Origin of the sequence: Pseudomonas sp. AAC (genome assembly GCF_000725445.1) — a bacterium.
GTDB classification, from domain to species: domain Bacteria; phylum Pseudomonadota; class Gammaproteobacteria; order Pseudomonadales; family Pseudomonadaceae; genus Pseudomonas; species Pseudomonas citronellolis.
Genome location: NZ_KL647097.1, coordinates 1 through 343,247, shown reverse-complemented (window position 1 = coordinate 343,247; position 343,247 = coordinate 1). Strand labels below are relative to the sequence as shown.

Here is a 343,247-nt window from a genome sequence, read left to right as displayed (position 1 = left end):
GCGGACTCCGTCCGCGATCACCGACACACGCCAGCCGGATCGCGAATAAGATCCGCTCGGTTTGCCTCTTTGCACCGTGCCTCCCTGTAGGAGCGGGCCCTGCCCGCGAATCGCGCGCAGGGCGCGCTCCTACATGGGAATGGTGTGGATGGGGATCGCGTAGGAGCGGACTCCGTCCGCGATAGACTCCGCCGGCGGATGTCACCAGGTCTTTACCCGCTGCCCCTTCACGCAGGCGCGCACCTCGTCGTCGATCAGGTTCCCCGGCTTGATGCACTCGGCCAGGCTCCGGGAACTGTCGGTGTACTTCATGGGCTGGGCCGTGACCTTGTCGGCCGGGCGCTCCAGGCCCAGGCGGCCGAGCAGGGCGTGCCAGCGCGCCTCGCCCCACTGGTGGCTGGCAGGGTTCTGCCAGAGGGCGCCGGCGCCTATCGCCAGCGCCACCAGCAGAGCCAGTTGCAGCAGGTGCTTGAACGCCCGGCGCAGGTACCACTGCCGCCGACGCGGCGGTGGTTCGCCGGGCTGGCCGGGGTTCTTCAGGTTCTGCCAGTACCAGTCGCGGTCTTTCTCGGCCATGTCTCGCGGTCCGTCGGGGGAATCCGCGAAGGGTAGCGCCCGGCTCAGCCGCCGGAAAGCAGGCGGCGGGCCAGCCGTTCGTTGCCGGTGAGGTCGGCCAGGTGTTGCAGCTGGTTGTTCTCGTAGGCCTGGTTGAAGGTCGCCACGTCCAGCGCCAGGACCTTGCGGAAGGCCGTCAGCGCCTCGGCGCCGGCCTGGCCGGCCACCTCTTCGCCGTAGCGGGCGATCAGGTCGAGCATGACCAGCGGGTAGCGCACCGGCAGGCCGATGCGCACGTGGATCAGGCCGATGTTCAGGCGCTTGAGCGCGTAGGTGTCGTCGTAGACGCCGCCGAACAGCTCGCAGAACCAGGTGGCCAGGGATTCCCCCAGGCGCTTCTGGTCGGTGATGAATTCGCGGGTGGCCTCCTGGCTCAGCAGGCGTTGGTAGAAGTCTTCGATCAGCGCCGGGCTGATGGCCTTGGCCTGTTCGGCGAGGCCTGCGAGCAGTGCGCATTCCTTGTCGGACAGGTCCAGCAGGGCGATCAGTTCGTGAACGATGGCGGCGTCCTTGGTGGCCCAGGACAGTCGGTCTGCATGCATGGGGGGCTCCTCAGAGAATGCTGTCGAGGGTGGCGAGGCTGTCCGCCACTTCGAGGTTGATCAGGCCCACGTTGCTGTCGCGCGCGGCGACGATCGCCAGGCAGGCCTTGTCGCCGGCCAGGTGGATGAACACCCGGCCGTCTTCCGCCAGCAGACTCAGTTCCTTCATCGCGCCGCTCTTGAGGGTTTCGCCGATGCGCCGGCCCACGCCCAGGGCAGCGGCGGCCATGGCTGCGATGCGCGCCGGTTCGATGCCATGGTCGCTGATGGCGTCGACGATGGGCATGCCGTCCAGGCTGCCGAGCAGCACCCCGCGGATGCTGGGGACCGACTGCCGGAGGCGGTCGAGTTCGGCTTGCAGGCGTTCTTGTCGGGTCATGGGGTTTCTCCGTGGTGGGGGTCGGGTGATGGATCGTCGTTGGCCAGCAGCTGTACCAGGACGTCCCAGGCGCTCTGCCTGTCGCGGGCGTCCGTGGCGATGACGTGCTGCGGTGGCAGGTCGAAGTAGGCGGCGACCTCGGCCGGCACCCAGGCCTGGTCGTCGGCGTCGCAGTGGGTGAGGGCGACGATGAAGGGCACCGGCTGCACGCTGGTGATCGCCTCGAGGATGCTGCGGGCCTGGCCGAACTGCTCCGGGTGATCGGCGGCCAGCATCAGCACCAGGCCGTCGGCGCCTTCGCTGAGCAGTTCCCACATGAAGCTGAAGCGCTCCTGGCCGGGCGTGCCGAACAGATGGATGTCGGTGGCGCCCAGGGTGATCCGGCCGAAGTCCAGCGCCACAGTGGTGTTCGCCTTGCCGATGGCTTCGCTGCTGGGCACCTCGGTGTCGACGACGGGGATTTGCGAGAGGTTGCGGATCAGGGTGGTCTTTCCCGAGCCCACGGGCCCGGAGACGACGACCTTGATCGGCGGTGCGCTGTCCTGGTTCATGGGCGGAAGAGCCTCTTCAGACGGCTGGCGAGGGTGGGGTTGGCATGTTTCGTCGATGCACCGGCGCTCTCGTGGGCGCGCACCGGCCAGATTTTCTTGATCTCCCGCAGGTGCTGCAGGGATGCGCAGGTCTCGCGGACTTCCAGCTTCAGCGCCTGGGCCAGTTGCCGCGCGCTGCAACCCTCGGCCAGCAGGGGCATGGCCCTGGCCAGGAAGGCGTCGAGTTCGGCCGGCAGCGTCACCGTGCGCCCGCGGATCAGCACGAAGCGCGTGTCCGGGTGCACCGACGGCTCCGCCCGGGACGAGGGCGCCAGGCTGGCGAGCACCTGGTCGATGGGCAGGTGCTGGCCGGGTTTCGCCTCAATGGGCGGCGTGGGTTCGAAGTGAAAGCTGGCGTCGCCGATCGACTGCAGGGCGCGCTTGATCTCGCCCGGCTCGCCGATCGGCTGCTCGAGGCTCAGGCCGAGCAGCCGTTCGTTCTGCAGCCGCAGGCGGAGCCGCCTGCCGTCCGCTTCTTCAAGCGTCAGCTGGCCTGCGCGCTTGCCGATGACCGAGAGGACTTCCGCGAGCGGGAAGTCGGAGAGCTTGCCGAAAATTGCCAAACGAAATGTCCTCCAGGGCGGGCTGGGCGCCCTGTCCTGGTAGGAAGTCAGTGCGCGATTCGTGATGCGCCGAGATGATAAGGGGAGGCGTTGTTATGACATGCCCGTACTGCTTGTAGGTGATCTCCGAGGGGCGCTGTCGTTTGCGTAGAGTGCTGAGGCTGTTTCCTTCGGTCCCCCATGACCTGGCCGCGCGATGCCTGCGCCGCGCCAGGCCAGCCACGATCGGCGGTGCTTGAGGGCCTCGCCCGCCGCCACCATATTGGTGCCCATGAACCGACTCGCCAGCAGCGCCACGCCCGCCGACGTCCTGCAGGGTTTCCACCCCGCCGTCGCCGCCTGGTTCGCCCGCCACTTCGCCGCGCCCACCCCGGCCCAGGTGCAGGCCTGGCCGTCGATCCGCGCCGGGCGCTCGACCCTGGTGGCCGCGCCCACCGGCTCGGGCAAGACCCTCACCGCCTTCCTCTCGGCCATCGACCAACTGGTGCGCGAGGGCCTGGCCAACGGCGGCGAGCTGCCGGACCGCACTTGCGTGGTCTACGTCTCGCCGCTCAAGGCGCTGTCCAACGACATCCGCATCAACCTGGAAGAGCCCCTGGCCGGCATCCGCGCCGAGCTTGAGCGCCAGGGCCTGCCGGCCGTGGACATCCGCAGCGCGGTGCGCACCGGCGACACCAGCCAGGGCGAGCGCGAGGCCATGCGCCGGCGGCCGCCGCACATCCTGGTGACTACCCCGGAATCGCTCTACGTGCTGCTCGGCTCCGACTCCGGGCGGCAGATGCTGGCCGGCGCGCGCAGCGTCATCGTCGACGAGATCCACGCCCTGGCCGGCAGCAAGCGCGGCAGCCACCTGGCGCTGTCGCTGGAGCGCCTGCAGGCCCTGTGCGCCGAGCCGCTGGTGCGCATCGGCCTGTCGGCCACGCAGAAACCCATCGAGGCGGTGGCGCGGTTCCTCTGCGGCAACGCCGACTGCCGCATCGTCGACATCGGCTACAGCCGCGCCCGCGACCTGGGCATCGAGGTGCCGCCGGCGCCGCTGGAGGCGGTGATGTCCCACGAGGTCTGGGACAGCGTCTACGACCGCCTCGCCGCGCTGGCCGAGGAGCACCGCACCACCCTGGTGTTCGTCAACACCCGCCGGCTGGCCGAGCGCATCACCCGCCACCTGGGCGAGCGCCTGGGGATAGACAAGGTCGCCGCGCACCACGGCAGCCTGTCCAAGGAACAGCGCCTGGGCGCCGAGCAGCGGCTCAAGGCCGGGCGCCTGAAGGTGCTGGTTGCCACCGCCTCGCTGGAGCTGGGCATCGACATCGGCGACGTCGAGCTGGTCTGCCAGGTCGCCTCGCCGCGCTCCATCGCCTCTTTCCTGCAGCGCGTCGGGCGTTCCGGGCACAGCGTCGGCGGCACGCCGAAAGGGCGGCTGTTCCCCACCTCGCGCGACGAGCTGATCGAATGCGTGGCGCTGCTCGACAGCGTGCGCCGCGACGAACTGGACGCCCTGGCGATCCCGTGCGCGCCGCTGGACGTGCTGGCCCAGCAGATAGTCGCGGAAGTGGCCTGCCGCGAATGGCGCGAGGACGAGCTATTCCAGCTGCTGAGCCACGCCCAGCCCTACGCCGGCCTGCCGCGCGAGCGTTTCGACGCCGTGCTGCGCATGCTCGCCGAGGGCTACGCCAGCCGCAACGGCCAGCGCGGCGCCTACCTGCACCGCGACGGCGTCCACGGCCTGCTGCGTGGCCGGCGCGGCGCTCGGCTGACCGCGGTGACCTCCGGCGGCACCATTCCCGACGCCGGCGACTACCAGGTGCTGCTGGAGCCCCAGGGCCTGACCGTGGGCACGGTGAACGAGGACTTCGCCGTGGAAAGCCTGGCCGGCGACGTGTTCCAGCTGGGCAACGTGTCCTATCGCATCCTCCGCGTGGAACCGGGCAAGGTGCGCGTCGAGGACGCCCAGGGCCTGCCGCCGAACATCCCGTTCTGGCTGGGCGAGGCGCCGGGGCGCAGCGACGAGCTGTCGGTGAGCGTGTCGCGCCTGCGCGAGCGCCTGGACGCCTTGCTCGCCGAAGGGCAGGGCGGCGCCGAGCCCCTGGCCCCGGCTCTGCGCTGGCTGGAGGACGAACTGGGCCTGCCGGAAGCCGCGGCCCGGCAACTGGTGGAATACCTGGCCCGCGCCCGCGCCGCCCTCGGCGTGCTGCCGAGCCAGTCGGCGCTGGTGCTGGAGCGCTTCTTCGACGAATCCGGCGGCATGCAGCTGGTGCTGCACTCGCCCTACGGCAGCCGCATCAACCGCGCCTGGGGCCTGGCCCTGCGCAAGCGCTTCTGCCGCACCTTCAACTTCGAGCTGCAGGCGGCGGCCACCGAAGACGCCATCATCCTCTCGCTGTCCACCAGCCACAGCTTCCCGCTGGACGAGGTGTGGCGCTACCTGAACTCGAAGAGCGCAGAACACGTGCTGATCCAGGCCCTGCTCGACGCGCCGCTGTTCGGCGTGCGCTGGCGCTGGAACGCCACCACCTCGCTGGCCCTGCCGCGCTTCCGCGGCGGGCGCAAGGTGGCGCCGCAACTGCAACGCATGCGCAGCGAGGACCTGCTGGCGGCGGTGTTCCCCGACCAGGTGGCGTGCCTGGAGAACATCGTCGGCGAGCGCGAGATTCCCGACCACCCGCTGGTGGCCCAGACCCTCGACGACTGCCTGCACGAAGCCATGGACTGCGAGGGCTGGCTGGCCCTGCTGCGGCGCATGGAGGCCGGCGAGGTAGCGCTGCACGCCCGCGACCTGCCGGCGCCTTCGCCGCTGGCGGCGGAAGTGCTGAGCGCCAGCCCCTACGCCTACCTCGACGACGCCCCGCTGGAAGAACGCCGCACCCAGGCCGTGCTGAGCCGGCGCTGGAGCGACGCGGAATCCGCCGACGACCTCGGCGCCCTCGATCCCGAGGCCATCGCCGCGGTGCGCGCCGAAGCCTGGCCCGAGGCCCGCGACGCCGACGAGATGCACGAGGCGCTGACCGGCCTGGGCTGCATCCTCGCCGAGGAAGCCCGCGCCAACCTGGGCTGGGAACTGCTGCTCGGGCGCCTGGCCAAGGCCGGGCGGACGACGCGCCTGCGCAGCGGCGAAGCCGACCTCTGGGTGGCCGCCGAACGCCTCAGCCAGTTGCGGGCGGTCTATCCACAGGCACGGCTGGCGCCCGAGCTGGACCTGCCGCTGGCGTTGCAGGAAGGCTGGTCCGCCGAAGACGCGCGCCTGGAACTGCTGCGCGCGCGCCTGACCGGCTTCGGCCCGCGCACCCAGGCGCAACTGGCCATGGACCTCGACCTGCCGCCCGCCGACATCGCCTTCGCCCTGGCTGGCCTGGAGCGCGAGGGCTACGTGCTGCGTGGCCGCTTCAGCCCCGGCATCGACGACGAGGAGGAGTGGTGCGAGCGCCACCTGCTGGCACGCATCCACCGCTACACGGTGCGCCGCCTGCGCCGCGAGATCGAGCCGGTGGAGCGCGCCGACTTCATGCGCTTCCTGTTCGACTGGCAGCGCGTCTCCAGAACCACCCGGGCGCGCGGCGCGGAGGCCCTGGCCGGCGTGCTCAGCCAGCTGGAAGGCTTCCAGGCTGCCGCCGGGGCCTGGGAAGGCGACCTGCTGCCGGCGCGGGTGGCCGACTACGGCATCAACTGGCTGGACGACCTGTGCCGCGCCGGCCGCCTGGTCTGGGCGCGCCTGCCCAGCCGCGGCACGGCGCGCGGGCGCAGCGGCGCCGGGCCGCTGCGCAGCACGCCCATCGTCCTGCTGCCGCGCCGCCAGTTGCCGCTGTGGGGCGCGCTCTGCGCCGATGCGCCGGAGGCCGAGCTGTCCTCGAAGGCGCAGAAGGTGTTGCAGGCCCTGCAGGAGCAGGGCGCGCTGTTCTTCGACGAGCTCACCAGCGAGGCGCACCTGCTGCGCAGCGAACTGGAAATGGCCCTGGGCGAACTGGTGGCGGTGGGCCGGGTGAACGCCGACAGCTTCGCCGGCCTGCGCGCATTGCTGCTGCCGGCGGCCAAGCGCAGCCGCCAGGAGCGCCGGGCGCGCACACCGCTGTTCGGCATGGCCGACGCCGGCCGCTGGGCGCTGCTGCGCCGCCCGCGCAACGAGCTGATCGAAGGCCAGCCACCGCGCCTGCAGGCGGAAGTGCTGGAACACGTGGCCATGACCCTGCTGCGCCGCTACGGCGTGGTCTGCTGGCGCGTGCTGGAGCGCGAAGCCGACTGGCTGCCGCCCTGGCGCGACCTGCTGCGCGTCTACCATCGCCTGGAAGCCCGCGGGGAAATCCGCGGCGGACGCTTCGTCGCCGGCCTCACCGGCGAACAGTTCGCCCTGCCCGAGGCCGTCGGCCTGCTGCGCGAAGTGCGCCGGCGCGAGAAGGACGGCGAATACCTGGTGCTCTCGGCGGTGGACCCCCTCAACCTCGCCGGCACCCTGCTGCCGGGCAGCAAGGTACCGGCAGTCGCCGGCAACCGCGTGCTCTACCGCGACGGCGCCGCCCTGGGCGCGCTCATCGCCGGCAAGCCGGTGCTCTGGGCGGAACTGCCGGCGGAGGAAATGGCGAAGGCGCGGGAGCTACTGATCCGGCGCCTCTAGATGCATCTGTCAGAGAGGGTGTTCTGCGCGTAGGCAGTGTCCTCGATCGGCGTGGGATGTTCTTCTGATTTCAGGAGTGGCTAGGCGTTAACGTTCTTCGCCTGCCGCCATCGCTTGACTGGGGCCTCCACTGTTCATGGAGGACCCAAGCATGCGCCCCCGTCTAGTTCTGCATTGCCTGCTCCCAGGGTTGGGAGCCTTGTTAGCCAGCCAGGCCAGCCTGGCGCAATACCAGTGGCACGACGCGACGAGGACCGCCTGGCCCTCGGCCGAAGCGGCCTGCGAACAGGGCGAGGGCATCCGCCTGCTGCTCCAGAAGCGTGAGCAGAATCCCCGCCAGCAATGGCGCATCAACAACTATTCGCTCACCGACATCGGTGGCGAAGCCTTCTGTCGCTTCACGGTCGAACGCAAATTGTTCGGTCGCTGGCTTCCCGACACCTACCACTTCTCCTCCGTCTACCTTTCCGGCGGGCCGGACCTGTGCCCCAGCGGCGTGCTGGATGGCAGCGGCCAGTGCTGCGCGCAATGCCAGAGCAACGAATGCAATGACAGCAATCCCATCCTTGGCGCCACCGGGCAGAAGGTGCAGATCGAGGTCGACCTGAGCGTGCCTGGTTCGCGGCTGGGGTTCAGCCGCAACTACTGGAGCAGCCGCAACCAGGCCGGCGACCTCGGCGTCGGCTGGAGCCATGGCTGGAACCAGCGTATCGCCAAGCTCACGGCCGACCGGCTCAAGGCCTATCGCGACGATGGCCGGGCAGTGGCCTTCACCCGCGTGGCGGGCAAGTGGACGGCTTCCGCCGACGAGCGACTCACGCTGGTCGAACTGCCCGACCATGGCGGTTGGAGCCTCACCGGCGCCGACGCCAGCGTCGAAACCTACGATGCGCTCGGGCAGTTGAAACGCCTCGATCCGGTGCTCGGCAGCAGCCTGCATTTCGCCCGGGATGCGGCTGGCCGGCTGGTCCGGATCAGCGATGCGGGCGGCCGCCAGATCACCCTCGACTATGCCGGTGAACGGCTGGCGAACCTGCAGTTCGGCAACTGGAGCATCAGCTACCGCTACGACGAGCACGGCCGCCTCGCCAGCGTCCTGCGTGGCGACGAAGAACAGCACTACCACTACGAAGTCGCCGAGCGCCCGCACCTGCTCACGGGAATCACCGACGCCCGCGGCCTGCGCTTCGCCACCTGGACCTATGACGGCCAGGGGCGCGCCACCTCCAGCAGCCATGCCGGCGAGGCCGGCACCGTGCAATTCGCCTATCTCGATGCCAACCGCGTGCGGATCACCAACCCGCTGGGCAAGTCGACGCTCTACCACTACCAGACCTTCGACCAGCGCCGCCTGGTCACCCGCCGGGACGGCGAAGCCAGCGCCCACTGCCCGGCCGCCAGCCAGCAGGTCACCTACCTGGCCAATGGGCTGCCGGCCAGCCGAACCGACTGGAACGGCAACCTGACCACCCACCAGTACGACGAGCGCGGCCTGGAAGTCTCGCGCACCGAAGCGGCCGGCACGCCGCAGGCACGCACCATCACCACCACCTGGCATCCGATCTTCGCGCTGCCGCTGAGCGTCACCGAGCCGGGGCAGGTCACCCGCTACCAGTACGACAACCGTGGTCGCGTCATCGCGCAAACCACCGAAGCGCTTTGAGCAAGGAGGCTGACATGAAAACGAAATTATTCGGCGCCCTGTCCCTGGCGATATTGCTTGGGCACCCCGCCCAGGCCGCCGAGCGCAACTGGTCCTACAGCTACAACGACCTGGGCCTGATCGAGAGCGCCGACGGCCCGCGCACCGACGTGCAGGACGTCACCCGCTACAGCTACGACGCCAAAGGCAACCTCACCGCCGTGACCAACGCCCTGGGCCACGTCACTCGCCTGGCCGACCACGACGAGCGCGGCAACCCCGGCACCCTCACCGACGCCAACGGCGTGGTCAGCACCCTGACCTACAGCGGCATCGACGCGCGTCTGGCGTCCATCGGCAGCGCCGGCAGCACCACCCGCTTCGAATACGACGCGGTTGGGCAGATCACCCGCCTGACCCGCGGCGACGGCAACTGGCTGGCCTACACCTACGACGACGCGCGGCGCCTGGTGGCCATCGCCAACAACCTCGGCGAGCGCCTGGAATACGACGTCGACGCCCAGGGCAACCGCACGGCGCAGCGGCTGAAGGACGCCAGCGGCAGCCTGGTGCGCCAGCAGCAGTGGGTGTACGACGAACTCGGCCGGCTGCTGCGCGCGGTCGGCGCCGCTGGCCAGACCCACAGCTACCGGTACGATCTCAACGACAACCCCACCGGCCGGACCAACCCGCGCCAGTACGCCAGCACCCAGGCGTTCGACGCTCTCGATCGCCTGGTCAGCCATACCGACGCGCTCGATGGCGTCACCCAGCTGACCTACGACGCCCAGGACAACCTCACCCAGGTCAGCGATCCCCGCGGCGTCACGACGCGTTATGTGTATGACGGCCTGGGCAACCTCATCCAGCGCATCAGCCCCGATAGCGGTACCACCCGTTTCGAGTACGACGCCGCCGGCAACGTCATCCGCCAAACCGATGCCCGTGGTGTGGTGGTGGAGTTCAGCTACGACGCCCTGAACCGCCTGAGCGAACGCCGCTACCCGGCCACCCCGGCCTTCGACGTGCGCTACCAGTACGACGGCAGTGCCGACGGCAACCACGGCATCGGCCGCCTGACGGCCATCGAGGATGGCAGCGGCCGTCTCGCCTATCGCTATGACGCGCGCGGCAATCTGGTGCAGCAGACGCGGAGCCTGAGCATCAACGGCCAGGTACTGGAAGAGGCCCTGAGCTTCCTGTACGACGCCGCCGACCGCCTGGTTGGCATCGGCTATCCGTCCGGCTATACCCTCGGCTACCCGCGCAATGCCGGCGGCCAGGTGAGCAGCGTCACCCTGGGCGTAGGCAGCCAGGCGCCCCTCGTCCTGGCCAGCGATATCGCCTATCTGCCCTTCGGCCCCCTGCAACGCCTGAGCTGGGCCAACGGCATCAGCCTGGCCCGCGAGTACGACCAGGACTACCAACTGGTCCGCCAGCGCGTCGGCCCCTGGCAGAGCGACTACCGGCACGACGCCAACGGCAACATCACCCAACTGGCCCACAGCCTCTGGGGCACGCTGGACTACCAGTACGACCCCCTGGACCGCCTGACCACGGAACGCAGCAGCCAGGCCGAGCGCCGCTACGGCTACGACGCCGTGGGCAACCGCACCGAGAAGAGCACCACGCGCCTGGCCGACGGCGAATCCCTGCAGGACAACTACCGCTACGCCAGCGACAGCAACCGCCTCACCGCCCTCAATGGCCACACGGTGACCAGCGATGCCGCCGGCAACCTGCTCCAGGACCGCGCCAGCCGCCTGCTCGGCTATGACGCCCAGGGCCGCCTGGCGAACGTGCGGATCGACGGCCAGGAAGTCGCCCAGTACCGCTACAACGCCCACGGCCAGCGCATCGCCAAGCTGACCGCGCAAGGCTTCACCACCTACCTCTATGGCCCCGACGGCCAACTGCTCGGCGAAGCCGCCTACGACCGGAATGGCCAGCCCAGCCGCGAACAGTACTACCTGTGGCTCGACCGCCTGCCCCTGGCCACCCTGAGCACGGCCTACGACGACCAGGGCCATCCGGGCAACCCCCGCGTGCTCTACCTGCACAGCGACCACCTCGACACCCCTCGGCTGGCCAGCGACGACGACCAGCGCCTGGCCTGGCAATGGCAATCCGACGCCTTCGGCAACGGCCAGCCCAGCAGCCCGGACAACACCGTGGTGAACCTGCGCTTCCCGGGGCAGTACTACGACGCCGAGAGCGGCCTGCACTACAACTACTTCAGGGATTACGACCCGCAGACCGGACGGTATGTGGAGAGTGATCCGATTGGGCTCAATGGCGGGCTAAATACTTACGCTTATGCAGGGTCTAATCCAGTTGGACTGGTCGATCCTAACGGATTGAGCCCTACAGCCGGGGCAGGTGCAGCAGGCGGTTTTTTTGTCGCAGGGCCACCTGGAGCAGTGGTTGGGGGGCTTATTGGTCTTGGGGTAGGTGCCTGGGGTGCAAATGCCGCTTGGGATGCTTATCACGAGAACGCCAATGAAGATGGTGGTGCATCTGCAGATTCGAGCCCAGGAAGTGCTGCGGACAAGGCTAGGGAGCGTAAGGAATACAGTCGGATTTGCAAAACTCCGATACCGCCGACTGGAGACCAATGCAAAGATGCTAAAGCTAATCTCGATAGACTTCAGCAATGCTTGGCGTTACGTGAGAATTTCAGTAAGAAATGGTTCAACGATAATGAAGCTGGGCATATTACAGAGATAAACAATACCAGAAAGGCTATTGAGAATTTGAAGGATTTCCTACGGAGGGTTTGCGGTGAGCAATGCAACTAACCAAGAGAAACTTTCACTGCTGCTAGCGGAATACTCGAACCTTCCCGAGTTTAGTGGCTTAGAGTGTGCAGACGTTAATAGCGTGAGCTTATTTGGAGATAAGCCCATTCACATTGCTGCAACACGTGGCGACATTAATGAGATTCAGCTGATATTGAGTCAAGGAGCTGACATTAACTGTAAAGGGGAGCATGGATATACAGCTCTGCACGATGCAGTTGAACAGGGCCATAGAGACGCTGTCGATTATCTTCTAAAGCATGGCGCAAATCCTGAAGCTCTAAATGATGATGGAGTTTCACCAGCTGAACTTGCCAAGTTGCTGGATGAAAGTGAGATCCTTGTCCTACTCCACGAGGATGATTTTTAGGTTGGATCATGATGCATGCGAAGCACTACGGCTTGAGGGGATGTCGTAGCGCTTCACCCAGACTCCTTCTCTGAGTGTCTGAGTAATCTCATACCATTCTTCAATATCGTCAAAAGGCCGGTCATCTCGGCATCAACTGTATTAATTTCACCAGCAGGGTGTTTAGACCTTTTCGGTTTAAGTATCACGCTGGGCCAGCGCCTTATGTTTGGAGCAGCGGCGTCAGAGTTAGGTATCCGTGGCGAGCTTGCTAGATCTACCGTAAAAACCCGACTGAAGCTATCGTTTGTCAGGTTCTCGTTGACGTTTCCAAACTCTTGCCGGATGGACGATATGATTCCAGCGCTTTGGATTCATCTCGGAGGTATGACCGCATTCGTGAAATCAAAGAAAAGATAAACCTGAATACCTTGAGGTTGATTTGGTTTTGCCAGTCAATGATTCAGAGGGGCAGGAAGGAGGTTTTTGTCGCCTTCTACGTTGGCAGAACTCAGTCTTTTGGGCGGAACGCTCTCGTTTCAATTCATTTAGGTTTTGGAGTGAGTATCCTGGGTTTCTGAAGGCTTGAATTCTGCAGATGTCTTATGTGCTCAATGATGAGATTGAAACTGTGTCACCCTGAGCGCTACTGCCTGCAATAGGCTGTAGCGCTCATTAGCGACTTTCACCGTGTAACTATTTGATCACTGACTCTTCTCGAAAGAGCAACCTCAGAACCGAATCCGCCCCGTAAAGGCATCCCTGAGCATCACCCAGTCGCCCATGAACGACCACAGCGGGTACTTGAAGGTGGCCGGGCGGTTCTTTTCGAAGACGAAGTGGCCGACCCAGGCGAAGCCGTAGCCGGCGAAGGGCAGGGCGATGAGCCACAGCAGGTTGCTGCTGGCGATGGCGTAGGCGAGGATCGCCAGCACCAGCAGGCTGCCCACGTAGTGCAGGCGGCGGCAGGTGGGGTTGCTGTGTTCCTGCAGGTAGAAGGGGTATAACTCGGCGAAGCTGTGGAAACGCTCGGCGGTGTGGGTGGTCATGGCGCACCTCCTGTTGTTGTGATGGCCGCAGTCTACGAAGGCGGCCGATGACTTGCAGATGACCCCTGCAGCCAGTTTAGTATCCAACCCCGCCATTCCTTGCGCGCGCTGACAACAAGAAGAACCGAGATGCCTGAGCGTACCACCCTGTCCAGTTGGGTTCGTGGGATCCTCCTTGCCATCGAGCTGGAGGGGCTGGACAGCCGCGAGCTGTTCGCCGAGCTGGGCCTGGACCTTGCCGTCCTCGCCGACCCGGACGCGCGTTTCCCCCAGGACGACATGACGCGCCTGTGGCAGCTGGCCGTGCAGCGCAGCGGCAATCCGGCCATCGCCCTCAACTTCGCTCGCGTGCACACCCCGGCGTTTCCGGTGCTGGGGTATTCGATGATGTCCAGCCGCACCCTGGCCGAGGCCTTCGAGCGCCTGGAGCGTTACCAGCGGATCATCGCCGAGGGGGCGGACGCGAGTTTCCGCCGCCTGCCCGAGGGCTGCCTGTTCAGCGTGCAGGTGCACGGCGACCGCCTGTTGCCGCCACGGCAGAGCGCGGAAAGTTCGCTGGCCAGCATGATCGCCCTGGTGCGCTGGATCACCGGGCGCGACATCCGCCCGCTGGAGGTCCGCCTGGCCGGCGAGCCGCCGCTCGACCTGGCGCCCTACCAGGCGCTGTTCCAGGCGCCGCTCAGCCATGGCCACGGGCAGTGCGCCATGCTGTTTTCCCACGAGGACATGAATGCGCCGCTGCCGACGGCCAACGCCGAACTGGCGCGCCTGCATGACCGTTTCGCCGGCGAGTACCTGGCGCGCTTCGGCAGCAGCCGCTTCAGCCACCAGACGCGCCAGGTGCTGTGCCGCCTGCTGCCCCAGGGCGAGCCACGGCGCGAGGCGGTGGCGGAAATCCTCCACCTGTCCGAGCGCACCCTGCAGCGGCGCCTGCAGGAGGAGGGCAGCAGCTACCAGCAACTGCTCGACGACACCCGCCGCGAGCTGGCCCAGCAGTACCTGGCGACGCCGCACATGACGCTGCTGGAGATCGCCTATCTGCTGGGGTTCTCCGAGCCGAGCAACTTCTTCCGCGCCTTCCGTCGCTGGTTCGGGGTGACGCCGGGGGAGTATCGGGAGCGGTTGTAGACGGTCGCGGGCGGTGACTGTAGGAGCGGGCCCTGCCCGCGAATGGCGCGCAGGGCGCGCTCCTGCATGGGCACGGTGTTGGGGCAACCCGCAGGAGCGGATCTCATCCGCGAATCGCGCCGATACGTCCGGCCATCGCGGACAAGGTCCTACTGCATGAGCGAGCATGGCTTTTCGTAGGATGGTGTTGAGCGAAGCGATACCCATCACCGCAACCGCGTGGGTTTCGCCAAGGCTCAACCCATCCGTTGAGGCGCATCTCGGCGCAGCCGGCAAGACGGTTGCTCCTACGCCCGTGTCTCCTGGAACCGCAGGAGCGGACTCCGTCCGCGATTATCCGCGCAGGCTCAGAAGAACGACCGCGACGCCTTGAAGGTCACGGCGCTGTCGCAATAGGCGTTGTGGCCGGAATAGGCGGTGCAGTCCGTCCCGCTCAGGCTGCTGCCGCTGTAGGAAAAGTTCAGGTCCAGGCCCAGCCAGGGGCGGCTGAGGTTCACCGACCAGTCGTTGAAGCCGCTGACGTAGCCATTGGTCACGCTCACCGGGTTCTCCAGGCTGTAGCTGGCGTACTTCAGCGTCAGGTCGAAGCCCAGCGGCGGCGTCAGGCCCAGGTCGGCGAACAGCGTGGCGCTGCTGCGCCCGGCGCTGTTGCTGTAGGCGGCGCCCAGGCGGCTGCCGAAGATCGACAGGCCGCCGTAGACGTCCTGGGTGTCCAGGTCCGGCCGCTGCGGGTGCACGTAGCGGATGCTGCCCAGTTCGTAGCCGAGGCGGCCATTGCCCAGCGGGCGCTTGAAGCCGGCGTAGGAATCGACTTCGGTGGGCTTGTCCGGCTCCAGGTTGGCGGCCCAGCCGCCGAAGTACCAGCCCGAGGCGTGGCTGGCGTCGAGCCCGCCGTGCAGGCTGTCCAGGCCGCCGGGCTGGACCAGGCCCTGGGCCATGCTGCGGGCCGGCGAGGTGGCGAACTTGAGGTCGAAGTCGCCGAGTTGGCGCTGCATGACCTGGGCATTGGCGGCCAGGCTGGCGCACAGCGTGGCGCCCAGCAGCAGACGGTGGATGATCATGGCTCCCCCCTAGATCTTCGAAATGCTCCTTGGCAGGTGCGGTCCCCTCCGCACCTTTACAGGGTAAAGCCATTCCTTGACCGGGCAATGACCGGCGGTCCATTTGTCGGCCGGAGCGAACCTTTGCGTACCGGCGTTCGCCGAGGTTGCCGGGCCGCGGACTAGCTGCTAAATCTTCCCCAGCATGCGCAGTCCATTCAGCAGGGAGGCCTCCATGGCCATCACATCCGTACCTTCGGCCGACGGCCAGGAACTGACCATCGTCGTCCAGGGCCGCTTCGACTTCGGTGCGCACCAGGAATTCCGCGACGCCTACGAGCGCGTCGAGACCACCCCGCGGCGCTACGTCGTCGACCTCAAGGGCGCCACCTACCTGGACAGCTCGGCGCTGGGCATGCTCCTGCTGCTGCGCGACCACGCCGGCGGCGAACATGCGCAGATCAGCCTGGTGCACTGCAGCCCGGACGTGCGCAAGATCCTCTCCATCTCCAATTTCGAACAACTGTTCCGCATCTCCTGAGCCGTGGCGGTCATGGCCAACTTCCTCACGGTCCTGATCGCCGACGACAACGCCGCCGACCGCCTGCTGCTGTCCACCATCGTCAGCCGCCAGGGCCACCGCGTGCTGACCGCCGCCAACGGCCTGGAAGCCCTGGCGCTGTTCGAGCAGGAGCGCCCGCAGCTGGTGCTGATGGACGCCCTGATGCCCGTGATGGACGGCTTCGAGGCGGCGCGGCGGATCCGCCGCCAGGCCGGCGAGGAGCTGGTGCCGATCATCTTCCTCACCTCGCTGAGCGAGACCGAGGCCCTGGTGCAGAGCCTGGAGGCCGGCGGCGACGACTTCCTCTCCAAGCCCTACAACCGGGTGATCCTCGAAGCCAAGATCCGCGCCATGGGCCGCCTGCACCACCTGCAGCGCGAGGTGCTGGCGCAACGCGACCTGATCGCCCGGCACAACGAGCACCTGCTCAACGAGCAGCGGGTAGCCAAGGCGGTGTTCGACAAGGTGGCGCATTCCGGTTGCCTGAACGCGCCGAACATCCGCTACCTGCAGTCGCCCTTCGCGCTGTTCAACGGCGACCTGCTGCTGGCCGCCTACAAGCCCTCCGGCGGCATGCACGTGCTGCTCGGCGACTTCACCGGCCACGGCCTGCCGGCGGCCATCGGCGCCATGCCGCTGGCCGAGGTGTTCTACGGCATGACCGCCAAGGGCTACCCGATCGCCGACATCCTCCGCGAGATGAACGCCAAGCTGAAGCGCATCCTGCCGGTGGGGGTGTTCTGCTGCGCCAGCATGCTCAACCTGAGCTTCCAGCGCGGCCTGCTGGAGGTGTGGAACGGCGGCCTGCCCGACGGCTACCTGTTCCGCCAGGGCCGCGAACTGCAGCCCCTGGTGTCGCGCCACCTGCCGCTGGGCATCCTGGAGCCGGCGGCCTTCGACGAGCGCTGCGAAGTCTTCCCCATGGAGGACGGCGACCGCGTGTTGCTGTTCTCCGACGGCGTGCTGGAGGCGCGCAACCCGCAGGGCGAGATGTTCGGCGAGCAGCGCCTGCGCCAGGTGTTCGAGGAGCAGCGCGACGCTTCGCGGCTGTTCGACGGGGTGAAGGCGGCGCTGGTGCGCTTCCGCGGCGAGGCCCAGGACGACCTGAGCATGCTGGAAGTGGCCCTGGTGCCCGACGCCAGCCTGCAGCGGCCGCCGCTGGCGTTTTCCGAGAGCGGGCTGGGTGGCACCCAGGACTGGTCCTGCAGTTTCGAGTTCCGCGCGCCCACGCTGCGCCACTTCAACCCCCTGCCGTTCCTGCTGCAGCTGCTGATGGAGGTGCATGACCTGCGCCCCCGCGGCGGGGCGCTGTACACGGTGCTCGCCGAGCTCTATTCCAATGCCCTGGAGCACGGCGTGATGGGCCTGGAGTCGCGCCTGAAGTGCGACGCCCAGGGCTTCGCCCGCTACTACGAGGAGCGTCGCAGGCGTCTGGAAAGCCTCGACCACGGCTTCGTGCGCTTCCACATCGACCTCGCCCCTCATGGCGACGGCGGCCGCCTGCTGGTGCGGGTGGAGGACAGCGGCAACGGCTTCGACGTCAATGCCGTGCTGCAGGCCCAGGCGCAGTGCGCGCCGGGTTCCTTCAGCGGCCGCGGCCTGACCCTGGTGCGCAGCCTGGCCGACCGCTGCCAGTGGTCGGCGGACGGCAAGTCGGTGTCCGTGGAGTTTTTCTGGTCCGCTCAGGCATAATCCGGCACTTCCCGTGCGCCGGCCCTGGCCACGGGTAGCCAGGGAGCGAGCGAATGTCCGATGTGCATCTCGACGATGCCGTACTGAAGGCTTTGCGGGAGGTGATGGCGGAAGAGTTTCCGCTGTTGCTGGACACCTTCGTCGCGGATTCCGAGGAGCGCCTGCGCAACCTCCACGAGGCCCTGGCGGAACTCGACGGCCAGGCCCTGCGCCATGCCGCGCACAGCTTCAAGGGCAGCTGCGGGAACATGGGCGCGCCGGCCCTGGCCGCGCTGTGCAAGCGCCTGGAAGACGCCGCCCGGCAGGGCGACATGGCCAAGGCCGCCGGGCTGATCGAGCAGGTCGAACGCGAGTTCGCCATCGTCCGCATCCTGTTGCGCCAGCAGCGCCTGCAGCGTTCCTGACGAGCGATCCGGGAAACTGGCCCGGCCCTTGCTATCTCCGTGTCATCGACGCAAACGAGAACGGAGATCGCCGATGGCTGTCGCCCCGGACATCCTACTTTCGCCGACCGCGCCAGCGAGCCCCCGGACATCCCCGTCCAGGGCCGCGCAGGATTCGGCCAACACCAGCAACGACAAGGGTTCCAGCTTCGCCGACGTCTACGCCCAGGAGAGCCGGCCGGCCGCCAAGGAGCGCCCGCAGGCCCAAACCAAGGCCAGCCGCGACAAGCCGCGCGGGCAGGACGACGCGCCGGCCAAGGACAGCGCCAAGGCGCCGGAAGCCGGCAGCGAGCAGCCAAAGGTTGCCGATGGCGGCAAGCCCTTGCCGGCCCAGGAACAGGCGTCGACCGACGACGACGGCCAGCAGCCGCCCGACCCCAGCCTCGACCCGCTGCTGGCGCTGGCCATGGGCGCGCAGCCGCCGGTGCAGGACAGCGCCGCGCAGCTCGGCCAGGCCCAGCTCAATGCCGCCAACAGCGATGGCGACCTGCAGAAGCTCAACCAGGCCCAGGGCGTGGCCCTGTTGCCGGAGGCGGGCGCCGAGGAGGTGACCCAGGCCCTGCAGTTGCCCCCCGCCGGCAAGGGTGAAATCAACCTCAAGCTGACCGACGACCAGGGCAAGGGCGACGCCAAGCTGGACATGACCAGCCTGCTGGCCGGCCTCAAGGATGCCCAGGGTTCGACCGAGGCCAAGGCCACCGATGCCGCCGGCGAACTGGCCGGGCAACTGGCCGACGACGTGGCACAGCCCAAGACCGAGACGCGCAACGAGAGCTTCGCCCATCGCCTGGAGGCCATGACCCAGGCGCTCAACGGCACCCCGCAGGCGCTCACCAGCCGCCCGGTCAACCCGCAGGTGCCAGGCCAGCCGGTGGCCATGCAGCAGAACGGCTGGACCGACCAGGTGGTGGACCGGGTGATGTGGATGTCCAGCCAGAACCTGAAGTCCGCCGACATCCAGATGGAGCCGGCCGACCTCGGGCGCCTGGAAGTGCGCATCCACATGACCGGCGACCAGACCCAGGTGACCTTCGCCAGCGCCAGCGCCGGCGTGCGCGAGGCCCTGGACAGCCAGCAGCACCGCCTGCGCGAGATGCTCGGCCAGCAGGGCATGAACCAGGTCAACGTCAACGTCTCCGACCAGTCCCTGGCTCGCGGCTGGCAGGGCCAGGGCCAGCAGCAGGGCAACGCCCGCGGCGGCGCGGCCACGGCGGGCGCGGAAGGCGACGACGAGCCGGTGCTCAGCGGCGTCAGCGAAATCCGCGCGCGGCCGCAGTTGGGTGGGTTGGGGATGGTGGATTATTACGCCTGACGCCGGCCCTGCCGTTCCTGCACCACCGGTTGGCAGCGCTTTCGTAGGAGCGAGCCGGCGGAGCAGCCTCGTAGGATGGCGTTGAGCGAAGCGATACCCATCGCCACGGTCGCATGGGCATCGCAAACGCAAAGCCCCGCACTTCCGCCATCCCGCACGCCGCCCCTCGCTCCGCTCATCGGCAGCCTGTAATATCCGCCGCGGCGGCCGGGCATGACCTGGCACAGCCCTTGCTCCTATCCTTATGGACAGGCAACGGACCGCGCAAGTGACGGATTTCTGGCATGGCTAAGAACGATCAGCAGACCACTCCACCCGCCGAGGGCGGCGCCGGCAAGGGCCGGCTCAAACTCATCATCATCCTGGGCCTGGCCTTCCTGCTGGCGGTCGGGGCGTCGGTGGGCGGCACCTGGTTCTTCCTCAGCCGCGGCGCCAAGCCGGCCGAGGCGCCGGCCGCGGAGGCCGGCAGCGGCAAGAAACCGGCGCTCTACGAGGTGTTGGCGCCGTCCTTCGTGGTCAACTTCAACCAGGGCGGGCGGCAGCGCTACCTGCAGGTCGCCGTGGCCCTGATGGGCCGCGACCAGGCCCAGCTGGACGCCCTGCGCGAACAGATGCCGCTGGTGCGCAACCAACTGGTGATGCTGTTCTCCAGCCAGAATTTCGACGCCTTGACCACCCCGGTGGGCAAGGAGATGCTGCGACAGCAGGCGACCGCCAGCATCCAGGAACTGGCCAAGAAGGCCACCGGTCAGTTGACCGTGGAACAGGTGCTTTTCACCAATTTCGTACTCCAGTAGGTAAGCCGCCATGGCTGTGCAAGATCTGCTCTCCCAGGACGAAATCGACGCGCTGCTGCACGGCGTCGACGACGGCCTGGTGGAAACCGAAGTCGATTCCGACCCCACGGCGGTCAAGTCCTACGACCTGACCAGCCAGGACCGCATCGTCCGCGGTCGCATGCCGACCCTGGAGATGATCAACGAGCGCTTCGCCCGCTACACCCGCATCAGCATGTTCAACCTGCTGCGGCGCTCGGCCGACGTCGCCGTGGGCGGCGTGCAGGTGATGAAGTTCGGCGAGTACGTGCATTCGCTCTACGTGCCCACCAGCCTCAACCTGGTGAAGATGAAGCCGCTGCGCGGTACCGCGCTGTTCATCCTCGACGCCAAGCTGGTGTTCAAGCTGGTGGACAACTTCTTCGGCGGCGACGGCCGCCACGCCAAGATCGAGGGCCGCGAATTCACCCCCACCGAGCTGCGGGTGGTGCGCATGGTCATCGAGCAGGCCTTCGTCGACCTGGCCGAGGCCTGGAGCGCGGTGCTGCCGATCACCTTCGAGTACGTCAACTCGGAAGTGAACCCGGCCATGGCCAACATCGTCAGCCCCAGCGAGGTGGTGGTGGTCTCCACCTTCCACATCGAGCTGGACGGCGGCGGCGGCGACCTGCACATCACCGTGCCCTACGCGATGATCGAGCCGATCCGCGAGATGCTCGACGCCGGCTTCCAGTCCGACGTCGACGACCAGGACGAGCGCTGGCAGAACGCCCTGCGCGAGGACATCCTCGACGTCAACGTGCCGGTGGACGCCACCGTGGTGCGCCGCCAGCTGCGCCTGCGTGACATCCTGCACATGCAGCCGGGCGACGTGATCCCGGTGGAGATGCCCGAATTCATGGTGATGCGCGCCAACGGCGTGCCTTCCTTCAAGGTCAAGCTGGGTTCGCACAAGGGCAACCTGGCCTTCCAGATTCTCGATCCGCTCGAGCGCCCGCGCTGAGCGCATCCCCCCAGAGGACCCGACAATGGCAGATGAAGACAAAGTGACTCCCGAGGAGCAGGCCCTGGCGGACGAATGGGCCGCGGCCCTGTCCGAGGCGGGCGACGCCAGCCAGGACGACATCGACGCGATGATGGCCGGCAACGCCGCGCCGGCCGCCCCGGTGGCGCCGCGCGCGCCCATGGAAGAGTTCGGCATGGCGCCGCGGGCGCCGACCATCGCCGGCCTGGAAGGGCCGAACCTGGACGTCATCCTCGACATCCCGGTGACCATCTCCATGGAGGTCGGCCACACCGACATCACCATCCGCAACCTGCTGCAGCTCAACCAGGGCTCGGTGATCGAGCTCGACCGCCTGGCCGGCGAGCCGCTGGACGTGCTGGTCAACGGCACCCTGATCGCCCACGGCGAGGTGGTGGTGGTGAACGAGAAGTTCGGCATCCGCCTGACCGACGTGATCAGCCCCAGCGAACGCATCAAGAAGCTGCGCTGATGATGGCCCGCCTGCTCGCGCTGTTCTGCGCCCTGCCGCTGGCCGGGCTGCTGCCCCTGGCCCAGGCCGCCGAGGAGCCGGCCGCCGCGCCGGCGCCGGCCATCGTCCACGCCAGCGCCTCGCCGAGCCTGATCACCGGCAGCGCCGGGGCCCAGCTGCTGCAGCTGCTGTTCGGCCTGGTGCTGGTGGTGGCGCTGATCTTCCTGCTCGCCTGGCTGGTGCGCCGGGTGCAGCAGATCGGCCCGCGCGGCAACCAGGCGATCAAGCTGGTGGCCAGCCAGGCCCTGAGCCCGCGCGACCGCCTGCTGCTGGTGCAGGTGGGCGAGGAGCAGATCCTCCTCGGCCTGACCCCCGGGCGCATCACCCCGCTGCACGTGCTCAAGGAGCCGGTGCGCGGCGTGGAGGCCGGCGAGCAGCCGGCGCCGCCGGAATTCGCCCAGCGCCTGCTGGAGCTGCTGAACAAGGACAAGGGCCGCCCGCAATGAGCTTCCCTGCCTTCGCCCAGGCGCTGCGCCGCTGCCTGCCGCTGCTGGCCGTGCTGCTGGCGCTGCTCGCGCCCCAGGCCTTCGCCGCCGACCCGCTGCAGGTCCCGGCGATCACCGTGACCACCAACCCGCAGGGCCAGCAGGAATACTCGGTCAGCCTGCAGATCCTGCTGATCATGACGGCGCTGAGCTTCATCCCGGCGTTCGTCATGCTGATGACCAGCTTCACCCGGATCATCATCGTCTTCGCCATCCTGCGCCAGGCGCTGGGCCTGCAGACCACGCCGTCGAACCAGATCCTCGTGGGCCTTGCGCTGTTCCTCACCCTGTTCGTCATGGCGCCGGTGTTCGACAAGGTCAACAGCACCGCGCTGCAGCCCTACCTGAACGAGCAGATCCAGGCCCCGGAGGCGCTGAGCCGCGCCGAGGTGCCGCTGAAGTCGTTCATGCTGGCGCAGACGCGGCAGTCGGACCTGGACCTGTTCGTGCGCCTGTCTAAGCGCACCGACATCGCCAACGCCGACGCCACGCCGCTGACCATCCTGGTCCCGGCCTTCGTCACCTCGGAGCTGAAGACCGCGTTCCAGATCGGCTTCATGATCTTCATCCCGTTCCTGATCATCGACCTGGTGGTGGCCAGCGTGCTCATGGCGATGGGCATGATGATGCTGTCGCCGCTGATCATCTCGCTGCCGTTCAAGATCATGCTGTTCGTCCTGGTGGACGGCTGGGCGCTGATCATCGGCACCCTGGCCGGCAGCTTCGGCACCGTTTGACTAGAGAGGAGGGCGCGCCATGACCCCGGAAGTCGCCGTCGACCTGTTCCGCCAGGCACTCTGGCTGACCGCCATGATGGTCGCCATCCTGGTGCTGCCGAGCCTGCTGGTGGGCCTGGTGGTGGCCATGTTCCAGGCCGCCACGCAGATCAACGAGCAGACCCTGAGCTTCCTGCCGCGCCTGCTGGTGACCCTCGGCACCCTGATCGTCCTCGGCCCCTGGCTGGTGCGCGAGTTGATGGAGTACACCCAGGGCCTGATCACCAGCATCCCCACGCTGATCGGCTGATGCTGGAACTCACCAACGCGCAGATCGGCGCCTGGGTCGGCAGCTTCGTGCTGCCGCTGTTCCGCATCGCCGCGCTGCTGATGACCATGCCGATCTTCAGCAACCAGATGGTCCCGGCCCGGGTGCGCCTGTACCTGTCGCTGGCCATCGCCGTGGTGCTGGTGCCGACGCTGCCGCCGATGCCCCAGGTCGACGCCCTGAACCTGCGCGCCATGCTGCTGGTGGGCGAGCAGGTGCTGATCGGCGCCATGCTCGGCTTCACCCTGCAGCTGTTCTTCCACGTCTTCGTGGTCGCCGGGCAGCTGCTGTCGATGCAGATGGGCCTGGGCTTCGCCTCCACCGTGGACCCGGCCAACGGCATCTCGGTGCCGGTGATGGGGCAGTTCTTCAGCCTGCTGGTGACCCTGCTGTTCCTGGCCATGAACGGCCACCTGGTGGTGCTGGAGGTGATCGCCGAGAGCTTCGTCACCCTGCCGGTGGGCCAGGGCCTGTCGGGCGAGCACCTGTATACCGTGGCCGGCAAGCTCGGCTGGGTGCTCGGCGGCGGCCTGCTGATCGCCCTGCCGGCGGTCACCGCGCTGCTGGTGGTGAACCTCGCCTTCGGCGCCATGACCCGCGCCGCGCCGCAACTGAACATCTTCTCCATCGGCTTCCCGCTGACCCTGGTGATGGGCTTCATCATCGTCTGGATCGGCACCGCCGAAATCCTCTCGCAGTACCAGGACCTCGTCCGCGAGGCCCTGGCGCTGCTCCGTGAACTGGCGGGAGCGCGCTGATGGCGGAAAGCGAGAGCGGCCAGGACAAGACAGAGGAACCCACGGAGAAACGTCGCCGCGAGGCCCGCAAGAAAGGCCAGCTGCCGCGTTCCCGCGAGCTCAACACCCTCTCCGTGCTGATGGCCGGGGCCGGTGCGTTGCTGGTCTATGGCGCGCACCTGGCCGAGGTGCTGATGGGCGTGATGCGCAACAGCTTCGAGATGTCCCGCGAGACGGCGATGCGCAGCGAGAGCATGCTGCAATTGCTGGGCACCGCCGCGCGGGGGGCCGCCGAGGGGCTCTGGCCGATCCTGCTGGTGCTGCTCTGCGCCGCCCTGATCGGGCCCATCTCCCTGGGCGGCTGGCTGTTCTCCGGCGAGGCCCTGGCGCCCAAGTTCAGCCGCATGAACCCGCTGGAAGGGATCAAGCGGATGTTCTCCGCCAAGTCGGTGCTGGAGCTGTTCAAGGCGCTGATCAAGTTCGTCGTGGTGCTGGCGGTGGCGGTGCTGGTGCTGCGTTCGGACAAGGAGGCGCTGCTGGCGCTGCTGCACCAGCCGCTGCAGACGGCCATCGTGGAAAGCGTCAAGGTGGTGGGCTGGAGCGCCTTCTGGATGGCCTGCAGCCTGCTGCTGATCGCCGCCGTGGACGTGCCCTACCAGCTCTGGGACAACCGCCAGAAGCTGCTGATGACCAAGCAGGAAGTGCGCGACGAGTACAAGGACTCCGAGGGCAAGCCCGAGGTCAAGGCCAAGGTCCGCCGCCTGCAGCGCGAGATGGCGCAGCGGCGCATGATGCAGGCGGTGCCCGATGCCGACGTGGTGATCACCAACCCGACGCACTTCGCCGTGGCCCTGAAGTACGACGCCGCGGCCGGCGGCGCGCCGCGCCTGCTGGCCAAGGGCAACGACTTCCTCGCCCTGAAGATCCGCGAGGTGGCCCAGGAGCACAAGGTCACGGTGCTGGAGTCGCCGGCCCTGGCCCGTGCGGTCTACTACTCCACCGAGCTGGACCAGGAGATTCCCGCCGGCCTCTACCTGGCGGTGGCCCAGGTGCTGGCCTACGTCTACCAGCTCAGGCAGTTCCGTGCCGGCAAGGGCAAGCGCCCCGGGCCGATGCCCGACGTGCCGATCCCGCCGGACCTGCGCCGCGACGAGTGAGGCACCGCGTTCGTCGCCCGCCATTGACGGCTGCCGCTGGCGGCCTTCACTTTCACTTGAGGGCCGGTGGCGCGTGCCGTGGTACGACCTGAACGGAGTCGGACCACAACACGGGATTGCTGCCATGGCCAAGGTACTGCTGACCGCCGCGCTGCGCGGCGAATACGAACAACTCTTCAACAGCTGCCAGATCCGCCCGGCGCGCGCCGCCGAGGTGGAGGCGCTGGTCGAACGCATCGAGGACAACCAGCCGCGCTACGCCGAGGTCGGCAAGGCCCTGGGCATCCCCTGGGGCTTCATCGGCGTGGTGCACTGCATGGAAAGCGGCCTGCGCTTCGACCGCCACCTGCACAACGGCGACCCGCTGACGGCGCGCACCGTGCAGGTGCCGGCGGGGCGGCCGAAGGAGGGCAAGCCGCCGTTCACCTGGGAGGAAAGCGCTGAGGACGCCCTGCGCCTGAAGCGCCTGGGCGCCGCCACCGACTGGAGCCTGGCCGGCACCCTCTACCAGCTGGAGGCCTACAACGGCTTCGGCTACCGGCTGTACCACCCCCACGTGCTCTCGCCCTACCTGTGGAGCTATTGCAACCACTACCAGAGCGGCAAGTACGTGCAGGACGGCACCTGGTCCGATAGCGCCCAGTCCAGGCAGTGCGGCGCCGCGGTGCTGCTGCGGCGCATGGCCGAGCGCGGCCTGCTGGAGTTCGTCGACCAGCCGAAGCCGAGCGCGGCCCAGCCGCTGCTGGTGAACTACTCCATGAGCCTGTCCGAGGACGCCGCCGAGGTGCGCCGGGTGGAGGAACTGCAGACCTGGCTGAACAGCTTCCCGGGCGTCTTCGTCAAGATCGACGGGGTGCCCGGCAAGCGCACTTCCGAGGCCTGGCGCCTGGTCACCGGCGCCTACCTGCCCGGCGATCCGCGCGCGCGGCGGCGGGCGGCCGCCTGAGGCTCACCAGATGGGGATGCTGTAGTTGGCGATCAGGCGGTTCTCGTCCATGTCCGCGCCGTGGCTGCTGCGCGCGGTCACGTTGCGCCAGCGCAGCGACAGCCCCTTGAGCGGCCCGTCCTGCAGGGTGTAGGCCAGGTCGCTGTCGCGCTCGTACTCGTGGCCGTCCTCCAGGCCCGCGCCGCGGCGGATGTCGTCGCCGCGGGTGTAGCGGGTCATGAAGCTCAGGCCGGGAACGCCGAGGGAGGCGAAGTCGTAGTCGTAGCGCAGCTGCCAGGACTTCTCCCCCGGCTGGGTGAAGGTCTGGATGGTCATCAGGTTGTGCGAGTAGGGCGGGGTGTAGCCGTTGAGGGTGGGGAAGCCGTCGTCGCCGATCATCTTCTGGTAGGCCACGCCGATGGCATGGGCGCCGGCGCGCAGGGTGAACATCATGCTCAGGTTGCGGTTGTCCACCGGGCCGGAGATGGCCTTGCCGTCGTCGTCGCTGTCGAAGTAGCGCAGGTCGCTGCGCAGCGACAGGCCCTCGGCCAGCGGCAGGGTGTGCACCAGGCCGTAGTAGTGCTGCTGGTAGATGTCCTTGAGCTGGCCGTAGAAGTAGCTGGCGGTCAGGTTCGGGGTGAAGGCGTAGCTGGCGCCGGCGAGGTTGAACTCGTCACTGGCGAAGGCCTTGCTGCGGCCCATGATGTACATGTCGTCGTTGCCCGCCGACTCGCGGGTGCGCGACTTCCACAGCTGGCCGGCGGTGAGCGTCAGCCCGTCGATCTCGTTGGAGGTCAGCAGGGCGCCGTCGAAGGTCTGCGGCATCAGGCGCACGTCGTCGCGGAACACCACCGGCAGCTGCGGCTCCAGCAGGCCGATGTTCAGCTGCGTCTTCGAGTAGCGCAGCTTGGCGATCAGCCCGGCGTGGCTGTAGTCGTCCACCGGCTCGCGGGAGTTCGGCCCGAAGGGCAGGGTGCCGTCGCCGCTGCGCCCGCGCCCGGAATCGAGCTTGACGCCGAGCAGCCCGGTGGCGTCCAGGCCGAAGCCGATGGGGCCTTCGGTGAAGCCCGACTGCAGGCGCAGGACGAAGGCCTGGGACCAGTTGCCGGCCTGGGATTGCGCGGCGTTGTCCTGGCGGTAGTCGCGCAGCTGGTAGAAGTTGCGCAGGTCCAGGCGGCCGCTGCTGTCGTCGATGAAATCGGCCTGGGCGGCCAGCGGCAGCAGGCCGGTGGCCAACAGGCCGAGGCGGAACGGAATGCGCTTCTGAATGTGTGTGGCGGACATGCTCTTCCCCTTGTTGTTCTTGTTCTTCGCTCCTCGGCGGGAGCGAGCGGGGAGAGGTTGTATCACATAATTAATTTGTTAACGATATGCCGGAGCAACCCGGAACTTTCCTCCTGCGGATCGGGTGTTTTCCGCGGAATGCGCGCCGTTGCCTGCTTGAGAAAGCCTCCATCCCGGTGTTCATAGGCCTTTCAGGGGCGTCTCATAACATTTTGTCACATTTGCCCGGATGGCAATCCGCCGCCTGATTCGCTGGGCGTATTGTTAAAATATTAACTATGTGCCTGAATCTAGCCCCCGGGCGCCACCAGGTGTCCACCCGACGATAAGAACAACACCGAGGTAACGGCATGAAGAAATCCTCCTTCCTGGCCCTGCTGCTCGCCTGTGGCAGCCTGGCCCCGGCCGTGGCGGCCGAGCGCGTGACGCTGAAGATCGCGCACTTCCTCCCGGCCAGCTCCAACGCCCAGCAGCACGTCATCCAGCCCTGGTGCGACACCCTGGCCCGCGAGTCGGAGCAGCGCATCCAGTGCCAGATCTACCCCTCCATGCAGCTCGGCGGCACCCCGGGGCAACTGCCGGACCAGGTGCGCAACGGGGTGGTGGACATCGTCTGGACCGCCCCCGGCTACTCGCCCGGGCGCTTCCCGCGCAGCGAGGCGGTGGAGCTGCCGTTCATGCTGCCGGCCAACGGCGTGCAGGCCTCGAAGATCATCTGGCAGTTCTACCAGCAGGCTCTGCAGGAGGATTACAAGGGCTACCGCGTGCTGGCCCTGCACAGCGACGGCGGCATGCAGCTGCACACCACCGGCAAGGCGGTGCGCAGCCTGGAAGACTTCAAGGGCCTGAAGCTGCGCGCCTCCTCGCGCATGAGCGCCCGCCTGGCCACCGGCCTGGGCGCCGCCCCGGTGAGCATGCCGGCGGCGCAGCTCACCGAGTCGCTGTCCAAGGGCGTGATCGACGGCGCCCTGGCCAGCTGGGAACTGATCCCGGCGCTGAAGCTCGACGAGGTGACGCAGCACCATACCGACGTGCCGGAAGGCCGCCCGACCTTCTCCATCACCCTGCTGGGCATGCTGATGAACCCGCGCAGCTACGAGCGCATGCCCGACGACCTCAAGGCGATCCTCGACCGCAACAGCGGCGACGCCCTGGTGCAGCGCTTCGGCGAAGCCTGGGAGAACGAACTGGCGCGGGCCCGCGACATGGTCGCCAGGGACAGCGTTGCCAGCTTCGAGCCGGCGGCCTACCAGAGCCTGCGCGAGGCCGGCGACAAGGTCACCGCCGAGTGGGTGGCCGACGCCGAGGGCAAGGGCCTGGCGGGCGGGCAACTGGCCGACCGGCTGCGCGAGCTGTCCCGGGCCGCCGGCGTCGAGCTGTAAGGGGTGGCCGCGATGAGCGAGATGCTGTCCCTCGAAGGCGCCGTGCCGGCCCGCGGCAAGGGCCTGCCGGTGCGCCTGCTGGAATCCCTGGCGCAGGGCTTCGCCTATTTTGGCGGCGCCCTGCTGCTGGCCCTGGTGGGCATGTCGCTGGTATCCATCGTCGGCCGCAAGCTGTGGTCGACGCCGGTCACCGGCGACATGGAGCTGCTGGAAATGGGCGCGGCGGTGGCCATCGCCGCCTTCCTGCCGCTGTGCGAGATGCGCAACAGCCACATCCGCGTGGAGATGTTCTCCAACTGGATGCCCCTGGCCGTGCGCCGCGTACTCGATGCCGTGGCGCACCTGCTGTTCGCCGCGGTCGCCGCGGTGCTGGCCTGGCGCACCGGCCTGCAGGTGCTGGAGGCCCACGCCCACGAGGACAGCAGCACCCTGCTGGCGGTGCCGCACTGGATCCCCCTGGCGCTGGTGGTGCCGAGCCTGGCGCTGCTCTGCCTGTGCGCCCTGTGCCGCAGCCTGCTGGCGCTGCTGGAAGAAGGAGCCGGACGATGAGCGCAATGGCCCTGGGCCTGTGGATGTTCGCCGGCCTGCTGGCGATGCTGGTGCTGCGCGTGCAGGTCGGCGTGGCGATGTTCCTGGCCGGCGCGCTGTGCTTCCTGGTGATCAACCAGGGCGACCTCAGCGCCTTGCTCTATACCCTCAACAACCTCGCCTACGCGCGCCTGTCCAACTACGACCTGGCGGTGATCCCGCTGTTCGTGCTGATGGGCCAGTTCGCCACCCACGGCGGTCTGTCGAAGGCGCTGTTCCGCTGCGCCTCGGCCTTCATCGGCCACTGGCGCGGCGGCCTGGCGCTGTCGGCGGTGGGCGCCTGCGCCGGCTTCGGGGCGATCTGCGGCTCGTCCCTGGCCACCGCGGCGACCATGGGCCAGGTGGCCCTGCCGGAGCTGGCGCGGCACAAGTACTCCGGGCGCCTGGCCACGGCCTCGGTGGCCGCCGGCGGCACCCTGGGCATCCTCATACCGCCGTCGGTGCCGTTGATCATCTATGCGGTGCTGACCCAGGAATCCATCGCCAAGCTGTTCGTCGCCGCCATGCTGCCGGCGCTGGTCGCGGTGATCGGCTACATGCTGGTGATCCGCATCCAGGTCGCCCGCGACCCCGACGCCTGCCAGCCGGCGCCCAAGGCCAGCGGCCGCGAAAGGCTGGCGGCCTTCGTGCAGATCCTGCCAATCCTGGCGATCTTCCTGGTGGTGATCGTCGGCATCTACGGCGGCTGGGCCAACCCCACCGAGGCGGCCTCCATCGGCGCCGCGGCCTGCGGCCTGCTGGCGGCGCTGCGCGGCGGCATGCGCTGGGACGGCCTGGGCAAGAGCCTGACCGGCACCGCCGAGGCCAGCGCCATGATCTTCCTGGTGCTGCTGGGCGCCGACCTGCTCAACTCCGGCCTGGCGCTGACGCAGATGCCAGTGGAACTGGCCACCTGGGTCCGCGACAGCGGCCTGGCGCCGCTGCTGGTGCTGGCGGTGATCCTGCTGATCTACCTGCTGCTGGGCTGCGTGATGGACTCGCTGGCGATGATCCTGCTGACCATCCCGATCTTCTACCCGATGATCATGGGCCTGGAGTTCTTCGACCTGACGGCGGGGGAGAAGTCCATCTGGTTCGGCATCCTGGCGCTGATGGTGGTGGAAATCGGCCTGATCCACCCGCCACTGGGGATGAACCTGTTCATCGTCAACAAGCTGGCGAAGGACGTGCCCTACATGGAAACCGCCAGGGGCGTGCTGCCGTTCCTCGCCTCCGACCTGCTGCGCATCGTGCTGCTGGTGCTGGTGCCGGGGTTGTCGCTGTGGTTGTTGAGTTTCTGAGCCGAGCGTTCGTTCCTCACCTGTAGGAGCGGGCCCTGCCCGCGATTCGCGCGCAGGGCGCGCTCCTACGTAGGGTGGTGTGGCATTCCATTGTAGGAGCGAGCTTGCTCGCGAATGGGGTTTGCCGGGGGGATCGGTGTTGGGTTCAAGAGCGCCCTCTCCCCAGCCCTCTCCCTGAAGGGAGAGGGGGCTTGTCCGTGCCAGAGGGGAGAATGGCCTATGCCGGATACCTCGTGCTTGCCGGCTAACTGTGGAATACCAACGCACGCCGAACGGTCCCCTCTCCCTTCAGGGAGAGGGTTAGGGAGAGGGAACGGAGTCAACCCAAGACACTAATATCCCCGGCAAACTCCCCCTCACCTCAATACGCAATACAAACCGACTTCCCCTCCGTGAACCCCTCGATCGCCGCCCGTCCGAACTCCCGTCCCAGCCCCGACTGCTTGTAGCCGCCGAACGGCAGGTTGGGGTCCACCGGCACGTGGTTGTTGACCCACACCGTGCCCGCCTCGATCCGCGGGATCAGGTCCATCACCCGGCCCAGGTCGTTGCTCCAGATGCTGGCTGCCAGGCCGTAGGGGTTGTCGTTGATCTGCGCCACGGCGGCGTCGAGGTCGTCGTAGCTCAGCACCGAGAGCACCGGGCCGAAGATTTCCTCGCGGGCGCAGGCCATGCCGGCGTTCACCCCGGCCAGCACCGTCGGTTCGACGTAGTAGCCGGGCAGGTCCGGGCGGTTGCCGCCGCAGATGAACTGCGCGCCCTGTTCCCGGGCCAGGGCCAGGTGGCGCAGCACGCTGTCCTGCTGGCGGCGCGAGACCAGCGGGTTGACCTGGGCCTGTGGGTCCAGGCCCGGGCCGATGCTCAGCTTGCCCAGCTGTTCGCCCAGGCGCTCGACGAACTCGGCGTGGCGGCTGGCGTGGACGAACAGCCGCGAGGCCGCCGCGCAGACCTGGCCCTGGTTCAGCAGGCCGCCGCCGATGGCGCCGGCGATGGCCTTGTCCAGGTCGGCGTCGGGCAGCACCAGCATGGGGTTCTTGCCGCCCAGTTCGAGGGTGAAGCGCGTCATGTTCTGCAGGGCCGCGCCGCCCACCAGCTTGCCCACCGCGGTGGAGCCGGTGAAGGACACCTTGTTCAGCAGCGGGTGCGCCACCAGTGCAGCGCCGGCCTCGGCACCGCCGAGCAGGACGTTGAAGATGCCGGCGGGGATGCCCGCCTCGATGGCCAGCTCGGCCACGCGCAGGGCGGTCAGCGGCGTCTCGTCGGCCGGCTTGATGACGATGGTGCAGCCGCAGGCCAGCGCCGGCATGACCTTCCACAGGGCGATCATCAGCGGGAAGTTCCACGGCACTATGCCGGCCACCACGCCCACCGGCTCGCGCCGGGTGTAGGCGGAAAAACGCGCGCCGGCCGGCATCGGGATGGACACGTCCAGCGTCTGCCCCTCGATCTTGGTGGCCCAGCCGGCCATGTAGCGCATGTAGCCGAGGGAGGCGCCGACCTCGATGGCCCGGGCGATGTGGATCGACTTGCCCTGCTCCAGGCTTTCCAGCTGCGCCAGTTCCTCGGTGTGGCGCTCCACCAGTTCGGCGAAGCGCAGCAGCAGGCGCTCGCGCTCGCTCGGCGCCAGGCCGCTCCAGATGCCGGAGCGGAAGGCGCGGTGGGCCGACTGCACGCAGGCGTCGACCTGCTCCAGGTCGGCCAGGCGCACTTCGGCCAGGGGGCTGTCGTCGGCGGGGTTGCGCAGGGTGCGGCGGGCGTCGCCGCGCGGCGTGCGCTGTTCGCCGTCGATGAAGGAGGCGTGGGCGCGGGCGAGGTAGGCCTGCACCTCCGGGAGGATCGGGATCAGCGGGCTGGACATGGGCAACTCCTGGGCTGCGATGGTCGATGGCCCAGGCTAGCCGCGGCGCGCGCCGGCGGCTTGTCCGAGCCTGCCAGGCGGGCATGACCGCGGCTGCCGGCCTGGCAGCCATGGACAAGTCGGCCGGCAAGCCTGGGCAAGACGCCAGCAGGCGCCGGGCGCAGAGTGTCGGCTAGGCCCCATCGTGCCGCCCCTGCCTAAGCCACAACAAACCAGAACATCTGCTTAGAGGCCCACCACCATGTCCATCCAGCAGCAGCTCGACGCGCACCTCATGCGCGGCACTGTCGGTTTTCCCACCGCCCTGGCCAGCACCATCGGCCTGATCATGGCCAGCCCGGTCATCCTCACCGCCACCATGGGCTTCGGCATCGGCGGCAGCGCCTTCGCCGCGGCCATGGTGATCGCCGTGCTGATGATGCTGGCGCAGTCCACCACCTTCGCCGAGGCGGCCTCGATCCTGCCCACCAGCGGCTCGGTGTACGACTACATCTCCTGCGGCATGGGGCGCTTCTTCGCCATCACCGGGACCATCGCCGCCTACCTGATCGTCCACGTCTTCGCCGGCACCGCCGAGACCATCCTTTCCGGGGTGATGGCGCTGGTGAACTTCGAGCACCTCAACACCCTGGCCGAGTCCGCCGGCGGCTCCTGGCTGCTGGGCGTGGGCTTCGTGGTGGTGTTCGGCATCCTCAACGTGTTCGGCGTCAACGCCTTCGGCCGCGCCGAGGTGGTGCTGACCTTCGGCATGTGGAGCACCCTGATGGTGTTCGGCGTGCTCGGCCTGCTGGCCGCCCCGGCGGTGCAGCTGGACGGCTGGTTCGGCGCCTCGCTGGTGGGCACCGACCTGCAGACCATCCTCTCGCTGGTGGGCATGGCCATGTTCATGTTCGTCGGTTGCGAGTTCGTCACCCCGCTGGCGCCGGACCTGCGCAACTCCGCCAAGGTGATGCCGCGGGCCATGGCCCTGGGCCTGTTCGGCGTGGCCTCGTGCATGTTCATCTACGGCGCGGCGATGAAGCGCCAGGTGGAGAACGTGCTGCTCGACCCGGCCGCCGGCGTGCACCTGCTGGACACGCCCATGGCCATCCCGCGCTTCGCCGAGCAGGTGATGGGCCAGGTCGGCCCGCTGTGGCTGGGCGTGGGTTTCCTGTTCGCCGGCGCCGCCACCATCAACACCCTGATGGCCGGGGTGCCGCGCATCATGTACGGCATGGCCGTGGACGGCGCGCTGCCCAAGTGCTTCGCCTACCTGCAGCCGCGCTTCAAGACGCCGGTGCTGTGCATCCTGGTGGCGGTGCTGATCCCCTGCCTGCACGCCCTGTGGCTGCGTGGCAACACCGACCACATCATGAACCTGGTGCTGGCCGCGGTCTGCGCCTGGAGCACCGCCTACCTGCTGGTGACCCTCTCCGTGGTGCTGCTGCGCATCCGCCGCCCGGACCTGCCGCGGGCCTACCGCTCGCCGCTGTTCCCGCTGCCGCAGATCGTCTCCAGCGTCGGCATCCTCATCGGCATGTGGTACATCACCCCGCCGGGCATGAACCCCGCCGACATCTACGTGCCCTTCGCCGTGATGCTCGGCCTCACCGCCGCCTACGCGCTGTTCTGGACCCTGCTGGTGCAGAAGGTCAACCCGTTCCGCCCGGTGCCGGTGGAAGAGGTGCTGGAGAAGGAGTTCCGCGCCGAACCCGGCATCCATTCCAGCGAGTTCTACGGCCATGCTTCCAAGGCTGTCTGACTGGCTGCGCCGGCCGCCCTCGGGCTACCGCCCGGGGGTGACCCTGGAGCAGGCCCGGCGCAACCTCGGCGGCCTGGCCTTCGAAGCCCTGGAGCCCGGCGCCGGGCGCTTCAGCACGGTGGATGGCGGGCTGGTCTTCGAGCTGCGCGAGCGGCCCCAGGCGCAGTTCCTCATGCACCTGGTGCTCACCGAGTTCGTCGTCGAGGGGCCGGCGGCGCATGCCGGCGAGGCGCGCTTCGAGCTGCGCCACCAGGGTGTGCTGCGGCGCCAGGGCGTGGAATGCCGCCAGCGTTCCGGCGACCCGGCGCTGGGCGCGCGCCTGGCCGAGCGCCTGGCGGCCGACGAGCACCTGCAACGGGCGCTGCCGCCGCTGGACTTCAAGCGCCTGGAGCTGGAATTCGGCGCCGGGCGCTGGCGCATCCGCCTGGAGCACATGGCCGCCAGCGAGGTGGTCAACCGCCTGCCCAGCTTCCGCCGCTACCTGCGCCTGGAGCGCGAACAGCGCGACCACCTGCTGCGCGCGCTGTTCCATCTGGGGCGCCTGCTCGGCGAGCTCTGAGCGCAGCGTTCGTTTACAGGTTATCCACGCCCACTGGCATGCCAACTGCATAGGAAACGGCTGTCAGAAATTCGTTGCGGGCATTTCGATAACATGTTAACTGTTTCGCGACAACAACAACAACGCCCCACGGAGGTGCGTATGCAAGCCCATCATGCCGCCCAGGTCGGGCTGGAAGGCTGGAGCGCGGCGCTGCGCTCCATCTGCGGTCAGTTCGAGACGCAACTGGCCTTCAGCCGTTCGCTGTTCATCGGCGAGATCCACGCGCAATCGCACTCCGGCCTGACCATGGCGCACCTGCGCACCAATGCCGGGCTGATCGCCCGCAAGCGCCTCAATGCGGACCAGGACGACGACCGCCACTGCTTCCTGATCAGCCAGCGCAGCGGCTTCTCCCAGGTCAGCCAGAACGGCGTGGACATCCAGCTGGCCCCCGGCGAGCTGCTGCTGATGGATTCGGTGGGCAGCTGCGAGATCACCCCCTTCGGCCTCATCGAGCACGCCTCCCTGCACCTGCCGCGCGCGGCGCTGGACAAGGTGCTGCCCGGGCGCAGCAAGTTCGGCAAGGTCTCCGCCGCCTGCGCCAGCGGGCGCATGTTGCACCTGCTGGTGGACCAGCTGTGCCGCGAGTCCGGCTCGAACCCCGCCGGCGCCGAAAGCGAGGCCCTGGAGAACGCCTTCATCGCGCTCCTGCCCACGGCCCTCGGCAGCCACGGCGAGACGCCCGGCAGCGAGGCGCTGCAGGGCGGCAACCTGCGCAGCTACGTGCAGAAGGTCATCGACGAATCCCTCACCCAGCCGGGCCTGAACCCCCAGGGCCTGGCGCAGCGCCTGAACATCTCGGTGCGCCACCTGTACCGCCTGTTCGAGGAGCAGGGCGACAGCGTCTGCCGCTACATCCAGCGCGCGCGCCTGCAGCGCAGCGCCGACGACCTGGCCAACCCCATCCTGCGCGGCGAGTCGATCACCACCATCGCCTACAAATGGGGCTTCACCGACTCGGCGCACTTCAGCCGCGCCTTCAAGAAGCACTTCGAGCGCTCGCCCAAGGACTACCGGGCCAGCGCCCTGAGCGTGGCCTGAGTCAGAGCAGCTGGTCGATGAGCACGGCGTTGCTGTAGATCAGGCTGCCGTCGCTGGCGCGGTGGCCCACCAGGTGGAAGTGGCCGCGTTCCTCTTGGTCCAGGTAGACGCGCATCCGGCAGTCGGACAGCGGGCCGTAGCCCTCGGGCAGGTCCAGTTCCAGGGTGCTCATGTCGACGTCCACCCAGGCCTCGCGCTCGTGGGTGCGCTGCAGTTCTTCCTCGGCGTCTTCCAGGTGCCGGCGGTCGGTGCCGCTGAGGTAGAAGTGGATGTCCTCGATGGGCATGGACTTGGCGTCGGGGTCGGGCTTGTACCAACCTTCGATGGTCAGGGTGCTCATGGCGTGGCCTCCAGTTCTTCGTCGGCCGGCACGGATGCCCGGCCTTCTCCTGGATTGGACCACGGGTTCGCCGGGCTTTCTTCCACGCCTGGACAAACGGATCGGCGGCCGCCGCGGGGGCGCCGGCCGCCGATGGCTCAGGGCGCCAGTTGCCGCGCCAGGTCCCGCACGCGCTGGCGGAGGAAGGCCGCCACCTCGCTGCCCGGTTGCTGCAGGCCGAGGAATTCCAGCAGCGGGTCTTCCACCGCGGTGCGGATACCGCTCAGTTCCTCCAGCACCGCCAGGCCGCAGAAGGGCACGTAGGCTTCGGCGTAGCCGCCCTCGTGGACCAGCACCAGGCGCCCGTCGCAGAGCTGCTCGGCGGCCTCGCGCAGGCGCGCGGTCATGGCGCGGAACGAGCCGCTGTGCAGCAGCATGCGCGCCAGCGGGTCTACGGCGTTGGCGTCGTAGCCGCAGGCGACGATGATCAGTTGCGGGCGGAAGCGCCGCAGGGCCGGCAGGACGATTTCGTCCAGCGCCTGCAGGTAGGCGTCGTGGCCGCTGCCGGCGGGCAGCGGGACGTTCAGGTTGGCGCCCAGGCCGGCGCCGCGGCCGCGATCGGCGACGCCGCCGTAGCCGGGCGGGAAGCAGTTCTCCTGGTGCAGCGAGACGCTCAGCACGTCGCCGCGCTCCTCGTAGATGGCCTGGGTGCCGTTGCCGTGGTGCACGTCCCAGTCCACCACCGCCACCCGCTCGATGCCGTGCCGCGCCCTGGCCGCCTCGATGGCAATGGGGATGTTCGCCAGCATGCAGAAGCCCATGGCCTGGTCGGCCAGGCAGTGGTGGCCCGGCGGGCGCGACAGCGAGTAGGCGTTGTCCGCCTCGCCGCGCAGCACGCAGTCCACCGCGGCCATGGCCATGCCGGCGGAGAGCCGGGCGATCTCGTAGCTGCCCGGGCCGATGGGCGCGTGGTCGCCCAGCTCGCCGCCGCCGGCGTCGCTCAGGGCTTTGAAGCGCTGCAGGTAGTGCTCCGGGTGGACGCGCAGCAGGTCGCGCTCGCTGGCCGGCTCGGCGCTGCGCAGGTCCAGCTGGCGGGTGAGGCCGGAAACGTCCATCAGGTTCTTCAGGCGCCGTTTGCTTTCCGGCGACTCGGCATGGCCGCCGCCGGCCGGCGGCTGCACCCAGCCGCCCACGGGCAGGAACAGGGCGTGCTGGCTGGCGCTGTGCCAGAGGCTCAGCTCATCGAAGAAGAATGCGGTGCGTCGGGTCATGGAAGGCTCCATTCATAGGTGTTCATAGGTGTTCACAGGGGTTGCGCAGTGGCGGCCGCCGCGCGCGGGCGGCTGCCGAGGATCAGGGGCAGGGACAGGGCGGTGAGCGCGGCGGCGCCCAGCAGCAGGCTGTGGAAGCCGCCGTCGACGCCGATCAGCCGCCCGCCGAGGGCCGGGCCCAGGGCCAGGCCGGCGCCTATCACCAGGTTGCTCAGGCTCATCAGCCGGCCGCTGGCGTCCAGCTCGGCGAGGCAGGCGAGGATGAAGGGCAGGGCGTAGGTCCAGGTGAACTTGAACAGCAGCGCGGCCAGGGCGAAGCGCGCCAGGCCCGGGGCGCCGAGCAGCAGGAGGATGGCCAGGGCCATCAGCGCGAAGCCGGCGGCCAGCTGGCCCTCGCGGCGCCAGCGCTCGCCCGCCAGGCTGGCGCAGGTGGCGCCGGCGATGCCGGCCAGGGTGGCCACGGCCAGCACCTCGCCGCCGAGGGTGACGGCCAGCCCGGCGCGTTCGCCGATGGCGCCGACGAAGGTCCAGACCGCGCTCAGGGCGACGTAGAAACCCAGCAGGCCGAGGATGGCGGCGGCGATCTTCCAGCGCGGCGCCTCGACGGTCCTGCGCGGGCCGGTGGCGGCCATGGCGCCGCTCGGCAGGGCGCGCACCAGCGGCAGCGCCAGTAGCATCAGCGCGGCCAGGGCCAGGTAGCCGGCGCCCAGGCCGTAGGCCTGGTACAGGCGTGGCAACACGGCCAGGCCGACGGCGCCGAGCACCAGTTGGCCCAGCACCCAGATGCCGTAGGCGCGGCTGGGGTTGGGCATGCCGGCGGCGCAGGACAGGCAGAGGATCATCAGCGAGCCGCCGCAGAAGGCGCTGAGGGCGCGCAGCACGAGCAGCGCCTGGTAGCCGCCGGCGTTCGCCGAGGCCAGGTTGGCGAGGATGAAGCCCAGCGCCGCCAACAACCCGGCCAGGCGCCAGTCCACGCGCCTGAGCCAGAACAGCGAGGGCAGGGTGGCCAGGCTCATGGCGCCCAGCTCGACGGCGAACAGGTCGCCGATGCGCGCCGGCTCCAGGTGCAGCTGGGCGGCCAGCTGGCTGGCGATGGCCGGGGCGGTGAGCAGCACCGCGGGAGTGATGGCGGCGAACAGCACCACGGCCGCCAGCAGGGCCGGCGAGGGAGTACGCGGAACAGTCATGGCGGCGACCTCAGAAGGCATGGACGAAGCGCAGCAGCAGGTTGTCCTGGGCATACGCGTTGGCGGTGGAGACATTGCGGGTGAGGCCGAGCAGCACCTGGTTGCGCTTGTCCAGCCAGTGGCCGACCTCGAAACCGGCCTGGGTGTAGCGCTGGTGGCTGTCGTCTATGTCGTGGCTGCCCAGGCGCAGGGCGCCGCCGTCGGCGGCGATCAGGCGCAGCGCGGCATAGGTGGCGGGGGTGAAGTCGTAGGAGGCGAAGGCCTGCAGGCGGTACAGCGGCTTCTGTTCGAGGGTGGCGCCGAGGTAGTCGTCGTTGTTGCCGTAGAGCTGGGCTTCCAGGTTGGCTTCCAGCACCCAGTTCTCGCCCACGCCGCGGGTGTAGTTGTAGTTCAGGTGCAGGGCCCAGCGGTTGGCGCCGGGCGACACGCCCGGGTCCTTGGCGTGGTATTCGCCCAGCGGCAGGCTGACCAGGGCCAGCAGGCCGCTGTAGGTGCGCGTCTGCGGCTCGTCGATGAAGAACAGCGTGCCGCCCACCTGCGGGTCGCCCACCCCGCGTTCGCGGCTGCGCTCGGCGGCGCCGGGGCCGCGCGCCTCGATATCGGCGTAGGGCACGATGAACTGCGGCGTGCACAGGCGCCCGCAGATGTCGCTGAACCACAGCTGGCGGTAGGCCAGGGCATTCACCTTGAGGTCGGCCTTGCCGCTGCTGTCCGCCGCGCCGTGGTAGTCGTCGGAGCGCGTGAGCGGCAGGTAGGTCACCCCCAGGCTGGTGCCCACGGGGGCGGAAAAGAAGTCGCGGGCGTTGAGGTCGGCGGCCTGGGCCGGGCCGAGGTACAGCGCGCCAAGGGCGCAGAGCGAAAGGCTTCGGTGCAGCTTCATGGTGGTTTTCTTCTTCTGTCGGTGAGGCGGGCGAAAGCCTCCCCTGGCGCCGCGCGCGGACGCGGCGTCGGGATGTGGAGGCGTTGGGGGAAATGCGGCCGGCTATCAGCCGGGCGGGTGGTGCAGCAGTTGGGCGATGCCGGCCTTGCCGTTGACGCCGAGCTTGCTGTAGATGCTGCGGATGTGGTGGCGCACGGTGTTCGGCGCCAGGCCCAGGTCGCGGGCGATTTCCTTGTAGGTGCTGCCCAGGCCGAAGCGCTGCGCCACCTCGGCCTCGCGGGTGCTCAGGCGGGCCATGGCCGGGCACAGGCGGGCGCTGAGCAGCAGCAGGTCGTGCACGGCGGTGGCCTGCAGTTGCAGGTGCTGGCCGCTGTAGCCGGCGGCCGGGTCGACCTCTGCCGGCAGGCGCGGGCCGGTCCAGCGCGGCCATTCGCGCAGCAGCAGCTCGACGAAGCCGCGCTCGGCATAGTGCAGCAGGCCATGCCGGTCGCACACCGCCAGGGCCAGCGGGTTGGGCGCGTCCAGGCGCTCGCGCAGGGCCACCAGGGCGCGGATCTGGTTGGCCCCTTCGGCGGCCACCAGGTGCGGCATCATCTGGTCCACCAGGAAGCGCTCGCTGGCGTCGAAGGGGCGCGCGCCGGCGCGGCGGTACAGGCTCAGGTGCAGGCTGAGCTGGGTGCGCGGGTCGATGTGGATGATGCAGAGGAATTCGCCGAAGCCGTGGCGCTCGGCCAGCCAGCGCAGGCCGGGGGTGCAGTCGGCGGCGTGGGTGTCGATGCGCACCGAGTGGCCGGGCGTGGCGTAGACGCGCTTGACGGTGATGTCCTGGTGGCGGATCGCCTGCCAGTCCTCCAGGTAGCTGTCCGGCAGCCGGTAGAGGTGGCTGCTGTGCTCCAGCGGCAGGCCGTCGACCAGGGCCGCGCGGCCCCACCAGGCCATGTCGAAGTCCAGCAACTGCTGCAGGCGGCCCATGGCGGCGGCGTGGATGCCGGGCAGCGCGCATTCCTGGGCCAGGCGCTGGAGGTCCAGGACCAGGGCGTTGAATTCGCTGAAGCGCTGGGCGCCGAAGGACAGGTCGAGGGTGCTGCTCATGGGGTTCCCCTGCTGCGACTTTAGTTGTTGTTGTCAGTCATCAGTGAGCGGCCGGGTGTCGGGACGACAGGGCAGGGCCTGGGGCTGAGTATCCGCATCGCGGCGCGCGCGCACCATCCTGCAGATGCAGGATGGGCGGGTGGTTCAGGCCAGCGCGGCACTGCTTTCCGGGAGGGTGGCGCCGCCGTCCACCACCAGCGTCTGGCCGGTGATGTAGGCGGCGGCGTCGGAGGCGAGGAAGAGCATGGCGTTGGCGATGTCCGCCGGCTGGCCGAGGCGGCCCAGGGGGATGCCGGCGGCGATGCGCGCTTCCAGTGCTGCGTCGCCCAGGTTGGCCATGGCCGGGGTGTGGATCATCCCCGGCTCCACGCCGTTGACGCGGATGTTGCGTGGCGCCAGTTCCAGCGCGGCATTGCGGATGAAGCCGTTGACCCCGGCCTTGGACGCCGCGTAGTGGCTCAGCCCCGGGTAGGCCACCCGGTTGCCGGTGACCGAGGAGGTGGCCAGCACGCAGCCGCCGCCGCGCGCGGCGAACAGCGGCAGGGCGGCCTGGGTCAGCCAGAACAGCGCGCCCAGGTTCACCGCCAGGGTGCGCTGCAGCAGCTGCGGGGTGATGGCGGCGAAGTCGGTCAGCGGGAAGTAGGCGGCGTTGTGCACCAGCACGTCCAGGCCATCGAGCCCGGCGAGGGCGGTGGCGATGGCCGGTGGATCGGCCAGGTCCACCGCCAGCGCCCGTGCCTCGTGGCCCTGGCTGCGCAGTTCGCTGGCCAGGGCTTCGACGGCCTGCTCCTGGCGGTCGAGCAGCAGCAGCGAGGCGCCGGCTGTGGCGAAGCCCTCGGCGATGCGGCGGCCGATGCCCTGGGCCGCGCCGGTGACCAGCACGCGCCGGCCGCTGAAGTCGAAGCGCGTCATGGCTGGTTCTCCATGCGTTCGAAGGCGAGGGTGGGCAGGTCCACCACGCTGGCGCCGCCGTCGGCCACCAGGCAGGCGCCGGTGACGATGGCCGCCGCCTCGCTGGCGAGGAACTGGCACAGCCCGGCGATCTCGTCCGCCGTGGCCGGGCGGCGCAGCGGCACCTCGGCGGTGACCCGCGCGTAGGCGGCGTCCAGGCTTTCGCCATGGTGTTGCATCAGCGGCTGCATCTCGGCATCGGCCATGGGCGTGCGCACCCAGCCGGGGCACAGGGCGTTGACGCGCACGCCGCGCGGGCCGTAGTCCCGCGCCAGGGAGCGCATCAGCCCGAGCAGCGCGTGCTTGGCGACGGTGTAGCCGCACACGCCGGGCCCGGCCACCAGGGAGGCGATGGAGCCCACCAGCACCATGTTGCCGCGCCGTTCCAGCAGCGATGGCAGGCAGGCGCGGGCGCTGGCGAAGGCGCTGTCGAGGTTGCCGCGCAGGGCGTCGCGCCAGGCCTGGTCGCTGGTCTCGCCGGCCGCGCCCAGGCCGTGGCCGCCGGCGCAGGCGACCAGCACGTCGATGCCGCCGAAGGCTGCCTCGATGCGCTGGACGAAGCCCTGCCAGGTTTCGCCGTCGGCGGCGTCGCCGGCCAGCACCAGGCCGCCGCACTGGGTGGCGACCTGTTCCAGGGTCTCGCGGCGGCGGCCGATCAGCACCACCTTGTCGCCGGCTTCGGCGAAGCGCCGCGCGCAGGCCGCGCCTATGCCGGTGCCGGCGCCGGTGATGACGACGACGCGGCCGCTCACGGGTACACCGTGCGGTTGAGTTCGTCGCAGTAGGAGGCGACCGGGAAGTTGGACAGCTCGTCGAAGCCGCTGCCGGCGTAGCCGAAGATCTTGCCGTCGCTGCGGTGCTGCTGCAGGTCGATCATCACCAGGCCGAGGGTGGGGACTATCTTCTCGCGCCAGACGAACAGGTACAGCTGCTCGGCGACCTTGTAGTAGTGGCAGCGGTCGGTGTCGCACAGCCCGGCCTCGACGCCGGCCAGGCACTGCCAGGTGTAGAAGCCGTCGTTCAGGTAGATGTGCTCGTAGACCTCGGTGGGGCTGTAGCGGTAGCGGTTGCGCAGGCCCACCAGTTCGCTGCTCGGCGCGTGCGGGCAGGCGCCTTGCTGCCAGGGGCGGTCGAGGCTGCCGTGGAGGATCTGCACCTGCACGCCGGTCAGTTCCTTGCCGGCCAGGGCGCGGGCGTAGAGGCCTTCGCCGGCCTCGGCGGCACCGGGCAGCTGGCCCAGCACGGCGGTGAAGGACTGGCTGTGGCGGTCCAGCACCAGGCTGACCGACCAGGCCTGGCCATTCTCGCGCTTGATGAAGTCGACCAGCACGATGCCGGGGCGCACCGAGGTGGCGCGGTAGGGCGCCTCGCCCGCGGAGTGGCCGTCGGCGGCGCGCCAGCGGGTGGTCTCGGCGTCGAACTGGTGCTCGATGCGCCAGCCGTTGGCGAAGTGCAGCTCCAGGCGCTGCCCGGCGAGGTCGGCCAGGCGCGGCAGGATGAAGGCCTCGGGGGCGAAACCCTCGGCGAGGGCGCCGACGGTGATCCAGTCGGAAGAAGCGGTCATGGGTGGGACTCCTGTGTTGGTGGAGCCCCCATGCTGCGCGGCGGGGCGCGCGGGGAACATCAACCGGATGGTTGATCCAGGAACAGCCGCGCCAGCAGCTCGGTGCGGCTGGCCACGCCGGCCTTGCGGAACAGGTGGATAAGGTGCGTCTTCACCGTGGCCAGGCTCAGGCCGAGCTGGCGCGCCAGGTCCTTGTTGCTGGCGCCGTCGCGCAGCAGCAGGGCGATCTCGCGTTCGCGCGGGGTGAGCTGGGCGAGGGCGTCGTGGCTCCGGGGCAGGGCCTGGGCGGCCAGCTCCAGCAACCCTTGCAGGGCCCGCAGGCGGTCGAGTTCGTCGCTGGAGAAGGGCGCCTCGCCGACGCGCCGCAGCAGCGAAAGCCCGGCCAGCGGGCGGCCGCGGTCGGCGGCGATGATTTCCACCACGTCGATCACCCCGTGCCGGCGCAGGAAGCCGTGGTAGCGCTCGCGCTGGTCGCCGGGCTGCTGCGCCATGCCCACCGCCAGCGGCACCACCGGCAGGCCGGTGGCCAGGCAGGCGCCGGGCCGCAGCGGGTCGAGGCGGTGGTAGTGGTCGAGGTAGTCGGCGTGCATCTGTCGGCCCATGCCGAGCAGCTGGAAGTCGCAGGCCTGCAGGTCGGCGTCGATGCGGTAGAAGGCGGCGCGGGTGGCGGGGACCAGTTGGTGGAAGGCTTGCAGGCAGCGTTGGCCGATTTGTTCGGGGGTGGGCATGGGCTGGGTCCTGCGTGGGGGTGGGGTGAGGTGCCTGAGGGTAGCTTGTTTTCCCTCTCCCTAACCCTCTCCCTGAAGGGAGAGGGGACCGTTGGGCAGGGTTGGATGTTCTGGCGTCAGCCGGCAACGCCAAATGCTTCCGGCTGAAGCCAGGCCTCCTCTCGGCACGGGCTAGCTCCCTCTCCCTTCAGGGCGGGGCGCGCAGCCGAGGGCTGGGGAGAGGGTGCTCTTCAGGCTCCCGAACCAGCCCTCAAACCACCGCGTAGTAATGCTTCACGAACCCCTCCCCCAACACCTCCCAAAGCACCTGCGTGCCCTTGGTCACGAACCAGCTGTCCCCGGCCTTGTACAGCTGGCTCTGCCCGGTGGCTTCGTCGGTCAGCCGCACCTCGCCGCTGACCACCGTAGCCTGTTCGTTGAAGGGATAGGTCATGCGGAACTTGCCGCCGGTGGTGCCGAAGTAGGCGGCGCTGACCGGGTCGGTGGGGGCGCCGGCGGTCATCTTGCCGAAGGCGCGGACCTCGCCTTCGAGGATTTCCGAGCCGAGGTCGGCCACGGTGCCCCAGGCGTCCAGTTGGTCGAGGGTGATGCCTTGCCTGATGGGGGTGAGTGCCATGTGCTTGCTCCTGTGCAAGTGAAGGAAAGAGGGTTCAGCGGCGCCCGGACCAGTAGCCGGACACCTGGTGCCAGGTCTTGCCGGCGCTGAGCAGCAGCGGGCGGAACTGGTCCTTGCCGTGGACGCGGATGCGTCGCACCGAGCTGATCAGGTCGTAGCGCGCGGAGCCTTCGCTCATGCCCTCGGCCAGCACCTTGCAGATGATGTGGCTGGGGGTGACGCCGAAGCCGGAGTAGCCCTGCACGAAGAAGGCGTTGGGGCGGCCAGGCAGGGCGCCGATCTGCGGGAACAGGTTGGGGCTGCAGGCCATGGGGCCGCCCCAGGCCAGGTCGATCTTCACGTTTTCCAGATAGGGGAAGATCTTCAGCATCAGCGCCCGGTTCCAGGCCTTGAGGTCGCGCGGGATGTGCTCGATGAAGGGCGTGGCGGCGCCGAACAGCAGGCGGTTCTCGCGGGTCACGCGGTAGTAGTCGATGACCGGGCGGATGTCGCTGTAGGCGCCGCGGATCGGGCTGATGCGCTGGATGAGTTCGTCCGACAGCGGCTCGGTCATCATCTGGAAGGCGTAGGTGTTGATGGTGCTCTTGTGCAGCTCCGGCTCCAGCTTGTTGAGGAAGCTGTCGCAGGCCCAGAGCAGCTTGCCGGCCTTCACCGAACCCTTGGCGGTGCGCACGGTGATGCGCTCGCCGTAGGTCACGTCCAGCGCCGGGCTGTATTCGAAGATCTTCACCCCGTGGCTGGCCAGGGCCTTGGCCTCGCCGAGCAGCAGGTTGAGCGAGTGCACGTGGCCGCCGCCCATGTGCAGCAGGGCGCTGGAGTAGGCGTCGGAGCCGATGATCTGGCGCACTTCGGAGCCGTCCAGGTAGCGGATCTCGTGGGTGGAGTTCAGCGACTTGAACTCCTTCTCCCAGGCCCGCAGGGTCTTCGCCTGGCGGGCGTTGAAGCCCATGTAGCCGTAGCCGTGGCAGAAGTCGGCGTCGATGCCGTACTTCTGGATGCGGCCCTTGATGATGTCGGCGCCCAGGTCGCTGATCTCGAAGATCTGCCGCAGGCCGTCCTCGCCGACGTCCTTCCTGATCTTCTCCAGGTCGTGGCCGATGCCGGCCATGATCTGCCCGCCGTTGCGCCCGGTGCCGCCGAAGCCGAGGTAGCGCGCCTCCAGCACGACGATGTTGGTGATGCCCTTCTCGGCCAGCTCCAGGGCGGTGTTGATGCCGGAGAAGCCGCCGCCGATCACGACGACGTCGGCCTCCAGGTCCGCCTCCAGGGAGGGGAAGGACAGGTCGTATTTCTTGGTCGCGGTGTAGTAGGTGGGGGTCTCGATGTTGATCATGACTGCAGCCTGGAACCGGAGGGAAAAGGGCGCGGCCGCTGCCGCGCGGATGGCCCTATTAGGGGCCGCGGCGCCCATTCCTGTCTTGACCCTGGCTGCCCGGCCACTTGTCCGGGACTGACAGCGGCGGCTCAGTCGGCCAGCAGTTGCTCCACGCGCTCGACGGCGGCGCGGGCGCAGAGCATGTCCTGCGCCTCGGAGGCGCCGGAGACGCCGACCGCGCCGATGACCACCTCGCCCAGGCGCAGCGGCTCGCCGCCGCCGAACAGCACCAGCCCGGTCTGCAGCGGCAGGCCCTGGCGCACGGTGGGCGCGCTCTGTTCCAGGTAGGCCTGCCAGTCGCCGGTGGGTTTGTCGAAGGCGGCGGCGGTGCCGGCTTTCTTCAGGGCGATTTCGCGGCACGGCTGCGCGGCGCCGTCCATGTGCGCGGTGAGCACCGGCAGGCCGCTGGCGTCGACCAGCGCGATGCTGAGCCGCAGGCCCAGTTCCTCGGCGCGCGCGAGCGCGGCCTGCAGCGCCTGCTGGGCGAGGTTCAGGGTGAGGTGTGCCTGCTGGCGGACGAGTGCGGTCATCGAGGGGACTCCGAGTGGGAAGGTGGGGGCGGATCATGACCGAAAGGGGGCGGGGCTTTGCAAGGGCCAGGAAAATCCTTGCCTGGGCCCCGCCCGCCAGCCGCGCCTTCCCGCGCGGGCCTGGCGGGCGGCGGGGCTTCAGTACACCGAGGGGGCGGACGGGGCCTGGGGCTGGGCGCCGCCCTTGAACTTGCCGGCCAGCTCGCGCAGCGAGCGCATCAGCAGGCTGGTGTCCACGCCCACGGCGACGAACTTCGCGCCCAGCTCCAGGTAGCGCCGGGCCAGCTTCTCGTCGGCGCTGAGGATGCCGGCGGCCTTGCCGGCGCGCTGGATGCGGGCGATGGCGTCTTCGATGGCGGCCTGCACTTCCGGGTGCCCGGGGTTGCCGCGCTGGCCCATGGCCGCGCTGAGGTCGGCCGGGCCGATGAACACGCCGTCGACGCCGTCCACCGCGGCGATGGCGTCGAGGTTGGCCAGGCCTTCGAGGTTTTCCACCTGCACCAGCAGGCACATCTGCGCGTCGGCTTCGTCGAGGTAGCCGGGGATGCTGTTCCAGCGCGAGGCGCGGGCCAGGGCGCTGCCCACGCCGCGCACGCCGAACGGCGGGTAGCGCATGGCGCGCACCAGCTCACGGGCCTGCTCGGCGGAATCCACCATGGGCACCAGCAGCGTCTGCGCGCCTATGTCGAGCAGTTGCTTGATCAGCGCCGTGTCGCCGAGCACCGGGCGGATGATCGGCTGCACCGGGTAGGGCGCCACCGCCTGCAGCTGGCCGAGCAGGCTGCGCAGGTCGTTGGGCGCGTGCTCGCCGTCGATCAGCAGCCAGTCGAAGCCGGCGTTGGCCGCCAGCTCGGCGCAGTAGGGATCGGCCAGGCCGAGCCAGAGGCCGATCTGGGCTTCGCCGGATTGCAGGCGTTGTTTGAAGGTATTGAAGGGGGGGGGCATGGGAGGTCCTTGGTGGAAGGATGAAGCTGGAAGCTGGAAGCTAGAAGCTGGAAGCTAGAAGCTAGAAGCCGGAGTCGCTCTGACTTCCAGCTTCAGGCTTCCAGCTTCCAGCTCAAACTCATCCAAACCGGCAAGAAATACTGCCGAGCTGGTCGTAATCGACGTGGAAGGTATCGCCGGGCGCCGCCGCCACCGGGCGGGTGAAGGAGCCGCCGAGGATCACCTGGCCGGGTTCCAGGGTGACGTCGTAGGGGGCCAGCTTGTTGGCCAGCCAGGCCACGCCCTTGGCCGGGTGGTTGAGCACCGCGGCGGAGACGCCGGATTCCTCGATCACGCCGTTGCGGTAGAGGATCGCCGGCACGCGGCGCAGGTCGATCTCGGTCGGCCGCACCGCGCGGCCGCCCATGACCACGCCGGCGTTGGCGGCGTTGTCGGAGATGGTGTCGAAGACCTTGCGGGTGACCTTGGTCTGCGGGTCCACCTGCTGGATGCGCGCGTCGATGATCTCCAGCGCCGGGATCACCCACTCGGTGGCCTCCAGCACGTCGAACAGGGTGACGTTCGGCCCCTTCAGCGGCTTGCCGAGGATGAACGCCAGCTCCACTTCCACCCGCGGCACGATGAAGCGCTCGAAGGGGATGTCGCTGCCTTCGTCGAAGAACATGTCGTCCAGCAGCGCGCCGTAGTCCGGCTCGGTGATGTTCGACGAGACCTGCATGGCGCGGGAGGTCAGGCCGATCTTGTGGCCTTTCAGCACGCGGCCATTGGCTATCTTCTGAGCCACCCAGGCGCGCTGGATGGCGTAGGCGTCCTCGATGGCGATGTCCGGGTAGTCGAGGGAGAACTGCCGCACCTGCTGGCGCGAACGCTCGGCGGCGTCGAGGCGGGCGGCGGCTTCCTGGATGAGGCTGGAGTCGAGCATGGCGATATCTCTTTAGCGGGGGTTGACCACGGTGGCCGGGGTGCGCAGGACCAGGGCGGCGCCGAGGGCGATGAGGATGGCCAGCAGGTACAGGGCCAGGCTGGAGCTGTGGGTGGTGTCGCGCATCCAGCCGATGAAGTAGGGCGCGGCGAAGGCGGCGATGCTGCCGAAGGAGCTGATCAGGGCGATGCCGGAGGCCTGGGCGCGGTCGGCGAGGAAGGCCGGCGGCAGCTGCCAGAACATCGGCAGCGCGGCGCTGGCGCCCATGCCGGCGAGCACCAGCCCGGCCAGCACCAGCCAGGCGCTGCCTGGCGCGAGGCCGGTCAGGGCCAGGCCGGCGGCGGCCAGCAGCAGCGGCACGGCGAGGTGCCAGCGGCGCTCGCGGCGGCGGTCGGAGGAGCGCCCCAGGGCGATCATGAACACGCAGCCGGCGAGGTAGGGCAGGGCGCTGAGCAGGCCGACGCGGCCGTCGGAGCCGATGCCGGCGCCGTGGATCAGGCTGGGCATCCAGAAGGCCAGGGTGTTCACCGCCAGCATCACCGCGAAGTAGATGGCCACCAGCAGCCAGACCTGGCGATCGCGGAAGATGCCGGCGAGGGAGGTGATCTGCTTGCGTCGTTCCTCGCCCTGCATCTCCGCGCGCAGGCCGGCCTTCTGCTCGTCGCTGAGCCAGGCCACGCGTTCGAAGCTCTCCGGCAGACGGCGCCAGACCAGCAGGCCGAGCAGCACCACCGGCAGGCCTTCGGCTAGGAACATCCACTGCCAGCCGCGCAGCCCGAGGAAGTCGTGGAAGCCCTCGAGGATGCCGCCGGACAGCGGCCCGCCGATCACCCCGGCCATGGGCACGGCGATGGCGAACAGCGCGGTGACGCCGGCGCGTCGGCGCGCCGGGAACCAGCGGTTGATGTACACCAGGATGCCGGGGAAGAAGCCGGCCTCGGCCACCCCCAGCAGCAGGCGCAGGCTGTAGAAGCCGGCCGCGCTCTGCACCAGCAGCATGGCGGTGGACAGCAGGCCCCAGGTGACCATCAGGAAGGCGATCCAGCGGCGCGGGCCGACGCGTTCCAGCATCAGGTTGCTGGGCACGCCGAACAGCGCGTAGGCGACGAAGAACAGCCCGGCGCCCAGGCCGTAGACGGTGTCGCTGAAGTGCAGGTCGGCGCTCATCTGCAGCTTGGCGAAGCCGATGTTGATGCGGTCCAGATGGGCGAAGACGTAGCAGATCAGCAGCAGCGGCATCAGGCGCCAGACCACGCGGGCGTGGGTGGCGTCGCTGCCGGCGGGCAGGGCGGCGGAGGGCTGTGCGGCGGAGGGCAGGGTGGCGGTGCTCATGGTCTTGTCTTTGTTCTGCGAGTGGCCGGGGGCGCGGCGGGCTTCAGCCCGCCTGGCCGTTGAGGAAGGCGTGGACGTTGTTCTGCTTGTAGTTGAGCTCGGCGTTCAGCTCGCTCATCTCGAAGGACAACGCCAGCAGCCGGCGCGCCTGGAGGTCGGCGAAGTGCGCCTTGATCACCTCGAACAGCGCGTCGGCGACCTGCCTGCGGGTGGCCAGGTCGCGCCCGGCGCCCACCTTCAGGCTCATGTGGACGAAGGCGTAGTCGTGCGCGCCGTCGGCCATGCGCCAGGTGTCCAGGCGCACGGCGCGGCTGCGGATGCCGCCGAGCGGGAACACCCCGCTCGCGCCGAGGCAGGCGTGGACCTTCTCGAAGAGGCCGGGCAGGTCGGCCTCGGCTTCGATGTTGTGCGTGTACTCGGCGATGAAGTGCGGCATGGCGGGCTCCTCAGAGGCGGCTGGCGGACGGGTTGCCGGCGGGGTTGGAGGCCTGGGCGGCGGGGATCGCCGAACCGTCCTGCGGGGTGACCGGGAACAGGGCGTTGATCTGCCCGGTGCCGGAGGAGCCGAAGTAGGGCGTGACCACCTCGGCCTTGCCGTCGTAGTCCGACCAGCCCAGCGCGCCGAGGAGCATGGCGGTGTCGTGCATGAAGCCTTCGCCGTGGCCCTTGGCCGCGTACTCCGGGAGCATGCCGCAGAAGGCCTGCCAGTCGCCGCGCTGCCACATCCGCACCACCTCGTGGTCGAGGGTTTCCAGGAACGGGCTCCAGACCTTGTCGGCGAACTCCGGGGCCTGGCCGTTCTGGGCGAAGCGGTGGGTCAGCGAGCCGCTGGCGAGGAAGGCCACGGTGCCGTCGTAGTGCTCTTCCACTGCCTTGCGCATGGCCCAGCCCAGGCGCGCGCTGTCGTTGAGGTAGTGCACGGTGCACAGCGCCGAGACCGAGACCACCTTGAAGTGCTGGTCGGCGTTCATGTAGCGCATCGGCACCAGGGTGCCGTACTCCGGGCCGAGGGTGGTGGCGTCGTGGGCCAGCACGTCCACGCCCATGGCGTTGCAGCCCTCGGCGAGGATGCGCCCCAGCTCCGGGTTGCCGGGGAACTCGTACTCCATGTTGGCGATGAAGTGCGGCAGCTCGTTGCTGGTGTACAGCCCCTGGAAGTGCGGCGCGCAGTTGATGTGGTAGCCGGCGTTGACCAGCCAGTGGGTGTCGAACACCACGATGGTGTCCACCCCCAGCTCACGGCAGCGGCGGCCGATCTCCTTGTGGCCGTCGATCGCCGCCTGGCGGCAACCCTGGCGCGGGCCGGGCAGTTCGGAAAGGTACAGCGAGGGAACGTGGGTGATCTTGGCAGCCAGAGCGAGTTTGCCCATGGTGGTTCTCCTGGTGCGGGGCGCCTGCGCTGGGGCGCCCGGATTCTTGTGATTGTGGCTGCACGCCGGCGATGCAGGCGGCCTGGGCGGCCGCTCTCATCGGGCCGCCTTTTTACACGCCCCAGCGGGGGATGTGGTGGCTGCCCATGGAAATGCACACGTTCTTGATCTCGGCGAACACCTCGAAGCTGTACTCGCCGCCCTCGCGGCCGGTGCCCGAGCCCTTCACCCCGCCGAACGGCTGGCGCAGGTCGCGCACGTTCTGGCTGTTGATGAATACCATGCCGGCCTCGATGCCGCGCGCCAGGCGGTGGGCCTTGCCGATGTCCTGGGTCCAGATGTAGGAGGCCAGGCCGTATTCGGTGTCGTTGGCCAGGCGCAGGGCCTCGGCTTCGTCCTTGAACTTCAGCAGGCAGACCACCGGGCCGAAGATTTCCTCCTGGGCGATGCGCATGCGGTTGTCCACGTCGGCGAACACCGTGGGCTGCACGAACTGCCCGCGGGCCAGGTGCGCCGGCAGGTTGGCCGGGCGCTCCAGGCCGCCGGCGACCAGGCGCGCGCCTTCTTCCATGCCGATGCGGATGTAGCCGGTGACCTTGTCGTAGTGCTGCTGGGTGATCATCGAGCCGACCTGGGTCTTCGCATCCTGTGGGTCGCCGACGATCAGGCGCTTGGCGCGGGCGGCGAACTCCTCGACGAAACGCTCGTACACGCTCTCCTGGATGAAGATACGGCTGCCAGCGGTGCAGCGCTCGCCGTTCAGCGAGAAGATGGTGAACAGCGCGGCGTCCAGGGCGCGGTCGAGGTCGGCGTCGTCGAAGATCAGCACCGGCGACTTGCCGCCCAGCTCCATGGAGTACTTCTTCAGGCCGGCGGTCTGCATGATCTTGCGCCCGGTGGCAGTGCCGCCGGTGAAGGAGATGGCGCGCACGTCGGGGTGGCGCACCAGGGCGTCGCCGGCGGTGGCGCCGTAGCCCTGTACCACGTTGAGCACGCCCGGCGGGATGCCGGCTTCCAGGGCCAGGCGGCCCAGCTCGTTGGCGGTCAAGGGCGACAGCTCGCTCATCTTCAGCACCGCGGTGTTGCCCAGGGCCAGGCAGGGCGCGGTCTTCCAGGTGGCGGTCATGAACGGCACGTTCCACGGCGAGACCAGGCCGCACACCCCCACCGGCTGGTACAGGGTGTAGTTGAGCATCTGGTCGTCCACCGGGTAGCTGTGGCCGTCCATGCGCGTGCAGACCTCGGCGAAGAACTCGAAGTTGTGCGAGGCGCGCGGGATCAGCACGTTGCGCGTCTGGTGGATCGGCAGGCCGGTGTCGAGGGTTTCCAGCTCGGCGAGGTTGGGCACGTTCGCATCGATCAGCTCGCCCAGCTTGCGCATCAGCTTGGCGCGTTCCCTGGCCGGGGTGTTGGCCCATTTCGGGAAGGCTTCCTTGGCCGCGGCCACGGCCATGGCGATTTCCTCGGCGCCGCCGCTGGCGACTTCGGCGATCACCTCGGTGGTGGCCGGGTTGATGGTCTGGAAGACTTCTTTGCTCTCGACCTCGCGGCCGTTGATCCAGTGCTTGATCATGCTTGTTTCTCTATCTCGATTAGGGACGGGCGCGGTTCGCGAAGAACTCGGCCTCGCTGACGATGCGGTTGACCAGGCGGCCGACGCCTTCCACTTCCACCACCACTTCATCGCCCGGCACCACGTCGGCCAGGCCTTCCGGCGTGCCGGTGGCGATCATGTCGCCCGGCTGCAGGGTCATGAAGCTGGAGAAGTATTCGATCAGGTAGGGGATGTCGAAGATCATGTCCGCGGTGGTGCCTTCCTGCTTCAGCTCGCCGTTGACCCAGGTGCGCAGCTTCAGCTTCGACGGGTCGACCACGTCGGCGGCGTCGACGATCCAGGGGCCGACCGGGGTGGTGGCGTCGCGGTTCTTCACCCGCAGGTTGGGGCGGTAGTAGTTCTCCAGGTAGTCGCGGATGGCGTAGTCGTTGCAGACGGTGTAGCCGGCCAGGTAGGCGAGGGCGTCCTCGCGCCTGACGTTGCGCGCCGGCTTGCCGATCACCGCCACCAGCTCGCACTCGTAGTGCATGTAGGCAACGTTGTCCGGGCGCCAGGTGACCTGGTTGTGGCCGGTGTAGGTGCCTTTGGACTTGATGAACGCCAGCGGCTCGGTGGGCGCCTTGAAGGCCAGTTCGGCGGCGTGGTCGGCGTAGTTCAGGCCGAGGGCGAACATGCTCCCTTCGGCCGGCGGCAGCCACTGCACCTCGTGCTCGCCGAGCAGGCGGCCATCGGCCAGGCGCACGGCGTTGTCGGCTTCCACGGTCACTGCGTGGACTTCGCCCTGGTAGCGGATGCGTGCGTGTTTCATCTCAGGCTTCCTCCGCCACGACGTGATTGACCAGGCGGCCGAGACCTTCGATCTCCACCACCACCTCGTCGCCCGGCTGCACGTCGACGCGGCCCTCGGGGGTGCCGGTGATGAGCACGTCGCCGGCGTGCAGGGTCATGAACTCGCTGATCTCGGCGATCAGTTTGGGAATGCTGCGCACCAGATTGGCGGTGCTGTTCTGCTGGCGCACTTCGCCGTTGACCAGCAGGCGCAGCGGCAGGGCGTGCGGGTCGGCGATCTCGTCGCGGCCGACCACTTCGCTGCCCAGCGGGCAGAAACCGTCGCGGCACTTGGCCTTGACCGCCGGGCGGTAGTAGCTGTCTTCCGGCAGGCTGAATTCGTTGACGATGACGTAGCCGGTCACGTAGGCCATGGCCTCGTCCTCGCTCACGCGGCTGGCGTCGCGGCCGAGCACCACGCCCAAGGCCGGGCCCGGCTGCAGGCGCTCGACGCCAGCGGGGAACACCACCGCCTGGCCGTCGCCGTTGCGGGTGTTCGGCGTCTTGATGAACAGCACCGGCTTGACCGGCGGCTTCTGGTAGGGCGGCTGCTGGAATTCCTCCAGCCGGCTGTGCAACAGGCCCTGGTAGTTCAGCGCGACGCCGAACAGGGTGCCCGTTGCGGCTTCGCTGATAGCGCGACGCATGGCTTCGTTCTCCTGCTTCACCCGGGCCGTGGATACCCGGGTATCGTTAACATGTTAGCGTTATAGTTAATATGTTAACTATGGTCAAGCCTCGTCCATCGGGGCCTGGTTTCGCTACGGGCATTGGAGCAGGCGTGCCGGCGTGGGGATTGTCCGGCGCTGCCATGGCCTTGACCGACGCTGCCAGGGCGCCGCGCGGGTCGTCGCAGGGTTTGCCTATGCAGGGGCTATGCTGGTTAAAATCTTTCCTATTTTCAGTCGAGTAGCCCATCTACATGTCCACGCCGCGTCCGTCCCTGACCCTCACCCTGCTGCAGGCCCGCGAGGCCGCCATGGCCTTCTTCCGCCCCTCGCTGAACCAGCACGACCTGACCGAGCAGCAATGGCGCATCGTGCGCATCCTCCGCCAGCAGGGCGAGATGGAGATCTACCAGCTGGCGCAGCAGGCCTGCATCCTCAAGCCGAGCATGACCGGCGTGCTGGCGCGCATGGAGCGCGACGGCCTGGTGCGCCGCTGGAAGTCCGAGCACGACCAGCGCCGCGTGCTGGTGTGCCTGAGCGAGAAGGGCCAGCAGTGCTTCGTGGCCATGAGCGGCGACATGGAGAACAACTACCGGCGTATCCTCGAACAGTTCGGCGAGGACAAGCTGCAGCAATTGCTGGGGCTGCTGGACGAGCTGAAGAAGATCAAGCCCTGAGGCTCTTTGTGTAGGAGCGAGGGGGACGCCTGGTTCTAGCTCGCTCCTACAGTCCCACAGGCAGGTAACCCCATGGCCCGCGCACCCATCCCCAACATCGACATCGGCCAGGTCTACGACCTGCGCTACAGCGATTCCGAGGTGCACTACGAGGAGCTGGGCAAGCTGGCCGACTTCTTCGGCCGCAACATGCCGGTGCACCGCCACGACCGCTTCTTCCAGGTGCACTACGTCAAAAGCGGCTCGGTGCGCGTGTACCTCGACGAGCAGCTCTACCACCGCCAGGGCCCGCTGTTCTTCCTCACCCCGCCGACCATCCCCCACGCCTTCGTCACCGAGAACGACGCCGACGGCCACGTGCTGACCGTGCGCCAGCAACTGCTCTGGCCGCTGCTGGCGCCGGAGCAGGGCCTGGCCGCCGGGCCGGACATCGGCCCGGTGTGCGTGGCCTTCGACCAGCTGGACGAGACCTTCGCCGGCGAGGTGGCACGGGTGGATGGTCTGTTCGAGCTGCTGCGCGAGGAATTCCGTGGCGAGCGCCCCGGCCGCGAGCTGGCCCTGGCCGACCTGGTGCGGCTGATCTTCGTCAGCCTGCTGCGCCTGTCGGCGCGTTCGCTCAAGGCGCAGCCCATGCGCCGCGAGGACCTGCGCCTGTTCCAGCGCTTCAACCAGCTGATCGAGCAGCACTACCCCGAGCACTGGCCGCTGACGGCCTACGCCGAACGCATCGGCGTGACCGAGGCGCGGCTCAACGACATCTGCCGGCGCGTCGCCGGACTGCCGTCCAAGCGCCTGGTCCACGAACGGCTGATGCAGGAGGCGCGGCGCCTGCTGCTGTTCAGCGGCAGCTCGGTGAACGAGATCTGCTACCAGCTGGGGTTCAAGGACCCGGCCTACTTCAGCCGCTTCTTCGCCCGCAATGCCGGGATGGCGCCGGGGGAGTACCGGCAGCGCAGGGCGGGTGACAAGGAAGAAGCCTGGCGGTAGGGCGGGGCTTTCCGTTGCCCCGACAGAAAACCCGTGGCTTCCGGTCTTTTGGTTAACTTGTTAACTTTATGCTCCGCCCCCACCCGGACCCTCCCATGCCCACCCCAGCCCACCCCCAGCGCCTGATCCTGCCCCTGGCCGCGCTGGTCGCCTTCGCGCCCCTGTCCATCGACACCTACCTCCCCAGCCTGCCGCTGATCGCCAGCGACCTGTCCGCCGGTGCCAGCGAGGTGCAGTTGACCATCAGCCTGTTCCTCGCCGGCCTGTGCCTGGGCATGCTGTTCTACGGGCCGCTGTCGGACCGCTTCGGCCGTCGGCGCCTGCTGCTGGGCGGCATCTGTCTTTATTTGCTGGCCACCCTCGGCTGCCTGTTCGCCGGCACGGCTTCGGCGCTGATCGCCTGGCGTTTCTTCCAGGCCCTGGGCGGGGCAGCGGCCTCGGTGCTGGCGCGGGCCATAGTGCGCGACCTGTTCCCCCTGCAGCAGTCGGCGCGGGTGCTTTCGCTGATGCACCTGGTGACCATGCTTGCCACCCTGGTGGCGCCGCTGCTGGGCAGCCTGCTGGCCCAGGCCGCCGGCTGGCGCGCGGTGTTCGCCGTGCTCTTCGCCTTCGCCGCGCTGTGCCTGCTCACGGTGCTGTGGCGGATTCCCGAGAGCCTGCCGGCGGCGCAGCGCGGGCAGTCGGTGGCGCAGGTGTTCCACGCCTACGGGCGCATCCTCCTGCAGCCCAGGGCGCTGGGCTACATGCTGTGCATGGGCCTTTCGTTCGGCGGCATGTTCGCCTTCATCACCGCCTCGCCCTTCGTCTACATCGAGCATTTCGGCGTGTCCTCGCAGGCCTATGCCTGGCTGTTCAGCCTGAACATCGCCGGCATCATCCTGGCCACCAGCCTCAATGCGCGCCTGGTGGGGCGGTTCGGGCCGCAGCGGATGCTCGCCTGCGGCGCTGCCGTGGCTGCGCTGTCGGGGCTGCTGCTGTTGGTCTGCGGCTTCACCGGCTGGGGCGGGTTGCCGGCGCTGGTGCTGGGCGTGCTGCTCTACGTCAGCGTCACCGGCCTGCTCGGCGCCAACTGCGTGGCCAGCCTGCTGGCGCTGTTCCCGCGCGAGGCCGGGGCCGCCGCCGGGCTGGCGGTGACCGGGCAGTTCGCCCTGGGCACGGCGTGCAGCGCGCTGGTCGGCGCGCTTTCCGATGGCAGCCCCTGGCCGATGTGCCTGGTGGTCGGCGGCGCCGGCATCGGCTGCCTGCTGGCCTTTCTCCTGGCCCGCTGGCATGCCCCGCAGCCGCTGGTGGAAGCGGCCTGAGCTAGGCCGGCTGCTGTTCCGTCCGCGCCGGGCGGCGCAGGCCCTGCCAGGCGCAGTAGGCCAGCAGCAGGGCGCCGGCCGCGGCCATCGCCCAGGGCCCGCCGTAGCGCGCCGCCAGCAGCCCGGCGAGCAGGCCGCCGATGGCGTCGAAGCCGAAGCGGGTGGCGGTGTAGATCGACACCACGCGGCCGCGCAGCGCTTCCGGCGCGCTGCTCTGGATGACGATGTTGGTGCCGACGTTGTTCACCGTGACGCCGAAACCCAGCACCGCCATGGCCGCCAGCGACAGCGGCAGATCGCGGCTGAGGGCGAACGCCAGCAGCGCGCCGGCGCTGGCCAGGGCGGAGAGCAGGATGATCCGCGGCAGCCGCGCCGGGTCCTGGTGCTGGGCCAGGAACAGGCTCGACAGCAGCGAGCCGAAGCCGGCCGCGCCCCACAGCCAGCCGAGGGTGCGCGCATCGCCGGCGAAGACGTCGCGGGCGAACACCGGCAGCAGCGCCGCGTAGCTGGAGGCGGTGAGGTTGACCAGCAGCACGCCGAGCATCAGCCGGCGCACGCTCGGGGTGCGCAGGGCGTAGTCCAGGCCCTCGCGGAACACGCTGCCCATGCTGCCGCTGGCGCGCACCCCCGGCGCCAGGCGCACCCGCAGCAGGCCGGCCACCAGCGCCAGGTAGGACAGGGCGTTGAGGGCAAAGCACAGGCTTTCGCTGGTCAGCCCCAGCAGCAGCCCGGCCAGCGGCGGGCCGACGAAGCGCGAGCAGGTGAACAGCGAGGCGTTCAGCGCCAGGGCGTTGGGCAGGTCGGCGCGGTCGTCGACGAAGCGGCTGAGCAGCGACTGCCGCAGCGGCGTGTCGAAGGCGCTGAGCACGCCGAGCAGCGCCGACATGCCGACGATCAGCGCCGGGGTGATCAGCCCGCTGGCGGTCAGCCCGGCCAGGGCCGCGGCCTGCAGGGCCATCAGGCTCTGGCTGGCGAGCAGCAGGCGGCGCTTGTCGTGGCGGTCGATCCAGGCTCCGGCCAGGGGGCCGATGAACAGCTGCGGCAGCAGCGCCACGCAACTGGTGATGCCCAGCAGCGCCGCCGAGCCGGTCAGCCGGTAGACCAGCCAGGCCAGCGCCACCTGCTGGACCCAGGTGCCGAGCGTGGAGACCGCATGGCCGGCGAAGTACAGGCGGAAGTTGCGGTGGCGCAGCGCGCGCAGGCTGTTCGGCCAGGAACGGGAAGCGGACATCGGCGGCTCGCTCGGGCGGAGGGCGAATGAGGGAAGGGCGTCATGATAACGGAAAAATTCCGTCAGAACGTTCAGATGTTAACGAAAGCCGCGCGGCGCCTGGCCCGGCGCCGATTTCGCCGCTTCCAGGGGCCGCTAAATCCCATGAAAAGTGCAATCGAGTCCGCGGAAGTTGCATTCAAGGCGTTGCCGGGCGGCTCCCATAATCGGCCCTGCCACTCTCGCCACGAGAGCCCTGCCGCCCGTCGCCAAGCACTTCGCGACGGCGGCGCGCCTCCAATAACAATCAAGGGCCGCCAAGATGAAAAAGCCAAACCCCCTGCTCGAAGACCTGAAATCCGTCCTGCCCGCCATTGCCGCCAACGCCGCCAAGGCCGAACAGGCGCGCACCGCGCCCGCCGAGAACATCGCCCTGCTCAAGGGCATCGGCATGCACCGCGCCTTCCAGCCCAAGTGCTACGGCGGCATGGAAATCTCCCTGCCCGAGTTCGCCGACTGCGTGGTCGCCCTGGCCGGCGCCTGCGCCAGCACCGCCTGGGCCTTCAGCCTGCTGTGCACCCACAGCCACCAGCTGGCGATGTTCTCCAAGCAACTGCAGGACGAGGTCTGGGGCGAGAACCCCGATGCCACCGCCAGCAGCAGCATCGCGCCGTTCGGGCGCATCCAGGAGGTCGAGGGCGGCATCCTGTTCAACGGCGAGATGGGCTGGAGCAGCGGCAGCGACCACGCCGAATGGGCCATCCTCGGCTGCCGCCGGCAGAACGCCGAGGGCGAGCAGGTGTACTGCTTCGCCGTGCTGCCGCGCAGCGACTACGAGATTCGCGACGACTGGTACGCCGCCGGCATGAAGGGCAGCGGCACCAAGACCCTGGTGGTGAAGGACGCCTTCGTGCCCAACCACCGCATCCAGGCGGCCAAGGACATGATGGAAGGCCGCTCCGCCGGCTTCGGCCTGTACCCCTACAGCAAGATTTTCTACACCCCGTACCGCCCGTACTTCGCCAGCGGCTTCGCCTCCATCGGCCTGGGCATCGCCGAGCGCATGCTGGAAGCCTTCAAGGAGAAGACGCGCAACCGCGTACGCGCCTACACCGGCGCCAGCGTCGGCACCGCCACCCCGGCGCTGATGCGCCTGGCCGAGTCCACCCACCAGGTGGCCGCCGCCCGCGCCTTCCTCGAGAAGACCTGGCAGGACCACGCCGAGCACGGCGAGCGCCACGAATACCCCAGCCGCGAGACCCTGGCCTTCTGGCGCACCAACCAGGCCTACGCGGTGAAGATGTGCATCCAGGCCGTGGACCGCCTGTTCGAGGCCGCCGGCGGCACCGCCTGGTTCGAGAACAACGAGATGCAGCGGTTGTTCCGCGACTCGCACATGACCGGCGCCCATGCCTACACCGACTACGACGTCTGCGCGCAGATTCTCGGCCGCGAGCTGATGGGCCTGGAGCCGGACCCGAGCATGGTCTGAGCCACCACGCCCAGCCTGCTCTTCGTAGGAGCGAGCTTGCTCGCGAACCGACCCCGCTGCGGAATCCGTTCGCGAGCAAGAACCAGGCGTCCCACTCGCTCCTGCAAGTGGCACCAACCGCAGATGAATCTCTTCAATCCCGCCGGCCCCGCGCCGGCGCGGAGGAACCGCCATGAACCAGAACAATGAAGCGGGCCTGGACCCGCGTGCCTTCCGCCGTGCCTTGGGCAACTTCGCCACCGGCGTCACCGTGATGACCGCGGCCGCCGACGGCGAACGCGTCGGCATGACCGCCAACAGCTTCAACTCGGTATCCCTCGACCCGCCGCTGGTGCTCTGGAGCATCGACAAGCGCGCCACCAGCCTGGCGGTGTTCGACAAGGCCAGCCACTACGCGGTGAACGTGCTGGCCGCCGACCAGATCGACCTGTCCAACCAGTTCGCCCGGCCCAGCGCCGACAAGTTCGCCGGCGTGGCCTGTGAGCAGGGCGCCGGCGGCGCGCCGCTGCTGCCGGACTGCGCGGCGCGCTTCCAGTGCGAGCTGCAGCAGAAGCTTGACGGCGGCGACCACTGGATCCTCATCGGCCGCGTGCTGGCCTTCGACGACCTGGGCCGCGCGCCGCTGCTCTACCACCAGGGCGTGTACTCCAGCGTGCTGCCGCACCCGCGCCTGCGCGAGGCCCAGGCCGGGGTGCCGCGCACCGCCTTCCAGGGCCGGCTGAACCACAACCTCTACTACCTGATGACCCAGGCGCTGCGTTGCTACCAGGCCGACTACCAGCCGCGGCAGCTGGCCAGCGGCCTGCGCACCAGCGAGGCGCGCATGCTGATGGTGATGGAGAAGGACGCCGCCCTGGACACCACGGCGCTGCAGCAACTGGTGGCGATGCCGCTGCGGGAGATCGAGGAGGCCCGCGCCAACCTCGAACGCAAGGGCCTGCTGCGGGTGGGCGAGGGCGGCTGCGCGCTGACCGCCGCCGGCATCGACCAGGCCGAGACGCTGTGGAGCATCGCCGAGGAACAGCAGGCCAAGGTCTTCTCGCGCTTCAGCAGCGAGCAGGTAGAGACCTTCAAGACGGTGCTGCGGGGCCTGGCCCAGCCGCTGTAGAAGCTGTCAGAAGCGCTCGCTGGGCAGCAGGTAGCGCCACTGCCCCGGTTCCATCTTGCCCATGGACACGCCGCCCAGGCGCAGGCGGCGGATGCCCACGACCTTCAGGCCGACCTGGCGGCACATGTCGGCGATCTGTCCGGGGCGGAAGCCCTTGCCGGCGAAGCGCAGGCGCGTCTCGTTCTGCCAACTGACCTTCAGCGCCGGCAGCGGCCGGCCCTGGTACAGCAGGCCGTGGCGCAGGCGCGCCAGGCCGGCGTCGTCGAGGCTGCCGGCGACTTCCACCAGGTACTCGTGCTCGATGGTCGCCGCGTCGTCCTGCAGGCGGTGCAACACGCCGTAGTTCTGGGTGAACACCAGCAGCCCGCTGGCCTGGTCGTCCAGCGGCGTGGTGCTCTGCTGGCGGGCGAAGTGCTTGCTCAGCGGGCGTTGCCCGGCGCTGTCGGCTTCCCAGCGATTGGCCGCCACCAGCAGGCCCAGGGCCTGCTCGGCGGAGTGGCCGGCCGGCTTGTACAGCAGCAGGGTGGCCGGCGGGATCGGCGCCGGGATGGCCCCGGGCAGCAGCTCGACGCGCTGCTCGGCGACGCGGAAGTGCGGCTCGTCGACGGGGTGGCCATCCACCGTGACCCAGCCTCCCTCGATGTACAGCTCGGCCTCGCGGCGGGAGCAGGGCAGCAGTTCGGCGAGGCGCTTGGACAGGCGGGTGGTTTCGGTCATGGCAGGGAGTCGGCGGCGGGAAAGGCCGCCATTGTACTCCCCGGCCGGGCGTTCAGGGCGAGACGTCCTCGGCTTCCGGCGGCCGGGCGCCCTCGCGCACCCAGGTCATGAACAACTGGAAGCCCAGGGCCAGCACCACCGGGCCGATGAACAGGCCGATGATGCCGCCGGTGAGCATCCCGCCCAGGGCGCCGAGGAGGATCACCGGCATCGGCACGGCGACGCCGCGGCCGAGCATCAGCGGCTTGAGCACGTTGTCGGAAAGCCCGGCCAGCACCGTCCAGACGGTGAACACCACTGCGCTGACGGTGCCGTAGTCGCCGCTCCAGAACACGTAGACGATGGCCGGCAGCGAGATCACCGCCACCGGCAGCTGGACGATGCCCAGCAGCAGCACGCCGAGGGACAGCAGGCCGGCGGCGGGGATGCCCATGACGATGAAGCCCAGGCCCAGCAGCAGGGTCTGGATGAAGGCCACGCCGACCACGCCCTGGGCCACCGCGCGGATGGTCGCGGTGCTCAGCCGCGCCAGTTCCGGGCCGCGCTCGGGGCCGGAGATGCGCACCGCGATGTCCTCGGCGGTGCGCGCGCCCAGCGGGCCGTAGGCCATGATCACGCAGGCCACCAGGAAGGCGCCGAGGAACTGCAGCAGCTCCATGCCCACGCCGGCGGCCTTGGCCAGCACCGTGCGGGCCACGCCCTGCAGGTGCGGCGCGGCCTGCTGGGCGGCGCCGAGGAAGTCCTCGGCCAGCCGCTGCCAGGCGTTGTAGATGTAGGGCCCCACCAGCGGCCAGCCGGCCACCGCCTCGGACGGCGCCGGGATGCGCAGGCCGCCGGCCTGGAAGCGGTGCGCAAGGTCGGCCACCGAGTCGGCGATGGAGAAGCCGATCAGCACCACCGGCACCAGCAGCAGGGCCAGGCCCACCAGCGCCAGCAGCGTCGCCGCCAGGGCCGGCCGCTGGCCCAGGGCGCGCTGCAACATGCCCTGCAGCGGGTAGAGGGTGACGGCGAGGATCAGCGCCCAGAGCATCAGGTCGAGAAAGGGGTGGAAAATGCGGAAGCAGAACACCGCCAGGAACAGGATGAGCCCGGCGCGTATCAACACGTCCAGCAGGTTGCGCGACAGCACCCGGTCCGCCGATGGCAGCATGGCATCTCTCCTTGGAAAGCCTTGAGGGGTTCCTCAGAGCATTGGCCGTGCGCGGCGGAATGCAAGTCGGGCGGGGGAAATCGCCGGATGTCGTCCGAAAGGAGGAGGAGGGTAGGGCTCTTGCTCGCGAACGCCGGGCCAGGGATGGCGGGGTCCGCGAGCAAGCTCGCGCCTACGGGAGGAGCGGGGGGATTACTTCTTGCCGAGGCTGATGTGGCGGCTGGCGGCGCCGTTGGGCTGGCCGGTCACGCCCTTGGCGACTTGCTGAATCTCGCCGCCGGACTTGAGGAAGGCGGCCACCTGGGCTTCCAGGGCCTCGCGGCTGGTCACGGCCGCAGCGGGTTTCGGGGCGGACTTCTGGCGGGAGATGGTTTTGCTGGACATGCTTGCCATTACCTGTTCATTCGCGAAATGGCCGCCCATTGTACAGGAAATGACCGTCCTTCGGGGTGAAAATCGACCGAAGGGCCATTGCAGCGCCATCGCCGGGCCCGCGGCGGGGTGTTAACCTCGGTCGATTCCCGGTCGCTGCGAGCCCTCCATGCCTCTGCTGTCGTCCCGCCAGCGCAATGCCCTGCGCCTGGCCCGGGCCTTCCTCGGCCCCTACCGCTGGCGCGCCCTTGGCGCCCTGCTGGCGCTGCTGTTCACCGCGGCCATCACCCTGTCCCTGGGGCAGGGCATCCGCTTGCTGGTGGACCAGGGCTTCGTCACCCAGTCCGAGCACCTGCTCAACCGCTCCATCGGCATCTTCTTCCTGCTGGTGCTGGGCCTGGCGCTGGGCACTTTCGTGCGTTTCTACCTGGTGTCGTGGATCGGCGAGCGCTTCGTCGCCGACATCCGCCAGCGCGTCTTCGACCACCTGATCGAACTGCACCCGGGCTTCTACGAAAGCAACCGCGCCCTGGAAATCCAGTCGCGGCTGACCGCCGACACCACGCTGCTGCAGACGGTGATCGGCTCCTCGCTGTCCATGGCCCTGCGCAATGCCCTGACCCTGGCCGGCGGGGTGATCCTGATGTTCGTCACCAACGCCAAGCTGACCAGCATAGTGGTGGCCTCGCTGCCGCTGGTGATCGCGCCCATCCTCCTGTTCGGCCGCCGCGTGCGCGAGCTGTCGCGGCAGAGCCAGGACCGCGTGGCCGACGTCGGCAGCTACGTCGGCGAGACCCTCGGGCAGATCAAGACGGTGCAGGCCTACAACCACCAGGCCCAGGACCGCGCGCGCTTCGGCCGCACGGTGGAAGCCGCCTTCGGCACCGCGCGCAAGCGCATCCTGCAGCGGTCCTGGCTGGTCAGCGTGGTCATCCTGCTGGTGCTGGGCGCGGTGGGGGTGATGCTGTGGGTCGGCGGCATGGACGTGATCGCCGGGCGCATCAGCCCCGGCGAGCTGGCGGCCTTCGTGTTCTACAGCCTGATCGTCGGCATGGCCTTCGGCACCCTCAGCGAGGTGCTCGGCGAGTTGCAGCGCGCCGCCGGGGCGGCCGAGCGCATCGCCGAGCTGCTGCGCGCACGCAACCAGATAGTCGCGCCGCAGGAGGGGCTGCTGCACCTGCCCGAACGGGTGGAGGGGCGCATCGAGCTGCGCGGCCTGCGCTTCGCCTACCCGTCGCGCCCGGAGCACTGGGCCATCGACGGCATCGACCTGGACGTGCGCCCCGGCGAGACCCTGGCTCTGGTCGGCCCTTCCGGCGCCGGCAAGTCCACCCTGTTCGACCTGCTGCTGCGCTTCTTCGACCCGCAGCAGGGCGAGATCCGCATCGACGGCACGCCCATCACCCGCCTCGACCCCGCCGACCTGCGCCGCTGCTTCGCCCTGGTGTCGCAGAACCCGGCGCTGTTCTACGGCACGGTGGACGACAACCTGCGCTACGGCCGCCCCGACGCCAGCGACGAAGCGCTGCGCGCCGCGGCCCGCGCGGCCCACGCCGACGACTTCATCCAGCGCCTGCCCGAGGGCTACCGCACCCACCTGGGCGAGGGCGGCGTGGGGCTGTCCGGCGGCCAGCGCCAGCGCCTGGCGATCGCCCGCGCGCTGCTGGTGGACGTGCCCATCCTGCTGCTCGACGAAGCCACCAGCGCCCTGGACGCCGAGAGCGAGCACCTGATCCAGCAGGCCCTGCCGCAGCTGATGAGCGGGCGCACCACCCTGGTCATCGCCCACCGCCTGGCCACGGTGCTCAATGCCGACCGCATCGCCGTGATCGACCAGGGCCGTCTGCTGGCCCTGGGCACCCACGCCGAGTTGGTGGCGGGCAACCCGCTGTACGCACGCCTGGCGGAATTGCAGTTCGGCCAGGCGCAGAGCGTGTAGAATGCGCGCCTTTTCCCCGGAGTCCCGCACATGGCAGCCATCGGCCGTTTCAATTCCCTGCAGGTGGTCAAGCACACCGAGATCGGCCTGTTCCTCGATGGCGGCCCCCACGGCGAGATCCTCCTGCCCAAGCGCTACATCCCCAAGGACGAGCCCACCGAGCCGGGCGAGTGGCTGAACGTCTTCATCTACCTCGACAGCGAAGACCGCATCATCGCCACCACCCTGAAGCCCAAGGTGCAGGTCGGCGGCTTCGCCAGCCTGAAGGTGGTGGAAGTCAGCCGCGTCGGCCTGTTCCTCGACTGGGGCCTGCCCAAGGACCTGCTGCTGCCGCACTCGGAAGAGAAGCGCCCGCTGCAGGTCGGCGACTACTGCGTGGTGTACTGCTACATCGACGAGCGCACCCGCCGCATCACCGCCACCGCGCGCCTGGACCGTTACCTGGACGACACCGCGGCGCACTACCAGGCGGGCCAGGAAGTGGACCTGCTGGTGGTGGAGCGCACCGACCTTGGCTTCAAGGCCATCATCGACGGCAGGCACTGGGGGCTCATCCACAAGAACGAGCTGTTCAAGTTCGTCCGCAGCGGCATGCGCGAGAAGGGCTACATCAAGGAAGTGCGCGCCGACGGCAAGATCAGCCTGAGCCTGCAGCCGGTCGGCCAGGCCGCCCGCGACGACCTCGGCGAGCGCATCCTCGCCGCCCTGCGCGAGGCCGGCGGCAGCCTGGCGCTGTCGGACAAGAGCCCGCCGGAGGCGATCAGCCGCGAGTTCGGCGTGAGCAAGGGCAATTTCAAGAAGGCCATCGGCGGGCTGTTCAAGCAGGGCCTGATCACCATCCTCGACGACCGCATCGAGCTGCGCTGATTCCACCGGGCCGCAGCTGCCCCCGGCAGCCCCGCGGCCGCCCTCGGCGCGATCATCCAGCGGCAGGTCCGGCCGCCGCGGTCGCTACATCATGCGTTTGAAGCGGTGCCAGGCCTGTTCCCAGGCCAGCACCCAGCGCGGCATGGGCGCGCCGAAACCGGCCACTTCCAGGCGCGGGTGGTGGCCGACGACCATGTCCAGCAGCGGCTCCTGGTCCGCCCGCACGTCGACGAAGAATACGTGCCGGCCGGCGTGTAGCGACGGAGCGAAACGCTGTACATCGCCGCTGGGCCGTTGCAGGCCGAAGAAGCTGCCTTCCCACAGGCTGAAGCCCAGCAGCACGGCCGCCAGGAACAGCACCGGAATCCAGCCGGCGGCGCTTTCGCTCCAGCCGGCGAAGTAGCCCAGCGCCAGCACCAGGACCGCCAGGGCGACGCCGATGCCCAGCCCGTACTTGCCGCCGCGCACCAGGTCCTTGCGCATCACGTCCGGCACTTCGTGCAGGTGGCGCTGGTCGAGCTGCGCGTCCTGCTCGCTGAGCACGTGCATCTGCTCCTCGGCGATGCCGTTGGCCTTCAGCTCGCTCTCGACGTTCTCCAGCTCGTCCAGGTCGTTGCTGATGTAGTAGTGCCTGTTCATGGAGCACCTCCAGGTCAGTCCCCCGGCTCCCCCTCGGCGAACGCTCCGGCGTTCGCGGCAGTTCCACGTGGATCGCCACGTGTCACTTTTTGAATTTTACCTCCCTGGACGCTCCCGGCCCCCCGGGGCGACGGGCGTAGCGGGCCTTGCCAGGCGCCGGGCAAGGGGCGAGGATGCCAGCTCACGCACAACCGCCAGCCAGGGGCCCAGGGGCATGATCCGCGAGATTCTCAAGATGGGCGACGAACGCTTGCTGCGCGTCGCCCCGCCGGTGCCGGCGCAGATGATCGGCAGCGCCGAACTGCAACGACTGATCGACGACATGTTCGACACCATGCACCACGCCGGCGGCGTAGGCCTGGCCGCGCCGCAGATAGGCGTGGACCTGCAACTGGTGATCTTCGGTTTCGAACGCAGCGAGCGATATCCGGATGCGCCGGCGGTGCCGCCGACCATCCTGCTCAATCCGGTGATCACGCCCTTGGGCGAGGATATGGAGGAGGGCTGGGAGGGCTGCCTCTCGGTGCCCGGCCTGCGTGGGGCGGTGAATCGCTACAAGCGTATTCGCTACCAGGGGGTGGATCCGCAGGGGCAACCCATCGACCGCACGGTGGAAGGCTTCCATTCCAGGGTGGTGCAGCACGAGTGCGACCACCTGATCGGCCGGCTGTATCCGTCGCGGATCACGGATTTCGGCAAGTTCGGTTTTACCGAGGTGCTGTTCCCGGGGTTGGATCCGAAGGCGGATGATTGAGGGGCCGCCTCCTGGGCATTGGCGTGGCCGGTGAGTCCAATCGCGGACAAGGTCCGCTCCTACCGCATGAGCGAGCACGGCTTTTCGTAGGATGGCGTTGAGCGAAGCGATACCCATCGGCGCAACCGCATGGGTTTCGCACGCTCAACCCATCCACCGACCCCCTGAATAATTCGCGGACAACCGCCCCCAAGCGGCCGTCCGCAGCTGCACTCTCAGGACGTTTGCCCGTGACTGCCGAGCAGCGCATTGCCGGATTTCTTCTGCTTCTTCGCCATGCGTTTCTCGTGGGCCGTTTTCAGGGGCTTCTTCTTGCCTTCCTTGTGGGCGTTCAGACCTTTGCTCATGACCGTAACCTCGTGGACTGGGAAGGACTGGCATCCCTGCGGTCGGCGCTCCGTCGGCCCGCAGGCGCGGGCCGGTGCTTCTTCAGCATAGACCTGCCGGGCGCTTCAGGCTTGGCCGCTTAGCCGCTCCAGCTCGCGGCGGACCATGGCCGCGTACTGCGGCGGGCCCAGGCGGTAGAGTTCGCCGGCCACCCAGGCCAGCCAGCGCCCGCCCAGGGCCTGGCGCTCGGCCAGTAGCCGGCGGGCCTCGGCTTCGGCGCGGGCGGCGTGTTCGCGGTGATAGTCGGCGCGGCTCATCCCTGGCACTGGAGTTTCTGCGGGTCGATCTCGATGCTCGCCAGCGGCTTGCCGTCGCTGCCGTCGTAGTCGTGGGCGACGCGGATGCCGTGCTCGCGGATGCGCTGCAACAGCGCCGGCTGCTGGCAGGTGGCGCGCTCCAGGCGGGCGCGCTGTTCGCCCTTGAACTTGTCCAGGGCATCGGCCTGCATGCCCTCGGCCTTCATGCTGGAGATGCCGTAGCGGTAGTGCAGCACCTTGCTGTCGGTGTCCAGGCGCACGTTCTCCAGGCGCGTCACCTGGTCCACCTGCAGCGGCAGCTGCTTGCTCTGCTGCTCGAAGAAGGCGGCCGACTCCTTGAGGAAAGTGGCTTCGTCCTCCGCCCGGGCCTGGGGTTGCAGGCTGGCGAAGGCAGCGCCGGCGAGCAGCAGGGTGGCGCCGAGGCGGCGGGCGGGGCGGAGCATCGGGATGGGCATGCGGGGTTCCTCCGGCTGTGGTTGCGCTGAAGTGTATAGGCCATTTCCCACACCTGCCCGCCGCCTGCGCAACTTCCCCTGGCCGCGACGAGTGGCTAGGCTTGCCCGCAAGGACCGAACTTGAGCCGCGCCGGCGGGTCAACCGTCGACACGGGGCCGCGCCGCGGCCGGACTGCGGAGGAAGGAAACCAGGCATGCGATTCATGGATTTTCGGGGCCTGCGCCTGGGCCCCTGGCAACTGCTGAAACTGACCGTCAAGGAATTCCTCGACGACGAGATGCCCACCTACGCGGCGGCGCTGGCCTATCAGGGGCTGTTCTCGCTGTTCCCGTTCCTGCTGTTCCTCATCGCCCTGCTGGGCTTCCTGCATCTGCCGGAATTCTTCGACTGGCTGCGCGAGCAGGCCGCCTACGTGCTGCCGGGCCAGGCCCTGGAGCAGGTCAACCCGATCATCGACCAGTTGCAGCAGCGCCAGGGCGGGCTGCTCTCGGTGGGGATCGTGGTCGCGCTCTGGTCGTCCTCGGCGGCGGTGCGCTCGCTGATGAACGCGCTCAACGCCGCCTACGACGTGCGCGAGGCGCGCCCGGTGTGGAAGCGCGTGCCGCTGTCGCTGCTCTACACCCTGGGCCTGGCGGTGATGCTGATGCTGGTGACCGCGCTGATGATCCTCGGGCCGCAGGTGATGGGCTGGATCGCCGAGCGCATCGGCCTGCAGGAATACGTGGTGGTGCTCTGGTCGCTGCTGCGCTGGCCGGTGATGGTCCTGCTGATGATGATGGCGGTGGCGGTGATCTACTACGCCACCCCCAACGTCAAGCAGAAATTCCGCTTCATCACCCCCGGCTCGGTGCTGGCGGTGGTGGCCTGGGTGGCGGCGTCCCTGGCCTTCGGCTTCTACGTGAAGAACTTCGCCGACTACAACGCCATGTACGGCAGCGTCGGCGCCATCATCGTGCTGCTGCTGTACTTCTACATCTCCGCCGCGGTGCTGCTGCTGGGCGCCGAGCTCAACGCGGTGATCGAACACCACCTGCCCCACGGCAAGAACCCCGGCGAGCGCACCTTCGAACAGGCCGAGACGCGCAGCCCCGAGGAGGGCTGAGGCTCACTGCGCCGGCTGCTGGCTGAGCAGCTGGTCGACGATCTGCCCGGCGCGCTCGAAGTTCGGGTAGCCGCTCTTGGCCACGTCCAGCTCGGCATAGGCCTTGCGGTATTCCTCGGCCTTCAGCGCGTCGGCCTCCTGGCCGAGCATGGGCTGGTTGTAGACGCGGTAGAGCAGGGCGATGGCGTAGGGCTGGCCGGCCTTGGCGGCGCGCTCCAGCAGGGGCAGGGCCTGGTCCGCCGGGGCCTGCTGGCGAATCTTCAGCAGCGCCTCGTAGAAGGCCACCTCGCCGCGCTGGTCGGCCTCGCGGGCGCGTTCGAGCAGGTCGTTGGCGCGGGCGTAGTTGCCCGGGTCGGCGGAGGCGATCAGCAGCTTCGCCTCGAGCATGTCGTTGCGGTACAGCAGGTGCTGCTGCTCGGCGTCATGGCTGGCGCAGCCGGCCAGGCACAGCGGCAGGCCGATGACGGCGAGGCGGGAGAACGGGTGGCGCATGCCCATGAAGGTCCCTCGATGGCGAACGGGCGCGGAGCCGACGATTTTGCCGTCTCCGCGTGGGCAAGCATAGACGGCCGGCGTGCCGTTCAGGAACCGGGCGCGCGCTCTCGTGCCGAGGTGCCCTTCGTAGGATGGGTTGAGCGAAGCGATACCCATCGGGCCATGGTGATGGGTATCGCAAGCTCAACCCATCCTACGTGACTCGCTGCTGGACAGGGAGCCGCCGTCAAAGCCGCGCCAGGTTCAACCACAGAGTTGCTGGCAAGAAAGGTGAGGCGGCGGATAACCGCGAACGGTTATACGCCCTACGTCCATGGTGGGCTTGGCGTAGGGCGCATAACGCCTCCGGCGTTATCCGCCGTTTGACCTGGGCCATGCCCCCGCTCGCTGCCGAGCACGGAGCCGCTGTCGAAGCCACGCCAGGTTCAGCCACGGAGTTGCCGGCAAGAAAGGTGAAGCGGCGGATAACCGCGAACGGTTATACGCCCTACGCCCATGGTGGGCTTGGCGTAGGGCGCATAACGCCTACGGCGTTATCCGCCGTTTGACCTGGGCCATGCCCCCGCTCGCTGCCGAGCACGGAGCCGCTGTTGAAGCCGCGCCAGGTTCAACCACAGAGTTGCTGGCGAGAAAGGTGAAGCGGCGGATAACCGCGAACGGTTATACGCCCTACGCCCATGGCGGGCTTGGCGTAGGGCGGATAACGCCTCCGGCGTTATCCGCCGTTTGACCTGGGCCATGCCCCCGCTCGGTGACGAGCACGGAGCCGCTGTTGAAGCGGCGCCAGGTTCAACCACGGAGTTGCCGGCAAGAAAGGTGAAGCGGCGGATAACCGCGAACGGTTATTCGCCCTACGCCCATGGCAGGCTTGGCGTAGGGCGGATAACGCCTCCGGCGTTATCCGCCGTTTGACCTGGGCCATGCCCCCGCTCGCTGCCGAGCACGGAGCCGCCCTCGAAGCCGCGCCAGGTTCAACCACGGAGTTGCCGGCAAGAAAGGTGAAGCGGCGGATAACCGCGAACGGTTATTCGCCCTACGCCCATGGCGGGCTTGGCGTAGGGCGGATCTCATCCGCGATTGCGCATGCAGCGGGGCAGGGCTCAGATACCGAAGGCACTCCCGCCGTCGTCGCCATCGAAGCCCCGCTCCAGCTTGATCTTCAGGCTCAGGTCGGTGCGCGAGTCGGCGAACTTCAGGGCGTCGGCGACGCTGATGCGGCCGGCTTCCAGCAGCTGGTACAGGCTCTGGTCGAAGCTCTGCATGCCCTGCTCCAGGGCGCGTTCGATGGCGCCGCGCAGTTCCGGCAATTCGTCGCGCTGGATCAGCCCGCGGATGTGCGGCGTGCCCAGCACCAGTTCCACCGCCGCCACGCGGCGCTGGGTGGTGCCCGGCACCAGGCGCTGGCCGACCAGCGCCAGGAGGTTCTGCGACAGGTCGGCCAGCACCTGCGGTCGGGCCTCGTCGGGGAAGAAGCGGGCGATGCGCTCGATGGCGTGGCGGGCGCTGGTGCCGTGCAGGGTGGCCATGCACAGGTGGCCGGTCTCGGCGTAGTGCAGGGCGTGCTGCATGGTCGCGGCGTCGCGGATTTCGCCGAGCATGATCACGTCCGGCGCCTCGCGCAGCACGTTGCGCAGGGCGTCCTCGAAGCTGTGGGTGTCCAGGCCGACTTCGCGCTGGTCGATGATCGAGCGCTGGTGGCTGTGGAGGAACTCGATGGGGTCCTCGATGCAGACGATGTGCCCCGAACGGTGGCGATTGCGGAAGTCGAGCATCGCCGCCAGGGTGGTGGACTTGCCGGCGCCGGCCGCGCCCACCACCAGGATCAGGCCGCGGTCCTGCACCGCCAGCTTCTCCAGGATCGACGGCAGGCCGAGGCTGGCGGCGTCGGGGATGACCTGCCTGATCAGCCGCACCACCATGGCCACCTCGCCGCGCTGCAGGTAGACGTTGACGCGGAAGCGCCCGCTGCCGGGCACCGCCACCGCCAGGTTCATCTCCAGGTCGCGCTCGAAGTTGGCGATCTGCTGCTGCGACATCAACTGGTAGGCCAGCTGCTTGACCTCGCCGCTGCGCAGGCGGCGCTCGCCGGCCGGGCGGCTGACGCCCTCGACCTTGATGTGCGGCGCCGCGCCGACGCTGAAGAACATGTCGGAACCGGCGTGCTGCGCCAACTGGTGCAGCAGGCTGAAGACGTCGGGCAGGGCGCTGTCGCTGGCATCGCTCATGGGGAATCCTCGCAAGGGCGGGCGCCCGGGGTGGGACGGGCGCATGTTCTCAGCCTAGCCGGCCTGGCGGACGGTGGCCTGTTGGGTGGCGCGCAGCCTAGCGTGCCGGCGGCGCCGATTTCTTGACCTGGGTCGTCCCGGCGATGTCGATGGGGCTGCGCCAGATTGGCCGATTTCCTACGCAATACAAATCCCAATCCTTCGTTGCTTGCGGACGTGGATGGCTGACTTGCGCGGGCATTTCTCAATGCTTCGTCTTGGTGCTGCCAATGACCGTCGCCATCCCCCATTTGCGGTTAGGCACTCCCCCGTTTTTACCGCTGTCCGTAGCCGGCAGCTTCCCATACTGCCGTGCCGGAAGGCGGCAGGAAGGCCGCCAGGTTCGTGCAGACACGCGACAGGGCTCGATCCCCCGGCGGCCGGCCGGGTCCACCTGTGCGTAGCGCATCCTGGTCCGGGCCTGGATGCGAAAGATACGCAATACCCACTCGACCAACGGAGACAACCCTTTTCCGGCCGCCCGCACCACCGCCGGCGATCCGCGCCATGCCCGGGGCGCCGGCGCCACCTGGAGAACGTATGGGAACTGCAAGCATGAGTACGTTGGCCGATGGCCGTTTCGCCCCGATCGTCGACATCAGTGATTCACTCCTCCGCCAGCGCCTGTTCGACGCGCTGCTCGGCGCCGCCCCGAGGGACGCCCGCCTGGTGCTGGTCTGCGCCCCGGCGGGCTTCGGCAAGACGACCCTGCTGGCGCAGGTCGAGCGGCTGCTGGCCGAGCGGGGCGAGTACACCTTCTGGGTGAACTGCGGCGAGAGCGACTGCCGGCCGGAACTGTTCCTCGAAAGCCTGCTGCAGTGCCTGCACCAGGGTGGGCTGGGCCCAGCGCCGGATGCCGGCCTTGGCGCGCTGCTCGGCCTGCTCGAAGCCTGCCCGCGCAATTGCAACCTGTTCGTCGACCAGTTGGACCTGGCCCTGGACCTCGAAGTCGAGCGGCTGCTGGAGGACCTGGCCCGGCGCCTGCCTTCGGGGTGCCGCCTGCTGCTGGGCAGCCGGCGGCAACCGGCGCTGCCGCTCACGCAACTGCAACTGGCCGGGCTGCTGCGCGTCGTCGAGGCCGACAACCTGCGGTTCACCGAAGAGGAGACGCAGCAACTGCTCGGCGCGCAGCTGGGCGAGACGCGCGCCCGCTACTGGGCGAACTACACCGAGGGCTGGCCCTTCGCCCTGCAACTGCTGCGCCTGCGCTGCAACGGCAACCTCGACGGCCAGGCGCCGCCGGAGACCGACCCGTACGCCTCGCTGGGCGGCATCTTCGATTACCTCGCCGAGGAGGTGTTCGCCAGCCTGCCTGTGGAGCTGAGCGGGTTCCTGCTCGACTGCAGCATCCTGGACAGCGTGGACGTGCCCAGCGCCAATGCCCTGCGCGGGCGCGACGACGCCGAGCGCTGGCTGCGCGAGGCCGCGCGCCTGGCGCCCATCGTGGTGCCCGAGCAACCGCTGCGGGTGCGCCTGCATCCGCTGCTGCGCGAATTCCTCCTCGGCCGCCTGGAAAGCCGCGAGCCGGACCGCTTCGCCCTACTGCAGGGGCGCGCGGCCGACTTCCACGCCCAGCGCCAGCAGGTGTTCCGCGCCGTCGAGCACGCCTCGCAAGGGGGGCTCTACTACCAGGCCGTGTCGATCATCCTGGAAGCCGGCGCGGTGCGCCTGCTGGTCAGCGAGGGGGCGGCGCGCACGCGGGCGCTGCTCGAACTGTTGCCGCTGACCCTGGTGCGCCGCGAGCCGCGTCTGCGCCTGATGCTCATCTGCCTGCACATGCTCAGCGGCGAGACGCTGCAGGACAGCCTCGACCTGTCGCGGCTGGAGGCCGCCTACGGCGGCGTGACCTCATCGGCGGAAGACGCGGAGACGCGCACCGACCTGCTCTACGTGCGCGCGATGATGCTCATCGGCTGCGTGCAGCGGGCCGGCGACGGCGCCTCCCGCGAGGTGGTGGTGCGGGCCGTGGCCGATGCCCGCGCGCGCTTCTTCGAGGACCCGCGCTACCTGTGCCTGGTGCTGCCGAGCGAAATCATGCTGCTGCTGCGCTACGGCAACATCGACGAGGCGCGCCTGCGCCTGGAGGAGTTCATCGAGGTCAACCGCAGCGAGGGCTTCCGCGAGAACCAGCCCTGGTCGCTGGTCTACCGGGCCCTGAGCGACAGCGCCCAGGCGCGCTTCGACGAGGTGCTGCAGACGGTGACCTTCCTGCTGGCCAAGGACGGGCCGCTGGCCTCGCCACAGGCGCGGGTGCTCTTCCATCTGGTGCATGCGCTGCTCGGCCATGTCCACTACGTGCGTGGCGAGCTGGAGCAGGCGCGGCAGGCGTTCGCGCACTGCGCCTCGCGCCTGGGCAACGCCATGGCCGAGGCCTGGGAGCGCGGCCTGATCGGCGCGGCGCGGGCGGCCTACTTCCTCGGCGACAGCGCCCAGGCCATGGCCAGCCTGGAGGCGGCCTGGGCCGGGCGGGCCCTGGAGTACCCGCTGCGCCGCGCGGTGGCCGCGACCCTGGTGGAGCTGCGCCTGCGCCAGGGCGAGGTGGAGGCCGGCCTGGAACTGGCGCTGGAGATCAACCTGGCGAAGCTCTGGCAGGAGATCCTGGACGGGCGCCCGCTGTTCTGGGCCGAGCTGGTCGCCATCGCCCAGGCCCACTACTGGCTGCAGGCCGCCCAGGGGCAGATGGCGGCGGCGCTGTTGACGGCGGAGGCCTTCGAGCGCCTGGCCCGCGAGCGGCGCAACCGCTCCTGCGTCGGCCGCGCCCTGGCGCTCAAGGCCCACGCGCTGCTGGCCGGCGAGCTGCCCGGCCAGCCCACGGCGGTGCTCGACGAAGCGCTGGAATTGCTCGGCCAGGGCGGCGCGGTGCAGAGCTTCATCGAAGCGGGCGCCGAGGTGATCACCCACCTGCGCGAGATGTCGCGGCGCCAGGGCCACGCCCAGGCGCAATTGATCGCGCGCTGCATCGAACTCTGGGAAAGGCACTTCCGCGCGCGCCTGGATGCCCAGGCCCTGTTCACCCGGCGCGAACTGGATGCGCTGATGGGCCTGGCCGGCGGTCGCACCACCAAGGTCATCGCCCGCGAACTGGGGATTTCCCCGGAGACGGTCAAGCAGCACCTGAAATCGGTCTACGCCAAGCTGGGCGTGCACCGGCGCCGGGAGGCGCTGGCCGTGGCGCGGCGCCGGGCCATCCTGCCCTGAGCCAGGGCGCCGTTCCGGCCTGCCGGAACGGAAACCGGGGCGCGGTCTCGATTCTTCGCCGGGGGATCGGCTGCTTCCCCCAGGTTCCTCCGTGGGCTGCGTCCGCATATCCCGCGCGGCCGAACGCCAGGACGCCATCCAGGCCACTCCCGCCAGCGCCTTAGCGACGGGGGGCAGCGCTCCCCCGATTTACCCGCCACCTTCCCTCATCCCGGGACGGCTCGCGCCGTCCGAGTCTTCGCATACTGCGCCCGGCAGGCAGCGGCGGCACTGCGCCGCGCGGCCAGCCCATGACAACAACAATCCGCGGCCCACGAGGCCGCAGGCTTCGCCAGGCCGTGAGCCGCGACGGCTCAGCCGGCAGGGCGCAGGAGGCGTGCAATGAATCTTCGAAGAACGACCGCGGTACTCCTCGGCCAGGCGGCGCTGCCCCTGGCCTGCGCATTCGCCGCCGAGGGGGCCAGCTACGGCGGGCCGGTGGGCGGCACCGACCTGGGGGCGGCGCTGCTGCCGGCCACCTCCGGTCTGTACGGCGGGCTGGTGCTCGGCTACGCCAGCGGCGACCGCTTCCATGGCAACGACGGCGGGCGCGACCCGGCGCTGGAAGGCCGCATGGCGTCCCAGGTGGCCGCCCTGGGCCTGCTCTACGTCTACCCCGGGCAGGTCTTCGGCGGCACCCTGGCCTCCAGCCTGCAGGGCAGCGTCAACGGCGGGCGCATGGAGCTGAACGGCGAGGCCCAGCACTACCAGGGCTTCGGCGACCTCTACGCGGACCTGCTGATGTGGAGCCGCTACCTGGGCGACGCCGCCCCCGGCCAGCGGCCCACCGGGGCGACGCTCAAGCTGGCGTACTCGATGGTGTTCCCCAGCGGCCGCTACAACACCTCGGACCTCTACACCTCCGGGCGCAACGTCTACTTCTTCGTGCCCAACGCCGCGCTCACCTACCTCGGCGGGCCGAACGCCCTGGGCGAGGGCCTGGAGCTGAGCCTCCACGCCTTCGTCAACGTCGCTTCCCGGAACCGCGCCACCGACTACGAAAGCGGCACCGTGGCCAACCTCAACTTCGCCGTCGGCCAGCGCATCGGCCGCTGGCAGCTGGGCCTGGCCGGCTACCACGCGCGCCAGCTCGACGACGACCGCCAGCACGGCGCGCGCGTCGAGCCGGACGGCCGGCGCTACCGCGCCACCGCGCTGGGGCCGGTGCTGGCCTACGACCTGCCGCGCGCCGCCGGCTCGCTGAAGTTCAAGGCGCTGGCGCCGCTGAGCACGCGCAATTCGCTGGCGGCCAATACCGCCTACGTCGTCTGGTCACGTTCGCTTTGAGGAGAGAGCCCATGGTCCGCAAGGACACCCCTGCGCTGCGCATCGGCATCGATGTCGGCGGCACCAATACCGACGCCGTGCTGATGCGCGGCCGCGAAGTGCTCTGCGCCCTGAAGCGCCCCACCACCGCGGCGGTCGGCGACGGCGTGGCGGCGGCGGTCGACGAACTGCTGCGCGAGGCGGCGGTGGAACCGGCGGCGGTGGCCGCGGTGATGCTGGGCACCACCCAGCTGCTCAACGCCTTCCTCGAACGCCGGCACCTGGCGCGGGTCGCGGTGGTGCGCCTGGCCCTGCCGCGCGGCGACGGCGTGCCGCCGCTGCTGGGCTGGCCGGCGGAGCTGTGCGAGGCGATCGATGGGCAGGTCTTCCTGGCCGACGGCGGCGCGCTGTTCAACGGCCGCACCTACAGCGCGCTGGATGTGCGCCAGCTCGAACGGATCGGCGCATCGATCCGCCAGCGCGGCGCCGAGGCGCTGGTGCTGTCCACCACCTTCGCCCCGCTGCGCCCGGACATCGAGCAGGAAGCGGCGGCGGTGCTGCGGAAGGTCCTGGGTGACGCGGTGCACCTGACGCTGTCCTCGGATGTCGGCGGCATCGGCCTGCTGGAACGGGAGAATGCGGCCATCGTCAACGCCAGCCTGCAGCCGCTGGCGCAGCGGGTGGTCGGCGACCTGATGCGGGCCTTCCGCCGCCTGCAACTGAACGCGCCGCTGTTCATCAGCCAGAACGACGGCACCCTGATCACCCCGTCGATGGCCACGCGCTTCCCGATCCTCACCTGCGCCGCGGGGCCGACCAACAGCCTGCGCGGCGCGGCCTTCCTCACAGGTGTGGAGGACGCCCTGGTGCTGGACATCGGCGGCACCACCAGCGACATCGGCGCCCTGGTCCAGGGCTTCCCACGGCAGACCGCCGGCCCCCTGGAACTGGGCGGGGTGCGTTGCAACCTGCGCATGCCCGACACCCTGTCCGTCGCCCTCGGCGGCGGCACCCTGGTGCGCCTGGAAGGTGGCCGGCCGGTGCTCGGCCCCGAGTCCCTGGGCCTGCGCTTGCGCCAGCGGGCCAGGGTGTTCGGCGGCGACGCGCTGTGCGCGACCGACATCGCCGTGGCCGCCCACGGCCTGCAGGGCATCGGCGACCCGAGGCGCCTCGCCGATCTCGAACCGGCCCAGGTGGAGCAGGCCATGGCCGCCATCCGCGGGACACTGGAGCACGCCCTGGAACGCATGCGTACCAGCAGCGCGCCCTTGCCGGTGGTGCTGGTGGGTGGCGGCAGCATCCTCCTGCCCATGCACCTGCAGGGCGCCGCGCAGGTGCTGCGCCCGGCCCGCGCGGAGGTGGCCAACGCCATCGGCGCGGCCATCGCCCAGGTCAGCGGGCGTGTCGACCGCTTGTTCCAGATGCACCCGGGCAACCGCGAAAGCGTGCTGCGCCTGGCCCGCCAGGAGGCCATCGACGCCGCCGTGGAGGCTGGCGCCGAGCCCGCCAGCGTCGGCGTCGTGGAACTGAACGAACTGCCCATGACGCACCTGCGCGCCGGCGCCACCCGCGTGCAGGTCCGCGCCGTCGGCGACCTGGCCCTGGCCGCCGCTCACTGAACTCCCGAAGAGGACCCGAGCATGCCTTGCTTCGATACCATTTCCAGCCAGGACCTGGCGCGCGGCGCCGTGCTGCTGGGCACCGGCGGCGGGGGCGACCCCCATGTCGGCGAGCTGTTCCTGCGTCGCCAACTGCAGCGTGGCCTGCAGCCGCGCCTGCTGCCGCTGGCCGAGCTCGCCGACGAGGCCTTCGTGGTCAGCGTCGCCGGGATAGGCGCGCCCACCGTGCTGGTCGAACACCTGCTCAGCGAGGCCGCCCTGCAGCACCTGCTGCAGCAGGCCGAGGCGTTCTACGCGCGGCCGATAGACGCGCTGATCTGCGCCGAGGTCGGCGGCGCCAATGCCATGCTGCCGCTGGCCGCCGCGGCCCTGAGCGGCTTGCCGCTGGTGGATGCCGACGGCATCGGCCGGGCCTTCCCGCACATCGACATGACCACCTTCGGCATCCACGGCTGCAACGCTTCGCCGGCTCTGTTCAGCGACGACCTGGGCAACCTGGCGCGCCTGAGCGCGGTCGACAACCCGAGCCTGGAACACATGGTCCGGGCCCTGGCCGCGAGCCTGGGCGGCAGCCTGTACGGCGTGCTCTATCCGCTGAGCGGGGCCCAGGCGAAGCGCTTCGCGGTAGCGGGCAGCATCACCCAGGCCCTGCGCATCGGCCGCCACATCCGCGAGGCGCGCGCCGGCAGCGCCGACCCGGTGGCCGGGCTGGTGCGCTTCCTCGACGGCCTGGAGCCGGGGCGCCGCGCCTGCGAGCTGTTCGACGGCAAGGTCGCCGACGTGCGCCACGAGACCCGCGACGGCTTCCACTGGGGCCAGGTGTTGCTGGAGCCGGCCAGTGGCAGCGGCGAAGCGGTGGTCATCGACATCCAGAACGAGTTCCTCCGCGCCCGCCAGGGCGAGCGCGTGCTGGCGGTGGTGCCCGACCTGCTGTGCCTGCTGGACAGCGAGAGCGCCGAACCGCTGACCGCCGAGAACCTGCGCTACGGCATGCGCGTGCGCCTGCTGGCCTACGCCGCGCCGCCGTGCCTGCTCAGCGAGGCGGCGCTGGCGGTGGTGGGCCCGGCGCGCTTCGGCCTGGACTCGCCGTGGCGCTCCTTCCTGGCCGATGACCAGGGGAGGGCGCCGGCATGAACGACCTACCTGGCGCGCAGCCCGACGGCGACCCTGCCACCTGCGCCCTGCCACACGGCGAAGGCCTGGGCGCCTGGCGCCTCGGCCTGATCCTGATGGGCGCGCTGATCGCCCTGCCGTGCTTCGTCACCGGCGCCGAACTGGCCCACGCCCTGGGCCGGCAGCAGGCGCTGCTGGCCTGCCTGGGCGGCGGCGCGGTGCTCCTGCTGCTGGCGCTGCCCGCCGCCTACGCCGGGGCGCGCTCGCGGCTGAGCACCTACATGCTGATCCTCGACGCCTTCGGCGCCGTGGGCGGGCGCTGCGTCAACCTGGTGCTGTCGCTGGCGCTGCTGGGCTGGTTCGGCGTGGTCGCCGGCCTGTTCGGCCAGGCCATGGCGGCGGCCGCGCCGGCCTTCCTGGCGGGGGTGCCGGCGCAGGGCTGGAGCCTGGTCGGCTGTCTGTTGATGCTGCTCACCAACCTGGTCGGCTTCCGCGCCCTGGACCGGCTGTCGCAACTGGCCACGCCGCTGAAGCTGGGCCTGGTGCTGTGGGCCTGCTGGGTGGCGCTGAAAGGCCACGGCATGCCGCCCGCGGGCGGTGGCGCCGGGGATTACTCGGTGCTGCAGGGCATGTCGCTGGTGGTGGGCGGGGTGGTCATCGGCTGCATCCTGCTGCCGGACATCTGCCGCCACGCCCTGTCGCCCGGCCGCGCGCTGGCGGCGGTGTTCTGTGCCTTCGGCCTGGGCTTCCCGCTGGTGCTGGCGCTGGCCGGGCTGCCCAGCCTGGCCACCGGGGAGCGGCAACTGGTGGCGATCATGCTCGCCCTCGGCCTGGGCCTGCCGGCGATGCTGATCATCCTGCTCTCGGCCTGGTCGACCAACGCCTACAACCTCTACGCGGCGACCCTGGTGTGCGCCAGCGTGGCGCCGCAGGTGCAGCGCCGGCGCCTGGCGCTGTTCACCGGGCTGGTCGGCGCGACATTGGGGCTGGCCGGCCTGGGCGACGCCCTGCAGCATTACCTGGCGCTGCTGGCCGTGGCTCTGCCGCCGGTGGGCGGGGTCTACCTGTGCAACTACTACCTGAATCTGCGGGGCGCCGTGCGCAGCCCTCGCCGCTGGCGGCCGGAAGCCTTCGGAGCCTGGGCCTGCGGGGTAGGGGCGGCGGCATTGCAGGTGCTCTGGCCGTTCACCCTGACCTGGGTGCCGGCGCTGGATTCGCTGCTGCTGGCGGCTGGCTGCTATCTGCTGCTGCGCGCCATCGCCACGCGCCGCGGAGTGCGGAAGCCGGGCGTGGCCCGGTAAGGCAGCCGGGCGCTGTTGCCCTGAGGCGCGCCCGGCGTGGAGGGATCAGTCTTCGCGGCTGGTGACTTCCACCAGGTGGTAGCCGAACTGGGTCTTCACCGGGCCCTGGACCTGGTTCAGCGGCGCGCTGAACACCACCTGGTCGAACTCGCGGACCATCTGGCCCGGGCGGAAGGAACCCAGGTCGCCGCCGCTGCGGCCGGACGGGCAGGTGGAATGCTCGCGGGCCAGGGCGGCGAAGTCGGCGCCACCTTCGATGGCGGCCTTGAGTTCATTGCACTTGGCTTCGCTGGAAACCAGGATGTGACGGGCGGAAGCGCGGGCCATGGTGATGCTCCTGAAAGGCAGAGGGGAGGGAGGCAGAGACTAGCGCATTTGCCGGTACGGTGCGGAGGGTTTCCGTCGGGGCGATACGCCGGGGCCATGGCCAGACGGCGGATAACGCCAGGCCCGACCATAACGTAGGGCGAATAACCGTTCGCGGTTATCCGCCGATACACCCAGGTCGCCACCAACGCCGAGGTCGGCCCCGGAGTCGTCGGGAATCAAGGCCAGACGGCGGATAACGCCGTAGGCGTTATGCGCCCTACGCCAGGCCCGACCATAACGTAGGGCGAATAACCGTTCGCGGTTATCCGCCGATACACCGAGGTCGCCACCAACGCCGAGGTCGGCCCCGGAGGCGCCGGGGACCAAGGCCAGGCGGCGGATAACGCCGTAGGCGTTATGCGCCCTACGGGAAATGGCGCGGGTGAGGCAGACCGTGCCTCAACGCTTGCCGAACACCTCGTCCAGATGCTTGCGATAACGCTCCACATCCGCCTCGATGTTCGGCCGCTTCATCACGTCCACGCAGAGGAAGGTCGGCAGCGCCTGCATGCCGAGGAACTGGTTGGCCTTGTGGAAGGGGAAGTAGACCGCATCCACGCCCTTGCCCTCGAAGAAGTCGCTGGGGTCGTCGAAGGCCTGCTGCGGGGCGTTCCAGGTCAGCGAGAGCATGTAGCGCTTGCCGTGGATCAGGCCGCCGCTGCCGTACTTCTGCGAGGCGTCGGAGCGGGTGCGGCCGTCGTTGGCGTAGAGGCTGCCGTGGCCGGCGGTGAACACCTCGTCGACGTACTTCTTCACGGTCCAGGGCGCGCCCATCCACCAGCCGGGCATCTGGTAGATCACCACGTCGGCCCAGAGGAGTTTCTGCACCTCTTCCTGGATGTCGTAGCCGCCGTCGATGAAGGTTTGCTTCACGTCGAAGCCGGCGTGGTCGAGGTGGGCCAGGGCTGCTTCGTGCAGGGTGGCGTTGTATTGGCCGTTGGAATGGGCGAACTGCTTGCCGCCATTGAGCAGGAGGATGTTTTTCATGGAAAGGCTCCGAAAGCTGTGAGTGGCCGGCAGGATAGCCAGGCCGCGGAAGCGGAAAAACCGGCCCCGCGGCAATTGATTTGTGTTTCCAACTCACGAATCGGCGCCGGGAATTGCTCCAGGTTATGCAATCGGCGACTTCGCCCCCGCGCCAGGGGGCAGCGAAATCCCGCCGGATCGCGCATCATGTCCGGCAGTCCACCAAGGGAGCCTTTCATGCGCGTCTTGCCGTCCGTTCTGCGATGCCTCCTGCCGTCCCTGGCGCTGCTGGCTGGCGCCGGCCATGCCGTGGCGGCCGAGCCGCTGCTCGAAGCCATCAACCTCTACCGCAGCCAGCCGCAGGCCTGCGCCGGCCGGGCCAGCGAGGCGTTGCCGCCGTTGGGGCAGGATGCGCGCCTGGTGCTGGCGCCGGGGGTTTCCGACTGGCAGTCGGCGCTCAAGGCCAGCGGCTACCCCATGAGCAGCGCGCGCATGCTCAGCCTCAGCGGGCCGAAGGACGAGCAGGCGGCCATGGCGGCGTTGCAGGAGAGTTTCTGCCAGGTGCTGCTCGACCCGCAGTTCATCGAGGTCGGCGTCAGCCGCCAGGGCAACGACTGGCGCGTGGTGCTGGCGCGGCCGCTGTTGCAGGGCAAGCTGGGCGACTGGCAGGCCGAGGGGCAGAAGCTGTTGCAGGCGGTCAATGCCGCGCGGGGCCAGGCGCGCCAGTGTGGCGGGCAGGGCTTCGCCAAGGCCGCGCCGCTGGGTTGGAACGCGGTGCTGGGCAGCGTGGCCGAGGAGCACAGCCGCTCCATGGCCAACGGCAACTACTTCTCCCACCTGGACCGCGACGGCCGCACCCCCGGCGACCGCGCCGAGCTGGGCGGCTACAGCGCCGGCGCCGTGGGCGAGAACATCGCCGCCGGGCAGGGCACCGCGAATGCCGTGGTGCAGGCCTGGCTGGCCAGCCCCGGGCACTGCGCCAACCTGATGAGCCCGCAGTACCGCGAGCTGGGCGCGGCCTACGCGGTGGACCCGAAGAGCGACGCCGGCATCTACTGGACGGCGATGTTCGGCGCGCCCTGAGCGCGCCTCAGCAGGGACCGAAGCGCCTGGACAGCGCTGTCCATAGTGCTTTTCCGGCGCTCCAGGCCTTTGCGTCCCCGCTCCCGACGTGGCATCCGGCGAATGCGTAGGATGGCGTTGAGCGAAGCGAAACCCATCGATCCATCCCTGACTTTTTCTGTGGGAATGCGCAAGAAAATTTCGTCAAGCGGCTGGATTATTACGGGATATGAAAAATAATATTGCCAGCCCTGCGTCTGGCCATTAGCCCGCGCGGGCAGTAACGTGCGCATCGCCTTCGACCGGGCGTTTTTTTCACCTGCAAAAGATAGCGCTGTCTCAAGGCTGCGCAGGTTTTCCGGGGCAGGGGGAATGGCCGCGCCAGAGCGCTGCGTCGGCCCCTGTTCTACAGTTTTCGTTTGGCCATGCGGCTCGCGCCCCGTTGGGGAGCGGGCCGGGTGGCGCTTTTTCGCTTCAGGCTGCCAGGAGGAATAGCCCCCATGATCACCGCCCGCAATCTCGCTCCGGGGCTGGGGCTGCTCGCCCTGCTGGCCGGCGGCGCCCATGGCGACGAGGCTTTTTCCGCCGATTCGAAATGGGGCCTGGGGGATTGGGGCGGCACCCGCAGCGAGCTGCTGGAGAAGGGCTACGACTTCAAGCTGGACTACGTCGGCGAGGGCGCGGGCAACCTGCACGGCGGCTACAACGACGACAAGACCGCGCGCTACACCGACCAGTGGGCGCTGGGCACCCACCTTGACCTGCAGAAGATCCTCGGTTGGCACGGCGCGGAGTTCCAGCTGACGGTGACCGAGCGCAGCGGCAACAACCTCTCCAACGACCGTATCAGCGACCCGCGCGCCGGCCAGCTCAGCTCGGTGCAGGAAGTCTGGGGCCGCGGCCAGACCTGGCGGCTGACGCAGATGTGGTACAAGCAGACCTTCCTCGACGACGCCCTGGACATCAAGGTCGGCCAGTTCGGCGAGGGCGAGGACTTCAACAGCTTCCCCTGTGATTTCCAGAACCTGGCGTTCTGCGGCTCGCAGGTGGGCAACTGGGTCGGCGGCATCTGGTACAACTGGCCGGTGGCGCAGTGGGCGCTGCGGGTGAAGTACAACCTGAGCCCCGAGTTCTTCGTGCAGGTCGGCGCCTACGAGCAGAACCCCTCGAACCTGGAGACCGGCAACGGCTTCAAGCTCAGCGGCAGCGGCACCAAGGGCGCGATCCTGCCGGTGGAGCTGGTGTGGTCGCCGAAGGTCGGCGGGCTGCCGGGCGAATACCGCCTGGGCTACTACTACAGCACCGCCAAGGCCGACGACGTCTACGAGGACGTCGATGGTCAGCCCCAGGCGCTGACCGGCAACGCCTTCAAGTCCCACGGCAGCAAGCACGGCTGGTGGGTGGTGGCACAGCAGCAGGTCACCGCACACGACGGCGACGCTTCGCGCGGCCTGAGCCTGTTCGCCAACTTCACCGTGCATGACCAGGCCACCAACAGCATCGACAACTACCAGCAGGTGGGCGCGGTCTACAAAGGCCTGTTCGATGCCCGGCCGAAGGACGACATCGGCCTGGCGGTGGCGCGCATCCACATCAACGATGACGTGACCAAGCACCAGAAGCAGATCAACCAGGTCGCCGGCTTCGACGACTACGACAACCCGCTGTTCCAGCCGGTGCAGCACAGCGAATACGACGCCGAGCTGTACTACGGCGTGCATGTCACCAACTGGCTGACGGTGCGGCCGAACCTGCAATACATCAAGCATCCCGGCGGCGTCTACGAGGTGGACAACGCTCTGGTTGCCGGCCTGAAGATCCAGTCCAGCTTCTGAGCCGCCCAGTCATCACCAAGGCCCCGGCCAGCGCCGGGGCAGGGAGCAGGAACCCCAGCATGCCCTTGCGTTTTCGCCCGCTCAGCCTCGCCATGACCCTGCAGCCGCCGCTGCTGCTCTGGGGCCTGGGCACCGGCACCTTCGCCCTTGCCGCGGACAGCGCCGTGCCCGCCGACGAGGTGTTCGCCCCGATGGTCGTCACCGGCACCTACGCGCCGGTCTCCAGCTTCGACCTGCCGTTCTCCATCGATACCGTGCAGCAGCCGCAGATCGGCGACGGCCAGCTCGGCGTCAACCTTTCCGAGGTGCTGCCGCGGGTGCCTGGCCTGGTGGTGCAGAACCGCCAGAACTACGCCCAGGACCTGCAGATTTCCTCGCGCGGCTACGGCGCCCGCTCGGCCTTCGGCATCCGCGGGCTGAAGCTGCTCAGCGACGGCATCCCGGCCAGCACACCGGATGGCCAGGGCCAGGCAGCGACGCTGAACCTCGACGTGGCCGAGCGCATCGAGGTGCTGCGCGGCCCGGCCTCGACCATTTACGGCAGCAACGCCGGCGGGGTGATCCAGATGTTCAGCCGCGACGGCTCCGGCCCGCCGAAAGTCGGCGCCGAAACCACCTTCGGCAGCGACGGCTTCAACAAGAACCACCTCTACGCCGAGGGCGGCAACGACAAGGCCGGCTTCCTCCTCGATGCCTCGCGCATGGACACCGACGGCTACCGCGACCACAGCGCCGCGCGCCGCGACCAGACCTTCGCCAAGCTCAACTTCCGCCCCGACGACGACAGCCGCCTGGCGCTGATCTACAGCAGCCTGGAGCAGAACGGCACCCAGGACCCGCTGGGCCAGACCTGGGCCGCCTACCAGCACGACCCGCGCTCGGTGGCGTCGGTGGCCGAGACCTACGACACGCGCAAGAGCATCGACCACCAGCAGGTGGGCATGAACTACGAGCGCTACTTCGGCGACGCCACCCTGCAGTTCAACCTCTACGCCGGGCAGCGCAGCGTCATCCAGTACCTGTCGATCCCCAGGGGCGTGGTCTCCAACACCCAGCGCGGCGGCGGCGTGGTGGACTTCGACCGCGAATTCCACGGCGGCACCCTGCGCTGGATCCAGCCGGTGCAAGGCGTGCCCGGCGAGCTGACCGTCACCACCGGGGTGGACTACGACCGCAGCCGCGACGACCGCCACGGCTACCAGAACTACAGCGGCGACCTGCTGGGGGTGAAGGGCGAGCTGCGTCGCGACGAGGACGACATCGCCACCAGCCTCGACCCCTACGTGCAGGCGCGCTGGGAACTGGGCGACTGGACCTTCGACGCCGGCCTGCGCCACAGCACCATGAAGATGGAGGTGGACGACCACTACCTGGCCAACGGCGACTCCAGCGGTTCGAAGAAGTACCAGAAGAACACCCCGTCGCTGTCGGTGATGTACGCCTTCACCCCCGAGCTGCACGGCTACGTCAGCGCCGGCAAGGGCTTCGAGACGCCGACCCAGGCCGAGATGGCCTACGCCCCGGGCCTGGTGGAAAGCTTCAACTTCGGCCTCGACCCGGCCACCAGCACCCAGTACGAACTGGGCCTGAAGGCCAGGGTCGGCGGCAACACGCGGGTCAACGCGGCGGTCTTCGAAATCCGTACCGACGACGAGATCGTCGTCGCCAGCTCCACCGGCGGCCGCACCAGCTACCAGAACGCCGGCAAGACGCTGCGCCGCGGCTTCGAACTGGGCGTGCAGAGCCAGCTCAGCGAACAGTGGGACGCGACCCTCGCCTATACCCGCCTGGAAGCCACCTACGACCAGGACTTCGTCGAGGGCGGCAACCTCATCGAAAAGGGCAACCACCTGCCCGGCGTGCCCGGCAGCAGCCTCTACGGCGAGCTGGTGTGGAAGCCGCGCCAGGACGTCAGCATGGGCTTCGAAGGGCAGTACCGCAGCAAGGTCTATGTTGAAGACAGCAACGAGGACAAGCCGGCGCCCAGCTACGCGGTGTTCAACTGGCGCACCCGCTTCGAACAGCGCTATGGCCCCTGGACGTTCCACCAGTTGCTGCGCCTGGACAACCTGCTGGACCGCCAGTACGTCGGCTCGGTCATCGTCGGCGACAGCAACGGCCGCTACTACGAGGCCGCCCCGGGGCGCTCCTGGTACGCCGGCGCCGGCCTCCAATACCAGTTCTGAACCCAAGCAGTACCCGCTCACTGAAAGACCGAAGGAGAACACGCATGAGCACTGACGGTGCGTTTGGCAGGCCACGCCTGCTGCCGAGCCTGCTCGGACTATTGCTGCTGCTGATGGGCCTGGCCCTGCTGGCCGGCGGCATCAAGCTGCTGAGCCTGGGCGGCTCGCTCTACTACCTGGTGGCCGGCGCGGTGCTGGCCGTGACCGGCGTGCTGCTGCTGCTCGGCCGCGCCGCCGCCATCGGCCTGTACGCGCTGTTCCTGCTGGGCAGCACCTTGTGGGCCTGGTACGAAGTGGGCCTGGACTGGTGGCAACTGGTGCCGCGCCTGGCGCTGTGGTTCGTGCTCGGCATCGTCCTGCTGCTGCCCTGGCTGCGCCGCCCGCTGCTGGCCGCGGGCCCGGCGCCCAAGGCCACTGCGCTGCTGGGCCTGGCCGTGGTGCTGGCCGGTGCCACCGCCATCGCCTCGCAGTTCACCAACCCGGGCCGCATCGAAGGGCGCATCGACCGCGCCAGCGCCGGCGTGCCCAACGCCGCCCCGGCGCAGCCCGAGGGCGACTGGCAGGCCTACGGGCGCACCGCCTTCGGCGACCGTTACTCGCCGCTCACGCAGATCAACCCGGACAACGTCCACCAGTTGAAGCTGGCCTGGACCTTCCGCACCGGCGACCTGCCCGGCCCGAACGATCCGGGCGAGACCACCGCGGAAAACACCCCGCTGAAGGTCAACGGCAAGCTCTACGTGTGCACCCCGCACAGCCAGGTGATCGCCCTGGACCCGGACACCGGCAAGGAACTCTGGCGCTTCGATCCCAAGCTGAGCACGCAGAACGCGGCCAACTTCAAGGGCTGGGCGCACATGACCTGCCGCGGCGTGGCCTACCATGACGAAGCCGCCTACGCCGCCAAGGCCGCCGACGGCACTACCGTCGCCAGCCCGGCGCCGGCCGCCGGCAGCTGCCCGAAACGCCTGTTCGTGCCCACCGCCGACACCCGCCTGATCGCCCTCGACGCCGACACCGGCAAGGTCTGCGAAGGCTTCGGCGACAAGGGCGAGATCGACCTGCGCGCCAACATCGGCAGCTTCACCGCCGGCGGCTACTACTCCACCTCGCCGCCGGCGGTGACCCGCGACCTGGTGATCATCGGCGGCCACGTCACCGACAACGTCTCCACCGACGAGCCTTCCGGGGTGATCCGCGCCTACGACGTGCGCGACGGCCACCTGGTGTGGAACTGGGACAGCGGCAACCCGGACGCCACCGCGCCGATCGCCGCCGACAAGACCTACACCCGCAACTCGCCGAACATGTGGTCGGTGGCCAGCGTCGACGAGAAGCTCGGCCTGGTCTACCTGCCCATGGGCAACCAGATGCCCGACCAGTGGGGCGGCAACCGCACCCCCGAGGCGGAGAAGTTCAGCGCCGGCGTCACCGCGCTGGACCTGGCCACCGGCAAGGTGCGCTGGACCCACCAGTTCACCCACCACGACCTGTGGGACATGGACGTGGGCGGCCAGCCGACCCTGGTCGACCTGAAGACCGCCGACGGCATCAAGCCGGCGCTGCTGGCCTCGACCAAGCAGGGCAGCATCTACGTGCTCGACCGCCGCAACGGCGAGGCCATCGTGCCGATCAACGAAACCCCGGTGCCGCAGGGCGCGGTGGAAGGCGACCACACCTCGCCGACGCAGCCGATGTCCGAACTGAACTTCATGCCCACCACCCTGCGCGAGAAGGACATGTGGGGCGTGACGCCGTTCGACCAGATGCTCTGCCGCCTGGACTTCAGGTCGCTGCGCTACGAGGGCATCTACACCCCGCCGTCGCTGCAGGGCTCGCTGGTGTTCCCGGGCAACTTCGGGGTGTTCGACTGGGGCGGCGTGTCGGTCGACCCGGTGCGCCAGATCATGTTCGTCAACCCCGACTACATGGCCTTCAAGTCCAAGCTGGTCTCCCGCGAGGAAGTCGCCGGCGGCCCGGCCCGCAAGAGCGAGACCGAAGGCGTGCAACCCAACGCCGGCGCGCCCTACGGCGTGATCATGGCACCCTTCCTGTCGCCCATCGGCCTGCCCTGCCAGGCCCCGGCCTGGGGCTACGTGGCGGCGGTGGACCTGACCACCCACAAGGTGATCTGGAAGCACAAGAACGGCACCGTGCGCGACAACTCGCCGGTCCCGCTGCCGTTGACCATGGGCGTGCCCAGCATGGGCGGGCCGATCACCACCGCCAGCGGCCTGGGCTTCCTCAGCGGCACCCTGGACCAGTATCTGCGCGCCTACGACATGCGCGACGGCAAGGTCCTCTGGGAAGGCCGCCTGCCGGCCGGCGCCCAGACCACGCCGATGACCTACACCGGCAAGGACGGCAAGCAGTACGTGCTGGTCATGGCGGGCGGGCATGGCTCTCTGGGCACCCGCCAGGGGGATTACGTGATGGCCTTCGCGCTGCCGGATTGAGGGTGGCGGCGCTGGAATGAAAGAACGCCCGCGGAGTGATCCGCGGGCGTTTTTCATTCGGTAACTCCGTGCCCGGCAGCGAGCGGTGTGTGGCCAAGGTCAAGCGGCGGATAACGCCGGGGGCGTTATGCGCCCTACGTCAAGCCCGCCATGGGCGTAGGGCGAATAACCGTTCGCGGTTATCCGCCGTTTCACCTTCCTTGCCGGCCACTCCGTGGTTGAACTTGGCGGGGCTTCAATACCGCTCCGCCGCCTGTACCTCCAGCGAAAGGTCCCCGACCCAATCCGCGGGGTAGATACCTTCGGCGACAGCTCGATGAAAGGTCGAGAATGGCCAATCCTTCAACGCCGTGACCAACCCATGTTTCAACGGGTTGATATGGATGTAGTCGAAGTGCCGCTGGTAGTCGCTGTCGTCACGGATCAGGTGTTCCCAGTAGCGAGCCTGCCAGATTCCCCGCTGGCCGCGCAGGCGCTGTGCGATGGAAAGCCATTCCCCCGGTGGGATGTGGCGGGCGAAGCCGGTCTTGATGACTTTCCAGCGGGTGGCGTAATCGGTGTCGCCCGGTGGAAGCGTCCATAGGCAGTGCATGTGTTCCGGCAGTACTACCCACGCATCTATCCGGAACGGATGGCGGCGTCTGGTCCTGGCGACGACCTGGCGAAGCAGGGCTATCTCCCGCACCAGCAGGTCCGAATGGCGGTCGCGGAGTGTGACGGTGAAGAAGTAGGTGCCGCCGCCAATCCGGGCGCGTCGGTAATTCGGCATCGGTGCTCCTCCCTGGGCTCTGCCATGTGGCAGGGTACCCGGGGAGGCGGCGGATAACGCTTCGCGTTATTCGCCCTACACGAAACTCGGACCTGGCGTAGGGCGAATAACCGTTCGCGGTTATCCGCCGCTTCACCTTTCTTGCCGGCAACTCCGTGGTTGAACTTGGCGCGGCTTGGACAGCGGCTCCATGCTCGTCACCGAGCGGGGCATGGCCAAGGCCAAACGGCGGATAACGCCGTAGGCGTTATGCGCCCTACGCCAAGCCCGCCATGGGCGTAGGGCGAATAACCGTTCGCGGTTATCCGCCGCTACACCTTCCTCGCCAACCCCTGCATGGTTGAACCTGGCGTGGCTTTGACGGCGGCTCCGTGCTCGGCAGCGAGCGGGATTATGGCCAAGGTCAAACGGCGGATAACGCCGTAGGCGTTATGCGCCCTACGCCAAGCCCGCCATGGGCGTAGGGCGAATAACCGTTCGCGGTTATCCGCCGCCTCACCTTTCTTGCCGGCCACTGCATGGTTGAACCTGGCGCGGCTTTGACGGCGGCTCCATGCTCGTCACCGAGCGGTGTGTGGCCAAGGTCAAGCGGCGGATAACGCCGTAGGCGTTATGCGCCCTACGCCAAGCCCACCATGAACGTAGGGCGAATAACCGTTCGCGGTTATCCGCCGCCTCACCTTTCTTGCCGGCCACTGCATGGTTGAACCTGGCGCGGCTTTGACGGCGGCTCCGTGCTCGTCACCGAGCGGGGCATGGCCAAGGCCAAACGGCGGATAACGCCGGAGGCGTTATGCGCCCTACGCCAAAGCGTTTCCGGGGTTTTCCGCGGCGCCCGCCTGGCGTCTGCGCTAGGCCCATTGCGCCTGGGTCGCCAGGCCGATCAGCTCGCGCAGCCCGCCGATGCCCAGCTTGCGGTACAGGCGCTTGACGTAGGTGGCGGCGCTGGAGGGGCGCACGCCCAACTGGGCGGCGATGGCGTCGTTGTCGGCGCCGGTCAGCATCAGGCGCAGCAGCGTCTGCTCGCGCAGGGTCAGGCCCGGCTGGCGGGCGGCTATGCGTTCGGCCAGCAGCAGCGGCAGCTCGTTGGCCTGCAGCCAGGCCTGGTAGTGCAGGCGCACGGCCTGGATCAGCAGCGGCGCCAGGGTTTCCAGGTAGTCCATCTCGCGGGCGCAGAAGTGCCCGTGCTCGTGGCCGCGGTAGAGGTTCAGCGACAGCCAGCGCTCGTTCTCGCCATGGGCCAGCAGGGCCACGCGCTCGCTGATGCGCGGCTGCTCGTAGCACACCCGGCGGTATTCGGGGTGGGCGATGTCGTCGATGCCCTGGCGCTGCACCAGGATGCGCTCGGCCGGGCCGCGGCGGGCCATGGCCTGCTGGTTGCCGTCCTGGCTGTAGAAGCGTTCGGCGTAGTTGTGCGAGATGCGCGGCAGCGCCACGTCGCGGGCGCGGTCGGCGAAGGAGAACACCTGTGGGTTGCGCCGCGGCGCATAGGCGAAGATGGTGCACTGCGCCAGGGGCACGCCGGGGCCGATCAGCTGCAGCAGGTCGGCGGCCAGGGTGCGGCTGCGGTTGCCGCCGACGCGGGCGAACAGGTTGGCGGCGTGGCCGAGGTTCAGGCTGTGCTCGACGCTGCCGGCGCGCAGGGGCCAGTACTGCATCGCGACGTCCCTCCGGGGTTCTGCGGGTTGCGGGCGCCGGCCACTGTAGCACCCCGGCCGCCGCCATGGCGGACCGGGGATCGGCCGGGCTCAGAGGTCCAGCAGGGCGGCCTCGGTCAGTTCGGCGAAGCGTTCGGGCTCGCCCAGGGCCTCGGCGGCGAGCAGCGCCAGCTTGACCAGGAACAGCTCGCGCTGCGCCTGGGGCGCGCGGTCCAGGGCTTCGGCCAGTTGTTCGTAGACGCTTTCCAGCCCGGCGATGGTCAGTGTTTGCATGGCGGTTCCCTCAGGCGTTGCCCAGTGCGGTATGGATGGCCCGGCCCAGCGCGGCGCCGTCCAGTTGCCGCCAGCGTGCGCAGACGTGCTGGTCGGGGCGCGCCAGGTAGGCGCCGCCCGGCTGCGCGGCGTACTTGCTGCGCAGGTGGCCGTCGGCGTCGGCGAGGCTGAGGTCGGCGCCGTCCACCGCATCGGCCGCGCCTATGGCCAGGATGCGCAGCGGGATGCCCCGCTCGCGCAGGGCGGCGGCCTGGGCCCGCAGGTCGTCGGGCAGTTCGCCGGCTTCGCTGAAGTACAGCAGGTGGAAGGCGGCGCCCAGGTGGTCGAACAGGTAGTCGTCCTCGCCCAGGCGGACGTTCGGCAGCGGCGCGCCCTGGCGCGGGCCGGCGGGGAACGCCGCATCGTCGTCGTCGCGGCAGTTCAGCGGCGAGTCGGTGTAGTCGTGGGGCCGCGAGGTGCGCCAGTGGTACAGCGGGCGGACGAAGGCCTGGCTCAGCGACAGCGACAGTACGGCATCGCGCACCAGGCGCTGGCCGGGCGTGGGCGGGGTCATGAAGCGGGTGCTCTTGCCGGCCTCGGCGATGATCTCCCGCGCCGCGCCGACGCGCTCGTGGCTGTAGGAGGGCAGCAGCGCCGGGCCGGCCAGGCCCTTGAGCGCCAGGGCCAGTTTCCAGGCCAGGCCGTTGCAGTCCTGGAAGCCGGTGTTGGCCCCGCGCACGCCGAAGATCGGCAGCAGGTGCGCGGCATCGCCGGTGAAGATCACCCGCCGGTGGATGTAGTCCGGCAGGGTCAGCGCGCGGGCGGAGTACACCGAGCACCAGTCCAGCTCCCACTGCGAGTCCTGCACGCCAACCAGGGCCAGCTGCGCGTCGATGCGTGCGCGCAGGGACTCGGGCGCCAGGGCCTGCTCCGGCGTCTCGTCGGCCGGCAGCTGGTAGTCGATGCGCCAGATGTCGCCGGGCTCGCGGTGCATCAGCACGGTGTTGCCGGGGTTCCACGGCGGGTCGAAGAAGGCCAGGCGCTCGGTGGGCAGGTCCAGGCGGATGCGGATGTCGGCGATCACGAAGCGGCCCTCGTAGGCCGCGCCTTCCAGCTTCAGCCCGAGCAGCGAGCGCAGGGCCGAACGCGCGCCGTCGGCGGCGATCACCCACTGGGCTTCCAGGGCGTAGGGGCCGGCGGGCGTGTCCACTTCCAGGCGCGCATGGTCAGCTGCCTGGGTCACGGCGGTCACCTTGTTGCCCCAGCGCAGCTCGATCAGCGGGTTGGCCTGGGCGGCCTCCACCAGGTACTGCTCCAGGCACGGCTGCTGCAGGTTGGTCATGGGCGCGAAGCGGTCGTCCGCGTCCTGCGGCGCCTCCATGCGGAACACCCGCTGGTTGCGGTAGAAGGAGTTGCCGAAGCGCCAGTCCAGCCCCGCGGCGGTCACCCGCCCGGCCACGCCGACCTGCTGGAGAATTTCCAGCGAGCGGCGGGTGAAGACGATGGCGCGGCTGCCCTCGCTGACCTGCTGCTCGGCTTCGAGCAGCACCGAGGGGATGCCGTAGCGGGCCAGGTCCAGCGCGGTGGTCAGGCCGATGGGCCCGGCGCCGACGATGACCACGGCATGCCGCGCGGCCTGCGCGGCGCCCACGGCGGCGGTGAAGGCGGGGTGGACCTGGTAGTCGAAATACAGTGAGCGCCGGGGCTCGACGGAAGGGCAGTGCATCGCGGTGCGTCTCCGGGATTATTGTGCTTGTGGGCGGATTCGCCGACGACTCTACCCCCCGCGCGCTACCGCGATGTCCCCGCAAGGGGACAACTTGAGCCGGCTCTGCGGCGGCGCCTGCCTGAGGCGGCGTTCTGGAATTCTCGCGGAACCTGTCTACGCTCAGTTCTTGCACCAAAGCGGTGCCACGATAACGAAAGCAGCAACATCAACCGTGATTGGCCTGAGTGCGACGTTATTCGCTGTGGACCGGTAGCCGCCGGTATCGGGACTCGCCCCCGGGCCTGTAGAGCAAGCGCCGTTCGAGGCGCTCGCCAGGGACTGCGTGCGCATGGTTACGACCGTTCCCGTCCGGGACCAATACCGGGCCCTCGGCTTGTCGACGTTGGCGTTCACCCTTTGCTTCGCCGTGTGGACGCTGTTCTCCATCCTCGGTCTGCAGATCAAGGACGAGTTCGGGTTGACCGATACCCAGCTCGGCCTGCTGATGGCCACGCCGGTGCTGACCGGCTCCATCTCGCGGATCTTCCTCGGCCTGTGGACCGACCGCTACGGCGGGCGCTGGGTGTTCGGCCTGGTGATGCTGGCCTCGGCGCTGTGCGTCTACCTGCTGACCTTCGCCACGGACTTCTACAGCCTGCTGTTGGCGGCCCTGGGCGTGGGCCTGGCCGGCGGCGGCTTCATCGTCGGCACCGCCTACACCTCGGCCTGGTTCGAGCCGGGGCGCCAGGGCACGGCGCTGGGCATCTTCGGCGCCGGCAACGTCGGCGCCGGCATCACCAACTTCGCCGCGCCCTTCCTGCTGCTGGCCCTGGGCTGGCGCGGCGCCGCGCTGGTGTATGCCGCGGTGCTGGCGGTCATGGGCGTGGCCTTCATGCTGCTGGCCAAGTCCGACCCGCAGAGCCAGGCGCGCAAGCAACAGCCCATTCCCCTGGCGGAGCAACTGGCGCCGCTGGCGGAGCTGCGCGTCTGGCGCTTCTCGCTGTACTACTTCTTCGTCTTCGGCGCCTTCGTCGCCCTGGCCCTGTGGCTGCCGCACTACCTGATGCAGGTGTTCGGCGTCAGCCTGGCCAGCGCCGGGGTGATCGCCGCGCTGTACACGGTGCCGGCGTCGCTGTTCCGCATCCTCGGCGGCTGGCTGTCCGACCGCTACGGCGCGCGCCGGGTGATGTACTGGACCCTCGGCGTGTCGGTGCTGTGCACCTTCCTGCTCAGCTACCCGCCGACGCGCTACATCGTCAGCGGCGTGCGCGGCGACCTGGAATTCTCCCTGCACCTGGGCCTGGCCGGTTTCATCCCGGTCATCGTGGTGCTGGGCTTCTTCATGTCGCTGGGCAAGGCGGCGGTGTTCAAGCACATCCCCAGCTACTACCCGCAGCACGTCGGCGTGGTCGGCGGCCTGGTGGGCATGGTCGGCGGGCTGGGCGGCTTCCTGCTGCCGCTGACCTTCGGCATGCTCAACGATGTCATCGGCGTCTGGCAGAGCTGTTTCATGCTGCTGTTCCTGATCGCCGCAGGCGCCCTGGCCTGGATGCACTATGCGATCCGCATGGCCGAGCGCGTGGAATGGGCCGAGCAGCGCGAGGGCCGCGACCTGCCGGAACTGTCCACCCCCAGCAGCTTCGTGCTGCTGGACTGGCACCCGGAGGACGCCGCGTTCTGGGAGGCCAAGGGCAAGCGCATCGCCACGCGCAACCTGTGGATCTCCATCCCCAACCTGCTGCTGGCCTTCGCCATCTGGATGGTCTGGTCGGTGGTGGTGGCCAAGCTGCCGCTGGCCGGCTTCAGCTATACGCCCAACCAGCTGTTCTGGCTGGCGGCGCTGCCCGGGTTGTCGGGCGCCACCCTGCGCATCTTCTACAGCTTCATGGTGCCGATCTTCGGCGGCCGGCGCTGGACCGCGCTGTCCACCGCCTCGCTGCTGCTGCCGGCGCTGTGGATCGGCTTCGCCGTGCAGAACCCCAACACGCCCTACCTGATCATGCTGATCCTCGCCCTGCTGTGCGGCCTGGGCGGCGGCAACTTCTCCTCGAGCATGGCCAACATCTCGTTCTTCTTCCCCAAACAGGCCAAGGGCGCGGCCATGGGCCTGAACGCCGGGCTGGGCAACCTGGGCGTGAGCGTCATGCAGTTCCTGGTGCCGCTGGCGATCACCCTGGCGGTGTTCGGCAGCCTGGGCGGCGAGCCGCAGACGACCGCCGCCGGCACCCCGCTGTGGCTGCAGAACGCCGGCTTCATCTGGGTGCCGTTCATCATCGCCGCGACCCTCGCCGCCTGGTTCGGGATGAACGACATCGCCAGCGCCAAGTCCTCGTTCAGCGACCAGATGGCGATCTTCAAGCGCAAGCACACCTGGCTGATGAGCGTGCTCTACACCGGCACCTTCGGCAGCTTCATCGGCTTCTCCGCCGGCTTCCCGCTGCTGGCCGGGCACCTGTTCCCGCAGGTCGACGTGCTGCGCTTCGCCTTCCTCGGCCCGCTGATCGGCGCCTTGAGCCGCGCCTTCTCCGGCGGCCTGGCCGACCGTTTCGGCGGCGCCCGCATCAGCCTCTGGGTGTTCGTCGCCATGGCCGTGTGCGTGGGCGGCGTGCTGTTCTTCATCGGCATCAAGGACCAGCCGGGGGCCTACTGGGGCTTCCTGGCCATGTTCCTGCTGCTGTTCTTCTTCTCCGGGGTCGGCAACGCCAGCACCACGCAGATGATCCCGGCGATCTTCCGCATCCAGACGCCGCGCCTGTTCCCCGGCCTGCCCGCCGAGCAGCAGGCGCTGCAGAGCGAGAAGGAGTCCGCCGCCGCGGTGGGCTTCATCTCGGCGGTGGCGGCCTATGGCGGCTTCTTCATCCCGAAGTCGTTCGGCAGCTCGTTCGACCTGACCGGTGGGCCGGAGTGGGCGCTCTACGGCTTCATCGTCTTCTACGCCCTGTGCATCGTCGTGACCTGGTTCTACTACACCCGCCGTAACGCCGAGGTGAGCTGCTAGCCATCCGGCCCGCGCCGAGGAGGAGAGAAATGAGTTACTTCATCGACCGCCTGCGCTACATGGTCAAACGCCCGCCGGAATTCGCCGGCGGCCACGGCGAGACCCGCGACGAGAGCCGCGCCTGGGAGGACGGCTACCGCCAGCGCTGGCAGTTCGACAAGATCGCCCGCTCCACCCACGGGGTGAACTGCACCGGCTCGTGCAGCTGGAAGATCTACGTGAAGAACGGCCTGGTCACCTGGGAAACCCAGCAGACCGATTACCCGCGCACCCGCCCGGACCTGCCCAACCACGAGCCGCGCGGCTGCCCGCGCGGGGCCAGCTACTCCTGGTACCTGTACAGCGCCAACCGGCTGAAATACCCGCTGGTGCGCAAGGCGCTGATCCAGCTGTGGCGCGAGGCGCTGGCCGCGCACAAGGACCCGGTGCAGGCCTGGGCGAGCATCGTCGAAGACCCGCAGAAGGCGAAGCAGTACAAGTCCATCCGCGGCCGCGGCGGCTTCGTGCGCAGCGACTGGGACGAACTGCAGACGCTGGTCGCCGCGGCCAACGTATACACCATCAAGACCTACGGCCCGGACCGCGTCGCCGGCTTCTCGCCGATCCCGGCCATGTCCATGGTCAGCTACGCCTCGGGCACCCGCTACCTGTCGCTGATCGGCGGGGTGTGCCTGAGCTTCTACGACTGGTATTGCGACCTGCCGCCCGCATCCCCACAGGTGTGGGGCGAGCAGACCGACGTGCCCGAGTCCGCCGACTGGTACAACTCCGGCTACCTCATCGCCTGGGGCAGCAACGTGCCGCAGACGCGCACCCCCGACGCGCACTTCTTCACCGAGGTGCGCTACAAGGGCACCAAGACCGTGGCCATCACCCCGGACTACGCGGAAATCTCCAAGCTCTGCGACGAGTGGATGAGCGCCAAGCAGGGCACCGACTCGGCCCTGGCCATCGCCATGGGCCACGTGATCTTCAAGGAATTCCACCTGGAGAACCCGCGGAGCTATTTCGCCGACTACGCGCGCCGCTACACCGACCTGCCGATCCTGGTGGAGCTGGAACCGCGCGCCGAAGGCGGCCTGGTCCCCGGCAAGCAACTGCGCGCCGCGGACTTCGCCGGCAACCTGGCGCAGGCCAACAACCCCGAGTGGAAGACCGTGGCTTGGGACGAGGCGGGCGAGCGCCTGGTGGTGCCGCGCGGCTCCATCGGCTTCCGCTGGGGCGAGTCCGGCCACTGGAACCTGGAGCCGGTGGACGCCGAGGGCCGCGAGGTGCGCCTGGCGCTGTCGCTGCTGGGCCGCCACGACGAAGTGGCGCGGGTGGCCTTCCCGTACTTCGGCGGCATCGAGCGCAAGCACTTCCCCAACGTGCCGGTGCGCGACGTGCTCTACCACCACGTGCCGGCCAAGCGCCTGCAACTGGCCGACGGCCGCGAGGCGCTGGTGGCCAGCGTGTTCGACCTGATGGCCGCCAACTACGGCATCGACCGCGGCCTGCAGCCCACCGTGGGCGGCGCCGGCGAGGACGACGGCGCCAGCGACTATGGCCAGCTCAAGCCCTACACCCCGGCCTGGCAGCAGGCGATCACCGGGGTGCCGGCGGCGCAGATGATCCGCATCGCCCGCGAGTTCGCGGAGAACGCCGACAAGACCCACGGCCGCTCCATGATCATCGTCGGCGCCGGGATGAACCACTGGTACCACATGGACATGAACTACCGCGGGCTGATCAACATGCTGATCCTCTGCGGCTGCATCGGCCAGAGCGGCGGCGGCTGGTCGCACTACGTCGGCCAGGAGAAGCTGCGCCCGCAGACCGGCTGGACGCCCCTGGCCTTCGCCCTGGACTGGCACCGGCCGCCGCGGCACATGAACGGCACCTCGTTCTTCTACAACCACTCCAGCCAGTGGCGCTACGAGAAGCTGGAAGTGAAGGAACTGCTCTCGCCCCTGGCCCGGCCGCAGGACTTCAGCGGCAGCCTGGTGGACTTCAACGTGCGCGCCGAGCGCATGGGCTGGCTACCCTCGGCGCCGCAACTGGGCACCAACCCGCTGCGCCTGGCCGCCGCGGCCCAGGCCGCCGGCAAGAGCACCGCCGACTACGTGGTGGAGCAGCTCAAGAGCGGCCAGCTGCGCTTCGCCAGCGAAGACCCGGACAACCCGCAGAACCACCCGCGCAACCTGTTCGTCTGGCGCTCCAACCTGCTGGGCAGCTCGGGCAAGGGCCACGAATACATGCTCAAGTACCTGCTGGGCACCAGGAACGGTGTGCTCGGCAAGGACCTGGGCGAGGCCGGCAAGCAGAAGCCCGAGGAAGTGGTCTGGAAGGACGAGCCCATCGAGGGCAAGCTCGACCTGCTGGTGACCCTCGACTTCCGCATGTCCACCACCTGTCTGTACTCCGACGTGGTGCTGCCGACCGCCACCTGGTACGAGAAGGACGACCTCAACACCTCGGACATGCACCCCTTCATCCACCCGCTCACCGCCGCCACCGACCCGGCCTGGGAAGCGCGCAGCGACTGGCAGATCTACGACGGCATCGCCCGCGCCTTCTCGCGCCTGTGCGTCGGCCACCTGGGCGAGGAGACGGACCTGGTGACCCTGCCGCTGCAGCACGACAGCCCCGGCGAGCTGGCCCAGCCCGAAGTGCGCGACTGGAAGAAGGGCGAGTGCGAGCCCATACCCGGCAAGACCATGCCCTCGCTGATCGAGGTCAAGCGCAACTACCCGGAAACCTACGAGCGCTTCAGCTCCGTCGGCCCGCTGCTGGACACCCTGGGCAACGGCGGCAAGGGCATCGCCTGGCAGACCCAGGAAGAGGTCGACCTGCTCGGCAAGCTCAACTACCGCAAGCTCGACGGCTCCGCCGAAGGGCGGCCACGGCTGGCCTCGGCGGTGGACGCGGCGGAGATGATCCTCGCCCTGGCCCCGGAAACCAACGGCCAGGTGGCGGTCAAGGCCTGGGCCGCACTGTCGAAGATCACCGGGCGCGACCACACCCACCTGGCGCGGCCCAAGCAGGAAGAGAAAATCCGCTTCCGCGACCTGGTGGCGCAGCCGCGCAAGATCATCTCCAGCCCCACCTGGTCGGGCCTGGAGGACGAGCACGTGAGCTACAACGCCTGCTACACCAACGTCCACGAGCTGATCCCCTGGCGCACCCTCAGCGGCCGCCAGCAGTTCTACCAGGACCACCCCTGGATGCGCGCCTTCGGCGAGAGCCTGATGGTCTACCGCCCACCCATCGACACCAAGGCCGCGGCCAGCGTCGCCGAGCCGCGCAGCAACGGCAACCCGGAGATCGCCCTGAACTGGCTGACGCCGCACCAGAAGTGGGGCATCCACTCCACCTACAGCGACAACCTGCTGATGCAGACGCTGTCGCGCGGCGGACCCATCGTCTGGATCAGCGAGGACGACGCGCGCGCCATCGGCGTGGTCGACAACGACTGGATCGAGCTCTACAACGCCAACGGCGCCATCGCCGCGCGGGCGGTGGTCAGCCAGCGGGTGCGCCCGGGCATGGCGATGATGTACCACGCCCAGGAACGCATCCTGAATATCCCCGGCTCCGAAGTGACGGGTACGCGCGGCGGCATCCACAACTCGGTGACGCGGGTCTGCCCCAAGCCGACCCACATGATCGGCGGCTACGCGCAGCTGTCCTACGGCTTCAACTACTACGGCACCGTCGGCTCCAACCGCGACGAGTTCGTCATCGTGCGCAAGATGAAGCGCATCGACTGGCTCGACGGCGAAGGCAACGACTACCAGCAGGAGGCGGTGAAATGAAGATCCGTTCCCAGGTCGGCATGGTCCTCAACCTCGACAAGTGCATCGGCTGCCACACCTGCTCGGTCACCTGCAAGAACGTCTGGACCAGCCGCGAAGGCATCGAGTACGCCTGGTACAACAACGTCGAGACCAAGCCCGGCATCGGCTACCCCAAGGAGTGGGAGAACCAGAAGAAATGGAACGGCGGCTGGGTGCGCAACGCCGACGGCTCCATCAACCCGCGCATCGGCGGCAAGTGGCGGGTGCTGGCGAACATCTTCGCTAACCCCGACCTGCCGCAGATCGACGACTACTACGAACCCTTCACCTTCGACTACCAGCACCTGCACAGCGCCGCCCAGGGCGAGCACCAGCCGGTGGCGCGGCCGCGCTCGCTGATCAGCGGGCTGCGCATGGACAAGGTGGAGTGGGGGCCGAACTGGGAAGAACTGCTGGGCACCGAGTTCGCCAAGCGGCGCAAGGACATCAACTTCGAGCAGGTCCAGGCCGACATCTACGGGCAGTTCGAGAACACCTTCATGATGTACCTGCCGCGCCTGTGCGAGCACTGCCTGAACCCGGCGTGCGTGGCCTCGTGCCCCAGCGGCGCCATCTACAAGCGCGAGGAAGACGGCATCGTCCTCATCGACCAGGACAAGTGCCGCGGCTGGCGCATGTGCATCAGCGGCTGCCCGTACAAGAAGATCTACTACAACTGGAAGAGCGGCAAATCCGAGAAGTGCATCTTCTGCTACCCGCGCATCGAGACCGGCCAGCCGACGGTCTGCTCCGAGACCTGCGTGGGGCGCATCCGCTACCTCGGCGTGCTGCTGTATGACGCCGACCGCATCGAGGAAGTGGCCGCCTCGGCCGATGACCGCGACCTCTACCACCGCCAGTGCGAAATCTTCCTCGACCCCCACGACCCGCAAGTGATCGAGCAGGCGCGCAAGGACGGCGTGCCCGACAGCGTCATCGCCGCGGCCCAGGCCTCGCCGGTGTACAAGCTGGCCATCGACTGGCAGCTGGCGCTGCCGCTGCACCCGGAATACCGCACCCTGCCGATGGTCTGGTACGTGCCGCCGCTGTCTCCCATCCAGTCCGCCGCCGAGGCCGGCCACGTGGAATTCGACGGCGTGCTGCCGAAGATCGAGTCGCTGCGCATCCCGGTACGCTACCTGGCCAACATGCTCACCGCCGGCGAAGAGGCGCCGGTGGTGCTGGCCCTCAAGCGGCTGATGGCCATGCGCGTGTACATGCGCGCCAAGCACGTGGACGGCACCCTCAACAGCGAAGTGCTGCAGCAGGTCGGCCTGAGCCAGCGCCAGGTGGAAGAGATGTACCGCTACCTGGCCATCGCCAACTACGAGGACCGCTTCGTCATCCCCACCGGCCACCGCGAGGCCCTGCCCGACGCCTACGCCGAGCGCAGCGGCTGCGGCTTCACCTTCGGCAACGGCTGCCACGGCGGCAACAGCGAGGTCAGCCTGTTCGGCGGCAGCAAGCAGACCACCACCCTGGTCAAGCCGGTGCAGACCTTCGACCCGGTGGAGGACAGCCGCCATGGATGAGCGCCAGCCCCAGGGCCTGCTGAGCCTGCGCGTGCTGGCCCGGCTGCTCGACTACCCCTGCGCCGAGCTGCAGGCGGCGGCCGGCGAGCTGGCCGCCATCCTCGACGACGAGATGCGCCTGCCCGAACCCCTGCGCAGGCGCCTGGGCCAATGGTGCCAACGCCTGGCGCAGAGCGACCTGCTGGACCTGCAGGAAGCCTACGTCGAACTCTTCGACCGCGGCCGCTCGGTCTCGCTGCTGCTGTTCGAGCACGTCCACGGCGAATCCCGCGACCGCGGCCAGGCCATGGTCGACCTGCTGGCCGAGTACGAGGCCGCCGGCTTCCAGCTCGACGCCCGCGAGTTGCCCGACCACCTGCCGCTGTTCCTCGAATACCTCTCCACCCGCAGCCACGCCGAGATCGGCCAGTGGCTGGGCGACATCCAGCACATCCTCGCGCTGCTCGCCGCGCGCCTGGAAGAGCGCGGCGCCGACCACGCCCTGGTGCCCCACGCGCTGCTGGCGCTGATCGGCCGCAGCGAACTGATCCAGCAGCAGCGCCCGGCGGTCGAGGGGGAGGCGCCGGACCACACCCCGCAGGCCCTGGACGCGGTGTGGGAAGAGGAAATCGTCCGCTTCAACGCCGAGACCGACCAGGACTGCAGCCTGCAGTCCGCCGAGGGCCGGCGCCTGGCCGAGCGCAAGTACCAGGCGCTGCCCCAGGTCGTCCAGGTCCTGCCCGCCACCCCGTCGCCCCTGGCGGACGGCCAATGAACGGAGGCTCACCATGTTAGAAGACTACGTTCTGCACCTACTCTACGGTTACTACCCCTACCTGGCCGGCACCGTGTTCCTGCTCGGCAGCCTGCTGCGCTACGACTACGGCCAGTACACCTGGAAGACCGGCTCCAGCCAGCTGCTCTCCAGCCGCCACATGCGCCTGGCCAGCAACCTGTTCCACATCGGCATCCTGGCGATCTTCTTCGGCCACCTGGTCGGCCTGCTGACGCCGCACTGGGTCTACGAGCCGTTCCTCTCCGCCGGCCACAAGCAGCTCATGGCCATCCTCTTCGGCGGCGCGGCCGGGGTGCTCTGCGTGATCGGCGGCGGCATGCTGCTCTGGCGCCGGCTGTTCAACCCCAGGGTGCGCGCCTCGTCCAGCTTCATGGACAACCTGATCATCGCCCTGCTGCTGTTGCAGGCGTGCCTGGGGCTGATCACCATCTTCTTCTCGCTGCACCACCTGGACGGCGAAATGATGCTGGCCCTGGCCGGCTGGGCGCAGTCCATCGTGTTCTTCCGCGGCGACGCGGCCAGCTTCCTGATCGGTACGCCGCTGATCTTCAAGATCCACATCTTCATCGGCCTGACCATCATCCTGCTGTTCCCCTTCACCCGCCTGGTGCACGTCTGGAGCATCCCCCTGGGCTACTTCGGGCGTAACTACCAGATCGTCCGCCGGCGCGGCTGAGGAGCGAAGCCATGGCCCAAATGATCGCCGTCGAGAACCTGCCGGCCGAACCCGTCGCGGTGATCCGCGTCGGCAACGCCCGGCTCAGCGAAGCCGACATCGCCCGGGAAACCCCCTTCCACCCGGCCGCCTCCCTGGCCGAGGCGCAACTGCAGGCGGCCCGCGCCCTGGTGGTGCGCGAGCTGCTCGGGCAAAGGGCCGCCAGCCTCGGCCTGCTGCCCGCGGGCGAACTGGCGGAGGAGGGCGCCGACCAGGCCGTGGCGGCGCTGCTGGAGCGCGAACTGCAAGTCCCCGAGCCCGACGAGGACGCCTGCCGGCGCTACTTCGAAGCCCACCGCGAACGCTTCGCCGAGCCGGCCAGGATCAAGGTCCGCCACATCCTCCTGCCCGCCGCCCCGGACGACGCCAGCGCCCGCGATGCCCATTACCACCTGGGCGAAAAACTGCTGCGCGAACTGCACCGCGACCCGCAACGCTTCACCGAACTCGCCCAACGCCACTCGGCCTGCCCGTCGAAAGAAGAAGGCGGCGACCTGGGCTGGCTGCGCGCCGGGCAAACCGTCGCCGAACTCGACCAGGCCCTGCACCGCCTGCCGATAGGCCTGCATGACCGCCCCCTGGCCTCGCGCTACGGCTGGCACCTGGTCAGCATCGACCAACGCCAGGAAAGCCGCCCGCTGCCCTACGCCCAGGTCAGCACCCGCGTCCGCCACAGCCTGCGCGAAGAATCCACCCGCCAGGCCCTGCGCCAATACCTGCTGGCACTGGAGAAGGAAATCGGGGTGCAAGGCATCACCCTGGACGACAGCCCCGAGCATGGTGCTCGGTCGTGACGTAGGGCGCCACTCGTATCATCCACCTGTAGGAGCGGGCCCTGCGCGCGATTCGCGGGCAGGGCCCGCTCCTACAGTCTGCAATGAGGCACGAAGTTTCCCCGTAGGAGCGGACTCCGTCCGCGATCAGGCGGATAACGCCGTGGGCGTTATGCGCCCTACGGATTTCCAAAGGGACATCCACACCGCCCCGTAGGGCGAATAACCGTTCGCGGTTATCCGCCGCTACACCTTCCTTGCCGGCAACGCCGTGGTTGAGCCTGGCGCGGTTTCAAGGGCGGCTCCGTGCCCGGCAGCGAGCGGGATTGGGCCAAGGTCAAACGGCGGATAACGCGGAGCGTTATTCGCCCTACGCCAGGCCCACCCGTAGGGCGAATAACCGTTCGCGGTTATCCGCCGCTACACCTTCCTTGCCGGCAACGCCGTGGTTGAGCCTGGCGCGGTTTCGAGGGCGGCTCCGTGCTCGGCAGCGAGCGGGGTTGGGCCAGGGTCAAACGGCGGATAACGCGGAGCGTTATTCGCCCTACGCCAGGCCCACCCGTAGGGCGAATAACCGTTCGCGGTTATCCGCCGCTACACCTTCCTTGCCGGCAACGCCGTGGTTGAGCCTGGCGCGGTTTCGAGGGCGGCTCCGTGCTCGGCAGCGAGCGGGGTTGGGCCAGGGTCAAACGGCGGATAACGCGGAGCGTTATTCGCCCTACGCCAGGCCCACCCGTAGGGCGAATAACCGTTCGCGGTTGTACGCGGTGATCACCGTTGCCGCCAACACCATGGCCGAACCCGAAGCGCCTGCCCCCGTAGGATGGGTGGAGCGAAGCGATACCCATGCTGCCGCGCCATCGATGGGTATCGCTGCGCTCAACGCCATCCTACGAACAGGTCCGGTGTTCAGCGGGTGGGTGTGGTGTCCACCTGTGGCCATTGCCGGTAGGGCACCCAGAGCATGCCTTGCCAGTGGAGCACCGTCAGGGCCTGGGTGGGGCCGTGGAGGGTTTCGCGGCGGGGTTGACGGGTGTCGTGGCGGTAGCTGTCGCGCAGGGCGGGCACCACCTCCTGGGTGATCCATTGGCGGATGCAGCGGTTTTCCGGGTGGAAGTAGTGGATCAGCGTGGCGTACACGGCGGATTCACTGAGCAGCAGTTCGTCCTCGTAGTCGCCATTGCCACCGCGTAGCCAGGCGCGGCGGTGCTGGTCGTCGTCCAGGTTGCGCTGCACGCGCTCTTCCAGCATCGGCACGCCCATCAGCCGACCGAGGTCGCGGGTGCTGAACCAGCATTGGTCTTCCAGCAGCAGGGCGCGCAGTTGGCGCTTGTGGCGGGTGAACAGGGTGGGGATCAGTACCTCTTCAGACATGGCGCACCTCCGGGGTGGAGGGGGAAGAGGGCAGGTACGGCGAAGCGCCTTCGGGCTGAAGGCTGGGGGTGATAGGCATATCCATTACCTCTGCTAGGTCAGAACAGCTTTCTTAGGGCTGGGTGCCGGGAGTTAAGAAACCCCACCTAGAGGGCCGGACGTATTCCCCTTTCGGGTCTTGTATTAGCCCACTCCCGGCGTCGCAGAGGTTTTTTGAGGTCGAGAAAATCCCGCAGGCTCAAAAAAGCCGCTTAGCTTTCGGGAGCGGTCAGGCCGCTAGGTGACAGGCGTTTCTTAGGCGCCGGTTGGGAGAGTAGGGAGTTATCAGGTCTGAGTCAAATTTGGAGTGAGCTCTATAAACTACTAGGGAAGAATGTTGCTTTCTTTAAATTCGAATCGCATAGAGCGAGCTAAGCCTTCTAAATCTGGGTAAATAGTTTCCTCTGACACTCCGCCAAACATCCGACACTGCTGTCTGATTGTTGGTTTTGCTTCTGCGGGGATGTATATTTTTTGGAGGAAGGCCGCATCTTTGTTTGCTAATGCATCTTCGCAGCTAAGTCTTTCAAGCATGTCCGGTATAAATGTGTGAATGGTGAATCGCCCGCATTGAGCTATTATTCTTTGGTCAAGATGAGTGGGGAATACTGGCATAGGGATTTTTTTGTTGAACTCATCTAGGTTTTCCCATGGGCCGCAAATTTTATAATCTTTTATATATTCGTGCCCCGCAGATATATGTGTTCCCTCGCTGTTATATTGCTTGTTTATGAGAAATTGCGGTGCGAGCATCCACACTGCACCATCAGTTTTTGAGTCTATTTCCCTTGCGGCAAAGTATGCTGCAACGATTAAGCTTTCGGCCCAGTCCAATAGTCGAGTATGAAAGCCATAATGTTGCATGAGAAACATGGCGTCCCATGGGTTGTTCATTTCAGATGGAAAGTAAGGGCGCCCCCTTGTCTTGAAGTCGACTGCTATTTGGTACTCTAATTTCATTGCCTCTTCAGGGGAGAGTTTTCCACGTAGCAAGCCAGGATTTAGTGTGTGCTTTCCATTTGAGACACCTCTGAACCAAAATCGCATGGGGTCTGGTGACCAACGCTTCTCCCAGAGAGAACCAATTTGGTAGGCAATTCTCATGAGTTCTACCAAACTATTTGCGGTCATGCAGCACTTATTCATATGTCAAGTCCTCATGGCTAGTAAAAAGCCCCGCACTAGGCGGGGCTTTTGTCTTTCTAATCACTGCCCCAAAATTCCATTTCGAGTATCAGCGTTTCTAATGGTCTTGACTTGCTGCTTTGCTACTACTTCCGTCAGTCCCAGCTCAGCGCGCCGCCGGTCTGGTACTCGATCACGCGGGTCTCGAAGAAGTTCTTTTCCTTCTTCAGGTCCATGATTTCGCTCATCCACGGGAAGGGGTTGCTGGTGCCCGGGTATTCTTCCTTCAGGCCGATCTGGGTCAGGCGGCGGTTGGCGATGAATTTGAGGTAGTCCTCCATCATCGCCGCGTTCATGCCCAGGACGCCGCGCGGCATGGTGTCGCGGGCGTATTCGATTTCCAGCTGGGTGCCCTGCAGGATCATCTGCGTGGCTTCGTCCTTCATCTGGGCATCCCACAGGTGCGGGTTTTCGATCTTGATCTGGTTGATCACGTCGATGCCGAAGTTCAGGTGCATGGATTCGTCGCGCAGGATGTACTGGAACTGCTCGGCGGTGCCGGTCATCTTGTTGCGGCGGCCCATGGAGAGGATCTGGGTGAAGCCGCAGTAGAAGAAGATGCCTTCGAGCACGCAGTAGTAGGCGATCAGGTTGCGCAGGAACTGGCGGTCGGTTTCCGGGGTGCCGGTCTGGAACTGCGGGTCGGAGATCGAGCGGGTGTACTTCAGGCCCCAGGACGCCTTTTTCGCGACGCTCGGGATCTCGTGGTACATGTTGAAGATTTCGCCCTCGTCCATGCCCAGCGACTCGATGCAGTACTGGTAGGCGTGGGTGTGGATCGCCTCTTCGAACGCCTGGCGCAGGATGTACTGGCGGCATTCGGGGTTGGTGATCAGGCGGTACACGGCCAGCACCAGGTTGTTCGCCACCAGGGAGTCGGCGGTGGAGAAGAAGCCGAGGTTGCGCATGACGATGCGGCGCTCGTCTTCGCTAAGGCCGTCCTTGCTCTTCCACAGGGCAATGTCGGCGTTCATGTTCACTTCCTGCGGCATCCAGTGGTTGGCGCAACCATCCAGATACTTCTGCCAGGCCCAGTCGTACTTGAAGGGTACGAGCTGGTTGAGGTCGGCGCGGGCGTTGATCATCTGCTTGTCGCCGACCTGTACGCGGGCGGCGGAGCCTTCCAGATCGTCCAGGCCTTCCTGGATGTCCAGGGCGTCCAGGGCCTTCTTGGCGCGGGCGACCGCGTCGGAGTCGCTGGCGGAGACGGCGCGGGCTTCTTCCACGGAGCCGGCGGCTTCGTCGTCCAGTTTGTCGGCGCCTTTGGCGGCGGCCTGGGCCACGGCCGGGGTGGCCTTGGCTTCGGTGGGGTCTTCTTTGTCGAATTCGTCCCAGCTCAGCATTGGTTCCTCTCCTGGTCTGGTTGCGTGATGGGGGGCACGCTAAAGCTTGCTTGGCCTCCCTTCTCCGGGTTCCCGCGTTCGCGGGAATGACGAGGGGAAGCTGTTATGTCTGGGGGAGGAGGGACAAGAGCCCCTCTCCCTAGCCCTCTCCCTGAAGGGAGAGGGGATATCCGTGCTTCGTGGAAACGCGGCCCTCGGGCGAGGGCCGCTGCTTCCTTACTGGCAGGCTTCGCAGTCGGGGTTGTCGATGCTGCAGGCCTTGGGTACCGGCGCCGGGGCCGGGGCGGCTTGCAGGCCTTCGTCGATCACCGAGCTCACGGCGTTCAGCTTGCCGGTGTTGATGGTGGACTTCTCGGTGCTGGTGGCGGCCAGGGCGCGGAGGTAGTAGGTGGTTTTCAGGCCACGGTACCAGGCCATGCGGTAGGTCACGTCCAGCTTCTTGCCCGAGGCGCCGGCGATGTAGAGGTTCAGCGACTGGGCCTGGTCGATCCACTTCTGGCGGCGGCTGGCGGCGTCGACGATCCACTTGGTCTCCACTTCGAAGGCGGTGGCGTACAGGTCTTTCAGGTCTTGCGGGATGCGCTCGATCTGCTGCACGGAGCCGTCGTAGTACTTCAGGTCGTTGACCATGACCGGGTCCCACAGGCCGCGGGCCTTGAGGTCGCGCACCAGGTAGGGGTTGATCACGGTGAACTCGCCGGAGAGGTTCGACTTCACGTAGAGGTTCTGGTAGGTCGGCTCGATGGACTGCGACACGCCGGTGATGTTGGCGATGGTCGCGGTCGGCGCGATGGCCATGATGTTCGAGTTGCGGATGCCTTTGCGCACGCGCTCGCGCACCGGGGCCCAGTCCAGGCTCTCGCTCTGGTCGACTTCGATGTACTTGGCGCCGCGGGCTTCGATCAGCAGCTTCTGCGAGTCGATCGGCAGGATGCCTTGCGACCACAGCGAGCCGTCGAAGGTCTCGTAGGCGCCGCGCTCTTCGGCCAGGTCGCAGGAGGCCTGGATGGCGAAGTAGCTGATGGCTTCCATGGACTTGTCGGCGAAGTCGATGGCGGCGTCGGAGCCGTAGGCGATGTGCTGCAGGTACAGGGCGTCCTGGAAGCCCATGATGCCCAGGCCCACCGGACGGTGCTTGAGGTTGGAGTTCTCCGCCTGGGGCACCGAGTAGTAGTTGATGTCGATGACGTTGTCGAGCATGCGGACCGCGGTCTTGACGGTGCGGCCGAGCTTCTCGACGTCGAGCTTGCCGTCGACGATGTGGTTGACCAGGTTCACCGAGCCCAGGTTGCAGACGGCGATCTCGTCCTTGTTGGTGTTCAGGGTGATCTCGGTGCACAGGTTCGAGCTGTGCACCACGCCCACGTGCTGCTGCGGGCTGCGCAGGTTGCACGGGTCCTTGAAGGTCAGCCACGGGTGGCCGGTCTCGAACAGCATGGAGAGCATCTTGCGCCACAGGTCCTTGGCCTGGACGACCTTGTGCAGCTTCAGCTTGCCGTACTGGGTCAGGGCTTCGTAGTACTCGTAGCGCTCTTCGAAGGCCTTGCCGTAGAGGTCGTGCAGGTCGGGGACGTCGGACGGGGAGAACAGCGTCCAGGTGCCGTCTTCGAACACGCGCTTCATGAACAGGTCGGGAATCCAGTTCGCGGTGTTCATGTCGTGGGTGCGGCGGCGGTCGTCACCGGTGTTCTTGCGCAGCTCCAGGAATTCTTCGATGTCCAGGTGCCAGGTTTCCAGGTAGGCGCACACGGCGCCCTTGCGCTTGCCGCCCTGGTTCACGGCCACGGCGGTGTCGTTGACCACTTTCAGGAACGGGACCACGCCCTGGGACTTGCCGTTGGTGCCCTTGATGTAGGAGCCCAGCGCGCGCACCGGGGTCCAGTCGTTGCCCAGGCCGCCGGCGAATTTCGACAGCATGGCGTTGTCGTGGATGGCGCTGTAGATGCCCGACAGGTCGTCCGGCACGGTGGTCAGGTAGCAGCTGGACAGCTGCGGGCGCAGGGTGCCGGCGTTGAACAGGGTGGGGGTGGACGACATGTAGTCGAAGGACGACAGCAGGTTGTAGAACTCGATGGCGCGTTCTTCCTTCTGCGGCTCTTCGATGGCCAGGCCCATGGCCACGCGCATGAAGAACACCTGCGGCAGTTCGAAGCGGATGCCGTCCTTGTGGATGAAGTAGCGGTCGTAGAGGGTCTGCAGGCCCAGGTAGGTGAACTGCTGGTCGCGCTCGTGGTTCAGCGCGGCGCCCAGCTTGGCCAGGTCGAAGGTCTTCAGCTTGGGATCGACCAGCTCGAATTCCACGCCCTTCTCGATGTACGCCGGCAGGGCGCGGGCGTACAGCTCGGCCATTTCGTGATGGGTGGCGCTCTCGACCACGCCGAGGAAGCCCAGGGCTTCGGCGCGCAGGGTGTCCATCAGCAGGCGGGCGGTGACGTAGGAGTAGTTCGGCTCGCGTTCCACCAGGGTGCGGGCGGTCATCACCAGGGCGGTGTTGACGTCCTTCTCGGCCACGCCGTCGTAGAGGTTCTTCAGGGTTTCGCGTTCGATCAGCCCGCCGTCGACTTCGGCCAGGCCTTCGCAGGCTTCGCGGATGATGGTCTGCAGGCGGCCCATGTCCAGCGGCTGGGTGCTGCCGTCGGCCTTGGTGATGCGGATGCTCGGGTGCGGCTGGGCGACTTCGCCGGCGGCGCTGGCGGTCTTGCGCTCGTTGGCGCGGGCTTCGCGGTAGATCACGTAGTCGCGGGCGACTTTCTGCTCGCCGGCGCGCATCAGGGCCAGTTCGACCTGGTCCTGGATTTCTTCGATGTGGATGGTGCCACCGGAGGGCATGCGGCGCTTGAAGGTCGCGGTGACCTGCTCGGTCAGGCGCGCGACGGTTTCATGGATGCGCGACGAGGCGGCAGCGGTGCCGCCTTCCACGGCGAGGAACGCCTTGGTGATGGCTACGGTGATCTTGTCATCGGTGTAGGGAACTACGGTGCCGTTGCGCTTGATCACGCGCAGCTGGCCGGGCGCGGTGGCGGCCAGATCCTGGGCGGATTCGGCTGCCTGCGGCGCTGCGGCCTGCGGGTTCTCGCGAGTGGTGTCGATCTGCATGGGTGGTTGTCTCCACATTCTCTTAGTGGGTTCTGTCACTGGCGCCGGGGGCGCCGCTCCGGAAAAACAGCAATAAAGAGCGTGTGCGTCCGGCGGGGCCGGCCGCATGAAAACTTGCGTAACAGGGGAAGGGGACTCAAGCGCCTCCCTGGCCCAAGTCGGGTGTCCGGCTTTACGGGCCGGAACCACAATACCTAGTGGTGTTGACCGATCGGTTGCAACACCCGTACCGCATGGCCATCGACATCGATCACTCCTTTGCGGCCTACGCCGCGTCGGACTTCCGTACGCCTGGATGCAGCTGCTGGGGGAACCGGAGGAGCCATGGAAAAGGCTCGCGACCTCATGCTTCTTCTTGTGTCCGGTTCCAGGTTGCGGACCCAACATGTAGGGGTTATCCGCAACGGGGATACAAGATAATGCGCTATGGGAGGCTTTGCAAGGCGGCAGGCTGGGGGAAACCTGTGGATAAATTGTGGGTGGCGTGTGCGTGATCGCGTAGGGATCGCGCCAGGCCGCACCGCTGCTGATTTTCACCGTTCGTCATGAGCGACTGACAGATTCAGGAGTTGGCCTGAGGCTGTCAGGGTGTGAACCCTACCACAATATCTTGTGGTCCTGCCCCATCGCGTTCCGCCCGTGCCATGGCGCGGCTTCCTGGCTACAATGCGGCACGTCCCGCCTGCCTCGCGGCGGTGCGCGGCGGACCCGTTCAGGTGCATTGGGAGGCGGTGTGGAGCAAGAGGCGCGAATCCTCATTGTCGAGGACGACCAGCGGTTGGCCGAGCTGACCCAGGACTATCTGGAAAGCAACGGCCTGAAGGTGGGCGTCGAGGCCGACGGCGCCCGCGCGGTGGACCGCGTGCTGGCGGAACGGCCGGACCTGGTGGTGCTGGACCTGATGCTGCCCGGCGAGGACGGCCTGTCGATCTGCCGGCGCCTGCGCCCGGACTACGACGGCCCGATCCTGATGCTCACCGCGCGCACCGACGACATGGACCAGATCCAGGGCCTGGAGATGGGCGCCGACGACTACGTGTGCAAGCCGGTGCGCCCGCGCCTGCTGCTGGCGCGCATCCGCGCCCTGCTGCGGCGCAGCGAGGGGCCGGACGAGGCGCCCGCGGCGGGCAGCAAGCGCCTGACCTTCGGCAGGCTGGTGATCGACAACGCCATGCGCGAGGCCTGGCTGGACGGCCAGACCATCGAGCTGACCAGCGCCGAGTTCGACCTGCTGTGGCTGCTGGCGGCCAACAGCGGGCGCATCCTTTCCCGCGAGGAAATCTTCAACTCCCTGCGCGGCATCGAATACGACGGCCAGGACCGTTCCATCGACGTGCGCATCTCGCGCATCCGCCCGAAGATCGGCGACGACCCCATGCACCCGCGGCTGATCAAGACGGTGCGCAGCAAGGGCTACCTGTTCGTTGGCGAGCAGTAGGGCCAACGCTCTCGCCCGCGTCCGTGTTCACGTAGGATGGCGTGGAGCGCGGCGATACCCATCGATGGGTATCGCTTCGCTCTCCCATCCTGCGTGTTGCATCCATACTTCCCGGCGCCATCCCCGCGCCTCCACGCCGGCCGCTGAACCCGGCACAGGGCTTCGCCGATGAAATCCATCTTCCTGCGCATCTACGGTGGCATGCTGCTGACCCTGGTGCTGGTCGCCGCCCTCGGCGTGCTGACCCTGCACCTGGTCAACGAGGTGCGCGGCGACCGCTACCGCGAGGAGCTGGCGCGCGGCACCTTCCGCCTGATGGCCGACGAGATGGCGGGCATGGAGGAGGTGGACCGCAAGCGCGCGCTGCTGCAGTGGAGCCGCCTGATGGGCATCCCGCTGAGCCTGCAGAAGCTCGACGCCCTGGGCATGGACGGCCGCGACCGCGCGCGGTTGATGAATAACCAGGTGCTGGTGGAGGCCGACGGGCCGCACCAGGTGCGCATCCATACCCAGGTCAGCCTGCAGGAGGGCCTGGTGCTCACCGGCGAGGTGGAGCAGGTCAGCGAGCAACTGGCGCGGGCCACCATCTATATGCTGATGGACGAGCTGCGCCGCTTCCCCGCCAGCGAGCAGCCCTACCACCTGGCGCGCATCGTGCGCGACAAGCGCTTCGGCTTCGACGTGCACCTGCTGCGCCTGAAGGAGATCGACCTGGACGACGACCAGAGCCGCCGGGTGGAGGAGGGCGACACCGTGCTGGCGCTGGGCAAGAACGGCGACTCCATCCGCGTGGTGGCCGGCATCGTCGACACGCCCTGGGTGCTGGAGCTGGGGCCGATCTACCAGATGAACCCCTATCCGCCGCAACTGCTGTTGCTGATCGCCGCCGTCGGCCTGTCGCTGATCGGCCTCACCCTGTACCTGCTGGTCAGCCGCCTGGAGCAGCGCCTGCGCGGCCTGGAGTCGGCCGCCTCGCGCATCGCCCGCGGCAGCCTGGACACCCGGGTGGAGGAGCGCGGCAGCGACTCGGTGGGGCGCCTGGCCGGCACCTTCAACCACATGGCCGAGCAGATCCAGCGGCTGATCAGCGTGCAGCGCGAGCTGGTCCGCGCGGTGTCCCACGAGCTGCGCACACCGGTGGCGCGGCTGCGCTTCGGCCTGGAGATGATCGAGTCCGCCGAGGACGACAAGACCCGGCACAAGTACCTGGAGGGCATGGACGGCGACATCCAGGACCTCGACCAACTGGTGGACGAGATGCTCACCTACGCGCGCCTGGAGCAGGGCTCGCCGGCGCTGACCTACCAGAGCGTGGAACTGGGCGCGCTGGTGCGGCAGGTGGTGGCGGAAATCGCCCCGCTGCGCGGCGAGGTGCAGGTGACCTGCGAGGCCGGCGCGCTGGTGCCCTTCGACCAGGGCAGCTGGATCGAGGCTGAACCACGTTATCTGCACCGCGCCTTGCAGAACCTGCTGAGCAACGCCATCCGCTACGCCGAGACGCGGGTGCGGGTGAGCTACCGGGTCAGCCTGGACCGCTGCCAGGTGGACGTCGAGGACGACGGCCCGGGCGTGCCGGAGGACCGCTGGGAGCGCCTGTTCACACCGTTCTTCCGCGTCGACGACAGCCGCACGCGGGTCACCGGCGGGCACGGCCTGGGGCTGTCCATCGTGCGGCGGATCATCCGCTGGCACGGCGGCCGGGTGTCCATCGCCCGCAGCCAGGCCCTGGGCGGCGCCTGCTTCACCCTGGCCTGGCCGCGGCGCCAGGCGCCCAAGGAATAGCCCGTGGCGGGTGAGGGTGGACGTTCTGCGGGTTCATATTATATATTTTTATATATTGTAATTTCATAGAGCGTTCCCATGCCCGCCGCCCCAGCCATCGACCTGCAACGCCTGCGCCGCTCCGCCGACCAGGCCGGGCGCCTGCTCAAGGCCCTGGGCAACCCCGACCGCCTGTTGCTGCTGTGCATGCTGTCTCAGGAAGAGCTGCACGTCGGCGCCCTGGAGGAGCGGGTGGGCATCGGCCAGCCGACGCTGTCCCAGCAACTGGGCGTGCTGCGCCGCGAGGGGCTGGTGGCGACGCGCAAGGAGGGCAAGCAGGTGTACTACCGCATCAGCAGCCCGCAGGCGCTGGCGGTGATCCAGACGCTCTACCAATTGTTCTGCGCAGAGGATGCCGAATGAACATCGACTGGACTGCCTTCACCCCCTGGAGCGCCCTGGCCGGCGGCGCGCTGATCGGCCTTTCCGCCGGCCTGTTCGCCCTGCTCAACGGCCGCGTGGCCGGCATCAGCGGGTTGCTCGGCGGCCTGCTGGCCAGAGGCGGCGCCGGCGGCGAGCGCCTGGCGTTCCTCCTCGGGCTGCTGCTGGCGCCGCTGCTGTGGCTGGCCTTCGGGCCGCTGCCGGCGCTGCACTTCGACAGCGCCTGGCCAGTGCTGCTGCTGGCCGGGCTGCTGGTGGGGCTGGGCAGCCGCTATGGCGCCGGCTGCACCAGCGGCCATGGCGTGTGCGGCCTGGCGCGGCTGTCGCCGCGGTCGCTGCTGGCCACGCTGTGCTTCATGGCTAGCGGCTTCGCCACCGTCTTCTGCATCCGCCACCTGCTGGGAGCCTGAACATGGCCCGCCTGAGCGCTTTCCTCTGCGGCCTGCTGTTCGGCCTGGGCCTGCTGCTGGCCGGCATGGCCGACCCGGCCAAGGTGCTGGCCTTCCTCGACCTGGCCGGGGCCTGGGACCCGTCCCTGGCGCTGGTGATGCTCGGCGCCATTCTCACCGCCTTGCCGTTCTTCGGCCTGGCCCGCGGCAAGGCGCACGGCTTGCTCGGCGGCGCCATGCAGCTGCCGACGCGGCGCGACCTGGACCGCCGCCTGGTGCTGGGCAGCCTGGTGTTCGGCGTCGGCTGGGGCATCGCCGGCATCTGCCCGGGGCCAGCGCTGGTCGGCCTGGGCGCCGGCCACTGGCAGGCGGCGCTGTTCGTGCTGGGGATGCTGGCCGGCATGGCGGCGTTCGAATGGCGGCAGCGGCGCAAGGGCGCGGGGGCATGAAGCCGTGCCTTAGACGCAGCGCCGCCCGCCGCCTACGCTACCCGGAGATTCCCCTGCGAACCGAGGCCCCATGTCCGACCTGAACGACCCCCGCGTCTTCTTCGCCGCCGAGCGCACCCTGCTGGCCTGGAACCGTACCGCCCTGGCGCTGATCGCCTTCGGCTTCGTGGTGGAGCGCACCGGCCTGCTGCTGCGCCTGATGCACGCGGGCCTTGAGACCGCGGCGGCGCTGCGCATGTCGTTCTGGGTGGGGCTGGGCTTCATCCTGCTCGGCTGCGTGGCCGCCTGCAGCTCGGCGCTGCAGTACCGCAACGTGGTGCGCGGGCTGAAGCCGGTGGAGATTCCCGAGGGCTACCGGGTCAACGCCGGGCCCTGGCTCAACCTGACGGTGGCCGGCCTGGGCCTGCTGCTGACGCTGTATCTGGCGTTGTAGCCTTGCGAAGAAATTGACCTTCAGGTCAATAAATGCAGAATGCTGGCATGCCCATCGGCACCGACGCCCGCGGCCAAGCCCATGGCGTTGCCCTTAATGGGTATTGCTGCGGCACGGGTATCGTTATGTAATTTTTGATATAACGATTCTCCGGCAGCGGGCCCCGGACAGACCGGGGCCCTCCAGCGTCGCGCCGTGGCATCCGTCAGGAAGGAACACCGAGAATCACATGGGAAGCCTTGATCACCGCCGTGGCCTTGACGCCGGCCGCCAGCCCCAGTTCGGCGACGGCGTCGCGGGTGACCACCGCCACCACTTCGCTGCCACCGCCAAGGTCCAGCACCACCTCGGCGTTCACCGCGCCGTCGGCCACCGACTTCACCGTGCCGGCCAGGCAGTTGCGCGCCGACAGGCGAATGCCCTCGGCATCGGTCATCAGCATCACCCAGGGCGCCTTGACCAGCGCCACCACGTCCTTGCCCTGGGCCAGGCCGAGGCTCTTCACGCTTTCCTCGGTGACGATGGCCACCAGGTCGTTGCCGCCGGGCAGTTGCACCACCACCTCGGCATTCACCGCGCCGTTGCGCAGTTGCTTGACCGTGCCGCGGAACACATTGCGCGCGCTGACTTTCATGTCTTTCTCTCCTTGGCTCCAGTGAGGTCAGGAAGGTATAGCAGAGCCGGCGGGCCCCTCGAAGCAGAACGACAGCCAACCACTGGAGCACATCGATGAAACACACATTCGCCCGCCTTTCCCTGGCCCTGGCGGCCTGCCTGGCCACCCACGCGGCGCTGGCCGACGAGGTGCAGGTCGCGGTCGCGGCCAACTTCACCGCGCCCATCCAGGCCATCGCCAAGGACTTCGAGAAGGACACCGGGCACAAGCTGGTGGCCTCGTTCGGCGCCACCGGGCAGTTCTACGCGCAGATCAAGAACGGCGCGCCCTTCGAGGTATTCCTCGCCGCCGACGACAGCACCCCGGCCAAGCTGGAGCAGGAGAAGGCGGTGGTCCCCGGCTCGCGCTTCACATACGCCATCGGCAAGCTGGCGCTGTGGTCGCCGAAGGACGGCTACGTCGACGCCAAGGGCGAGGTCCTGAAGCAAGGCGGCTTCCAGCACCTGTCCATCGCCAACCCGAAGACCGCGCCCTACGGCCTGGCCGCCACCCAGGTGCTGGACAAGCTCGGCCTGAAGGACAAGCTGACCGGCAGGATCGTCGAGGGCCAGAACATCGGCCAGGCCTACCAGTTCGTCTCCAGCGGCAATGCCGAACTGGGCTTCGTGGCGTTGTCGCAGATCTACAAGGATGGCAAGGTGACGGCCGGTTCGGCCTGGATAGTCCCGGCCGACCTCTATGAGCCGATCCGCCAGGACGCGGTCATCCTCGAAAAAGGCAAGGACAACGCCGCGGCCAAGGCCCTGGTGGACTACCTGAAGGGGCCGAAGGCGGCGGCGGTGATCAAGGCCTACGGCTACGAGCTGTAAACAGGGAAAACGATGCACCTGACCGCGGCGGACCTCACGGCGATCCGGCTCACCTTGGAGCTGGCCACCGTCAGCACCCTGATCCTGTTGCTGCTGGGCACCCCCATCGCCTGGTGGCTGGCGCGCACCCGTTCGTGGCTCAAGGGCCCGTTGGGTGCGCTGGTGGCCCTGCCACTGGTGCTGCCGCCGACGGTCATCGGCTTCTACCTGCTGGTCACGCTGGGCCCCAACGGCCCGGTGGGCCAGCTCACCGACGCCCTCGGCTGGCAGCGCTTGCCGTTCAGCTTCGCCGGGCTGGTGGTGGGCTCGGTGATCTACTCGCTGCCCTTCGTGGTGCAGCCGTTGCAGAACGCCTTCGAGGCCATCGGCACGCGCCCGCTGGAGGCCGCGGCGACCTTGCGCGCCGGGCCCCTGGACACCTTCTTCAGCGTGGTTCTGCCGCTGGCGCGGCCGGGCTTCGTCACCGCCGCCATCCTCGGCTTCGCCCATACCGTGGGCGAGTTCGGCGTGGTGCTGATGATCGGCGGCAACATCCCCGGCCAGACCCGCGTGGTCTCGGTGCAGATCTTCGACCACGTCGAGGCCATGGAGTACGCCCAGGCGCACTGGCTGGCCGGCGGCATGGTGGTGTTCTCCTTCTTCGTGCTGCTGGCGCTGTACTCCACGCGCCGCAGCCACTCGGCCTGGAACTGAGATGCCGGCAGACATCCAAGCGCGCTTCCTGCTCGAATACCGCAGCTTTACCCTGGACGTCGACCTGCACCTGCCGGGCCGCGGGGTGACCGCGCTGTTCGGCCATTCCGGCTCCGGCAAGACCACAGTGCTGCGCTGTGTGGCCGGCCTGGAAAGGCCGCGCGAGGCGCGCCTGGTGGTCAATGGCGAAACCTGGCAGGACAGCGCCCAGGGCCTGTTCCTGGCGCCGCACAAGCGCGCCATCGGCTATGTGTTCCAGGATGCCAACCTGTTCGAGCACCTGTCGGTGAAGCGCAACCTGCGCTATGGCATGAAGCGCGTGCCGGCGCGCGAGCACCGTGTGGCCATGGACCAGGCCTGCGAACTGCTGGGCATCGGCCACCTGCTCGAACGCATGCCGCGCCACCTGTCCGGCGGCGAGCGCCAGCGGGTGGGCATCGCCCGCGCCCTGCTGACCAGCCCGCGCCTGCTGCTGATGGACGAGCCGCTGGCGGCCCTGGACCTCAAGCGCAAGGCGGAAATCCTGCCCTACCTGGAGCGCCTGCACGACGAGCTGGACATCCCCATCCTCTACGTCAGCCATTCGCCGGACGAAGTGGCGCGCCTGGCCGACCACCTGGTGCTGCTGGAAGCCGGCCGCGCGCTGGCCAGCGGCGCGGTGGGCGAGACCCTGGCGCGCACCGACCTGCCCACCTCGCTGCTGGAAGACGCCGGCGTGGTGATCGACGGCCAGGTACTGGGCCACGACGCCGAATACGGCCTGCTCGACCTCGGCCTGCCCAACTGCGGCGAACGCATCCGCCTGGCCCATGGCCCGCTGCCGGTGGGCAAGGCGCTGCGCATCAAGGTGCAGGCCCGCGACGTCAGCCTGACTCTGCAGCGCCCGCAGCGCAGCAGCATCCTCAACCTGCTGCCGGCCACGGTGATCGAGCTGGCTCCCACGGATACGCCGGCGCATCTGCTGGTGCGGCTGGATGTGGGGGGGAATCCGTTGTTGGCGCGGATTACCCGGTATTCCTGCGAGCAGCTGGGGTTGCGGGTGGGGCAGGGGGTGTGGGCGCAGGTGAAGTCGGTGGCGGTGTTGGCCTGAGGGGGTCTCGTAGGAGCGTGCTTGCGCCGGGGCATCCGGCGTGGCTCCGACGGCGGCTCCGGGCCTGGCAACGAGCGGGACGTGACCAAGGCCAAGCGGCGGATAACGCCGTAGGCGTTATTCGCCCTACGCCAAGGTCGGGCCAGGCGTAGGGCGAATAACCGTTCGCGGTTATCCGCCGCTACACCTTCCTTGCCAGCCACTCCATGGCTGAACCTGGCGCTGCGTCGCGCGGACCGCCGATGTTCTGCTAGAACAACGGCAACGTATAACTCACGATCAACCGGTTCTCATCCTGGTCCCGCTGCGTCGCCGTGCCCGAGCCGCTGACCGGCAGGCCGCTGCGCATGGTGGCGTTCTTCCAGGCCAGGCCCAGGCCCTTGAAGGTGCCTTCGGGTACCACGTAGCCCAGAGCGATGTCGCGCTCCCACTCGCCCTGGTCGCCGCGGCCGGTCCTGATGTCGTCGGCGTTGAGGTAGAGCACGCTGAAGGTCAGGCCGGGCACGCCGAGCTTGGCGAAGTCGTAGGCGTAGCGGCCGATCCAGGTGCGCTCGCCGGCGTGGTTGAACTTCAGCAGCTGGGCGTCGGTGTGCAGGTAGGTGCTGGTGCCTTCGCCGTCGCCGCGGTTCAGGTAGGGGAAGTCGCTGTCGCCGGTGAGCACCTGGTAGCCGGCGCCGATGCTGTGGCCGGCGAGGCTGTAGGTGAGCAGGCCGCTGTAGACGTTGTTGTCCACCTCGCCCTTGGTCACGCCGCTGCCGTAGTAGCCGCTGCTGACGTAGCCGTCGGCGCGGCCGGAGGCGCTGCCGTTCTTGCCGTCGGAATCGCTGATGAACACCCGCAGGTCGGTCTTCAGGGTGCCCGGGCCGACCGCCCAGTTGTGCGTCAGGCCGAGGAAGTGCTGCTGGTAGAAGTCGCTCAGCTGGCCGTAGTAGTACTGCAGCGTCAGGTCCTTGGTGGCCTTGTAGTCGCCGCCGGCGAAGTAGAACTTGTTGCTGTCGCGGGAGCTGGCGCTGCTGCCGTTGGCGCCGGCGATGGACATGCTGCGCCAGTCGGTGGAGTTGCGGCCCTTGGTGTGGGTCAGCTGGCCGCCGATCAGCGTCAGGTCCTTGAACTCGTTGGAGGTGACCTGGCCGCCCTCGTAGGTCATCGGCAGCAGGCGCGCGTCGTTGTAGACCACCACCGGCAGCTTGGGCTGCAGGGTGCCGTAGCGGAACTCGGTCTTCGACACCCTGGCCTTGGCGGTCAGGCCCAGGCTGCTGAACTCGTCCACCGCGCTGCCGTCGCTCTCCAGCGGGAAGATGGTGCCGGGCTGGCGGTCGATGCCGCTCTTGCCGGACTTGCCGCCGCCGTCCAGGCGCAGGCCGAGCAGGCCCAGGGCGTCGACGCCGAAGCCGACGGTGCCCTCGGTGAAGCCGGAGGCGTAGTTGAGCATGAAGCCCTGGCCCCATTCTTCCTGCTTGCTGGGCGAGGCGGGGCCGTTGCGGTTGTCGGTGTTGATGTAGAAGTTGCGCAGGCCGAGGCTGGCCTTGCTGTCTTCGATGAACCCGCCGGCGCTGGCCTGCTGGGCGAGGACGCCCGCGGCGATCGCCAGGGCGAGGGTGGATCGCTTCATTGTCATGCTCCTTGGTCCGTTCTTTTTCTATGTATGTGGCCGGGGTGGCGCCGTCCGCGCCGGCCAGGGTAGCCGCGGCTGGCGTCCATCGCTATATGTTTTTGTATATAGCGATAGGCGCAAGACGTGATTGCCGTGACGATGACGCGGTCAGGCAACGGCTAGGGTCGGTCGCTGGACGCGGTGCATGAGGCCAAATTCTGACTTTCCAGTCAATGGCCGCGATGCCGCACCTTGGCGGCGGAGCGCTAGGCGACCGCCACCAGGCTCAGCAGGCGTCCGTCGAACAGCGCGTACTGCGCCTCCAGCTCGCGGCCGTGGTGCCATTCCGCGGACAGGTCGCAGAGCAGGCGCAGGCGCGCGCGGCCTTCGGCGTCCCAGGCCAGCAGTTCGGCATCCTCGAAGTAGAAGCGCCGGCCCACCAGGGGGTAGAGGGCCTTGAACAGGCTTTCCTTGAGCGAGAAGGTCAGGGTCACGCCCAGGCCGACCTGCTCCGGCGCCAGACGTTCGCGCTCGGCGGGGGTGAGGATTTCCTCCAGCAGGCGGCTGGCGCGGGCGTCGTCCAGCAGCGTCTCGACGTCCAGGCCGAGGCTGCGCCAGGCGTCGCGGCGGGCCACCACGGCGGCGGCCCAGTCGTTGCCATGGGTGATGGAGCCGACCAGCCCGCCCGGCCAGATCGGCGCGCGGTCCGGAGCCAGGCCCGGCGCCTGCGGCAGGCCGGTCAGGCGCTGGATGCCGGCGCGGGCGCACAGGCGCCCGGCGAGGAACTCGGCGCGGCGCTTGGCCACCGCGCGGCCGATGTTCGGCGGCAGGTCCACGCCGTGGCGGCCGAAGGCCTGGGCGTCAAGCTTCTGCGGCTGGAAGCGGCAGCTGTGGAGCAGGGCGCCGGGCAGCGCCTGGGGCAGCGGCCAGTGCGCCTGGGGCGGGGTGAGGAAGTCGTCGGTGTCGGGCATGGCGGGGATTCTGCCCGGCCGCCGGACGCGGTGCCAGTGGATTCGCGTGGCGAGTGACCGCCCAGTCGCGTCCGGGCGGTCACGCAGCGTTTACATTCGCTTGCAAAGGCTTACCGAAGCGCTACGGATCGGCGGCCGGGGAATTTGCCACACTGCGCCTCGCGTTCCTTTGCCGGAACGCAGGTGAGGTTGTTGTCGGAGCCGCGTGCTCCGGCTTTTTCACAGATCGTGGCGGGAGCCCCTTTTCGGGCTCCCGTTTTTTTTTGCCCGGCCAAGCGCCAACACCCCCGTAGGATGGGTTGAGCGAAGCGATACCCATCGCCCTTCAGTCGGCCTTCTGCTGGAAGATGTCCTTGAGGAAGGCCTGCAGGTCGGCCCAGGACTTCTGGTCGGCGGTCTTGTCGTAGCCCACGTCCAGGCCGTGGCCCTTGTGCTTGTCGGCGTCGGGGTTGGTGAAGCTGTGCTTGGCGTTGGGCTGGACGACGAACCTGTAGTCCACCTTGGCGGCGTCCATCTCCTGCTTGAAGGCGGCCACGCTGTCGGCCGGCACCAGGGTGTCGGCGCCGCCGTGCTCCACCAGCACCTTGGCGGTGACCGCGCCCGGCTGCGCCGGGGTGGCGGTGGCCAGCACCCCGTGGAAGCTGGCCACGCCCAGCAGCGGCAGGCCCTGGCGGGCCATGTCCAGCACCACCTTGCCGCCGAAGCAGTAGCCGATGGCGGCGATCTTGGTCGGGTCGGTCTGCGGCTGTTTCTTCAGCAGGTCCAGGCCGGCCTGGAAGCGCGCCTTGGCGGCGTCGGCATTCTTCAATGCTTCCTGCATGAAGGCCTGGGCCTGCTCGGGGTGCTCGGCCACCTTGCCCTCGCCGTACATGTCGATGGACAGCGCCGCGTAGCCCAGCGCGGCGAGGTCGCGGGCGCGGCGCTTGGCGTAGTCGTTCAGGCCCCACCATTCGTGGACCACGATGATCCCCGGGCGGATGCCGGCCTGGGCGTCGTCGTAGGCGAAGTAGCCGACCAGCTTGGTACCGTCGGTGGCCTGGTAGGGGATTTCCTGGGTCTTGACCTCCGCCTGGGCGGCGAAGCCCAGGCCGAGCAGCAGCAGGGTGGCGAGCAGGCGCATGGGCGTTTTCTCCAGAGGGTGGACTGAAAAAGATAGCCGGTTGTGCGGCGGAGGTCGGATTTTGCCGGCGCAACCGCTCAAGCCCGCGGCATGGCGTGAAAGCCGCGGCGCCATCGGCTACCCTTGCCGGGCCAGTCAGCCGTGCGGGACCCACAACGGATGTTCGACCTCAGTACCTGGAACCTCACCCTTCCCGAAGGCCGCCCGGCCAGGACCATTTCCACCCCGGTGCTGCAGCGCGACTACCAGAGCCCGTATTTCCACCGCAGCGCCGACGGCGTGGAGTTCTGGGTGCCGGTGAACGGCAGCCACACGCGCAACAGCGAGTTCCCGCGCACCGAACTGCGCGAGACGCGCAGCGACGGCTCGCCCTACACCTGGCGCTATCCCAACGTCGACAGCCTGCTGCGCGCCACCCTGCACGTGGACGCGGTGCCCTCCATGCGGCGCATGGTGATCGGCCAGATCCACAGCGACGGCGCCGGCAGCGGGGACGCCGCGCCGCTGCTGAAGCTGGTCTACCAGCTGCGCCTGGACCAGGGCCGGGTGCTGGCGCAGATCCGCGAGCGCCCGGGCGACGCCACCGCCATCACCTACACGGTGCTGGACGGCATCCCCTTGGGGCGGGAGTTCGACTACCGCATCGGCGTGTCGCGCACGGGTGTGCTGAGCATCGAGGTCAACGACCAGCGCCTGGTCCGCCAACTCGACCCGCAGTGGGCGCGCCAGGGCCTGTACTTCAAGGCGGGGCTGTACCTGCAGGATAATCGCGGCCCCGCCAGCGAAGGCGGGCGGGCGACCTTCAGCGCCCTGTCGATCATGCACCGTTGAGGAATTGCCCCATGCTGCCTTCCCGAATCCTCCCGGCCCTGCTGCTCGCCGCCGGCCTGTCCCAGGCCCCGGGCGCCGTGGCCGACGAGTTCTCCGCCTGCCTCGCGCGCCTGCAACCGCAGGCCGCCGCCAAGGGCGTGAGCGCCGCGGCCTACCAGCGCTACACCGGCGGCCTTGCGGCCGACCTCAGCGTGCTGGATCTGCTCAATGCCCAGCCGGAATTCGTCACCCCGCTGTGGGACTACCTGGCCGGGCTGGTGGACGAGCAGCGCGTCGCCGACGGCAAGGCCATGCTGGCGCAGCATGCCGAGCTGTTCGAGCGCGTCGCCCGCCAGTACCGGGTGGACAAGTACACGGTGGCGGCGGTGTGGGGCGTGGAGAGCGACTTCGGCCGCATCACCGGCAAGCGTCCGCTGCTGGTCTCGCTGGGCACGCTGTCGTGCTACGGGCGGCGCCAGGCGTTCTTCCAGGGCGAGTTCTTCGCCACCCTCAAGCTGTTGCAGCAGGGCGACCTGCGCGATCCGGCCATCACCGGCTCCTGGGCCGGCGCCTTCGGCCAGACGCAGTTCATGCCCAGCACCTACGCGCGCATCGCCGAGGACTTCGACGGCGACGGCCACCGCGACCTGGTGGGCAGCGTGCCCGATGCCCTGGCCTCCACCGCCAACTACCTGCGCAAGGCCGGCTGGGTGCCGGGCGCGGCCTGGGGCTACGAGGTGAAGCTGCCGGCGAACTTCGCCGAGTCCCAGGCCGGGCGCACCAAGCGGCGCACGGTGGCGGACTGGCAGGCCCTGGGCGTGAAGCGCATCGACGGCGGGCCGCTGCCGGCCGGCGACGCCCGCGCCGCCATCCTGCTGCCCACCGGCAAGGCCGGCCCGGCCTTCCTGGTGCTGCGCAACTACGACGCCATCTATTCGTACAACGCGGCGGAAAGCTACGCCCTGGCCATCGCCCTGCTGTCCGACCGCCTGCGCGGCGAGCCGGGCCTGCGCACCCCCTGGCCCACCGACGACCCCGGCCTGAGCCGCGCCCAGCGCAAGGAGTTGCAGCGACTGCTACTGGCCCGCGGCCACGCCATCGGCGAGCCGGACGGGCTGATCGGCGACAACACCCGCCGCGCCATCCAGGCCGAGCAGCAGCGCCTGGGTTTGCAACCGGCCGATGGCCGCGCCGGGCAGAAGATCCTCAAGGCCCTGCAGGCCACGCATTGAACCGTAGGGCGAATAACCGTTCGCGGTTATACGCCGATACACCGAGGCCATGGCCAACGCCCAGGTCAACCCCGGAGCCGCCGGGAATCAAGGTCAAACGGCGGATAACGCCGTAGGCGTTATGCGCCCTACGGGTTGCCCCGTGTCGCCGTAGGATGGTGTTGAGCGAAGCGATACCCATCATCGCGGCCATAGGGGTTCGCAAGGCTCAACCCATCCCACGGGGCCAAGGCACCGCGAGCCTTCCGTTCAGGCCAGGTTCAGCGGCGCGTCAGGTAGCGTTCAGTGGCCGCCCCTTAACCTGCACTCCGTCAACCCCTTACCCACATCCTTGACGGAGAAACGCCATGAACCTGCTGCAGAAGCTCACCCTTGCCACCGCCATCCTCGGCGCCTCGGTCGGCGTCGCCCAGGCCTCGGAAAACTTCGCCGGCCTGACCTGGGGCGAAACCAGCAACAACATCCAGAAATCCCACGCGCTGAACCGCAACCTCAACGATCCCAAGCTCGACAGCGTGATCAACAACAGCAGCACCTGGGGCGTGCGCGCCGGCCAGCAGAACGACACCGGCCGCTACTACGCCACCTACGAGAACACCTCCGACACCCACCGCGGCCTGAAGCTGCGCCAGCAGAACCTGCTCGGCAGCTACGACGCCTTCCTGCCGCTCAACGACCAGGGCACCAAGCTGTTCGGCGGCGGCACCCTGGGCCTGACCAAGCTGGAACAGGACTCCCGCGGCTACAGCCGTGACAGCGACATCGGCTACGCCATCGGCGCCCAGGCCGGTATCCTCCAGGACATCGGCCGGAACGCCTCGCTGGAAGGCGGCTATCGTTACCTGCGTACCAACGCCAGCACGGAAATGAGCCCGCACGGCGGCGACAAGGTCGGCTCGCTGGACCTGCACAGCAGCGCGCAGCTCTACCTGGGCGCCAACTACCGGTTCTGACTGGCAGGGGGCCGGGCTCGCGGCTCGGCCCCGCATAAGGAGGAAGTCCCATGAAACTACTGGTGGTGGAGGACGAGGCGCTGTTGCGTCATCACCTGTACACCCGCCTCGGCGAACAGGGCCACGTGGTCGACGCCGTGGGCAACGCCGAAGAGGCCCTGTACCGGGCCCACGAATACCATCACGACCTGGCGATCATCGACCTCGGCCTGCCGGGCATGAGCGGCCTGGACCTGATCCGCGAGTTCCGCAGCCAGGGCAAGGCCTTCCCGATCCTCATCCTCACCGCCCGCGGCAACTGGCAGGACAAGGTCGAAGGCCTGGCCGCCGGCGCCGACGACTACGTGGTCAAGCCGTTCCAGTTCGAGGAGCTGGAGGCGCGCCTGAACGCCCTGCTGCGCCGCTCCAGCGGCTTCGTCCAGGCCACCATCGAGGCCGGCCCGCTGCTGCTCGACCTGAACCGCAAGCAGGCCTCGGTGGCCGGCGAGACCCTGGGCCTGACCGCCTTCGAGTACCGCATCCTCGAATACCTCATGCGCCACCACCAGCAGGTGGTGAGCAAGGAGCGGCTGATCGAGCAGCTCTACCCGGACGACGACGAGCGCGACCCCAACGTCATCGAGGTGCTGGTCGGCCGCCTGCGGCGCAAGCTGGAGAGCCACGAGGGCTTCCGCCCGATCGACACCGTGCGCGGCCAGGGCTACCTGTTCACCGAGCGTTGCCGCTGATGCGCTCGCTGCGCCTGCGCCTGATGCTCGGGGCCGCGGCCCTGGCTATCCTCTTCATGCTGGCCCTGCTGCCGGCGTTGCAGCGGGCGTTCAGCATCGCCCTGGTGAACGCCATCCAGCAGCGCCTGGCCTCGGACGTCGCCACCCTGGTGTCGTCCGCGCGCATCGACGGCGACCGCCTGAGCATGCCCGAGCACCTGGCGGTGGAGGACTTCAACCTGCCGGAGTCCAAGCTGCTGGGCTACATCTACGACCGCGAGGGGCGGATGGTCTGGCGCTCCACCTCGACCCAGGACGAGAGCGTGCAGTACGTGCCGCTCTACGACGGCGAGCCCGACGTGTTCACCCGCGCCCGCGACGACCACGGCAACGAATTCTTCGTCTACGACGTGGAGATCGACCTGGTGGGCGGCAAGCAGGCCGCCTACAGCATCGTCACCATGCAGCCGGTGAGCGCCTTCCGCGAGTTGGTGCACGGCTTCCGCGAGCAGTTGTACATCTGGCTCGGCGGCGCGCTGCTGCTGTTGCTCGGGCTGCTCTGGCTCGGCCTGGGCTGGGGCTTCCGTTCCATGCGCGGAATACGCGAGGAGCTGGACCAGATCGAGGCTGGCGAGCGCGAACGCCTGAGCGACGAACACCCCAGCGAGATGCTGCGCCTGACCGACTCGCTGAACCGCCTGCTGGACGGCGAGCGCAGCCAGCGCGAGCGTTACCGCAACTCCCTGGCGGACCTTGCGCACAGCCTGAAGACGCCGCTGGCGGTGCTGCAGGGGGTGAGCGAAAACCTCGCCGACGAGCCGCGCAACCGCGAGCAGGTGCAGGTGCTGCAGAGCCAGATCGAGCGCATGAGCCAGCAGATCGGCTACCAGTTGCAGCGCGCCAGCCTGCGCAAGAGCGGCCTGGTGCGCCACCGCGTGCAGCTCGGCCCGCTGCTGGACACCCTGGCCGGCGCGCTGGACAAGGTCTACCGCGACAAGCGGGTGATCCTCGAACGCGACTTCCCTGAGCACCTGAGCCTGCCGCTGGAGCAGGGCGCGCTGCTGGAACTGCTCGGCAACCTGCTGGAGAACGCCTACCGCCTGTGCCTGGCCCGCGTGCGCATCAGCGCCCGCCAGCAGGACGGCGGCTACGAACTGCGAGTGGAAGACGACGGCCCGGGCATCCCCCCGGACCAGCGCCAGCGCATCCTCCAGCGCGGCGAACGGCTGGACACCCAGCACCCGGGGCAGGGCATAGGCACGGCGGTGGTGATGGACATCCTCGACAGCTACGGCGGCAGCCTGGCGCTGGACGACTCCGAACTGGGCGGCGCCTGCTTCCGCATCCGTTTGCCGGGGTAGAGGCGGCGAAAGGCACGCAGGGCGCGCTTCTGCATCGGTGCTTGCCAGGAACCGTAGGCGTCATGCGCATTTACGAATCAGGTCTGCGCCAGGTGCTTCAAGCGGTGATAGCGGATACAGCCGAGCAAACCCTGGGCGAACAGGTAGGTGAAGAGTGCCGCGATCAGCGCCGTCAGTGTCATCCGCCCCAGAAAGGCCACCAGGAACAGGGTGCAGAGCTGGTACACCAGCAGCAGCGCCGCGCAGACACGGCTCTTGCGATAGACGCCGAGTGCGAGCGCTAGCAGCACGGCTGCGCTGATGCCGGTGGCCTGGATGAGCAGGTGGGGCAATCCACCCCGGCTCAACCCGTGGACCACCACCATGGCGGCCAATGCGCTGCCGATGCAAGCGCCGATCCAGGCCTGGGAGATGTGCAGCTCGGCCATGCGCAGAGCCTTGTTGGCGGATTCCTGTTCGTGCACCGTGGCCTTCGGCTGGACGTAGGGATTTTCTTCCATCGCTTGCGTACCTTCCTTGGTGAGTAGTCGCGCAATGCTAGCGCCTCTCCCGCCATTTCACTAGCGACATCACTCCCCCTGCCGCGCCCGGTACGCCCCCGGCGTCAGCCCGGTCCATTTCTTGAACGCGCGGTGGAATGCCGAGGGCTCGGAGAAGCCGAGCTGGTCGGCGATGTCCTGGATCGACAGTTCGTCGCGGCCCAGGTGGTAAATGGCCAGGTCGCGGCGCAGCTGGTCCTTGAGTTCCTGGAAGTTCGGACCTTCCTCGCGCAGGTGGCGGCGCAGCGTCTGCGGGCTCATGTGCAACTGCTGCGCCACGCTTTCCAGGTCCGGCCAGCGCCGGCAGTCGCGGCCGAGCAGGCGGCGGATCTGGCTGGTCAGGCTGTCGCCGCCGTCCGGGCGAGCCAGCAGGTCGGCCGGGGAGTCCTTGAGGAAGTGCTTGAGGCTGCGCTCGTCCTGCAGCAGCGGCATGTCCAGGTAGCGCGCGTGGAAGCTCAGCCCGGTGCTGTCGGCGGCGAAGCGCCGCGGGCAGGGGAACAGCAGGTCGTACTCGGCGGCGTGGGCCGGCTCGGGATAGGCGAAGCGGGCTTCGTCCAGGCGGATGCGCTGGCCGATCAGCCAGCTGCCCAGGCGATGCCAGATCACCAGCAGGCTCTCGGTGAGGAAGTGTTCCGGGTCCTGCAGCGCGCTGTGGTCGATGACCAGCTCGGCGCGCTCGCCGTCGCGGCGCAGCTCGATGCGCGGCGCGGCGGGGAACAGGTCGTAGAAGAGCGCGCCGCGGCCCAGGGCCTTCTCCAGGGTGCGGCACTGGATGATGGCGTGGCACATCATGGCGAAGGTGCCGCGCTTGCTGCGCACCTCGCCGAAGCCCATGTACTCGTCGTCGAGGTCTTCCCAGACCAGTTGGATCAGCCGGCCGAACTGCTCCGGCGAGACCCGCGCCCGCGGCTCTTCGAGCAAGGCCGGCTGGATGCCGGCGGCGCGCAGCAGCGGCAGGGGGTCGTGGCCCTGCTGGCGGGCGCCGCGCAGGGCGGCGCGGACGAAATGGCTGGCGATGGTGCGTTCACGCATGGGTTTTCCTTGTTCTGCTGCGTGTGTGCCGGGCGCCGGTTCGCGGCGGCCGTGGGGCAAATCTAAGGCACCCGGGGCCCTGGCGGATACCCGCCAAGTGGCGGGAAACCCGCCGCGGACTTGGCGGATTTCCGCCATCGATCGGCCCGCATGTCGCTTTGGTGTTTTTGTAAGCTATTGAAAATAAAGTAAAAATATAAAGATGGCGATTTGGCACAGGGCTTGCCAATAGGGTTCAAGGCCTGCCGACGGGCAGGACGAAAACAAATTCTCCCACTGAAGGGAGATAACGCTTCGGGCAACGCGCCGCCGCCAGGAAGGCGGGCCGCCAGCTCAAGAGGACCCTGCCGCAATGACCAAGCAACCCTTCTACAAGAGCCTGTACGTGCAGGTGCTGATCGCCATCGCCATCGGCATCGCCCTGGGCCACTACTATCCGCAGACCGCCGTGCTGATGAAGCCCCTGGGCGACGGCTTCGTCAAACTGATCAAGATGGCCATCGCGCCGATCATCTTCTGCACCGTGGTCACCGGCATCGCCGGCATGCAGAGCATGAAGGCTGTAGGCAAGACCGGCGGCATGGCCCTGCTGTACTTCGAGATCGTCTCGACCATCGCGCTGATCATCGGCCTGGTGGTGGTCAACGTGGTCCAGCCCGGCGCCGGCATGCACGTCGACCCGGCCAGCCTGGACACCAGCAAGATCGCCGCCTACGCGGCCGCCGGCGCGAAGCAGAGCACCGTCGACTTCCTGATGAACATCATCCCCAACACCGTGGTCGGCGCCTTCGCCAACGGTGACATCCTGCAGGTGCTGTTCTTCTCCGTGCTGTTCGGCTACGCGCTGCACCGCCTGGGCAGCTACGGCCAGCCGATCTTCCAGTTCATCGAGCGCTTCACCCAGGTGATGTTCAACATCATCAACGTGATCATGAAGGTCGCTCCCATCGGTGCCTTCGGCGCCATGGCCTTCACCATCGGCGCCTACGGCGTGGGTTCGCTGGTGCAGCTGGGCCAGCTGATGGCCTGCTTCTACATCACCTGCCTGCTGTTCGTGCTCATCGTCCTGGGCGGCATCGCCCGCGCCCACGGCTTCAACATCCTGAAGTTCATCAAGTACATCCGCGAGGAACTGCTGATCGTCCTCGGCACCTCGTCCTCGGAATCGGCGCTGCCGCGCATGATCGCCAAGATGGAGAAGCTGGGCTGCGACAAGAGCGTGGTCGGCCTGGTGATCCCCACCGGCTACTCGTTCAACCTCGACGGCACCTCGATCTACCTGACCATGGCCGCGGTATTCATCGCCCAGGCCACCGACACCCCGATGGACATCACCCACCAGCTGACCCTGCTGCTGGTGCTGCTGATCGCCTCCAAGGGCGCGGCGGGCGTCACCGGTTCGGGCTTCATCGTCCTGGCCGCCACCCTGTCCGCCGTGGGCCACCTGCCGGTCGCCGGCCTGGCGCTGATCCTCGGCATCGACCGCTTCATGTCCGAGGCCCGCGCGCTGACCAACCTGGTGGGCAACGGCGTGGCCACCGTGGTGGTTGCCAAGTGGTGCAAGCAGCTGGACTCCGCGCAACTGGACCGCGAACTGGCCGCCGGCCCGTCGGCGCTGGAAGCCAAGGAGGCCCAGGCCGCCTGATACCTCCCGGTTCTCCGGTTGGGCGCGGCGACGTGAAGCGCCGCGCCTCCTTCAAGCCCGCCCCGCAGCGGGCTTTTTTATGGGCGGGGAGATTGTAGGAGCGAGGGGGACGCCTAGTTCTTGCTCGCGAACGAGGTTTACCGGTGGCTGTCGTGTTTCAGGTTGACTCCGTCCCCTCTCCCCAACCCTCTCCCTGAAGGGAGAGGGAGCTGTCCGTGCCGAGAAAGGATTTGGTGTCGGCCGGCAACTCTGGAGCTGCCGGCTGACTCTGGAAAGCCCAACTGCTCCGAACGGCCCCTCTTCCTTCAGGGAGAGGGAAAGGAGTCACCCCAAAGTCTCTGGGCTCCCGCGTACGCGGGAATGACGGGGTGGAAGGATGGTGCCTGACTTGCAGCCCGCTCAGGACAGCCCCCTCTCCCTTCAGGGAGAGGGTTGGGGAGAGGGTGCTCTAATTACCCAGCACCGCAGCCACCGGCAAACCCCGTTCGCGAGCAAGCTCGCTCCTACGAAGGCAGCCAGCGGCACAAGCTCAAAGAATGATCTTGTCCTTGAGCTTCTCCACCGCCTGCTGCAGCGCCTGGATCACCCGGTCCTTGTCGAAGTTCTGCACGTTGTTGGTGTCCAGGTACATGGAGAACCCCGGCAGCTCGTGCTCGATGAAGCTGGGGTTGGCGCCCAGGTCGCGACGGAAGTCCACCGCCTGGTAGATCTGCACCGGCTTGCTGAAGCCCTTGACGCTGATCTGGCCCTTGTCGCGGCACATGATCACGTCCTTCACCAGCGAGTAGGTCTCGTGGCTGAGGAGGATCTCGCCGGCCTCGGCGGCGCTTTCCAGGCGGCTGGCGAGGTTCACCTCGCGGCCGATGATGGTGTAGTCCATGCGCGTTTCGGCGCCGAAGTTGCCCACCGTGCAGTAGCCGGTGTTGATGCCCATGCGCACCTCCAGCGGCTTGGTGATGCCCTGGGCGCGCCACTGCTGGCGCATCACCTTCATGTGCTTGCGCATGGCCACGGCCATGGACACCGCGGCCACGGCGTCCTTCTTCGCGCCCTGGGTGGTGGGGTCGCCGAAAAACACCATCACGCAGTCGCCGACGAACTTGTCGATGGTGCCGCCGTACTTGAGGGCGATCTTCGACATTTCGTTGAGGTAGTTGTTGAGCATGTCGGTCAGGGTTTCGGCTTCCAGCTCCTCGGACAGCTCGGTGAAACCCTTGATGTCGGAGAAGAACACCGTGAGCTTCTTGCGCTGGGTTTCCAGGCGCACGCTGCGCTTGCCGCTGAAGATGGATTCCCAGACCTGCGGCGACAGGTACTTGGCCAGGTTGTGCGCCAGCCGCGCGGCCTTTTCCTGCTCGCGGGCGATCTCGCCGCGCACCTGGGCCAGGCGCAGGCCCTGCTGGTGGGTGAAGTAGGCGGTGACGCAGATGTAGAAGGCGCAGAACAGCACGCTGACCAGGTTCACCAGCAGCGGCGCATTGCCCTTGAAGCCCGGGCCGGCCAGCGCGCCGGTGAGCACCGCGGCGCTCAGCGCCATCAGCAGGGCCAGGCCGAGGGTGCGCAGGCCGCCGACGACCAGCGAGGAGAAGGCCAGGATCAGCACCAGCATCAGCGCCGGCACCACCGAGAAGCCCAGCAGGGCGGCGCCGGCGCCGGTGTGCAGGGCGTCCAGGGCCTGCAGGACCAGGCGTGTCTGCTGCGGGTGGCTGTGCTTGTAGCGGCGGCTCAGGTTCTGCGCCAGGTGCGGGTAGAGCAGGGCGTAGGGGACCATCCAGAGCGCGTCGTAGCCGAAGTACTGGCTGAAGGTGCCGGCGCTGACGGTGGCGGCCACGGCGAGGTAGGCCAGGACGCGCGAATGGTACTCGCGCAGAGGGGCGGCGCCAGGTCGGGACGGCGTTTCGGAACGGTTGGGCTTCATGCGCTCGGATTATCCCTGATCGGTGATGGCGCATTCTGACGTGCGCCTTCCACAAGTACGACCTGGGGATCTTAACCAAGCGCCCATCCGCCGGCCAGTGACGATTCATCGCCCCGGCCGGCGGCCGGTTTCAGTCGGCGTCCCGCGCCATGTAGATGGACTGCCGCGGCTTGGCGAAGACGCGCCGCAGCATCGGCTCGAAGAACTCCAGCGGCAGCGTCTCGCCCTCGGGGTCGAAGGCCGCGGCGTCGTAGCGCGCGCAGAACTCGATGGTCTGCTCGAACTGCGGGTGGTCCTTGAACTGCTCGCGCAGGTGGCGGTCCAGGCCCAGGTGGTGGAAGAAGTAGTAGCCCTGGAAGATCGCGTGCTTCTCGATCATCCAGTGGTTCTCCGGGCTGACGAAGGGCTTGAGGATGGCGGCGGCGATGTCGGCGTGGTTGTAGGAACCGAGGGTGTCGCCGATGTCGTGGAGCAGGGCGCAGACCACGTATTCCTCGTCGCGGCCGTCGCGGTGGGCCAGGGTGGCGGTCTGCAGCGAGTGGCTCAGGCGGTCCACCGGGAAGCCGCCGAAGTCGCCGTCGAGCAGGCGCAGGTGGGCGAGGATGCGGTCGGGCAACTGGGTGGCGTAGGCGGCGAAATCCTGGGCGATGATCGACCAGTCCTCGACGCTGCCGTCTTCCATGTGGGTGAACTTGGCGCGGGCATTCATCGGGCTGTCCTCTTGTGATTGTCGTTTGGACGGCCTTCAGTCTAGGGGCCCGGCCCGAGCCGGCCAGTGGCCGCGGCGGACAGGCTGCTGTCTCTCCGGACACGCCCATTCAGGCCGCGAAGCTCCCCGCGCGGGCGCATTCGCCGGGTCGATGGAGCCTGCCTCAGGGGTTCTCCGGGTCGTGTCCGAGGGACTGCAGGAACAGCGAGAACAGCTCCGGCTGCGAGGAGATGTCCAGCTTGGCGTAGAGGTGCCGGCGGTGCACCTTGATGGTCTCCGGGGAGATGGCCAGGCGCTCGGCCATGGCCTTGGAGGAGTAGCCGCGCAGGATCAGCCGGGCGATCTCCAGCTCGCGCTCGGAGAGCACCCCGGCGCCGAAGTGGCTGAGGGCGTCGCGCACCTGGGTGGCCACGCCCTCCGGGTTTGCCGGCAGCAGGCGCTGGCTGCGCTGCTGCCAGTGCTGCTGCATCAGCGCCAGCACCCAGGGGCAGAGCATCGCCAGCAGGCCGCACTGTGCGGCGTCGAACGGCTTGCGCATGCCCAGGGACAGCGACAGCGCGCCCTGGCCGGGCAACTGCAGGATGAACTGCACCTCGTCTTCCAGCACGTTGTCGTGGAAGTAGTTGAGGAAGTATTCGCTCTGGCGGAACTGGTCCGGGGCCACTTCCTCCAGGCGGTACAGGCCGCTGGGCAGGCCTTCGCGGCAGGCCTGGTAGAAAGGGTCGAGCTGGTACAGGCCGCTGAGGTAGGCGGGCATGGCCGCCGAGACGGCCTGTGGATCGGCGTCGTATTCCTCCAGCGCCACCGGGGTGGCGTTGGCGGGGTAGAAGGCCGCCAGGGCGTTGTCGAACGGCAGCCACTGGTGCAGCAGCAGGATCAGCTGCTTCCAGAAGCGCGGCTGGCCGATCTGCTCGATGGCGCGGCCGAGGTTGGCGTGCATGCCGACTTCGCGAAACAGGTTGTGCATCCCCGGGGCTCCGGCGCGAAAGGTCACCCGGTTTCCTCTTTTTCAGGCCCCGCCGTCAAGGGGCGTAACCCCAAATGGTGATTGGCCGCCAGGGCCCGGCCGCCCAGACTGCGGGCCATGCAGCGTCCCGCGCAGAGGGCGCCACAAGGGTTTTCGTTCCTGCCTCAACCGCCAATAACAATTCGAGGAAAACGACATGAGCTCTCCCGCAGCGCCGGACGGCGCGCTCAAGCCCAGCCTGGGCGTGTTCGACGTGGTCGCCATCACCGTCTCGGCGGTCACCCCCGCCAGCAGCGTATTCGTCATCGCCCCCTTCGCCATCCAGCAGGCCGGCAGCGGCGCCTTCCTGGCCTTCGTCATGGCCGCGGCGCTGGCGCTGATGTTCGCCTGGTGCTACGCCGAGCTGGGCCGCGCGCACAGCTCGGCCGGCGGCGAGTACGTCTACGCCAAGCGGGTGTTCGGCGGCATGGCCGGCTACGCCACCTTCCTCGCCGTGCTGGTCTCGCTGCTGTTCATCCCGCCGGTGCTGGCCACGGGCGCGGCCACCTACCTCAACGGCGCGCTGGGCACGCAGTTCGACACCCAGACCGTGGCCCTGGTCATAGTCGCCGCCAGCTACGTGCTGGGCATCCTCAACATCCGTGTCAACGCCTGGGTCACCGGCGTCTTCCTGCTCTGCGAAGTGGCCGCGCTGCTGGTGATAGTGGTGCTCGGTTTCGGCCACGCCAGCCAGCCGCTGAGCGTGCTGCTGCAGCCGCAGACGCTGAGCGGCGGCGTGCTGGCGGCGGCGCCCTGGGCGCTGGTGATAGGCGCGGTGGGCACCGCGGTGTTCTCCTACAACGGCTTCGGCGGCGCCGTGCTGCTGGCCGAGGACATGAAGGACGGCGGCCGCAGCGTACACCGCGCGGTGCTCTGGTCGCTGGTGCTGGTGGTGGTGATCGAACTGGTGCCGCTGACCGCGCTGCTGATCGGCGCGCCCTCGCTCAAGGACATGCTCGCCAGCCCCGACCCCATCGGCTACCTGCTCACCGCCCACGGCAACGCCACGCTGTCGCGGCTGGTCAGCGCCGGCATCTTCCTCTCGGTGTTCAACGCCATAGTCGCCATCGTCATCCAGGTCGGCCGGGTGATCTTCAGCAGCGGCCGCGACGCCCTCTGGACACCGACGCTGAACCGCGCCTTCACCCGCATCCACCCGCGCTGGGAGTCGCCCTGGCTGGCCACGCTGTTCCTCGGCGTGCCCTCGGCGGCGCTGAGCTTCAGCTCCAACCTGGAGGAACTGACGTCCTTCACCGTGTTGCTGCTGGTGCTGATCTACCTGGTGGTGGCCCTGTGCGCGCTGTTCAGCCGCGTGCTGCGCCGCGACCGCGAGCACCCCTACCGCATGCCGCTGTGGCCGCTGCCGGCGCTGCTGGCGGTGGTCGGCGCCGGCTACCTGCTGCTCAACCTGTTGCTGGAAGCCTCGGCGCGGGATGTGATGACCATTATCGGGATACTGGCCGTGTCGGTGATTCTCTACGGCACCTACGGCAAGTTGAGCCCGGCTTTCCAGAAACTCTGAAGACCACAGGAGTCCCCATGCGCGCTCGTCAACTCGGCATCACCCTGGGCCTGGGCACGCCCGGCGCATTCAATGCCATCACCGATGTCCCCGGCGTTCGCGTCGGCCACAGCACGCTGATCGCCGAGCGTGACGGCAGGCAGGTGTGCACCGGCGTCAGCGTGGTCCAGCCCCGCGCCGGCGAGGCCCGCCTGCAACCCTGCTTCGCCGGCGTCCATGTGCTCAATGGCAACGGCGATGCCACGGGCCTGGAGTGGATCCGCGAGGCCGGCCTGCTGACCACGCCCATCGCCATCACCAACACCCACAGCGTCGGCGTGGTGCGCGACGCCCTGGTGGCCGCCGAGCGCGACGCCCTGGGCGACCCGGCAGTGTACTGGTGCATGCCGGTGGTGATGGAGACCTACGACGGCCTGCTCAACGACATCTGGGGCCAGCACGTCGGCCCCGAGCAGGTGCGCCAGGCCCTGGCCGGCGCCGAGTCCGGGCCTGTGACCGAAGGCCCGGTGGGCGGCGGCACCGGGATGATCTGCCACGAGTTCAAGGGCGGCATCGGCAGCGCCTCGCGCAAGCTGCCGGCGGAGCAGGGCGGCTGGACGGTGGGCGTGCTGGTCCAGGCCAACCACGGCCAGCGCCGCGAACTGCGCGTCGACGGCTACCCGGTGGGCCGGGTGCTGGGCGACATTCCCTCGCCCTTCGCGGAAAAGGGCGAGCCGGGCATGGGCTCGATCGTAGTCATCATCGCCACCGACGCGCCGCTGCTGCCGCACCAGTGCCAGCGCCTGGCGCAACGCGCCTCCATCGGCATTGCCCGCACCGGCGGCGGCACCGAGGACAGCAGCGGCGACATCTTCCTGGCCTTCGCCACCGGCAACCGGGACCTGCCGCCGGCCGACTACGGGCGCAAGGGCCTGCCGCAGAGCACGCCGCTGCAGATGCTCAACAACGAGCACATCTCGCCGCTGTTCGCCGCGGCGGCGGAGGCGGTGGAGGAAGCCATCGTCAACGCCATCCTGGCCGGCCGCGAGATGCGCACGGCGGACGGCACGCTGGTGCCGGCGCTGGGCGGGGAGCGCCTGCTGGAGGCGTTGCGCGAGATGGGGTGGCGGCAGCGTTGAGGAGGCGGGGGTTCCGTCCGCGATTCGTGCGCAGGTCGCGATGACATCGGCGCGCGGGCTTTCCCTCACCCCAGCCCTCTCCCAAAGGGAGAGGGGGCTGGTTGTGCCGAGAGGCGGCCTGGTTTCAGCCGGCAATCCCTGTGCTAGCCGGCTAACGCCGAAATACCAACGCACTCCGAACGGTCCCCTCTCCCTCCGGGAGAGGGTTAGGGTGAGGGAGCCGCAGGCCTGCCCAGGCCGAGAGGCACGGCATTTCCCCTGCCCGCGAATCGCGCGCAGGGCGCGCTCCTACATGGGAATGACATTGGCGTTCGGGCTTTCCCCTCACCCCAGCCCTCTCCCGGAGGGAGAGGGGGCTGGTCCGTGCCGAGAGGCGGCCTGGTTTCAGCCGGCAATCCCTGTGCTGGCCGGTTAACGTCGAAATACCAACGCACTCCGAACGGTCCCCTCTCCCTCCGGGAGAGGGTTAGGGTGAGGGGGCAGGCCATGAGGCACGGCATTTCCCCTGTCCGCGAATTCGCGCGCAGGGCGCGCTCCTACAGGGGAATGGCGTGGGTGGGGCAGCGTAGGAGCGGATCTCATCCGCGAATCGCGCCGGGACGTCCGGCCATCGCGGACAAGGTCCTACGGTTCCAGGAAGCACGGCTTTTCGTAGGATGGTGTTGAGCGAAGCGATACCCATCACCACGGCAGCATGGGTATCGCAAGCTCAACCCATCCTACGAAGAGCGCCTCGGCGCAGCTTGCGCTATCAGTTACCGCTATAGATCTGGTCGAACACCCCGCCATCGGCGAAGTGGGTCTTCTGCACCGTGCGCCAGTCGCCGAAGGTCTTCTCCACCGAGAAGAAGTCCACCTTCGGGAAGCGGTCGGCGTACTTGGCCAGGATCGCCGGGTTGCGCGGGCGCAGGTAGTTGTCGGCGGCGATGGTCTGGCCCTCGTCGGACCACAGGTATTTCAGGTAGGCCTCGGCCTGTTCGCGGGTGCCTTTCTTCTCGACCACCTTGTCGACCACCGCCACCGGCGGCTCGGCCTCGGCGGAAACGCTCGGGTAGACCACCTCGAAGCCGCCGCGGCCGAATTCGCGGGCGATCATCTCGGCCTCGTTCTCGAAGGTCACCAGCACGTCGCCGATCTGGTTCTGCATGAAGGTGGTGGTCGCCGCGCGGCCGCCGGTGTCCAGCACCGGTACGTGCTTGAACAGCTGGCCGACGAATTCCTTGGCCTTGGCTTCATCGCCGCCGTGCTTGAGCGAGTAGCCCCAGGCGGAAAGGTAGGTGTAGCGGCCGTTGCCCGAGGTCTTCGGGTTGGGCACCACCACCTGCACGCCGTCCTTGAGCAGGTCCGGCCAGTCGTGCAGGCCCTTGGGGTTGCCCTTGCGCACGATGAACACGGTGGCCGAGGTGAAGGGCGCGCTGTTGTTCGGCAGGCGGGTGGCCCAGTCCTTCGGCACCAGGCCGCCGTTGTCGGCCAGGGCGTCGATGTCGGTGGCCTGGTTCATGGTGATGACGTCGGCCGGCAGGCCGTCGATCACCGAGCGCGCCTGCTTGCTGGAGCCGCCGTGGGACATCTGGATGGTGATCTTCTCGCCTTTCTCCGCTTCCCAGTGCTTCTGGAAGGCGGGGTTGTACTCCTTGTAGAAGTCGCGCATCACGTCGTAGGAGACGTTGAGCAGCGGCGGCGCGGCCTGGGCGGCGCCGGCCAGGGCCATTCCGGCGGCCAGCAGGGAGGCGGCGAAGAGTCGTTTCACGGGCGGTTCCTTCTCGGCAGTGTTGGATCGCCCGATTATGCCCATGGGTTATATGCCGCTTAAATACCCAAAGGCTATTTACTTATGCAGGGACGCGCCCCGCGGGGCGCGTCGCCTGGTTCAGCGCTTCTCGCCCAGGCCCGCCTCGGCGGCTGCCGGTTCCTCGGCCAGGCAGGCCGCGGCGGTGAAGATCACGTCGGTGGAGGAGTTCAGCGCGGTTTCCGCCGAGTCCTGCAGGATGCTGATGACGAAGCCCACCGCCACCACCTGCATGGCCACCTCGCCGGAGATGCCGAACAGCCCGCAGGCCAGCGGGATCATCAGCAGCGAGCCGCCGGCCACGCCGGAGGCGCCGCAGGCGCACACCGCCGAGACCACGCACAGCAACAGGGCGCTGGGCAGGTCGATGGCGATGCCCAGGGTGTGGGCCGCGGCCAGGCTCAGCACGCTGATGGTCACGGCGGCGCCGGCCATGTTGATGGTGGCGCCCAGCGGGATCGACACCGAGTAGGTGTCCTCGTGCAGGCCCAGGCGTTCGCACAGCTGCAGGTTGACCGGGATATTGGCCGCCGAGCTGCGGGTGAAGAAGGCGGTCACGCCGCTCTCGCGCAGGCAGGTGAAGACCAGCGGGTAGGGGTTGCGGCGCAGCTTCCAGAACACGATTGCTGGGTTCACCACCAGCGCCACGAAGAGCATGCAGCCCAGCAGCACAGCCAATAGCTGCAGGTAGCCGAGCAGGGCATCGAGGCCGGATTCGGCGAAGGTGCTGGCCACCAGGCCGAAGATGCCCAGCGGGGCGAAGGCGATCACCACGCGGACGATCAGCGTCACCCCGCCGGCCAGGTCGTCGAGCAGGTCGCGGGTGCTCTGCCGGGCATGGCGCAGGGCCAGGCCGAGGCCCACGGCCCAGGCCAGGATGCCGATGAAGTTGGCCTCCAGCAGCGCCTTCACCGGGTTGCTGGCGACGCTGAACAGCAGGCCATTGAGCACGTCGCCGATGCCGCCGGGCGGAGCGTTGCCGCTGGCCGGGGCGTCGAGCACCAGGGTCGAGGGGAAGGCGAAGCTGGCCGCCACCGCCACCACCGCGGCGGCGAAGGTGCCCAGCAGGTACAGCGCCAGGATCGGGCGGATGTGGGTGCGCTGCCCGGCCTTGTGGTTGGCGATGGAGGCGCAGACCAGCACCAGGACCAGCACCGGCGCCACGGCCTTGAGCGCCGCGATGAACAGTTTGCCGAGCAGGCCGACGGCCAGGGCGGCGTCGGGCGCGACCAGCGCCAGGGCGATGCCGGCCAGCATGCCGACGAAGATGCGCATCACCAGGCTGCTGCGCTGGATGCGTTGGAACAGGGTGGGGGAGGGAAGTGTCATGACCTTACCGCTGCTTGCAAATGGAAACGCGAACCCGGCGGGCCGCGGAAGGGCGCGGATTATGCCGTCACGGGCGGGAAAATGCGCGGCGGTCGTCGGAAACCACGCCCACGCCTCGCCAGCATGGCGGCGTGGAGCCGGGCCGGCCTTGACCTGTGCCGGCCTGGATGGGATTGCCATGTGACATGGCGTCACGGTTGGCGCTCGGCGCAATCCGCCTCAGTTGCCGGCCAGCGGTGCGCGGCGCGAGGCCGGGCGCAGCAGGCGTTCGCCCAGCAATACCAGCAGGCAGGCGAAGATGAAGGGCGCGGTCATGAAGGGGATGCCCAGGGCGACCATGGCCTGTTGCAGGATGAGCGCCAGCACGGCGCCGGCCAGCGGGGCGAAGGGGCCGGGGCCGCGCAGGGCCAGGGCGAGGGCGGCCAGGGCGCTGTTCATGCCGAGCAGGCCGCTGTGCACGTCGCCCTGGGGAATGCCGGCGAACACCGCCACCGGCAGCACCATCACCGCGCCGAACAGCGCCCAGGTGGCGGCGCGCGGCGCGCCCAGCAGCAGGCCGAGGAAGATCAGCGCGCCGGCCAGCGGGGTGTCGAGGAAGATCACCTGGCCGAAGGCGCGGGAGGTGGCTTCGAGCAGCGTCGGCAGCGGCAGCTCGACCAGCCCGGCCAGGGGCGTGGCGGCCGGCAGCGACAGCAGCGTGCCCAGCGCCGGCAGCGTCCAGCCGAGCAGGACGAAGGCCAGGGTGTAGGGCGGCAGGCCGTGGCGCTGGCGCGAGGCGCGCAGCAGTAGGCGCTGCAGCAACACGCTGGCGAGGCTGGCGAACAGCACGAGCGCCACCAGCATGGGCGACCAGGCGAACTTCAGCGGCAGCAGCAGGCCGATCAGCACGGCGTTGTAGCCGTACAGGCCGGCGTTTGTGTCGCCCTGGCGGCAGCGCAGCAGGTGGGCGAAGGCCGGGCCGGCAGTGGCGCCGAGCAGGGCGCCGGGGAGCAGGCCGGGGGCGCAGGCGCCGATCAGGGCCAGGCAGAGCAGGCCGAACAGCGGCGAGGGTTGCAGGAACACCTGGCTGAAGCCGCGCAGCCAGAGGGTCAATAACGGTAGTGGGCGCATTGAGGATCTGGGCAGTTGAAGGGGATGTCCGGGGCTTCTCCGGTTCCGCGTCGGCGGCCGTGCCTTCCATCGGGGGAGGGCATCGCGGGAAGCTCCGTGGGCTGTGTCAGTGGGCGCATTCTGCCATGGCACCATTTTGGGGCGTGAATAAAAAAGAGGCCTGTCCCCGGGATCGCCGGAGGGTGGCCTCGAATGTCCATAGCCTGCGTGGGAGGGTGCGAGGGTGGCTATGGCCGACAGAACTGCTGGCCGTTCAAGGCCAATCCCGGACGGACGGGGTCGCGGCCCCGTTTTCCCGGCCCCGTCCGTCCGGGAGTGACGCGGTGTGGAACCCGGCTTTGGCAGGGTTCCGGAACTCTGTTTTTTCTCTCTCCAGGCTTTTTCCTGAAGAGGGGGAGGAGAGGAGCCAGGCCTGGCTCCGGTGTTGGCGGTGGGCCTGGTTCCCTCACCCTAACCCTCTCCCAGAGGGAGAGGGGACTCGTGTGGCAGAAGGTGGGGCGCCGGAGTTACCGGTGGCCTGGTTCCCTCACCCTAACCCTCTCCCAGAGGGAGAGGGGACTTGTGTGGCAGAAGGCGGAACACCGGCATTACCGGCGGCGCCTGGTTCCCTCACCCTAACCCTCTCCCAGAGGGAGAGGGGACTTGTGCGGCAGAAGGTGGGGCGCCGGAGTTACCGGTGGCCTGGTTCCCTCACCCTAACCCTCTCCCAGGGGGAGAGGGGACTTGTGTGGCAGAAGGCGGAACACCGGCATTACCGGCGGCGCCGAACTGCCCCCTCTCCCTCCGGGAGAGGGCTGGGGTGAGGGGCTCTTCAGGCCGACAACGCCGGCGCCACCGTCTCGATCCTCAGCATATTGGTACTCCCCGGCTGCCCGAACGGCAGCCCCGCCGTCACCACCACGGTGTCGCCGCGCTGGGCCATGCGCTGGGCCAGGGCGATTTCCAGGGCGGTGGCGCAGATCTCGTCGACGTGGGCCAGTTGCTCGTTGACCACCGAATACACGCCCCAGGCCACGCTCAGCCGGCGTGCCGCCTTGAGGTTGGGTGTCAGGCTGAGGATCGGCGCCTTCGGTCGTTCCCGCGAGGCGCGCAGGGTGGAGCTGCCGGACTCGGTGTAGTTGACCAGCACCGCCACCGGCAGGATGCGGCTGATGCGGCGGATGGCGCAGCTGATGGCGTCGGACACGGTGGCGTCCGGCTCCGGGCGGTTCAGTTCCAGCTGGCCCTGGTAGTCCGGCTCGGCTTCCACCTGGCGGATGATCTTGGCCATCATTTCCACCGCTTCCACCGGGTACTGGCCGGAGGCGGTCTCGGCGCTGAGCATCACGCAGTCGGCGCCCTCGCTGACCGCGGTGGCCACGTCGGTGACTTCGGCGCGCGTCGGCGCCGGGGAGAAGCGCATGGATTCGAGCATCTGCGTGGCCACCACCACCGGCCGGCCGAGCTGGCGGCAGACCTGGATGATGCGCTTCTGGATGCCCGGCACGTTCTGCGCCGGCACCTCCACACCGAGGTCGCCGCGGGCGACCATGATGGCGTCGGCCAGGCGGGCGATCTCTTCGATGCACTGCACCGCCGAGGGCTTCTCGATCTTGGCCATGATGAAGGCCTTGTCGCCGATCAGCGCGCGGGCTTCCTCTATATCTTCCGGGCGCTGCACGAAGGACAGCGCCACCCAGTCCACGCCCAGCTCCAGGCCGAATGCCAGGTCGCGGCGGTCCTTGGCGGTCAACGGGCTGAGCTTGAGCACCGCCTCGGGCACGTTGACGCCCTTGCGGTCGGACAGCTCGCCGCTGTTGAGCACGCGGGTCTCGATGGCGTCGCCGTGGTTGTTCAGCACCTGCAGGCGGATGCGGCCGTCGTCCAGCAGCAGGCTCATGCCCGGCTCCAGAGCCTGGATGATCTCCGGGTGCGGCAGGGTCACGCGGCGCTCGTCGCCGGCGGCATCCATCAGGTCGAGGGTGAAGCTCTGGCCCTTGTGCAGCATCACCGCGCCGTTCTCGAAGCGGCCGACGCGCAGCTTCGGCCCCTGCAGGTCCATGAGGATGCCGATGGGCGTGCCCAGCTCGGCCTCCACCTCGCGCACCCACTGGTAGCGCTGGGAATGGTCGGCGTATTCGCCGTGGCTGAAGTTCAGGCGGAACAGGTTGGCGCCGGCGTCCACCAGGGCGCGGATGTCCTCGCGGCCCTTGATGGCCGGGCCGAGGGTGGCGAGGATCTTGACCTTCTTGTCGCTGTTCATTGCTCGTCACTCTCGAGGATCAGGATGGCGCGGAAGTCGTTGACGTTGGTGCGGGTCGGCCCGGTGACCACCAGGTCGTCCAGCTCGGCGAAGAAGCCGTAGCCGTTGTTGTCGTCCAGCTCGTGCAGCGGGTTCAGCCCGGCTGCCAGGGCGCGCCGGTAGCTGCACGGGCTCATCAGCGCGCCGGCGTTGTTCTCCATGCCGTCGATGCCGTCGGTGTCGCCGGCCAGCGCCCAGATGCCCGGCTCGCCCTTGAGCGCGGCGGTGAGGCTGAGCAGGAACTCGGCGTTGCGCCCGCCGCGGCCCTTGCCGCGCACGGTGACGGTGGTCTCGCCGCCGGAGAGCACCAGGCAGGGCGCGGCCAGCGGCTGGCCGTGCTTGCGCACCTGGCGGGCGATGCCGGCGTGGACCTTGGCCACGTCGCGGGATTCGCCTTCCAGGTCGCCGAGGATCAGCACCTCCAGGCCGGCGGCGCGGGCCTTGGCGGCGGCCGCGTCGAGGGCCTGCTGCGGCGTGGCGATGAGGGTGAAGTAGCTGCGCGACAGGCAGTCGGCGCCGGGCTTGACGGTCTCCGAGCGCGGGTCTTCCAGCCAGGCGCGGATGTGCGCCGGGGTGTCGATGCCGTAGCGCTTGAGAATGGCCAGGGCATCGGCGGAGGTGGTCGGGTCGCCCACGGTGGGGCCGGAGGCGATCACCGTGGCCTCGTCGCCGGGCACGTCGGAAATCGCGTAGGTGTACACGCTGGCCGGCCAGCAGGCGCGGGCCAGGCGGCCGCCCTTGATGGCCGAGAGGTGCTTGCGCACGCAGTTCATTTCGTCGATGGCGGCGCCGGACTTGAGCAGCGCCTTGTTCAGCGCGCGCTTGTCGTCGAGGCTGATGCCTTCGGCGGGCAGGGCGAGCAGCGCCGAGCCGCCGCCGGAGAGCAGGAAGATCACCCGGTCGTCCTCGCTCAGGTCGCTGACCAGCTCCAGCACGCGGCGGGCCACGCGCTCGCCGGCGTCGTCCGGCACTGGGTGCGCGGCTTCCACCACTTCGATGCGTTGGCAATTGGCGCCGTAGCCGTAGGGGGCGACCACCAGGCCGTCCACCTGCTCGTCCTTCCAGTGCGCCTCGACCACTTCGGCCATGGCCCCGGCGGCCTTGCCGGCGCCGATGACGATGGTGCGCCCGCCATGCACCCGCGGCAGGTGGCGGGCCAGCGTCTGCGCCGGGTGGGCGGCGGCGATGGCGGTGTCGAACAGCTCGCGCAGCAGGGCGCGTGGGTCGAGGCTCATCTGGGGCTCCTCAGGTTCTTGTCGTTGTTCTTTCATTGCGGCATTGCGCAGGCGCCTGGGGGCAAGCGCCTGGGCAATGCCTTCGATACGCCCGGCCGGCGAAGCCGTGTTCACGCCGGCCGGGGTTCGAAGCCTTGCCTCGCCGCGTCACTCCCATAACGCAGCGGGGCTTTTCGTAGGATGGGTTGAGCTTGCGAAACCCATGCTGCATCGGCTGATGGGTATCGCTGCGCTCAACGCCATCCTACGGTCCGCTTTCTCAGTCCTTGCGGATCGAGAAGTTGGCCATGTGCTCCAGGCCCTTGATCAGCCCGGAGTGGTCCCAGTTGCTGCCGCCCAGGGCCGCGCAGGTGCTGAACACCTGTTGGGCGTTGGCGGTGTTGGGCAGGTTCAGGCCCAGTTCGCGGGCGCCGGCCAGGGCCAGGTTGAGGTCCTTCTGGTGCAGGCTGATGCGGAAGCCCGGGTCGAAGGTGCCCTTGACCATGCGCTCGCCGTGCACTTCGAGGATGCGCGAGGAGGCGAAGCCGCCCATCAGCGCCTCGCGCACCTTGGCCGGGTCGGCGCCGTTGCGCGCGGCGAACAGCAGGGCCTCGGCCACCGCCTGGATGTTCAGCGCGACGATGATCTGGTTGGCCACCTTGGCGGTCTGGCCGTCGCCGTTGCCGCCGACGCGGGTGATGTTCTTGCCCATGGCCTGGAACAGCGGCAGGGCGCGCTCGAAGGTATTCGGGCAGCCGCCGACCATGATGCTCAGGCTGCCTGCCTTGGCGCCGACCTCGCCGCCGGAGACCGGGGCGTCCAGGTACTGCGCGCCGGTGGCCTTGATCTTCTCGGCGAAGGCCTTGGTGGCGGTGGGCGAGATAGAGCTCATGTCGATCACCACCTTGTTCGGGCCGACGCCTTCGGCGATGCCGTCCTGGCGGAACAGCACGTCCTCGACCTGCGGGGTGTCCGGGACCATGACGATGATGAACTCGGCTTCCTGGGCCACTTCCTTGGGGTTGGCCAGAGCCACGGCGCCGGCTTCGACGAGTGCGGCCGGGGCCTTGTCGTGGTGGCTGGAGAGGAACAGCTGGTGGCCGGCTTTCTGCAGGTTCTGCGCCATGGGCAGGCCCATGATGCCGGTGCCGATGAATCCGATCTTGGCCATGAGGGTGTCTCCTGGTTCTGTTTGTCTGTTGGCTACCCGGTATGACCGGGCAGCGGAATTCGTGCGCTTGCGTTCACACTGCGTTATGGCTCTTCAGCCAGCCCAGACCCGCCTCGGTGGTGGTGGCCGGCTTGTACTCGCAGCCGATCCAGCCCTGGTAGCCGATGCGGTCCAGGTGGCCGAACAGGAAGCGGTAGTTGATTTCGCCGGTGCCCGGTTCGTGGCGGCCGGGGTTGTCGGCCAGCTGGATGTGGTTGATGGCCGCCAGGTTCTTCTCCATGGTCCGGGCCAGGTCGCCTTCCATGATCTGCATGTGGTAGATGTCGTACTGCAGGAACAGGTTGGGGCTGCCGACCTTCTCGCGCACGTCCAGCGCCTGCTGGGTGGTCTGCAGGTAGAAGCCGGGGATATCGATCGTGTTGATCATCTCCATGACCAGCTTGATGCCCGCGGCCTCGAGCTTCTCGGCGGCGTACTCCAGGTTGTTCAGGAAGGTGTTCTCGATGGTGGCGCAGTCGTAGCCCTGCGGGCGGATGCCGGCCAGGCAGTTGACCTGCTTGTTGCCCAGCACCTTGGCGTAGGCGATGGCCTTGTCGACGCCGGCGCGGAATTCCTCGACGCGGTCGGGGTGGCAGGCGATGCCGCGTTCGCCCTTGCCCCAGTCGCCGGCGGGCAGGTTGAACAGCACCTGCTCCAGGCCGTTGGCGTCGAGCCTGGCCTTGATGACCTCGGCCTCGAAGTCATAGGGGAAGAGGTATTCGACGCCGCTGAAACCGGCCTTGGCGGCGGCTTCGAAGCGGTCGAGGAAGTCCACCTCGGTGAAGAGCATGGACAGGTTGGCGCAGAAACGGGGCATGTCGGGGCCTCCTGGTGGTGAAACACGTATTTCCGTAAGGGGTGGGCCCCGCCGTGCGCAGGTTGTGGTTTTCCCTGCCACGGCTCCCGCGCACGCGGGGCCCGGTACTTCGTCAGTCGAGCAGGGAGATGGCCGTGGGCGCGTCGTCGCGGCTCTGGGCCAGCTCCTCGAACTCGTTGATGGCGTTGATCTCGGTGCCCATGGCGATGTTGGTCACGCGCTCCAGGATCACTTCCACCACCACCGGCACGCGGTGCTGTTGCATCAGCTCGCGGGCCTGGGCGAAGGCGGCGCCGATCTGGTTCGGGTCGAACACGCGGATCGCCTTGCAGCCGAGGCCTTCCACCACGGCGACGTGGTCCACGCCGTAGCCGTTGAGTTCCGGCGCGTTGACGTTGTCGAACGCCAGCTGCACGCAGTAGTCGATCTCGAAGCCGCGCTGGGCCTGGCGGATCAGCCCCAGGTAGGAGTTGTTCACCAGCACGTGGATGTACGGCAGGTTGAACTGCGCGCCGGCGGCCAGCTCCTCGATCATGAACTGGAAGTCGTAGTCGCCGGACAGCGCCACCACCTGGCGGCTGGGGTCGGCCTTGACCACGCCCAGGGCCGCGGGAATGGTCCAGCCCAGCGGGCCGGCCTGGCCGCAGTTGATCCAGTGGCGCGGCTTGTAGACGTGGAGGAACTGCGCGCCGGCGATCTGCGACAGACCGATGGTGCTGACGTAGCAGGTGTCCTTGCCGAAGAACTCGTTCATCTCCTCGTACACGCGCTGCGGCTTGACCGGCACGTTGTCGAAGTGGGTCTTGCGCTGCAGGGTACGCTTGCGTTCGCGGCAGGCTTCGGCCCAGGCGCTGCGGTCCTTGAGCTTGCCGGCGGCTTTCCACTGGCGGGCCACTTCGAGGAAGGCGTCCAGCGCGGCGCCGGCATCGGAGACGATGCCCAGGTCCGGGGTGAACACGCGGCCGATCTGGGTGGGCTCGATGTCCACGTGGATGAACTTGCGGCCGGCGGTGTAGACGTCCACGGAACCGGTGTGGCGGTTGGCCCAGCGGTTGCCGATGCCGAACACCAGGTCGGACTCCAGCAGGGTGGCGTTGCCGTAGCGGTGCGAGGTCTGCAGGCCGCACATGCCGGCCATCAACGGGTGGTCGTCGGGGATAGTGCCCCAGCCCATCAGGGTCGGGATCACCGGCACGCCGAGCAGTTCGGCGAACTCCACCAGCCTGGCCGAGGCATCGGCGTTGATGATGCCGCCGCCGGCCACCAGCAGCGGGCGCTCGGCGTCGTTGAGCAGGGCCAGGGCCTTCTCGGCCTGGGCGCGGGTGGCGCTCGGGCGGTGCACCGGCAGCGGCTCGTAGGCGTCGATGTCGAACTCGATCTCGGCCATCTGCACGTCGAACGGCAGGTCGATCAGCACCGGGCCGGGGCGGCCGCTGCGCATCTCGAAGAAGGCCTTCTGGAAGGCGTAGGGCACCTGGCCCGGCTCCAGCACGGTGGTGGCCCACTTGGTCACCGGCTTGACGATGCTGGTGATGTCCACGGCCTGGAAGTCTTCCTTGTGCATCCGGGCGCGCGGCGCCTGGCCGGTGATGCAGAGGATCGGGATGGAGTCGGCGGAGGCCGAGTACAGGCCGGTGACCATGTCGGTGCCGGCCGGGCCGGAAGTGCCGATGCACACGCCGATGTTGCCGGCCGTGGTGCGGGTGTAGCCTTCGGCCATGTGCGAGGCGCCTTCGACGTGGCGGGCCAGCACGTGGTCGATGCCGCCGAGCTTCTTCATCGCCGCGTACATGGGGTTGATGGCGGCGCCCGGCACGCCGAAGGCGGTGTCCACGCCTTCGCGGCGCATGACCAGGACGGCCGCCTCGATCGCTCTCATTTTGGCCATGACCTTTCCTCTTGAGTCGGTGGTTTTCTTGTTGGGGCCAAGGATGCCGGCTGTGCCAAAGCGACGGAATTGATGGATACTTCAGTTCTGTCGATATCTGGAGTATCGAATGGACCGCTATACCCTCATCCGCAGTTTCGTCCTGGTAGCGGACAATGGCAGCTTCGCCTCGGCGGCGCTCAGCGAAGGCGTGACGCCGGTGGTCATGGGCCGGCGCCTCGATGCGCTGGAGCAGCACCTGGGCGTGAAGCTGATGCACCGTTCGACCCGCGGCCTGCAGCTGACCGACCTCGGCGAGCAGTACCTGGAGCGCGCGCGCAGCCTGCTCAAGGACTTCGACGAGGCCGACGCCAGCGTCGCCCGCGGCGGCAACTCGGTGCGTGGGCACCTGGTGGTGTCGGCCCCGGCGGCCTTCGGTCGGCGCCACATCGCGCCCCACGCGCCGGCCTTCCTGGAGCGCTTCCCGGACCTGAAGCTGTCGTTCAACTTCACCGACAGCCTGGTGGACCTGGTGCGCCAGGGCTACGACATGGGCATCCGCATCGGCGAGGTCACCGACCCCAACTACGTGGCGGTGAAGCTGTTCCCCAACCGCCGGGTGGTCTGCGGCGCGCCCTCGTACTTCGAGCTGCACGGCGTGCCGCGCACTCTGGAAGACCTGGCGCGGCACAACTGCCTGGCCTTCAACCTGCAGGGTGGCCAGCAGCGCGGCTGGACCTTCCTGCGCGACGGCCGGCAGGTGGCGGTGCGGGTGTCCGGCAACCTCGACTGCAACGACGGCGAGCTGCTCTACGACTGGGTCAAGCAGGGCCTGGGCATCGGCTGGCGCTCCACCTGGGAGATCCAGGCCGAGCTCAAGGCCGGCGAGCTGGTGACGGTGCTCGACGAGTACGAGATCCCGGCCTACGACATCCAGGCGGTGTACCCGCAGCAGCGCTACCTGCCGGCCAAGGTGCGCTTTTTCATCGACTACCTGAAGGCCCTCTACAACACCCCGGGGTACTGGGAAACCCGGCATCCTTGAGCGGCTGATTCGATACTGGCGTTGTATTTTATTGGTTTTACTGTTGTGTACAAAATGTCGCAGGATTGTATTTAGTCGTTGCGTCCGGGGTTGCCTTCGGCTATTCCATCAAGGGCTTTGCAACGCCGCGCCGTTTTTCGGAAAAGGGCGCGGGCGAACGTCTCATCCCTTTGCGAGGAACCCCTCATGAGCGAAATCAACCTGGACACCGCCCTGGCCATCACCCACGGCGCCCTGGCCGCCGGCCGCGAACTGTCCACCGCGCCGCTGACCGTGGCGGTGCTCGACGCCGGCGGCCACCTGGTGGCCCTGCAACGCGAGGACGGCGCCAGCCTGCTGCGCCCGCAGGTGGCCATCGGTAAGGCCTGGGGCGCGGTGGCCCTGGGCAAGTCCTCGCGCGCCCTGGCCGCCGACGCCCAGCAGCGCCCGTCGTTCATCGCCGCGGTGAACACCCTGGCCCAGGGCAACGTGGTGCCGGCGCCGGGCGGCGTGCTGATCCGCGACACGAGCAATCGGGTAATCGGCGCCATCGGCATCAGCGGCGACGCCTCGGACATCGACGAGCAATGCGCCATCCGCGGCATCCAGGCCGCCGGCCTGGTGGCCGACGCGGGGTAGGGTGAAAAGGGGCTGAAACCGGAGCGGCCGGATGCGAGGGCCAAACGGCGGATAACGCCTTAGGCGTTATGCGCCCTACGCCAAGGTCGGGCCGAGCGTAGGGCGAATAACCGTTCGCGGTTATCCGCCGATACACCCAAGCCATGATTCGCGCCGAGGCTGAACCCGGAGCGGCCGGATGCGGGGGCCAAACGGCGGATAACGCCGTAGGCGTTATGCGCCCTACAGCGGCAACGGCCGCATGCGGCCGCTGGCCTTGGCCGGCTCGCCGGTGTCCGGCGCGGTGCCGCGCAGCACCAGGCGGGTGATGGTCTCGGCGGCGGCCTCGAAGTCGGCATCGCTGAGGCTTTCCTTGCCGGTGACCATGGAGATCTGCCAGTCGAAGTCGGCGTAGGTTTGGGTCGCCGCCCAGATGGTGAACAGCAGGTGGTGCGGGTCCACCGGGGCCAGCAGGCCGCGGTCGATCCAGCTCTGCAGGCAGGCGATGTTGCGCTGGGCCTGGGCATTCAGCTCGTCCAGGTATTCCCTGGGCAGGTGCGGCGCGCCGTGCATCAGCTCGCTGGCGAATACCTTGGAGGCGTGCGGCAGCTCCTGGGAGATGCGGATCTTCGAACGGATGTAGGCGCGCAGCGCCTCGGCCGGCTCGTCGTCCTCGCGGAACGGCGCGGAGGCCTGCAGCAGCGGCTCCACCACGCTTTCCAGCACGCAGCGGTAGAGGTTTTCCTTGGACTGGAAGTAGTAGTAGACGTTGGGCTTGGGCAGCCCGGCGCGCGCCGCGATGTCGCTGGTCTTGGTGGCGGCGAAGCCCTTTTCGGCGAACTCTTCGCTGGCGGCGCGGAGGATCAGGCGTCGGTTGCGTTCGCGAATGCTGGTCATGGTCTGCTGGGTCTTCTTGTGCGCGGGTAGCCCATGGCTGGGCCGGCGATGGTAGCACCGGCTCCGCGGGCCTCTCAAGCAAGGGCCCGGTGGCTGAAGTTGACCCGCGGTTCAGGTTTTCTGTAGAGTCTGCCGGACTCCGGCGCCGCTACGGCGCCCGGCCTTCCAAGAGCTCGCCGCCATGTCCGACAGCCAACTGGTCGACCCCTTCGGCCGCCGCATCACCTACCTGCGCCTGTCGGTGACCGACCGTTGCGACTTCCGCTGCACCTACTGCATGAGCGAAGACATGCAGTTCCTGCCGCGCGACCAGGTGCTGAGCCTGGAAGAACTCTACACGGTGGCCGACGCCTTCATCGCCCTGGGCGTGCGGCGCATCCGCATCACCGGCGGCGAGCCGCTGGTGCGCAAGGGCCTGAGCTCGCTGCTGGCGCGGCTCGGCGCGCGCCCCGAACTGGAAGACCTGGCGATCACCAGCAACGGCTCGCAACTGGCCGGCCGCGCGGCCGAGCTGCGCGCCGCCGGCGTGCGCCGGCTGAACATCAGCCTGGATTCGCTGCGCCGCGAACGTTTCGCCGCCTTCACCCGCAGCGACCGCCTGCCCCAGGTGCTGGCGGGGATAGAGGCTGCGCGGGCGGCGGGTTTCGAACGCATCAAGCTCAACTGCGTGGTGCAGAAGGGGCGCAACGACGACGAGGTCTGCGAGCTGGTCGAATACGCGCTGGCCCGCGGGCTGGACATCAGCTTCATCGAGGAGATGCCGCTGGGCAGCATCAGCAGCCACGACCGCGCGCAGACGCTGTGCAGCAGCGACGAGGTGCGCGCCCGCCTGGCCGAACACTGGCAACTGACGCCCAGCCTGGAGCGTAGCGGCGGCCCCTCGCGCTACTACCGCGTCGACGGGCTGCCCAGCCGCATCGGCTTCATCTCGCCGCACAGCCACAACTTCTGCGGCGACTGCAACCGCGTGCGCGTCACCGCCGAGGGCAGGCTGGTGCTTTGCCTCGGCCACGAAGGCGCGCTGGACCTGCGCCAACTGCTGCGCAGCCACCCCGGCGACGGTGCCCGGCTGCGCGCGGCGCTGGTCGAGGCGCTGCAGCTCAAGCCGCAGCGCCATCACTTCGACGCCGCCGAGCAGGTCCAGGTGCTGCGCTTCATGAGCATGACCGGCGGCTGAACGGAAGGCGGCAGTTCCTGCTTGGCAACTGACGGGGCTTTCCGTCAGCCGCAGGCTTTCCCTAGAATCACGCGGCCGATGTGCTGCGAGGCTGATGTGAGCGAGAGTCGACTGCGAATTCCACTGGGCGATTGCTGCCTGGTTTGCGAGGGTTTCCGCCAGCGGGTGGCGGGGCGGCCGTCGCTGGAAGTCGACGGCGATCTGCTCTGGGCCCTGGAGCACAGCAGCTGGCAGCCGCTGGCGGTGACGCTGGAACCGCTGGCCGACGGTGCCCGGGTCCGCCCGCTGCCCCTGGAGCGCCAGGCCGCCTTCGATGCGCCGCGGGCGCTGGACTGGCGCGACGACGAGGTGCGGATCGCCTGCCTGCCCGCCGTGCGCGATGCCCGGGCACTGCTCGACTGGTGCCGGGCGCGCTGGCCGGGGGCGGCCTTCGGCGCGCAGGCGCTCGATGCCCAGGCCTATGCCTGGGGCCGCCTGCTGCGCCTGGACTGCCGGCGCGCCGGGCTGGCCGTGGCCGGCCACGAGCATTTCCTGCTGCCCCATGCCTACCCTTGCGTGTACCTCGGCCACCTGGCCCTGGACTGGCGACGCTTGCGCTTCGAACCAAACGCCTGACGCCGTGATCTGAACAGAAGGTGCCTCGTTCGGCGACGGCGCCCGGGCTTTGCTTGTGCAACCGTGCTTGGCGGCGCGGAACCTCCGGCTTTCCCCGGCGGTCTGCTAGCGCGTCAAAGTGGAGGAGACCCAGAATGACAATCACAAAACGGGTAAGGCGCCTGGCGGCCGTGCTGGTGCTGGCGCAGTTGGGCGTGGTGGCCGAGGTGCCTTTGGCGCAGGCGGCGATGGTCGGCACCGGCGAGGTGCTGCAGGCGCAACAGCAGCACGTCGACCGCGAACAGCTGCTGCGCATGCTAGATGACCAGGGTGTGCAGAAGAAGCTGCAATCCATGGGCGTGGAGCGCAGCCAGGTCGAGCAGCGTATCAAGAGCCTGTCCAACGAGGAGCTGGCGCAGTTCAACCAGCAACTGGACCAGGCGCCGGCCGGTGGCATCATCGGCATCATCATCCTGTTCCTGCTGATCTTCATCATCACCGACATGCTCTGCATCACGCATATCTTCACCTTCGTGCGGTGCCAGCGTTGAGGCACGCCGTCGCTGCCGTGGCCCTGGCCGCGCTGCTGCTCGGCGGCTGCGCCACGGCGCCGCGGCTGCCGGCGGAGGTCGACGCGCTGCCACGGCGCGTCGAGCTTTCCGCGGTGCAGTTCTTCCCGCAGCAGCAATACCAGTGCGGCCCGGCGGCGCTCGCCACCGTGCTCAACCAGCGCGGCGTGCGGGTGACGCCGAACCAGTTGAAGGAGCGGGTGTTCCTGCCGCAGCGCCAGGGCAGCCTGCAGGTCGAGCTGGTGGCCGCGGCGCGCGAGCGGGGCCTGCTGGTCTACCCGCTGCGCCCGCGCCTGGAGGATGTGCTCAAGGAAGTGGCCGCCGGCAACCCGGTGCTGGTGCTGCAGAACAACGGCCTGGACTGGTTGCCGATGTGGCATTACGCCGTGGTGGTCGGCTACGACCGCGACCGCCACGAGCTGGTGCTGCGCTCCGGCATCACCCAGCGCCTGGTGATCGACTTCACCGCGTTCGACGTCACCTGGCGGCGCAGCGGGCGCTGGGCGGTGCTGACGCTGCCGGCCGACCGGCTGCCAGCCAGCGTCGAACCGACGCGCTGGCTGCGCGCGGCCCACGACCTGGAGGAAACCGGGCAACAGGCCCTGGCCGACCAGGCCTACCGCACCGCCACCCGGGCCTGGCCGCAGGAGCCGCTGGGCTGGTTCGCCCTGGCCAACGCCCGCTACGCCGCCGGCGACCTGGGCGAGGCCGAGGCGGCGCTGCGCCACAGCGTGGCCGCGCGGCCGGACTTCGCCGCCGCCTGGTACAACCTGGCCAACGTCATGGCCGAGCGCGGCTGCGCCGAGCAGGCCCGCGCCCCGGCGAGCTGCGCGCACCAGCTGGCGCCGACGGATGCGCGTTTCCTCCAGGCGCCCCAGGCGGCGCCGGTGGCTGCCGGGCAATGCAGCGCCGCGCCGGCCTGCCCCGTGCGCTGAGGCGCAGCGGGGCATTTTCTTTGAACCGCTGCGCTTGATCGCCGGCCTAAGTTGCATCCCTTGATGAGGTGCAACCCATGGCCAGCGACAAGCAGCAGCCGGCACGCGATACCGCCGGCAAGGGCGATACCGCGGACGATCTTTCCGCCGAGGAGCGCCGCAAGGTCGAGAAGGCCCAGCCGCCCCGGGCGCTGGTGCTGCACGAGGTGATCCGCCTGCAGGGCAACCACGAACTGGAGCGCACCCTGGCGGCGCTCTGGTGGTCGGCTCTGGCCGCCGGGCTGACCATCGGCCTGTCGCTGATGGCCATGGGGCTGTTCCGCGCCAAGCTGCCGGAGCACGACAGCGCGGCCATCGTCACCAGCCTGGGCTACCCGGTGGGCTTTCTCGCCATCATCCTCGCCCGCCAGCAGCTGTTCACCGAGAACACTCTCACCGCGGTGCTGCCGCTGATGAGCGAGCCGACCCTGCGCAAGGCCGGGCAACTGCTGCGCCTGTGGGGCGTGGTGCTGCTGGGCAACGTTGCCGGCGCGCTGCTGTTCGCCTACGCCATGCTGCACCTGCCGATCTTCGATGCGAAGACCGACCAGGCCTTCCTCGAGATCGGCCGCGAAGTCATGGAGAACGACGGCTGGCAGATGTTCTCCCGCGGCATCGTCTCCGGCTGGATGATCGCCACCATGGTCTGGCTGGTGCCGGCGGCGGAGAGCGCCAAGGTGTGGATCATCATCCTGGTCACCTACCTGATGTCGCTGGGCAGCTTCAGCCACATCGTGGTCGGCACCTGCGAGGTCGGCTACCTGATGTGGGCCGGCGAGCTGGGCTGGAAGGCCTTCCTGCTGGACTTCGCGCTGCCGACGCTGGCCGGCAACATCGTCGGCGGCAGCCTGATCTTCGCCCTGATCAGCCACGCGCAGATCCGCAGCGACAGCGGCGCGCCAACGAAAACGGCGCCCTAGGGCGCCGTCGTCGTCGTTCGCAGGGCGGGTTACACGCCCAGCTTGTCGCGCAGGTTGTAGTACCAGGCGCCGATCGCGGAGAACGGCACCTGGAACATGCGCCCGCCCGGGAAGGGGTAGTGCGGCAGGTCGGCGAAGGCGTCGAAACGCTCGGCCTGGCCGCGCAGGGCCTCGGCCAGCACCTTGCCGGCCAGGTGGGTGTAGGTGACGCCGTGGCCGCTGCAACCCTGGGAGTAGTAGATGTTGTCGCCGATCCGGCCGACCTGCGGCAGGCGCGAGAGGGTCAGCAGGAAGTTGCCGGTCCAGGCGAAGTCGATCTTCACGTTCTTCAGCTGCGGGAACACCTTGAGCATCTTCGGACGGATGATCGCCTCGATGTTCGATGGATCGCGGGCACCGTAGACCACGCCGCCGCCGAAGATCAGGCGCTTGTCGCTGGTCAGGCGGTAGTAGTCGAGCAGGTAGTTGCAGTCCTCGACGCAGTAGTCCTGGGGCAGCAGGGTCTTGGCCAGCTCGTCGCCCAGCGGCTCGGTGGTGATCACCTGGGTGCCGCAGGGCATCGACTTGGACGCCAGTTCAGGCACCAGGCCGCCGAGGTAGGCGTTGCCGGCCACGACCACGAACTTGGCCTTCACCCGGCCTTGCGGGGTGTGCACCACCGGGTTGGCGCCACGCTCGATCTTCACCGCCGGGGACTGCTCGTGGATCACCCCGCCGAGGGATTCCACCGCCGCGGCTTCGCCCAGGGCGAGGTTCAGCGGGTGGATGTGGCCGCCGCTCATGTCGAGCATGCCGCCGACGTAGCTGTCGGTGGCCACGACTTCGCGGATGCGCTTGGCGTCCATCAGCTCCAGCTGGGTGTGGCCGAAGCGCTCCCAGAGCTTCTTCTGCGACTCAAGGTGGCCCATCTGCTTGGCGCTGAGGGCGGCGAACACGCCACCGTCCTTCAGGTCGCACTGGATGTCGTACTTGGCGATGCGCTCACGGATGATGCGGCCGCCCTCGAAGGCCATCTGGCCGAGCAGTTGCGCCTGCTTCGGGCCGACGGTGCGTTCGATGACGTCGATGTCGCGGCTGTAGCTGTTGACGATCTGGCCACCGTTGCGGCCGGACGCGCCGAAGCCGACCTTGGCGGCCTCCAGCACGGTCACCTTGAAGCCGTTCTCCAGCAGGAAGAGGGCGGTGGACAGGCCGGTGTAGCCCGCGCCGATGATGCACACGTCGGTTTCGGTCTCGCCCTTGAGTTCGGGGCGCGCAGGGACCGGATTGGCCGAGGCTGCATAGTAGGAAGTGGGATAAGAAGTGTGCGGCATATTGCACCTGTGTTTGTTATTTTTTACGAGATGGGCTGATGCTACCCGAGTCGAAATCACTCGGCTAGTGGCCGTGCAAAATTTTTTACGCAAGGACGAACATAAAAAAATTCCCTTTTTCAGGGGGTTAGCGAAAAAATGCTTGACGGTTCAACGCCTTCGCGTAGAATGCGCCCCCATCGCTAGGCACATAGCTCAGTTGGTTAGAGCACCACCTTGACATGGTGGGGGTCGTTGGTTCGAGTCCAATTGTGCCTACCAAATTCCCGCTTCGGCGGTAGCGAGAGGGCGATCTTAAGCGGTCGCCCTTTTCTTTAGGCACATAGCTCAGCTGGTTAGAGCACCACCTTGACATGGTGGGGGTCGTTGGTTCGAGTCCAATTGTGCCTACCAATTCACCGCTTCGGCGGTAGCAGAAAGGGCGATCCGAGAGGGTCGCCTTTTTTGTTTGCGCGCGATTTGGGCTGATCGCGGACGGAGTCCGCTCCTGCCGCATGAGCGAGCATGGCTTTTCGTAGGATGGTGTTGAGCGGAGCGATACCCATCAGCGCAACCGCATGGGTTTCGCAAGCTCAACCCATCCTACGAAAAGCACCTCGGCGCGGCCCGCAGGGAAGCGCGGGCGTAGGAGCGGACTCCGTCCGCGATTGGATTCACCGGCCGCGCCGGGCGCCCCTGCGTGCTCAGCGGCGCTCGAAGCCGGGCCCGCCGCCATGGCCGCCACCGCCGTGTCCGCCACCTCCCGGCCCGCCGAAGGGCGGGAAGAACGGCCAGCAGCCGGAGAGCGAGACGAGGGCGAGCAGCAGGGCGACTTTGGTCAATCTGGAAAGCATGGCGACACCAGGGTTGGAAAAATGGGCGCAAAGTAGACACGACCGCACCGCGGGTGTCCCGAGAAACCTGGTATCGGCAGGGTAAGGTTTGTATCGGCGCCGATGCGTTCGTCCGGCGGCTCAGGCGGCGTTGGCGCTGTGCCTGAGGTCGGGGATCAGGGCGCGCAGCGCAGGGCGGGGCAGCGGACGGCCGGTGAAGTAGCCCTGCGCCAGGTGGCGGCCAGGCGCCGCTCTGGGGTGGCGACGATCGGCTGGTAGGTCAGGGGCAGTTCGCCGAATTGCAGCGCGCGGCTGGGTGTCCGCCACGCAGAGCACGCCCAGGGCGCGGCAGCTGGTGTCCTTGGATTTTTCGCTGCGCATCACGTATTCCCTCGTGGGCGTTGTCGGTCCCTGGCGTTGCGGGCGCATCGAGCGACGAATTGCCGGTCGGGGTTCAACAGCCAATCGGCGGCAATCGGTGTAGTTTGTCTGGCAAAAGTGTGGTGGCGTTTCGTGGCTACTGCTGGTCGGGAAGTGCGGGAGGCGTGGCATGAGTGGTGGGTGGGGCCGGGGGCTCGGGGTGTTTCTGCTGTGCGCGGCGAGTGGGTTGGCAACGGCCGCCGGGCTGGCGGAATGGCCGGAGGGCTGGCAGGTGACGCGTTCGCCCGAGGCGCCGGACGACGCTGCGGCGCTGCGCCGCGAGCGCGGCGTCAAGCTGGCGGCGGATGGCTCCCAGGCGCTGGTGGTGGAAATCACCCGCAGCCGCCTGGCCGAGGTGAAGGATGTGGATCTGCAGCGGGTGATCCTGCAGATGCGCAAGTCGCTGCAGGTCGACTTCCTGCGCCAGGGCTTCCAGGCGGCCTGCAGCAAGCCGCGGCAAGCTTCCCTTGGGGGCTTGGACGGCCTGGAGCTGGTCTGCTCGATCAGCCAGAACGGCAACGAGGCCATGAAGCAGGGTGTGCAGGTGGCGCTGGGCAAGGAGGCGGCCTATTCGCTGACCTATGCCGCGCCGGCGGCCGATTACCCGCAGCGACTTGCCGAGGTGGCGGCGCTCAAGGCTGGCCTGCGCCTGGAGTGAGCGGGCCGGAAATGAAAAAGCCCCGCATTCGCGGGGCTTTTCGTCGGGTGCCGGTCAGGCGGCCAGGGTGCTCTGCACGCGGGCGATGACGGCCTGCAGCGGCTCTGCGGCCTGGTACTGCTGCGGATAGAGCCGTTCGCTATGGCAGGCGACGCCGTATTCGTCCACCAGGGCGAAACTGAAGCTGTCTTTGCGCGGTGCCAGGATGATGCAGTTGAGCGGGGCGAAAGCTGCCTTGAGGGTGCCGATCGCCTCCTGGATCTGAGTGCTTTTTTTCATATTGTCTTTCTTCCAAATAGTCACGGTCTTATGACCGCGTGAAACGTAAAAAACTCCGGTCGAACGCAGAATGCGTGATATCCATGACCGGAATGTGGCAGCGAATGAAAACTCGAAGAGGTCTTTCGAGGGCGCCATGGCGGGAGAATACGCCAACCCCCGAAGTTCGGGCTTGCCAAATATGTAAGGACGATTTGCTGCGCCTTGAGGGGCGCGCTGGATGCGCCTGCCAGTGACTGGCTGCTGGCCGTGGCCCTGTGTGTCCCGGCTGCTGCGCCCTGGTTTGGGATGGGCGGCGACGGGAGGGGCGACCTGAAGTTCATGACTCGCGGGCAGCATTATCCGGATGCTGGGCGGGTCTTTCAAGTGCGGATCGTCAGAGGATGTTTCCGAGGAGCTTCCCGCGGCGGCGTCGGCCGCCGCGGGGCGGGCATCACTTCTGCAGCCAGGACTCCACGGTCTCGGCGCCGTACTGCTGTTTCCAGGCCTTCAGGGTCTTGTGGTTGCCACCCTTGGTTTCCACCACTTCGCCGTTGTTCGGGTTCTTGTACACCTTCAACTGGCGGCTGCGGCGCGGGGCGCTGGCGGCCGGCGCGGCGGCGGCGTTGTTGGCGGTGCCCTGCGGGTCGAGGATGTCGATGACGTTGCGCAGGTTCATGCCGTATTCGTCCATCAGGGCCTGCAGCTGATCCTTGAATTCCAGTTCCTTCTTCAGGGAGCTGTCGTTCTTCAGCTTTTCCAGCAGGGCCAGTTGTTCTTTGAGCAGGCGTTCGGCTTCACGGAATTCCGCGAGTTTGGACATGTTTGCACTCCAGGGCAAGTCATTCCGAAACGGATATCGGTGCGCAGCTATTCGGCGACCATTGTGTTCGGAAAGTTATGTGGGCGGCGAATTATTAATTTAAATAAGCGGGCGATGCAATAATTAATCTTCGATAAGGTGTTTTTCACGGCATTGCAAAGGTCCTTCCGAATGTGTGGCTTTATCGCCATGCCGCGAATCGCGGATAATCGTCTCCCATCAACTAGATGGCGGTTCGCCATGGGGATCGCCGATATCTTGCGTGCGCCATGGGATAGGGGATGTAGATGCTTTCGAATGTCCAGTCGTATTCACTCAATGGACATGAACTGGCCTGCCTGGTGCAGGGGGAGGGGGTGCCGCTGGTATTGGTGCACGGCTCGCTTTGCGATTACCGCTACTGGCAATGGCAATTGCGCGGTTTGGGCGAGCGCTATCGTCTGCTGGCGCCCAGTCTTCGACATTATTATCCGCAGCGCTGGAATGGCGAGGGCGCGGACTTCACTACCGCGCAACATGTCGAGGACCTGCTCGCGCTGATCGACATGCAGGGCGAGCCGGTACACCTGCTGGGGCATTCGCGCGGCGGCAATATCTGCCTGCGGCTGGCGCTGGAGGCGCCCGGGCGCCTGCGTTCGCTGGTGCTGTGCGACCCCGGCGGGGATTTCGCCGCCGACCTGTTCCAGGCGGCCGGCGTGCCCGTGCCGGCGGCGCCGGCCGAGCGCAACCGTTTCCGCGAGCAGGCGCTGCAACTGATCCGCCAGGGCGAGGTCGAGGCGGGCCTGGAGCTGTTCGTCGACACCGTCAGCGGGCCTGGAATCTGGCGGCGTTCCTCGCGGCACTTCCGCGACATGGCCACCGATAACGCCATGACGCTGATCGGCCAGGTCGCCGATCGGCCGGAGCCGCTCGGGCGCGCGCGCCTGGCCACGCTGGCGGCGCCGACCCTGCTGCTGCGCGGCGAACTCAGCCCCGAGCCCTTCCCACAGGTGGTCCAGGCCCTGGCGCAGACGCTGCCGGACGTGCGCAGCAGCGTCATCGCCGGCGCTTCCCACGGCATGAACGCCACGCGCCCGGCCGCTTTCAATCGCGCCGTGCTGGAGTTCATCGACGCGCACTGATGCCGCTCGTCAGTTGCCTCCACATGCAGTACCATGGCGACCTGCCCCGCTCGTCGGGGCTTCGTTCGTTTTTCTTCCAGTGATCTCCGTCCGCGCGCGCAAGCGCAGGGTGCCGAAAAGGCGCCTGCCACTGTGAGGCAGGCCTGCCCGGCGGGCGACGCTTACTGGCACATCCCAACCCATGTGGCCTTTCGTAGGGGTCACCACTAGGAGAGGAGGCGCCATGCCCATCATTACTCTTCCCGACGGTAGTCAGCGGTCCTTCGATCACCCGGTCAGCGTGGCCGAGGTGGCGCAATCCATTGGTGCGGGCCTGGCCAAGGCCACCGTGGCCGGCAAGGTCAACGGCAAGCTGGTCGATGCTTGCGACAAGATCGAACACGACGCGACCCTGCAGATCATCACCCCGAAGGACGAGGAAGGGCTGGAAATCATCCGCCACTCCTGCGCGCACCTGGTCGGCCACGCGGTCAAGCAGCTGTACCCGAGCGCGAAGATGGTCATCGGCCCGGTGATCGACGAAGGCTTCTATTACGACATCTCCTTCGAGCGCCCCTTCACCCCTGAAGACATGGCGGCGATCGAGAAGCGCATGGCCGAGCTGATCGACAAGGACTACGACGTCATCAAGAAGATGACCCCGCGTGCCGAAGTCATTGAGGTGTTCAAGTCCCGCGGCGAGGACTACAAGCTGCGCCTGGTCGAGGATATGCCCGACGAGAAGGCGATGGGCCTGTACTACCACGAAGAGTACGTGGACATGTGCCGCGGCCCGCACGTGCCCAACACCCGCTTCCTCAAGGCCTTCAAGCTGACCAAGATTTCCGGCGCCTACTGGCGCGGCGACTCGAAGAACGAGCAGTTGCAGCGCATCTACGGCACCGCCTGGGCCGACAAGAAGCAGCTGGCCGCCTACGTCCAGCGCATCGAAGAGGCCGAGAAGCGCGACCACCGCCGCATCGGCAAGCAGCTGGACCTGTTCCACCTGCAGGAGGAAGCGCCGGGTATGGTGTTCTGGCACCCCAACGGCTGGACCGTCTACCAGGTGCTCGAGCAGTACATGCGCAAGGTGCAGCGCGAGCACGGCTACGTCGAGGTGCGCACCCCGCAGGTGGTCGATCGCATCCTCTGGGAGCGTTCGGGCCACTGGTCGAACTACGCCGAGAACATGTTCACCACTTCGTCGGAAAGTCGCGACTTCGCGGTCAAGCCGATGAACTGCCCGTGCCACGTGCAGATCTTCAACCAGGGCCTGAAGTCCTATCGCGACCTGCCGCTGCGCCTGGCCGAGTTCGGCGCCTGCCACCGCAACGAGCCTTCGGGCGCGCTGCACGGCATCATGCGCGTGCGCGGCTTCACCCAGGACGACGCGCACATCTTCTGCACCGAGGACCAGGTGAAGAAGGAAGCGGCCGACTTCATCAAGCTGACCCTGCAGGTCTACGCCGACTTCGGCTTCTCCGACATCTCCATGAAGCTGTCCACCCGTCCGGCCAAGCGCGTGGGCTCCGAAGAGCTGTGGGATCGCGCCGAAGGCGCGCTGGCGGACGCCCTGAACGAATCCGGCCTGGAGTGGGAATACCAGCCGGGCGAGGGCGCCTTCTATGGCCCGAAGATCGAGTTCACCCTGAAGGACTGCCTGGGCCGTAACTGGCAGTGCGGCACCCTGCAGTACGACCCCAACCTGCCGGAGCGCCTGGACGCCAGCTACATCGCCGAGGACAACAACCGCAAGCGCCCGGTCATGCTGCACCGCGCCATCCTCGGTTCCTTCGAGCGCTTCATCGGCATGCTGATCGAGCACTACGCCGGCCTGTTCCCGGCCTGGCTGGCGCCGACCCAGGCGGTGGTCATGAACATCACCGACAAGCAGGCCGATTTCGCCGAGGAAGTGGTCCGTACGCTCGAGGAAAGCGGATTCCGTGCCAAGTCCGACTTGAGAAACGAGAAAATCGGCTTTAAAATCCGCGAGCATACTTTGCTCAAGGTTCCCTATCTCCTGGTTATTGGAGACAGGGAGGTTGAATCGAAGGCCGTCGCCGTACGTACGCGCGAAGGGGAAGACCTCGGCTCGATGCCGCTTTCCCAGTTCGTCGAGCTGTTGACTCGGGCGGTTTCCCGGCGTGGTCGCCAAGACTCGGAGTAATCATTATTAAGCGTGAAATGAGACAGGATAAGCGGGCTCTCCCGAAACCACCGATCAACGAGAACATCACCGCACGCGAAGTGCGTCTGATCGGTGCCGACGGTCAGCAGATCGGCGTAGTGACCCTTGATGAGGCGCTGCGCCACGCCGACGAGGCCAAGCTGGACCTGGTTGAAATCTCTGCCGATGCGGCGCCTCCTGTCTGCCGCATCATGGATTACGGCAAGCACCTGTTCGAGAAGAAGAAGCAGGCGGCTGCGGCGAAGAAAAACCAGCACCAGCAACAGATCAAAGAAATCAAGTTTCGTCCAGGGACGGAAGAAGGGGATTACCAGGTAAAACTACGCAACCTGGTACGTTTCCTTAGTGAAGGGGACAAGGCCAAGGTATCCCTGCGATTCCGTGGTCGTGAGATGGCCCACCAGGAGCTGGGCATGGAGCTGTTGAAGCGGGTCGAGACCGACCTCGCCGAATACGGCACCGTGGAACAGCATCCTAAGCTGGAAGGACGCCAGCTGATGATGGTCATCGCTCCCAAGAAGCGTAAATAACCTCCCGGGCACTGGCAGGCCTGATGGTTATCAGTTGTTAACGAATGCGGAGTACTAAACATGCCAAAGATGAAAACCAAGAGTGGCGCCAAGAAGCGCTTCAAAGTGACTGCTGGTGGCATCAAGCACAAGCACGCTTTCAAGAGCCACATCCTGACCAAAATGACCACCAAGCGTAAGCGTCAGCTGCGCGGCACCTCGATGCTCGCTGCTTCCGACGTTCGCCGTGTAGAACGCTCCCTGCGTCTGCGTTGATTTCTGGTAGAGGATAGATAAATGGCTCGTGTTAAGCGTGGCGTGATTGCCCGTCGTCGTCACAAGAAGATTCTGAAACTCGCCAAAGGCTACTACGGCGCGCGTTCCCGCGTGTTCCGCGTTGCCAAGCAGGCGGTGATCAAGGCCGGCCAATACGCCTACCGTGACCGTCGTCAGCGCAAGCGTCAGTTCCGCGCCCTGTGGATCGCCCGTATCAACGCTGGTGCTCGTCAGAACGGTCTGTCCTACAGCCGTCTGATCGCCGGCCTGAAAAAGGCGGCCATCGAGATCGACCGTAAGGTCCTGGCCGATCTGGCTGTGAACGAAAAAGCGGCGTTTACCGCGATTGTCGAAAAAGCGAAGGCAAGCTTGGCTTAAGCCCTAAGACAATTACCGGATCTCGATCCGGGACGTAACGTCACCGATAGGGGAAGAGCCTAACCGCTCTTCCCCTATTTCGTATCTGGAGTTGGTACATGGAAAACCTGGACGCGCTGGTCTCCCAAGCCCTGGAGGCTGTGCGACATACCGAAGACGTCAATGCCCTGGAACAGATCCGGGTTCACTATCTCGGCAAGAAAGGCGAGCTGACCCAGGTGATGAAGACCCTGGGCGACCTGCCGGCCGAGGAGCGCCCCAAGGTGGGTGCGCTGATCAACGTTGCCAAGGAAAAGGTCCAGGAGGCGCTCAACGCCCGCAAGACCGACCTGGAAGGCGCCGCGCTGGCGGCGAAGCTGGCGGCCGAGCGCGTCGACGTGACCCTGCCGGGCCGCGGCCAGACCTCCGGTGGCCTGCATCCGGTGACCCGTACCAAGGAACGCATCGAACAATGCTTCACCCGCATCGGCTATGAAGTGGCCGAGGGCCCGGAAGTCGAAGACGACTACCACAACTTCGAAGCGCTCAACATCCCCGGCCACCACCCGGCGCGGGCGATGCACGACACCTTCTACTTCAACGCGAACATGCTGCTGCGCACCCACACCTCGCCGGTACAGGTGCGCACCATGGAGAGCCAGCGCCCGCCGATCCGCATCGTCTGCCCCGGCCGCGTGTACCGCTGCGACTCCGACCTGACCCACTCGCCGATGTTCCACCAGGTCGAAGGCCTGCTGATCGATGAAGACGTCAGCTTCGCCGACCTCAAGGGCACCATCGAGGAGTTCCTGCGCGCCTTCTTCGAGAAGGAATTCTCGGTGCGCTTCCGCCCGTCGTTCTTCCCCTTCACCGAGCCTTCGGCGGAAGTCGACATCCAGTGCGTGCTGTGCAGCGGCAAGGGCTGCCGCGTATGCAAGCAGACCGGCTGGCTGGAAGTCATGGGCTGCGGCATGGTGCACCCCAACGTGCTGCGCATGTCCGGCATCGACCCGGAGAAATACCAGGGCTTCGCCTTCGGCATGGGCATCGAACGCCTGGCCATGCTGCGCTACGGCGTCAACGACTTGCGCCTGTTCTTCGACAACGACCTGCGCTTCCTCGGGCAATTCCGCTAGGCCGCGTGCGACGTCAACGAATTCTTAGGAGAGCAGGATGAAATTCAGTGAACAATGGCTGCGGAGCTGGGTGAATCCGCAGGTTTCCCGCGACGAGCTGGTGGCTCGTCTGTCCATGGCCGGCCTCGAGGTCGATGCCGTGATCCCCGTCGCCGGCGCCTTCAGCGGCGTGGTGGTGGGCGAGGTGCTGAGCACCGAACAACACCCGGACGCCGACAAGCTGCGCGTCTGCCAGGTCAGCAACGGCAGCGAGACCTTCCAGGTCGTCTGCGGCGCGCCCAACGTGCGCCCGGGCCTGAAGATTCCCTTCGCCATGATCGGCGCCGAACTGCCGGGCGACTTCAAGATCAAGAAGGCCAAGCTGCGCGGCGTCGAGTCCAACGGCATGCTGTGCTCGGCCAAAGAGCTGGAAATCAGCGACGACAACGCCGGCCTGATGGAACTGGCTGCCGACGCCCCGGTGGGCGCGAGCATCCGCGACTACCTGGAGCTGGACGACGCCTCCATCGAAATCGGCCTCACCCCCAACCGCGGTGACTGCCTCTCGCTGACCGGCCTGGCCCGCGAAGTGGGCGCGCTGTACTCGGCGCCGGTCACTTTCGTCGATGTGAAGCCGGTCGCCCCCGGCATCGATGACGTCCGTCCCATCGAGCTGCTGGCGCCCAGCGCCTGCCCGCGCTACCTGGGCCGCGTTATCCGCAACGTCGACCTGAGCAAGCCGACGCCGCTATGGATGGTCGAGCGCCTGCGCCGTTCCGACATCCGCAGCATCGACGCCGCAGTGGACATCACCAACTACGTGATGCTGGAGCTGGGCCAGCCGATGCATGCCTTCGACCTCGACGAGATCAAGGGCGGCATCCGCGTGCGCATGGCCGAAGAGGGCGAGAAGCTGGTGCTGCTGGACGGCCAGGAAGTCGCCCTGCGCGCCGACACCCTGGTCATCGCCGACCACGAACGCGCCCTGGCCATGGCCGGCGTGATGGGTGGCGAGCACAGCGGCGTCAGCGCCAAGACCCGCGACCTGTTCCTGGAAAGTGCCTTCTTCGACAACATCGCTGTTGCCGGCAAGGCCCGTTCCTACGGCCTGCACACCGACGCCTCGCACCGCTACGAGCGTGGCGTGGACTTCCAACTGGCCCGCCGCGCCATGGAGCGCGCCACCGAACTGCTGCTGCAGATCGTCGGCGGCGAAGCCGGTCCGGTGGTCGAGCAGGTCAGCCAGGTACACCTGCCCAAGGTCGAGCCGGTGGTGCTGCGCATCGAGCGCGTCACCCAGATGCTTGGCATGGAAATGGACGCTGCGGAAATCGAGCGCCTGCTCACCGCGCTGGAGTTCCAGGTGCAAGCCGATGGGGAAGGGCGCTGGAAGGTCGGCGTGCCCAGCCACCGCTTCGACGTTTCCCTGGAAGTCGACCTGATCGAGGAACTGGGCCGCCTGTACGGCTACAACCGACTGCCGGTGCGCTACCCGCAGGCGCGCCTGGCGCCCAACACCAAGTCGGAAACCCAGGCCGAGCTGCCGACGCTGCGCCGCCTGCTGGTCGCCCGCGACTACCAGGAAGCCATCACCTACAGCTTCATCGATCCCAAGCTGTTCGAACTGTTCAGCCCAGGCGTGCAGCCGCTGATGCTGGCCAACCCGATCTCCGCCGACATGGCCGCCATGCGCGCCTCGCTGTGGCCAGGCCTGGTCAAGGCACTGCAGCACAACCTGAACCGCCAGCAGACCCGCGTGCGCCTGTTCGAGAGCGGCCTGCGCTTCGTCGGCCAGCTCGAGGGCCTGCAGCAGGAAAACATGCTGGCCGGCGTCATCTGCGGTAGCCGCGAGCCGGAAGGCTGGAGCAACGTGCGCGAAGGCGTCGACTTCTTCGACATCAAGGCCGACGTCGAAGCCCTGCTGGCCAGCGCCAGCGCCGCCGATGCCTTCGCCTTCGTCCCCGGCGAACACCCGGCGCTGCACCCGGGCCAGACCGCCCGTGTCGAGCGCGATGGCGAACTGGTCGGCTACGTCGGCGCCCTGCACCCGGAACTGGCCAAGGCCCTGGACCTCGATCGCCCGGTCTACCTGTTCGAGCTGGTGCTGGGCGAACTGGTCCGCGGCCGCCTGCCGAAGTTCAGCGAACTGTCGCGTTTCCCCGAGGTGCGCCGCGACCTGGCGCTGGTGGTCAACCGCGATATTCCAGCCGAATCCGTCCTGTCGACCATCCGCGAAGAGGCCGGCGAATTCCTGACCGACCTCAGGCTGTTTGATGTCTATCAGGGTAAAGGTATTGATCCGCTTGGAAAAAGCTTGGCCGTCGGCTTGACCTGGCAGCATCCATCACGCACTCTTAACGATGACGAGGTGAACGCGACTACGCAGAAAATCGTCGCCTCGCTGGAGCAAAGGTTCAACGCCACGTTAAGGAAGTAGCGTATGGGGGCTCTGACGAAAGCTGAGATTGCCGAACGTCTGTATGAAGAGCTGGGCCTGAACAAACGGGAAGCCAAGGAACTGGTGGAACTCTTCTTCGAAGAGATCCGCCAGGCGCTGGAGCACAACGAACAGGTGAAACTGTCCGGTTTCGGCAATTTCGACCTGCGCGACAAACGCCAGCGCCCGGGTCGCAACCCGAAGACGGGAGAGGAAATCCCGATCACGGCTCGCCGCGTCGTCACCTTTCGTCCAGGCCAGAAACTGAAAGCCAGGGTTGAGGCTTATGCTGGAACCAAGTCATAACGACGAACTGCCCCCCATTCCGGGCAAGCGCTACTTCACCATCGGTGAAGTGAGCGACTTGTGCGCAGTGAAACCGCACGTGCTGCGGTATTGGGAACAGGAGTTCCCGCAGCTCAACCCGGTCAAGCGCCGTGGCAACCGCCGGTACTATCAGCGCCAGGACGTGCTGATGATCCGCCAGATCCGCGCGCTCCTGTACGACCAAGGCTTCACCATCGGCGGGGCGCGCCAGCGCCTCTCCGGCGACGAAGCCCGCGAAGACATCACCCAGTACAAGCAACTCATCCGCCAGATGATCGCGGAACTGGAAGACGTTCTTCACGTGCTGCGCAAGTAGCTGAAAAAAATGAAAAAAGTGCTTTGCCGAAAGAAAACCTTACGGTATAGTGCGATCCGCCAACCGGGCAACCGGAAGGCAATGTCGGGGCGTAGCGCAGCCTGGTAGCGCACTTGCATGGGGTGCAAGGGGTCGAGTGTTCGAATCACTCCGTCCCGACCAAAAATCCCAAACGGCTCAAGCACTTACAGTGCTTGGGCCGTTTTCATTTCCGGGCCCGCGCAAAACCGGCGCAAAATGCGCGCAAAACTATCGGGCGAATTCGCTGATATCCAGGTCCGGAATCGCGTCCGCCCAGACCACTTCTTCGTGGTCGCGCTGATAGTTTTTCGTCATCTCCTCGCTGGCATGGCCGGCGATCTTCTGACCGTCCTTTCCGGCTTTCTTGTACAGGTGCAGCGACAGCGCCCTGACCTCATGGAAGCCCGGCATCTCCTCTTCACTCCACCCCGCATAACAGCCTGCCGTGTCCCTGGCTTCCTTGAAGGCCCTGGTCAGGTAGCGCTCCTCGATCTTCGTCCAGTGCTCCTTCTGCTCGGCCTGCTTTTGCTTTTTCCGTTCTGGCCTGCGGTGAATCAGGAAGGGGGACGGGATGTTGTCCCGGCACCTGCTGAGCACGGTCTGGAGCTCGGGCGTCACCCGGAAGCGAATCCAGGCCGCGTCGCTGGATTTGGCCGTCTTCTGCTGAACAACGTACAGAAATCCGTCGCGAACGTCGTCGAATCGCATGGCTAGGATGTCGGTCCGGCGCTGGGCGGTGATCAGCGCCAGGTCGATCGCATTCTGCAACCAGGCTGGCGCCTTCTCGCGAATTGCCCGCAGCCCCTCTACGGTATGCCGTTTGCGCTGCTTCTTCTCGATCTTCGGAATTGTGCAGATGGCTGGGTTGTCCGGGCACAGGCCTTTCGCCACGGCGTGGTTGAATATGTCGACCAGAAGCGCCCGGGCCTGGTTTGCTGCCCGAGGTGTCAGGCTGTCGAGCAGGTCCGCGATCATGCGGATGGTGATCTCGTTGACCGCCTGGGTGGGCCAGGCCTTCCTGAATTGCCGGAACCGCACTTCGTACAGATCGAGCGTACCCTTCGCCAGTTCGCGCGGCGGGAGGATTTTCTCCTTGTAGTGGTCGAGGAAGTCGACGAACAGATCGCTGGATCCGCCTTTCACCTTGGACACGAGGTCGGCCCCGCCAATGAACTCCATGTTCAACTGCTTGGCCGCGTTGATTGCCTTGGCCCGGTCGGCGCCGAAGGGGAACCACTTTCCATCCGTCGGCCTTCTGTAGCGGTAGGTCCCGCGCCTGGAGTCCAGGTAGAGGTTCTCGGGGAGCCCCTTGTTGGCCTTGTTTCGTGGGCGAGGCGACATCACGCTGCTCCTCGAAGGACCATGGCGACCAGGTCGTTGCTGGTCGATTTGCTGAACGCCGTCCAGTCGACGAACCAGAGTTTGCCGATCCGCTCGCCCGGGAGAATGCCGTCCCTGAGCTGATTGCGGATTGCCTGGCCGGACAGTGGTGTTCCGTTGGTGCCCCAGCGGCGCCGCTGGAACTCGCTGATCTTGATGAGTTCTTTTCGCATAGCAATGCCTCAATGCGCCGGCGTACCGGCGCCGCATGAGTTAGGTGTTGGGTTCGGCGAGGCTCTTCAGCAACGTCTGGAGTTGGCGCACCTTCTCCAGGTTGGCGGCGTTCGCCTCCAGTCCCTGTTCGATCGTCAGGGCGGCTTCCTCGACGCGCGTCGCCAGCGCCTGGACCTTCGCCGAGAACTCCTCGCCCAGCGTCTTCAGCTGGCTTGCCAGGTCGCCGAGCAGTTCGATGGGGCTGGCGCTGGTGCTGCTGGCTTGATGCTGGTGACGATCCGGGGCATGGGTTGATCCTTCTGCTGGGGTGGGGTTCTGACCTCGGTGCGCAGGAACATCTGGCGGTCGACTTCGCGGACCAGACCGGCGTCCTTCAGGTCGTTCAAGCAGGCGCGGATCACCGACAGCTCCGCGCTGCTGTGGCCGCTGGTCGTCAGGGCGCCCTTGATCTGCAGGGGCGACCAGGGCGATTGGATCGGCACCACGTCGTAGACCTTGCGCGCCACCCCGGTCTGCGCCTTGAGCAAGGCCTGTTGCCTGGCCGGCGTCATAGGCTGCACCCCCACTGCATGGCGGCGAACACTGGGAACAGCGGCACGGCAATGGCCGCGCCTATGGCGGCCAGGCCGAGCAAGACGATGCTGGAGGTGATGAGCAAGGCCCTACGCATGGCCACCCCCTTCCGGCACGCGGCGCTGAATCGCTTTCTCATACAGCCGGGCAGCTGCCCGGCGGCGTTGCTGAACTTCGGTGCTGTCAGGGTTATAGTTCGGGCCGAGGTAGTCCTTGGGTGACTTCTCCATGGCGCGCTTCACCCGGTTGAAGCTCTCGTCCCGTTGCCAGGTAGGGCTGTAGACCAGGACCGGCTTCTTGCCCTCCTGTTCGGCCTCCGCCAGCTTGAACAGGGCGTTGCGGTCGAACGTCATCAGGATGTCGAGCGCGCACACGGCGTACCTGAGTTCGTCCACGGTCGGTTTCTCGCCGGCCCTTGCGGCCTCAATGATCGCTCCGAGGGTGCGCATCACTCACCTCCCTGCGCCGGCGCGCCGGCAAGCAACGTCTTGGCTGCTTCGATTGCCGCGAATGCCTTGTTGTAAACGTGGACCGAAGGTGCTCGGGTTTGCACCAGGGCCCCGCACTCAAAGAGCAGGTGATCTGCCCATTCGACAGCCTCGCGCAATTCCTTTGGCACCTGCCCAGCCTGGGCGACCAGCGCTCCGTTGTGCTCGCGCTCCTGCTCGGCGAGGTACTTCCAGTGCTCGGCCGCCGGCCAGGGCGAGGCGACCACCACAGCGCTGACGGCGATTCCTTTAGGCATCGGTAGGGCATTCAGCTCGGCGGCGTGCTTCTCTGCATCTTCCCGGCTGAATGCGGCATACAGGTCGTCCGGGCCTTTGGCATGGACAGCCCACAGATCCCCCTGCGCGCCTTCTGCCTGCTCCGCAAGAACCTGCTGCGCCATCCAGATTTCGTTCCCAGTGATGTAGACCTGGGTGATGTCACCCTTGATCGCCTTTCCGCCGTAGAGGCCGGCGATGTGGCGGATCAGTTCCATTGCCATGATCATGGTTTCGTCCTCGTAGTGTGCTTGGCGATGAACTCAGCAGCCTCTGTGCTTAGCTGCTGGCTGCCGATTCCGTTGGTGAGGTGGGATTTCAGGCGTCGGATCAGGTCGAGGGCCTGCTGATGGAACAGGGCTTCCTCCAACTGGGCCTGGTAATGCGCGTGCGGGTTAGCGCAAAGCTCAGCGATTCGGTGCTGAGCCGCGGATTCGTCGAGGGGCATGGGAGTTACCTCGCGCCGTAGTGGCGCAATGGCATGGAGTGGGGTAGGTCAGGCTGTGAGCCTGCGTTTCACGGTTCGGCGTGCAAGCTCAACCAGCCATTCAGCCAGGGCCGGCGGCGTGTGCTCCCGTTCGGCCTTGGTGATGGATGGGAGTCGCGGATAGCTCCGCGTTGGCCGGACACAGTGAGTTGGTTTTCCGATGCGCCGGGGAATAGCGGGGATGTCAGAAGGCGAGCATCCGACGATGTACAGCCAGGTCGCCTTCTCGGCGCGATGGCCCCAGTGGAACTGCTCTATCTCCAGCGTCCAGCCGCCGAACTCGTCGGGGAACTCGCCAGGGTGAGGCATGCGGCAGTGGTTGAAGAGCGTGCTTTCCGCAGGATGCTCAAGCACGCCCCCCCATGTTCTGACTTGATCGACTGCCCAGATGCCAAGTGCCTTCTCGTCCGGCCGACCCTTGGCGAACTGCCGAAGTCGGCCCCACATCCGGCATGGCGGGTGAGCTACCACCGGAACGCCGCCGGCGAACGTCCTGGCGTCTCGGTCAATGTCGAACACATCAGTCCCGGTCATAGCCTTGTAGTTGCTGTCCTGGCGGGCGAACAGGATCGCCACATCTTTCATGCTGCGGGCTCCTTGGTGTCGTTGAAGATGTCGAGCTGGGCTGAGACTGCGCTGGCTGCCGCTTCTGCGGCTTCGGTGCGTCCCAGTTCGTGGGATATGCGTGCTTCGGCGATCGCCAGATAAGGGGGCTCGCGCTCGATGCCGACGAACTTGAATCCCTCGCGCATGCAGGCCTTGCCGGTGCTGCCGCTGCCCATGAAGGGATCGAGCACCACGCCGCTAGGTCGTGTGACCAGCCGGCAAAGGTAGGCCATCAGTTCGGTTGGCTTCACCGTTGGGTGATGGTTCTGACTGGTCTTGTCGGTACCCGTTGACTGGAAGCTGCCGGGGTTCTGGTCGCCACTCGACCAGTGCAGGGGGCGGCGCTCCATCTCCTCGCAGCCTTCGTTCCGGTCGCGGCGGCTGGCCTTTGCGCAGTAGAAGAATCTGGCCGCGCTGCCAGCATCGAGTCGCCGAGTCCCAGGCCGCATCGCGAACCCTACGACTCCACCGTTTTCACGGTTCGCGCTTGATTCACCGTCGCGGCCGCGCCGCATGGCGCCATAGACGTTCTGTGTCTTCCGCTGCACGCTGTTCAGGCTGGCGTCCGCCAGCTGCCCTGGAGCGTCAGGGAACGCGGCGAGTACTTCGTCACTGCCGTCATGAATCAGGTTTGCCGGCCATCTTCCGTTAACAGGTCGCGCATCTCCGCCTTTCGCCAACCCGCAGTTTTCATCAGTCCACGTATTCCCACCGGCTGCGCCTCCGCCCCAGCCGGTGGGCTTCTCAGCTGGCACGCGGCACCCGTCAATATTCAGCGCCCCCGTGCCATGCTCCAGCACGTTTGCCGCCACGGTCATACCCTTGCCAAGAGGCTTGCGAGCCATGATGCAGGGGTCAAGGTTTGGCTTGACGCCCGCGCCCTGGTGTTCGTGCTGCGCCTGCGACATAGCACGCCCGGTCGCAGAAAGTGTGCGGATGCTTTGCAACAACGACAGCGAGGCGTTGAAGTGGCTTTCCGCAGTGGTGGCATTGGCACTGAACCCACCGGGAAGGCTGCACGCCCTGATGATGCTCGCGGGTGTGATCTGCGACACTGAGAACTTCAAGGTTCTCCAGTCGATTGTCGTGCTTGATTTCGTTTCGATGGTGGACGTGCTCCCATCGTTCCAGCTTTCGTCCAATGTGCGCCTCCATGACGACACGATGTTCAAGCTGGTAGTCGTCGCCAACGCGAACAGCGACGTACCCATCTGATCGCACAAAACGGCCCGTGTACTGGTGATTTCGTCGGCACTCCATTGAGCAATACCGCACGCCGCGCCGTACTCGCTTGGGTTTGACGTTGAACTCTTTCCCGCAGCATTCGCAGACGACAGCAACCATAAACGGGCCTCCAATCTAAATAGGTTAGATTGAATTATACTCCGTACCTGCTCGTCTGTGTACGGCTTTGAAGCGAAAGTAACCGTTTCAAGGGCGGGTTTCAGCGCGGTGCCCCAGCCCTGCCAGTCGCCATCGAGGTTCCTCGACTTGGGGAATCCCGACCCGTAGACCCAGGCGATCATGTCGCGTATCTCGAAACCGGCGTCTTCTATCCTGCAGGCCATGCGGTGATGCGTCCGGGTACCGGCGAATGCCAGCAGGTGGCCGCCTGGCTTCAGTACTCGCAGGCACTCCGCCCACACGTCGACACTGGGCACGTCGTAGTCCCACCGCTTGCCCATGAAGGAGAGCCCGTAGGGAGGATCGGTCACCACGCTGTCGATGCTGTTGTCGGGAATGCTGCGCAGCACCTCCAGGCAATCGCCGAGGTGCAGAGTGTAGGGGAGGGCCATGGTTTCTCCAGGTAGAGCGCCGCCGCGCCGCAGGTGCAGCGGATGGCGAATTTGTGTTCGTGACAGAGAGGCGTGACTAGTGGCTGGCCAGCTCGGCCAGGGACTCGTCGTCGAGGCGATCAGAGCCATGGATGAGGCGTTGGATCACGTCCTGCGGCTCGTCGATGCCAAGCCTTGCCATGGTGCGAATCAGCGCCATGTCCGTGGACTTGTAGAGGTCCAGGCTGATTCGGCGGGAGAGGAGGCGAGCAAGACGTTCCTCCTCCTTCATCCTATCCCGCTCCCTTTTTTCGGCTTGGCGTTGGGCGGCGGTCTTGGCGGTCATTGCGACACCCCAAGCGTGATACCGAACTCGCGGGCGATCTTGCGCACCGTGGTCTCGCTGACGCCGCAGCGGATGGCGCAGGTCGCAACCCCGAGATGGGCGTAGGCTTCGATCTTGGGCACCAGCGCCCGACGCGCCTCGGCCATCCTTTCCGACTTCGACTTGGCCAGCTCTGCGACATCCGGGAAGATGATGTTGTTCTCGAAGCACAGGGCCATGAACAGCATCTTGCCGATGCCGGCGGTTTCCCTGGCCTGAGTTCTGGACTGGCCGAGTTCGGCGGCCACCTTGATCAGTTCGATCAGCCTCGCCTCTTCCTCGATGGTGATGCGGTGCTTCTTGGGCTCTTCCCGGCGGCGGGGTGGTTTCGGAGTAACCGTGACAACCTTCCGTGACGGGAATGGGATGCGCTCGACGAAGCCTGGGAGTTCGGTGATATGTCCACCGCCGGCCAGGTACTGCTCAACCTGTCCGGCCAGTTGCTCCCGGCGATCTTCCAGCGGATGGCGAGTGCGGTAGTCGATGGGGGTCATGCTCATGCTGCGACTCCCATGACTCGCTCCATGCGCTCGTCGAGCAGTTCGTAGAAGGTCTTCACGCGCTCAGCAATGGTGCGAATCATCGCCTCGTCGCGGTACATGCGCTTGATGAACAGCGGCATGCCGGGCCAGTAGCTGATGAAGTCGATCCACTCGCGCTCAGAGGCCCATAGGCCTCCTTGGCATTGCGCGATGTGCTCCTTCGGAACTTCGCCGGCAAGGATCACGCCGACCTGGAACTTCGGGAGCTTGGTCTTGATCTCGACCAGTCCGTCGGAGCCGACAAGGGCGTCCGGCGAGTAGCCTATTCCGTGGTTCAGGATGATCGCTACTTGCTCCAGTTCGGCGCCAGTGCGAGCGACATAGAACTCGCCTGCCTTTCCTTCCAGTTCGTGGCCACGCTCGGTATGACGATTACCCTGGAATGGATCGGCGGCTTCTTCGGTGATGCGCTCGCCGATGAGCTGGTCCATGTAACTGAAAGCGCCTGCACCGAAGCCGGCCTGACCTTTACCATTCACCAGCAGGCAGTCCAGTTCGCTGCAGGTGATGATGCCGAGCCTCAGCGCATTCCACTCGGGGGAGCCTTGCTCGATGCCTCGAATGATTTGCATGGTTCACTCCTGGGCCTGTGCGGCCATGCGTGCTTTATGCTTGGCGGCGGCACCTTCAAGCGCCGCGATTTCTGCGTCGACTCGGTCGCAGGGGATTTGCGAGGCATCGGGCCATACGGCTGCGAACTTCTTCTGAGCGCCGGGACTGCATTGGGATAGGACAGCCTGCAGACGCAGCAACTGGACCTGGGTGATGAGCTTGGGTGCCTTCGGCGGCCGGCCGTCGTCGTCATCGCCCTGCTCGGACAGACCGGTGATTGCTTTCAGCGTGTAGCGCTCCAGGTAGGTCTTAGTGCTGGCCCGAGCTTGGATGGCGTTCTTCGCGCCACCAGTGTCCGGCGGTCCGCCCATGCTGACGCTTTCCTCATGGCCGCCCACATGGCGCAGGTAGCAGGTCACCTCCATCCAGTCCTTGTCGTCCTTGGTGAGCTTCCAGGATGAGGACAGGCCGTGCTTGGAAAGTGCAGGGGTTACGGCGTTGACCACGTCGTGCAGCTCGGCGTAGCTCTTGCCCTTGAGCGGCCCGTCAGTGACGTCCTTACCCTTGATGATCACCACGGCCTCTGCTTTGAAATTGGCGAAGGCGGCGTCGTAGGCCTTCTTGGCCTCAGACTTCTCCCAGCGCTCCTGCAGGTCCATCATCTTCTCGACCTGTTCCAGCGTTGCACCTTGCTGCACCGCGGCGAGCATCATTCCCATGGGGGAGTTGGCAGCCAGCGCAGGGGCGTTGGCGATGGTCTTGGAGGGGGATTCGATAACCTCGTTCATGGCGACCTCAGAAATTGATGGTGACGTTGGGAACTTCACGCCGGGCAATCTTCAGGATGATTGCCTTTGCCAGTTCCTCGGAGATGTTCATGGAGATCAGGGCATCCTTTGCTTCGCCCATGATCTTTGCTTTGTGCGCTCTGTCCTTCTCGCGAGCCTCTGTCTCAGCCTGGATACGAGCTTGTTCATCGGCCTGGCGCTGGCGCTCTGCTGCGGCGGCTGCCTCGGCGCGAGCCTGGGCGTCCCGCTCTGCCTGTTCGGCACGGCGCTGTGCTTCCACCTTCTCGCGCTCGGCTTGCTCGGCCTGCAGCTTCAGCTCCAGTTCCCGGCGCTCAGCGGCGGCCTTGGCTTCTGCTTCGCGGCGAGTGGTGGCGTCGCGTTCTTCCTGGGCTCGGCGTTCGGCGGCGAGGCGCTCAGCTTCAGCCGCTTCGCGGGCAATACGCTCCTCGCGCTCCTTCTGCTCGCGGGCGGCAGCTTCGGCGCGCAGGCGCTCCAGTTCGGCCTGCTCGGCCTCGTACTTCTGGCGGACGGCCAAGGCTTCGCGCAGGGTGGCAAGGCTGGCAGCCTTCACACGGTGCGCCTCGGCTTCGAACTCTTCGAGCGTGCTGTCGACCTTGTACGAATCGAGAATGTCGATATCGTTTTGGATATCAGCAGCGCTTGCATCGCCTACCTGAGCCCGGTCGCGCAGGTTCTGAACGATTCCTTCGAGGCGAGCCACTCGCGCCGCCTCGGCCTCTTCCCACTCGGTCAGCGGCCGGCGCACCTCATCCTTCCAGGCGTCCAGCAGATCGCGCATACGCTTGCGCTCGGCGTCGATCTTCTTCGGGACTTCTTTCAGGTCGGCCACCAGTTCCTTGCCGATGTTGTCCAGGGCAGTCTTGGAACGCGCCACCTTGTGCGCAATTGAGGCGATGGCCTCGCGCCCCTTGCGGGTGCTTACGTCCGGATCGAAGGCGTCGATCTCTGTGCGAATCTGCTGCAGGTACGGATCAAGGCCGTTCTCGGCGCTGTAGACCTGCAGGGCGTTTTCCTTGGGTACCAGGGCAATTTCAGTCGCTGCGTTCACGCGTGCTTATCCTTGCCGCGCATCGCGCAGCCAGTTGAAAGAAGGGAAGGCGCTTACGGCGCCACTCGGCCAAGTCGCTCAGGCGTAGAAAAGGGCGCTCCGGGCCTTGGCTGCCGGGGTTTTCACACCTGGCACTATCCGGCTGATCCAGCCGCAGATATCCGGTTTACCGGCCCGCTGCGGACGGGGGCGTGATTGGGTGCTGAGGCGACTCGATGCTGTACCGCCCCGTAATGGAGTCAGCGAACTCGATGGCCTTGAAGAACAGGAGCATGGCGACGATGGCGAGGATCAGGCCGTTGCGGAGGGCTTTGCGGAGCATGGCTATGCCTCCAATGTGTGAACGCGGATACGGCCAGCCTCAAGGACGTGCTTGGTCAGCAGTCCAGTTTTCAACAGGCGGCGGCGTTCGTTGCGTGATCCGGCGCGGATAAACAGCGCGCGGCAGTCGAACTCACGGCAGATCGCAGGCGCTTTGCCGTGGATCGTGCAGCCGTCGTCGCCCAGGTAGATGCAGTCGCCGTTCGGTTTCTGCTTGAGCGCGAAAACTTGCTGGCCGGTGATGGGATTCTTCACCTGCTGCGTCTCGTACTGCTCGGGTCGGTCGCCCATCTCAGGGTGAAGAACCAGAAGCTCGTTCTTGCAGCAGTGGGTGCAGCCGTCACAGGGAACTCGTCCGAGGTTCATGGCATCACCTCGCATCGCCACATGCCAGCCTGCTTGAACGGCGAGCGCCGGAAGACGGGCGTAAAAAAGCCCGCGGATTGCAGGCTTTGGATTAGCTTGGGGAAGGTTGGGGCTATCAGGTGCATGGAGCCTCCTTTGCTTTCACCAGCCGCGAAATCAGTGACTCGATGTACCTGCGCTTGTAGTCAGCGCAGGTTGTCAGCTCATCGCGGAGCGCTTGAATCCCTTCGTCGGTGATCTGCAGGACTTTGCCGAACGGCGTCCAGTAGCCGCTGCTGCGGCGTCCGTACCACTGGAACAGATCAGTACCATCCAGTTGGGCCAGATTACTGGCATCGACCACGCCAACTGCCGGCGGCCTGTTGGCCCGTGCAACTGCATCAAGGCGGAGGCAATCGGTGCCCTGTCCGCAACCGTCCGCATCTGGTATTGGCAGATTGGTTTCGATGAAGTAGCTCATGCCACCCTCCCAAGCACCTTGTCCCAGTGCTTTTTCTCGATGTCGTGGACGTCGGCGCGGAACTTGATGCCGTCTCCGTAGGTGATGACCTGGCAGACCTCGGCCATTTCGATGGCTCCCATCACCCAGCTTGCCGACAGCGCAGTACGGTCGCCGGCCGCGCGCAGAAGCTCGATCTGCCGTTCTATTACCTGCCAGGGCTTCATGCTGCCTCCCAGTCGCGGTCATCGCCGCGATCGTAGTCATCGTCGTCGCGATCCTCCCGAAGCCGATCCAGAAGCCGCGCCTCGATGTCTTCGGCGTACATCTCAGCCACTGATGCGCAGCCGTTGCGGCCCAGGTCCTCGACGTTGTTGTCCTCGTCGTAGACCAGGCCAGAAACAACTTCGAACTCCAGTTCTTCCGGCTCATCGGGGTAGCAATCCTCCCAGGGACCGCTGTACTTGCCTGCGCGGCCCGGCGAGTAATCGGTGATCTCCACCGTCAGTTCGTACTGCTCGATGCTTATTGTGTAAGTCATGGCTAATTCCTCGGAATTAGGAGCGAACGCCGGCGCTGCCCGGATGCGTCAGGTCTGGCTGATCAAGCCCCTCGACTCGTTCGCTGTTCTGGTCATTCGTCGACTTCGACGAACTCGCCTTTGGCGTTCAGCTGATGGCGAGTTTTGCGCTGTTGTATTTGCGAAATCCGCTGTGGCGAGACACCATGCTCGCGCGCCAGTGAAGACAGACTTCTAGTCGTGTCCGAGCGAATTTCAGAGACTTCAGCATTAGTTAACTTGGCGGCAGGATTGAGCTCTCCTGGCTGTCCTGGATGTCTGGCTCTCCCTCTGGAAATCATGTCTCGCATGTTGTCGGTCTGCGTTCCGAGCTCCAGATGATCAGGACGAACACACAGGCTGTTATCGCATTTGTGCCTCACCAACATCCCAGCGGGGATTGGTCCATTCGCGATCTCGAAGCTAACTCTGTGCGCAAATGCCGGGCGGCCATTCACGTTCATTTGTCCATAGCCCTCAGGCTTAGTTGATGCGCCCCATTCCCAGCACCCTTCTTCTGGCCTGTTTGGGACCTTCTCCCAGAAACGTTCTTCTACGGTTTTCATTAATCGCACTCCACAAACTCACCGTTCTTATTGAGAACGTAGAAAACATCCGGCTTGATGCCGTCCTGTCCGGCGATGGCTGCCTTGATGTGTACGATTCGGGCGTAGTCATCGCCCCACGCATCGGTGTCGCGGTAGCAGAGAACGATGGCGCTGCCGGCGGATGCCTTGGCTTTGCCTTCGATGCCGGCGGCCATCGCCACCGAGTGCTTGCCGGTGCTCGACGCCGCGCCGCGGTTGCCGGTGCTCGACGCCGCGCCGTAGTCGCCGGTGCTCGACGCCGCGCCGCGGGTGCCGGTGCTCGACGCCGCGCCCTGGTAGCCGGTGCTCGACGCCGCGCCGTAGTCGCCGGTGCTCGACGCCGGCGACTCAGGATCAACTGGCGTGCAGCGGCTGGTGGTGTACTCGATGGCCGCCTTCACCAGACCGGCGATGGTGAGCTCGGCCTTGATGGAGATCTTGCGGCTGGCGACCTTCGAATCGTCGTCGTGGCGGCTCAGGTCGCCGGACTGCTCGACCAGTGCGAAGCGGCTACCGGCAGGGCGGTAGTAACCGAAGATGTCCAGGGGATATTCGCAGGCGTGGAAACCCGAAGCGCAGGCTTCAACTTCGCCCTTGTGCTCATAGGTCTTGCCGATCTCGAACTGGTAGCCGCGGCAGGTCAGATCCTGATTGAAGCCCTTAAATGAGGTAACAACCTCTTCAGCAGCCTCGGTCTTTTTCTTGCGGGTCATGGTGCGTTCCTTTGAAGTGCGTGGATGCCCTTGGCCGAGGGCTGGTGCGCGCTTTCGTCTGCCGGCGATGCGTCGGCATGCGAAAGAGGGCGAAAATTAGCCCGCATGAAGCGGGCTAAGAGGTGGCGTCTTTGTCGGGGGAGTCAGTCTTCGTCGATCAGCACGAGGTTGCCGTGACGTTTGTAGCGCTCAAGTTCTTCGGGCTGGATCACGCTGTCGATCTCTCCGCTCATGACTTCAAGGTCGCCCGCGTCGACTTCGCTCATCGCCATCAGGCCGGCTTCATCTTCGTTCTCTGCCTCAACCAAAACGGTTCCCATTGCAAGGACGGTGACTGCATAGATCGGCATGATCTCGCCTCCAGTGTGTGTATGCGCAAGGGCGCGGTTAGGCGGTGGCCTGCGCTTTGGGTGTGAATCGAGACGGCGACCAGTCGCAGGACTCATCGGCCGGGATGTGGCCGAACATCAGCGTGCAGCGCCGGCAGTGCGTGCAGTCTGCGCAGGTCTTACCTTCGGGCAGACTCATATCGTCGTCACCGCGTGGAAGCGGCTCGCGTTCGTTGCTCATCTCTTTCTCCTGATTGTGCGGAGCCATGGGGGAGCGGTCTGGCCGGTGCTGATCTCCGGCTTGTCGGCCTTGGCATCGGGTAGCGCCCCGACATAACGGACCCTGTTTAAGCGTTTCGCCTACCGCTATCGCGCATCAGCCTGCGCATTCGTCTCTTTCCGATGCGCCCTGGCTGGGCCAGGTGATCGGGTTCATGCCGCCTTGCTGATCGGCGGAACGCCCTTGTTGAGCATTCCGCGAACGGAGTCGACGAGCTCGATGGGGGCCAACTCGGAACCGGTCTTCACCGGCTGCGGGAGTAGGGCGGCAGCTTCCGGGAACAGGTCGACCAGTTGGCGAGACGTGCGGCAGCTCATCAGTATCGACTCGACGTCACTGCGAAACTTGTCAGCGGCGTCGAAAACCGCCTTCAGATCCTCGTGCAACTTGACTGCCTGCTTGGCGATGATCTCGTTTGCCTCGATCACTTCCATGTCGTTCAGACGGGGAACGGAGCCGATATCGCTGACGAACCAAAGCGCGTCCGATTCACTGCTGTAGCGGCTTTCCTTCTTCACGAACTGGCTGACGGTGCTGTAGGCCGGGCTGTTCAGCACTAGGCGTCGAATCACGGCGTCGCGCGAATCCGAACGGCGACTGGTGAAGGAGGCGAGACTCCCTTTCTGAGCAATTCGCGGGATCACACTGGCGGTCGCCTGGAGAACCCCGGCGGCGATCAGCTCAGGCCAGCGAGCACGGTCGATCTGCAACAGCGCATCAACAGCCGTCAGATGCTTGTCCCAGTACAGCGCGTTGAGCTTCTGGAGCGCCTTGGCCAGGCGCTGGCCATGCTTGGAGACCGCCTTCACGGTGAGCTCGTCGGCTACCTTGGCGCGCATCTCGTTAGTGATTGGAAATGACTTGCTCATGGTGTTCTCCTGTTTGATTTCCTCGATGCCCCTCTTGCGAAGGGCATCTGAGAAATCCTTCGCCGCGCTCAGCTACTGGCGTCTCGCGCGGCGTAGTGCTGTCCTCACCACTGCCGATAGCAGCTCGGACTCGATGTGTTTGGCCTTGGGCTTCCCTCGCAGCGCCTTCAATCGGCATACAGCGCTGGTCGTCGGGGGCTAGGGGTGATCTCGCGGTTCACTGCAGCCCGGCGGCCTGGTGATGTGGGCAGCTGCTCGCGAGGTGCCGATCCGAACATCGGCTGGGCTTGTTACTGCATGGGTGGGTTCCTCCTATAGGTGTCATCTCGGTCGCTTCTCCATGTCGGGGTTCGTTCCCACTCCTGCGTTTGCTTCTTTGGTCTATTGGCAGGTGACTTGAGCGACGTCGCGTGCAATGCATGGGCTTGCACGGCTGGACTATCTGGCCCAGCTCAGGCTGCGTCTTTTGCCTCTTCCAGCGTCATCGCGACGGTGGTGCAGCAGAGGGTTCCCGAATTGTGAAAAGAGCGTTCCGGCTTCGCCGAGGCATCTCTGCCTTGCCAGCGCGGTGGATTGCGTTGGTGTGGGATAAATATGTACCTATGGTTCATATCAGTCAAGAACCAAAAGTACATATTTTATGTGGCTGCAGTTAACTCGTTGTTCTTGAACGTATAAAAAATGTGAACCGGTGGTTCTTGCCAGAGATGTGAATCTCAAATACTGTATATACATACAGCGACAGGAGGTTGATATGGCAAAGCAAGCGAAGAGGCAGGAACCCCGCGCACCGAGTAGCTACGAGGTTCTGGGGAGAAGGGTTCAGCGACTGATGGGGCTGCCGGCTGCGCAGCTGGCGCGGTCGCTGACGATAAGACGGGAGGAGGGCGAGAGCCAGGCCGACTGGGATCGATTACTGGACGAGATGAGCCTGGCTGACGGGGTGGACATCGAGGAGGGAGAGGAGGGCGATGTCACCATTCGGTGGCAGGTGGACGAGAGCGCCTGGTAGGAAGAGACCAGAAACGAAAAGCCCCGCAGTGCGGGGCTTTGTCGTTTCAATGAATGGCTTCTGGGATACCTTGCCGAATCTCGTCCAGCAGACTTTGATCGGGAAGTTCGTTGCTGACGACTCGGACCGAATCAATCTCGATGAGCTGATCCACAATGTCGCTATACGCCGAGAGCAGTTTTTGTTTCTTGCTTGCTGGCGGCGCAGCAATAAACAGGGTGTCTCGAGCCAGCTTATTGGCCCTATGGAGTCTACGCACCTTTGCGAGCCAGGCATCGCCGTGCTCGAGTATCTTCGCTGGCTCATCGTGCCCCAAGTGAATAGGCTTGATGGCTTGAACGGCGCCATCGGTGTCCAGAATCACATAGGGGAATTTTACCGGGTAGTCGGTGGTTCCTAGCTTCTGCTCCTTGTAGCGCTGCTTGAGGTTGGCAGCTGCAAGCAGATGCCCAAGCTGCCGCTCCAACACTTTCTCCTCGTACTCCTTGCTCGCGAAGCTGAGGTTGATGTAGTGGTCGAAGATTGATTGGAGCGCCTCATCAACCCTCTCCACAGCGATGGTTCCAGGCGCGCTGAAGCGCATCATGGTCTCGCGTGGATGGATCAGGCTCTTGAATGCTGCAAGCTGAGTGGATTGCTGGTCCCGGTATTTGCTGAAGAAGCTCGAAAGGCGCGCGAGTTCCTGCTCAACCTCGGTGCGCGCGCGGATGTATATCTTGGCGTCGAGCTTGTGGAAGAAGTTGGTCACACGCTGGCGCTTGGTTTCGACTTTGTAGTGAAACTCGCCATTGCTGGCCAGCAGAACCACTCCGATATTCACGAACTCCCCCGTCTCGGGGTAGGGGAGGAATCGCAGGATCGAATAGTTGCAGAAGTAGTTCATAGCTGCCCCCAGAAGCGCTCGTCCCTGAACTGATGCAGCGTTTCAAGCCTTTGAAGCAGGGTGGGAATGGTTTCGTCGATCTCGTCCGAATCTCGGTAGATCCACTCTACCGGCAAAAGGGCTACGATCCTATCCCAATGCCCAAGGGCTGCGTCAAGTTCCCGTGCATATTCCTGACGAGTGACCAGGTCCTGGAAGTGATGGAGCTGATCGCGGAACACGTGGTTGTCGCAAAACTCTTCAGCGGTCAGGCTGGCATCGAACGCCACGTTGTGATCGATCACTACTAGGTTGCCCTGTGAGTCCAGGAGGAGATTAACGTTCCCTCCGTTTTCGCCAAGGCATCGGTCACCATTCTGAATCCACCAGTCGAAAAGCAAGACTTTGCGCTGCAGTTCCAGTGGGACGCTTCGCAGGCCGGCCCACATCAGCTCGTTGACATTCTCGACCTGCCTTGAGGCGAAAGCAGGCCCCCCGGATAGGTCCCGAATGTTCTCCATGGGGCTGAAGTCGATAAGGCCCTGCGGGATGTCTATGATGCGCCATTCTGGAATCGGCAGCCCCATGAGCACGCCAAGCTCGGCAGCGATAACTTCGGACATCAGAGAAGGGCCGCCTGCGCGGCTGAGCCCCTTCACAAAATAGCGATTTCCATCGTCGGCGCGCACCAGAAACGGCCTGACAGAGATGCCCTGCTCACTCTGGCGGATGACCTCTATGGCTGTGACCCGATCAGGCATTCCATTTCCTTTGCAGTTCCAATTCCGATCATGCAGCCGCTGCCTAATCGAGCAGTTCGACTATAGGTCCCCGCCACGCCAAACGATCTGCCCCATCAGCGCCATTGGCTCGTCATCCTCGTCCAGCCACTGGTCCGGGAATTCTCGCTTGTCGAGGTTGTCGCTGATCAGCCCCCACTGGTTCACAGCGCTCGCATGTGAAAGGCGCTTGATGATCACGCCGTCGGCGCCGTTGAGGGCGAATATTTTGTTGTGGGCGGGCTCTTTCTGGGCCTTGTTCAGCAGTACCACGTCGCCGCTGTTGATCGTTGGGTACATGCTGTCGCCGTCTGCATAGAAGGCTTCCAGGTACTTTGCATTCAAGCCCCTAGCCTTGATCCAGGAGCGCTTGAACGCCAGATGCCCCTTTACTTCGACGTAGGGGTTCTCGTAGCCGCGGCCCATTGCCCCCTTAGCACTCTTCAGCGGGACGTGGACGTATTCGTCATCGGATGAGTCCGCCGAAGGTTCTGGCTCTGGCTTTGCCTGGTCAGACTCACGTCTTTCCCCTAGGCCGTATTCGAGCCATTCCACTCGCACACTGAAAGCCTTGGCAATGGCCTCCATATTGGCGCGCCCGGGCATGCTTTCCGCGTTCAGCCATTTGCTTGCCGCCTTCGGAGTCACCTTAGTGATTTCTGAAAGGCGAGCGCCAAGCCCCCAGTCTGGGATGCCTGCTGCAGCAGCGGATTCCTTGAGGCGACCGACGAAGGCCTGCCGTATTTCGATCGATTGAACCATAGGTTCACTATCCCACGGACTTGCGTGTACTTTCAGTTCCGATCTAAGATGTACTTATGGTTCATATTGGCCCGGAGGCCCCATGAGCGAACTCAGGCAAGCAATCGACGATGCGGGAGGTGTTGCGCCAGTGGCATCCGCGTGCGGCATCAGCCTGCGCGCCATCTACAAATGGCTCTCCTCCGACAGCTTCCCCCGCACTGAATACACCGGCGAAACGCGCTACGCCGAGGTGATTTCCGAGCTGGCCGAGGCCCGCGGAAAGCACCTCGATCCGGTCGCGCTTCGCACCAATGCATCCCCCAAAAAATCAGCCGCATAGGAGACCTCCATGGATACCCAGGAACTCAAGGTCCAGGTCTTGGCTGACCTCAGTGACTTCGAACAGAAGATCAGCCGAGTCCTGAAGCGCCTACCGCTTGAGCTTCGCGATGAGTTCCTGAGCAGCCTTCAGCGTTTTCTCTTTGATAGCCGCCTGTGCCTCATCCGAATCGATGAACCCCTGGACGAGGGCGTCACGGGTGAAGGCGGCATTGCATCCGGCGCAGGTGAAAAGCTCGTTTTCCGAGTCAGCTTCACCGGACTTGACGATCTGTGTGCTTCCGCACTGCGGGCAACTGATGGTGAGGGTGCCTAACGGAGTTATGGACATCGGAACCTCCTGGTTCGCTGTGTTGGGTGAGAGCTTCCAGCCTACCAGTGAGGTTCCGACCTTTACATAGAAACCAATCGCATAGGAGACCTGTGCATGTACGACAACCCCAGCCACCTGAAGGACCGGGAGATCAAGCTGCGCGTCGACGAGACCACGTATGAGCTCATCGGCGCACTGGCTCGGTTCCATCGCACCCAGAAAGCAGTGCTCGTCCGCGACCTGGTGGAAGCCGCCCTGGAACGCCTGGCAGAGAACGATAGCGAACAACAGACCGTGGCCTGAAGGCCCTGAGAGGGGCCTATGGCACACATCAGCACGACGATCAGCCCAAAGGCCTACGAGGGCCTGACGAGGCTGGCGAAAGAGAAAGGGCTCACCCCTGAAGAGGCCCTGGCGGAATTCCTGGAGCAGCAGCTCGCGAGGAAGACCAAGCCGAACAACACCAGGGGAACCGTCCAGCCATTTCGGCGCAGGGACTGAAGAGGGACTCATGAGAGCACGCCAACGCCTCACCGCTGAAGACTATGCCGCCATGGCGGTCGCTGCTGAAGAGCTGGCAGTGCGGAGCGTTGGCGCTCGGAAGGAAATGAACAAGGCCCTGCAGCAGTACTACAGGGCCTTGTCGGTGCGTGGATCGGTGGCAGCCGAAACACGCGTGGGAACTAGCAAACGGACGGACCGAGTATGAGCAATATCGTTTCATTACGCAACACCGGGGGGTTTACCCGGATGGACAACAGCTTGATGGAATCGCTGGCCAAGGTGGATTTGCCTGCCCGCGAGTTCCGAGTGCTTTTCGCGATATGCCGCCAGACGATTGGATATCAAGTTGAGGCAAAGCGCCTCACCGCCGACGAGATTGGCGCGCTGACCAACATGCGCCGGGACGTGGTTTCCAAAGCGATCAGCCATCTTCTCGAGCGCCGCATTCTGTTCCGTATCGGTGGTAGCCGCGGTGAGATCGGCGTATCGCCCGCCAACGAGTGGGTATTCCACGAAGAGAAGAAAAATAGTCTCAGTGAGACCAAATCGTCTCACTCGGACAATGTGATCTCACTCGGCGATAAGGCGAGTGAGACCAAAATTGCTCACTCCCTTCTCTATACAAAGAAAAAAGATCTACCCCCTGAAACTGTTCCTTCGGAACAGATTTCCGCCCCCCAGGGGGCTGACCACCCGCCGGTCGAGAAATCCAACGGGGTTTCGTTCGATGGCGAGGAGTTCCACGTCGAACCCGATCTGATCACCAAATGGTCCAGCGCCTACGCCCCGGTCGACGTGGAAACCGAAGTTTCCCGAGCTGCCGTCTGGGCTGCCGCGAACCCCCGCAAGGCGAAGAAGGATTGGCGCCGTTTCCTGGTCAACTGGCTGGCCAAGCGCGCCACCAAGGCCGTGAGCGAGGCTGGCGTTCCTGTCGACAAGATCATCGACCTGTACCACCGGACTTGCCCGAACCTGCCGGCCGTCTCGGTTGCTGGCGACAAGGTTCTCCGCGCCCTGATCGTCGAGCGCTGGAACGAGAGCGACAAGCACCATGCTAGTCCGCTGTGGAAGACCATCTTCGAACGTGCCAATCGCCTGAGCCAGGTCTGGTATCGCGGCGCCAACGTTGTACCGCGCCTCGAAGTGATCTGCTCGCGAGCCGTGTTCCGCCAGTTGGAGGAGCAGGCATGATCGAACTTCACAGCCTCGAAGCGGAGCACGGCGTGATTGGCGCCATGCTCAAGCAGCCGCACCTGATCAGCGTCATCGCCGACGAGCTTTCGCCGGACGCGTTCGCCTACTCCGTCAACGCCGAACTGTATCGCCTGATCCTCGACCTGGAGTCGGCCGGCACGCCGGTTGACATCATCACTCTGGGCGAAGCCAAGGAGTGCCTTTCGGATGAAACCCGCACGATGGCCTATGCCGGCGAGATCATGCTCAACACGCCGAGCGTGGCCAATGCCAAGGAATACGCCCGTATCGTTCGTGAGCGCGCTATCTCCCGCCAGATCGCGGACGCCGCCAGCGGGATTGAGCAGATCGCCCACGAGAACTGCGCCATCGAGGACAAGATCGCCCAGGCGCAAGCCCTGGTGCTCAGCCTGGATGCAGGGGGCGCTGATGGTGAGTGCCAGATGGTTGGGGACATCCTGCGCGACCATGTCGAAGTGCTTCAGGAGCGCCATGACCGCGCGCAGAAAGGCGACACCCTGGATGGGCTGAGCACTGGCATTCCCGACCTTGACCAGTACATGCAAGGCCTGAAGCCAGGGCAGATGATCGTCATCGCTGGTCGCCCCGCAATGGGCAAAACCACCCTGGCGATGAACATCGCGGCAGACGTGGCCATCAAGCAGAACAGGCCGGTCCTGGTGATCAGTCTCGAGATGACCAAGAGCCAACTGATGGATCGCCTGATCGCGGCCGTCGGCGGGATACCCCTGCAGAACCTCAAGGACGGCTCCTGTACCCACAAGGAGTCGACCGAACTCGCTGCCGCCACCCTGAAGCTGCGCGACGCCAAGATCGCCGTGAGCGACGTACCGGTCATGACGATGCCGCGCATCCGCTCAATCGCTCGCCGGCAGAAGCACCGCATGGGCGACCTTGGCCTGATCGTCATCGACTACCTGGGCCTCGTGGAAGGAGAGGGCAAGGGGAGGGTAGATGACGTCACCACCATGTCGCGCCAGATGAAGCTGTTGGCTAGGGAGATCGGATGCCCGGTGCTCCCGCTCTGCCAGCTCAACCGCGGATGTGAGTCTCGCCCCGATAAGCGCCCGGTGCTCAGCGACCTGCGCGAGTCCGGCGCCATCGAGCAAGACGCGGACATCGTGATGTTCGTGTACCGGGACGAGGTCTATTTCCCGAACAGCGAGAAGAAGGGCATTGGCGAAATCCTGATCCGGAAGAACCGGGATGGGGAGATCGGCAGCGTCTTCACCGCCTTCCAGGGGAGCAAGTCCCGGTTCGTCCCCCTGGCAAGCCACTACCGCGAACAGCCTGAGCAGAAGGAGGACTGGTGATGAAAGAGCGCCGGACCATCTACCAGCACCAGGGATACAAGCTCCGCTCGTACACCGAGCTGATGTGGGCTCGGCTCATGGACGCGCTGGATATTTTCTATCTCTACGAGCCTCACCTGCTCCAGGTTGAAGGCTGCAAGTACCTGCCTGACTTCTACTTGCCGTCGGCTGACATGTACCTGGAAGTCAAAGGAACGCGGCCGACCGATATCGAGAAGGCAAAAGCCGAACAGGTTCACGCGACAACGGGGCGCCCAGTTGTGTTTCTGGTTTACAGGCCGCAGAGCGACACCCGCGGATTCATGAATTGCTACCTGCTGGTTCCGCGCGATGACGAGTGGGCAACCATGTCGCTGGATTGGCTTGGTCAGATTTTTCTGAAAGCAGCCGGCGAGTACGCCTGGCACAGGGCGATTCTCTCGGTTCGCGAAAACATCCTGGATTGTCTGCGTCCAGCCAGCGAAGTCCTTGATGAGGTCCTCCTCGAAATGATGGGCAGGAGCGAAGCGGAGGACTGCCTCCGGCTTACCCATAAACGAACCAATGATGATCGCCGCTCGATTGACCGCGAACTGTCGATTTCAGACCGCGGCATCGCTTGGTGGCGCAACCGTTACTTCCCCACAGGGACTGGTCCTGCCGCATCAGATTCGGCAGGAAGGAGAGCCGCCCAATGAAACGCTCCTGGAACGTCCTCATCCCTGGCCGCTCGCCCTTCGTGATGATCCTGATGGAAGACTGCGACCCGCTGGAGGTCGTGCAGAGCATCTGGCCGGAGGCGACTGTGCAATGAACAAACGAGAACTGCAGATGCTGGAGAACGTGTTCTGGGCTGAGGTTCAAGACCGTCTCCCATTCCAGACCAAATCCAAGGTTGCCCATGACCTGGCTGAGCGCGGATATCTCCAACGCGGAACCCGCATGTTCGGTCGCGTGGAGGTCAGCGGCTACTACCTGACTCACGCCGGCCGGATCACCTATTGCACGTCATGTCGTAATGTGGAGGAGGTTGGCCATGACTGACTTCACCATCATCGCCACGCTCTCCTTCTGCGCCAACTTCTGCTTCGTGCGTCGGAGCGTGGTTGGGATCGTTGCCTGCATCGCTCTGGCTGCAGTCATAGGAGTTGCCTGAATGGACATCGTGGATATTGCCAACGACTACGCCGAGCAGGAGCTAGCAGACCGTCTCTTTGGCCGCGTGCAGTACGTAGGACAGAGCGCTACTCACTGCGAGGACTGCGGTGAGGAGATTCACCTGCTGCGGCGGGAGGCTGTTGCGGGTGTGCAGAAATGCCTGGACTGCGCGGAGATGGAGGAACGTCGCCATGGGTAGTGTCGAGAAAATTTTCGCCGGCGACGTAATTGACGACGCTAATCAGTTCTTCGCGCCGATGTCTGCCGACCTCGTGGACGGCCTGATCGGCCAGTACAACACGACCCGCGCCAGAATCAGCGCCATGGCCCAAGCCGTTCGCTCTGAGCAGTGCCACGGCGTGCTGCACTACTTCGTCGAGGGCAACGTCTCTGAGCAGCGCCACACGCTGCCGAAGGCCGTGGACCAGCTGTTCCGGGTGGAAGGCGCGATCGCCCAGCTAAATGCCGACTTCTGGAACCGCGCGCTTCGACTGACGGACGTGCTCGACTACATGCCGCAGGCGCGCCGCGAAGAGTGGTTCGAGCAGATCCGCAACCCGGAAGGGCGCAAGGCGAACCGCCATACCGGCGAGAAGGATATGCCTGCACTGCCGGAGTTCGAGGAACAGACCGTGCGGGCCACCCTGGGCGGCCTGCTGGCCAACCGCGCGCAGTTCCTCGCTGAGCGCGTCGACGGCATCTTCCGCGCCCTGAGCCGCCAGCACGTGACGAACCAGCCGCAGGGCTTCGGCAAGCGAATGATCATCCAGAACGTGTTCAGCTATCAGACCCACGGCCACATCAACGACCTGCGCTGTGTGATCGCGAAGTTCATGGGCCGCGACGAGCCGAAGTACGGCGCGACGGACCCTGTGACTAAGGCGGCGAGCCGCCAGAATGGCCAGTGGATGACGGTCGACGGCGGGGCGCTGCGCATTCGCGTCTACGGCGGGGTCGGCACGGCCCACCTTGAAGTCCACCCGGACATGGCCTGGCGCCTCAATGGCATCTTGGCCAGCATGTACCCGGCGGCAATCCCGGCCGAGTTCCGGACGAAGCCGAAGCGCGCGAAGAAGATCAAGGACTTCGAGCTATTCGACCGGCCGCTTCCGTTCGCTGTGGTCGGCATACTGGCGGGCATGCGCCAGGCAAGCGAGCGCATCAAGCCCGACTGGCCGGAGCGCTACCGCGACATCCCCAACGCCCTGCGCTTCGACTACGGCCAATACGACAAGGCCGCGATGGCCGAGGCCGAAAATGTGTTGGTCGCCCTCGGTGGCGTGAAGGAAAAAGGCTACTGGCAGTTCGACTATCACCCGCGCGAGGTGCTGGACCAGGTAGTTTGCTCAGGCTGCATCCCCGACCACAAGTCGCATCAGTTCTATCCAACTCCTGCGGGCGTTGCTGAGAAGGCAATCGAGTTTGCGAAAATTGGTCAGGATCATACCTGCCTTGAGCCGAGCGCCGGACAAGGCGGTCTGGCTGACCTAATGCCGTCCTCACGTACCATCTGCGTTGAGATCAGCGATCTGCACTGTCAGATCCTGAAGGCTAAGGGGCACGTCACCATGCAGGCGGACTTCCTGCAGTTCGTTAGCGAGAAGCCGTTCGATCGCATCGTGATGAACCCTCCCTTCAGTGAGGGCCGGTGGCAGGCGCACCTGCAGCACGCCGCCAGCATGCTGAACCCAGCCGGCGGCCGCCTCGTCGCCGTGCTGCCGTCTAGCGCGAAGGGCAAGCAGCTGCTCGAAGGCTTCGACCACGAGTATTCGCAGGTCTTCGAGAACGAGTTTGCCGGAACCTCGGTCAGCGTGGTGATCCTTGCTGCGGAGGTGCGCCATGGCTAACCCATCCTTCCCCATCCGCACCGAGCAGGACCGCTCCCGTGCAATCGCCATCCTGCAGCGCCTCGACCTGAGTGAAGGCAAGTCATGGAGCCTGAAGGATTCGGCTCGCAGTGATGCGCAGAACAGACGTTTATGGGCCATGTTGCGCGATATCTCGCGCCAGGTTGAGTGGTATGGCCGGAAGCTGGACGAAACGAGCTGGAAGCACATCTTCAGCGCCGCGGTTCAGCAACAGGATGCCGTCCCGGGCATCAACGGTGGGTTTGTGGTCCTGGGCGTCTCCACCCGCAAGCAATCCAAGAAGTGGTTCAACGAGATGTTCCTGGTGATGGAAGCCTTCGCCGCCGAGCGTGGCGTGAAGTTCACCACGCGGGATTACTGGGAGGGTGCGGCATGAGCAAATTCAAGGCAGGAGATCTGGCGCTTGTGATCAATCACACCTTCCCTCCGGTGGTTGGAACCTGCGTCGAACTGATAAGCCGCCATTTGGTTGGACCGGTTGACCGTTCAAATCCGATGGACCCAGGTGTCTACGAGACGCCTGACGGCGAGCCGGTGTGGGTAGTGGACGATCAAGGCGCCATCGTTTGGGAGAAGTGGCTCATGCCGCTTCGGGGAGACTTCCAGCCCGAGCAGCAGAAGGCGAAGGAGGTGGAGGTATGAGCAAGTTCACCATCTTCATTCTCGGCATGACCTTTTTGTCGCTCATCACTGGTCAGATTTCATCGGCTCTTTGGTTCGCCTCGGCGGCGCTGATTTTGGAGTTCGTATGAACCTCTCTCCCCGCAAACCCAAGCCCAGGACGTGCGAAAACCCATCCTGCAAGGCGACCTTCACGCCGCACCCGATGCGTCTTGGGCAGAAGGCATGCTCTCCAGCCTGCGCATTCGTGATCGGAAGGCAAGACGCCGGCTTGCAGAAGAAGGCCCGGAAATCCATCGCCGACCGCAACCGCCGTGAGATCAAAGCACGCAAGGAGAAGCTGAAGAGCAGGGCGGAGCACCTGAAGGAGTGCCAGGCCATCTTCAACCAGTACATCCGGCTACGGGATGCGGACAAGCCCTGTGTGAGCTGTGGCCGTCCCGCCACCTGGGATGGCCAATGGCACGCATCGCACTACCGCAGCGTCGGTTCAACGCCGGCTCTTCGATTCGAGCCGCTCAACGTGCACCGCGCTTGTTCCATCTGCAACTCCCACCTGAGCGGCAACATCATGGGATACCGGCCCGAGCTGGTACGTCGGATCGGGGAAGAGGCCGTGCAGATCCTGGAAGGGCCTCATGAGCCCCTGAAGCTGACCATCGAGGACATCAAAGCACTGAAGGCCAAGTTCCGGGCCTGGGTGCGTGAATTGAAGAAGGCCATCGCATGACCTGGAGAGCGAAACGTTACAACCCATCGCCGAGAGAGCGCCTTCAGGAAGCACGGGAGCGCCGACAGCATCAGCTGCGCCCGCATCCCTTGCTCATATCAGGGAAGCGGCGCAACGCCTTCATCTGGCGCTACCTGGCCGGAAAGTTCGAGAGGGACGCATGACACTAGCCGAATACGTAGCCCAGCAATGGGCAATCCTTCGAGAGTACGGGCTGATCAAGGGGGAAGGGGAATGAAGCTGAACAGTGCGCGACAAGCCTGGCACGACGCCTACTACCAGCCCTGGGATTCGGTCATGACCCACGTCCTGGAAATGGCCCAACTCGAAGCTTCAGTGCAGAAAACCGAGAAGCAACGCGGTACCGGTCATGCTATGCATCAAGCGCTGGCCGGCCGGGTGCAGATCGCTATCGCCACGTTGCCCGGCTATATCCAGGCATTCGGTCATTGGATGTACAGCCCACTGTCCTTCGTCGACCACAAGGAAACCGCCGAAGCCGCTGTCGCCTTGTTCGCCTACGACAGGCACGGCCGCATGACAGCCAAGAAGGCCGAGCGCGCCAAGTACGTCGCGGCTGGAGTGCTGCATCGGTATCGCCGGATGCACCAAGGCGGACAGAGCTCTATGGCCGACCCGCTGCTATCGCCGGAAGCGTTCCGCGCCTGGCTGGATGAAGAGTACGGGGTGCGCCTCTCCAGCGAGCAATGGAGCAGGGAATGGGGCGCCTTTATCCAGCACTGCTTCGACGTCTGCAACGACCTGGACAAGCAGGCTCTGGCGCCGGTGGCGGCCGTTATTGGCGAGATGAAGGAGGCGGCATGATCGAACTAGCGGAGCTCAAGAAGTGGCTGCATTACAGCCCGCTCGCCGGAGTGTTTGAGTGGCGAAGATCGGGGCATGCCATTCGCGCCGGCGCGCTCGCTGGATCTGTCTGCAAGGACACCGGCTACATCGAGGTGAGACTGCGCGGGAAGCATTACAAAGCTCATCACCTTGCTTGGATCTACATGACGGGCGTCTGGCCGGAAAGCGACATCGACCACAAGGACGGCGACCGCACGAACAATGCGTTCGGCAATCTGAGGCTGGCAACAAAGAGCCAGAACCAATGGAACAAACGTCTGAGCAAGGCCAGCACCTCTGGCGTGAAAGGCGTGAACTACGACAGGCCTACAAGGAAATGGAGGGCAACCGTCGGAATGGACGACAAGAAGGTTCATGTTGGTCTGTTCAAGACAAAGGAAGAGGCCGAGTTGGCGGTGAAGGAGAAGCGCACTGAATTGCACGGCGAGTTCGCGAATCACGGCCTGCATGGGTATGAAATCGAAGAACTAGAAAACGCATCGTTATAACGTTGACTTAAATGTCCGGCTGGTTCATCATCTTTCCCATATTGCGGTTCTGCCCCCAAAACAGAATCAGCACACCCAAAGCCCTGGCCAATGCCGGGGCTTCGTTGTTTCTGGAGACTGTAAATGACTCAGAGCTATATCGGCACCAAGCAGATTTTGGCCTGGGAACAGGACAAGGACGGCCAGCCCGGATATTCGGTTAAATACGCAGACGGCTATGTGAGCTGGAGCCCAAAGGATGTTTTCGAGTCGGCCTATCTTCCCATCGGCCATGTCAATCACCTGCCTGCGCACCAGCAGCGAGTGATTGGCGAGAAAGCGCAGTTGGATGACAAGGTCAGCAAGCTGGCCGCCTTCCTCGATGCCGAATTCTTTCGTTCTCTGGATGCTGCCGAGCAAGAGCGCCTGACCGTTCAACTCGGCGCCATGCGCGAATATCAGCAAATTCTGGCTGAGCGCATCGCAGTCTTCTGAGCCAGGAGGCCGCCATGTCCACTCGCCCGAACGACATCGCCACCCTGAACATCATCGGCTGGACCGTCATCAGCGTCCTGACCTTCCTGGTCATCAGCCTCATCTAGTTTCCGCGCTCCCCAGCGCTTTTGCCCGGTATAGCCGTAGGCCCCGGGCGTTTTCTTCGCCGCTATAGCTCAGCCGGTAGAGCAACCGCCTTGTAAGCGGAAGGCCCAGGGTTCGAATCCTTGTGGCGGCACCAGCAGATGGCATGTAGCTCAGAAGGTAGAGCAGCGCACTGTTAATGCGCCGGTCCGGGGTTCGAGTCCCTGCTTGCCAGCCATCCCTGTTCCACACGCGCAGTGCCTGCCCGGCGAAGGGCTAGGACAACCGAGATGCCACGAATGAAAGAAGATCCCAGCTTCTGGGCTGCACTGCTGGCTTGGCTCTCCCTGCACCAGCCGCAGATCTATGCCGGTCTGACGGCTGGCCTCACCGCGCTGGTGCGTGTGATCTATGGCGGGGGCGGACGGCGCCAGATGATGCTCGAAGGCGCCCTGTGCGGCCTGATCGCCGTCTCCCTGGTGCCTGTCCTGGAGTACCTGAGCCTCCCCAGCAACCTCGCCACCTTCGCCGGCTGCATGGTCGGCTTCATGGGGGTGGAGAAGATCAGGGACTACGCCGACCGCTGGCTTGGTCGGAAGGCTGACCAGGCGTGAGCGCAGACCTCAAGGTCGTCCAGTTCCAGCGCGAAGGCTGGCGAGATGCCGTTCAGGCCCTCGAGAGCGTCATCGAACAGCTGAAGAGCGGCGATCTTTCTCCCTGCGAGATTGGCGCCCTAGCGATGATGGGCGAGAACGGTCAGGTCGAGATATTCGGCTTCGGTCCCAAGGCAGACGACCTGCAGGTGCTGGCCATGTTCAGGCTAGGCGAGGCTTCTTGGATGGATTACGTGCTCTCACGGGAAGACTGATGCCGAGGCCCATGCCGCCCGCCACCATTGGCCAGTTCGCCGAAGGTGAGGATTGGGCAGATGCCTATATCCCCGCTCCAGAGGTTCTGGAGTGGGTCATGGCCACCTTCGTCAGTGATGGTGGAGAACTCTACAACGAAGACCACGCCCACCTGCAGGACGCGCCTATCGCGTTCCTCTGGGCAGCCTCCGGTTTCGAGAAGCAAGGCCGTCTGGTGCTCGGCCAGTGCGAGGAAGTCACCTTCCGCTGTAGTGCATGGCAGAAGGGCAGGCAGGAGCAGCAGATGCTCCGATGGTTCGGTTACTTGCCGGCCTACCTGATCACTCTGGCTGCGGACTACTGCGCGGAGTGCAGTGATGTGGACTTTTTGCGGCTGGTCGAACACGAACTGATGCACATCGCTCACGCCACGGATCAGTACGGCGCCCCGAAGTTCACGCAGGAAGGCCTGCCCAAGCTCAAGCTGCGCGGCCACGACGTCGAAGAGTTCGTCGGTGTGGTTCGTAGGTACGGCGCAAGTGAGGGGGTCAAGGCCCTGGTCGAGGCGGCAAACAACCCGCCCGAGGTGGCGAAGATCAACATCGCGAGGGCCTGCGGAACCTGCCTGCTGAAGTCGGCCTGATAACTGACAGGTTCTGACGGATGACGACCATATGGCAGCACTACGAAGCGAGGTCAAAGCCTTCATAGTCCAGGCCTTGGCCTGCTTTGACACGCCGTCGCAGGTTGCTGAGTCGGTCAAGAAAGAGTTCGGCATCGAGCTGAGCCGGCAGACCTGCGAGTCTCATGACCCAACCAAGTACGCCGGGCGTGGTCTTGCGAAAAAGTGGGCAGACCTCTTCCACGAGAGCCGCAAACGCTTCCGGGAGGAGACTGCGGACATTGCCATCGCCAACCGGGCTTTCCGGCTACGAGTGCTCGAGCGGATGGCGACCAAGACCGAGAGCTCGAAGAACTATTCGCTCACTGCTCAACTGCTGGAGCAGGCGGCGAAGGAAGTAGGGGATGCCTACGTGAATCGCCAGGCAAAGGTCGAATCGGGCCCGGAGGACATCCCGCCAACCCGGGTAGAGGTCGAGATCGTCGACGCCAGGAAGCGCGATGCCGACGCTTAACGTGCCGCAGGGGCAGTTCCTGATGCTGCCGCACAAGTTCCGCGGGTTCGTGGCAGGGTTCGGCTCTGGTAAGACCTGGGTGGGTTCGGCCGGCATCTGCAAGCACGTCTGGGAGTGGCCTGGGATCAACTCCGGGTACTTCGCCCCGACCTACCCGCAGATCCGAGACATCTTCTTCCCGACCATCGAGGAAGTCGCCTTCGACTGGGGCCTGAAGGTCAAGACGAAGGAGAGCGATAAGGAGGTCGAGTTCTACAGCGGTGGCCAGTACCGCAGCACGACCATCTGCCGCTCAATGGAGAAGCCGCAGACCATCGTGGGCTTCAAGATCGGGCACGCTCTGGTCGATGAGCTGGATGTGCTGCCGGTGCTCAAGGCCCAGCACGCCTGGCGCAAGATCATTGCTCGGATGCGCTACAACGTGCCCGGACTGAAGAACGGGGTGGACGTCACTACGACGCCCGAGGGCTTCAAGTTCGTCCACCAGCAGTTCGTGAAGCAGCTGCGTGAGAAGCCGCACCTGGCCGACCTATACGGCCTGGTACAGGCCAGTACCTACGACAACGAGTTGAACCTGCCGGCGGACTACATCCCATCGCTGATGGAGTCATACCCGCCACAGCTGATCCAGGCATACCTGGAAGGCCTCTTCGTCAACCTGACGTCAGGAACGGTCTACCACGCCTACGACCGCAAGCTGAACGGTTGCACCGACGAGCTCAAGCCGGCCGAGCCGCTGCACATCGGCATGGACTTCAACGTTGGCAAGATGTCCGCGATCACCCATGTGAAGCGCGACGGCTTGCCCAGGGCGGTGGACGAGATCACCAAGGGCTACGACACGCCCGACATGATCCAGAAGATCAAGGAGCGCTATTGGCGCTTCGACGGCAACACCTACCAGAAGACCTGCGAGATCACGATCTACCCGGACGCCTCGGGGGATTCACGCAAGTCGGTGAACGCGAGCACCACCGATATCGCACTGCTCAAGCAGGCCGGATTCAAGGTGAAGGCCCCGGAGGCTAACCCGCCTGTCAAGGACCGGGTGAACGCGATGAACGCCATGTTCCTTAACGCCGCCGGTGAGCGCCGCTACCTGGTGAACGAGGATCGCTGCCCGACCTATGCCGACTGCCTGGAGCAGCAGGTATGGGCAGAGAACGGTGAGCCTGACAAATCGCAAGGCGCCGACCACGCGAACGACGCGGGCGGCTACTTCATCCATAACCAGTTCCCGATTGTTCGCCGTATTGCCACCTCAGAGCCCCTAAGGATGTAACCCAATGAGCGATGATCCGAGCATCGTCAGCGCCGACGTGCAGAAGATGCGTGCCCATTGGGCCATCGTCAGTCCGCTGATGGGAGGGACAGGGGCGATGCGTGTTGCCGGGGAGAAATTGCTTCCGCGCTGGCCGGCCGAGGACTCCGAGTCCTACAGGTGCCGTCTCATGACGTCGACCTTGCTGCCCGCGTATTCGGAAACCGTGGTGAACATGGGCAGCCGGGTGTTCGCTGAGCCAATCCACCTGATGGATGACGTCCCGGCGCGCCTGCGCGAGTACTGGCAGGACATCGACCAGCAGGGTAACAACGGCACCGTGTTTGGCCGTGGCTGGTTTGAAGATGCCCTGGCTAAGGCGATCAGCTTCGTCTACGTCGACTACCCGCAGAGCCCGGCGAGCGAGTCGGAGGGCGAGACCATTGTCACCGAGGCAGATGTCATCGCTACCGGCGCGCGGCCCTACGCTATCCACATCCGCCCGGAGCAGGTCCTGGGCTGGAAGGAATCAGGCGGTCAGCTCCTGCAGTTCCGCTACGAAGAGTGCGTTTACGAGGATGAGGGCGCTTTCGGACAGAAGGCTGTCGCGCAGATCCGCGTGCTCGAGCCGGGAAGCTGGGCCATCTACCGGCAAGCTGGAAAGGATGGGTGGTACGTCCACGACAGCGGGACCTCCAGCCTCAGCTACATCCCGATCGTGCCGTTCTACACCAAGCGCACTGGCTTCCTCACCGGCAAGCCGCCGCTGATGGAACTGGCGTATCTGAACGTCAAGCACTGGCAGAGCCAGAGCGACCAGGACACGATCCTGCACTACGCTCGGGTGCCGATTCTATTCGGCGCTGGCTTCGAGCAAGACCACGCCGTTGTCGTTGGTGGTGGCACGCTCGTGAAGAACGAAAAGGCCGAGGCGAAGCTTTCCTACGTCGAGCACGAGGGCAAGGCCATCGACGCCGGCCGCAACTCGCTGAAAGACCTGATCGATGAGATGCGCATCGCCGGCGCCAAGCTTCTACGCCTGGAGAATGCCGCGCCGAAGACGGCGGAGCAGGCCCAGGAAGACGCCGCGATCGAGATGTCGCCGCTCCAGATGATGTCCGGGCAGTTCGAAGACTCCGTTGCACAGGTTCTGCAGATCATGGCCGACTACATCGGCGAGGCAAATGGCGGTCATGTGCAGGCCCGCGGCAACTTCGAGACGGACTACGTGCCTGAGATCACGACGCCCACCCTGCTGAACATGGCCGTGCAGGGCAAACTCTCCGACGAGACCCTGTTCGGCGAGTATCAGCGCCGCGGCATCCTGTCGAGCGAACTGGACTGGGAGTCGGAGAAGGAGCGCATTGACCAGCAAGGTCCTCCGCTCGGGCTGATGGGCGCCGGCAGTGGCAACGGTTAACAACAAGCTTGCCGACGCCGAGGTCGCGCACGCGATCAGCCTGCAGCGCTTCAGCAACGGTGTCGTCCAGCGGATGATCGCGCTGCTGAACCGGGTCGACAAAGACCTCTTCGGTCAGCTGATGGAAGCGATCGAGCAGATGCCGCCAGGGAGCTTCACCGTGCAGCGTCTGGACCAGTTGCTGCAGTCCGTGAGGTCTCTGAACGCCAAGGCCTATGAGGCACTTGGGAATGCGCTCGATGAAGAACTGCAGGCCTACGCTGCATACGAGGCGGACTACCAGCACAAGCTGTTCCTGAACACCATTCCAGAGCCGGTTCAGGTGGTTGTCCCGGTGAATGCCGTGAATCCGCAGCAGGTCTATGCAGCCGCAATGGCCAGGCCCTTCCAGGGGAAGCTGCTGTCGGAGTTCACCAAGGACCTCGAAGCCAGCCGGATGACCCGCGTTCGCGATGCCATTCGCACTGGATTCGTCGAAGGCGAGACGGTTGACCAGATGGTTCGGCGGATTCGCGGAAGTCGTACCGCCGGCTATGCAGACGGCCTGCTGGAGATCGACCGCCGCAATGCCGAGGCGATCGTTCGGACGTCGGTGAACCACCTGTCGAACTTCACCCGCCAGGCGTTCTATGCGGAGAACGATGACCTGGTGGATGAGTGGCAGTTCCTGGCCACGCTGGATGGTCGGACCACGATCACCTGCGCAAGCCTATCCGGGAAGACCTTCCCGATCGGCAAAGGCCCGCAGCCGCCGCGGCACATCAACTGCCGCAGCACTTCGACGCCGGTGATCAAGTCATGGGAACAACTCGGGCTCACCAAAGAAGAGATCGGCAAAGGAACGCAGGCCAGCATGGATGGTTATGTCGCCGACGACGTGACCTACAGCGATTGGCTGCGCAACAAGCCGGCTGCGTTCCAAGACGAAGTTCTCGGCCCGACTCGCGGCAAGCTGTTCCGCGACGGCAAGGTGGACATCGACAAGTTCACCAACGACAAGGGCAAGGTCTACACCCTGGATGAACTCAAGAAGCGCGACGAAGACCTCTTTGAGCGCGCGGGAGTTGCGGCGTAAGATCGCTGCATGACTGATAAGCACCCATTCAAGGTAATCGACGGTACGCCGCCACCGGACACGCCAAAGCAGCGTGTGATCGACCGTGTGAAGAAGGGGCGCCCCGCGTATCAGGTCAGCTGCCACCGATGCGGCTGCATCGAGGTGATCGAGACCAAGCTCGGCATGATCGTCAAGAACGGAAAGCCATCGGGAGGCACCAAGCAGCTTCTCTGCGCGCACTGCTTCATGAAAGGCGAGCGTGTCGTGCTCATGTGACGCAATCCTGAACATCAAAAGCCCGCCACTGAGCGGGCTTTTTCTTTCCAGCCTCGGCAATGCCGGGGCTTTTTTATGCGCCAAGGGCGCCAACAGTCCCAAGGGGATAACACATGTTCCAACTCAAGCAGCTGTTCATGCAGGAAGAAGGCGGCGAAGGCGGTAACGGTGGTGGCGGCCAAGGGCCGGAGATCACCCCCGAGATCCAAAAGCTCATCGACGACGCAGTGGGCGCAGCGGTAGGCGGCCTCAAGTCGAAGAATACCGAGCTCCTGGGCAAGCTGAAGGAAAGCAGCGACAAGCTGAAGACCTTCGACGGTATCGACCCCGAGGCCGTGAAATCCATCCTGCAGCGCTTCTCGGACGACGAAGAGGCCCAGCTCATCGCGGCGGGCAAGATCGACGAAGTCCTGAGCAAGCGCACCGAACGCATGAAGTCCAGCTATGACCGCGATCTGCAGGCCGCTCGCGAAGAGGCCACCCGTCACCAGTCCCGCACCGAGAAGTTCGCTTCCCGGGTGCTGAAGGGCGAGGTGATCGGCGCTGCCACCGAAGCTGGTGTCCACAAGTTCGCCATGGAGGACGCCATGCTGGCTGCTTCGCGCGACTTCGAGCTGGACGATGAGGGAAACCCCATCGCCAAGGAAGGTCGCTTCGGCAAAGACGGCAAGCCGCTGACCCTCAAGGAGTGGTTCGCGGAGATGAAAGAGACTCGCCCGCACTGGTTCCCTGCCAACGGCAGCGGCAGCGGCGCCGGCGGCACCGGTAGTGAGGTTCGGCCCGGCACCCCGCGGTCCAAGATGACCGCCAAGCAGAAGGCCGAATACATCAGCAAACACGGGAAAGACGCGTATTTCGCGCTTCCCGCCTAAGCCATTGGGAGAATGAATCATGGCCGCAGGCAAAGCTTCTGACTTCAAGGTCTATCAGGACCAGTTCCAGGCTGGCGTCGTTGAGACGCTGACCCAGAACAGCAACGCGTTCAACGCAGCGTCCGCCGGGGCCATCAGCCTCGCCACCATCAGCCGTCGCGGCGACTACTCGCAGCAGGCGTTCTTCAAGAACGTGGCCGGCCTGGTGAGCCGTCGAGACACCACCTCGGTAGCGGATGCCACCATCCTGCCGATGACTCAGGACGAGTGGATCAGCGTCAAGCTGAACCGCAAGATCGGTCCGGTCGACCAAACTCGCGACGCCTTCCGCAAGATCATGGCAGGCCTGGCCGAGGACGAGATGAGCTTCCTGCTCGGCGAAATGGCCGCCAAGGCCATGCAGGTGGAAATGCTCAACTCCGCCCTGCGCGCCGGTCGCGCCGCGCTGAACGCCCAGGCAGCGGTGAAATACACCATCCCCACCAACGGCACCCTGGGCACCGCCGGCCTGGTCTCTGGCCTGTCGAAGTTCGGCGATGCCGCCAGCCAGATCGTCTGCTGGGTGATGCACTCCAAAGCCTACTACGACCTGGTCCAGGCGCAGATCACCGCCAACATCGACGGCGTGTCGAACTTCAACGTGGCCACCGGCACCCCGATCTCCCTGAACCGTCCGGTTCTGGTGACCGACTCCGACGCCCTGGTGATCACTGCCGGTTCCGGCTCGGCCGCCACCACCGACTACATGACCCTCGGCCTCACCGTCGACGGCCTGAAGGTGGAGAACACCGAGGAAGAGGAACTGGTCATCGAGAACGTGACCGGCAAGGAAAACCTGATCACCCGTCTGCAGGGCGAGTTCGCCTACAACATGGGCGTGAAGGGCTTCAAGTGGGACATCGCCAACGGCGGCGCCAACCCGAATGATGCCGCCCTCGGCACCGGCTCCAACTGGGACGCAGTGCGCGGCTCCTACAAGGACTTCGCCGGCGTAATCATCCAGTCCCGCTGACCTCTGAGAAAGCCCCTCTTCGGAGGGGCTGACAGGATGCCCTATGAAGATCGCCATCTATGCCCGTGACCAGCACGTCGCCGCCGAGGCTCTTGCCGCTGGCCTGAAACTGCATGGCCATCGCGCCATCTTCCGCTCGCTGCCGGACTATGGCGACAATTGCCAGGAACAGTTCGATCTGGTCATGGTGGTGGGCCTGCGCGGCCGTGGACAGCGCATCTTCAGCGAATACACCGAGGCTGGTGTTCCGGTGGTGGTGGTCGATTATGGCTATCTCAACCGAGTTAATGGTGTCGACGACTATGTCGATGGCAACTGGCAGGTCAGCCTGGGCGGCCTGAACATGATTCCGGCTTTCGAGTGCCCGCCGGACCGCTTTGAGGCGCTGGGCCTATCCATTCGGCCTCCGGTTGAGAGGAATGGTCCTGTCGTGCTCTGCGGTCAGGTTGTGGGTGACGCTGCCCATCCCTTCGACACTCAAGAGAAACTGGACGAGTGGATTGCCAGTGTCCCGCACGATGAATTCCGGCCCCATCCATTGGCCGGCGGTGAGATAGAACCGCTGGAAGGCCTGTTCGCGCGCGCCAGCAAGATCGTCACCTGGAACAGCAATATCGGTCATGACGCATTGCTCGCCGGCGTACCGGTGGAGGCTCATGGTCCAGCGCCGTATGCCAATGTGGACATGAAGGACCGCGAGGCCTACTTCGCCCGAGTCGCCTACGGCCAATGGACGGTCACGGAGATGGAAGAGGGACTGGCTTCTGCCTTCGTGCTGGAGAAGCTGCTCGGTCAGACGGCCGTGGCTGTGCCGGTCGATGAGGTCACCAACACTCTGACCGAGACCGAGACCGAGACCGAGCAGGCTCTGACTGTCGTCCAGAAGGGCCGCGGTAACTACTCCGTCGTCCGTGCTGATGGCACTGTCGTCGCAGAAGGCCTGAAGAAGGCTGCCGCCGACGCTCTGGCAAAAGGTAAGGCCTGATCATGGCGCTCGTCATCGAGACTGGCGCGGGCCTGCCGGATGCCGATTCCTTCGCCACCGTGGATGAGCTGGTGCAGTTCGCCAGTGACTACGGCTGGACGATCCCGGATGACACCACCGCGCGTGAGGCAATCCTTCGCCGCGCCGGCGTTGCCATGTGGGCTATGGAATGGGTCGGCACCCAGCTTCATGACGAGCAGGGGCTGCCCTGGCCTCGCTACTACACTATCCGCCGTGGCTTCATGGCGGATGGTGCTTCACTGCCTCGCAACATCAAGATGGGGCAGATGGCTCTGGCCTGTGAAATTCACCAGGACGATATCGACCCGCCAGAGGCTCGTACCGGCGCCGTCACCGAGGAGCGCGTAGAGGGCGCCGTCGACGTCAAGTACGGCGCCATCAGCGGGTACAAGGCGAAGGCCGCCGCTGGGCGTCAGTCCGATGGCTTCTTCGCCAAGTACACCTTCGGTCCCTACAACGGTCGACTGGTGCGTGCATGAGTGCCTTCTACGACCGAATGGCTGCGACGGCTCTGCGGCTTATCAGACGGTTCGGCTCGGAGCAGACGCTGCGCGACATCACGCCGGGGACCTATGACCCGGTGAGTGGCGAAACGACCGGCGACACGCCGATCAGCCAACCGGCCCAGCTTCTGCTGCTGGATTACACCTTGCAGGAGTCCGGCCAGCAGTACGCCGAAGGCTCCGAGATTCGCCAGGGCGACAAGAAGATCATCATCGCCGCCAAGGGACTTACCTGGCCGCCGGCGCTTACCACCCGCATAGACGTCGACGGCGTGCTCTGGCAGGTCGTGAACGTCAAGGAAGCGAACCCTGCCGGTACTCCGCTGGTGTATTTCTGCCAGGGGCGCAAGTGATGAGCTTCACCAGCGATATGGATGATGCGGTCAAGAAGATCATCGCCGCCCACGACAAGATTGCCCGGGCTGCGACCATCGACTTCTTCAGCGGCACCGTGAAGGACACCCCGGTTGATACCGGTAGGGCTCGCGGGAACTGGGTGACCACCATCGACACGCCTGCTCAGGGCGAGATCGACCGCGAGGATAAGTCCGGCTCGTCCGTCATCTCCGAGATCGTGGCAAAGACGCCCGAGGGCGCCGGCCAAGAGACCTTCATGTCGAATTCGCTCCCCTACATCGAGGATCTGGAGTACGGCAGCAGCAAGCAGGCGCCCAACGGGATGGTAAGAAGAAATCTCGCCCGCGTGCAGCGCATCGTCGACAAGGCCATCGCCAAGTTCCGAGTCTGACCAATGTCCGAAATCAAGATCAACGCCGCCCTGGTCGCAGGGCTGACGGCGGCTGCGCTCGGCATCCCGACGGCCAATGAAGGGAAGAACTTCACCCCTCCATCGCCGTCGCTGCCATGGGCTGCCTGGTTCAACCTGCCGGCCAGCACCGACCCTTCGAGCCTTGGCGTCGGAGGCATGGACGAGACGGTCGGAGTCTTCCAGGTCGACCTGAATTACCCGCTCAACGATGGCACCGGGAACATCCTCGCCGCCGTGCAGAGGCTCCGCGACTACTTCGTCGCCGGTCGCCGCCTGGTCTATCAGGGCCAGTGCGTGAAGGTCATGCGCGTCACCCGCAACAACCTCCGGCCGGTCGACGGCTGGCAGCAAATCAACGTCTCCATCTACTACAGCGCCAACACCATCCGCCCGGAGGTATAACCCATGGCCTGCTTTGCCAGCGGCTCTGCCGTCAAGCTCTACTACGTCCTCGAGGGCGCCACCAAAACCGCCTCGACCATCAGCGCAGCTGCGTCGGATTCCAGCTACAGCGACTCGGGCAGCGGGTTCCTGACTGCTGGCTTCGCCGTTGGCCAGATCATCACCGTCTCCGGCTTTGCCAATGCTGCGAACAATGGCAAGCGCAAGATCGCCACCGCCGCGGCCGGCAAGATCACCGTCACCAACGTCGATGGATCGGCCGTCACCCTGGTGGACGCTGCAGCCAGTCCGGCGATCACCATCGTCATGGAAGGCTCGATTCCGGGGAATCCCCAGTTCAAGCCTATCCGCTTCGTCTCGGAAGGTCTGAGCCCGAACATCAACCAGATCGAATCCGCCGAGATCAACCAGGCCCGCCAGCGCGCACCGAGCCGCGGCGGCACCTATAGCGTCCAGGGCGAAATCGCCGCAGAGGTGAGCTTCGGCAGCTTCGATGACCTGATCGAGGCAGCGCTGCAGGGAACTTGGACTGGCGATGTGCTGGAGGTCGGCTCTGTCGAACGCTCCTTCGCCATCCTGGAGCGGCATACCGACATCGGTGCTGACTACATCTACCGCGGCTGCCGCGTGAACACCCTGAACATCTCCGCCCCGCTGGGCGACAAGGCAGGAATCACCTTCGGGATGATCGGCACCAAGGCCGAGCCCTACACCATCCCGGGCGGCGCCACGTTCGCTGCTGCTACCACCAGCGACATGATGGTGACCACCAACGGCTCCTTCACCGAGGGCGGTCAGGTGATCGCTTATGCCACCGAGTGGAACCTGAGCCTGGACAACGGCATGGAGGCTGCTTTCTCGCTGTTCCAGCGTGAGGCCTACTGCGTCACCAACGGCATCGCTGCGGTCACCGGAACCATGAACGCCTACCTCAAGGACGGCTCTCTGTGGGCGAAGGTGCTGGACGAGACCGAAACCAGCCACATTGTTGTGCTGGAGGAGGGCGCTGACAGCTACACCATCGAGTTGCCGAAGGTTCGCTATACCCAGGGCCAGAAGCAAACCAGCGGCCCGGGCGCGGTGATCCCGCAATACACATACTCGGCCGGCTACGACGGCACCACCACCATGCGGATCACCCGGAGCTGATGGCCGCCTGCGACCAGCACGCTTACCTCTTGAGCTTTACTGCCGCCTTTTGCTTTCGCAGCAATTCCTTGGCTTTGGGCATGCGTTGCTTTATGTCGTCATGGCCGGGGCCGCGTCTGACCGCAAGCATGCCAGAACCCAGTCCAAGCTGGGTTTTGGCGTTTGCGCCGTGGTAGATTCCCTTCAATCTGGATCGGGAGGGAATCAAATGGCATTGATGAAGTGCAAGGAGTGCGGGAGTCAGGTCTCGACGAAGGCAAAGGCCTGTCCTACGTGTGGGGCTAAGCCGCCGAAGAAGACCATTGGGACATTAAGTGGCCTCATCATCATTGGCCTCGCCGTAGTTGTGTTCAGCAAGATTTTCGGTGGCGGAAGTTCGGGGTCGTCCGCCAATCAGGTCGCCAGCGCAGATCGATGCAATGATCCAACCATGGCCTTCGTCATGTCGCAAAATTTCGCCAAAAAGCAGCTGAAGTCACCGGCCAGTGCGAAGTTCCCATATATAAGCGACGACGGAGTGAGCGTCGTGAAAACCGCCGATTGCCAGTATCAGGTGGTGGCGTTTGTTGACTCGCAGAATAGTTTTGGTGCAGTGCTGCGGAGCACTTACAGCGTGAACATGGAAAGCACGCGGGATGGGCGGCGGTGGACGGCAAAGAACCTCGTAATTAAGTGACTCACCATAATTTCAGAAACCGCCTTCGGGCGGTTTTTTATTACCCGGAGAAACCATGAAGAAAGAAGCTTTCTACACCAAGCCGAACGCCGATAAAGGCGTGAAGATGCAGCTGATGCTCGCGGATGGCAGTCCATCGGAGCACTGGCTGATGGTGCGCGGCACCGATTCCGATGCTTTCCGCAAGGCGAAGTTCGAGGGGGCCCGTACCATGCGTGATCTGCCTGCCAGCATGAGCGATTGGGATCGCGCCGCGGCACGAGATGAGGTCGTCATGAACGGTCTTGTGTCCTTGGTCGCCGACTGGTCCTTCGAAGAACCCTGCACTCTGGAAGCTGTTCGGGAATTCCTCACCAATGCGCCGCACATTGCCGATGCCGTGGACACCGTAGCTGCGGACCGCTCCCGTTTTTTCGAGATCGCCTCGGAGACCTTGAGCGACACGCCGAAGCAGAGCTAAGGCTGTTCAAGCGTGCTCCAGGGTCTGACAAGTCAGTCCGGGAGCATCTGGAGAAGATCGCTCGGGTAACTGGCGATACCCCCAAAGAACTTCAAACCCCACCGATCCCTCAGGAACTGGCCTACCTCTGGCCATTGTTCTTCGAGATCAGGCGCACGCCTGAGCCTCTTACCTATACCGAATTGCGCAACTGGTGCGACCTCAAGCGGATAAGTCTGGAGCCGCTTGAGGTCGACGTGCTGATGCGTCTGGACTCCATCACCCATAGGGTTCGAAACGATGACTGAATATGCCCGTCTTGTGATGGTGGTGGACTCCACGTCGGCAAAGAAGGCCACCGACGAACTGCGCATTATGATCGATATAACGGCCAAGGCTGATAAGTCGAATCAGGAGCTAACGAAGTCTACCAGCGGCCTAGGTAAGGCATTTGGTGCCCTTGCTGCTGCCATCAGCGTGCGCGCAATAATCGCTGCATCCGACCAATACGGCCAGATGGCTGCGCGTATTCGGATGGCTTCGTCGTCCACGGAGGAGTACACCAAGGTCCAAGCACGCCTCCTGCAAACGGCGAACGCAACCTACCGCCCGCTCAACGAGGCGCAGGAGGTCTACATCCGGACGGCGGATGCCATACGCACGCTGGGCTACAACACCGACGATGCCCTGGATATCACGGACAGTTTCAGCTTCCTGTTGGTGACCAACGCCGCGTCGGCAGACAAGGCATCCTCGGCCATCGATGCCTACTCCAAGGCTATCCAGACCGGGAAGATCGAGTCTGACGGCTGGCAATCGATCCTGGCAGCCATGCCTACAATCGTGAACGACCTTGCTGCTGCGACGGGGCGGTCGACGGCCGACATTCGGAAGCTCGGCATTGAGGGCAAGCTGAGCCTCGCGGCGCTGAACGAAGCGCTTCGTCGGTCGAGGGATAGCAACGAAGAGCTAGCTGCGTCGATGGAGACGTCTGTTGCGGACTCTACGACGGCGCTTTCGAACTCCTTCCAAGTGTTCGTTGGCAAGGTCAACGAGACGTCAAAGGCGTCTGCAATCCTTACCGGGAACATCGGCGAGTTGGCGGAGACACTCCAGGATCCGAAGACTATCCGCGCCGCCCAAGAGCTGGCTGCCGGCGTAGTCACTGCGTTCAACACCATCGCGAAGGGAGTCCGCGAAGCTATATCGATTGTGCAATGGTTTGGTTATGAGTTGGCCTACCAGGCCAATGGTGGAAAGGCGGCTGCCGATGACATCGTTCGCCTGAATGACCAACTCATTCGTAAGCAAGGAGAGCTTGCCGAGCAAGAGAAAGCTCTCGCTAACCTTCGGACCATTGATCCAAATGCGAAAGAGTCGCCAGAGATGGCGAGGCTCCGCGAAGAGATCAAGGGCGTCCAGGCGCTACTCAAACTGAATGATGAACTCATGGCCGCGCGAGCGAATAATGGCGCCGCCGCTCCGCCGCCCAAGACGTCTCCCGAGGACAAGCCGAAGGTTGATGCGGAAGCACCACCGACGCCACCAAAACCGAGAGGCTCGGCTTTAACAGACGAGCAGCGCGCAGCCAAACAGCTTGCTTCTGCATATAAGAATGTTGAGCAGAGCCTGGCACAGCAGGTTGCGCTATTTGGCCAAACTACTGAGGTTGCGCACGTCCGCTACCAGTTAGAAAACGGCGAGCTCTCTAAGCTGAACTCCAAGCAGAAACAGCACCTGCTTGATCTTGCTGCCGAGTTGGATGCAAAGCAGGACCAGGTGGAGCAGGACAAGCTGCGCCTGCAGATCCTCCGGGAAACCGGCCAGGTGCGTGCCGCGGATGAACTCCAGTTCGAGCTCGACTACGCCGAGAAGATGGCGCAGTACGAGAAGGACGGGAATACAGCGGCGCTAGCAAGGCTGAAGACGCTGAAGGCGATCCAGGACGCCAATCGCGAGGCCGACATCAAGTCTGGCACCGTGGAAGGCGTTTCCAAGGCTCCGCACACGTCCGGCCTGGATGCCGATGTCGGAGGCGCCAGTAGCGAGCTGATCAAGCTAGACGAGGAGACCAAGGCGCTTCAGGACTGGCGAGACAGTGAGCTCAAGAAGCAGCTTGAATACCTTGATGCCAAGGCCATCAACGAAGAGGAATACGCCAAGCGGGTGGCTAACATCCACCAGCAAGCCGCAGATGAGCAGAGCGCCATCGAGGCTGCGAAGAACTCCGCTTTGCTGGCCGGTGGAGAAAGCCTATTCGGAAACCTTGCTGGCCTGACCAAGGAGTTCGCTGGCGAACAATCTGGGCTTTACAAGGCGATGTTCGCCATCCAGAAGGCGTTCTCCATTGCCCAGACCATCGTCAACACGGAAACGGCTGCAACGGCCGCGATGGCGCCTCCGCCGGTCGGGCTGGGGCCAGTCATTGGCGCCCCTTATTCCCAGGTAATCCGAGCCATGGGCTACACCTCGGCCGCACTGATCGGAGCCACCGCCATTGCTGGTATGGCACACGATGGCATCGATAACATCCCCAAAGAAGGCACCTGGCTGCTCGACAGGGGAGAGCGGGTAGTCGACAGGCGCACCAACAGCGACCTGAAGGATTTCCTCAACCGGCAGGGGAGCACCTCGACGACCACCAACAGCAAGGTCAACAACATCAGCCTCAACGTCTATGGCATCACCGATGCGAAGGGCATGCAGGAGTCCACTGCGCGCCTAGCCCGTCGGGTGTCGAGTGCCGTTAGCAAATCCGACAGGTACGCATGATGGGAGAGTTTCTGGAAGAGCGCCTGGCCGAGAATATCGACTATGGCAGCGGGTTCGGTGCGAGCTATGCGGTCAGCACCGTGACCACAGCTGGCGGCAACGAATACCGGTCGATGAAGCACCCCTTCATCAAGGCTCAGATGACCATCGAGTTTGAACGCCAGACGAACTTCATCATCAGCCAGATCGTGGACCTGAACAACCGAGCCGGCGGCACCTACCGAGGCTTCCGGGTGATGCATCCAGCCGACTTCTCGACGAAAGACTACCGCGGTGCGCCAAGTGCGTTCGACCAGGCCATGATCCTGGACAACCCCACGGTCCCAGGTGTCTACCAGCTAATGCGTTGGTACGGCGATAGCTCTGATCCGTCATGCATCCGCCGAAGGATTCGCAAGCCTGTATCTGGAACGGTCAAGGTCGGTGTCGGCGGCCAGATCCTTCCGGTCGCGCAGTGGAGCGTCGACAACACCACCGGCCTGGTCACCCTAGCGGCGAACAAGGCCAGAACCATCACCGCGATCAGCAAGGCGAGCAGTGCTGTCATCACTGTGGGTTCGCACAGCTTCACCATCGGTGATTCGGTCGTGATTACGGGCGTTGTCGGGATGACGCAGATAAACGGCCTACGCGCGCTGGTGACAGGCATCAGCGGCACAACCATCACCGTCGCGATCAACTCCACGGGGTTCAGTGATTACGTCAGCGGCGGGGCGGTGAATACCCGGCCGCAGACTGGAGAAGCGGTTACTGCGGGATGCCAGTTCGACATCCCCATGCGCTTCACTGCGGACCTCAGCAGCAGATTCTCCAATTGGGACACGATCGACGCGGGGAGCATCGACCTCCTAGAGATCCTGAACCCCTAAGCAACACCTATCCAAGCAACCCGGCCTAGCGCCGGGTTTTTCATTTTGAGGCCCTATGAAGCCACACGTCGCAGACTGGAAGACGAGGGTTTACTGCGCCCGCATCGAGGCCGAGAACGGCACCGTAGTGCGCCTGGCGGCATACCCGACTGACCTCGTAATGAGCAACGGAACGGTCTATTCGACCGAATCGGGCTACGAGTTCAGCGGACTGGACGCGACCGACAGTATGTCGCCGTCGAGCGTGGACCTGACCGGGATTCTGAATCATGGGATCACCCGGGAGCAGCTGGCCACTGGCGTCTTCGACAACGCTCGCTGCTATGTCTTCGCCACTTCCTGGAAAGCGCCCATCGAGGACGAAGAGCCGCTTGGCGTCATGATCCTCGGCAAGACCACGCTCACCGACGATGCCTACAAGGCCGAGATGATGAGCATCGTGGATGCGCTCAACCAGTCGGTTGGTGCAGTATTCACTGCTCAATGCCCCTACACGCTGTTCGATCAGACGCTTGATGGTCGGATCATCGCGTCGACGCGCAGCCGTTGCACTGGTCCCCGTTCCAACCCGGATGGCCCGAACATCAACGACTACAAGGTCAGCGGGACGGTTACTGGCGTCACCAGCCAATACACCTTCACCGACTCTTCCCGGGCTGAGGCAGATGACTGGTTCACCGCCGGCCAGGTGATGTTCACCGCCGGGCTCAATGCCGGCCTGAAGCCGCAGCAGATCAAATCGTCAAGCGCGGCAGGCGTGATTACCACGCACGAGCCGTTCCCCTATGCCATCGCGCCCGGGGACGCCTACGTGATGATTCCCGGCTGTCGCAAGCGGCTGATGGAGGACTGCGTCGGGAAGTACAACAACGGCCTGAACAATGGCTCACAGGCGCACATGCCGACCTCTTCCGAATCTGGAGCAGTAGGGAGGGGCGCATGACTCGCGACGAGATCGTCTCTGCCGCCCTGGAGGCCGAGGGAACGCCGTTTCGCCATCAGGGGCGAGTGGTCGGGCTTGGGCTCGATTGCGCTGGCCTCTACGTCTTCGTCTGCCAGCGCTTGGGCATTCCCCATCGGGACGCCCATGGCTACCCGCGCACGCCCTTCGACGGTGAGCTGGAGCGCCAGATTGACGCCCAGCCATCCCTGCAGCGCATCGCCGTCTCCGAGGCGCAGAAGGGTGACGTCCTGCTGATGCGCATGACCAAACAACCCCAGCACATCGCCATCCATGCCGGCGAATACCGCGACCACCCCTATGTCATCCATGCCAGCGAGCAGCACGGGACGGTCTGTGTCCATCGCTTGGATTCGACCTGGTTCAGCCGCGTCGTTCGTGCCTACACATTCTCCGAGGTGTCTGAGGTGACTGATGTCTGATCCCTTAACGATAGGCATCGGCGTCGGGGTAGTCGGTGCTCTTCTGCTTGGTCTTTCTCAACAGCAGAAGACGGTCATCGAGCAAGGGAAGCTATCCAGCCGGACCTTCCAGGGCAGCGAGTACGGCGGCGACATCCCGCGCGTCTACAGCACTGTCGGCCTCTCCGGCAGCCAGATCGTCTGGATGGAGAACAACCAGCTCAAGGAAGTCGTCAAAAAGAAAAAGTCAGGCGGCAAGGGCGGACCTTCGACGGTCACCAAGACCTACAGCTATTACGCCACCTTTGCCCTGATGCTCTGCCAAGGCGAGATTGCTGGTATCCGTCGCATCTGGTGTTCTGACAAGCTCATCTACAACGCCGGCAGCGACGATCTGGAAACCATCATCGCCTCGAACCAGGCCGCGAAGGGATGGAGGCTGTACCGGGGGACGGATGATCAGTTGCCCGATCCACGCTATGAGGCTGATGTTGGCGTTGGGAATGCGCCGGCGTTCAGGGGCTACACCTACATCGTCTTTGATGATTTTGCCCTGGCCGATTACTCGAACACCTTGCAGGCGGCGCAGTTCAAGGTTGAGGTAATTGCCGAGGTTGACGGCCAGGGACTCCGTGAATACCTGGAGACCGCCCAGGGACGAATTGCGCTGAACGATACGGCTACGGTTGTAAGCGCTGGAGGCGGAGTGGTGACCTTTGCCGCCAACCCTAGCGATCCGCGCCCGGACTACGGCGATGTGGGAGGGTACTTCGAGTTCAAATATCGGCTGGCAGATGGTCAGTTCGTCTCGGCGCAATCGATTGCGGGGAAATACGTCAATCCTGCCCTGTCCTCGTTCAACTACCCCATCGGCCACGATGGGAAATGGGCCTGGTCGTACCACTACAACAACGCCTACACCTACGTTTCGGTGTATGGCGCGCATACCAACGGGCTCCAGACCGCCCTGCTGACGCCCTATGCGGGTGAGAGCTACATTGGCTTTGGTGCCTACGTGGTGGATGGTCTTCTCTACGTCTTCCGTCGCCGAGCAGACCTGTCGAGCTATTACGAGATCTACTCGGACGGCGCCCTGGTCTCGATGCATGAGGTTCAGCTTTCTCCCGGGGTTCCCTATACACGCTGGATCGGCAACTACATCTACCACCCGGATAAGGGGGCAACGCCGATCGTTGAGGCTGGGGGAGCGGTCATGTGGTTGGTCGACTCCGGTGATGGCGCGACTATCGGCCCGAGCGTGCGGACGTTCCTGCGCGACGCTTCTGGCAACTTCGTCCAAGACGAGGTTCTTTCCCATAGCTTTTCGACCAACCAGATCTGGGGGGCGGCGTCGGATGGTGTGCTGACCTTGGTGTTTGGTAGTTCGATCATCTCCTTCATCCGGTCAGTGAAATTCGACTATGGATACCAGAATCTTGGCGATGTCATCGCTAGCGAGGTGGCGCTTTCCGAGCTCATCCAGCCGAGTGACATTGATGTTTCATTGCTCACGCAGGATGTCCGTGGCTATCGGGTTTCGGGAGGCGCAATCAGGTCTGTGATCGAACCGCTGCAGGGGGCATATCCATTCGATGTCGTCCCCTCCGGCTACAAGATCAAGTTCGTCCCGCGTGGGCAATCTTCGGTGATGACGATTCCGTGGGAGGACCTCGCGGCCAACGACAGTTCTGACATTGGCGACTCGCTCCCCTACAGCAGAGAGATGGACTCGCAGCTTCCGCAGAAGGTCACCATCACTGCGTTGAGCTCGACCAGGGAGTACGCGTCGGCCACCCAGTCCTACGAGCGCCTGAACACATCGGCGGTCAATGCTGAGGAGCGTGACATCCCGCTGGTTCTGAGCGACGACGAGATCGCGCAGATGTCCGAGAAACTGCTGTTCCTGCGCTGGCTTGAGCGCGATGATTTTGACGGCCCCGTGTTGCCGCCGACCTACCTTCCGCTTGAGGCGGCTGACGTTGTCACCGTTCAAGCGAAGTTCGGCACATTCGAGCTGCGTCTTACCGAGATCAACTACGAATCGGATGGCCGTCTCACCTGCAAATCCAAGCTGAACAACGCCGCCATCTATTCGAGCAATGCAGCTGGCGCACCTGGCCCTGGCCCAGGTGGCAATGTCCCTCTGCGTGGCCAATCGCTGGCGCTTGAGCTCGACATTCCCGTAGTCGACGAGACCGTGCAGAACACCCCTGGATTCGTGGGGGTGATGAGCGGGTATACCGATGGCTGGCCCGGCGGTGTGATGGTCCGGTCGGTCGACAATGGGCAGACCTGGACAGAACTGCAGGGCTTCACCGGGAAAGCGACGATCGGGTTCGCCCGGGGGACGTTGCCGGTCAGTGCGTGCACGCTCATTGATCAGCGCGCACTGGTGGTCGATATGCTCTCGGGTGAGCTTGAGTCGATCACGCGTGACCAGATGCTGCTGGGTGCGAACTATGCAGCCTATGGGGCCTATGGCCGGTGGGAGATCATCCGGTTTCAGAATGCTGCGCTGCAGGCCGATGGCAGCTATCGACTGTCCGGGCTTGTTCGGGGGGATCGCGGAACCGAGTGGGCCACAGGGCTTCACCAGTCTGGCGACTATCTGGTTCTCCTCGCTGATACCGACAACATCTTCATCGACATGGCCGTTGGCTCGATCGGTGTACCGTCGCTTTATCGCGGAGTGACTCAGGGTGCCAGCATCGATAGCGCAGATGACACGGCGTTCACATACCAAGGGGTGAACCTCGAATGCCTGTCTCCGGTGTACGCAAAGGGTGCCCGCGACACTTCAAGTAATTTCTCTGGAATGTTCACGCGCCGCAGCCGGCTGAGCAGCACCTGGTGGACCAATGGCGTCGTTGCTCCGGTGGGCGAGGCATCTGAGGCCTATGAAGTCGATGTCATGTCGGGATCTACCGTGAAGCGCACGATCTCTGTCACGTCACCGGCTTGGACCTATAGCGCCGCAGACCAGACGACCGACTTCGGTTCGGCTCAGTCCTCGATCACATTCCGCATCTACCAGCTCAGCGGCACTGTCGGCCGCGGCTACGTCCTGGAGGCAACACTTTGACCGTCAAATTCGGCATGCCTGATCTGGCGAACGGACAGGCGAACTATTTGAACGCCAACGAGGCGTTCGCCATGATCGACCAGCTCATTGGTTGTGCTGCGCTGGACAAGGACCTGTCTGCGCCCCCAGGGAGCCCGGCGAATGGGGCTCTATACATTGTTGGCGCCAGTCCCACCGGGGCATGGTCTGGAAAGGCGAACAACCTGGCCTATTGGATCACGGCGTTCGGGGTTTGGACGTTCGTCGCTCCTCGCGAGGGGCTGCCCGTACGCGTTCTCGATGAGCATGTGACCTATGAGTGGAACGGTACAGCCTGGGCCGTTTCCTCAAGCGGGGGATCGTCGGGGAACATGCCGCAGAACTCACAGTCGGCGAACTACACCCTGGTCCTCGGGGATGTGGGCAAGCACATTCTGCACCCCAGCGCCGACACGACCGCCCGCACGTTTACCATTCCGGCGAACAGCTCCGTAGCGTTCAACATCGGTGACATGGTGACGTTCCTGAACCAGAACGGCGCTGGCCTGATCACGATTGCGATCACTACCGATACGATGCGCCTGGCCGGATCTGGGGTAACGGGGAGTCGAACACTGGCGGCCAATGGGATTGCCACGGCGGTCAAGGTCGCAGCCACCGAATGGCTGATCAGCGGGGTAGGGCTGACATGAGCATGCAATCGCTTCTGATGTCGTATGCCCAGGGCTGGAACCCATCGCTGCTGACCGCCGCACCTCGTCTCTGGCTGGATGATTCCAGCCCCATGACGCTGGCATCCGGCGCCGTCAGCGTGTGGGGCGACCGCTCCGGGAATGCCTGGGATGTTTCACAGTCCGCCGCTGCCAACCGCCCTACGCCGGTCAGTGGCGGCCTGAATGGACGCCGCACTGTGCTGTTCGACGGCGTGAATGATGTCCTGCAGACAACGGCCACTGCTGCGTTCGGGCTGTTCCAGAACCGTACCTATGGGTACATGTTTTCGATCGTGAAGAAGACGGCGGCGGATGGTTCTGCGATAAATCGGATTGTTGCGGGTGTTGGTCGCGGGGGCGCCTCTCCAGGTGTTCGTGCGGCTCAGTACATGGGGATTTCCTCCATGGCTGCGAATACCCAGGCTGTAGGTGGCAGGCGCTTGGATACCGATTCATTTGGAAGCGCAAGCAATGGCGTCGCATCTTCAGCAACTTGGTACATGCGCCTGGATCATTTTCGATGGGCCGACCGTCAGATCGATATGCATATTGACGGGCAGTTGGCAGCTTCGGGGACTGGCCTCTGGACAGCCGCAGGATCAACAAGCAACACCGCCAGCGTAGGTCCGATAGGGATCGGTGCCTCATATTCAGGCGCAAGCTTTGTAGCCGAGGCCTTCGCTGATATCGAGTTGGCTTGTGTGCTGATGGGGAACGCCACTCTCTCGTCTGATGATATCGATAGGATGTTTGGATGGGCCGCATGGCGGTATGGTCTGCAGGGCAGTCTTCCTTCCGGGCATCCTTACAAAAATACTCCTCCGTGATTATTGTGTTGCGTATAACTCATTTAGTTTGCGTAGCAATTTCATGAATGCTTCTTCAGAATCTATCGCGTAAGCCATAGAGCCATATGCATTTATGTGCGTCTCGTCGTAATATATGATGTTGCCATTGAATGTAGGTGGCGTACGGAATACCTCGCTTGAGGTTAGATCTAGAAATTTCGCGTTGCTATATTTTTCGACTATGCGCTTCATCTTGATGTTTGATTTCGTGTTCTCGTCAGTCACCAGAAGCTCAGTTGAGAATCCCAGCGAAGATAGACGTGCAGATCGCGCCGCGGTTGTGGAGAGGATTGGAACGTCCGCCATGAAAACGACAGTGGTTTTATTGCGTTTTGCACGTTTCATGAATGATTCAAGATCGCTAAGTAATAGTTTGTTGTCATCAATCCGCTTCGCCCATCTCCCTGCGACGAAAATGATTCGATAGCTGTCCATTATCTTGTTGACCTGAGATGCCTGTAGCTTGCAACTATCTGCATAATTTTCGGAATATATATAGCCCCCTCCAGGGATAGTCAGGCATGCATCATTTGTGATTGTTCGAACCCTGAACCCATTGGTTGAGCCCATATAGTCAAAGAACGGATTGAGCAGCATGGCGTGGCTATCGCCGATAAGAAGATATTCGGTTGAGCTTAGTTGATCACCTTTCAGGCAAGGGCCGCTGATCTGATTATGGCAGCGTAAGTCCAGCGAGCTGCGCCCAGCAAATTCAGGCTCTGGAATTGCGCGGTTGATGGAATGCGATGCAATGGCGATTGAGCAGAAGGAAACTGCGATAGCGATGGCTCGTAGCGTCAGGCGGCGCAGCTCAACTCGTCGGAAGGGCTGTTCAACATATCTAAATGAGAGGTACGACAGAGCGCTCGTAATAGCGACTGCGGCCAACATTGCAGGCCATGGTAGCGATTCGACGCCTAATACGTATCTCGTAATTGCTAGTACTATCCAGTGCCACAGATATATAGAGTAGGAATATTCGCCTATCAGCCTCAGTGCACTCGTACTCAGTGCCATGTTTGTGATTGAGCCGCGAGAGCAGATAATTAGCGCTGCGCCTATGCATGGAAGCAAGACTGCAGAGCCTGGATACGATGTTTTGCCACTTATAAGGACTGTGGATAGGGCGATAAATATCAGTCCGATTGCGCCGCAAATATTGCCGAAATTTCTTTCTACGAAAGTGCGATCTATGGTCGCCCAGTGCAATGCTAGCGTGGTTCCTAGCAGGAACTCTGGTGCGCGAAGTATGGTTGAGTAATATTGCTGCTGTCGCGTTATTATATCGTATGATTGAAAATACGACGCCGAGAAAATTCCGATCATAGAGATTGGAACTATATATTTCAGTGCGCGAATAGGGATCAGAATTAGGAATATTGGTAGGATGAAGTAAATCTTCATCTCAATTGCAAGTGTCCAAGTGTGCAGTAGTGGCCACTGAAGCGCTGATGATGCGAAATACCCTCCGAAGTCGGCGAAAAAGCTGTTGCTGTCAAAAACAGCTGCACGCTTCAGGCTGCTCCAGAAAACTCGAAAGTCCGAATTTGTGAAGAGGATGGAACAGGCTATAGTTGCTATAGTTAACGCTGAGAAATAGGCGGGAGTTATCCTGCGAATTCTGCTTTCATAGAATTTTAGTATAGAGAATCTGCCGGATTCTTTGTTTCTGAGAATTATCCCGGATATTAGAAAGCCAGAAATGACAAAAAATATGTCTACGCCAATAAAGCCACCAGTAAGTAATGATGGATCAAGATGGAAAGCAAATACGCTTAGAACCGCTATGGCGCGCAGGCCTTGAATGTCATCCCTAATCAAATCTCGCATGCTCTTCATTTATCCTCCTTGACACATTGATAATAGCCAAAAGCCATTTCCAATCAAAGGCCGGTATCCGGCACGGAGAGACGAATGCCCCTCACCGAGCAGCAGCTGCTGCGCATCTACCCCAACGCCGGCCCTCGTGCCGGCGTTTTCGTTTCTGCGCTCAACCGGGCGATGCAGCGCTACCGGATCGACTCGCCTGTGCGGCAGGCGGCGTTCCTGGCGCAGATCGGCCATGAATCGGGCCAACTGCGCTACGTGCGCGAGATCTGGGGCCCGACGGCGGCGCAGCAGCGCTATGAAGGCCGCAAGGACCTGGGCAACACCCAGCCGGGCGACGGGGCTCGATTCAAGGGCCGGGGGCTGATCCAGATCACCGGCCGGGAGAACTACCGGAAAGTCGGTGCCGCTCTGGGTCTGCCGCTGCTCGACCAGCCTGAGCTGCTGGAACAAGCGGAGTGGGCGGCCACGTCCGCAGCCTGGTGGTGGTCGAGCCACGGCCTGAACGAGCTCGCCGATGCCGGGCGCTTCGAGGACATCACCCGACGCATCAACGGCGGCCTGAACGGTCAGGCGGATCGGCTGGCGCTGTGGGAGAAGGCCAAGGCGGTGCTGGCATGACCTGGCTCAGCTACTGGAAGCCACTGGCCTTGGCGCTGGCCGCGCTGCTGCAGGTTGGTGCCGGCGCTGGCCTGGGTGTGTGGTTGGCCGTCGGGCACTACCGGCCGCAGCTCGGCCAGGCCGCCCAGGACCTGGCTGCCTGTCGAGCTGTCCGGGGCAACCTCGAGGCACTGGTGGGCCAGCAGAACGCGGCCATCGCCGGCCTGACTGATCAGGCCGAGCAGCGCCAGGCTAAGGCCGTCCAGGCGGTGGCCGATGCCCAGCAGCAGGCCGGCCAGCACTTCACCTCCGCGCAGCGCCTGCAGCAGGAGCATGCCGAGGGCGATCAGTGCGCAGCGGCAGAGGTGGTCATCGACAAGGAGTTGGGGCTATGAAATGGCTGGTGATGGGGGTGTTGGTCGCGCTGGCGGGATGCGCCGGCCAGGTTGAGCCTGAGCTGCGCACGGTGCGCGTAGAGGTGCCGGTGGCGGTGCCCTGCCGGGCGCCGGCGGTACAGGAGCCGACCTGGGCCACGGCGAGCCTGCAGAAGGGGGACAGCCTGCAGACCAAGGTCCGGGCGTTGCTGGCTGAGCGGCAGCAGCACCTCGGCTACGAGGCGCAACTGCGCGCGGCGGTGCAGGCCTGCCAGTGATGAGGGGCGGTCAGCGGCGCACGGGCAGGATTCGGTATCTATCTGGAAGGGCTCCCGCCGGTGGTGCTTGGTAGACCGGGACGCCGGCCTTTCTCGCGGCGGCTAGCACGGCCGCAGTCCTTGTCTTCCCCGGCCACGCTACGACGCCATCAGGCTGCAGCTCGAACATCTCAAGCACGTTCTGACACGTGATCACCTCGCAGCGGCTGGACTTGGCCCAATATCGCGCCCAGCGTTCAACGCCCCAGCTGTTGGTCTGGATGATGGTGGCTACGCCCCGGCGATCATGCAGGTGGTCCAGCACGATCCGAACGTGGTTGTGGTCGGCATAGTCTCTGGCGCCGCAGACGATGACTCGGACGGGCACGGCCGGTCCCTCGGTTGCTGCAGGGGAGGGTAATATTACTGTGTTTATATACAGTTATTCGGATGATGGACGAGCGGTAGGGCGCCGCGCCGGCCGCGGGGTAGAATGCGCGCCTTCGAGTTTCAGGAGCCCCCCCCCCCCGATGAGCTGGAATCTGGCGAACCGACCGGCCGATGAGCGCCAGGCGCAGGAAGACGAGAAGTCCAGGCTGTTCGAGTTCTGGCAGCAGAACCTCGAGCGAGCGAAGATCGAGGCGGGAAAACTGTTCGGTGAGCGATCCAAGCGGAAGGGGCGATGGGACGACTGGGTGAGGGGTGAGATCGACGCGCTGAGCCCGCCGGAGTACCAGGCTATGGTCCGGCGCGAAGTGGGCCGCCTGGTCGCAGCCGACAAGTAGAGCATGTGGTGGTGAAAACGGCCTGGCGGCTGCGCAAAACCACCGCTGGAACCCGCGTAGCTACGTTTGCGAAACGCTGAAAAGTGGTGTGTTTTGCCTGGTCAAAATGGTACGATTTCTTAGCCAAATCAAAGGCTTGGATTGGATATGTTCGCTGTATGGGGTGCAAGGGGTCGAGTGTTCGAATCACTCCGTCCCGACCAAAAATCCCTAGAAAATCCAGTCACTTAGCGGTGACTGGATTTTTTTATGCCTGATGCTTTTGTGGCGTTCCTGAATTTTGCCCCACTTTTTGCCCCACCCGAGATTTTGGAGTGCTATCTGCCTTCTTTTGATGGTGAGTTGGCACGCTCAAGCATTGGATGGGAGCGATGCATTTGCTGACTGGCTCAGGTGGCGAGGTTATAGATGTAATCGGATTGCTGCGCAGACAGGCAGCAGCAATCACTCTTTGGCGGAGCGGGCGTATCTTCCCATTCTCTGCTCTTCGCGACAGGCAGACATCGGCCAATAGCTGCCTCTCACAAGAGACAGCTCCCGCCCCATATCCGTGTTGCAATCTATAGAGAACAACGATCATCTGGGGCCTGTCCTAGCGATCGCGCATACGCCTCAAAGCGGGCTTTTTTTTTTGCCGGGCGGAAGGTGGTCAAGACGGGAAGGGAACCGTAGATAGCGCAAGGCTAGCCGAACTAGTTCACAGGCCCCCCTCGTACCATTTACTGTGCAGCCTCTGGTTCCGCGGAATTTGAGCTCGGTGGAGGGCTGCATGGAAGTACGTTACTGGGAGGGGGGGCTTCACTCGTTTGAGGTTGAGGCGATCGAAAGGATGGCGAAGGCCTTCGCACCTAACGAGGAGGTGGCGCAGTCAGGTACCCCCACCGCTAGAGGGAATTCGTTCGCGGTGCTCAAGCAGCTGAAAAAGCCCGACGGAATGTGGCCTTGGAAGGGGTATGCGGGCTTTCGCTTTGCCAATTCTCGTGGCTCTGATGGGGAGTTCGATCTCGTCATCATCACTCACAGCATGGTGCTGGTGGTCGAGCTAAAGCACTGGAATGGCAAGATCACTTCGAACGGCAACAAGTGGTATCAGGACGGTAAAGAGCGGGATGCCTCTCCGGTCGAAAGAACTCGGAGGAAGATGTACGAGCTCAAGAAGAGAATGCAAAGCATCAAGGCCAGCTTGCCAAAAGGAAGAGAACCGTGGTTCGAGTTCTGTGTTGTTCTCAGTGGCAAGTGCACCCTGGATCTACCAGACGCAGAAATGCCGTACGTCATGCAACTCGAAGAGTTCCTCGGTCTCGCCGACGAGAAGCAGTTCAGACAACGGTATCCCAAAGCCTTCAATGTCCACTTGAACGACCACTTTGGCGACTTCGACAAGCTGCTAAATGAGGGTTTCGTCAAGCCGAAGGAACTCGTGGTCGACGACTACCGTGCAATAGCACCGGCGGTATTCATCCACCCGACCAAGGTCTACAGCGAGTTCGACTCCGTGAACATCCATAATAAGGATGACCACGCGATGCTCCGGCTATGGGACTTTTCAAAGCTCGACAGCGCTTCTGCCAGGACCAAGGAGGGAAGGTTCAAGATCCTCTCGCGAGAGCGGGAGATCCTCGTCTACCTTAAGCGCCTCGACCAGGACTTGGTGAATCGCTGCGCCAGATTTAAAGGCAATGTGAGCCCCGACTCCATCACTGAGCAGTATTCCGAATTGTTTGAGATGCCGGATGGGCATTTCCGTCTCAACGAATTCATAAACAGGTTCGTGGTGCGAATGAGCGATGGGGAGCGCCTCCAGCTCCTCAAGATTCTACTGGCCCAATTTGCAAGCCTGCACGGCCATAGCGTCGCGCATAGAGATGTCGGCGATCATAGCGTTTGGTTCTCGCCAGCCTCCGGCATTGCACTTTCCAATTTCATCAGTGCCTACCACCAACCTATTGGTACCGTAGGCGACCTGCGTAGCCTACTGAGCATTGGGGCCATTTCACTGCCCGAGGACCAGGGCAACGCAGATCTGGACACGACACCATTCAAACGCGATGTGTTCGCACTTGGGATACTGTGCTGCCATTTGATCCAAGCCAAGCCCCTTCCACTCAAGCTCGATGAAACCTACATACAAGGCGTACTGCGCGAGACAGAGGGCGCCACGGAGTGGTTCTCGGAGGTGATTCGGAAAGCCATACAGCGTAACCCGGCAGATCGCTTTGAAAACGCAGTCGCATTCCTGCAGGCATTGAGCGAAGCCACTCCAGACAACTCGCCAAGCTTCAAGTTTGATAAGCGACAGCTCGATCGTTTTGCTACGGATGTGCGGTTAGCCTCAGCGTACCGAGAAGACGAAGAGCCCCTGGTGGACTCGGCAGAGAAGCTTCTGTACCGATCGGGTCCATGGATGGTGAAGTCTTGGCCATCGATCAATGCACGTGAACCGCAGGATGGGCAGGGCCCCATGCTGATGTCTTTCTTCGAGACACTTGAGCGCTTGAGGGCCAGTAGCTTTCATTTCCTGCCGAAACTTGAGCACTTCGGATACGATCGCAGCGGCAACCCTTTCTTGGCCCAGGAGCATGTAGAGGGTGTCCACTGGAACGACTTGCAGGATCTCCCCGTCCCCAAAGCCCTAATCGTCTCACGTCGATTAATTGAGGCGGTTGAGGGTCTCCATGAGCAGCAACTCAGTCACGGGGATTTGCACCCCGAAAACATCATGGTCACTTTGGGTAGTGACTACGAGTCAACTCATCTTCACCTGCTGGACTACCCTGATTTCTCGCCGACTGGTGAACGGCCCTATAACAACAGGTACAGCCCTCTAGTTGAAGACAGCACTCCAGCTGAAAAGGACAATTTCGCAGTTATGCGGATGGTCCTCGAGCTGCTTGGGATGGACTGGGACACCTCCCGTGAAGGAGACAACCAAGCCCTCAGGGACGCTATCGACCTAGAGAAGAGGAGCGATTCAGGTTACCTATCCCTCGAACGGTTCAACGATGCTCTGGAAGTTGCTTTCCAGTCCAAGCCAACCATCGAAACGATCGATGTGCCTATCAGGGGCAGTGCCACCTTCGACATCCTTCCAGACAACGGAAAAATTTACGTCGTTGTCCGACCTGACCCGAATACCCCAACCAAAGCGCTCGAAGTCCTTTTCGCCGGAATTGGAGGCCAGTTCTTGGCGTGCTTCGACCCAGAAACAAAGGTATTCACAAGAGCTTTCAGACCGCATCAGGAGCAGAGAGCCAGCTTATTCTTTGTCCGAAATGCCAACCACCATCTGAACGTGCGCCTCACCGTGTCGTCAGGGGGGGCGAGCAATCTGGCGTCCCTAGGAAGCAGCGGCAACCTCGCGTCCCTGTCGAGATACCTCGGACAGGACGAAGGGTTTATAGCGTTAGCTGCAAAAATCCTTGAAGCAGAAGTCCGAAAGCAAGCCGCATTAGCGGAAAGCGATGCTGCGGAGGAATCGATCACCGGCGAAGACGCCGAAAATGGACTAGCTGTCGATGACCCCAAACTTGAAGGCGTTCCCGTCCAAAGCTTCCCGGTAGGACAGATTTGGAAAACCATCACATCAACAGAGCTTGAGGCGCAACCGTCGTTCAGGGTTGCAGCAGAGCCGCGGCTCCATCGAGACAATCTGGGACTTCTGATTCCTTACATGATGGAGTCGAAGGCGCTTGAGGGCTTCGAGGCTGACGACAGCATTCGTCTGATCCTAAGGGATGGAGAGAAGGACATCGATGTTGGCGAAATCGACTTGGCCAAAAGCCTCCGCGATGCGGTCTACATCCCGGCCTCGAGCAAATCACGACGCGTAAAAGCTGACTCGGTGCTGTACCTTCAGAGTCAGCAGAACAAAACGTCTATGGCCCGCCGCAAAAGTGCAATGGATCGGATCATCAACCGGCAATCCGTCCAGCCAGATCTATTGGACTACTTCGACGAAAAGTGCGAGCTAGTCCCCAAACAGTACTCAGATGCCCCAACGGAAGAAGACTTCGCTGTTTATGAGCGGATCAAGTCTGACGGCACTGTCATTGGCTTGAATGGCGCACAAAAGGAAGCCTTCACGAATCTGGTTAGCACTGGACCTGTAGGCTTGCTCCAGGGCCCTCCAGGCACAGGGAAAACTGAGTTCATCGCCGCATTTGCGCACTACCTGATCGACAAGGTCGGAGTGAGAAACATCCTTCTGGTGAGCCAGTCGCATGAGGCAGTAAACACTGCCGCTGAGCGGATCAGAGCACACTGTCGTCGCTTGGGTACTGCTCTCGATGTAGTTCGCTTCAGCAACCGGGGCCAGGTGGTCTCCGAGGAGCTCCTCGATGCCTATTCTCGAAACATCGTTGACCGCCAGAGGAATAGCTTCAGTGCCGAACTCAAGGAAAGGGTAGGTGCCTTGGCGTCGTCACTGGGATTGAGTACGGAGTTTGCCCAGACCATGGTGGACGTCAACCAACGGATCACTCGCCAGACAAAGTCCTTAGAGAGCCTCGAGAAAAACATCATGCGAGCCACGGACGACGAGGATCGGGCCGCCCTGGAAGCTCTCCGAAAAGCTGTGCAGAACGATGTAAGTCTTTCCGCTAAGGCTTACCTTGGCGATTCCGATTTGAGCGAAGTTCCTCCGCAAACGATCCTTGAGCGAGTCTATGCACGCATTCAATCGGACCATGGGGTCCGACCGCCGGAGTTCAAACACTGTCAGGATCTGATCCAACTCTCGCAGGATTTCAGTGAGCGCTTGTCGAGCAATCGCGCTAACTACGACGAGTTTTTAATGAGATCCCGTAGTCTCGTATGTGGAACCTGCGTAGGGATTGGCCTGCAGCACCTGAATCTTGCTGCAACCCACTTCGACTGGGTGATCATCGATGAAGGTGCACGATCCTCGCCCAGCGAGCTAGCAATCGCCATGCAAGTCGGGTCCCGAATCCTCCTGGTCGGTGACCATTCACAGCTGCGGCCGACGTATGAGGATGAGCACAAGAAAGCTATTGCTCAGTCTCTTGGCATACCTGCGAACTCAGCTGAATTCCAGCGAGTTATGCGAAGCGATTTTGAGAGAGTGTTCGACTCTCCTTACGGCCGTGCAGCACGAGCGACCCTCAAAACGCAATACCGCATGCTTCCGCCGATCGGCGACCTTGTCAGCGAAATCTTCTACGAGAACGAACTCAAGAACGGTGAGCGGCCGAGCCCTGAATACTTCGCCAAAAAGACCCCAGGCTGCCTGTCTCACATTGTCACCTGGCTGGACACCGGAACGCTTGGCAATAAGGCTTTTGATAGCGGTGGCCAAAGCATCTCAAACGGCGCTGAGGCTGACGCAATCATCCAGCTTCTGCAGGAAATCGAAGCTGATGAAGACTTCTGCGCGGGAATGGTTAGAGAAATGGCAGAGTCCCAAGAGCCTCCTATTGGCGTCATCTGCATGTACCGTGAGCAACGCAAGCTGATTCGCAAAAGATTCGCAGAGAAATCATGGTCTGAGGACTTCCGCAGACTTGTCAAAATAGAAACAGTGGACAGTTACCAAGGTAAAGAGAACCACATCATTATCGTCTCCTTAACACGAGCCAAGTCTGACCAGCACCCAGGCTTCCTATCAATTCCGAACCGTATCAATGTAGCGATTTCACGCGCTATGGAACGCCTTATTATTGTTGGGAGTATGAAAATGTGGAGCGGCCGGAACGCAAAACTCCCACTCGGCAAGGTGTTAGGTTACATTGGGGCCAGACAGGATGATAGGAACTATAAAATTGTGCCTGCTGCACCCTCGAAGAGGATTGTCTGATGGAAACTAATCCAATTGTTCTCTTTGAGCTCGATGTTGCGGTACCAGCGCAACAGTTTCGCATTGAGTACACTCTTGTCGACAAAGGCGGGCTTCCAGTCGTGCCAGAGTTTCTGCTCAGGCTACTAAAGGTTTCAGCCCTTATGCCTGCCGAGATTGCGAAGTACTTTGGTTTCTCGGCCAAAGAGTTGAGCGTCGCGATGATCCCGTTTATTAAAAACGGTGAAATACGCATCCGCCCTGATGGAAAAGCGGAGCTCACAGAAACAGGTCTTCGACTATTTTCCGAAAGCCACGAAACCCCAATAGTAAAGCGAAAGGAAGAACGCCAGCAAACCTTCACCTTCGATTTACTAGCGTTTAGCTATCTCGGCCGGAGCCTTAAATCATTTGAATCAAAACGCACATTAGAGTTACAGGCCGCTACGGAGACATTAACCGAGTCCTGCAGATTCGCTGTAGAAGCTTTCATGGGTCAGCTATATGACATTCACCGCATGGGACATCTTGGCGGACAGCAGCAAGAACGTCTTCCTCCAGAGCTTTACAAAGTTGCCGACACCCAGAAGGTACGGGAGGGGTGGGAGATTTTGGTTGAGCGAGCGACAATCGACGCGGACGCCCGCCAGGTTCGGTTTATCGCAATAGAAGGGCTGCGGGAGAACGAAGCCTATCTCCGTCAGCGGACAGAACAACTGAGCCGGCAAACTACAACAGAAAATTTCGAGTTGGTGCTCCGCCTAGTTGATATCTTTGGTGATGCGGAAAGTTATGACTTTCTAAGGTCAGGCGGGTTAGATCTACAGGCATTCAACGTAACTGCAGCGTCCGCAATAAATTCTGATACGCGGATTTTCGGATCTCTTCAGTTGCAAGAAAACTGGAATAAAGTGGTTTCATTGCTGGGAAAGCATCGAAAAGAACTCAAGCGGACACACCAGGGAGAGCCTTTAAAGCTAACGTGGCTCGCCCCAGCATCCCATGGGCTCTGGGGGAAGTCAGCACGGCATGGAGAGATCTGCTCCGCCTTCAATGAGTTGTCAGATGCGAAAGCGCAAAGAGGGAAAGGGGACAAGCTATTTGAAGTTAAAGTTCTTATCCCGCTGTCTGGCGATCGTGATATGCAAGGAATTAAGAGAGCCAGGTCGGACTGCTCAGAAGCGAAAAACTTACTATGCGGATTCGTTGAGTCAGAAGTGTTAGCCCCTATTGAAGCCATCATTCTAGAAGGCAGGCTTGCAGTTGTTCTTTACCATTTAGTCATCCCGGAGATGTCCCAGGTGCCAATTCCGTTTGGCTTCGTCACTGAGAACGCGAGCCGAGTTGATATGCTTGGAAAGTTTATAAACTCAACGCTTGAAGAGTATGTTGCGGGTAACACTCCGAGATTTCTTGGGCCAATAGAAAAGTCAAAAGGCAATCAGTAATTCCCCCAAAAGCCCCGAATTCTGGGGCTTTTTCTTAGTAATTGTGCCCGATCACCGTAAGCGTCCGGCCAACACACCTCCCCGGTTCTTCCAGCTAGCGGCATGGTGTCCACCTGTTTTTGGTGGACACCATTTCAAGCCCCTAGTGGAGGATCTCCCGTGCCAGGCCAACGCCGCTCCTATCCAAAATCCTTCAAGGCCCAGGTCGTCGATGAGTGTATCCAGCCCGGCGCCTCGGTTGCCGGTGTGGCCTTGAGTCATGGCCTCAACGCCAATCTCGTGCACAAGTGGATTCGCCGCCAGCAGGCGCAGTTGCCCGCTGCATCTTCAAGTTTTATTCCGATTCCTCTCGTCCCGAGCCTGCCGGCTACTCCGAATGCGGCCGACATGGCCATCCAGATCGCCATCCCCCATCGGGCCGGCAAGCTGTCGGTGCAGTGGCCGGGCAACGACCCTGAAGTCTGCGCCCGCTTGCCTCTGATCAGCTCCGACACGGACATTGAGACACATGGATATTTCCAACACCGTGCCCCGCAGCCCCTTAGGGCCAGTGGAAGTCGGGGCGGAGTGTACTGGCAGCACGGTCCACTGCCCGGACCATCAATCCGATTGGCGGCGAACCTCGATCTCGACGATGTGGCGAGGCGTTCGTCCAAGCCGGGGATCGCCGTTGGCGACGGCGACGACGTCCTCATGTTCGTCACCAGCCCACAGGCCGACTAAGTCGTGCAGGAAGAAATCCGCATAGGAGCAACTAGCGTCCCGCACCTGAATCGCCACGACCGAGGCTTTGCTCGTGTGCAGTTGGGTCAAGTTCCTCACGAGCCGAGCCGGGGCAACCCAGAGCGTCGGGCGCGGTGAGGCCGGCGTCACGACCAGGTAGTAGGCGTGCTCTGACTGCTTGAGCATGTCCTCGCACTGCTGCAGGTCGACGCCTATCGTCGAACTGAAGCCCCTCCCCGACCCAGTGCCGCTGCGCTTTTTCACCTGCACAAGGGTGGCCCGCTGGATCACCGTTTTGCTCTTGTCCACAATACGGGTCAGGAACAGCACGTCCGCCCCCAGCGGAGCCCCAGCAGGCGTGCTGGCCCCTTCCTCCCACTTGCTGGGCTGGCGCACCTTCACCGACAGGCTCGGATACGTCGCCCTCGTCGTGGCCGAGAGCTGGTGCAACTGGCGGCTCGTATGGCCAACTGCCTCCTGCGTCAGGGCCAGGAGGCGTGCCGTATGAGCCTCCTCGTCCTCCCCCCAAGTCGCCGAATACTCGCGGCAAAACTCTTCCTCAATCTGGCTGAGCGCCCTATGGATGACGCGCTCCACAGACGGGTCGCCCAGCCAGGTTTGGGCGCCGACGCTGGGCAGCGCAGTGGCATCCTCTCCCTGGCCTACCGGCCCCTCCAGATCCAGTGCACCATGCCCAGTCCACACTAGCCCCTTGGCCCTCAGTTGCACCTGCCTTGGACCAGCGCTGGCGAGCCGGTTCGCAAAAGCCAGGTGATCCTCGTCATCTATCAATCGCAGAAGCACCGGCTCAACTTCGGCGAACGCCGTCTGCTCAAGCCAAAGGCAGGCGAAATCGAGCAGACCCTGGGCCAGCTCTGGCTCCCCCCTCACCTGGTCGAAAAGATCCTGCCGCCAGGCCTCGCGGGCGGCAGGGCCTAGCTGGGTCCACAGCGCCTCTTGGTCCCACGCCCCGGATGGCAATTCTCTAAGGTTTGCAGCAACGCTTTGCTGGTCGGACCGCGCTGGGTCCCCGAACTCGTGCCAGGCCGCGGCCAGCGCGAGATCCGAGGGCATGGCGTGCGTCAACAGCACAGCAAGCGTCGAATAGGCTTTGGCAACGCATTCCTTGAAATCGTCTTTCTTCTTTGTCTTCGGATGGTTGTGCCAGCGTAGAAACAGGCTGCGCACATCGTCCGCCACGATCGCGTGGCAATGTTGGATCAGCTGAGGAAAGACCGTCGGATCGGCTCGATCAAGAACCTGCTCGCAGGCCCAGCGGGACGCCTGCACCGTTGGAGAGTTCGCAAAAAGCGAGAAGACAATATTAGGCACTTTGTAGCTTGAAGAGCCTGGGGACCCGCTGACATGGGTCTCCAAGTAGTTGCTTACAAACTGCCAATGCTGCACGACCAGCTGCTCGAAGGCCCAATTACTCTGGCTGTGATGTGGTTCCACTAGTTGAAGGCAATGGATGCAATCGTCCTCCGGCGTACTGGCCACCAGCGCCGCCATGATCTCCCGATCGTTCAAAAAGCGATATCGGTCATATGAACGGGCATCGAGCAGCCAACTCACCCATATCGCACGGGGCGCGATCTCTGCCACGATGGTTTCGCGCAAGGCCGGGGAGCCGCCTTGAAGCACGTCCTCCCTGAAGGCCTCCTTGGCAGACTGGTAGGCATTCTGGTCTAGGATGGACGATGAACCCTTGATCCTGGTGGATCCGTAACCGAGGATTGCGAGGGTCAGTGCTATCGGCCCGTTCCGTGCGGCTTCCTCGAATTCGAACACAAAGCGCTGACGATCGGTGTGCGAATTCCATAGCCAATGGGAATCATCGCGGATGTTCTCGGTAGACAGGTGGGCATAGTCCAGCCGAAGCATGCCCTCGCAGACGTCAAAGTAGCGTCCCAGGTGTTCGACCAGAGGCGGAGTCCAATCGGCCAGCAGGATGCTGGCAACTGCCAGTTCATTGTCGAAGCTAATCTTCACGCTCAAGGCGTTCTCCCTTTCCCGGCGACTGGCTCCGCCTGTCTGATGCCGTTATCCGGGGGCCGGCGAACTGCGGCGCGCTGGCCTGATGAATCTCGACAAATCCACCGTGGCAGCGGCAGCGCTGATGCCAATGGGCCGGGTGCTTTTGCATACGGCCAGTCGTTTCTCACTCGAGTAACTCCCACTCGATTGTCAACTTGCGAGTGCGCCCAGAGCAGCATTAGGTACTCGGCATCTTCTTTATATCCCTGTCCTTCGCGACCGGCGGCTTTGGGTCGGATTGCGACGGTCATCCCTCGACCGCCGCAGTTGGTCGTCAGACCTCAGTCTGCTCCGCCATCTCCAATTCGTCATCGACCTCAATCCCTAGGTATCGCACCGTGCTCTCAAGCTTCGTATGGCCGAGCAGGAGTTGCACTGCTCTTAAGTTCTTTGTTCTTCGATAGATCAGTGATGCCTTCGTACGTCTCATCGTGTGGGTGCCATACATGGCTGGATCAAGGCCAATCGCTTTTACCCAAGCTTTGACGATTCGGGCGTATTGCCGGGTGGAGAGATGTTCTGAATCATGTAGCCGGCTTGGAAAAAGGCAATCCTCGCTCTGGAGATGGGCTTGATGTATCCAGGCTTCCAGAGCCACCCGCGTTTGCTCTGTAATCTCGAACTGCACTGGACGCTGGGTTTTCTGCTGCATCACGATCGCTCGCGAAGATGCGTGTTCCCCATGGGCAACATCCGCGGCCGCGCGGTCGGTGCCTACCAGACAGCCAACAGCTTCATCGACTACTACCAGCAGGACAAGCAGGTCTATTACGGTGTTCTCGAAGCCGACCTCACCGACAGCACCCTGTTCACCCTGGGTGTCGACTACCAGAAGTATTCGCCCCAGGGCGTTTCTTATGGCAGCTTCCCAATGTTCTACAGCGACGGCAGCCAGACCGACTTCTTCCGCTCGTTCAACCCTGGAGCTACCGCGACCAGGACACGCTGAACACCTTCTATACACTGGAGCAGAAGCTGGCCAACGACTGGTCGCTGAAGCTGGCGGTAAACCAGCTCTACAGCACCCGTGATTTTTCCCTGGCCTCCGCCAGCTGGGGCTTCCCGGACAAGCAGAGCGGCGATGGCCTGATGCTCTATGGCGGCGACGGCAAGGGTTGGCAGAAGCAGACCGGCATCGACCTGGTGGCGCGCGGGCCGTTCCAGCTGCTGGGCCGCGAGCATGAGCTGGTGCTGGGCTACAACTGGTCGAAGTTCGAGGATCACAACGACCCGGCCTACGACGATCTCGAAGGCCGCGAGGTGAACATCTACACCTGGAACAACCAGACGCCGCGCCCAGTCTCCGACGGCAAGCTGATGGACAATGACTCTCTGATCCGCCAGAGCGGCGTGTACCTGGCCACGCGCCTGAAACCGACCGACGACCTGGCAGTGATCCTCGGCGCGCGGGCGAGCAACTACAAATATAGCTACTCGCTGGACTACCTGGTGCCGGATTTCGCCGCCTGCAGCAGTACCGAGCGCATGAAGGAGACCGGCCAGGTCACGCCCTATGCCGGCGTGGTCTATGACCTCACCGACGAACACTCGGTGTACGCCAGCTACACCAGCATCTTCCAGCCGCAGAGCTATCGCGACCGCAACGGTTCGCCACTCGATCCGCGCGAAGGTGACAACTATGAGATCGGCCTGAAGAGCGAACTCTTCGATGGCCGCCTGAACACCGCTATCGCCCTGTACATGATCAAGCGGGACAACCTGGCCGAATCCGATCCGGGGCAGATCGTCCCCGGCACCGACGGCGAGACGGCCTATCGCGCCGTCTCCGGCGCCAAGACCAAGGGCTTCGACCTGGAAGCCAGCGGTGAGCTGCTGCCGGGCTGGAACCTGACCGCCAGCTATAGCCACAGCGTCACCAAGGACTCCGATGGCGAGCGTCTGAATACCGTGGCGCCGGCTGAGATGTTCAAGCTGTGGACCACCTATCGTCTGCCCGGCGAGTGGGAAAAGCTCACCGTGGGCGGCGGCGCCAATTGGCAGAGCGGCATTCACTTCACCGCCACACCCTGGCAGCTGGGGCAGACGGTGAAGGCCAAGCAGGAGCAGTACACCGTGGTCGATCTGATGGCACGCTACCGCTTCACCGAGCAGGTTTCAGCGACGCTCAACGTCAACAACCTGTTCGACAAGAAGTACCTCAGCGCGCTGGATACCACCTTCTACGGTGGCTACTACGGCGACCCGCGCAACGTGATGCTGACCACCCAGTATCGCTTCTGAGGCAGTGCCGCTCCCCGCAGACGGGCGCTTGCCAGATCTGCGGGGAACAGGCTGAGCCGGGCTGGCAGGTCTCCCCGGCATCGATGGTGCGCGCAAGGCCCGCCAGCGTGGCCAGGTCTTCCAGCGGCAACTGCTTAGAAGTGGTAGTTCAGCGTCGTCATGAGGTTGCGCGGCGCGCCATAGACACTCCAGCTATCGGCGTAGCTGTAGTAGGTGCGGTCGAACAGGTTGTTGACGTTGACTGCGACGTCCAACTGGTTGGTGACCGCGAAGCGAGCCATCACATTGACCAGGGCATAGCTACCTTGCTCGAAGGTATGCAGGTCCTGGCCAATCTTGCTCTGCCAATTCACCCCGCCACCGAGGGTCAGGCGATTCCAGGCGCCAGGCAGGCGGTAGCTGGTGAAGGTCTTCAGGCTGTGCCGTGGGATGTTGGTGACGATGCGCTCATCATCCTGATCACGGCTGACGCTGTAGGCATACCCTGCGGAGGCGTTCCAGCCATCGGCCAGCTCACCGTTCATTTCCAGTTCCAGGCCTTCGGTGGTGGTGCCCTTTTCCGGGTAATAGGTATCGAACTGACCTGCGTATACCGCGAGGTTGTCCTGCTCGATGCGGAACAGCGCGAGGCTGGCGTTCAGGCGTCCATCCAGTGGCGCAGCCTTGATGCCCACTTCGTAGCCTGTACCTTCCTGCGGGTCCAGCGGTTTGCCGTCCAGCCCCTTGATGCCATAGGCCTGCGGGTTAAAGATTTTCGTGTAGCTGGCGTACGCCGACCAGGTGTCGTTCAGGTCATACACCAGCCCGGCATAGGGCAGGAATACGCCATGGCGATTCTCTTCGTTACTGGTGGGCGTGCCCTCGTAAGGAGTGTTGTCGCTGCTGCGTTTCCAGTCGGTGACGCGGCCGCCCAGCAGCAACTTGAGGTCATCGCGCAGGTTCCAGCGGCTGGTGGCGTAGGCGGCGTATTGGTTTTCCTCGATCAGGTTCTTGCCGATCGGGCTGGTGTCCGGTCGCGGTGCCGCGCCGGACCACTGGTGGATGTTGCCGATGCTGCCGTCGTAGCCGGTCCATGGGCCATACCAGCCGCCACGGTCCGGTGTGCTTTCGCGGTAACGCGACAGGGTGATGCCGGCGATCAGCTCGTGCTCGCGGCCGAGCAGGCTGAAGGGGCCGGTGAGGTAGGCGTCCAGGTTGTTTTCCCGCGGTGTTCCGGACCAGCGGTTGGGGTACAGGTAGGCGCCGGCGCCGGTCGCTTGATCGATTTCCCCATTCATGTAGTTGATCAGTTCGTCGAACTCGTACTCGGTGTGGCCAAGTTCCGCCTTGGCGCTCCAGCCATTGTCGAACTGGTGTTCGAGCGAGACGAAGACATTGCTCTTGTTCACGTCGAAGTACGACCAGTCTGGCGAGCTGCTGGCAGAGCGGGAGAAGTCGGTCTTCTGGCCATTGGAGTAGAACGTCTGCAGACCGGTACGCAGAGGCGAGTCGGCCTGGTTCTTCTGCACGCTGAAGCCCGCCGTGAGCAGCGTGGCATCGTCCAGGTCGAACTCGGTGATGGCATAGACGAGCTGGTTGTCCTGCTTGTAGCGATCGACCCAGGAGTTCTGCGTCTTGTAGTCCAGGACCAGGCGCCCGCGCACGTTGCCGGTTTCGGTAAGCAGCCCGGAAACATCCATGCCCAGCCCGTAGCGGTCCCAGCTTCCGGCTTCGGCACTCAGGTTGGTCTGAGCTTCGGCCGTCGGACGCTTGCGAATCATGTTGATAGTGGCCGATGGCGTGCCCAGGCCACTGATCAGGCCGGTGGCGCCGCGCACAATCTCGATGCGGTCATACATCGCCGTGCTTTGCGAAAAATTGCCCAGCCGTGAGGAGCTGGGGACGCCGTCGACTTCGAAGTTGTTGATCTGGAAACCGCGCGACCAGTAAGTGTCGTTCTCGGCGCCGACGCCAACGCGGGATACGGAGATACCCGTAGTCGCCTCCATGACTTCGGTGAGGTCATTCAGGTTCTGATCCTTGATGCGCTGGTCGGTCATCACCGTGATCGACTGCGGCGTATCGCGCAGCGCCAGGTTGAGGCGTGTGGAGCTGCTCGACGAGGCGGTCGTGTATTCGCCGCTGCCTTCGGTGACGGAGCCCGGTGCCTTGCCGGAGATGGTGACCGAGCCCATTTCCAGCGCACCTTCGGCAGCGGGGGCGGAGAAGATGACCCAATGGCCACTGGCGTTTCTTTCGGCGGCCAGACCGCTGCCGCCCAGCAGGTAGTCCAGGCCGTCCTGAATGCCGAATTCGCCTTGCAGGGCAGGTGCTTGCTTGCCCTGCGTCAGGGCGGGGTCGAAGGGCAGGGTGATGCCGGCGACCTGTGCGAAGCCGTTGAGGGAATCTTCCAGCGAGCCGGCGGGCAGGTCGTAGCGGCGCAGATCGGCTTGCTCGGCTTGCACGCCGAAGCTGGGCAACGACGTGGCGGCGGCGCTACCCAGCAGGATGGCGCGCAGGGTGAGTGCGAAGGTGGTGCGACGCGGCACTCGTGGCGGCGAGAAACGAGAGGGCATGGATAACGAGCTCCTTGGCAATGGCAGTATGTTTTCCTGTTTGCCGAAGGGCTCGGATAAAGCCGTAATCAGTATTGAGAATTTTTTGCATCTCTCTCAGCGAGCGGTCACTCGTGTCCACAGCGGGGTAAAGCGCTGAATGCGCAAAGGCATTGAATCGCCGAGAGCATCCAGGGCTTGGTCGATGTGGTCGAGCTGAAACACGCCAGAGACTTCCAGCCCGGCAATCGCTGGATCGCAGCTGAGCCAGCCGTGCCGGTAGCGCGCCAGTTCTGCGAGCAGCTCGGCCAGACGCATGCGTTTGGCGACGAGCAGGCCTTGAATCCAAGCGCTGCTGTTCATGGCAGGGCTCCCGACGTTGTGGCTGCCATCGGCGCTGATCAGGTATTCCTCACCCGCCAGCACCCGGATGGGTTGCGATCCGGCGCGATGGATGGCGACGATGCCTCCCTCGACCCGCAGGCGTGTCCCCCGGGCCTCCTCGCGTACTCCGAAGGCAGTGCCGATGGCCTGTAGCCGTGCGTGCCTGCTGTCGACCCAGAGGCTGCGATATCCCTCCGGCGCAGCGATATCCTTGCCGGTGTCGATGAAAATCTCGCCGCGCAGCAACTGGACCGTTCGGCGCTGCTTGGAGAAACGCACATCCACCGCGCTGGAGGTATTGAGCTGCAGGCGAGTGCCATCGCTCAGCAGGAACTGCCGGCGTTCGCCTACGCCGGTGCTGTAATCCGAGGCCCAGTCTGCCGGCGAGTGCTCGCGCAGCCCCCAACCGCCCAGGCCGGTGATCGCCACGCCAAAGCCGAGCATCTTGAGAGCCTGGCGGCGGCCATGGCGTTTGCCCTGCAGGCGCTGCAGGGCGTCTTGCGCGACGCTGCCGGGAGCCTCGGCCAGTCGCCGGAACGCGGATTCGCTGGTCTGTAGCGCCTGCCAGGCGGTTTCATGCAGCGGATGGGCGTGTCGCCACTGTAGGCATGCCGCTTGCGTGTATTCATCGGCGTAGCCCGACTGCAGACGAACCAGCCAGCCAATAGCTTGGTCGAGTACCGCATCGGGCAGATCGTCGGGGGAATTGGCGTTCATCGTTGGGCGAGGAAACAGTGGCGGATGGCGGTCGCCATGTACTTCTCGACTGAGCTGAGGCTGACGCCCAGGCGGATAGCGATCTCTTTGTAACCGAGGCCTTCCAGGCGAGACAGCAGGAAGGCCGTGCGCACCTTGGGCGCCAACCCATCGAGCAGGGCGTCAATATGCGTCAGGGTTTCCAGGAGGATCAGTTGATGCTCCGGGGAGGGCACTTGCGCTTCGGGCAAGTGAGCGATGGCCTCCAGGTACGCCTGCTCGACCCGTTGCCGGCGCAACCGGTCGATCAGCAGGCCCCGGGCGACGACACTCAGCCAGGCGCGGGGCTGTCGGATGTCCTGCAAGGGTGCCGGCTTGCCGAGGATGTGGAGGAAGGTGTCCTGCGCCAGGTCCGCCGCGCCCTCGCTGTGGCGCAGCCGCTTGCGCAGCCAACCCAGCAGCCAGGCATAGTGATCGAGATACAGGGCTTGGATATCGACGTGGCGGGTGGCGGAGGCGGGCGGAAATGGCAACGCGAATCCTTGCGTGATAACGACTTGCAGGTGAGAAGTTATCTCATCTTAAAAGAGTTGGTCGGACTACCGCAAGAAAAGTGGCGTTTCGCCAGAATGCTCAGGCGCACCGAGCCGCTTGCCCCTTCAAGCGAAGTCTTCTGGCCAACTGTTGTCGACGGCTTGCACCAAGAGCGGGTGCCAGCGAGGGGCTGGTGTATCAGTCGACAACGCGCCCATTGCGCAGCTGGACTAGCTGGTCGGCGTGGTGGAAGAACCGATCATCATGGGACACCACGATAAGAGTCTTTCCCTGGCGCTTCAGGTCCGGCAGTAGTTCCTCGTAGAACACCCGGCGGAAGGTCGGATCCTGGTCCGCCGCCCATTCGTTGAAGAGCATCAGCGGCCGCTGTTCGAGGAAGGCATGTACCAGCGCCAGCCGTTTGCGCTGGCCCACCTCCAGGTGCAAGTCCAGCGGGCCGAGGTGGAAGGTCGTCTGGCCAGCGGAGTCGAGGTGCGTATAGCTGACATCGCGCAGTTCGAGCGCTTGCAAAGCGGGGAAGACACCGGTCGGCCGCTCGCTCAGCAGGTCGGGTTCGTACTGGGTGAAGTCGGCGAGCACGGCAGCGATTCGGCGGAAGGCAACCTGGGCCTGGACCGCGGCGGGCAGGCCGCTGGCCACCTGTTCGATGGGGCCGCGGACGAACAGCATGACCAGCACGAAGGCGATCAGCACGCCTTGCTCCAGCTCCAGCCGCGTTCCCAGCACCAGCAGCGCACCGATGCAGAGGAAGAACAGCGTCGAGCTGCCGACGTTGCCTAGCCAGTACAGACGCATGGCGGCAATTTTCAGGCGCGCTATGTCGTCGGCTGCGCCGCTGAGCTGCTGCTGGTACACACGGCGCCGGCGCGGGCGGCTCAGCTTGAGTTCCTTGCCGCCCTGGGTGATGGCCCGGTACTGCTTCTGCAATTGCTCCTGGGCGCTGCCGACGCCCGCGTAATAACGCTGCCAGCCGTGCTGGGCGTGGCGGCCGATGAGCATGCCGCCGGCTATGGCCAGTGCCGCCAGGACGAACAGCAGCGGCGACAGGCTCAGCAGATAGATCATGCAACCGACGCTGATGGCGAGGGCGCTGGCATAGCCGGAGACGTTGAAGGTGAAGACACTGACGGTATCCACGTCCTGATTCAGCGTCGGCAAAGGCCGGGCAGGCGGCGGAGGTGGCTCAGCCGTGCCGCGTCCGGCTCGCTTGCACCACCCGGTGTGCCGGCACGCGCAGTTGTGTCAGCAGGTATTCGGCGAACTCCGGCGAGAAGGGCTGCAGGGCAATTGCGCGCTCCATGCAGCCCAGCCAGGCGGCGCTGCGGGCTTCGTCGATCGGCCATTGGGCGTGGAAGGACGGGATGGAGATGGAGCCGTATTTTTCACTGAACAGCCTTGGGCCGCCCAGCCAGCCGCTGAGGAAACAGGTCAGTTTGTCGCGAGACTGTTCCAGGTTTTCCGGGTGCATGCGGCGCAGGTCGGCCGCGTCCGGCAGTTCGTCCATCAATCGGTAGAAGTCGTCGACCAGGCGGCGCAGGCCGTCGATGCCGCCAGCGGCTTGGTAGGAGGCATCGCCTGTGCCGAAGGGGAGGGTGCTGCTCACGGACGGGGGCTCGCTTGAAGTTCGGGAACCGCATCTTACTCGGCGCGCCAGCGGATGATCAGTTGGTATTTCGTCGCGCTCCGTGAGGAACATAGTGAACGCCGCACCGTTGGCGTTCACCTGAAAGATGCGCGCCGGGCGCCCTCGTCGCGAAAGTCACCTGCTCAGAGCCTGCGGAGATCCGCAGGCGTTCGCCCCTTGGACAGCGAGTCCGCACATGGTTCAAGCCGGCGTGGCGGCGGGTTGAGTCAGGCGTCAGGGGATGTACGTGGCACCAGGATTTCCTGGATGGCAGGCCCGAGGATCGACACCAGTTCCTCGGTCTGCGCCGCAACCAGCAGCGGCACGCCGATGATTCTGCGGCTGACGATAAGCCCCACCAGCAACGACGAAGCCAGGCCCGCTCGCAGCGTCGCGTCAGGCCCAAGGAGCTTGCCGGCACCGGCCAGCAGCCTGAACTGAATGAAGTCACGCAGTTGTTCGCGGGCCTGTTCGTTCACCATCGCCCCACGCAGCGTGGCCATCAGGGGTTCCGCCTGTTCACCGTTGCCCTCCCAGGCGTTGAGATACGCGCGCACCACACGCTCGCCCAGGTGCTCATCACGCCCTTCGAAAACCGTATTGAATTGATCGAGGGCAGCTACCGGTATGGCCATCGACGCCGCAAACAACTCGTCCTTCGAGCGGAAGAACTGCATCACTTGCGCCACGTCGACTTTTGCATCAGCGGCCACGGCACGAATCGTGGTGGCTGCGAACCCGTCGCTGGCAAAGCGCGCCCGCGCCGCATCGAGTACGGTCTGGCGCGTGCTGTTCGGGCCGGGGCGCCTGCCACGGCGTCGTGGAGGTGTCGTTGGTTCGTTCATGCGTAGTCCTTTTGCGTTGGCTGCACTTATATCAACGGGCATTGAGTTTATCGGCGGGACACTTTAGGCTCAAACCACCCTTTCGTGCGCCATTACAATAACAAGGTCACAGGACATGAAGCGTTGGTCAGTACTGCTTGGTTGTTTTCTGGGGATGAGCATCGCGCCGCCGGCTATCTTACTGATCCCGCTTGGGCTGTTCATGAAGTCCGTCGCAGGTGAGTTCGGTTGGTCGCGCACCGAATTTTCCATCATCCTTTCTGCCGCTGCCGTGTGTAATGCGCTGGTGATGCCGCTGGCAGGCTATCTGGTCGACCGCTTTGGCGCCTCTCGGGTGGCACTGGTGGGCACGGTGCTGGGGTGTGGCAGCTATATGGGCTTGTCCCTCGTTCACTCCTTCAGCGCCTTCGTTGCCATCACGGCGATGACGGTGGCATTGGGCAACCTGGCCAGCTACCCGGCCTTCCTGTTCCTGACCCAGCGCTGGTTCGACAAACACCTCGGGCTGGCGTTTGCCATTACCTCCTCGGGCCTTGCGGTCGGCACCGCTGGCTTTTCCTACCTGATTTCACAACACATCGAACTGCACGGCTGGCGCGAGGCGTTCCTGGTGGCCGGCGGTGTTGCGCTGGTCATTGGCCTGATCAATCTCGCCGTGTTTGTCCGTGACAACAAAGGCCCGATTCCAGAGGCTGAACGTCGTGGCGGAAAAGAACAACCGGGCCAGGACGGCTTTAGCCTGCGCGGCGCCATGGCCACCGGCGATTTCTGGTTGTACTCGGCGGCTTTCGTCCTGGTGCTGTTCGGCGCCGTAGGTTGCAGCTTCCACCTGCCGGCGATGCTGTCGGATTGGGGCGTGACCAATACCCAGATCGCCAGCATTGTCGCCGCAGGCTCTGCCGGTTCGTTGTTTGGGCGTCTGTCTGGCGGGGCGTTGCTTGACCACCTGCACGCGCGCACCGTCGCCGGGCTTTTCCTCGCCTGCCAGTTGGTTGGTTTCCTGCTGTTATCGGACGGACCGAAATGGGCGCTGCCCGCCAGCTTTCTGATGGGGGCAATGCAGGGCGCGGAGATCGATATCCTGGGTTACCTGATCGCTCGTCGATTCGGCCGCCTGGCCTATGCGCGGATTTTCGGCAGCGCCTTTGCCGTCACGCTGCTTGGCGCCATCGTCGGCCCCATCGCGCTGGGGATGGTTTTCGATAGAAGCGGCTCCTACCACATCGGTTTGCTGTTGTTCCCGATGCTCCCGGTTCTTGCGTTCGGCTTGCTGTGCATGGCAGCCAGGGGACCGCGACAACCCAGGCTTTCCGACGCGACCGCCGCCTAGCGCGGTCCACTCATTCCATCTGCTGGACAAGCAACTCCGTGAAAGCAGTACGGCCATGGCGTGCGCCCGCGTTTGGCCGTTTCCACCGATAACGACAGCGAAGGAAATACCATGCAGCCCACCTCGATCGGGTCGAGCCGAATCCGCACGCGTGCGCCTGGATTCGTACGCGTGACGCTCGCGACAGCCCTGGCCATATGGGCGACCCATTCCCTGAATGCGCGCGCCGAAACCTCGCTGGCCCAGCAGCGTTCGGTAGCGCAGGTCGCCCCGGAGCTCAAACAGCCACTTCCATCGATTGCGCCGGCGACTGCCAGCCAGGCACTGCCCGACAGCCAATTGCTCGGCCATATTCTCGAGCGCAAAAAGCAGTTCGCAAAAATCGATGCCTTGGCCGAGCACGGCCAGCTCACAGAATTGCCACCGCCGTCGGAGAGCATCATCGGTGATGCGGGAGGCCTGCGCTCGGACCTCGCCGAACACGGGATCGGTTTCAACATCCTGAGCATGAGCACGTTCACCAATAACTATAAGCACCACGGCAGGCATCGGCCGCAGGCCTATATCGGCGAGCGCCCCACGTATTCGTCCAACCTGGTGGCGGGCTTTACCTACGACCTGGGACGGCTCGGCCTCGATAACGGCCAGTTCATCTTCGGCGTGGGCAGTTACTACTCCAGCTGGGACGAGGTGAACCCGTCGTCGCCCTTCAACTTCACCCGTATCGCCTACTACCAGAGCCTCTGGGACAAGACGGTGGAGATCAAGATCGGGGTGCTGCCCAACGACCTGGAATACATCGGCCCGTTCACCGGCGGCACGCTGGTCGGTGGCACCCAAGGCCTGCAAGCCGTCATCCCGTATCAGGTCGGCCTGAGCCACGCGCCGGTCTCCAGCCCTGCTGCCAACCTCACGCTGAACCTGGGCAACTTCTACAACAAGTTCGGGGTGCAGCGCAGTATCAGTCCCGATGGCATGGGGGCGGAAATCGATCGGCACCTGGGCGAGCTGGATCTGCACGCCGACCATGCCGGCGCGCTGTACATCGACGAGCTCGGCTACAAGCGCGCCGCCACGCCGGGCACCCCTTACGCCTGGCTGCGCGCGGGCTACATCTACAACACGTCCGACTACACGCGGTTCCTGAGCAACGAGCGCAGCGACGACAACCATGCCGGCTACCTGCTGGGCGACTACCAGTTCCATCAGTTCGACAGCGCCATCGCTTCGCGCGGCCTGTATGCCGGTTTTACCTGGATGTCGGCGCCGCAGGATCGCAACCTGTTCGACCTGTATTACGGGCTGCGCCTGTTCGCCAAGGGGCCGCTGGATTCGCGTCCGTTCGACATGTTGACGCTGGAGTACGGCTACACCAGCTACAGCGACGACGCCAATACCAAGCTCGACCGCCTCCACGTCTCCAACGCCGACGATTCGAGGTCGACCACGCTCGCCTACAACATGCGCCTGGCTGCAGGTACCTACTTCCGCACTGGCCTGAGCTACGTGGAAAAGCCGGCCTTCAGTCCCGACGTGAAAGATGCGCTGAACCTGCAGGCCAGCCTCACGCTGTTCTTCTGATCGAGGTGACCCATGACCGACGCCCCATCGCCCATTCTCGTGACCTCAGCCAATGGCAACCAGGGGAAGCGTCTCGTGCCCCGCCTGCTCGCCGCCGGCCATCGTGTGCGGGCGTGTGTGCACAGCAGCGCTTCCGCCGACACCCTGCGCAGGTTGGGTGTACAGGAGGTGCTGGTGGGCGATCTCGCCAATCCGGCTTTCATCCGTGAGGCAGTGCGTGGTGTTTCGAGCCTCTACCATATCGGCCCGACCCTGCATCCGGCCGAGAGGGCGATGGGCTTCAACATCATCGATGCGGCGCGCAAGGAAGGGGTGGGGCACTTTGTGTTCAGCTCGGTGCTGCATGCCATCACGACCGAGCTGGTCCAGCATGAGATCAAGCGCGATATCGAAGAGCACCTGCTCTCCTCGGGCCTTGAGTTCACCATTCTGCAGCCCGCCAACTACATGCTGCCATCGCGTTTGAAGCCGGTCTTCGAAGAGGGCGTGTTCCGCTTGTCCTGGGCGTTGGAGCGCTATCAATCGATGGTCGACCTGGACGATGTCGCCGAGGTGGCGGCCAGGGTGCTCACGCAACCCGAGCGCCATCTTGCGGCCACCTATGAGCTGGTGGGGCCCGGCCGTTTCACGGCATACGACATCGGCCGGGTGCTGTCAGGCGTGCTCGGTACCGAGATTCGGGTTGAGCGCATCGACATGGCCGCCTTTGTCCGGGCGCGGTTCGGTGACGGCGATCCCGCTGCATTCGCCCATCGGGCACGGGTGAGCCAGTCCATCGAAACGCGCTACAGCCAGCATGATTTTCTCGGCAACCCGAACGTCCTCGGCTGGTTGCTGGGCCGCGAGGCGACCCGCTTCGAAGACTTCGTGAGCAGGGAGTATGCGGCGTATCAAGCGCAGAAGTAGGTAAGCCGCAAGGCCCCCAATGCTGTGTGTCCGGCACGACGCCAACCAACAAGGAAATGCTGCCATGCCCATTCGCCTGCTTGCCTGCGTGTTACTGCTGTTGCCTACCCTGGCCCTGGCCAACCTCGATGCCGAACGCCTGCAGGCCATTCGCGCGAATGCCTTCAGTGTCTGCAGCAACTTGCTGGTGCACTACAACCCCAACCAGGATGGCAGCGATCCACGTTATGCCGAGCGCTATCACCATGACCTGCAGAGGTTGCAGCAACTGGTGGCGCAAGAAGGGGATGCGCAGCTGAGCCAGGCTGCCGCCGCCATGGGCCATGGCATCGACGAACTGGAACGTCAGCCGGCCAGCAACGCCCAGCTCTATCCCGCCTGGATAAACCCGCTGCTCAAGGCCCAGGCCAGCCTCGACCAGCAGGCAGCCAAACGCTATTCCGCCGCGGAGCTCGACGAGCCGCACCGGGTGTTGCATGAGCTGAGCCTGAATGTCGAGCGCCTGCAGCTGCTTTACCAGGCCCGCACATTCGGCGGGTTGGTCGTCTACGTAGTGGATGGCGATGACAACAGATTCATCCAACTGGACGGGCAAATCCTTCAGGGCTTCACGGCGCTAGAACAGCGTTGGCCGCAGCATGCCGCTGAACTGGACAAGCTGAAGGGCAAATACGCTTATGTACGCCCGCGGCTGCTCAACAACGAACGGCGCTGGGTGCCGGGCAGCGCCGCTTATTACCTTGGCCAGGTCAGCGATGGCCTGGCGAGTATCGGCGCCAGGTAAGCCAATGCCTCAGGGGGCACACGGCCTCGATGGTTCGCTGAAAGCGTTCGGCGCAGGCGTCGGGGCTGGAACGGCGGACATCGTTGCCCCTGTCACCGTCACGCCCGCCAGGGCGCTGCCCTATTAGCGATTCAGCTAGCCCGCATCCGTATTGGCCATTGGCCGAGCTACGCGCCTGCGGGATAGGCTGCCAACGCTGTCGACGTAGAGCGTCGGAAATCGAAGAACAACAAGAAGATCACCTATGCGTAGCTCGTCATGGTGCACCACGCCGTTCCTTCGCCGGTGCAGGTCCGTCTCTGCGCAGGCGACCTGCAGAACCTCCATTTCCCCCTGTCTCTCTACGGCACGCGTTTTTCTGTCGTTGGGCAAAGGATGGTTCCTGTGATCGGTCGCGCACTGGGCAACTTGTCGGTAGGCACCAAGCTGTCGCTGGGTTTCGGTCTGGTGCTGTTGTCGACGCTAGGCGTTGCAGCGACTGCGTTCTATGCCTTCGCGACGCTTGAAGCGCGCGCCGAGAAAATGAACGACGTCGCCACCATCGAGTCGCTGATGCTGCAGGCGCAGGTATCGGTAAAGGCGTTTGGCCTGGAGTTGGCGGAAGAGGAGGCCAGGAAGGTGGCGGGCCTTACCGGTGAGCTCGTCTCGTTGTTGGAAAAGTCCCAGGCGCAAACCGGGCAGGGCGATTCGGTAGCGGCGGCAAAGATTTTTCTCGCGCAGTTCCAGCGCTACGCCCAGGCCCAGCGCGATGCCCGCGAGGCGCGCCTGCGCATGCAGCAGCTGGCCCAGGAAGTGGGCGAGCGCTTCAGCGTGGTGATGCTGGACCAGCTCGACGCCGTCAACCTGCTGGCTGCCCGGGCGCAGCCGGCGGATTCGGTGCGTATGCTGCAGCTGGAGCAGGCTTCCACGCTGCGAGACAAGCTGGCGAACCTGCGCGACAGCGAACTCTATTTCATCCTGCAGGGCGGCACCGAAGTGCACAACGCCTGGGAGGCGCGGGTTATCGAGCTGCGCTCGTACATGGAAAACCTGGCGCTGCGGCTCGAGGGGACGGAGCGCGAATCGCTGACCCAGGCGAGTGCGGCATTGGCCGCCTATAGCGCCGCGTTCAATGGTTACGCCGCGAGCCGGGACCAGGCCAGCGATAGTCAGGCGGCGATGAATACTGCCGCCGACAAGGTCAGCTCGTTGCTGGGGGCGGCCCGTGCCGCGCAGATGCAGGCCTCGCAGTCGCTGAGCCAGCGGATTTCGCGGCTGCTGGAGGTGATCGTGCTGTTGGCGCTCGGCCTTGGCATCGGCGCCGCCCTGTCGATTCGCCAGTTGATCCTGCAGCCCTTGCGCCAGGCGGTCGACCTTACCCGGCGCGTGGCATCGGGCGATCTCAGCGCACAGATCGACGCCGCTGGGCGACGCGATGAGCTGGGGCAACTGCTCGGCAGTGTCGGCGTCATGCTCGATAGCCTGCGTGGGCTGATAGGCCGCATCGGCCAGGGCGTCGAGCAACTGAACCAGGCCGCCACCGGCCTGGTGCAGGTGAGCGAGCGTACGCGCCAGGGCGTCGACTCGCAGCGTGAGGAAACGGAGCTGGCGGCCACCGCCATGCAGCAGATGGCCGCTACCGCGCAGGACGTCGCGCGCAATACCAGCCACACCCGCGACGCCGTCGAACATGCCGATGGCCAGGCGCGCAAAGGCGAGGAACTGGTCCGTCATGCGACGGCCAAGATCGGCCATCTGGCCGAGGAAATGAGTGGCTGCTCCGCGGCCATGACCTCACTGCTCAACGAGTGCACGGCGATAGGCAAGGTGCTCGACGTGATCAGCGCCCTGGCCGGGCAGACCAATCTGCTGGCCCTCAATGCAGCGATCGAAGCGGCGCGGGCCGGTGACAACGGGCGAGGTTTTGCCGTGGTGGCGGATGAGGTGCGCAACCTGGCGCGGCGCACACAAGCCTCCACCGAGGATATCGCCGCCATCATCCTGCAACTGCGCACCGTCGCCGAGCAGGCGGCCAGCCGCTTGCAGGGCAGCCAGGCGTTGAGCGGCGAGAGCGTGGTGCTTGCCGCGCAGGCGTCACAGGCGCTGCAGGAAATCGCCGCGTCGGTATCGATGGTGGAGCAGATGAGCCAGCAGATCGCCGCTGCGGCCGAACAGCAGAGCGCGGTGGCCGATCAGGTTGGCGAGAGCATGGAGCGGGTGCAGGTGGTCGCGGAGCAGAGCTCCACGGCGAGCGGCTTGCTGGAGGCGTCGGTGCGTGGGCTGGAACAGGTGGGCGGCGCTCTCAACTCAGCGGTTGGCGGTTTTCGCATGACCACCTGAGGTGGATTCATGTTTGCGGAAGTTTTCCAGCGCCGGTTCAAGCACGAAGTTCGCAGGTGCATTGGCGCCTGCTGGCGTCTTGGAACGTTGATCGACGGCAAAGCGTTCGAGTGCCTGTGCATCGAACAGCAATGACCCCGATCCGGTAGGCGGTATCTCCGCTCATGAAGCAGAACCCCGCGAGGGTGAAACAGGTACGGCGGCACGTTCTGCCGGTTTATCTCCAGGCTGACAGCAACAAGAGCGGAGGCAGATATGAGTTCGCTGAATGAAAATCCCATGACGACTTCAACAACCGCTATCGATATCGATCGAGAGGAAACACAGGAATGGCTGGAGTCGCTGGAAGCCGTTGTGCGCGAGGCTGGCTCCGAGCGCGGCCAGTTCCTGCTCAAACAACTGGAGCAACATGCAAGAGCACTTGGCATCACCTCGCACGTGCATCCGTACTCGGCCTACCGGAACACGATTCCGCTTGAAAGGCAGGGGCCCTATCCCGGCGACCTCGCCGTCGAGGAGCGGATTACCTCGATAATCCGTTGGAATGCATTGGCCATGGTGGTGCGCGCCAACCAGGCCTACGGAGAACTGGGCGGGCATATCGCCAGTTATGCGTCGGCCGCGGAAATCTTCGAGGTGGGTTTCAACCACTTCTTCCGTGCCCGTGATGAAAACCACGGCGGCGATCTGGTGTTTTACCAGCCGCATTCGGCACCTGGCGTCTATGCCCGTGCCTTCCTGGAAGGGCGGCTGCCGGAAGAGCGACTGGCGAACTACCGCCAGGAAGTCACCGGCAATGGCCTGAGCTCTTACCCGCACCCTTGGCTGATGCCTGACTTCTGGCAGTTCCCGACCGGCTCGATGGGCATTGGCCCGATCAGCGCCATCTACCAGGCGCGCTATATGCGCTACCTGGAGCACCGCAACCTGGCCGAAACCGCCGAGCGCCACGTCTGGGGGGTATTCGGTGACGGGGAAATGGATGAGCCCGAGTCCATTGCCGGCCTTACCCTCGCCGCGCGCGAAGGGCTCGATAACCTGACCTTTATCGTCAACTGCAACCTGCAGCGCCTGGATGGTCCGGTGCGTGGCAACGGCCAGGTCATCCAGGAACTCGAGGCCCTGTTTGCCGGCGCCGGCTGGAACGTGATCAAGGTCATCTGGGGATCGGACTGGGACCCGTTGTTCGCCCGCGACACCCACAACGCGCTGTTGCAACGTTTTGCCCAGACCGTCGACGGCCAGTACCAGACGCTCGGTTCCAAGGACGGTGCCTACAACCTGCTGCACTTCTTCCAGCAGGAGCCGGAGATCCAGGCGCTGGTCTCCCATATGTCCGCTGCCGAGATCGATGCCCTCAAGCGTGGCGGCCATGATTTCCGCAAGCTGCATGCCGCGTTCGCCGCCGCCAAGGTACACAGGGGCCGGCCGACCGTCATCCTGGCCAAGACCAAGAAGGGCTATGGCATGGGCGGCGCCGGCGAGTCGCGCATGACTTCGCACCAGGCCAAGAAGCTGGACATCGATGCCCTCAAGGCCTTCCGTGATCGTTTCGCGCTGCCCCTGTCCGACGACGACGTGGCGCAGTTGCGCTTCTATCGCCCGGCCGAGGATAGCCAGGAAATGCGCTATCTGCGTGAGCGCCGGGCCGCGTTGGGCGGCTACATGCCTGCGCGGCAGCAGGGCAACGAGCACGTCGCGGTGCCGGCCCTAGCCGATTACGCGCGTTTTGCGTTCGAGGCCGACGGCAAGGAAATGTCCACCACCATGGCCGTGGTGCGGATGCTCGGCGGCCTGCTCAAGGACAAGGCGCTGGGGCCGCGTGTGGTCCCCATCGTTGCGGACGAAGCGCGCACCTTCGGCATGGCCAACCTGTTTCGCCAGATCGGCATCTACTCGCCGCTGGGGCAGTTGTACGAGCCCGAAGATGCCGGCTCCATGCTGTATTACCGCGAAGCCAGGGATGGCCAGCTGCTGGAGGAGGGCATTACCGAAGCGGGCGCGCTGTCGTCCTGGGTGGCGGCCGCGACTTCCTACAGCGCCCACGGCAAACCGATGCTGCCGTTCTACATCTACTACTCGATGTTCGGTTTCCAGCGTGTCGGCGACCTGATCTGGGCCGCGGCCGACCAGCGCGCACGGGGCTTCCTGCTGGGGGCCACCGCCGGGCGTACCACCCTGGGGGGCGAAGGGTTGCAGCACCAGGACGGCAGCAGCCTGGTCATGGCCGCCACCGTTCCCAACTGCCGCGCCTACGATCCGGCGTTCGCCGGCGAGTTGGCGGTGATCCTCGACCATGGCATGCGGCAGATGATGGAGCGCGATGTCGACGAGTTCTACTACATCACCGTGATGAACGAGAACTACGCCCAGCCCTCGTTGCCGCCCGCTGTCGAGGAGCAAGTCATCCGCGGCATGTATCGCTATGCCGCGACCGACGCGCCAGCGTCTCGCGGTTCGGTACGGCTGCTGGGCTCCGGCACCATCCTGCGCGAGGTGATCGCGGCCGCCGAGCTGCTGGCCACCGACTGGCAGGTATCGAGCGAGCTGTGGAGCGTCACCAGTTTCAGCGAGCTGGCTCGCGAGGCGCGGGAGGTGGAGCGCCACAACCGCCTGAATCCCGCCGCGCCCGAGCAGGTCAGCCACCTGTGCGCCTGCCTCGCGGGCGATGCGCCGGTCATTGCCGCCTCCGATTACGTTCGCGCCTGGCCGCAACTGATCGCCAGCTACATCGATGCTCGCTTCATTGCCTTGGGCACCGACGGCTTTGGCCGCAGTGATACCCGCGCAGCCTTGCGGCGGTTCTTCGAAGTGGACCGTTACCAGGTGGTGCTGGCTGCGCTGGATGGCCTGGTGCGTGACGGCAGGTTGCCGCGCCAGGTACTGGCCGAAGCCATCGAGCGCTACGGCCTGGAAGGTGACCGCCCGGCGCCCTGGGCGCGGTAACGGGTTTTCTCTCCCATGCGCTCGATGAGCGTTCCATCCGTTGCGTGGACGCGCAACGGATCTCTTTCTTGGCGGCGGTAAGTCATGAGTGAAATCAGAGAAGTTCAGGTCCCTGACTTCGGGGACTTCAAAGACCTCCCGGTGATCGAGGTACTGGTCAAGGCTGGCGACAGGGTGGCGTTCGACGAGCCCTTGCTGACGCTGGAATCGGACAAGGCCGCGATGGATGTGCCGAGCCCTTTCGCCGGCACCGTGGTGGCGGTGGGTATCAAGGTGGGGGACCGGGTTTCCAAGGGCAGCCCCATCCTCACATTGCAGGTGGCCAGCGAGGGTGCGCCGGTGGTCGTGGTAGCCGAGGCCGAGGTGAGCGCCAAGGATTCGCCCGCGCCCGCGGCGGCTGTCGCGACGCCCGTTGCGCCCATCGCGCCCGTTGCACCTGCCGTCTCGCCGGCTGCGCCGGCGCTGGATACCTCCGGCATCAAACCCCACGCCTCTCCCTCGGTGCGCAGTTACGCCCGCAAGTTGGGTGTGGATGTAGCGAGAGTGGCGGCCACCGGCAAGGGCGGGCGGATTCTGCGCGAGGACGTCGAGCGCTTCGTCAAGGATGCCCTGGTGCGCCTGGACAGTTCCCCGTCACGCGGCGATCGCGCCAGTGGGCTCGACCTGCTGCCCTGGCCGGAGGTGGACTTTGCCCGGTTCGGCAGTATCGAGAAGGTCGCGCTGTCGCGGATCAAGAAGATCTCCGGCGCCAACCTCTCGCGCAACTGGGTGATGATTCCTCACGTCACCAATAACGAAGAAGTGGATATCTCCGAGCTCGAAGCGTTCCGCGTCCGGCTCAACCAGGAAGGCGGCAAGGACGCGGTCAAGTACACCCTGCTGGCGTTCCTGATCAAGGCCGCGGTCGTCACCCTCAAGGCCTTCCCGCAGTTCAACAGTTCCTTGGGCAGCGAAGATGGCGAGTCGGTACTGATCCTCAAGCACTACTACCACATCGGTTTTGCCGCCGACACGCCCAACGGGTTGGTGGTGCCGGTCATTCGCGATGCCGATCAGAAAGGCATCGGCCAGATCGCCCGCGAATGCGGCGAGTTGGCGAAAAAGGCACGGGACGGCAAGTTGGGCCCTGCCGACATGACGGGCGGGACCTTCACCGTTTCCAGCCTGGGCGGCATCGGCGGTACGGGGTTCACGCCCATCATCAATGCGCCCGAGGTGGCCATTCTCGGCGTTACCCGTGCGCAAACCCGACCGGTCTGGGATGGCCAGGCCTTCGCCCCCCGCCTGATTCTGCCCATGGCGCTGTCGTGGGATCACCGCGTCGTGGATGGCGCTGCCGCGGCGCGCTTCCTCCAGCATCTGGCGGCGCTGTTGGCCGACTTCCGTCGCATTGCGCTTTGAGGGGACGCCCATGAGTCAGGTTATCGAAGTAAGGATGCCGGGCCTCGGCGATGCGGCCGCCTTGCCGGTGATCGAGGTGCTGGTCGAGGTTGGCGATGCGGTAAAGGTCGACGACACCATCTGCGTGCTGGAGTCCGACAAGGCCACGATGGATGTTCCGTCTTCTGCCGCCGGCGTGGTCCGGGACGTGCTGGTCAAGGTCGGCGACAAGGTGGCGGAAGGCGCCGTGTTGCTGCGGTTGCAGGCCCATGAGATGGCAACCCGGCCAGAGCCGGCTCCTGCCACAGCGCCATCGGCACCTGCGCCGGCGGTGATTTCCAGCCACGCCGCTGGCGCGGATCTGGAGTGCGACCTGCTGGTACTGGGCGGTGGCCCTGGCGGCTACTCCGCCGCCTTTCGCTCGGCGGACCTGGGGCGCAAGACCGTCGTGGTCGAGCGCTACGCGTCGCTGGGGGGCGTGTGTCTGAACGTGGGCTGCATTCCCTCGAAAGCCCTGCTGCACATCGCCTCGGCGATGGAGGAGGTGCCGCACCTGGCCTCTCTGGGGATCGAGTTCGGTGCAGGCAATGTGGATCTCGACAGGTTGCGCGCGCACAAGGCGTCGGTGGTCGACAAGCTCACCGGCGGGCTCGCTGGCATGGCCAGGGGCCGCAAGGTCGAGGTGGTGCGTGGCTTGGGTCGTTTTCTCGACCCCCAGCATATCGAGGTCGCCGTCACGACAGGCTCCGGTCAGAAGCAGACCGGCGAGAAGAAGGTCATTCGTTTCAAGCAGTGCGTGATTGCGGCGGGCAGCCAGGCCGTGAGGCTGCCCTTCATGCCAGAGGACCCGCGCATCGTCGACTCCACCGGGGCGCTGGAACTCAGGACCCTGCCCAAGCGCATGCTGGTGGTGGGCGGCGGCATCATCGGCCTGGAAATGGCCACGGTCTATTCGGCCCTCGGCGCGCGCATCGATGTGGTGGAAATGCTCGACAGCCTGATGCAGGGGCCCGATCGCGACCTGGTCCAGGTCTGGGAAAGACACAACCGCCACCGCTTCGACAACCTGATGCTGAAAACCCGAACGGTAAAGGCCGAGGCGAGCGAGCAGGGCATCTGGGTGACCTTCGAAGGCGAGCAGGCGCCTGCCGAGCCCCAATGCTACGACCTGGTATTGGTGGCGGTGGGCCGTAGGCCCAATGGCGACCGGATCGATGCGCACAAGGCCGGTGTCGTCGTGAGTGAGCGTGGCTTCATCGCCGTGGACCAGCAGATGCGTACCAACGTGCCGCATATCTTCGCCATCGGCGACATCGTCGGGCAGCCGATGCTGGCCCACAAGGCGGTCCATGAGGGGCACGTCGCTGCGGAAGTGGCGGCAGGCGAGGCCACGAACAGGCCTGAGCTTGCGTGCAGCCGTTTCGATGCGCTGCAGATTCCGGGGGTGGCTTACACCAACCCGGAGGTGGCCTGGGCCGGCCTTACCCAGCAGGAAGCCAGGGACAAGGGCATCAAGGTCGAGGCGGCGGTTTTCCCCTGGGCCGCGTCGGGGCGGGCGATTGCCAACGGCCGCGACGAAGGTTTCACCAAGCTGCTGTTCGACGCCGAGACCCATCGGGTGGTGGGCGGCGGGATCGTTGGCACGGGGGCAGGCGATTTGATCAGCGAGGTTTGCCTGGCCATCGAAATGGGCGCCGACGCCGTGGACATCGGCAAGACCATCCACCCCCATCCGACCCTGGGTGAGACGGTGGGGATGGCGGCGGAAGTCGCCCATGGCAGCTGTACCGACCTGCCGGCGGCGCGTCGCTGAGTCGCTGGACGGCCAACCCATGAAAACTGCGCGAATGCCGCGTGGCGGAGCACCTGCCTTCGGCTTGCCCGAGGGCGGGGTAATCCGTCTTCGGGCGGGGGGGCTCGCTGTCCCTGGCGAACACGTGGAAACACGGTCCTGCGCCAGCTCGTTTAGCGCGCGCTCTTTTCGATTCCGGAATAGCTCCTCGTCCAATTCACAAATTCTTAAATCCGTCCCACCTCACTACCATCCAGGCCTGCAAGCCCCTGAATCCGTGTGGCGGCCAGGCCCGCCGCAGGCCTACGTTTCAAATGCAGGAGCAGTACCCATGAACAACAATAAAACGACTGCCACGAGTGGAGCCCGAAAAGGCGTGCGCAATGGCGCGGACTACATCGCCTCGCTGCGCGATGGTCGCTCCGTCTGGATCGATGGCGAGCGCATCAGGGATGTGACGGTCGATCGGCGTTTCCGTGGCGCGATCCAGTCCATCGCCGATCTGTACGACATCCAGTGCCAGCCGGCGCTGCAGGAGCGGATGACGTTCCGCTCGCCCACCTCCGGTGCCCGTGTAGGGCGCTCCTTCATGCTGCCGCGTTCCGCCGAGGACCTGCGCCTGCGCCGGGAAATGATGAAGACCTGGATGGATGCGGTGGGCGGCATGATGGGCCGCACCCCCGACTTTCTCAACGTCATGGTCAGCGCCCATGCCTCGGCCTATGAACTGTTCGCCGCCGGTGGCGAACAGTTCGGCCGGAACATCCGCGACTACCACGAGTTCATTCGCGAGAACGACCTGGCGCTGACCCACTCGCTGGTGTCGCCGGATATCGACAAGCGCCTGCAGATGTTCGAACAGCCCGGCGATATGGTGATGCGCGTCGTGCGCGAATCCGATGCCGGTATCTACGTTTCCGGTGCCCGTTCGGTCGCCACCCTCGGCCCGTTGGCCAACGAGGTGCTGATCATGCCGGCGGCGGCCAAGTTCCCGCTGGTGGAAGATGCCGAAGCCTACGCGGTGGGGTTCGCCTGCCCCATCGACACCCCCGGGATGAAGATGATCTGCCGCCCTTCGCTGCCCACCCGGGGCCACTTCGCCAACGACCCGCTCTCGGCGCGAATGGACGAGATGGACGCCGTCCTGTGGTTCGACGAGGCCTTCATTCCCTGGGAGCGGGTGTTCATGTACCGCGACATCAAGGCTGTGGAGTCGGCGATGAAGTCGCCGTCGGGCCCCCATGGTTCGCATCAGTCGGCCACGCGCTCGTTGGCCAAGATGGAGTTCCTGCTGGGCATTGCCTACAACCTGGTGGAGGTGAACCACAGCCGCTTCCCCAACGTGATGGTGCAACTTTCCGAGCTGGTGGCTTTCGTCGAGACCCTGCGCGCCCTGATTCGCGTGGCGGAAGTCGACTGCGTGAAGGGGCCGGGCGACACAGTTGTGCCCTACGAGCAGCCGCTCAACGTGATACGCGCCCAGTACCCGGCGATGCATGCCCGGGCCCTGGAGATCCTGCAGCTGCTGGGCGCCGGCAATGTGGTGGTGGCGCCGACGGTGGAGGACCTGCACAGCGAGAACGGCCCGGTCATCGAGCGCTATTGCGCCGGCGCCGACATACCCGCCGAACGCAAGATGCAGTTGCTGCGCCTGGCCTGGGACGCCTCCTGCTCGTCCTTCGCCGGGCGGCAGAACCTGTACGAGAAGTTCTTCTCCGGCGACCCATGGCGCAATGCCCAGATGCGTGGCGAGCGCTATCCGGGTGCCCGCGAGGCACAGGATCGCGTGTGGGCGTTCCTGGAGCGCAATGGCGAATGGGAGCGGCGCATCAACGGATAAGTGCAAGGCTGCCGTAGTCCCGCTACGGCCTGCGAAATCCAACGACAAAAAATGCGGAGTTCCGTATGGCTCGTATCCACCTGCCCACCCCGGACGAGGCACCCGAGGCATTTGCCCTGCTTCAGGCCAAGCGTGGTCACGCACCCAATGCGCAAATCTTCCGGACCCTGGCCATCTGCCCGGAGATTCTCGAGGTTTTCATTCCCATGGCCGACGCCGTCCGCAAGGGCTACGGCATCGATCCCAGGCTGCGGGAAATGGCCATCGTGATGGCGTGCCAGACCATGGGCACCCATTACGAACACGACCCCCACTGGAATCGCGCCATCAAGGAAGGCGTCTCCAGGGAGCAGATGCTGGCGCTCTGGGATTTCGAAAAGAGCCCGCTGTTCTCCGACCTCGAGAAGGCGGTCCTGCGCCTGGCACGGGATGCGACCCGGGCGCCCGCGCAGGTCAGCGCCGAGGTCTGGGAGGCCGTTCACCGCGAGCTTGGCCCCAGGCAGAGCCTGGCGCTGCTCTTCAACATTGGTTGGTACAACATGACCGGTCGGTTGACTGGCCCCCTCGAGTTGAACAACGAAGCCGACTTCACTCGGCTCTGAAACGACCCCCGGAGACTCACCATGCCATTGCCCAAACCGGTCTACTACCCACCCTTCAATGTCACCCGTTCCAGCCACGCCATCATCACCTCCCGCGACCTGGAAGCCAGCCGCGATTTCTACGAGCAGGTCATCGGCCTGGTCCTGACTGAACGCGATGCCGACACCCTGTATTTCCGTGGTCTGGAAGAGGTGTGCCACCACAGCCTGGTGATCAAGCGCCACGACGGCGCACATGAAGCGGAAGCGATCGGCTTCCGGGTGTACACCGAAGAAGAGCTGGACAAGGCGGAGCATTTCTACAGGTCCAAGGGCCTGCCGGCGCGCTGGATCGAAGTGCCGCACCAGGGCCGCACGCTGCTGGTCAACGACCCGGCCGGCACTCCCGTGCAACTCTGCGCGACCATGCCCACGACCCCGCGCCTGTATACGCAGTTCCAGGACTTCAAGGGCGGCGCGGCCATGCGCTTCGACCATTACCAGATCCAGGTTCCCAACGTGCAGGAACAGACGGACTTCTACGCGGAAATGGGCTTTCGCATTTCCGAGTACATGGCCCTCGATGAGAAGTTGATCGCGACCTTCATGTTCCGCAAGCCCGGCACCCAGGACATCGTCTTCCTGGAAAACCCCGGCCCGCGTCTGCACCACTTCGCCTACACCGTTTCCGATTCCCACAGCATCCTGCGCGCCTGCGACATCGCCGGGAACATGGGCATGGGCGATGTCGTCGAGCGCGGGCCCGGACGCCATGGCCCGGCTGGCGTGCTGTTCGTGTATCTGCGCGACCCCGATGGTCACCGTGTGGAGCTGTTCTGCGATCACTACCTGCTGATCGATATCGAGGTCGAGCCGGTCGGCTGGGATGTGCGCAAGCCCGGCCTGTCCCTGCGCTGGGGGCTGCCGCCCCAGGAGTGCTGGTTCAATGAAACCACCCCGTTCAGCGGCGTGGCGACCAAGCAGCTGGACCACGAGCGCGGCCCGCTGTCGACGCTGGAAACCTACCTGGCGGAGAAAGCTCGCGTCAGGGCCGCCAAGGCCAACTGAGTGTGTGGGGGCCACGGCAGTGGCCCCTCGCGGCGGGCAGTACCGATAACAAGAAAATTGGAGGCATGCAGCGTGACGACACAGACAGCAACCCAGACAGGCCCCGCTCGATCCGGCCCGCGCTTCGATGGCCGCGCCTTGCGCGACGCATTCGGCTCGTTCGCCACGGGGGTGACTATCGTCACCACCAGCGGCCCGGGCGGCCTGGATATCGGTTTGACCGCCAACAGCTTTTCCTCGGTGTCCCTGGACCCGCCGATGGTGCTCTGGAGCCTGGCGCGGACATCCCTGAACATGGAGGCGTTTCGCAACAGCGGGCATTTCGCCGTGCACATCCTCTCTGCCGACCAGGAGGCGCTTTCGGCGCGCTTCGCCAGCAAGGGCATCGACCGCTTCGCAGGCCTTGCGCTGGAGCGTGGCCCGGACGGCATTCCGCTATTGCCGGACTGCATGGCGCGTTTCGTCTGCAGGCTGGCTTACCAATACGAGGGTGGTGACCACGTCATCTTCGTTGGCGAGATCGTCGATTTCGGCCATTCCGCGCGCAAGCCGCTGGTCTTCCACGGCGGGCGCTACGGCATGTTGTTGCCCAGGCAGAGTGTCGCCGCGGTCGAGCCGGCGGACGAGTTCAGCAACCTGTCCTCCGATGACCTGCTGTTCCAGGTTTCCAACGCCTACTTCCAGACCCGGCAGCGCGTGATCGACCAGTTGCAGTCCCATGGCTGGACGGCCGAGGAATACGCCGTGCTGAGCATCATTGGCCGTGAGGACGGGCTGTGCGTGCCGGAGATCGCGGCGCGCAGCGAGAAAGTGCGCGGGCAGAGGATTTCCGCGGCCATCGTGCAGAACCTTATCGAGCGTGGCCTGCTGCACGAGGTCGACGCCGGCGATGGCCCGGTGGCGGTCAGGTTGACCGCCGAAGGCCGTCTTGCGGTGCTGGAGCTGATCGCGATACGCAAGTCCAGCGAAGCGGACGTGCAGGGCAACCTGGACCCGAGCGAAGTGCAGCTGCTCAAGCACCTCCTGGCCAGGCTCGACTCATGAAGATCGCTCGCTATCGCTCCTCTGCCGGCCCGGAGCGGCTCGGTATCGTGACCTTTGCCTCGGGCCGTGAATGGCTGCTGGATGTCGCCAAGGCTGCCGCTGCCCGTGGTGGCCCGGATACGCCAGCCACGGTGATGGGCCTGATCGAGGGGGGCGCCGCGGCCATGGATGCCACCTACGGATTGCTCGACTGGGCCACGCAACGCCAGGACCCCGTCTGGATGGATGACCCGGACACCGTGCAGTGGCTGACGCCGGTGCCGGAGAAGTCCATGTTCTGTGCCGGCCGCAATTTCGGGCGGCACCTGCTGGAGTCGAAAAAGGGCGATACCGCCAACGCCGGCAAACTGCATAGCGACTTTCCCACGGGCTTCATCAAGCTCGGGCGCACGCTGGTCCCGCACAGGAGCCAGGTGAAGCGCCCTGCGGATGTGTACTGCCTCGATTACGAAGTCGAGATCGCATTGGTGCTGGGCAAGGCCCTCGACGCGCACAGCGACATCGATCCGGCCAGCGCGATCTTCGGCTACACCATTTTCAACGACTTGTCCGCGCGTGAATGGCAGCTTCGCGAAATGCACAACGGCCTGCTCATGCTGGGCAAGAACTTCCCGGGTTTCGGCCCGATCGGCCCCTACATCCTGACCGCCGACGAGGTGCCGGACCCCACCGCGCTGGTGCTGTGGCTGAAGGTCAATGGCGAACTGCGCCAGCACGCCGACTGCCGCGACCTGATCTTCGGCTTTGCGCAGCTGCTGGCGTTCTGGTCGCGCTTCGGCCTGGTGCCGGGCGACCTGGTCAGCACGGGGACGCCCGAGGGCGTGGCCCTGCACCACAAGCCCGACCCGCAGGCGTGGTACCTCAAGCCTGGCGACCGGGTAGAGGCGGGGGTGCAGGGCATCGGTGTCCTGGAAACCTTCATCGTCTAGCCGCTCGCCAACCCGATTCCCCCTTGCACATGGAGTGTCTTATGAAGCTGTATTTCCTGCCGGGCGCCTGCCAGATCGGCATCCATGCCTTGCTCGCCGACATCGGCAAGCCGTTCGAGATCGAGAAGGCCGCGCGTCCGGGCACGCCGGAGTTCGAGGCGTACACGAAGGTCAATCCCAAGGGCAAGGTTCCCGCGCTGATCCGCGATGACGGATCGCTGCTCACCGAGTTCCCGGTGATCGCGCTCTACCTGGCGCGCATCAATCCCGACCGGGAGCTGATCCCGACGGATATCGAAGGCGAGATCCGCGTGCTGGAAATGACCGAATACCTGGTGTCTACCGTGCACATGCAAGGCTACACTCGCGCTCGTCGGCCCGAGAAGTTCGCCCCCAGCGAAGCGGATCACGCGGCGGTAAGGGCCCAGGGGCTGAAGATCTTCCAGGCCGGGCTCGACCGGGCGGAACGCCAGATCGCCGGCAAGGACTGGTTATTCGAGAAGATGAGCATCGCGGATTTTGCGCTCTTCTACCTCGAACACTGGTGTGTGCTCAACGGCATCGGCTCGTTGGGCCCGGGTTGCCAGGCGCACCATGATCGCCTGTGGTCGAAGGCGCACATTCGCCGCGCCGTCGAGTCCGAACTCACCACCTGATACCGAGCGCTGCGCCATGGACATGCTGCTGAAGTTGAAGGCTTTCGTCGTGACCGCCGACACCGGCAACTTCTCAGCCGCCGCGCGTGCGTTGTATACCTCGCCGTCGGTGATCATGAAGCGGGTCGACGAGCTCGAGTGGGACTTCAAAACCACCTTGTTCGATCGCTCGACCCGGCGGCTGACGCTGACGGACACGGGGCAAAGCTACCTGGTCCACTCGCGCCAGCTGCTGCGCGCCTACAACGACATGGCCAGCGGCGCGATCCTGAGCCCCGGCAGCATCGAAGGCCCGATCAGGGTGAAGGCCCCGGCCGTGCTTATCCGTCAGGGCCTGGGTGAACTGTTCACCCGTTACCGCGCAGAGCACCCGCTGGTGCAATTGGAAATCGTCGCCTCCGACAGGGGCGGCAATCCGGCGGAGGAGGGCTTCGACATCTCGGTGGGGATGGACCAGATGGCCTACTCGGACGTGGTGGAGCAGGTGCTCCGGCCCTTTCCCCGGCTGCTGTGCGCGGCCCCGGCCTACCTCGCCCGCTGTACTGCGCCGGCGCATCCTCGCGAGCTGATCCATCACCCCTGCCTGACGTTTTCCATCGCCGGGCCCATCTGGGGATTCAACTCGCCGGAGGGGCGGGTGGAAGTGGACGTGCGCCCCGTCCTCATCACCAACGATGAAGGCTATCTGTGCGCCGCCGCCCGCGATGGCCATGGGATCGTCCAACTGGCGTTGCCGGTGGTGGCCGATGCCCTGCGGGCCGGGGAACTGGTGCCTGTGCTGGAGGCGTTCTCGCTGGTCGAGCGCTGGGTGAAGATCATGGTGCCGGCCGCCCGGCTGGAACTGACGCGGGTGAAGCTGCTGTTCGACAGGATGGCGATGCACCTGGCTTCCGGCGTGGACGAGGGTGGAGCCCTGGCGGCTCATTGATGCTTGGTTGGGTGATATCGCAACGGCACCTTGGGCGCGCTCCCGTCGCGCTCATTCGCTCGGTCGGCGCCTCCCGGCGTCGCCACCTCCACAGGTGAGCTGCGCCCCTGTCTGTGGCGCTGCAACAGCGCACCGAACTCGCAGGGCACGCGCCCTTTCCTGTAGTGAGCCTGCACTCGAAGCGATGCCCATGCCGGGCTTTTCGCGCGCATGGACTTTCACGCTCTTCCACTGCACCGCGAGCCCGTCGGCTCGTGTCTGGAGGCCTTCCTGGCACGGGGAAAAGGGCCGTCGGATAGACGCCAAACCGGACCCGTGGGGAAGACGATCTGCCCAGCCGCCCTGTTGGCCGTGGCACCGCTTCGACCATCAAAAAACCGGCTGCGGTGCAGCGGGATTAATCATTGTTCCTGCCGAAAAGTCGCTACTTATACTCGGCCTCACACAGATGCGCGGCCCTCGCTGAGCGAGGAATCACTCTTCCAACCGGGGCTCTGTGCTGGCTGCACTCCGATCGGCTCGTGCGATGAAGCAAAGCCGGGTACCACACAAATCATGGGGAGGTTTTTCAGATCGCTGTGGTTGGCCGGTGTTCATGGGCAGGCCAGCAATCGGAGTTCATGCGTCAAACAATCTCGCTAGGTGACGATGATGCAAACAATAAAAATAAGATTTGCAGTGCCGCAAGACGACTTATACCGCCAAAGCCTTCGATCCGTGGTTGCCATCACCAGCCTTCTGGCTGCCGGCTATTCGCTGGCCGCGCCGATCGATGTGGGCAACCCCGACTTCAAGCTGCGCTGGGACAACACGGTCAAGTATTCCGCCGGTATGCGCGTGAAGAACCCGGACGACAAGCTGACCGAGTTCGCGCCCCCTCCCGCGGGTGGCAAAGGGGGCCCCGCGGCGCTCAACGGCAACGACGGCGACCTTAACTTCAAGGCCGGCCGGCTGATCTCCAACCGGCTCGACCTGCTGTCGGAGATGGACCTGGTCTACCGCGACGATTTCGGTCTGCGGGTGAGCGGGGCGGCCTGGTACGACGACGTCTACAACCAGCGCAACGACAACGACTCTCCCGCCACCAGCAACGCGCTGTCCGTACCTTACAACAAGTTCACCGATGACACGCGCAAGCTGCACGGGCGCAAGGCCGAGTTCCTGGACGCTTTCGTCTTCGGTGGCGCCGACGTCGGCAGCGCTCGCGTAAGTGGGCGCCTGGGCCAGCACACGGTGCTGTGGGGCGAGAGCCTGTTCTTCGGCTCCAACGCCATTGCCGGTACCCAGTCGCCGGTGGATGCGGTCAAGGCAGCCTCGGTGCCGGGCTCGACCACCAAGGAAATCATCATGCCGGTGGGCCAGTTCTCCGGCCAGATCCAGTTTTCGCCAAAACTGACCCTGATGGGCTACTACCAGTACGAGTGGGACGCCACCCGCCTGCCTGCCGCCGGCAGCTACTTCTCGGTGAATGACTTCCTCGGCGATGGCGGCGAGCGCATTCGCTTCGCGCCCGGCATACCCGGTATCGGCCTGTCGCGTGGCCCGGACATCAAGGCCAGCGATAACGGCCAGTATGGCCTTGGCCTGCGTTCGCAGCTGGGCGACTGGGAGTTCGGCATCTATGCCATCCGTTTCCACGCCAAGACGCCAGTGGCTTATTCCCACACAGGGCGGACCAATGTTCCCGGAGCCGGGTTCGGCACCTTCCAGTGGGTATATCCGGAGGACATCAAGGCCTATGGCATCAGCGCCACGACTACCGTGGATACGGTCAACTTCGCCGGCGAGCTCTCGGTGCGCCGCGACACGCCGCTGACCAGCCTGCCGCAGGAGGTCGGAACGCAACCGGCGGACAACAACAACCACGCGTTCTACGCCATCGGCAATACGGCCCACGCCAACCTGTCCATGATCTGGTCGATGCCGCGCAACTTCATGTCTGACGAACCCAGCCTCAGCATGGAAGTGGCATACAACCAGCTGACCAGTTGCACCAGCAACTGTAATGCCATGGACCCGGAGCTGGATCGACGTGCCGCAGCGGTGCGCGCCTTGTATGCAATCCCGCAGCGCAACGTGCTGGACGGCTTGGACCTTACGCCCTCCATCACCGTCGGCTACAACCATGGCAAGTCCCCCGTCGTCATCATGGGGCCTGACAACGGCGGCGACATGACCTTCACCCTGGCAGGCAACTACCTGACCGTGTGGGACTTCTCGCTGGCCTACACCCACTACTACGGCGCTGGAAATACCGCCGTGTATTCGTCTACCGATCCCGCCGTCAACAGCACGTACACCTTCGCCCAGACCCTGAAAGATCGAGATTTCGTCTCGGTGTCGCTGCGTCGTACCTTCTAAGGGAACATCACATGACCATTTTCACTCGCATGAGCCTGCTGGCCCTGGCGTGCGCAGTCCTGGCTGCACCGACGGTCCAGGCCGCAGTCACGGCTGAAGAAGCGGCCAAACTCAAGACCACCCTGACCCCGCTGGGCGCAGAGCGAGCCGGCAACCAGGATGGGTCGATTCCGGCGTGGGACGGCGGCTATCCGGCCGATGCTTCGCAGACTTCGGCGGCGGTTCCGAACCTGTTCGCCAAGGACAAGCCCATACTCACCATCACGGCGCAGAACGCAGAGCAGTATAAGGACAAGCTGACCGAAGGCACCCTGGGCCTGTTGAAGCGCTTCCCGACCTTCAACGTCCAGGTGTTCCAGACCCGACGCACCGCGGCGGCCCCGCAGTGGGTCTATGACAACACCTTCGCCAACGCCACCCGGGCGACGATGGATCCCAGTGGCGAGCTCGGCCCCTTCCCCAAAGGCGCCTACGGCGGTGTGCCGTTCCCGATTCCGAAGAATGGCGAAGAGGCCATCTGGAACCATCTGCTGCGGTGGACGAGCCCCGGCTACCAGACGGAGCCCAGCCTGGCGCGCGTCACCCCCGAGGGCAAGGTGATCCCGGTCTCGCAGAACGTCGCCAAGAGCTCGTTCCCGTACTACGACCCCAACGGCAACCTGGAGAAATGGCAGGCCGCGGGCTCCAACATCGTAGTGCGCCGGGTAGACACTTCCGGGCCGCCGATCCGCGCCGGCGAGATTCTTCTGCAGCGCGTCAACATCAATGACATCGAGTCCAAGACCTGGGTGTACCTGACCGGCCAGCGTCGCGTCCGCCGTCTGCCGCTGACCTGCTGCGACGTGCCCAGCCCGGTGGCGGGCGGCATCCTCAACTTCGACGAGGTCGAGGTGTACTCCTCTTCCATCGGCCGTTACGACTGGAAGCTGGTGGGCAAGAAGGAAATGTACGTGCCGTACAACACCAACAGCTACCACCAGGCGACATCGCTCGACCAGGTCATGTCCGCGCAGACCGTGAACCCTGATTTCGTGCGCTTCGAGAAGCATCGGGTCTGGGTGGTGGAAGGTACGCTCAAGCAAGGCCAGCGGCACGTCATCCCGCGCCTGCGGGTGTACCTGGACGAGGACACCTGGATCGCCGTCGCGGGAGAGCGTTGGGACGCCCAGGGGCAGCTCTGGAAGGTGACGTACAACCTGCCGACGGTGTTCCCGGCGGCGCCAGGGACCATCGTGGCGGGCTACATGTCCTACGACCTGATCGGCGGTGGCTATTTCGCGTCCGCCTATTTCCCCCGCGAACGACAAGTCGACCTGAAGGCCTCCCTGCCGGACCGGATCTTCACCCCCGAATCGCTTGCTGGAGAGGGCATACGCTAGGGCTGTACCAAGCTTGAGCGATGAACCTGATGGGATGGCCAGTATGAAGAACAACAACAACGAAAGCGTGGACGGGGCTCGTCGAGGGTTGCTGCTGTTGGGCGTCGGTTTGGGCCTGCAGGTGATGCTGGCTCCCACGTTAGCGTCCTCTACGGTAGCTTTCGCCTCGGCAGTCACGACAGGGCTGCTGGGACAACCGTCCACCCTGACTCCCCGGGCGCCACACGCGGTGCTGACCCGTGTGGTGCGGGCCGGTGACCGGCTGGTGGCGATCGGCGAGCGCGGCGTGGTCGTGCTGTCCGACGATGGCGGGCGACAGTGGCGCCAGGCCCGTGTGCCGGTCAGCGTAACGCTGACCTCGGCGAGCTTCGCCGATGCCCGTCAGGGTTGGATCGCCGGCCACGGCGGTGTTGTGCTGCATACCTCTGACGGTGGCGAAAGCTGGGTCATTCAGACTGATGGCGTGGCTCTCGCTCAAGCGACACTGGCCCAGGCCAAGGCCCTGCCCGATGGCGAGGCTGAGCGCGATCGGCGCATCCGGGATGCCCAGCGTCTGCTGGATGACGGCCCGGACAAACCCCTGCTGTCGATTTGCTTTGCGGACGCCTTGCGCGGAATGGTGGTGGGGGCGTTCGGCCTGGCCGCCACCACGGACGATGGCGGCAAGACATGGACGCCTTGCCGGCACCGCCTGCCCAATCCCATGGGCCTGCATCTGTATGCGATCGCCCGCCATGACAAGACCTGGGCGGTTGCGGGAGAGCAAGGGGTGCTGATGCTCAGCCGTGACGATGGCGCCAGTTTCGAGTCACTGGCATCGCCTTCCGAGCGCACCTTGTTCGCCGCTACTGCCACGGACAACGGCGGGTTTGTGTTCGCCGGCCTGTTGGGCGCCGCGTGCCGCATCGAGCCGGGCAGCGCGAGCGTTGCCCCGGTCGAGTTGCCGGCGCCACTGACGGTTCTGTCCAGCCTCGAATTGCGCGATGGCCGGGTGGCGCTGCTGGCGCAGGGCGGGCGGCTTCTCGTAAGCCGCGATGCAGGCGCCCACTTCACCGAGCAGCCGCTTGCAAGACGCGATCCCCTGACCTCCCTGGCCGAAGCCGCGGATGGTGGCCTGGTGGCCACCAGCCTGGGCGGGGTTGCCCGAATAGGCTGACGGCGTTCATTTCCACGTTCAGGCGACGCGCCACACTACGAGTCCAACACCATGACCTCAGTGACACCTAGCGAGACGACGGCCTGCCGGCTCGAAGACTTCAACCCGCGCTCGGGCTCGCGCCTGGAACGCGCCGTTTTCAACCACCGCGTCCTGGTCCTGCTGCTGTGCGTACTGGTCACGATCCTGCTCGGCTTCAGCGCGTTGAGCCTGAAGCTCAATGCCAGCTTCGAAAAGACCATTCCGACCAACCATCCGTACATCGCGAACTACCTGGCGCACAAGAAGGAACTCACCGGCCTGGGCAACTCGCTGCGGATCGCCGTGGAGGCCCGCAAGGGCGACATCTACAACGCGAGCTATATCGACACGCTGCGCCAGATCAACGATGCCGTGTTCATGCTGCCGGGGGTGGACCGGGCGTTCATGAAGTCCCTGTGGACGCCCAACGTCCGCTGGACGGCAGTGACCGAGGATGGCCTGGATGGCGGCCAGGTGATCCCGGCGCACTACGACGGCTCGCCCGCCAAGATCGAGGAGCTGCGCATGAACGTGCAGCGCTCCGGCGAAATCGGCCAATTGGTGGCGGCCAACGGTGGCTCCAGCGTCCTCCAGGTGCCACTGCTGGAGCACGATGCGTCCGGCAAGCCGCTGGACTATGCCGCGCTGTCCGATCGGCTGGAACAGATACGTGCCAAGTACAGCAGCGACGAGGTGGCCATCCACATCACCGGCTTCGCCAAGCTGTCCGGTGACCTCATGGATGGCATGCAGGAGGTGATCGGGTTCTTCTTCATCGCCCTGGCCATCTGTGCCGCGATGGTGTTCCTGTACAACCGCGACCTGATCAGCACGGCGCTGGTGGTCATCACCTCGGTGACCGGCGTGCTGTGGCAGCTCGGCCTGCTGCCGCTGCTGGGATATTCGCTGAACCCCTATTCCATGCTGGTGCCCTTCCTCATCTTCGCCATCGGCATCAGCCATGGCGCCCAGAAAATGAACGGCATCCTGCAGGACATCGGGCGTGGGATGCACCGCTACGTAGCGGCCCGCTATACCTTCAGGCGCCTGTTCCTGGCGGGTCTTACCGCGCTGCTGGCGGACGCCGTCGGCTTTGCGGTGCTGCTGATGATCGACATCCCGGTGATCCGTGAACTGGCCATCGCCGCCAGCCTGGGGGTACTGGTGCTGGTGATTTCCAACCTGATTCTGCTGCCCGTGCTGTTGAGCTACGTGGGGGTGAGCCGCAAGGCCGCCGAGCGCGCCGTGCAGCGGGAATCGGTTTCTGCGGCGGGGCACAGTGGCGCCTTCTTTGTCTGGCTGGTCCGCTTCACCGAGGGGCGCCGCGCCGCGCTGGCGATCGCCACGGCAGCGGTTCTGGCGGTGCTGGGCGTAGCCGTCGGCACCCAACTGAAGGTCGGCGACCTGGACCCCGGGGCGCCGGAGCTGCAAGCCGACTCGCGCTACAACCGCGACGTGAACTACCTGACGAAAAACTACGGCGCCAGCAACGACCTGTTCGCCATCATGGTCAAGACCCCCGATGGGCGTTGCAGCCAATACGATGTGCTGCGCCGTGTCGACCAGCTGGAGTGGGAACTGATGGACCTGCCCGGCGTGGAGTCCACCCAGTCGATCGCGCGGCTGCAACGGCGCCTGATGGTGGGCATGAACGAGGGCAGCCCGCTGTGGTACGACCTGCCCAGCAACCAGAGCATGCTCAACACCATTACCGCGCGAGCACCGCGCGAACTGTACAACGAAGAGTGCAACCTGCTGACGGTCTACGCCTACCTGCGCGACCACCGCGCCGAAACCCTGCAGCAGGTGGTCGACCTGGTGGAGCGTTTCGCCCGGAAAAACAATGACCAGGACGCCACCTTCCTGCTGGCGGCGGGCTCGGCGGGGATCGACGCCACCACCAACATCGTGGTGCACAAGGCCTGGTACCAGATGTTGTTCATGGTCTACGGGGCCGTGGCGCTGCTGTGCTTCATCACCTTCCGTTCCTGGCGCGCGGTGCTGGTGGCCATGCTGCCGTTGATGCTCACCTCGGTATTGGCCGAGGCGCTGATGGTGCTGCTGGGCATGGGCGTGAAGGTGGCGACCTTGCCGGTGATCGCGCTTGGCGTGGGCATCGGGGTGGATTACGCGTTGTACGTGCTGAGCGTGACCCTGGCCCGCATGCGCGCCGGCGCCAGCTTGAAACAGGCCTATGCCACCGCGCTGCAGTTCACCGGCCGGGTGGTGCTGCTGACCGGCGTGACCCTGGCGGCGGCAGTGGCGACCTGGCATTTCTCCAGCATCAAGTTCCAGGCGGACATGGGCCTGCTGCTGGCCTTCATGTTCCTGTGGAACATGCTCGGGGCGCTGGTGCTGATACCGGCCCTGGCGCGCTATCTGCTGCCCGGCGCGCACGAAGGTTCGACGGTCGCGGCGAGCGATGCGGCGGCCCACACCTCGGCACCGGCGTCCATCACGCCGAGCCAGACCAACAAGCTGGTATATGAGAGATGCCTGCCATGAATGATTTGATGAGCGCGCCGCTGGCGGCCAGAGCGCAAGTCGACGTCACCCGGGTTATCGATGGCGGCAACTTCAATGCATTCAGCGCGCAGGTGGCGGTGATCTGCTTCCTGGCGATCGTGTTCGACGGCATCGACAGTGCGCTGTTCGGCACCTTGCTTCCGGCCATCATGGCCGATATGCGGATGGGCCCCGCCGAGGCCGGCATTCTTGCGAGCGTCGGGCATGTCGGGGCCGTGGGCGGGGCCATCGTCTTCGGCGTGGCAGCCGATGCCATCGGCCGCAAGCGGATGATGCTCATCGGCATGACGCTGTTCATTGCCTTCACTGCCGCGTGTGGCCTGGCGCAGGGGCTCGTCGACTTCGCCATCTACCGTTTCATCGCGGGCTTCGGCCTGGCCGGCATCGTTCCGATTGCCGTGGCGCTGGTCTTCGAATACACCCCGGGCCGGTGGAAGGCGATGGTTTCCAGCCTGTCCTATACGGGCATCTCGGTGGGCGTGTTGCTCTCGGCGTTGCTGTCCATCGCGTTTCTACCGATCTTCGGCTGGCGGGTGATATTGCTCGGAACCGGCGTTTGCATCGGGCTGGTCCCCATTGCGCTGGTGTGCTTGCCCGAGTCGATGTCGATTCTGCTGAAGAAGGGCAGGCGCGAGGAAATTGGCAAGGTCCTGAAAAAGGCCGACCCACAGTTCGTGCCCAGGGCCGACGACGACTACCGGCTGAACGAACCAGCGGCGGCCAAGGTGCCCTTGAAGCGCCTGTTCCAGGGCGGCTATGCGCGTAACACCCTGTTCCTGGGGATCGGCATGCTCTGCATCATGATGATCGCGGTCACCCTGACGACCTGGATTGCGCAATTGATGGTTCAGCGCGGCTATTCGATGACCACGGGCATCAGCTTCATCCTGGTATTCACCTGCAGCAACTTCATCTCCACGCCATTGGCCGGATGGATGGCAGGGAGGATCGGTTACAGGAACGTATTCGCCATTTACATGCCGATCCTGTTCGTTTCGATCGCATTGATTGGCGTTGTCCAGAATCCGCTTGCCGCATTGATCTGCATGTTCTTTGCCGGGTTCACGGCAATGGGCGCCACCTGCATCTTGTTGCCCTATGTCGGCTCGTTATACCCGATGGACTTCCGTTCATCGGCAATGGGAGTCATCTACGCCATTGGCCGGGCGGGACCGATTGTCGGCCCGGCAATTGCCGGTTTCATGCTGGCGGCCGGAGTCAGTGTGCCGATTATCCTGGTTTGCATGGCAGCCCCGGGTTTGGTGGCCCTCGCTGCGTTCTGGCTGGTGAAGGAAGTTCCCTTGCAGCCAAGGTAGCAGTTGCCGTTGGTGAAAGTTTAATACTGGTTTGTTCGCCCCGTTATTGTTGCCTGGATAACGCAGGTTCGAACCCGGCTTTTTCGCATTCGAGATAGCAGTGTTTCAACGATGCAAGAACAGTCGCTTGCGGAATTGACAAGGAGGGACCTGGGGCTCATTGACCTGGTTTCACGCGAATAGCAATTGAAGTTAAAACAACCCTGAAATTGAGGAAAACCATGGATCGCTATATCAACCGTCTGTTTCACGTATGTATCACCGTTGCCGATATCGAAGCGGCACTCCAATTCTATTGTGGCGTGCTTGGCCTGGAGTCCATCGGCAAACTGCGGGGCGAAAGAGCGCCCGGCGAAATCCTCGGTTTCCCGGGGCAGATCATTGAAATCCATGCCGACCACCTGGTCGGCAAGGACAAGGAAAACGCGACCGTCATCGACCTGATCGAGTTCGTCTCGCCCAAGACCGTTGTCAACAAGAACCCGGCCGCGCCGCTGAACCATGCCGGTATCAACCGCATGGCGTTCGGGGTGGACGACACCGATGCCATCTATGAGAAACTCAAGGCCCGTGGCGACATCGTTTTCCTCTGCGAGCCGCAAGTGGTGATTGCGCCGACCGGCGGTAAATTCAAGATCCTGACCTTCAAAGACCCCTTCGAAAACATCCTGGAAGTCATCGAGTACTGCAAATAATTCGTCAGTTTCAAAAGGCCGAGCGAGTGCGGCTTTCAGTCCGGAGGTTTTAAATGAGTGTCACACAAGACAAGTCTGAAATCATCGAGGTCATCAATCTCTATGGCGTGGCGCTCGATAGCCATGCCTGGGACTTGCTGGACGAGGTGTTCACCGAGGATGTCCATGCCGACTTCGGCCCGGCAGGCGCTGTCTGGAAGTCTGTTGGCGCGCTGAAGTTCGCCTTCAAGGACTTCCACGAAACGCTGACCAACCACATGCACACCATGACGGGGTCCTGCGTTCACGTCGACGGCGACACCGCCTATGCACTGACCTATGGCGATTGGCTGCTGTCGCGCGACACGGCGGTGGGCGGTCCCGACTGGGTGGGCCGTGGCTGGTATGACGATGTCCTGGTCCGTACCGACAAGGGCTGGCGCATCAGCCATCGCGTGTGCCGGCTGATTTCCTGGACAGGCAACCCCAAGGTTCCCGAGCCGGCCTACGAACAGCACCCGGTGATGACTACCCATACGCTGCGTAGTTATCGCGAACAAGGGAAGATCCGATACTTCGAGGCAATTGCCAGGAAGAAATAAGCAAGGCGAAGTCCTCGCCCGCTTCGATATTGGATAGAGGCGGGCAGGGGTTCGTTTTGCCCGGACTTCCATTGTTTGTTGTCTGGAAGGTTAAGAGTTTGCAGGGAGTATGAATGATGAGTAATCAGACGGTTATTTGGATGGTTGGCATCAATTGCAAGGCGGAGGATGAGGAAAAGTTCAATGCCTGGTATGACGATGTTCATGTGCCCATGTTGTTGAAAGGCGACTTTGTCAAGAAGGTCACCCGCTTCAAACTGGCCGGTGAAACCTATCACGTGGGGGCTGCCACGCAGCCGTGCCCGACCTATCTGACCATTTATGAGTTCGACAATCAGGCGAAGTTCGAGGCCTGGATGAACAGCGAGGCGCGCACTGAAGCCGGTGTGGACAAGGAAAAGACCTGGAGCGAAAGCGCTTACGACGTCCAGTGGGCGACACGCTACAACCTGACCAACGCCTGGAATGTATAAAGGACGGTAACTGCCATGAGCGCACTCGTTAAAAAACTCCTGCATGTTTGCATTACCGTGCCTGACGTCGACCAGGCCCTGAAGTTCTATCGTGATGTGCTGGGTTTCGTTTCGACATTCGAAACCCGCACCGACGAAGCGGATGGCCCGCTCCTGGGGTTTGCCGAAGACGAAATCAGTATTTATGCGCACCATATCCTGACCGCCGGCGCCGATCCGAAACACGCCACGGAAATCAACCTGATCGAGTACAGCAAACCCTCGACCATCATTGGCGACGGCCCTTATGAATTGATGAACCAGGTGGGTATCACCCGCTTGGCACTGCTGGTCGAAAATGCCGGGGAGGCATTTGAAAAGATTCGCGTCCATGCCGGCGTCGAAGTCGTTTGTGCGCCCAAGGACATCATCATCCGCAAACCTGGCGGCAACCTGACCATGACCTGGTTCAGTTTCAAGGACCCCTACGGCGTGTTCATCACCATTGCCGAACCGCCAAAGGCATAAGTTCGGCACCGTTCGATAACAGGCTTCAGCGTTGGTCGGATTGCCACTTCCAATTCAATGGAATCCAGGAGTTAAGATGCGGATCGAGGTTCTGGTCGATGTTAAGACGACCATCGGTGAAGGTCCCCTATGGGACGTGCAAGAGCAGCGCCTGTACTGGATCGACGTTATCAGCGGCCGTGTCTTTCGCTGTACCGCCGATGGCCGCGAGGTTCGCTCGTGGGATATGCCCGACACTATCGGCTCCATGGCGCTGCGTCGTGACGGCGGCGCAATCGTGGCGCTGGGGTGTGGGTTGCATTTCCTCGACTTCGACACCGGGGATATCCAGTTGATCGCCCACCCCGAGGCTGACAAACCCCACAACCGCTTGAACGATGGCAAGGTGGATGCGCGAGGGCGCTTTATCGTGGGCAGCATGGACACCCGGGAGGGCTTCGCGGACGGTACGCTGTTCCGCGTCGACCCCGATCTGTCGGTGCACACCCTGGATGCGGGATTCGCGATCTCCAACGGGCCCTGCTGGAGCCCTGACGGGGCGACGTTCTATTTCTCGGATACCTTCTCCGGAGAAATCTGGAAGTACGACTACGACCTCGAAACCGGCGCCATCGCCAACCGCCGCACCTTCACCAAAGAAGGCTTCAGCGCCACGACTGCCACTGACGGCTCGACCGTCGATGCCGAAGGCTTCCTCTGGAACGCCCACGTCTACGCGGGCCAGTTGTGCCGCTATGCACCCGACGGCAGCCTGGACCGTGTCATCGAGATGCCGGTGAAGAAGGTCACCAGCGTCAACTTCGGAGGCCCGGACATGGACACCCTGTTTGTCACGTCCATGACCACGCCTCCCTTGCCTCGCTACCCCGGCGACAACGTGATGCGTGGCAGCCTCTTCGCCATCCATGGCCTGGGTGTGAAAGGCCTGCCGGAGCCGCGCTTCGGCGGCTGACCGATTGCCCACCTGGTCGGTGCTGCCGGGCGAAGTCGTCCGCCAGCACCACGGGCCACCTACAGGATCGCTGCGATGGCAGAGTTCAAAGACAAAGTCGTGCTGATATCAGGAACCGGCGGGCGAATGGGGCAGGTAGCCGCCCAGATGTTTGCCCGCGCCGGTGCGAAAGTCCTCGGTTGCGATGTCGCGACCCAACGGGCCCAGGAGACCTGCAGGCGGGTGAGGGAGGCGGGGGGCGAGATGTTTTCGCTGGAGCCGCTCGACCTGGCCGACCCTGTCGAGGCGCAACGCTGGGCCGGCGAAGCCATGGCGCGCTGGGGGCGCATCGACGTTCTCTTCAACAACGCCGCGGGTGTCGCCATCGCTCCGTTCGACGAGGCTTCGATCGAGCATTGGGACTTCACGATCCGCAACGAGTTGACCATTGCCTATGTGGCTGCTCGCGCGGTTTGGCCGCACATGCTCAAGCAGAAGAAAGGCGTGATTGTCAGCGTGTCATCGATTGCCGGCCATCGCGAACTCTCAGGCTTCTCCGCTGTTGCCCATGGTGCGGCAAACGCGGGCGTACAGGCGCTTACGCGCATGCTCGCGGCCCAGGGCGCGCCGCACGGCATTCGTGCGGTCAGCATCAGCCCCGGCCTGATTGCCAATCCGGACGCGCTGCCGTCGCCAACGCTGGATGAGCACGGTCTGCCGGTAGCGCGCCCGCTGTGGCGGCATGCGGCTTTAGGTCGACCCGCCCGGGCGCAGGAGATCGTCGAAACGGCGCTGTTCGTTGCATCGGACAGGGCGTCGTACATCACCGGTACGGACATCGCGGTAGACGGTGGCATGTCCGGCATCATCTGGAACTCCAGGGCATGAATCTTCATGCGCGGCACAGGCTTCGAGGGGAAACTCGCACGCTACGGGGCGTGCCGTTTCTCTGCCGGGATTCAGGGCTCGTACACCTCGCCTGTGCAATGCAGGCGATCGCTGCGGGTAGTCCTGCGACCAACCCGGGCAGGCCTGGCAAGCGCCTCCCTATGTGGATAAAGTACCAACGTCCTGCAGTTCGTTAATGCCATGTGGCAAAGAACAATAAGAGACGGTCCAGCGCATGATGCTCCCGAAGTTGATGCACATCCGCATGTTCGTTGCCGTGTACGAGGAAGGCTCCTTCACCGTCGCCGCCAGTCGCGAAGGCCTGGGCCAGTCCGGCGTTTCCGCACACGTAAGGCAGTTGGAAACCCAGTTGGGCCTACGGCTTTTTTCCCGTGACCATGCGATCGTTCCAACGCCAGCCGGCCATGCCTATTACCAGCAGTGCGTGCAACTGCTGCGCTTGCACGAGAGTGCCTGCAACGCGGTCGGTCACCGTGCGGAGCCTGCCGCTGGCACGCTGCGTATCGGCATGATCCCCACCATGACCCGCTCGGTATTCAGCCGGGCGCTGCGGGTTTTCGAAGCGGCCTATCCCAATGTTTCCGTGCAACTGACCGAAGGCACCGGCAGCGTGCTGGCGACAGCCGTCCGGCGTGGCATGCTGGACTTCGCCATCACCCAGCGCATGTCCTACGAAGCCGGCGGCGCCAGTGGGCTGGGCATATCGGTCTTCAACAGGACACCGGCGTTCCTGGTTTCTTCGCCGGACTCGGGCCTGCCCCATTGCGAACCGATTCGCCTGAGCAAGATCGAGGACCTGCACCTGGTGCTGCCCGTTGGCAGACGGCCGTTGCTGGAGCAGTACCTGATCGACCACAAGGTCAAGGTGGTGCAGCGGCTCAACTGGTTCGAGTCGATGCTGGGCGCCATGGACCTGGTGCGCTCCAGCCACTGGACGGCGATTATTTCCGGGCTCTTCATCGCCGATGACCTGCGCCGTCGACGCTTCACCCTGAACCCCCTGGCCGATCCCATTCTCTGGGACGAGATGCTGCTGGTGGAGCCGGCGCGCAAACCCCTGGCCACGGTTGCCCAGAACTTTATCGAGTTGTTGAAGCAGGCCACCGAGGAGATCAACGCGATCCCGATCCGCATCGCCCATGGCGAGCCGGTGCGCAGCCTCGGTCCCCCTTCGCTGAGCGCATTTCGACATGACTGAGTCGCTGCCCGGCCTGCGGGAGATGCAACTGTTCGTGGCGGTGTACGAGACACGCTCTTTCACCGCCGCGGCGACGCGGGAGTTCGCCACCCAGTCGGGCATCTCGCAGCACATCAAGCAGCTCGAAGAGTGGCTGGGCGTGCAGCTGTTCGACCGCCAGAAAGCGGTAGAGCCCACCGCGGCGGGCACGGCGTTCTATCAGCATTGCCTGCAGGTGCTGGCTGCCAACGACAAGGCGCTGCAGGCACTGGGCAGCTTTGAGCACGGCCTTTCCGGCGAAGTGCGATTCGGCGTGACGGCCACCCTGGCGACCTATCAATTGGCGCCGGCCTACCTGCGCCTGATGGAGCAGAACCCCAACGCTTCCATCGCCGTGATCGACGCCCCCAGCAATATGCTGATCGACAGGGTGCGGGCCAATGAGCTCGACTTTGCAATCATCCCGTCGATCTCGCCGCTGCCGGCGGATCTGAGCACCACGGTCTTTGCCGCCACGCCGGCATTCCTGGTTTCGTCCATCACCCATGCCAGCGGCTTCGAGCATGGCCAGGCCATAGGGCTCGACAAGCTGGCGGGGCTGAAGCTCCTGGCGCCCGATAGCCGCGAGCATGCCCAGTGGAGCGGCTCGCAGCTGGACGTGCCGGCGGGGCGGGGGCCGAACTACCAGCTCGATGCCGTGCTGGCGACGCTGGACCTGATCCGGCAAAGCGAATGGATGGCCATTCTTCCCGGCCTGCTATTCGTTCATGACGTCGGTGGGGATCCAGCAGAGCGGGACTTCAGGCTCAACCCGTTTTCCGGCGCCGGCCTGACCCTGGAGCTGCTGCTGGTGCAGCCATCCCGGGCAACGCCTTCGCCGCTGATGCTGGAAGCCATTCGGGCTATCCAGGAGGTCACCCAGGAGCATATCCAGCTGCTCAGCGCCTTTCAGATGGGCACTTCAAGCGTGACCTCTTGAACTGACTTGACCGTACAAAAGCATCGCGCTTCGTAGGATGGTGTTGAGCGAAGCGATACCCATCGCCATGGCCGCATGGGTTTCGCCAAGGCTCGACCCATCCTACGAAAAGCGCTTCGGCGCAGCCGGCAAGTCAGTTGCTCCTACGACCGTACCTCTCTGGAATTGTAGCGGGCCCTGCCCGCGATTCGCGCGCAGGGCGCGCTCCTACAGAGGAATGGCGTGGGTGGGGTTGCGTAGGAGCGGATCTCATCCGCGAATCGCGCCGGGACGTCCGGTTATCGCGGACAAGGTCTCCTACCGCATGAGCGAGCACGGCTTTTCGTAGGATGGTGTTGAGCGAAGCGATACCCATCGCCACGACCGCATGGGTTTCGCCAAGGCTCGACCCATCCTGCGAAAAGCGCTTCGGCGCAGCCGGCAGGACAGTTGCTCCTGCCTGGCAAGAGGGGCTCCCGTAGGATGGTGTTGAGCGAAGCGATACCCATCGCCATGGCCGCATGGGTTTCGCCAAGGCTCGACCCATCCTACGAAAAGCGCTCCGGCGCAGCCGGCAGGACAGTTGCTTGCGTGGCTCAAGCGTCCTTGAGGGATTTCTCCGCAATCGGCGTACCGGAGAAACCGGCCACCTTGCGCAGTACGCGATCGGTGCCGTCGCGCGGGCTGCCCGAGGCGTCCGGATGATCGTCGAACCAGTTCTCCTTGTTGGGGTAGCGGTACATCAGGTCCACCATCAGGCGGCGTTCGGCAATCAGCCAGACACCGTCGCGACGTTCGAATCTATCGAAGTAGCGTGCCCACAATTTAACGGTTTCACCTTTCCAGTGATGCCGCTCGGAGGCGGCGTGGTCGGCCTGCAGATAGGTTTCGACATAGGCGATCTCGGGACCGTCGAATTCGATCAGGCTGTTGCCGAGGAAATGCTGGGTCCGGTTGAAACGGGGCATTTCATCCGTCAGAAACTGGAAGAAGCCCTCGGCCCCGCCGACATGCAGGCTCTCGGGAAAGTGGATGTAGGCATCCTTGTGGAAGGCGCCACGGACCAACGACATGTCGATCCGGTCGAGGCCACGGCAATAGCGCAGCAGTACATCGTGAATTTCGGTGCGTGCGGCAAGTTCTTCGAGAGTCATGATGAGCTCCTGTATTCATTGTTATTGGACGTGCGGTTTTCGATTCGCGGGCTCGTGTTCAAGCCAGCCCGCGACCTGCTATCGAAGCGAGACTTGGCGTTTACGCGCCTTTCGCCGGCACGATGGGCAGCTGGATAAAGCCCGGGCGATCCGGCCCGGTGAAGACCGTGTTCCGCGCGCCGTCGTGGTAGCTCGCGTCATAGCCGTGGCGGGGGCCGTGGTCGACGCCATCGAAGGGCTGGATGTCCACCCGCAGGCGGTAGCCCTTACGGATCAACGCGGTGTTGGGGATGATCTCGATCTCCACCGGCACCACTTCGCCGCTTTCGAGGGGCGCGTAGTCGGCCTGGCGGTGCGTATGCTTGACCGTGTAGTGGGTCGAGCGCGCTGCATCGATCCTGCGATGGGAGACTTTCAGCCAACCCTTGGCGAGCGGGTAGTTGGGCACGTTCATGCCCATGGTGGTCGGGCCGGCGTAGTCGACTTCCCGGCCCGCCTCGTCGAGCACGCGCAGGCTGAGGTAGATGTCCATGTCCGCGCTGGTGGACGACACCCACAGTTTCGCTTTGCCATAACCGGCGAACACCATGTCCTCCTGCATCGGCTCACTGATGAACGAGATGCCCGTTCTCCAGATTTCCAGCACCTCCGGCGGTTTGACGGGAAGGAAGCAGGGCGGCATGCCGGTGCGTAGTTCCAGGGGAATTTCAGCGCTGTAGTCGGCTTGGCTGTAGACGGTCGGCGGGGTCAGCGACAGGCGCAGGAAGTCATCGCGATAGGCATCGCCCTGCCAGTCCGCCGGTGTGGCGTCGAAGAACCACCGGGGGTAGGTGGTTCGGGCGATGGGCCATTCGTTTTCCTCCTGGATGTAGGAGGCGCCATTGCCGCTGCGGATCTCCAGGCGCACGGGCGGTTTGTCCATGATGCCGTTGTCGATGCCTTTCAACCAATGGTCGAAAAACGCCCGGTGATCGGCGATGGCGCTTCGCGAATAGGGCTTGGTGAACCAGTCTTCCCAGAAGTCGATTTTCTTCGACCTGGTGTTCGTGGCCAGGTACGCCTCGCTGCTGCCCAACTGGTGGAAGTGCGCCATGTGGGTGGTGCAGGCGACGGCCCAGAGCGGCACCTTCACCTTGCTCATGTCCGGGCTCATCAGGATCGTGGAGCGGGGGCCGAAGGCTGCCGCGGTGTCCGAATCCCGGAAGGTGGCGGCCTTGAGCATGCCGATGAAGTCGACCGCATTGGGCTCGCCGCACACGGCGGCCAGCACCCCGGCCCGGTACCAGTGGGTGAAGAACTCTTCATTGAGGATGCCGCCGGTATAGGCCACTTCGTCGTACAGATCCACATCGGTGCCGATGGCGATCATCGCCTTCAGGTGCCGTGGCTCCAGGCTGGCGGCGGCGTGCTGGCTCATCGCGTAGTACGACATGCCCCATAGCCCGACATTGCCGTTGGACCATGGCTGCACGCCGGCCCAATCGATCGCATCGCGAAAGGCCTCGGCCGTTTCGATGCCGAAGGGCGCGAGGGTGCCCGGATTCTTGCCCGAGCCGGGGCCATCCACGCGTACCAGCACATAGTCGTGCGGAACCCAGTCCACGGTATTGGCCGTTTCGTGATTCTCGAACACCTGCCCATCCGGATTGCCGTGGAAATAGCGGTCCTCCATCTCCTCATGGGCATCGAAGTCGGCGTCGTCTGCGATCGAGTGGTGGTAGAACGCCCGGCCATAGGGGCCGCAGTTCATGATGACCGGGAACTTGCCTTGCTTGGCCGGGCGGAACACATCCGCGTACACGTACAAGCCGTTTTGCAGCGGAATCCTGACGTCCTTGAAGCGCAGAATACCCAGGATGTGGCGGCGCACTTCGTTGCGTGCAGTCGCCGCGGTGCACAGCGTGCGCGGCGTGCGATCGGTGAACACGCCAGCGGCCGAAAGCTCGGCGAGCAGCGTGGCGACCACCGGGTCCTGCTCGAACTCGAGCACAGGGTTCAACGCAAGGCCGGCAAAGGAAATGTCGTGGCGGAAGTTGATGCGCTGCTTGCCGAGAATGTCGTGGGCCGTCGGGTCGATGGCAATGCCGCCGTTCAGGTTGCCGTCGCGGTCGAGCGAGCACAGCAGCCGTGCGATGTTGGTCAGCCCGGCATCACGCAGTTTGTTGATGTTGCCGTCTACGCGGCTGACGATTTCCGCCAGGTTGATGCGGAGCGCTCCGGGGGCCGATCCGATCGGGGTGTTGCCGAGCAGGAAGGCGATGCGTTCGCCCTCGCGGTACTGGAACTCGCCTTTTTCGTTGGTCAGCCCACTGAGGGTGGGCGTCTGGTACCTGAGCCCGGCAACCGGACCGGAGAAAATGCCGGTGCGCAGCGTGCTACTGGATGTCTGCGGGGTACTGCTCATGACGAGGTCCTCTTGTTGTGCAGATCTGGGTATTGCCTGGGGTAGCGACGCGAGTGTAGGTCGTGCAAAAAATAAACTCAACACGTGTTGAGTAAATTGCTTTAAGCTGCAGCTGCACCACCGATCGAGCCGATAGCGGTCCGGCACAGCGCGCAGATTCCGGGCCTGGTCGTAGTGAAATCAACGAGGGTGGGATGGCCGTTGAACGCAGGGGTTGTTATGTTTCGCGCCGGCCTATCTACCGACACCCTCAACTGAACATTCCGTTTTTCGCGGTGGCGAAGAACCTGAAATAGCGACGCCATGACAACTCAAGAAGAATCGAAAGCAGCGCCAAGGCGAGGGCGCAAACCAGGGCGCCCGGCGGGCTCGGGCAATAGCCGGCAGAGAGTGCTCGATGCGGCGCGGGCGCGCTTTGCCAGCGATGGATTCACCGCGACTACCATGCGGCGCGTGGCGGCCGATGCCGGCGTTGACGTGTCCATGGTGATGCAGCTCTTTCGCTCGAAAGACGAACTCTTTGCCGCCGTCATGAATATCCCGGAGTCGGCGCTGGAGAAGTTGAGCGAGGTGTTCGAGCGTGCGGACGAGCACCTGGGCGAGCGCGTGGTCCGCGCTTTTTTCCAGGCCTGGGACGGTGCGCCCGAGGAGTCGGAGCCGCTAATGGCGATGCTCAGGAATGCGATGGTGAACGAGCAGGCGCGCCATCATCTGCGCGACTACATCGAGTCCAGGTTGACGGCCGGGGGCACCGAGTCGCTTGGGCCGGACGCCCGCGCCCGGGCGGGGCTGGCGTTGTCGATGCTGGTGGGGGTGGTTACCGGGCGGCAAATCATCGGTGTGCCGGTGCTTGCCGGGATCGGCCGGGAGGCGTTGGTGGCCATGGTTGCGCCGACCATCCAGCAGATGCTGTTGCCGGCCGGAGCGGGAACGACTGCTGCTGGCTAAGCGCTGCCGTGTGCAGGTTTTCAGGCGGTGCTCAGGGTGTCCGCCTTGTTTGCTAGGCGGACACCCTGGTTCGTTCCTCTACGGGATGATAGGCAGTTGCAGGTAGCTCGGATGCTGCGGGCCGGTGTAGATGCGGTTCACGGCGTCGACGTGATAGCTCTTGTCATAGGCGCGAACCGGCACCCCCGCCGGCGCATAGGGCTGAATATCCACCAGCAGGCGGCAACCTTTGCGGATCAGCGCGGTGCTGGGGTTGAGCCCGACTTCGATCGGCACGATCTCGCCGCTCCGTAGTGGCGCGGAGTCTTCCTCCAGGTGGGTATGCACGGGCCAGTACTCGGTGGAGCGCTCGACGTCGAGCTTGCGGCGAGACACTTTCAGCAGGCCATGGCCAACCGGGTGGATGTGGACCGGGTCCACGGGGAGCACCACCGATTCATAGCGAATCTCCCGGTCCTGCTCGTCCAGCACGCGTAGCGACACAAAGACATCCATGTCGGAACTGGTCGATTCCACCCAGAGGCCAACCTTCATGTACCCGGCGAGCACCAGGTCCTCGCTCATCGGTTCGCTGACGAACGAGATACCCGTGGACCAGCGCGGCGTGCCGTCGTTGGAGCCCGCAGGCGCGAGCGTGGGGGTACCGAGGTCGAGGTGCGCGTCGTACTCGGCGCGAGCTGGCTCGGTGGGCGCGGTTTCGCCGATGCGCAGCACGTTGGGGCGCCGACCATCGTTTTGCCAGCCTGAAGGCCGGGCATCGAAATACCAGCGGCGGTACTGGGTGCGTGCGATAGGCCAGTCGTTTTCGTGCAGGACGAAATGGGCGCCGTTGCCGGTGCGCACCTGCACCCGCACGGGGGGCTCGTCCATCACGCCGTTGTCGATGCCCTTGAGCCAGTAGTCGAAGTAGCGCATGTGTTCGGCAATCGACTTGTTGCTGTAGGAGTCCGGGAACCAGGCATCGGCAAAATCGAATTTCCGGGCCTTGGCGGCGGTGGAGCGAATATAGGTTTCGCTGCTGCCCAGTTGATGGATGATGGCGCCCACCTGAGGGCCGACGATCCATACCGGGGCGGTGGCCTTGCTCATGTCAGGGCGCATGAAGATGCTGCCGTTGGGGCCGTAGGCCGTGGGGTCGTTGAACGGCGTGGCCAGTGCGCGGGCCATCCAGTCGGTTTCGCGGCGCTCACCGCAGTGGTTGTTGCCGGACCAGATCTTCCACCACCAGTTCCAGAAGCCGGCGCCGAAGATGCCGCCGCCGTAGAGGGCTTCGTTGTAGATATCCGAATCGGTGCCTTGGGCGATCATTGCCTTGAGGTGCGGGGGCTGCAGGCTGGCCACGTTGTGCTGGGCCATGGCCAGGTAAGACATGCCCCACAGGCCGACGTTGCCGTTCGACCAGGGCTGGGTGCCCGCCCATTCGATGGCGTCGTAATAATCCTCGGCCTCCTGCACGCTGAAGGGGGCTTGCAGGCCCGGGCTCTTGCAGACGCCGCGCGCGTCCACGCGGATGCAGACGTAGCCCTCCGGCACCCACACCGAGGTATCGACGGTTTCGTGGTTTTCATACTGGGCGCCATCCGGGTTGCCGGAGAAATAGCGGTCCTCCATTTCCTCCTTGCGCAGGACGTCGGCCTCGTTGCAGATGCAGTCGTGATAGAAGCTCTTGCCGTAGAAGCCCTTGCTCATCACCACGGGATAACGGCCCGGGGCGGCGGGGCGGAACACATCGGCACAGACATACGAGCCGTCGCGTAGCGGTATGCGCACATCCGTCATCTTGACGATGCCGCGGATATTGCGCCGCAATTCGTTGCGGCTGGCGGCGGCGGAACACAGCGTACGCGGCGTTCTGGCGGTGAAGACGCCCGGCGTGGCGTTCAGCCTGTCGAGGATCTGGCGCAAGGTGGGGTCGTCGGCAAAGTCGCCGCCGCCACCCTGGCCCATGGGCATCACGGGGGGGCTGAAGTTGATCGGCGTATCGCCGATCAACTCGTGCACGATGGGGGCGATGGTGACGCCCGACTCGATATCGCCTTCCTGGTCCAGGGTATGGACGAAGCGCGCCAGGTTGGTCACCGACGGGTCCAGGAGCTTGTCGAGCTTGCCGTCCACACGCTTGGCCAACTGCGCCAGGTTTAAGCGCGGCGCGGCTTTTACGGCGCCCAGCACGATACCGCCGACCAGGAAGGTAATGGCCTCATCGGCGCGGTACTGGAATTCGCCAGTGGCGCTGGTAACACCGGACAGCGTGGGCGTCTGGTATTTCAGCCCGGCAATGGGGCCGGCAAACACACCGGTCAGAACGGGGCTCGGAGAGCGGGCAGGAGCGTTACTCATGGTTCAGACCGCCATGATTGGAAGTTGCAGATAGGAGGCATGCTGCCCACCGGTGTGAATCACGTGCTGCCCGCTGTTGGCGCCTACGTATTCGGCAATGCCGGGCATCAGCGTTCCCGAGAGGTTGCTCGAGCTGATGATGAAGCGCAGTTGTTCGCCCGGGTGGAACGCCAGGCCGATGGGCAGCAGGTCGATTTCGATGTCCACGATCTCGCCGGGCGCCAGCTTCTCCACGCGGTCGAAGCTGTGGGCCGGGACGTCGTCGGTGGACAGCGTTTCATCGAGATGGCGAGTCGACACCCGCAAGCGGCCATCCGAACCCTTGTAGCGAAGAACGGTGGCGCCATGGTCGGTCAGGTCATGCACCCTGGCGCTCTGGTTATGCGCGGTGAACTGCTGCAGCGGCGTGCCGTATTTGTCCAGCTTCTGGATAAGCACGAACAGATCCATATCGTCCGAACCGCGGGCCTCGACCCATAGGTGCGCCTTGGGGTAGCCGACCATCAGCGTCTCTTTGTCGAAGCGCGCGATGAAGGACACCCTGTCGGGGTTGGCGCCCACGTCGTAAATCGCCGGGACCTCCTCGGTGGGGGCGCTGGCGCTCAGCGTGCGCGCGCCGCCGTCGAGGTACAGTCTGGTCGAGACCGCTTCCTTGGGCGGGAAGGCGTCCGCGGGCACATTGAGCTGGTCGCCGCCCTGGAAGTCATGCACCGCATAGCGCACGCGGGGGGTGTTTTCCCAGCCGTTGTCCAGGTCCTTGAGGTAGCGGTCGAAGAAGCGGCGCAGGTCTTCCACGTTGGCTTCGTCGTAGTAGTCCGGCCATTCCTGGCTGTTGTGGATGCGCAGCCATTTGTCTTTCGAGGCGATGCGTCGCCAGCCGCGGAAGGTGCCTGCGGTATGCAGGGTGTTGGAGTAACTGGCCACCACGAAGGCGGGTACGGTGATGCGCTCGAAGTCGGGGATCTTGTTGGCCCACAGGTCGTTCATGAGCGGGTAGCGCTGTGCCTCGGACAGCACGTCTTCTTTCCGGTTCTTGCCGAAGAAGCTGCCGTTCTGCAGCAGGCCGGCGAAGCCCGTATCCGGCATGCCGCCGCGCATCACCAGGTCGCGGTAGACATCGCTGACACCTTCCCACGGGTTGATCGCCGCCAGGTGCCTGGGTTGCTCGGCGGCAGTGAACCATTGCGACACCGCAAGGTACGAGGTACCGCTCATGCCCACCTTGCCGGTGCACCAGCTCTGTTCGGCCAGCCACTCGATCAGGTCATGGCAGTCACGGCCTTCCTCACTGCTGTCCGGCACGCCTCATGCTATTAACAGCTGCCCCTGACGCAGGTTGATCTCGCGTATTCGCTCCTGCCGTCGTCGGTAACGTTCGGCCTCCAGACCAGGACGCTGAAACAGCGTCGCCTGTACCGCCACCATCAGCATCCACAGGCTTTGCCGCGTTCCCGTCCTGCGTTGGTAAAGGTTCAGCAGCAAGTAGCTGATCAGCGCACAGAGAATCTGGATGCGCACGGCATTCTCGCTACGGCCCAGGAAACGCCTGACCTTCAGGTGTTGCTTGATCCATTTGAAAAACAGCTCGATCCGCCAGCGATCCCGGTAGCGCTCGGCGATTTCTGCCGCCGGGCTGCTCAGGTCGTTGGTCGCCAGGCTTAGAGGCGGCTCATCGCCTGGGCGGTTCACCAGGATCCGCCGCAGGGGCTGGGTGTAGTGATTACGCCGTCGGCCACCTGGGTTGCGGTTGGAGAAGTTCACCTCTTCGTCTCGCAGGATCGTTTCCCGGTCTTGCTGGGGAACCTCGCGCTGGGCCAGGACCTTGAGCCGCACATTGGACTTGAATCGTGTGACGAAGCGGGCCTTCTGGGCATCCAGGCTCGCCCACCAGTTGAAGTCGTAATAGCCCTTGTCGAATACGTAGGTGGCCTGTGGCTCGATACCCAGCGTCCGGCCTTCGTCGATGTCGTTGACGTTGGCTGCGCTGAAGCTGCAATGCACCGGTGCTGCCGCCTGCTCGGCATACAGCACATGGACTTTCAGCCCCTGGGAGCGGGTTCGATTGGACAGCGTCCATTCGTCGAAGCCAGGGCCCTTGAGGGTGATCGTGGTGGAGTCCAGCAGGTACAGCAGTTCCTTCCCGTCACGGCGTAACTGCCGGCAGACGCCCGCCATCAGGTAGTGCGCAACCTGGGCGAAGACCTCGGTATTACGGCGTTCGTTGGCATCGGCCAGGGTGGAACGCCGGATCGGGCCCGTCCCCAGGTGATAGTGCTGATGGGGATGGCTGTTGAAGCTGGTTTCAAGCGCCCGCAGGCTGCTCACGCCGGCCAGTTGGGCATACACCATGGCGACCAGGTGATCCCAGCTGCCAAAGCGCTTGCTGTGCTTGTCGGCGCCGTGTTCGGCGACCAGTCGATCGAAGACGCCGCGAGGCAGCGCTTTTAGTACATCGTGAAAACGGCTTATCCTGAACATCTTGCGGGGGCTGTGAGGTTGAGTTGGCGCTCAACGGTTTAACCCGTGCCTTCAGCCCCCGCAAGCCCTCCAGACGCCCCCTCGAAAATATTCCGGACAGTAGTGCGGCCTTCCTGGCGATCCCAGAGCACACTGTCGCCTTCGGAATCCACCACGCCACGCACATCCGGGTTGCAGATGGCATAGCCGTGTGCGCACCAGTAAGCCGGGTCCGGCGCCTCGAACTTGGCAAGGCCGGAGACGACCGAGTTGCTCAGTCCCACCAGGCCGAAAACGCCCATTACGCTCATGGACGTGCCCTGGCCCTTGCCGTAGGGGCTCCAGGCCACGATCACCGGCACCTTCTCGGTGCCAGCAGGACGGAACACGTCGACGTAGATGGTCACGCCGTCGCGCAGCGTCACGGCCACATCTTTTTCGAACACGATGTCGACCGGAATGGGCCGGAATTGCGGGGCGACCTGGAACCCAGCCTTCAGCGTGCGGGTACCAGGCTCGAAGGCGGTGAATACACCGGTTCTGGCCGGCGGTAGCGGGTGGGACGGCACGAATATCTTCTGGCAGTCGGTCATGCTGGCTCCTTGTTGTTTTTGGCTTGCGGGACCTGTTTCCGTAAGGTACGGCCGTCGACAAATTAATTCAACACGTGTTGATATATGCGGAGCGAAATATGTAGAGAGTGACGATGGATAAGAAAACCACCTCCACAGCACGTCATGGACGGCGGCCCGGGCCGGGCAGCACGCAGGAGAAAGCGCTGGATGCCGTGCGTACGCGTCGTGCCGGCGACGGGATCGCATTGGAAGGGGCCGGCGTGCTGTATGAGGGGCCCGACGAGCACCTGGGCGAGCAATTGGTGCGCCTGGGAGTGCTGCTCGGGCAGAGCGCGGCACTGAAAGACCGGGTTCTGGATCGGTACCTGCTGCCGTTTGGCATCACTGCCGGGCAGTTCAAGGTCCTGAGGATGATCTGCAGCGGGGAAAACACGGCAGTCGCCTTGTGCCGGCACCTCTCCATCCACAGCGCGGCCATGACCCGCATGCTGAGCCGCCTTGAACGCAAGGACCTGATCCTGCGGGTTCGCGACGATCAGGACCTACGCCAAATACGCCTGGTGCTGACAAAGAAAGGGCGCGAACTGAATGCCTTGCTTCCGACATTGGGGGCCGAGGCAATGAGCGAATTCACCGCCGACCTCACCTCGCAGGAGCTGTCGCAGTTGCAGTGCCTTCTGGAAAAGATGCTGCCAGCGCCGTTGGTATGAAGTCGGCCTTGCTCCATCCTTGTGGCTCACCTGCCACTCCTCGAGCAGGCCAAGCAGCCTGACCGCCTCGTGCTGCCTCCAATCCAGTAGCACCTTCTGCTAGTTCAAGTCTTGTATGGCCGCTGCCATTACTTCTTCGCTGAGCATCGCCCCGTTTCGCGTTGGCGGTCAGGTTGACGAAATCCGTACAGATTTACATCCCTTCATTGATTGATTAGCTTCACCTTGTACCGCAGTTGATCAATATATTGATAGATAATCAATATTTGATTGGCGACCTCGCCCTGGGCTGCTGTGCTGTGCCGGTCATTGAGAGCCGGATTCTGCTCCATAAGCACAATAACAAGGTGGAATACGTGGAAAGTACCTACTACCGCCGGCGCTTGCCCGCCGCGCTCAGCAGCCTCGTTCTTGCCCTGCTGACACCCAGCGCCCACGCAGTGACTTTCGAACTCGGGGAGATCCAGGGTCAGTTCGACTCCTCGCTTTCGATTGGCCAAAGCTGGGCGATGAGCGACCCGAACCCGAATTTCATCAGCAAGGCGAATGGTGGGCGCGGCGACTCGCAGACCACCGATGATGGTCGGTTGAACTTCAAGAAGGGCGAGACGTTCTCGAAGATCTTCAAGGGCACTCACGATCTGGAGTTGAAATACGGGGACTGGGGCGGCTTCCTGCGAGGCAAGTACTGGTACGACTTCGAGCTCAAGGACGGCCACCAGCACCTCTACGACATCCAGGACGATGGCCGCGATCAGGCCGCACGCTCCTCGGGGGCGCAGTTCCTCGATGCCTTCGTTTACCGCAATTACGAACTGGCTGGTCAGCCAGGATCGGTCCGTGTGGGCAAGCAAGTCGTCAGTTGGGGGGGCGGTACCTTCATCCAGGGTGGGATCAACAGCATCAACCCACTGGATGCCAACGCGCTGCGCCGGCCAGGCTCCGAGCTGAAGGAAGGGCTGATCCCGGTGCAGATGATCTACCTCCAGCAAAGCCTCAGCGACGCCGTCAGTGTGGAGGGCTTCTACCAGTTGAAGTGGCAGGGCAGCGTGGCTGACAACTGCGGGACCTTCTTCGCCAGTTCCGACCTTCCCGCCAAGGGCTGCGACGACCGCTACGTACTCCAGGGCAAGGACATCAAGCCCGGCGCTTCGGACAACAGCGGCCAGAACGGCAACACCATCTTCCTGCCACGCGGGCCGGATCGCGAGCCGCGGGACGGTGGTCAGTACGGCTTGGCGCTGCGGTGGTTCGTGCCGGAACTCAACGACACCGAGTTGAGCCTCTACTGGATGAACTACCACAGCCGGTTGCCGATCGGCAGTTCGACCATGACCACGGCCAATCCCTTTACTGCGCCACGCTATGGCGCGGCTTCGGGGACCTACTTCCTGGAGTATCCGGAAGACATCCGTCTGTATGGCCTGAGCTTCAGCACCAACATTGCCGGCGCTTCCGTTGAAGGGGAAATCAGCCATAGGCCGAACATGCCCCTGGGGTTCGACGACTTGATCTACGCCACGTTGCGCCTGTCGCCGATCGTTCCGACGCCAATCGAGAACTCCGGTATCCCCGGAGACACGATTCATGGCTACAAACGCGTGCCGTTCACCCAGGTCCAGACCACCGTCACCAAGACCTTCGACCAGGTCATGGGGGCCAGCCGCCTGACGTTGGTCGGTGAAGTCGGTTACAACCACATCTCCGGCATCGACGACGGCTCATACGGGCATCTCCGCTATGGCCGCGCCAGCCCGTTCGGCCCCGGTGAGTACTACGGTGCCGACGGCAGCGACCTCTGCAAGACACTCCTGAGCGGCCGCCCCGAATACTGCAACAACGACGGTTTCTACACCCGCAACTCCTGGGGCTATCGACTGCGCTCGGCACTCACCTACAACGGCGTCATTGGCGGGCTGGACCTGACGCCCAACCTGGCCTGGTCCCATGACGTCCAAGGCTACGGGCCGAACTTCACCGAGGGTGGCAAGGCCATCAGCCTCGGGCTGAACGCCGTCTACCTGTCCAAGTACAACGCCAGCATCAGTTACACCGACTTCTTCGGTGGCAAGTACACCACCAACACCGACCGCGACTTCCTGAGCGTCAGTTTCGGCGTCAGCTTCTGAGGAAAAAACGATGAGAAATACGATTCCGGCAGCGGGGCTGCTGTCATTCTGCCTGTCCGTCATCAGCCCGATTACCCTGGCCGCGGTGGATGCGGCCAAGGCTGCGCAACTGGGGGCGAGCCTGACGCCCGTGGGCGCTGAGCGCGCCGGTAACGAGGCGGGAACCATCCCGGCCTGGACCGGCGGGCTCGCAACCGATGCAGGGCAGGTCAGGGATGGCTTCCACAGCGACCCCTTTGCCGCGGAGAAGCCGCTGTTCGTTATCACCAGCGCAACCCTGGAGCGCTACAAGGACCGCCTGACTCCGGGGCAGGTTGCGCTGTTCCAGCGCTATCCGAACACCTATCGGATACCGGTCTATGCCAGCCACCGAAGCGCGGCATGGCCAGATGAGGCGTATGCCGCTGCCAAACGCAATGCCGCTCACACCGAACTGGTGGCAGGAGGCAACGGGCTGAAGGACTACCAGGCGCCGCTGGCGTTTCCGATCCCGCAGAATGGCCTGGAGGCCATCTGGAACCATATCACTCGCTATCGCGGCGGCAGCTTCGTACGTGAAACCAGCAGCTACATCGTTACGCCGAGCGGGGAGTATTCCTGGAAGACCGAGCGCGATCGGCTCGCCTACAGCAACCAGTTGACCGACTACGACCCGGAGCGCTCGAAGAACATCCTCTACTATTTCACTTCGCTGAATATCGCACCGGCGCGGGATGTGGGCGATGTGCTGCTCGTTCACGAGACCTTGGACCAGGTCGCCGAACCGCGAATGGCCTGGCAGTACAACGCCGGACAGCGGCGAGTGCGACGCGCCCCCCAGGTCGCTTACGACAGCCCCGGTCCTGGCAACCTGCGCACCAACGACCAACTGGACATGTTCAACGGTTCGCCTGATCGCTATGACTGGAAACTGGTGGGCAAGCGCGAGCTGTATGTTCCCTACAACAGCTTCCGGCTGGCCGATCCGGCCAACACTCCGGAGCAACTGATCCAGAAGGGCCACATCAACCAGGATCTGACGCGTTATGAGCTGCATCGCGTCTGGGAGGTGGTCGCCACGCTCAAAGAGGGGCTGCGTCATGTCTATGCCAAGCGCCATCTCTTCATCGACGAGGACACCTGGACCATCGTCGAGGCGGATCACTACGACGACCGAGGCACTCTCTGGCGCGTGGCCGAGAACCATACGCTGCCGTTCTACGACCAGAAGGTGGTGATCAGCGCGGGTGAGATGACCTACGACCTGACTTCCGGGCGCTACCTCGCCAACGGCATGTTCAACCAGATCAAGGACGCGTATCGCTTCGGCCTGAAGGCGAAGACGTCCGATTTCACGCCGGCCGCCCTGCGTACCATCGGTATTCGCTGAAGCCTGCAATGAAAGGCCCGCCTCCCAAGAGGCGGGCCTTGTCGTTTTCAATCCGGCAGGGTGCCGGTATAGCGGGCGCGTGGGCGCAGCAGCGGGTGCTGGTGGTATTGCTCGCTGGCATGGGCGATCCAGCCGATGGCGCGACCGACGCCGGCGAGGGCGATTTCCTGGCCCTGCAAGCCCAGCTTCCGACCAATGAAAGTCAGCAGGAGGATGAAGTCCATGGGTTGCCCCGTGAGTTCCTCAGCGACTTCCGCCGCTTCCAGCAAGCTGCGGAACTCCGCGTCTCTGGCGAATAATCTGTGCAGGCTCTGCAGCAGGAACGTGGCCCGTGGATCGCTCTCTCCATGCTGGTTGGAGCCGAAGCCGAGGATTCTGCCGTCCTCGCGGAAACGCTGGACAACCGGGTCCGCTGGATTCCGGGCTGTACAGATGTCGTCCAGCAGGCGCGCCACCGACTCGTTCCTGCCATAGGCCAGGTGTCGGCCCCGTGACGAGGCTATGCCCACGATCGCTGCATAGTAAGGTGTGATGCCGGTATTCGCGGCGGCCCGAACACTGTAGGTGGTCGGGTCGAGTTCGTGGTCGATGGAGAGGATCAGCACCTGCCGGATCAGATCGGCAAGCGCGTCGTTCACGCCTAGTGATTCGGCGATGAACCGATGCAGCGGACGGTCATCGGGTGCAGCAGCGCCGACCAGCAGGGCGGCGAACCAGCGGACCACATCGACACCGGTGCGGGCGTAGCCATCCACCGACAGATCGTGGGCACGCGGATTCTCGCGCTCCAGCAGCGGGAACAGTGCGACCAGCTTTTCTCCCACGGCCAGGTCGGCCACTGCCTTGAGCAAGGCGCCGGTATTCTTCGGCCGCCGCGGCGCGGGAGCCTGAAAGGCGCCCTCCGACTGCCACATCAGTTCGGCCACGGCCTCGACGCTGGCATTGGTGGCCAACTGCGTGACGTCCTGCCCCCGATAGTACAGCCCCTTGTCCGTCAACAACGTGATCGAGCTTTGCGCGCCGACGGAGGGAGAGTCACCACTGACGCCGGCCGCCGGCTTCAGCTTGCGCAGGCGTTCGATATCAGCCGCCCAGTACTTGCGGCTGCGTGAACCTTCGACCTTGATCGAACGGATGTTCTTGCGGCTGACATAGGCATAGAGCGTCGGCAGGCTGATGCCGAGCGCTCCGGCGGCCTCCTCGGCGCTGAGATAGAGATCGTCTTCTGGGGTGGGCATGCCGGCCTCGGATTGATGGATTTTATACAGATTTACTATTTATGAGGCTCTATATATCTTGCTGTCAACATCAACTGAATACATATATTGATCAATACATGTGTTCGCCAGACGGAGACACGCATGGAAATTCGTGTTCTGGCGCCCAACGGCGCTGTGGGTACCGGTTTTAAGGAAAGCTCGCTGGAGCGCGGGGTGTCGCTCTCACCGCATGTGATCGCTTGTGATGCCGGCTCGACCGATTCGGGGCCGGCTTACCTGGGCAGCGGCAAGGCCCGGCTCTCACGCGAGGCCTGCAAGCGGGACCTGCGCCTGCTCCTGCTGGCCCGCGACAAGCTCGACGTGCCGCTGATCGTGGGCTCCTGTGGCACCAGCGGACGCGATGCGGGAGTCAACTGGATGGCCGAGATCGCGCTGGAGATCGCCGACGAGGAAGGGCTCAATTTCCGCCTGGCGCTGATCTACTCCGACCAGGACAGCGAGTACCTGAAGCAGCGTCTGGCCGATGGGCGCATCCAGGCCCTGCAACCGGCACCGCCCATCGACGAGCATGTGATCGAGCGCAGCCATGTGGTCGGCATGATGGGAACCGAGGCGCTGTCGGAGGCGCTGGATGACAATGCGCAGGTAATTCTCGCTGGCCGCGCCAGCGATTCCGCGCTGTTCGCTGTGGTCCCCGAGCGCCTGGGAGCCGACCGGGGATTGATCTGGCATGCGGCGAAGACCATCGAGTGCGGCGCCGCCTGCTGCGTCACACCAGCCGCCGACGGACTCATCGCCTACATTCGCGAGGACCATTTCGAGATCGAACCGCTGGATCTGCAGGCGCGAGTGACGCCGCTGTCCATCGCCGCGCATACGCTCTACGAGAACGCCAATCCCTTCCTGCTCACCGAGCCGGCCGGCACCGTGGATACCGAGCATGCCGTCTACACCGCCGCCAGCGAGCGCAGCGTGCGGGTGAGCGGCTCGCGTTTCCATCCGGCGCAGCGCTACAGCATCAAGCTGGAGGGTTCCGAGCCGGTGGGCTTCCAGTCGGTGATCATTGGCGGCATTCGCGACCCGAAGATATTCCTCGGGCTGGACCGACTGATCCCGATGGCCAAGCAGTACTTTCACCAGCGCATCACGCAACTCTTCGAGGGCCGGCTTGGCCCGGCGGACTACGACATCAGTTTCCGCAGTTACGGCCGCGGCGCGGTCATGGGCGAGCTGGAAGTCGAGCGTGACAGTGTGCCGATCGAAGTCGGGGTGCTGATCACCGTCACCGCGCCCACCCAGGAGTTGGCCAGCAAGATCGCCACCTTCGTCAGTCACGTCAGCGCGCACCTGCCGGTGCCGGGCTACGAGGGCATCATCAGCACCATCGCCTATCCCTTCTCGCCGCCATACCTGGAGCGGGGTGCCATCTACCGGTTCAGCCTCAACCATGTGCTTTTCCCCGATACGCCGAGCGAAATGTTCCGTCGCAAAATGATCGAGGTGTAACCCATGACCCAACTCTCCGAGCTCTGCAGCCTGATCCGCTCCAAGAACGCCGGCCCCTTCATGCTCACCTTCGACCTGATGTTCACCTCGGCAGAGCATTACCAGCGCGCCAGGCGGACCCAGCCCATCACCCGGGAACTGATCGCCCGCATCTATCGCCAGAAAGAGGAGGACATCACGCTGGTCTATCACGATGAAGCCCAGGCGATAAAGATCTCCTTCCCACGACCGGTGTTCCAGGGCGAGCTGAACGACAGCGACTGCTATGGCGGCCAGCAGTACGTGCCGCTGATGAGCATCATGGTCGCCGAGTGATCAGCTTGGTTTCGTGCAACAAGAATAAGGAATGAACATGGCCTGGGTCGGTTTTGCCATGGTGTTGACCTTCATGTACCTGATCATGAGCCAGCGTCTGTCCGCAGTCGTGGCGCTGATCCTGGTACCGGTCTGCTTTGCTGTTGCCTGTGGCTTCGGGCCGCAAATGGGTGGCATGGTGCTGGACGGGGTGCGCCAACTCGCTCCCACAGCTCTGATGCTGATGTTCGCGATTCTGTTCTTCTCGATCATGTATGACGCCGGTCTATTCGAGCCTGCGGTGCGGTGGATCGTGCGGGCGGTGGGCAGCGATCCGCTGCGGGTCAGTGTGGGAACCGCTGCGCTGTCGGCGCTGATTTCCCTCGACGGAGACGGCTCGACGACGGTGTTGGTGGTGGTCACGTCCCTGCTGCCGGTCTATCGTCGGCTGGGGATGAACCCGCTGATCATCGCGACGCTGGTGCTGCTGACCAACACTTCCATCAACCTCGTCCCCTGGGGCGGACCCACTGCGCGGGCGGCGAGCGCACTACACGTGGATGCGATGCAGATCTTCCACGGGTTGATCCCGGTCATGCTCGCCGGCGTCGCCTTCGCCTTCCTCGTGGCGGCCTGGTTCGGCATCCACGAGCGCCGGCGACTGGGCTGGACACCGCAAGCGGGCGGCGGGAACCTCTCGGAAGAGATCCTTGCCGAGGTACGCGACACCCATCGTCCTCGGCTCTTTTGGCTCAACCTTGCGCTGACAGTGGCCCTGGTGCTGTCGATGGTGTTTGGCCTGGGCCCGCTGCCGGTGCTGATGATGGTCGCTTTCGCGCTGGCGCTGCTAATCAATTATCCCCGCTTGGACCAGCAGAAGGCACGAATCGCCGCCCATGCCGACAACGTGCTGAACGTCCTGGCGCTGATTTTTGCGGCGGGTGCTTTCACCGGTATCCTCGCGGGCACCGGCATGGTGGATGCCATGTCCGGCAAGTTCCTTGCCGTGATTCCCACAAGCGCTGGTCCGTACCTGAGCGTGATCACTGCCTTTGCCAGCCTGCCGTTCACCTTCTTCATGTCCAACGACGCCTTCTACTTCGGCATCCTGCCGGTATTGGCAAAAAGCGCCGCGCAGTACGGGATCGACCCACTGCTGGTGGCTCGCGCGTCGGTCCTCGGGTTACCGGTCCATGCGCTCAGCCCGTTGGTGGCGGCGGGGTATCTGATGAGCGGATTACTGAAGGTTGAGGTCGGTGCACTGCAGCGCTTCTCCCTCAAGTGGGCGATTGGTAGCTCGCTGGTGATGATTGCGGCCGCCTTGGCCTGCGGAGCAATCCTGCCCTAAGGCCAGGGGGCTATCTACAAGCAAGAAGGAGACATCGCCCTGGTTTATCGCTACCAGGCCCGGGCAATTAAAGCTTTGTTCCCGCGCCCTGTGTTTCAAGTCGAACTGGGCGACAGCGATTGCTATGGAGGTCAGCGGTACGTTCAGCTGATGTCCATTACGGTGCCTGAGTAATTCGACGCGTGCGATCACCCGATAACAAGGATAAGAAAAATGAGTGCTGCTTTAGGTCCCGTAGACAGCGCGCTGCCAGGCGTGCAGAGCGCGGAAATGATTGCCGCGCGTCTTGACCGGCTGCCTGCCTGTAAAAGCCTGTGGCGTTTCGTGATGTTGCTGGCGCTTGGCGGCTTCTTCGAAACCTTTGAGATGTTTTCGACCTCGTTCGTCATTCCCGGGATGGTCCGCAGCGGGGTATTGGTTGCCACCACCGAGGGCTTTTTTGCCCTCAATGGTGCCGCCGCCTATATCGCTGCCACCTTCATCGGCCTTTTCATTGGCACGCTCGGCTTCGGCATGATTGCTGACAAGTTTGGCCGCCGTGCAGTTTTCACCTATGCACTGATTGGCTACGCGTCGTGCTCGCTGATCATGGCTTGCCAGACCGACCCCCTATGGCTGAATTTTTGGCGGCTGATGACGGCCATCGGCTTGGGTATCGAGGTAATTGCAATCGATGCGTATCTGAGTGAGTTAGTACCGCCGACACTGCGGGGACGGGCGTTTGCGATCAATCGGATCATGTCTTACCTGGCGGTTCCTGCCTGCGGTATCACCTCATTCATTTTTGTGCCGTACGAACCCTTAGGTGTCGATGGCTGGCGGTGGGTGATCGCCATCGGCGCGGTTGGCTCGATCGTGGTCTGGATAATGCGCCGCAAATTGCCTGAGAGCCCTCGCTGGCTGGCTGACAAAGGCCGCCTGGCAGAGGCGGACGCGGAGGTCCGCCAAATGGAACTGGCGGTGGAGAAAGAGACCGGTCAATCATTGGCACCTGCCGTTCCCTCAGTAGAGGGATTGGTCGAGCACAAGAGCCGGTTCAGCGAAATGTGGGGGCCTCGGTACCGCAATCGCACCATCATGCTGGTTATCTTCCATGTGTTTCAGGCCATGGGCATCTACGGCTTTTTAAATTGGGTGCCGACTTTCTTGATCGAGCAAGGCGTGACCGTCAGCAAGAGTCTGGCGTATTCGGTTGCGATGGGACTTAGTGCTCCGCTGGGGCCGGTGCTCGCGATGCTCTTCGCCGATCGTGTGGAGCGTAAATGGCAAATCGTGTTCGGAGCGGTGCTGATCGGGGTAGCCGGTACAGCCTTTGCCGTGTTCCGCGTACCAGCCCTGGTGATCGCCTGCGGCGCCCTGCTGACCATGGGCACGACTATCCTTTCCGTGGGCTATCACGCCTATCAGTCCGAGCTGTACCCCACGCGTATTCGCGGCATGGCGGTAGGGTTCGTGTATTCCATGGGACGCCTGGGTGGTAGCGTCAGTGGCTTTATGATTGCGTTTGCCATGGGCCATTTCGGCGTGCAGGCCGCATTGTTTTCGGTGGCTGCCTGCATGGCTATCTGCGCTTCGTCGGTGGCATTGCTCGGCCCACTGACCGGAGGCCGCACCCTTGAAGAAATCAATGATTGAGCCTTCGGTTCAAACGAACTAATGAGCAATGCCTGCGGCGGAAAACCATGGCTACCGAAATTGAGAATGTGAACATCGCCCACGATTTCTTCTATGTCGGTGGCGGCTATGTTGGACCTCCTGGCAGGGAGGTCATGAGCGGGCAGATGTATGTCGAGGTGCTCCGGCCTGCCCGCGTAACGCAGCGATATCCGCTGGTGTTCGTGCATGGCACCGCGCAAACCGCAACCAATTGGCTGAAAACCCCGGACGGCCGCCGCGGTTGGGCTTACGTATTTGCTGAGCTGGGATACGAGGTCTTCCTGGTCGATCAGCCGGCTCGGGGACGTTCAGCTTGGCATGCGCAACTGGATGGAGAACTTGCCGTCGCTCCGGTCGCGGTAGTCGAGCGTCTGTTTACCGCGACCCAACAAAGCGAGTGGCCGCAGGCAAAGAAGCACACGCAGTGGCCGGGCTCGGGACGTAAAGGCGATCCTGTGTTTGATGCGTTCTACGCCTCGCACGTGCCTTACGTGGCAGACACCGCGAAAAGCCAGCAATTGTTCCAGGCCGCCGGTGCTGCACTCTTAGACAAGATCGGCGAGGCCATACTGATTACCCACTCGCAGGCGGGACCATACGGCTGGTTGCTGGCCGATGTTCGCCCAGCGCTGGTAAAGGCAGTGGTATCGGTGGAGCCGCAAGGACCTGCTGTAGTGAACATGTCGATGCAGCAGGCGCTCAAGGGCGAAAGTCAGAAGCTGGATGACACCCAGAGGCGCCGCTGGGGGATCGCGGATATTCCGCTGACCTACGAACCCGCCCTGCGGGAAGGCGAACACTTGTCTGTGGTTCGACTGGCGGCCACCCGTGCAGATCGACTACCAGCCTGGCAGCAGCAAGAGCCGGCGCGCCAGTTGGTCAATCTGAAATCAGTGCCCTTTTTGATCGTGACGGCTGAGGCTTCTTTCCACGCCGTCTACGATCACTCCACCAGCGCCTTCCTTCAGCAAGCGGGGGTGCCTGTCACTCACTGGTATCTCGAAGACTTCGGCATTCGGGGCAACGGCCATATGCTGATGCTGGAGCGTAACAGTCGAGAAATTGCCGAGCTTTTGCATCGATGGATTGCTGAAATCTAGGTTCTTGCGACGTCTGCTTCTGGCCGATTTCTGCCCCTTTCGACAGGCTGCTTCTGGTCTGGTGACTATGGTTCGTTTGCTAAGGACGGATCCTGGTCACCGTAGGCTTGCAAGTTGGATTTACTCTCGCAACTCAACGGCTTATCTCGCCAGGTTTCCAGAGAGATTCCCAGCCTTGCTGGTGATCTGGAGCAAACGCAAGCATATGGGTGTAGACGTACCAAGTAGGCGTTGGCTAACGATGTGGGGATCACGCTGTCTGCGTTTCCCACCCAATGCCGCGGTGGTATTGCTGAGTCCAACGGATCCTGCGAACCGTCGAGGGGCAAGAGCCCTTTCATTAATGCTGTCGCCAGGACGCAAGAGGCGCTCTCTGACTCAGCACAGGGAGTCGTTGATGGCTTTCGCTATTTCCTTGTCTCGCGCGAATTGATTAGCAGGGCTTATATGCTATTTAAGGATCCATTAGCTATTCGGCCGAGCTCTGATTCGCCATCATAGCAGCCATGAAAAACGCTCCCTCACTCTCCTGGCATCCGTCGCGCCACAGGACCTCGATGCTCCTCGCCAGCGCCTGCCTGGCCCTGGCGGTGGGCATACCTGGTGCCTCGGTGGCCTGGGCAGCGAGCGACACCTCGTCCGCGCCCTCCAAGGAGTTCCCCATGAAGATTCGCCTGGTCGTCGGTGAGCAGGTCGCCACTGCCACCCTGTATGACAACCCCACCGCCAAGGATTTCGCATCGCTGCTGCCGCTGTCCTTGACGTTGACCGACTACGACACCATCGAGCGCGTCTCCGATCTGCCGCGCAAGCTCTCCACGCAGGGCGCCCCCGAGGGCATGACTCCCGCGGCCGGCGAACTGACCCACTACGCCCCCTGGGGCAACCTGGCGATCTTCATCAAGCCGCGCGCCTATTCGCGCAGCCTGCTGCCGCTGGGCAAGGTCGATGAAGGCCTGTCCATCCTGTCCCGGCCCGGTCCCTACAAGGTGCGGATCGAGCGCGTCGAGCCCTAGACCCTATCCCCGTGACAGCCAGCTGCGTGAAAGACATCCCCATCATGACCAAGACCCTCGGGACAAGCGTCATCGCCACGCCGGATAGCCTGGGCGTGGGTCGTCGCACCCTGCTCAAAATGACCGCCGCCGGAATCGCCGCCGTGGGTGTCGGCGCCATTGCCAGCGGCCCGGCCATGGCGCAGTCGTCCGTGAAGCTCAGCGACAGGTGGGACAAGGTGTTTCCCAGGAGCGACAAGGTCGACCACCGGAAAATCACCTTCAAGAACCGTTATGGCATCACCCTGGCGGCCGATCTGTACCAGCCGAAGAACGCCAGCGGCAAGCTCGCGGCGCTCGCCGTCGGCGGCCCGTTCGGCGCCGTGAAAGAGCAATCCTCGGGGTTATACGCGCAGACCATGGCCGAGCGCGGCTTCATCGCCCTGGCCTTCGACCCGTCCTACACCGGCGAAAGTAGCGGCGAGCCGCGCAACGTCGCCTCGCCGGACATCAGCGTCGAGGATTTCAGTGCCGCGGTGGACTGCCTGGGCCTGCTGCCCAATGTCGACCGCGAACGGATCGGCATCATCGGCATCTGCGGCTGGGGCGGCATGGCCTTGAGCGCCGCCGCCGTGGACAAGCGCATCAGGGCCGTCGTGGCCAGCACCATGTACGACATGAGCCGCGTCATGTCCAAGGGCTACAACGACAGCGCGAGCCTCGAACAGCGCACGCAGACGCTGGAGCAACTGAGCCAGCAGCGCTGGAAGGACGCGGAAAGCGGCACCCCTGCGTACCAGCCGCCCTACAACGAACTGAAGGGGGGCGAGGCACAGTTCCTGGTCGAGTACCACGACTACTACCGGACTCCGCGCGGCTATCACCCGCGCGCGGTCAACTCCGGCAACGCCTGGACGATCACCACGCCGCTGCCGTTCATGAACCTGCCGATCCTCACCTACATCAAGGAGATTTCGCCGCGGCCAATCCTCCTGGTTCATGGTGAGAACGCGCATTCGCGCTACTTCAGCGAAACCGCCTACGCGGCGGCGGCAGAGCCGAGGGAACTCATGATCATTCCGGACGCCGTCCACGTGGACCTGTACGACCGGATGGACAAGATCCCGTTCGACAAGCTGATGGCGTTCTTCCAGAAGAACCTGGCCGCGTCGGCATAGAGCCAGCGGGGCGCGCGAAACGCCCCTCGTGCCTGACCCCCCTGACCGCGCTGTCCCAGTGGACGGCGCGGTGTTTCCTATCGAGCGACAAAAGAAAGGCATTCCATGACCACCACCGCCATCGACGCCCCCAAGGGCTCCGACACCCTTCGCGAGCACCAGGAGACGCCAACGTCCTGGAGCGGCGTCTTCGCCCTGGCCGTCTGCGCCTTCGCGCTGATCGCCTCCGAGTTCCTGCCCGTCAGCCTGCTCACGCCCATGGCAACGGACCTGCGTGTCACCGAAGGCATGACCGGCCAGGGTATCGCCATCTCCGGCGTCTTCGCCGTGCTTACCAGCCTGTTCATCTCGGCGCTGGCCGGCAGCCTCAACCGCAAGACGCTGCTGCTGGGCCTGACGTTGGCGATGGGCATATCCGGCGCGATCATCGCGCTGGCGCCGAACTACGTCATTTACATGGTTGGCCGTGCGCTGATCGGCGTAGTCGTCGGCGGCTTCTGGTCCATGTCGGCGGCCACGGCCATCCGCCTGGTGCCGACGCGCGATGTGCCGCGCGCCCTGGCCATCGTCAACGGCGGCAACGCGCTCGCCACCGTGGTGGCCGCGCCGATGGGCGCCTACCTGGGCACCGTCATCGGCTGGCGCGGTGCGTTCCTGTGTCTGGTGCCGGTGTCGCTGATCGCGCTGGTCTGGCAGTGGAAGACCTTGCCATCCATGCCGGCCGCGGTACGCACACCTGGCATCGGCAACGTGTTCAAGGTGTTCACCCTGTTCAAGCATCCGGGGGTTGCCGTGGGCATGCTGGCGAGCAGCCTGCTGTTCATGGGGCAGTTCGGGTTGTTCACCTACGTGCGGCCCTTCCTGGAAACGGTCACGGGCGTGCATGGCTCCGCCATCTCCCTGATCCTGCTGGTGATAGGCGCGGCCGGCTTCATCGGCACCGCGCTCATTGGCCGTGTCCTGCAGCGGGGCTTCTACCAGACGCTGGTCGTCATCCCGCTGCTGATGGCGGCGACGGCCCTGGCACTGGTCGCCTTCGGCGGCTGGACCACCGTCGTCATCGCGTTGCTCGCGCTGTGGGGCCTGACCGGCACCTCGGCGCCCGTGGGCTGGTGGGCCTGGATCGCCAAGGTGTTCCCCAGGGATGCCGAGGCCGGTGGCGGCCTGTTCGTCGCCGTGGTCCAGATGTCCATCGCACTGGGCTCCACCGTTGGCGGCCTGCTGTTCGACCACAGCGGCTACCGCAGCACCTTCATCGCCAGCGCCGTGCTGCTGGCGATCTGCGCGGTGTTGACCCTCATGACCGCGCGCCGGTCCGCTGCACACGGCTGATCGATCCCGCAAGGACCGACTGCCATGAAAAAACCTACGTCACCGTCCACTCTCTGATGTCTCAACGAAGACTCCGGCATCAGCCAGCTCCATAGCGACGGCGACACGCCCGCCGCCCATCGCCAGACAGCCCGCACACAGGAGAAAGTCCATGACCGTCAAAGCCTACGGCGCCTATGCCAGCGATCGCCCCCTCGAACCGATCGACATCACCCGCCGTGCTCCCGGCGCCCACGACGTACAGATCGACATCGCCTATTGCGGCGTATGCCACTCGGATTTGCACCAGGTGCGCTCCGAATGGGCAGGCACGCGCTATCCCTGCGTACCGGGCCACGAGATCGTCGGCCGCGTCTCGGCCGTGGGAGCACAGGTCTCGAACTTCAAGCCGGGCGACCTGGTCGGCGTAGGCTGCATCGTCGATAGCTGCAAGCACTGCGCGGATTGCAGCGAAGGGCTGGAAAACTACTGCGACCTCATGGTCGGCACCTATAACTTCCCGACCGCCGATGCGCCGGGCCACACCCTGGGCGGCTACTCCCAGCGGATCGTGGTGCATGAGCGCTATGTGCTGCGCATCCGGCATCCCGAGGCGCAACTGGCCGCCGTGGCGCCTCTGCTGTGCGCTGGCATCACCACTTATTCGCCGTTGCGCCACTGGAACGTGGGGCCTGGCCACAAGGTCGGGGTGGTCGGCATCGGCGGGCTAGGGCACATGGGCATCAAGCTGGCCCATGCCATGGGCGCGCACGTGGTCGCGTTCACCACCTCCGACTCCAAGCGCGAGGCGGCCAGGGCCCTGGGGGCCGACGAGGTGGTGGTCTCGCGCAACCCCGGCGAGATGGCGACGCACAGCAAAAGCTTCGACTTCATCCTCAACACCGTGGCCGCGCCGCACGACCTGGATGCGTTCATGGTGCTGCTCAAGCGCGACGGCAGCATGACGCTGGTAGGGGCCCCGGCCACGCCGCATCCGCCCGTCGAAGTATTCAACCTGATCATGAAGCGCCGCGGCCTGGCCGGCTCGATGATCGGCGGCATTCCCGAGACCCAGCAGATGCTGGATTTCTGCGCCGAGCACGGCATCGTCGCGGACATCGAGATGATCCGCATCGCGGAAATCGACGCGGCCTACGAACGCATGCTCAAGGGCGACGTGAAGTATCGCTTCGTCATCGACTGCGCTTCGCTCGCCGCCTGAACGCTCAAGACGACCTATCCCATCGCAGCAACTCCGGGAGACACGCATGCACTACACGCACCTCGGCCGTACCGGCCTCAAAGTCAGCCGCATCGCACTGGGCGCCATGAACTTCGGCGAGCTGGCCGACGAAGCCACCAGCTTCAGGATCATGGATGAGGCGCTCGGCGCCGGCATCAACCTTTTCGACACAGCCGACGTCTATGGCGGGCCGCAGTCGCCGGACATGGCCAAGGGCTTCGGCACGTCCGAGGAGATCATCGGCAACTGGCTGGCTCAGGACAAATCGCGCCGCGACAAGATCGTGCTGGCCACCAAGGTCTATCAGCCGATGGAGACCGGCCCCAACGACAAGTACCTGTCGGCCTACCACATTCGCCGTGCCTGCGAGGCGAGCCTGAAGCGCCTGAAGACCGACCATATCGACCTGTACCAGATGCACCACATCGACCGGGCAACGCCCTGGGAGGAAATCTGGCAGGCGATGGAGCAACTGATACGCGAAGGCAAGATTACCTATGTCGGCTCCAGCAACTTCGCCGGCTGGGATATCGCCACCGCACAGTTGACCGCCGCTTCGCGCAACCTGCTGGGCCTGGCGTCGGAACAGAGCCTGTACAACCTCACCCAGCGCACCATCGAGCTGGAAGTGATTCCGGCGCTGCGCCACTTCGGGATAGGCCTGATCCCGTGGAGCCCGATCGGCATGGGCCTGCTGGGCGGTGTGCTGCGCAAAGTCGCCGAGGGGCGCCGGGCCACTCCGGCTCTGCAGCAGCGGATCAACAAGCTGCGCCCGCAACTGGAAGCCTACGAGGCGCTGTGTGGCGAACTGGGTGAGCCACCTGCGGTCGTGGCGCTCGCCTGGTTGTTGCACAACCCGGTCGTCACTGCCGCAATCAGCGGTCCACGCACCGCCGAGCAGTTGCAACAGAGTCTCGATGCGCTGTCCCTGAAGCTTTCGGACGAGACGCTGGCCAGGCTGGACGAGATCTGGCCGGGACCGGGTGGCGAGGCGCCAATGGCCTACGCCTGGTAGGAGCGATGTCGTTCTAGGCCTTCTTTCCCCGCGGGCGAGTGAAGCGCAGCGCGTTGACGACCAGCGAGAAGGCCGGCGATGGCTGCCGTCGGCTTGGGTAGTACAGGTAGTACCCCGGGAAGGGGGCGCACCAGTCTTCCAGCACCCGGACCAGGCGGCCATCTTCAATGTGGGGTGCGAATTCTTCTTCCGGTAGCCAGGCCACTCCCAACCCTGCCAAAGCGGCATCCACGATGTTGGGCGAGGTATTGAAAGTGAGCTGGCCATCGACGCGGACATTCAGCGTGTGCCCGCGTCGCTCGAATTCCCAGACATAAAGCCCTCCACCGGACTGCATGCGCATATTGATGCACTTGTGGCTCATCAAGTCCCGCGGGTTCGCAGGTTCGGGATGTTCGGCGAAGTAGGCTGGAGAAGCCGCGACGGCCATGCGGATCGGCGGTCCGATGGGCATCGCGATCATGTCCTTGTCGATGGTGTCCCCCAGGCGCACGCCGGCATCGAAACGATCCGCCACTATGTCGCGGAAACCGTAGTTCACATCGAACTCCATCTTGATGTCGGGGTACTCGAGCAGCAGGGGCGTCAGCTTGGGCAGCAGCGTTGTTCGCAGAACATGATCGCCGCAAGTGATGCGTACCGTACCCGCAGGCTTGTCGCGCATCTCCGTCAGCTCCTCCAGCTCCGCATCGATTTCATCGAAGCGGTGGCCGATGGCCTGCAGGAGTCGCTCGCCGGCAGCCGTGGGGGAAACGCTGCGGGTGGTGCGCGTGAGCAGCCGGATCTGCAGCCGTGCCTCCAGGCCGCTGATCGCTTGGCTGAGCGCCGATTGGGTGACGCCCAGCAGGGCCGCGGCACGGGTGAAACTGCCTTCGCGTGCGACCGTGACGAAGTAGAGGAGGTCGTTGAGGTTGCGTTTGATCATGGTCCGGCTTGCAGTGAATTGATAAGCAGGGCTAATAGTTTATTTGTAAATTAATCAGTCGATCAATCGGCCCGTTTGGCGATGCTGTACAAGGCTTTTCTAGGTCTTGGCGTCGGGGAGTTGTCCTAGGCCGCTCGCGCATCCAGGCTAGCCACATTCCAGCCCGATAGCCGATGGCGCATTCGTTCTTAATCTGCCTTACCAGTCCGAGCAGCCTGTTCTCGTGTTCTTAACGCGCCGATATGTCGGTTTAATACAATTTCCTCTACTACAGCGGTGCCTGCATGCCACGGGAAAACTTCAATGATCTGGTTGCCTTCATTACGGTGGCACGAGAAGGCAGCTTCACCAAGGCAGCGGCGCAGCTTGGGGTTTCCCAGTCGGCGCTCAGCCACACCATCCGTGCCCTGGAAACGCGCCTCGGCCTGCGCCTGCTCAGTCGCACCACTCGCAGCGTCTCGCCTACCGAGGCCGGCGAGCGGCTGCTGCAGACACTGGCGCCGCGCTTCGAGGAGATCGAGGCCGAACTCGCGGCACTCAGCGATTTCCGTGACAAGCCGGTCGGAACCTTGCGCATCACGGCCGCCGAACATGCTGCCACTACCGTGCTCTGGCCGAAGCTGGCGAAGGTGCTGCCGGATTATCCGGACATCAAGGTCGAGGTGAGCATCGATTACGGCCTGACCGACATCGCCGCCGAGCGCTTCGATGCTGGGGTGCGTCTGGGCGACCAAGTGGCCAAGGACATGATCGCCGTGCGTATCGCTCCGGACCTGCGCATGGCGGTGGTCGCCAGCCCCGCCTATCTCTCCCGCAACGGCCGTCCGGACGACGTGCAGGCGCTGGCCGGCCACGACTGCGTGAATCTGCGCCTGCCGACCTACGGCGGTCTGATGGCCTGGGAGTTCGTCAGGGAGGGGCACGAGGTGAAGGCGCGGGTGGAGGGGCAACTGGTATTCAACAGCAGCCCGCACATCCTGCGCGCGGCGCTGGACGGCTTCGGCCTCGCCTATCTGCCACAGGACATGGTCGTCGGGCACGTCGCTGAAGGCCGCCTGGAACAGGTACTGGAGGACTGGTGCCCGACCTTCCCCGGCTACCACCTCTACTACCCGAGCCGGCGGCAGAAGTCCCGCGCCTTCGCAGTGCTGGTGGAGGCCCTGCGCCATCGGGACTAGAGGCCGGGCGCAGGGCGTGGCATATCCGCGGGGCGTCAGCGGAGCGGGCGGCCCTCGATGGGATAGGCGGGGTCGCTGTAGCCGGGGGTTGAGGCATGGCCGGGCGGCACCAGGTTGTCCACCAGTGCTTCGTCCTCCGAGGTGAGCTTCACGTCGAGCGCCGGCAGGTAGCCGTCCCAGTGCGCCTCGGTGCGCGGGCCGGCGATGATGGAACTGACCAGCGGATTGTTCAGTACCCAGGCCAGGGCGAACGCGGCTGGCGTGGTGCCCCGGGCAGCGGCGTGCTCGGCGATGCGCTGGGCGATCCGCAGAGATTCGGGACGCCACTCGGTCTGCTGGATGCGCCGGTCGCCACGGCCGACGCGGGAGTCCGCCGGCGGTTCGGCGTCGGGCCGGTACTTGCCGGTGAGCACGCCGCGAGCCAGCGGGCTGTAGGGCACCACGCCGATGCCGAAGTGGCCGGCGGCGGGCAACTGTTCCACCTCGGCGGTGCGGTCCACCAGGTTGTACAGCGGCTCACTGCAGACGGGACGGTCGATACCCAGCCGGTCTGCCAGGCGCACCACCTCGGCGATGCGCCAGCCCCTGAAGTTGGAAAGGCCGTAGTAGCGCACCTTGCCCTCGCGGATCAGCTCACCCACCGCGCGTAGTCCTTCCTCCAACGGCGCATCGGTCACGCTGCGGTGGAAATAGACGATATCTAGGTAGTCGGTGCCCAGGCGCCGCAGGCTGTTCTCCACCGACTGGCAGATCCACTTGCGCGACTGGCCCTGGGCATTGGGGCCATCGCCGAAGGCGTAGCCGAACTTGCTGGCGATCACCCAGTCGTCGCGGTTGGCAGCGACGGCGCGACCAACCACCTCCTCAGAGCGACCCTTGTGGTAGACATCTGCGGTGTCGATGAAGTTGACGCCCTGCTCGAAGGCCTTGTCGATTATGCGCCGCGACATGGTCTCGTCGGTCTCGCCGCCGAACATCATCGTGCCCAGGCACAGGGGAGAGACTTTCAGGGCACTGCGTCCCAGGTAACGGTATTCCATGGGGAGGTCCTCAGACGGTGGCGTCGCGTTCGGCGAATACCCGGGGGGCAACGGCCAGCGCGGTGGAGGCCGTGGGCCAGCCGGAATAGAAGGCCAAGTGGGTGATGGCCTCGATCAGTTCTTCGCGGGTCAGGCCATTGTCCAGCGCCTTGCCGAGGTGGAAATGCAGTTCGTTGGCCTGGTAGCACGCCACCAGGCTGGCCACGGTGACCAGGCTGCGGTCGCGTGGCGACAGGCCGGGGCGCTGCCAGACATCGCCGAACAACACCTGGTCGGTGTAGTCGGCCAGCGCCGGGGCGATGTCACCGAAGGCCTTGTGGGCGGTGGAAGGACGTTCGTTCATGGTGTTCTCCGCTTGGCGAGTGAACGGCTTGGCCCATGCTAGACCTCGGCAGTCCAGCGATTAAGGGGCGCAATGCACTTGGACCTATGAGGTGCGCTCATGAATTCAGGGTGTAGATACATGAGATACGCTCATAGGCGAATGCGGCTTTTTCCGTCTAATCGACACGCAGGTCTCTGGGTAAAGTTCATCGCAGACGACTTGCCGGGCGTTCCCGCCCGTTGCCGATACAGGAGAGAATCCGATGGACAAACGCACGCTGGGCCGAGACGGCTTGCTGGTATCGACGCTGGGCCTAGGCTGCATGGGCCTGAGCTATGGCTACGGCCCAGCGGTGGATCGTTACGACGGTATCCGCCTGATCCGCACCGCCTTCGACAGCGGCGTGACCTTCTTCGATACCGCCGAGGCCTACGGCCCCTTCGCCAACGAACAGTTGCTGGGCGAAGCCCTGGCGCCGGTACGTGACGAGGTGGTAATCGCCACCAAATTCGGCTTCAAGGAGGGCCACACCACCCTAGGCCTCGACAGTCGTCCGGAGAACATCCGCGCGGTGGCCGAGGCTTCGCTCAAGCGCCTGAAGACCGATCGAATCGACTTGTTCTACCAGCACCGCGTCGACACGAATGTGCCGATGGAGGATGTGGCCGGCACCGTCGGTGAGCTGATCCGCGAGGGCAAGGTGAAACACTTCGGCCTTTCCGAGGCCGGCCCGCAATCCATCCGCCGGGCCCATGCGGTACAGCCGGTGGCGGCACTGCAGAGCGAGTACTCGCTGTGGTGGCGCGAGCCGGAGCGGGAAATCCTTCCGCTGCTGGAAGAACTGGGCATCGGCTTCGTGCCCTTCAGCCCGTTGGGCAAGGGCTTCCTCACGGGGGCTATCGACGATCACACCCAATTCTCGACGAACGACTTCCGCAATATCGTGCCGCGTTTCTCCAAGGAGAACCGCAAGGCCAACGCTGGACTGGTGGAGGTGCTCGGCCGCATCGCCGAGGGCAAGGGCGCAACTCGCGCGCAAATCGCCATCGCCTGGTTGCTGGCGCAGAAGCCATGGATAGTGCCTATTCCCGGTACCACCAAGCTGCACCGTCTGGAGGAGAATCTCGGCGCGGCAACCCTGGCGTTGGACGCCACGGACCTCGTGGCCATCGACGCCGCACTGCGGCAGATCGAGGTCGTCGGTGAGCGCTATCCGGCTCATCTTCAGCAACGGGTCGATAGATGACAGGTCGTCCAGTTGCTAGCGCTTTCGGATGGAGCGGAAAGGAGAGGGCTTATTTCTGCCAATTCGTAGGCTCCGGCGAGTGCTGTAGTGGCGACTGTCCAACTGAGGAGGGTGGTCAGGAGAAGCTGTTTGTGCATGAGACAGGTCCTTGTGTCGGATGAGAAAGAGCGCCAACAAGGTCGAAAATCAACCTTTTGAGGTAGTTCTCGACTTGTGATGTTCTTCATGTCAATGAGGTGGTGCCCAACCATTCAGGTTGAATGGGAGAGGCATCATGGTTGGTACGGATCAGAAAGCACTGGCTGAAGCGGTAGGGCGGGCGATTGCCAAGCAGCGCATGCGCTGTGGGATGACGCAGGACGAGGTGGCGGAAATCCTGGGCGTTGGCAATGAAGCGGTATCCCGTATCGAGCGCGGCATCGTCATGCCCAACATTGCTCGGCTGTTCGAGTTCGCGACGATCTTCAACTGCAACGCGATGGAACTGCTGAGCGAGGCCAGCTAGCGTCCGGATGACCAGGCCACGCGGATCAGCGGATTGCTGAATGCCCTGGAGGAGGGCGACCGTCAGTTGGTCGTAGAGATGGTGGAGCGCTTGAGCGAGCGACTCAGTCGCGGGTGAGGGACGTCACTTCAGCCAGGCAAGATTGAGCTAGCGACGAGGTACGGGTTGTTCGTTGTACTTCGCCCCGCAACGCAGGCAGAGGCAGTCGTACTCCATGAACTGGAAGCGGCGCACATCGCGAATGAAATCGCCGGTGCTGTTCCAGTTCGCCGCCGCGCCGCAGATGCCATCGAGCATCAGGTTGAACGCGTGCTCCAGCGGACTTTCGCAATGCAGGTCCGAGGTGATCGGTTGCTGCCGGGCAGGCGACTGCTGGATGCCGCGCAAGAAACCGTCCAGCGTGCCCATCAGCCGGGCCAGCGCTTTGGCAGCATCCTTGGACAGCACCACGGAAGAGTTACAGATCAGGCACCGTGTGATCATGGTGAGTGCTCCTGTTAGGCGGAAAGTTGAGATGAGAAATCGGCGAGTAGGAGTCCCGACGGCTCCTGCTTATGCCGTCACGGGACTAGAGGGAAATGCGGAGCCCGAGCCGTTGGAGGAGTCGGTGGAACAGGACCAGCGCCAGCGGCCAGAAACGAAACATGAGCACCAGCAATGCAACGGCCACTGCACAGCTGGTCAGCACACCGATGAACACGAATAGCAAACCAATAAAGCGCACCAGGCTCATGGCGCGATCCTCCTCGTAGGTTGAATGGGGGTGACGCCGCGGATGTCTCTCCGCGGCGTGTTGGGCCCGGGCTTCGGCGCGGGCTTTCAGCAGCGTAGACAGGGTGGGTTTCGGTGCGGTGTGTGGCTCTGCTGCAGGAGCAGTTGAAGGGGGCGATTCAGGAGCAGGTTCCGGGAAGAACTCCTCGGCGATGGCCCCCGTTTCCTCGTCGCTGTCCTCGAAAGCGCCATTGGCAAATCCCAGCCGTGCCGTGGCGTCCAGCGCCACCTGGTCGAAGCCGGAGGCCTGACGCGCTTCATCGAGCTCCCGCGCTTGCAGCAGCGCTTCCTCCATCGACAGTCCACTGCGTACCGTGATGTCGACGTAGAAGATCGGCGAGCCGTGGCTCTGCCGGGTGGACTTGCCGCGCAGACGCAGTTCCAGTGGTAGGCACGCCAGGCGGTTGCCGGAGATCGCCTGCAGGTACTGCAGCCGGGCCGCCAGGGTGCGGATGCTGTTGAAACCGGTAGTGCGGAACACGAAGCTGCCCAGCGGATCCTCGTCGCCGATGGCCACGTTGAGACGCCCGTAGGGCTTGCACGCACCGCCCTTGGCCAATGGACAGCCATCCGGCGAAGGGCAGGGCAGCGAGGCGATGCCGTCCTGACCACGGCGCTTGCAGGTCTCGCCGTTGCCGACACACAGCGGCCGCCCGGACTGCCGATCGAACAGGCAGTACTCTGCGCGGAAATTCAGTTCCGGCGCGTTGAACAGCAGGCGGATCGGAATGCTGCGGATCTTGCCGCCCTGGGCTTTACGCAGTTCCTCGTCCAGCGGATGGGGCAGCCAGCCATCGCGCAACTGGACCTGCGAGGTGAGAGTGAATTGATCGTCCTTCTCCGGCAGACGCTTGCCGTTCTTCTCGACGACCTTGCCGATGGAAATCCGCCCGAGCACCGGCGGGGTGATGGCCAAGCCTTTGAGCATGGTGGTTCTCCAGTGGATGAATAAAAAAGACCACCCCGGCGCAGGGGGAGACGCCGAGGTGATCAAGGGGGGGATCGAAATCAGGTAATCAGGAAGCGCCGGCTACCGACCTTGGTGGTGGGGTAGCGCGCCAGCAGGTAGGGCTTCTCCTTGAGCAGCCGCGACACATCGAGCACCACGCTGTCCTTGGCCTTGCGCCAGGACACTGCGCCGTTGGCGAACAGCGCTCGACTGGCATCGCCCATGGCCTGCTGCAGTTGTTGCTTCAGCTCGGCCTCGCGCTTGCCCTGCAACTCTAGGTCGGCGCGTACTACCTGCAGTTCATCGAAGGCTGCCGACAGCAGCGGATCCTGGGTGAAGTCCAGGGTGTGCCCCAGGTCCTCCGGGTACAGGCAGCGCAGGGCCTGCTCCGCCGAGTCGGAACCATCCGCCGGCGGTGGCGTATCGCGTTGCACGTAGCCCCAGAAGTCGCGCTCCAGCTCGATCAACTGGGCAATGAGCTTGTCGTCGCGCTCAATGCGATGGATCTCCAAGTGCTGGCCACCGAGCAGCACTGCCACGTCAGCCGCCTGCTTACCGGTGACGGCTAGCTGGTGCATCACCTGCAACTGCACGTACACCGGCACCCCTTCCTTCCACAGACGGGCTCCGTTGATGCCAGCGGTCTTGCATTCGAGGATCTGGACGTCGCTGGCGCCGATCACCTCGCGGTCGATATTGGCCAACATCCAGTCCAGCTTCGGATCGGGATGCTGCAGCACGGCATTGATCCGCCGCACCCGGTTGCCGGTACGCCGGGCGTAGTGGCTGGCGACGATGGGCTCGAGGATGTTGCCCCAGTAGGTCGGGCTTTCCTCGTCGTTCGGATCGCTCTTGGGCAGCCCGGCATCGCGGCCGGTCTTTTCCAGCCACAGCTCCAGCTGCGACTTGTAGGGATTGAGGCCGACCGCGGCCGCCGCGTCCGAACTGCCGATACCGTGTTTGCGTACCGCCAGCCAGTCGTCACGAGACAGCTCCTTGGTGCCGACCAGGCGCAGAGCAGGGCGCTGCCGTGCCTTACTGGGCGTGGAATGGGCATGCGTCATGAGGATTTTTCTCCGGACATAAAAATGCCCGGCCAGCAGAACTGGTCGGGCATCGGGGGAATGAAGTGAGCAATGGCCGTCAGGCCATCAACGGGAGGACCGCATCCAGGCGGCGCTGCGATCACGCCCACTTATCGGGCTGCACCACCGGCCACGGCGGTCGCCAACTGACATCGCTGTGCGTGATGAGCACGAACCTTCTCGCGCCAGCCGGGCGAGAGTTCCTTGGCCATATCGAGATAGCGCAGTGGGCAGCTGTAGTAGTACGGCGCCATGGACTCGTCCATGGCTTTGTACCCCCACTCACCGCCACGGCGTTGCAGCAGATCACAGCGGATGTAGCGCATGGACTCGCCGGGAGCGAGGTCTGGGTGAACGCCTTCGGTTTTCGCCGTGACTTCGGTGACCGACCACAGCACATTGCCGCGCAAGGTATGCACAAGCACACGAACATAGGCCCGTGCCGTGTCTTCGGGGCGGATCAGATCTTGGATGAGTTCTGCCCGGGTACGGGATGAGAACAGCCAGCCCATGAGAGAGGTCTCCAATGAAATACCGGAGCCCACTCCACAGGAGCGGAACCCCGGCGGGTGGAAGGGAATGCCCAACACCGCGGCTGCTACGGAACTACTGCCGCAGCCGCAGAACCGGTTGGGCGAAGAGGGACAACGGGAAGAGGGAACGGCCGTCAGGCCACCAACTGCAGGGCCGCATCCAGGGCGCGTTGTTTGATCACTGCCCCCTGGCCGAACCAGGCCGAGTCGATGCGGTACTCGTTGCTGCGCGCACGGCGCTCGTGGTCGATGTACTCGGTGACGGCATTGAGCAGGCCCCAGGCAGTGCCATTGGCAGCTTCCAGCTTCCAGCTTCGAGCCACGACCGCGGCCTTCGTACAGGCTTTGCACCCGACGCAGCGCACGTTCGTTCGGCAAGGCATCCGGCAACGGATTGTTGGGCTGGGCATCACAGAGCACCTGCATGAAATAGCCCATTGCCTCGTGCCACTGCACCTTGCGTTCGGCCAGGTGGTGCATGCGGTACATGAACTCGTCCCATTGCGAGATGGCGATACCCAATTGCTTCTTCACGGCCTGGGCGTCGAAACGGGTGCTATGCGGCACCTTGATCGCCCGGGTAGCACCATCGACCGCGATGGTCAGGGTGTTGTTGCACACCACTCGCACGGTGGTTGGTGTTGCCGTGGTGGCCAGGGTGCCGTCGCAGGAAGTGGCCAGCAGCAGGTAGCCATTGACCAGGTCGTTGCCCTTCAGCGAGGTGTTCTGCCCGGTGCGCGCCAGCGCCCAGAACTTGCGGCCGCCTTTGAGCACACCCGCGGTTTCCAACTCGTAGCCAGAGACCTGGGTGAGATCGCGGTAGAACTCCAGGACTTCCCGTGGCTGCACCACCTGGTAGCGCTGGGAGACCACCGAGAGCGGTGCCTTGGTATCGGAGCGGTAGAGCACCTTCTGTTCGGGGAAGGAGTGGATGCTACCCAGATGACCGACCGCGTCCGCCTTGAAGTGGACGGGGCTTTCCTGGATCTGCCAGTCCATGCCGGCCTCGCGCTGCCAGACTTCCAGCGGTTGTTTCGGGGAAAGGCGGCTGCCCAGACCATGCCAGGGGGCTTCGCCGACATAGGCCATGCGTTCGATGAGATGAGCCATGATGAGTTTTCCTGTGAGCAATAGCCGGCATAAAGCGCTGCGCAACGCGCAGCACCGGCGGAAGGGATAAAAGGGAAGGGGAGCGAAGAACGAAGCTGATCAGGTCGACAGGTTGAAGCGATGCCCGCAGATCAGGCAGAGGTTGTTGGCGAGCACGTGGCGATCCAATTGGTCGCCGAGTTGGGCGCCGAGCGCACAACCGCCGACGCCGCCGGTCAGGCCGCGGAGAATGGCGCCGGACAACGAGCCGAGGGTGATGCCCAATGGGCCAGCGATAGCACCGACTGCCGCACCGGCCTGACCGCCGGCAAGAGCGGCGGATGCGCCGCGCGCAGCGCCACCGACCGTGCCGACCAAAGCACCGATCTTCATGGCGGGATGCAGGGTTGCGATCTTGGGAGAGTTACAGCGAGGGCACTGCAATGACATAGCTGGGAAGCCTCCATGGTGGGTATGTCATGGCAGTGATGTAAGTCTGAGATTTTTTTGAATCGAATTGCTGTTGTGTAGAAAGCCCAAAGCCGCTGATCGTGGCCAGCGGCAAGCGGTCCGGCCTGTGTAAATACGTGGACACCAGCTCAGTGCCGGTGGTCGATGTGTTCGTCGACGAGATTGATCTTGGCAAGCTGGGTTTCGATGGAGTGGTGCCCGTCGCCCCTGGCCGCCCTGCGTACCTTCCAGCCGTCCTGTTGAACATTTATATCTACGGTTACCTAAACTGCTTCCAGTCCAGTTGCCGCCTCGAGCGCGAGGCGTACTCAAACAGTGCTACGCAGTGGCTTGCGACCCTTGCAATGCGTTGGAAGGGTAGTTGATATTTCGTTTATCCTTCTGAAACGCTGGAAACTGCCTAAAGGAAGCGGCTCAAGACATATGGCATCAAGGAAGTTGCTAAGCGATCTCAGGGAAGCCGAGAAGCGAAGACGCGAAGGACTGGCGAGTCTGCTAGCAGCCCGCAAGGCTGCCGCAGAGGAAAAACTCACCACCCCCACAAAGCATGCGCCGCCGCCCCGTGTGCGCCAGGCTGCAAATGCTTTACGCGAAGTGGGGCCTCCGCCTCCTGTCGTGCCTCGCACCCAGCAAGCTCTCGTTCCACTGTTTCAGGACGGCAGTCTCCAGCCCTGCGAACCCTCAAGGGCGCTCGTGGCGCTAGCAGACTTATACCTGCATGCGGCTCAGCACCGTTCGCGCCACATCGCGTTGGTCTGGCCGGCATCGCTCAAGACCCTTCCCCTTATACACGCACTCGCCACGCTGACCCGGTGGCATCAAGGTGACAAGCAAGGTGTGCGCGGCTTGCTTTTCCCCGTCAAGACCAATGCCTTCCATTGTCTCAACCACATTCATTTTGACCGGGGCAGCATCCTTCGTATTGTCAAGGAACTGGTGGATGTTGCTGACAACCCACGCGTCACTAGGTCGATGCGTGACAAGGATCCCTTTTACTTCTGGCTGAACGACAGCAGCCTTCGTCAAGTCCTGGGTGAGTGCTTCAATCCAACGATTGGAGAGCTGTTACCTCACTACCTAGCTGCACCTGACTTCAGGGAGTGGAAACCCTGCGACGCTCAGCTACTTGCGCATACTCGAGCGAAGCTCTCCAGGCGAGGGAATACCAAAGAGGCTTTGCAGATGAACAGTGTCATCATGGGCGACCCCCGCACTGCGCCGGATGCTCTCTTTGCACTTGATGGGCGAATGTCCGACAGCGAGCTTCGCCAGGCCTGTAAGGCTCTGGCAAAACTCGGCTCTCCAGAGGTAGTGATAGTGCAAGCCACACGAGCTGTACGCCTCGAGGCCCCTAGATGGAAGCGACAGCTGGCGCGTTTCTGCCTGATGTTGGAGGACGTCTTTCGCGGTTGCCCGCCGGGGATCATCGTCGTTACCGATGAGCCGCACGCTGCTTACGGACTCAAGGCGGAGCTCTGGGAGCAAAACCACAAATGTGACTCGGCGAGTCGATGGCACTCGCCTCACGAGTTCAGGATTTCGGGCATCCCCAGCACTGCAGGGGGCGTGGGATTGTTGGCAGAGGGCGTTCAGGAAACTCTGCACCCAGCCCCGCGCGAGTTCGATGTCCATATCGTAGATGCAGATGCGGCTAAAGCGGCGAACAAGTTCATACACATTGCCAACATTGCGCCGGGAGGCAGGGAGGCCGCCAGGCCGCTCGTTGACGTAGCCGTGTTTCTTTCTCGCCTGGCGGCGCTGCCCTGTGGCGTTCGGCACCTATCGGAGCACCTAGCTGGTCTCGATGTTTCGGACCGTACGCGCGCCGCATTCGACTGGCCCGGGCACATGGGAGCTGTTCACGAGTTCGATCGCAATGTCGGTGTGGGAGACCACCGTCCTGTACTTATGGACTATCTAGATCGCAGCTCGCGGCTGTTCGCTAACTACCATGAGGCAACCCCGTTTGCTCATAAGCTAGCCGAGCTTGTCGCGACCGCCGCGACAGGAAAGAAGCGCAGCGTGGCCATCGTGTTTACCAACGCGCTATACCTGCGCCTGGCTGAGCGTTTCCTTATCGAGTATGAACACTATCCGGAAGGTGCAACTTACGACTCGTTCCTCGAGCGCGTACATCTCGTGTCTGCGCCACATCTCGAAGAGCACCTTGATGCGCTGCAAGGCTCCACACTCGTGTTCGCCGGGCTCAATGAGGATTGCCTGTGTCTATTGCTGACGGACAACCGCATCCCCGCGCACTCTGTACTTCTGTTGACTCAGCGTGCAGGTCAGTTCCTACGCGCTACTCTCAAGCCTATTGTCGAGCAAATGCCAGAGTTCAAGTCCTACAAGCCCAGGATGGAATCCATCTTGCGCCAGCTGAAGGATTTGCCGGAGAACGCCTCGGTCCTTTCTACCGGCGACTATGTGCTTCCCACTTTCCGTGTCGAGTTGTCATCGAATATCACGTCGAACGAACACGATATCGAGCCGGGCTCTTGGATTATTCGGTTCGACACCGGAGTCACCCAGTACCGCCATGACACGTCGGAGGTATATGTGTACGACCCTGCTTCGCAGCTTGCGACAGAAGCGGGGTTCAGGTCTTGCCAGGTTCGGTCCCTGGATGTCGGGGATAAGGTATTCATTATGTCGGCCGACTTGCGCGAAAGGGTCGAGCAAGTGCTTCGTGACGCCGGCGTGCCCATCCAATCAGACAAGACGTTTGAGTCAGCCCTGCGCAGCTATCACGAACAGGTGCAAAAACGCCTTGCGGAGCGGTTCACGCAGACCGCGCTGTCTGACAAGGTGCGGGCGATTCGCAAGAAGATGATTGCGCTCAATCCAAGCCTCGAAAGTACGCTGCCGAGCCTTCCGGCTATGCGTCTCTGGATTGACCTCGGGCGTTCGCCCGACACGCCTTTTGAGCAGCTTCGCCCACAGGCGCCGCTGCGTGAAGCAGCTTTCAAGGCGTTCGCAGAGGTGCTTGGATTCTCTGCGCTGGAGGCTGCCTACCAGTGGCAGCGTGTAATCATGGCTGTGCGCAACTCGCGTCGGCTAGATGGCCGCCATGTCGCTGACATCTATGCATATATGCTCTTGCAGCCCGAATCTGTCATGGCCAATTCAAACATTAGGCGGCAAACACTGATCTCGCTGTTCAGCAAGGCGCGCGAGAACGTTGCCACCGTCGAGCACGTTGCCCCCCTCCAGGAGTCGCAGCAATGAGACAGTCCATTCTTCGTGCCGATCCCGCTGAAATTTCCTCGACTCTCAAGGAGGCTGTCGTCGATAGTCTCCTCAACCTGACGTACGCACAACTCAGTGGGCAAGGGATTACTGGTCAGTATTTATTCGGCGCCCGCCCCAGGATACTTCTGAACTCCGGCTTCTTATTGCCCCAGCGCAGCCCGTCCGGAGACGACGAGGTGACATCTCCCATCTGGGTCTCTTCGCACGGCTTGCAGATGCAGCTCAATGCTGTTGATCCCTCGGTGATGACGGTGTTTCCAAGGCTGAGTGTCTATGTCCGAGTTCTGCCGCGTGAGGAGGATCTCAAGAGGCCGAACTGCCGGCCAGTTTTCATGCTGCGCCAGGCTGTGGTTGACGAGATTAGAGCCGGACGCAACCGTCGATTGGACGAAGAGTGGGAGAAAGTTAAAGGAGCTTACGCCTCGAAGTGGAAGCATCCAGGGTGGGCGGCAATCCGTGTCAAGGTTGTCGACGAAGTTTACGCGGCCAAGGGTATCCCCAGGCACCTGCTCACCTCGGAGCTCCCGCAGGATACGACCGAAACCGATGAGATGCAGGGCGATCTTGATGCTCTTGGTGAAAGTACGAGAGAAGGGATGCCTGTCCAGGCAGGGGAAACGCTTCCTATCAAGGACGAGCACTTCGAACCATTAGCCGTCCCACACAAGTGGATGCGATTGGATATAGAGCTTCCGTCGCTGGAGCTTGATACTTCTAAATCCAAAGAAGCAATTCAGCGCGACATAGAGGGCCACGCTGCTCGGATGAATGAGGCTGTGGCCAAGCGGCTGCAGGACTGGGCTGAAAGCGACGACCCGGACATGGGGGGCAAGGCCTGGGGATATCGACATCAGCTAACCATCCCTGCCAGCCAATACACCAAGTGGGCTGACTTTCTTGACTTGGTTCGCAAGTCGCAGCTGCGCATCGCCTTACCGCAGATTCAGTTGAATTGGAACCTCGAGCTGCACACCGACTGGATCGACCCCAGCAAGCGTAGCTTCTTTCTTGCGCTTGAGAACATCAGCAACATGCCGGGCCAGCATGTCGACGAGACGGAAGAGGCTGTTTTCCTTGTGTCTCTTCGGGCACAGCTACCGGCTACGCTTCATCACGCGCTGAAACTGGAGCGAATCGATCCGTCCTACCGTTACAACAAGTACCTGGCCTATCCGGCTATGGGCCACAACGGTGGCGTTGTGCAAGTGCAGTCTGACCCTTTGATTCGGGTGTTCGAGACAACTTGGACACCCCGCTATACGCAGCCTCGCATCATTCCTACGAACGCCAATGGGGTCCAGTGCCGAGTGCGTGCGCTCTCGCAGCCAGGCGGACTGGACAGCTTGGCACAGCTAGTGCCAGCAATGCAGGAGTGGCTCGAAGGCCTTCCCGCGCAGGTGAATCCCGCCGAAGGGCTGGATCCCTCTGACACGGCCGGCATAGCTCGCGAAGAAGAGGCATTCAAATTGGACCAGCAGAAATGGGCCTCCGAGATGAAGGCGGTAGCTGCGGGGCTGAAATGTTTGGAGGAATCACGCGTAGCCTGGTGTAAGCGCGGCCCCCAGACTGATCCGAAGGCAGTCGTCTATGAAGCCTGGCTCGCCATGAACGAGTCGATGGCAAACTTCATGAAGGCCCGTTTTGGGGGCGACGCGAACGAGTGGCGCCTGTTTCAACTGGCCTTCATTATCGCCAACATCCCCGCACTAGTATCGCGCACCCCGGAATTCTTACACTTCTACGATGAGCACAGAGACGACGCCGTCACGCTACTGTACTTTGCCACCGGTGGCGGCAAATCCGAGGCGTTCTTCGGGCTCCTTGTCTTCAATCTCTTGTTTGACCGGCTGAGGGGAAAGCACCGCGGGGTGACCGCCCTAATTCGATACCCGCTGAGGCTGCTGACGATTCAGCAGGCCCAGCGGTGCGCGCGCGTGCTGGCACACGGCGAGCGAGTCCGCCGTCTTCACGGGTACGGAGGAGGGCCGCTTTCCATCGGCTTCTGGGTCGGCAGCGGGGGCTCCCCGAACCGTCATAGTGACAAGGGGGTCAAGAGCATACCGACCGTCTCGTCAGTGCCTCCTGTGCTGGCTGACGAGCTGGCCCTTCGGGAGAATGACTCCAAGTACTCTGCGGCCATGCGCGCATGGCGCAAGCTTCCCAAGTGCCCGTTCTGTGGCTGCGAAACCGCTTTGCGACTATTCGTCGATCATGGAGATCAGACGCTGGGCCACGTTTGCACCGACATCCACTGCGACTCCAACGAGGGCCAGTGGAGGCCACTGCCATTCTACATTGTCGATGACGACATCTATGACTTGGCTCCATCCGTCCTCCTAGGCACGGTCGACAAGTTGGCACTCATCGGCCATTCGAGTCGAACCATCCGACGCATCTACGCGATGTTCGGAGCTGCGCCTTGGGTTAATCCGGCCAATGGACGATTGCATGTACCGACCGACAATCGTGACCTGTCCGCGGGACCAGCTGCCAAGGGTATGGACGGGGTATATCCCGCCTACAAGTCCGGCAGGCGGCTCTTTCACGACCCGTTCCCAAGCCTCATCATCCAGGACGAGGCACACCTGCTCGACGAATCGCTGGGCACCTTTGCCGGCCTGTTTGAGTCCACGCTGGATGCGGTCTTCGAATACCTCGCCAAGCCACTCAGTGGCCTGGTGGCAATAGACGAGCAAGGTCGTAGGCGTCGGGCCAAGGTCATCGCAGCCTCTGCCACGGTATCCGACCCCGAGAGGCAGCTGGAGCACCTTTACCAGCGCTCAATTCCGGCAACCCAGTTCCCGGAACCTGGCCCGTCGCTTTACGAGTCCTTCTATGCGAAGCCTGCGCAGGCCGCAGAAACACACCGTCAGACCCATCCGGACATTGAGGTGGCAAGTAGGCAGGCCCGTGTGTACACGGCCTTCATGACCAACGGCAAGCCGCACACATCGACCAGCGTCGCGGTGCTATCTAGCTTTCACCTGACAATAACCCGCTTATTCGACAACCTGACGAGCGGCGTCGAGCAGCTGTTTCAGTCTGCGCGCCAAGTGCTGATGGACCATGTCTCTCTGGGGGCGCTTCACGGGCTTCATAGGCAGGCATTATCCGCTGCCAGCGCTTCGGAGTTAGCTACTCTGGTTGATCTTCATCGTATTGCGTTGACCTACGTCACCAACAAGAAGGGTGGCGACCAAATCATGGCGGCCGAGGTGGAGGAGACGCGCAAGCGGCACCTCAATGAAGGCATCGGCCTGGAGGGGCTGGACACCCGACTCATCACCGGCTCGGTGGAGCAAGGCGAAATACAAGGTGTTGTAGATACCGCGCAACTTCGGGTTACTCCGGGACAGCCTCTGCCACCGTTGCGAGAACAGCTGCGTTCGGTAATCGCGACTTCAGCCATCTCTCACGGCGTCGACGTCGACGAGTTCAACTCGATGTTCTTTGCCGGTATGCCTTCGGATATCGCAGAGTACATCCAGGCTTCCTCGCGCGTCGGACGTACGCACATCGGCTTTGTCGTTCTGGTGCCCACGCCTCAGCGTCGCCGCGACCGGCACATCGTGCACGTGTTCGATATCTTCCATCGCTTCCTGGAGCGGATGGTTCAACCGGCGGCCATCGACCGCTGGGCAGAGAGGGCTATCGAACGGGTATTTCCTAGCCTGTTCCAGGCCTACCTGCTGGGCGTGGTTCCCAGTCGCGAGCTGATTCGGTTGCCAGAGGACGAGAAAGGCAAGACGCCTGACTTCAGCTTCATTCCCAACGTACGCAAGGAGTTCAACTCTCGAGGCGATGCGTTCATCGACGAAATCGACAAGTTTGTTGAGCTCGCGGTGGGATTGTGCAGTGCGTTCTCGCCCGAAGGTGAGGAGCATTACCGTGTTCGCATCGACCAGAGGACCCGCAATCTCATCGTGAATACATGGAGCAGCCCGGTCTGGGGCAGCGGTACCATGGACGGGTACTTCAAAGGCCAAACGGACCTGATGCTCAAGCCGATGACATCGTTACGCGATGTGGATCAGGGCGGCGTCATCCAGGCCTCGACTCGCGACGTGGCCGGCTACAACCAGTCGTTTGGCGAGGTCCAGTTGGTGATGGACCTCGTTCGCCACGGTGTGTCTAACAGCGATAGCGCGGACAACGCGCAGACGGGGGACTGAGATGGCGGCACACAGAGGCTTCCTGGCAACTGACGATGACGATGACGATAAAACGCTTAGCGCGCCGACAATGGCCCGCTCGAGAGGGCAGCTGGGGTCCGCCTATGCGCCTGGAGCCTTCTTCACCTTCGAAGGCGGCCTGGGCGCGTGCATTTCCATTCCGGACCTCTCGGCAACAGTAGACGACGCACCAATTCAACCGGCAACAAAATCTCAAATTATCCTGAGATTGCAGGAAATTTGGCAGAGTTGGTTCGCTCGATCATTTGGTGTAGGCGATAGCACGCGCAAAATCGACCCTCATCAATGCCTGGATGAGTCGCTTCTCAAGGGGGCCGCGGTGATCCCGTTGAGCGCTGACCGCTTGGCATTCTTGAGTCCGTTGCGAATGGGGTATGCCCCGGCCCCGCTGACTTTCGTCTGCAACAAGTGCCGGCTCTTCAGGCGTTTCAAGTCAGCCCACGAGCTAGCTAAGAGCATGGATCAGTTGCGTAAGACCCGTTGCACAGTCGCTGATGCCAGTGGACCGTGTCAATGGCGGCAGGTCGATGTCATCTTTGTACACTGGTCCGGTGAGTGGATGCCTGTAACTCCTGGTCGATGGGAGTGGGATGACCGCAACAACGCTCTGAGACTCTATGGTGAAGAGTGCAATGTATGCGGCGGAAGCGACTTCAAACTCAATACCGACTCGCCTCGCATCGGTCAGTGGCATTTCTACTGCGCCAACCCTACGTGTGGGCATAAAGGGTCCAATGAGTGGCGCCAAAATGACCCGTTCACGACGGGGCTCCTGAGAAACCAATCCAGTGCGCGCGTTAGCGAACGCCGCATGGAGCCAATCTCGTATCGCGCGTCATCAGCGTACTATGCGCAGTCAGAGCAATTTGTACTTTTCCCAGAGTCGGAGCATCAGCTCATCACGATGCTTGAGCCGCAACGTAACGCCGAGCTCGCTGCTTTTATCGGAAACCAGTTTCGATTCGGTGGCACAGAGCTCACACCTGATGAGATGAGAGAGGCTTTGCTCGCAGCAGGAAAGGTCAGCGAGTGGGAGTCGTACGAGACCCTTTCCCGGATGCATCAGCTTGCGAGTGGCTCAGGGGATACAGCCATTCAAACGATGATGGAAAGCGAGCTGAAGAAGCTCGTAACAAGATGGACCACCGGCGACCCGCCGCTCGTGCGGCCACATGTCGAACTTCCACCAGCAGTCAATGTGCAACTTTCACTGCGTAGCGAGTACACCAGCCGTTTCGACCCTTTCGTCCTCGCAGTTGAGCACGAAGCACTGAATAGGGGCAAGCTTTCCGTTCTGCCTGACGGGGTGCGTGCGAAATTTGTGCGCTTCAACCATCTGGACAACGACCTTGCACCGAAGGACGCGAACACCAAGGCAGCCCAGGAGGCCGAAACCCAGCGCTTAATGGTCAAGCTTGGCATCGCCGACCTGGGGTTGATTCGCGAGTTCGACCTGTGCCGCTTTACTCACGGATATACGCGAGTTTCTGCGACTCCGACACTGGACAAGCGCAACCAGGACATGCCTGTTCGATTGAGGCTGTTCGACCCGTTACGCAGCGGTAAGAGGCCCATCTACGTTGTCACGCAGGCCAACGAGGCGCTGTACGTACGCCTCGATCCGGGAGCTGTTTACAAGTGGCTTCAAGCTGTCGGGGTGTCGGACCTGCCGAGCTGGGATGAGAGCAGTTCCGTCAAGTTGGGCGGCAGGATTTTGGAGGTGGCGCAGCCGTTCGGGCGCTACTTCTCTCTCCTGAAAGAAGGGGACGCGTCAACCTACCGCTACGTATACACGCTGTTGCACACCTACTCGCACGTGCTTATGAAGAACGTAGCCGAGTTGTCGGGCTTAGATCTAGGCTCTATGGGGGAATACATTTTTCCGCTGGACCTTGCTTTCGTGATCTATCGAAATGGCACGACCATGGACTTGGGGAACCTATCATCGCTGTGGCGGAACGAACATAATCGGTTCCTCTCTCGCTTATTGGAAGCTTCGACACATCGCTGCAACTCGGGTCGACTCTGTGATACGGCTGGGGGAGCTTGCCCCGACTGTATCATGATTCCCGAGACGTCCTGCATTGCTCAGAACCAGCTGCTGTCTCGTGCCGTGCTAAAGGGCGGCCCGCCACCCCGTGAGGATGCAGCACACAAGGGGCAGCGCATCTATGGCTTCCTCGAGGTGATCAACGAAACCGATGAGGGGTGAACTGTTGAGCGCCTTTGACGCGCTAGCTCCTCATTGCGAGGTAAGTGCGTCATTGTGCGAAGCAGCCGGGCAAGGCTCATTTAATGTGCCTTTGGACCTGCACTCCATCTGTACGCGTGCCGGTCTGCCACAGGCGCGAGTTGCCGACGTTGAGCGTTCATTGATTGCCGGGCAAGCATGTGGGGTGTTCGTGCAGTCAACGCCGCTCACCTGGCAGGTGCGTGATTGCGCCTTCGCAGCACAGCTGGCTCCCTTGCTGCTTGGCGCGCGACTGTATCGCACACGTGTCTACCGCGATGCTGACATAGTGGAGGTGGTGCTGACGAAACCACCTGCTCCGAGCCAAATTTCCTTGCAGCTTGAGAAAATGCTCCAGGGCAGCTGGGGTTTCAGGGATACCAGGCAGCTACTGCCGGCTATTGCAGAATCTGCAAGTAGCTCCTTTTGTGTGATGACGCCGTTTTTCGACGAGGTCGGCGCGCAGGTTGTGTTAAATCTCTTTGAGCGTACATCTGCGTCGGACAGATGCCTCATTTTGCGCACCAATAAAGAAGGGCACCCCCCAGCAGTATTACAATTCGTCCGTGAGGACCTTTCTCGCCTTGGCGTAAAAGTGCTTAACTTTCGCCTTGACCGTCCTGACGCACCAGGCAACGAAACCTTCCACGCAAAAGTAATTCTCGCAGACGATGCGGCTGCTTATGTGGGCTCGTCTAATCTGAATCAGTGGTCATTCGAGTACTCTCTGGAGCTTGGGCTATATGTGCGAGGAAAAGCTGCGGCTCGAATCGCTACTCTGCTGTGTGCCATTCGCGCTGTTTCAGGAGTGATGGCCTAGTGGGTGGAGCGGTTCCGCCGTTGCAGTATATGAACTCAGAATTCCCGTGTGCGAAAATCAAGATTTTTGGTTTGGATAGTTTTTCAAGCAGTGTCGCACTGGCATGCTCTAAAATGCACTCGGACACTTATCCGGGAGTTAGTAAATGGGAGAGGAGAAATTGAGTGGATTTAATTTCCCTCTGTTGGTCAAGCAAGTGGTTGAGATGCATCATTGGAGTACCAAAATTTTCATTCTACTCCGCGAGGCAGACTGTGCTCTAGTGTTTTAAAAAATTAAACTAAGCGAGAAAAATTTTCCGAGCTTTACTATAGATAATCTCTTTGCACTGTTTTGCCGATCCGTTTTAGTGAGTGAGAGGTGTCTAGGTACAGTGGTTTTGTTCGAAAGGGCATTGAATAATGGGCTCATGAGTGGAATAGTAGTTTGTTTAGCAAATTCTTTGCTTCTCTTATCGATAAAGCCATGGAGCGTGCCGTATTTCTATCGTAGTTATCCTCTTCCATGAATTTAATTAGGGTGGCTAATTTTTGGTCAATCCTCACGCTTAATTGCTCGGCTCTATAATTAATATATCTTCGCCTTCTAATTTGTAGTCTCGACTCTCGGTTGAGATGGAGGATCTCGATCATGTAGCTAGAAACTTTGCTGGTGCTTAAGAGTTTGCCTGTGAGTGAAACCGAGAAGTGATTGGAGAGTCCTTCTTGGAAAGGATCAATGAAGCCGGAAACTCCATCATGTGAGGTATATGCCGGTATGAGGTCTGACGTATGCCAGTTTTTCGATTTGAAGATATTGCACTTAGAGCAAGAAAGAACAAGATTATTAGGGTCGGTTGATAGTTCGGGGAAAAGTGCTGATGGTCTAAAGTGATCAAGGTGAAACCCTTCGCCTCCTTGCTCGGATAGAAGCGTGTCGCAGTAGACACATCGCTCTTTGCAGTCCTCCTTTATTTCTTCATAGTACTCTTTGTAATTTGCATAGTAATTTCCCTGGCTTGTCTTTTTGTATTCATCGCGCCTCGTGAGTTTTGGGTAAAACATTTAAGTATCATCCTTTTTCAGGATCTCTTCTATCTCAAGGAGGATTCTTTCTTGCTCGTCTGACTGCTTTTTGAGCTCAATGGTCATAGTGAATTCTTCGAGTGCAGTAGGAGCCTCTCTCCAGATTTTTAGTTCATTTAGTTCGTCTGACTCTTCTTCGCTAATTTCTGAAGAGATGTATTTTTTTAGGAGGCTTGCAAAGCGCTGCTCTCGCTCATTCACTATTTTTTCAAAGGTGTTTATATGGCGACTGATTCGTTTTGTTGCGCTTTCAAGTGCTGGACCGCCATCAGCGAAATCATCCTTGCTTAGGATGTATTCTACACTGTGGAGATTCTCGTCGATTTCGTCGACGTGATTACTAAGTATATAAATCGGAATTTTAGTGTCTATTTGCCTGTATGCGTTAGCCAGCTCGCTTCCAATGTAGTCCGCAGTTCCTGCGACTTCAAGGTGCTCGTCAACAATTATCGATACGATGCGGTCTCGCATTCTAAATATATGCTTGACCATAAGTTCGAGCGTCGGTTGAGGCTGTGAACAGATAATCTCAAGATCAGACGATAATTGCCGCTTTAGTACTTGGCTGTACGAATCAAGGGCAATCTGTTCTTCATCAATGTATAGGATCACATTTTGGGGCATCTATTTATTCGCCTCTAGTAAAGAGGGTGGGGAAGTTTATAAGAAATTCAGCGCCACCGAGCCTACCATTTGCAATAGCTATGATACTGCCGCCTGCATGGTTTTCCACAAAGCTTTTCACAATAGACAAACCCATACCGGTTCCTTCTACGGCCCCTTTTCTGTCCAGTCTTGTACTGTACATTGGCTGGAAGATTAACTCTTCGGTTCCGCTCTCTAAGCCAAATCCGCTATCCGCGAAGTTTAGTTCTAAGTAATTGTCGTCTTTTTCAGTGACTTTTATGGAAATAAATCTTTGGCCAATTGGGGTTCTCTTTAATGCCCATATTGAATTTGAAATAAGGTTGACGAGTATGCTTTCTAAGTCGATTTCAAAGGCTGTAATCTTTTTTTGAGTTTCTATAGAAACGTCGAACTCAATATTTTGCCGATCTAAAGAGGCTTTTAGAGATTTAAATACGTCGGTGGCGATTCTGCCTATGCTAGTCGATTTTCGCTTTCTTTTGTCAGGCTTTATGTTGCCCAGTGCGAAGGAGGCAAAGTTTCTAACAAATCCAGTGCTGGATATAATTGTGTTGAGGCATTTGCTGAACTCTTCATCATAGGGTGGAGTCAGCATGAAAGTTCCAAGCTCGAAATTGCTTTTTAGATTTTTGGCATTTACTAGGGATAGATTTGTGAACTCTTTTGCTTCATGGCCGAAGCATACAGTCAAAATGCCCAAAGATGCTAAGTTGGCTAATGTGTCTTTCTCGCTTTCTAGTTCTTCAGCTTTTTGTTCAAGATGAACTTCCAGCTCGTTTGATCTGGCAGCTGCTTCAGCTAGTTTCGACTCAATTTCTATAATTTTTTCTAAGTATTCTTGCGGAGGAGGGCTATTGTTTTCTGTGCTTTCTGATATTTTGCTTTTAAATTCTTCAACAACTAGTGTTGTGTCGGTAATGGCTTTTTTTGCCAAAGATTTCTTTTCTTCGGTATCGGAATCCTCAGACTCTTCCCTTGCGACTTTCTGTGCAAACCCTTCAAAGGTTTGAATTGTTTTAACGCAGAATGCACGCATGTCATAAAAGGCTTCCGACTCCACGATGCCTTCTCGGTTAGTTTGGTCCTCAAGCAGTGGGTTGGACTGTCGGCTAATAAAAACTGCACCCACAATTTGGTGTGGACCAACTTTCCATCCACCTTGCTTTACACCTCCAGGACTTTTGGCTCGGCGTATTCCTAAGTCAAGCCAGTCACCTTTGCCCGAAGGCTCTCCATAAGGACGAACTCTAAACTTGTCTCTATATATACGGACACCCTGATTTGCAGCCATGAATTCTTGCCAATTCCGTTTGGTTAAGTCTAGATTTTTTAGGCCGGGAGCATCCCAGGGAATAAAATACATCTTGAATCGTAAAGTGCCACAGGAAGAGTCAGGGTGTCGGTCTTTAATCCAATTTGACCATGGTTCAGCCTCGACTTTAAATTCTCTACCATCAGGGCCGTATTTAAAAGTGGCATTAATTTGATCGGCGTTGAGCTCGGCTTCGACTACCCAGCGAGCATAGTCAATGGCTGAAGTGCTAGATACATTCCCATCTACAGTAGATATCCCGGACTTTATATTTATGGAGAAATTTCCAATCTCATCAAATGGAGATACTAGCAGTGATAGCTCTTTTTTGAGATCTAGTAGTAAGTCTGGTGTCCAGCTATCTTTTAGATCTTTTAGGATTATTCTTGTTCCTTTGCTTTTTTTACTTTGAGGGAATTGCCCGAGCTCATCATTTATTGGTGAGGTGACTTTATATATTTTGTGCTTGATTTGAGACAACGCTCTGTCGGAGTTTTCGTATGCGCTCCACTCGATTTCTAGCTCAATTGCATAATCGTCATCCGTGCGCTTTGTCTGCAGAAGGAGAGATCTGCAAAGCCGATCTGCCCCAAGGCGACCTAGACCCTTGGCTCCCGTGAGGACCCTGCTAGAGTCTTCTGATTTCTCTTTTTGAGTCTTATGGCTTGTGCCGATTATCAGCCAATTTTGTTGTATCTCATCAAATGACATCCCCTCACCGTCATCTGTGATGAGCATGGACTTAGTGTTGTCGCTGGTCTCGATAAATTCTAGTATTACTTCCTTGGCACCGGCATCATATGAGTTTTTTATTAATTCTGAAATCGCAACCATAGAGCTAGATATGCTTTGACGACCCAGTTGAATTGGGAGGCGCGCAGCTATCTCAAAAGGCAATTCATCTAGTAGTACTTTCACTGAATGCTCCATGGGATTTCTGATATCGCTGAGACTGTCAGGTGGCGGCAACGAATTCTATTGTTTAGATATAAGTTGACTTGCTCTTTTTTCAGTAGCTCGAGTAATTCTCTGCAGTAACGGAGGTCTCCATCTTTTGGTGTTAGCACCAAAAGGTGATTCTCGACAGCTACTAATCGCTTCCCTAGTATAAGGGTAGGGACTGCTCGGTGTCTGTCGCGGGGGCCAGATGTTCTTCGTATCACTACAAATGGCGGCTGGAAAACCCTTCCTAAAAATTTTCTTTTCTCAGGGATTTTCTTGACTTCTCCCCATTTAGGTAAAGTTTTTGGGTGTATATATGAGTAATTAGGACCCTCATGAGGGTCTCTAAAAGGCACAACTGCTCCGACAGAAATCTTAAAGTAGTGGCCTATTGTCGAGTGAGTTTCGTGGTCATAATCGTTTTTCGGTTGCCATTGTATATTCTGGTGGTTAGATCTTTTTATTACGCCATTTATAAGAAATATGTCAATGTCAGTGTTCTTGTCGAATCGACCTTCAGTGGAGATTCTTGTGTCTGCTAATCTTTCCTCAACAATAATGCGCCAAGATTCAAATCTACTTCCGCTTCTTAGTACGTCGGGTAGAATTGCTGATATTGAACAGCCGTTTTTGAGGCTTAAAGATAGCTCGAAATAAAATATTGCGGCATTGTTTATTTTTCCGCTACCCCAGCTGTATTTTACAGCGCTTCTAGAGTTGTTGTATGGCGGGTTGAGCGCTAGGTGCGTTGCCTTGGATATGATTTCTTTATTTTCGAGGCAGTTGCCTGTCTGGATATTGCTAAGTAGTTTTGTTAGTTCTTTGAGGCTCTTGTCAGGCTTTGCACCCCGCACTAGAGTTTCTAATACGATTCTGAGTTTTGTACACTCAACAAATTCAGAATATATATCGAAACCACAAAGTTGCTTTCCCCATTGCTCCAGTGTTGCGCTAGCAGAGTCGGCTATGGGCATTTTTTTCGATGCAGCAACAAGTAGGCTTCCCGAGCCACATGTTGGGTCGACAATGAAAGACTCTCCAGTGATGGGGTTGTTGAAGTTATCTATGGCTTTTTCTGCAAGATAGTCGCTAGTAAAAAAAACACCAGACTCTCGTAGAGTGGTTATATCAATTAACTCTCTGACTTTTTGGGCGGTTATGGCACTTTTGTTTTTGAATTTCTGGTCGGATTCATGCGTCCAGAAATGAAAGATTTGCTCAAGTTTCGTGTTGTATTTTGCAAAGTCTTCCATCTATCATCCTAGTTTGATACTGTATACGCCTGTATGCCTGTGACCTGGGCATGTCTAATGTGCAAAATATACAGGACGCGCGAGATTTTACACGAGCTTATGGCCATTTTTCGTCAGGTAGAGTGTTACCCCTAGAGCTCGCTGGTTCTCATTGACAATGAGGCGGCTAGTGGGGACTGAGTGGCTGGCACGACGTATCGCTAATTCGCGCTTGGGATGCGCCCTTCCCGCTAGGAGGCACAAATGTGCCTCCCTGAGAATCGCGCGCGCGTTTTGGTCCGCGCCGCTTTCGATAGTGGCTGGCGATTTTTTGAGCAGTTGCGCGTGACTATGCAATGCTGCCACTAGTCAGTCAGCGTGGCTAAGAGTGTTTCAAGCTTCTCTCCCAGGCGCCGCCAAGCCTCGGTTTTTTCCTTCGCATAGTCATGATGAAGATAGTGTCGACGCACCTTGGATCCGCTCAGTAGGTGGTTTTGACAACGATCAATGATCTCCAGCGTGATGCCGAGTTCCTGCATCATAGTTGCGCCTGTGCGCCGCAAGTCATGCGGCGTCCATTCACCCTTGGAACCCTTGCTCAGCACCAGTGAGTCATCATGGTGACGACCAGCAAGCGGCTTGCTGCGGTTCTTGAAGCGGCATTGCCGATCGCCGATCAGCTTGCTGACCGTCTTGGTGTCGACATGGCTGTTCTCGTCCTTACTCGGGAAGCAGAACGGGGTATGGCCAGTTTCTTCTTTCAGGCGCTTGAACTGGTTCAGCGCGAATGGCGACAGGAATACATGGTGATCCTGGCGTTTACCTTTGTGTCCCTTGGTGGCTTCGGCTGGGATATACCAGGTACCTTTGTCCAGATCCACATGGCGCCATTCGGATTTGAGCAACTCGCCGATACGGCAGAGGGTGCTCAGGCAGATCCAGACGGCACATTGCACGCGTGAATTGACCGGGCGGATGCCGGAGTATTTCTGGCCGACGGGCAGGGCGTCGTAGTCGCGCTCCAGACGGGCGAAGATGTCGCGCAACTCGCGGATTTCGTCAGGGGAAAGCAGTCGGTCGCGTTGTTCCTGGTAGTCGTGGTCGAGCAGCTTGTTGACGTCTACCAGGTCGGCTGGGTTGCCGTCGGCCATCAGGGGGCGCCATGGCTTGCGTTTCTCGGCCCAGCGCAGCATCTGGCCTATGTCCTTGCTGCGGATCACTACGGTGCGATTCAGCCCGCGTGCTTTGACTTGGCGCAGAACGTTGAGCAGGTCTTTCTCGGTTAGGGTGCGCAGCGGCTTCTTGCCAATGAGCGGTAGCACGTCCTTGGTGAAGCTGCGGCGCAGTTCGGTATTGCTGTCCTGACGTGATACGCCATCGCGCATCCACTCCTCGAAGAGGTCGGCGACTGTCTTGTTCTCCGCTGCCTGGCGCTCGGCTTCGGCAATGGTGGCCGCAATAGCGGCTTGGGCTTCGATCTTGGCGGCTTTGCGGGCGGCAGTGGGATCGATCCCTTTTGCGACTGTGGCTTTCACTTCGTCGCGTTCGGCGCGAATCTGCACCAGCGACTTCTTGGGTCAACTGCCCAGGCGATGATCGCGTTTCGCTCCATCCAGTTTGAACTCATAGCGAAACAGGACCGTGACGCCGCGTACCCCAGCACGAACCTTGGCGACCAGTCCGCCGTCTTCGCGCAGTGTCTTGCCATCGTCGGCCGAGGTGAGCGCTTCCAGTTGCTTCGCTGTCAGTTTTGCCACCGTCTACCCCTTGCCCGATTCGGTCGCCTTGGAATTTTGCCCCACTTTTGCCCCACCGAATCGCTTGGCTGTCTGTGGATGCTCATGGATCGTGATGGACGCTATTTAGCCTGTATGCCCCGTATTTACTAGGGTGTAGGCGATCCGCCAGTGTCCACTAGCGTCCATGTAAACTCATGAAATAAGCGCTTGGGGTGCAAGGGGTAGAGTGTTTGAGGTGTTCTGTTTTGGTTTCTGGTTGACGCAAATTGCGCACAAAACCATTGAGCGAACGCACTGATATCCACGTCTGGAACCGCGTCCGTCCAGATCACCCGGCTTGACCGCCCTGGCAGGCAGTGCTCTTCGATAAGCTCGGACGTAACCCAGAAGCGAATTCAGGCAGTGTCGCTGCAGAAGTCGGCGACGTGGTCATGCAAACCGCTGAGACCAAGGCCTTGGCCGATGCTGCGAAGGAGGTGAACTTCCAGGTTGGGGAATAGGGCCGCCGTGGCTGCCCACCTAGTTGTCCCATCACGCTGTCAGTCCTGTACCCGCTGACAGCGTGACCCACGTCGCTAGTATGAAATGGCAACCACAGCCCATCAAAACCAGCCAACCCCCACCAGCCCCCACCCAGCAGAAGTCGGTCCCCAACAGCCAAAACCTATCACGTCCCAGTCTTCACCCTCGTCCAGACCCGCGTACGCACCCGCTCAAGCCTCAAGGGCAGTGTTTCCAGCGGATACAACGTATCCATGACCTCCTTCGTGGGATGCTGCGCCGGGTTTTCGCGCAGTTGGGTGTCTATCAGTTTGGTGGCGTCCTTGTTGCCGTTGGGGTAGCCGACGTAGTTGGAGTTCTTCGCGGTAATTTCCGGGCGCAGGATGTAGTCGATGAAGGCGTAGCCTTGCTGTGGGTGTGGCGCATCCTTGAGCAGCACCAGGTTTTCCATCCACACCGGGGCGCCTTCGCGGGGGATGCTGTAGGTGATCTTCATGCCGTTGTGGGCCCGTTCGGCGATCTGTCTGGCGCTGTATACCGAGCCGCCCCAGCCGACCACGGCGCAGATGTCGCCGTTGGCCAGGTCGGAGGGGAACTTCGATGAGTCGAAGTAGCGGATGTAGGGGCGGATGCTGCGCAGCAGGGCTTCGGCGCGTTCGTAGTCGGCCGGGTTCTTGCTGTTGGGCGGCAGGCCCAGGTAGTGCAGGGCGATGGGGATGATTTCCACCGGCGCGTCGAGCATGGCGACGCCGCAATCGCTGAGCTTGCTGATGTTTTCCTTCTTGAAGATCAGGTCCCACGAGTCCACCGGCGCGTCCGCTCCTAGCCGTTGCGCGACCTTGTCGGCGTTGTAGCCGATGCCGGTGGTGCCCCACATGTAGGGCACCGCGTAGCGGTTGCCACCCTGCTCACCCTCATCGGCTGGAGCGCCTTGCGGGTGTTCGGCGCCTTCTTCCTCGCGGTGCTGACGGCGGTGCCGGTGGGCATTCTCATGGGCGTCAACCGGGTGGCGCGGGGCATTTTCGACCCGCTGGTGGAGTTCTACCGGCCGCTGCCGCCGCTGGCCTATCTGCCCCTGGTGGTGATCTGGATGGGCATCGGCGAAGGCTCGAAGATCCTGCTCATCTACCTGGCCATGTTCGCCCCGCTGGCGCTCAGCGCCCGCGCCGGCGTGCGCTCGGTGGCCATCGAACAGTTCCACGCCGCCTACTCCATGGGCGGGAGCCGCCGCCGAGATGGTCGCGGCCACCGCCGGCCTGGGCTTCATGGTGCTGACCGCATCGAAGTTCATGGCCACCGAGGTGGTGGTGCTGGGCATCCTGGTGATCGGCGCCCTGGCCCTGTTGTTCGACCTCGGCATGCGCTGGCTGGAGCGCCGCCTGGTGCCCTGGAAGGGCAAGGCCTGAAGCCATGCCGGGCGGCCAGGCCCGGCGAAGCGGAGAGATTTCCCACGATCGGCACCCCCGGGTGCCCAGTACGCGCGGCGTCGGTGCGGGCACTCGCTCGTCCCGGCGCCGGGCCGGAACCATGAACAGGAGCAAGCCCGATGAACGATTTTTCCCCGCAGTCCGCCAGCGAGCAATGGCTGGAATCGGACCGCCGCCATGTATGGCACCACCTGACCCAGCACCGGGGCTTCGAGCGGGCGGCGCCGCCGATGATGCACCGGGGCGAGGGCCTGTACGTCTGGGATGTGCAGGGCCGGCGCTACCTGGACGCCACTTCCGGCGGCGTCTGGTGCGTCAACGTGGGCTATGGCCGGGCCAGCATCGCCGACGCCGTGCGCGACCAACTGGTCGAGCTGAACTACTTCGCCGGCACCCTGGGCAGCCCGGTGGCGGCGCGCTTCGCCGAGGCGCTGATCGAGAACATGCCGGGCATGAGCCGGGTGTATTTCTCCAACTCAGGTTCGGAAGCCAACGAGAAGGCCTACAAGATGGTGCGGCAGATCGCCCACCGCAAGTACGCCGGCCGCAAGCACAAGATCCTCTACCGCGAGCGCGACTACCACGGCACCACCATCACCTGCCTGAGTTCCACCGGGCAACAGGAACGGCGCATGCAGTACAGCCCCTTCACCCCGGGCTTCGTCGAGTTCCCGCATTGCTGCGAGTACCGCAGCCAATTCGGCCCGGTCGACGACTACGGCGCCCGCGCGGCCCGCGCCATGGAGGAGGTCATCCTGCGCGAGGGCCCGGACACCATCGGCGCGGTGGTGCTGGAGCCGATCACCGCCGGTGGCGGCGTCATCACTCAGCCCGCGGGCTACCTGAAGGCCGTGGAAGCGATCTGCCGCAAGTACGACATCCTCATTCACATCGATGAGGTGGTTTGCGGCCTGGGCCGCACCGGCAAGTGGTTCGCCTACCAGCACTACGGCATCCAGCCGGACATCGTCACCATGGCCAAGGGCGTGGCGTCCGGGTATGCCGCCATCTCCTGCACGGTGACCACAGAAGAGGTGTTCGAACAGTTCAAGGGCGAGCCGGACGACCGCGAGGTCTACTTCCGTGACATCAGCACCTTCGGTGGCTGTACCGCCGGCCCCGCCGCAGCGCTGGAGAACCTGCGGATCATCGAGCGGGAAGGCCTGCTGGAGAATGCGGAGAAAATCGGCGCCTACCTGTTCGAAGGCCTGCTGCGCCTGCAGCGAAAACACCCGCTGATCGGCGAGGTTCGTGGCAAGGGACTCTTCCTCGGCATCGAGCTGGTCAGCGACCGCGAGACCCGCGAACCGGTGGCCGAGGGCGTGGCCATGCGGGTTGCCGCGCTGTGCATGGCCAAGGGCCTGATCATCAGCCGTACCAACCGCTCCTTCGCCGACTTCAACAACACCCTGTGCCTGAGCCCGGCCCTGACCATCGGGCGCGAACAGGCCGACCAGATCCTTTCGATCCTCGAGCAGGCGCTGGCGGAGGTGGGGGAAGCTTCTGAGGAGTCGAACCGAACAGCGGGCGTCAGCGAGGAACTGGCGCCTGCGTGGTTCCGGCCAGGCGAGGCCGACGATGACCGGCATCGGGCGAACGCGGGCGAGGAGTCTTCTTCTTCTCGGGAAACAGGCGGTACGTTCCGAGGAAGGCGTGACGGGGATGGGTTGTCTGAGGCGGTTGGCTACGAGCATACAAGTGACCTCGTGGCAAGCCATGGAAAAACGCCTACTCTGTTCCTTCCCGTGTGCGGGCAGGGAAAGGAATAGGTGGTATCCACTCACCCACGGTCCTGGGCACGGGCGTGGAACCCTGCGACGAGGAGCACCGCCATGAAAGCGCTGAAGCTGGAGAAGGCCTTCACCCTGCTGGAGCCCGGCCCGGTGGTGCTGGTCACCACCTGCGACGCTGGCCAGCCCAACATCATGACGCTGTCCTGGACCATGGTGGTCGACTTCACCCCGCGCTTCGCTTTCACCACCGGGCCCTGGAACCATTCCTACGCCGCGCTGGAAAAGACCCGCGAGTGCGTCATCGCCATTCCCACCGTGGACCTGCTCGACACCGTGGTCGGCATAGGCACCTGCTCCGGCGCCGACACCGACAAGTTCGCCCGCTTCGGGCTGACCGCCGTGCCGGCCCGGCATGTCGGCGCGCCGCTGATCGGCGAGTGCCTGGCGAACATCGAGTGCCGGGTGGTCGACGTGGTCGAGCGGCACAACATAGTGGTGCTCGACGGCATCGCCGCCTACGTCGATTCCAAACGCGAGGAGCGCCGTACCCTGCACGCGGTCGGCGACGGCACCTTCGTGGCGGATGGCGAGAAGTTCGACCGGCGCAAGGCGATGCGCTCGAAGCTGCCGCCCGGCGTCTAGTCGAGCTCCCTTGGCGCAGCCCGGCCCCCGCCGGTCGCGAATGACGCGCTTCTCTTGTAAGATCAACGGTTTGGATTGGCAGGGCGCTGCCCAGGTTGCCAATCGCAAGTCAGTTGAGATTCACTGCCTGCCGGATCGCAGAGGGAGCTGAATCCTGATTCCGCCCGCCCCCCCCGGTCGTCATGCCGTCGAAGCGCCTCGCCACTGCGGCGCGGGCCGGTGGCGCGTGCATCCCGAGCATAGTCCGAGCCCGCCGTGCCGAACCTGGCTGCGGGAGTGGCGTGCGTTTCCCCGGCGGCGAACCCGGACAGATACAGCGGTATTGAAAAAGGCCAAGTCATGAGCGACATCCGTAATCCCAAGCACCAGGCCCTGGTCGCCAAGCTGCGCGAGATCTTCCAGATCGACCGCCCGGAGCTGGACTTCGGCGTCTACCGCATCCTCAATGCCCGCGCCGGCGAGATCAACGACTACCTGGAGCGGCGCCTGCCGCGCAAGATCCAGGAGCACCTGGCGGGGCGCGATGGCGCCGAGCACGAGAACGCCGTCTTCAGCCACCTGCTGACCTTCTTCAGCCGTTACTACAACAACGGCGACTTCGTCAGCCAGCGCCGCTACAAGGGGGACACCTACGCCATCCCCTACGCCGGCGAGGAAGTCATGCTGCACTGGGCCAACAAGGACCAGTACTACACCAAGAGCGGCGAGAACTTCGCCAACTACAGCTTCCGCCTGGAAGACGGCCGCGCCGTGCACTTCCGCCTGGTGGCCGCCGACACCGCCAAGGACAACCGCAAGGACAACGACAAGGAACGCCGCTTCGCGCTGATCGAACCGATGACGCTGAGCCGCACCGACGAGCACGGCCACGAATACGACGAAGCGCTGCTGCCCATCGAGGAGGGCGACGGCGCCGACGGCCAGCCGCTGCTGACGCTGCGCTTCGAATACCGCCCGGTGGCCAAGGGCACCAAGCAGGAGACGCTGATCGGCAAGGCCGTCGAGACCGTGCTGGGCGATGCGGCGGTCAAGGCGCGCTGGGCCGATCTGGCCAGGCGCGAGCCGACCGAGAAGAACCCGCAGCGCACGCTGCTGGAGAAGAACCTCAGCGACTACGCCAGCAAGAACACCGCCGACTACTTCATCCACAAGGACCTCGGGCGTTTCCTGCGCGGCGAGCTGGACTTCTACATCAAGAACGAAGTCCTGCACCTGGACGACCTGCAGAACGCCACGGCCATCGCCGATATCGACAAGAGCCTGCGCATGACGCAGTGCCTGCGGGCCATCGCCCGGGAGCTGATCGACTTCCTGGCGCAACTGGAAGAGTTCCAGAAGAAGCTCTGGCTGAAGAAGAAGTTCGTGGTCTCCAGCCATTACTGCATCACCCTGGACCGGGTGCCGGAAGCGTTGTACCCAGCCATCGTCGGCAACCCCCGGCAATGGGAGCAGTGGCGCCAGCTGGGGCTCTGGACGGGCGCGGCGAATGGCACCGAGCAGGACCTGCGCAATGCGCCCTTCCGGATGCTCGACACCAGCCTCTACGACGCCGCCTTCAAGGCGCGGCTGCTGGCTTCCATCGCCGACCTGGACGGCAGCGTCAACGGCACCTTCGTCCACAGCGACAACTTCCAGGCCCTGAGCTTCCTGCAGGAGCGCTACCGCGAGCAGGTCAAGTACATCTATATAGACCCGCCCTACAACACCAACTCCACGCCCATCCTCTACAAGAACGAGTACAAGCATTCGTCCTGGATGAGCCTGATGCAGGACCGCCTGATCAAGGGCATGAGCCTGCTGCGCTTCGACGGCGTGAAGACGGTGGCGATCGACGATTCCGAGATGGTCAACCTGTCCAAGGTGATGGAGCAGGTGGCGCCGGAGCACACGCTGTCGCGGGTCACCGTGGTGCACAACCCCAAGGGCTCGATCACCCGCAACTTCAACCGTACCCACGAGTACGCGCTGTTCCTCACCCGCGACGGGCTGTCGAGCATCGCCAGGACCCTGGAAGAGAACGGCACCCCGCGCAAGATGCGGCGCTGGGGCGAGAACTCCCGGCGCATCGACCGGCGGCCGTCGTTCTACCCGATCTACGTGGTGGACGGCCGCGTGGTCGACGTCGGCACGGTGCCGGACGACGATTTCCACCCCGCCGGCAAGAACGTCCTGCTGGCCGATGGGCGCGTCGAGGTGTGGCCGATCGACCAGGACGGCGTCGAACGGCGCTGGAACTTCGGCCTCGACTCCATCCGCCAGAACCTGGAGCGCGTCGCGGCGCTCAAGGTCGGCGACGACTGGGACCTGTTCGTCACCCATGAACAGACCGTGCCCAAGACCGTCTGGAGCGGCGGCGAGTTCGATGCCGGCAAGTACGGTAACAGCCTGCTCATCGACATGCTCGGCGAGAAGCGCTTCGACTTCCCGAAATCGATCCACCTGGTGAAGAAGTGCATCTCCCTGGCGGTCCAGGCCGACGAGCAGGCCCTGGTGCTCGACTACTTCGGCGGCAGCGGCACCACCGCCCATGCGGTGATCGAGCTGCGGCGCGAGGCCCAGGCCGCCGGCCTGGAGCCCAAGCTCGGCTTCATCCTGGTGGAGCAGGGCGAGTACTTCGAAACCGTGACCAAGCCGCGGGCGATTAAGGCCATCTACTCCGCGCAATGGAAGGATGGCGAGCCCACGGCGCCGCAGACCGGCCTGTCCGGCTGCTTCAAGGTGCTCAAGCTGGAGAGCTACGAGGACGCCCTGAACAACATCCAACTGGCCCGGCCGCCGGCGGTGGGCGACCTGTTCGGCTTCCTCCCGGACCACGCGCGGGACGACTACCTGCTGCGCTACATGCTGAACGTGGAGAGCCGCGCCTCGTTGCTGTCGATCGGCGATTTCCGCAAGCCGTTCGACTACGCCATGGACATCGCGGTGGACTCCGCCGGCGCCTTCGAGCGGCGCCCGGTGGACCTGGTCGAGACCTTCAACTATCTCCTCGGCCTGCGCGTCGGCCAGGTGGATGCGCAGCTGGAGCGCGGCTTCGTCAAGGTCACCGGCACGCTGCCGGGCGGGGAAAGCTGCCTGGTGCTCTGGCGTGACTGCGAGGTCCTCGACTACGAGGGCATCAGCCGGCTCTGCGAGGAGCTGGCGATCGACCCGGCGAACAGCCGCTTCGACGTCATCTACCTCAACGGCGACCACAACATTCCCTCGGTGCTCACCCAGACCGCGGCGCAGGGCGGCGCCACCCGCGAGCTCAAGCTGCGCCAGATCGAGCCGGAATTCCTCGAACGCATGTTCGCCGTGGAGGCGCTCTGATGGCGCGAGCACCACGGGGCGCGGCCGGCAAGCGGAGCTTCCACCAGGAACTGGTGCTCAACCGCTGGATGCTGGGTTTCTTCAAGGGCGGCAGCCTGGGGGCGCTGAAGCTGCGCCTGGGCGATGACCGCCACGAGGGCATCGACGATGACGGCCAGACGCTGTTCTTCCACGAGCTGGCCGGCAACTTCTTCGAACCGCAACGCACCAGCGAGGCGGAGCTGCGCCGCTACGACCTGAACATAGTCGAGCACTGGCGGCGCATCACCGCCCAGCGTAACAAGCGCGAAGGCCACGAACTGCAGATGAAGTACTTCCAGTACCTGTCGCTGCTGTTCAGCGAAATCTACCTGGACTGGTACTTCAATCGCCGCGAAGCGCTGCTAGATGGCCTGAACGAAACCCTGGCGGCCTACCGCGGGGAGGCCGGCGCCGATCCGTTCCGCGACTTCGACGCCGACGACCTGAACAAGATCGCCTTCTGGAACGCCACCGGCAGCGGCAAGACGCTGCTGCTGCACGTCAATATCCTGCAGTACCTGCACTACTTCCAGGCCGGCAATGGCGACCGCTACCCGAGCAAGGTCATCCTGTTGACACCCAACGAAGGCCTGTCGCGCCAGCACCTGGAAGAGCTGCACCTGTCCGGCTTCGGCTTCGCCCAGTACTTCAACAAGAGCCAGACGCCGCCGCGCGGCACCATCGAGATCATCGACATCAACAAGCTCGGCGACGAGATGGGCGACAAGACCGTGGCGGTGGAGGCCTTCGAGGGCAACAACCTGGTGCTGGTGGACGAAGGCCACCGCGGCACCGGGACGGCCGCGGGGGCCTGGATGAGCCGGCGCGACGCCCTGGTGCGCGGCGGCTTCGCCTTCGAGTATTCGGCCACCTTCGGCCAGGCGGTGGCCAAGGGGCTGACCGTCGACGCGGCTGAGGAAGAGCTGAAGAAGAAGCGCGCGAAGATGCTGTTCCAGACCGCCAGCCTGAAGAAGCTGGACGAGGACCAGTTGGCGCAGTTGGCGCTGACCGCGGAAGAGCTGCGCCAGGCGCGCATCACCGCGACCCGCGAGGTCTATGCCAAGTGCATCCTCTTCGACTACTCGTACAAGTTCTTCTACGAGGATGGCTACGGCAAGGACTCGCTGATCCTCAACATGAACGGCGAGGCCTACGCCGAGGGCGACAACGCCTACAAATATTTCGCCGCCTGCCTGCTGGCCTTCTACCAGCAGACCTGGTTGTGGAGCCGTCATCGCGAGCAACTGCAGGACTTCAACATCGAGAAGCCGCTCTGGGTGTTCGTCGGCAACAAGGTGGCGGACGAAGACTCCGACATTCTCGAGGTGGTGACCTTCCTCGCCGAGTTCCTCAACCGCGAGGCGCAGATCAAGGCCTGGCTGGCGGACCTGGTGAACGACAAGGCACAGCTGCTGGACGCCAAGGGCAACAACATCTTCCAGGGGCGCTTCGCGCCGCTGCTGGGCTATGGCGACAGGATCGACGAGCTGTACGCCGATATCCTCCAGCGGGTGTTCAACGCCCCGGCCCGCCAGCGCCTGAAGCTGGTCAACATCCGCAGCAGCAAGGGCGAGCTGGCCCTGCGGGTGGGCGATGGCGAGCCCTTCGCGCTGATCAACATCGGCGACGACTCCGCCTTCTTCCGCCAGGCCGAGGCCTGCGCGGCCTTCGACAGCGAGGCGGACGACTTCAGCGGCGCGCTCTTTGGCACCCTGAACCACAAGGACAGCCGGCTGAACGTGCTGATCGGCTCGCGCAAGTTCACCGAGGGCTGGAGCAGCTGGCGGGTTTCCACCATGGGCCTGCTCAACATGGGGCAGGGCGAGGGTTCGCAGATCATCCAGCTGTTCGGTCGCGGCGTGCGGCTGAAGGGCGAGGGCTTCTCGCTCAAGCGCACCAGTCCCCAGGAACGCCCCAAGGGCCTGCACCTGGACAAGCTGGAAACCCTGAACATCTTCGGCGTGCGCGCCAACTACATCGCGGCCTTCAAGGACTACCTGAAGGAAGAGGGGATCACCCCCAGCGACGAGCTGATCGAGCTGGAGCTCCCCACCCGGGCGAACCTGCCGCAAGGCAAGCTGAGGACCCTGGCGCTCAAGGACGGCTACAAGGACAACCAGCAGAAGGGCTTCAAGCGCACCCACTTCCCCTGGCTGTACGAAGTGCCCGCGGCGTTCGCCGGCAAGGTCAAGCTGCCCCATGTGACGCTGGACCTGTATCCGCGCATCGAGGCGCTGAGCACCACGAAGGCGGCGGGCTCCGTGGCGCAGGCGCGCAACCGCGCCAAGCTCAACCCGGCGCTGTTCGGTCTGTTCGACTGGGACCGCATCTATGTCGAACTGCAGGACTGCAAGCTGCAGCGGGGCTGGAGCAACCTGCGCCTGGACCGGCAGAAGCTGATGGACTTCTGCCAGGGCCCGGCCGACTGGTACACGCTGCTGATCCCGGCCAGCGAGCTGGCGATCACCGGCTATGCCGACGTCCGCAAGCAGGAAGACATACTGGTCCGCCTGCTGGTCGACTACACCGAGCGCTTCTACAAGGCCCTGAAGAGCGGCTACGAAGGCCAGTTCTACGACGTGGTCCAGCTGGACGAGGGGCACGGCTCGATGCTCAAGGGCTACCGCTTCGAGATCGAGGGCAGCGAGCAGGGCCTGGAGTATTTCCGCAAGCTGGAGGCGTTGAAGGCGCAGGTGGCGGAAGGGCGGATCGACCAGGCCGGCCAATGGAGCGCGCCGCACATGGTGGCCATCAGCTTCGATCGTCACCTGTACTACCCGCTGCTGTCGCTGGACGACAAGGACGCCGTTCCCTTCAAGCTGCGCCCGCTGGCGTTCGACGCGCCCAGCGAGTGGGATTTCGTCAGGGACCTGGAGGCTTTCCACGGCTCACCCGCGGGCAGGAAGGCCATCGGCTCGCGCAGCCTTTACCTGCTGCGCAACGCCGCCACACAGGACAAGGGCCTGGGTTTCGCCACCGCGGGCAACTTCTATCCCGATTTCCTGCTCTGGCTGGTGGACGAGGCGACGGGGCAGCAGTGGCTGACCTTCGTGGACCCCAAGGGCCTGCGCAACCTGGACCTGGGGCACCCGAAGCTGGGCCTGTACAAGGAGGTCAAGACGATCCAGGCCACGTTGGCCAAGCCGGGCGAGCAGGCGCTCGTGCTCAACGCCTTCGTGCTGTCGCCGACGCCCTATGCGGAGTTGCTGAACGTCGCGGAGCATTGCCCGAAAGCGGAGCTGGAGGACCGCCACATCCTCTTCATGGAGGATGGTGCCGGCAGCTATCTGGAGAAGATGTTCGCGAGGATAGGGTAGGGCGCTGCTGGCTGTAGCCGGGGGCTACAGCCAGTGGGCGGGAACTTCGATCTCGTAGTTCTTGGCCACTATGGCCAGGGTCCGGGCGATTTCCGCATGGCGCGCCTGCTGCGCGCCATCCCAGCCTTCCCGGTTGGCCAGCAGGCTCTTGAGTTCCTCCAGGTTGTACATGCCCAGGCGGAGGAAGTTGCCCCAGGTCGGGGCGCCGAAGAGATTGTAGATGGTGGTGGTGTCGTCGCGCTCGCTGGCCAGGCGCTTGGGGCCGGTCAGCTTCTCGGCGGCGGCTTCCGCCTCGTCGCGGTCTTCGTAGGTATTGAGCAGCTTGATCATGAAGAACGTGCGATCTCTTCGTGTAGCATGACTGAAGGGCGTCGATTGTAGGGAGTAGCTGTGCGCATGTCGAATCCATGGAAGGCCTGCAACCTGTACCAGAACCTGCTGGAGTCGTTGCCGCCGGGGCTGGTCGCCCGCGTCCCGGCGGGGCACTCCAGGCTGCTCGCCTGGCAGCAGGAGTCACGCCACTACTACCAGACGATGTATCTCGATGAGGCTCAGGGCGCGCCTTCGCTGAAAAGACCCGGCGACGCGGTTTGCCGGGAATGCGAGAAGTTCCATCTCTCCACGCTCAAGCAGATAGACAAGAACCCGGACATCGACCTGGGCAATGAACTGGAGGCGGTGTTCGAGGCCTACTTCCAGCAAGTCCTGGATACCCTCGTTCCGGGGCTCGTGATCGAACGGGCCGATCAACAGGAATTGCACATGCCGGATTTCCAGGTGCGGCATGTGCAGACCGGCGAAGTTCTGCTGCTGATGGAGTTCAAGGTCATCTTCCGGCCGTTCCTGCTGATCTCGAAGAAGGTCAACCCGGCCTACGAGTGTTATTCCCACTCGATGACGCTGGACGTCGCCGACAAGTTGAACGCCCAGCGCGAGCTCGTGGTCAACGGCCCGGGCGCGCACAAGTGCGCCTACGTCTATTGGTACGACCTGCCTTGCGTGAAGGGCGTGTTCTGGATGTCGGCGCAAGACGTGTACCGGCACCAGGACGAGCAGGTTGCCTATAAGAGGAAGGTGGTCAGCGGCGACATGGGCTCGGCAGGGCAGGTGAGGGGCGCGGTCAGGAAGCTGTACCTGCCGCTCTATCAGATGAATGACTTCGACTCGCTGGTCTCGCTGCTGCAGGAAAGAGCGCCGCTGAAATAAAAGATTCAAAAAGTCGTTGACGGGGGTTTTTAACTCCCTATAATGCGCACCACTCCCAGCGACGAAGCGCTGAAAGAGCTTGAAAATCAAGCACTTAAGCAGGTTCGAGGTTGAGAGTGGTGATCAGGCCGGTGATTCACTTGTCGCCTTTGGGTTCGACAGCTGCTCCGGCAGCGAGCCAAAAGGAAGATCGCCGAGGTGCTTGAC

315 protein-coding genes, 5 tRNA genes and 11 pseudogenes are annotated in these 343,247 nt (G+C 64.5%); 196 read left to right on the top strand and 135 right to left on the bottom strand.

The window, feature by feature from the left end; translation table 11 throughout:
• Nucleotides 1-201: 201 nt before the first annotated feature.
• From FG99_RS15330 to FG99_RS15310, 5 genes are read right to left on the bottom strand one after another with little or no spacing between them, the layout of a single operon-like run.
• The gene (locus FG99_RS15330) at nucleotides 202-576 is read right to left on the bottom strand and encodes a hypothetical protein (RefSeq protein WP_043270838.1); all 375 of its coding nucleotides are present in this window, start codon (nucleotides 574-576) and stop codon (nucleotides 202-204) included.
• Nucleotides 577-620: 44 nt separating this feature from the next.
• Complete coding sequence (locus FG99_RS15325) at nucleotides 621-1,157, bottom strand: protoglobin domain-containing protein (protein ID WP_043270837.1); 537 nt, start codon at nucleotides 1,155-1,157, stop codon at nucleotides 621-623.
• A gap of 10 nt (nucleotides 1,158-1,167) precedes the next feature.
• Nucleotides 1,168-1,536: a roadblock/LC7 domain-containing protein gene (locus FG99_RS15320; RefSeq protein WP_009621606.1), complete on the bottom strand. Its 369-nt coding sequence runs from the start codon at nucleotides 1,534-1,536 to the stop codon at nucleotides 1,168-1,170.
• Nucleotides 1,533-2,087 (bottom strand): GTP-binding protein, encoded by a 555-nt coding sequence (locus tag FG99_RS15315; RefSeq protein WP_051878943.1) that lies wholly within the window; start codon nucleotides 2,085-2,087, stop codon nucleotides 1,533-1,535. The genes FG99_RS15320 and FG99_RS15315 overlap by 4 nt, the downstream gene beginning before the upstream one ends.
• A complete protein-coding gene (locus FG99_RS15310) occupies nucleotides 2,084-2,689 on the bottom strand; it encodes a DUF4388 domain-containing protein (RefSeq protein WP_043270835.1) in 606 nt (201 codons plus the stop codon). The genes FG99_RS15315 and FG99_RS15310 overlap by 4 nt, the downstream gene beginning before the upstream one ends.
• A 271-nt stretch (nucleotides 2,690-2,960) precedes the next feature.
• Here FG99_RS15310 and FG99_RS15305 point away from each other — a divergent pair, with 271 nt between their 5' ends.
• From FG99_RS15305 to FG99_RS31405, 4 genes are all read left to right on the top strand, one after another.
• A complete protein-coding gene (locus FG99_RS15305; protein ID WP_141766304.1) occupies nucleotides 2,961-7,295 on the top strand; it encodes a DEAD/DEAH box helicase in 4,335 nt (1,444 codons plus the stop codon).
• 199 nt (nucleotides 7,296-7,494) lie between these two features.
• Nucleotides 7,495-8,958 (top strand): RHS repeat domain-containing protein, encoded by a 1,464-nt coding sequence (locus FG99_RS15300; RefSeq protein WP_051878941.1) that lies wholly within the window; start codon nucleotides 7,495-7,497, stop codon nucleotides 8,956-8,958.
• Nucleotides 8,959-8,972: 14 nt separating this feature from the next.
• Nucleotides 8,973-11,735, top strand: a complete 2,763-nt coding sequence (locus tag FG99_RS15295; protein WP_043270834.1) for an RHS repeat-associated core domain-containing protein — start codon at nucleotides 8,973-8,975, stop codon at nucleotides 11,733-11,735.
• Nucleotides 11,719-12,105 carry an ankyrin repeat domain-containing protein gene (locus FG99_RS31405; RefSeq protein WP_081884641.1) on the top strand — a complete coding sequence of 129 codons (387 nt, stop codon included), beginning with the start codon at nucleotides 11,719-11,721 and terminating at the stop codon, nucleotides 12,103-12,105. The genes FG99_RS15295 and FG99_RS31405 overlap by 17 nt, the downstream gene beginning before the upstream one ends.
• Nucleotides 12,106-12,815: 710 nt before the next feature.
• Here FG99_RS31405 and FG99_RS15290 read toward each other — a convergent pair.
• Nucleotides 12,816-13,133 (bottom strand): Mpo1-like protein, encoded by a 318-nt coding sequence (locus FG99_RS15290; protein ID WP_043270832.1) that lies wholly within the window; start codon nucleotides 13,131-13,133, stop codon nucleotides 12,816-12,818.
• A 129-nt stretch (nucleotides 13,134-13,262) separates the two neighbouring features.
• On the opposite strand from FG99_RS15290, the gene FG99_RS15285 reads away from it, so the two are divergent.
• A complete protein-coding gene (locus FG99_RS15285; RefSeq protein WP_043270830.1) occupies nucleotides 13,263-14,261 on the top strand; it encodes an AraC family transcriptional regulator in 999 nt (332 codons plus the stop codon).
• Nucleotides 14,262-14,608: 347 nt separating this feature from the next.
• On the opposite strand, the gene FG99_RS15280 is transcribed toward FG99_RS15285, so the two are convergent.
• A complete protein-coding gene (locus FG99_RS15280) occupies nucleotides 14,609-15,322 on the bottom strand; it encodes a TorF family putative porin (protein ID WP_009621618.1) in 714 nt (237 codons plus the stop codon).
• 214 nt (nucleotides 15,323-15,536) lie between these two features.
• Here FG99_RS15280 and FG99_RS15275 point away from each other — a divergent pair, with 214 nt between their 5' ends.
• The 13 genes from FG99_RS15275 (at nucleotide 15,537) to FG99_RS15215 (ending at nucleotide 25,990) form a co-directional block, all read left to right on the top strand.
• Complete coding sequence (locus tag FG99_RS15275) at nucleotides 15,537-15,842, top strand: STAS domain-containing protein (RefSeq protein ID WP_009621621.1); 306 nt, start codon at nucleotides 15,537-15,539, stop codon at nucleotides 15,840-15,842.
• A gap of 12 nt (nucleotides 15,843-15,854) precedes the next feature.
• Nucleotides 15,855-17,555 (top strand): ATP-binding SpoIIE family protein phosphatase, encoded by a 1,701-nt coding sequence (locus FG99_RS15270; protein WP_081884640.1) that lies wholly within the window; start codon nucleotides 15,855-15,857, stop codon nucleotides 17,553-17,555.
• 53 nt (nucleotides 17,556-17,608) lie between these two features.
• Nucleotides 17,609-17,959, top strand: a complete 351-nt coding sequence (locus FG99_RS15265; RefSeq protein ID WP_009621625.1) for an Hpt domain-containing protein — start codon at nucleotides 17,609-17,611, stop codon at nucleotides 17,957-17,959.
• Between the two features lie 73 nt (nucleotides 17,960-18,032).
• Nucleotides 18,033-19,310 carry a flagellar hook-length control protein FliK gene (locus tag FG99_RS15260; RefSeq protein WP_043270828.1) on the top strand — a complete coding sequence of 426 codons (1,278 nt, stop codon included), beginning with the start codon at nucleotides 18,033-18,035 and terminating at the stop codon, nucleotides 19,308-19,310.
• 284 nt (nucleotides 19,311-19,594) lie between these two features.
• A complete protein-coding gene (gene fliL / locus FG99_RS15255) occupies nucleotides 19,595-20,107 on the top strand; it encodes a flagellar basal body-associated protein FliL (RefSeq protein ID WP_009621628.1) in 513 nt (170 codons plus the stop codon).
• A 10-nt stretch (nucleotides 20,108-20,117) separates the two neighbouring features.
• Nucleotides 20,118-21,089, top strand: coding sequence for a flagellar motor switch protein FliM (fliM, locus tag FG99_RS15250; protein ID WP_009621629.1), 972 nt, complete (start codon nucleotides 20,118-20,120; stop codon nucleotides 21,087-21,089).
• Nucleotides 21,090-21,114: 25 nt separating this feature from the next.
• Nucleotides 21,115-21,582, top strand: a complete 468-nt coding sequence (gene fliN / locus FG99_RS15245; protein WP_009621630.1) for a flagellar motor switch protein FliN — start codon at nucleotides 21,115-21,117, stop codon at nucleotides 21,580-21,582.
• A 2-nt stretch (nucleotides 21,583-21,584) separates the two neighbouring features.
• Entirely contained in the window at nucleotides 21,585-22,067 is a 483-nt protein-coding gene (gene fliO, locus FG99_RS15240) for a flagellar biosynthetic protein FliO (RefSeq protein ID WP_043271531.1), read from the top strand.
• Nucleotides 22,064-22,843: a flagellar type III secretion system pore protein FliP gene (fliP, locus tag FG99_RS15235; RefSeq protein ID WP_009621632.1), complete on the top strand. Its 780-nt coding sequence runs from the start codon at nucleotides 22,064-22,066 to the stop codon at nucleotides 22,841-22,843. Before fliO ends, fliP begins: the two co-directional genes overlap by 4 nt.
• A gap of 19 nt (nucleotides 22,844-22,862) precedes the next feature.
• The gene (gene fliQ / locus FG99_RS15230) at nucleotides 22,863-23,132 is read left to right on the top strand and encodes a flagellar biosynthesis protein FliQ (protein ID WP_009621633.1); all 270 of its coding nucleotides are present in this window, start codon (nucleotides 22,863-22,865) and stop codon (nucleotides 23,130-23,132) included.
• Nucleotides 23,132-23,908 carry a flagellar biosynthetic protein FliR gene (fliR, locus tag FG99_RS15225; protein ID WP_043270826.1) on the top strand — a complete coding sequence of 259 codons (777 nt, stop codon included), beginning with the start codon at nucleotides 23,132-23,134 and terminating at the stop codon, nucleotides 23,906-23,908. Before fliQ ends, fliR begins: the two co-directional genes overlap by 1 nt.
• Nucleotides 23,908-25,044, top strand: a complete 1,137-nt coding sequence (gene flhB, locus FG99_RS15220; protein WP_009621636.1) for a flagellar biosynthesis protein FlhB — start codon at nucleotides 23,908-23,910, stop codon at nucleotides 25,042-25,044. The genes fliR and flhB overlap by 1 nt, the downstream gene beginning before the upstream one ends.
• A gap of 124 nt (nucleotides 25,045-25,168) precedes the next feature.
• Entirely contained in the window at nucleotides 25,169-25,990 is an 822-nt protein-coding gene (locus FG99_RS15215; RefSeq protein ID WP_043270824.1) for a hypothetical protein, read from the top strand.
• 3 nt (nucleotides 25,991-25,993) lie between these two features.
• Here FG99_RS15215 and FG99_RS15210 read toward each other — a convergent pair whose 3' ends face one another.
• A complete protein-coding gene (locus tag FG99_RS15210; protein ID WP_051878938.1) occupies nucleotides 25,994-27,253 on the bottom strand; it encodes an OprD family porin in 1,260 nt (419 codons plus the stop codon).
• Between the two features lie 350 nt (nucleotides 27,254-27,603).
• On the opposite strand from FG99_RS15210, the gene FG99_RS15205 reads away from it, so the two are divergent.
• From FG99_RS15205 to FG99_RS15195, 3 genes are read left to right on the top strand one after another with little or no spacing between them, the layout of a single operon-like run.
• Complete coding sequence (locus tag FG99_RS15205) at nucleotides 27,604-28,635, top strand: TRAP transporter substrate-binding protein (protein WP_009621642.1); 1,032 nt, start codon at nucleotides 27,604-27,606, stop codon at nucleotides 28,633-28,635.
• Nucleotides 28,636-28,647: 12 nt separating this feature from the next.
• Complete coding sequence (locus tag FG99_RS15200; protein ID WP_043270822.1) at nucleotides 28,648-29,184, top strand: TRAP transporter small permease; 537 nt, start codon at nucleotides 28,648-28,650, stop codon at nucleotides 29,182-29,184.
• The gene (locus FG99_RS15195) at nucleotides 29,181-30,503 is read left to right on the top strand and encodes a TRAP transporter large permease (protein WP_043270820.1); all 1,323 of its coding nucleotides are present in this window, start codon (nucleotides 29,181-29,183) and stop codon (nucleotides 30,501-30,503) included. The genes FG99_RS15200 and FG99_RS15195 overlap by 4 nt, the downstream gene beginning before the upstream one ends.
• A 361-nt stretch (nucleotides 30,504-30,864) precedes the next feature.
• Here the strand turns inward: FG99_RS15195 and FG99_RS15190 are convergent, their stop codons facing one another.
• A complete protein-coding gene (locus FG99_RS15190) occupies nucleotides 30,865-32,361 on the bottom strand; it encodes an aldehyde dehydrogenase family protein (RefSeq protein ID WP_043270819.1) in 1,497 nt (498 codons plus the stop codon).
• 241 nt (nucleotides 32,362-32,602) lie between these two features.
• Here FG99_RS15190 and FG99_RS15185 point away from each other — a divergent pair, with 241 nt between their 5' ends.
• From FG99_RS15185 to feaR, 3 genes are all read left to right on the top strand, one after another.
• Entirely contained in the window at nucleotides 32,603-34,102 is a 1,500-nt protein-coding gene (locus FG99_RS15185) for an APC family permease (protein WP_043270817.1), read from the top strand.
• Nucleotides 34,083-34,661 (top strand): DUF3156 family protein, encoded by a 579-nt coding sequence (locus FG99_RS15180; RefSeq protein ID WP_043270815.1) that lies wholly within the window; start codon nucleotides 34,083-34,085, stop codon nucleotides 34,659-34,661. The genes FG99_RS15185 and FG99_RS15180 overlap by 20 nt, the downstream gene beginning before the upstream one ends.
• Before the next feature lie 141 nt (nucleotides 34,662-34,802).
• On the top strand, nucleotides 34,803-35,744 hold the full coding sequence (feaR, locus tag FG99_RS15175) for a transcriptional regulator FeaR (RefSeq protein WP_043270814.1): 942 nt from the start codon (nucleotides 34,803-34,805) through the stop codon (nucleotides 35,742-35,744).
• A 1-nt stretch (nucleotide 35,745) separates the two neighbouring features.
• Here feaR and FG99_RS15170 read toward each other — a convergent pair whose 3' ends face one another.
• The 20 genes from FG99_RS15170 to FG99_RS15075 all read right to left on the bottom strand — a co-directional run bounded on the left by FG99_RS15170 (nucleotide 35,746) and on the right by FG99_RS15075 (nucleotide 53,856).
• On the bottom strand, nucleotides 35,746-36,084 hold the full coding sequence (locus FG99_RS15170) for a hypothetical protein (protein WP_009621654.1): 339 nt from the start codon (nucleotides 36,082-36,084) through the stop codon (nucleotides 35,746-35,748).
• A gap of 137 nt (nucleotides 36,085-36,221) precedes the next feature.
• Complete coding sequence (locus tag FG99_RS15165; RefSeq protein WP_043270812.1) at nucleotides 36,222-37,334, bottom strand: class II histone deacetylase; 1,113 nt, start codon at nucleotides 37,332-37,334, stop codon at nucleotides 36,222-36,224.
• 32 nt (nucleotides 37,335-37,366) lie between these two features.
• Nucleotides 37,367-38,521, bottom strand: coding sequence for an MFS transporter (locus tag FG99_RS15160; RefSeq protein WP_081884639.1), 1,155 nt, complete (start codon nucleotides 38,519-38,521; stop codon nucleotides 37,367-37,369).
• A gap of 10 nt (nucleotides 38,522-38,531) precedes the next feature.
• Nucleotides 38,532-39,401 carry a transporter gene (locus FG99_RS15155; RefSeq protein WP_043270808.1) on the bottom strand — a complete coding sequence of 290 codons (870 nt, stop codon included), beginning with the start codon at nucleotides 39,399-39,401 and terminating at the stop codon, nucleotides 38,532-38,534.
• 105 nt (nucleotides 39,402-39,506) lie between these two features.
• The gene (locus tag FG99_RS15150) at nucleotides 39,507-40,493 is read right to left on the bottom strand and encodes a response regulator transcription factor (protein ID WP_043270806.1); all 987 of its coding nucleotides are present in this window, start codon (nucleotides 40,491-40,493) and stop codon (nucleotides 39,507-39,509) included.
• A gap of 144 nt (nucleotides 40,494-40,637) precedes the next feature.
• Nucleotides 40,638-41,405, bottom strand: a complete 768-nt coding sequence (locus tag FG99_RS15145; RefSeq protein ID WP_043270804.1) for an SDR family oxidoreductase — start codon at nucleotides 41,403-41,405, stop codon at nucleotides 40,638-40,640.
• Nucleotides 41,402-42,196 (bottom strand): SDR family NAD(P)-dependent oxidoreductase, encoded by a 795-nt coding sequence (locus FG99_RS15140; RefSeq protein ID WP_043270803.1) that lies wholly within the window; start codon nucleotides 42,194-42,196, stop codon nucleotides 41,402-41,404. Before FG99_RS15140 ends, FG99_RS15145 begins: the two co-directional genes overlap by 4 nt.
• A complete protein-coding gene (locus FG99_RS15135; protein WP_043270801.1) occupies nucleotides 42,193-43,008 on the bottom strand; it encodes a molybdenum cofactor biosynthesis F family protein in 816 nt (271 codons plus the stop codon). The genes FG99_RS15140 and FG99_RS15135 overlap by 4 nt, the downstream gene beginning before the upstream one ends.
• A gap of 59 nt (nucleotides 43,009-43,067) precedes the next feature.
• Nucleotides 43,068-43,736, bottom strand: coding sequence for a response regulator transcription factor (locus FG99_RS15130; protein ID WP_043270799.1), 669 nt, complete (start codon nucleotides 43,734-43,736; stop codon nucleotides 43,068-43,070).
• Between the two features lie 250 nt (nucleotides 43,737-43,986).
• Nucleotides 43,987-44,352: a cupin domain-containing protein gene (locus tag FG99_RS15125; protein WP_009621663.1), complete on the bottom strand. Its 366-nt coding sequence runs from the start codon at nucleotides 44,350-44,352 to the stop codon at nucleotides 43,987-43,989.
• Between the two features lie 34 nt (nucleotides 44,353-44,386).
• Nucleotides 44,387-45,685 (bottom strand): NAD(P)/FAD-dependent oxidoreductase, encoded by a 1,299-nt coding sequence (locus tag FG99_RS15120; protein WP_043270797.1) that lies wholly within the window; start codon nucleotides 45,683-45,685, stop codon nucleotides 44,387-44,389.
• Nucleotides 45,686-45,816: 131 nt separating this feature from the next.
• Nucleotides 45,817-46,257 (bottom strand): GlcG/HbpS family heme-binding protein, encoded by a 441-nt coding sequence (locus FG99_RS15115; RefSeq protein ID WP_043270795.1) that lies wholly within the window; start codon nucleotides 46,255-46,257, stop codon nucleotides 45,817-45,819.
• Nucleotides 46,258-46,395: 138 nt separating this feature from the next.
• Nucleotides 46,396-47,202: a 4-hydroxy-2-oxoheptanedioate aldolase gene (gene hpaI / locus FG99_RS15110; protein WP_043270793.1), complete on the bottom strand. Its 807-nt coding sequence runs from the start codon at nucleotides 47,200-47,202 to the stop codon at nucleotides 46,396-46,398.
• A gap of 118 nt (nucleotides 47,203-47,320) precedes the next feature.
• Nucleotides 47,321-48,124, bottom strand: a complete 804-nt coding sequence (gene hpaH / locus FG99_RS15105) for a 2-oxo-hept-4-ene-1,7-dioate hydratase (RefSeq protein ID WP_009621671.1) — start codon at nucleotides 48,122-48,124, stop codon at nucleotides 47,321-47,323.
• A gap of 12 nt (nucleotides 48,125-48,136) precedes the next feature.
• Nucleotides 48,137-49,456 (bottom strand): MFS transporter, encoded by a 1,320-nt coding sequence (locus FG99_RS15100; RefSeq protein ID WP_043270791.1) that lies wholly within the window; start codon nucleotides 49,454-49,456, stop codon nucleotides 48,137-48,139.
• A gap of 43 nt (nucleotides 49,457-49,499) precedes the next feature.
• Nucleotides 49,500-49,892, bottom strand: a complete 393-nt coding sequence (locus FG99_RS15095; protein WP_043270789.1) for a 5-carboxymethyl-2-hydroxymuconate Delta-isomerase — start codon at nucleotides 49,890-49,892, stop codon at nucleotides 49,500-49,502.
• Nucleotides 49,893-49,902: 10 nt separating this feature from the next.
• Nucleotides 49,903-50,826 (bottom strand): 3,4-dihydroxyphenylacetate 2,3-dioxygenase, encoded by a 924-nt coding sequence (gene hpaD, locus FG99_RS15090; protein ID WP_043270787.1) that lies wholly within the window; start codon nucleotides 50,824-50,826, stop codon nucleotides 49,903-49,905.
• Between the two features lie 112 nt (nucleotides 50,827-50,938).
• Nucleotides 50,939-52,399: a 5-carboxymethyl-2-hydroxymuconate semialdehyde dehydrogenase gene (hpaE, locus tag FG99_RS15085; protein WP_009621678.1), complete on the bottom strand. Its 1,461-nt coding sequence runs from the start codon at nucleotides 52,397-52,399 to the stop codon at nucleotides 50,939-50,941.
• A 19-nt stretch (nucleotides 52,400-52,418) separates the two neighbouring features.
• Nucleotides 52,419-53,189 carry a fumarylacetoacetate hydrolase family protein gene (locus FG99_RS15080; RefSeq protein WP_043270785.1) on the bottom strand — a complete coding sequence of 257 codons (771 nt, stop codon included), beginning with the start codon at nucleotides 53,187-53,189 and terminating at the stop codon, nucleotides 52,419-52,421.
• A gap of 1 nt (nucleotide 53,190) precedes the next feature.
• On the bottom strand, nucleotides 53,191-53,856 hold the full coding sequence (locus tag FG99_RS15075) for a fumarylacetoacetate hydrolase family protein (RefSeq protein ID WP_043271527.1): 666 nt from the start codon (nucleotides 53,854-53,856) through the stop codon (nucleotides 53,191-53,193).
• Nucleotides 53,857-54,131: 275 nt separating this feature from the next.
• Between FG99_RS15075 and hpaR the strand changes: the two genes are divergently transcribed.
• From hpaR to FG99_RS15060, 3 genes are all read left to right on the top strand, one after another.
• Nucleotides 54,132-54,554, top strand: coding sequence for a homoprotocatechuate degradation operon regulator HpaR (gene hpaR, locus FG99_RS15070; RefSeq protein ID WP_043270783.1), 423 nt, complete (start codon nucleotides 54,132-54,134; stop codon nucleotides 54,552-54,554).
• Nucleotides 54,555-54,626: 72 nt separating this feature from the next.
• Entirely contained in the window at nucleotides 54,627-55,541 is a 915-nt protein-coding gene (hpaA, locus tag FG99_RS15065) for a 4-hydroxyphenylacetate catabolism regulatory protein HpaA (protein ID WP_009621686.1), read from the top strand.
• 95 nt (nucleotides 55,542-55,636) lie between these two features.
• Nucleotides 55,637-56,842, top strand: coding sequence for a Bcr/CflA family multidrug efflux MFS transporter (locus FG99_RS15060; protein WP_043270781.1), 1,206 nt, complete (start codon nucleotides 55,637-55,639; stop codon nucleotides 56,840-56,842).
• Nucleotide 56,843: 1 nt separating this feature from the next.
• On the opposite strand, the gene FG99_RS15055 is transcribed toward FG99_RS15060, so the two are convergent.
• Entirely contained in the window at nucleotides 56,844-58,073 is a 1,230-nt protein-coding gene (locus tag FG99_RS15055) for an MFS transporter (RefSeq protein WP_043270779.1), read from the bottom strand.
• 301 nt (nucleotides 58,074-58,374) lie between these two features.
• Here FG99_RS15055 and FG99_RS15050 point away from each other — a divergent pair, with 301 nt between their 5' ends.
• Both FG99_RS15050 and FG99_RS15045 read left to right on the top strand, forming a co-directional pair.
• A complete protein-coding gene (locus FG99_RS15050) occupies nucleotides 58,375-59,544 on the top strand; it encodes a p-hydroxyphenylacetate 3-hydroxylase oxygenase component (RefSeq protein ID WP_043270777.1) in 1,170 nt (389 codons plus the stop codon).
• 172 nt (nucleotides 59,545-59,716) lie between these two features.
• Nucleotides 59,717-60,652, top strand: a complete 936-nt coding sequence (locus FG99_RS15045) for a p-hydroxyphenylacetate 3-hydroxylase reductase component (RefSeq protein WP_043270775.1) — start codon at nucleotides 59,717-59,719, stop codon at nucleotides 60,650-60,652.
• 6 nt (nucleotides 60,653-60,658) lie between these two features.
• Here the strand turns inward: FG99_RS15045 and FG99_RS15040 are convergent, their stop codons facing one another.
• The 3 genes from FG99_RS15040 to FG99_RS15030 all read right to left on the bottom strand — a co-directional run bounded on the left by FG99_RS15040 (nucleotide 60,659) and on the right by FG99_RS15030 (nucleotide 62,903).
• Nucleotides 60,659-61,369 (bottom strand): rRNA pseudouridine synthase, encoded by a 711-nt coding sequence (locus tag FG99_RS15040; RefSeq protein ID WP_043270773.1) that lies wholly within the window; start codon nucleotides 61,367-61,369, stop codon nucleotides 60,659-60,661.
• 52 nt (nucleotides 61,370-61,421) lie between these two features.
• On the bottom strand, nucleotides 61,422-62,519 hold the full coding sequence (locus FG99_RS15035; RefSeq protein WP_043270772.1) for an AI-2E family transporter: 1,098 nt from the start codon (nucleotides 62,517-62,519) through the stop codon (nucleotides 61,422-61,424).
• A 192-nt stretch (nucleotides 62,520-62,711) separates the two neighbouring features.
• Nucleotides 62,712-62,903, bottom strand: coding sequence for a hypothetical protein (locus FG99_RS15030; RefSeq protein WP_009621696.1), 192 nt, complete (start codon nucleotides 62,901-62,903; stop codon nucleotides 62,712-62,714).
• A 157-nt stretch (nucleotides 62,904-63,060) separates the two neighbouring features.
• Here FG99_RS15030 and FG99_RS15025 point away from each other — a divergent pair, with 157 nt between their 5' ends.
• Entirely contained in the window at nucleotides 63,061-64,830 is a 1,770-nt protein-coding gene (locus FG99_RS15025; RefSeq protein WP_043270770.1) for an ABC transporter transmembrane domain-containing protein, read from the top strand.
• Between the two features lie 30 nt (nucleotides 64,831-64,860).
• A complete protein-coding gene (locus tag FG99_RS15020) occupies nucleotides 64,861-65,697 on the top strand; it encodes a CvfB family protein (protein WP_009621700.1) in 837 nt (278 codons plus the stop codon).
• Between the two features lie 84 nt (nucleotides 65,698-65,781).
• Here the strand turns inward: FG99_RS15020 and FG99_RS15015 are convergent, their stop codons facing one another.
• Complete coding sequence (locus FG99_RS15015; RefSeq protein WP_043270768.1) at nucleotides 65,782-66,336, bottom strand: NAD/FAD-utilizing enzyme apparently involved in cell division; 555 nt, start codon at nucleotides 66,334-66,336, stop codon at nucleotides 65,782-65,784.
• 214 nt (nucleotides 66,337-66,550) lie between these two features.
• On the opposite strand from FG99_RS15015, the gene def reads away from it, so the two are divergent.
• Entirely contained in the window at nucleotides 66,551-67,090 is a 540-nt protein-coding gene (def, locus tag FG99_RS15010; protein WP_043270766.1) for a peptide deformylase, read from the top strand.
• Nucleotides 67,091-67,305: 215 nt separating this feature from the next.
• Here def and FG99_RS32860 read toward each other — a convergent pair whose 3' ends face one another.
• The 3 genes from FG99_RS32860 to FG99_RS15000 form a co-directional block, all read right to left on the bottom strand.
• Entirely contained in the window at nucleotides 67,306-67,437 is a 132-nt protein-coding gene (locus FG99_RS32860; RefSeq protein WP_009621712.1) for a hypothetical protein, read from the bottom strand.
• A 105-nt stretch (nucleotides 67,438-67,542) separates the two neighbouring features.
• Complete coding sequence (locus FG99_RS15005) at nucleotides 67,543-67,734, bottom strand: hypothetical protein (protein WP_043270763.1); 192 nt, start codon at nucleotides 67,732-67,734, stop codon at nucleotides 67,543-67,545.
• Nucleotides 67,731-68,189, bottom strand: coding sequence for a hypothetical protein (locus FG99_RS15000; protein ID WP_043270761.1), 459 nt, complete (start codon nucleotides 68,187-68,189; stop codon nucleotides 67,731-67,733). Before FG99_RS15000 ends, FG99_RS15005 begins: the two co-directional genes overlap by 4 nt.
• Nucleotides 68,190-68,383: 194 nt before the next feature.
• On the opposite strand from FG99_RS15000, the gene FG99_RS14995 reads away from it, so the two are divergent.
• Nucleotides 68,384-69,292, top strand: a complete 909-nt coding sequence (locus FG99_RS14995; RefSeq protein ID WP_043270759.1) for a YihY/virulence factor BrkB family protein — start codon at nucleotides 68,384-68,386, stop codon at nucleotides 69,290-69,292.
• 3 nt (nucleotides 69,293-69,295) lie between these two features.
• On the opposite strand, the gene FG99_RS14990 is transcribed toward FG99_RS14995, so the two are convergent.
• Together FG99_RS14990 and FG99_RS14985 are read right to left on the bottom strand one after the other, a co-directional pair.
• Nucleotides 69,296-69,790 carry a hypothetical protein gene (locus tag FG99_RS14990; RefSeq protein WP_009621720.1) on the bottom strand — a complete coding sequence of 165 codons (495 nt, stop codon included), beginning with the start codon at nucleotides 69,788-69,790 and terminating at the stop codon, nucleotides 69,296-69,298.
• 1,097 nt (nucleotides 69,791-70,887) lie between these two features.
• Nucleotides 70,888-72,012 (bottom strand): PilT/PilU family type 4a pilus ATPase, encoded by a 1,125-nt coding sequence (locus FG99_RS14985; protein ID WP_043270757.1) that lies wholly within the window; start codon nucleotides 72,010-72,012, stop codon nucleotides 70,888-70,890.
• Between the two features lie 594 nt (nucleotides 72,013-72,606).
• Here FG99_RS14985 and FG99_RS14980 point away from each other — a divergent pair.
• The 5 genes from FG99_RS14980 (at nucleotide 72,607) to FG99_RS14960 (ending at nucleotide 80,587) form a co-directional block, all read left to right on the top strand.
• Complete coding sequence (locus FG99_RS14980; protein ID WP_160326819.1) at nucleotides 72,607-75,249, top strand: winged helix-turn-helix domain-containing protein; 2,643 nt, start codon at nucleotides 72,607-72,609, stop codon at nucleotides 75,247-75,249.
• Nucleotides 75,250-75,630: 381 nt separating this feature from the next.
• Nucleotides 75,631-76,575, top strand: a complete 945-nt coding sequence (locus FG99_RS14975) for a SphA family protein (protein WP_043270753.1) — start codon at nucleotides 75,631-75,633, stop codon at nucleotides 76,573-76,575.
• An 11-nt stretch (nucleotides 76,576-76,586) separates the two neighbouring features.
• Nucleotides 76,587-78,173 (top strand): hydantoinase/oxoprolinase N-terminal domain-containing protein, encoded by a 1,587-nt coding sequence (locus tag FG99_RS14970; protein WP_043270751.1) that lies wholly within the window; start codon nucleotides 76,587-76,589, stop codon nucleotides 78,171-78,173.
• 21 nt (nucleotides 78,174-78,194) lie between these two features.
• Nucleotides 78,195-79,307 carry a DUF917 domain-containing protein gene (locus tag FG99_RS14965; protein ID WP_043270749.1) on the top strand — a complete coding sequence of 371 codons (1,113 nt, stop codon included), beginning with the start codon at nucleotides 78,195-78,197 and terminating at the stop codon, nucleotides 79,305-79,307.
• Nucleotides 79,304-80,587, top strand: coding sequence for an SLC5/6 family protein (locus FG99_RS14960; RefSeq protein ID WP_043270747.1), 1,284 nt, complete (start codon nucleotides 79,304-79,306; stop codon nucleotides 80,585-80,587). The genes FG99_RS14965 and FG99_RS14960 overlap by 4 nt, the downstream gene beginning before the upstream one ends.
• A gap of 45 nt (nucleotides 80,588-80,632) precedes the next feature.
• Here the strand turns inward: FG99_RS14960 and FG99_RS14955 are convergent, their stop codons facing one another.
• Together FG99_RS14955 and FG99_RS14950 are read right to left on the bottom strand one after the other, a co-directional pair.
• Nucleotides 80,633-80,914, bottom strand: coding sequence for a peptidylprolyl isomerase (locus tag FG99_RS14955; protein WP_009621739.1), 282 nt, complete (start codon nucleotides 80,912-80,914; stop codon nucleotides 80,633-80,635).
• 441 nt (nucleotides 80,915-81,355) lie between these two features.
• Entirely contained in the window at nucleotides 81,356-81,943 is a 588-nt protein-coding gene (locus FG99_RS14950; protein ID WP_043270745.1) for an NADPH:quinone oxidoreductase MdaB, read from the bottom strand.
• 216 nt (nucleotides 81,944-82,159) lie between these two features.
• Between FG99_RS14950 and FG99_RS14945 the strand changes: the two genes are divergently transcribed.
• The 4 genes from FG99_RS14945 (at nucleotide 82,160) to FG99_RS14930 (ending at nucleotide 89,461) form a co-directional block, all read left to right on the top strand.
• Nucleotides 82,160-83,005, top strand: coding sequence for a CAP domain-containing protein (locus FG99_RS14945; protein ID WP_043270743.1), 846 nt, complete (start codon nucleotides 82,160-82,162; stop codon nucleotides 83,003-83,005).
• A 479-nt stretch (nucleotides 83,006-83,484) separates the two neighbouring features.
• The gene (locus FG99_RS14940; RefSeq protein ID WP_043270741.1) at nucleotides 83,485-84,819 is read left to right on the top strand and encodes a carbohydrate porin; all 1,335 of its coding nucleotides are present in this window, start codon (nucleotides 83,485-83,487) and stop codon (nucleotides 84,817-84,819) included.
• 59 nt (nucleotides 84,820-84,878) lie between these two features.
• On the top strand, nucleotides 84,879-87,005 hold the full coding sequence (locus FG99_RS14935; protein ID WP_043270739.1) for a TonB-dependent receptor family protein: 2,127 nt from the start codon (nucleotides 84,879-84,881) through the stop codon (nucleotides 87,003-87,005).
• Between the two features lie 44 nt (nucleotides 87,006-87,049).
• A complete protein-coding gene (locus FG99_RS14930) occupies nucleotides 87,050-89,461 on the top strand; it encodes a glucose/quinate/shikimate family membrane-bound PQQ-dependent dehydrogenase (RefSeq protein ID WP_043270737.1) in 2,412 nt (803 codons plus the stop codon).
• Nucleotides 89,462-89,696: 235 nt separating this feature from the next.
• Here FG99_RS14930 and FG99_RS14925 read toward each other — a convergent pair whose 3' ends face one another.
• The 4 genes from FG99_RS14925 to FG99_RS14910 form a co-directional block, all read right to left on the bottom strand.
• Nucleotides 89,697-90,230, bottom strand: a complete 534-nt coding sequence (locus FG99_RS14925; RefSeq protein ID WP_043270736.1) for an REP-associated tyrosine transposase — start codon at nucleotides 90,228-90,230, stop codon at nucleotides 89,697-89,699.
• Nucleotides 90,231-91,081: 851 nt separating this feature from the next.
• On the bottom strand, nucleotides 91,082-91,888 hold the full coding sequence (locus tag FG99_RS14920) for a helix-turn-helix transcriptional regulator (protein WP_043270734.1): 807 nt from the start codon (nucleotides 91,886-91,888) through the stop codon (nucleotides 91,082-91,084).
• Between the two features lie 90 nt (nucleotides 91,889-91,978).
• Nucleotides 91,979-92,161, bottom strand: a complete 183-nt coding sequence (locus FG99_RS14915; RefSeq protein WP_009621747.1) for a hypothetical protein — start codon at nucleotides 92,159-92,161, stop codon at nucleotides 91,979-91,981.
• 10 nt (nucleotides 92,162-92,171) lie between these two features.
• A complete protein-coding gene (locus FG99_RS14910; RefSeq protein ID WP_043270732.1) occupies nucleotides 92,172-93,866 on the bottom strand; it encodes an FAD-dependent monooxygenase in 1,695 nt (564 codons plus the stop codon).
• 331 nt (nucleotides 93,867-94,197) lie between these two features.
• On the opposite strand from FG99_RS14910, the gene FG99_RS14905 reads away from it, so the two are divergent.
• The 6 genes from FG99_RS14905 to FG99_RS14880 are packed head-to-tail and all read left to right on the top strand — an operon-like array spanning nucleotide 94,198 to nucleotide 104,477.
• Complete coding sequence (locus tag FG99_RS14905) at nucleotides 94,198-96,846, top strand: nitrate/nitrite transporter (protein ID WP_043270730.1); 2,649 nt, start codon at nucleotides 94,198-94,200, stop codon at nucleotides 96,844-96,846.
• 29 nt (nucleotides 96,847-96,875) lie between these two features.
• Nucleotides 96,876-100,640, top strand: a complete 3,765-nt coding sequence (locus FG99_RS14900; RefSeq protein ID WP_043270728.1) for a nitrate reductase subunit alpha — start codon at nucleotides 96,876-96,878, stop codon at nucleotides 100,638-100,640.
• A complete protein-coding gene (gene narH / locus FG99_RS14895; protein ID WP_009621752.1) occupies nucleotides 100,637-102,193 on the top strand; it encodes a nitrate reductase subunit beta in 1,557 nt (518 codons plus the stop codon). The genes FG99_RS14900 and narH overlap by 4 nt, the downstream gene beginning before the upstream one ends.
• Nucleotides 102,186-102,947 carry a nitrate reductase molybdenum cofactor assembly chaperone gene (gene narJ / locus FG99_RS14890; protein WP_043270726.1) on the top strand — a complete coding sequence of 254 codons (762 nt, stop codon included), beginning with the start codon at nucleotides 102,186-102,188 and terminating at the stop codon, nucleotides 102,945-102,947. Before narH ends, narJ begins: the two co-directional genes overlap by 8 nt.
• Before the next feature lie 13 nt (nucleotides 102,948-102,960).
• The gene (narI, locus tag FG99_RS14885; protein WP_043270724.1) at nucleotides 102,961-103,644 is read left to right on the top strand and encodes a respiratory nitrate reductase subunit gamma; all 684 of its coding nucleotides are present in this window, start codon (nucleotides 102,961-102,963) and stop codon (nucleotides 103,642-103,644) included.
• 11 nt (nucleotides 103,645-103,655) lie between these two features.
• Nucleotides 103,656-104,477, top strand: a complete 822-nt coding sequence (locus tag FG99_RS14880; RefSeq protein ID WP_043270722.1) for a peptidylprolyl isomerase — start codon at nucleotides 103,656-103,658, stop codon at nucleotides 104,475-104,477.
• Nucleotides 104,478-105,365: 888 nt separating this feature from the next.
• Here FG99_RS14880 and FG99_RS14875 read toward each other — a convergent pair.
• The 4 genes from FG99_RS14875 to FG99_RS14865 all read right to left on the bottom strand — a co-directional run bounded on the left by FG99_RS14875 (nucleotide 105,366) and on the right by FG99_RS14865 (nucleotide 111,493).
• The gene (locus FG99_RS14875) at nucleotides 105,366-105,830 is read right to left on the bottom strand and encodes a BRO-N domain-containing protein (RefSeq protein ID WP_043270720.1); all 465 of its coding nucleotides are present in this window, start codon (nucleotides 105,828-105,830) and stop codon (nucleotides 105,366-105,368) included.
• A 363-nt stretch (nucleotides 105,831-106,193) separates the two neighbouring features.
• On the bottom strand, nucleotides 106,194-107,015 hold the full coding sequence (locus FG99_RS31400) for an FRG domain-containing protein (RefSeq protein WP_081884638.1): 822 nt from the start codon (nucleotides 107,013-107,015) through the stop codon (nucleotides 106,194-106,196).
• 134 nt (nucleotides 107,016-107,149) lie between these two features.
• A complete protein-coding gene (locus FG99_RS14870) occupies nucleotides 107,150-108,397 on the bottom strand; it encodes a ribonucleotide-diphosphate reductase subunit beta (protein WP_043270718.1) in 1,248 nt (415 codons plus the stop codon).
• 216 nt (nucleotides 108,398-108,613) lie between these two features.
• Nucleotides 108,614-111,493, bottom strand: a complete 2,880-nt coding sequence (locus FG99_RS14865; RefSeq protein ID WP_009621764.1) for a ribonucleoside-diphosphate reductase subunit alpha — start codon at nucleotides 111,491-111,493, stop codon at nucleotides 108,614-108,616.
• Nucleotides 111,494-112,226: 733 nt separating this feature from the next.
• On the opposite strand from FG99_RS14865, the gene FG99_RS14860 reads away from it, so the two are divergent.
• The 6 genes from FG99_RS14860 (at nucleotide 112,227) to FG99_RS14835 (ending at nucleotide 116,404) form a co-directional block, all read left to right on the top strand.
• Nucleotides 112,227-112,931, top strand: a complete 705-nt coding sequence (locus FG99_RS14860) for a response regulator (RefSeq protein WP_009621765.1) — start codon at nucleotides 112,227-112,229, stop codon at nucleotides 112,929-112,931.
• Between the two features lie 168 nt (nucleotides 112,932-113,099).
• A complete protein-coding gene (locus tag FG99_RS14855; RefSeq protein ID WP_043270716.1) occupies nucleotides 113,100-114,713 on the top strand; it encodes an ATP-binding protein in 1,614 nt (537 codons plus the stop codon).
• Nucleotides 114,714-114,791: 78 nt separating this feature from the next.
• Entirely contained in the window at nucleotides 114,792-115,115 is a 324-nt protein-coding gene (locus tag FG99_RS14850) for an ArsR/SmtB family transcription factor (RefSeq protein ID WP_043270714.1), read from the top strand.
• Nucleotides 115,112-115,543 carry a YeeE/YedE family protein gene (locus FG99_RS14845; protein ID WP_043270712.1) on the top strand — a complete coding sequence of 144 codons (432 nt, stop codon included), beginning with the start codon at nucleotides 115,112-115,114 and terminating at the stop codon, nucleotides 115,541-115,543. The genes FG99_RS14850 and FG99_RS14845 overlap by 4 nt, the downstream gene beginning before the upstream one ends.
• Before the next feature lie 2 nt (nucleotides 115,544-115,545).
• Nucleotides 115,546-115,971, top strand: a complete 426-nt coding sequence (locus tag FG99_RS14840) for a DUF6691 family protein (RefSeq protein WP_043270710.1) — start codon at nucleotides 115,546-115,548, stop codon at nucleotides 115,969-115,971.
• A gap of 70 nt (nucleotides 115,972-116,041) precedes the next feature.
• On the top strand, nucleotides 116,042-116,404 hold the full coding sequence (locus FG99_RS14835) for a YidH family protein (RefSeq protein ID WP_009621770.1): 363 nt from the start codon (nucleotides 116,042-116,044) through the stop codon (nucleotides 116,402-116,404).
• A gap of 205 nt (nucleotides 116,405-116,609) precedes the next feature.
• On the opposite strand, the gene FG99_RS14830 is transcribed toward FG99_RS14835, so the two are convergent.
• Nucleotides 116,610-117,038, bottom strand: a complete 429-nt coding sequence (locus FG99_RS14830; protein ID WP_043270708.1) for a TOBE domain-containing protein — start codon at nucleotides 117,036-117,038, stop codon at nucleotides 116,610-116,612.
• Nucleotides 117,039-117,133: 95 nt separating this feature from the next.
• Here FG99_RS14830 and modA point away from each other — a divergent pair, with 95 nt between their 5' ends.
• Genes modA through modC form a run of 3 tightly spaced genes read left to right on the top strand, consistent with a single transcriptional unit; the run spans nucleotide 117,134 to nucleotide 119,672 of the window.
• Nucleotides 117,134-117,889, top strand: a complete 756-nt coding sequence (gene modA / locus FG99_RS14825) for a molybdate ABC transporter substrate-binding protein (RefSeq protein WP_043270706.1) — start codon at nucleotides 117,134-117,136, stop codon at nucleotides 117,887-117,889.
• A gap of 12 nt (nucleotides 117,890-117,901) precedes the next feature.
• Complete coding sequence (gene modB, locus FG99_RS14820) at nucleotides 117,902-118,582, top strand: molybdate ABC transporter permease subunit (RefSeq protein WP_043270704.1); 681 nt, start codon at nucleotides 117,902-117,904, stop codon at nucleotides 118,580-118,582.
• Nucleotide 118,583: 1 nt separating this feature from the next.
• Nucleotides 118,584-119,672, top strand: coding sequence for a molybdenum ABC transporter ATP-binding protein (gene modC / locus FG99_RS14815; protein ID WP_043270702.1), 1,089 nt, complete (start codon nucleotides 118,584-118,586; stop codon nucleotides 119,670-119,672).
• Between the two features lie 250 nt (nucleotides 119,673-119,922).
• Here modC and FG99_RS14810 read toward each other — a convergent pair whose 3' ends face one another.
• The 3 genes from FG99_RS14810 to FG99_RS14800 form a co-directional block, all read right to left on the bottom strand.
• A complete protein-coding gene (locus FG99_RS14810; protein WP_218187148.1) occupies nucleotides 119,923-121,290 on the bottom strand; it encodes an OprD family porin in 1,368 nt (455 codons plus the stop codon).
• A 242-nt stretch (nucleotides 121,291-121,532) separates the two neighbouring features.
• Nucleotides 121,533-122,237, bottom strand: coding sequence for a 4'-phosphopantetheinyl transferase family protein (locus FG99_RS14805; protein ID WP_009621779.1), 705 nt, complete (start codon nucleotides 122,235-122,237; stop codon nucleotides 121,533-121,535).
• 325 nt (nucleotides 122,238-122,562) lie between these two features.
• Nucleotides 122,563-123,357, bottom strand: a complete 795-nt coding sequence (locus tag FG99_RS14800) for a dienelactone hydrolase family protein (RefSeq protein ID WP_043270698.1) — start codon at nucleotides 123,355-123,357, stop codon at nucleotides 122,563-122,565.
• Between the two features lie 159 nt (nucleotides 123,358-123,516).
• On the opposite strand from FG99_RS14800, the gene FG99_RS14795 reads away from it, so the two are divergent.
• The 5 genes from FG99_RS14795 (at nucleotide 123,517) to FG99_RS14775 (ending at nucleotide 128,420) form a co-directional block, all read left to right on the top strand.
• Complete coding sequence (locus tag FG99_RS14795; protein WP_043270696.1) at nucleotides 123,517-124,188, top strand: polysaccharide lyase family 7 protein; 672 nt, start codon at nucleotides 123,517-123,519, stop codon at nucleotides 124,186-124,188.
• An 11-nt stretch (nucleotides 124,189-124,199) separates the two neighbouring features.
• The gene (locus FG99_RS14790; protein ID WP_043270694.1) at nucleotides 124,200-125,399 is read left to right on the top strand and encodes a lytic murein transglycosylase; all 1,200 of its coding nucleotides are present in this window, start codon (nucleotides 124,200-124,202) and stop codon (nucleotides 125,397-125,399) included.
• Between the two features lie 347 nt (nucleotides 125,400-125,746).
• Entirely contained in the window at nucleotides 125,747-126,352 is a 606-nt protein-coding gene (locus FG99_RS14785) for an outer membrane beta-barrel protein (protein ID WP_043270692.1), read from the top strand.
• 50 nt (nucleotides 126,353-126,402) lie between these two features.
• Entirely contained in the window at nucleotides 126,403-127,080 is a 678-nt protein-coding gene (locus tag FG99_RS14780; protein ID WP_043270690.1) for a response regulator, read from the top strand.
• Nucleotides 127,077-128,420: an ATP-binding protein gene (locus tag FG99_RS14775; RefSeq protein WP_024128601.1), complete on the top strand. Its 1,344-nt coding sequence runs from the start codon at nucleotides 127,077-127,079 to the stop codon at nucleotides 128,418-128,420. Before FG99_RS14780 ends, FG99_RS14775 begins: the two co-directional genes overlap by 4 nt.
• 77 nt (nucleotides 128,421-128,497) lie before the next feature.
• On the opposite strand, the gene FG99_RS14770 is transcribed toward FG99_RS14775, so the two are convergent.
• A complete protein-coding gene (locus tag FG99_RS14770) occupies nucleotides 128,498-128,920 on the bottom strand; it encodes a hypothetical protein (protein ID WP_043270688.1) in 423 nt (140 codons plus the stop codon).
• Nucleotides 128,921-128,989: 69 nt separating this feature from the next.
• Nucleotides 128,990-129,991 carry an AraC family transcriptional regulator gene (locus tag FG99_RS14765; RefSeq protein WP_009616959.1) on the bottom strand — a complete coding sequence of 334 codons (1,002 nt, stop codon included), beginning with the start codon at nucleotides 129,989-129,991 and terminating at the stop codon, nucleotides 128,990-128,992.
• Nucleotides 129,992-130,343: 352 nt separating this feature from the next.
• Between FG99_RS14765 and FG99_RS14760 the strand changes: the two genes are divergently transcribed.
• Nucleotides 130,344-131,636, top strand: coding sequence for a dicarboxylate/amino acid:cation symporter (locus FG99_RS14760; RefSeq protein WP_043270686.1), 1,293 nt, complete (start codon nucleotides 130,344-130,346; stop codon nucleotides 131,634-131,636).
• Nucleotides 131,637-132,165: 529 nt separating this feature from the next.
• Here the strand turns inward: FG99_RS14760 and FG99_RS14755 are convergent.
• From FG99_RS14755 to FG99_RS14745, 3 genes are all read right to left on the bottom strand, one after another.
• Nucleotides 132,166-133,554 (bottom strand): adenylate/guanylate cyclase domain-containing protein, encoded by a 1,389-nt coding sequence (locus FG99_RS14755; protein ID WP_043270684.1) that lies wholly within the window; start codon nucleotides 133,552-133,554, stop codon nucleotides 132,166-132,168.
• Between the two features lie 130 nt (nucleotides 133,555-133,684).
• Nucleotides 133,685-134,263 (bottom strand): HD domain-containing protein, encoded by a 579-nt coding sequence (locus FG99_RS14750; protein ID WP_043270682.1) that lies wholly within the window; start codon nucleotides 134,261-134,263, stop codon nucleotides 133,685-133,687.
• A 163-nt stretch (nucleotides 134,264-134,426) separates the two neighbouring features.
• Nucleotides 134,427-135,230 carry a LuxR family transcriptional regulator gene (locus tag FG99_RS14745; RefSeq protein ID WP_043270680.1) on the bottom strand — a complete coding sequence of 268 codons (804 nt, stop codon included), beginning with the start codon at nucleotides 135,228-135,230 and terminating at the stop codon, nucleotides 134,427-134,429.
• A gap of 196 nt (nucleotides 135,231-135,426) precedes the next feature.
• Here FG99_RS14745 and FG99_RS14740 point away from each other — a divergent pair, with 196 nt between their 5' ends.
• Together FG99_RS14740 and FG99_RS14735 are read left to right on the top strand one after the other, a co-directional pair.
• Nucleotides 135,427-136,791 carry an APC family permease gene (locus FG99_RS14740; protein WP_043270678.1) on the top strand — a complete coding sequence of 455 codons (1,365 nt, stop codon included), beginning with the start codon at nucleotides 135,427-135,429 and terminating at the stop codon, nucleotides 136,789-136,791.
• A gap of 17 nt (nucleotides 136,792-136,808) precedes the next feature.
• Nucleotides 136,809-137,909, top strand: coding sequence for a DmpA family aminopeptidase (locus FG99_RS14735; protein WP_043270676.1), 1,101 nt, complete (start codon nucleotides 136,809-136,811; stop codon nucleotides 137,907-137,909).
• A gap of 751 nt (nucleotides 137,910-138,660) precedes the next feature.
• On the opposite strand, the gene FG99_RS14730 is transcribed toward FG99_RS14735, so the two are convergent.
• The 8 genes from FG99_RS14730 to gcl form a co-directional block, all read right to left on the bottom strand.
• A complete protein-coding gene (locus tag FG99_RS14730) occupies nucleotides 138,661-139,659 on the bottom strand; it encodes a sulfate ABC transporter substrate-binding protein (RefSeq protein ID WP_024128603.1) in 999 nt (332 codons plus the stop codon).
• A gap of 120 nt (nucleotides 139,660-139,779) precedes the next feature.
• Nucleotides 139,780-141,027, bottom strand: a complete 1,248-nt coding sequence (gene sstT / locus FG99_RS14725) for a serine/threonine transporter SstT (protein WP_043270674.1) — start codon at nucleotides 141,025-141,027, stop codon at nucleotides 139,780-139,782.
• A gap of 219 nt (nucleotides 141,028-141,246) precedes the next feature.
• Entirely contained in the window at nucleotides 141,247-142,137 is an 891-nt protein-coding gene (locus FG99_RS14720; protein WP_043270672.1) for an urea transporter, read from the bottom strand.
• A gap of 811 nt (nucleotides 142,138-142,948) precedes the next feature.
• Complete coding sequence (gene pyk, locus FG99_RS14715; protein WP_043270670.1) at nucleotides 142,949-144,379, bottom strand: pyruvate kinase; 1,431 nt, start codon at nucleotides 144,377-144,379, stop codon at nucleotides 142,949-142,951.
• Entirely contained in the window at nucleotides 144,376-145,653 is a 1,278-nt protein-coding gene (locus FG99_RS14710) for a glycerate kinase type-2 family protein (protein ID WP_043270668.1), read from the bottom strand. Before FG99_RS14710 ends, pyk begins: the two co-directional genes overlap by 4 nt.
• Nucleotides 145,654-145,912: 259 nt before the next feature.
• Entirely contained in the window at nucleotides 145,913-146,890 is a 978-nt protein-coding gene (locus FG99_RS14705; protein ID WP_332262291.1) for a 2-hydroxy-3-oxopropionate reductase, read from the bottom strand.
• Nucleotides 146,877-147,659, bottom strand: coding sequence for a hydroxypyruvate isomerase (gene hyi / locus FG99_RS14700; RefSeq protein ID WP_043270666.1), 783 nt, complete (start codon nucleotides 147,657-147,659; stop codon nucleotides 146,877-146,879). Before hyi ends, FG99_RS14705 begins: the two co-directional genes overlap by 14 nt.
• A 112-nt stretch (nucleotides 147,660-147,771) precedes the next feature.
• Nucleotides 147,772-149,547 carry a glyoxylate carboligase gene (gcl, locus tag FG99_RS14695; RefSeq protein ID WP_043270664.1) on the bottom strand — a complete coding sequence of 592 codons (1,776 nt, stop codon included), beginning with the start codon at nucleotides 149,545-149,547 and terminating at the stop codon, nucleotides 147,772-147,774.
• Between the two features lie 109 nt (nucleotides 149,548-149,656).
• Here gcl and FG99_RS14690 point away from each other — a divergent pair, with 109 nt between their 5' ends.
• Nucleotides 149,657-150,571, top strand: a complete 915-nt coding sequence (locus FG99_RS14690) for a LysR family transcriptional regulator (protein ID WP_043270662.1) — start codon at nucleotides 149,657-149,659, stop codon at nucleotides 150,569-150,571.
• Nucleotides 150,572-150,757: 186 nt separating this feature from the next.
• Nucleotides 150,758-151,189 (top strand): GlcG/HbpS family heme-binding protein, encoded by a 432-nt coding sequence (locus FG99_RS14685; RefSeq protein WP_009616982.1) that lies wholly within the window; start codon nucleotides 150,758-150,760, stop codon nucleotides 151,187-151,189.
• 222 nt (nucleotides 151,190-151,411) lie between these two features.
• On the opposite strand, the gene FG99_RS14680 is transcribed toward FG99_RS14685, so the two are convergent.
• Entirely contained in the window at nucleotides 151,412-152,065 is a 654-nt protein-coding gene (locus FG99_RS14680; RefSeq protein WP_043270660.1) for a TetR/AcrR family transcriptional regulator, read from the bottom strand.
• Nucleotides 152,066-152,246: 181 nt separating this feature from the next.
• Here FG99_RS14680 and moaA point away from each other — a divergent pair, with 181 nt between their 5' ends.
• The 5 genes from moaA to FG99_RS14655 all read left to right on the top strand — a co-directional run bounded on the left by moaA (nucleotide 152,247) and on the right by FG99_RS14655 (nucleotide 156,299).
• The gene (gene moaA / locus FG99_RS14675; RefSeq protein WP_043270658.1) at nucleotides 152,247-153,242 is read left to right on the top strand and encodes a GTP 3',8-cyclase MoaA; all 996 of its coding nucleotides are present in this window, start codon (nucleotides 152,247-152,249) and stop codon (nucleotides 153,240-153,242) included.
• Nucleotides 153,243-153,338: 96 nt separating this feature from the next.
• Complete coding sequence (locus FG99_RS14670; RefSeq protein WP_141766071.1) at nucleotides 153,339-153,857, top strand: hypothetical protein; 519 nt, start codon at nucleotides 153,339-153,341, stop codon at nucleotides 153,855-153,857.
• Between the two features lie 134 nt (nucleotides 153,858-153,991).
• Nucleotides 153,992-154,387: a PA2779 family protein gene (locus tag FG99_RS14665; RefSeq protein WP_009616989.1), complete on the top strand. Its 396-nt coding sequence runs from the start codon at nucleotides 153,992-153,994 to the stop codon at nucleotides 154,385-154,387.
• On the top strand, nucleotides 154,384-155,340 hold the full coding sequence (locus FG99_RS14660) for a PA2778 family cysteine peptidase (RefSeq protein ID WP_081884636.1): 957 nt from the start codon (nucleotides 154,384-154,386) through the stop codon (nucleotides 155,338-155,340). Before FG99_RS14665 ends, FG99_RS14660 begins: the two co-directional genes overlap by 4 nt.
• A gap of 77 nt (nucleotides 155,341-155,417) precedes the next feature.
• Complete coding sequence (locus FG99_RS14655; RefSeq protein ID WP_043270653.1) at nucleotides 155,418-156,299, top strand: formate/nitrite transporter family protein; 882 nt, start codon at nucleotides 155,418-155,420, stop codon at nucleotides 156,297-156,299.
• Between the two features lie 29 nt (nucleotides 156,300-156,328).
• Here FG99_RS14655 and FG99_RS14650 read toward each other — a convergent pair whose 3' ends face one another.
• Nucleotides 156,329-157,612, bottom strand: coding sequence for an NAD(P)/FAD-dependent oxidoreductase (locus FG99_RS14650; RefSeq protein WP_009616995.1), 1,284 nt, complete (start codon nucleotides 157,610-157,612; stop codon nucleotides 156,329-156,331).
• Between the two features lie 184 nt (nucleotides 157,613-157,796).
• On the opposite strand from FG99_RS14650, the gene FG99_RS14645 reads away from it, so the two are divergent.
• Both FG99_RS14645 and FG99_RS14640 read left to right on the top strand, forming a co-directional pair.
• Nucleotides 157,797-157,873: transfer RNA gene (locus tag FG99_RS14645), tRNA-Val, on the top strand.
• Between the two features lie 55 nt (nucleotides 157,874-157,928).
• Nucleotides 157,929-158,005, top strand: a tRNA-Val gene (locus FG99_RS14640).
• 290 nt (nucleotides 158,006-158,295) lie between these two features.
• Here FG99_RS14640 and FG99_RS32495 read toward each other — a convergent pair.
• Both FG99_RS32495 and FG99_RS32145 read right to left on the bottom strand, forming a co-directional pair.
• Nucleotides 158,296-158,445, bottom strand: a complete 150-nt coding sequence (locus FG99_RS32495; RefSeq protein WP_162839902.1) for a hypothetical protein — start codon at nucleotides 158,443-158,445, stop codon at nucleotides 158,296-158,298.
• 120 nt (nucleotides 158,446-158,565) lie between these two features.
• Nucleotides 158,566-158,805 carry a hypothetical protein gene (locus tag FG99_RS32145; RefSeq protein WP_141766039.1) on the bottom strand — a complete coding sequence of 80 codons (240 nt, stop codon included), beginning with the start codon at nucleotides 158,803-158,805 and terminating at the stop codon, nucleotides 158,566-158,568.
• Nucleotides 158,806-158,974: 169 nt separating this feature from the next.
• On the opposite strand from FG99_RS32145, the gene FG99_RS14635 reads away from it, so the two are divergent.
• Nucleotides 158,975-159,502, top strand: a complete 528-nt coding sequence (locus tag FG99_RS14635) for a DUF4946 domain-containing protein (protein WP_043270651.1) — start codon at nucleotides 158,975-158,977, stop codon at nucleotides 159,500-159,502.
• Nucleotides 159,503-159,556: 54 nt separating this feature from the next.
• Here the strand turns inward: FG99_RS14635 and FG99_RS14630 are convergent, their stop codons facing one another.
• Complete coding sequence (locus tag FG99_RS14630) at nucleotides 159,557-159,781, bottom strand: hypothetical protein (protein WP_009617001.1); 225 nt, start codon at nucleotides 159,779-159,781, stop codon at nucleotides 159,557-159,559.
• Between the two features lie 433 nt (nucleotides 159,782-160,214).
• Nucleotides 160,215-160,583, bottom strand: coding sequence for a histone-like nucleoid-structuring protein, MvaT/MvaU family (locus FG99_RS14625; protein WP_009617003.1), 369 nt, complete (start codon nucleotides 160,581-160,583; stop codon nucleotides 160,215-160,217).
• A gap of 287 nt (nucleotides 160,584-160,870) precedes the next feature.
• Here FG99_RS14625 and FG99_RS14620 point away from each other — a divergent pair, with 287 nt between their 5' ends.
• The 10 genes from FG99_RS14620 to FG99_RS14575 all read left to right on the top strand — a co-directional run bounded on the left by FG99_RS14620 (nucleotide 160,871) and on the right by FG99_RS14575 (nucleotide 169,370).
• Nucleotides 160,871-161,704: an alpha/beta fold hydrolase gene (locus tag FG99_RS14620; protein WP_043270649.1), complete on the top strand. Its 834-nt coding sequence runs from the start codon at nucleotides 160,871-160,873 to the stop codon at nucleotides 161,702-161,704.
• A gap of 223 nt (nucleotides 161,705-161,927) precedes the next feature.
• Nucleotides 161,928-163,850 carry a threonine--tRNA ligase gene (gene thrS, locus FG99_RS14615; protein ID WP_043270648.1) on the top strand — a complete coding sequence of 641 codons (1,923 nt, stop codon included), beginning with the start codon at nucleotides 161,928-161,930 and terminating at the stop codon, nucleotides 163,848-163,850.
• Nucleotides 163,850-164,401: a translation initiation factor IF-3 gene (gene infC, locus FG99_RS14610; protein ID WP_173427906.1), complete on the top strand. Its 552-nt coding sequence runs from the start codon at nucleotides 163,850-163,852 to the stop codon at nucleotides 164,399-164,401. The genes thrS and infC overlap by 1 nt, the downstream gene beginning before the upstream one ends.
• Nucleotides 164,402-164,461: 60 nt before the next feature.
• Entirely contained in the window at nucleotides 164,462-164,656 is a 195-nt protein-coding gene (gene rpmI / locus FG99_RS14605) for a 50S ribosomal protein L35 (RefSeq protein ID WP_009617012.1), read from the top strand.
• Between the two features lie 21 nt (nucleotides 164,657-164,677).
• Nucleotides 164,678-165,034: a 50S ribosomal protein L20 gene (gene rplT, locus FG99_RS14600; protein WP_003099086.1), complete on the top strand. Its 357-nt coding sequence runs from the start codon at nucleotides 164,678-164,680 to the stop codon at nucleotides 165,032-165,034.
• Between the two features lie 98 nt (nucleotides 165,035-165,132).
• Nucleotides 165,133-166,149, top strand: a complete 1,017-nt coding sequence (pheS, locus tag FG99_RS14595) for a phenylalanine--tRNA ligase subunit alpha (protein WP_009617022.1) — start codon at nucleotides 165,133-165,135, stop codon at nucleotides 166,147-166,149.
• 37 nt (nucleotides 166,150-166,186) lie between these two features.
• Nucleotides 166,187-168,565 carry a phenylalanine--tRNA ligase subunit beta gene (gene pheT, locus FG99_RS14590; RefSeq protein ID WP_043270646.1) on the top strand — a complete coding sequence of 793 codons (2,379 nt, stop codon included), beginning with the start codon at nucleotides 166,187-166,189 and terminating at the stop codon, nucleotides 168,563-168,565.
• A gap of 3 nt (nucleotides 168,566-168,568) precedes the next feature.
• A complete protein-coding gene (gene ihfA / locus FG99_RS14585; RefSeq protein WP_003090661.1) occupies nucleotides 168,569-168,871 on the top strand; it encodes an integration host factor subunit alpha in 303 nt (100 codons plus the stop codon).
• Entirely contained in the window at nucleotides 168,852-169,208 is a 357-nt protein-coding gene (locus tag FG99_RS14580) for a MerR family transcriptional regulator (protein ID WP_009617038.1), read from the top strand. The genes ihfA and FG99_RS14580 overlap by 20 nt, the downstream gene beginning before the upstream one ends.
• Nucleotides 169,209-169,293: 85 nt before the next feature.
• Nucleotides 169,294-169,370, top strand: a tRNA-Pro gene (locus tag FG99_RS14575).
• A gap of 87 nt (nucleotides 169,371-169,457) precedes the next feature.
• Here FG99_RS14575 and FG99_RS14570 read toward each other — a convergent pair.
• The 26 genes and pseudogenes from FG99_RS14570 to FG99_RS14455 form a co-directional block, all read right to left on the bottom strand.
• Entirely contained in the window at nucleotides 169,458-170,570 is a 1,113-nt protein-coding gene (locus FG99_RS14570) for a tyrosine-type recombinase/integrase (protein ID WP_043270645.1), read from the bottom strand.
• A complete protein-coding gene (locus FG99_RS14565; RefSeq protein ID WP_043270643.1) occupies nucleotides 170,570-170,782 on the bottom strand; it encodes a hypothetical protein in 213 nt (70 codons plus the stop codon). The genes FG99_RS14570 and FG99_RS14565 overlap by 1 nt, the downstream gene beginning before the upstream one ends.
• Nucleotides 170,783-170,986: 204 nt before the next feature.
• A complete protein-coding gene (locus FG99_RS14560) occupies nucleotides 170,987-171,334 on the bottom strand; it encodes a hypothetical protein (protein ID WP_051878898.1) in 348 nt (115 codons plus the stop codon).
• Nucleotides 171,331-171,453 (bottom strand): hypothetical protein, encoded by a 123-nt coding sequence (locus tag FG99_RS32855; protein WP_256204858.1) that lies wholly within the window; start codon nucleotides 171,451-171,453, stop codon nucleotides 171,331-171,333. Before FG99_RS32855 ends, FG99_RS14560 begins: the two co-directional genes overlap by 4 nt.
• Nucleotides 171,446-171,805 carry a hypothetical protein gene (locus FG99_RS14555; RefSeq protein WP_043270640.1) on the bottom strand — a complete coding sequence of 120 codons (360 nt, stop codon included), beginning with the start codon at nucleotides 171,803-171,805 and terminating at the stop codon, nucleotides 171,446-171,448. The genes FG99_RS32855 and FG99_RS14555 overlap by 8 nt, the downstream gene beginning before the upstream one ends.
• A complete protein-coding gene (locus FG99_RS32490) occupies nucleotides 171,805-172,350 on the bottom strand; it encodes a hypothetical protein (protein WP_043270638.1) in 546 nt (181 codons plus the stop codon). Before FG99_RS32490 ends, FG99_RS14555 begins: the two co-directional genes overlap by 1 nt.
• Nucleotides 172,347-172,568 (bottom strand): hypothetical protein, encoded by a 222-nt coding sequence (locus FG99_RS14545; RefSeq protein ID WP_043270636.1) that lies wholly within the window; start codon nucleotides 172,566-172,568, stop codon nucleotides 172,347-172,349. Before FG99_RS14545 ends, FG99_RS32490 begins: the two co-directional genes overlap by 4 nt.
• Before the next feature lie 48 nt (nucleotides 172,569-172,616).
• Nucleotides 172,617-173,192, bottom strand: coding sequence for a hypothetical protein (locus tag FG99_RS14540; protein WP_218187147.1), 576 nt, complete (start codon nucleotides 173,190-173,192; stop codon nucleotides 172,617-172,619).
• Entirely contained in the window at nucleotides 173,189-173,446 is a 258-nt protein-coding gene (locus tag FG99_RS33275) for a DNA methyltransferase (RefSeq protein ID WP_371263872.1), read from the bottom strand. Before FG99_RS33275 ends, FG99_RS14540 begins: the two co-directional genes overlap by 4 nt.
• Nucleotides 173,447-174,068: 622 nt before the next feature.
• On the bottom strand, nucleotides 174,069-174,368 hold the full coding sequence (locus FG99_RS33270; RefSeq protein ID WP_371263871.1) for an HNH endonuclease: 300 nt from the start codon (nucleotides 174,366-174,368) through the stop codon (nucleotides 174,069-174,071).
• Between the two features lie 254 nt (nucleotides 174,369-174,622).
• Nucleotides 174,623-175,009 (bottom strand): annotated as a pseudogene (locus FG99_RS33265) (DNA methyltransferase); the annotation flags it as partial.
• A gap of 76 nt (nucleotides 175,010-175,085) precedes the next feature.
• A complete protein-coding gene (locus FG99_RS14520) occupies nucleotides 175,086-175,334 on the bottom strand; it encodes a hypothetical protein (RefSeq protein WP_043270635.1) in 249 nt (82 codons plus the stop codon).
• Nucleotides 175,331-175,873 carry a hypothetical protein gene (locus FG99_RS14515; RefSeq protein ID WP_156060084.1) on the bottom strand — a complete coding sequence of 181 codons (543 nt, stop codon included), beginning with the start codon at nucleotides 175,871-175,873 and terminating at the stop codon, nucleotides 175,331-175,333. Before FG99_RS14515 ends, FG99_RS14520 begins: the two co-directional genes overlap by 4 nt.
• Nucleotides 175,870-176,487, bottom strand: a complete 618-nt coding sequence (locus tag FG99_RS14510; RefSeq protein ID WP_043270633.1) for a lambda exonuclease family protein — start codon at nucleotides 176,485-176,487, stop codon at nucleotides 175,870-175,872. The genes FG99_RS14515 and FG99_RS14510 overlap by 4 nt, the downstream gene beginning before the upstream one ends.
• Nucleotides 176,488-176,490: 3 nt before the next feature.
• A complete protein-coding gene (locus FG99_RS14505) occupies nucleotides 176,491-177,255 on the bottom strand; it encodes an ERF family protein (RefSeq protein WP_043270631.1) in 765 nt (254 codons plus the stop codon).
• A 7-nt stretch (nucleotides 177,256-177,262) separates the two neighbouring features.
• Complete coding sequence (locus tag FG99_RS14500) at nucleotides 177,263-178,324, bottom strand: coiled-coil domain-containing protein (RefSeq protein WP_043270629.1); 1,062 nt, start codon at nucleotides 178,322-178,324, stop codon at nucleotides 177,263-177,265.
• A gap of 166 nt (nucleotides 178,325-178,490) precedes the next feature.
• Entirely contained in the window at nucleotides 178,491-178,646 is a 156-nt protein-coding gene (locus FG99_RS32485; protein WP_177330909.1) for a hypothetical protein, read from the bottom strand.
• Between the two features lie 2 nt (nucleotides 178,647-178,648).
• Nucleotides 178,649-179,011 carry a YkgJ family cysteine cluster protein gene (locus tag FG99_RS14495; RefSeq protein ID WP_177330908.1) on the bottom strand — a complete coding sequence of 121 codons (363 nt, stop codon included), beginning with the start codon at nucleotides 179,009-179,011 and terminating at the stop codon, nucleotides 178,649-178,651.
• Between the two features lie 115 nt (nucleotides 179,012-179,126).
• Entirely contained in the window at nucleotides 179,127-179,471 is a 345-nt protein-coding gene (locus FG99_RS14490) for a hypothetical protein (protein ID WP_043270627.1), read from the bottom strand.
• Nucleotides 179,468-179,677, bottom strand: a complete 210-nt coding sequence (locus FG99_RS14485; protein ID WP_043270625.1) for a hypothetical protein — start codon at nucleotides 179,675-179,677, stop codon at nucleotides 179,468-179,470. The genes FG99_RS14490 and FG99_RS14485 overlap by 4 nt, the downstream gene beginning before the upstream one ends.
• Complete coding sequence (locus tag FG99_RS14480; protein WP_051878892.1) at nucleotides 179,674-179,991, bottom strand: hypothetical protein; 318 nt, start codon at nucleotides 179,989-179,991, stop codon at nucleotides 179,674-179,676. The genes FG99_RS14485 and FG99_RS14480 overlap by 4 nt, the downstream gene beginning before the upstream one ends.
• Before the next feature lie 92 nt (nucleotides 179,992-180,083).
• Nucleotides 180,084-180,575, bottom strand: coding sequence for an HNH endonuclease signature motif containing protein (locus tag FG99_RS31375; RefSeq protein ID WP_081884634.1), 492 nt, complete (start codon nucleotides 180,573-180,575; stop codon nucleotides 180,084-180,086).
• Nucleotides 180,575-181,309 carry a DUF7666 domain-containing protein gene (locus FG99_RS14470; RefSeq protein ID WP_043270623.1) on the bottom strand — a complete coding sequence of 245 codons (735 nt, stop codon included), beginning with the start codon at nucleotides 181,307-181,309 and terminating at the stop codon, nucleotides 180,575-180,577. Before FG99_RS14470 ends, FG99_RS31375 begins: the two co-directional genes overlap by 1 nt.
• 143 nt (nucleotides 181,310-181,452) lie before the next feature.
• A complete protein-coding gene (locus FG99_RS14465; protein WP_043270621.1) occupies nucleotides 181,453-181,659 on the bottom strand; it encodes a hypothetical protein in 207 nt (68 codons plus the stop codon).
• Between the two features lie 37 nt (nucleotides 181,660-181,696).
• On the bottom strand, nucleotides 181,697-181,879 hold the full coding sequence (locus FG99_RS14460; protein WP_081884633.1) for a hypothetical protein: 183 nt from the start codon (nucleotides 181,877-181,879) through the stop codon (nucleotides 181,697-181,699).
• Between the two features lie 191 nt (nucleotides 181,880-182,070).
• The gene (locus tag FG99_RS14455) at nucleotides 182,071-182,787 is read right to left on the bottom strand and encodes an Nmad5 family putative nucleotide modification protein (protein ID WP_043270617.1); all 717 of its coding nucleotides are present in this window, start codon (nucleotides 182,785-182,787) and stop codon (nucleotides 182,071-182,073) included.
• 754 nt (nucleotides 182,788-183,541) lie between these two features.
• Here FG99_RS14455 and FG99_RS14445 point away from each other — a divergent pair.
• Nucleotides 183,542-183,799, top strand: coding sequence for a DUF1654 domain-containing protein (locus FG99_RS14445; protein ID WP_043270613.1), 258 nt, complete (start codon nucleotides 183,542-183,544; stop codon nucleotides 183,797-183,799).
• A 46-nt stretch (nucleotides 183,800-183,845) separates the two neighbouring features.
• On the opposite strand, the gene FG99_RS14440 is transcribed toward FG99_RS14445, so the two are convergent.
• The 3 genes from FG99_RS14440 to FG99_RS14430 are packed head-to-tail and all read right to left on the bottom strand — an operon-like array spanning nucleotide 183,846 to nucleotide 186,202.
• A complete protein-coding gene (locus FG99_RS14440) occupies nucleotides 183,846-184,682 on the bottom strand; it encodes a DUF3037 domain-containing protein (protein WP_043270611.1) in 837 nt (278 codons plus the stop codon).
• The gene (locus FG99_RS14435) at nucleotides 184,679-185,422 is read right to left on the bottom strand and encodes a HipA family kinase (protein WP_043270609.1); all 744 of its coding nucleotides are present in this window, start codon (nucleotides 185,420-185,422) and stop codon (nucleotides 184,679-184,681) included. The genes FG99_RS14440 and FG99_RS14435 overlap by 4 nt, the downstream gene beginning before the upstream one ends.
• Nucleotides 185,423-185,482: 60 nt before the next feature.
• Nucleotides 185,483-186,202 (bottom strand): LexA family transcriptional regulator, encoded by a 720-nt coding sequence (locus FG99_RS14430; RefSeq protein WP_043270607.1) that lies wholly within the window; start codon nucleotides 186,200-186,202, stop codon nucleotides 185,483-185,485.
• 82 nt (nucleotides 186,203-186,284) lie between these two features.
• Here FG99_RS14430 and FG99_RS14425 point away from each other — a divergent pair, with 82 nt between their 5' ends.
• From FG99_RS14425 to FG99_RS32135, 43 genes are all read left to right on the top strand, one after another.
• Nucleotides 186,285-186,524, top strand: coding sequence for a helix-turn-helix domain-containing protein (locus tag FG99_RS14425; protein ID WP_043270605.1), 240 nt, complete (start codon nucleotides 186,285-186,287; stop codon nucleotides 186,522-186,524).
• A gap of 9 nt (nucleotides 186,525-186,533) precedes the next feature.
• On the top strand, nucleotides 186,534-186,839 hold the full coding sequence (locus tag FG99_RS14420; protein WP_043270603.1) for a hypothetical protein: 306 nt from the start codon (nucleotides 186,534-186,536) through the stop codon (nucleotides 186,837-186,839).
• Nucleotides 186,840-186,950: 111 nt separating this feature from the next.
• Nucleotides 186,951-187,139, top strand: coding sequence for a hypothetical protein (locus FG99_RS14415; RefSeq protein ID WP_015994321.1), 189 nt, complete (start codon nucleotides 186,951-186,953; stop codon nucleotides 187,137-187,139).
• Between the two features lie 18 nt (nucleotides 187,140-187,157).
• Complete coding sequence (locus FG99_RS14410; protein WP_043270601.1) at nucleotides 187,158-187,337, top strand: hypothetical protein; 180 nt, start codon at nucleotides 187,158-187,160, stop codon at nucleotides 187,335-187,337.
• A 204-nt stretch (nucleotides 187,338-187,541) separates the two neighbouring features.
• Nucleotides 187,542-188,531 carry a replication protein gene (locus FG99_RS14405; RefSeq protein ID WP_043270599.1) on the top strand — a complete coding sequence of 330 codons (990 nt, stop codon included), beginning with the start codon at nucleotides 187,542-187,544 and terminating at the stop codon, nucleotides 188,529-188,531.
• Entirely contained in the window at nucleotides 188,528-189,868 is a 1,341-nt protein-coding gene (gene dnaB, locus FG99_RS14400; protein WP_043270597.1) for a replicative DNA helicase, read from the top strand. Before FG99_RS14405 ends, dnaB begins: the two co-directional genes overlap by 4 nt.
• On the top strand, nucleotides 189,868-190,545 hold the full coding sequence (locus FG99_RS14395; protein WP_043270594.1) for a PDDEXK family nuclease: 678 nt from the start codon (nucleotides 189,868-189,870) through the stop codon (nucleotides 190,543-190,545). The genes dnaB and FG99_RS14395 overlap by 1 nt, the downstream gene beginning before the upstream one ends.
• A gap of 112 nt (nucleotides 190,546-190,657) precedes the next feature.
• The gene (locus tag FG99_RS14390; RefSeq protein ID WP_156060082.1) at nucleotides 190,658-190,891 is read left to right on the top strand and encodes a hypothetical protein; all 234 of its coding nucleotides are present in this window, start codon (nucleotides 190,658-190,660) and stop codon (nucleotides 190,889-190,891) included.
• A gap of 112 nt (nucleotides 190,892-191,003) precedes the next feature.
• Nucleotides 191,004-191,204 carry a TraR/DksA C4-type zinc finger protein gene (locus FG99_RS14385; RefSeq protein ID WP_043270590.1) on the top strand — a complete coding sequence of 67 codons (201 nt, stop codon included), beginning with the start codon at nucleotides 191,004-191,006 and terminating at the stop codon, nucleotides 191,202-191,204.
• Nucleotides 191,197-192,852, top strand: coding sequence for a DUF4942 domain-containing protein (locus FG99_RS14380; protein ID WP_043270588.1), 1,656 nt, complete (start codon nucleotides 191,197-191,199; stop codon nucleotides 192,850-192,852). The genes FG99_RS14385 and FG99_RS14380 overlap by 8 nt, the downstream gene beginning before the upstream one ends.
• Nucleotides 192,845-193,249 (top strand): recombination protein NinB, encoded by a 405-nt coding sequence (locus tag FG99_RS14375; protein WP_043270586.1) that lies wholly within the window; start codon nucleotides 192,845-192,847, stop codon nucleotides 193,247-193,249. Before FG99_RS14380 ends, FG99_RS14375 begins: the two co-directional genes overlap by 8 nt.
• Nucleotides 193,246-193,515, top strand: a complete 270-nt coding sequence (locus FG99_RS14370; RefSeq protein ID WP_043270584.1) for a hypothetical protein — start codon at nucleotides 193,246-193,248, stop codon at nucleotides 193,513-193,515. Before FG99_RS14375 ends, FG99_RS14370 begins: the two co-directional genes overlap by 4 nt.
• Before the next feature lie 106 nt (nucleotides 193,516-193,621).
• Nucleotides 193,622-194,224: a recombination protein NinG gene (locus tag FG99_RS14365; protein ID WP_043270583.1), complete on the top strand. Its 603-nt coding sequence runs from the start codon at nucleotides 193,622-193,624 to the stop codon at nucleotides 194,222-194,224.
• 234 nt (nucleotides 194,225-194,458) lie between these two features.
• Entirely contained in the window at nucleotides 194,459-195,049 is a 591-nt protein-coding gene (locus tag FG99_RS14360; protein WP_043270581.1) for a hypothetical protein, read from the top strand.
• Nucleotides 195,046-195,579: an HNH endonuclease gene (locus FG99_RS14355; RefSeq protein WP_043270579.1), complete on the top strand. Its 534-nt coding sequence runs from the start codon at nucleotides 195,046-195,048 to the stop codon at nucleotides 195,577-195,579. The genes FG99_RS14360 and FG99_RS14355 overlap by 4 nt, the downstream gene beginning before the upstream one ends.
• 123 nt (nucleotides 195,580-195,702) lie before the next feature.
• Entirely contained in the window at nucleotides 195,703-196,053 is a 351-nt protein-coding gene (locus FG99_RS14350) for a crAss001_48 related protein (protein ID WP_043270577.1), read from the top strand.
• A gap of 165 nt (nucleotides 196,054-196,218) precedes the next feature.
• A tRNA-Thr gene (locus FG99_RS14345) sits at nucleotides 196,219-196,294 on the top strand.
• Between the two features lie 5 nt (nucleotides 196,295-196,299).
• Nucleotides 196,300-196,375 (top strand) — tRNA-Asn (locus FG99_RS14340).
• A gap of 52 nt (nucleotides 196,376-196,427) precedes the next feature.
• Nucleotides 196,428-196,751 carry a phage holin, lambda family gene (locus tag FG99_RS14335; RefSeq protein WP_043270575.1) on the top strand — a complete coding sequence of 108 codons (324 nt, stop codon included), beginning with the start codon at nucleotides 196,428-196,430 and terminating at the stop codon, nucleotides 196,749-196,751.
• A complete protein-coding gene (locus tag FG99_RS14330) occupies nucleotides 196,748-197,005 on the top strand; it encodes a hypothetical protein (RefSeq protein ID WP_043270573.1) in 258 nt (85 codons plus the stop codon). The genes FG99_RS14335 and FG99_RS14330 overlap by 4 nt, the downstream gene beginning before the upstream one ends.
• On the top strand, nucleotides 197,005-197,628 hold the full coding sequence (locus FG99_RS14325) for a putative metallopeptidase (RefSeq protein ID WP_043270571.1): 624 nt from the start codon (nucleotides 197,005-197,007) through the stop codon (nucleotides 197,626-197,628). The genes FG99_RS14330 and FG99_RS14325 overlap by 1 nt, the downstream gene beginning before the upstream one ends.
• Nucleotides 197,629-197,659: 31 nt before the next feature.
• Nucleotides 197,660-198,121 (top strand): DUF2280 domain-containing protein, encoded by a 462-nt coding sequence (locus tag FG99_RS14320; RefSeq protein ID WP_043270569.1) that lies wholly within the window; start codon nucleotides 197,660-197,662, stop codon nucleotides 198,119-198,121.
• Complete coding sequence (locus FG99_RS14315; protein ID WP_043270567.1) at nucleotides 198,108-199,403, top strand: terminase large subunit domain-containing protein; 1,296 nt, start codon at nucleotides 198,108-198,110, stop codon at nucleotides 199,401-199,403. The genes FG99_RS14320 and FG99_RS14315 overlap by 14 nt, the downstream gene beginning before the upstream one ends.
• A gap of 4 nt (nucleotides 199,404-199,407) precedes the next feature.
• Nucleotides 199,408-200,802, top strand: coding sequence for a DUF4055 domain-containing protein (locus FG99_RS14310; protein WP_043270565.1), 1,395 nt, complete (start codon nucleotides 199,408-199,410; stop codon nucleotides 200,800-200,802).
• Nucleotides 200,789-201,877: a phage head morphogenesis protein gene (locus FG99_RS14305; protein ID WP_043270563.1), complete on the top strand. Its 1,089-nt coding sequence runs from the start codon at nucleotides 200,789-200,791 to the stop codon at nucleotides 201,875-201,877. The genes FG99_RS14310 and FG99_RS14305 overlap by 14 nt, the downstream gene beginning before the upstream one ends.
• Nucleotides 201,878-201,886: 9 nt before the next feature.
• On the top strand, nucleotides 201,887-202,135 hold the full coding sequence (locus tag FG99_RS14300) for a hypothetical protein (RefSeq protein ID WP_043270561.1): 249 nt from the start codon (nucleotides 201,887-201,889) through the stop codon (nucleotides 202,133-202,135).
• Nucleotides 202,136-202,248: 113 nt separating this feature from the next.
• Nucleotides 202,249-203,007, top strand: a complete 759-nt coding sequence (locus tag FG99_RS14295) for a hypothetical protein (protein ID WP_051878889.1) — start codon at nucleotides 202,249-202,251, stop codon at nucleotides 203,005-203,007.
• Between the two features lie 19 nt (nucleotides 203,008-203,026).
• Nucleotides 203,027-204,019: a major capsid protein gene (locus FG99_RS14290; protein WP_043270558.1), complete on the top strand. Its 993-nt coding sequence runs from the start codon at nucleotides 203,027-203,029 to the stop codon at nucleotides 204,017-204,019.
• A 43-nt stretch (nucleotides 204,020-204,062) separates the two neighbouring features.
• A complete protein-coding gene (locus FG99_RS14285) occupies nucleotides 204,063-205,004 on the top strand; it encodes a hypothetical protein (protein WP_043270556.1) in 942 nt (313 codons plus the stop codon).
• A gap of 2 nt (nucleotides 205,005-205,006) precedes the next feature.
• Nucleotides 205,007-205,504: a DnaT-like ssDNA-binding protein gene (locus FG99_RS14280; protein ID WP_051878886.1), complete on the top strand. Its 498-nt coding sequence runs from the start codon at nucleotides 205,007-205,009 to the stop codon at nucleotides 205,502-205,504.
• Entirely contained in the window at nucleotides 205,501-205,881 is a 381-nt protein-coding gene (locus tag FG99_RS14275; RefSeq protein WP_043270554.1) for a hypothetical protein, read from the top strand. The genes FG99_RS14280 and FG99_RS14275 overlap by 4 nt, the downstream gene beginning before the upstream one ends.
• Entirely contained in the window at nucleotides 205,881-206,276 is a 396-nt protein-coding gene (locus tag FG99_RS14270; RefSeq protein WP_043270552.1) for a hypothetical protein, read from the top strand. The genes FG99_RS14275 and FG99_RS14270 overlap by 1 nt, the downstream gene beginning before the upstream one ends.
• Before the next feature lie 3 nt (nucleotides 206,277-206,279).
• Nucleotides 206,280-206,699 (top strand): phage tail terminator-like protein, encoded by a 420-nt coding sequence (locus tag FG99_RS14265; RefSeq protein WP_043270550.1) that lies wholly within the window; start codon nucleotides 206,280-206,282, stop codon nucleotides 206,697-206,699.
• A gap of 3 nt (nucleotides 206,700-206,702) precedes the next feature.
• Entirely contained in the window at nucleotides 206,703-207,848 is a 1,146-nt protein-coding gene (locus FG99_RS14260) for a phage tail tube protein (RefSeq protein WP_043270548.1), read from the top strand.
• Between the two features lie 208 nt (nucleotides 207,849-208,056).
• Nucleotides 208,057-208,524: a zinc ribbon domain-containing protein gene (locus tag FG99_RS32845; RefSeq protein ID WP_051878884.1), complete on the top strand. Its 468-nt coding sequence runs from the start codon at nucleotides 208,057-208,059 to the stop codon at nucleotides 208,522-208,524.
• 55 nt (nucleotides 208,525-208,579) lie between these two features.
• Complete coding sequence (locus tag FG99_RS14250) at nucleotides 208,580-208,984, top strand: hypothetical protein (protein ID WP_043270546.1); 405 nt, start codon at nucleotides 208,580-208,582, stop codon at nucleotides 208,982-208,984.
• 279 nt (nucleotides 208,985-209,263) lie between these two features.
• The gene (locus FG99_RS14240; protein WP_081884631.1) at nucleotides 209,264-211,735 is read left to right on the top strand and encodes a tape measure protein; all 2,472 of its coding nucleotides are present in this window, start codon (nucleotides 209,264-209,266) and stop codon (nucleotides 211,733-211,735) included.
• Nucleotides 211,735-212,604 carry a DUF2460 domain-containing protein gene (locus FG99_RS30805; protein WP_051878881.1) on the top strand — a complete coding sequence of 290 codons (870 nt, stop codon included), beginning with the start codon at nucleotides 211,735-211,737 and terminating at the stop codon, nucleotides 212,602-212,604. Before FG99_RS14240 ends, FG99_RS30805 begins: the two co-directional genes overlap by 1 nt.
• Before the next feature lie 55 nt (nucleotides 212,605-212,659).
• Nucleotides 212,660-213,547 carry a DUF2163 domain-containing protein gene (locus FG99_RS14230; protein ID WP_043270539.1) on the top strand — a complete coding sequence of 296 codons (888 nt, stop codon included), beginning with the start codon at nucleotides 212,660-212,662 and terminating at the stop codon, nucleotides 213,545-213,547.
• Entirely contained in the window at nucleotides 213,544-213,987 is a 444-nt protein-coding gene (locus FG99_RS30800) for a C40 family peptidase (RefSeq protein ID WP_051878877.1), read from the top strand. Before FG99_RS14230 ends, FG99_RS30800 begins: the two co-directional genes overlap by 4 nt.
• Entirely contained in the window at nucleotides 213,980-217,048 is a 3,069-nt protein-coding gene (locus FG99_RS14220; protein ID WP_043270537.1) for a phage tail protein, read from the top strand. The genes FG99_RS30800 and FG99_RS14220 overlap by 8 nt, the downstream gene beginning before the upstream one ends.
• The gene (locus tag FG99_RS30795) at nucleotides 217,045-217,719 is read left to right on the top strand and encodes a DUF2793 domain-containing protein (protein WP_051878874.1); all 675 of its coding nucleotides are present in this window, start codon (nucleotides 217,045-217,047) and stop codon (nucleotides 217,717-217,719) included. The genes FG99_RS14220 and FG99_RS30795 overlap by 4 nt, the downstream gene beginning before the upstream one ends.
• The gene (locus FG99_RS32135; protein WP_156060079.1) at nucleotides 217,716-218,567 is read left to right on the top strand and encodes a hypothetical protein; all 852 of its coding nucleotides are present in this window, start codon (nucleotides 217,716-217,718) and stop codon (nucleotides 218,565-218,567) included. The genes FG99_RS30795 and FG99_RS32135 overlap by 4 nt, the downstream gene beginning before the upstream one ends.
• Here FG99_RS32135 and FG99_RS31370 read toward each other — a convergent pair whose 3' ends face one another.
• A complete protein-coding gene (locus tag FG99_RS31370; RefSeq protein WP_081884629.1) occupies nucleotides 218,568-220,427 on the bottom strand; it encodes an acyltransferase family protein in 1,860 nt (619 codons plus the stop codon).
• Nucleotides 220,428-220,502: 75 nt separating this feature from the next.
• Between FG99_RS31370 and FG99_RS14210 the strand changes: the two genes are divergently transcribed.
• Genes FG99_RS14210 through FG99_RS14200 form a run of 3 tightly spaced genes read left to right on the top strand, consistent with a single transcriptional unit; the run spans nucleotide 220,503 to nucleotide 221,667 of the window.
• Nucleotides 220,503-221,036, top strand: a complete 534-nt coding sequence (locus FG99_RS14210; RefSeq protein ID WP_043270535.1) for a glycoside hydrolase family 19 protein — start codon at nucleotides 220,503-220,505, stop codon at nucleotides 221,034-221,036.
• Nucleotides 221,033-221,410, top strand: coding sequence for a hypothetical protein (locus tag FG99_RS14205; RefSeq protein WP_043270533.1), 378 nt, complete (start codon nucleotides 221,033-221,035; stop codon nucleotides 221,408-221,410). The genes FG99_RS14210 and FG99_RS14205 overlap by 4 nt, the downstream gene beginning before the upstream one ends.
• Nucleotides 221,407-221,667, top strand: coding sequence for a hypothetical protein (locus tag FG99_RS14200; RefSeq protein WP_043270531.1), 261 nt, complete (start codon nucleotides 221,407-221,409; stop codon nucleotides 221,665-221,667). The genes FG99_RS14205 and FG99_RS14200 overlap by 4 nt, the downstream gene beginning before the upstream one ends.
• Nucleotides 221,668-221,677: 10 nt before the next feature.
• On the opposite strand, the gene FG99_RS33260 is transcribed toward FG99_RS14200, so the two are convergent.
• The gene (locus FG99_RS33260; protein WP_043270529.1) at nucleotides 221,678-222,034 is read right to left on the bottom strand and encodes an SLOG family protein; all 357 of its coding nucleotides are present in this window, start codon (nucleotides 222,032-222,034) and stop codon (nucleotides 221,678-221,680) included.
• A 142-nt stretch (nucleotides 222,035-222,176) separates the two neighbouring features.
• Here FG99_RS33260 and FG99_RS14190 point away from each other — a divergent pair, with 142 nt between their 5' ends.
• From FG99_RS14190 to FG99_RS32840, 4 genes and pseudogenes are all read left to right on the top strand, one after another.
• Nucleotides 222,177-222,431, top strand: a complete 255-nt coding sequence (locus tag FG99_RS14190; protein WP_043270526.1) for a hypothetical protein — start codon at nucleotides 222,177-222,179, stop codon at nucleotides 222,429-222,431.
• Nucleotides 222,432-223,200: 769 nt separating this feature from the next.
• Nucleotides 223,201-228,243, top strand: a complete 5,043-nt coding sequence (locus FG99_RS14185; RefSeq protein WP_043270524.1) for an AAA domain-containing protein — start codon at nucleotides 223,201-223,203, stop codon at nucleotides 228,241-228,243.
• Nucleotides 228,243-229,670, top strand: coding sequence for a hypothetical protein (locus tag FG99_RS31365; RefSeq protein ID WP_081884627.1), 1,428 nt, complete (start codon nucleotides 228,243-228,245; stop codon nucleotides 229,668-229,670). Before FG99_RS14185 ends, FG99_RS31365 begins: the two co-directional genes overlap by 1 nt.
• 102 nt (nucleotides 229,671-229,772) lie before the next feature.
• Nucleotides 229,773-229,925 (top strand): annotated as a pseudogene (locus tag FG99_RS32840) (transposase); the annotation flags it as partial.
• 345 nt (nucleotides 229,926-230,270) lie between these two features.
• On the opposite strand, the gene FG99_RS32835 reads toward FG99_RS32840, so the two are convergent.
• On the bottom strand, nucleotides 230,271-232,391 hold the full coding sequence (locus tag FG99_RS32835) for a hypothetical protein (protein WP_051878870.1): 2,121 nt from the start codon (nucleotides 232,389-232,391) through the stop codon (nucleotides 230,271-230,273).
• A gap of 313 nt (nucleotides 232,392-232,704) precedes the next feature.
• A pseudogene (locus tag FG99_RS31355) lies at nucleotides 232,705-233,127 on the bottom strand (tyrosine-type recombinase/integrase); the annotation flags it as partial.
• Between FG99_RS31355 and FG99_RS14170 the strand changes: the two are divergent.
• Nucleotides 233,100-234,671 (top strand): TonB-dependent siderophore receptor, encoded by a 1,572-nt coding sequence (locus FG99_RS14170; protein ID WP_081884626.1) that lies wholly within the window; start codon nucleotides 233,100-233,102, stop codon nucleotides 234,669-234,671. The pseudogene FG99_RS31355 and the gene FG99_RS14170 overlap by 28 nt on opposite strands.
• Before the next feature lie 134 nt (nucleotides 234,672-234,805).
• On the opposite strand, the gene FG99_RS14165 is transcribed toward FG99_RS14170, so the two are convergent.
• The 6 genes from FG99_RS14165 to FG99_RS14140 all read right to left on the bottom strand — a co-directional run bounded on the left by FG99_RS14165 (nucleotide 234,806) and on the right by FG99_RS14140 (nucleotide 241,309).
• On the bottom strand, nucleotides 234,806-237,226 hold the full coding sequence (locus FG99_RS14165) for a TonB-dependent siderophore receptor (RefSeq protein WP_081884625.1): 2,421 nt from the start codon (nucleotides 237,224-237,226) through the stop codon (nucleotides 234,806-234,808).
• Between the two features lie 96 nt (nucleotides 237,227-237,322).
• On the bottom strand, nucleotides 237,323-238,306 hold the full coding sequence (locus FG99_RS14160; protein WP_043270522.1) for a FecR domain-containing protein: 984 nt from the start codon (nucleotides 238,304-238,306) through the stop codon (nucleotides 237,323-237,325).
• On the bottom strand, nucleotides 238,303-238,818 hold the full coding sequence (locus tag FG99_RS14155; RefSeq protein WP_051878863.1) for a sigma-70 family RNA polymerase sigma factor: 516 nt from the start codon (nucleotides 238,816-238,818) through the stop codon (nucleotides 238,303-238,305). Before FG99_RS14155 ends, FG99_RS14160 begins: the two co-directional genes overlap by 4 nt.
• A gap of 199 nt (nucleotides 238,819-239,017) precedes the next feature.
• Nucleotides 239,018-239,977 (bottom strand): hypothetical protein, encoded by a 960-nt coding sequence (locus FG99_RS14150; protein WP_051878860.1) that lies wholly within the window; start codon nucleotides 239,975-239,977, stop codon nucleotides 239,018-239,020.
• Nucleotides 239,978-240,023: 46 nt separating this feature from the next.
• Entirely contained in the window at nucleotides 240,024-240,443 is a 420-nt protein-coding gene (locus tag FG99_RS14145) for a group II truncated hemoglobin (RefSeq protein WP_043270520.1), read from the bottom strand.
• Between the two features lie 248 nt (nucleotides 240,444-240,691).
• A complete protein-coding gene (locus FG99_RS14140) occupies nucleotides 240,692-241,309 on the bottom strand; it encodes a TetR/AcrR family transcriptional regulator (RefSeq protein ID WP_043270518.1) in 618 nt (205 codons plus the stop codon).
• A gap of 115 nt (nucleotides 241,310-241,424) precedes the next feature.
• On the opposite strand from FG99_RS14140, the gene FG99_RS14135 reads away from it, so the two are divergent.
• From FG99_RS14135 to FG99_RS33250, 6 genes and pseudogenes are all read left to right on the top strand, one after another.
• Nucleotides 241,425-242,639 carry an MFS transporter gene (locus tag FG99_RS14135; RefSeq protein ID WP_043270516.1) on the top strand — a complete coding sequence of 405 codons (1,215 nt, stop codon included), beginning with the start codon at nucleotides 241,425-241,427 and terminating at the stop codon, nucleotides 242,637-242,639.
• Between the two features lie 111 nt (nucleotides 242,640-242,750).
• Nucleotides 242,751-244,220, top strand: coding sequence for a carbohydrate porin (locus FG99_RS14130; protein WP_043270514.1), 1,470 nt, complete (start codon nucleotides 242,751-242,753; stop codon nucleotides 244,218-244,220).
• A gap of 12 nt (nucleotides 244,221-244,232) precedes the next feature.
• Nucleotides 244,233-245,126 (top strand): SDR family oxidoreductase, encoded by an 894-nt coding sequence (locus FG99_RS14125; RefSeq protein WP_043270509.1) that lies wholly within the window; start codon nucleotides 244,233-244,235, stop codon nucleotides 245,124-245,126.
• A 64-nt stretch (nucleotides 245,127-245,190) separates the two neighbouring features.
• Nucleotides 245,191-245,910, top strand: coding sequence for a hypothetical protein (locus FG99_RS14120; RefSeq protein ID WP_043270508.1), 720 nt, complete (start codon nucleotides 245,191-245,193; stop codon nucleotides 245,908-245,910).
• 258 nt (nucleotides 245,911-246,168) lie between these two features.
• Nucleotides 246,169-247,365: pseudogene (locus FG99_RS33255) on the top strand (HAMP domain-containing protein); the annotation flags it as partial.
• Nucleotides 247,360-248,229, top strand: coding sequence for a methyl-accepting chemotaxis protein (locus tag FG99_RS33250; protein ID WP_371263870.1), 870 nt, complete (start codon nucleotides 247,360-247,362; stop codon nucleotides 248,227-248,229). The pseudogene FG99_RS33255 and the gene FG99_RS33250, both read left to right, overlap by 6 nt.
• Here the strand turns inward: FG99_RS33250 and FG99_RS32125 are convergent.
• Nucleotides 248,197-248,361 carry a hypothetical protein gene (locus tag FG99_RS32125; protein WP_156060077.1) on the bottom strand — a complete coding sequence of 55 codons (165 nt, stop codon included), beginning with the start codon at nucleotides 248,359-248,361 and terminating at the stop codon, nucleotides 248,197-248,199. The genes FG99_RS33250 and FG99_RS32125 overlap by 33 nt on opposite strands.
• A gap of 123 nt (nucleotides 248,362-248,484) precedes the next feature.
• Between FG99_RS32125 and mdeB the strand changes: the two genes are divergently transcribed.
• The 23 genes from mdeB to FG99_RS14000 all read left to right on the top strand — a co-directional run bounded on the left by mdeB (nucleotide 248,485) and on the right by FG99_RS14000 (nucleotide 276,404).
• Nucleotides 248,485-251,175 carry an alpha-ketoglutarate dehydrogenase gene (gene mdeB, locus FG99_RS14110; RefSeq protein ID WP_043270506.1) on the top strand — a complete coding sequence of 897 codons (2,691 nt, stop codon included), beginning with the start codon at nucleotides 248,485-248,487 and terminating at the stop codon, nucleotides 251,173-251,175.
• Nucleotides 251,176-251,259: 84 nt separating this feature from the next.
• Nucleotides 251,260-252,576 carry a dihydrolipoyllysine-residue acetyltransferase gene (aceF, locus tag FG99_RS14105; RefSeq protein WP_051878856.1) on the top strand — a complete coding sequence of 439 codons (1,317 nt, stop codon included), beginning with the start codon at nucleotides 251,260-251,262 and terminating at the stop codon, nucleotides 252,574-252,576.
• Nucleotides 252,577-252,586: 10 nt separating this feature from the next.
• Nucleotides 252,587-254,368: a dihydrolipoyl dehydrogenase gene (lpdA, locus tag FG99_RS14100; RefSeq protein ID WP_043270504.1), complete on the top strand. Its 1,782-nt coding sequence runs from the start codon at nucleotides 252,587-252,589 to the stop codon at nucleotides 254,366-254,368.
• A 310-nt stretch (nucleotides 254,369-254,678) separates the two neighbouring features.
• A complete protein-coding gene (locus FG99_RS14095; protein ID WP_043270502.1) occupies nucleotides 254,679-256,187 on the top strand; it encodes a 4-hydroxyphenylacetate 3-hydroxylase family protein in 1,509 nt (502 codons plus the stop codon).
• A 65-nt stretch (nucleotides 256,188-256,252) separates the two neighbouring features.
• Nucleotides 256,253-256,789: a carboxymuconolactone decarboxylase family protein gene (locus FG99_RS14090; RefSeq protein ID WP_043270500.1), complete on the top strand. Its 537-nt coding sequence runs from the start codon at nucleotides 256,253-256,255 to the stop codon at nucleotides 256,787-256,789.
• Nucleotides 256,790-256,810: 21 nt separating this feature from the next.
• Nucleotides 256,811-257,836 carry a VOC family protein gene (locus tag FG99_RS14085; RefSeq protein WP_043270498.1) on the top strand — a complete coding sequence of 342 codons (1,026 nt, stop codon included), beginning with the start codon at nucleotides 256,811-256,813 and terminating at the stop codon, nucleotides 257,834-257,836.
• A gap of 138 nt (nucleotides 257,837-257,974) precedes the next feature.
• Nucleotides 257,975-258,880 carry a flavin reductase gene (locus FG99_RS14080; protein ID WP_043271482.1) on the top strand — a complete coding sequence of 302 codons (906 nt, stop codon included), beginning with the start codon at nucleotides 257,975-257,977 and terminating at the stop codon, nucleotides 258,878-258,880.
• Complete coding sequence (locus FG99_RS14075) at nucleotides 258,877-259,809, top strand: fumarylacetoacetate hydrolase family protein (protein WP_043270496.1); 933 nt, start codon at nucleotides 258,877-258,879, stop codon at nucleotides 259,807-259,809. Before FG99_RS14080 ends, FG99_RS14075 begins: the two co-directional genes overlap by 4 nt.
• A 41-nt stretch (nucleotides 259,810-259,850) precedes the next feature.
• The gene (locus FG99_RS14070; protein ID WP_043270494.1) at nucleotides 259,851-260,465 is read left to right on the top strand and encodes a glutathione S-transferase family protein; all 615 of its coding nucleotides are present in this window, start codon (nucleotides 259,851-259,853) and stop codon (nucleotides 260,463-260,465) included.
• A 16-nt stretch (nucleotides 260,466-260,481) separates the two neighbouring features.
• Nucleotides 260,482-261,393, top strand: coding sequence for a LysR family transcriptional regulator (locus tag FG99_RS14065; RefSeq protein WP_043270492.1), 912 nt, complete (start codon nucleotides 260,482-260,484; stop codon nucleotides 261,391-261,393).
• A gap of 717 nt (nucleotides 261,394-262,110) precedes the next feature.
• Complete coding sequence (locus FG99_RS14060; RefSeq protein WP_256204855.1) at nucleotides 262,111-263,754, top strand: DUF1302 domain-containing protein; 1,644 nt, start codon at nucleotides 262,111-262,113, stop codon at nucleotides 263,752-263,754.
• Nucleotides 263,755-263,765: 11 nt separating this feature from the next.
• A complete protein-coding gene (locus FG99_RS14055) occupies nucleotides 263,766-265,133 on the top strand; it encodes a DUF1329 domain-containing protein (RefSeq protein WP_043270491.1) in 1,368 nt (455 codons plus the stop codon).
• Between the two features lie 43 nt (nucleotides 265,134-265,176).
• Nucleotides 265,177-266,289, top strand: a complete 1,113-nt coding sequence (locus tag FG99_RS14050; protein ID WP_043271479.1) for a WD40/YVTN/BNR-like repeat-containing protein — start codon at nucleotides 265,177-265,179, stop codon at nucleotides 266,287-266,289.
• Nucleotides 266,290-266,340: 51 nt separating this feature from the next.
• On the top strand, nucleotides 266,341-268,815 hold the full coding sequence (locus FG99_RS14045; protein WP_043270489.1) for an efflux RND transporter permease subunit: 2,475 nt from the start codon (nucleotides 266,341-266,343) through the stop codon (nucleotides 268,813-268,815).
• A complete protein-coding gene (locus FG99_RS14040) occupies nucleotides 268,812-270,152 on the top strand; it encodes an MFS transporter (protein WP_177330907.1) in 1,341 nt (446 codons plus the stop codon). Before FG99_RS14045 ends, FG99_RS14040 begins: the two co-directional genes overlap by 4 nt.
• A gap of 221 nt (nucleotides 270,153-270,373) precedes the next feature.
• Nucleotides 270,374-270,847, top strand: coding sequence for a VOC family protein (locus tag FG99_RS14035; protein WP_043270487.1), 474 nt, complete (start codon nucleotides 270,374-270,376; stop codon nucleotides 270,845-270,847).
• 53 nt (nucleotides 270,848-270,900) lie between these two features.
• Nucleotides 270,901-271,428 (top strand): nuclear transport factor 2 family protein, encoded by a 528-nt coding sequence (locus FG99_RS14030; protein ID WP_043270486.1) that lies wholly within the window; start codon nucleotides 270,901-270,903, stop codon nucleotides 271,426-271,428.
• Nucleotides 271,429-271,541: 113 nt separating this feature from the next.
• On the top strand, nucleotides 271,542-271,901 hold the full coding sequence (locus FG99_RS14025) for a DUF4286 family protein (protein WP_177330906.1): 360 nt from the start codon (nucleotides 271,542-271,544) through the stop codon (nucleotides 271,899-271,901).
• A gap of 15 nt (nucleotides 271,902-271,916) precedes the next feature.
• On the top strand, nucleotides 271,917-272,408 hold the full coding sequence (locus tag FG99_RS14020) for a VOC family protein (RefSeq protein WP_043270485.1): 492 nt from the start codon (nucleotides 271,917-271,919) through the stop codon (nucleotides 272,406-272,408).
• A 76-nt stretch (nucleotides 272,409-272,484) separates the two neighbouring features.
• Complete coding sequence (locus FG99_RS14015) at nucleotides 272,485-273,360, top strand: SMP-30/gluconolactonase/LRE family protein (protein WP_043270482.1); 876 nt, start codon at nucleotides 272,485-272,487, stop codon at nucleotides 273,358-273,360.
• A 75-nt stretch (nucleotides 273,361-273,435) separates the two neighbouring features.
• Complete coding sequence (locus tag FG99_RS14010) at nucleotides 273,436-274,227, top strand: SDR family NAD(P)-dependent oxidoreductase (protein WP_043270474.1); 792 nt, start codon at nucleotides 273,436-273,438, stop codon at nucleotides 274,225-274,227.
• 235 nt (nucleotides 274,228-274,462) lie between these two features.
• Complete coding sequence (locus FG99_RS14005) at nucleotides 274,463-275,446, top strand: LysR family transcriptional regulator (RefSeq protein WP_051878843.1); 984 nt, start codon at nucleotides 274,463-274,465, stop codon at nucleotides 275,444-275,446.
• Complete coding sequence (locus tag FG99_RS14000; RefSeq protein WP_043270473.1) at nucleotides 275,439-276,404, top strand: LysR family transcriptional regulator; 966 nt, start codon at nucleotides 275,439-275,441, stop codon at nucleotides 276,402-276,404. The genes FG99_RS14005 and FG99_RS14000 overlap by 8 nt, the downstream gene beginning before the upstream one ends.
• Nucleotides 276,405-276,979: 575 nt before the next feature.
• Here FG99_RS14000 and FG99_RS13995 read toward each other — a convergent pair.
• A complete protein-coding gene (locus FG99_RS13995; RefSeq protein WP_043270472.1) occupies nucleotides 276,980-277,537 on the bottom strand; it encodes a nuclear transport factor 2 family protein in 558 nt (185 codons plus the stop codon).
• 100 nt (nucleotides 277,538-277,637) lie between these two features.
• Nucleotides 277,638-279,941: a CocE/NonD family hydrolase gene (locus FG99_RS13990; RefSeq protein ID WP_043270471.1), complete on the bottom strand. Its 2,304-nt coding sequence runs from the start codon at nucleotides 279,939-279,941 to the stop codon at nucleotides 277,638-277,640.
• A 303-nt stretch (nucleotides 279,942-280,244) separates the two neighbouring features.
• On the opposite strand from FG99_RS13990, the gene FG99_RS13985 reads away from it, so the two are divergent.
• Nucleotides 280,245-280,889, top strand: a complete 645-nt coding sequence (locus FG99_RS13985; protein WP_043270468.1) for a TetR/AcrR family transcriptional regulator — start codon at nucleotides 280,245-280,247, stop codon at nucleotides 280,887-280,889.
• Nucleotides 280,890-280,967: 78 nt separating this feature from the next.
• Here the strand turns inward: FG99_RS13985 and FG99_RS13980 are convergent, their stop codons facing one another.
• The 4 genes from FG99_RS13980 to FG99_RS32120 are packed head-to-tail and all read right to left on the bottom strand — an operon-like array spanning nucleotide 280,968 to nucleotide 286,279.
• On the bottom strand, nucleotides 280,968-283,229 hold the full coding sequence (locus FG99_RS13980; protein WP_043270466.1) for a CocE/NonD family hydrolase: 2,262 nt from the start codon (nucleotides 283,227-283,229) through the stop codon (nucleotides 280,968-280,970).
• A 3-nt stretch (nucleotides 283,230-283,232) separates the two neighbouring features.
• The gene (locus FG99_RS13975; RefSeq protein WP_256204854.1) at nucleotides 283,233-284,531 is read right to left on the bottom strand and encodes a CocE/NonD family hydrolase; all 1,299 of its coding nucleotides are present in this window, start codon (nucleotides 284,529-284,531) and stop codon (nucleotides 283,233-283,235) included.
• A 3-nt stretch (nucleotides 284,532-284,534) separates the two neighbouring features.
• Nucleotides 284,535-285,707, bottom strand: a complete 1,173-nt coding sequence (locus tag FG99_RS13970) for an IS4 family transposase (RefSeq protein ID WP_043270464.1) — start codon at nucleotides 285,705-285,707, stop codon at nucleotides 284,535-284,537.
• Between the two features lie 38 nt (nucleotides 285,708-285,745).
• Complete coding sequence (locus FG99_RS32120; protein WP_043270459.1) at nucleotides 285,746-286,279, bottom strand: CocE/NonD family hydrolase; 534 nt, start codon at nucleotides 286,277-286,279, stop codon at nucleotides 285,746-285,748.
• A 269-nt stretch (nucleotides 286,280-286,548) separates the two neighbouring features.
• On the opposite strand from FG99_RS32120, the gene FG99_RS13960 reads away from it, so the two are divergent.
• From FG99_RS13960 to FG99_RS13950, 3 genes are all read left to right on the top strand, one after another.
• Nucleotides 286,549-286,971, top strand: a complete 423-nt coding sequence (locus tag FG99_RS13960) for a MarR family winged helix-turn-helix transcriptional regulator (protein WP_043271471.1) — start codon at nucleotides 286,549-286,551, stop codon at nucleotides 286,969-286,971.
• A gap of 356 nt (nucleotides 286,972-287,327) precedes the next feature.
• Nucleotides 287,328-289,100 carry a DUF1302 domain-containing protein gene (locus FG99_RS13955; protein WP_371263869.1) on the top strand — a complete coding sequence of 591 codons (1,773 nt, stop codon included), beginning with the start codon at nucleotides 287,328-287,330 and terminating at the stop codon, nucleotides 289,098-289,100.
• A 10-nt stretch (nucleotides 289,101-289,110) separates the two neighbouring features.
• On the top strand, nucleotides 289,111-290,469 hold the full coding sequence (locus FG99_RS13950) for a DUF1329 domain-containing protein (RefSeq protein ID WP_043270457.1): 1,359 nt from the start codon (nucleotides 289,111-289,113) through the stop codon (nucleotides 290,467-290,469).
• Nucleotides 290,470-290,516: 47 nt separating this feature from the next.
• Here FG99_RS13950 and FG99_RS13945 read toward each other — a convergent pair whose 3' ends face one another.
• Nucleotides 290,517-291,707, bottom strand: coding sequence for a citrate synthase (locus FG99_RS13945; protein ID WP_043270455.1), 1,191 nt, complete (start codon nucleotides 291,705-291,707; stop codon nucleotides 290,517-290,519).
• 123 nt (nucleotides 291,708-291,830) lie between these two features.
• Here FG99_RS13945 and FG99_RS13940 point away from each other — a divergent pair, with 123 nt between their 5' ends.
• The 11 genes from FG99_RS13940 to FG99_RS13895 all read left to right on the top strand — a co-directional run bounded on the left by FG99_RS13940 (nucleotide 291,831) and on the right by FG99_RS13895 (nucleotide 303,335).
• The gene (locus FG99_RS13940) at nucleotides 291,831-293,195 is read left to right on the top strand and encodes an acyclic terpene utilization AtuA family protein (RefSeq protein ID WP_043270447.1); all 1,365 of its coding nucleotides are present in this window, start codon (nucleotides 291,831-291,833) and stop codon (nucleotides 293,193-293,195) included.
• A gap of 3 nt (nucleotides 293,196-293,198) precedes the next feature.
• Nucleotides 293,199-293,510, top strand: coding sequence for a DUF4387 domain-containing protein (locus tag FG99_RS13935; RefSeq protein ID WP_043270446.1), 312 nt, complete (start codon nucleotides 293,199-293,201; stop codon nucleotides 293,508-293,510).
• 37 nt (nucleotides 293,511-293,547) lie between these two features.
• On the top strand, nucleotides 293,548-294,837 hold the full coding sequence (locus tag FG99_RS13930; RefSeq protein WP_043270440.1) for a CitMHS family transporter: 1,290 nt from the start codon (nucleotides 293,548-293,550) through the stop codon (nucleotides 294,835-294,837).
• A 12-nt stretch (nucleotides 294,838-294,849) separates the two neighbouring features.
• On the top strand, nucleotides 294,850-295,011 hold the full coding sequence (locus FG99_RS33245; protein ID WP_156060085.1) for a DUF4387 family protein: 162 nt from the start codon (nucleotides 294,850-294,852) through the stop codon (nucleotides 295,009-295,011).
• Between the two features lie 39 nt (nucleotides 295,012-295,050).
• Nucleotides 295,051-296,472 carry an MFS transporter gene (locus FG99_RS13925; protein WP_051878839.1) on the top strand — a complete coding sequence of 474 codons (1,422 nt, stop codon included), beginning with the start codon at nucleotides 295,051-295,053 and terminating at the stop codon, nucleotides 296,470-296,472.
• 47 nt (nucleotides 296,473-296,519) lie between these two features.
• Nucleotides 296,520-297,593 carry an alpha/beta hydrolase gene (locus FG99_RS13920; protein ID WP_043270437.1) on the top strand — a complete coding sequence of 358 codons (1,074 nt, stop codon included), beginning with the start codon at nucleotides 296,520-296,522 and terminating at the stop codon, nucleotides 297,591-297,593.
• A 557-nt stretch (nucleotides 297,594-298,150) separates the two neighbouring features.
• Complete coding sequence (locus tag FG99_RS13915; RefSeq protein ID WP_081884622.1) at nucleotides 298,151-298,609, top strand: cyclophilin-like fold protein; 459 nt, start codon at nucleotides 298,151-298,153, stop codon at nucleotides 298,607-298,609.
• 176 nt (nucleotides 298,610-298,785) lie between these two features.
• On the top strand, nucleotides 298,786-299,766 hold the full coding sequence (locus FG99_RS13910; RefSeq protein WP_218187149.1) for an alpha/beta hydrolase: 981 nt from the start codon (nucleotides 298,786-298,788) through the stop codon (nucleotides 299,764-299,766).
• A gap of 105 nt (nucleotides 299,767-299,871) precedes the next feature.
• Nucleotides 299,872-301,098 (top strand): MFS transporter, encoded by a 1,227-nt coding sequence (locus tag FG99_RS13905; RefSeq protein ID WP_043270431.1) that lies wholly within the window; start codon nucleotides 299,872-299,874, stop codon nucleotides 301,096-301,098.
• A 151-nt stretch (nucleotides 301,099-301,249) separates the two neighbouring features.
• The gene (locus FG99_RS13900; RefSeq protein ID WP_043270430.1) at nucleotides 301,250-302,299 is read left to right on the top strand and encodes an NAD(P)-dependent alcohol dehydrogenase; all 1,050 of its coding nucleotides are present in this window, start codon (nucleotides 301,250-301,252) and stop codon (nucleotides 302,297-302,299) included.
• 46 nt (nucleotides 302,300-302,345) lie between these two features.
• Nucleotides 302,346-303,335, top strand: a complete 990-nt coding sequence (locus FG99_RS13895) for an aldo/keto reductase (RefSeq protein ID WP_043270428.1) — start codon at nucleotides 302,346-302,348, stop codon at nucleotides 303,333-303,335.
• Nucleotides 303,336-303,348: 13 nt separating this feature from the next.
• Here FG99_RS13895 and FG99_RS13890 read toward each other — a convergent pair whose 3' ends face one another.
• Complete coding sequence (locus tag FG99_RS13890) at nucleotides 303,349-304,260, bottom strand: LysR family transcriptional regulator (RefSeq protein WP_043270423.1); 912 nt, start codon at nucleotides 304,258-304,260, stop codon at nucleotides 303,349-303,351.
• A gap of 284 nt (nucleotides 304,261-304,544) precedes the next feature.
• Between FG99_RS13890 and FG99_RS13885 the strand changes: the two genes are divergently transcribed.
• Nucleotides 304,545-305,438 (top strand): LysR family transcriptional regulator, encoded by an 894-nt coding sequence (locus FG99_RS13885; protein ID WP_043270422.1) that lies wholly within the window; start codon nucleotides 304,545-304,547, stop codon nucleotides 305,436-305,438.
• A gap of 35 nt (nucleotides 305,439-305,473) precedes the next feature.
• Here FG99_RS13885 and FG99_RS13880 read toward each other — a convergent pair whose 3' ends face one another.
• Together FG99_RS13880 and FG99_RS13875 are read right to left on the bottom strand one after the other, a co-directional pair.
• Nucleotides 305,474-306,478, bottom strand: coding sequence for an aldo/keto reductase (locus FG99_RS13880; protein ID WP_043270420.1), 1,005 nt, complete (start codon nucleotides 306,476-306,478; stop codon nucleotides 305,474-305,476).
• Between the two features lie 10 nt (nucleotides 306,479-306,488).
• A complete protein-coding gene (locus FG99_RS13875) occupies nucleotides 306,489-306,821 on the bottom strand; it encodes a carboxymuconolactone decarboxylase family protein (protein ID WP_043270415.1) in 333 nt (110 codons plus the stop codon).
• 244 nt (nucleotides 306,822-307,065) lie between these two features.
• Here FG99_RS13875 and FG99_RS13870 point away from each other — a divergent pair, with 244 nt between their 5' ends.
• Both FG99_RS13870 and FG99_RS13865 read left to right on the top strand, forming a co-directional pair.
• On the top strand, nucleotides 307,066-308,049 hold the full coding sequence (locus tag FG99_RS13870) for an aldo/keto reductase (RefSeq protein WP_043270413.1): 984 nt from the start codon (nucleotides 307,066-307,068) through the stop codon (nucleotides 308,047-308,049).
• 274 nt (nucleotides 308,050-308,323) lie between these two features.
• Nucleotides 308,324-308,671 (top strand): annotated as a pseudogene (locus FG99_RS13865) (helix-turn-helix domain-containing protein).
• A gap of 30 nt (nucleotides 308,672-308,701) precedes the next feature.
• Here the strand turns inward: FG99_RS13865 and FG99_RS13860 are convergent.
• The 6 genes and pseudogenes from FG99_RS13860 to FG99_RS13835 all read right to left on the bottom strand — a co-directional run bounded on the left by FG99_RS13860 (nucleotide 308,702) and on the right by FG99_RS13835 (nucleotide 313,374).
• Nucleotides 308,702-309,037: a hypothetical protein gene (locus FG99_RS13860; RefSeq protein WP_043270411.1), complete on the bottom strand. Its 336-nt coding sequence runs from the start codon at nucleotides 309,035-309,037 to the stop codon at nucleotides 308,702-308,704.
• A gap of 298 nt (nucleotides 309,038-309,335) precedes the next feature.
• Nucleotides 309,336-310,253 (bottom strand): annotated as a pseudogene (locus FG99_RS13855) (hydrolase or metal-binding protein); the annotation flags it as partial.
• Nucleotides 310,254-310,333: 80 nt separating this feature from the next.
• Complete coding sequence (locus FG99_RS13850; protein WP_043270409.1) at nucleotides 310,334-311,338, bottom strand: YqaJ viral recombinase family nuclease; 1,005 nt, start codon at nucleotides 311,336-311,338, stop codon at nucleotides 310,334-310,336.
• A 131-nt stretch (nucleotides 311,339-311,469) separates the two neighbouring features.
• Nucleotides 311,470-311,871, bottom strand: coding sequence for a hypothetical protein (locus FG99_RS13845; protein ID WP_043270405.1), 402 nt, complete (start codon nucleotides 311,869-311,871; stop codon nucleotides 311,470-311,472).
• A 155-nt stretch (nucleotides 311,872-312,026) separates the two neighbouring features.
• Nucleotides 312,027-313,002, bottom strand: a pseudogene (locus FG99_RS13840) (DUF932 domain-containing protein).
• Between the two features lie 99 nt (nucleotides 313,003-313,101).
• Nucleotides 313,102-313,374, bottom strand: a complete 273-nt coding sequence (locus FG99_RS13835; RefSeq protein ID WP_177330905.1) for a hypothetical protein — start codon at nucleotides 313,372-313,374, stop codon at nucleotides 313,102-313,104.
• Nucleotides 313,375-313,571: 197 nt separating this feature from the next.
• Between FG99_RS13835 and FG99_RS13830 the strand changes: the two are divergent.
• The 5 genes and pseudogenes from FG99_RS13830 to FG99_RS31350 all read left to right on the top strand — a co-directional run.
• Nucleotides 313,572-313,817: pseudogene (locus FG99_RS13830) on the top strand (transposase); the annotation flags it as partial.
• Nucleotides 313,818-313,875: 58 nt separating this feature from the next.
• Nucleotides 313,876-316,680: a hypothetical protein gene (locus FG99_RS13825; RefSeq protein ID WP_177330904.1), complete on the top strand. Its 2,805-nt coding sequence runs from the start codon at nucleotides 313,876-313,878 to the stop codon at nucleotides 316,678-316,680.
• The gene (locus FG99_RS13820) at nucleotides 316,677-320,876 is read left to right on the top strand and encodes a DEAD/DEAH box helicase family protein (protein ID WP_043270398.1); all 4,200 of its coding nucleotides are present in this window, start codon (nucleotides 316,677-316,679) and stop codon (nucleotides 320,874-320,876) included. The genes FG99_RS13825 and FG99_RS13820 overlap by 4 nt, the downstream gene beginning before the upstream one ends.
• 1 nt (nucleotide 320,877) lies before the next feature.
• Nucleotides 320,878-323,109, top strand: coding sequence for a hypothetical protein (locus FG99_RS13815; protein WP_043270396.1), 2,232 nt, complete (start codon nucleotides 320,878-320,880; stop codon nucleotides 323,107-323,109).
• Between the two features lie 4 nt (nucleotides 323,110-323,113).
• On the top strand, nucleotides 323,114-323,947 hold the full coding sequence (locus FG99_RS31350; protein ID WP_177330903.1) for a phospholipase D-like domain-containing protein: 834 nt from the start codon (nucleotides 323,114-323,116) through the stop codon (nucleotides 323,945-323,947).
• A gap of 407 nt (nucleotides 323,948-324,354) precedes the next feature.
• On the opposite strand, the gene FG99_RS31345 is transcribed toward FG99_RS31350, so the two are convergent.
• The 6 genes and pseudogenes from FG99_RS31345 to FG99_RS13795 form a co-directional block, all read right to left on the bottom strand.
• Nucleotides 324,355-324,990: an HNH endonuclease gene (locus FG99_RS31345; protein WP_081884620.1), complete on the bottom strand. Its 636-nt coding sequence runs from the start codon at nucleotides 324,988-324,990 to the stop codon at nucleotides 324,355-324,357.
• Nucleotides 324,991-325,635, bottom strand: a complete 645-nt coding sequence (locus FG99_RS32110) for a hypothetical protein (protein WP_156060075.1) — start codon at nucleotides 325,633-325,635, stop codon at nucleotides 324,991-324,993.
• Nucleotides 325,636-325,639: 4 nt separating this feature from the next.
• The gene (locus FG99_RS31340; RefSeq protein ID WP_177330902.1) at nucleotides 325,640-327,889 is read right to left on the bottom strand and encodes a sensor histidine kinase; all 2,250 of its coding nucleotides are present in this window, start codon (nucleotides 327,887-327,889) and stop codon (nucleotides 325,640-325,642) included.
• Complete coding sequence (locus FG99_RS32105) at nucleotides 327,886-329,166, bottom strand: N-6 DNA methylase (RefSeq protein ID WP_156060074.1); 1,281 nt, start codon at nucleotides 329,164-329,166, stop codon at nucleotides 327,886-327,888. Before FG99_RS32105 ends, FG99_RS31340 begins: the two co-directional genes overlap by 4 nt.
• A gap of 344 nt (nucleotides 329,167-329,510) precedes the next feature.
• Nucleotides 329,511-330,902: pseudogene (locus FG99_RS13800) on the bottom strand (tyrosine-type recombinase/integrase).
• Nucleotides 330,903-331,551: 649 nt separating this feature from the next.
• Nucleotides 331,552-332,286, bottom strand: a pseudogene (locus FG99_RS13795) (extracellular solute-binding protein); the annotation flags it as partial.
• 90 nt (nucleotides 332,287-332,376) lie between these two features.
• Here FG99_RS13795 and FG99_RS33240 point away from each other — a divergent pair.
• From FG99_RS33240 to FG99_RS13770, 6 genes and pseudogenes are all read left to right on the top strand, one after another.
• Nucleotides 332,377-332,559, top strand: a pseudogene (locus FG99_RS33240) (taurine ABC transporter permease); the annotation flags it as partial.
• 61 nt (nucleotides 332,560-332,620) lie between these two features.
• The gene (locus FG99_RS33235; protein WP_081884652.1) at nucleotides 332,621-332,791 is read left to right on the top strand and encodes a taurine transporter subunit; all 171 of its coding nucleotides are present in this window, start codon (nucleotides 332,621-332,623) and stop codon (nucleotides 332,789-332,791) included.
• A gap of 140 nt (nucleotides 332,792-332,931) precedes the next feature.
• On the top strand, nucleotides 332,932-334,581 hold the full coding sequence (locus FG99_RS13785; RefSeq protein WP_081884619.1) for an aminotransferase family protein: 1,650 nt from the start codon (nucleotides 332,932-332,934) through the stop codon (nucleotides 334,579-334,581).
• A 63-nt stretch (nucleotides 334,582-334,644) separates the two neighbouring features.
• Nucleotides 334,645-335,187: a flavin reductase family protein gene (locus FG99_RS13780; RefSeq protein ID WP_043270391.1), complete on the top strand. Its 543-nt coding sequence runs from the start codon at nucleotides 334,645-334,647 to the stop codon at nucleotides 335,185-335,187.
• Between the two features lie 339 nt (nucleotides 335,188-335,526).
• Entirely contained in the window at nucleotides 335,527-338,496 is a 2,970-nt protein-coding gene (locus tag FG99_RS13775) for a DNA methyltransferase (RefSeq protein ID WP_051878837.1), read from the top strand.
• Nucleotides 338,496-341,834, top strand: coding sequence for a DEAD/DEAH box helicase family protein (locus tag FG99_RS13770; RefSeq protein WP_043270387.1), 3,339 nt, complete (start codon nucleotides 338,496-338,498; stop codon nucleotides 341,832-341,834). The genes FG99_RS13775 and FG99_RS13770 overlap by 1 nt, the downstream gene beginning before the upstream one ends.
• Nucleotides 341,835-341,858: 24 nt before the next feature.
• Here the strand turns inward: FG99_RS13770 and FG99_RS13765 are convergent, their stop codons facing one another.
• The gene (locus FG99_RS13765; protein WP_024128624.1) at nucleotides 341,859-342,161 is read right to left on the bottom strand and encodes a hypothetical protein; all 303 of its coding nucleotides are present in this window, start codon (nucleotides 342,159-342,161) and stop codon (nucleotides 341,859-341,861) included.
• A gap of 69 nt (nucleotides 342,162-342,230) precedes the next feature.
• Between FG99_RS13765 and FG99_RS13760 the strand changes: the two genes are divergently transcribed.
• Entirely contained in the window at nucleotides 342,231-343,040 is an 810-nt protein-coding gene (locus tag FG99_RS13760; RefSeq protein WP_043270384.1) for a hypothetical protein, read from the top strand.
• Nucleotides 343,041-343,247 lie beyond the last annotated feature (207 nt).

What these genes read in the sequence shown, in the direction of transcription:
- FG99_RS15320 (WP_009621606.1), bottom strand. Translation starts at nt 1,536, where the DNA reads ATGACCCGACAAGAACGCCTGCAAGCCGAACTCGACCGCCTCCGGCAG.
- fliN (WP_009621630.1), top strand. Translation starts at nt 21,115, where the DNA reads ATGGCAGATGAAGACAAAGTGACTCCCGAGGAGCAGGCCCTGGCGGAC.
- FG99_RS15050 (WP_043270777.1), top strand. Translation starts at nt 58,375, where the DNA reads ATGAAAAAGCCAAACCCCCTGCTCGAAGACCTGAAATCCGTCCTGCCC.
- FG99_RS32860 (WP_009621712.1), bottom strand. Translation starts at nt 67,437, where the DNA reads ATGAGCAAAGGTCTGAACGCCCACAAGGAAGGCAAGAAGAAGCCCCTG.
- FG99_RS14625 (WP_009617003.1), bottom strand. Translation starts at nt 160,583, where the DNA reads ATGTCCAAACTCGCGGAATTCCGTGAAGCCGAACGCCTGCTCAAAGAA.
- FG99_RS33275 (WP_371263872.1), bottom strand. Translation starts at nt 173,446, where the DNA reads ATGGCCTACCTTTGCCGGCTGGTCACACGACCTAGCGGCGTGGTGCTC.
- FG99_RS14960 (WP_043270747.1), top strand. Translation starts at nt 79,304, where the DNA reads ATGAACGACCTACCTGGCGCGCAGCCCGACGGCGACCCTGCCACCTGC.
- FG99_RS13815 (WP_043270396.1), top strand. Translation starts at nt 320,878, where the DNA reads ATGGCGGCACACAGAGGCTTCCTGGCAACTGACGATGACGATGACGAT.
- FG99_RS15055 (WP_043270779.1), bottom strand. Translation starts at nt 58,073, where the DNA reads ATGTCCGCTTCCCGTTCCTGGCCGAACAGCCTGCGCGCGCTGCGCCAC.
- FG99_RS13895 (WP_043270428.1), top strand. Translation starts at nt 302,346, where the DNA reads ATGCACTACACGCACCTCGGCCGTACCGGCCTCAAAGTCAGCCGCATC.
- FG99_RS15205 (WP_009621642.1), top strand. Translation starts at nt 27,604, where the DNA reads ATGAAGAAATCCTCCTTCCTGGCCCTGCTGCTCGCCTGTGGCAGCCTG.
- FG99_RS13835 (WP_177330905.1), bottom strand. Translation starts at nt 313,374, where the DNA reads ATGAAGATCGGTGCTTTGGTCGGCACGGTCGGTGGCGCTGCGCGCGGC.
- hpaA (WP_009621686.1), top strand. Translation starts at nt 54,627, where the DNA reads ATGGCCCGCGCACCCATCCCCAACATCGACATCGGCCAGGTCTACGAC.
- FG99_RS31370 (WP_081884629.1), bottom strand. Translation starts at nt 220,427, where the DNA reads ATGAAGAGCATGCGAGATTTGATTAGGGATGACATTCAAGGCCTGCGC.
- FG99_RS14510 (WP_043270633.1), bottom strand. Translation starts at nt 176,487, where the DNA reads ATGCAAATCATTCGAGGCATCGAGCAAGGCTCCCCCGAGTGGAATGCG.
- FG99_RS14140 (WP_043270518.1), bottom strand. Translation starts at nt 241,309, where the DNA reads ATGAACGAACCAACGACACCTCCACGACGCCGTGGCAGGCGCCCCGGC.
- FG99_RS14875 (WP_043270720.1), bottom strand. Translation starts at nt 105,830, where the DNA reads ATGTCTGAAGAGGTACTGATCCCCACCCTGTTCACCCGCCACAAGCGC.
- flhB (WP_009621636.1), top strand. Translation starts at nt 23,908, where the DNA reads ATGGCGGAAAGCGAGAGCGGCCAGGACAAGACAGAGGAACCCACGGAG.
- FG99_RS13845 (WP_043270405.1), bottom strand. Translation starts at nt 311,871, where the DNA reads ATGGGCTGGCTGTTCTCATCCCGTACCCGGGCAGAACTCATCCAAGAT.
- thrS (WP_043270648.1), top strand. Translation starts at nt 161,928, where the DNA reads ATGCCCATCATTACTCTTCCCGACGGTAGTCAGCGGTCCTTCGATCAC.
- FG99_RS15325 (WP_043270837.1), bottom strand. Translation starts at nt 1,157, where the DNA reads ATGCATGCAGACCGACTGTCCTGGGCCACCAAGGACGCCGCCATCGTT.
- FG99_RS14710 (WP_043270668.1), bottom strand. Translation starts at nt 145,653, where the DNA reads ATGAGCCTCGACCCACGCGCCCTGCTGCGCGAGCTGTTCGACACCGCC.
- FG99_RS14955 (WP_009621739.1), bottom strand. Translation starts at nt 80,914, where the DNA reads ATGGCCCGCGCTTCCGCCCGTCACATCCTGGTTTCCAGCGAAGCCAAG.
- gcl (WP_043270664.1), bottom strand. Translation starts at nt 149,547, where the DNA reads ATGGCCAAAATGAGAGCGATCGAGGCGGCCGTCCTGGTCATGCGCCGC.
- FG99_RS14160 (WP_043270522.1), bottom strand. Translation starts at nt 238,306, where the DNA reads ATGAACGCCAATTCCCCCGACGATCTGCCCGATGCGGTACTCGACCAA.
- FG99_RS14490 (WP_043270627.1), bottom strand. Translation starts at nt 179,471, where the DNA reads ATGAGCTACTTCATCGAAACCAATCTGCCAATACCAGATGCGGACGGT.
- FG99_RS13995 (WP_043270472.1), bottom strand. Translation starts at nt 277,537, where the DNA reads ATGACTCTCGAAGAACTTGCCGCACGCACCGAAATTCACGATGTACTG.
- FG99_RS14850 (WP_043270714.1), top strand. Translation starts at nt 114,792, where the DNA reads ATGCCCGCCGCCCCAGCCATCGACCTGCAACGCCTGCGCCGCTCCGCC.
- FG99_RS14320 (WP_043270569.1), top strand. Translation starts at nt 197,660, where the DNA reads ATGGCAGCACTACGAAGCGAGGTCAAAGCCTTCATAGTCCAGGCCTTG.
- mdeB (WP_043270506.1), top strand. Translation starts at nt 248,485, where the DNA reads ATGAGTTCGCTGAATGAAAATCCCATGACGACTTCAACAACCGCTATC.
- FG99_RS14540 (WP_218187147.1), bottom strand. Translation starts at nt 173,192, where the DNA reads ATGAAAGATGTGGCGATCCTGTTCGCCCGCCAGGACAGCAACTACAAG.
- FG99_RS13825 (WP_177330904.1), top strand. Translation starts at nt 313,876, where the DNA reads ATGGCATCAAGGAAGTTGCTAAGCGATCTCAGGGAAGCCGAGAAGCGA.
- FG99_RS14410 (WP_043270601.1), top strand. Translation starts at nt 187,158, where the DNA reads ATGGCACACATCAGCACGACGATCAGCCCAAAGGCCTACGAGGGCCTG.
- sstT (WP_043270674.1), bottom strand. Translation starts at nt 141,027, where the DNA reads ATGACACTTCCCTCCCCCACCCTGTTCCAACGCATCCAGCGCAGCAGC.
- FG99_RS14555 (WP_043270640.1), bottom strand. Translation starts at nt 171,805, where the DNA reads ATGCGCACCCTCGGAGCGATCATTGAGGCCGCAAGGGCCGGCGAGAAA.
- FG99_RS33250 (WP_371263870.1), top strand. Translation starts at nt 247,360, where the DNA reads ATGCTCGATAGCCTGCGTGGGCTGATAGGCCGCATCGGCCAGGGCGTC.
- FG99_RS14020 (WP_043270485.1), top strand. Translation starts at nt 271,917, where the DNA reads ATGAGCGCACTCGTTAAAAAACTCCTGCATGTTTGCATTACCGTGCCT.
- hyi (WP_043270666.1), bottom strand. Translation starts at nt 147,659, where the DNA reads ATGCCCCGTTTCTGCGCCAACCTGTCCATGCTCTTCACCGAGGTGGAC.
- FG99_RS14205 (WP_043270533.1), top strand. Translation starts at nt 221,033, where the DNA reads ATGACCTGGCTCAGCTACTGGAAGCCACTGGCCTTGGCGCTGGCCGCG.
- FG99_RS15275 (WP_009621621.1), top strand. Translation starts at nt 15,537, where the DNA reads ATGGCCATCACATCCGTACCTTCGGCCGACGGCCAGGAACTGACCATC.
- FG99_RS14005 (WP_051878843.1), top strand. Translation starts at nt 274,463, where the DNA reads ATGATGCTCCCGAAGTTGATGCACATCCGCATGTTCGTTGCCGTGTAC.
- FG99_RS14945 (WP_043270743.1), top strand. Translation starts at nt 82,160, where the DNA reads ATGCGCGTCTTGCCGTCCGTTCTGCGATGCCTCCTGCCGTCCCTGGCG.
- FG99_RS31400 (WP_081884638.1), bottom strand. Translation starts at nt 107,015, where the DNA reads ATGAATAAGTGCTGCATGACCGCAAATAGTTTGGTAGAACTCATGAGA.
- FG99_RS15015 (WP_043270768.1), bottom strand. Translation starts at nt 66,336, where the DNA reads ATGAACAGGCACTACTACATCAGCAACGACCTGGACGAGCTGGAGAAC.
- FG99_RS14010 (WP_043270474.1), top strand. Translation starts at nt 273,436, where the DNA reads ATGGCAGAGTTCAAAGACAAAGTCGTGCTGATATCAGGAACCGGCGGG.
- FG99_RS14980 (WP_160326819.1), top strand. Translation starts at nt 72,607, where the DNA reads ATGAGTACGTTGGCCGATGGCCGTTTCGCCCCGATCGTCGACATCAGT.
- FG99_RS30805 (WP_051878881.1), top strand. Translation starts at nt 211,735, where the DNA reads ATGGGAGAGTTTCTGGAAGAGCGCCTGGCCGAGAATATCGACTATGGC.
- FG99_RS14970 (WP_043270751.1), top strand. Translation starts at nt 76,587, where the DNA reads ATGGTCCGCAAGGACACCCCTGCGCTGCGCATCGGCATCGATGTCGGC.
- lpdA (WP_043270504.1), top strand. Translation starts at nt 252,587, where the DNA reads ATGAGTCAGGTTATCGAAGTAAGGATGCCGGGCCTCGGCGATGCGGCC.
- aceF (WP_051878856.1), top strand. Translation starts at nt 251,260, where the DNA reads ATGAGTGAAATCAGAGAAGTTCAGGTCCCTGACTTCGGGGACTTCAAA.
- FG99_RS13945 (WP_043270455.1), bottom strand. Translation starts at nt 291,707, where the DNA reads ATGCCCACCCCAGAAGACGATCTCTATCTCAGCGCCGAGGAGGCCGCC.
- pheT (WP_043270646.1), top strand. Translation starts at nt 166,187, where the DNA reads ATGAAATTCAGTGAACAATGGCTGCGGAGCTGGGTGAATCCGCAGGTT.
- FG99_RS15190 (WP_043270819.1), bottom strand. Translation starts at nt 32,361, where the DNA reads ATGTCCAGCCCGCTGATCCCGATCCTCCCGGAGGTGCAGGCCTACCTC.
- FG99_RS14035 (WP_043270487.1), top strand. Translation starts at nt 270,374, where the DNA reads ATGGATCGCTATATCAACCGTCTGTTTCACGTATGTATCACCGTTGCC.
- feaR (WP_043270814.1), top strand. Translation starts at nt 34,803, where the DNA reads ATGCAAGCCCATCATGCCGCCCAGGTCGGGCTGGAAGGCTGGAGCGCG.
- modB (WP_043270704.1), top strand. Translation starts at nt 117,902, where the DNA reads ATGCACCTGACCGCGGCGGACCTCACGGCGATCCGGCTCACCTTGGAG.
- FG99_RS15030 (WP_009621696.1), bottom strand. Translation starts at nt 62,903, where the DNA reads ATGTCCAGCAAAACCATCTCCCGCCAGAAGTCCGCCCCGAAACCCGCT.
- FG99_RS13820 (WP_043270398.1), top strand. Translation starts at nt 316,677, where the DNA reads ATGAGACAGTCCATTCTTCGTGCCGATCCCGCTGAAATTTCCTCGACT.
- FG99_RS13850 (WP_043270409.1), bottom strand. Translation starts at nt 311,338, where the DNA reads ATGACGCATGCCCATTCCACGCCCAGTAAGGCACGGCAGCGCCCTGCT.
- FG99_RS14370 (WP_043270584.1), top strand. Translation starts at nt 193,246, where the DNA reads ATGAGCAAATTCAAGGCAGGAGATCTGGCGCTTGTGATCAATCACACC.
- FG99_RS15185 (WP_043270817.1), top strand. Translation starts at nt 32,603, where the DNA reads ATGTCCATCCAGCAGCAGCTCGACGCGCACCTCATGCGCGGCACTGTC.
- FG99_RS14385 (WP_043270590.1), top strand. Translation starts at nt 191,004, where the DNA reads ATGGACATCGTGGATATTGCCAACGACTACGCCGAGCAGGAGCTAGCA.
- FG99_RS14390 (WP_156060082.1), top strand. Translation starts at nt 190,658, where the DNA reads ATGAACAAACGAGAACTGCAGATGCTGGAGAACGTGTTCTGGGCTGAG.
- FG99_RS32490 (WP_043270638.1), bottom strand. Translation starts at nt 172,350, where the DNA reads ATGATCATGGCAATGGAACTGATCCGCCACATCGCCGGCCTCTACGGC.
- FG99_RS14755 (WP_043270684.1), bottom strand. Translation starts at nt 133,554, where the DNA reads ATGAAGCCCAACCGTTCCGAAACGCCGTCCCGACCTGGCGCCGCCCCT.
- FG99_RS14190 (WP_043270526.1), top strand. Translation starts at nt 222,177, where the DNA reads ATGAGCTGGAATCTGGCGAACCGACCGGCCGATGAGCGCCAGGCGCAG.
- FG99_RS14280 (WP_051878886.1), top strand. Translation starts at nt 205,007, where the DNA reads ATGGCGCTCGTCATCGAGACTGGCGCGGGCCTGCCGGATGCCGATTCC.
- FG99_RS14465 (WP_043270621.1), bottom strand. Translation starts at nt 181,659, where the DNA reads ATGCCGATCTATGCAGTCACCGTCCTTGCAATGGGAACCGTTTTGGTT.
- FG99_RS14430 (WP_043270607.1), bottom strand. Translation starts at nt 186,202, where the DNA reads ATGGTTCAATCGATCGAAATACGGCAGGCCTTCGTCGGTCGCCTCAAG.
- FG99_RS14975 (WP_043270753.1), top strand. Translation starts at nt 75,631, where the DNA reads ATGAATCTTCGAAGAACGACCGCGGTACTCCTCGGCCAGGCGGCGCTG.
- pheS (WP_009617022.1), top strand. Translation starts at nt 165,133, where the DNA reads ATGGAAAACCTGGACGCGCTGGTCTCCCAAGCCCTGGAGGCTGTGCGA.
- FG99_RS14120 (WP_043270508.1), top strand. Translation starts at nt 245,191, where the DNA reads ATGCCCATTCGCCTGCTTGCCTGCGTGTTACTGCTGTTGCCTACCCTG.
- FG99_RS13890 (WP_043270423.1), bottom strand. Translation starts at nt 304,260, where the DNA reads ATGATCAAACGCAACCTCAACGACCTCCTCTACTTCGTCACGGTCGCA.
- hpaI (WP_043270793.1), bottom strand. Translation starts at nt 47,202, where the DNA reads ATGCCCCCCCCCTTCAATACCTTCAAACAACGCCTGCAATCCGGCGAA.
- FG99_RS14070 (WP_043270494.1), top strand. Translation starts at nt 259,851, where the DNA reads ATGAAGCTGTATTTCCTGCCGGGCGCCTGCCAGATCGGCATCCATGCC.
- FG99_RS14085 (WP_043270498.1), top strand. Translation starts at nt 256,811, where the DNA reads ATGCCATTGCCCAAACCGGTCTACTACCCACCCTTCAATGTCACCCGT.
- FG99_RS14365 (WP_043270583.1), top strand. Translation starts at nt 193,622, where the DNA reads ATGAACCTCTCTCCCCGCAAACCCAAGCCCAGGACGTGCGAAAACCCA.
- FG99_RS14685 (WP_009616982.1), top strand. Translation starts at nt 150,758, where the DNA reads ATGAGCGAAATCAACCTGGACACCGCCCTGGCCATCACCCACGGCGCC.
- fliQ (WP_009621633.1), top strand. Translation starts at nt 22,863, where the DNA reads ATGACCCCGGAAGTCGCCGTCGACCTGTTCCGCCAGGCACTCTGGCTG.
- FG99_RS15200 (WP_043270822.1), top strand. Translation starts at nt 28,648, where the DNA reads ATGAGCGAGATGCTGTCCCTCGAAGGCGCCGTGCCGGCCCGCGGCAAG.
- FG99_RS14750 (WP_043270682.1), bottom strand. Translation starts at nt 134,263, where the DNA reads ATGAATGCCCGCGCCAAGTTCACCCACATGGAAGACGGCAGCGTCGAG.
- FG99_RS32110 (WP_156060075.1), bottom strand. Translation starts at nt 325,635, where the DNA reads ATGCCCCAAAATGTGATCCTATACATTGATGAAGAACAGATTGCCCTT.
- FG99_RS14560 (WP_051878898.1), bottom strand. Translation starts at nt 171,334, where the DNA reads ATGACGCCGGCCAGGCAACAGGCCTTGCTCAAGGCGCAGACCGGGGTG.
- FG99_RS15080 (WP_043270785.1), bottom strand. Translation starts at nt 53,189, where the DNA reads ATGAAACACGCACGCATCCGCTACCAGGGCGAAGTCCACGCAGTGACC.
- FG99_RS14285 (WP_043270556.1), top strand. Translation starts at nt 204,063, where the DNA reads ATGAAGATCGCCATCTATGCCCGTGACCAGCACGTCGCCGCCGAGGCT.
- FG99_RS30800 (WP_051878877.1), top strand. Translation starts at nt 213,544, where the DNA reads ATGACTCGCGACGAGATCGTCTCTGCCGCCCTGGAGGCCGAGGGAACG.
- FG99_RS14445 (WP_043270613.1), top strand. Translation starts at nt 183,542, where the DNA reads ATGGCAAAGCAAGCGAAGAGGCAGGAACCCCGCGCACCGAGTAGCTAC.
- FG99_RS14360 (WP_043270581.1), top strand. Translation starts at nt 194,459, where the DNA reads ATGAAGCTGAACAGTGCGCGACAAGCCTGGCACGACGCCTACTACCAG.
- FG99_RS15295 (WP_043270834.1), top strand. Translation starts at nt 8,973, where the DNA reads ATGAAAACGAAATTATTCGGCGCCCTGTCCCTGGCGATATTGCTTGGG.
- FG99_RS14045 (WP_043270489.1), top strand. Translation starts at nt 266,341, where the DNA reads ATGACCTCAGTGACACCTAGCGAGACGACGGCCTGCCGGCTCGAAGAC.
- FG99_RS13875 (WP_043270415.1), bottom strand. Translation starts at nt 306,821, where the DNA reads ATGAACGAACGTCCTTCCACCGCCCACAAGGCCTTCGGTGACATCGCC.
- FG99_RS15285 (WP_043270830.1), top strand. Translation starts at nt 13,263, where the DNA reads ATGCCTGAGCGTACCACCCTGTCCAGTTGGGTTCGTGGGATCCTCCTT.
- FG99_RS15120 (WP_043270797.1), bottom strand. Translation starts at nt 45,685, where the DNA reads ATGATCAACATCGAGACCCCCACCTACTACACCGCGACCAAGAAATAC.
- FG99_RS14185 (WP_043270524.1), top strand. Translation starts at nt 223,201, where the DNA reads ATGGAAGTACGTTACTGGGAGGGGGGGCTTCACTCGTTTGAGGTTGAG.
- FG99_RS31375 (WP_081884634.1), bottom strand. Translation starts at nt 180,575, where the DNA reads ATGAAAACCGTAGAAGAACGTTTCTGGGAGAAGGTCCCAAACAGGCCA.
- narH (WP_009621752.1), top strand. Translation starts at nt 100,637, where the DNA reads ATGAAGATCCGTTCCCAGGTCGGCATGGTCCTCAACCTCGACAAGTGC.
- FG99_RS14425 (WP_043270605.1), top strand. Translation starts at nt 186,285, where the DNA reads ATGAGCGAACTCAGGCAAGCAATCGACGATGCGGGAGGTGTTGCGCCA.
- FG99_RS15145 (WP_043270804.1), bottom strand. Translation starts at nt 41,405, where the DNA reads ATGACGCGCTTCGACTTCAGCGGCCGGCGCGTGCTGGTCACCGGCGCG.
- FG99_RS15195 (WP_043270820.1), top strand. Translation starts at nt 29,181, where the DNA reads ATGAGCGCAATGGCCCTGGGCCTGTGGATGTTCGCCGGCCTGCTGGCG.
- FG99_RS13990 (WP_043270471.1), bottom strand. Translation starts at nt 279,941, where the DNA reads ATGAGCAGTACCCCGCAGACATCCAGTAGCACGCTGCGCACCGGCATT.
- FG99_RS14940 (WP_043270741.1), top strand. Translation starts at nt 83,485, where the DNA reads ATGATCACCGCCCGCAATCTCGCTCCGGGGCTGGGGCTGCTCGCCCTG.
- FG99_RS14745 (WP_043270680.1), bottom strand. Translation starts at nt 135,230, where the DNA reads ATGCACAACCTGTTTCGCGAAGTCGGCATGCACGCCAACCTCGGCCGC.
- FG99_RS13785 (WP_081884619.1), top strand. Translation starts at nt 332,932, where the DNA reads ATGAACGATTTTTCCCCGCAGTCCGCCAGCGAGCAATGGCTGGAATCG.
- FG99_RS14250 (WP_043270546.1), top strand. Translation starts at nt 208,580, where the DNA reads ATGAAGAAAGAAGCTTTCTACACCAAGCCGAACGCCGATAAAGGCGTG.
- FG99_RS14855 (WP_043270716.1), top strand. Translation starts at nt 113,100, where the DNA reads ATGAAATCCATCTTCCTGCGCATCTACGGTGGCATGCTGCTGACCCTG.
- modA (WP_043270706.1), top strand. Translation starts at nt 117,134, where the DNA reads ATGAAACACACATTCGCCCGCCTTTCCCTGGCCCTGGCGGCCTGCCTG.
- FG99_RS14435 (WP_043270609.1), bottom strand. Translation starts at nt 185,422, where the DNA reads ATGCCTGATCGGGTCACAGCCATAGAGGTCATCCGCCAGAGTGAGCAG.
- FG99_RS14780 (WP_043270690.1), top strand. Translation starts at nt 126,403, where the DNA reads ATGAAACTACTGGTGGTGGAGGACGAGGCGCTGTTGCGTCATCACCTG.
- FG99_RS15155 (WP_043270808.1), bottom strand. Translation starts at nt 39,401, where the DNA reads ATGAAGCTGCACCGAAGCCTTTCGCTCTGCGCCCTTGGCGCGCTGTAC.
- FG99_RS15045 (WP_043270775.1), top strand. Translation starts at nt 59,717, where the DNA reads ATGAACCAGAACAATGAAGCGGGCCTGGACCCGCGTGCCTTCCGCCGT.
- FG99_RS14630 (WP_009617001.1), bottom strand. Translation starts at nt 159,781, where the DNA reads ATGAAAAAAAGCACTCAGATCCAGGAGGCGATCGGCACCCTCAAGGCA.
- narJ (WP_043270726.1), top strand. Translation starts at nt 102,186, where the DNA reads ATGGATGAGCGCCAGCCCCAGGGCCTGCTGAGCCTGCGCGTGCTGGCC.
- FG99_RS15315 (WP_051878943.1), bottom strand. Translation starts at nt 2,087, where the DNA reads ATGAACCAGGACAGCGCACCGCCGATCAAGGTCGTCGTCTCCGGGCCC.
- FG99_RS31345 (WP_081884620.1), bottom strand. Translation starts at nt 324,990, where the DNA reads ATGTTTTACCCAAAACTCACGAGGCGCGATGAATACAAAAAGACAAGC.
- FG99_RS15165 (WP_043270812.1), bottom strand. Translation starts at nt 37,334, where the DNA reads ATGACCCGACGCACCGCATTCTTCTTCGATGAGCTGAGCCTCTGGCAC.
- FG99_RS15005 (WP_043270763.1), bottom strand. Translation starts at nt 67,734, where the DNA reads ATGAGCCGCGCCGACTATCACCGCGAACACGCCGCCCGCGCCGAAGCC.
- FG99_RS14300 (WP_043270561.1), top strand. Translation starts at nt 201,887, where the DNA reads ATGACTGATAAGCACCCATTCAAGGTAATCGACGGTACGCCGCCACCG.
- FG99_RS13925 (WP_051878839.1), top strand. Translation starts at nt 295,051, where the DNA reads ATGAGTGCTGCTTTAGGTCCCGTAGACAGCGCGCTGCCAGGCGTGCAG.
- FG99_RS14480 (WP_051878892.1), bottom strand. Translation starts at nt 179,991, where the DNA reads ATGACTTACACAATAAGCATCGAGCAGTACGAACTGACGGTGGAGATC.
- FG99_RS32845 (WP_051878884.1), top strand. Translation starts at nt 208,057, where the DNA reads ATGGCATTGATGAAGTGCAAGGAGTGCGGGAGTCAGGTCTCGACGAAG.
- FG99_RS14375 (WP_043270586.1), top strand. Translation starts at nt 192,845, where the DNA reads ATGGCTAACCCATCCTTCCCCATCCGCACCGAGCAGGACCGCTCCCGT.
- FG99_RS15290 (WP_043270832.1), bottom strand. Translation starts at nt 13,133, where the DNA reads ATGACCACCCACACCGCCGAGCGTTTCCACAGCTTCGCCGAGTTATAC.
- FG99_RS33235 (WP_081884652.1), top strand. Translation starts at nt 332,621, where the DNA reads ATGGTCGCGGCCACCGCCGGCCTGGGCTTCATGGTGCTGACCGCATCG.
- FG99_RS14405 (WP_043270599.1), top strand. Translation starts at nt 187,542, where the DNA reads ATGAGCAATATCGTTTCATTACGCAACACCGGGGGGTTTACCCGGATG.
- FG99_RS14275 (WP_043270554.1), top strand. Translation starts at nt 205,501, where the DNA reads ATGAGTGCCTTCTACGACCGAATGGCTGCGACGGCTCTGCGGCTTATC.
- FG99_RS14135 (WP_043270516.1), top strand. Translation starts at nt 241,425, where the DNA reads ATGAAGCGTTGGTCAGTACTGCTTGGTTGTTTTCTGGGGATGAGCATC.
- FG99_RS14690 (WP_043270662.1), top strand. Translation starts at nt 149,657, where the DNA reads ATGGACCGCTATACCCTCATCCGCAGTTTCGTCCTGGTAGCGGACAAT.
- FG99_RS14520 (WP_043270635.1), bottom strand. Translation starts at nt 175,334, where the DNA reads ATGACCGCCAAGACCGCCGCCCAACGCCAAGCCGAAAAAAGGGAGCGG.
- hpaD (WP_043270787.1), bottom strand. Translation starts at nt 50,826, where the DNA reads ATGGGCAAACTCGCTCTGGCTGCCAAGATCACCCACGTTCCCTCGCTG.
- FG99_RS14265 (WP_043270550.1), top strand. Translation starts at nt 206,280, where the DNA reads ATGTCCGAAATCAAGATCAACGCCGCCCTGGTCGCAGGGCTGACGGCG.
- FG99_RS14350 (WP_043270577.1), top strand. Translation starts at nt 195,703, where the DNA reads ATGACTCAGAGCTATATCGGCACCAAGCAGATTTTGGCCTGGGAACAG.
- FG99_RS14810 (WP_218187148.1), bottom strand. Translation starts at nt 121,290, where the DNA reads ATGACAATGAAGCGATCCACCCTCGCCCTGGCGATCGCCGCGGGCGTC.
- FG99_RS14515 (WP_156060084.1), bottom strand. Translation starts at nt 175,873, where the DNA reads ATGAGCATGACCCCCATCGACTACCGCACTCGCCATCCGCTGGAAGAT.
- FG99_RS14785 (WP_043270692.1), top strand. Translation starts at nt 125,747, where the DNA reads ATGAACCTGCTGCAGAAGCTCACCCTTGCCACCGCCATCCTCGGCGCC.
- FG99_RS14790 (WP_043270694.1), top strand. Translation starts at nt 124,200, where the DNA reads ATGCTGCCTTCCCGAATCCTCCCGGCCCTGCTGCTCGCCGCCGGCCTG.
- modC (WP_043270702.1), top strand. Translation starts at nt 118,584, where the DNA reads ATGCCGGCAGACATCCAAGCGCGCTTCCTGCTCGAATACCGCAGCTTT.
- FG99_RS14995 (WP_043270759.1), top strand. Translation starts at nt 68,384, where the DNA reads ATGCGATTCATGGATTTTCGGGGCCTGCGCCTGGGCCCCTGGCAACTG.
- FG99_RS14260 (WP_043270548.1), top strand. Translation starts at nt 206,703, where the DNA reads ATGGCCTGCTTTGCCAGCGGCTCTGCCGTCAAGCTCTACTACGTCCTC.
- FG99_RS14865 (WP_009621764.1), bottom strand. Translation starts at nt 111,493, where the DNA reads ATGCAGATCGACACCACTCGCGAGAACCCGCAGGCCGCAGCGCCGCAG.
- FG99_RS13885 (WP_043270422.1), top strand. Translation starts at nt 304,545, where the DNA reads ATGCCACGGGAAAACTTCAATGATCTGGTTGCCTTCATTACGGTGGCA.
- FG99_RS32135 (WP_156060079.1), top strand. Translation starts at nt 217,716, where the DNA reads ATGAGCATGCAATCGCTTCTGATGTCGTATGCCCAGGGCTGGAACCCA.
- FG99_RS14770 (WP_043270688.1), bottom strand. Translation starts at nt 128,920, where the DNA reads ATGGAAGAAAATCCCTACGTCCAGCCGAAGGCCACGGTGCACGAACAG.
- ihfA (WP_003090661.1), top strand. Translation starts at nt 168,569, where the DNA reads ATGGGGGCTCTGACGAAAGCTGAGATTGCCGAACGTCTGTATGAAGAG.
- FG99_RS14440 (WP_043270611.1), bottom strand. Translation starts at nt 184,682, where the DNA reads ATGAACTACTTCTGCAACTATTCGATCCTGCGATTCCTCCCCTACCCC.
- FG99_RS14075 (WP_043270496.1), top strand. Translation starts at nt 258,877, where the DNA reads ATGAAGATCGCTCGCTATCGCTCCTCTGCCGGCCCGGAGCGGCTCGGT.
- FG99_RS13770 (WP_043270387.1), top strand. Translation starts at nt 338,496, where the DNA reads ATGGCGCGAGCACCACGGGGCGCGGCCGGCAAGCGGAGCTTCCACCAG.
- FG99_RS14840 (WP_043270710.1), top strand. Translation starts at nt 115,546, where the DNA reads ATGGCCCGCCTGAGCGCTTTCCTCTGCGGCCTGCTGTTCGGCCTGGGC.
- FG99_RS14870 (WP_043270718.1), bottom strand. Translation starts at nt 108,397, where the DNA reads ATGCTGAGCTGGGACGAATTCGACAAAGAAGACCCCACCGAAGCCAAG.
- FG99_RS14795 (WP_043270696.1), top strand. Translation starts at nt 123,517, where the DNA reads ATGTTCGACCTCAGTACCTGGAACCTCACCCTTCCCGAAGGCCGCCCG.
- FG99_RS14065 (WP_043270492.1), top strand. Translation starts at nt 260,482, where the DNA reads ATGGACATGCTGCTGAAGTTGAAGGCTTTCGTCGTGACCGCCGACACC.
- rpmI (WP_009617012.1), top strand. Translation starts at nt 164,462, where the DNA reads ATGCCAAAGATGAAAACCAAGAGTGGCGCCAAGAAGCGCTTCAAAGTG.
- FG99_RS14315 (WP_043270567.1), top strand. Translation starts at nt 198,108, where the DNA reads ATGCCGACGCTTAACGTGCCGCAGGGGCAGTTCCTGATGCTGCCGCAC.
- FG99_RS14325 (WP_043270571.1), top strand. Translation starts at nt 197,005, where the DNA reads ATGCCGAGGCCCATGCCGCCCGCCACCATTGGCCAGTTCGCCGAAGGT.
- fliP (WP_009621632.1), top strand. Translation starts at nt 22,064, where the DNA reads ATGAGCTTCCCTGCCTTCGCCCAGGCGCTGCGCCGCTGCCTGCCGCTG.
- FG99_RS14835 (WP_009621770.1), top strand. Translation starts at nt 116,042, where the DNA reads ATGTCCGACCTGAACGACCCCCGCGTCTTCTTCGCCGCCGAGCGCACC.
- FG99_RS13870 (WP_043270413.1), top strand. Translation starts at nt 307,066, where the DNA reads ATGGACAAACGCACGCTGGGCCGAGACGGCTTGCTGGTATCGACGCTG.
- FG99_RS13860 (WP_043270411.1), bottom strand. Translation starts at nt 309,037, where the DNA reads ATGATCACACGGTGCCTGATCTGTAACTCTTCCGTGGTGCTGTCCAAG.
- fliR (WP_043270826.1), top strand. Translation starts at nt 23,132, where the DNA reads ATGCTGGAACTCACCAACGCGCAGATCGGCGCCTGGGTCGGCAGCTTC.
- FG99_RS14655 (WP_043270653.1), top strand. Translation starts at nt 155,418, where the DNA reads ATGGCCAGCGACAAGCAGCAGCCGGCACGCGATACCGCCGGCAAGGGC.
- FG99_RS14165 (WP_081884625.1), bottom strand. Translation starts at nt 237,226, where the DNA reads ATGCCCTCTCGTTTCTCGCCGCCACGAGTGCCGCGTCGCACCACCTTC.
- FG99_RS33270 (WP_371263871.1), bottom strand. Translation starts at nt 174,368, where the DNA reads ATGGAGGCGCACATTGGACGAAAGCTGGAACGATGGGAGCACGTCCAC.
- hpaR (WP_043270783.1), top strand. Translation starts at nt 54,132, where the DNA reads ATGTCCACGCCGCGTCCGTCCCTGACCCTCACCCTGCTGCAGGCCCGC.
- FG99_RS14395 (WP_043270594.1), top strand. Translation starts at nt 189,868, where the DNA reads ATGAAAGAGCGCCGGACCATCTACCAGCACCAGGGATACAAGCTCCGC.
- FG99_RS13775 (WP_051878837.1), top strand. Translation starts at nt 335,527, where the DNA reads ATGAGCGACATCCGTAATCCCAAGCACCAGGCCCTGGTCGCCAAGCTG.
- FG99_RS32105 (WP_156060074.1), bottom strand. Translation starts at nt 329,166, where the DNA reads ATGGAAGACTTTGCAAAATACAACACGAAACTTGAGCAAATCTTTCAT.
- FG99_RS14210 (WP_043270535.1), top strand. Translation starts at nt 220,503, where the DNA reads ATGCCCCTCACCGAGCAGCAGCTGCTGCGCATCTACCCCAACGCCGGC.
- FG99_RS14460 (WP_081884633.1), bottom strand. Translation starts at nt 181,879, where the DNA reads ATGAGCAACGAACGCGAGCCGCTTCCACGCGGTGACGACGATATGAGT.
- FG99_RS14095 (WP_043270502.1), top strand. Translation starts at nt 254,679, where the DNA reads ATGAACAACAATAAAACGACTGCCACGAGTGGAGCCCGAAAAGGCGTG.
- FG99_RS13980 (WP_043270466.1), bottom strand. Translation starts at nt 283,229, where the DNA reads ATGAGTAACGCTCCTGCCCGCTCTCCGAGCCCCGTTCTGACCGGTGTG.
- FG99_RS15265 (WP_009621625.1), top strand. Translation starts at nt 17,609, where the DNA reads ATGTCCGATGTGCATCTCGACGATGCCGTACTGAAGGCTTTGCGGGAG.
- FG99_RS15210 (WP_051878938.1), bottom strand. Translation starts at nt 27,253, where the DNA reads ATGTCCGCCACACACATTCAGAAGCGCATTCCGTTCCGCCTCGGCCTG.
- FG99_RS14985 (WP_043270757.1), bottom strand. Translation starts at nt 72,012, where the DNA reads ATGAGCGATGCCAGCGACAGCGCCCTGCCCGACGTCTTCAGCCTGCTG.
- FG99_RS32495 (WP_162839902.1), bottom strand. Translation starts at nt 158,445, where the DNA reads ATGCTTTCCAGATTGACCAAAGTCGCCCTGCTGCTCGCCCTCGTCTCG.
- FG99_RS13985 (WP_043270468.1), top strand. Translation starts at nt 280,245, where the DNA reads ATGACAACTCAAGAAGAATCGAAAGCAGCGCCAAGGCGAGGGCGCAAA.
- FG99_RS15100 (WP_043270791.1), bottom strand. Translation starts at nt 49,456, where the DNA reads ATGAGCACCGCCACCCTGCCCTCCGCCGCACAGCCCTCCGCCGCCCTG.
- FG99_RS14200 (WP_043270531.1), top strand. Translation starts at nt 221,407, where the DNA reads ATGAAATGGCTGGTGATGGGGGTGTTGGTCGCGCTGGCGGGATGCGCC.
- fliL (WP_009621628.1), top strand. Translation starts at nt 19,595, where the DNA reads ATGGCTAAGAACGATCAGCAGACCACTCCACCCGCCGAGGGCGGCGCC.
- FG99_RS15160 (WP_081884639.1), bottom strand. Translation starts at nt 38,521, where the DNA reads ATGACTGTTCCGCGTACTCCCTCGCCGGCCCTGCTGGCGGCCGTGGTG.
- FG99_RS14680 (WP_043270660.1), bottom strand. Translation starts at nt 152,065, where the DNA reads ATGACCAGCATTCGCGAACGCAACCGACGCCTGATCCTCCGCGCCGCC.
- FG99_RS13970 (WP_043270464.1), bottom strand. Translation starts at nt 285,707, where the DNA reads ATGTTCAGGATAAGCCGTTTTCACGATGTACTAAAAGCGCTGCCTCGC.
- FG99_RS14830 (WP_043270708.1), bottom strand. Translation starts at nt 117,038, where the DNA reads ATGAAAGTCAGCGCGCGCAATGTGTTCCGCGGCACGGTCAAGCAACTG.
- FG99_RS14230 (WP_043270539.1), top strand. Translation starts at nt 212,660, where the DNA reads ATGAAGCCACACGTCGCAGACTGGAAGACGAGGGTTTACTGCGCCCGC.
- FG99_RS15025 (WP_043270770.1), top strand. Translation starts at nt 63,061, where the DNA reads ATGCCTCTGCTGTCGTCCCGCCAGCGCAATGCCCTGCGCCTGGCCCGG.
- FG99_RS14900 (WP_043270728.1), top strand. Translation starts at nt 96,876, where the DNA reads ATGAGTTACTTCATCGACCGCCTGCGCTACATGGTCAAACGCCCGCCG.
- FG99_RS14580 (WP_009617038.1), top strand. Translation starts at nt 168,852, where the DNA reads ATGCTGGAACCAAGTCATAACGACGAACTGCCCCCCATTCCGGGCAAG.
- FG99_RS14240 (WP_081884631.1), top strand. Translation starts at nt 209,264, where the DNA reads ATGACTGAATATGCCCGTCTTGTGATGGTGGTGGACTCCACGTCGGCA.
- FG99_RS15180 (WP_043270815.1), top strand. Translation starts at nt 34,083, where the DNA reads ATGCTTCCAAGGCTGTCTGACTGGCTGCGCCGGCCGCCCTCGGGCTAC.
- FG99_RS14805 (WP_009621779.1), bottom strand. Translation starts at nt 122,237, where the DNA reads ATGCCCGACACCGACGACTTCCTCACCCCGCCCCAGGCGCACTGGCCG.
- FG99_RS14000 (WP_043270473.1), top strand. Translation starts at nt 275,439, where the DNA reads ATGACTGAGTCGCTGCCCGGCCTGCGGGAGATGCAACTGTTCGTGGCG.
- FG99_RS14720 (WP_043270672.1), bottom strand. Translation starts at nt 142,137, where the DNA reads ATGCGCCCACTACCGTTATTGACCCTCTGGCTGCGCGGCTTCAGCCAG.
- FG99_RS13760 (WP_043270384.1), top strand. Translation starts at nt 342,231, where the DNA reads ATGTCGAATCCATGGAAGGCCTGCAACCTGTACCAGAACCTGCTGGAG.
- FG99_RS14565 (WP_043270643.1), bottom strand. Translation starts at nt 170,782, where the DNA reads ATGCGAAAAGAACTCATCAAGATCAGCGAGTTCCAGCGGCGCCGCTGG.
- FG99_RS14335 (WP_043270575.1), top strand. Translation starts at nt 196,428, where the DNA reads ATGCCACGAATGAAAGAAGATCCCAGCTTCTGGGCTGCACTGCTGGCT.
- FG99_RS14800 (WP_043270698.1), bottom strand. Translation starts at nt 123,357, where the DNA reads ATGCGCCTGCTCGCCACCCTGCTGCTGCTCGGCCTGGGCTTCGCCGCC.
- FG99_RS14545 (WP_043270636.1), bottom strand. Translation starts at nt 172,568, where the DNA reads ATGCCCCTCGACGAATCCGCGGCTCAGCACCGAATCGCTGAGCTTTGC.
- FG99_RS13905 (WP_043270431.1), top strand. Translation starts at nt 299,872, where the DNA reads ATGACCACCACCGCCATCGACGCCCCCAAGGGCTCCGACACCCTTCGC.
- dnaB (WP_043270597.1), top strand. Translation starts at nt 188,528, where the DNA reads ATGATCGAACTTCACAGCCTCGAAGCGGAGCACGGCGTGATTGGCGCC.
- FG99_RS14015 (WP_043270482.1), top strand. Translation starts at nt 272,485, where the DNA reads ATGCGGATCGAGGTTCTGGTCGATGTTAAGACGACCATCGGTGAAGGT.
- FG99_RS14760 (WP_043270686.1), top strand. Translation starts at nt 130,344, where the DNA reads ATGACCAAGCAACCCTTCTACAAGAGCCTGTACGTGCAGGTGCTGATC.
- FG99_RS15270 (WP_081884640.1), top strand. Translation starts at nt 15,855, where the DNA reads ATGGCCAACTTCCTCACGGTCCTGATCGCCGACGACAACGCCGCCGAC.
- FG99_RS14025 (WP_177330906.1), top strand. Translation starts at nt 271,542, where the DNA reads ATGATGAGTAATCAGACGGTTATTTGGATGGTTGGCATCAATTGCAAG.
- FG99_RS13900 (WP_043270430.1), top strand. Translation starts at nt 301,250, where the DNA reads ATGACCGTCAAAGCCTACGGCGCCTATGCCAGCGATCGCCCCCTCGAA.
- FG99_RS13950 (WP_043270457.1), top strand. Translation starts at nt 289,111, where the DNA reads ATGAGAAATACGATTCCGGCAGCGGGGCTGCTGTCATTCTGCCTGTCC.
- FG99_RS14130 (WP_043270514.1), top strand. Translation starts at nt 242,751, where the DNA reads ATGCAGCCCACCTCGATCGGGTCGAGCCGAATCCGCACGCGTGCGCCT.
- FG99_RS14455 (WP_043270617.1), bottom strand. Translation starts at nt 182,787, where the DNA reads ATGAGCAAGTCATTTCCAATCACTAACGAGATGCGCGCCAAGGTAGCC.
- FG99_RS14765 (WP_009616959.1), bottom strand. Translation starts at nt 129,991, where the DNA reads ATGCGTGAACGCACCATCGCCAGCCATTTCGTCCGCGCCGCCCTGCGC.
- rplT (WP_003099086.1), top strand. Translation starts at nt 164,678, where the DNA reads ATGGCTCGTGTTAAGCGTGGCGTGATTGCCCGTCGTCGTCACAAGAAG.
- FG99_RS14050 (WP_043271479.1), top strand. Translation starts at nt 265,177, where the DNA reads ATGAAGAACAACAACAACGAAAGCGTGGACGGGGCTCGTCGAGGGTTG.
- FG99_RS15035 (WP_043270772.1), bottom strand. Translation starts at nt 62,519, where the DNA reads ATGCTGCCATCGGCGGACCGGGTGCTGTCGCGCAACCTGCTGGACGTG.
- FG99_RS15330 (WP_043270838.1), bottom strand. Translation starts at nt 576, where the DNA reads ATGGCCGAGAAAGACCGCGACTGGTACTGGCAGAACCTGAAGAACCCC.
- FG99_RS14950 (WP_043270745.1), bottom strand. Translation starts at nt 81,943, where the DNA reads ATGAAAAACATCCTCCTGCTCAATGGCGGCAAGCAGTTCGCCCATTCC.
- fliO (WP_043271531.1), top strand. Translation starts at nt 21,585, where the DNA reads ATGGCCCGCCTGCTCGCGCTGTTCTGCGCCCTGCCGCTGGCCGGGCTG.
- FG99_RS14420 (WP_043270603.1), top strand. Translation starts at nt 186,534, where the DNA reads ATGGATACCCAGGAACTCAAGGTCCAGGTCTTGGCTGACCTCAGTGAC.
- FG99_RS14090 (WP_043270500.1), top strand. Translation starts at nt 256,253, where the DNA reads ATGGCTCGTATCCACCTGCCCACCCCGGACGAGGCACCCGAGGCATTT.
- FG99_RS15040 (WP_043270773.1), bottom strand. Translation starts at nt 61,369, where the DNA reads ATGACCGAAACCACCCGCCTGTCCAAGCGCCTCGCCGAACTGCTGCCC.
- FG99_RS14030 (WP_043270486.1), top strand. Translation starts at nt 270,901, where the DNA reads ATGAGTGTCACACAAGACAAGTCTGAAATCATCGAGGTCATCAATCTC.
- hpaH (WP_009621671.1), bottom strand. Translation starts at nt 48,124, where the DNA reads ATGCTCGACTCCAGCCTCATCCAGGAAGCCGCCGCCCGCCTCGACGCC.
- FG99_RS14380 (WP_043270588.1), top strand. Translation starts at nt 191,197, where the DNA reads ATGGGTAGTGTCGAGAAAATTTTCGCCGGCGACGTAATTGACGACGCT.
- FG99_RS32120 (WP_043270459.1), bottom strand. Translation starts at nt 286,279, where the DNA reads ATGACCGACTGCCAGAAGATATTCGTGCCGTCCCACCCGCTACCGCCG.
- FG99_RS14935 (WP_043270739.1), top strand. Translation starts at nt 84,879, where the DNA reads ATGCCCTTGCGTTTTCGCCCGCTCAGCCTCGCCATGACCCTGCAGCCG.
- FG99_RS14170 (WP_081884626.1), top strand. Translation starts at nt 233,100, where the DNA reads ATGCGTGTTCCCCATGGGCAACATCCGCGGCCGCGCGGTCGGTGCCTA.
- FG99_RS15060 (WP_043270781.1), top strand. Translation starts at nt 55,637, where the DNA reads ATGCCCACCCCAGCCCACCCCCAGCGCCTGATCCTGCCCCTGGCCGCG.
- FG99_RS14355 (WP_043270579.1), top strand. Translation starts at nt 195,046, where the DNA reads ATGATCGAACTAGCGGAGCTCAAGAAGTGGCTGCATTACAGCCCGCTC.
- FG99_RS15170 (WP_009621654.1), bottom strand. Translation starts at nt 36,084, where the DNA reads ATGAGCACCCTGACCATCGAAGGTTGGTACAAGCCCGACCCCGACGCC.
- FG99_RS14925 (WP_043270736.1), bottom strand. Translation starts at nt 90,230, where the DNA reads ATGCCGAATTACCGACGCGCCCGGATTGGCGGCGGCACCTACTTCTTC.
- FG99_RS14920 (WP_043270734.1), bottom strand. Translation starts at nt 91,888, where the DNA reads ATGCAGTACTGGCCCCTGCGCGCCGGCAGCGTCGAGCACAGCCTGAAC.
- FG99_RS15000 (WP_043270761.1), bottom strand. Translation starts at nt 68,189, where the DNA reads ATGCCCATCCCGATGCTCCGCCCCGCCCGCCGCCTCGGCGCCACCCTG.
- FG99_RS14735 (WP_043270676.1), top strand. Translation starts at nt 136,809, where the DNA reads ATGCGCGCTCGTCAACTCGGCATCACCCTGGGCCTGGGCACGCCCGGC.
- FG99_RS14505 (WP_043270631.1), bottom strand. Translation starts at nt 177,255, where the DNA reads ATGAACGAGGTTATCGAATCCCCCTCCAAGACCATCGCCAACGCCCCT.
- FG99_RS14915 (WP_009621747.1), bottom strand. Translation starts at nt 92,161, where the DNA reads ATGCAAACACTGACCATCGCCGGGCTGGAAAGCGTCTACGAACAACTG.
- FG99_RS14650 (WP_009616995.1), bottom strand. Translation starts at nt 157,612, where the DNA reads ATGCCGCACACTTCTTATCCCACTTCCTACTATGCAGCCTCGGCCAAT.
- FG99_RS14295 (WP_051878889.1), top strand. Translation starts at nt 202,249, where the DNA reads ATGTTCCAACTCAAGCAGCTGTTCATGCAGGAAGAAGGCGGCGAAGGC.
- FG99_RS14055 (WP_043270491.1), top strand. Translation starts at nt 263,766, where the DNA reads ATGACCATTTTCACTCGCATGAGCCTGCTGGCCCTGGCGTGCGCAGTC.
- FG99_RS14845 (WP_043270712.1), top strand. Translation starts at nt 115,112, where the DNA reads ATGAACATCGACTGGACTGCCTTCACCCCCTGGAGCGCCCTGGCCGGC.
- FG99_RS14620 (WP_043270649.1), top strand. Translation starts at nt 160,871, where the DNA reads ATGCTTTCGAATGTCCAGTCGTATTCACTCAATGGACATGAACTGGCC.
- fliM (WP_009621629.1), top strand. Translation starts at nt 20,118, where the DNA reads ATGGCTGTGCAAGATCTGCTCTCCCAGGACGAAATCGACGCGCTGCTG.
- FG99_RS14220 (WP_043270537.1), top strand. Translation starts at nt 213,980, where the DNA reads ATGTCTGATCCCTTAACGATAGGCATCGGCGTCGGGGTAGTCGGTGCT.
- FG99_RS14905 (WP_043270730.1), top strand. Translation starts at nt 94,198, where the DNA reads ATGGTTACGACCGTTCCCGTCCGGGACCAATACCGGGCCCTCGGCTTG.
- pyk (WP_043270670.1), bottom strand. Translation starts at nt 144,379, where the DNA reads ATGAACAGCGACAAGAAGGTCAAGATCCTCGCCACCCTCGGCCCGGCC.
- FG99_RS15150 (WP_043270806.1), bottom strand. Translation starts at nt 40,493, where the DNA reads ATGAGCAGCACCCTCGACCTGTCCTTCGGCGCCCAGCGCTTCAGCGAA.
- FG99_RS15095 (WP_043270789.1), bottom strand. Translation starts at nt 49,892, where the DNA reads ATGCCGCACTTCATCGCCGAGTACACGCACAACATCGAAGCCGAGGCC.
- FG99_RS15125 (WP_009621663.1), bottom strand. Translation starts at nt 44,352, where the DNA reads ATGGCACTCACCCCCATCAGGCAAGGCATCACCCTCGACCAACTGGAC.
- FG99_RS32855 (WP_256204858.1), bottom strand. Translation starts at nt 171,453, where the DNA reads ATGCGTAGGGCCTTGCTCATCACCTCCAGCATCGTCTTGCTCGGCCTG.
- FG99_RS14495 (WP_177330908.1), bottom strand. Translation starts at nt 179,011, where the DNA reads ATGAACCTCGGACGAGTTCCCTGTGACGGCTGCACCCACTGCTGCAAG.
- FG99_RS32145 (WP_141766039.1), bottom strand. Translation starts at nt 158,805, where the DNA reads ATGCGCAGCGAAAAATCCAAGGACACCAGCTGCCGCGCCCTGGGCGTG.
- def (WP_043270766.1), top strand. Translation starts at nt 66,551, where the DNA reads ATGATCCGCGAGATTCTCAAGATGGGCGACGAACGCTTGCTGCGCGTC.
- FG99_RS15280 (WP_009621618.1), bottom strand. Translation starts at nt 15,322, where the DNA reads ATGATCATCCACCGTCTGCTGCTGGGCGCCACGCTGTGCGCCAGCCTG.
- FG99_RS14635 (WP_043270651.1), top strand. Translation starts at nt 158,975, where the DNA reads ATGAGTGGTGGGTGGGGCCGGGGGCTCGGGGTGTTTCTGCTGTGCGCG.
- FG99_RS13915 (WP_081884622.1), top strand. Translation starts at nt 298,151, where the DNA reads ATGCTCCTCGCCAGCGCCTGCCTGGCCCTGGCGGTGGGCATACCTGGT.
- FG99_RS14910 (WP_043270732.1), bottom strand. Translation starts at nt 93,866, where the DNA reads ATGCACTGCCCTTCCGTCGAGCCCCGGCGCTCACTGTATTTCGACTAC.
- FG99_RS14665 (WP_009616989.1), top strand. Translation starts at nt 153,992, where the DNA reads ATGACAATCACAAAACGGGTAAGGCGCCTGGCGGCCGTGCTGGTGCTG.
- FG99_RS13880 (WP_043270420.1), bottom strand. Translation starts at nt 306,478, where the DNA reads ATGGAATACCGTTACCTGGGACGCAGTGCCCTGAAAGTCTCTCCCCTG.
- FG99_RS15260 (WP_043270828.1), top strand. Translation starts at nt 18,033, where the DNA reads ATGGCTGTCGCCCCGGACATCCTACTTTCGCCGACCGCGCCAGCGAGC.
- FG99_RS15130 (WP_043270799.1), bottom strand. Translation starts at nt 43,736, where the DNA reads ATGCCCACCCCCGAACAAATCGGCCAACGCTGCCTGCAAGCCTTCCAC.
- FG99_RS13780 (WP_043270391.1), top strand. Translation starts at nt 334,645, where the DNA reads ATGAAAGCGCTGAAGCTGGAGAAGGCCTTCACCCTGCTGGAGCCCGGC.
- FG99_RS15075 (WP_043271527.1), bottom strand. Translation starts at nt 53,856, where the DNA reads ATGCGTCGCGCTATCAGCGAAGCCGCAACGGGCACCCTGTTCGGCGTC.
- narI (WP_043270724.1), top strand. Translation starts at nt 102,961, where the DNA reads ATGTTAGAAGACTACGTTCTGCACCTACTCTACGGTTACTACCCCTAC.
- FG99_RS32485 (WP_177330909.1), bottom strand. Translation starts at nt 178,646, where the DNA reads ATGCTCCGCAAAGCCCTCCGCAACGGCCTGATCCTCGCCATCGTCGCC.
- FG99_RS14470 (WP_043270623.1), bottom strand. Translation starts at nt 181,309, where the DNA reads ATGACCCGCAAGAAAAAGACCGAGGCTGCTGAAGAGGTTGTTACCTCA.
- FG99_RS15135 (WP_043270801.1), bottom strand. Translation starts at nt 43,008, where the DNA reads ATGACCGCTTCTTCCGACTGGATCACCGTCGGCGCCCTCGCCGAGGGT.
- FG99_RS13930 (WP_043270440.1), top strand. Translation starts at nt 293,548, where the DNA reads ATGGCCTGGGTCGGTTTTGCCATGGTGTTGACCTTCATGTACCTGATC.
- FG99_RS14290 (WP_043270558.1), top strand. Translation starts at nt 203,027, where the DNA reads ATGGCCGCAGGCAAAGCTTCTGACTTCAAGGTCTATCAGGACCAGTTC.
- FG99_RS14880 (WP_043270722.1), top strand. Translation starts at nt 103,656, where the DNA reads ATGGCCCAAATGATCGCCGTCGAGAACCTGCCGGCCGAACCCGTCGCG.
- FG99_RS14310 (WP_043270565.1), top strand. Translation starts at nt 199,408, where the DNA reads ATGAGCGATGATCCGAGCATCGTCAGCGCCGACGTGCAGAAGATGCGT.
- FG99_RS13920 (WP_043270437.1), top strand. Translation starts at nt 296,520, where the DNA reads ATGGCTACCGAAATTGAGAATGTGAACATCGCCCACGATTTCTTCTAT.
- FG99_RS14415 (WP_015994321.1), top strand. Translation starts at nt 186,951, where the DNA reads ATGTACGACAACCCCAGCCACCTGAAGGACCGGGAGATCAAGCTGCGC.
- FG99_RS14965 (WP_043270749.1), top strand. Translation starts at nt 78,195, where the DNA reads ATGCCTTGCTTCGATACCATTTCCAGCCAGGACCTGGCGCGCGGCGCC.
- FG99_RS15215 (WP_043270824.1), top strand. Translation starts at nt 25,169, where the DNA reads ATGGCCAAGGTACTGCTGACCGCCGCGCTGCGCGGCGAATACGAACAA.
- FG99_RS13940 (WP_043270447.1), top strand. Translation starts at nt 291,831, where the DNA reads ATGGAAATTCGTGTTCTGGCGCCCAACGGCGCTGTGGGTACCGGTTTT.
- FG99_RS15020 (WP_009621700.1), top strand. Translation starts at nt 64,861, where the DNA reads ATGGCAGCCATCGGCCGTTTCAATTCCCTGCAGGTGGTCAAGCACACC.
- moaA (WP_043270658.1), top strand. Translation starts at nt 152,247, where the DNA reads ATGTCCGACAGCCAACTGGTCGACCCCTTCGGCCGCCGCATCACCTAC.
- FG99_RS14270 (WP_043270552.1), top strand. Translation starts at nt 205,881, where the DNA reads ATGAGCTTCACCAGCGATATGGATGATGCGGTCAAGAAGATCATCGCC.
- FG99_RS14040 (WP_177330907.1), top strand. Translation starts at nt 268,812, where the DNA reads ATGAATGATTTGATGAGCGCGCCGCTGGCGGCCAGAGCGCAAGTCGAC.
- FG99_RS13935 (WP_043270446.1), top strand. Translation starts at nt 293,199, where the DNA reads ATGACCCAACTCTCCGAGCTCTGCAGCCTGATCCGCTCCAAGAACGCC.
- FG99_RS14990 (WP_009621720.1), bottom strand. Translation starts at nt 69,790, where the DNA reads ATGGGCATGCGCCACCCGTTCTCCCGCCTCGCCGTCATCGGCCTGCCG.
- FG99_RS14125 (WP_043270509.1), top strand. Translation starts at nt 244,233, where the DNA reads ATGACCGACGCCCCATCGCCCATTCTCGTGACCTCAGCCAATGGCAAC.
- FG99_RS13910 (WP_218187149.1), top strand. Translation starts at nt 298,786, where the DNA reads ATGGCGCAGTCGTCCGTGAAGCTCAGCGACAGGTGGGACAAGGTGTTT.
- FG99_RS14930 (WP_043270737.1), top strand. Translation starts at nt 87,050, where the DNA reads ATGAGCACTGACGGTGCGTTTGGCAGGCCACGCCTGCTGCCGAGCCTG.
- FG99_RS15115 (WP_043270795.1), bottom strand. Translation starts at nt 46,257, where the DNA reads ATGACCGCACTCGTCCGCCAGCAGGCACACCTCACCCTGAACCTCGCC.
- FG99_RS15305 (WP_141766304.1), top strand. Translation starts at nt 2,961, where the DNA reads ATGAACCGACTCGCCAGCAGCGCCACGCCCGCCGACGTCCTGCAGGGT.
- FG99_RS14740 (WP_043270678.1), top strand. Translation starts at nt 135,427, where the DNA reads ATGAGCTCTCCCGCAGCGCCGGACGGCGCGCTCAAGCCCAGCCTGGGC.
- hpaE (WP_009621678.1), bottom strand. Translation starts at nt 52,399, where the DNA reads ATGATCAAGCACTGGATCAACGGCCGCGAGGTCGAGAGCAAAGAAGTC.
- FG99_RS14570 (WP_043270645.1), bottom strand. Translation starts at nt 170,570, where the DNA reads ATGTCGCCTCGCCCACGAAACAAGGCCAACAAGGGGCTCCCCGAGAAC.
- FG99_RS14485 (WP_043270625.1), bottom strand. Translation starts at nt 179,677, where the DNA reads ATGAAGCCCTGGCAGGTAATAGAACGGCAGATCGAGCTTCTGCGCGCG.
- FG99_RS31365 (WP_081884627.1), top strand. Translation starts at nt 228,243, where the DNA reads ATGGAAACTAATCCAATTGTTCTCTTTGAGCTCGATGTTGCGGTACCA.